General features: G+C 36.2%; 452 protein-coding genes, 1 tRNA gene, 1 other RNA gene, 5 pseudogenes, 5 riboswitches and 3 other annotated features (1 of these 467 only partly in view). Of the genes and pseudogenes, 326 read left to right on the top strand and 133 right to left on the bottom strand.

Annotation, left to right across the window (positions count from 1 at the left end):
* Window positions 1-260: 260 nt before the first annotated feature.
* Complete coding sequence (locus ACW0JX_RS26535) at window positions 261-1676, bottom strand: oligosaccharide flippase family protein (protein ID WP_459245241.1); 1416 nt, start codon at window positions 1674-1676, stop codon at window positions 261-263.
* A 97-nt stretch (window positions 1677-1773) separates the two neighbouring features.
* Complete coding sequence (locus ACW0JX_RS26530) at window positions 1774-2754, bottom strand: glycosyltransferase family 2 protein (protein WP_459245240.1); 981 nt, start codon at window positions 2752-2754, stop codon at window positions 1774-1776.
* 225 nt (window positions 2755-2979) lie between these two features.
* On the opposite strand from ACW0JX_RS26530, the gene ACW0JX_RS26525 reads away from it, so the two are divergent.
* The gene (locus ACW0JX_RS26525; RefSeq protein ID WP_016079576.1) at window positions 2980-4257 is read left to right on the top strand and encodes a glycosyltransferase family 39 protein; all 1278 of its coding nucleotides are present in this window, start codon (window positions 2980-2982) and stop codon (window positions 4255-4257) included.
* A gap of 77 nt (window positions 4258-4334) precedes the next feature.
* Here ACW0JX_RS26525 and ACW0JX_RS26520 read toward each other — a convergent pair whose 3' ends face one another.
* From ACW0JX_RS26520 to ACW0JX_RS26510, 3 genes are all read right to left on the bottom strand, one after another.
* The gene (locus tag ACW0JX_RS26520; RefSeq protein ID WP_016079577.1) at window positions 4335-4697 is read right to left on the bottom strand and encodes a DUF2304 domain-containing protein; all 363 of its coding nucleotides are present in this window, start codon (window positions 4695-4697) and stop codon (window positions 4335-4337) included.
* A gap of 6 nt (window positions 4698-4703) precedes the next feature.
* A complete protein-coding gene (locus tag ACW0JX_RS26515; protein ID WP_000021473.1) occupies window positions 4704-5432 on the bottom strand; it encodes a glycosyltransferase family 2 protein in 729 nt (242 codons plus the stop codon).
* 209 nt (window positions 5433-5641) lie between these two features.
* Complete coding sequence (locus ACW0JX_RS26510) at window positions 5642-6154, bottom strand: acyl-CoA thioesterase (protein ID WP_000412126.1); 513 nt, start codon at window positions 6152-6154, stop codon at window positions 5642-5644.
* Window positions 6155-6452: 298 nt separating this feature from the next.
* On the opposite strand from ACW0JX_RS26510, the gene ACW0JX_RS26505 reads away from it, so the two are divergent.
* On the top strand, window positions 6453-7766 hold the full coding sequence (locus ACW0JX_RS26505; protein ID WP_459245239.1) for an ArnT family glycosyltransferase: 1314 nt from the start codon (window positions 6453-6455) through the stop codon (window positions 7764-7766).
* 208 nt (window positions 7767-7974) lie between these two features.
* On the opposite strand, the gene ACW0JX_RS26500 is transcribed toward ACW0JX_RS26505, so the two are convergent.
* From ACW0JX_RS26500 to ACW0JX_RS26490, 3 genes and pseudogenes are all read right to left on the bottom strand, one after another.
* Entirely contained in the window at window positions 7975-8676 is a 702-nt protein-coding gene (locus ACW0JX_RS26500; RefSeq protein WP_370541919.1) for a methyl-accepting chemotaxis protein, read from the bottom strand.
* Between the two features lie 54 nt (window positions 8677-8730).
* Window positions 8731-9276 (bottom strand): annotated as a pseudogene (locus ACW0JX_RS26495) (protoglobin family protein); the annotation flags it as partial.
* A gap of 134 nt (window positions 9277-9410) precedes the next feature.
* Window positions 9411-10043 carry a trimeric intracellular cation channel family protein gene (locus ACW0JX_RS26490; RefSeq protein ID WP_075718645.1) on the bottom strand — a complete coding sequence of 211 codons (633 nt, stop codon included), beginning with the start codon at window positions 10041-10043 and terminating at the stop codon, window positions 9411-9413.
* A 462-nt stretch (window positions 10044-10505) separates the two neighbouring features.
* On the opposite strand from ACW0JX_RS26490, the gene ACW0JX_RS26485 reads away from it, so the two are divergent.
* From ACW0JX_RS26485 to ACW0JX_RS26450, 8 genes are all read left to right on the top strand, one after another.
* On the top strand, window positions 10506-11978 hold the full coding sequence (locus tag ACW0JX_RS26485) for an O-antigen ligase family protein (protein WP_459245238.1): 1473 nt from the start codon (window positions 10506-10508) through the stop codon (window positions 11976-11978).
* A 95-nt stretch (window positions 11979-12073) separates the two neighbouring features.
* On the top strand, window positions 12074-13183 hold the full coding sequence (locus ACW0JX_RS26480) for a glycosyltransferase family 4 protein (RefSeq protein ID WP_053563282.1): 1110 nt from the start codon (window positions 12074-12076) through the stop codon (window positions 13181-13183).
* 21 nt (window positions 13184-13204) lie between these two features.
* Window positions 13205-13945: a WecB/TagA/CpsF family glycosyltransferase gene (locus tag ACW0JX_RS26475; RefSeq protein ID WP_000290751.1), complete on the top strand. Its 741-nt coding sequence runs from the start codon at window positions 13205-13207 to the stop codon at window positions 13943-13945.
* A gap of 215 nt (window positions 13946-14160) precedes the next feature.
* The gene (locus ACW0JX_RS26470) at window positions 14161-15360 is read left to right on the top strand and encodes an MFS transporter (RefSeq protein WP_459245237.1); all 1200 of its coding nucleotides are present in this window, start codon (window positions 14161-14163) and stop codon (window positions 15358-15360) included.
* Window positions 15361-15578: 218 nt separating this feature from the next.
* Complete coding sequence (locus tag ACW0JX_RS26465; RefSeq protein ID WP_000698259.1) at window positions 15579-16295, top strand: LytR/AlgR family response regulator transcription factor; 717 nt, start codon at window positions 15579-15581, stop codon at window positions 16293-16295.
* A gap of 122 nt (window positions 16296-16417) precedes the next feature.
* The gene (gene cstA, locus ACW0JX_RS26460; protein WP_023523603.1) at window positions 16418-18493 is read left to right on the top strand and encodes a carbon starvation protein CstA; all 2076 of its coding nucleotides are present in this window, start codon (window positions 16418-16420) and stop codon (window positions 18491-18493) included.
* Window positions 18486-18689: a YbdD/YjiX family protein gene (locus ACW0JX_RS26455; RefSeq protein WP_459245236.1), complete on the top strand. Its 204-nt coding sequence runs from the start codon at window positions 18486-18488 to the stop codon at window positions 18687-18689. Before cstA ends, ACW0JX_RS26455 begins: the two co-directional genes overlap by 8 nt.
* Before the next feature lie 149 nt (window positions 18690-18838).
* Entirely contained in the window at window positions 18839-19894 is a 1056-nt protein-coding gene (locus ACW0JX_RS26450; RefSeq protein ID WP_459245235.1) for a GGDEF domain-containing protein, read from the top strand.
* 85 nt (window positions 19895-19979) lie between these two features.
* Here the strand turns inward: ACW0JX_RS26450 and pdxK are convergent, their stop codons facing one another.
* On the bottom strand, window positions 19980-20804 hold the full coding sequence (pdxK, locus tag ACW0JX_RS26445; RefSeq protein WP_459245234.1) for a pyridoxine/pyridoxal/pyridoxamine kinase: 825 nt from the start codon (window positions 20802-20804) through the stop codon (window positions 19980-19982).
* A gap of 134 nt (window positions 20805-20938) precedes the next feature.
* On the opposite strand from pdxK, the gene ACW0JX_RS26440 reads away from it, so the two are divergent.
* From ACW0JX_RS26440 to ACW0JX_RS26430, 3 genes are all read left to right on the top strand, one after another.
* Window positions 20939-22510 (top strand): GAF domain-containing sensor histidine kinase, encoded by a 1572-nt coding sequence (locus tag ACW0JX_RS26440; protein WP_000488131.1) that lies wholly within the window; start codon window positions 20939-20941, stop codon window positions 22508-22510.
* Window positions 22511-22530: 20 nt separating this feature from the next.
* A complete protein-coding gene (locus ACW0JX_RS26435; protein ID WP_063549203.1) occupies window positions 22531-23178 on the top strand; it encodes a response regulator in 648 nt (215 codons plus the stop codon).
* A 191-nt stretch (window positions 23179-23369) separates the two neighbouring features.
* The gene (locus ACW0JX_RS26430; RefSeq protein ID WP_459245233.1) at window positions 23370-23996 is read left to right on the top strand and encodes an FMN-dependent NADH-azoreductase; all 627 of its coding nucleotides are present in this window, start codon (window positions 23370-23372) and stop codon (window positions 23994-23996) included.
* Between the two features lie 62 nt (window positions 23997-24058).
* Here ACW0JX_RS26430 and ACW0JX_RS26425 read toward each other — a convergent pair whose 3' ends face one another.
* Entirely contained in the window at window positions 24059-24730 is a 672-nt protein-coding gene (locus ACW0JX_RS26425) for a transcriptional regulator YeiL (protein WP_197242334.1), read from the bottom strand.
* A gap of 107 nt (window positions 24731-24837) precedes the next feature.
* Between ACW0JX_RS26425 and ACW0JX_RS26420 the strand changes: the two genes are divergently transcribed.
* Window positions 24838-25533: a YjjG family noncanonical pyrimidine nucleotidase gene (locus ACW0JX_RS26420; protein ID WP_459245232.1), complete on the top strand. Its 696-nt coding sequence runs from the start codon at window positions 24838-24840 to the stop codon at window positions 25531-25533.
* A 45-nt stretch (window positions 25534-25578) separates the two neighbouring features.
* Here ACW0JX_RS26420 and ACW0JX_RS26415 read toward each other — a convergent pair whose 3' ends face one another.
* Window positions 25579-26808, bottom strand: a complete 1230-nt coding sequence (locus ACW0JX_RS26415) for a chloride channel protein (protein WP_428880605.1) — start codon at window positions 26806-26808, stop codon at window positions 25579-25581.
* Window positions 26809-27128: 320 nt separating this feature from the next.
* Window positions 27129-27241, top strand: a riboswitch (SAM riboswitch).
* A gap of 92 nt (window positions 27242-27333) precedes the next feature.
* On the opposite strand from ACW0JX_RS26415, the gene ACW0JX_RS26410 reads away from it, so the two are divergent.
* From ACW0JX_RS26410 to ACW0JX_RS26400, 3 genes are all read left to right on the top strand, one after another.
* Entirely contained in the window at window positions 27334-28632 is a 1299-nt protein-coding gene (locus ACW0JX_RS26410) for a bifunctional O-acetylhomoserine aminocarboxypropyltransferase/cysteine synthase (protein ID WP_459245231.1), read from the top strand.
* Entirely contained in the window at window positions 28616-29521 is a 906-nt protein-coding gene (metA, locus tag ACW0JX_RS26405; protein ID WP_001121531.1) for a homoserine O-acetyltransferase MetA, read from the top strand. The genes ACW0JX_RS26410 and metA overlap by 17 nt, the downstream gene beginning before the upstream one ends.
* Window positions 29522-29662: 141 nt before the next feature.
* Complete coding sequence (locus ACW0JX_RS26400; protein ID WP_000659109.1) at window positions 29663-30958, top strand: homoserine dehydrogenase; 1296 nt, start codon at window positions 29663-29665, stop codon at window positions 30956-30958.
* Between the two features lie 30 nt (window positions 30959-30988).
* Here the strand turns inward: ACW0JX_RS26400 and ACW0JX_RS26395 are convergent, their stop codons facing one another.
* Window positions 30989-31615, bottom strand: a complete 627-nt coding sequence (locus ACW0JX_RS26395; RefSeq protein ID WP_000943411.1) for a YczE/YyaS/YitT family protein — start codon at window positions 31613-31615, stop codon at window positions 30989-30991.
* Window positions 31616-31712: 97 nt separating this feature from the next.
* Here ACW0JX_RS26395 and ACW0JX_RS26390 point away from each other — a divergent pair, with 97 nt between their 5' ends.
* Genes ACW0JX_RS26390 through ACW0JX_RS26370 form a run of 5 tightly spaced genes read left to right on the top strand, consistent with a single transcriptional unit; the run spans window position 31713 to window position 36178 of the window.
* Window positions 31713-32690, top strand: a complete 978-nt coding sequence (locus ACW0JX_RS26390; protein ID WP_000181998.1) for a LacI family DNA-binding transcriptional regulator — start codon at window positions 31713-31715, stop codon at window positions 32688-32690.
* A 10-nt stretch (window positions 32691-32700) separates the two neighbouring features.
* On the top strand, window positions 32701-33582 hold the full coding sequence (locus tag ACW0JX_RS26385; RefSeq protein ID WP_015055217.1) for an SGNH/GDSL hydrolase family protein: 882 nt from the start codon (window positions 32701-32703) through the stop codon (window positions 33580-33582).
* Window positions 33579-34496 (top strand): ABC transporter ATP-binding protein, encoded by a 918-nt coding sequence (locus tag ACW0JX_RS26380; protein ID WP_000207730.1) that lies wholly within the window; start codon window positions 33579-33581, stop codon window positions 34494-34496. Before ACW0JX_RS26385 ends, ACW0JX_RS26380 begins: the two co-directional genes overlap by 4 nt.
* The gene (locus ACW0JX_RS26375) at window positions 34489-35481 is read left to right on the top strand and encodes an ABC transporter permease subunit (RefSeq protein WP_001206475.1); all 993 of its coding nucleotides are present in this window, start codon (window positions 34489-34491) and stop codon (window positions 35479-35481) included. The genes ACW0JX_RS26380 and ACW0JX_RS26375 overlap by 8 nt, the downstream gene beginning before the upstream one ends.
* Window positions 35482-35500: 19 nt before the next feature.
* On the top strand, window positions 35501-36178 hold the full coding sequence (locus ACW0JX_RS26370; protein WP_000432541.1) for a uracil-DNA glycosylase: 678 nt from the start codon (window positions 35501-35503) through the stop codon (window positions 36176-36178).
* Between the two features lie 38 nt (window positions 36179-36216).
* Here the strand turns inward: ACW0JX_RS26370 and ACW0JX_RS26365 are convergent, their stop codons facing one another.
* The 3 genes from ACW0JX_RS26365 to ACW0JX_RS26355 all read right to left on the bottom strand — a co-directional run bounded on the left by ACW0JX_RS26365 (window position 36217) and on the right by ACW0JX_RS26355 (window position 39053).
* On the bottom strand, window positions 36217-36510 hold the full coding sequence (locus tag ACW0JX_RS26365; protein WP_000953396.1) for a DUF3817 domain-containing protein: 294 nt from the start codon (window positions 36508-36510) through the stop codon (window positions 36217-36219).
* 209 nt (window positions 36511-36719) lie between these two features.
* Window positions 36720-37541 carry a Cof-type HAD-IIB family hydrolase gene (locus tag ACW0JX_RS26360; protein WP_459245230.1) on the bottom strand — a complete coding sequence of 274 codons (822 nt, stop codon included), beginning with the start codon at window positions 37539-37541 and terminating at the stop codon, window positions 36720-36722.
* A gap of 228 nt (window positions 37542-37769) precedes the next feature.
* Window positions 37770-39053 (bottom strand): purine/pyrimidine permease, encoded by a 1284-nt coding sequence (locus tag ACW0JX_RS26355; protein WP_157676175.1) that lies wholly within the window; start codon window positions 39051-39053, stop codon window positions 37770-37772.
* Between the two features lie 95 nt (window positions 39054-39148).
* Here ACW0JX_RS26355 and ACW0JX_RS26350 point away from each other — a divergent pair, with 95 nt between their 5' ends.
* The 3 genes from ACW0JX_RS26350 (at window position 39149) to ACW0JX_RS26340 (ending at window position 40868) form a co-directional block, all read left to right on the top strand.
* Window positions 39149-40141 (top strand): potassium channel family protein, encoded by a 993-nt coding sequence (locus ACW0JX_RS26350; protein ID WP_000993985.1) that lies wholly within the window; start codon window positions 39149-39151, stop codon window positions 40139-40141.
* A gap of 6 nt (window positions 40142-40147) precedes the next feature.
* Entirely contained in the window at window positions 40148-40435 is a 288-nt protein-coding gene (locus ACW0JX_RS26345; RefSeq protein ID WP_459245229.1) for a YwdI family protein, read from the top strand.
* 64 nt (window positions 40436-40499) lie between these two features.
* Window positions 40500-40868 carry a DUF423 domain-containing protein gene (locus ACW0JX_RS26340; RefSeq protein WP_000688315.1) on the top strand — a complete coding sequence of 123 codons (369 nt, stop codon included), beginning with the start codon at window positions 40500-40502 and terminating at the stop codon, window positions 40866-40868.
* 30 nt (window positions 40869-40898) lie between these two features.
* Here the strand turns inward: ACW0JX_RS26340 and gerQ are convergent, their stop codons facing one another.
* The 4 genes from gerQ to hemQ form a co-directional block, all read right to left on the bottom strand.
* A complete protein-coding gene (gerQ, locus tag ACW0JX_RS26335) occupies window positions 40899-41327 on the bottom strand; it encodes a spore coat protein GerQ (protein ID WP_000068652.1) in 429 nt (142 codons plus the stop codon).
* Between the two features lie 27 nt (window positions 41328-41354).
* A complete protein-coding gene (cwlJ, locus tag ACW0JX_RS26330) occupies window positions 41355-41777 on the bottom strand; it encodes a cell wall hydrolase CwlJ (protein ID WP_000538168.1) in 423 nt (140 codons plus the stop codon).
* 173 nt (window positions 41778-41950) lie between these two features.
* Window positions 41951-43222, bottom strand: coding sequence for a serine hydrolase (locus tag ACW0JX_RS26325; RefSeq protein ID WP_459245228.1), 1272 nt, complete (start codon window positions 43220-43222; stop codon window positions 41951-41953).
* Window positions 43223-43421: 199 nt separating this feature from the next.
* Window positions 43422-44165, bottom strand: a complete 744-nt coding sequence (gene hemQ, locus ACW0JX_RS26320; protein ID WP_001287595.1) for a hydrogen peroxide-dependent heme synthase — start codon at window positions 44163-44165, stop codon at window positions 43422-43424.
* Between the two features lie 255 nt (window positions 44166-44420).
* On the opposite strand from hemQ, the gene pta reads away from it, so the two are divergent.
* Window positions 44421-45392 carry a phosphate acetyltransferase gene (pta, locus tag ACW0JX_RS26315; RefSeq protein WP_000067215.1) on the top strand — a complete coding sequence of 324 codons (972 nt, stop codon included), beginning with the start codon at window positions 44421-44423 and terminating at the stop codon, window positions 45390-45392.
* A 48-nt stretch (window positions 45393-45440) separates the two neighbouring features.
* Here the strand turns inward: pta and ACW0JX_RS26310 are convergent, their stop codons facing one another.
* Window positions 45441-46286 (bottom strand): lipoate--protein ligase family protein, encoded by an 846-nt coding sequence (locus ACW0JX_RS26310; RefSeq protein ID WP_459245227.1) that lies wholly within the window; start codon window positions 46284-46286, stop codon window positions 45441-45443.
* 128 nt (window positions 46287-46414) lie between these two features.
* The gene (locus ACW0JX_RS26305; protein ID WP_000868358.1) at window positions 46415-47107 is read right to left on the bottom strand and encodes an RsfA family transcriptional regulator; all 693 of its coding nucleotides are present in this window, start codon (window positions 47105-47107) and stop codon (window positions 46415-46417) included.
* A gap of 284 nt (window positions 47108-47391) precedes the next feature.
* Here ACW0JX_RS26305 and ACW0JX_RS26300 point away from each other — a divergent pair, with 284 nt between their 5' ends.
* The 6 genes from ACW0JX_RS26300 (at window position 47392) to ACW0JX_RS26275 (ending at window position 53403) form a co-directional block, all read left to right on the top strand.
* The gene (locus ACW0JX_RS26300) at window positions 47392-47616 is read left to right on the top strand and encodes a YuzB family protein (RefSeq protein ID WP_000526071.1); all 225 of its coding nucleotides are present in this window, start codon (window positions 47392-47394) and stop codon (window positions 47614-47616) included.
* Window positions 47617-47928: 312 nt separating this feature from the next.
* Window positions 47929-48984, top strand: a complete 1056-nt coding sequence (locus tag ACW0JX_RS26295) for a FecCD family ABC transporter permease (RefSeq protein WP_000388293.1) — start codon at window positions 47929-47931, stop codon at window positions 48982-48984.
* A complete protein-coding gene (locus ACW0JX_RS26290) occupies window positions 48981-49997 on the top strand; it encodes a FecCD family ABC transporter permease (protein ID WP_001260757.1) in 1017 nt (338 codons plus the stop codon). Before ACW0JX_RS26295 ends, ACW0JX_RS26290 begins: the two co-directional genes overlap by 4 nt.
* A gap of 15 nt (window positions 49998-50012) precedes the next feature.
* Entirely contained in the window at window positions 50013-50825 is an 813-nt protein-coding gene (locus ACW0JX_RS26285) for an ABC transporter ATP-binding protein (protein ID WP_000212068.1), read from the top strand.
* A gap of 189 nt (window positions 50826-51014) precedes the next feature.
* Window positions 51015-51953 (top strand): ABC transporter substrate-binding protein, encoded by a 939-nt coding sequence (locus ACW0JX_RS26280; RefSeq protein WP_086404462.1) that lies wholly within the window; start codon window positions 51015-51017, stop codon window positions 51951-51953.
* Window positions 51954-52098: 145 nt separating this feature from the next.
* Window positions 52099-53403: an HD domain-containing protein gene (locus tag ACW0JX_RS26275; protein ID WP_322375673.1), complete on the top strand. Its 1305-nt coding sequence runs from the start codon at window positions 52099-52101 to the stop codon at window positions 53401-53403.
* 39 nt (window positions 53404-53442) lie between these two features.
* Here the strand turns inward: ACW0JX_RS26275 and ACW0JX_RS26270 are convergent, their stop codons facing one another.
* Entirely contained in the window at window positions 53443-53628 is a 186-nt protein-coding gene (locus ACW0JX_RS26270) for a 2-hydroxymuconate tautomerase (RefSeq protein ID WP_001147171.1), read from the bottom strand.
* 112 nt (window positions 53629-53740) lie between these two features.
* On the opposite strand from ACW0JX_RS26270, the gene ACW0JX_RS26265 reads away from it, so the two are divergent.
* On the top strand, window positions 53741-54415 hold the full coding sequence (locus ACW0JX_RS26265) for a site-2 protease family protein (RefSeq protein WP_000372445.1): 675 nt from the start codon (window positions 53741-53743) through the stop codon (window positions 54413-54415).
* A gap of 25 nt (window positions 54416-54440) precedes the next feature.
* Window positions 54441-54950 carry a YwhD family protein gene (locus ACW0JX_RS26260; RefSeq protein WP_000136683.1) on the top strand — a complete coding sequence of 170 codons (510 nt, stop codon included), beginning with the start codon at window positions 54441-54443 and terminating at the stop codon, window positions 54948-54950.
* A gap of 34 nt (window positions 54951-54984) precedes the next feature.
* Here ACW0JX_RS26260 and ACW0JX_RS26255 read toward each other — a convergent pair whose 3' ends face one another.
* The gene (locus ACW0JX_RS26255) at window positions 54985-57036 is read right to left on the bottom strand and encodes a transglycosylase domain-containing protein (protein ID WP_000372960.1); all 2052 of its coding nucleotides are present in this window, start codon (window positions 57034-57036) and stop codon (window positions 54985-54987) included.
* Window positions 57037-57136: 100 nt separating this feature from the next.
* Entirely contained in the window at window positions 57137-57862 is a 726-nt protein-coding gene (locus ACW0JX_RS26250; RefSeq protein WP_048656344.1) for a glycerophosphodiester phosphodiesterase, read from the bottom strand.
* 152 nt (window positions 57863-58014) lie between these two features.
* On the opposite strand from ACW0JX_RS26250, the gene ACW0JX_RS26245 reads away from it, so the two are divergent.
* The 4 genes from ACW0JX_RS26245 (at window position 58015) to speB (ending at window position 61674) form a co-directional block, all read left to right on the top strand.
* Window positions 58015-58422 (top strand): MerR family transcriptional regulator, encoded by a 408-nt coding sequence (locus tag ACW0JX_RS26245; RefSeq protein WP_000276560.1) that lies wholly within the window; start codon window positions 58015-58017, stop codon window positions 58420-58422.
* A 5-nt stretch (window positions 58423-58427) separates the two neighbouring features.
* Window positions 58428-59591 (top strand): MFS transporter, encoded by a 1164-nt coding sequence (locus tag ACW0JX_RS26240; protein ID WP_459245226.1) that lies wholly within the window; start codon window positions 58428-58430, stop codon window positions 59589-59591.
* A 164-nt stretch (window positions 59592-59755) separates the two neighbouring features.
* A complete protein-coding gene (speE, locus tag ACW0JX_RS26235; RefSeq protein ID WP_000424696.1) occupies window positions 59756-60583 on the top strand; it encodes a polyamine aminopropyltransferase in 828 nt (275 codons plus the stop codon).
* A gap of 218 nt (window positions 60584-60801) precedes the next feature.
* Complete coding sequence (speB, locus tag ACW0JX_RS26230; protein WP_001209831.1) at window positions 60802-61674, top strand: agmatinase; 873 nt, start codon at window positions 60802-60804, stop codon at window positions 61672-61674.
* A gap of 385 nt (window positions 61675-62059) precedes the next feature.
* Here speB and ACW0JX_RS26225 read toward each other — a convergent pair whose 3' ends face one another.
* Window positions 62060-63097, bottom strand: coding sequence for a PTS sugar transporter subunit IIC (locus ACW0JX_RS26225; protein ID WP_000996313.1), 1038 nt, complete (start codon window positions 63095-63097; stop codon window positions 62060-62062).
* 233 nt (window positions 63098-63330) lie between these two features.
* On the opposite strand from ACW0JX_RS26225, the gene ACW0JX_RS26220 reads away from it, so the two are divergent.
* Window positions 63331-63693 carry a YxeA family protein gene (locus tag ACW0JX_RS26220; RefSeq protein WP_000779932.1) on the top strand — a complete coding sequence of 121 codons (363 nt, stop codon included), beginning with the start codon at window positions 63331-63333 and terminating at the stop codon, window positions 63691-63693.
* 25 nt (window positions 63694-63718) lie between these two features.
* On the opposite strand, the gene ACW0JX_RS26215 is transcribed toward ACW0JX_RS26220, so the two are convergent.
* On the bottom strand, window positions 63719-64705 hold the full coding sequence (locus tag ACW0JX_RS26215; RefSeq protein ID WP_459245225.1) for a S66 family peptidase: 987 nt from the start codon (window positions 64703-64705) through the stop codon (window positions 63719-63721).
* Window positions 64706-64907: 202 nt separating this feature from the next.
* On the opposite strand from ACW0JX_RS26215, the gene ACW0JX_RS26210 reads away from it, so the two are divergent.
* The 5 genes and pseudogenes from ACW0JX_RS26210 to ACW0JX_RS26190 all read left to right on the top strand — a co-directional run bounded on the left by ACW0JX_RS26210 (window position 64908) and on the right by ACW0JX_RS26190 (window position 68718).
* Entirely contained in the window at window positions 64908-65345 is a 438-nt protein-coding gene (locus ACW0JX_RS26210) for a YwiB family protein (protein WP_000744343.1), read from the top strand.
* Window positions 65345-67015, top strand: a complete 1671-nt coding sequence (argS, locus tag ACW0JX_RS26205; protein WP_459245224.1) for an arginine--tRNA ligase — start codon at window positions 65345-65347, stop codon at window positions 67013-67015. The genes ACW0JX_RS26210 and argS overlap by 1 nt, the downstream gene beginning before the upstream one ends.
* 220 nt (window positions 67016-67235) lie before the next feature.
* Window positions 67236-67762 (top strand): annotated as a pseudogene (locus tag ACW0JX_RS26200) (RNA polymerase sigma factor).
* Window positions 67749-68063 (top strand): hypothetical protein, encoded by a 315-nt coding sequence (locus ACW0JX_RS26195; RefSeq protein ID WP_016079618.1) that lies wholly within the window; start codon window positions 67749-67751, stop codon window positions 68061-68063. The pseudogene ACW0JX_RS26200 and the gene ACW0JX_RS26195 overlap by 14 nt, the downstream one beginning before the upstream one ends.
* Window positions 68047-68718 (top strand): ABA4-like family protein, encoded by a 672-nt coding sequence (locus tag ACW0JX_RS26190; protein WP_016079619.1) that lies wholly within the window; start codon window positions 68047-68049, stop codon window positions 68716-68718. The genes ACW0JX_RS26195 and ACW0JX_RS26190 overlap by 17 nt, the downstream gene beginning before the upstream one ends.
* Before the next feature lie 26 nt (window positions 68719-68744).
* On the opposite strand, the gene ACW0JX_RS26185 is transcribed toward ACW0JX_RS26190, so the two are convergent.
* The 4 genes from ACW0JX_RS26185 to map all read right to left on the bottom strand — a co-directional run bounded on the left by ACW0JX_RS26185 (window position 68745) and on the right by map (window position 82399).
* The gene (locus tag ACW0JX_RS26185) at window positions 68745-69119 is read right to left on the bottom strand and encodes a hypothetical protein (protein ID WP_016079620.1); all 375 of its coding nucleotides are present in this window, start codon (window positions 69117-69119) and stop codon (window positions 68745-68747) included.
* Window positions 69120-69265: 146 nt separating this feature from the next.
* The gene (locus ACW0JX_RS26180) at window positions 69266-70666 is read right to left on the bottom strand and encodes a M28 family metallopeptidase (RefSeq protein WP_459245223.1); all 1401 of its coding nucleotides are present in this window, start codon (window positions 70664-70666) and stop codon (window positions 69266-69268) included.
* A gap of 489 nt (window positions 70667-71155) precedes the next feature.
* A complete protein-coding gene (locus tag ACW0JX_RS26175) occupies window positions 71156-80827 on the bottom strand; it encodes a SpaA isopeptide-forming pilin-related protein (protein WP_459245222.1) in 9672 nt (3223 codons plus the stop codon).
* 777 nt (window positions 80828-81604) lie between these two features.
* Window positions 81605-82399, bottom strand: coding sequence for a type I methionyl aminopeptidase (gene map / locus ACW0JX_RS26170; RefSeq protein WP_141240960.1), 795 nt, complete (start codon window positions 82397-82399; stop codon window positions 81605-81607).
* 157 nt (window positions 82400-82556) lie between these two features.
* Here map and ACW0JX_RS26165 point away from each other — a divergent pair, with 157 nt between their 5' ends.
* Genes ACW0JX_RS26165 through ACW0JX_RS26150 form a run of 4 tightly spaced genes read left to right on the top strand, consistent with a single transcriptional unit; the run spans window position 82557 to window position 85920 of the window.
* Window positions 82557-83459 carry an ABC transporter ATP-binding protein gene (locus tag ACW0JX_RS26165; protein ID WP_459245221.1) on the top strand — a complete coding sequence of 301 codons (903 nt, stop codon included), beginning with the start codon at window positions 82557-82559 and terminating at the stop codon, window positions 83457-83459.
* Complete coding sequence (locus ACW0JX_RS26160) at window positions 83456-84190, top strand: ABC transporter permease (RefSeq protein ID WP_459245220.1); 735 nt, start codon at window positions 83456-83458, stop codon at window positions 84188-84190. Before ACW0JX_RS26165 ends, ACW0JX_RS26160 begins: the two co-directional genes overlap by 4 nt.
* Window positions 84191-85321, top strand: coding sequence for a sensor histidine kinase (locus tag ACW0JX_RS26155; protein ID WP_053563300.1), 1131 nt, complete (start codon window positions 84191-84193; stop codon window positions 85319-85321).
* Window positions 85318-85920, top strand: a complete 603-nt coding sequence (locus tag ACW0JX_RS26150; protein WP_053563301.1) for a response regulator transcription factor — start codon at window positions 85318-85320, stop codon at window positions 85918-85920. The genes ACW0JX_RS26155 and ACW0JX_RS26150 overlap by 4 nt, the downstream gene beginning before the upstream one ends.
* A 39-nt stretch (window positions 85921-85959) precedes the next feature.
* On the opposite strand, the gene ACW0JX_RS26145 is transcribed toward ACW0JX_RS26150, so the two are convergent.
* The gene (locus ACW0JX_RS26145) at window positions 85960-87711 is read right to left on the bottom strand and encodes a M4 family metallopeptidase (RefSeq protein WP_089172035.1); all 1752 of its coding nucleotides are present in this window, start codon (window positions 87709-87711) and stop codon (window positions 85960-85962) included.
* Between the two features lie 168 nt (window positions 87712-87879).
* On the opposite strand from ACW0JX_RS26145, the gene ACW0JX_RS26140 reads away from it, so the two are divergent.
* Entirely contained in the window at window positions 87880-88737 is an 858-nt protein-coding gene (locus ACW0JX_RS26140) for a helix-turn-helix domain-containing protein (protein WP_053563303.1), read from the top strand.
* An 88-nt stretch (window positions 88738-88825) separates the two neighbouring features.
* On the top strand, window positions 88826-88972 hold the full coding sequence (locus ACW0JX_RS26135) for a quorum-sensing peptide PapR (RefSeq protein ID WP_000734719.1): 147 nt from the start codon (window positions 88826-88828) through the stop codon (window positions 88970-88972).
* Window positions 88973-88988: 16 nt separating this feature from the next.
* Here ACW0JX_RS26135 and ACW0JX_RS26130 read toward each other — a convergent pair whose 3' ends face one another.
* From ACW0JX_RS26130 to cls, 3 genes are all read right to left on the bottom strand, one after another.
* Window positions 88989-91667, bottom strand: a complete 2679-nt coding sequence (locus ACW0JX_RS26130) for a DUF4084 domain-containing protein (RefSeq protein WP_459245219.1) — start codon at window positions 91665-91667, stop codon at window positions 88989-88991.
* A gap of 123 nt (window positions 91668-91790) precedes the next feature.
* Entirely contained in the window at window positions 91791-92744 is a 954-nt protein-coding gene (gene uvsE / locus ACW0JX_RS26125; protein WP_141241128.1) for a UV DNA damage repair endonuclease UvsE, read from the bottom strand.
* A 32-nt stretch (window positions 92745-92776) separates the two neighbouring features.
* Entirely contained in the window at window positions 92777-93970 is a 1194-nt protein-coding gene (gene cls, locus ACW0JX_RS26120; RefSeq protein ID WP_075717884.1) for a cardiolipin synthase, read from the bottom strand.
* Window positions 93971-94417: 447 nt separating this feature from the next.
* On the opposite strand from cls, the gene ACW0JX_RS26115 reads away from it, so the two are divergent.
* The 8 genes from ACW0JX_RS26115 (at window position 94418) to pyrG (ending at window position 104344) form a co-directional block, all read left to right on the top strand.
* Window positions 94418-96529, top strand: a complete 2112-nt coding sequence (locus ACW0JX_RS26115; RefSeq protein WP_001086772.1) for a (Fe-S)-binding protein — start codon at window positions 94418-94420, stop codon at window positions 96527-96529.
* A 9-nt stretch (window positions 96530-96538) separates the two neighbouring features.
* Window positions 96539-97822, top strand: a complete 1284-nt coding sequence (locus tag ACW0JX_RS26110; RefSeq protein ID WP_120459809.1) for an acetyl-CoA C-acetyltransferase — start codon at window positions 96539-96541, stop codon at window positions 97820-97822.
* A 49-nt stretch (window positions 97823-97871) separates the two neighbouring features.
* Window positions 97872-98723 carry a 3-hydroxybutyryl-CoA dehydrogenase gene (locus ACW0JX_RS26105; protein ID WP_459245218.1) on the top strand — a complete coding sequence of 284 codons (852 nt, stop codon included), beginning with the start codon at window positions 97872-97874 and terminating at the stop codon, window positions 98721-98723.
* A 73-nt stretch (window positions 98724-98796) separates the two neighbouring features.
* Window positions 98797-99927, top strand: a complete 1131-nt coding sequence (locus ACW0JX_RS26100; protein WP_001011166.1) for an acyl-CoA dehydrogenase — start codon at window positions 98797-98799, stop codon at window positions 99925-99927.
* Between the two features lie 21 nt (window positions 99928-99948).
* Complete coding sequence (gene acdA / locus ACW0JX_RS26095) at window positions 99949-101088, top strand: acyl-CoA dehydrogenase AcdA (protein WP_000545543.1); 1140 nt, start codon at window positions 99949-99951, stop codon at window positions 101086-101088.
* A gap of 66 nt (window positions 101089-101154) precedes the next feature.
* Window positions 101155-101784, top strand: coding sequence for a TetR/AcrR family transcriptional regulator (locus ACW0JX_RS26090; protein ID WP_000238599.1), 630 nt, complete (start codon window positions 101155-101157; stop codon window positions 101782-101784).
* A 155-nt stretch (window positions 101785-101939) separates the two neighbouring features.
* Window positions 101940-102479, top strand: coding sequence for a DNA-directed RNA polymerase subunit delta (gene rpoE, locus ACW0JX_RS26085; protein WP_053563307.1), 540 nt, complete (start codon window positions 101940-101942; stop codon window positions 102477-102479).
* Window positions 102480-102736: 257 nt separating this feature from the next.
* Window positions 102737-104344, top strand: a complete 1608-nt coding sequence (gene pyrG / locus ACW0JX_RS26080) for a CTP synthase (RefSeq protein ID WP_000170461.1) — start codon at window positions 102737-102739, stop codon at window positions 104342-104344.
* Window positions 104345-104375: 31 nt separating this feature from the next.
* Here the strand turns inward: pyrG and ACW0JX_RS26075 are convergent, their stop codons facing one another.
* Complete coding sequence (locus ACW0JX_RS26075) at window positions 104376-104900, bottom strand: DUF2529 domain-containing protein (RefSeq protein WP_097920061.1); 525 nt, start codon at window positions 104898-104900, stop codon at window positions 104376-104378.
* A gap of 201 nt (window positions 104901-105101) precedes the next feature.
* On the opposite strand from ACW0JX_RS26075, the gene spo0F reads away from it, so the two are divergent.
* The 14 genes from spo0F (at window position 105102) to ACW0JX_RS26005 (ending at window position 118082) form a co-directional block, all read left to right on the top strand.
* Window positions 105102-105470: a sporulation initiation phosphotransferase Spo0F gene (gene spo0F / locus ACW0JX_RS26070; protein ID WP_000398594.1), complete on the top strand. Its 369-nt coding sequence runs from the start codon at window positions 105102-105104 to the stop codon at window positions 105468-105470.
* Window positions 105471-105680: 210 nt separating this feature from the next.
* Window positions 105681-106538, top strand: coding sequence for a class II fructose-bisphosphate aldolase (locus ACW0JX_RS26065; RefSeq protein WP_001131856.1), 858 nt, complete (start codon window positions 105681-105683; stop codon window positions 106536-106538).
* 332 nt (window positions 106539-106870) lie between these two features.
* Window positions 106871-108160: a UDP-N-acetylglucosamine 1-carboxyvinyltransferase gene (gene murA / locus ACW0JX_RS26060; protein WP_000413248.1), complete on the top strand. Its 1290-nt coding sequence runs from the start codon at window positions 106871-106873 to the stop codon at window positions 108158-108160.
* A 116-nt stretch (window positions 108161-108276) separates the two neighbouring features.
* Complete coding sequence (glpX, locus tag ACW0JX_RS26055; RefSeq protein ID WP_000442340.1) at window positions 108277-109242, top strand: class II fructose-bisphosphatase; 966 nt, start codon at window positions 108277-108279, stop codon at window positions 109240-109242.
* A gap of 272 nt (window positions 109243-109514) precedes the next feature.
* Window positions 109515-110786, top strand: a complete 1272-nt coding sequence (gene rho / locus ACW0JX_RS26050; protein ID WP_001053903.1) for a transcription termination factor Rho — start codon at window positions 109515-109517, stop codon at window positions 110784-110786.
* Window positions 110787-111310: 524 nt separating this feature from the next.
* Entirely contained in the window at window positions 111311-111556 is a 246-nt protein-coding gene (locus ACW0JX_RS26045) for a type B 50S ribosomal protein L31 (protein ID WP_000643435.1), read from the top strand.
* 108 nt (window positions 111557-111664) lie between these two features.
* Complete coding sequence (locus ACW0JX_RS26040; RefSeq protein WP_000280851.1) at window positions 111665-112252, top strand: thymidine kinase; 588 nt, start codon at window positions 111665-111667, stop codon at window positions 112250-112252.
* A 143-nt stretch (window positions 112253-112395) separates the two neighbouring features.
* Window positions 112396-113463 (top strand): peptide chain release factor 1, encoded by a 1068-nt coding sequence (prfA, locus tag ACW0JX_RS26035; protein ID WP_000887066.1) that lies wholly within the window; start codon window positions 112396-112398, stop codon window positions 113461-113463.
* On the top strand, window positions 113463-114314 hold the full coding sequence (gene prmC / locus ACW0JX_RS26030; RefSeq protein ID WP_459245217.1) for a peptide chain release factor N(5)-glutamine methyltransferase: 852 nt from the start codon (window positions 113463-113465) through the stop codon (window positions 114312-114314). The genes prfA and prmC overlap by 1 nt, the downstream gene beginning before the upstream one ends.
* Before the next feature lie 112 nt (window positions 114315-114426).
* On the top strand, window positions 114427-115290 hold the full coding sequence (gene spoIIR / locus ACW0JX_RS26025; RefSeq protein WP_098678825.1) for a stage II sporulation protein R: 864 nt from the start codon (window positions 114427-114429) through the stop codon (window positions 115288-115290).
* A gap of 49 nt (window positions 115291-115339) precedes the next feature.
* Entirely contained in the window at window positions 115340-115798 is a 459-nt protein-coding gene (locus ACW0JX_RS26020; protein ID WP_000758437.1) for a GNAT family N-acetyltransferase, read from the top strand.
* Between the two features lie 108 nt (window positions 115799-115906).
* The gene (locus tag ACW0JX_RS26015; RefSeq protein ID WP_000557352.1) at window positions 115907-116947 is read left to right on the top strand and encodes an L-threonylcarbamoyladenylate synthase; all 1041 of its coding nucleotides are present in this window, start codon (window positions 115907-115909) and stop codon (window positions 116945-116947) included.
* A gap of 77 nt (window positions 116948-117024) precedes the next feature.
* Entirely contained in the window at window positions 117025-117573 is a 549-nt protein-coding gene (locus ACW0JX_RS26010) for a manganese efflux pump MntP (protein WP_000142475.1), read from the top strand.
* Between the two features lie 230 nt (window positions 117574-117803).
* The gene (locus tag ACW0JX_RS26005) at window positions 117804-118082 is read left to right on the top strand and encodes a DUF3935 domain-containing protein (RefSeq protein ID WP_023523563.1); all 279 of its coding nucleotides are present in this window, start codon (window positions 117804-117806) and stop codon (window positions 118080-118082) included.
* An 81-nt stretch (window positions 118083-118163) separates the two neighbouring features.
* Here the strand turns inward: ACW0JX_RS26005 and ACW0JX_RS26000 are convergent, their stop codons facing one another.
* Both ACW0JX_RS26000 and ACW0JX_RS25995 read right to left on the bottom strand, forming a co-directional pair.
* Window positions 118164-118775: a flavin reductase family protein gene (locus tag ACW0JX_RS26000; RefSeq protein ID WP_000949045.1), complete on the bottom strand. Its 612-nt coding sequence runs from the start codon at window positions 118773-118775 to the stop codon at window positions 118164-118166.
* A 158-nt stretch (window positions 118776-118933) separates the two neighbouring features.
* On the bottom strand, window positions 118934-119320 hold the full coding sequence (locus ACW0JX_RS25995; protein ID WP_000968616.1) for a DoxX family protein: 387 nt from the start codon (window positions 119318-119320) through the stop codon (window positions 118934-118936).
* A gap of 387 nt (window positions 119321-119707) precedes the next feature.
* On the opposite strand from ACW0JX_RS25995, the gene ACW0JX_RS25990 reads away from it, so the two are divergent.
* From ACW0JX_RS25990 to ACW0JX_RS25900, 19 genes are all read left to right on the top strand, one after another.
* Window positions 119708-120205 (top strand): PTS sugar transporter subunit IIA, encoded by a 498-nt coding sequence (locus ACW0JX_RS25990; protein ID WP_000473666.1) that lies wholly within the window; start codon window positions 119708-119710, stop codon window positions 120203-120205.
* Between the two features lie 242 nt (window positions 120206-120447).
* Window positions 120448-120888 carry a low molecular weight protein arginine phosphatase gene (locus ACW0JX_RS25985; protein ID WP_000832375.1) on the top strand — a complete coding sequence of 147 codons (441 nt, stop codon included), beginning with the start codon at window positions 120448-120450 and terminating at the stop codon, window positions 120886-120888.
* 96 nt (window positions 120889-120984) lie between these two features.
* A complete protein-coding gene (gene rpiB / locus ACW0JX_RS25980; RefSeq protein ID WP_000869539.1) occupies window positions 120985-121428 on the top strand; it encodes a ribose 5-phosphate isomerase B in 444 nt (147 codons plus the stop codon).
* Window positions 121429-121494: 66 nt separating this feature from the next.
* Window positions 121495-122067 (top strand): TIGR01440 family protein, encoded by a 573-nt coding sequence (locus ACW0JX_RS25975; protein WP_459245216.1) that lies wholly within the window; start codon window positions 121495-121497, stop codon window positions 122065-122067.
* A 253-nt stretch (window positions 122068-122320) separates the two neighbouring features.
* Window positions 122321-123562, top strand: a complete 1242-nt coding sequence (gene glyA, locus ACW0JX_RS25970) for a serine hydroxymethyltransferase (protein WP_459245215.1) — start codon at window positions 122321-122323, stop codon at window positions 123560-123562.
* A gap of 272 nt (window positions 123563-123834) precedes the next feature.
* Entirely contained in the window at window positions 123835-124464 is a 630-nt protein-coding gene (gene upp, locus ACW0JX_RS25965; protein ID WP_000517539.1) for a uracil phosphoribosyltransferase, read from the top strand.
* A gap of 378 nt (window positions 124465-124842) precedes the next feature.
* Window positions 124843-124956 (top strand): DUF4024 domain-containing protein, encoded by a 114-nt coding sequence (locus ACW0JX_RS25960; protein WP_000232962.1) that lies wholly within the window; start codon window positions 124843-124845, stop codon window positions 124954-124956.
* A 26-nt stretch (window positions 124957-124982) separates the two neighbouring features.
* Window positions 124983-125207: an AtpZ/AtpI family protein gene (locus ACW0JX_RS25955; RefSeq protein ID WP_001171223.1), complete on the top strand. Its 225-nt coding sequence runs from the start codon at window positions 124983-124985 to the stop codon at window positions 125205-125207.
* A complete protein-coding gene (locus ACW0JX_RS25950; protein WP_000567600.1) occupies window positions 125207-125599 on the top strand; it encodes an ATP synthase subunit I in 393 nt (130 codons plus the stop codon). The genes ACW0JX_RS25955 and ACW0JX_RS25950 overlap by 1 nt, the downstream gene beginning before the upstream one ends.
* A gap of 7 nt (window positions 125600-125606) precedes the next feature.
* Entirely contained in the window at window positions 125607-126326 is a 720-nt protein-coding gene (gene atpB, locus ACW0JX_RS25945) for a F0F1 ATP synthase subunit A (RefSeq protein ID WP_000399870.1), read from the top strand.
* Between the two features lie 56 nt (window positions 126327-126382).
* Window positions 126383-126601: a F0F1 ATP synthase subunit C gene (gene atpE, locus ACW0JX_RS25940; RefSeq protein WP_000052064.1), complete on the top strand. Its 219-nt coding sequence runs from the start codon at window positions 126383-126385 to the stop codon at window positions 126599-126601.
* Window positions 126602-126730: 129 nt separating this feature from the next.
* Window positions 126731-127237, top strand: a complete 507-nt coding sequence (atpF, locus tag ACW0JX_RS25935) for a F0F1 ATP synthase subunit B (protein WP_001142615.1) — start codon at window positions 126731-126733, stop codon at window positions 127235-127237.
* Window positions 127234-127776 carry a F0F1 ATP synthase subunit delta gene (gene atpH / locus ACW0JX_RS25930; protein WP_000064682.1) on the top strand — a complete coding sequence of 181 codons (543 nt, stop codon included), beginning with the start codon at window positions 127234-127236 and terminating at the stop codon, window positions 127774-127776. The genes atpF and atpH overlap by 4 nt, the downstream gene beginning before the upstream one ends.
* 11 nt (window positions 127777-127787) lie before the next feature.
* Window positions 127788-129296 carry a F0F1 ATP synthase subunit alpha gene (gene atpA, locus ACW0JX_RS25925; protein WP_000027521.1) on the top strand — a complete coding sequence of 503 codons (1509 nt, stop codon included), beginning with the start codon at window positions 127788-127790 and terminating at the stop codon, window positions 129294-129296.
* Between the two features lie 266 nt (window positions 129297-129562).
* Window positions 129563-130423, top strand: a complete 861-nt coding sequence (gene atpG / locus ACW0JX_RS25920; RefSeq protein WP_000157703.1) for a F0F1 ATP synthase subunit gamma — start codon at window positions 129563-129565, stop codon at window positions 130421-130423.
* A 239-nt stretch (window positions 130424-130662) separates the two neighbouring features.
* A complete protein-coding gene (gene atpD / locus ACW0JX_RS25915; RefSeq protein WP_001032596.1) occupies window positions 130663-132069 on the top strand; it encodes a F0F1 ATP synthase subunit beta in 1407 nt (468 codons plus the stop codon).
* A 20-nt stretch (window positions 132070-132089) separates the two neighbouring features.
* Window positions 132090-132491, top strand: a complete 402-nt coding sequence (gene atpC, locus ACW0JX_RS25910) for a F0F1 ATP synthase subunit epsilon (RefSeq protein ID WP_000847215.1) — start codon at window positions 132090-132092, stop codon at window positions 132489-132491.
* Window positions 132492-132628: 137 nt separating this feature from the next.
* Complete coding sequence (locus tag ACW0JX_RS25905; protein WP_327904814.1) at window positions 132629-133414, top strand: DUF975 family protein; 786 nt, start codon at window positions 132629-132631, stop codon at window positions 133412-133414.
* A 49-nt stretch (window positions 133415-133463) separates the two neighbouring features.
* Window positions 133464-134108, top strand: coding sequence for a DUF975 family protein (locus tag ACW0JX_RS25900; RefSeq protein WP_023523558.1), 645 nt, complete (start codon window positions 133464-133466; stop codon window positions 134106-134108).
* Between the two features lie 23 nt (window positions 134109-134131).
* Here the strand turns inward: ACW0JX_RS25900 and ACW0JX_RS25895 are convergent, their stop codons facing one another.
* A complete protein-coding gene (locus ACW0JX_RS25895) occupies window positions 134132-136861 on the bottom strand; it encodes a putative bifunctional diguanylate cyclase/phosphodiesterase (protein WP_242806181.1) in 2730 nt (909 codons plus the stop codon).
* Between the two features lie 254 nt (window positions 136862-137115).
* On the opposite strand from ACW0JX_RS25895, the gene nuoA reads away from it, so the two are divergent.
* From nuoA to pgtP, 45 genes are all read left to right on the top strand, one after another.
* On the top strand, window positions 137116-137484 hold the full coding sequence (nuoA, locus tag ACW0JX_RS25890) for an NADH-quinone oxidoreductase subunit NuoA (protein WP_000179273.1): 369 nt from the start codon (window positions 137116-137118) through the stop codon (window positions 137482-137484).
* Window positions 137475-137993, top strand: a complete 519-nt coding sequence (gene nuoB, locus ACW0JX_RS25885) for an NADH-quinone oxidoreductase subunit NuoB (protein ID WP_000236331.1) — start codon at window positions 137475-137477, stop codon at window positions 137991-137993. The genes nuoA and nuoB overlap by 10 nt, the downstream gene beginning before the upstream one ends.
* On the top strand, window positions 137990-139327 hold the full coding sequence (locus ACW0JX_RS25880; RefSeq protein ID WP_459245214.1) for an NADH-quinone oxidoreductase subunit C: 1338 nt from the start codon (window positions 137990-137992) through the stop codon (window positions 139325-139327). The genes nuoB and ACW0JX_RS25880 overlap by 4 nt, the downstream gene beginning before the upstream one ends.
* Window positions 139328-139329: 2 nt before the next feature.
* The gene (nuoD, locus tag ACW0JX_RS25875) at window positions 139330-140430 is read left to right on the top strand and encodes an NADH-quinone oxidoreductase subunit NuoD (protein WP_000621434.1); all 1101 of its coding nucleotides are present in this window, start codon (window positions 139330-139332) and stop codon (window positions 140428-140430) included.
* Window positions 140430-141431 carry an NADH-quinone oxidoreductase subunit NuoH gene (gene nuoH / locus ACW0JX_RS25870; RefSeq protein WP_000573426.1) on the top strand — a complete coding sequence of 334 codons (1002 nt, stop codon included), beginning with the start codon at window positions 140430-140432 and terminating at the stop codon, window positions 141429-141431. Before nuoD ends, nuoH begins: the two co-directional genes overlap by 1 nt.
* A gap of 25 nt (window positions 141432-141456) precedes the next feature.
* On the top strand, window positions 141457-141876 hold the full coding sequence (gene nuoI, locus ACW0JX_RS25865) for an NADH-quinone oxidoreductase subunit NuoI (protein WP_000677191.1): 420 nt from the start codon (window positions 141457-141459) through the stop codon (window positions 141874-141876).
* Entirely contained in the window at window positions 141873-142397 is a 525-nt protein-coding gene (locus tag ACW0JX_RS25860) for an NADH-quinone oxidoreductase subunit J (RefSeq protein WP_001012812.1), read from the top strand. Before nuoI ends, ACW0JX_RS25860 begins: the two co-directional genes overlap by 4 nt.
* A complete protein-coding gene (nuoK, locus tag ACW0JX_RS25855) occupies window positions 142390-142704 on the top strand; it encodes an NADH-quinone oxidoreductase subunit NuoK (protein ID WP_000100079.1) in 315 nt (104 codons plus the stop codon). The genes ACW0JX_RS25860 and nuoK overlap by 8 nt, the downstream gene beginning before the upstream one ends.
* A gap of 30 nt (window positions 142705-142734) precedes the next feature.
* Window positions 142735-144597 (top strand): NADH-quinone oxidoreductase subunit L, encoded by a 1863-nt coding sequence (gene nuoL, locus ACW0JX_RS25850; RefSeq protein ID WP_000568236.1) that lies wholly within the window; start codon window positions 142735-142737, stop codon window positions 144595-144597.
* The gene (locus ACW0JX_RS25845; protein WP_098126855.1) at window positions 144594-146096 is read left to right on the top strand and encodes an NADH-quinone oxidoreductase subunit M; all 1503 of its coding nucleotides are present in this window, start codon (window positions 144594-144596) and stop codon (window positions 146094-146096) included. Before nuoL ends, ACW0JX_RS25845 begins: the two co-directional genes overlap by 4 nt.
* Before the next feature lie 7 nt (window positions 146097-146103).
* Entirely contained in the window at window positions 146104-147618 is a 1515-nt protein-coding gene (nuoN, locus tag ACW0JX_RS25840; protein ID WP_459245799.1) for an NADH-quinone oxidoreductase subunit NuoN, read from the top strand.
* 202 nt (window positions 147619-147820) lie between these two features.
* Window positions 147821-148057, top strand: a complete 237-nt coding sequence (locus ACW0JX_RS25835) for a DUF1146 family protein (RefSeq protein WP_000057889.1) — start codon at window positions 147821-147823, stop codon at window positions 148055-148057.
* Between the two features lie 51 nt (window positions 148058-148108).
* Window positions 148109-148813: a YwmB family TATA-box binding protein gene (locus ACW0JX_RS25830; protein ID WP_000767913.1), complete on the top strand. Its 705-nt coding sequence runs from the start codon at window positions 148109-148111 to the stop codon at window positions 148811-148813.
* Window positions 148814-148852: 39 nt separating this feature from the next.
* Window positions 148853-150157: a UDP-N-acetylglucosamine 1-carboxyvinyltransferase gene (murA, locus tag ACW0JX_RS25825; protein ID WP_000411275.1), complete on the top strand. Its 1305-nt coding sequence runs from the start codon at window positions 148853-148855 to the stop codon at window positions 150155-150157.
* Window positions 150158-150365: 208 nt separating this feature from the next.
* Window positions 150366-151385: a stage II sporulation protein D gene (gene spoIID, locus ACW0JX_RS25820; RefSeq protein WP_459245213.1), complete on the top strand. Its 1020-nt coding sequence runs from the start codon at window positions 150366-150368 to the stop codon at window positions 151383-151385.
* 99 nt (window positions 151386-151484) lie between these two features.
* The gene (locus ACW0JX_RS25815) at window positions 151485-152492 is read left to right on the top strand and encodes a LytTR family transcriptional regulator DNA-binding domain-containing protein (RefSeq protein ID WP_459245212.1); all 1008 of its coding nucleotides are present in this window, start codon (window positions 151485-151487) and stop codon (window positions 152490-152492) included.
* Window positions 152493-152673: 181 nt separating this feature from the next.
* On the top strand, window positions 152674-153516 hold the full coding sequence (locus ACW0JX_RS25810; RefSeq protein WP_075717912.1) for an ABC transporter ATP-binding protein: 843 nt from the start codon (window positions 152674-152676) through the stop codon (window positions 153514-153516).
* Window positions 153516-154220 (top strand): ABC transporter permease, encoded by a 705-nt coding sequence (locus tag ACW0JX_RS25805; RefSeq protein WP_075717914.1) that lies wholly within the window; start codon window positions 153516-153518, stop codon window positions 154218-154220. Before ACW0JX_RS25810 ends, ACW0JX_RS25805 begins: the two co-directional genes overlap by 1 nt.
* A gap of 161 nt (window positions 154221-154381) precedes the next feature.
* On the top strand, window positions 154382-155287 hold the full coding sequence (locus ACW0JX_RS25800; protein WP_001214922.1) for a M23 family metallopeptidase: 906 nt from the start codon (window positions 154382-154384) through the stop codon (window positions 155285-155287).
* Between the two features lie 141 nt (window positions 155288-155428).
* Window positions 155429-155563, top strand: a complete 135-nt coding sequence (locus tag ACW0JX_RS25795; protein WP_000008903.1) for a hypothetical protein — start codon at window positions 155429-155431, stop codon at window positions 155561-155563.
* A 308-nt stretch (window positions 155564-155871) separates the two neighbouring features.
* Window positions 155872-156144, top strand: coding sequence for a sporulation transcriptional regulator SpoIIID (gene spoIIID, locus ACW0JX_RS25790; RefSeq protein ID WP_000544012.1), 273 nt, complete (start codon window positions 155872-155874; stop codon window positions 156142-156144).
* A gap of 160 nt (window positions 156145-156304) precedes the next feature.
* Window positions 156305-157306, top strand: coding sequence for a rod shape-determining protein (mreB, locus tag ACW0JX_RS25785; RefSeq protein WP_000457978.1), 1002 nt, complete (start codon window positions 156305-156307; stop codon window positions 157304-157306).
* 429 nt (window positions 157307-157735) lie between these two features.
* The gene (gene fabZ / locus ACW0JX_RS25780) at window positions 157736-158170 is read left to right on the top strand and encodes a 3-hydroxyacyl-ACP dehydratase FabZ (protein ID WP_000931959.1); all 435 of its coding nucleotides are present in this window, start codon (window positions 157736-157738) and stop codon (window positions 158168-158170) included.
* A 344-nt stretch (window positions 158171-158514) separates the two neighbouring features.
* Window positions 158515-159192, top strand: a complete 678-nt coding sequence (locus ACW0JX_RS25775) for a CpsD/CapB family tyrosine-protein kinase (RefSeq protein WP_000467945.1) — start codon at window positions 158515-158517, stop codon at window positions 159190-159192.
* A gap of 262 nt (window positions 159193-159454) precedes the next feature.
* Complete coding sequence (locus tag ACW0JX_RS25770; RefSeq protein ID WP_078994073.1) at window positions 159455-160198, top strand: YveK family protein; 744 nt, start codon at window positions 159455-159457, stop codon at window positions 160196-160198.
* Window positions 160188-160889: a CpsD/CapB family tyrosine-protein kinase gene (locus ACW0JX_RS25765; RefSeq protein WP_078994072.1), complete on the top strand. Its 702-nt coding sequence runs from the start codon at window positions 160188-160190 to the stop codon at window positions 160887-160889. Before ACW0JX_RS25770 ends, ACW0JX_RS25765 begins: the two co-directional genes overlap by 11 nt.
* A gap of 107 nt (window positions 160890-160996) precedes the next feature.
* Window positions 160997-161764: a tyrosine-protein phosphatase gene (locus ACW0JX_RS25760; protein WP_459245211.1), complete on the top strand. Its 768-nt coding sequence runs from the start codon at window positions 160997-160999 to the stop codon at window positions 161762-161764.
* A 242-nt stretch (window positions 161765-162006) separates the two neighbouring features.
* Window positions 162007-162888, top strand: coding sequence for a UTP--glucose-1-phosphate uridylyltransferase BpsC (bpsC, locus tag ACW0JX_RS25755; RefSeq protein ID WP_000757786.1), 882 nt, complete (start codon window positions 162007-162009; stop codon window positions 162886-162888).
* A 16-nt stretch (window positions 162889-162904) separates the two neighbouring features.
* The gene (locus ACW0JX_RS25750; RefSeq protein ID WP_459245210.1) at window positions 162905-163585 is read left to right on the top strand and encodes a sugar transferase; all 681 of its coding nucleotides are present in this window, start codon (window positions 162905-162907) and stop codon (window positions 163583-163585) included.
* Between the two features lie 183 nt (window positions 163586-163768).
* Window positions 163769-164749 (top strand): glycosyltransferase family 4 protein, encoded by a 981-nt coding sequence (locus ACW0JX_RS25745; RefSeq protein ID WP_078994070.1) that lies wholly within the window; start codon window positions 163769-163771, stop codon window positions 164747-164749.
* A complete protein-coding gene (locus ACW0JX_RS25740; RefSeq protein ID WP_078994069.1) occupies window positions 164746-166023 on the top strand; it encodes a lipopolysaccharide biosynthesis protein in 1278 nt (425 codons plus the stop codon). The genes ACW0JX_RS25745 and ACW0JX_RS25740 overlap by 4 nt, the downstream gene beginning before the upstream one ends.
* Before the next feature lies 1 nt (window position 166024).
* Window positions 166025-168307, top strand: coding sequence for an alginate lyase family protein (locus ACW0JX_RS25735; RefSeq protein ID WP_198946843.1), 2283 nt, complete (start codon window positions 166025-166027; stop codon window positions 168305-168307).
* 120 nt (window positions 168308-168427) lie between these two features.
* Entirely contained in the window at window positions 168428-169618 is a 1191-nt protein-coding gene (locus tag ACW0JX_RS25730; protein ID WP_459245209.1) for a glycosyltransferase family protein, read from the top strand.
* A 130-nt stretch (window positions 169619-169748) separates the two neighbouring features.
* Window positions 169749-171002: a transcriptional regulator gene (locus ACW0JX_RS25725; RefSeq protein ID WP_098783175.1), complete on the top strand. Its 1254-nt coding sequence runs from the start codon at window positions 169749-169751 to the stop codon at window positions 171000-171002.
* A 107-nt stretch (window positions 171003-171109) separates the two neighbouring features.
* Window positions 171110-171907, top strand: coding sequence for a glycosyltransferase (locus tag ACW0JX_RS25720; RefSeq protein ID WP_098033378.1), 798 nt, complete (start codon window positions 171110-171112; stop codon window positions 171905-171907).
* A 21-nt stretch (window positions 171908-171928) separates the two neighbouring features.
* A complete protein-coding gene (locus tag ACW0JX_RS25715) occupies window positions 171929-173050 on the top strand; it encodes a glycosyltransferase family 4 protein (protein ID WP_353810797.1) in 1122 nt (373 codons plus the stop codon).
* Window positions 173051-173253: 203 nt separating this feature from the next.
* On the top strand, window positions 173254-174537 hold the full coding sequence (locus ACW0JX_RS25710) for a nucleotide sugar dehydrogenase (protein WP_078994065.1): 1284 nt from the start codon (window positions 173254-173256) through the stop codon (window positions 174535-174537).
* Window positions 174538-174746: 209 nt separating this feature from the next.
* On the top strand, window positions 174747-175661 hold the full coding sequence (gene tagU / locus ACW0JX_RS25705; protein ID WP_000727081.1) for a polyisoprenyl-teichoic acid--peptidoglycan teichoic acid transferase TagU: 915 nt from the start codon (window positions 174747-174749) through the stop codon (window positions 175659-175661).
* Between the two features lie 98 nt (window positions 175662-175759).
* Complete coding sequence (locus ACW0JX_RS25700) at window positions 175760-176590, top strand: SGNH/GDSL hydrolase family protein (protein ID WP_078994064.1); 831 nt, start codon at window positions 175760-175762, stop codon at window positions 176588-176590.
* Window positions 176591-176674: 84 nt separating this feature from the next.
* A complete protein-coding gene (gene galE, locus ACW0JX_RS25695; protein ID WP_078994063.1) occupies window positions 176675-177667 on the top strand; it encodes a UDP-glucose 4-epimerase GalE in 993 nt (330 codons plus the stop codon).
* A 120-nt stretch (window positions 177668-177787) separates the two neighbouring features.
* A complete protein-coding gene (locus ACW0JX_RS25690; protein WP_459245208.1) occupies window positions 177788-178459 on the top strand; it encodes a response regulator transcription factor in 672 nt (223 codons plus the stop codon).
* A gap of 11 nt (window positions 178460-178470) precedes the next feature.
* Complete coding sequence (locus tag ACW0JX_RS25685; protein ID WP_459245207.1) at window positions 178471-179901, top strand: HAMP domain-containing sensor histidine kinase; 1431 nt, start codon at window positions 178471-178473, stop codon at window positions 179899-179901.
* A gap of 66 nt (window positions 179902-179967) precedes the next feature.
* A complete protein-coding gene (locus ACW0JX_RS25680; protein ID WP_000826618.1) occupies window positions 179968-180750 on the top strand; it encodes a DUF3919 family protein in 783 nt (260 codons plus the stop codon).
* Window positions 180747-181781: an ABC transporter substrate-binding protein gene (locus tag ACW0JX_RS25675; RefSeq protein WP_001225641.1), complete on the top strand. Its 1035-nt coding sequence runs from the start codon at window positions 180747-180749 to the stop codon at window positions 181779-181781. The genes ACW0JX_RS25680 and ACW0JX_RS25675 overlap by 4 nt, the downstream gene beginning before the upstream one ends.
* A 19-nt stretch (window positions 181782-181800) precedes the next feature.
* Window positions 181801-183135 (top strand): MFS transporter, encoded by a 1335-nt coding sequence (pgtP, locus tag ACW0JX_RS25670; protein ID WP_000477603.1) that lies wholly within the window; start codon window positions 181801-181803, stop codon window positions 183133-183135.
* Window positions 183136-183243: 108 nt separating this feature from the next.
* Here the strand turns inward: pgtP and ACW0JX_RS25665 are convergent, their stop codons facing one another.
* Both ACW0JX_RS25665 and ACW0JX_RS25660 read right to left on the bottom strand, forming a co-directional pair.
* The gene (locus ACW0JX_RS25665) at window positions 183244-183756 is read right to left on the bottom strand and encodes a DUF3278 domain-containing protein (RefSeq protein WP_086389717.1); all 513 of its coding nucleotides are present in this window, start codon (window positions 183754-183756) and stop codon (window positions 183244-183246) included.
* Window positions 183757-183948 (bottom strand): helix-turn-helix transcriptional regulator, encoded by a 192-nt coding sequence (locus ACW0JX_RS25660; protein ID WP_001067016.1) that lies wholly within the window; start codon window positions 183946-183948, stop codon window positions 183757-183759. It lies immediately after the preceding gene.
* A 385-nt stretch (window positions 183949-184333) separates the two neighbouring features.
* Between ACW0JX_RS25660 and ACW0JX_RS25655 the strand changes: the two genes are divergently transcribed.
* The 5 genes from ACW0JX_RS25655 to ACW0JX_RS25635 all read left to right on the top strand — a co-directional run bounded on the left by ACW0JX_RS25655 (window position 184334) and on the right by ACW0JX_RS25635 (window position 188872).
* Window positions 184334-185527, top strand: a complete 1194-nt coding sequence (locus ACW0JX_RS25655; protein ID WP_071731473.1) for an efflux RND transporter periplasmic adaptor subunit — start codon at window positions 184334-184336, stop codon at window positions 185525-185527.
* Entirely contained in the window at window positions 185524-186204 is a 681-nt protein-coding gene (locus ACW0JX_RS25650; protein WP_000631624.1) for an ABC transporter ATP-binding protein, read from the top strand. Before ACW0JX_RS25655 ends, ACW0JX_RS25650 begins: the two co-directional genes overlap by 4 nt.
* On the top strand, window positions 186201-187400 hold the full coding sequence (locus tag ACW0JX_RS25645; protein WP_006922891.1) for an ABC transporter permease: 1200 nt from the start codon (window positions 186201-186203) through the stop codon (window positions 187398-187400). The genes ACW0JX_RS25650 and ACW0JX_RS25645 overlap by 4 nt, the downstream gene beginning before the upstream one ends.
* A gap of 114 nt (window positions 187401-187514) precedes the next feature.
* A complete protein-coding gene (locus ACW0JX_RS25640; protein WP_097961037.1) occupies window positions 187515-188183 on the top strand; it encodes a YknW family membrane protein in 669 nt (222 codons plus the stop codon).
* Window positions 188184-188401: 218 nt separating this feature from the next.
* Window positions 188402-188872: a sigma-70 family RNA polymerase sigma factor gene (locus ACW0JX_RS25635; RefSeq protein ID WP_459245206.1), complete on the top strand. Its 471-nt coding sequence runs from the start codon at window positions 188402-188404 to the stop codon at window positions 188870-188872.
* A gap of 54 nt (window positions 188873-188926) precedes the next feature.
* Here ACW0JX_RS25635 and ACW0JX_RS25630 read toward each other — a convergent pair whose 3' ends face one another.
* Window positions 188927-189403 carry a competence protein ComK gene (locus ACW0JX_RS25630; RefSeq protein WP_000368314.1) on the bottom strand — a complete coding sequence of 159 codons (477 nt, stop codon included), beginning with the start codon at window positions 189401-189403 and terminating at the stop codon, window positions 188927-188929.
* A 190-nt stretch (window positions 189404-189593) separates the two neighbouring features.
* Between ACW0JX_RS25630 and ACW0JX_RS25625 the strand changes: the two genes are divergently transcribed.
* Window positions 189594-189992 carry a DUF4359 domain-containing protein gene (locus ACW0JX_RS25625; protein WP_000731405.1) on the top strand — a complete coding sequence of 133 codons (399 nt, stop codon included), beginning with the start codon at window positions 189594-189596 and terminating at the stop codon, window positions 189990-189992.
* 21 nt (window positions 189993-190013) lie between these two features.
* Here the strand turns inward: ACW0JX_RS25625 and ACW0JX_RS25620 are convergent, their stop codons facing one another.
* Together ACW0JX_RS25620 and ACW0JX_RS25615 are read right to left on the bottom strand one after the other, a co-directional pair.
* Window positions 190014-190229 (bottom strand): DUF2922 domain-containing protein, encoded by a 216-nt coding sequence (locus tag ACW0JX_RS25620; RefSeq protein WP_001197593.1) that lies wholly within the window; start codon window positions 190227-190229, stop codon window positions 190014-190016.
* A gap of 115 nt (window positions 190230-190344) precedes the next feature.
* A complete protein-coding gene (locus tag ACW0JX_RS25615) occupies window positions 190345-190569 on the bottom strand; it encodes a DUF1659 domain-containing protein (protein WP_000963861.1) in 225 nt (74 codons plus the stop codon).
* 111 nt (window positions 190570-190680) lie between these two features.
* Between ACW0JX_RS25615 and ACW0JX_RS25610 the strand changes: the two genes are divergently transcribed.
* The gene (locus tag ACW0JX_RS25610) at window positions 190681-191166 is read left to right on the top strand and encodes a VanZ family protein (RefSeq protein ID WP_023523524.1); all 486 of its coding nucleotides are present in this window, start codon (window positions 190681-190683) and stop codon (window positions 191164-191166) included.
* 222 nt (window positions 191167-191388) lie between these two features.
* Here ACW0JX_RS25610 and ACW0JX_RS25605 read toward each other — a convergent pair whose 3' ends face one another.
* Together ACW0JX_RS25605 and ACW0JX_RS25600 are read right to left on the bottom strand one after the other, a co-directional pair.
* Complete coding sequence (locus ACW0JX_RS25605) at window positions 191389-194145, bottom strand: DEAD/DEAH box helicase (protein WP_459245205.1); 2757 nt, start codon at window positions 194143-194145, stop codon at window positions 191389-191391.
* Window positions 194129-195748, bottom strand: coding sequence for an SWIM zinc finger family protein (locus tag ACW0JX_RS25600; RefSeq protein ID WP_000939149.1), 1620 nt, complete (start codon window positions 195746-195748; stop codon window positions 194129-194131). The genes ACW0JX_RS25605 and ACW0JX_RS25600 overlap by 17 nt, the downstream gene beginning before the upstream one ends.
* Window positions 195749-195906: 158 nt before the next feature.
* Here ACW0JX_RS25600 and ACW0JX_RS25595 point away from each other — a divergent pair, with 158 nt between their 5' ends.
* Genes ACW0JX_RS25595 through ACW0JX_RS25585 form a run of 3 tightly spaced genes read left to right on the top strand, consistent with a single transcriptional unit; the run spans window position 195907 to window position 199346 of the window.
* The gene (locus ACW0JX_RS25595) at window positions 195907-196398 is read left to right on the top strand and encodes a zinc ribbon domain-containing protein (RefSeq protein ID WP_001281749.1); all 492 of its coding nucleotides are present in this window, start codon (window positions 195907-195909) and stop codon (window positions 196396-196398) included.
* A 5-nt stretch (window positions 196399-196403) separates the two neighbouring features.
* Complete coding sequence (locus tag ACW0JX_RS25590; protein ID WP_050844732.1) at window positions 196404-197954, top strand: zinc ribbon domain-containing protein; 1551 nt, start codon at window positions 196404-196406, stop codon at window positions 197952-197954.
* 12 nt (window positions 197955-197966) lie between these two features.
* Entirely contained in the window at window positions 197967-199346 is a 1380-nt protein-coding gene (locus ACW0JX_RS25585) for a zinc ribbon domain-containing protein (RefSeq protein WP_459245204.1), read from the top strand.
* A 169-nt stretch (window positions 199347-199515) separates the two neighbouring features.
* Here the strand turns inward: ACW0JX_RS25585 and ACW0JX_RS25580 are convergent, their stop codons facing one another.
* Both ACW0JX_RS25580 and ACW0JX_RS25575 read right to left on the bottom strand, forming a co-directional pair.
* The gene (locus tag ACW0JX_RS25580; protein WP_459245203.1) at window positions 199516-199818 is read right to left on the bottom strand and encodes a DUF3910 family protein; all 303 of its coding nucleotides are present in this window, start codon (window positions 199816-199818) and stop codon (window positions 199516-199518) included.
* 85 nt (window positions 199819-199903) lie between these two features.
* Window positions 199904-200782, bottom strand: coding sequence for a cell wall-binding protein EntA (locus ACW0JX_RS25575; RefSeq protein ID WP_053563347.1), 879 nt, complete (start codon window positions 200780-200782; stop codon window positions 199904-199906).
* A gap of 664 nt (window positions 200783-201446) precedes the next feature.
* Between ACW0JX_RS25575 and opuD the strand changes: the two genes are divergently transcribed.
* The gene (opuD, locus tag ACW0JX_RS25570; protein WP_001230115.1) at window positions 201447-202961 is read left to right on the top strand and encodes a glycine betaine transporter OpuD; all 1515 of its coding nucleotides are present in this window, start codon (window positions 201447-201449) and stop codon (window positions 202959-202961) included.
* A gap of 677 nt (window positions 202962-203638) precedes the next feature.
* Here opuD and ACW0JX_RS25565 read toward each other — a convergent pair.
* The 6 genes from ACW0JX_RS25565 to ACW0JX_RS25540 form a co-directional block, all read right to left on the bottom strand.
* Window positions 203639-204940, bottom strand: a complete 1302-nt coding sequence (locus tag ACW0JX_RS25565) for a glycosyltransferase family 2 protein (protein WP_000988751.1) — start codon at window positions 204938-204940, stop codon at window positions 203639-203641.
* Window positions 204937-205692: a nucleotidyl cyclase domain-containing protein gene (locus ACW0JX_RS25560; RefSeq protein ID WP_000653228.1), complete on the bottom strand. Its 756-nt coding sequence runs from the start codon at window positions 205690-205692 to the stop codon at window positions 204937-204939. Before ACW0JX_RS25560 ends, ACW0JX_RS25565 begins: the two co-directional genes overlap by 4 nt.
* 261 nt (window positions 205693-205953) lie before the next feature.
* The gene (locus tag ACW0JX_RS25555; protein ID WP_001051020.1) at window positions 205954-207165 is read right to left on the bottom strand and encodes a NupC/NupG family nucleoside CNT transporter; all 1212 of its coding nucleotides are present in this window, start codon (window positions 207163-207165) and stop codon (window positions 205954-205956) included.
* A 365-nt stretch (window positions 207166-207530) separates the two neighbouring features.
* The gene (locus ACW0JX_RS25550) at window positions 207531-209267 is read right to left on the bottom strand and encodes a C40 family peptidase (protein ID WP_459245202.1); all 1737 of its coding nucleotides are present in this window, start codon (window positions 209265-209267) and stop codon (window positions 207531-207533) included.
* Between the two features lie 209 nt (window positions 209268-209476).
* The gene (locus ACW0JX_RS25545) at window positions 209477-210361 is read right to left on the bottom strand and encodes a D-amino-acid transaminase (protein ID WP_075717958.1); all 885 of its coding nucleotides are present in this window, start codon (window positions 210359-210361) and stop codon (window positions 209477-209479) included.
* A gap of 511 nt (window positions 210362-210872) precedes the next feature.
* Window positions 210873-212801 carry an LTA synthase family protein gene (locus ACW0JX_RS25540; RefSeq protein WP_000665343.1) on the bottom strand — a complete coding sequence of 643 codons (1929 nt, stop codon included), beginning with the start codon at window positions 212799-212801 and terminating at the stop codon, window positions 210873-210875.
* A gap of 545 nt (window positions 212802-213346) precedes the next feature.
* On the opposite strand from ACW0JX_RS25540, the gene ACW0JX_RS25535 reads away from it, so the two are divergent.
* Window positions 213347-213712 carry a YkvA family protein gene (locus ACW0JX_RS25535; protein WP_000810378.1) on the top strand — a complete coding sequence of 122 codons (366 nt, stop codon included), beginning with the start codon at window positions 213347-213349 and terminating at the stop codon, window positions 213710-213712.
* A gap of 50 nt (window positions 213713-213762) precedes the next feature.
* Window positions 213763-214254, top strand: a complete 492-nt coding sequence (locus ACW0JX_RS25530; RefSeq protein ID WP_001139059.1) for a metal-binding protein — start codon at window positions 213763-213765, stop codon at window positions 214252-214254.
* 64 nt (window positions 214255-214318) lie between these two features.
* Here the strand turns inward: ACW0JX_RS25530 and ACW0JX_RS25525 are convergent, their stop codons facing one another.
* Window positions 214319-214636 carry a DUF4870 domain-containing protein gene (locus ACW0JX_RS25525; protein ID WP_053563349.1) on the bottom strand — a complete coding sequence of 106 codons (318 nt, stop codon included), beginning with the start codon at window positions 214634-214636 and terminating at the stop codon, window positions 214319-214321.
* Window positions 214637-214932: 296 nt separating this feature from the next.
* Between ACW0JX_RS25525 and lldP the strand changes: the two genes are divergently transcribed.
* Complete coding sequence (gene lldP, locus ACW0JX_RS25520; protein WP_459245201.1) at window positions 214933-216594, top strand: L-lactate permease; 1662 nt, start codon at window positions 214933-214935, stop codon at window positions 216592-216594.
* 71 nt (window positions 216595-216665) lie between these two features.
* Window positions 216666-216785, top strand: a riboswitch (TPP riboswitch).
* A 51-nt stretch (window positions 216786-216836) separates the two neighbouring features.
* Complete coding sequence (locus ACW0JX_RS25515) at window positions 216837-217010, top strand: hypothetical protein (protein ID WP_459245801.1); 174 nt, start codon at window positions 216837-216839, stop codon at window positions 217008-217010.
* Here ACW0JX_RS25515 and ACW0JX_RS25510 read toward each other — a convergent pair.
* Window positions 216937-217197 (bottom strand): annotated as a pseudogene (locus tag ACW0JX_RS25510) (transposase). The gene ACW0JX_RS25515 and the pseudogene ACW0JX_RS25510 overlap by 74 nt on opposite strands.
* A gap of 66 nt (window positions 217198-217263) precedes the next feature.
* Window positions 217264-218085: an IS110 family transposase gene (locus ACW0JX_RS25505; RefSeq protein WP_459245200.1), complete on the bottom strand. Its 822-nt coding sequence runs from the start codon at window positions 218083-218085 to the stop codon at window positions 217264-217266.
* A 413-nt stretch (window positions 218086-218498) separates the two neighbouring features.
* Here ACW0JX_RS25505 and ACW0JX_RS25500 point away from each other — a divergent pair, with 413 nt between their 5' ends.
* Window positions 218499-218801, top strand: a complete 303-nt coding sequence (locus tag ACW0JX_RS25500; RefSeq protein ID WP_089171997.1) for a hypothetical protein — start codon at window positions 218499-218501, stop codon at window positions 218799-218801.
* Between the two features lie 476 nt (window positions 218802-219277).
* Here the strand turns inward: ACW0JX_RS25500 and ACW0JX_RS25495 are convergent, their stop codons facing one another.
* Window positions 219278-219547, bottom strand: a complete 270-nt coding sequence (locus ACW0JX_RS25495; protein ID WP_372587750.1) for a transposase — start codon at window positions 219545-219547, stop codon at window positions 219278-219280.
* Window positions 219548-219592: 45 nt separating this feature from the next.
* On the opposite strand from ACW0JX_RS25495, the pseudogene ACW0JX_RS25490 reads away from it, so the two are divergent.
* Window positions 219593-219664: pseudogene (locus ACW0JX_RS25490) on the top strand (L-lactate permease); the annotation flags it as partial.
* Window positions 219665-219735: 71 nt separating this feature from the next.
* Window positions 219736-219851, top strand: a riboswitch (TPP riboswitch).
* Between the two features lie 114 nt (window positions 219852-219965).
* On the top strand, window positions 219966-221726 hold the full coding sequence (gene thiC, locus ACW0JX_RS25485) for a phosphomethylpyrimidine synthase ThiC (protein ID WP_459245199.1): 1761 nt from the start codon (window positions 219966-219968) through the stop codon (window positions 221724-221726).
* A 255-nt stretch (window positions 221727-221981) separates the two neighbouring features.
* Here the strand turns inward: thiC and ACW0JX_RS25480 are convergent, their stop codons facing one another.
* The 3 genes from ACW0JX_RS25480 to cydA form a co-directional block, all read right to left on the bottom strand.
* Window positions 221982-223340 carry an arsenic transporter gene (locus ACW0JX_RS25480; RefSeq protein WP_089171995.1) on the bottom strand — a complete coding sequence of 453 codons (1359 nt, stop codon included), beginning with the start codon at window positions 223338-223340 and terminating at the stop codon, window positions 221982-221984.
* A gap of 383 nt (window positions 223341-223723) precedes the next feature.
* Window positions 223724-224749, bottom strand: coding sequence for a cytochrome d ubiquinol oxidase subunit II (locus tag ACW0JX_RS25475; protein WP_000544183.1), 1026 nt, complete (start codon window positions 224747-224749; stop codon window positions 223724-223726).
* Entirely contained in the window at window positions 224742-226097 is a 1356-nt protein-coding gene (cydA, locus tag ACW0JX_RS25470; protein WP_144465751.1) for a cytochrome ubiquinol oxidase subunit I, read from the bottom strand. The genes ACW0JX_RS25475 and cydA overlap by 8 nt, the downstream gene beginning before the upstream one ends.
* Before the next feature lie 255 nt (window positions 226098-226352).
* On the opposite strand from cydA, the gene ACW0JX_RS25465 reads away from it, so the two are divergent.
* Window positions 226353-226502, top strand: coding sequence for a hypothetical protein (locus ACW0JX_RS25465; RefSeq protein ID WP_000283179.1), 150 nt, complete (start codon window positions 226353-226355; stop codon window positions 226500-226502).
* Window positions 226503-226593: 91 nt separating this feature from the next.
* Complete coding sequence (locus tag ACW0JX_RS25460) at window positions 226594-227679, top strand: transcriptional regulator (protein ID WP_340782262.1); 1086 nt, start codon at window positions 226594-226596, stop codon at window positions 227677-227679.
* 47 nt (window positions 227680-227726) lie between these two features.
* Here the strand turns inward: ACW0JX_RS25460 and ACW0JX_RS25455 are convergent, their stop codons facing one another.
* Window positions 227727-228611: a LysR family transcriptional regulator gene (locus ACW0JX_RS25455; RefSeq protein ID WP_459245198.1), complete on the bottom strand. Its 885-nt coding sequence runs from the start codon at window positions 228609-228611 to the stop codon at window positions 227727-227729.
* 135 nt (window positions 228612-228746) lie between these two features.
* On the opposite strand from ACW0JX_RS25455, the gene ACW0JX_RS25450 reads away from it, so the two are divergent.
* On the top strand, window positions 228747-230747 hold the full coding sequence (locus ACW0JX_RS25450; RefSeq protein ID WP_459245197.1) for a YhgE/Pip family protein: 2001 nt from the start codon (window positions 228747-228749) through the stop codon (window positions 230745-230747).
* Between the two features lie 40 nt (window positions 230748-230787).
* Here ACW0JX_RS25450 and ACW0JX_RS25445 read toward each other — a convergent pair whose 3' ends face one another.
* From ACW0JX_RS25445 to ACW0JX_RS25435, 3 genes are all read right to left on the bottom strand, one after another.
* Window positions 230788-231168 (bottom strand): VOC family protein, encoded by a 381-nt coding sequence (locus ACW0JX_RS25445; RefSeq protein WP_459245196.1) that lies wholly within the window; start codon window positions 231166-231168, stop codon window positions 230788-230790.
* A gap of 39 nt (window positions 231169-231207) precedes the next feature.
* Window positions 231208-232365 (bottom strand): acyltransferase, encoded by a 1158-nt coding sequence (locus ACW0JX_RS25440; protein WP_095689992.1) that lies wholly within the window; start codon window positions 232363-232365, stop codon window positions 231208-231210.
* Between the two features lie 164 nt (window positions 232366-232529).
* Window positions 232530-233747, bottom strand: coding sequence for a dicarboxylate/amino acid:cation symporter (locus ACW0JX_RS25435; RefSeq protein ID WP_095689993.1), 1218 nt, complete (start codon window positions 233745-233747; stop codon window positions 232530-232532).
* Between the two features lie 223 nt (window positions 233748-233970).
* Between ACW0JX_RS25435 and ACW0JX_RS25430 the strand changes: the two genes are divergently transcribed.
* The 8 genes from ACW0JX_RS25430 to chbG all read left to right on the top strand — a co-directional run bounded on the left by ACW0JX_RS25430 (window position 233971) and on the right by chbG (window position 240477).
* Complete coding sequence (locus ACW0JX_RS25430; protein ID WP_001023543.1) at window positions 233971-234273, top strand: PTS sugar transporter subunit IIB; 303 nt, start codon at window positions 233971-233973, stop codon at window positions 234271-234273.
* 14 nt (window positions 234274-234287) lie between these two features.
* Window positions 234288-235589, top strand: coding sequence for a PTS cellobiose transporter subunit IIC (gene celB / locus ACW0JX_RS25425; RefSeq protein ID WP_095689994.1), 1302 nt, complete (start codon window positions 234288-234290; stop codon window positions 235587-235589).
* Window positions 235590-235598: 9 nt separating this feature from the next.
* Window positions 235599-235916 (top strand): PTS lactose/cellobiose transporter subunit IIA, encoded by a 318-nt coding sequence (locus ACW0JX_RS25420; RefSeq protein WP_000379645.1) that lies wholly within the window; start codon window positions 235599-235601, stop codon window positions 235914-235916.
* 345 nt (window positions 235917-236261) lie between these two features.
* Complete coding sequence (locus tag ACW0JX_RS25415) at window positions 236262-236564, top strand: PTS sugar transporter subunit IIB (RefSeq protein ID WP_001023569.1); 303 nt, start codon at window positions 236262-236264, stop codon at window positions 236562-236564.
* Window positions 236565-236580: 16 nt separating this feature from the next.
* Complete coding sequence (celB, locus tag ACW0JX_RS25410) at window positions 236581-237888, top strand: PTS cellobiose transporter subunit IIC (protein ID WP_065229567.1); 1308 nt, start codon at window positions 236581-236583, stop codon at window positions 237886-237888.
* Window positions 237889-238070: 182 nt separating this feature from the next.
* Window positions 238071-238394 carry a PTS lactose/cellobiose transporter subunit IIA gene (locus ACW0JX_RS25405; protein WP_000989050.1) on the top strand — a complete coding sequence of 108 codons (324 nt, stop codon included), beginning with the start codon at window positions 238071-238073 and terminating at the stop codon, window positions 238392-238394.
* A 3-nt stretch (window positions 238395-238397) separates the two neighbouring features.
* Window positions 238398-239723 carry a 6-phospho-beta-glucosidase gene (gene celF, locus ACW0JX_RS25400; RefSeq protein ID WP_459245195.1) on the top strand — a complete coding sequence of 442 codons (1326 nt, stop codon included), beginning with the start codon at window positions 238398-238400 and terminating at the stop codon, window positions 239721-239723.
* Window positions 239724-239772: 49 nt separating this feature from the next.
* Window positions 239773-240477, top strand: coding sequence for a chitin disaccharide deacetylase (gene chbG, locus ACW0JX_RS25395; RefSeq protein ID WP_459245194.1), 705 nt, complete (start codon window positions 239773-239775; stop codon window positions 240475-240477).
* Between the two features lie 41 nt (window positions 240478-240518).
* On the opposite strand, the gene ACW0JX_RS25390 is transcribed toward chbG, so the two are convergent.
* Complete coding sequence (locus ACW0JX_RS25390; protein WP_089171986.1) at window positions 240519-241700, bottom strand: chromate transporter; 1182 nt, start codon at window positions 241698-241700, stop codon at window positions 240519-240521.
* Window positions 241701-241888: 188 nt separating this feature from the next.
* Between ACW0JX_RS25390 and exsM the strand changes: the two genes are divergently transcribed.
* The gene (gene exsM, locus ACW0JX_RS25385; RefSeq protein ID WP_000207046.1) at window positions 241889-242302 is read left to right on the top strand and encodes an exosporium regulatory protein ExsM; all 414 of its coding nucleotides are present in this window, start codon (window positions 241889-241891) and stop codon (window positions 242300-242302) included.
* 144 nt (window positions 242303-242446) lie between these two features.
* Here the strand turns inward: exsM and ACW0JX_RS25380 are convergent, their stop codons facing one another.
* The 3 genes from ACW0JX_RS25380 to ACW0JX_RS25370 form a co-directional block, all read right to left on the bottom strand.
* Window positions 242447-245122 carry a PRD domain-containing protein gene (locus ACW0JX_RS25380; RefSeq protein WP_000820950.1) on the bottom strand — a complete coding sequence of 892 codons (2676 nt, stop codon included), beginning with the start codon at window positions 245120-245122 and terminating at the stop codon, window positions 242447-242449.
* A gap of 104 nt (window positions 245123-245226) precedes the next feature.
* Window positions 245227-245964, bottom strand: coding sequence for a polysaccharide deacetylase family protein (locus ACW0JX_RS25375; RefSeq protein ID WP_446025890.1), 738 nt, complete (start codon window positions 245962-245964; stop codon window positions 245227-245229).
* 190 nt (window positions 245965-246154) lie between these two features.
* Window positions 246155-247228, bottom strand: coding sequence for a glycosyltransferase family 4 protein (locus tag ACW0JX_RS25370; protein WP_000378320.1), 1074 nt, complete (start codon window positions 247226-247228; stop codon window positions 246155-246157).
* 648 nt (window positions 247229-247876) lie between these two features.
* Between ACW0JX_RS25370 and ACW0JX_RS25365 the strand changes: the two genes are divergently transcribed.
* Window positions 247877-249202, top strand: a complete 1326-nt coding sequence (locus tag ACW0JX_RS25365; RefSeq protein ID WP_095689999.1) for a UDP-glucose dehydrogenase family protein — start codon at window positions 247877-247879, stop codon at window positions 249200-249202.
* A 74-nt stretch (window positions 249203-249276) separates the two neighbouring features.
* Window positions 249277-250392 carry a non-hydrolyzing UDP-N-acetylglucosamine 2-epimerase gene (wecB, locus tag ACW0JX_RS25360; protein ID WP_459245193.1) on the top strand — a complete coding sequence of 372 codons (1116 nt, stop codon included), beginning with the start codon at window positions 249277-249279 and terminating at the stop codon, window positions 250390-250392.
* 37 nt (window positions 250393-250429) lie between these two features.
* On the opposite strand, the gene ACW0JX_RS25355 is transcribed toward wecB, so the two are convergent.
* Window positions 250430-251560, bottom strand: a complete 1131-nt coding sequence (locus ACW0JX_RS25355) for an LCP family protein (protein WP_095690001.1) — start codon at window positions 251558-251560, stop codon at window positions 250430-250432.
* Window positions 251561-251642: 82 nt separating this feature from the next.
* Window positions 251643-252278 carry a YigZ family protein gene (locus ACW0JX_RS25350; RefSeq protein ID WP_000926669.1) on the bottom strand — a complete coding sequence of 212 codons (636 nt, stop codon included), beginning with the start codon at window positions 252276-252278 and terminating at the stop codon, window positions 251643-251645.
* A gap of 236 nt (window positions 252279-252514) precedes the next feature.
* Here ACW0JX_RS25350 and ACW0JX_RS25345 point away from each other — a divergent pair, with 236 nt between their 5' ends.
* The 23 genes from ACW0JX_RS25345 (at window position 252515) to ACW0JX_RS25235 (ending at window position 275867) form a co-directional block, all read left to right on the top strand.
* Entirely contained in the window at window positions 252515-253357 is an 843-nt protein-coding gene (locus ACW0JX_RS25345) for a DegV family protein (protein ID WP_000684727.1), read from the top strand.
* Window positions 253358-253529: 172 nt separating this feature from the next.
* Window positions 253530-253844, top strand: coding sequence for a winged helix-turn-helix transcriptional regulator (locus ACW0JX_RS25340; RefSeq protein ID WP_000400857.1), 315 nt, complete (start codon window positions 253530-253532; stop codon window positions 253842-253844).
* Window positions 253845-253992: 148 nt separating this feature from the next.
* The gene (locus ACW0JX_RS25335; protein WP_459245192.1) at window positions 253993-255405 is read left to right on the top strand and encodes a C40 family peptidase; all 1413 of its coding nucleotides are present in this window, start codon (window positions 253993-253995) and stop codon (window positions 255403-255405) included.
* Between the two features lie 127 nt (window positions 255406-255532).
* Window positions 255533-256882: an ATP-dependent helicase ComFA gene (gene comFA / locus ACW0JX_RS25330; RefSeq protein WP_459245191.1), complete on the top strand. Its 1350-nt coding sequence runs from the start codon at window positions 255533-255535 to the stop codon at window positions 256880-256882.
* Entirely contained in the window at window positions 256882-257586 is a 705-nt protein-coding gene (locus ACW0JX_RS25325; protein ID WP_071713846.1) for a ComF family protein, read from the top strand. Before comFA ends, ACW0JX_RS25325 begins: the two co-directional genes overlap by 1 nt.
* A 126-nt stretch (window positions 257587-257712) precedes the next feature.
* A complete protein-coding gene (cspC, locus tag ACW0JX_RS25320) occupies window positions 257713-257910 on the top strand; it encodes a cold shock protein CspC (protein WP_001990088.1) in 198 nt (65 codons plus the stop codon).
* A gap of 323 nt (window positions 257911-258233) precedes the next feature.
* A complete protein-coding gene (gene hpf / locus ACW0JX_RS25315) occupies window positions 258234-258776 on the top strand; it encodes a ribosome hibernation-promoting factor, HPF/YfiA family (protein WP_000671193.1) in 543 nt (180 codons plus the stop codon).
* Between the two features lie 271 nt (window positions 258777-259047).
* Window positions 259048-259530 (top strand): hypothetical protein, encoded by a 483-nt coding sequence (locus tag ACW0JX_RS25310; protein WP_459245190.1) that lies wholly within the window; start codon window positions 259048-259050, stop codon window positions 259528-259530.
* Window positions 259531-259647: 117 nt separating this feature from the next.
* Window positions 259648-260217 carry a hypothetical protein gene (locus ACW0JX_RS25305; RefSeq protein ID WP_459245189.1) on the top strand — a complete coding sequence of 190 codons (570 nt, stop codon included), beginning with the start codon at window positions 259648-259650 and terminating at the stop codon, window positions 260215-260217.
* Between the two features lie 31 nt (window positions 260218-260248).
* Window positions 260249-261037, top strand: a complete 789-nt coding sequence (locus ACW0JX_RS25300) for a hypothetical protein (protein WP_000120050.1) — start codon at window positions 260249-260251, stop codon at window positions 261035-261037.
* A complete protein-coding gene (locus ACW0JX_RS25295; RefSeq protein ID WP_459245188.1) occupies window positions 261024-261719 on the top strand; it encodes a hypothetical protein in 696 nt (231 codons plus the stop codon). Before ACW0JX_RS25300 ends, ACW0JX_RS25295 begins: the two co-directional genes overlap by 14 nt.
* A gap of 71 nt (window positions 261720-261790) precedes the next feature.
* Entirely contained in the window at window positions 261791-262546 is a 756-nt protein-coding gene (locus ACW0JX_RS25290) for a hypothetical protein (protein ID WP_002094202.1), read from the top strand.
* 3 nt (window positions 262547-262549) lie between these two features.
* Window positions 262550-263188 carry an ATP-binding cassette domain-containing protein gene (locus ACW0JX_RS25285; RefSeq protein WP_459245187.1) on the top strand — a complete coding sequence of 213 codons (639 nt, stop codon included), beginning with the start codon at window positions 262550-262552 and terminating at the stop codon, window positions 263186-263188.
* A gap of 41 nt (window positions 263189-263229) precedes the next feature.
* Window positions 263230-263757, top strand: coding sequence for a hypothetical protein (locus ACW0JX_RS25280; protein ID WP_029948375.1), 528 nt, complete (start codon window positions 263230-263232; stop codon window positions 263755-263757).
* Window positions 263758-264247: 490 nt separating this feature from the next.
* Window positions 264248-266755, top strand: a complete 2508-nt coding sequence (gene secA, locus ACW0JX_RS25275; RefSeq protein ID WP_075717067.1) for a preprotein translocase subunit SecA — start codon at window positions 264248-264250, stop codon at window positions 266753-266755.
* 144 nt (window positions 266756-266899) lie between these two features.
* Window positions 266900-267998, top strand: a protein-coding gene (prfB, locus tag ACW0JX_RS25270) for a peptide chain release factor 2 (RefSeq protein WP_096001455.1) whose coding sequence is annotated in 2 segments (ribosomal slippage) — window positions 266900-266971 and window positions 266973-267998 — 1098 coding nt in all. Because the reading frame shifts where the segments join, the coding sequence is not laid out codon by codon here.
* Window positions 267999-268437: 439 nt separating this feature from the next.
* Window positions 268438-268761, top strand: coding sequence for a cytochrome c551 (gene cccB, locus ACW0JX_RS25265; protein ID WP_000727975.1), 324 nt, complete (start codon window positions 268438-268440; stop codon window positions 268759-268761).
* Between the two features lie 284 nt (window positions 268762-269045).
* Complete coding sequence (gene ftsE, locus ACW0JX_RS25260) at window positions 269046-269732, top strand: cell division ATP-binding protein FtsE (RefSeq protein WP_000594319.1); 687 nt, start codon at window positions 269046-269048, stop codon at window positions 269730-269732.
* Window positions 269722-270615 carry a permease-like cell division protein FtsX gene (gene ftsX / locus ACW0JX_RS25255; protein ID WP_000645028.1) on the top strand — a complete coding sequence of 298 codons (894 nt, stop codon included), beginning with the start codon at window positions 269722-269724 and terminating at the stop codon, window positions 270613-270615. Before ftsE ends, ftsX begins: the two co-directional genes overlap by 11 nt.
* A 118-nt stretch (window positions 270616-270733) precedes the next feature.
* Window positions 270734-272170 carry a S41 family peptidase gene (locus ACW0JX_RS25250; RefSeq protein ID WP_000830318.1) on the top strand — a complete coding sequence of 479 codons (1437 nt, stop codon included), beginning with the start codon at window positions 270734-270736 and terminating at the stop codon, window positions 272168-272170.
* A 91-nt stretch (window positions 272171-272261) separates the two neighbouring features.
* Window positions 272262-273464 (top strand): PDZ domain-containing protein, encoded by a 1203-nt coding sequence (locus tag ACW0JX_RS25245; protein WP_053563366.1) that lies wholly within the window; start codon window positions 272262-272264, stop codon window positions 273462-273464.
* A 310-nt stretch (window positions 273465-273774) separates the two neighbouring features.
* Window positions 273775-275490, top strand: coding sequence for an ABC transporter ATP-binding protein (locus tag ACW0JX_RS25240; protein ID WP_000944629.1), 1716 nt, complete (start codon window positions 273775-273777; stop codon window positions 275488-275490).
* Between the two features lie 65 nt (window positions 275491-275555).
* Window positions 275556-275867: a heavy metal-binding domain-containing protein gene (locus ACW0JX_RS25235; protein WP_000637523.1), complete on the top strand. Its 312-nt coding sequence runs from the start codon at window positions 275556-275558 to the stop codon at window positions 275865-275867.
* Between the two features lie 249 nt (window positions 275868-276116).
* Here ACW0JX_RS25235 and ACW0JX_RS25230 read toward each other — a convergent pair whose 3' ends face one another.
* From ACW0JX_RS25230 to ACW0JX_RS25215, 4 genes are read right to left on the bottom strand one after another with little or no spacing between them, the layout of a single operon-like run.
* Window positions 276117-276476, bottom strand: a complete 360-nt coding sequence (locus ACW0JX_RS25230) for a macrolide transporter (RefSeq protein WP_459245186.1) — start codon at window positions 276474-276476, stop codon at window positions 276117-276119.
* Between the two features lie 8 nt (window positions 276477-276484).
* A complete protein-coding gene (locus ACW0JX_RS25225) occupies window positions 276485-277024 on the bottom strand; it encodes a flavodoxin family protein (RefSeq protein WP_459245185.1) in 540 nt (179 codons plus the stop codon).
* A gap of 4 nt (window positions 277025-277028) precedes the next feature.
* Window positions 277029-277397, bottom strand: coding sequence for a MerR family transcriptional regulator (locus ACW0JX_RS25220; RefSeq protein WP_001219212.1), 369 nt, complete (start codon window positions 277395-277397; stop codon window positions 277029-277031).
* 51 nt (window positions 277398-277448) lie between these two features.
* Window positions 277449-278342, bottom strand: a complete 894-nt coding sequence (locus tag ACW0JX_RS25215) for a LysR family transcriptional regulator (RefSeq protein ID WP_089171978.1) — start codon at window positions 278340-278342, stop codon at window positions 277449-277451.
* A 152-nt stretch (window positions 278343-278494) separates the two neighbouring features.
* Between ACW0JX_RS25215 and ACW0JX_RS25210 the strand changes: the two genes are divergently transcribed.
* The 22 genes from ACW0JX_RS25210 to ACW0JX_RS25105 all read left to right on the top strand — a co-directional run bounded on the left by ACW0JX_RS25210 (window position 278495) and on the right by ACW0JX_RS25105 (window position 299087).
* Entirely contained in the window at window positions 278495-279517 is a 1023-nt protein-coding gene (locus ACW0JX_RS25210; RefSeq protein WP_459245184.1) for a YeiH family protein, read from the top strand.
* Between the two features lie 317 nt (window positions 279518-279834).
* Window positions 279835-280032: a helix-turn-helix transcriptional regulator gene (locus ACW0JX_RS25205; RefSeq protein ID WP_000538364.1), complete on the top strand. Its 198-nt coding sequence runs from the start codon at window positions 279835-279837 to the stop codon at window positions 280030-280032.
* 147 nt (window positions 280033-280179) lie between these two features.
* Complete coding sequence (locus tag ACW0JX_RS25200; RefSeq protein WP_000524131.1) at window positions 280180-280407, top strand: hypothetical protein; 228 nt, start codon at window positions 280180-280182, stop codon at window positions 280405-280407.
* Between the two features lie 100 nt (window positions 280408-280507).
* Window positions 280508-281269 (top strand): MerR family transcriptional regulator, encoded by a 762-nt coding sequence (locus tag ACW0JX_RS25195; RefSeq protein WP_000260342.1) that lies wholly within the window; start codon window positions 280508-280510, stop codon window positions 281267-281269.
* Window positions 281266-281886 carry a hypothetical protein gene (locus ACW0JX_RS25190; protein ID WP_000025200.1) on the top strand — a complete coding sequence of 207 codons (621 nt, stop codon included), beginning with the start codon at window positions 281266-281268 and terminating at the stop codon, window positions 281884-281886. The genes ACW0JX_RS25195 and ACW0JX_RS25190 overlap by 4 nt, the downstream gene beginning before the upstream one ends.
* 44 nt (window positions 281887-281930) lie before the next feature.
* A complete protein-coding gene (locus ACW0JX_RS25185; protein ID WP_459245183.1) occupies window positions 281931-282362 on the top strand; it encodes a DUF4362 domain-containing protein in 432 nt (143 codons plus the stop codon).
* A gap of 151 nt (window positions 282363-282513) precedes the next feature.
* Window positions 282514-284490 (top strand): excinuclease ABC subunit B, encoded by a 1977-nt coding sequence (uvrB, locus tag ACW0JX_RS25180; protein WP_000400989.1) that lies wholly within the window; start codon window positions 282514-282516, stop codon window positions 284488-284490.
* Between the two features lie 5 nt (window positions 284491-284495).
* Entirely contained in the window at window positions 284496-287372 is a 2877-nt protein-coding gene (uvrA, locus tag ACW0JX_RS25175) for an excinuclease ABC subunit UvrA (protein ID WP_000045587.1), read from the top strand.
* Window positions 287373-287431: 59 nt separating this feature from the next.
* The gene (locus ACW0JX_RS25170; protein WP_459245182.1) at window positions 287432-287881 is read left to right on the top strand and encodes a DUF4275 family protein; all 450 of its coding nucleotides are present in this window, start codon (window positions 287432-287434) and stop codon (window positions 287879-287881) included.
* Between the two features lie 115 nt (window positions 287882-287996).
* The gene (locus ACW0JX_RS25165) at window positions 287997-288377 is read left to right on the top strand and encodes a phage holin family protein (RefSeq protein ID WP_001267308.1); all 381 of its coding nucleotides are present in this window, start codon (window positions 287997-287999) and stop codon (window positions 288375-288377) included.
* A 156-nt stretch (window positions 288378-288533) separates the two neighbouring features.
* Window positions 288534-289463, top strand: a complete 930-nt coding sequence (gene hprK, locus ACW0JX_RS25160; protein ID WP_001127251.1) for an HPr(Ser) kinase/phosphatase — start codon at window positions 288534-288536, stop codon at window positions 289461-289463.
* A 24-nt stretch (window positions 289464-289487) separates the two neighbouring features.
* A complete protein-coding gene (gene lgt / locus ACW0JX_RS25155) occupies window positions 289488-290300 on the top strand; it encodes a prolipoprotein diacylglyceryl transferase (RefSeq protein WP_000924240.1) in 813 nt (270 codons plus the stop codon).
* Window positions 290301-290367: 67 nt separating this feature from the next.
* The gene (ppaX, locus tag ACW0JX_RS25150; protein WP_089171975.1) at window positions 290368-291018 is read left to right on the top strand and encodes a pyrophosphatase PpaX; all 651 of its coding nucleotides are present in this window, start codon (window positions 290368-290370) and stop codon (window positions 291016-291018) included.
* A gap of 33 nt (window positions 291019-291051) precedes the next feature.
* Entirely contained in the window at window positions 291052-291564 is a 513-nt protein-coding gene (locus ACW0JX_RS25145; RefSeq protein ID WP_459245181.1) for an acyltransferase, read from the top strand.
* A gap of 139 nt (window positions 291565-291703) precedes the next feature.
* Window positions 291704-293215: a tetratricopeptide repeat protein gene (locus ACW0JX_RS25140; protein WP_459245180.1), complete on the top strand. Its 1512-nt coding sequence runs from the start codon at window positions 291704-291706 to the stop codon at window positions 293213-293215.
* A gap of 85 nt (window positions 293216-293300) precedes the next feature.
* Entirely contained in the window at window positions 293301-294257 is a 957-nt protein-coding gene (gene trxB / locus ACW0JX_RS25135; protein WP_001288078.1) for a thioredoxin-disulfide reductase, read from the top strand.
* 165 nt (window positions 294258-294422) lie between these two features.
* Window positions 294423-295229 carry a DUF368 domain-containing protein gene (locus tag ACW0JX_RS25130; RefSeq protein WP_000455196.1) on the top strand — a complete coding sequence of 269 codons (807 nt, stop codon included), beginning with the start codon at window positions 294423-294425 and terminating at the stop codon, window positions 295227-295229.
* 229 nt (window positions 295230-295458) lie between these two features.
* Window positions 295459-295917, top strand: coding sequence for an NUDIX hydrolase (locus ACW0JX_RS25125; RefSeq protein WP_001190080.1), 459 nt, complete (start codon window positions 295459-295461; stop codon window positions 295915-295917).
* A gap of 20 nt (window positions 295918-295937) precedes the next feature.
* The gene (gene rapZ, locus ACW0JX_RS25120; protein WP_000138459.1) at window positions 295938-296819 is read left to right on the top strand and encodes an RNase adapter RapZ; all 882 of its coding nucleotides are present in this window, start codon (window positions 295938-295940) and stop codon (window positions 296817-296819) included.
* A gap of 3 nt (window positions 296820-296822) precedes the next feature.
* Window positions 296823-297776, top strand: a complete 954-nt coding sequence (locus ACW0JX_RS25115) for a gluconeogenesis factor YvcK family protein (protein WP_000712187.1) — start codon at window positions 296823-296825, stop codon at window positions 297774-297776.
* 88 nt (window positions 297777-297864) lie between these two features.
* On the top strand, window positions 297865-298815 hold the full coding sequence (gene whiA, locus ACW0JX_RS25110; protein ID WP_000006566.1) for a DNA-binding protein WhiA: 951 nt from the start codon (window positions 297865-297867) through the stop codon (window positions 298813-298815).
* Between the two features lie 23 nt (window positions 298816-298838).
* The gene (locus ACW0JX_RS25105; RefSeq protein ID WP_000250307.1) at window positions 298839-299087 is read left to right on the top strand and encodes an HPr family phosphocarrier protein; all 249 of its coding nucleotides are present in this window, start codon (window positions 298839-298841) and stop codon (window positions 299085-299087) included.
* A gap of 401 nt (window positions 299088-299488) precedes the next feature.
* Here ACW0JX_RS25105 and clpP read toward each other — a convergent pair whose 3' ends face one another.
* The 8 genes from clpP to ACW0JX_RS25065 all read right to left on the bottom strand — a co-directional run bounded on the left by clpP (window position 299489) and on the right by ACW0JX_RS25065 (window position 304074).
* Window positions 299489-300070: an ATP-dependent Clp endopeptidase proteolytic subunit ClpP gene (gene clpP / locus ACW0JX_RS25100; RefSeq protein ID WP_001049162.1), complete on the bottom strand. Its 582-nt coding sequence runs from the start codon at window positions 300068-300070 to the stop codon at window positions 299489-299491.
* A 240-nt stretch (window positions 300071-300310) separates the two neighbouring features.
* Complete coding sequence (locus tag ACW0JX_RS25095) at window positions 300311-301180, bottom strand: DUF421 domain-containing protein (RefSeq protein WP_000018924.1); 870 nt, start codon at window positions 301178-301180, stop codon at window positions 300311-300313.
* A 20-nt stretch (window positions 301181-301200) separates the two neighbouring features.
* Window positions 301201-301407, bottom strand: a complete 207-nt coding sequence (locus ACW0JX_RS25090) for a DUF1657 domain-containing protein (RefSeq protein ID WP_000216153.1) — start codon at window positions 301405-301407, stop codon at window positions 301201-301203.
* Between the two features lie 11 nt (window positions 301408-301418).
* A complete protein-coding gene (gene spoVAE, locus ACW0JX_RS25085; protein ID WP_000575919.1) occupies window positions 301419-301769 on the bottom strand; it encodes a stage V sporulation protein AE in 351 nt (116 codons plus the stop codon).
* On the bottom strand, window positions 301766-302782 hold the full coding sequence (spoVAD, locus tag ACW0JX_RS25080) for a stage V sporulation protein AD (RefSeq protein WP_000938970.1): 1017 nt from the start codon (window positions 302780-302782) through the stop codon (window positions 301766-301768). The genes spoVAE and spoVAD overlap by 4 nt, the downstream gene beginning before the upstream one ends.
* Window positions 302783-303259: a stage V sporulation protein AC gene (spoVAC, locus tag ACW0JX_RS25075; RefSeq protein ID WP_000095399.1), complete on the bottom strand. Its 477-nt coding sequence runs from the start codon at window positions 303257-303259 to the stop codon at window positions 302783-302785. It lies immediately after the preceding gene.
* Between the two features lie 29 nt (window positions 303260-303288).
* The gene (locus ACW0JX_RS25070; protein WP_001228545.1) at window positions 303289-303774 is read right to left on the bottom strand and encodes a YhcN/YlaJ family sporulation lipoprotein; all 486 of its coding nucleotides are present in this window, start codon (window positions 303772-303774) and stop codon (window positions 303289-303291) included.
* A gap of 93 nt (window positions 303775-303867) precedes the next feature.
* Window positions 303868-304074, bottom strand: coding sequence for a DUF1657 domain-containing protein (locus ACW0JX_RS25065; RefSeq protein WP_000216166.1), 207 nt, complete (start codon window positions 304072-304074; stop codon window positions 303868-303870).
* A gap of 204 nt (window positions 304075-304278) precedes the next feature.
* On the opposite strand from ACW0JX_RS25065, the gene ACW0JX_RS25060 reads away from it, so the two are divergent.
* Window positions 304279-304354, top strand: a tRNA-Arg gene (locus tag ACW0JX_RS25060).
* Between the two features lie 94 nt (window positions 304355-304448).
* On the opposite strand, the gene ACW0JX_RS25055 is transcribed toward ACW0JX_RS25060, so the two are convergent.
* On the bottom strand, window positions 304449-305090 hold the full coding sequence (locus ACW0JX_RS25055) for a response regulator (protein ID WP_000621765.1): 642 nt from the start codon (window positions 305088-305090) through the stop codon (window positions 304449-304451).
* Between the two features lie 3 nt (window positions 305091-305093).
* A complete protein-coding gene (locus ACW0JX_RS25050) occupies window positions 305094-307445 on the bottom strand; it encodes a sensor histidine kinase (RefSeq protein ID WP_172805523.1) in 2352 nt (783 codons plus the stop codon).
* Window positions 307446-307727: 282 nt separating this feature from the next.
* Here ACW0JX_RS25050 and ACW0JX_RS25045 point away from each other — a divergent pair, with 282 nt between their 5' ends.
* The 10 genes from ACW0JX_RS25045 (at window position 307728) to eno (ending at window position 318807) form a co-directional block, all read left to right on the top strand.
* On the top strand, window positions 307728-308612 hold the full coding sequence (locus ACW0JX_RS25045) for an ABC transporter ATP-binding protein (protein WP_098836022.1): 885 nt from the start codon (window positions 307728-307730) through the stop codon (window positions 308610-308612).
* Window positions 308613-308615: 3 nt separating this feature from the next.
* Window positions 308616-309836 carry an ABC transporter permease gene (locus ACW0JX_RS25040; protein ID WP_053563380.1) on the top strand — a complete coding sequence of 407 codons (1221 nt, stop codon included), beginning with the start codon at window positions 308616-308618 and terminating at the stop codon, window positions 309834-309836.
* A gap of 248 nt (window positions 309837-310084) precedes the next feature.
* Window positions 310085-311392, top strand: a complete 1308-nt coding sequence (gene rpoN, locus ACW0JX_RS25035) for an RNA polymerase factor sigma-54 (RefSeq protein ID WP_000647953.1) — start codon at window positions 310085-310087, stop codon at window positions 311390-311392.
* A 9-nt stretch (window positions 311393-311401) separates the two neighbouring features.
* A complete protein-coding gene (locus ACW0JX_RS25030) occupies window positions 311402-311647 on the top strand; it encodes a glutaredoxin family protein (protein ID WP_000869730.1) in 246 nt (81 codons plus the stop codon).
* Window positions 311648-311783: 136 nt separating this feature from the next.
* The gene (gene cggR / locus ACW0JX_RS25025) at window positions 311784-312812 is read left to right on the top strand and encodes a gapA transcriptional regulator CggR (RefSeq protein WP_001258185.1); all 1029 of its coding nucleotides are present in this window, start codon (window positions 311784-311786) and stop codon (window positions 312810-312812) included.
* Between the two features lie 26 nt (window positions 312813-312838).
* Window positions 312839-313843, top strand: a complete 1005-nt coding sequence (gene gap, locus ACW0JX_RS25020; RefSeq protein WP_000161234.1) for a type I glyceraldehyde-3-phosphate dehydrogenase — start codon at window positions 312839-312841, stop codon at window positions 313841-313843.
* Window positions 313844-313982: 139 nt separating this feature from the next.
* A complete protein-coding gene (locus ACW0JX_RS25015) occupies window positions 313983-315167 on the top strand; it encodes a phosphoglycerate kinase (RefSeq protein WP_001036331.1) in 1185 nt (394 codons plus the stop codon).
* A gap of 32 nt (window positions 315168-315199) precedes the next feature.
* Window positions 315200-315955 carry a triose-phosphate isomerase gene (gene tpiA / locus ACW0JX_RS25010; RefSeq protein ID WP_001231038.1) on the top strand — a complete coding sequence of 252 codons (756 nt, stop codon included), beginning with the start codon at window positions 315200-315202 and terminating at the stop codon, window positions 315953-315955.
* Window positions 315952-317481 (top strand): 2,3-bisphosphoglycerate-independent phosphoglycerate mutase, encoded by a 1530-nt coding sequence (gene gpmI, locus ACW0JX_RS25005; protein ID WP_001231158.1) that lies wholly within the window; start codon window positions 315952-315954, stop codon window positions 317479-317481. Before tpiA ends, gpmI begins: the two co-directional genes overlap by 4 nt.
* Window positions 317482-317511: 30 nt before the next feature.
* Window positions 317512-318807 carry a phosphopyruvate hydratase gene (eno, locus tag ACW0JX_RS25000; RefSeq protein WP_000103951.1) on the top strand — a complete coding sequence of 432 codons (1296 nt, stop codon included), beginning with the start codon at window positions 317512-317514 and terminating at the stop codon, window positions 318805-318807.
* Window positions 318808-318858: 51 nt separating this feature from the next.
* On the opposite strand, the gene ACW0JX_RS24995 is transcribed toward eno, so the two are convergent.
* Window positions 318859-319809 carry a nucleoside hydrolase gene (locus tag ACW0JX_RS24995; RefSeq protein ID WP_089171971.1) on the bottom strand — a complete coding sequence of 317 codons (951 nt, stop codon included), beginning with the start codon at window positions 319807-319809 and terminating at the stop codon, window positions 318859-318861.
* 349 nt (window positions 319810-320158) lie between these two features.
* On the opposite strand from ACW0JX_RS24995, the gene ACW0JX_RS24990 reads away from it, so the two are divergent.
* The 7 genes from ACW0JX_RS24990 to ssrA all read left to right on the top strand — a co-directional run bounded on the left by ACW0JX_RS24990 (window position 320159) and on the right by ssrA (window position 326220).
* Window positions 320159-320527: a CidA/LrgA family holin-like protein gene (locus tag ACW0JX_RS24990; protein ID WP_089171970.1), complete on the top strand. Its 369-nt coding sequence runs from the start codon at window positions 320159-320161 to the stop codon at window positions 320525-320527.
* On the top strand, window positions 320524-321216 hold the full coding sequence (locus tag ACW0JX_RS24985) for an LrgB family protein (protein ID WP_000078304.1): 693 nt from the start codon (window positions 320524-320526) through the stop codon (window positions 321214-321216). Before ACW0JX_RS24990 ends, ACW0JX_RS24985 begins: the two co-directional genes overlap by 4 nt.
* Before the next feature lie 94 nt (window positions 321217-321310).
* Window positions 321311-321544, top strand: a complete 234-nt coding sequence (secG, locus tag ACW0JX_RS24980) for a preprotein translocase subunit SecG (protein ID WP_000557264.1) — start codon at window positions 321311-321313, stop codon at window positions 321542-321544.
* Window positions 321545-321705: 161 nt separating this feature from the next.
* Window positions 321706-322446: a carboxylesterase gene (gene estA / locus ACW0JX_RS24975; protein WP_000761986.1), complete on the top strand. Its 741-nt coding sequence runs from the start codon at window positions 321706-321708 to the stop codon at window positions 322444-322446.
* Window positions 322447-322588: 142 nt separating this feature from the next.
* Window positions 322589-325021 (top strand): ribonuclease R, encoded by a 2433-nt coding sequence (rnr, locus tag ACW0JX_RS24970; RefSeq protein ID WP_089171969.1) that lies wholly within the window; start codon window positions 322589-322591, stop codon window positions 325019-325021.
* A 250-nt stretch (window positions 325022-325271) separates the two neighbouring features.
* A complete protein-coding gene (smpB, locus tag ACW0JX_RS24965; protein ID WP_001123920.1) occupies window positions 325272-325739 on the top strand; it encodes an SsrA-binding protein in 468 nt (155 codons plus the stop codon).
* A 126-nt stretch (window positions 325740-325865) separates the two neighbouring features.
* Window positions 325866-326220, top strand: a transfer-messenger RNA (tmRNA) gene (ssrA, locus tag ACW0JX_RS24960).
* Window positions 326221-326663: 443 nt separating this feature from the next.
* Here the strand turns inward: ssrA and ACW0JX_RS24955 are convergent.
* Window positions 326664-328874, bottom strand: coding sequence for an MMPL family transporter (locus ACW0JX_RS24955; protein ID WP_459245179.1), 2211 nt, complete (start codon window positions 328872-328874; stop codon window positions 326664-326666).
* 379 nt (window positions 328875-329253) lie between these two features.
* Between ACW0JX_RS24955 and ACW0JX_RS24950 the strand changes: the two genes are divergently transcribed.
* The 9 genes from ACW0JX_RS24950 to ACW0JX_RS24910 all read left to right on the top strand — a co-directional run bounded on the left by ACW0JX_RS24950 (window position 329254) and on the right by ACW0JX_RS24910 (window position 338631).
* Window positions 329254-329769 carry a TetR/AcrR family transcriptional regulator gene (locus tag ACW0JX_RS24950; protein ID WP_043935894.1) on the top strand — a complete coding sequence of 172 codons (516 nt, stop codon included), beginning with the start codon at window positions 329254-329256 and terminating at the stop codon, window positions 329767-329769.
* A 715-nt stretch (window positions 329770-330484) separates the two neighbouring features.
* Entirely contained in the window at window positions 330485-331162 is a 678-nt protein-coding gene (locus tag ACW0JX_RS24945) for a response regulator transcription factor (protein WP_089171967.1), read from the top strand.
* Window positions 331163-331548: 386 nt separating this feature from the next.
* Entirely contained in the window at window positions 331549-332565 is a 1017-nt protein-coding gene (locus ACW0JX_RS24940) for a siderophore ABC transporter substrate-binding protein (RefSeq protein WP_000749449.1), read from the top strand.
* Window positions 332566-332584: 19 nt separating this feature from the next.
* Window positions 332585-333601, top strand: a complete 1017-nt coding sequence (locus ACW0JX_RS24935) for an ABC transporter permease (protein WP_459245178.1) — start codon at window positions 332585-332587, stop codon at window positions 333599-333601.
* Entirely contained in the window at window positions 333598-334662 is a 1065-nt protein-coding gene (locus tag ACW0JX_RS24930; protein ID WP_000631245.1) for an iron chelate uptake ABC transporter family permease subunit, read from the top strand. Before ACW0JX_RS24935 ends, ACW0JX_RS24930 begins: the two co-directional genes overlap by 4 nt.
* A complete protein-coding gene (locus ACW0JX_RS24925) occupies window positions 334659-335411 on the top strand; it encodes an iron ABC transporter ATP-binding protein (RefSeq protein WP_000590061.1) in 753 nt (250 codons plus the stop codon). The genes ACW0JX_RS24930 and ACW0JX_RS24925 overlap by 4 nt, the downstream gene beginning before the upstream one ends.
* A gap of 436 nt (window positions 335412-335847) precedes the next feature.
* Complete coding sequence (gene alo, locus ACW0JX_RS24920) at window positions 335848-337386, top strand: anthrolysin O/cereolysin O family cholesterol-dependent cytolysin Alo (protein ID WP_000576745.1); 1539 nt, start codon at window positions 335848-335850, stop codon at window positions 337384-337386.
* 418 nt (window positions 337387-337804) lie between these two features.
* On the top strand, window positions 337805-338170 hold the full coding sequence (locus tag ACW0JX_RS24915) for a YxeA family protein (RefSeq protein WP_002164645.1): 366 nt from the start codon (window positions 337805-337807) through the stop codon (window positions 338168-338170).
* A 272-nt stretch (window positions 338171-338442) separates the two neighbouring features.
* Window positions 338443-338631 (top strand): hypothetical protein, encoded by a 189-nt coding sequence (locus ACW0JX_RS24910; RefSeq protein ID WP_000222858.1) that lies wholly within the window; start codon window positions 338443-338445, stop codon window positions 338629-338631.
* Between the two features lie 107 nt (window positions 338632-338738).
* Here ACW0JX_RS24910 and ACW0JX_RS24905 read toward each other — a convergent pair whose 3' ends face one another.
* A complete protein-coding gene (locus ACW0JX_RS24905; protein WP_001034143.1) occupies window positions 338739-339704 on the bottom strand; it encodes a DUF4822 domain-containing protein in 966 nt (321 codons plus the stop codon).
* 362 nt (window positions 339705-340066) lie between these two features.
* Between ACW0JX_RS24905 and ACW0JX_RS24900 the strand changes: the two genes are divergently transcribed.
* Complete coding sequence (locus ACW0JX_RS24900) at window positions 340067-340495, top strand: Lrp/AsnC family transcriptional regulator (RefSeq protein ID WP_228497287.1); 429 nt, start codon at window positions 340067-340069, stop codon at window positions 340493-340495.
* Between the two features lie 40 nt (window positions 340496-340535).
* On the opposite strand, the gene ACW0JX_RS24895 is transcribed toward ACW0JX_RS24900, so the two are convergent.
* Window positions 340536-341093 carry a cysteine hydrolase family protein gene (locus ACW0JX_RS24895; RefSeq protein WP_459245177.1) on the bottom strand — a complete coding sequence of 186 codons (558 nt, stop codon included), beginning with the start codon at window positions 341091-341093 and terminating at the stop codon, window positions 340536-340538.
* 435 nt (window positions 341094-341528) lie between these two features.
* On the opposite strand from ACW0JX_RS24895, the gene ACW0JX_RS24890 reads away from it, so the two are divergent.
* From ACW0JX_RS24890 to ACW0JX_RS24860, 7 genes are all read left to right on the top strand, one after another.
* Window positions 341529-342485 (top strand): nuclease-related domain-containing protein, encoded by a 957-nt coding sequence (locus ACW0JX_RS24890; protein WP_459245798.1) that lies wholly within the window; start codon window positions 341529-341531, stop codon window positions 342483-342485.
* A gap of 49 nt (window positions 342486-342534) precedes the next feature.
* Window positions 342535-342939 (top strand): phosphate-starvation-inducible protein PsiE, encoded by a 405-nt coding sequence (psiE, locus tag ACW0JX_RS24885; protein ID WP_000834709.1) that lies wholly within the window; start codon window positions 342535-342537, stop codon window positions 342937-342939.
* Window positions 342940-343081: 142 nt separating this feature from the next.
* Window positions 343082-343597: a spermidine N1-acetyltransferase gene (speG, locus tag ACW0JX_RS24880; protein ID WP_090978101.1), complete on the top strand. Its 516-nt coding sequence runs from the start codon at window positions 343082-343084 to the stop codon at window positions 343595-343597.
* Window positions 343598-344034: 437 nt separating this feature from the next.
* Window positions 344035-345582, top strand: coding sequence for an ABC-F family ATP-binding cassette domain-containing protein (locus ACW0JX_RS24875; RefSeq protein ID WP_459245176.1), 1548 nt, complete (start codon window positions 344035-344037; stop codon window positions 345580-345582).
* A gap of 5 nt (window positions 345583-345587) precedes the next feature.
* Entirely contained in the window at window positions 345588-346781 is a 1194-nt protein-coding gene (locus ACW0JX_RS24870; protein ID WP_459245175.1) for an MFS transporter, read from the top strand.
* A gap of 159 nt (window positions 346782-346940) precedes the next feature.
* Window positions 346941-347174, top strand: coding sequence for a DUF3955 domain-containing protein (locus tag ACW0JX_RS24865; protein ID WP_095690016.1), 234 nt, complete (start codon window positions 346941-346943; stop codon window positions 347172-347174).
* Window positions 347175-347252: 78 nt separating this feature from the next.
* Window positions 347253-347492, top strand: a complete 240-nt coding sequence (locus tag ACW0JX_RS24860; RefSeq protein ID WP_029443564.1) for a DUF3947 family protein — start codon at window positions 347253-347255, stop codon at window positions 347490-347492.
* A 29-nt stretch (window positions 347493-347521) separates the two neighbouring features.
* Here the strand turns inward: ACW0JX_RS24860 and crcB (ACW0JX_RS24855) are convergent, their stop codons facing one another.
* On the bottom strand, window positions 347522-347878 hold the full coding sequence (gene crcB / locus ACW0JX_RS24855; protein ID WP_000568579.1) for a fluoride efflux transporter CrcB: 357 nt from the start codon (window positions 347876-347878) through the stop codon (window positions 347522-347524).
* Window positions 347875-348279, bottom strand: a complete 405-nt coding sequence (crcB, locus tag ACW0JX_RS24850; protein ID WP_069356665.1) for a fluoride efflux transporter CrcB — start codon at window positions 348277-348279, stop codon at window positions 347875-347877. The genes crcB (ACW0JX_RS24855) and crcB (ACW0JX_RS24850) overlap by 4 nt, the downstream gene beginning before the upstream one ends.
* A gap of 54 nt (window positions 348280-348333) precedes the next feature.
* Window positions 348334-348393: riboswitch (Fluoride riboswitch) on the bottom strand.
* A 232-nt stretch (window positions 348394-348625) separates the two neighbouring features.
* Here crcB (ACW0JX_RS24850) and ACW0JX_RS24845 point away from each other — a divergent pair.
* From ACW0JX_RS24845 to tyrS, 5 genes are all read left to right on the top strand, one after another.
* Window positions 348626-349684, top strand: coding sequence for an endonuclease/exonuclease/phosphatase family protein (locus ACW0JX_RS24845; protein WP_053563394.1), 1059 nt, complete (start codon window positions 348626-348628; stop codon window positions 349682-349684).
* Window positions 349685-349716: 32 nt separating this feature from the next.
* Window positions 349717-351219, top strand: coding sequence for a DUF4077 domain-containing protein (locus ACW0JX_RS24840; protein WP_095690018.1), 1503 nt, complete (start codon window positions 349717-349719; stop codon window positions 351217-351219).
* A 208-nt stretch (window positions 351220-351427) separates the two neighbouring features.
* Window positions 351428-351823, top strand: coding sequence for an SET domain-containing protein (locus tag ACW0JX_RS24835; protein WP_000573647.1), 396 nt, complete (start codon window positions 351428-351430; stop codon window positions 351821-351823).
* A gap of 383 nt (window positions 351824-352206) precedes the next feature.
* On the top strand, window positions 352207-353124 hold the full coding sequence (gene murB, locus ACW0JX_RS24830) for a UDP-N-acetylmuramate dehydrogenase (RefSeq protein ID WP_001057106.1): 918 nt from the start codon (window positions 352207-352209) through the stop codon (window positions 353122-353124).
* Window positions 353125-353221: 97 nt separating this feature from the next.
* Window positions 353222-353437: a binding site (T-box leader), on the top strand.
* 56 nt (window positions 353438-353493) lie between these two features.
* Window positions 353494-354756, top strand: a complete 1263-nt coding sequence (tyrS, locus tag ACW0JX_RS24825; protein WP_075719252.1) for a tyrosine--tRNA ligase — start codon at window positions 353494-353496, stop codon at window positions 354754-354756.
* Window positions 354757-354946: 190 nt separating this feature from the next.
* On the opposite strand, the gene ACW0JX_RS24820 is transcribed toward tyrS, so the two are convergent.
* The 3 genes from ACW0JX_RS24820 to ACW0JX_RS24810 all read right to left on the bottom strand — a co-directional run bounded on the left by ACW0JX_RS24820 (window position 354947) and on the right by ACW0JX_RS24810 (window position 357390).
* Window positions 354947-356125 carry an NAD(P)/FAD-dependent oxidoreductase gene (locus tag ACW0JX_RS24820; RefSeq protein ID WP_000043199.1) on the bottom strand — a complete coding sequence of 393 codons (1179 nt, stop codon included), beginning with the start codon at window positions 356123-356125 and terminating at the stop codon, window positions 354947-354949.
* A 44-nt stretch (window positions 356126-356169) separates the two neighbouring features.
* Complete coding sequence (locus ACW0JX_RS24815; RefSeq protein WP_001115310.1) at window positions 356170-356610, bottom strand: DUF1641 domain-containing protein; 441 nt, start codon at window positions 356608-356610, stop codon at window positions 356170-356172.
* Window positions 356611-357045: 435 nt separating this feature from the next.
* The gene (locus ACW0JX_RS24810) at window positions 357046-357390 is read right to left on the bottom strand and encodes a winged helix-turn-helix transcriptional regulator (RefSeq protein WP_000760481.1); all 345 of its coding nucleotides are present in this window, start codon (window positions 357388-357390) and stop codon (window positions 357046-357048) included.
* Window positions 357391-357763: 373 nt separating this feature from the next.
* On the opposite strand from ACW0JX_RS24810, the gene ACW0JX_RS24805 reads away from it, so the two are divergent.
* From ACW0JX_RS24805 to ACW0JX_RS24790, 4 genes are all read left to right on the top strand, one after another.
* Window positions 357764-358927, top strand: a complete 1164-nt coding sequence (locus ACW0JX_RS24805) for an MFS transporter (protein WP_459245797.1) — start codon at window positions 357764-357766, stop codon at window positions 358925-358927.
* A 16-nt stretch (window positions 358928-358943) separates the two neighbouring features.
* Window positions 358944-359783 carry an aldo/keto reductase gene (locus tag ACW0JX_RS24800; RefSeq protein WP_072940894.1) on the top strand — a complete coding sequence of 280 codons (840 nt, stop codon included), beginning with the start codon at window positions 358944-358946 and terminating at the stop codon, window positions 359781-359783.
* A 112-nt stretch (window positions 359784-359895) separates the two neighbouring features.
* Window positions 359896-360816, top strand: a complete 921-nt coding sequence (locus ACW0JX_RS24795; RefSeq protein ID WP_459245174.1) for a thioester domain-containing protein — start codon at window positions 359896-359898, stop codon at window positions 360814-360816.
* A gap of 571 nt (window positions 360817-361387) precedes the next feature.
* Window positions 361388-364564 carry a putative mucin/carbohydrate-binding domain-containing protein gene (locus ACW0JX_RS24790; RefSeq protein WP_459245173.1) on the top strand — a complete coding sequence of 1059 codons (3177 nt, stop codon included), beginning with the start codon at window positions 361388-361390 and terminating at the stop codon, window positions 364562-364564.
* Between the two features lie 44 nt (window positions 364565-364608).
* Here ACW0JX_RS24790 and ACW0JX_RS24785 read toward each other — a convergent pair whose 3' ends face one another.
* Window positions 364609-365247: an NAD(P)-dependent oxidoreductase gene (locus tag ACW0JX_RS24785; protein WP_459245172.1), complete on the bottom strand. Its 639-nt coding sequence runs from the start codon at window positions 365245-365247 to the stop codon at window positions 364609-364611.
* A gap of 304 nt (window positions 365248-365551) precedes the next feature.
* On the opposite strand from ACW0JX_RS24785, the gene ACW0JX_RS24780 reads away from it, so the two are divergent.
* From ACW0JX_RS24780 to ACW0JX_RS24765, 4 genes are all read left to right on the top strand, one after another.
* Window positions 365552-366982 carry an alanine/glycine:cation symporter family protein gene (locus ACW0JX_RS24780; RefSeq protein WP_459245171.1) on the top strand — a complete coding sequence of 477 codons (1431 nt, stop codon included), beginning with the start codon at window positions 365552-365554 and terminating at the stop codon, window positions 366980-366982.
* A gap of 332 nt (window positions 366983-367314) precedes the next feature.
* On the top strand, window positions 367315-368757 hold the full coding sequence (locus ACW0JX_RS24775; RefSeq protein WP_075717274.1) for an alanine/glycine:cation symporter family protein: 1443 nt from the start codon (window positions 367315-367317) through the stop codon (window positions 368755-368757).
* A gap of 328 nt (window positions 368758-369085) precedes the next feature.
* Complete coding sequence (locus tag ACW0JX_RS24770; RefSeq protein ID WP_000673841.1) at window positions 369086-370267, top strand: NupC/NupG family nucleoside CNT transporter; 1182 nt, start codon at window positions 369086-369088, stop codon at window positions 370265-370267.
* Window positions 370268-370621: 354 nt separating this feature from the next.
* On the top strand, window positions 370622-371803 hold the full coding sequence (locus ACW0JX_RS24765; protein WP_000706853.1) for a NupC/NupG family nucleoside CNT transporter: 1182 nt from the start codon (window positions 370622-370624) through the stop codon (window positions 371801-371803).
* 44 nt (window positions 371804-371847) lie between these two features.
* On the opposite strand, the gene ACW0JX_RS24760 is transcribed toward ACW0JX_RS24765, so the two are convergent.
* From ACW0JX_RS24760 to ACW0JX_RS24750, 3 genes are all read right to left on the bottom strand, one after another.
* Window positions 371848-372303, bottom strand: a complete 456-nt coding sequence (locus tag ACW0JX_RS24760; RefSeq protein ID WP_459245170.1) for a DUF418 domain-containing protein — start codon at window positions 372301-372303, stop codon at window positions 371848-371850.
* Window positions 372304-372454: 151 nt separating this feature from the next.
* A complete protein-coding gene (locus ACW0JX_RS24755; RefSeq protein ID WP_000949403.1) occupies window positions 372455-372961 on the bottom strand; it encodes a ferritin in 507 nt (168 codons plus the stop codon).
* A 53-nt stretch (window positions 372962-373014) separates the two neighbouring features.
* On the bottom strand, window positions 373015-373338 hold the full coding sequence (locus tag ACW0JX_RS24750; protein ID WP_000355749.1) for a MazG nucleotide pyrophosphohydrolase domain-containing protein: 324 nt from the start codon (window positions 373336-373338) through the stop codon (window positions 373015-373017).
* A 73-nt stretch (window positions 373339-373411) separates the two neighbouring features.
* Between ACW0JX_RS24750 and ACW0JX_RS24745 the strand changes: the two genes are divergently transcribed.
* From ACW0JX_RS24745 to ACW0JX_RS24735, 3 genes are all read left to right on the top strand, one after another.
* Window positions 373412-373990, top strand: coding sequence for an LOG family protein (locus tag ACW0JX_RS24745; RefSeq protein WP_459245169.1), 579 nt, complete (start codon window positions 373412-373414; stop codon window positions 373988-373990).
* Between the two features lie 105 nt (window positions 373991-374095).
* Entirely contained in the window at window positions 374096-374377 is a 282-nt protein-coding gene (locus ACW0JX_RS24740) for a hypothetical protein (RefSeq protein WP_000390916.1), read from the top strand.
* Between the two features lie 414 nt (window positions 374378-374791).
* Window positions 374792-375295 (top strand): DinB family protein, encoded by a 504-nt coding sequence (locus ACW0JX_RS24735; RefSeq protein WP_000533785.1) that lies wholly within the window; start codon window positions 374792-374794, stop codon window positions 375293-375295.
* 107 nt (window positions 375296-375402) lie between these two features.
* On the opposite strand, the gene ACW0JX_RS24730 is transcribed toward ACW0JX_RS24735, so the two are convergent.
* The 3 genes from ACW0JX_RS24730 to ACW0JX_RS24720 all read right to left on the bottom strand — a co-directional run bounded on the left by ACW0JX_RS24730 (window position 375403) and on the right by ACW0JX_RS24720 (window position 378036).
* On the bottom strand, window positions 375403-375600 hold the full coding sequence (locus tag ACW0JX_RS24730; RefSeq protein ID WP_000656311.1) for a hypothetical protein: 198 nt from the start codon (window positions 375598-375600) through the stop codon (window positions 375403-375405).
* 348 nt (window positions 375601-375948) lie between these two features.
* Window positions 375949-376389 carry a Dps family protein gene (locus ACW0JX_RS24725; protein ID WP_001041895.1) on the bottom strand — a complete coding sequence of 147 codons (441 nt, stop codon included), beginning with the start codon at window positions 376387-376389 and terminating at the stop codon, window positions 375949-375951.
* A 213-nt stretch (window positions 376390-376602) separates the two neighbouring features.
* On the bottom strand, window positions 376603-378036 hold the full coding sequence (locus tag ACW0JX_RS24720) for an alanine/glycine:cation symporter family protein (protein WP_000227591.1): 1434 nt from the start codon (window positions 378034-378036) through the stop codon (window positions 376603-376605).
* A 410-nt stretch (window positions 378037-378446) separates the two neighbouring features.
* Here ACW0JX_RS24720 and ACW0JX_RS24715 point away from each other — a divergent pair, with 410 nt between their 5' ends.
* From ACW0JX_RS24715 to nprB, 7 genes are all read left to right on the top strand, one after another.
* Window positions 378447-378941, top strand: coding sequence for a cation:proton antiporter regulatory subunit (locus ACW0JX_RS24715; protein WP_001026075.1), 495 nt, complete (start codon window positions 378447-378449; stop codon window positions 378939-378941).
* Window positions 378942-378945: 4 nt separating this feature from the next.
* Window positions 378946-380145 carry a cation:proton antiporter gene (locus tag ACW0JX_RS24710; protein ID WP_000380223.1) on the top strand — a complete coding sequence of 400 codons (1200 nt, stop codon included), beginning with the start codon at window positions 378946-378948 and terminating at the stop codon, window positions 380143-380145.
* A 79-nt stretch (window positions 380146-380224) separates the two neighbouring features.
* The gene (gene uptA / locus ACW0JX_RS24705; protein WP_459245168.1) at window positions 380225-380818 is read left to right on the top strand and encodes an undecaprenyl phosphate transporter UptA; all 594 of its coding nucleotides are present in this window, start codon (window positions 380225-380227) and stop codon (window positions 380816-380818) included.
* 136 nt (window positions 380819-380954) lie between these two features.
* Window positions 380955-381389 carry a DUF3920 family protein gene (locus ACW0JX_RS24700; RefSeq protein ID WP_053563403.1) on the top strand — a complete coding sequence of 145 codons (435 nt, stop codon included), beginning with the start codon at window positions 380955-380957 and terminating at the stop codon, window positions 381387-381389.
* A 111-nt stretch (window positions 381390-381500) separates the two neighbouring features.
* The gene (locus ACW0JX_RS24695; RefSeq protein WP_000845480.1) at window positions 381501-381911 is read left to right on the top strand and encodes a MarR family winged helix-turn-helix transcriptional regulator; all 411 of its coding nucleotides are present in this window, start codon (window positions 381501-381503) and stop codon (window positions 381909-381911) included.
* Window positions 381912-381962: 51 nt separating this feature from the next.
* Window positions 381963-382661 (top strand): pirin family protein, encoded by a 699-nt coding sequence (locus ACW0JX_RS24690; RefSeq protein WP_063548971.1) that lies wholly within the window; start codon window positions 381963-381965, stop codon window positions 382659-382661.
* A 157-nt stretch (window positions 382662-382818) separates the two neighbouring features.
* Window positions 382819-384468, top strand: coding sequence for a neutral protease NprB (gene nprB, locus ACW0JX_RS24685; RefSeq protein ID WP_000745123.1), 1650 nt, complete (start codon window positions 382819-382821; stop codon window positions 384466-384468).
* Between the two features lie 49 nt (window positions 384469-384517).
* Here the strand turns inward: nprB and ACW0JX_RS24680 are convergent, their stop codons facing one another.
* The 4 genes from ACW0JX_RS24680 to ACW0JX_RS24665 form a co-directional block, all read right to left on the bottom strand.
* Complete coding sequence (locus ACW0JX_RS24680) at window positions 384518-384835, bottom strand: metal-sulfur cluster assembly factor (protein ID WP_000076418.1); 318 nt, start codon at window positions 384833-384835, stop codon at window positions 384518-384520.
* A gap of 120 nt (window positions 384836-384955) precedes the next feature.
* Window positions 384956-386647, bottom strand: coding sequence for a methyl-accepting chemotaxis protein (locus ACW0JX_RS24675; protein ID WP_001012202.1), 1692 nt, complete (start codon window positions 386645-386647; stop codon window positions 384956-384958).
* 213 nt (window positions 386648-386860) lie between these two features.
* Complete coding sequence (locus ACW0JX_RS24670; RefSeq protein WP_459245167.1) at window positions 386861-388555, bottom strand: methyl-accepting chemotaxis protein; 1695 nt, start codon at window positions 388553-388555, stop codon at window positions 386861-386863.
* Window positions 388556-388969: 414 nt separating this feature from the next.
* Window positions 388970-389788 carry a class I SAM-dependent methyltransferase gene (locus tag ACW0JX_RS24665; protein ID WP_459245166.1) on the bottom strand — a complete coding sequence of 273 codons (819 nt, stop codon included), beginning with the start codon at window positions 389786-389788 and terminating at the stop codon, window positions 388970-388972.
* A gap of 114 nt (window positions 389789-389902) precedes the next feature.
* Window positions 389903-390173 (top strand) — a binding site (T-box leader).
* Between the two features lie 50 nt (window positions 390174-390223).
* Between ACW0JX_RS24665 and metG the strand changes: the two genes are divergently transcribed.
* On the top strand, window positions 390224-391858 hold the full coding sequence (gene metG, locus ACW0JX_RS24660) for a methionine--tRNA ligase (protein WP_459245165.1): 1635 nt from the start codon (window positions 390224-390226) through the stop codon (window positions 391856-391858).
* Window positions 391859-391899: 41 nt separating this feature from the next.
* On the opposite strand, the gene ACW0JX_RS24655 is transcribed toward metG, so the two are convergent.
* The 6 genes from ACW0JX_RS24655 to ACW0JX_RS24630 form a co-directional block, all read right to left on the bottom strand.
* Window positions 391900-392154 (bottom strand): hypothetical protein, encoded by a 255-nt coding sequence (locus ACW0JX_RS24655; RefSeq protein WP_459245164.1) that lies wholly within the window; start codon window positions 392152-392154, stop codon window positions 391900-391902.
* A gap of 67 nt (window positions 392155-392221) precedes the next feature.
* On the bottom strand, window positions 392222-393124 hold the full coding sequence (locus ACW0JX_RS24650; RefSeq protein WP_459245163.1) for an EamA family transporter: 903 nt from the start codon (window positions 393122-393124) through the stop codon (window positions 392222-392224).
* Between the two features lie 141 nt (window positions 393125-393265).
* Complete coding sequence (locus ACW0JX_RS24645) at window positions 393266-394708, bottom strand: sensor histidine kinase (protein ID WP_459245162.1); 1443 nt, start codon at window positions 394706-394708, stop codon at window positions 393266-393268.
* Entirely contained in the window at window positions 394686-395351 is a 666-nt protein-coding gene (locus ACW0JX_RS24640; RefSeq protein WP_000148834.1) for a response regulator transcription factor, read from the bottom strand. Before ACW0JX_RS24640 ends, ACW0JX_RS24645 begins: the two co-directional genes overlap by 23 nt.
* 364 nt (window positions 395352-395715) lie before the next feature.
* Complete coding sequence (locus ACW0JX_RS24635) at window positions 395716-396177, bottom strand: L,D-transpeptidase (protein ID WP_000735058.1); 462 nt, start codon at window positions 396175-396177, stop codon at window positions 395716-395718.
* A 30-nt stretch (window positions 396178-396207) separates the two neighbouring features.
* Window positions 396208-396651: a DUF3978 family protein gene (locus ACW0JX_RS24630; RefSeq protein ID WP_000388762.1), complete on the bottom strand. Its 444-nt coding sequence runs from the start codon at window positions 396649-396651 to the stop codon at window positions 396208-396210.
* A gap of 401 nt (window positions 396652-397052) precedes the next feature.
* Here ACW0JX_RS24630 and ACW0JX_RS24625 point away from each other — a divergent pair, with 401 nt between their 5' ends.
* The 5 genes from ACW0JX_RS24625 to ACW0JX_RS24605 all read left to right on the top strand — a co-directional run bounded on the left by ACW0JX_RS24625 (window position 397053) and on the right by ACW0JX_RS24605 (window position 400148).
* Entirely contained in the window at window positions 397053-397667 is a 615-nt protein-coding gene (locus tag ACW0JX_RS24625; protein WP_459245161.1) for a DedA family protein, read from the top strand.
* A gap of 230 nt (window positions 397668-397897) precedes the next feature.
* Window positions 397898-398119, top strand: a complete 222-nt coding sequence (locus ACW0JX_RS24620; RefSeq protein ID WP_459245160.1) for a helix-turn-helix transcriptional regulator — start codon at window positions 397898-397900, stop codon at window positions 398117-398119.
* Window positions 398109-398816 (top strand): DUF3169 family protein, encoded by a 708-nt coding sequence (locus tag ACW0JX_RS24615; protein WP_459245159.1) that lies wholly within the window; start codon window positions 398109-398111, stop codon window positions 398814-398816. The genes ACW0JX_RS24620 and ACW0JX_RS24615 overlap by 11 nt, the downstream gene beginning before the upstream one ends.
* Before the next feature lie 42 nt (window positions 398817-398858).
* Entirely contained in the window at window positions 398859-399911 is a 1053-nt protein-coding gene (locus tag ACW0JX_RS24610) for a zinc metalloprotease (RefSeq protein ID WP_053565466.1), read from the top strand.
* 96 nt (window positions 399912-400007) lie between these two features.
* Complete coding sequence (locus ACW0JX_RS24605) at window positions 400008-400148, top strand: DUF3985 family protein (RefSeq protein ID WP_000404758.1); 141 nt, start codon at window positions 400008-400010, stop codon at window positions 400146-400148.
* Between the two features lie 227 nt (window positions 400149-400375).
* On the opposite strand, the gene ACW0JX_RS24600 is transcribed toward ACW0JX_RS24605, so the two are convergent.
* Window positions 400376-400762 carry a DUF3938 domain-containing protein gene (locus ACW0JX_RS24600; protein WP_001077773.1) on the bottom strand — a complete coding sequence of 129 codons (387 nt, stop codon included), beginning with the start codon at window positions 400760-400762 and terminating at the stop codon, window positions 400376-400378.
* Window positions 400763-401222: 460 nt separating this feature from the next.
* Here ACW0JX_RS24600 and ACW0JX_RS24595 point away from each other — a divergent pair, with 460 nt between their 5' ends.
* Window positions 401223-401744, top strand: coding sequence for a GNAT family N-acetyltransferase (locus ACW0JX_RS24595; RefSeq protein ID WP_459245158.1), 522 nt, complete (start codon window positions 401223-401225; stop codon window positions 401742-401744).
* Window positions 401745-401854: 110 nt separating this feature from the next.
* Here ACW0JX_RS24595 and ACW0JX_RS24590 read toward each other — a convergent pair whose 3' ends face one another.
* Window positions 401855-402748: a YitT family protein gene (locus tag ACW0JX_RS24590; protein WP_000530043.1), complete on the bottom strand. Its 894-nt coding sequence runs from the start codon at window positions 402746-402748 to the stop codon at window positions 401855-401857.
* A gap of 277 nt (window positions 402749-403025) precedes the next feature.
* Here ACW0JX_RS24590 and ACW0JX_RS24585 point away from each other — a divergent pair, with 277 nt between their 5' ends.
* From ACW0JX_RS24585 to ACW0JX_RS24575, 3 genes are all read left to right on the top strand, one after another.
* Window positions 403026-403310 carry a hypothetical protein gene (locus tag ACW0JX_RS24585; protein WP_000394930.1) on the top strand — a complete coding sequence of 95 codons (285 nt, stop codon included), beginning with the start codon at window positions 403026-403028 and terminating at the stop codon, window positions 403308-403310.
* Between the two features lie 28 nt (window positions 403311-403338).
* Window positions 403339-404121 (top strand): membrane protein insertase YidC, encoded by a 783-nt coding sequence (gene yidC / locus ACW0JX_RS24580; protein ID WP_000920524.1) that lies wholly within the window; start codon window positions 403339-403341, stop codon window positions 404119-404121.
* A 129-nt stretch (window positions 404122-404250) separates the two neighbouring features.
* Window positions 404251-405066 carry a hypothetical protein gene (locus ACW0JX_RS24575; protein ID WP_098126727.1) on the top strand — a complete coding sequence of 272 codons (816 nt, stop codon included), beginning with the start codon at window positions 404251-404253 and terminating at the stop codon, window positions 405064-405066.
* 81 nt (window positions 405067-405147) lie between these two features.
* On the opposite strand, the gene ACW0JX_RS24570 is transcribed toward ACW0JX_RS24575, so the two are convergent.
* A complete protein-coding gene (locus tag ACW0JX_RS24570) occupies window positions 405148-405375 on the bottom strand; it encodes a hypothetical protein (protein WP_459245157.1) in 228 nt (75 codons plus the stop codon).
* 166 nt (window positions 405376-405541) lie between these two features.
* Window positions 405542-405778 (top strand) — a binding site (T-box leader).
* 64 nt (window positions 405779-405842) lie between these two features.
* Between ACW0JX_RS24570 and ACW0JX_RS24565 the strand changes: the two genes are divergently transcribed.
* The 3 genes from ACW0JX_RS24565 to ACW0JX_RS24555 all read left to right on the top strand — a co-directional run bounded on the left by ACW0JX_RS24565 (window position 405843) and on the right by ACW0JX_RS24555 (window position 408706).
* On the top strand, window positions 405843-407153 hold the full coding sequence (locus tag ACW0JX_RS24565) for an APC family permease (protein WP_078401293.1): 1311 nt from the start codon (window positions 405843-405845) through the stop codon (window positions 407151-407153).
* 53 nt (window positions 407154-407206) lie between these two features.
* The gene (locus tag ACW0JX_RS24560; protein WP_105559664.1) at window positions 407207-408445 is read left to right on the top strand and encodes an MFS transporter; all 1239 of its coding nucleotides are present in this window, start codon (window positions 407207-407209) and stop codon (window positions 408443-408445) included.
* A gap of 78 nt (window positions 408446-408523) precedes the next feature.
* A complete protein-coding gene (locus tag ACW0JX_RS24555) occupies window positions 408524-408706 on the top strand; it encodes a hypothetical protein (protein WP_089171943.1) in 183 nt (60 codons plus the stop codon).
* A gap of 27 nt (window positions 408707-408733) precedes the next feature.
* On the opposite strand, the gene ACW0JX_RS24550 is transcribed toward ACW0JX_RS24555, so the two are convergent.
* Complete coding sequence (locus ACW0JX_RS24550) at window positions 408734-409492, bottom strand: TrmB family transcriptional regulator (RefSeq protein ID WP_069356426.1); 759 nt, start codon at window positions 409490-409492, stop codon at window positions 408734-408736.
* A gap of 186 nt (window positions 409493-409678) precedes the next feature.
* Between ACW0JX_RS24550 and ACW0JX_RS24545 the strand changes: the two are divergent.
* The 5 genes and pseudogenes from ACW0JX_RS24545 to ACW0JX_RS24525 all read left to right on the top strand — a co-directional run.
* Window positions 409679-410731, top strand: a pseudogene (locus tag ACW0JX_RS24545) (cache domain-containing protein); the annotation flags it as partial.
* The gene (locus tag ACW0JX_RS24540; protein WP_404978305.1) at window positions 410726-411679 is read left to right on the top strand and encodes a methyl-accepting chemotaxis protein; all 954 of its coding nucleotides are present in this window, start codon (window positions 410726-410728) and stop codon (window positions 411677-411679) included. The pseudogene ACW0JX_RS24545 and the gene ACW0JX_RS24540, both read left to right, overlap by 6 nt.
* 77 nt (window positions 411680-411756) lie before the next feature.
* A complete protein-coding gene (locus ACW0JX_RS24535; RefSeq protein ID WP_256426047.1) occupies window positions 411757-412059 on the top strand; it encodes an MTH1187 family thiamine-binding protein in 303 nt (100 codons plus the stop codon).
* Between the two features lie 48 nt (window positions 412060-412107).
* A complete protein-coding gene (locus tag ACW0JX_RS24530; RefSeq protein ID WP_001290600.1) occupies window positions 412108-412353 on the top strand; it encodes a YusU family protein in 246 nt (81 codons plus the stop codon).
* Window positions 412354-412664: 311 nt separating this feature from the next.
* Window positions 412665-413582: a proline dehydrogenase family protein gene (locus tag ACW0JX_RS24525; RefSeq protein ID WP_000436780.1), complete on the top strand. Its 918-nt coding sequence runs from the start codon at window positions 412665-412667 to the stop codon at window positions 413580-413582.
* Between the two features lie 22 nt (window positions 413583-413604).
* Here the strand turns inward: ACW0JX_RS24525 and ACW0JX_RS24520 are convergent, their stop codons facing one another.
* Both ACW0JX_RS24520 and ACW0JX_RS24515 read right to left on the bottom strand, forming a co-directional pair.
* Window positions 413605-414444, bottom strand: a complete 840-nt coding sequence (locus ACW0JX_RS24520; protein ID WP_023523353.1) for a D-alanyl-D-alanine carboxypeptidase family protein — start codon at window positions 414442-414444, stop codon at window positions 413605-413607.
* 97 nt (window positions 414445-414541) lie between these two features.
* Complete coding sequence (locus tag ACW0JX_RS24515; protein WP_001096344.1) at window positions 414542-414688, bottom strand: YuzL family protein; 147 nt, start codon at window positions 414686-414688, stop codon at window positions 414542-414544.
* A 237-nt stretch (window positions 414689-414925) separates the two neighbouring features.
* On the opposite strand from ACW0JX_RS24515, the gene ACW0JX_RS24510 reads away from it, so the two are divergent.
* The 8 genes from ACW0JX_RS24510 (at window position 414926) to ACW0JX_RS24475 (ending at window position 424301) form a co-directional block, all read left to right on the top strand.
* Window positions 414926-417307, top strand: a complete 2382-nt coding sequence (locus ACW0JX_RS24510) for a 3-hydroxyacyl-CoA dehydrogenase/enoyl-CoA hydratase family protein (protein WP_000486359.1) — start codon at window positions 414926-414928, stop codon at window positions 417305-417307.
* Between the two features lie 21 nt (window positions 417308-417328).
* Window positions 417329-418501 (top strand): acetyl-CoA C-acetyltransferase, encoded by a 1173-nt coding sequence (locus tag ACW0JX_RS24505; protein WP_001206331.1) that lies wholly within the window; start codon window positions 417329-417331, stop codon window positions 418499-418501.
* Between the two features lie 386 nt (window positions 418502-418887).
* Complete coding sequence (locus ACW0JX_RS24500; protein WP_000416293.1) at window positions 418888-420672, top strand: acyl-CoA dehydrogenase family protein; 1785 nt, start codon at window positions 418888-418890, stop codon at window positions 420670-420672.
* A gap of 116 nt (window positions 420673-420788) precedes the next feature.
* On the top strand, window positions 420789-421508 hold the full coding sequence (locus tag ACW0JX_RS24495) for an MBL fold metallo-hydrolase (RefSeq protein ID WP_459245156.1): 720 nt from the start codon (window positions 420789-420791) through the stop codon (window positions 421506-421508).
* A gap of 113 nt (window positions 421509-421621) precedes the next feature.
* The gene (locus ACW0JX_RS24490; protein WP_001180555.1) at window positions 421622-421807 is read left to right on the top strand and encodes a hypothetical protein; all 186 of its coding nucleotides are present in this window, start codon (window positions 421622-421624) and stop codon (window positions 421805-421807) included.
* Window positions 421808-421820: 13 nt separating this feature from the next.
* The gene (locus ACW0JX_RS24485; RefSeq protein ID WP_001002982.1) at window positions 421821-422072 is read left to right on the top strand and encodes a spore coat protein; all 252 of its coding nucleotides are present in this window, start codon (window positions 421821-421823) and stop codon (window positions 422070-422072) included.
* 242 nt (window positions 422073-422314) lie between these two features.
* A complete protein-coding gene (locus ACW0JX_RS24480) occupies window positions 422315-423265 on the top strand; it encodes an L-lactate dehydrogenase (RefSeq protein WP_000820649.1) in 951 nt (316 codons plus the stop codon).
* 22 nt (window positions 423266-423287) lie between these two features.
* A complete protein-coding gene (locus ACW0JX_RS24475; protein ID WP_000666168.1) occupies window positions 423288-424301 on the top strand; it encodes a PTS transporter subunit IIC in 1014 nt (337 codons plus the stop codon).
* 65 nt (window positions 424302-424366) lie between these two features.
* Here the strand turns inward: ACW0JX_RS24475 and ACW0JX_RS24470 are convergent, their stop codons facing one another.
* Entirely contained in the window at window positions 424367-425014 is a 648-nt protein-coding gene (locus tag ACW0JX_RS24470) for a phosphatase PAP2 family protein (protein WP_459245155.1), read from the bottom strand.
* Between the two features lie 144 nt (window positions 425015-425158).
* On the opposite strand from ACW0JX_RS24470, the gene ACW0JX_RS24465 reads away from it, so the two are divergent.
* The 18 genes from ACW0JX_RS24465 (at window position 425159) to yunB (ending at window position 440940) form a co-directional block, all read left to right on the top strand.
* Complete coding sequence (locus tag ACW0JX_RS24465; protein WP_000826910.1) at window positions 425159-425686, top strand: hypothetical protein; 528 nt, start codon at window positions 425159-425161, stop codon at window positions 425684-425686.
* A 494-nt stretch (window positions 425687-426180) separates the two neighbouring features.
* Window positions 426181-426546: an arsenate reductase family protein gene (locus tag ACW0JX_RS24460; protein ID WP_000218968.1), complete on the top strand. Its 366-nt coding sequence runs from the start codon at window positions 426181-426183 to the stop codon at window positions 426544-426546.
* A gap of 41 nt (window positions 426547-426587) precedes the next feature.
* Entirely contained in the window at window positions 426588-426971 is a 384-nt protein-coding gene (gene gcvH / locus ACW0JX_RS24455) for a glycine cleavage system protein GcvH (RefSeq protein WP_000026896.1), read from the top strand.
* Between the two features lie 490 nt (window positions 426972-427461).
* The gene (locus tag ACW0JX_RS24450) at window positions 427462-427806 is read left to right on the top strand and encodes a toprim domain-containing protein (protein WP_000640870.1); all 345 of its coding nucleotides are present in this window, start codon (window positions 427462-427464) and stop codon (window positions 427804-427806) included.
* A 3-nt stretch (window positions 427807-427809) separates the two neighbouring features.
* Entirely contained in the window at window positions 427810-428118 is a 309-nt protein-coding gene (locus ACW0JX_RS24445) for a thioredoxin family protein (RefSeq protein WP_002025020.1), read from the top strand.
* 152 nt (window positions 428119-428270) lie between these two features.
* On the top strand, window positions 428271-428615 hold the full coding sequence (locus ACW0JX_RS24440) for a hypothetical protein (RefSeq protein WP_000781229.1): 345 nt from the start codon (window positions 428271-428273) through the stop codon (window positions 428613-428615).
* Between the two features lie 125 nt (window positions 428616-428740).
* Window positions 428741-428848, top strand: a riboswitch (SAM riboswitch).
* A 178-nt stretch (window positions 428849-429026) separates the two neighbouring features.
* Window positions 429027-430052 carry a methionine ABC transporter ATP-binding protein gene (locus tag ACW0JX_RS24435; RefSeq protein ID WP_000601791.1) on the top strand — a complete coding sequence of 342 codons (1026 nt, stop codon included), beginning with the start codon at window positions 429027-429029 and terminating at the stop codon, window positions 430050-430052.
* Window positions 430045-430710 carry a methionine ABC transporter permease gene (locus tag ACW0JX_RS24430; RefSeq protein WP_000359401.1) on the top strand — a complete coding sequence of 222 codons (666 nt, stop codon included), beginning with the start codon at window positions 430045-430047 and terminating at the stop codon, window positions 430708-430710. The genes ACW0JX_RS24435 and ACW0JX_RS24430 overlap by 8 nt, the downstream gene beginning before the upstream one ends.
* A gap of 23 nt (window positions 430711-430733) precedes the next feature.
* Entirely contained in the window at window positions 430734-431546 is an 813-nt protein-coding gene (gene metQ, locus ACW0JX_RS24425; protein ID WP_000735081.1) for a methionine ABC transporter substrate-binding lipoprotein MetQ, read from the top strand.
* A 73-nt stretch (window positions 431547-431619) separates the two neighbouring features.
* Window positions 431620-432426: a methionine ABC transporter substrate-binding lipoprotein MetQ gene (gene metQ / locus ACW0JX_RS24420; protein ID WP_459245154.1), complete on the top strand. Its 807-nt coding sequence runs from the start codon at window positions 431620-431622 to the stop codon at window positions 432424-432426.
* A 238-nt stretch (window positions 432427-432664) separates the two neighbouring features.
* Window positions 432665-433450: a Fe-S cluster assembly ATPase SufC gene (gene sufC / locus ACW0JX_RS24415; RefSeq protein WP_000929163.1), complete on the top strand. Its 786-nt coding sequence runs from the start codon at window positions 432665-432667 to the stop codon at window positions 433448-433450.
* Window positions 433451-433465: 15 nt separating this feature from the next.
* Complete coding sequence (gene sufD, locus ACW0JX_RS24410) at window positions 433466-434758, top strand: Fe-S cluster assembly protein SufD (protein ID WP_000152173.1); 1293 nt, start codon at window positions 433466-433468, stop codon at window positions 434756-434758.
* Window positions 434758-435978, top strand: a complete 1221-nt coding sequence (sufS, locus tag ACW0JX_RS24405) for a cysteine desulfurase SufS (RefSeq protein WP_001020767.1) — start codon at window positions 434758-434760, stop codon at window positions 435976-435978. The genes sufD and sufS overlap by 1 nt, the downstream gene beginning before the upstream one ends.
* Window positions 435968-436399, top strand: a complete 432-nt coding sequence (gene sufU, locus ACW0JX_RS24400; protein WP_000009523.1) for a Fe-S cluster assembly sulfur transfer protein SufU — start codon at window positions 435968-435970, stop codon at window positions 436397-436399. Before sufS ends, sufU begins: the two co-directional genes overlap by 11 nt.
* Before the next feature lie 48 nt (window positions 436400-436447).
* On the top strand, window positions 436448-437845 hold the full coding sequence (gene sufB, locus ACW0JX_RS24395; protein ID WP_001118824.1) for a Fe-S cluster assembly protein SufB: 1398 nt from the start codon (window positions 436448-436450) through the stop codon (window positions 437843-437845).
* A 525-nt stretch (window positions 437846-438370) separates the two neighbouring features.
* Window positions 438371-439786 carry a bifunctional metallophosphatase/5'-nucleotidase gene (locus ACW0JX_RS24390; protein WP_210738624.1) on the top strand — a complete coding sequence of 472 codons (1416 nt, stop codon included), beginning with the start codon at window positions 438371-438373 and terminating at the stop codon, window positions 439784-439786.
* Between the two features lie 65 nt (window positions 439787-439851).
* Window positions 439852-440154, top strand: a complete 303-nt coding sequence (locus ACW0JX_RS24385) for a YunC family protein (RefSeq protein WP_000248467.1) — start codon at window positions 439852-439854, stop codon at window positions 440152-440154.
* Between the two features lie 54 nt (window positions 440155-440208).
* Window positions 440209-440940, top strand: a complete 732-nt coding sequence (gene yunB, locus ACW0JX_RS24380) for a sporulation protein YunB (RefSeq protein ID WP_459245153.1) — start codon at window positions 440209-440211, stop codon at window positions 440938-440940.
* 73 nt (window positions 440941-441013) lie between these two features.
* On the opposite strand, the gene ACW0JX_RS24375 is transcribed toward yunB, so the two are convergent.
* On the bottom strand, window positions 441014-441997 hold the full coding sequence (locus tag ACW0JX_RS24375) for a M23 family metallopeptidase (RefSeq protein WP_459245152.1): 984 nt from the start codon (window positions 441995-441997) through the stop codon (window positions 441014-441016).
* Between the two features lie 189 nt (window positions 441998-442186).
* Here ACW0JX_RS24375 and lipA point away from each other — a divergent pair, with 189 nt between their 5' ends.
* Window positions 442187-443083, top strand: coding sequence for a lipoyl synthase (gene lipA / locus ACW0JX_RS24370; protein WP_000166367.1), 897 nt, complete (start codon window positions 442187-442189; stop codon window positions 443081-443083).
* 20 nt (window positions 443084-443103) lie between these two features.
* Here the strand turns inward: lipA and ACW0JX_RS24365 are convergent, their stop codons facing one another.
* Window positions 443104-443583: a YbaK/EbsC family protein gene (locus tag ACW0JX_RS24365; RefSeq protein WP_000272751.1), complete on the bottom strand. Its 480-nt coding sequence runs from the start codon at window positions 443581-443583 to the stop codon at window positions 443104-443106.
* Between the two features lie 74 nt (window positions 443584-443657).
* Window positions 443658-444212: a histidine phosphatase family protein gene (locus ACW0JX_RS24360; RefSeq protein WP_459245151.1), complete on the bottom strand. Its 555-nt coding sequence runs from the start codon at window positions 444210-444212 to the stop codon at window positions 443658-443660.
* A 133-nt stretch (window positions 444213-444345) separates the two neighbouring features.
* On the opposite strand from ACW0JX_RS24360, the gene ACW0JX_RS24355 reads away from it, so the two are divergent.
* The gene (locus ACW0JX_RS24355; protein ID WP_089171936.1) at window positions 444346-444777 is read left to right on the top strand and encodes a hypothetical protein; all 432 of its coding nucleotides are present in this window, start codon (window positions 444346-444348) and stop codon (window positions 444775-444777) included.
* Between the two features lie 25 nt (window positions 444778-444802).
* On the opposite strand, the gene ACW0JX_RS24350 is transcribed toward ACW0JX_RS24355, so the two are convergent.
* Window positions 444803-445618, bottom strand: a complete 816-nt coding sequence (locus ACW0JX_RS24350; RefSeq protein WP_016079840.1) for a YhfC family intramembrane metalloprotease — start codon at window positions 445616-445618, stop codon at window positions 444803-444805.
* A 100-nt stretch (window positions 445619-445718) separates the two neighbouring features.
* Between ACW0JX_RS24350 and ACW0JX_RS24345 the strand changes: the two genes are divergently transcribed.
* Window positions 445719-446453: a MerR family transcriptional regulator gene (locus tag ACW0JX_RS24345; protein WP_000178775.1), complete on the top strand. Its 735-nt coding sequence runs from the start codon at window positions 445719-445721 to the stop codon at window positions 446451-446453.
* Window positions 446454-446487: 34 nt separating this feature from the next.
* Here ACW0JX_RS24345 and ACW0JX_RS24340 read toward each other — a convergent pair whose 3' ends face one another.
* A complete protein-coding gene (locus ACW0JX_RS24340; RefSeq protein WP_459245150.1) occupies window positions 446488-447066 on the bottom strand; it encodes a YhcN/YlaJ family sporulation lipoprotein in 579 nt (192 codons plus the stop codon).
* 115 nt (window positions 447067-447181) lie between these two features.
* Here ACW0JX_RS24340 and ACW0JX_RS24335 point away from each other — a divergent pair, with 115 nt between their 5' ends.
* The gene (locus ACW0JX_RS24335) at window positions 447182-447493 is read left to right on the top strand and encodes a YutD family protein (RefSeq protein WP_000970508.1); all 312 of its coding nucleotides are present in this window, start codon (window positions 447182-447184) and stop codon (window positions 447491-447493) included.
* A gap of 45 nt (window positions 447494-447538) precedes the next feature.
* On the opposite strand, the gene ACW0JX_RS24330 is transcribed toward ACW0JX_RS24335, so the two are convergent.
* From ACW0JX_RS24330 to glpX (ACW0JX_RS24320), 3 genes are all read right to left on the bottom strand, one after another.
* On the bottom strand, window positions 447539-448036 hold the full coding sequence (locus tag ACW0JX_RS24330) for a cytoplasmic protein (protein ID WP_459245149.1): 498 nt from the start codon (window positions 448034-448036) through the stop codon (window positions 447539-447541).
* A 373-nt stretch (window positions 448037-448409) separates the two neighbouring features.
* Window positions 448410-448676: a DUF3055 domain-containing protein gene (locus tag ACW0JX_RS24325; RefSeq protein ID WP_000392611.1), complete on the bottom strand. Its 267-nt coding sequence runs from the start codon at window positions 448674-448676 to the stop codon at window positions 448410-448412.
* Window positions 448677-448692: 16 nt separating this feature from the next.
* Complete coding sequence (gene glpX, locus ACW0JX_RS24320; RefSeq protein WP_000439090.1) at window positions 448693-449664, bottom strand: class II fructose-bisphosphatase; 972 nt, start codon at window positions 449662-449664, stop codon at window positions 448693-448695.
* Between the two features lie 147 nt (window positions 449665-449811).
* Between glpX (ACW0JX_RS24320) and ACW0JX_RS24315 the strand changes: the two genes are divergently transcribed.
* The 3 genes from ACW0JX_RS24315 (at window position 449812) to ACW0JX_RS24305 (ending at window position 451839) form a co-directional block, all read left to right on the top strand.
* Window positions 449812-450252: a DUF86 domain-containing protein gene (locus ACW0JX_RS24315; RefSeq protein WP_000274010.1), complete on the top strand. Its 441-nt coding sequence runs from the start codon at window positions 449812-449814 to the stop codon at window positions 450250-450252.
* Window positions 450253-450332: 80 nt separating this feature from the next.
* Window positions 450333-450965 (top strand): helix-turn-helix transcriptional regulator, encoded by a 633-nt coding sequence (locus ACW0JX_RS24310; RefSeq protein ID WP_089171931.1) that lies wholly within the window; start codon window positions 450333-450335, stop codon window positions 450963-450965.
* A gap of 109 nt (window positions 450966-451074) precedes the next feature.
* The gene (locus ACW0JX_RS24305) at window positions 451075-451839 is read left to right on the top strand and encodes a TIGR01457 family HAD-type hydrolase (protein ID WP_000276470.1); all 765 of its coding nucleotides are present in this window, start codon (window positions 451075-451077) and stop codon (window positions 451837-451839) included.
* 188 nt (window positions 451840-452027) lie between these two features.
* On the opposite strand, the gene ACW0JX_RS24300 is transcribed toward ACW0JX_RS24305, so the two are convergent.
* The 5 genes from ACW0JX_RS24300 to ACW0JX_RS24280 form a co-directional block, all read right to left on the bottom strand.
* A complete protein-coding gene (locus ACW0JX_RS24300) occupies window positions 452028-452609 on the bottom strand; it encodes an NAD(P)H-dependent oxidoreductase (protein WP_459245148.1) in 582 nt (193 codons plus the stop codon).
* A 555-nt stretch (window positions 452610-453164) separates the two neighbouring features.
* The gene (locus ACW0JX_RS24295; RefSeq protein WP_065229514.1) at window positions 453165-453980 is read right to left on the bottom strand and encodes an HAD family hydrolase; all 816 of its coding nucleotides are present in this window, start codon (window positions 453978-453980) and stop codon (window positions 453165-453167) included.
* Window positions 453977-455089 (bottom strand): cysteine protease StiP family protein, encoded by a 1113-nt coding sequence (locus ACW0JX_RS24290; RefSeq protein ID WP_459245147.1) that lies wholly within the window; start codon window positions 455087-455089, stop codon window positions 453977-453979. The genes ACW0JX_RS24295 and ACW0JX_RS24290 overlap by 4 nt, the downstream gene beginning before the upstream one ends.
* A gap of 5 nt (window positions 455090-455094) precedes the next feature.
* On the bottom strand, window positions 455095-456441 hold the full coding sequence (locus tag ACW0JX_RS24285; protein ID WP_459245146.1) for a phosphoribosyltransferase family protein: 1347 nt from the start codon (window positions 456439-456441) through the stop codon (window positions 455095-455097).
* Window positions 456386-457489, bottom strand: a complete 1104-nt coding sequence (locus tag ACW0JX_RS24280; RefSeq protein WP_459245145.1) for an HpcH/HpaI aldolase/citrate lyase family protein — start codon at window positions 457487-457489, stop codon at window positions 456386-456388. Before ACW0JX_RS24280 ends, ACW0JX_RS24285 begins: the two co-directional genes overlap by 56 nt.
* Before the next feature lie 162 nt (window positions 457490-457651).
* Between ACW0JX_RS24280 and ACW0JX_RS24275 the strand changes: the two genes are divergently transcribed.
* Window positions 457652-458131 (top strand): GNAT family N-acetyltransferase, encoded by a 480-nt coding sequence (locus ACW0JX_RS24275; RefSeq protein ID WP_088025373.1) that lies wholly within the window; start codon window positions 457652-457654, stop codon window positions 458129-458131.
* 23 nt (window positions 458132-458154) lie between these two features.
* Here the strand turns inward: ACW0JX_RS24275 and ACW0JX_RS24270 are convergent, their stop codons facing one another.
* Complete coding sequence (locus ACW0JX_RS24270) at window positions 458155-458646, bottom strand: phosphatidylglycerophosphatase A family protein (RefSeq protein WP_000665102.1); 492 nt, start codon at window positions 458644-458646, stop codon at window positions 458155-458157.
* 120 nt (window positions 458647-458766) lie between these two features.
* On the opposite strand from ACW0JX_RS24270, the gene yutH reads away from it, so the two are divergent.
* Window positions 458767-459768 (top strand): spore coat putative kinase YutH, encoded by a 1002-nt coding sequence (gene yutH / locus ACW0JX_RS24265; protein ID WP_088025375.1) that lies wholly within the window; start codon window positions 458767-458769, stop codon window positions 459766-459768.
* Window positions 459769-459829: 61 nt separating this feature from the next.
* On the opposite strand, the gene ACW0JX_RS24260 is transcribed toward yutH, so the two are convergent.
* A complete protein-coding gene (locus tag ACW0JX_RS24260; RefSeq protein WP_001125507.1) occupies window positions 459830-460045 on the bottom strand; it encodes a hypothetical protein in 216 nt (71 codons plus the stop codon).
* Between the two features lie 319 nt (window positions 460046-460364).
* On the bottom strand, window positions 460365-460601 hold the full coding sequence (locus tag ACW0JX_RS24255; RefSeq protein ID WP_000431159.1) for a NifU family protein: 237 nt from the start codon (window positions 460599-460601) through the stop codon (window positions 460365-460367).
* Window positions 460602-460796: 195 nt separating this feature from the next.
* Between ACW0JX_RS24255 and ACW0JX_RS24250 the strand changes: the two genes are divergently transcribed.
* Together ACW0JX_RS24250 and ACW0JX_RS24245 are read left to right on the top strand one after the other, a co-directional pair.
* Window positions 460797-461105 (top strand): YuzD family protein, encoded by a 309-nt coding sequence (locus ACW0JX_RS24250; RefSeq protein WP_000248588.1) that lies wholly within the window; start codon window positions 460797-460799, stop codon window positions 461103-461105.
* A 52-nt stretch (window positions 461106-461157) separates the two neighbouring features.
* Window positions 461158-461373, top strand: the 5' end (the start) of a protein-coding gene (locus ACW0JX_RS24245; RefSeq protein WP_134207568.1) for a nucleotidyltransferase domain-containing protein. It continues 579 nt past the right edge of the window; only the first 216 of its 795 coding nucleotides appear in the window; its start codon is at window positions 461158-461160; its stop codon lies beyond the right edge, outside the window.

Raw genomic sequence — 461373 nt, 5'->3', positions numbered from 1 at the left:
CGATTTTTAATAGTATTAATAAAGTGTTCATTTGTGCAATTTGTGTTAAATTTAGGGCGTGAATAGTTAATATTTACATGAAGAATTAACTATGAATTACCTTAATAATAGCTGTTGTACATCTAGTGCTGTTCGTTTCCAAGTATAATCATTCCAGAAAGGCAAGTCAATTTAAGATATAGATTGGAAAAGGGCTCATTTTTTAAGTGAAGAAGATAAAAATAAAAACTTCAAATTTGATTTGAAGTTTTTATTTTTATTTATTTTCGAGCCAGTTTTTTATTTATAAATCCTAAAATCAATCCGCGTATTTGTGGATCGATTGCAAGACCGATAATACCGTATAATATACCAGTAATTGTTAAAGCAACTAGTGGCGGTAAGGTAATTAATATTGTACGGTATAGAATATAGCTGATTATAAAGGCTAAGGTATTGAATATAATCCCTTTAAATAGTAAAGAGAAGCCTTTACGAACAAATAGAGTGAATCCGATTAATAACGTAATCTCGGTAAGGATAGCGGCAATAGCGGCTCCCATCATTCCAAACTGACCACCTAAGACGATGTAACTTATAACGGCAACAGCTAGTCCGATTCCCATTGTTGTTGCGCGTTTCCATTGTTGACCAATTGTCGTTAAATTATCAGCAAGTGGATAGTTAATAGATTGTAGAATGACCATAAAGGCTAAAATGGCAAGAGCATCACCAGCTGGAGCATATTCTTCACCTAATAAAGTAACAATCCAAAAGCTTGGATCAGCGATAAATGGAATGGAGATCCCCATTCCTAAGAAAGACATCAGTTTTAATTCAAACTGAGATAGTTTTCTATGTTCATCAATATTCTTTTCATTTCCAAACGCAAATAATTTTGGATAGAAGGCTGCTGCAATTACACCAGGTATTTGATAAAGGACTGCAGGTATTTTCGATGCAGCTCCAAAGAATCCAACTTGCTCATATGTCGAAACTTTTTCTAATATAATAGGACCTAACTGTGGTAAAAGCATAATGATAATGCCATTGATTGTGAAAATCAGCAGTTGATCTAAAATTCCTTTGTCCCAGCCCTTATGAACTGTCGTATGGCGGAGTACCATTATGAAGGCGATGACTCCTGTTACAAGACTAGATATCCCGTACATGGCAGCGACTGTCATAAGTGACCATTTCAACGACATTCCTAGTAGAAGCACAGCTGCGGCTGTTACACCTTGTAGTACAGAAATAATCGCTGTAAATTGCATACGTTCTGTTACCTGGAAATAAGCCATTCCAACGCCTTGTAAAGTTGCTCCAAACATTGTCGGTAGTACAACCCAATATACCATGGCACGTAAGTAGACATCCGTATAGAAGAACTGAGCAAAAATAGCGAAGAGTACAGAAATTACGACAGCTAATACGAAACGAATGCGTAAATAACTACTGATTAGTACGCTAATATTTGCATCCTTTCTTGTTCCTTCACGCATAAACGTATGTGTCAAACCTGCATCTGTGAAATAACAAATAACAGCGGAAACTGCTAATGCAGTTGTAAACATTCCATACTCACCAGGAGAAACGTATCTTGCAAAGAGAATCGTCGCGATAGCAAGTACAAATCGAACAGTAATATTTCCTACAAATAGGTAGGAGGCATTTTTAAGAATCTTATTTGTTTTCATGAGAAAAAACCTTTCTATTCTTTAGGACTTTTTTAGTTTGTCCTATTTGTAAATTTGATTTGTTTAGGGAAAGAGAGGTGAGTACTATATTTTCGGTTTAAGAAAACAGAAATTTAATTCGCACAAACCAAAGCATTGCATATAGTTTTTTACTACGCTTTCCGTTTTTTGAATAGATTTTACGGCAATATTTCTTTATATCTTTTTTGATTAATTGAACTTGAGCATTATCCAATTGAGAGTTTTCTTTAATGTATATACAAGCATTATTGATAACCGTATAAGGGAATAAATAAGTCTCAAGAATCTCGATAAGTGACTGAGGGTCTTTCGTAATGAAGTCTTGAGATTTATTATGTACCCAGTCTTTCATACGATTGAATACTTCCAGTTCTTTAGTGGTTTTTAATTCGTAATCTTTATATTTAGAAGAAAGATTTCCTTCCGATAAGATTCTATAATATGTTAAGTATTCATCGATATAGCATACATTTTTCACACTCATTAGTTTAAATAAAAACTCCAAGTCTTCTCCCCAGCTACATCCTGGTGTAAAACGGATATTATAATTCATTGCGATAGAGCGTTTGAAAATCCAAGTACTTGTTTGAGCAACAACTTGGTGTGTTAAGAATGCTTTTGCCATATCACCTTTAATAAAGTTTGTTGTATGCTCAACCTTTTCACCTGTTTCTTCGTAGAAATTCATATAACCACAATAGCACGCGTCCATGTTGTTTTTATGCATACTCTCGATTTGTTTCTCAATTTTAGTTGGATGCCATAAGTCATCACTATCAAGGAAAGCGACATATTCTCCGCTAGCATTTTCAATCCCTGTATTACGAGCTACTGAAACACCTTGGTTTTTTTGGTGAACGTATTTTACTTGACCCGGATATTTTTCTGCAAGATTTTTTACGATAGAAGGTGATTGATCTTTACTTCCATCATCTACAATTACAATTTCAATGTTTTTATATGTTTGATCCAGTATTGACTGCATTGTTTCTTCAATATATTTTTCTGTGTTATACAGGGGTATGACAACAGAAACAAGTTGTTTTTGTTCCATCATAGAATTTTTATCTCCTCAAATTTTTTATGTCTTGCACCATATATACAAGCCTTTTGAAAGGAAGAAGATTACAAGAACATCTGTATCAGTTTAACGCATATAAACTTTGTAAATCAACTTTCTATTATTGTACTTTGTATAAAAAGTATTTATTATAGAATATATTGTCTTGTAAAAATATAGAAATATAATTTGAAAATTATGTATTTGAAGGGAGAAGATGAGATGTTAAGGCGATTTACTCGCAAATCTAATGTAATCCTTTTAGGGATTATTATGATAGTCGGTTTTGCTCTTCGTTTTGCAACTTTACAAACACATGGTGCAGATTTGACTCTAGCTAGCGATGATCTAGGCTATCAAAAAACGGCAAATATTTTATTGGAAACAGGAATGTTAACATATCATGAGCCGGATAAACCAACTATTCATATTATGCCAGGTTTTCCAGCGTTTTTAGCTACTGTATTTTACTTTTTTGGAAATGGCAATGAAGGCCTTTTTGTAGCTAAATTAATTATTATCCTATTAGGGGTACTTAGTATTTTACTAACTTATAAGATTGGTACTTATTTATTGAATCCCGCTGCAGGATTAATAGGTGCTTTCTTATTAGCTGTGTATCCTCCAGAGATTGTTGTGGAAAATTTAACTTTAACAGAAGGACCGTTTCTATTCTTTTCATTGGGATTATTATATTGGAGCTTAAAATTAGCTGATACTCATAAAACGAAACATTTTCTAATTGTATTAATTTTCTACTTTTTAGCATTGTACTTACGCGTACAAGTTGCTTTATATCCAATACCATTATTTATATATCTCTTAATGAAGCGCTATCCATTCCGCATTATGATGAAGCAAGCGATTATAAGTATAGGAATAGGACTTATCGTACTTGGACCATGGTGGGCCCGCAATTACATTCAATTTGATAAGTTTATTCCATTAACTGCTGGGGCAGGGAATCCGTTATTACTTGGAACGTATCAAGGGAAAGGTTACCCGGAAGGTAAGAATATGGCAGAACTTGAAGTAGAATTACACGCCAAGTACCCTAATCTGGAAGCACATGAATTTATGGAATTAGAAGAAAAAATAGCGAAGGATAAAATGAAAGAATGGTGGAAAACAGATAGGAATTCCATGATAGAGAGTTATTTAATCTTGAAGCCAGAAATTATGTGGAAAAAACCGTATTATTCTATAGAGCATAATATTGAAGTATTTAATGTTTCTGCAAAGGATATGAATGAAATACATAATTTTATTAAGACGATGTTTTTAATATGTACAATACTTTCATTTATCTTCCTTTTAAAAAGGTGGAGAGAGACTACATTTTTATGGTCAATTCTTTTACTGCAAACAGCTTTAACCTGTTTTTATGCCGCATATGAAAGATATGCATTACCATTAATTCCATTTTTATTTATTATAATTGGAGTAGGAACTGTGGCAACGGTTATGAAAATTAGTAAATTATTAATTAGTAAAAAATAGTTTGAAATAAAAAAACATCTTAATTTTTTAAAGAAATTAAGATGTTTTTTTATATATATTCATATTTAAATAGAAAACTATTCGTTATCAGTTTCAGTTTGTGTTTGTGTTACGTTTAATTTTTGCTTTAATAATGCATAATCTTGCGTTAATGTTACAAGTTGATGGTGTAGCTTAGAAATTTTTCTTGTTAGGTCAAAAATTAAGATGAAACAGAATAATAATCCAAATAAGAATAAGATGGATGGTGGATATTCTACTTTTAATAGTTTTCCAATCCAATTTATAATTTTATCAGTAGAACTTAAAATAGCCATTGCAACACAAACGAAAATCCACAAAATAGCATATTTTGTTTCTAAAGCCCCGCGACGAATGGAATTAATAATTAAGAAGAATAATAACAAAATAAAGATGAATGAAAAGGTAATTATATGCATTCACTATCAACCTTTCACGATTTTTTGCATCAATATAGCAAGGCTTACTTTAATCATGTAATATGCAGATTTAAGAGGTGTGATGGAAGATTGTCCACCTTGTCGCTCTTGCATATTTACAGATATCTCATTAATGCGAAGTTTTTTCTTTTTTAAATGAATAAGAACTTCTGGCTCTGGATAATCTTTTGGATAATTGTGTGCAAAAATCGTAATTACTTCTCGATTGATAGCACGATATCCAGAAGTTGGATCCATAAATGTTTGTTTCGTTAAAACTTTCAGTAGGGCAGTAAAATAAAAAATACCGATTCTCCTTGAAATACTACCTTTGTAAGCTGTTTTTTCTGTAAAGCGTGAACCTAGCACCATATCACATTGGCCTTCAGCAATAGGCTGTATAATTTTGTATAAATCATCCGGATTATGTTGTCCATCAGCATCGAACTGAATTGCAATATCATATCCGTTCTCATATGCGTATTTATAGCCAGTTTGTACAGCTGAACCGATGCCCAGATTATATGGTAGATTAATAAGATGAACAGGGAAATTTTTTACGATTTGAGCTGTTTTATCTTGTGAGCCATCATTAATAACGCAAATGCTTAAAGCTGTAAAATGTTGTTTTAGTTCTAGTAATCTTGTTAATGTATCTGCAATTGCTTCTTCCTCATTATAGGCTGGAATAATAATCAAAGTTTTTGGTATTGAAATTGGTACCTCGATAGACATTACCGCACCACCCCTTACATATTTAACTATATTATGGTTATTTATAAACAACTTTACTTAATATACCATTAAAAGTATAAGAAAATAAAGGAAAAACTGATGGGTGATTTTAGGAGGAAGCTACTGATACAAAGGCAAGCGATAGTATTTTTTTATAATAAAAAATACATGCAAGGAAGGACCTGTGCATGTATGATGAGAAGATTATGTTAAATATTCCAAGGCTTACTTAAAGTTAAAACTTCAGCCATCTCTTTACTTTTTAAACGTCCCTTTTTTCGGTTTTCCGCGCGTTCTAAACCGGTTGTGTGTAACCAATGTTCTTCCTGAGTTTCAGGTAGTACTTGTGGTACGGACGAAGGTTTTCCATCTTTTATAGCCACAAATGTAATGAAGCAAGTAGCAGCAATTCTACGCTCGCCTGCTAATAAATTTTCTGCGATTACTTTTACGAAAACTTCCATTGAAGATTTCCCTGTATAACATACAAATGCTTCATAACAAACAGAATCAGCTTGGTGAATTGGAGTTAAAAAATCAACTGAATCAATAGATGCTGTTACGCAATGTTTACGACTATGTCTTGCAGCCGCGATTGAAGCAATACTATCAATTTCTGCTAATAATTTCCCTCCAAAAAGTGTTTGGTGATTATTTAAATCGTTAGGAAAAACACGTGTTGTCTTAATTGCTTTAGATTCTCGCATGAATTTCTTTTCCATATATTCAGCCCCTATAGTCTGTTTTCAATCAGAATAATATGTGTAAACGGAGTACTCATATTAGATATTTAATGAAGTAAAGTGTATTCCAAAAGAGGATTATTTAAACTTCTGTATTTGTATTCATGTAACTGAAAGAAAATTTATTTTATCTAAAATGTAGTGTAAAAGAGGATTCGCTTACATTGCAAGTAAAAAGTAATGACTATGTATTCGTCATAGAAATTCCCTATCAGCCGTGTACCCATTCATGATAGAATCATTTTGTTATGAATGGAAATAGAGGTGCAATGGACATATGAATCATATACAAACAAATTTTTCATCTTTCTTCAATAAAATTACGATCAGTGCGATGCTCGCATTTTTCGTTTATAGTTGCTGGGTAGCATTTGAGACAAGTAAGCAATTCTTTGGAGGAAGTACAACAAGTGTAACAATCATATTGGCAATTTTCGTCATACTTATTTTGTTAGTGGCATCAATTCTACAATATCGTTTTACAGATAAACAATTTCTTATTTTTCTTATAAGTATATCTATAGTTGTGAGGCTTAGTATGCTGTTATTTGTAGATGCTCCAATAATTGGTGATATGAAAGTGATGTATGAGTCTGCAAAGCAGATTGCAATTGGTAATAATATAGGGACTGTAACTCATTTGCCTTTTATTATATATGAGTCAGTAATCATTCGTATATTCGGTGCTACATTATTCGCTTTACAACTATTTAATGTGTTATTTTGCGCAGGAACCGCATTTTTTATTTATCGTATTGCGGCAATGGTTTTTGGAGAAGAATGCGGTCGTATTGCTTCTATATTTTATGCTCTGTATATTCCAAATATATTGCTGAGTTCCGTATTAACTCCTGAGTCACTTGCAATATTTTTATTTTATTTTGCTTGTTACATACTTTTATATAAAGGGTTAGATCATCCTTATATGTGGGTGTTTTCAGCGGTTTTATTTGCATTTAGTAATATGATTTTCCCGATAGGATTATTTCTTCCTATTTTTATCACTGTATATGTATTATTAATTGAAGTGTCTCAATCAGCAACGAAACAAAAAGTGTTACTAAAGATGGTAGGGATACTTATTCTATTTTATAGTACTCATTTTGGTGTGAATTATGGAATTAAGGCAATGGGATTGTCACAATATACGATTTCGAATGAGACGTATGTTCAATCTGTCTTAATTGGAAAAACGAAACATGAGGAAAAAATATCGAAAAATCAAAGTGTAACAGAGCATATTGATCAAAAGTTAAAAGAGATTGAGGGAGAAAGATTTAAACTTTTAGAACCGATGATAAATCAGTTTTCAGATGAGGGGATAAATTCTATTCTTTTCAAATGTGAAAAACTGATATATATAGCCGTAACATTGTTTATGACTATAGCTCTATTGCACTTCCTTATTAAGAAACAACAAAATGAAGGGTATATGTTGTTCTTATTTTTAATTAGTGGCTACGTATTGTTAAGGCTTTTCCAAGTAGATATGGCATATTACAATGTAATTATGCCGGCATTGTTTATTTTGCAGAGCTTTGGTGTTTATATGAGTTATGTGTATTGTCAAAAAATATTTTTCAGAAAATAAAAAGAATCCATTCTGGATTCTTTTTTTGATGGAAGATGAAATTTAGTAGTCAGTGCAAAATGGAAAGTATGCCGGACCTGAATTTTATTCCGCTATTTTCCGGACAGTCAGACCCCACCTCAAAATCAGCGAAAGCAAAGAAGTTAGGTGGGGGCGGACTGCCTGTAAAAGCCCGATTGTTGAGGGCTGATTAAAGTTTCACTTTATCTTATCGATTTAGTTCTAGTTGTAAATTATCGGCTGTTAGAGCCATTTGTGAGGAATCATCTTGAATTCCTTTCATTACTTGTGAAATAGCTTGTAGCTCATGTTCAATTTTCTTATTCTGTTCTTTTGAGTTAGACATATCTTTTACAATTTCTTGGAAGTATCGATCTGTTGCCGACATACTATCCGTTCCTTCTGATACGAGAGAGCTAATTTGTTTCACGGAAGAAGAGACACGAGTAATTTGTTCATTTGTTTTTTCGACGAGCTTTGTAACGTTAAATATAGATTCTTTCGTTTGCTCTGATAATTTTCTGATTTCACCAGCAACAACAGAAAATCCCTTCCCAAATTCTCCAGCACGTGCAGACTCGATAGCAGCATTTAGTGCGAGTAAATTTGTTTGCTCCGCGATTGATTTAACGATATCTATGATTTCGTTAATTTTGTTAGAAATATCGAGAAGTTCATGAGTATCTGTAATAATCGTTTCCATATTCATTTGAATAGATCCCATTCGTTTGTTTTGCTGGTTTAATTGTTCTTTCCCTTTATTCGCTTTTTCTTCAGATGTTGTAGCTAATGATGTACCTGTTTTAGCAATTTCTACAATAGTTTCAGATTTGGCGGTTAGTTTTTGAATAGAAGAGCTTGTTTTTTCAGATACAGCAGCTAATTCTGTTGCGATATGCGTAATTGTCATAGCAGTTAGTTCTTTTTCTTTCTCATGTTCTTTTTGCATTCTTTCATATTCAGATTCATAAGCTGCAAGAACGAGTTCTTGTTCAAGAGTGAATAATTTATTTATAACGTTTATAGAATAAGAAAAATCATCGATTGTTGATATTTTTGTTTGTAAAATCTTCATGATAGAGCGGAATAATTCTTGATAAGCAGCAGTATACCATTTTCGATGTAAACCAATTTGTACATGTCTTTTGGCAATCCTAACACGCTGTTCAATAAAATCTTCATGCATATTGCCGCTGAATAATTCTTTAATATGTGTTTTTAAAGTTTGTTTTAGTTTTGGAATAGAGCTGTAACGTTCAATAATAGTAATTAAATTAGGTTGTTTTGTAATGTTGGCATAAAATTTTTCAGTAATCCAATCAATTTCTGCATAAATAAAAGGCTGTAGTACTTTTACAACTTGTAAATCTTCTTTTGAAATATGTAGCATATCCATTTGAATTTTTAATTCAGAATTAGTAGGTACATTAAAAGTTATTTGTTGGTCCTTACTTAATTCGATTATACTGGCATTTGTTTTATTAATATTTTTTCTGAAAACCCCAAGCATCATTCTTCCCCCTGTATATAAAACGTTTTCAATTTTAAAACTAATATAGAGTAATTATATATGCTTATATATAATTACTCTATATTAGTTCGTTGAATAGTATATAAATTAAGAGAATTCTAGATAGAATTCTCTTAATGGCCTTTATTAATTTTAGCATGTGTTTTAAAGAAAACAGGGAAATGCACATTATATATTACAGTGACGACACGAATAACGAATGTTACTAATAAACAAATATAGAAAGCTAATACGTGCGCCCCCATAGCGTGTGTGATTAGGAAGCTAATTGCTCCTAAGATAGAAGCGATTGCGTAAATCTCTTTTCGGAATACGTAAGGGATATCTTGAGCACAAATGTCACGCAAAATACCGCCTCCAATACCTGTAATGACTCCCATTGAAACAACTAGAAATGAGGCATCAACATGATGTGACATTGCCGCATTTGCACCAATAGCTGTAAAAACGCCTAAGCCAACAGCATCAGAAAGCATAATAACGACTTGAAGTTTATTGATGCGCTCAAAAAACATACAAGTAAATAATGCTGATAATACACTTACGAAAAAGTAAATGGGTTTTACAAATGCGACAGGGGGCAGGTTACCAATCATGATATCACGAATAATACCGCCGCCGAGCGCAGTAGCTACAGCTAAACAAAGGACACCAAATAAATCTAAATCTTTTTTTAAACCAACTAATGTACCAGAAATGGCAGCGGCGATAATGCCAAGAAACGTAAATATATCGATTAATAACATGGCCTTAATCCCTTCCTCTTAAAGATGTTCCAGAGAAAAAATATACACTAAAGTATTGGAAATAACAATTACTTTTCGTTACATGTAGAAAAACGGATAAAATACATAAAGAAAGCGTTTGAAAATGTTTAGGGGAAAACGAAGCAAGGTTAATTTTTCGTTGTAGGGTAGCCGAGTGAATGTCATTTTGTAATTATTTAATTTTATGTATTAATAAATAGATTAACAAATGTTACTATAATACTGATAATAAGTGAAAGAGTGTTAGATAGTTTTTATAGAGATAGGGAAGGATAGCTAAAGGATAATATTTTCTAGTACTACTTAAGGTGGATTGGCTAGTTTCGGTATAAAAATAGTTCTCAATTTAAATATGAGTTATGTTATAATTGCTAGGTGTGTTTTAACGATAATAAATTATGATTAAAAGATAATGTTAAGATTTTGTATGGAGGTCTTGGAATGTTAGCAAATCAAGCTAGGGTTAGATTTGAGCATTTTTTGCTCTTTTTTATTATTTTACAGCCTGTTTTAGATTTATTAACGTCTCTTAGCATCACTTTATTAAAGTCAAATGCTACCGTTGGAATTTTAGTAAGATTCCTTATTATGGCTGTTGGTGGTATTTACATTTTAATTCAGGCAAAAGAGAAGGAAAATAGAAAGTTTTTAATTTATCTTATATTATTAGCCGGAGTTTTAGGGGTAGGATTTATTAATAACAAACTAGTTAAGGATCCTATTGTACTTGGTGAAGAAGTTAAGTTCGTTGCGAAAGCATTATATATATATATTATGCTGGGGTCATACATTTTAGCTTTAAAATCATTGAAAAAGACAGTTAATATTAGCGATAAGGTTCGAAATAGTATTGTATATTCTACATTAATCATTAATGCAATTATGGTTATTTCTATTTCAACATCTACTGACTTTGGTAGTTATGAATGGATGAAGGTTGGTTCTCGAGGTTGGTTCTATGCAGGGAATGAACTAGGTTCAATCTTAGCTATTATTTTCCCTATTGTGGTACTATATTCTATTCAAAAAACAAAGAGCTGGAAACATATTTTATATTGGATTCCATCACTTTTAATGATTTACTCATTAATTCAAGTTGGTACAAAAGTAGGAATGGGCTCAATTGGTGCTACGTTGGCAGCAGCAATCGGGATCATTGTACTACAATTATTATTTAATAGAAAAAATCCGAACAAAAAATCTCTTGCACTTAACGCAGTAATTGCTATTGTCCTATTAGCTGGTGTAGTTGGGACGTTTAAACAAACACCATTAGCACAAAATATGGGCATTCATAATAATTATTTATCAGAGCAAAATGTGGCTCAGCAAGGCCAAAAAGAACAAGAAATTAAAGATAAGTTGAAAAAAGAACAAGAACTTAAAGCAAAAGAAGAAAATCATCATAAAGTTGAAAAGCCAGAAGAAAAGGCGAAGATAGAAGAGGAAGTTAAGAAAGAACTTGAGAAAGAGCAAAAGAAAGAAAATCAAGAAAACCTTATTTTCAGTGGACGTCAAGTATATGAAGAAAGACATAAGCAGTTCTTTAAAGAAGCGCCAATGTCACAAAAGTTATTAGGAATGGGTTATGCAGGTAACTTTAAATACAATGAACAAAAGCAGCCAGATCCAAAACTAATTGAAATGGACTTCCATGATTGGTTTTACGATTTCGGGATTATTGGCTTTGTATTACTAATGATTCCATTTATTTATTACGGGCTAAGAATTCTACTAGCATTTGCTACGAGATTTAAGGACATATTTAATATAAAATATGGAATGATTTCAGCAAGCTTATTGTTAGCGTTAGGTATTGCTTATATTGCAGGACATATTTTAACAGCACCAGGAGTTGGAATTTACTTTGTAGTGGTGTTAGCTTATCTAATAGTAGACCTAGAAATTGAATGATAAAAATAAAAGCTAACTTTTGTTAGCTTTTATTTTTTAGTACAGTAAAATAAAAATAGATGGAAACGTAGCGAGGATTTAAAGGAGGAAAAAATATGAGAATATTGCATATGAATGCAGGAGCAGAAGATGGGGGAGGGAAAACACATATTATTTCACTTCTCGATCAGTTTCCAACTGGTGAAGTAGAATTAGCAGTATTTGAAGATGGAATTGTTGCGAAGGAAGCAAGGGAGTTAGGGATAAAAGTCCATGTGTTTTCACAAAAATCACGCTATGATTTATCCATTTTAAAGAATATAAGTGAATTTATTAATAAAGAAAAATTTGATGTAGTTCATACACATGGTCCTAGGGCTAATTTCTATGTTTCTTTAATGAAAAAGAGAATAAAGGCAAAATGGGTAACGACTATTCATAGTGATCCATTTCAAGACTTTACTAAACAGGGCTTAAAAGGTTGGATTTTTACGAAATTAAATTTGAAAGCCTTAAAAAATATAGACTTATTTTTCGTTGTAACAAATAGATTGAAAAAAAGCTTGGCAGCATTAGGCATTTCAAATGACAAGATGCATGTTATTTATAATGGAATTGAATACGATCAGGAAAAAGCAGAAGGCTATAATAAAAAAGAAATGTTCAATATTGATGAAGATGTATTTACGGCAATCCAAGTAGCACGATTACATCCCGTCAAAGGACATGAAGTTTTATTCGATGCGTTACAACAAACAAAATTAGAGAAAATTAAAGTATTATTAGTTGGCGATGGCCCATTAGAAGAAAATCTAAAGTCATTAGCTACTGAAAAAGGGATTAACGATAAAGTAGAGTTTTTAGGACATCGTCAAGATGTAAAACAATTATTTGCGTCGTCACATGTAAATTTATTAACTTCCCATAGTGAAGGGTTCCCACTAGTTTTATTAGAAGCGGCAAACCAACGTGTACCATCAATTGTGACTAGGGCTGGAGAAATTGAGCCATTAATCGTAGATGAAACTTACGGATGGATTGTGCCAACAGGTGATGGAAAGGCATTAGCATTAGCTTTAGAAGAAGCGTATGATAAGTGGAAAACGGGAGAATTAGCAGCAATGGGTAAACATATTTATGAGCATGCTACTATGAACTTCTCACTTCAAAAACTATATGAAGATACAAAAGAAACATATAAGCAATTAATAGCGAAAAACTTGTAATGATAGAGAGGATAGTTAACTATGGCAGTACAAACAGTTGATATTCTAGGCGTTCCTTTTTCTACAATGACAATGGATGAAACGGTCCAATATTTAAAAGAACAACTAGAAGCGGAACGAACTCATACGTTTCAGGTAGTAACAGCAAATCCTGAAATTGTTATGTGCGCAAAAAAGGATGAAAAGTTCTATCAAACATTATTGAATACAGATTTAATTACACCTGATGGTATTGGGGTTGTAAAGGCAAGTGGTATGCTTGGTACACCTTTAAAAGAGCGTGTAGCAGGTTTTGATTTAATGTGTAATTTACTTGCGAAGTTATCAGAAGATAGTAAACCAGTATCTGTTTTCTTATTAGGTGCAAAGCCGCATGTTGTACAAGCTGCAGCAGATCATTTAACAAAGACATATTCAGCTGTATCCATCGCCGGTACACAAGATGGTTATTTTAAACAAGAAGACGAAGAGAATATTATTTCTCGCATTCAAGAAGCAAAACCAGATTTATTACTTGTTGCACTCGGTTTCCCAAGACAAGAGAACTTTATCCAAAACAATAAGCATCGTTTAGAAACGAAAATGGCTGTTGGAGTAGGCGGAAGTTTAGACGTATGGGCTGGAGAGGTAAAACGTGCACCAAAATGGATTCAAGCGATTCATTTAGAGTGGTTTTATAGATTATGCAGTAATCCAACACGCTGGCGTCGTCAGTTAGTATTAGCGGAATTTTTAAAAGAAGTAATGCGTTCGAAAAAGTAGCGAAATATCGCTGCTTTTTTTATTTGTTCATTTTTAATAAATTGAAACTTTAATCAGTGAGGCATCCCTACTGATTATTAGCCCTCACCAATCGGGATAGACGTTTTACTTTTTGGGAATGATGAAGGAGAAATTTTTTACACAAAAGTATTTTACTTATACAATTCACACATGTAAAATGATGTGTAAAGACACCTGTGTGAGGAGGACTTCTAGTGGGCAAGGTAAAAGAAATTTCGAAGCGCAAACTACTTGGTATAGCTGGGCTTGGATGGCTATTTGATGCAATCGATGTTGGAATGCTTTCATTTGTAATGGTAGCCTTGCAAAAGGATTGGGGATTAACGAGCCAGGAAATGGGCTGGATAGGTAGTATTAACTCAATCGGTATGGCAGTAGGAGCGCTTATTTTTGGGATACTATCAGATAAAATAGGGCGAAAATCAGTCTTTATTATTACATTATTATTATTTTCTATCGGTAGTGGTTTAACTGCGTTAACGACGACACTCGCGATGTTTCTCGTTTTACGCTTTGTAATCGGTATGGGGCTTGGCGGAGAGCTTCCGGTTGCCTCTACACTAGTATCAGAGAGTGTTGAAGCACATGAGCGTGGGAAAATTGTTGTGTTATTAGAAAGTTTTTGGGCAGGTGGGTGGTTAATTGCAGCTCTTATCTCGTATTTTGTTATTCCGAAATATGGTTGGGAAGTTGCGATGGTATTGAGTGCAGTTCCAGCACTATATGCTTTATATTTAAGATGGAATTTACCGGATTCCCCAAGGTTCCAAAAAGTTGAAAAAAGACCATCTGTTATTGAAAATATAAAATCAGTTTGGTCTGGGGAATATCGTAAAGCAACAATTATGCTATGGATTCTATGGTTTTGTGTTGTCTTTTCCTATTATGGAATGTTCCTTTGGTTACCGAGTGTAATGGTGCTAAAAGGGTTTAGTTTAATAAAAAGTTTCCAATACGTACTTATTATGACGTTAGCTCAACTTCCAGGGTATTTCACCGCTGCTTGGTTTATTGAACGTCTCGGTCGTAAATTTGTTTTGGTTACGTATTTAATCGGGACAGCTTGCAGTGCCTATTTGTTTGGGGTTGCGGATTCATTAACAGTATTAATCGTGGCAGGTATGTTACTATCCTTCTTTAACTTAGGTGCTTGGGGAGCATTATACGCCTATACACCTGAGCAGTATCCAACCGTTATTCGTGGTACAGGTGCAGGAATGGCAGCAGCGTTTGGGCGTATTGGTGGTATTCTTGGACCACTATTAGTGGGGTATTTAGTTGCCTCAGAAGCTTCACTATCATTAATATTTACGATTTTCTGCGGATCAATCTTAATTGGTGTATTCGCTGTAGTAATACTTGGACAAGAAACGAAGCAACGAGAATTAGTATAAAGTGAAATTTTAAATGTATGCCTGATCGTTTATTATCCTACACTACTCGGCTCTTTCTAGGCAGTTAATGTAGGATAAAGGGGGAGAGGAAACCGAAGGGGTTTCCTTTTTTCTGTTTTTTTAGATAAATAATGGTATAGTAAGAAAAAGGGATTATTTCTTATAAAAGCGAATGTATACAGCAGGACATATGGACAAAGAATTAGGTGGTTGAAGAAATGAAAATTTTACTAATCATGGAAGAGGCAGAAGAGAGAAGAGAGTTAGCTGAAAATTTCACTGAAAATATGAGAAATGTAGAATGTTTTGAAGCAAAGACAGGAACAGAATCTTTATTTATGATGAAAAAACATATACCAGACTTTGTTTTTTTAAGTTCCAAATTACTAGATGGTACTGGTTTTGAATATGCAAGTTTATTACGAGAAATAAATTGCTATACAAAATTTATTTTTGTAGGTGAAAACATAGAGGAATCTATTACAGCTTTTCGTTTCCAAGCATTTTATTATTTATTACGACCATTTCGTGAAGAAGATTTACAATTTCTTTTATATAAAATAGGTAAAGAACAAGGTGAGAAAGCAAAGAGTTATTTGCGGAAATTACCGATAGAAAGTCAAGAAGGTATACGATATATGCTTCCAGAAGATATCGTATATGTAAGTAAAAATAAAGAAAATAAAACTGTTTCAATTTACACAACGAATAATCAGTATATTTCAACATATACACTTCAGGAATTAGAAAATAAGTTAAATGCATATGATTTTTTACGTGTGCATAAAAGCTATTTAATTAATATGTCATATGTAAAAGAACTGAAACCTTATTATAATGGCACGTATAATTTGTATTTAGATAGGTATGATGAGCAACCGATTCCAGTCAGTCGTAATTATGTAAAACGCCTTCGAAATAACATTGAATTATAGTAGGTAATGAGAGTATTTTAACATGATAAACTGAAAATCCTTCATGATAAGGAGGATTCAAGTTAAATATTCAGAAAATTTAGTACAATCTCCACTAAGAAATAGTATTGGGGGAATTGTATGTGAAGACATTGAAATCGATCTTACTTTGGGGCGTTATTACAGCAGTAGGAGCAGGTGCTTTTGGGGTAATAGCTTTATCACAAGGTGAAACCATTAATGCTGTATGGCTCTTAGTAGCTGCCGTATGTGTGTATGCAGTTGCTTATCGTTTTTATAGTAGATTTATAGCGAGAAAGGTTTTTAATTTAGATGATAATCGGCAAACACCAGCCCATACATTAAACGATGGGAAAGACTATGTTCCGACAAATAAGTGGGTATTATTTGGACATCACTTTGCAGCGATTGCTGGGGCGGGACCTTTAGTAGGACCGATTTTAGCAGCACAAATGGGATATTTACCAGGGACCATTTGGATTATTGTTGGAGTAGTTGTTGCGGGGGCTGTCCAAGATTTTGTCATTTTATTTGCTTCGATGAGACGTAATGGTAAATCGTTAGGAGAAATGATTAAGGATGAGATTGGACCTGTTACAGGACTAATTGCAATGATAGGTATTTTAGGAATTATGATTATTTTATTAGCAGTATTAGCGTTAGTCGTAGTAAAGGCACTGATCGGAAGTCCTTGGGGAATGTTTACGATAGCAGCAACTATTCCTATCGCTATTTTAATGGGAGTTTATATGCGCTATATTAGGCCTGGTCGTGTTGGAGAAGGGTCAGTAATTGGTATTATCCTACTTATTTTATCTCTTGTTGGAGGACAGTATGTAGCAGAAAATCCAACACTTGCAAGTATGTTCACATTTAGTGGTGAAACAATTGCTATTATGCTTATTGTATATGGATTTATTGCATCTGCATTACCAGTTTGGATGCTATTAGCACCACGTGATTATTTAAGTACATTTTTAAAAGTTGGAACAATCGTTGGATTGGCGATTGGTATTTTAATTGTAGCACCCAATTTACAAATGCCAGCAGTTTCGCAATTTATTGATGGAACTGGTCCTGTTTTCTCCGGTAATTTATTCCCGTTCTTATTTATTACGATTGCCTGTGGTGCGGTCTCTGGATTCCATGCTCTCGTTTCATCTGGTACAACTCCAAAAATGATTGAGCAAGAGGGACACGCACAGCCAATCGGTTACGGAGCAATGTTAATGGAGTCGTTTGTAGCGGCGATGGCAATGATTGCAGCTTGTGTATTAACGCCAGGAACTTATTTTGCGATTAATAGTCCGGCGGCACTTATTGGTACGGATGTATCACAGGCAGCTCAAGTTATTTCTTCATGGGGATTTGCTATTACACCAAATGAATTAAAAGAACTTGCTGTAAATGTTGGAGAGCAAACAATTTTATCACGTACAGGTGGAGCACCAACGTTAGCAATAGGTATGGCATATATTTTCTCACAAGTAATAGGTGGAACGGCGATGATGGCATTCTGGTATCATTTTGCCATTCTTTTTGAAGCCCTATTTATTTTAACAACGATTGACGCAGGAACTCGTGTAGGACGATTTATGATTCAAGATATTTTAGGACATGTATATAAGCCTTTTGCGAAAACAGATTCTACATTAGCGAATGTAATAGCTACAACGTTATGTGTATTAGGGTGGGGATATTTCCTATACCAAGGGGTAATAGATCCGCTCGGTGGAATTAATACATTATGGCCACTTTTCGGTATTGCAAATCAAATGTTAGCGGGTATCGCATTATTACTTGGAACGACAATTTTGTTCAAAATGGGGAAAAAGGCGTACGTTTGGGTAACACTTATTCCAACTGTGGGATTGCTTATTGTAACAATGACAGCTGGTTATCAAAAGCTATTTCATGAAAATCCTAAAATCGGATTTCTATCTCACGCGAAGGTGTTTCAGGGAGCGCTAGATGAAGGGAAAGTGTTAGCACCAGCTAAAAATGTTGCTCAAATGAAGCAAATTATTTTTAATGATTATATCGATGCAGCGCTTTGTGGGATTTTTATGATAGTTGTAATCGCTGTGTTAATTTCAGCACTTCGAATTTGGATACAAGTATTAAGAAATAAGCCAATGCCGTTAAAAGAGGCACCATATATTCCTAGAGATGAAAGTGAGTCGAGGAACTATGCTTAAAAAACTGTGGCAAGTATGGGAGAAAAGGAAGCGCTTTATTAGTTTGCTCGTTGGGGTACCAAGTTATGAAGTATACGTAGAGCATATGAAAAAGCATCATCCAGAAGAAGAGATTGTATGTCAAAAGCAGTTTTTTGCTGAGGCACAAGAAGCAAGATTTAACGCAAAGGGTGGAAAAATATTACGCTGTTGTTAATGAAAAAGGGCGAGTTTTCGCCCTTTTTATTTTTTTTGCTGTTTCACGTGGAACAGCAAAAAAATAAACAAAAAACTTTGGGAATTATAGGGATTTCGTATACAATAAAGTGAGGAAGGGGATAGATGGAAAAGTAGGGAGATTATTTTATGTTAAGGGACTTATTTGTAAATACAACAATTATTATTTCCTTTATTTTTGTTGGAGGTCAGCTTTTAAGGGATAAACCGTTAAAAGAAGAATTCTCTTTTTTGCAGAAGTGTGTAATCGGTATTTTTACTGGAATATTAGGTGTACTGTTAATGCATTTTGGTGTACACATTGAAGATATTATGTTGGATTTACGTTATTTAGCCGTTATTTTGGCAATTATAGTTGGAGGTCCGGTAGCTAGTAGTATAACAGTTACTATAATTTTAATTACTCGGCTAATTTTTACTGAGTACTCTTTAGCTTCCGAATTGGCTTGCTATACAATTTTACTAAGTGGAATTGGTGTTATCTTTATTGCAAGAATACCAACTTCGATTACGTTAAAGTTAGTATGGTTACACGTATACTGCCTTTCTATTTTGATAGTACCGATGTATATATTATTTAATGATATATCTGTAGTTGTACTATATTTAATTTCAAGTATTACTACAGGTTACATAACATTCGTAAGTACAAACTATGTTTTACAATCCAATGAATTATTTCAAAAGATGAAACAATACGCAACGATAGATGCATTGACAGGTTTAGGAAACGTAAGACAGTTTGATTTAGAGATGAATCATCATATTAGTAATAAGAACATGAAAAATGATTCGCTTTGTTTACTCCTTATAGATATTGATCACTTTAAGTATGTAAATGATACGTACGGGCATCCTGCAGGGGACGAAGTGTTAAAACAAGTAGGATGTATTTTACGAGAAACTTCACAATTTCCAGATTTGGCTTTTCGAAAGGGTGGAGAGGAGTTTGCGCTTTTGATACCGAATAAGGGATTAGCTTACGGAATTTGTATGGGCGAGCAAATTCGTACAGCTGTTGAAAGTCACCCATTTCAATTGTTAGATGGAACAAAAATAAAAATTACGGTTTCGGTAGGGGTTTCAGAGTATGAAGGGTCATCAGAGCAATTTATTCAAGCGGCGGATGATGCGTTATACTACTCGAAACGAAATGGTAGAAATAAGGTCAGCTCTGCATCTTAAAGATAAGATGACCAGAAGACATAAAGCTTATAAAAAACACTCACAGAGTCAATGTATGAACCTTGTGAGTGTTTTTATTTATATATTAGACAAGTTCTTTTGATACAACGAATTTACGATATGCACCATGGTGAGTTGGACCTACGTATTCGTTAATTTTGAATGAGTAACGAATAGCAGCTGTGATGAATTCTTTAGCAGTTTTTACTGCTTCTTTCACAGGTTTTCCTTTTGCAAGTTCTGCTGTAATTGCAGCAGAATATGTACAACCTGCACCGTGTGTATTGGTTGTATCGATTTTTTCTGATTCTAGAAGTTCGAATGTTTCTCCATCATATAGGACGTCGATTGCAGTTTCCGTACCAAGTTTGCTTCCGCCTTTAATTAGTACGTATTTGGCACCTAAAGCGTGGATTTTCTTCGCTGCTTCTTTCATGTCCTCAAGAGAATTAATTTTCACACCGCTTAATTGGTAAGCTTCAAATAAGTTTGGCGTTACAACTAATGCCTTTGGCACAAGAACATCACGTAAGCAATCGTTCGTTTCAGGATGTAATGCTTCATCTGCACCTTTACATACCATAACAGGGTCAACTACTACATTTTTGAAATTGTGCTTTTCGATTGTTTCTGCAACCATTTCAATAATTTCTACTGATCCAAGCATACCTGTTTTTAAAGCATCTATGCCAACACCTTCAATTGTTGTTTCTAATTGTGGTTTTAATGTAGAAGCTGGGATTGGAAATACGTTATGTGCCCAACCGTTATGTGGATCCATCGTTACGATTGTTGTAAGAGATGTCATTCCGTATACGCCAAGTTCTTGGAATGTTTTTAAATCTGCTTGTATACCAGCACCGCCACTTGTGTCAGAACCAGCGATAGTAAGTGCTTTATTTAATGTCATTATGAAAGCCCCCTCAAGTGATATAATGAAAACTATGTTTTCACCATTATATCAATGTTACGAATAAGTACAAAGTGAAAAGTAGATGATTTATTTTAAGAGCTATTTAAAATCTTGTATGCAGGAGACTGAGTATGTTTCGAGATAATCGTACAAATGAATTAGTTATATTAAAGGAAATTGCAGAAACATTAAATACATCAAATGATACGTATCATGTATTGCAAGCTGTCCTAGAGAAATTACTAAGTGTGACAGGCTTAACGACAGGATGGATTTTTCTTGCAGATGAAAATGGGAAGTATACGAAATTGATTGATTACCAATTACCAGAGGCACTTACATATGAAAATAAACGCCCGATGTGCGAAGGTGAGTGTTGGTGTTTACGAGGTTTTGTAGATGGGAAATTAGAGAGAGCCGTTAATATTATTGAATGTAAAAGAATTAATAATGCAATTGAATATAATTGGGGAGATACGGAGGGCATTCTTCATCATGCTACGGTTCCTTTAAAAGCTGGAGGAGAAAAATTTGGGTTGTTAAATGTTGCAAGTCCGGGTAAAACACATTTTTCGGAAGAAGAATTAGTATTACTCCAATCGGTTGCTTTCCAAATTGGTACGGCTTTAAAGCGAACAAAATTATATGAAAATGAAAAAAGAAGAGCACATTATTATGTGAAATTAGAGCGTTTCATTCAAGATTTAAAAACGATTCATAAGTTTAATGTATTACCTGAAAAGGTGGTAAATCACGTAGGTGAAGTATTTCAATGGAATCAAGTAGCGCTTTTTATTAGGGAGGAAAAAGAATTATCTCTGCGAGCGTCTTACGTTCAGGAAGAGTTACAAGAGGATGTAAAAGAGGCGGCCAACAAGGCGTTAGAGCAAGATGAACCAGTTCTAATAAAACATCAAATAGGGCATAATGTGCATCTAAATCAAACTGTTATTGCTACGCCAATACATATTCAAAACCATATATTTGGTGTTTTATGTGTTAGCTTGAATAATGGAGAGTTTGATGCTAATACAATAGATGTAATTCAAGCGCTATCAAACCATGTTTCGTTAATAATAGAGAATTTGAGGTTAAACGAGCAGCGCCGTGAACTTGTACGAATGGAAGAAAGAAACCGATTAGCAAGAGATTTACATGATTCTGTTTCGCAAAAATTATTTTCATTAACCTTCATGACAAAAGGCGCCGAGGCAGTTTTAAAAGGTAAAAATGAAAAGGTAGATCAATCTTTGCATGAGATGCGTGAACTTGCACAAGGAGCTTTGAAAGAAATGAGGACATTAATTTGGCAGCTTCGTCCGGCAGGATTAGAAAAAGGATTATTGCCAGCTCTAAAGCAGTACGGTGAAAATTTGGGACTGAAAATTAGGGAGCAAGTTACGGGTGTTCGTGATTTACCTCGTGTAGTAGAAGAAGCTTTATGGCGCATTGGCCAAGAAGCACTGAACAATGTAAGTAAGCATGCAGGTGTAAAAGAAGCGACGATTTATTTTACAGTGAATGAGAAAAATGTATCATTAGAAATAGTTGATCAAGGAAAGGGCTTTGTGGAAAAGAATATAAAAGAAAAGAAATCACTAGGTATGACTACGATGCGTGAAAGAGTAGAATTAGTTGGTGGAACAATTAAAATTGTAAGTAGTAATAAACGAACGAGCGTAAAAGTAAATGTACCATTATGATGTGAAAATGAGGGAAGTTTGTGAAAATAAAAGTATTGTTAGTTGATGATCATACAGTTGTTTTAAAAGGATTAGCGTTTTTCTTAAGTACACAGGAAGATTTAGATTTAGTTGGAGAAGCGAATAATGGGAAAGAAGCGTTAGTGAAAGTAGGAGAAACAAATCCTGATGTTATATTAATGGATTTATATATGCCTGAAATGGATGGTGTTGAGGCGACGGCATATATTAAAAAAGAGTATCCAAATGTGAAAGTAATTGTATTAACTAGCTTTTCTGATCAGGCGCATGTGTTACCTGCATTACGGGCTGGAGCAAGTGGGTATATTTTAAAAGATGTAGAACCGGATCAGCTTGTTGAGGCTATTCGAAGTGCATATAAAGGTAATATTCAATTACATCCGGATATAGCAAATGCTCTTCTCTCTCAAACATTACCTGTAGAAGAAAAGGAAGAAGAACATTCTATTCAAGTGGATGTGCTAACAGCGAGAGAAAATGAGGTGTTGCAACTATTAGCAAAAGGGATGAGCAATAAGGAAATTGCATCTGTTTTAGTTATTACAGAAAAGACGGTTAAGGCGCATGTAAGTAGCATTTTGAGTAAATTAAATTTATCCGATCGTACGCAAGCGGCGTTATATGCAGTGAAAAATGGAATTGTATAAGACAAAAGTCGTAAGACCTAGTTCGCCTTTAGAAGGTGGACTTTTTTTATGGAAAAATACGTCTATGTGAGGACGAAATTGTCTTGATATAAAGATAAAATATGTTTGTAAGCAACAAAACAACAATTACAAGGGATACCTTTTTTGAAAGCATATAACAACATAAGAGTGAGTACTAGGAGGAAGAAATAATGGCAACAGTTTTATTCGTTAAAGCAAACAACCGTCCAGCGGAACAAGCAGTTAGTGTAAAATTATATGAGGCATTTTTAGCAAACTATAAAGAAGCACACCCAAATGATACAGTAGTAGAACTGGATTTATATAAAGAAGAATTACCATATGTAGGTGTAGACATGATCAATGGTACATTCAAGGCAGGTAAAGGATTTGATTTAACAGAAGAAGAGGAAAAAGCAGTAGCAGTTGCTGATAAGTATTTAAATCAATTCCTAGAAGCTGATAAAGTTGTTTTCGGCTTCCCATTATGGAACTTAACGATTCCAGCGGTGCTACACACATATATTGATTATTTAAACCGTGCTGGTAAAACGTTCAAATACACGCCAGAGGGTCCAGTTGGCCTAATCGGTGATAAGAAGATTGCATTATTAAATGCACGAGGCGGCGTATATTCAGAAGGTCCAGCAGCTGAGGTAGAAATGGCTGTTAAATATGTAGCAAGTATGATGGGCTTCTTCGGCGCAACAAACATGGAAACAGTAATTATTGAAGGACATAACCAATTCCCAGATAAAGCAGAAGAAATCATTGCTACAGGTCTTGAAGAAGCAGCTAAAGTAGCAAGTAAATTTTAATTAAAATTATAATCGTCACTCGAAAAAGCAGCATTAACATGTAAACGTTAATGCTGCTTTTTTTATATTTTTAGTTCATCAGCAAGTTTTTTTAATTGAATTCGATCTCGTATGTAATAGGTTCTTCCGTCTTTTTTTAAGTAATTTTGTTGGCAAAACTGATTTAATACATATAAAAGATGACGGTAGCTGATATTTAAATATTCCGAGGCCTCAGTATGCTTTTCTATATAACAATTATTTTGTTCTGTTAATAAAATAAAAGCAGCTAATCGATTTTCAAAAGGATAACTATAGTTTTTTGCGTAATTTTCAGTGCGAGTAATTGTCTTTTCTCCAATAAATTTGCATAAGTGCTGTAAAAACGTTGCATCTTGTAATAAAAGTTGCTGACAATCTTTAAGAGGAAGTGCCAAACAAACACAATCTTCTAGTACTTCAACGGACTTAGTAATATTTTCTACTCCTATTAATCCTAATTCCCCGATAAAAGATGGTGCTTGAATAAAATTAATTAATGAAACCTTCCCGTTTTTATGACTCATATATATTTTTGCTTTCCCAGAAATTAAGTAATAGAGATAAGGGAGAGCATTTCCTTCGCTACATATCATCTCTTTCGTTTGAAAAGAATGCAGCTCTACATATGGCAAGACATGAAATGAAAATAGGGTATGGAATTGATGGATTTGCATGTATTGATAAATTTCTTCCTCATTTTTGCTGATTTTCATATTTTCACCCCTATGTATAGTATGAGATATCTCCTATTATCTTTACAAGAAGGAATGATACGATTTATGTAAATTTGTTTTTGTAGAAAAGAGAGTGTGATGAATTTATGAAAAAATATAAAACATTGCTATTTGATGTAGATGATACATTATTAGATTTCCAAAAGGCTGAAAAAATGGCTTTACGGGTGCTTTTTGAAGAGAAGGGAATCCCTTTAACAGACGAGATAGAGGCTCGTTATAAAAAAATAAATAAAGGTCTTTGGGATGCTTTTGAAAAAGGTGAACTATCACGCAAGGAAGTTATAAATACACGATTCTCTCTGTTGTTTCAAGAGTATGGAGAAGAAGTAGACGGAATATTATTCGAAAATAATTACCGTAACTACTTAGAAGAAGGAAATCAACTCATGCAAGGTGCGTTTGAATTTATAAATCAAATTCAAGGGGAGTATGAGTTGTATATAGTGACAAATGGTGTTTCTAAGACGCAAGATAAACGTTTGCGTAATGCAGGGTTACATTTATTGTTTAAAGATGTTTTTGTTTCGGAAGATACAGGTTTTCAAAAGCCGATGAAAGAGTATTTTGATTATGTTTTTGAACGGATTCCTAACTTTGCACCTGAAGAAGGGCTGATTATTGGTGATTCATTAAGCGCTGATATTAAAGGTGGATATGTAGCGGGAATTGATACTTGTTGGTTTAATCCAGAAAGGAAATTAAATGATAGTGGGATTATACCGACATATGAAGTGCATAATTTTGAGGAGTTAGAAGCGTTATTAAAGCAGCATGTGTAATAAAAAAATAGGCAGTGGAGCTTTCGTCCCCACTGCCTATTTTTATTAATTTTTATTTTCGTTATGTTTTGGGAGTGGAAAGGCATTCCCGATAGCAGCTGCACCAAGCATGGGCAATAGTAAATTAAGCGGGAAAAACATAAGTAATAGTAATGTTATAGCTATTGGCTTTCGTAACGCATAGCTTGAAATTGCTGTCGTTACGATAGCAACGGATGCTACTGGATCTATAGGAAGAATAGATGCTACAGCGTATCCGATACTTGACCCAGAAAATATAATTGGGAAGATATGTCCACCCCGCCACCCTGTGTTCAAACAAACGGCAGTAATACACAACTTTAAAATCCCTGAAAGAAGTAGTATCCAAAAAGATAAATGGCTCCATTCAACAACTAACTCTTTTAATTGATGTTCCCCTGAAAATAATGTGTACGGAAGAAAAGTTCCTGCAATTCCTAATAAAATGCCACCGATAATTCCGAGTGTCAGCTTGTATTCCCTAAAAGGGTGAATTAACTTCTCTAATGTGAATTCTAACTTGAAATAAAAGAAACCAACTATAGCACCGATACTAGCAAGTGGAAGAAATGCGATCCATTCATTGAAAGAAAGTGCACCTTCCCCGAAATCAACAATAAAGGATCCACGATTATCGAGTTTACTCAGTAGTAAATAAACAGAAAAACCTGCGAAAGTAGTAGCTAAGTATACAATTGCCTTTTTTCCTTTAGAAAAAGCAGCAATTTGTTCCCCCTCATTTTCATTCGGTGCTAAATAACCGAATAATGGTGCGTTAAAAATGACACTTAAAGTAGCGCCAATTCCAATCTCGGTTAGCTCATTCATACCCTTTAAGGCAAATTTAAAGCGATCCCCTACCCATGTGCACAGTCCGCCTATAATTCCAACTAGTGCGGCTTCTGGACCAAGACTAGCTCCGAAAATTAAAACAATAATCGCTGTTAAAGTAGCCTGATGGACAAAGCGATATTCGATTCGACCAGTTTTTTTATATTCAGTCATCACTTCAGGCATAAGGCGTGGATATATACCGAAATATTTTTGTGATAGACCAACGAGGACCCCGCCAATTATTGTTACGCAAAGGGTGTAATAAGAGGGATAAGAGAGAACTTCAGGCAAGTATCCCCAAATAAAGTGGATTCCAATATTTATTGTGACTAAAAATAACCAGACTGTAGCTCCTACTATAGATCCTAGAAGAATGCCATATAGAGCAAGTATGTACTGCATATCTTTTTTATTTGTCATGTTATACCTCCGTTATGTAAATCTTAGTAGGGAAAAAGTGAAATATACTAGTGGAAAATGGATTGAATATATATAGTATCTTTTTGAGAGGACCGCCTATTCAACATATAGGCTGAATTTTAGAGAATTTGAATTTATAGGTTAAATTACTTATTTAATTTTATAGACTGATTTGAGTTTTTTAAAGGTCTTTTTTGAAATAGACTAGAATATATTTCTTTTGTTGCTTTATATGAAACTGTTAACATTTATTTTAGAACATTCAGAAAAACTGTTTGACATTAGGAAATTATTGCTATAAAATCAACGGTAATTGCATAGTCTTATCAAGAAAAGGTGGAGGGACAGGCCCGATGAAACCTTGGCAACAGCCGTATAGCCGTATAACGGAATTGTGCCAAATCCTGCAGGTAGTAATCCTGAGAGATAAGAAAGAGCCTTTAGAGCGTGTTTTCAAACTGCTCCTTTCTTGTTTTCAGGAAAGGGGCAGTTTTTTATTTTGTATAAAAGAAAGGAGAATGAGAGATGGGAGAATCATGGGGAAAAGGAACGATTTGTGTGCAAGGTGGCTATACGCCAAAGAATGGTGAACCACGTGTTTTACCACTTTATCAAAGCACAACTTATAAATACGATACTTCGGATGATTTAGCAGCTCTATTTAACTTAGAGGCAGAAGGATATATTTATACGCGTATTGGAAACCCTACTCTAGCCGCATTTGAGCAGAAGTTATCAGATTTAGAAGGCGGTGTAGGAGCTGTTGCAACGGCTTCTGGGCAAGCAGCTATTATGCTCGCAGTTTTAAATATTTGTAGTAGTGGGGATCATTTACTTTGCTCTTCAACTGTTTACGGGGGAACGTTTAATTTATTTGGGGTGAGTTTACGTAAGCTTGGCATTGATGTTACGTTCTTTAATCCAAATTTAACGGCAGATGAAATTACGGCACTTGCTAACGATAAGACGAAACTTATCTATGCAGAATCATTAGGAAATCCAGCGATGAATGTTTTAAATTTCAAAGAATTTTCAGCTGCCGCTAAAGAATTAGAGGTACCTTTTATCGTTGATAATACATTAGCAACTCCTTATTTATGCCAAGCGTTTGAATATGGGGCAAATATTATTGTTCATTCTACGACTAAATATATCGATGGGCATGCGAGCTCTTTAGGCGGTATTGTAATTGACGGTGGAAACTTTGATTGGACAAATGGAAAATATCCTGAGCTTGTTGAACCAGATCCAAGTTATCACGGTGTAAGTTACGTTCAAAACTTTGGTGCAGCAGCATATATTGTGAAAGCACGTGTTCAACTATTAAGAGATTATGGAAATTGTATGAGCCCATTCAATGCATATATTAGCAATATTGGCTTAGAGACTTTGCATTTACGAATGGAGCGTCATAGCGAAAATGCTCTGGCAGTTGCTAAGTGGCTTGCTAATCATGAACGTATTGAATGGGTGAATTATCCGGGATTAGATAGTAATGAAAATTACTCGTTAGTACAAAAGTATTTGAAAAAAGGTGCTAGTGGGGTTTTAACATTTGGTATTAAAGGGGGATTAGAAGCAGCAAAAGAATTTATTGCAAATGTAAAACTAGCAACTCTTGTAACACACGTAGCTGATGCACGAACTTGCGTTATACATCCCGCTAGTACGACGCATAGACAATTAAATGCTGAAGATCAGCGGTTAGCTGGTGTTACATCTGATTTAATTCGTTTATCGGTTGGTATAGAAGATGTTTCTGATATTATTGCAGATTTGGAAGCAGCTCTAGTTGGAGGCAAAACACATGCCGATCATAATTGATAAAGATTTACCGGCTCGCAAAGTGTTGCAAAAAGAAAATATTTTTGTAATGACGAAGGAGCGAGCAGAAACACAAGATATACGCGCTTTGAAAATTGCTATATTAAATTTAATGCCAACGAAGCAAGACACAGAGGCACAATTACTTCGCTTAATTGGAAACACACCGTTGCAATTAGATGTTCATTTACTTCATATGGAATCACATCTGTCTCGTAATGTAGCGCAGGACCATTTAACGAGCTTTTATAAAACGTTTCGTGATATTGAAAATGAAAAATTTGATGGGCTCATTATTACAGGAGCACCAGTTGAAACTCTTTCTTTTGAAGAAGTAGATTATTGGGAAGAGCTTAAACGTATTATGGAGTATTCAAAAACGAATGTAACATCTACGCTCCATATTTGCTGGGGGGCACAGGCTGGTTTGTACTATCATTATGGTGTTCCAAAGTATCCCCTTAAGGAAAAAATGTTCGGTGTATTTGAACATGAGGTTTGCGAGCAACATGTGAAATTGTTACAAGGATTTGATGAATTGTTTTTTGCTCCGCATTCTCGTCATACAGAAGTACGAGAGAATGATATTAGAGAAGTGAAAGAATTAACATTGTTAGCAAACTCTGAAGAAGCAGGTGTTCACCTTGTTATTGGGCCAGAAGGAAGGCAAGTTTTTGCCCTTGGACATAGCGAATATAGTTGTGAGACGTTAAAACAAGAATACGAACGAGATCGTGACAAGGGATTAAATATTGATGTGCCAAAAAACTATTTTAAACATAATAATCCAGATGAAAAGCCGCTTGTTAGGTGGAGGAGTCATGGTAATTTATTGTTTTCTAATTGGTTGAATTATTACGTGTATCAAGAAACCCCTTATATATTGTAAAGAAAGATTGTGTAACACGTGGCAACGTTTTCCTTGTAAAGATTAACTTATATTTTTCCGAATGTTCAAAATACATTGTTTTTCAGATTTTTTACTCATATAATTTCATCTAAACACAATTTTTGAGGGGTGGACAGTACTATGAAAGAAATTCAAGTTGGGTTATTAGGTCTTGGGACAGTTGGCAGTGGTGTGGTTCGTATTATTACGGATCATCAAGAACGACTCATACACCAAGTAGGTTGTCCAGTTAAGGTAACGAAAGTATTAGTGCAAAACATTGAGAAAGAGAGAGAGGTAGAGGTACCTTCTACTCTATTAACACAAGATGCAAATGAAATTTTAGATAATCCAAATATTGATGTTGTCATCGAAGTGATGGGTGGCATTGATGATGCAAAATCATATATTTTACAAGCTTTAAAAAGCGGAAAGCATGTTGTAACTGCAAATAAAGACTTAATGGCATTACATGGAGCTGAATTATTAGCGACAGCAAAAGATAATAAGGCTGATTTATTCTATGAGGCGAGTGTGGCAGGAGGAATTCCAATTTTACGCAGTATCGTAGAAGGACTTTCTTCAGATCTTATTACGAAAGTAATGGGAATTGTAAATGGAACGACAAATTTTATTTTGACGAAAATGTCAGACGAAGGGAGAGCATATAACGACGTGTTAAAAGAAGCCCAACAACTTGGATTTGCAGAAGCAGATCCAACATCAGACGTAGAAGGTTTAGATGCAGCAAGAAAAATGACGATTTTAGCTACTCTCGGTTTCTCTACAAATGTAGAGCTTGGAGATGTGAAAGTAAAAGGGATTACCTCTATTACAGAGGAAGATATTGAATACAGTAAGAGCTTAGGTTATACAATTAAATTAATCGGTCTTGCAAAACGAGATGGTGAAAAATTGGAGGTTACAGTTGAACCAACTTTACTTCCAAATACACATCCTCTTGCGGCAGTACAAAATGAATATAACGCTGTGTATGTGTACGGTGAAGCAGTTGGAGAAACGATGTTTTATGGACCAGGCGCAGGAAGTTTACCGACAGCGACAGCTGTTGTTTCGGATTTAGTTGCTGTAATGCAAAATATTAGATTAGGGGTAACAGGAAATAGTGCTGTAGTCCCACAATATCAAAAAGTATTAAAAGAGCCAGACGAAATTGTCGTGAAAAAGTTTTTAAGACTTCATGTAAAAGACGAAATTGGTGTATTTGCAAAAATTACTTCATTGTTCTCTGAGCGTGGCGTTAGCTTTGAAAAGATTATTCAAATGCCGCTTGAAGAGAAAGGAAAGGCTGAAATTGTAATTGTAACGCATCGTGCGTCTCTTGCTGATTATGATTATATTCTACATACGTTGCAAGGGTATGAAGAAATCGATTGTTTGAAAGCGAACTATCGAATTGAAGGGGATGCTAAGTAGTATCTCTTACCATAAAACAGAAAGAGCCTATTAAGCAGCTTGCTTAATAGGCTCTTTTCTATTTAAAATCTGCGTACCAACTTGAATAAATGCTTGGATAATCCAGCCTGTTGTAAAGGATAAGATGATTGTTCCAAAATAGATAGGTCCATCTAATAAAAAGCTTAACGTTAAAAATAAAAAGGCTAATGAAATCTCTGTTCTTCTAAACGTCCATTTTTTCTTTTCAGCAACCGTTAAAACGAAAGCTTCTTGAGGCGCTGCGCAAAGGTTTGTAGAGACGTAAAGACCAATTCCAGCTCCAACGAATAGATTTCCGCAAATAAGTGTTATATATTTTGGAAGAGAGCGGATAGCGTCCATAATAGTTGTAATGGAACCAATCCAATCAACAAAAAGAGAAATAAGAACCATCGTTACAATTGTACCGATTGTAATTTGTTTTTTATTCCAAAAGAGTACGATAAGTGTAAAGGCAAAGTTAATCATGAAAATCCAAAAACCAATGCTTATCCCAAAATTTTGATATAGTGCAATAAAGAAGGAATCATAAGGACTAAGTCCAAAGGAAGTAATTGTTGTCATCATATTAATACCGATGGCAAGAATGAGTAAACCGCCAATGAAAAATATATATTCTAATTTGAATCGAAGCATAGTTGTATATCCTTTCTAAATGTATTTGCTAGGAAAGGATATATTGTGGAAAGCTTACCAGGTCAAGGGAGAATTTTTGTGAGAAGGGGAAAATGAGATGACAAATATAAGAAAGATTGCTGAACTTGCTGGAGTATCTGTTTCAACTGTTTCACGTGTACTAAATAATCATCCGTACGTAAATGAACAGAAACGAAAAGAAATTTTAGCAATTATAGAAAAATTAAATTACACGCAAAACGTGAATGCAATTCATTTAGTGAAAGGAAAAACGAATGTAATTGGCGTTTTATTGCCACACGTAAATGATCAATATTATAGTGCTATTATCGAGGGGATATCAAAAGAAACAGCAAAGAATAATTATAATATGATGCTTTGCCAGACAAATTATAGCGAAGAAAGAGAACTAGAAATTTTAAATATGTTAAAAATGAAAAAGCTTGATGGGGTTATTATTTGTTCTCGGACAAATAGTAAAGAGAAGCTTGAAGAATATACGAAATTCGGCCCGATTGTTATGTGTGAAGAAATAGATTCGAAGTATATTTCAAGTGTCCATATCGATTACTACAAAGTATTTTCACGTGGGATGAAAAGCTTAATAGATGCCGGTCATACACGTATTGGATATTGTATTGGAAGAAGTAATAGCGTTAATAGCCAAAGACGAAAGAAGGCATACGAAGATTCGCTTCAACAGAGTATCGTAACACCGTTAGAGACCTGGAAATTTGAGGGATGTTTTACAGTGGAAGATGGACGCAATGTAATTAGAGAATGGGCTCATATGTCAGTAAAACCGACGGCGTTCCTTGTATCTTGTAACCATATTGCAGCGGGGATGGTTACAGAAGCAAAAAAACAAGGAATTCGTATTCCAGAGGATATTACGATTATCGGGTGTGATGATCAAGAGGTGGCAGATATATTGGGTATAACGACGATTTCGCATTCTAGTAAAAACGTTGGAGTGAAAGCGTTTGAATTATTATATGAAAAGATTAATGAAGAGAAATTAGATGTGAAGCATGTAGAGTTATTACCAGAGTTAGTAGATAGAGAAACGACATAATTGAGAAGGTGTGAAAATCGCTTTTCAAAATTTCGTTTGGTATAATTATGGACAATCTATGAGGGCTAAAAGGGGTTTTGATATGAGATCAAAAGTAGTAAAAGTAATTCTACTCATTACAATTGCATCTTTCTGTTTATTTGCATATGGCTTTGTTTCAGGTGTAAATGATGTATTAAATCCGAAAGCTTCAAATTTAATTAAAAAGACCGATGTAGTGGCAAAAGAGAAAAAGAAAACGGGAACGTTACAAATCGTTAGTTTAGGTGATTCATTAACGCGTGGCGTTGGTGATAAAGAAGGAATTGGCTATGTTGGGCGAATGAAAGAGGATTTACAAAAAGATTATAAGCAAAAAATTGCATTAACAAATTTAGCAGTTAGTGGTGCAAAAATGCCCGATTTATTAAAACAAATTGAGAGTAGTGGCGCTCAATATTCAATTAAGCAAGCAGATGTAATCGTGTTAACGATTGGCGGGAATGATTTGTTCCCAGGCTGGGAATCGCTCGGGAAAATAGATTTAGAGACGTATCGTCCTGATACAGAAACGTTTCAAAATGAAGCAAAGAAAATTATAGAAGAAATTCGTAAATTAAATGCAAATAGTCCGATTTTTTGGCTTGGTTTATACAATCCTTTTGAAGATGTAGAAGATTTAAAAGGGTCTTCAAACATTGTTGTGGACTGGAATGCATCTTTAGAGAAGTTAGCGCTAAACGATAAAAATGTGTATATTACACCGACATTTGATTTATTCCAAAACCGCGGGAAAGATTTATTATACTCTGATCATTTTCATCCGAATGAAGTAGGTTATACGTATATGGCAGAACGTTTAGTTCAAAATGTTGTAAGTAAATTAAAACTAGAACAAGGAGGGGTAAAATGACGACGATACTTTCCGTACGAGACTTGAAGAAGGTAATTGGAAACAAGACTCTTGTAGAGAATATTTCCTTTGATGTAAAGCAAGGAGAAGTGTTCGGGTTCCTAGGACCAAACGGTGCTGGAAAGACGACTACCATTCGAATGTTAGTCGGATTGATTAAGGCGACAGAAGGTAAGATTTCTATCGGTGGTTATTCGATTAAGGAAAATTTCAGAGAAGCGATGCGTCAAATTGGGAGTATCGTTGAAAACCCAGAGTTGTATACATATTTAACAGGATGGGAAAATTTAAAGCAATTTGCTCGTATGTTAGGTGATATATCAGATGAACGTATTATTGAAATTGCTGAAATGGTTCATTTAGATGAAAGAATTCATGACAAGGTAAAAACGTACTCACTTGGTATGAAACAACGCCTTGGAATTGCACAGGCGCTCCTTGGGAATCCTAAATTGCTTATATTAGATGAGCCAACGAATGGTTTAGATCCAGCAGGGATTAGAGAACTTAGGGAATTTATACATAAGCTTGTGAAAGAAGAAAATATGAGCGTGTTTATTTCAAGTCACTTGCTAAGTGAAGTGCAAATGATATGCGATCGCGTTGCTATTATTCATAAAGGAAAGATGATAACAGTTGCCAAGGTTGAAGAATTAATTAAAACAGCAAGTGATCGTGTAGAATGGATTGTTACACCAATTTCTAAGGCGAAAGATATGCTAGAAGCGGCCGAGGAAATAAGAGAAGTGAGTGTAAAAGGCGAGCGATTACTATGCCGCATGGATATTGCATCTATAAGTAGTTGGAATAAAAAATTTGTAGAAAATGAAATAGATGTACATAGCGTTAAGGAGCTTGTATTTACGCTAGAAGATTTATTTATTGAACTCACAAGGGGTGAGCAGCATGCGTGAATTTGCGAATCTAGTTTTAAATGAATCAGAAAAAATTTACCGTAAGAAACGTATTTTTGTTGTCATGCTTATTTTAGCAATCTTGATCCCGCTTTTTGTGTACGCGCAGTATCGTGAAATAGAAACGACACAAAAAAGACTCGGTACAACTGATTGGAAGGTTTCATTGCAACAGCAAATTGTTGATTCTCAGAACCGGTTGAACAATTCTAGGTTGCCAGAAGAATGGCGTGATTGGTTAAAGGTAAGAGTTGAGCAACAACAATATTATTTAGATCATGATATTAACCCGATGGCACCGGGTGCACCGACTTTTGTCAGAGCATTTATTGAACAAGGAATTACATTGTTTATTCCGCTTCTCGTAATGATTGTCGCTATTGATATCGTTTCAGGAGAACGAAGTGATGGGACAATGAAGATGTTACTTACGCGGCCGATTCGGCGCTGGAAAATACTCCTTAGTAAATACGTGACGATGTTATTTTTCATTTCGCTCATACTGTTTCTTGTAGGTTTGTTTGCTTACATATTATCAGGGCTTGTATTTGGATACTCGGGATGGAATTTACCTGTTTTAACAGGATTCGTCATTGATAAAGAAACGTTAAATACGAACTTTGTGCATCTTATTCCGCAGTGGCAATACATCTTAATGGCGTATGGACTAGCCTGGTTTGTTGCTATCGTTGTCGGAACTATATCATTTATGGTCTCTGTTTTAATTCGTAATACACCAGCTGGTATGGGCGTTATGCTAGCTGCATTAATTGCAGGAGGTATCTTAAGCTCATTCGCAACATCTTGGGAAGGTGCGAAATATATTTTTAGCGTGAATTTATCATTAACGGATTATTTATCAGGAAAATTACCTGCATTACAAGGCTTATCAATGGGATTTTCTTTGATGAATTTAACTGTTTGGGCAGTTGTTTCCCTTATTATTTCGTTCTTAGTATTTACAAAACAGGATATGTTGAATTAATTAGACAGGAAGTGACAGTATGGAAAATGTTTTAAAGAATGATTGGGGACCATTATTGGCACCAGAATTTGAGAAAGAGTATTATCGTACTCTATCCAGTTTTTTGACAGAAGAGTACAGCACGCATGTTGTTTATCCGAAGGTAGAAGATATTTTTAACGCTCTTCAGTATACAAGTTATGAAAATACAAAGGTTGTTATTTTAGGACAAGATCCATATCATGGACCGAATCAAGCGCATGGTTTAAGTTTTTCTGTACAACCTGATGTTAAAACACCACCATCATTGTTAAATATGTATAAAGAACTTCGAGATGAATATGGTTATGAAATCCCGAATAACGGTTATTTAGTAAAATGGGCGGAACAAGGAGTATTACTACTAAATACCGTATTAACAGTTCGTCAAGGCGAAGCAAATTCTCATAAGGGAAAAGGATGGGAGCACTTCACAGATCGTGTGATTGAACTGTTGAACGAACGTGCAAAGCCAGTTGTTTTCATATTGTGGGGGCGCCATGCGCAGGCGAAGAAGAAGTTAATTACGAATCCGAATCATCATATTATCGAATCTGTACATCCAAGCCCATTATCGGCAAGACGTGGTTTCTTTGGTAGTAAGCCATACTCTAAAGTAAATACGATTTTAGCTAATATGGGAGAAAGAGAAATTGATTGGGAAATTCCAAATTTATAAATAGAAAAAGTAGTTAACAGTCGTTAACTACCTTTTTATTATTGTTGTTCGTTCTTTAATTTTGCATCTAGTACAAAAGTACCAAATGGGATAACTGATGAAACAAATGCTCCAAGTGCCCATAAAATTGATTTACGGTGTACGATTGTTACTTGAATTACTGCAAAGATGAATAGAATAAACAGAACACCATGAGCCATGCCTGTAATTTTAACAGCTGTTGCAAATCCTGCGAAATATTTCAATGGCATTGCTACAAATAATAGTAATAGGAAAGAAATACCCTCAACTAGTCCAATTGCTCTTAATCGTCCGATTGGTGTAGATAACATAAAGTAGCCTCCTTTAACGTATGCTTGTATATAGTAAATTTGTATTCTTTTTCAAAATAAAATAGTCTATTTTGTTTCATTATATACAAAAAGAAAGTTTACACTACGAGAATAGTGCAAAGTTCAAAATATAGTCACAAAAGCATGAGAATTTAAATAAAAACCTATTTGAAGTATTTGACTTCAAATAGGTTTTGTGAATGAAAATATTAAACAAGTACATCCGTTTTTAAAACGAATTTCTCTACAACTTTTGCAACACCATCATTCATATTTGTATCTGTTACGTAGTTTGCAATTTCTTTAATATCATCAGGTGCATTGCCCATTGCAACACCAAGACCAGCAAATTCAATCATTGCTTGGTCGTTATAGCTATCGCCCATTGCGATAACTTCTTCACGCTTGATGCCAAGCTTTTGAATCAGTTTGTTTAAGCTCGTTCCTTTTGTAACACCGGCTTCAGTAAATTCTAAGAAGAATGGTTTCGAACGCATCACGCTTAATTGGCCTTCTAGTTGTTGTTGAAGTTTCTTTTCAACTTCAACAAGGCGTTCAGCTTCTTTATTCATTAATACTTTTACTACAGGCTCTTTAACTGCGGCTTTAAAGTCATCTACTACAACAATTGGCATACCAGTAATATCGCCCTCAATTTGAGTATAAGGATTATTTTCTTCCGTTACGATATCATCGCCCATATAAGTATGAATCCATACATCTTCAGTTTTACTAATTTCAAATAGGTTGTGAACGATTTCAGGAGATAGTGTACTACTAAAGATTTCTTCGTTTGTTTTACAGTTAATAATTTTTGCGCCATTAAAAGATAGAATGAAACTGCCGTATTCTTCTAAGCGAAGTTCTTTGGCTACATTGCGCATACCAAACGTTGGACGTCCAGAAGCAAGTACAACCTTTACCCCTTGCTCTTGTGCGGTCATTAACGCTTCTTTCGTACGAGGTGAAATAGTATGGTCATCACGTAATAAAGTATCATCTAAATCTAAAACAATCATTTTATAAGTCATATAGAAAATTCCTTTCTTTAATTGAAATCAAAATACATGTTCATGAAGATGTTGAGGAATAATAGTAAGACATCAAACCTCTTTGAAAAGAAGTAGATAAATCATTATGAGTGTGTTGCTCATAATATCGGTTAATAATCATTGGGGATGGATAAAACCCCAATGATTCAAGTTTGATTTTATCGTAACAACTCTAAAGGTAGAGTGCAATAATGGAAGTTTTCCAATTTACGATATTTGTTTTGCTGTGGAACGAGAAAATAGTATTTCTAGCAAAATGGCCATTACAGATCCAAGAACGAGACCGTTACTTAAAAAAGATGCTAGAAATGGTGGAAGTGTGGAATATGCTCCTGCTGGAACAAACATAACTCCGACTCCTGTGAAGATTGAAAGACCGGCTACTTTAAATAATTGTTCTTTATTCTGGACAGTTTCGTATTCTCGAAAGGCGAGGCCAATCATGCTTGCGAATACAGGATAAATAGCGGCATAACCAACTGCAACAGGGATCGCTGCAAAGAATGAAGTAATCTTTGGGAATATACTAACGACAATAATAAAGCTTGACCCTAATATAAAAGGGAGACGTTTATAAATATTAGTCGTTGCAATAAAACCTGCTGATCCAGAAATAGCGACAGGTCCAATAGCTGAAAACAGGCCGCCTAGCAATTGGTTGATTCCTGTTATAATGCCGGCTTGTTTAAAACGATCTGATGCAGCATTTTCTTCATATTTAGAGACAACCTTTTGTACAACGCGAATACTTGCTAACATATTTGTTAGAAGTAAGAGTGTAACAAATATGACCGTAATTACCATGTTCCATTCAACACGAGGCATGCCGAAAACAAATAAGGACGGAAAACGAATTATGTCTGTCACTGGTGTTATTGGATTAGATAATCCGAAGCATGCGAATAATATCCAGCCGCATATGATACTGAAAAGAACGGAATATTGTCCAATAATAGGTAGCTTCATGATGAAAAAGGATAGTAAAATAACAATGAGTGAAAGAATAAATACGTTAGGTTGTACTTCTGTATGTTTTCCATCAAGGCCAAACATTCCCTTTAAGAAGGAGCCACTGAGTTGCGCGACAAGAAGAAATAAATACGTTCCAATGACTGTCGGTGTAAAATAGCGAACGAGTTTATCAATAAGTCCAAAAACGCTAAGAATAATACAAATAATACCGCTTAATAAGAAAGCATATTGAAGAACTTTAAGTGTCTCATTGCTTGATCCAAATAATACGACGCCTAAACTTGCGTAAAGGGAGAAAATTCCCCACCAAAGGCCAGCAGGACCTTCTTGAATAGGAAGTTTATGCCCAAATATAGCTTGCAAGAGACCAGCAAAGCCTAGAACAAATAATGTTCTTTGTACGAATGCAATGGCTTCAGCGCCATCAAGACCATAACTAGTTGCGACACTAATTGGTACAATAAGGCTTCCAGCTAAAATAAATAGTGCCCATTGTAAGGCGGAAAGAAATGTCTTCATTATATCAACCTCTTTCATAGATTCCGTATCTAGTATATACGTATTTTATTTCCACTGGCAAAGATTGTAGATAGAGAAAAGAGTTGAAACACGGTATGAATGCACGTAAGCAATTATGGATAGCAGTTATATGTATGACTTTTGTTGTAATTCTAGGAACGATAGGATTTATGACAATTGAAGAGATTAGTTTGTTTCAAGCATTTTGGATGACGATGATTACTGTATTGACTGTTGGATACGGAGATGCCGTTCCTGTAACGCAAGCAGGGAAAGTATTTGCGCTCCTTATTATTCCTGTTGGTGTAGGTATTGTTACGTATGCAATTGGGGTAGTGGCAGCTATGATTATTGAAGGGAATTTATTTCATGCAGTACGGAGGAAGAAGATGGATAAACAAATAGCGCAGTTGAAAAATCATATTATAGTATGTGGTTGCGGTAGAGTGGGGCTTCAAGTTGTACATGAATTGCAAGAAAAGAACATTCCATTTGTCGTTGTTGATAAAGATGAAAGTATATTGGAGCAGGAAAAGCTTTTATTTGTACATGGAGATGCAACGGAAGATCAAGTATTACATAATGCCGGAATTTTAAAAGCAGCTGGTTTAGTTGCTATTGTTGCAAATGATGCCGAAAATGTATTTATTACATTAACAGCAAGAGGATTAAACGATACGATTAAAATTGTGGCGAGATCTGAAAAGCCAGAAACTGAAGAGAAATTAAGGCGTGCTGGTGCAAATAAGGTTATTAATCCATCTAGTATGGCAGGTATTCATATAGCAAAAGGTATTGCAAATCCATTAACCGTTCATTATATTGATACAGTGTTGTATGGAGTAGAACAGTCATTTGTCATTGAAGAAATTCTAGTTGGCAAAGATTCAATACTAGTCGGTAAATCGTTACTAGAGAGTAATGTAAGGAATCAGTTTGATGTAACGATATTAGCGATTTCAAGAAATGGTAATATTATACATAATCCAACAGGGCAGGAAAAACTACAAGAACATGATATGATAATAGTATTTGGTTCAGTAGAGAAACTGGGACAATTTGAGAAAGAATTACAAAGTACGAGGTGATAAGGAATGCAAATATCTAGTGACAAGATTTTAAATAAAATGGCGAATGAAATTGCGAAGGCAAAAAGTAGCGAAGGACAAAAGTCAAAAGAACATTTATTAGTTGTGCGTGCTTTATGCGATTTACTATTAGATGAACAGGTTGGATCTTCTACGTATAGGGAGCCGCAAATTCAATCGCAAGTAATTGGATCACAGCCTATAACAACAGTTCAACCAGTTATACCAGTTTCTGGAGAACCTGTGTATATAAAAGAAGAAGGTGCAAATGGTAATTCTTTATTTGATTTTTAAGAATTAAATCGTTTGGCTTATATGAAAAAATTGCTTATGATAAAGGTAAAAAAGGGGAATTAAGATGAAAATTTTCTTTTTACTAGGTTGTATTGCAGCGGGGCTATCTGTTGCGTTAGGGGCCTTTGGAGCACACGGTTTAGAAAATAAAATTTCTGCGAAAATGTTAGAAGTTTGGAAAACAGGCGTTACATATCAGATGTTTCATGCAGGTGGATTATTCGTAGTTGCTTTATTGATGGATAAGGTTCAATCATCACTTTTAACTACTGCTGGTTGGCTAATGGTAGCTGGGATTATTATGTTCTCAGGTAGTTTGTATGCATTAAGTACGACAGGCATTAAGTTCTTTGGCCCAATTACACCTCTTGGTGGTGTAGCGTTTATTGTGGCGTGGATTCTAGTAGGGACTGCAGTTGTAAAAGGATTATAAAAAACAAAAGCTGGCATTTGCCAGCTTTTTTTATGGTCTTGGAGTATAAGTTGCTTGTTGACTAGGTAAATACGTAATTTCTTCTGGAAATTCTACGTAATCTAAGTAGATCATTAATAGTAAATAGCGTTTTCCTGATTGCGGTTCACTAATAACGATATGGTCACGGCCAGCTGCTTCAATAATACCTGTATAAGATTGTGTACCAAGGGAACTGCCACGTTCATAAGTCATTACAACTGTAGCTTGCTTACCTTTGTTTAAACGAAGGATATTTTCAATATAGGATTGCTCTAGAGGTAACATGCCTTGAGAAATTGCATATTGAGCTTGCGCAGCTTGAGCTGTTTGTTGTTGCATTGCTTGCTGCTGTTGTTGAGTCATTTGTTGCGGTTGGACATAAGTTCCAGATGGTTGATAAAAACCTGTTCCATAGTACGGATTTTGTTGCTGTGCCATTCAAAAATCCCTCCTCATTTTTATTCCTTAATATACGCTAGGGCAGTCTCCAGCAGATGGCTGGAAGAAGCAGTGCTTTTTAAAGCGACCAGAGTTTTGTTGGTTATACCAAGTTGGTGGACAAGGACCTTCAGGTCTAAAGAACCATAAGGCAAAGTTGGCAGGCCAAAAACGTTGCCCTTGAATGGTCCGTCTCGCTAGGGCAATATCTTGTTCGCGTGCCCGTTGATAAAAATATCCTTTTTGCGTTGCTTCAAAACCGCCGGGGTTTTGATAAACCATTTGACGTAAATTACGAATGCTTTTAAAGTCTAAACAATTTCCGCGGACACGATTTACCCCAACGTTTCCGACCATTAACATTCCTTGTTGCCCTTCTCCTTCGGCTTCAGCACGCATCAGTCTAGCCAACAACTTTACATCTTCTTCGTTATAAGCAATAACGCCCATTATGTGTCACCTCTCTTTTTGGAATACCTTTTGGAAAGAGGTTTATCTCTAGATGAAGTGTGTAACAATTACTAGTTCATACGTATGAGGAAAAGGGCTCAGATATGACAACCAAACGAAGTTTTACATTGAGAGCGGAAAATAAAAAAAGCTAGCGTGAGCCAGCTTTTTTATTAAAAAACTTTAGACCATAAGTTTGAGAAGAAATCACCAATAGAGCGCATTGTTAACACAAACCAATTTGCTTTTTCAACTTCCTCTGTCGTTTTTGCAGTAACTTTCATACTTTTACTACCGTCTAAGAAACCATATTTATCAGTTGATTCTAAAGTAATTGAGCCTACTTTGGTATCTTTCTTAATAGGAGCAACTAAATGTCCATCTTCAGAAAGAGATTTATCTAATTCAGTTCCAATTTTATAAGGCTCTTTGCTACCTTTTTTCGCAATTACTGTTATTTCTTTTTCGGGTGCAACAGTTACTTGGTCTTCTTTCCCTTTTACTACAGAGATTGTATTGTTTTTATTAACTTTTAGTTTTTGTTTTTCAAAGTTATTAAATCCATATTCGATTAATTCACGAGATTCCGTGAAACGTTCATCCATTGATTTTGTTTTAATAATAACCGAGATAAGACGTACATCACCACGTTTAGCAGTAATGGTAAATCCGTATCCAGCTGTATCAGAACTTCCGGTTTTTAAACCATCAGTACCTTCATAAGCGAAAGCAGCTCCTGGTAACATCCAATTCCAGTTTTCCATACGAATTGGTTTTGGGTGATTGTCTGGGAAGTTTCTAAATCTTTGTTTTGTATCCTCTAGCATTTCTGGATACTTTGTAATCATTGCTTTTGAAAGCATACCCATATCACGAGCTGACATAGAGTTTTCTGCATTTGGATCAGTACCCTCAGGATGTTTTCCTTTTAAGTCAGCGTTATTTAAGCCAGTAGCGTTTACAAATTTATATTTCTTTAATCCTAGCTTTTTAGCATGTTCATTTGCAAGATTTAAGAAGTTTTTCTCACTTCCTGCAAGAAGTTCTGCTAAAGCAATACTAGATCCATTTGCAGAGAATATAACAATGGAATGATATAATTCTTTTACAGTATATTGACGTCCTTTTTCGAACGGTACATTAGAGAATTCATTATTACGAGAGACTTCATAAGCGTAATCAGAAATATTTACTTTCGTATCCCATGTGATTTTTCCTTCTTTAATTGCTTCTAAAACAGCGTAAACAACAATTAATTTTGACATACTAGCAATAGCTAGCAATTCATCTGGATTTTGCTCGTGAAGTATTTTTCCTGTATCTGCATCAAATAAAAGTGCAGCAGCCGCCTCAATATGTATTTTTTCTTCCGCATGGGATGTTATTACTCCTAAGGAAGAAATTGACAATACAAGCAATAGTAAAATAGACAAGATTTTTTTCATATAGATTATCACCTTCGCATCGTTATTTAGCATATAGCTCGTATCATTTTAGCATATCTTTACATATAAAAAGGTTACAATTTTACAAGAAATTTGAAAAAATGTTGGTTTTTCTTCAAAAGTACAGAAAAAAGGAGATTTTTGAGGATAAATATAGAGAAGAATAAAAAAAGGAACGAATTTCGTTCCTTTTCACCATTTATATGTGTAAAAATTTCTCTACTTTTTCGTCTGGTAAAATGTTTCCAACGAAGAATGTTCCAAATTCACCATAACGAGCACTTACTTCATCGAAGCGCATTTCGTATATAAGTTTCTTAAATTGAAGAACATCGTCAGCGAATAATGTTACGCCCCATTCGAAATCGTCGAATCCAACAGATCCTGAAATCACTTGGCGTACTTTACCTGCGTATTGACGACCAATTTTACTATGGCTGTACATCATTTTTTTACGTTCTTCCATAGGAAGCATGTACCAGTTGTCATCACCTTGGCGACGCTTATCCATTGGATAGAAGCAAATATGATTTGCTTTCGGTAATTCAGGATATAAACGAGCTAAAATTTGCGGGTTTTGGTATGGATCCTCATCAGCTGGAAGGTAGTTGCTTAATTCAACAACAGATACGTAAGAATATGCAGGAACCATATATTCAGCTAAAGTTGTTTTATTCAATTCTGTCTCAATTTCATTTAACTCTTCCATTGTTGGACGTAAAATCATAAGCATAATATCAGCTTTTTGGCCAACAACTGTATACATTGCGTGACTACCTTTTTTCGCAGTAGCTACTTCGTTCCATTTTTCAACGACATTTAAAAATTCAGACACTGCTTGTCCGCGTTCGTCGCTAGATAATGTTTTCCATGCAGCCCAATCAATAGAACGTAAATCATGTAAACAATACCAGCCATCTAACGTTGTTGTTGCTTCACTCATTCTATTCACCTCAGTTAATGATAGTTTTACACGTTAACTATAGCATATATAGTTTTAAAATCATCTATATAAAACCTTGGCGCATAAAATTGTCACATTTAAGTGTTTAAGCAAGGTGAATTTAACGGCTGAATTTTATGAAAATATAATCATTTTTATTTTATCTATTTTTTGGGAGCTATAAGTTTAAAATATAGAAGAAAAGCAGTATTCTTAAAGATAGAGTTTTTTTAACATATGTAGGAGGGTTTATTCGTGAGCAACTTATTTACAACAGTAAAAGAAAAAGTTCAAGGAAAAGGCATTTCTATCGTACTTCCTGAAGGAACTGATGAAAGAATTTTAGGCGCTGCAGAGCGTTTAGCAAAAGAAGAGTTAGTAAAACCAATCTTAGTTGGTAATAAGGAAGAAATTAGCGCAAAAGCTGCTAGCATGAATTTAACATTAGCAGGCGTTGATATTTACGACCCAGCTACATACGAAGAAATGGATGCAATGGTAGCATCTTTCGTTGAACGCCGTAAAGGTAAAGCAACTGAAGAAGACGCTCGCAAAATCCTTAAAGACGAAAACTACTTCGGTACAATGCTTGTATACATGGGCAAAGCACACGGTTTAGTAAGTGGTGCAGCTCACTCTACAGCTGATACAGTTCGTCCAGCACTTCAAATTATTAAAACAAAACCAGGCGTTACAAAAACTTCTGGCGTATTCATCATGGTACGTGAAGAAGAGAAATATGTATTCGCTGATTGCGCAATTAACATTGCACCAAACAGCCAAGATTTAGCTGAAATCGGTATCGAAAGTGCGAAAACTGCTGAGTTATTCGGCATTGATCCACGCGTTGCTATGTTAAGCTTCTCTACAAAAGGTTCTGCGAAATCTCCAGAAACAGAAAAAGTTGTAGAAGCAACTCGCATTGCAAAAGAAATGGCTCCTGAGTTAACTTTAGATGGAGAATTCCAATTCGATGCTGCATTCGTACCATCTGTAGCTGAGAAAAAAGCTCCAGGTTCTACAATTAAAGGTGATGCTAACGTATTCGTATTCCCAAGCTTAGAAGCTGGTAATATTGGCTACAAAATCGCTCAACGTTTAGGTAACTTCGAAGCAGTAGGACCAATCTTACAAGGCTTAAACATGCCTGTAAATGATCTGTCTCGTGGATGTAACGAAGAAGAAGTGTACAAGTTAGCTTTAATTACAGCAGCTCAAGCACTTTAATTCTATAATGAATTGAAATAAAGACCGTCGCTATTATAGCGACGGTCTTTATTTTTCTAAGCCAAGTGCTTTATTATTACGATCAATAATACGTTGTAAATTCGTCTCATATAAAGGAATCTCATCTATTGTTAATTGAGATGGTGTTAACTTTGGAGCGAATTGCTGCAATGTTTTTAAAAGACGCATCATTAAATCTTGTACTGTAATGGTTTCGCCAAGTAATTCTGAGAGTGAGGCCATCGTACTTGGTACAATTTCAGGGTACGTAAAGCGTGTTTCTTCTCCTTGAATTGCTAGGTTGTAGAAATCACGAACGAGTGCGGCACGCTCAGAGCCACTTCCGGTAGCACAGAGATAAATTTGGACAGCGACACCGCCGCGAATACGACGTTGTGAAATACCAGCGAATTTTTGATCGCGAATACTTAAGTCATAACTACCAGGACAGTAAGAGCCAACAATTTCTTTTGCCTCGATAGTAACGTTGTAATCCTTTAACATCTCCTTAATTAAATGCCACATCGTATCGTATCCAAGATCAATATCGATACCTTTTTCTGTTTCTTGAAATAAAAGTGATACATTTAAAACACCTTCATCAAGCACGACCGCAAGCCCGCCAGAATTACGAACAATAACATTGAAGTTGTTTTGTTTTAAAAAAGAAATACCTTCTTCTAAATGCGGAAGGCGTGAATCTTGAATGCCAAGGACAATTGTATTGTGATGAACCCAAGAACGCATTGTTGCGGCTGACTTGCCATTTCCAATGCTTGTGCATAATGTGTCATCCATTGCGAATGACTGAAGTGCATGGAATGTTGGTCCCAAACTAGACTGATCTACAATGCGCCACTCTGGCTGAGATAAAATGGAACGGGAATTGCTCATATAACTAACCCCTTATCTTTAAAATGACAATCTCTATTATAGCAAAAAATGAAGAATGGAGTTTTCTCACATATAAAGGGGGAGCTTAAAGGTGAAATAATAAAAAGGATGCATTACATGCATCCTTTTTATTCTGCAATTTTTTCTAAATTACCGTTTCGGTCCATTCGGAAAGATGTTTGAGAACGTTCTTCGTCATCCATGACTGCCAATTTACGAGCACGGTTCATAATGTTCATAAGTGTTTCGTAATCTTCTTGTACAGTATGAGATTGCTTTTCTAATTTTTCTAGTTTCTTTTCTAGTTCCTCATTCCGAAGGATTTGTGCTTTAATTTCTTGTTTCAATCTCGTATTCTCGTTTTCAAGAGCTGTCACTTTTATATTTGAAGATCCGACTGTTTGTAAAAAATAAATAACATCTTGCATTGTCATAGAGCTTCTTGCAGCAGGAGCAGTAGATTCTTGATATGGAATAGCTTCTTTATATTGTACGATTGATTCTTCTTGTACTAATTCTTCATAATCAGTTATCGAATCTGAAGCTGGTGGTGTATAAAGTAAACGTTTTTTCGCTTGTTCACCGCTTGCAGCACGCATTTTATCTTTACGATGTTTTTTTGCTAGTTGAAGAGCTTGTTCATAGCTATAGCGAACAACAGCATTCCAGCGGAAACCACAAGCAGCAGATGTACGATTTAACTGATCCCCTACTTCCTCAAATGCATTTAATTGCGTACTTCCTTCTCTAACATGACGAAGTACCGTTTCAGCAAGTAATAAATCATCCTCATCTGTCCAAGCATCTTGTCTTACTTTCATAGATTCAACTCCCTTTCTTTTTATGAACTTCCTATTTTTATAATGGGCAAAAAAATAAACTTTTATACAAAGCTTTTAAAAATATGGTAGATTTCGATGAAAGGTAAAAATTTTCCCATGAATGGTGAGCGCTTCTGTAGGAGAGCATATAAATATGTATCATTATGTAGAGAATAGGCTTTGTAGGGAAACTTGCAACGAGCTTCAAAGAGCGGTAAAATACCATTTAGTGTTTATTTTTAAATGTACTTGAGAAAAGTTTAAAATAGAGGAAGTGTTATGTAATGGGAAACGAGTTTCGCGTGTGCGATGACTGTCAGGCAACGAACATTAAAACGTTAGTTCCGAAGTTAAAAAAAGTAGATTCATGTGCAACGATTGAAGTTGGATGTCAGTCTTACTGTGGTCCTGGTCGTAAAAAATCATTCGCATTTGTAAATAACCGTCCAGTTGCGGCTCCAACAGAAGATGAGTTAATCGTGAAAATTGAAGCAAAGTTAAATAAGTAAGAAAAAGAAGAGTGAAAAGATTACTCTTCTTTTTTTATGCCCATAAGAGGAATGATTTATTCTGCGAAAGTACTCTTGTGTGGACGAACATTTTCTAAAGGATGAACATAACTTTTGTATTAAAATACCAATTTGTATAAATTTATATTTCAAAATAATGGTTGACAGTCTTTTAAAGCGATAGGTAGAATAGAAGTGTCTGATTCTGAGAATCATTATCAGGGAAATAACAATTCACCTAATTTTTTTATTACTATTTGAGAATAAATTTCATTTCAATAAATATATGTTGTTGGTTAGGATGGTTGAGGGATGGAAGCGAGCGCAAGCAGTATAGAACAGCAAGAAGAGAATGTTAAAGAGATTAAGAGCAGACCGCTCATCGCTTCTATTATTTTAGTAGCGGGTACAATTTTGTTAGCTTTAAGCATGGCAGTTTCTATTTCTTTTGGGGCTGCAGATATTAGTTTAAAGACTGTATGGCAAGCTGTATTTCAGTTTGATGGATCTATTACACATCATAACGTAATTCAAGAGCTTCGCATGCCTAGAGCAATAGGGGGCGTAGTTGCAGGTGCCTTTTTAGCGGTATCAGGAGCAATTATGCAAGGTATGACGCGAAATCCACTTGCTTCACCATCGTTAATGGGGATTACAGATGGAGCTGTATTTGGAATTGCAATTATGTATGCATTTTTCCCTAATTCACCTTATTTAATGTTTGTTATCGCATCTTTTATTGGAGCTGCGTTTGGTGCAAGCATTGTATATGGAATTGGATCTTCTTCACCAGGTGGATTAACACCTGTGAAATTAGCTTTAGCAGGTGCAGCTATTAGTGCTTTATTAGGGGCAATTTCATCTGGAATCGCATTGTATTTCAATCTTGCCCAAGAGGTGAGTATGTGGAATGCAGGCGGAGTCGCTGGAGTGAAATGGCAAAGTATTAATATGTTAGTGCCAATTGGCCTTATTTGTCTTTTTATCGCAATTATGATGTCGAGATATATTACAATTTTGAGCTTCGGTGAAGAAATTGCGATTGGACTTGGTCAAAATACGACATTGATTAAATTTATCGGAACAGTACTTGTTCTTGTTTTAACGGGTTCCGCAGTTTCCATGGCAGGATCAGTTGGATTTGTTGGTCTTGTAATTCCGCATATGACTCGTTTCCTCGTAGGCTCGGACTATAGATGGGTTATTCCATGTTCTGCGGTCTTAGGTGGGCTGTTAATTGAATGTGCAGATATGTTATCTCGCGTTATTAACCCGCCATTTGAAACGCCAATTGGAGCAATTACAGCGCTAATTGGGGTTCCATTCTTCCTCTACTTAGCACGTAATGAAGGGAGAGGAAAGATGTGAGGACGAGTGTCTTAACAAAAAAGAACATTTCTATATTAACGATTTTAGTAGGACTAATCGTTTCTATATTTCTTATTAGTTTAAATACAGGAACTTTTAAAATCCCGCCAATGGACGTATTAAAGTCATTGGTTGGACTTGGGGCTGAAGATCAGTCTGTTATTTTATTTGAATTCCGTATGCCGCGTATGGTAATTGCTATACTAGTCGGATCTGCTTTAGCTATGTCAGGCGCGATTTTGCAAGGTTTATCACGAAATCCTCTTGCTGATCCAGGTATTATAGGTATTAATGCTGGAGCGGGATTAACAGTTGTTATATTCGTCTACTTCTTCTTCGGGAAAGTAGGGACTGGTACATTTTTATCTGTATTCATTCTCCCATTCTTCGCACTAGTTGGAGCGATATTAGCAGCGGTAATTATTTATTTACTAGCATGGAAAGACGGCGTTTCATCGACTCGATTAATACTAGTCGGTATTGCCGTTGCAGCTGGATTTGGAGCTGTTAGTTTAATTTTCTCTATGAAGATGACATCTAACGATTTTCGTTTTGCTACGATTTGGCTGGCGGGAAGTCTATGGGGTACAGATTGGAAATTCGTATTAAGTGTACTTCCATGGATGGTTATTTTCTTACCGCTTGCTATAAGTAAAGCACACATATTAAATGTAATGAACCTAGGCGATTCTACAGCAGTTGGCCTTGGTGTAAACGTAGAAAAAGAAAGACGTAAATTATTATTTATTGCAGTTTGTTTAGCAGGGGCATCTGTTGCTGTTGCCGGCGGAATTGGCTTTATCGGTTTAATGGCCCCGCATTTAGCAAGGCGCCTTGTTGGTGGCAAACATCAAATCATGTTGCCCACAGCTGCGCTAATAGGAACGTTTTTACTTTTATTCGCAGACGTAATTTCAAGAAGTGTACTAACAACTTCAGAAATACCAGTCGGTCTTGTTATTTCTGTAATTGGTGCACCGTATTTTATTTATTTACTTATGAGGACAAAATAAAGGGAGGCTTTTCGTATGGCAACTTTAGCGGTGGATGCGGTATCGGTTGGCTATAATGAAGGTTTAATTATTGATGGATTAACAGTTGAAATTCCGGAAGGGAAAATTACAACAATTATTGGACCAAATGGTTGTGGGAAGTCCACATTATTAAAAACGGCGTCTCGTATTTTGAAGGCAAAGCAAGGTACTGTTTATCTTGACGGAAAAGCAATTGAGAAACAGCCAACGAAAGAAATTGCAAAGAAAATGGCGATTTTACCACAAACTGCAGAAGTGCCAACGGGTCTTACTGTATTTGAGCTTGTGTCATATGGAAGATTCCCTCATCAAAAAGGGTTTGGCACGTTGAAAGAAGAGGATTATCGCTACATTAACTGGGCACTTGAAGTGACAGGAATGAAAGAATTTGCGAATCGTCCAGCAGAAGCGCTATCAGGCGGTCAACGTCAACGTGTTTGGATTGCAATGGCTCTTGCACAAGGAACAGAATTACTTGTATTGGATGAACCAACGACGTACTTAGATATGGCTCATCAATTAGAAGTATTAAACTTATTGAAAAAGTTAAATGAAGAAGAAGGTAGAACGATTGTTATGGTTATCCATGACTTAAATCACGCTTCCCGTTTCTCAGATCATATGATTGCATTAAAAGCAGGTAAGTTAATGAAACAAGGAACGCCAGATGAAGTTATGACAAGTGAAACACTTCGTAACGTATTTGAGATTGAAGCTCAAATCGTTCCATGTCCAGTAAACTGTAAGCCAATTTGTTTAACATATGATTTAGCGATGATTAGTAATCAATTGCGTAAAAAAGCATAAGTAGAACCCCCTCGTGAAGAGGGGGACTTCTAATGGACGTTGAGCTTCTTATATAAGAATGGGAAGTTGAACGCCCGTTAGAATGGGTTATTAACAACAATTAATAAATATATATTAATTAATTGTTATCTTTGTTTCTTATAGTTCGTTGTAACTTATAAGATAAATACAGCTAGAAGGAGTGGGAACATGAAGAATTTTAAAATGGCACTATTAGCAATGGTACTAGTTGTGACTTCTGTACTATTTGCAGCTTGTTCTAACAAAGAAGAAGAAAAGAAATCAGATGCAAAGACTGAAGAGCGCACTGTAAAACATGCAAAAGGGGAAATTAAAATTCCTGCAAACCCAAAGAAAATTGCTGACCTTAGTGGTTCAACAGAAGAATTATTAATTTTCGGTATGAAACCGGTTATTACTGCTAATACATCTCAAGAAAAAATTGATGCACATATTGAAAAGAAACTAAAAGACGTTAAACCAGTTGGTTCTGCTTGGGGCGATAAAATTAACATCGAAGCAGTAGCTGCTGCAAAACCAGATTTAATTCTTGTAAATAATCGTCAAGAAAAGATTTATGATCAATTATCTAAAATTGCACCAACAGTTATGTTAAACACTCCATTAGATCAATGGCGTCCAAAATTTGAAGAAGTAGGTCAAATCTTTGGTAAAGAAAAAGAAACAAAAGAATGGTTCAAAAAGTATGATGAAAAAGCAAGCAAATTACATGACAAAATCGTCGCTAAAACTGGTGAAGCAACATTCATGAAAATGGCTGCATATCCAAATGCTTTCCGTGTATACGGTGACTACGGTTACGGTAGCGTAATCTTTAATGATTTAAAACTACCAGCAGTTAAAGGTACACCAACTGATAAACCGTTAGTACAAGTACAAAAAGAAGCTTTAATTGATTACAACCCAGATTACTTATTCGTGTTTACAACTGGTGACGGTTCTCAGCGCTTGAAAGAATTCCAAGAAGAATCAATTTGGAAAAACATGAACGCTGTTAAAAACAACCATGTATTTACAATTAAAAATGAAGACTTAAACAAAGGTTACTTCCCACTTGGGAAAGATATGATCTTAGACGAAGTTGCTGAATTCGTTTTAGGTAAATAATGTATAAAGGAAATCACTTTTACTTCGGTAAAGGTGATTTTTTCTTTTTATAAAGGGAATTAATACAGTCTTTCATTTCTTTCTGTTTCTCATTTCGTTTATAATATAAAGTAAGAATGTAGTAAAGAAAGGGGGATGTCGGAAAGTGGTATATTTAAACGACAAACTCAGCGAAACAAAAGTGTTTAAAGACCCAGTACATAAATATGTGCACGTGCGTGATCGTGTTATTTGGGATTTAATCGGAACGAAAGAATTTCAACGCTTGCGCCGTATTAAGCAGCTTGGAACGACATTTTTTACATTTCACGGTGCAGAGCATAGTCGCTTTACTCATTCGTTAGGTGTATACGAAATTATTCGTCGTATGATTGATGATGTGTTTGATGGCAGACCAAATTGGAATGCTGAAGATAGATTGTTATGTTTATGTGCGGCATTACTTCATGATGTCGGCCACGGCCCATTTTCTCACTCGTTTGAAAAAGTATTTTCATTAGATCATGAGAAATTTACGCAAAAGATTATCGTTGGCGATACGGAGATTAATGATGTATTAAGTCGTGTTGATAAGGAGTTTCCACAAAAGGTAGCAGATGTAATTGCAAAAACGTCTACTAATAAATTAGCGATTAGTATGATTTCGAGTCAAATTGATGCGGATCGTATGGATTATTTATTAAGAGATGCTTATTTTACAGGCGTAAAGTACGGAAACTTCGATATGGAACGTATACTGCGTGTAATGCGTCCGTATGGGAATCAAGTAGTCATTAAAAATAGTGGTATGCATGCTGTTGAGCATTACATTATGAGTCGTTATCAAATGTATTGGCAAGTATATTTCCACCCGGTAACGCGAAGTGCAGAAGTTATTTTAACGAAGATTTTACACCGTGCGAAATCACTGCACGAGAAGTATTATACATTTAAAAATCATCCTGTTCATTTCTATTCTTTATTTGAAGAAGAAGTAACAGTAGAGGATTATTTAAAGTTAGACGAGAACGTTATGTATTACTACTTCCAAGTATGGCAGGAAGAAGAAGATCCAATTTTAAGCGATTTATGCCGCCGTTTTATGAATCGAAATCTATTTAAATATGTAGAGTTTACAAATAAACACGGTTTAGATAATTGGATGGAATTAAGTAGTTTATTTAAAAAGATTGGACTTGATCCGGAGTATTATTTAGTAGTTGATTCAACATCAGACTTACCGTATGACTTTTATCGTGCAGGAGAAGAAGAAGAGCGTCTACCAATCCTACTTCTTATGCCAAACGGAGAGCTTAGAGAGCTTTCACGTGAGTCGGATATTGTTGAGGCGATTACAGGTAAGAAAAGAACGGATCAAAAGCTATTCTATCCACATGATTTAATCTATGAAGATGGAAGAAAAGGAAAATATAAAGAGAGAATTATTGAGTTGTTAGAAGGAAAGAAATAAGAAGCAGCTAATGGCTGCTTCTTATGAAAAAACTTGAAATTATTTGTCGCTTAAGCGTTTTCCGCCAACTGCATAATGGTTTTTAGACATTTCTTCGATGAAAACAACGATGTTTTCTTCAGGAGCACCAGTTGTTTCGCTTACTGCTGCTGTTACTTTCTCAGCAAGAGCTTTCTTTTGTTCTTCTGTGCGTCCTTCTAGCATTTTCACTGTTACGTATGGCATGTACAATCGCTCCTTTTATGTAAGTTACACTCTTATTATAGCGGATTATGGGGAAGAACAATCGAAAAAACAAATAATTTCTTTTTTTGACATATGGAAGAGGAGATGAAGTATGGATCAGTTATTTAGATATCCATTGCACGAAATTCCGTTAGTAGCAATGGCAATTATTATTGCACTATCCGTTCATGAATTTGCACATGCATATGTTGCATATAAATTTGGGGACGATACAGCAAAGAGACAAGGGCGTTTAACGTTATCACCGATGGCCCATTTAGACCCTATCGGTTTGATTGCAGTATTAATTCTTGGATTCGGTTGGGCAAGACCAGTTCCTGTTAATCCATATAACTTTAAAAGACCGCGTCTGGCAGGTATATTAGTGTCAATTGCAGGGCCGATTAGTAACTTAATTTTAAGTGCAATTGGTTTAATTATTTGGTATAGCTTATTAAAATTTGGTGTATTATACTCAATTCCATCTGCAGTGGCAGATACGTTAGCTCAATTTTTCCAGATTTTTATTATGCTGAATATCGTTTTACTTGTATTTAACTTATTACCGATCCCGCCACTTGATGGATATCGAGTTGTGGAAGATTTAGCGCCAGCAAATATTCGCGCAAAAATGACACAGTATGAAAAATACGGGGCAATTGCGTTATTAATTCTCGTTATTACACCGCTTAGTAATTACACAATTCAACCTATTTTCCAGGTAGTTATTCCGCATGTATTTGTATTTTTAGACAGCATCATTGCGCCTATTTTTGGCCTTTTATAATTTTTAAGTGAGGAGGATTTTACATATGACAGAGAAAAAGAAAAAAATCGGTTTTAATATCGTGAAAAATGATTCAACAGATGGACATGGTGGATTTGGTGTTGGGGCATTAAGCCTAGAAAACATTTCACCTGTATTTGTTGATGTACTAGAGAAAACCGCATTCGTTGATATCGGTGCGATGCATGCGCGTAGTACAGTAGAAAAAGGTATTAAGTTTTTAACAAATAAAGATGAAGTTCCAAACGGAAAACCATTTTGGCTTGTTTGGGTAACGATTGAAAGAACTGCAACTGGTGCTTATTACGCAGGTGTAACAGCTTGTGAAATGACAGTAGACCGTGAAATTCGTCGCGGATATAAATCACTTCCAGAACACGTAAACAAAATGGATAAATCAATGAAGCGTCACATTATGGTTGACCATATGGATGAATCATCTAAAAAAGTACTTGGTACGTTCTTGAAAGAACATAATGAAGCGATTTGGAACGAATCTAGTGAAGAATTGCGTCGTGCATTATTAAGTGAATAAAAAATAGCTGACGGATGCCCGTCAGCTATTTTTTTTACCAAGGAAGATATTTTTTCCACCAACTTGTTTTTTTCTTTTCTTCAGTCGTTTTTTCAAATTCTTCTTTATCATCGACGTGATCCATACAATATTCAGTCGGTTCGGTACCTTTAGCGAAATACATTTTCACAGAAATAGGACAATTTTTTGTAGCAATTTTACCGTTCTCTGGGTTGATATTAACCGCTACGACGTCACCTGGTTGTTTAAATTCTTTTTTGGGCTGTCCATCTAAGCCTTTCTCCATCGTATCAGTCCATATTTTCTTCGCATATCCTTGTTCTGCTACGTTTGAAATAGATTTAGGTTGATCATATCCGACCCATACACCTGTTACGATTTGCGGAGTAAATCCGATCATCCAACTATCCGTTTCAGTAGAACCAGATTTTCCGGCATATGTTCTTGATAATTTTGATAACATCGATTGGCCAGTTACAGCAGCATAACTGCTTAGTTTCTTATTAAACATACCGGTCATCATTTCTTCCATTACAAACGCTTTGCTCTTGTCGAGAACTTGTTTACTCTCTAAATGAGCATCGTATAATATATTTCCTTCATGATCCATAATGCGGCGAATGAAAGTAGGTTTTACTTCTTTTCCACCGTTTGCGAACATGCTATAAGCGTTAACCATTTCAATTGGTTTTACGGGTGATGTGCCGAGAGCTAGAGAAGGCACATCTTTTAATGCACTTGTAATTCCAAATTGTTTTGCTGTTTTTGCGAGTGCGTCATCTCCTAAAAATAAATTCGTTTTTACAGCATATATGTTATCAGAGACTGCGAGAGCTTGTGCCATCGTTACAAAATCATCTGCATAATAATCTTTATAGTTTTTTGGTTTATACTTTGAAACGCCGTCACCTAAAGTAAATACAGTATATTCGCTTTTTAAGCGCGTAGCAGGCGTGAATCCTCGTTCTAATGCTGCATAATATAGAAATGGCTTAAATGTAGAACCAGGCTGACGAACGGCTTGTGTAGCCCTGTTAAATTGACTCGTAGTATAATCAGTTCCGCCAACAAGAGCAGCCACTTCACCTGTCGTTGGATTCATAGAGACGAGAGCAGTTTGTATGTTTGTTGTGTCAGGTATATGATCTTTTACAGCTTGCTCTGCTACAGCTTGTAGTTTAGGGTCTAGCGTTGTATAAATTCGCAAGCCACCCCGTTGTAAAGCTTGTTCGTCTAATCCAACATCACGAAGAAGCGAAGCTTGTACAGCATCTTGGAAATATGGTGCGACCTCTGCTACTTTTTTCGTATCTAATGAGGCAAAAGTTAGTGGCTCTTTCTTCGCTAAGGCTGCTTGTTGCTTCGTAATATATCCTTGTTCGACCATTTCATCTAATATGAGAGCTTGTCGTCCTTTAGCACGATCCTCTTTCAAAAAGGGAGAATAGACACTTGGCCCTTTCGGGATACCTGCGAGCATACTAGCTTCTGCTAATGTTAAATCTTTTGCTGTTTTATCGAAATATAGACGGGACGCAGCTTCGATTCCATAAGCGCCATGTCCGTAATAAATTGTATTTAAATATCCTTCTAAAATATGATTTTTATTATAGTTTACTTCAAGGCGGACAGTGTACATTGCCTCTAATAATTTCCGTTTCCACGTTTTATCATGATCTAAATACAGATTACGCGCGTATTGTTGTGTAATTGTACTAGCTCCTTGTACCTTTGCCATCGCTTTTAAATCAGCAACAATTGCACCTGCAATCCGTTTCACATCGAAGCCGTGATGTTTGTAGAATCGTTGGTCTTCGATAGATAGTGTCGCCTCTTTTACATAAGGAGAAATTTCATTGAGAGATACATTGTAACGTTTTTGAATTTCATTACTTTGTCCAATAACAGTATCATCGTTTGCGTAAAAGACGCTTGTTTGTGGGACCGCAACAGGAGGAGGTCCCATAATTTTTGCGACTATAATAATAACAAAAAAAGAAAAAACGAAGAAAAGGACGCAAGAAAACATTGCGGTGAAGAAAAGACGTTTATATTTTTTAAGTTTTGGATTCATAGTCTGATCCATCTTTTTTCAGCCCCTCATTAATACAAGCGTTATTGTATTAGTATTGAGGGTTTTCATTTATTTTAAACAATGAAATTTCGAAAATAAAAAGCTCCTTCCATTAAGAAAGGAGCTCAAAGGCACGTGCTGGCCAATCGGTAATGATGACATCTACACCATAATCAATCATAGTTTGTAAATCTTTGTATTCGTTAATTGTATATGGACGGAAAACATATCCTTGCTCTTGTGCTAATTGCACAAATTCTTTCGTTAATAGCTGGAAGTTTGGATGTAATCCACTTGCTTTTCTCTGTTTTGCTTCGGCAATTGGATCAGCAATCGGTGTATCATATAAAATTGCTCTTGGGATTTCAGGAGCAATTTCTGCTAATAATGAAACAGAGTCATGGTTAAATGATGAAAATACAATTTGATTAGAAAGATGATATTCGCGCACAAGTGCAACAGCTTTTTCCTCAATATTTGGGTAATGAATAACATCTGTCTTTAATTCAATATTTAGTTGTAAGTTCGTTGTGGAAAGCCAAATAAAAACCTCACGCAACGTTGGGATTTTTGCTTCATGGAAAGAAGGGTCTTTATAGCTACCAGCGTCCAATGATTGTAATTCCTCTACCGTTTTTTCCGAAATAAGTCCAACGCCATTTGTTGTACGATCGACGGTTTCATCGTGAATTACGACAAGTTCACCATCTTTTGATAAGTGGACATCGAGTTCAATTCCGTGAGCGCCAATGCGTTCTGCTTCTTGGAAGGCAATCATCGTATTTTCGGGATGTGTACCTTTTACTCCGCGGTGAGCGAAAATAAGTGGTTTACTCATGTGAAATTCTCCTTATTATCTCTTTTCTTTCATTATGAAACTGCTTTAGGGAAAATACAATTGAATATGATAAACATTTACAAAAGTCTAACAGTTGCAGAAAAGTTAACGTTAACGTAAAATGTAATAATCAAGTGAAGGGAGGAATAAACATGTATAAAATTGATGAAGTAACAAAGCAAGTCGGTTTAACAAAACGTACACTTCGTTATTATGAGGAAATTGGTTTAATTCATCCCCCAGAACGTAGTGAGGGGAATATTCGTCTGTATACGGATGAGGATATTGCCAGAATTAAAAGAATTGTAGAAGCGAAAGAAGTGCTAGGAATCACACTTCAAGAAATGCAGCATTTCTTATCACTAAAAGAAAGAATGGAGCAAAGAAGAAATAGCGAGAACCCTCGTGATCGTGAAGTGATTCAAGAAATTAAAGATATGCTTGAAAAACAAGTGCAAACGTTAGACGAAAAAATGGAGCAAATGCAACGTGTAAAGGCAGAACTTGAAGATAGTTTACATCGTGCAGTAACATTTTTAGAGAGCACAAAAGGAGAGTAATCAAAATGGAGAGCAAACAAAAAATAGGGAGATTGATTACAGTGGTGGCTACCTTCCTTGCCTTTTCGGGTATAGGAGTAGTCGACCCAATTTTGCCGATTATTGCAGAGAAAATTGGTGCAACGCATTGGCAAGTTGAAATGTTATTTACTGCTTATATTTTAACGATGGCAATCATGATGTTACCAGCTGGTATATTTGCATCAAGATTTGGTGATAAACGGATGATGACAATCGGTCTTGCGATTGTGACTGTATTTGCGTTTATATGTGGTATATCGCAAACGATTGCTCAATTATCTCTTTTCCGTGCTGGATGGGGATTAGGAAATGCGATGTTTTTTGCTACAGCAATGACGCTGTTAATAGCATTAAGTAAAGAAGTTCATGAAGCAGTAGGATTATACGAAGCAGCGATCGGCTTAGGTATGGCTGGGGGGCCGTTATTGGGTGGAATATTAGGTGGACATTCTTGGCGTTATCCATTTTTCGCGACGAGTATTTTAATTTTCTTAGCATTTATTTTAGTATTCTTTTTTGTAAAAGAACCGGAGCGAAAAGTGAAGCGTAAGGCTGCTGGCGTAGGGGAATTACTTAACTTGGTGAAGTATAAACCGTTTATGCAAGGTGCGATTTCAGGAATGTTATACTACTACGGATTTTTCGTTGTGTTAGCATATTCACCACTTATTATGCATTTATCAGCTATTCAATTAGGCTTTGTATTTTGCGGATGGGGATTAGCGTTAGCTTATGGTTCTGCAATTTTAGCACATAAGCTAGAAGGGAAATATGAACCAAAAACATTATTGAAGGGTAGTTTACTTGTATTTGCGATTTTCTTAATTGCACTATTCTTTGTGAAAATTATGTGGTTACAAATTACTCTTATCGTTTTATCAGGATTAGCATCTGGCTTAAACAATGCATTATATACAAGTTATGTAATGGATATTTCACCTTATGAAAGATCTGTTACGTCAGGTGTTTATAACTTTGTTCGTTGGTTAGGGGGCGCAATTGCTCCGATTTTATCAGGAATTATCGGTCATACTGTTTCACCACAAAGTCCGTTTTTAGTAGGTGGAATTGTGGTGTTAGTTGGTTGTATTATGATCCTAATTCCAATTCGTAAACCAGTAGAAATAGAGACAAAAGCCCTTTCTTAAGAAAGGGTTTTCTTTATACATATATGTTAGAACCCTCTGACTAAAATATATTTTCGGTATTTTTGTACTTTTAACTATACATTTTGGATGTTTTGTTTTATTTTTGTTAGGGGACATTAATGATGTCCCTATTATAAATTTGCATTGAAAGGCGTGATTGTACGATGGAACTATGGTTCACTGAAAAACAAACAAAACATTTTGGGATTACGGCGCGTATTAACCGCACATTACATACGGAGCAAACAGAATTCCAAAAACTTGATATGGTTGAAACGGAAGAGTTCGGAAACATGCTTATTTTAGATGGCATGGTTATGACAACAGAAAAAGATGAGTTCGTTTATCATGAAATGGTAGCGCACGTACCTTTATTTACACATCCAAACCCTGAAAACGTATTAGTTGTTGGTGGCGGTGATGGTGGTGTTATTCGTGAAGTGTTAAAACACCCAAGTGTAAAGAAAGCAACTCTTGTTGAAATCGATGGAAAAGTAATTGAGTACTCTAAACAATACTTACCATCAATTGCAGGCGCATTAGATAATGAGCGTGTAGAAGTAAAAGTAGGAGACGGTTTCCTACATATCGCAGAAAGCGAAAATGAATACGATGTAATTATGGTAGATTCTACTGAGCCAGTAGGACCAGCAGTAAACCTATTTACAAAAGGCTTCTACGCTGGAATTTCAAAAGCGTTAAAAGAAGATGGTATTTTCGTTGCACAAACGGACAACCCTTGGTTCACACCAGAGTTAATTACGACTGTGTTTAAAGATGTAAAAGAAATTTTCCCAATTACTCGTTTATACACAGCTAATATTCCAACATACCCAAGTGGTCTTTGGACGTTCACAATTGGATCTAAAAAACATGATCCATTAGAAGTAAGTGAAGAGCGTTTCCACGAAATCGAAACGAAATACTACACAAAAGAATTACACAACGCAGCATTCGCATTACCGAAATTTGTTGGCGATTTAATTAAGTAAGAAAATCGAGCTTGAACAAATAAAGTGTGAGTAGCTCATTTAAGGTGTTTGTCCAGAAGACTTGAACATGCTAGCTACTTACACTTCTGTAGAGAAAATCGTCTTCTTGTTGTTAAAAAGAAGACCCGGTAAATCGAGAAAGAGGAGCAATTCGCTCCAAATTTGAGAAATAGTGAAAGGTTGGGATACCTTAAGTTCCACATAAGGAGGAAAAGAATATGCGTTTTGATGAAGCTTATTCAGGTAAAGTATTTATTAAAAGTCATCCAAGTTTTGAAGAGTCAAAGGTAGTTATTTATGGGATGCCTATGGATTGGACAGTAAGTTACCGTCCAGGATCTCGTTTTGGCCCTGCACGTATTCGTGAAGTATCAATCGGTCTTGAAGAATATAGTCCGTATTTAGATCGTGAATTAGAAGAGGTAAAATATTTTGATGCGGGTGATATCCCATTACCATTCGGAAACGCACAACGCAGCTTAGACATGATTGAAGAGTATGTATCAAAACTTTTAGATGCCGATAAGTTTCCACTAGGTCTCGGCGGTGAGCACCTAGTGTCTTGGCCAATTTTTAAGGCAATGGCAAAAAAATATCCGGATTTAGCAATCATCCACATGGATGCTCATACTGATTTACGTGAATCGTATGAAGGGGAGCCTTTATCCCACTCTACACCAATTCGTAAAGTGTGTGATTTAATTGGTCCGGAAAACGTATATTCTTTCGGAATTCGTTCTGGAATGAAGGAAGAATTTGAATGGGCGAAAGAAGTAGGTATGAACTTATATAAATTTGACGTATTAGAACCTTTAAAAGAAGTATTACCGAAACTTGCTGGACGCCCAGTCTATGTCACAATCGACATTGATGTATTAGACCCAGCTCACGCTCCAGGAACAGGAACGTTAGAAGCTGGCGGTATCACATCTAAAGAATTATTAGATTCCATCGTAGCAATTGCAAATTCAAATATAAATGTAGTTGGAGCAGACTTAGTAGAAGTAGCCCCAGTCTACGACCATAGTGATCAAACACCAGTCGCAGCAAGCAAATTCGTGCGGGAAATGCTGCTCGGTTGGGTGAAATAAAAGTGAAGCCGACTGTTTAGACCCGGTGATTAAGGTTCTTTCCTGCAAAAGGTGCTTTTTACCTTTTGGCAGGGAAGGTTCTTAGACGCAAGGGTCTAGGAGGCGTAACTGGATAGAAATAAAAGCGGAAGCGGCTCGCTTAGAATGTGAGGGGGATGGAGCTTCAGACGTAGAGGCTCTTTTTGCCTCGAAGGAAGAAGCGAAGCCACCGATCATTAGCCGCTGCAGCTAGATAAAGTAAGAGCCCTCTATATGATTAGAGGGCTCTTATTTTGTCGTTATGTGTCGGTAAGTCGATATATTAAAAAAATCGCCGGTATAATTTCATTTACCGTTACGCAACACAAAAAAAGCTATTCTCAAACGATGGGAATAGCTCTTTTTCTTATGCAACCTTCTCTTCCGAAGTAACTCCACGAATTTCATCAGCAGAGCGGATCGGATATTTACGGAACACAATAGACCCGATGTATCCGACAATAGTGGTAACGATTCCACATAGTACAGCAGCAATCGTTACTTTTATAACGTCATTAAATCCGAATAGGACAAGAAGACCTGGAATTGGTGATGCTGTTCCTGGTGCATTATTAACAAGCTGGAATAGCGATGTAATAATACCAGCAAGTGCACCGCCAACGAAGTTTGTTGCATAAATTGGAATTGGATTTGCTGAAACAACATCTGCTTGTGTTAAAGGCTCGATTGCTACAGCGATTGTGTCTTTCTTTGAGCAAATTTTTAGTCGCTTAAAGAAAATAAAGTTCATCGGGGCTGAGGCTGCTACGGCAAGACTACCAATTGCCATTGGTAAACCTGTTAATCCAAGCATTGCAGTTAGTGCCATAGAACTCAGTGGAGAGGTAGAAATAACTGTTATTAATCCACCAAGCATAATACCCATAATGATAGGACTTTCTGTAGTTGCAACTGATATCATAGAACCGATTTTACCAAGTGTTGCGTTAACGAGCGGATCCATAAGCATTGCCATTCCACGTGAGATTGGTGCAGCGATAAATAGGATTGCTAAAAATTCCACACCAGCCGGTAATTTCTTTTCGAGAAATTTCACGACGAAGGCACAAACGTATCCGGCGAAAAATCCTGGTAAAATACCGAATCCACTAGTAGCGATACCAATTAAAACAGCGTATACGGGGGAAACACCGATTGCTAATGCGACTAAAATCGCTGCTGCGACACCGCTCATACTACCAGAAGCTTCTCCTACTGATTGTAAAAAGTCATTATGAAACATTTCTCCACCTATATAACGGTGAAATGCTTCAATAAGAAAACTTGCGATTGCTGCATTAGCTAAAGCGCCCATCGCCTTCATTCCGTAAGGCGCACGGTAACTGAAAAGTGTAAATAGACAAAGTACAACAAGTAATAGTGCTAAACCTTGCAAGATAGCCATTTGAAAACTGTCTCCTTTGATTTTTGTAATAAAAATTCGTATCATTCAATAATAATATAAAAGTGTATGAAACGGAAAAATTTTTTCTTGGGAACTTGCTTTAAGAAAAAATCCCTTACAATAATGTAAGGAAAGTGTAAGACTTTTAGATAGAGTATAGTATGCTCTTTTCCGTATAATACAAGTATAGATATAATACTAGTGAGAAAGAAGTGCAAACAGGAGGCGCATGTATGAAATTGGTAATTAAAGTTTTAGCTGTATTCGCCATCATTTTAGGGGGAACAGCATATTATTTAAACACAAAAACAGAAGGTGTACATGCTTTTGTAGACAACTTCTTTTCAAATAAAGAAATACAAGATTATTATGCGGTTGTAGATAAAGGTGAGAAAAAAGACGGTGAATATTTGTATACATTTAAAGGGTATACAGAGGACGGAAAGCAACAAATTATTAAAAGAATGGTAAATCGTGAATTGCATGCAGGTGCTTTTATAAAAATTTATGCAAAAGGTATGCAAGGAAAAGGATGGGCTGAAATAACGAAAGAGTCAATCCCGCAAAAAGCGTTGCAAAAAATAGAAAAATCATAAAAGGAGCGAATCGTTCGCTCCTTTTTTAGTGCGTTAAAATAGTGATAGATGTATTTTCTTTGTTAGAAATGATTTTGGCATGTCCACCAATTGGAAAAGTAAAAATTGGAGTTGTATGTCCAAAATTTGCATTTGCAATGATAGGAATATGTGCAAGTTCAGGTTTGGAAGAAATCATTTCTTGAATGTCCGCTATCGTACATTCTGCTTCTTTTTGCATTCTTCCTATTACAATACCTGTTATATGTTCAAAATCAGGTTGCTGCATAAGGGAATGTAGATAGCGATCAAAAGTTTTAATCGTTGATTTTCCTGTTAAACTGTCTTCTTCAAGGAATAAAATTTTGCCCTTTAAGTTTGGCATATATGGTGTGCCTTGTAGTAAATTAAGTGTGCTCATATTGCCACCGATAATTTCTCCTGTCGCTTCCCCCTCTTGAATTGGAACATACCCTTCATTTTTTATAAATTCTCGATTTTCCTGATCCATATACCAAGAATCATCGCTCCACGTTTCCGCCGGAATGATTTCAATAGGCTCATTAGTGGTTAAGCATTGTAAAAAGTAATCGTTTGTATACTCGAGCCCTTTCTCCATTCCAAATGAAGAGAAGTGGGGACCCGAATATGTAACAAGCCCTGTTTTTGTGTAAATTGCATTATTTAAGGCAGTAATATCAGAATAACCACAGAAAAATTTCGGGTTTTTATGAATTAGATCATAATCGAGATGTTTCAATAAACCATTGGAGTTGTATCCGCCAAGTGTCGTCAAAATAGCTTTTACATTAGGGTCTCCAAATGCTTCATGGAGGTCTTGAATGCGGGAAGAAATAGAAGAGGGAGCAAATTGATCTATCTCATCGGCATATTTTGAGAATGTAACTTGAAAGCCCATGTCAGTTAATCTTTTTGTAGCAAGTTTTCTATTTTCATTTGAAACAATACTTAAACTACAGGATGGTGAAATCACGCGTATTTCATCACCCTTTTTTAACTTTGTTGGTATCACTGAATTCACCTCTATAATTAAAAGAATATTTAGATTTAAAAAATATTTTATCACATGAAATAAAGTAGAAGTGAATTATTTTTTGAAATGGAGTTTTCCTGATTTTTCAGCAGACAGACAGCGTCTTTTTTTGATATGATAGGAAAAGTGATTTATTATAAGTAGTATTTAATATCTATAACATTTGAAAGGTGTGCAAGACGTGAAGAAACAACTTGCAGGCTTGCCGGTACACGTTCATTTCGTAACAGAAATCCGTGAAGGGGCGAGGAAGGAAACCGTTGCTTTTGAAGCCAATGGTCAATACTATGTAAAAGGTCAAGGTACATATGTAACATTCCAGGAGCCGAACGAACAAGGCGAAGTGAAAACAATTATTAAAATTCAAGATGAACAAGTTCTCATTATGCGTTCAGGTGCTATTTCTATGCGTCAGACGCATGTGAAAGGTGAATGGACAACGGGTACGTATACGAGTGAACTTGGTACGTTTGCACTGCAAACGAAAACTGATAACGTTCTTTTTAAATGGTCGGATGAAAAGAAAAAAGGACAACTCTTCTTAACGTACGCATTGCTTCTAAGTGAACAAGAAGCTGGCAGATATACAATTACAATTAATTTGAAGGAGGCAAAATAATGAATTCCTTAGAACAGGTAAAAGGATTGATTAAAGAAGAAATTCAAGCTGCTGTATTAAAGGCAGAATTAGCGACAGAGGAACAGATTCCAAACGTTGTATTAGAATCTCCAAAAGATAAAACAAATGGTGACTTCTCTACAAACATGGCAATGCAACTTGCACGCGTTGCGAAAAAAGCGCCTCGTATGATTGCAGAAGAACTAGTTGCAAACTTCGATAAAGCAAAAGCTTCTATTGAAAAAATCGAAATCGCTGGTCCTGGTTTTATTAACTTCTATATGGATAATAGCTACTTAACAGATTTAATTCCAACAATCGTAAACGCTGGTGAAGCTTACGGTGAAACGAACACTGGTAAAGGTGAAAAAGTACAAGTTGAGTTCGTATCTGCGAATCCAACAGGTGACCTTCACTTAGGACATGCACGTGGTGCGGCAGTAGGTGACACTTTATGTAACGTATTAGCAAAAGCAGGATACGATATATCTCGTGAGTACTATATTAATGATGCTGGTAACCAAATTCATAACTTAGCTCTTTCTGTTGAAGCTCGTTACATGCAAGCATTAGGTTTAGAGAAAGAAATGCCAGAAGACGGTTACCATGGTGCGGATATCATTGGAATCGGTAAACGTTTAGCTGAAGAGTTTGGTGATCGTTACGCAAAAGCTGATGAAAAAGAAAGCTATGAATTCTACCGTGAATATGGTTTGAAATATGAGTTAGCAAAACTTCAAAAAGACTTAGAGAGCTTCCGTGTTAAATTTGATGTATGGTTCTCAGAAACATCATTATACAAAAACGGAAAAATCGATGCTGCACTTACTGTATTAAAAGAGCGTGACGAAATCTTTGAAGAAGGCGGAGCAACTTGGTTCCGTTCAATGACTTACGGTGACGACAAAAACCGTGTATTAATTAAAAATGACGGTTCTTACACATACTTAACGCCAGATATCGCTTATCACCGTGATAAATTAGAGCGTGGTTTCGATAAGTTAATCAACATTTGGGGTGCTGACCACCACGGTTACATTCCTCGTATGAAAGCTGCTATTCAAGCGCTAGGTTACGATAAAGAAACACTTGAAGTAGAAATCATCCAAATGGTACAACTGTACCAAAATGGTGAAAAAATGAAAATGAGTAAGCGTACAGGTAAAGCAGTTACACTTCGTGAGCTTATGGAAGAAGTAGGCGTGGACGCAATGAGATACTTCTTCGCGATGCGTAGCGGTGATTCTCATTTAGACTTCGATATGGACTTAGCTGTATCAAAATCTAATGAAAACCCAGTATACTATGCACAATATGCTCATGCTCGTGTATGCAGTATCCTTCGTCAAGGTGAAGAGTTAGGATTAGCTGCAGATGGAGACGTGAATTACAAACTTGTTACTTCTGAGAAAGAAGTAGAGTTACTGAAAAAACTTGGTGAATTCCCAGCTGTAGTTGCGGATGCAGCACAAAAACGTCTGCCACACCGCATTACAAGCTATGCATTTGAATTAGCAGCAGCATTACACAGCTTCTACAATGCAGAAAAAGTATTGAACCAAGATAACTTAGAATTAAGTAAAGCTCGTTACGAGTTAATGAAAGCAGTACGCACTACACTTCAAAATGCATTAGCAATCGTAGGAGTATCTGCACCAGAAAAAATGTAATGAAGAAAAGCGGAGCCGACTGTTTAGTCCCGAAGCCACCGAGTATTCTAGCCACTGGAGCTGGACAATAAAGAAAAACGGAAGCGGACTTTCGTTTTTAAATAAAAGGCAATCACACGATGTTGTGATTGCCTTTTTATATGGAGATAATAAAAAAATAAAATTTTATCAAACAAAAGGATAATTTGCGTCGTCTTATATAAATGACAGGAGGCTTATGATGGAAGAAAAGGTAGAAAAATTAATTGATATATATAAGCAGCAAATATATTCCTTATGCTATAAGTTAGCGAAAACGAAAGAAGATGCGGAAGATATTTTTCAAGATACGTGGATAAAAGTTTTTTCCTCTAGGCACCAACTTTCTTATGTGGATAATTATAAAAAGTGGATTACTACAATTTGTGTTCGTACGTTTTATGATTTTTATCGTAAGAAAAAAGATGGAAAGATCGAATATTGGATTTGTTTCATAAAGAAGATGGTGAAGAAATAGATTTCGCAGATGAAGTGAATATATCAGAAGAATTTATTCAAAAAGTGGAAGCGGAAATGATACGGGAAGTTATACAGTTATTGAATGAAAAGTATAAAACTGTGCTCGTACTCTACTATTATGAACAATATTCTTATAAAGAAATGAGTGAAATATTAAATATACCGATTGGTACAGTGAAATACCGCCTTAATTATGCGAAGAAGCAAATGCGAGAACATTTGGAGGGGTTCGTTTATGAAGGAAGATAAATTTGATCAAAAGATAAAAAGTAGCTTAGCGGGAGAGATGATTCCTAGTGAAGAGCTGATAAATCATACGAAACAGAGCGTGCGAAATGCTCGGAAATTAGAGGGAAAATGGGTTATTTTCATTCATGCTATTTGGATGATTGTATTAACAGTCACCCTAGAGCAGTTTGTTAGTCATTTGGATCATAAAATATCTGTCATTATAACGATAGTTATTATGATGCACCTATACATTCCGATATATGTTGTCATACAGTCATTTTTAAAGAAGGAGTATAAATTACATGATAGAGTTCGCTAATCCATTTGTAGTATTTGAGATAGCTGGGATTACAATGTTTTTGGCTTTTATAGCACTTTTAGTATGTGTAGCATCATGGGTGTATACAGATGCGAAAACGCGTGGAATAAGTAAGTGGTGGAGTGTTATAGCGATTGTATTGCCATTTTTTATTGGAGTTTTGTTATATATGATACGAAGAAGTAACAAGAAAATAGAAGGAGAATATACGATGAAGAGTATGAAAAAGCAGAAGGTAACATTAGTTGTTATATTTGCAAGTGCGATGTTTGTATTACTTAGCGGCTTTGCTTTTGTTCAAACGTTAGATGATATGTGGAGAGCTGGTGATATATATTTAGAAAATGAGAAGCGAGGGGAGACAAGTTATGAGGCAAAATTCTCATCATGGGATATTGCTGGGAAAGATATTGAACTTGAGTATGCAAAAGATACAGAAGTAACATTTTCTTATGAGACGGATGCAAAACGTGGGAATTTATGCTTTAGCTTGTATGAAAGGAAAGGAGAAGGTATAAGAGAGTTAAAAGAAATCTGTGAATCGAAAAAAGGTACTTTTAAAGCTACATTAAAAGCAAATGAAAAGTATGTATTTAGTATAAGTGGTTTAATGGTGAAAGATGGTTTTGTAAAAGTGAATTGGGAAGCAAAATAAAGGGCCCCTGAGAAAGGCCCTTTATTTTATTGGACTGTATAAGTAACAGAAAAACTAACAGGACTATAGTAAACGTAAGGTGCATGAAATTGAACGTACATATTTCCATCTGTTTTTGCAGTGAAAATTCGGCCGTAACCATCAGAATAACGTCCAATAAGGTTATGATTTGAGTCATAAACACTGTAACTAGGAGTTTTGCTGTTAGGTTGAATTGTTAACTCTTGTCCCTTTTGAAGGAAAATAGGTTCTTGTTCAGAACTACCTCCAGTTTGCAAAGAATAAAATTTTGTAAAGCTTTGTTCTTGAGCGGCAGCAGCGACTTTTGTTTCAGGAATAAACGCGGTAGCGCCGGTAATTCCTGCTAAAGTTAACGCACCTACTAAAATCATTTTTTTCATAATAGAAAAAGCCTCCTTATTAGTTGTAATCGGTATTGTTACAGTTAATATTGTATACGATAATGAGTAGGATAAAATATGCTTTTATGCATATATATTTTTTCTCAATAAAAGACCACTGATAAAAATCAGTGGTCTTTTATTGATTAGGCAGCTTTCTGTTCAGTTTGAGTAACAGGTTTTTGAAGCGAGTTATAAACCCCTGTTCCGATAACGTCTAATGCCATTTTCATTCGTTCAGGTGAAATGTTTTCTAATACGTTATCTTGAGGTGTATGGTATACCTTCTCGATATGATAGATTAATGGATTCCAACTATCGACACCCATCCAAATAAATAGAGCAGCAGGAATACCAGCTTCAGTAAATGGAACATGATCACTAGAACCGAATTTACCTTGTAGGACGAGGTCATTATTTAGTTGTTTACCTGCTTGCAAGGCAGCGTCTGTTACAAAGTTTGTAGAGCCATCAGGTGTCATAGCATATAAATTCTTTGCTTTATCATAATTTGTTGCAACCATGTCTGCGTTAAAGACACCTAAAATTTGATTGCGTTCTTTTTGGGATAGACTATTAACGTAATAATCGGAGCCAAGTAAGCCAGTCTCTTCAGAACCAAAGGTAATAAACCGAATTTCCTTATCAGTTTCTACATTTTGAAAAGCACGAGCTAGTTCTAATACTAATCCAGTTCCAGAAGCATTATCATTTGCGCCAGGTGCTCCGACAACACTATCATAGTGCGAACTTACAACGACTGCTTTTTCATTACCGGTACTCTTTTTTGGTTTCTTTGTGGCGATAACATTTAGAGATGTTAATTTAGATTCATGTCTCGCTTTTAGGGAAAGAATTGTTGTCCCTTTTTTAGCGATTTCTTCTTTAAATGCATTTCCTTGCGCATAAGCAAGACCAAAGACAGGGATAGATTGCTTTTTCGTTAGGCGGGGATTGAAGGTTTGTCCATAATTTCCGCGTCCACCAATTAAACTGTATAAAAGAACACCTTTTGCACCTTTGCTAACAGCATTTTCAACTTGTTTATTATAGTCTGTAATTGTCGTTCCTCTTTCAAATAAAACAATTTTACCGTTTACTTCATTTGGAATATCTTCTAATTTTGTCCCACCTTGAACAAAGATAAGGGGAGCTGTAACAGCTTCTGTAGAAATTAGTGAATTAGGAGCAGCACCAGCTTGCCAATTACGTTTTATTGATAGTGGTGATTCAATGAATCCAACGTACTGATCGGGCACCTGAAATGGCTGATATTCTACTTCATAGCCCATCGATTTAAGCTGCATACCAATGTAACGAGAAGCCCATTCTTCGGATTTTGTTCCACCGGGTCGAGGACCAATTGTTTCAGATAAGAAACGAACATGTTCAATTGCGCGGTTTGGATCAATCTGTTTTGTAATAGATGGAGTTTGTGTAACCTCTGACGTGGAATCCGCTTTTGCTTGCCCAATTGGAGCTAAGCTAACAGCGAGTGATACAGCAAGCAAAGAGCTTACTATTTTTTGTTTCAATGATTTTCTCATTTTTTCCTCTCCTATTCTTCTATTCTCTGTGACTGACAAAAGAAGACGGATAATGACTTTATTTTACCTTCGTGTCTTTTGGTTTTCAATATTCTGACATTGAGAAATAAAAACAATATATGCATATTTGCATATTTTTGAGGAAGATATGTATGCTATCATTTTAAACGAAGGTTCGCTTTCTACTCTGAAAGCTCCTACATTGCATGAATCTAGTGTACCCAAACTTTAGATTATGTAGAGAAATGGAACCACTGTAGGGTTTCATTTCTCATGTTTGAATCAGTTGATGGTAATTATGTTTCCGCATTTCATAATTATTATCAGTGATATATGTAAGGCATCCATATGAAAATAAGAGGCTGTTCAAAGGTTTTCCGTACTTTTGGGCAGCCTCACCCCGTTAAAAGGACGATACTTTATGTATCGTCCTTTTTGTATAAAAAAACATCCAATCAATTGAGAGATTGATTGGATGTAAAAACATTATTAATAATGTTTTTTGCGTTTTGTAGCTAAAATACTTAATAATCCAGCTAGTAGAAGGACGATACCTACTGTTTGTGTAGGGTCTTCTTTATGACCTGTATTTGGAAGGTATTTATCCGTATTTCGATCATCTTGCTGTTTGTTATCTGTTTCATTTGATGTTTCTTCGGAAATTCCGTTTTTGTGTTTCTCAGATGTTTCATTGCCTTTGTTTTCTTCTTTATTTGGAGGAGTAACTGGCTTGTCATCTCCACCTGACGAAGATTCAATCTTTTTATTTGAAACTGTAATTTGTAATGGTGTAGCTTGGGCTTTATCAATTGTAAAGTTTATTGGTGATGCATCTAATTGATAGCCTTTAGGAGCCTGTGTTTCTACTAATTGATAATTACCAGGTTTCAAATTATTTACGATTACTTTTCCGTGTTGGTCTGTTTTTAAACCTTCTCGGATGATTTTTCCATCTTGGTCTAAAATATTGAAAATGGCACCTTCAAGTGTTCCATGGTGATCAATATCAACTTTAGTTAACTCAATTGAACCTGTTGTTAAACTATTTAAAGCTGTAACAGAGGTAACCTGAGATTGTCCTTTCGTAATTGTGAAAGGAATTGGTTTAATGTTTAAATCATAGCCAGTTGGAGCTTTCGTTTCAATAAACTGATAATCTCCTGGACGTAAATCAGAAACAGAAATCTTCCCATCTTTATCAGTAGTTAAATCAGAATGAACATCTTTACCGTTCATATCTACAATTTTAAAGATAGCCCCTGCAAGAGTAGTACCATCGATGTCATCGACTTTAGTTAATTCAACTGCGCCTTTAGTTAAGCTGTTAGTAGCAGTAACAGAAGCTTTAGCAGTTTGACTCTTTTCAATAGTAAACTTGATAGGATTTTGATTTAAGTCATAATGCTTAGGAGCTTTCGTTTCAATGAACTGATAATCTCCCGGACGTAAATCAGAAACAGAAATCTTCCCATCTTTATCAGTAGTTAAATCAGAACGAACATCCTTGCCGTCCATATCTACAATTTTAAAGATTGCTCCTTCAAGAGTAGTACCATCGATGTCATCAACTTTAGTTAATTCAACTGCGCCTTTAGTTAAGCTATTCGTAGCAGTAACAGAGGCGATTTTTTCTTGGCCTTTTTTAACTGTGAACTTAATAGGTGTTTTGTTTAAGTCATAGTGTTCAGGAGCTTTTGTTTCGATAAACTCATAGTCTCCTGGCGGTAATTCATCCACAACTAAACGGCCGTTTTTATCAGTAGTTAAATCGGTACGAACATCGTGTCCATCCTTATTAACAATTTTAAATACTGCACCTTCAAGTGTTGTGTTTTGCTTGGCATCATCAACTTTAATTAACTCAACACTACCTTTCGTTAAGCTATTAATAGCTGTAACGAAGACATGCTTTGTTTGACTTCTTTCGATTGTGAACTTAATTGGTTCTTCATTTAAGTCGTAATGTTTAGGAGCTTTTGTTTCAATAAATTGATAGTCTCCTGGTTGTAAGTCTTTAGCGATGATTTTTCCGTCTTTATTGGTAACTAAATTCGTACGAATGTCGTTACCGTTCAGATCAGTAATTTTAAATACCGCACCTTCTAGCATTTCTTTCTTATCTATAGAGTCAACTTTCGTTAATTCCACGCCACCTTTTGTTAGGCCATTCTTAGCAGTAACAGAAGCGTGAGTTAGTTGACTTCTTTCGATAGTGAAGCTAATAGGTGTTTTATTTAAATCGTAATGCTTAGGAGCTTTCGTTTCAATGAATTGATAGTCTCCTGGGCGTAAGTTCGTAGCAGTAATCTTCCCATCTTTATCAGTAGTTAAATCAGTGCGAACAATTTTACCTTTCGCATCGATGATGTTAAACACTGCATCAGAAAGTTTTGTATTTGGATTTATATCATCCACTTTTATTAATTCTACAGCACCCTCAGTTAAGCTATTTGTAGCAGTAACTTGGAGCTTTTCTTTTTGGCTTTTCTTAATTGTAAACTTAATAGGTGTACTATCTAATTTATAGTGTTCAGGAGCTTTCGTTTCAACAAACTGATAGTCCCCAGGACGTAAATCAGAAACAGAAATTTTTCCATGTACATCTGTTGTAAGCTCAGTACGAATGTCGTTACCATTCAGATCAGTAATTTTAAATACCGCATCTTTAAGAGCAGTACCATCTACATCATCCACTTTAGAAAGTTCCACAGCGCCTTTCGTTAAGCTATTTGTAGCTGTAACGGAGATAGGATCAGCTTGGCTCTTTGTAATTGTGAATGGAATCGGCTCTTTGTTTAAATCGTAGTGTTTCGGAGCCGTTGTCTCGATGAATTGATAATCACCAGGACGTAGGTCAGAAACGCTAATTTTACCTTGTTGATTCGTAACAAGATTTTTGCGAATTACAGTACCATTCATATCCACAATTTTAAATACTGCGCCTTCAAGAGTAGTGCCATCGACGTCATCCACTTTAGAAAGTTCCACGCCGCCTTTTGTTAAACTATTTTTCATAGTAACGGTAGCAATATCTTTTTGGCTTTTTTCAATTGTAAATATAATTGGTTTTTTGTCTAAATCATAGTGTTCAGGAGCCGTTATTTCAACGAATTGATACGTACCAGGACGTAAGTTTTCGATAACGATTTTACCTTCACTGTTTGTTTTTAAATCTGTTTTAAGTACTTTGCCATCTTGATCCAGTAAATTAAATACCGCATCAGCAAGTTTTGTTTGAGTGTTTAAATCATCAACTTTAAGTAATTCGATACTACCTTGTTTTAAGCTATTTGTAGCAGTTAAAGAAATAGCTTTCTTCTGTCCTTTTTCAATAGTGAATTTGATTGGTGTTTCATCTAAAACGTAATGCTTAGGAGCTTTCGTTTCGATAAATTGGTAATCACCAGGACGTAGGTCGTTAATTTCGATTATTCCTTGTTCATTTGTAACAAGGTCTTTATGAACTACATCACCGTTCATATTAACAATTTTAAATACTGCCTCTTTAAGAACAGTGCCATCAACATCGTCTACTTTAGAAAGTTTAGCTGCACCCTTTGTTAAAGCATTTGTAGCAGTGATATGAAGAGTTTCAGTTTGGCTCTTTTTAATTGTAAATACGATAGGTTTTTTATCTAAATCGTAATGTTCAGGAGCAATTGTTTCAACGAATTGATACGTACCAGGACGTAGGTTTTCAACAACAATTTTACCTTCATCATTTGTTTTTAAGCCTTCTTTAACTAGCTCTCCGTCTGCATCTAATAAATTAAATACGGCGTTAGCAAGTTTTGTAGTTATATCAATATCGTCAATCTTTGTTAGTTCAACGCTACCGTTTTTCAAAGCATTTTTGCCTGTAACATTGATCTCTTTCGTTTGACTTCTTTCAATTGTAAATGGAATCGTTGTTTCATCTAATACATAGTGCTTAGGAGCTTTTGTTTCAATGAACTGATAGTCTCCAGGGCGTAAATCAGAAACAGAAATTTTACCGTTTTTATCAGTAACAAGATTCGTATGAACTTCCTTACCATTCATATCAACAATCTTAAAGATTGCACCTTCAAGCATCGTACGATCGATGTCGTCAATTTTTGTTAATGTTACTGCACCTTTCTTTAAACTGTTAGTAGCAGTAACAGTAATATTCTCTTTTTGACTTTTTTCGATAGTGAACGGAATAGGGTCTTTGCTTAAGGTATAGTCTTTTGGAGCTTTTACTTCAATAAATTGATAGTCTCCAGGACGTAAATCAGAAGCAGAAATTTTACCGTTTTTATCAGTCGTTAAACCTTTGCGAATTACCTTTTTAGTATCATGAGCGTCAACGATTATAAATTCTGCACCTTCAAGAATAGTGCCATCAACATCATCAACTTTTGTTAAAGTGACGCCACCTGTAAGTAAACTATTTTTTACAGTAACAGGGATAGGAAGATCTTCCTTACTACCTTTTTTAATTGTGAACTTAATAGGTGTTTTGTCTAATTTATAATGTTCAGGGGCTTTTGTTTCGATAAATTGATAATCCCCTGGTGCTAAATCAGGAATAACTAATACTCCGTAATCATCTGTTGTTAAATCTTTCATAATTTCTTTGCCAGTTGCATCTTGCAATGTGAATACAGCGCCGGCAAGAGCTTTACTACTTTCCACATCATCTTCTTTAATAAGTTTAACTTTTCCTTTCGTTAAACTATTTTTAAATGTAAGTGGAAGGAGTTTTTGTTGTCCTTTTTCGATTGTAAATTCAATTGGTTCTACATTTACATCGTAATAAGTTGGAGCCTTTGTTTCGATAAGCTTATAGTTACCAGGACGTAAGTCATCTACAACTAGCATTCCTTTACTATTCGTAACAAGGTCCGTACGAACATCTTCATTAGTATCTCTATTAACGATTTTAAATACAGCACCTTCAAGTGTTTCCTTTTCATCTGCAGCATTCACTTTTGTTAACTCAATACCGCCTTTTGTTAAGCTGTTTTTAGCGGTAACAGAAGCGTGAGTTGTTTGACTTTCTGTAATCGTAAATTTAATTGGTTTTGTATTTTTGTCGTAATACTTCGGTGCTGTTACTTCGATAAATTTATAATCGCCAGGGCGTAAGCCAGTAGCGATAGCTTTACCATCCGCACCAGTTTTTACATTTTCGCGAATAACTTTCTTTTCATCATTTGCATCAACAATTTTAAATACAGCACCTTCAAGAGCTGTACCATCGATATCATCAACTTTTGTTAATTCAACATCTCCTGGTTTTAAAGCATTTTCAGCTTTCACAAGTAGAGTTTCTTTCTGACTTCTATCGATTGTAAATTCAATAGGTTCTGCTCGTAAAACGTAATGTTCAGGAGCAGCTATTTCAATAAATTTATACGTACCAGGACGTAGGTTACTAACTTTAACTTTACCGTGTTTATCAGTAGTTAAGTTAGTGTGAGGGGAAACGTCATTATTATTTGTATCGACAAGTTTGAATACTGCACCTTCTAGTGGTTTTTTCTCACCAAACTCATCAACTTTTAATAATTCAACTTCGCCGGTTTTTAAGCTGTTATTTGCCGTAACAGTAGCAAGAGTTTGTTGGCTTTTATCAATTGTAAACTCGATAGGGTTTGTACTTAACGTATAATCCTTAGGAGCTTCTGTTTCGATAAATTTATAAGCACCAGGCTCTAGATCTTTAACAGTAACTTTTCCATCTGAACCTGTTTTTATATTTTCACGAATTACTTGTTTCTCGTCATTCGCATCGACAATTTTAAATACAGCACCTTCAAGGGCAGTGCCATCGACATCATCGACTTTTGTTAAAGTGACACCACCTTTAATGAGGTGATTCGTCGCAGTAACAGTAACTGCTTTCTTTTGACTTTTTATAATTGTAAACTCAATTGGTTTTTTATCTATGTCGTAATCTTTAGGTGCTTTTTCTTCGACAAATTGATAGTCTCCAGGGCGTAAATCTTTTGCTTCGATTTGTCCTTGATCATTTGTCGTTAATTTTTCATATCCACGAATTACTTTGTTATATCGATCGCGTACACTGAACTCCGCACCTGCTAAAGTTTTTCCATCTTTATCGAATTTTGTTAAAATGGCCGATCCTGGAATCAAACTGTTTGTTGCAGTTCGGTTTATTACTGTTGTTTGATCTTCTTTGATTGTGAATTGAATAGGTGTACTGTCTAATTTATAATGCTCAGGAGCAGTTGTTTCTTGTAAGTAGTAAGTTCCTGGTTTTAAATTATCTACAGTAATTTGTCCTTGATCATTTGTTGTTAATTTTTCGTGTTCTGAAATTATTTTTTTGTCTTTATCAAGTAGTGTGAAAACGGCACCTTGCAGTGTGACGTTTTTATTCAGGTCATCAGACTTTGTTAAAACTACTTTACCGACAAACTTCTTATTTGCAAGTTTATATGTTGTAGTCTCTTGTGTACCAAGTTCAACAATTTTCCCTTGTTTTAAATCCCAGCTAATTACATAGCCTTCAGGAGCCTTTGTTTCTTTTAATAAATATTTATCGCGTTTTAAATTATTAAATTTAGCGATACCGTCTTTGTCTGTTGTAATTTTACGGATAACAGTTTTACCTGTACGATCGTATAAAGTAAATTCTGCCCCAGCTAATAGTGCGTTCTTATTGTCGTTATCTACCTTTATAATTTCAAGGTTTCCACGGCCTTTAGTAGCAGATCCTCCGCCTGAACCAGAAGACATTCTCACTTCAATCGTTTCAGTAGTTTCTGTGTTTTTAACTGTCAACTTATTGCCTGTGATTTTCGCTTTATTACTTACTTTTTCTTTATCGTCTGCATTAATAAGTGAGCGATATTCTAAAATATAAGCTCGATCAATTTTTTTCAAGAAGGCAATTTCGAAATGTTGCTTTCCGGTATTATTGTCTGTTGTTATTTTGAGTTTATAGTCTGTTCCTTCTTTTAATTCGTTTACTGTATCTTTTGTTAAATTTCCATATGGATCAACAGTTGTAGGATATAAGTGGAATGAATCTTCCACAATTACCTGATTTTCGGTTGGGTCATCTGTTACAACGGCATCTGCAATGGTTGATTGGCTTTCGTTAATTGCGATACTCCAATTAATATAGTTGTCGTCTTGCACAGCTTTTTTAGTAACGAAGCTGCCACCTTTATTTACTTGAGTGTCACCTGTAAGGGTGTTTACGATTTTAGAACCATCTTTTAAATCTGCCTCGTTTTTGTAGGTGCCTTGGATAAGTTCACCATCAAGGCTTGTTTTAAAGATAATATAGTAAGGTGAATTAATTGATTGTTTGAAATGAACCTTTAGGGTGTTTTTATTTTTCTCTGTAGGTTCTTCAAGTTCATATTTCTCAGTCGGTACAGCATTACCAGGTTGTGCATTATCAGGATTTCCATTTAGAATCATATCGCGCACTTCAATGGATCCAGGCACTAATTTTTGTTTATCTTGTATTACGTCTATAACATAAGGATCTTTAATCTCAACATTATTATAGTTAAAGCCTATTATCCAAGTAATTTCCTTCGTTTGGGCGTTATAAGAACCGTATTTATAACCATTTGCCTTTGTGAAAGTATCAGGATCGAAATTAGCTTCAACTTTATTTGATTGTGGATTAGAATCCGTATCTATCCAAGAAAGGTTACCTGTATTTTTAAATGAATTTTTACCACTTTCTAGCTTTGTATAATCAAAGTCTGTCGTATATTTTACGACTAATGTCTTTGTCATATTAGACTGATACGTACCTATAAGAGTAATTTTGAAGCCTTTATCTGTTACATCTAAAACATAGTCAGTCCCAGCTTGAAGGGTATAATTTCCGTCTTTAATTTCTAGTTTCTTATCTTTTAATTGTAATCCACCATGATTAAAGGTGTCCGTAATAATCGCGTTGCTTAATGGATAGTTGTTATTATTTACTATAATTGTCCAAGTTGTTGTTTTGTCTTTATAATTTGTTTCAGCTTTATTATTAGATTTAATAATATTTTGCTGCTTGAAGCTAGCTTCATTTTCTTTACTTGAATCATTATCAGCTGTAACTTTATTTTTTACTTTTCCATCTTCTATAACTTTATTAGTTGGCTTGGTTTTATAGGTAATCACATAAGCACTATTAATATCATCATTAAACTGTAAATCGAATCCATTCTTCTTGTTACTTACAGTGTAATTATTAACAGCGTCTCCTGTTACAAGCGTTCCTTTTTCATTATATGAAGCGTTTTTTACAACAATAGAATTTGCATCTAGTTCGTGTGTATCGTCAAAAATATCTTTTAAAATCGCATCTGCTTTTTTGATCTCTCTTTGATCACCATTGTAAGTAATTGTCCACTCAATTGTTTGCGTCTTTGGATCATATTTACTTGTTTTATTTAAGTGTGTACCACGAGAAACCGTTACAGTAGAACTTGCGTTTTGTTGCTTTTGATTATCACTCGTTATCGTAACGTTATTTCGGAAACTTTTAATATTTTCATCAGTAATCTTTGTGGCATATTCGATTTGATATGCTTTATTGATAGAGTCTTTGAAAGCAATCTCCAATTTTGAGCCATCTGATGAAATAATATTGTAATCTGTTGGCTCAGCTTCTGCACCACGCGTTACATTCCCATTAACATCAACTTCTAAATAATAAACTTTAATAGAATCTTTATTTAAGCTTGTACCTTGTGGAATGTTATCTTTAAAAACAGCGTTTTTAAGGGTGTCTTTCGTTTTGTTCATCTCTACTTTCCAATTAATTTCATTTGTATTAATTGGTCTATCAGGTAAACCCTTTTTATTCGTAGCTGTTTGTACATTAGGCTTAAAATCAACTGTAATAGAAACATCCTTATCTTTAATCGGGAAAGGAATTTCTTGTGTTGTTGTACCTTTAATTTCAGCTTTATTAAATTCTGTCTTTAATTGTAGGTTACCAGCAACATCTGGATGCTCTTCAACATAATCGTTGAATGTCATCGTGACTTTTCCATCTTTTGTAACAGTGAAATTACCAATTTGATGGTTTTCACTATCATATAAAGGACTGTTAATTGTATTGTAAATCTTAAAATGTTTAGGAAGATCAAAAATATAGTAATCTCCATTTTTCACATTCATTGATTTTAAAAGTTCCCATGTAAACTCAATATTGGCAGGGGAATCTGTACTTGGACGGTTATCCTCTGTAAATGGTTTTCCGTCTTTATCCGTCAACTTTACACTGGTTAAAATGTTTGTTGTTATTTGCTTTGGACCTGAATTTGTATTCTCAGCAGGGGCGCTTGCTAGCTTTTGTTCTGGATTGTCAGTAGCAATTTTAGCTGCTGGGTTTTGTTCCGGATTATCAGTGGCAGTTTTAGCTGCTGGGTTTTGTTCCGGATTATCAGTGGCAGTTTTAGCTGCTGGGTTTTGTTCCGGATTATCGATAACAGTTTTAGTTGTTGGGTTTTGTTTCGGATTATCAGTAACAGTTTTAGTTGCTGGGTTTTGTTCCGGATTATCAGTAACAGTTTTAGTTGCTGGATCTTGCTCCGGATTGTCAGTAACAGGTTTAGCTACTGGATCTTGCGCTTGTTTATTAGTATCCTGTTTGGTGCCATCTTCTTTAGAGTTTTCTACTTGAACAGGAACTGATATAGGCTGAACCATTGTTCCTAAAGGAAAAGCGATTTGAACTGATTTTTCCCCAGTTTTTAAAGTTGAGTTAAACACGGTATCAACTTTAATTTTTCCTTTAGCGTCTTTCAAATTTTCTACTTGATTATTAAATATTAATTTTAATTTATTATCTTTAGCTGTTATAAAATATTGACCAATATTTTTTTGATCTGTTACTAAATCCCCTTGCAAATCTTTAGATACTTTTAATGCAAGTGGTATTTGAACTACTGCTGTATCATTTGCGTGTGCAGCTTGTTGATCCTTTATTGACCAAGCATATTCTACTTGAATGGTTGATCCTATCTTTATTAAATTGTTAGGATTTTTTGCTTCGTCAATAATATGATTCGTTGCATCTTTCATTTCAACAGTGTCAAATAAGGAATCTCCTGTTAAGGTTTCCGCTTTTACTTGATTGTATGGAAAACTAGCAAGTTGCGAAAATAGTACGAATACAATTAAACATACATTGAAAAGTTTTTTCATTTTTCCTCCTCTGAACATTCATTTGTCCATTGGGGACTTATTCCACATGAACAAATGGAATATTAAAAGTATTTGTTATAAGCTATTTATTTTTGCTATCCCTCCGTTTCTATACGCGTTCTCAGACAAACAGGATTATGTTCAAAGTAAAATTGTTTAACGTAAAACAAAATGTATATTTAAACAGTTCTATGGAAATATACACAATTCGACAAAAAATGTCGAAAAAAATACTGATATAAAGAATGATATCAGACCTTTATATGTGAGATAGTTTTCATGTATATCTAGTAAAAAAGAATGGTTATAAAGGTAAGTTTTACGATACATACTAACCAATGTAGTGTATCCCTTTGTGAAGGCTTATTTTTGCCTTAAAGTTATGTGGAGATAAAAAGCTAGATAGGGTTGGTTTTGGTCAGAATGAAGACAATATGTACTTTGAAAATAGTCATTTATTTTGTCTAAAGAGAGTTGTGCGATTAGTGGACCGAAGTTGAAAGATGATAGTTTCTTACATTGTTAGAGGAATATAAGAATTACAGAATATTCGACTAACACGTTACTACGGTCATTTTTGAGCCTGTTTAAACAATAAGAAAGAAGGTGTTTTACTCCTTAGTTACAATATCTTTTTAGTAAAGATAAGCTTAAGTAACCTCCGCTAAAGATTATATACTTAAATGATAAAGAGTTCAACAGTAGTTCACATATTTTCCCAAAAATAAAAACGGCTGTTTTATGTGGAATAAATCTACAAAACAGCCGTTTTTGGTATTAGATTTCTGTTAAAATTATTGGTTCGCCGCGCGTTACGACAACGGTATGTTCACATTGTGCAACAAGACTTTTATCAGGTGTAACGAATGTCCAGCCGTCGTCACCACGTTCAATAATATGATCAGCTTTCATAGAGATGAACGGTTCTACAGCGATAACAAGACCGTCTTTTAGAAGTGCATTATCCATTGGATCATAGTAGCTTAAAATGTGATTTGGTGCTTCATGTAAGCTAAGACCAATGCCGTGACCAGTTAAGTTTTGAATAACATTGTACCCACTTTTATGTGCGAAGTTTGAAACAGCACGACCAATTTGATTTTGTTTTGAGCCAGCTCTAACCTTTTTCATTGCTGCCCAAAATGCATCAACCGCTGCTTGGCAAAGCTTTTCTTTTGCTTCGTCTTCTCCAAGTACAAATGAAATACCTGTATCTGCATAATAGCCATCAAGTGCAGCAGATACATCGACGTTTACTAAGTCGCCTTCTTTTAATACACGATCTCCTGGAATACCATGAGCAACTTCTTCATTTACGCTAATGCAAGTTACACCTGGAAAATCATATTCTTTTTCAGGTGCAGAAATAGCACCATGCTCATCTAATACTTTTTTACCGATCAAATCAAGCTCTTTCGTTGTCATACCTGGCTTCGCTTGTTTTTTCATTTCTTCACGTGCAAGCGCAACGATGCGGCCGATTTTTCGTAAGCCTTCTAAATCTTGTTCATTACGAATAATCATGAAAACCACTGTCCTTCCTCGAATATATATCTTAACCGATTGTATCATGTTTATTTTCGTCCTGCTACTCGCTTGCGGTATGCAACTTGATTCCTCTCATAAAGAATACATGACAATTGTCATATCGATGTCATGACGCATCATACTGTTTCCTAAGTTTTCCAAGTAATACAATGTAAATATAAGAAACAGCGGGGGTGGAGAGATGGAAAAGATTATTGAAGTAAATGGTGTTTCTAAAACATTTAAACATAAAAACGCAGTAAATAACGTTTCATTTCATGTAAATAAAGGAGAAATCGTAGCATTGCTTGGACCGAATGGTGCGGGTAAAACAACGACGATGTCAATGATGCTTGGATTAAAGGACCCAACGGAAGGTAAGGTCTCTATATTTGGAAAGAGTCCAAAGCATAGAGATGTTCGTAATAGCCTCGGTGCGATGCTACAAGAAGTAAGTGTCATTGATAGTATTACGGTGGAAGAGGCAATCGAGTTATTCCGTAGTTATTATACGAATCCTATAGCGAAAGAAACGTTACTGCAGTTATCAAATTTAGAATCAGAGCGAAAGCAAAGATGTGAGAAATTATCAGGTGGGCAAAAAAGAAGGTTGAATTTTGCGCTTGCACTTGCGGGAAATCCGGATTTGTTATTTTTAGATGAGCCGACAGTAGGAATGGATATTACGTCTCGAAGAACGTTTTGGGAAACGATTCGAAAGTTAGCAAGTGAAGGGAAAACGATTATTTTAACGACGCATTATTTAGAAGAAGCAGATGCTTTAGCAAATCGTATCTTATTATTTGCGAACGGAAAGATTATCGCAGATGGTACACCAGACGAAATGAAAGCAACGATTTCGAGAAAAACAATCACATTTTACTCGAAGGAAAGCATTCCTACAAAATTATTAAAGGAATTACCAAATGTAACAGAAGTAAAGTCAAGCGAAGGACGATTCATTTTAACAACGGAGGATACGGATGCAACTTTAAAAGCCATTTATCAAAGGAATTTACCTGTAATAGATGTTTCAGTTGAACGTGGAAGCCTTGATGAAGCATTTGAACAGTTTGTCGCAAATCAGAAGGAGGAAATCGCATGAGAGCATTATGGATGCAATGCAAAATAGAAATTTTACGTACATTCCGCAATAAATTATTTATCTTTTTCTCATTATTAATGCCTGTTATGTTTTACTACATTTTTACAAATGTTGTTCAAGTACCACAAAACGGAGATGCGTGGAAAGCACACTATTTAATTTCGATGGCAACTTTCAGTATTGTAGGGACTGCACTCTTTAGTTTCGGTGTGAGACTTTCTCAGGAAAGAGGACAAGGATGGACACATCTTTTGAAAATTACACCACTTCCAGAGGGTGCGTATATAACTGCTAAAATTATTGCACAAACAGTAGTAAATGCTTTTTCAATATTAGTTATCTTTATTGCAGGGATACTAATTAATCATGTTGAGTTAACGGTAGGGCAATGGATTGGTGCGGGATTATGGTTATTGTTAGGGGTAACACCATTTTTAGCATTAGGAACAGTAATAGGTTCCATTAAGAAGGCGGACGCAGCTGCTGGCTTAGCAAATATTTTAAATATGAGTTTAGCTATAGTTGGCGGGTTATGGATGCCGATTGAAGTATTCCCAAAAATATTAAGAACGATTGGTGAATGGACACCGACATACCATTTCGGAAGTGGTGCGTGGGATATTGTAGCTGGAAAATCAATTGGATGGGAAAATATCGCGGTATTAGGAAGTTATTTCCTTATATTTGTTGTAGTATCAATATATATAAGAAAAAGACAGGAAGCGGTATAAATGATAGAGAAGAAGAGGATTGAGATTTTTCCGAAACATATGGGATTCTTCCCGTATATGTGGTTTGTTTATCTATTATTTCCAATTTATCACTTAGCGCAGGCATCAGGATGGAAGCTTGTAATAGGAAGCGGTATGTTGATAATTTTTATCGTCACATACCGTCAGCTTTATTTTGTTCAGAGGACGTTTGTTTTTTGGGCGTGTATTCAAATGGTACTCATCTTTTTATTTGCTTTATTTTATAATCCTTTTATGATATTCTTTGGCTTTTTCACAGCAAGTGCGATGGGATTTGCGCCAAATAAGAAAGTATTTCGAGTGCTGTTATGTTCGTTAGTTATCATGCTTGGAGCATTTTTATTTGTAAATATGAATCAACTAACAACTACAAGTTTAGTAAATATTGTTCCGATGTTTATTTTAATGCTTCTTACGCCATTTGGTATGCGTAATTTTAATCAGAAAAAGATGTTGAAGAACCAACTGAATGAAGCAAACGAGCAAATTAAAGACTTAGTAAAACGTGAAGAACGGCAGCGGATTGCAAGAGATCTTCATGACACATTAGGGCATACGTTATCTCTTATTACTTTGAAAAGCCAGCTTGTAGAGAAGTTAATTGTGAAAAATCCAGAGCGTGCAAGTGCGGAAGCGAAGGAAATTACACAAACGTCTCGTACAGCCTTAAAACAGCTGAGAGAATTAATTTCTGATATGCGTATGATTACGGTAGAAGAAGAGCTAGAGCAAATAAAAGCGATCTTACAAGCAGCTAATATTGAATTAGAAGTGAGGCAAGAAGCCAGCTCGAGTTCGTTATCACCAATTGAACAAAATATTGTCGGGATGTGTTTACGTGAGGCTGTTACGAATGTTGTAAAACATAGCAAGGCAACGCGGTGCACAGTTTCTGTATTAGAATCGCAAGGTGAGCTGATTTTGAAAGTAAAAGATAACGGAATCGGTTTAACAGATCAAAATCATGATGGAAATGGTATCCGCGGCATGAAAGAACGAATTGCTCTTATTGATGGATTTGTTGAACTAGGTACAATCAATCCAGGGACGTTGTTAACAGTAAAAGTTCCAGTTGTAATTAGAACAGGAAAAGATGAGGTGAGGGCATGATTCGAATTATTATTGCAGAAGATCAACGGATGCTTCGTGGTGCATTAGGGGCCCTACTTGATCTAGAAGATGATATCGAAGTAATTGGGCAAGCGGCAAACGGGGAAGAGGCGCTAAAATTAATTGAATCGTTAAAACCGGATATAAGTATTATGGATATTGAAATGCCGATTCAAAGTGGATTAGATGTTGCTGAAGCGTTAAAAAAAGAAAAATCATTATGTAAAGTAATGATTTTAACAACATTTGCACGGCCGGGATATTTTGAAAGAGCAATGAAAGCTGGTGTGCACGGCTATTTGTTAAAGGATAGCCCAAGTGAAGATTTAGCAGCAGCAATTCGTAATGTAATGAAGGGGAAACGAGAGGTCTCCCAAGATTTAATGTTCGGCCTATGGCAGGAGCAAAATCCGTTGTCAGATCGCGAAAAGGAAGTATTGTTGCTTGCGAAAGAAGGAAAGACGGCAAACGAAATTGCGAAGGCACTTTATCTTTCACCGGGTACAGTACGTAATTATATTTCTGAAGTATTAACGAAGCTCGATGCGAAAAATAGAATTGAGGCAATTACAATTGCGGAAGAAAAGGGTTGGATATAAAAAGAAGGTTACCTATGAGAGGTGACCTTCTTTTTATACTTATTTTACTTCTATTACTTGATTTACTTTTTGTAATGACTTGTAACCATGTGCTTCAAATGCCTTTGCAAATTCATTTGATACGGCAGTGCCATATAGATCTTTTGCAGCTTGTACGATGTGAGATTGAAGTGATTCAAAGTCTTCAGCGGAAGTTGCGTAATTTTGCAATGCACGCATAACAACTTTACTTACTTTTTCATTACCTTGTTTTTGAACAGCAACACCGTTATATGTTTTACCTTCAGCTAATTGATATAATACGTGACTAATAATACCAGAATTCACGTGTGATTCTTGATTATTACCATCGTTATAGAAATCTTGTAAATTTGTATATAGTTTATGGCCGCCGTCACCAATTTCCCTTGGGATATCACGAATTGTTAGGCCGCCTAATGTATCGCCCATAATCCAGTTTCCCTTATCTTTCTTTACGTAATATTCGATTTGTGTACCCCAGAAATCCGCTAATCCCTCGTTTAGTGCAGATGTTTCAGCGCTTGGATATCTCACGACTTTATTTTTCGTCGTGCCACTGAATACAGCATGTCCAAATTCATGAGCTGTTACATCAAGAGCTGATGTTAGTTTTCCGTCTAAACCATCACCAAATACCATTTGGTTCCAAGCAGGATGCCAAAACGCATTTACATAGTCTTCTTTTACACCATCACTAACTTCAGTAGAATCAAAACCGTGTACACTAGCAACAACTTTTGAATCTTTATTGTCGTAACTTTTTAGATTATGTTCTTTCTTAAAGTAATCATAAATATCACTCATGTTCTTCATGGCGCCCGCGGCTTCTTTATCTGCAAAATTAGGAGTGCTACTTGAAATTAGTGTCCCTGGATAACCAGCTTGACTATATCCCCCGAGGGAATCGGCGTAGTTTGCATTATAAATATAAATACCATTTCCGCGTGATAAATCGGCTAAATAAAATTTTCCATCAGTTCCTTTGGCAATATTGAAAGAGATGTTTTCTTGAAGTGCATTTTTCCCAGTTCCTTGCTCACTTGCAGGGGATAATCTAGGTGATGTTACTTGATTTATAGTCTTATTCTCTTTGTTTTTAATGAATTTTTCTTGGAAAAGTACTTCGCCAGTTTTTAGATCAACGATAGCATTGCCGTTTATAATCTGTTCATTGTTTTCATAAGTAAATGTAATAACAGTTGCGAATGTATAATAGCCATCTTTTTTCTTATAAACAACGGTTTCGCTAGAGAATTCCGTCTCAGCTGCATCACTTGGAATTTGAACTATATCGCGTAATTTAGATTTTACTTCATTTTTCGACAAAAAATTTGTTATAGTAAGATTAGGTTGTTGATTTAAATTTTGAACAACTTTACCACTAACAGTTGTGATCACTCCATTTTTATCTACTTTTACAATGAGATCTTGGCCATATACTTTATAGTTTTTATATGTTTGTGCAAGGCGAACTTCGGTTTGATTTTCTTTGGTTTCTTTATTTGTAGGTTGGAAATCTACATTTTTTTCAGTAGTGACTTGTTCTTGTTGAGCTTTAGCCCCGTTTACCTCACCTTTTAAATACTTTTTAGCAATATTTTCTTTCGTATCATTTTGAGGTTGTGTTAATTTCCCGATTGTTAAACCAGGCTGAGCGATTTCAACTTTGACTGCACTTTTGTCTAATTCTTGAGCATGAATAGCTTCTGTTGATAAAGGGCAAAGAAGACCGAATGCAACGAAAGCACTAGCAAGTTTTCTATAATTCATCTATAACACTCCTAATCTATTATTGTATGTGAGATGAATTGTATGAAAAATTTGCCGAATTATATATATATTATGCATTATTTCATATCAAAAATTGTCGAATTCACATTATTGTAGTGGTATGACAACTCAAAAAATTAGATTGTTATAATGGGATGGTGAGTAAATATGCACGCAGAAAAATTAGGAAATGAAATTAAGAAAATTAGGACGATGAGAGGATTAACACAAAAACAGTTATCCGAGAACATATGTCATCAATCGGAAGTGAGTAGAATTGAATCGGGCGCGGTATACCCAAGTATGGATATATTGCAAGGTATCGCAGCAAAATTACAAGTTCCCATTATTCATTTTTATGAGGTACTCATTTATTCTGATATTGAGAGGAATAAGCAGTTAAAAGATCAAATTATTATGCTTTGTAAGCAAAAGAAATATAAAGAAATTTATAATAGAGTATGGAATGAGTTGAAAAAGGAAGAATATCACCCCGAGCTTCAGCAATTTCTTCAATGGCAATATTATGTAGCTGCTTACATATTGAAAAAAATCGATTACGAATATTGTATTTTAGAATTAAAGAAATTGCTCAATCAACAATTGGCGGGAATAGATGTATATCAGAGTCTTTATATTGAAAACGCAATTGCAAACATTTATGCTGAAAATGGCTATTTGAAGAAGGCTATTGATTTATTTGAAAATATATTAAAACAATTAGAGTCATTGCATGATAATAAAGAATTTGATGTGAAGGTGAGACATAATCATGCAAAAGCATTATTCTCAGATAATCAATACGAAGAAGCGCTTTGTCACGCAAATAAAGCTATTGAACTATCTTGTCAAATTAATAGTATGACATTAATTGGACAGTTATACTTTCGAAAAGGTCAATGCCTAGCAAAGCTAGGGTGTGATAGAGCGGAAATTGAAGATGCTTACGAAAAAGCGTGCTTCTTTTTTGATATATTAGGAAACCATACATTAAAAGAATCACTTATAAAAAAAATTAAGAAATAAAAAGGACCTAAAAAACAAATATGCATAATTGCATAATATATGGATAAATTTTCATGATATATTTAAATAAAAATGCGGGTGATGGAATATGAAGAAACTACTTATTGGTAGTATATTAACGTTAGCAATGGCATGGGGTATTTCATTAGGAGATACAGCATTAGAGAAAAGTCAAATAATTTCTCACAGTGATCAAGAGGTACAATTAGCTGGAGAGATACCTTATGAATATTAAAAAACAACCGTCTTACTTAGACGGTTGTTTTTTTATGGAGTAACATCCAAACGTCTTTACTAGAAACAGGTTTGCTAATAAAGAATCCTTGAATGTGATCACAATTTTGTCTATGTAAAAATTCCCATTCTTCTTCCGTTTCTACACCTTCTGCAATCACTTCTAAATTTAGTTCTTTTGATAGTGTAATAATGGAAGAGACAATTGCTTCTTCTAAAGGGCTAGTTGTAATTCCACAAATAAATTCTCGAGCAATTTTTAATGTGTTAATTGGATATTTTGTTAAATAAGCTAAAGAACTATAACCAGTTCCAAAGTCATCGATTGAAATTTGAATGCCGAGATTTTGAAGCTGTTCTAGTTTTGCAACTACAGATTGATTTTGATTAATTGCGATGCTTTCCGTAATTTCAATATCTAGTGCTTCTGGTTTCAGTTCTGTTTCTTCCAACACCTTTGAAATAGTTGAGATTAAATCTGCATGGTTAAATTGAACAACAGATAAATTCACACCAACTTTTAAGTGAGAAAAACCTTGATTATGCCATCTTTTTGCCTCTAAACAGGCAGTACGTAAAATCCAATTACCAAGTTCAATAATAAAACCAGTTTCCTCTGCTAGAGGGATAAATTGGGCTGGAGATACGATGCCGAGTTTTGGATGCTTCCAACGTATTAATGCTTCAAAACCGATAATTTGTTTTGTTTTTGTGCTTACTTGTGGCTGGTATTCAAGGAAAAATTCATTTTGTTGTAATGCTTTTGAAAGTTCACCTTCTAAGAATTGAATTTCATTTTGAGCGATACTCATTTCTTTTGAGAAGAAAACAAATCTGTTTTTTCCATTTGCCTTCGCACGGTACATAGCCATATCAGCATTTTTCATTAACTCATTTACATCAGTTCCGTAATCAGGATACATCGCAATTCCGATACTTGGTGTAATAGAGAGTTCTTCGCCTTGAATGAAGAATGGTTTGTTTAAAATAGTTAAAATCTGTTCAGCTATAAAAATTGCACTTTTTTCTGAGTACATTTCTGGTAATAGAATGGTAAATTCATCTCCACCTTGGCGAGCGACGACATCTTTTGAACGCAAGCAACCGCGTAATCTTTTTGCTACTTCAATTAATAATAAATCTCCGACGTCATGACCAAGTCTATCGTTAATTTTTTTAAATCGATCTAAATCAAGGAATATGACGGCGACATCATTTGCGTTAGTTTGGGCTGTATTTAAAATGGCTTTTAAATCTTTTTCGAACTTTCGGCGATTTGGTAATCCAGTAAGTGCATCGTGAAAGGCTAAATGTTCTACTTGTTTTTGTTTTTCATATAAAGTGGTAATATCACGCGCTATCCCAAACATTCCGACCACTTCTTTGTTTATAAAAGTAGGGATAAGTGTAATATGGAGATAATAATAATAGCCTTCTTGTTCTTTTGTACGAACTTCTAACGTTTGTGGCCTACCTTCCTTTGTAATTTGTAAAGCCTTCTTTAGTAGTTCGTGGTCTTTTGAATCAATGAAGTGTACCAGAGAATAGCTTGCCACTTCGCAATAATAGGCAGTAAATAAGCTTTCGCATGCCTTATTAGAGTGTTGAAAAATGCCATTCATATTTAAAGAGAAAACGGCATCGGGATGATCTTCGAATAAAGATTTATAACGTTGTTCACTTTTTGATAATGCAAATGCACCTTCTTCAACTTCATCCTCTAGTTGTGTAGTCAACTGTTCATATGTATGGATTAGTGCTTGATTATCTTTCCACATGTAAAGTTGCCGCAAGAATAACAAAATAAGTGATAATACGAGACCGATTAACATGAACTTATCATCCCAAGGTTGAATGATAATAAAAGAAAAAGTAATAATTATACTAAAATAAGGTAGTATAAAACGTACATAATCGAATCGATAATATTTTGTTTTCGTTTCATGCTGCATTGGTTTATCTAAAATATATAGTATGGAAGAAAGTCCAATTAATAAAATAGAAGCAGTGTGTATTAAATAATTAATTTCAGCAGAAGTTTTCATCCCAAAGTTCAATTGAAACAGATGAATATAACCGTATATGAGTATAATAGTGAAGCCGATAATTAATGCGATTCTACTAGAAGAATATTGTTCTCTTCTATATAGGCTAATAACGGCGTAAATTACTATTGATTGTGCAATGAAATACCCAATTAAAATCCAAGTATCCTTTGTTAACATGCGGAAACTTGAAAGATCTAAGATAAAAGTTAAGGTGAAATAAATGTTCATAATAATAATAAAGATGCTATCGAATGAAAATTGCGAAAGCCCCTTAATAGAGTAATTCTTTATAAACTTTATAGCAAATCCAACAAAGAGCAAAATATATTGTATGATAAAAAAAGGCAATGCTTTATATGAAAATATAGATTGATCATGTATGGAAAGTGAACTAAGAAATAGGGTTATCTCCATAATTAATCCACATAGGCAAGTACATAGTAATAAAATCCAAAATAGTTTATCACTGCGTTTCATTTTCTTAATAGCTTTATATAAACAGTGGCAAGAAAAAAGTGCAGCGAAACAGAATAAGAAAAGAATCCCAATTTCCTTTATATGTGACTCATTTGGAATAAAGAGTATCCAAAGAGCGAATATAGATATGTATATTATGACAAATTGTACATACTTTTTTTGACTAATCATATTATGACTCCGTTTCAATAAAGTTGAATCTCGGGGGAATGCTAATTTAAATAATAGCATATAAAATAGGATGTTTTTTACTATAAAAATTACTTTTTTGAAAAAATGGTGCAAAGTTACAATTTACCACTGTAACTTTGCACCACTTATTCTTTTAATTCCTCTTATAGCAGAAAGTTCATTTATTAATTGGAATAGTGCTAAGTCTTTTTGTTTACTTTCAATCATAATATCGAAATTATGATTGTTTTTTTTTGCAACGTGTAAGAAGGGCTTGATAAAATCTAAATCGATATATTCAGCATGAGCCCTAAATTCTTTTTCCGATCTCGGAGAGGAAATGTGAACTTTGGGAGAGATATTTGTATGTGACCAAGTTTCAAAAATTGCAGGAAGCAACTCTTCTAGTGGTTCCTCGCAAAGATTGGCCATATGATGATGATAATCAAATACAAATGGGATATTTTCTTTTTGGCAAATTGATAAAGTTTCAGAAGTTGTATATGTTTTATCATCGTTTTCAAGAGTCATTTGTTTTTTTATATGTGCAGGAAGTTTTTTTATGTTTTCATGGAAGCGCTCAATTGCCTTTTCTTTATTTCCATAGGCTCCACCTACATGAATATTAATGTAAGAGGAATCTGCAATGCCTATAGCATCTAATACTTTATAATGATAAGTCATATCCGTAATAGCGTTAGTAGTAATATGTGGCTTGTCGCTTGTAAATAGCGTAAATTGATTTGGATGAAAACTTATTCGTAAATTGTGTTCTTTAATTAAAGCTCCTATTTTACGCCAAAGTGGTGTGAATACCCCAATATAGTCAAACTCGACTTCGGGATGTGTTGCAAGTGGGACGATTGAAGACGATAGGCGATATAGTGGGATTTCATGCGCTATATTGTAATGTAGGATACGTATTGTGTGCTCTAAATTTTGCTTTATAACATGGTACAGTTTGTCTTCTCGCTCTTGCTTGCTGAGTTTCTTAAAGCTTGTAAACGTCATTGTTTTGGCAGGAGAACAGTCCCAGAGTGCCATTGCATGTGAGACATATCCAAACCGCATAATCATATAAGATACACCTCTTTTATTCATTGTCTTTCCTATAAAAGGAAAGCAAGCATTGTTCCAATCCATTCCTTTCCTCTATCGATAAGAGAAGTTGGGTTTACATCGCTATAGGAAAGTATGGATGCATTCTTTAGGTCTTCATGGAATTTATTTTTTACTGTTTGAACGAAATGTTTACTATATAACAGGCAGTTTATTTCATGGTTAATATATAAACTTCTCATATCAAAATTTGCTGTTCCGATATCACAAATATCATCATCCACTATAATAATTTTGGCGTGAAAAAAACCTTGTTGAAATGCATAAATATTGCAACCAGCCTGTATTAATTTTCGGCAGTACGGGAATTTTGCTTCTCGAACGAGAGGGTGATCAGCTTTTTCTGGAACAAGAATTGTGATTTGAACCCCTCTTTCTCTTGCTTTTAATAAGGCATTCATAATTTTTTTTCCAGGAATGAAATATGGTGTACCGATACAGATTTCTTTTTTTGCTCCGTTAATTAAATGTAAAAAAGTATGCTGTAAATAAGCACCATCAGTCGGAATAAATTGATGCAGTATGGTACCTGGGTTTTGTTTTGGAAAATAAAGAGAAGCATCCAATAAATCCTGTTTCGTATCATCAAACCAGTCATGCAAAAATTGCTTTTGTAAATCTTGAACCCCTTCTCCTGTAAGACGTAAATGATAGTCTCGCCATAATCCTAAATATTCATTATGCCCCAGATACTCTTCGCCGATATTAAATCCCCCGATATAGCCAGTTTTCCCATCAATCACTGTAATTTTTCTATGGTTTCTTTGATTGGCAGAAAAGAAAAGCAGAGGAAATTTTACCTTATGACAAAATGAAAAAGATACACCATGTTTTCGGAGGGAGTGAATAGCTTCGTTTGATAAAGAATGGCTGCCAAATCGATCAAGTAAAAGTCGTACTTCAATTCCTTCCTGAGCCTTATCAATCAGCAACTTTAAAAATTCACGACTGATTTTATCGTTTTTTACAATGAAGAATAAAATATGAATGTGGTGCTGTGCTTGTTTTATATCAGTAAATAAAGCGTCATACAAATCTTTCCCGTATGTATAAAGGTGAAAATCACTTTGACGTAAAGGGAAAGTGCGAGAGCTTACCCGTTTTAAATGAAGAAATCTTCCGTATGAAAGATCAATTGTAATCCAAAGAGCAACGGATATTAACAAAAGAGATAAGTAGAGCATCAGTGAATTCCCTCCTTCGCATTCTTTTCACCTTCAGTGTGTTACAAATGATACGGGTAGCACGGCTGTTATTATAAATTTCATCAGATGATAGTATGTTGCACTGATTAAAGTTTCACTTTACCCCGCTTTAACGGGCAGTAAGCTTCCTACTTCAAAAATTGATGAATAAGCAGAAGTTAGTTTGGAAATCAACTGCCCGTAAAAGCCCGATTGGTTCAACTAATAATCAGTGGGGGATGAACCACCCCTACTGATTAAAGTTTCACTTTATAGTTTCACCGAAATAAACAGCTTTATGAAAAAATGTGTTGTTCTATAACAAAAAACTGTTGACTGAATGCTCACTCATTATATAATGGGGATAGGGGATATAATTCAGAAAATTATATATTTTTGAAGATTCAAAAAAGAAAGAGGGCTTACAAAGAGAGGGGTAGCATAAAAATGAATAGCTTACTGATCATTAATTGGCTGGCTGCCATTGCTGTTATTGCTTATGCAGGATATTTGTTTGTATATCTTATACGGACGAGAATGGCCTACATACAATTAGGAAAAAAAATTGAATTTGACCGTCGTTTTAAAGAGCGTTGGGATCTCCTTAAGGTCAATGTTTTCGGTCAGAAAAAGCTGCTGAAAGATAAGAAAAGCGGCATCATTCACGTTATGTTCTTTTACGGATTTATTCTTGTCCAATTTGGAGCAATTGACTTCGTTTGGAAAGGACTCGCACCAGGATCACATCTTCCACTTGGACCACTATACCCTGCATTTACATTCTTCCAGGAAATTGTCACACTTGTTATTTTAATTGCAGTATTTTGGGCTTTTCATAGACGTTATGTAGAAAAGCTTGTTCGTTTAAAACGTAACTTCAAATCAGGTCTTGTTCTTATCTTTATCGGTGGCTTAATGATTTCTGTGCTACTTGGTAACGGTATGGGACTTATATGGCATGGCGAGGAGCTTTCATGGAGTGAACCAATCGCTTCTGCAATCGCTTACGTTTTTAGCGGGATAAATGAAACCGTAGCCATTTCAGTGTTCTATTTTTCTTGGTGGGTGCATTTACTAATTTTGTTAACGTTTTTAGTCTATGTTCCACAATCAAAACATGCGCATTTAATTGCGGGACCAGCTAATGTATTCTTCGGTCGTCTTTCAAATCCAGGGAAGCTTGAAAAGATTGATTTTGAAGATGAAACGCAAGAAACATTTGGTGTTGGTAAAATTGAAGACTTTAGACAAAATCAACTTATTGACTTATACGCTTGTGTAGAGTGTGGTCGTTGTACAAATATGTGTCCGGCAACAGGAACAGGAAAAATGTTATCGCCGATGGACTTAATTTTAAAACTTCGTGATCATTTAACTGATAAAGGAGCTGCGGTAACATCAAAAGCACCGTGGGTTCCAGTAGTTGCCTTCAATAATACACAAGGAAATCAGTTAGCGATGATGGCGGCTGGAAAAGGACAACAAGAATCAGCGGCTACAACTCTCGCTTACGATCCGAGTTTAATCGGAGATGTTATTACAGAAGAAGAGATTTGGGCATGTACAACGTGTCGTAACTGTGAAGATCAATGTCCAGTTATGAATGAGCATGTTGACAAAATTATTGATTTACGTCGATATCTCGTTTTAACAGAAGGAAAAATGGACGCGGAAGCACAACGCGCGATGACAAATATCGAGCGTCAAGGGAATCCGTGGGGTCTGAACCGTAAAGAGCGTGAAACATGGCGCCAAGGTGATGACGAAGTAACAGTTCCAACTGTAAAAGAAAAATCAAAAGCTGGGGAGGAATTCGAGTATTTATTCTGGGTTGGTTCAATGGGATCATACGACAATCGTAGTCAGAAGATTGCGATATCGTTCGCGAAGTTAATGAACGAAGCAGGCATTTCATTCGCAATTCTCGGTAATAAAGAAAAGAATTCTGGAGATACACCACGCCGCCTTGGAAATGAATTTGTATTCCAAGAGATGGCGACAAAGAATATCGAAGAATTTGAAAAGGCAGGAGTGAAGAAAATCGTTACGATTGATCCTCATGCTTATAACACATTTAAAAATGAGTATCCGGACTTTGGCTTGCAAGCAGAAGTCTATCATCATACAGAATTGTTAGCTCAGTGGGTGAAAGAAGGACGCTTAAAGCCTGTTCACGCTATTGAAGAAACAGTTACGTACCATGATTCCTGTTATTTAGGAAGATACAACGAAGTGTACGAAGCGCCACGTGATATTTTGAAAGCGATTCCTGGAGTGAATCTTGTAGAAATGGCACGTAACCGTGAAACTGGAATGTGCTGTGGCGCAGGTGGTGGCTTAATGTGGATGGAAGAAACAACAGGTTCTCGTATTAACGTTGCTCGTACAGAACAAGCATTAGCTGTACAGCCATCCATTATCGGTACAGGTTGTCCATATTGCTTAACGATGATCAGTGATGGAACGAAAGCGAAAGAGGTAGAAGAGAAAGTTCAAACTCTTGATGTGACAGAGATTTTAGAACGATCTGTTATCGGACAGAAAAAAGAAGCGATGTAGTTTATAAGAATGTATACAACTTTAGAAAGAGGTGCAATGATTGCACCTCTTCTCAACGTAGGGATACCGAGCGAGCGCTCAGTGTTAAAAAAAGAAATGGGGGAAAGAAACATGAGTAAAACAGTTATTTTAAGTGCTGCAAGAACACCAGTTGGAAAATTTGGAGGATCTTTAAAAGATGTAAAAGCGACGGAACTTGGAGGAATTGCAATTAAAGCAGCGCTTGAAAGAGCAAATGTTGCGGCTAGTGATGTTGAAGAAGTTATATTTGGAACGGTTATTCAGGGGGGACAGGGGCAAATTCCATCGCGTCAAGCTGCAAGGGCTGCTGGAATCCCTTGGGAAGTGCAGACGGAAACAGTGAATAAAGTTTGTGCATCAGGACTTCGTGCGGTTACGTTAGCGGATCAAATTATTCGTACTGGCGATCAATCACTGATTGTAGCTGGCGGTATGGAGTCGATGAGTAACAGTCCTTACATTTTACGCGGAGCAAGATGGGGATACAGAATGGGCAACAACGAAGTTATTGATTTAAACGTTGCTGACGGTTTAACATGCGCATTTTCAGGTACACACATGGGTGTTTATGGCGGAGAAGTTGCGAAGGAAGATGGAATTTCTCGCGAAGCACAAGATGAATGGGCATATCGTAGCCATCAGCGTGCGGTTTCAGCGCATAAAGAAGGACGTTTTGAAGAGGAGATCGTGCCAGTAACGATCCCGCAAAGAAAAGGCGATCCTATTGTCGTTGCAAAGGATGAGGCGCCACGTGAAGATACAACGATTGAAAAGTTAGCAAAGTTAAAACCTGTATTTGATAAGGAAGCGGCGGTGACAGCTGGTAATGCGCCAGGACTAAACGATGGTGGTGCCGCACTTGTGTTAATGAGCGAAGACAGAGCGAAGCAAGAAGGAAGAAAGCCATTAGCGACAATTTTGGCGCATACAGCAATTGCAGTGGAATCTAAAGATTTTCCAAGAACACCAGGTTATGCAATTAACGCATTGCTTGAAAAAACAGGCAAGACAATTGAAGACATCGATTTATTCGAGATTAATGAAGCATTTGCAGCGGTAGCAATTGCAAGTACAGAAATCGCAGGAATTGATCCAGAAAAATTGAATGTAAACGGCGGCGCGGTAGCGATGGGCCATCCAATTGGAGCAAGCGGAGCGCGCATTATCGTTACGCTAATCCATGCACTTAAGCAGCGCGGCGGCGGAATTGGAATTGCATCGATTTGTAGCGGTGGCGGTCAAGGGGACGCAGTGATGATTGAAGTTCACTAATTAAAGTTCGAGGGTATAAAATTTATTAACAATTAAGGGGGAAGAAAAAATGGGTGTACAAAACATTGTTGTAATTGGTGCAGGGCAAATGGGATCAGGAATTGCACAAGTATGTGCAATGGCAGGATATGACGTGAAGGTACAAGATTTAAAACAAGAGCAATTAGATAGAGGATTGGCTATCATTACGAAAAACTTAGCGCGCCAAGTAGAAAAAGGACGCATGAAGGAAGAAGAGAAGGAAGCGACATTAAATCGTCTTACAGTAACGCTTGATTTAGATTGTGTGAGAGAAGCGGATCTTATTATTGAAGCAGCTGTTGAGAAAATGGATATTAAAAAGAAAATCTTTGCGAATCTAGATGAAATTGCTCCAGAACACGCAATTTTAGCGACAAATACGTCATCTCTGCCAATTACAGAAATTGCAGCGGTAACGAAGCGTCCGGAAAAAGTAATCGGCATGCACTTTATGAATCCAGTTCCAGTTATGAAGCTTGTTGAGATTATTCGTGGTTTGGCTACAGATGATGCAGTATATGAAGCAATTGAAGATATTACGAAAAAAATTGGGAAAGTACCAGTTGAAGTAAATGATTTCCCAGGTTTTGTATCAAACCGCATTTTGCTACCGATGATTAACGAAGCAATTTATACGTTATATGAAGGTGTAGCGACGAAAGAAGCAATTGATGAGGTCATGAAGCTTGGTATGAACCATCCGATGGGGCCTTTGACACTCGCTGATTTTATCGGTTTAGATACGTGTTTATACATTATGGAAGTGTTGCATGAAGGATTAGGAGATAGTAAATATCGCCCATGTCCGTTATTACGTAAGTATGTGAATGCAGGATGGTTAGGGCGTAAAACAGGTCGTGGATTCTACGTTTACGAATAAATGCCCCTTTTGTTACAAAATAGTGGTCTTACCAAATTATTTAAAGGATATATAGCAAATGGAGGCGGAATATATGAACTTTCGTTTTAATGAAGAGCAGCAAATGATGAGGAAAATGGTTCGGGATTTTGCACAGAAGGAAATAGCTCCCTTTGTTCCTAGTATGGAACAAGGGGTGTTCCCGAAAGAGATTTTGCAAAAGATGGGTGATCTTGGATTAATGGGTATTCCAGCACCTGCAAAATACGGCGGGGCAGAAATGGATTTTATTTCTTATATTCTAGCAATTGAGGAAATCTCAAAGGTAAGTGCAACAGTTGGTGTAATTTTAGCTGTACATACGTCAGTTGGAATGAATCCGATTTTATATTTCGGAACAGAAGAACAGAAGAAAAAATATGTTTCTAAACTTGCAACCGGGGAATATTTAGGCGCATTTGCTTTAACAGAGCCAAATGCAGGATCAGATGCAGGGAGTTTGAAATCAAGAGCTGTCAAAAAAGGTGATCATTATATTATTAATGGATCGAAAGTGTTTATTACAAATGGTGGTGAAGCAAGTACATACATTGTATTCGCTTCTACAAATCCAGAGGCAGGAAAAAGTGGTATTTCTGCATTTATAGTAGAGAAAGATACACCTGGTTTAATCATCGGAAAAGATGAACATAAGATGGGGCTCCTTGGTTCTCGTACAGTACAACTTACTTTTGAAGATATGAAAGTGCCAGCGGAGAATTTACTTGGGGAAGAAGGACAAGGATTCAAGGTGGCGATGGCGAATTTAGATGTTGGGCGAATTGGAATCGGTGCACAGGCGTTAGGAATTGCTGAAGCGGCGCTTGCATGTGCGATTGATTATGCAAAAGAACGAGAACAATTTGGGAAACCAATTGCGGCGCAGCAAGGGATTGGCTTCAAGCTTGCAGATATGGCAACAAGTGTCGAAGCGGCAAGGTTACTCGTATATAGAGCGGCGTCTCTTAGGGCACAAGGATTACCATGCGGTAAAGAAGCATCTATTGCGAAATTATTTGCTTCTAAGACAGCGGTTGAAGTCGCGATTGAGGCGGTGCAAGTATTTGGTGGTTACGGTTATACGAAAGAATATCCAGTAGAACGATTTTTCCGGGATGCGAAAATCACGCAAATATATGAAGGAACAAGTGAAATACAGAAACTTGTTATTAGCCGTGCTTTATAAAAGGGCGAGGGGGAGACGGAGATGCATTTTAAACTATCAGAAGAACATGAAATGATAAGAAAAATGGTTCGAGATTTTGCTAAAAATGAAGTAGCACCAACAGCAGCTGAGCGTGATGAGGAAGAGCGATTTGATCGAGAGTTATTTGATCAAATGGCAGAGCTTGGTTTAACCGGTATTCCATGGCCCGAAGAGTACGGCGGAATTGGAAGCGATTACTTAGCTTACGTAATTGCGATTGAAGAATTATCTCGAGTTTGTGCTTCAACAGGTGTAACACTATCTGCGCATACTTCACTTGCGGGATGGCCAATTTTTAAATTTGGGACAGAAGAACAAAAGCAAAAGTTTTTACGACCGATGGCTGAAGGGAAGAAAATTGGTGCATACGGCTTAACGGAGCCAGGATCTGGATCGGATGCTGGTGGAATGAAGACAATCGCAAAGAGAGATGGCGACCATTATATTTTAAATGGATCAAAAATTTTCATTACAAATGGCGGTATTGCTGATATTTATGTTGTTTTTGCGCTAACTGATCCTGAATCGAAGCAGCGCGGTACGAGTGCATTTATTGTAGAAAGTGATACACCGGGATTTTCAGTTGGGAAGAAGGAGAGCAAGCTAGGGATTCGCTCTTCACCAACGACTGAAATTATGTTTGAAGATTGCCGTATTCCGGTAGAGAATCTACTTGGAGAAGAGGGGCAAGGATTTAAAGTTGCGATGCAAACATTAGATGGAGGTCGTAACGGTATTGCGGCGCAAGCTGTTGGTATTGCACAAGGGGCTTTAGATGCTTCTGTAGAATATGCAAGGGAGCGCCATCAATTTGGAAAACCAATTGCGGCGCAGCAAGGGATTGGCTTTAAACTTGCGGATATGGCAACAGATGTAGAAGCGGCACGCCTTTTAACATATCAAGCGGCTTGGCTTGAATCAGAAGGGCTTCCGTATGGAAAAGAATCAGCGATGTCAAAGGTATTTGCAGGGGATACAGCGATGAAGGTGACGACTGAAGCGGTGCAAGTATTTGGTGGTTACGGTTATACGAAAGATTATCCAGTAGAGCGTTATATGCGAGATGCAAAGATTACACAAATATACGAAGGAACACAAGAGATTCAGAGGCTTGTAATTTCTCGTATGTTAACGAAGTAGGGACGAAAGCGTAGGTATTTTCCTACGCTTTTTCCTTCCAAAAAATAACAGAGAGAGGTGAAGGGAATGGTTAAACATAATGTACATGCATCGGTGAAAGATGAAAAATTAGTTGCGTTAAGACGTGAACAAATGATTAAAGGTGCGGTGCAACTGTTTAAACAAAAAGGATTTCCGCGTACAACAACGAGAGAAATTGCAAAAGCGGCTGGATTTAGTATAGGGACACTTTATGAGTACATTCGTACAAAAGATGATGTGTTGTATTTAGTTTGTGATAGTATATATGAACATGTAAAAGAACGATTAGAGGAAGTAGTGTGTACAGAAAAAGGGAGTATAGAAAGTTTAAAGATAGCAATAACGAATTACTTTAAAGTGATGGACGAATTGCAGGAAGAAGTATTGATAATGTATCAAGAGGTACGCTTTTTACCAAAAGAATCACTTCCGTATGTATTAGAAAAGGAGTTTCAAATGGTAGGAATGTTCGAGAATATTTTAGAACAGTGTACGGAAAATGGAACATTTACATTAAATAAAAAAGAAATACAGCTTCTTGCCCATAATATTTTTATACAAGGACAGATGTGGGGATTTAGACGCTGGGCGCTGCAAAAACTGTATACGCTCGAAGAATATACAGAAATGCAAATTAGGTATGTATTGCAAGGGGCCCATATGCTTCCGAAATAAGGGACAGACAAATTATTAATTTTATTACCATATAAAAGTTTCCCGTTTTTTTTGTAGCATATTTGTGCGACTTTTGTTTATAATGAATAGTATGGATTTTTTTAAGCAGGCCGTTATATATAAGGTTATATTTGATGAAAGGAAGTGCCGCATAAGTGGATTTTAAGCAATATTCACCAGAAGAGCTAAAAGAATGTTCAATGATTGAAGTTGTACATAGCGTTTTAGGGGATAAAAAACAAGCAACGACATTCAACGAGTTGGTTCAAGAAATCGCTCAAGTGCTGGGACTATCTCAAGAGCAAGTTAATGCGAAACTCGCACAATTTTATACAGACTTAAACATCGATGGACGTTTCATTAATTTAGGAGAAAATCGTTGGGGACTACGCAGCTGGTACCCATATGAGCAAATTGATGAAGAAATCTTACCGCAGCCAAAACCGAAGAAGAAACGTAAAGTTGAGGAAGACGGTTTTGACGACTACATTGAAGAAGATGAAGATGACTTTGACGATGCAGACGGAAATGCAGACGACGACGAAGATGATGTAGAAGATTTGGACAAGGTTCTTGAAGATGAAGACGGAGATGACGACGATCTTGATGATTTAGAAGAAGATGAAGACGACGACTTCGCTGAAGAAGAACTTGAGTATGATGAAACTGAAGAAGAAGAAGAGGAAGAACTGTAGTTCTTGACTTTTCATTATCGTCCATGTAGAATCATTTTTGGGCTCTTTAAAAAAGGACGATAATACTTTTAAAGTGTAAATATAAAAGAAAATTGCTCCCTACTTATTACTTTATGTGATGAGGGGAGCAATTTTCTTTTTTGTTTTTTGTTTAGAAAATAAAAAGAGTCTAACAATAAGATGGATACAGTGTTATCTACATACGTTGCGCTTTGCAACGGTGATTATATAACAGCAAAATAGAAGGGAGCTTTTTCATGACTAAGTATATTTTTGTAACAGGCGGTGTAGTATCGTCTTTAGGAAAAGGTATTACAGCAGCATCTCTTGGAAGACTTTTAAAAAATCGTGGTTTAAACGTAACGATTCAAAAGTTTGATCCATACATTAACGTAGACCCAGGGACTATGAGCCCATATCAACACGGTGAGGTATTCGTAACAGATGATGGCGCAGAAACTGACTTAGACCTTGGTCACTATGAGCGTTTCATCGACATTAACTTAAACAAATACAGCAACGTAACAACAGGTAAAATTTACTCTTCAGTTCTTCAAAAAGAGCGTCGCGGTGAATATTTAGGAGGAACGGTTCAAGTTATTCCTCACATTACTAACGAAATTAAAGAACGCGTATATCGTTCTGGTCGTGAAACAAATGCGGATGTTGTTATTACAGAAATCGGTGGAACTGTTGGTGACATCGAGTCTCTACCATTCTTAGAAGCAATCCGTCAAATTAAGAGCGACATCGGTCGTGACAATGTAATGTACATTCACTGTACGTTAATCCCGTACTTAAAAGCAGCGGGTGAAATGAAAACAAAACCAACACAACATAGCGTTAAAGAACTTCGTAGCTTAGGTATTCAACCAAACATCATCGTTGTTCGTACAGAAATGCCTGTTTCTCAAGATATGAAAGACAAGCTTGCATTATTCTGTGACATCGATACAAAAGCAGTTATCGAAGCTCGCGATGCAGATACTTTATATGCGGTTCCATTATCTCTTCAAGAACAAAACATGGACCAAATCGTTTGTGACCACTTAAAATTAGACAATCCAGCTGCAGATATGACAGAGTGGACTGCGCTAGTTAACAAAGTACGTAACCTTTCTAAGAAAACAAAAATCGCTCTTGTTGGTAAATATGTAGAACTTCAAGATGCATATATTTCTGTTGTAGAAGCACTTCGTCATGCTGGTTACTCATTCGACACAGATGTAGAAGTAAAATGGGTAAATGCTGAGCACGTAACAGCAGAAAATGTACAAGAATTAGTAGGAGACACAGATGGTATCCTTGTACCAGGTGGCTTCGGCGATCGTGGTGTAGAAGGTAAAATCGTTGCGATTCAATATGCTCGTGAAAACAAAGTTCCATTCTTAGGAATTTGCTTAGGTATGCAACTTGCATCAATTGAATTCGCACGTAATGTATTAGGTTTAGAAGGTGCTAACTCTTCTGAGATCAATCCTGATACGCCATATGCAATCATTGACTTATTACCAGAACAAAAAGATGTAGAGGACTTAGGTGGTACACTTCGTCTTGGTCTATACCCATGTAAGCTTGCTGAAGAAACAAATGCTTACAATGCTTATAATGAGCCGGTTGTATATGAGCGTCATCGTCATCGTTATGAGTTCAACAATCAGTTCCGTCCGGATATGGAAAAAGAAGGATTTGTATTCTCTGGTACAAGCCCAGACGGCCGTCTAGTTGAAATCATTGAATTAAAAGACCACCCTTGGTTCGTGGCAGCACAGTTCCACCCAGAACTTGTTTCTCGTCCAAACCGTCCACAACCATTGTTCCATGACTTCGTAAGAGCTTCTATTACGAATAAAGAGAGCAAGTAATAAAAAAAGCGCCTGAAATAAGGCGCTTTTTTTAATATTCATTTAACATTTCATCAATTGTAAATTTGATTCCGTGATAAGCAAATAAAGCTACTATTAAGCTTGGGAACCCGTAGCGATTACCTTCATCGTCTGGAATAAGACCTTTTAACAGTTTTGTATCAATATGTACGTCTGTATATTGTTCCAGTGATTCCGTACCTTCTTGAAGAGCAGAAATGCCGACAATAGAGTGTCCCTCTTCTTGTAGTTTTTTTGCAATTTCTACAACCGCTTCATCTGTTGAAAAACGGCTAATAAGAAGTACACGATCCGCAGAGGTTACTTCTGCTTCTTTACCATTTTCAAATAAGCGTTTTGCTTGCTTCATTGGTTCAGCACCGAATAGTGCTTCGGCAACAACGCCCTCCATTTCATTTGTACCATATAAATAAATGAAACCATCGCCAACTAGTGCTTGAGCAAGTAAACGAGCGCTATCTTCTATATTCATTTCTTCTTTTTGAGAAATTTTGGAGAAATAACCACTTAATTGAGTTGAAAAAATTTTTAACATAATATTACTCCCTTCGTGCGTGCTTGCCGGCTTTCATTATAGTTTATTTTTTTAGAAAGGTGAAATCGTAGGGTAGCATAACAAAATAGGAAACGGTAAAATAAGAAAGAATAGGAAGGAATTTGCCAAAGAATAGCGAAAATAAATCGTTAAGATATAAGAAGCTTTAAATCTTGTACTTACACAGAAAGGTTGGGAATTATGGAAGGTAAAATTTTAATTGTTGATGATCAATATGGGATTCGTGTGTTATTACATGAAGTGTTCCAAAAAGAAGGTTATCAGACATTCCAAGCAGCGAATGGATTTCAAGCTTTAGATATCGTGAAAAAAGATAATCCAGATTTAGTAGTGTTAGATATGAAAATTCCAGGCATGGATGGTATAGAGATTTTAAAGCATGTAAAAGAAATTGATGAGAGTATTAAAGTCATTTTAATGACTGCTTATGGAGAGCTTGATATGATCCAAGAAGCAAAAGATTTAGGAGCTTTAATGCATTTTGCTAAACCATTTGATATTGATGAAATTCGTCAAGCTGTGAGAAATGAGCTCGCTGTAGAGGCGTAAAAATGAATTTTTTATAAAAAATATGGAAAAAAGCGTTTACATGGACTATTGTGCAGGTGAATACGGTTGAGTTTTTGAGTACAAGTTGTTATCCTATTGAGTGTAGAAAAAAGTCCGGTATGTAGATATACATATTTTACCTTATTCTGGTCATACTACCAGCGATAAGAACTTATCGGATACAAAAAACGTTTTTTAGGAGGATTCACCATGCCTTTAGTTTCTATGAAAGAAATGCTAAACAAAGCACTAGAAGGAAAATACGCAGTTGGTCAATTCAACATGAACAACTTAGAGTGGACTCAAGCTATCTTAGCTGCTGCGGAAGAAGAAAAATCTCCTGTAATCCTAGGTGTATCTGAGGGTGCAGCTCGTCATATGACTGGTTTCAAAACAGTTGTAGCTATGGTTAAAGCTTTAATCGAAGAAATGAACATCACTGTTCCTGTAGCAATTCACCTTGACCATGGTTCAAGCTTCGAAAAATGTAAAGAAGCAATCGATGCAGGTTTCACATCTGTAATGATCGACGCTTCTCACCACCCATTCGAAGAAAACGTTGAAACTACTAAACAAGTAGTAGAATACGCACACGCTCGTAACGTATCTGTTGAAGCTGAGCTTGGAACAGTTGGCGGACAAGAAGACGACGTAATCGCTGAAGGCGTAATTTACGCTGACCCAGCAGAGTGTAAGCACCTTGTTGAAGCAACAGGTATCGATTGCCTAGCTCCAGCTTTAGGTTCTGTACACGGTCCTTACAAAGGTGAGCCTAACTTAGGATTCGCTGAAATGGAACAAGTTCGTGACTTCACTGGCGTACCTTTAGTATTACACGGTGGTACTGGTATCCCAACTGCTGATATCGTAAAAGCTATCTCTTTAGGTACTTCAAAAATCAACGTAAACACTGAGAACCAAATCGAGTTTACAAAAGCTGTTCGTGAAGTATTAAACAAAGACCAAGAAGTTTACGATCCTCGTAAATTTATTGGACCTGGCCGCGACGCTATTAAAGCAACTGTTGCTGGTAAAATGCGTGAGTTCGGTTCTAACGGTAAAGCGTAAGAATAAAATTCCGTTTTGGAAACCGTCTAGTCTTTTAGACGGTTTCCTTTCGTTGTATAATGAAAGCGTGAACAAGTCGAAAGATTTTATCATTTTTGGTTTTTAAATAGAAAATAATGTGCATAGTCCTATTAATAAATGTGATAACGTATCTAAATTGATAAAGTGAATTCGATGAATAGTTGATCTTTATCTATTCGTGCTACAGGGGAAATAGAGATAATGGTTTCCTATTTATTGAGTTTTGGGATGGAAAGAGTAATTGAGATTCTTAAGGGGAGCTTTCTATAAAAAGATAGAAAGTAAATACATTCACAAGAAGGGAGCTCAATATGGAAAAATTGCTAATTGAAGGCGGAAGAGCTTTAAATGGAACAATTCGAGTAAGCGGTGCAAAGAACAGTGCTGTTGCATTAATTCCAGCGACAATTTTAGCAGATACTCCAGTAACTATTGGTGGTGTCCCTAATATTTCGGACGTGAAAATGTTAGGCGACTTACTAGAGGAAATTGGAGGGAAAGTAACTTATGGACAGGAGGAAGAGATGGTAGTCGATCCTTCTAACATGGTTGCAATGCCTTTGCCAAATGGAAAAGTGAAAAAATTGCGCGCTTCTTATTATTTAATGGGTGCGATGCTTGGCCGTTTTAAAAAAGCTGTTATTGGGCTTCCGGGTGGATGTCACTTAGGACCGAGGCCGATTGATCAGCATATTAAAGGGTTTGAAGCGCTAGGTGCACATGTTACAAATGAACAAGGTGCCATCTATTTAAGAGCAGATGAACTACATGGAGCACGTATTTATTTAGATGTTGTTAGTGTGGGGGCTACGATTAATATTATGCTAGCAGCTGTACGAGCAAAAGGTAGAACTGTTATTGAAAATGCAGCGAAAGAGCCCGAGATTATTGATGTAGCTACATTGTTAACAAGCATGGGAGCACGTATTAAAGGTGCTGGTACAGATGTAATCCGAATAGATGGTGTGGACTCTTTACATGGTTGTCACCATACTATCATCCCAGATCGTATTGAAGCTGGTACGTATATGATTCTAGGAGCTGCATCAGGAGGAGAAGTAACGGTTGATAACGTTATTCCTCAGCATTTAGAATCAGTTACTGCTAAGCTAAGAGAAGCTGGTGTTCAAGTTGAAACGAATGATGATCAAATTACAGTGAACGGTAATAGAAAGTTAAAAGTAGTTGATATCAAAACGCTTGTATATCCAGGTTTTCCAACAGATTTACAACAGCCTTTTACGACGCTTTTAACAAAAGCACACGGGACGGGAGTTGTAACAGATACAATTTACGGTGCCCGTTTCAAACACATTGATGAATTACGTCGTATGAATGCTCAAATTAAAGTAGAAGGTCGTTCGGCAATTGTAACTGGTCCTGTGTTACTACAAGGTGCAAAAGTGAAGGCGAGTGATTTACGAGCGGGAGCGGCACTTGTTATTGCAGGGTTAATGGCAGATGGAATTACAGAAGTAACAGGACTTGAGCATATTGATCGAGGTTATGAGAATATAGTGGACAAGCTTAAAGGGCTTGGAGCAAACATTTGGCGAGAACAAATGACAAAACAAGAAATTGAAGAGATGAAGAACGCATAAGTGATACTTCCGTAAGGGGGAAGCGAAGCATCACTACTTGCGGAAGTACACTTTATAGAAAAACACGGTTCACAAAATACGGCAGAAATATAAAGACTTAAAGGAGAGGGATTATTGTGGAAAGAAGTTTATCTATGGAGTTAGTACGTGTAACAGAGGCTGCAGCATTATCATCAGCGCGTTGGATGGGGCGCGGGAAAAAAGATGAAGCAGACGGTGCAGCAACATCAGCTATGCGTGATGTATTTGATACAATTCCGATGAAAGGTACAGTCGTAATTGGTGAAGGTGAGATGGATGAAGCACCAATGCTATATATCGGAGAGAAATTAGGTACAGGATATGGACCACGTGTAGACGTTGCGGTTGATCCTTTAGAAGGGACAAACATCGTAGCAGCTGGTGGCTGGAATGCTCTTGCTGTTATTGCAATTGCAGACCACGGTAATTTGTTACATGCTCCTGACATGTACATGGATAAAATCGCGGTTGGCCCAGAAGCAGTTGGGGCGGTCGACATAGATGCGCCTATTATTGATAACTTACGTGCAGTTGCGAAAGCGAAAAATAAAGATATTGAAGATGTTGTAGCGACAGTTTTAAATCGCCCACGTCATCAAGAAATTATCGAAGAAATTCGTAAAGCTGGTGCTCGCATTAAATTAATTAATGATGGAGATGTAGCTGGAGCAATTAATACAGCGTTTGATCGTACAGGTGTAGATATTTTATTTGGATCTGGTGGAGCACCTGAAGGTGTATTAGCAGCAGTTGCTTTAAAATGTTTAGGTGGAGAAATTCACGGAAAACTATTGCCACAAAACGAAGCTGAATTAGCACGTTGTAAAAAAATGGGCATAGAAGACATTAATCGTATCCTTCGTATGGAGGACTTAGTAAAAGGTGACGATGCAATCTTTGCAGCAACAGGTGTAACAGATGGTGAACTATTACGTGGTGTTCAATTTAAAGGTAGCGTAGGAACAACACAATCTCTTGTTATGCGTGCAAAATCAGGCACAGTTCGCTTCGTAGATGGTCGTCATAGCTTAAATAAAAAACCGAACTTGGTTATTAAGTAAAAGGTGGAAGCGGCTCGCTCAGAAAGGTTAAAATGGTCGATCTTTTTAACTATCGGAGCCGGAACTAAATTAAATAAGAAGCGAAGACAAATTTTCTTGTCTTCGCTTCTTGTATTTGTGTTCCAACGTATTGATTAAAACTAGATAAAAGGGTTACAATAGTGAATATTACCCTACTTGAACTTATTGCCTTTCATTATTAATTATTTGCCTTCCGTATTTTTTCCCTTTACCCATGAAAAAAGAGAATAACGTTAAAGTGTGGTGTCTGAATGAATTTGTCAATTGCAGCATTAGAAAACATGAAATTAAAAGAGTTATACGAGCTTGCGAAAGAATTTAAGATTTCGTATTATAGCAAGTTAACGAAAAAAGAGTTAATCTTTTCTATTTTGAAAGCTCGAGCAGAAAAAGAAGGTTTCTTTTTCATGGAAGGCGTATTAGAAATTATTCAATCAGAAGGATTTGGATTCCTACGTCCTATCAACTATTCTCCAAGCTCAGAAGATATTTATATCTCAGCTTCGCAAATTCGTCGTTTCGATTTACGTAATGGAGACAAAGTTTCTGGTAAAGTACGACCTCCGAAAGAAAATGAACGCTATTTTGGGTTATTACAAGTTGAAGCTGTAAACGGAGATGATCCAGATTCAGCAAAAGAGCGTGTGCATTTCCCTGCATTAACACCATTATACCCAGATCGCCAAATGAAATTGGAAACGGAACCGAAAAAGTTACCGACACGTATCATGGATTTAATCGCACCAGTTGGATTTGGACAACGTGGTTTAATTGTTGCGCCTCCAAAGGCTGGTAAAACAAGTCTATTAAAAGAAATTGCACACAGTGTTACAACAAATCATCCAGAAGCAGAATTAATTGTGCTTTTAATTGATGAGCGTCCAGAGGAAGTAACAGACATTGAACGTTCTGTTAAGGGCGACGTTGTAAGTTCTACTTTTGATGAAGTACCAGAAAATCATATTAAAGTAGCTGAACTTGTGTTAGAACGTGCAATGCGTCTTGTAGAGCACAAAAAAGATGTTATCATTTTAATGGATAGTATTACCCGTTTAGCGCGAGCTTACAACCTCGTTATTCCGCCAAGTGGTAGAACATTATCGGGTGGTATCGACCCAGCGGCTTTCCATAGACCGAAGCGTTTCTTTGGAGCTGCACGTAATATTGAAGAAGGCGGTAGCTTAACGATTTTAGCAACAGCCCTTGTTGATACAGGATCTCGTATGGACGATGTTATTTACGAGGAATTTAAAGGAACTGGAAATATGGAACTTCACTTAGATCGTTCGTTAGCTGAACGTCGTATCTTCCCAGCGATTGATATTCGTCGTTCTGGTACACGTAAAGAAGATCTATTAATTCCAAAAGAGCATTTAGACAAGTTATGGGGCATTCGTAAAACAATGCGTGATACACCAGACTTTGTTGAAAGTTTCTTACGTAAGCTTCGTCAAACGAAGACAAACGAAGAATTTTTACAAAACATTGTTGCAGACTCGAAAAGATATGTAACAACTAAGTAAAGGGAAAAGATTGGGACTCGCTTATTTTATAGTAAGCGAGTTTTTTATGCCTTTTAGGTGATATTAAAGAGAGAAATAAGTGGGAGAACCTTAGCTGGTCAGAGCTGAGCGAGCCCCCGCCACTTTTAAGGTGATATCCAGCTCCAGCGGCTAGAATGGTCGGTGGCTTCGCGTCTTCCTACGAGGTAAAAAGCACCTCTACGTCAGAAGCTCCATCCCCCTCCCATTCTGAACGAGCCGCTTCTGCTTTTAAATTGTATCTAGTTCCGACGGCTAGCTCTTCGTGTCTAAGAACCTCCCGCACTAAAGTTAAAAAGCACCTTTTGTGCGAGAGAACCTTAGCCAGTCAGAGCTAAACGAGCCGTCTACACTTTTAATTTCAAAAGACAAAAACAGGTAGTTGCAAAATGAAGTTAGCCTTGTTATAATTTCATCATATGTGTTTCATCAATATAGTTGTGTATGCAGCTGAAGATGAAAAACTCTGTTTCGAAAATGATTCAGGGCGGAAGGAGATGAAAAGAATGAAAGCAGGAATTCACCCAGATTACAAGAAAGTTGTATTCATGGACACAAACACAGGCTTCAAATTCTTAAGCGGGTCTACTAAAGGCTCTAGCGAAACTGTTGAGTGGGAAGATGGTAACACTTATCCATTACTAAAAGTTGAGATCAGTTCTGATTCTCACCCATTCTACACTGGACGTCAGAAGTTTGCTACTGCAGACGGACGCGTTGATCGCTTCAATAAGAAATACGGTATCAAGTAATAAAAACATAAAACAGGCAAGTGTATGTATTCGCTTGTCTGTTTTTTTTGTGAAAATATTATACCTTTACCCTACTTTTAACTAAAAAGTAGATGAAAGGAGAGCTTCATGTACTTAATAAATCAAAATGGCTGGATTGAAGTGATTTGCGGTAGTATGTTTTCTGGTAAATCAGAAGAGTTAATCCGCCGTGTGCGCCGTACGCAATTTGCGAAACAACATGCAATTGTATTTAAACCATGTATTGATAATCGCTATAGTGAAGAAGACGTTGTATCACATAACGGATTAAAGGTAAAAGCAGTTCCTGTTTCAGCTTCAAAAGATATATTTGAACATATCACTGAAGATATGGATGTAATTGCAATCGATGAGGTACAATTCTTTGATGGGGACATTGTGGAAGTGGTGCAAGTATTGGCAAATCGTGGCTATCGTGTCATTGTAGCTGGTTTAGACCAAGATTTCCGTGGTCTACCATTTGGACAAGTTCCTCAGCTGATGGCGATTGCTGAACATGTAACAAAGCTACAAGCAGTATGTTCTGCATGTGGATCTCCGGCAAGTCGTACACAACGATTAATTGATGGAGAACCAGCGGCATTTGATGATCCGATTATTTTAGTTGGGGCTTCAGAATCGTATGAGCCACGCTGTCGTCATTGTCATGCAGTTCCTACAAACAAAGATAAGTAAAACTCGCTGCGCAAGGCGGGTTTTTTTCAGAATAGAGAGTGTGGGTGGTGTGAGCCGCTTACGCTTTTAAATATAATTTGCGTTTTTTTGAGTAAGTACCATATACTATTTGTATTAGATACTAGGATGTAGAGGTGAATGATGTGTTAGATCGTTTGCAAGCTGTAGAAAATCGTTATGAGAAGTTAAATGAATTGTTAAGTGACCCAGAGGTTATTAGCGATACAAATAAACTTCGTGAATATTCAAAGGAACAGTCTGATATACAGGAAACGGTAGAGGTGTATCGTGAGTATAAGGATGTTCGTGAGCAATTAAAAGATGCGAAAGCAATGTTAGAAGAGAAGTTAGACGCAGAAATGCGTGACATGGTAAAAGAAGAGGTTTCTGAGTTAGAATCACAAGAAAAAACGTTATCAGAACGTCTGAAAATTTTACTAGTTCCAAAGGACCCTAATGATGATAAGAACGTTATCGTTGAGGTTCGTGGGGCTGCTGGTGGCGACGAGGCCGCTTTATTTGCTGGTGACTTATACCGCATGTATAGCCGTTATGCTGAGGTTCAAGGTTGGAAAACAGAAATTATCGAGGCTAGCTATACAGAGTTAGGTGGATATAAAGAGATTATCTTTATGATTAACGGTAAAGGTGCTTTCGCGAAGCTGAAATTCGAGAATGGTGCTCACCGTGTACAACGTGTTCCTGAAACGGAATCTGGTGGACGTATTCATACATCTACAGCAACTGTAGCTGTATTACCAGAGGCAGAAGAAGTAGAAATCGACATTCACGAGAAAGATGTTCGTGTTGATACATTCGCTTCTAGTGGTCCTGGTGGACAAAGTGTTAATACAACGATGTCAGCGGTACGTTTAACGCATTTACCGACTGGTGTAGTTGTATCTTGTCAGGATGAGAAATCACAAATTAAGAATAAAGAAAAAGCGATGAAAGTATTACGCGCACGTGTTTATGATAAGTTTAGACAAGAAGCACAAGCTGAATATGATCAAAACCGTAAACAAGCTGTTGGTACGGGTGATCGTTCAGAGCGTATTCGTACGTATAACTTCCCGCAAAACCGTGTTACAGACCATCGAATCGGTTTAACGATTCAAAAGCTAGATCAAATCTTACAAGGTAAGTTAGATGATTTCATCAATGCCTTAGTGATGGAAGATCAGGCTCAAAGGATGGAGGCAGCTGAGTAATGCGTGTCTATGAAGCCCTGAAATGGGCTTCTTCTTTTTTACAGGAAAATGGACGAGATGAAAATGCGGGAGAAATTGTCCTTTGTCATGTATTAAAGATGAACAGAACAGGATTACTTATGAATATGCGTGAAGAAATAAATGAGGAACAAGAGGCAAGCTTTACGGAGTTTATCCACAAGCATGTAGAAGGTATTCCTATTCAATATATGATTGGTTATGAAATGTTTTATGGCCGGTCGTTCTTTGTGAATGAAGAAGTATTAATACCAAGACCGGAAACGGAAGAGCTTATAGTAGGAGTATTAGAAAGAATTGAGCGCCATTTTGGCGACAAGGAACTACATGTAGCAGATATAGGCACAGGTAGTGGAGCGATTTCTATTACGCTTGCTTTAGAAAATAAAAATCTCCACGTATATACAGTAGATATTGCACAAAAGTCGATTGAAGTTGCAAAAGAAAATGCAAAAGCTTTAGGTGCAGAAGTAACGTTCTATCACGGTGATTTATTGTCACCATTTCATAAAACGGGTCAAAAGCTAGATGTTGTTGTTTCAAATCCTCCATATATACCGGAAGAGGATTGGCGTGGTCTTTCTCCTGTTGTGAAAGAGCATGAGCCGAAGAGAGCACTTGTTGGTGGAGAAGACGGATTAGATTTTTATCGCCGTTTTATGGAAGAATTGCCGAATGTGTTGCAGGAGAAAGCAATTGTAGCGTTTGAAATTGGAGTAGGACAAGGTGAGGATGTAAAAAGATTGTTACAACAAGCTTTTCCACATGCCCATGTTGAGGTTGTTTTCGATATTAACGGAAAAGATCGTATGGTATTTGCAGAGATGGAGTAAGGTTCACACCTTACTCCATTTTTTTGTGGGAAAATTCATATAGATTTTGAATTTAATAGTTTAGAAATATGAAAGTTTGTCCACACTGTTTGTAGAGGGGACGGTGGAGGAAATGAAAAAACAAGTTATTGCTTATCTTCTTATATTATTAATTGGTGCACAGTTACTTGTGCAGTTTGGATATATGAAAGCTGATGCAAAAGGGCCTTCAGTTATTCCGAAAGAGGCCGTTCGATTACGAATTTTAGCAAATAGTGATTCAGATAAAGACCAGGCATTAAAGCGTAAAGTGCGTGATGAAGTAAAAGCACAAATTGATGGATGGGTAGCGGATTTAACTTCATTTGAAGAGGCGCGTAAAGTAATTCAAAGTCATATTCCAGAAATCGAGAAAACGGTGGAAAATACGTTAAAAAGAGAAGGGAGTAAAGAATCATTTCAAGTGAAATTTAGTAAGAATGTAAAGTTTCCTACAAAGGTATATGGGAATTTTATTTATCCAGCAGGAGAATATGAAGCGGTATTGATTACAATTGGAGAAGGTGAAGGGGCGAACTGGTGGTGTGTATTATTTCCACCAATGTGTTTCTTAGATTTTTCGAGTGGGACAGCTGTAAGAAAAGAAGAGCACGTTGTGAAGGCGGAATCTCCTGAAGAGGAGCAGGTGAAACAACTAGATGAGGAAGTAGTAAATACAGAAGAGAAGAAAGTGGATAAGGTAAAAGAAACGAAAGTTGTAAAACAGGAAGTAGTAAAAAAAGTAACAGCTTCTGAAAAGAAAGTAGTAAAAAATGAAACAAAAGTTGAAGAGCAGCCTGTAAGTAAAGAAGAAACAAAAACTGTGGAAAAAGTGGAGAAACCTGTGGAGAAAAAACAAGAAAAGCAAAATGAGTATGTAAAAGTAGAAGAGGAAGAAGAAAAGCCAGAAGTTAAATTGTTTATTGTAGAAGCTTTTACATCTTTATTCTCTAAATAGTACTATTAATAAATCCCTCCTCATATATAAAAATGAGGAGGGATTTATTATGAAGAAAGTGTATTTTGCTACGAAAGCAGATGTGGAAAGATTACATTCTTTTTTCGGACAAGCTAATAAAAAAGATGATAAAATAAATGAGTTGTACGCACAATTTATGATTTTGGAAGAGGCGGAAGAAATACGAGCTGTAATTGGTTATGAACAAAGTGGGGAAGATGTACTTATTCGTTCTTGTTTATTCACACCTCATGTGGATAAACAGACTTTCTTATATTTTTTTGAAATGTTTTTGCAGTATATGAAAGAAAAAAGTGTTCAACAATTGTACTTACTAACAAACCATCCACAATCTGTACCGATCTTTCAGTTCTTTGACTTTTTTACTATAGAAAAGGATGAGGTTCCAGAGGGAATTCAACAGTTAGAACATTTTTGTAAAAATATAAAAGAGCAGAATGCAATAATACTAAATTGTCAGCTATTCACAAAGTTATCCACGGATTAATTAGGTTTATCCACATTTTGTGGATAAACCTTGTTTGTCTTTTGGATAAATCTCATAGTAAACTAAAAATAGACAAGTATTTAAGGGTAGAAAAGGACGTGGAAAAAAATGCATACAAATATGTGGGTTGTGGATAATGTTGTGGAAAGAAAAAAATATTATCCACAGTTACAAGAAGCAGCAAAATTATTAAGAGAAAATGAGGCGGTTGCTTTCCCTACGGAAACAGTATATGGGTTAGGTGCAAACGCGATGGATGATGAAGCAATCGCGAAAATTTTCGAAGCGAAAGGAAGACCGAGTGATAATCCACTCATTGTCCACATAGGTACAAAATCTCAGTTAGATGGGATTGTGAAAGAAATTCCACCAGTTGCAGAGAAGTTAATGGCGCATTTTTGGCCAGGACCATTAACAATTATTTTGCCGAGAAAAGAAGGGATTTCAGAGAAGGTGACAGCAGGACTTAATACGGTTGGAGTAAGAATGCCTGATCATCCAATTGCACTTGCTCTTATTGAAGAGGCGAATGTACCTGTTGCGGCACCAAGTGCGAATCGTTCAGGGCGTCCAAGTCCAACACTAGCTTCTCACGTATATGAAGATTTGAACGGGAAGATCGCAGGTATTGTTGATGGTGGTGCAACTGGAGTAGGCGTTGAATCAACTGTAATTGATTGTACAAGCACGGTTCCAACAATATTACGTCCAGGTGGGATTACGAAAGAACAATTAGAAGCAGTGATAGGTACCGTTTCTTTAGATCCAGCTTTAAAGGATGAGAAGGAAAAACCGAAATCACCTGGAATGAAATACACACATTATGCGCCGAAAGCACCACTTAGTATTGTTGAGGGCTCACGTGAGTTTATTCAGCATCTTGTAGATGAGAAAAAGGAAGAAGGATTTAAAGTAGGCGTATTAACGACAGAAGAGTATCAGCATGTATATAGCGCAGATGTTATATTATCTTGTGGTGTTCGAAGTGACTTAGCTAGCGTTGCGACTAAATTATATGATGTACTTAGAACATTTGATGCAAGTGAAGTGGATGTTATTTTTAGTGAGTCGTTCCCTAATGAAGGAATAGGAAATGCTATTATGAATCGTTTAACAAAAGCGGCAGGACATCATATTATTATTGAATGATAAGGTACGATTAGCAAACAGAATATTTCTCCTTGGATAAGCATATTGTGAAGTAGCACGTCCAAGGAGGGGCATGAATGACGTTTGAACAGCTAATACCTTTAATAATTATGGCATTCGCCTTAGGGATGGATGCGTTCTCGGTGAGTCTTGGTATGGGGATGATGCCCCTAAAGTTAAGACAAATCCTGTATATTGGTATGACGATAGGGATATTTCATATTATTATGCCGTTTATAGGAATGGTACTAGGTCGTTTTTTATCAGAGAAATATGGAGATATTGCACATTTTGCGGGTGCTATTTTATTAATCGGACTAGGTTTTTATATCGTATATTCGACCATTTTACAAAATGAAGAGACTAGAACTGCCCCTATTGGAATTAGCCTATTCGTATTTGCATTTGGCGTTAGTATAGATAGTTTCTCAGTAGGGCTTAGTCTTGGTATTTATGGGGCACAAACAATCATTACAATATTACTTTTTGGATTTGTTAGCATGTTATTAGCGTGGATTGGTTTATTAATTGGGAGACATGCGAAAGATATGCTCGGTACATATGGTGAGATAGTAGGTGGTATCATTTTGGTTGGATTTGGATTATATATCCTTTTTCCTATATAATTTTATGTAGGAGGGAATTATGAACAAGCTATTGGAATGGTATGTTAAGTTTTTAACCTTCTTTCCTTGATGGCTAAGAATACTTATAATTTGGGGTATTATTTTGCAAATTTCGATGTTAGGTTGGATTAAGTTAATTCGTGAATGGTGAGATGGTTCCTTTCTGTGAATATTTTGTTTGTACTATATTTATTGCACTAAAAATTACAGATATAGAAAGGATGAGATGAATGACGAGATTAAAGCAAGTTTTTGGTGTTATTATAAGTTTTTTTGTTTTTTGGTTTAGTATGCTCGGTGTACAAATGTTTGCTGAGTTTTTAGATATTGAGTCATTGAAATTTGTTGCGGGAAAGACTGAGGCGGCGCGTGCCTTTTACTCTCCGTACCCGTTTTTAATTGTTTTTCTTATTACACTGCTTTCCCTATACTTCTTCGTAATTAAGCTAGGGAAACCGAAAAAAGAAAAACTGCCTACTTTAGAGGAAAAGAAGGAAGAATTACAATGATAAAAATCCCCTGCTAAAAAGCAGGGGATTTTTATGTTTAAGTGATGGCAGGAATCGATTCTGAGCGAGCCGCTTCCACTTTTAGATTGGCCTAACTAATTCAAATTGTTCTCCTAATTTTGCATAGTTGTGTCCTGCTAGGCGGCTTATTGGTTTGAGTCCTTCTGCGTGAATGCGCCCTTTTTCATATAGATGTTCGGCAACGTGGAAACGAACGACGCGTCCAATTAGTAGATCACAAGCTGGTGAGTCTTCTGTTCCACCAAGTGGAATTGCACGTTCTAATACGCATTCCATTCGAATATTTGCTTCTTTTACACCTGGAACGGAGATGACTTCACTTTCAATTGGTGTTAGTTTTGCTAGTTCAATTTCACTTTCATTTGGCGGGAGATTAGCTGCTGTTTCATTAATTGCTGCTACATATGATTCGTCAGAAATATGTACGACAAATTCACCTTTTTCAATTGCGTTTCGGGAAGTGTCCTTTCTTTCTCCGGCTTTTCGTTGTACAGATACTGAGATAAGTGGTGGATTAGCAGCGACAATATTAAAATAACTATATGGTGCGCCGTTTAATACACCGTCTTTTGTTAAAGAAGTAACGAATGCGACAGGGCGAGGGATGATACTTCCAGTAAGTAATTTGTAATTATCTTTTTCAGTTTGTTCATTTGGATTAATGGATAACATGCTTGTAATCCCCTTTCTAAATATGAATACTTATTGTTTGTTTACAAGATAACGATGAGAAAATCCTGCTGGAAATAATATTTTGTTTCATAAAAAGAACTTACTTCAATTGTAATGAAGTAAGTTCTTTTTCAAGAATCTCAAATCTGAGATAAAAATTAAAGTAAAACGTATGCGCCAGGTCCGATTAAAGCTACACCAACAGCAACAGCGATTAACATTAAGTTATATTCATATCCATTTTGTGTTACCCAGTAACCATTTTTTCCGTGAACAGTGAAGATAGCCATTAACATTGTTCCAACGATAAATAATGAACCAACTACAATGAAAATACCTGATGCGAATAAGAAACCACCTAGTAATTCAGTTGCGCCAGCCATAAATGCCATAAATACACCAGGGCGTAAACCGATTGACTCCATCCAGCCACCTGTTCCTTTTAAACCGTAACCGCCGAACCAACCAAATAATTTTTGAGCGCCATGACCCATGAATGTAATTCCTATAATAAGACGAATAATAAGTAGACCGAAATCCATCATTTTTAAAAACCTCCTAAAAGTTATTAACTTACCTTACGTAAGTAATGATAAAATAGTTACTTACTTTAGTCAAGTGGATTTTGAAAAAAGTTTGAATTAAATTTTACAAATTAACAACAAAAAATAAAATGTGGTAAAGACCTCTAGACAAGTTGGGCAAAAAAAGAGAAAATATAAATAGAAGTTAACTTCTTATTGTTATTCAGACAATCAGAATTGACTGGAATTTTGTGAAGCGCTACAATAAGAGTCTATTAGTAATGACGTAATTTATTTCGAAAGCGTTTTTACAGTATAATATTCGAAGTATGAAGTCTTACATGTATCCCGAGCTTTACTAGGGATTGCCCTATAAACTTTTAGGTAAATTATAAGGAGGACTATCCTATGTTTAAAAAATTATTCGGTCTTGGTTCAAAAACAAATGAAGAAACAATCGTAGCTCCATTAACTGGAGCAGTGAAAAATATTGAAGAAGTACCAGATCCAGTATTCGCTGGTCGTATGATGGGTGACGGTGTTGCAATCGATCCTACTGAAGGTGTAGTTGTATCTCCAGTTGATGGTGAAATCGTACAATTATTCCACACAAAACATGCTATCGGAATTAAAGCGAAAAATGGCACAGAAATTTTAATCCACGTTGGATTAGAAACTGTAAAAATGGAAGGCGAAGGTTTCGAGGCTCACGTTTCTGAAGGCCAAGCTGTAAAAGCTGGAGATAAATTAATCTCATTCGACTTAGAATTAATCCGTGAAAAAGCGAAAAGCACAATTACTCCAATCGTTATTACAAACACAGATGCAGCTGAGTCTATTAAGACAACTGTAGGCGTAACAGCTACAAAAGGTTCAACAGAAGTAATGAAAGTTACAATGAAATAATTGCTGTATAAGAGGAATCCGTTTCGTATGAAATGGATTCCTTATTTTTGTTGCATATTCAGTAGGTATGTTAAAATACTCTGGGCACTTGGAAATAGGGTTTCACATATATGTGGATAAGGCGCATTTTTCTTAGAAAAAATATAAGAGAAATGCGCCTTTTGTATATTCACATTTCTTTTGTTCTATTCTAATGTAAGTTATGATGAGTGGTAAGAAATCGAATATAGGGGTGGGTTTGGATGAAACGAGTATTATTTGTTTGTACTGGCAATACATGTCGTAGTCCAATGGCTGAGGCGTTGCTTCGTCATCACGGAGGAGATAGGTTTGAAGTACAATCTGCCGGTGTTTTCGCCTATCCTGGGAGCGATGCATCGGTACATGCGAAGGAAGCTTTAGCTGAAAAAGGGATTTCAATTGACCATACCGCGCAGCAAGTAAACGAAACTTTGCTTGATTGGGCTGATATTGTCGTAACGATGACAGAAAATCATAAACAAATTGTACTTGGGCATTATCCGAGTGTTGAAAAGAAATTGAATACGTTATATGGATTAACTGAAGGTATAGGCAAGGACATTTCAGATCCATTTGGAGGCTCGCTTTCTATTTATAAAGAAACGTTAGATGAGATGGAAAAACTTGTACAAACTTTACTGAAAAAACATTCGGTAGGTTGATGTTTCGTGTATAATACGATATTGGAGATCACTTCGTCCTATTGAGGTAGCGAGTGTGAAATGAAGATAATTGATTGAAACTTTGGAGGGGTAAAAATGAAAGTAGTAATAGCATCTGATCACGGCGGTATGAATATCCGCAAAGAACTTGTAAATTTATTAGAAGAGTTAAATATTGAATATGTTGATTTAGGTTGTGAATGTGAGGCTGGTTCTGTTGATTACCCTGACTTTGCGTTTCCAGCAGCTGAAATGGTAGCGAATGGTGAAGTGGATCGTGGTATTTTAGTTTGTGGGACAGGCATTGGTATGTCAATCGCAGCAAACAAAGTAAATGGTATCCGTTGTGCGTTAGTTCATGATACTTTCAGCGCGAAAGCAACGAGAGAGCATAATGACACTAACATGCTAGCAATGGGCGAGCGTGTAATTGGTGCTGGTCTAGCGCGTGATATCGCGAAAATCTGGTTAACAACTGACTATGAAGGTGGTCGTCACGAAAACCGCGTAGGAAAAATTAAAACATACGAAACAAAGTAATACATTCTAACTATCAGTAGTGTGAAATATAATTTGGTGAACCAACCTGTGAAAGGAAGAGGCGTAATGACAGAAATCGTAAAGGTAAGAGAACAGCTACAAATGTCGCTTTCTGATTTCCAAGAACAAGCTTCATTACAAAGCGGTCAAATTTTTGTAGTGGGTTGTAGCACGAGCGAAGTGCTAGGCGAAAGAATTGGAACATCAGGAACGATGGAAGTAGCAGAGGCGATTTTTTCTGAGTTAAAACAATTTCAAGAGCAAACAGGTATTGAATTAGCGTTTCAATGTTGTGAGCATTTAAACCGTGCTTTAGTGGTTGAGAGAGAAGTAGCGATAAAATATCAATTTGAAATTGTAACAGTTACGCCTGTTAGATCAGCAGGTGGTGCATTGGGGACATATGCGTATCACAATTTGAAAAATCCGGTAGTAGTTGAGTTTATTAAAGCAGATGCAGGAATGGATATTGGTGATACGTTTATTGGTATGCATTTAAAACATGTAGCTGTTCCGGTTCGTACAAGTGTGAAGGCAATTGGAAGTGCACATGTAACGATGGCTAAAACACGTGGAAAACTAATAGGTGGAGCACGTGCTGTTTACGCGGTGGTGGAAGAGACTACCACTTGCAGTTAAATATGAGAAATTAGGAAGTCATATAGTAGCTGTTTATCATAAGATAAAAGGTATGTTGTCTGACTTTATAGTAGAAGAAAGAAAAGACCAATTTTCGGTCTTTTTTTTCTTTTATGATATAGAAAGTCATGTTAGAATGTAGTTGAAAACATGAAGGTTCGAAAGAATTACAACCTGAATTTTCGTTTTTTCTGAATAAATAAGAAAAAACTGTTGGGAATTGATGTAATTCGTTCAGAAAAGGGGGATTTTGGTGGATCATTTAAAACGTCAAGATGAAAAGGTATTTGCTGCAATTGAGGCAGAACTAGGAAGACAGCGTTCGAAGATTGAGTTAATTGCTTCGGAAAACTTCGTAAGTGAAGCAGTAATGGAGGCGCAAGGTTCTGTTTTAACGAATAAGTATGCTGAAGGATATCCTGGAAAACGTTATTATGGTGGCTGTGAACACGTAGACGTAGTAGAAGATATCGCACGTGATCGCGTGAAAGAAATTTTCGGCGCAGAGCACGTAAATGTTCAACCACACTCTGGTGCACAAGCGAACATGGCAGTATACTTCACGATTTTAAAGCAAGGCGATACAGTACTTGGTATGAATTTATCTCATGGTGGTCACTTAACACACGGAAGCCCTGTTAACTTCAGTGGAGTACAATATAATTTCGTAGAATATGGCGTGGATGCTGACTCTCACCGTATTAATTACGATGATGTATTAGCAAAAGCGAAAGAACATAAACCAAAATTAATCGTTGCAGGTGCAAGTGCATACCCTCGTGTTATCGATTTCAAGCGATTCCGTGAGATTGCAGATGAAGTGGGCGCTTATTTAATGGTTGATATGGCACATATCGCTGGTTTAGTAGCTGCTGGTTTACATCCAAATCCAGTACCACATGCACATTTCGTTACAACGACAACACATAAAACGTTACGTGGCCCGCGTGGTGGTATGATTTTATGTGAAGAGCAATTTGCAAAACAAATTGATAAATCAATCTTCCCTGGTATTCAAGGTGGTCCACTTATGCACGTAATCGCTGCAAAAGCTGTTGCGTTTGGTGAAGCACTTCAAGATGATTTCAAAACATATGCACAAAATATCATTAACAATGCGAACCGCTTAGCTGAAGGTCTTCAAAAAGAAGGACTTACACTTGTTTCTGGCGGAACAGACAATCACTTAATCTTGATTGATGTTCGTAACTTAGAAATCACAGGTAAAGTAGCAGAGCACGTATTAGATGAAGTTGGTATTACAGTGAACAAAAATACAATTCCATTTGAAACAGCAAGCCCATTTGTAACAAGTGGTGTACGTATCGGTACAGCAGCTGTAACATCTCGTGGTTTCGGTTTAGAAGAAATGGATGAAATTGCGTCACTTATTGCTTATACATTAAAAAATCATGAAAATGAAGCTGCATTAGAAGAAGTACGTAAGCGTGTAGAAGCGTTAACTAGCAAATTCCCAATGTATCCAAATCTATAATAGATTGAAGAAGACTGCCGAGACTTAATTGTTTTGGCGGTCTTTTTTGTGGACATATATTATTTTTAAAGTATGTATACAAATGATGAATAAATTTTGGCGATATAATGAAGGATACAGCTCCCATAATTGGTAAAGATACTAGATAGATTCATCGTAAAATCATGATTTTGCCAAATTTGCCCTTGAATATTAGTAGCGTTTTCTTTACAATCGTAAATAGTGTAAAAAAGCGTGCAAACGCATGAATATCATCTAAAGGAGAGATTCACATGGGAAAACTGTATGTATTTGATCACCCGTTAATTCAACATAAGATTACATATATTCGCGATAAGAATACAGGTACGAAAGATTTTCGTGAATTAGTGGACGAAGTAGCAAGCTTAATGGCTTTCGAAATTACTCGCGACCTTCCGCTTAAGGACATCGAAATTGAAACGCCTGTAAGCAAAGCGACAACAAAAGTGATCGCTGGTAAAAAACTTGGTTTAATTCCGATTTTACGTGCAGGTTTAGGAATGGTTGATGGAATTCTGAAATTAATTCCAGCAGCAAAAGTAGGACACGTTGGTTTATACCGTGACCCTAAAACATTGCAACCGGTAGAATACTATGTGAAACTTCCAACGGATGTAGAAGAGCGCGACTTTATCGTACTAGATCCGATGCTAGCAACAGGTGGTTCTGCGGCTGAAGCAATTAACTCTCTGAAAAAGCGCGGTGCGAAACAAATTAAATTAATGTGTATCGTTGCAGCTCCAGAAGGGGTAAAAGTAGTACAAGAAGAACATCCTGATGTTGATATTTATGTAGCAGCATTAGATGAGAAATTAAATGACCACGGATATGTAGTACCAGGTCTTGGTGATGCTGGTGACCGTTTATTCGGAACGAAGTAAGACAACTGACGAGCAGGGGAGATTCCCCTGTTCGTTTTTTTTTGCTGCAAGCAAGTAGGGGAGGGGGAGGATAAATATACATCGTATATACAACATAAGTTGCATACACATCACATATAATATAGAAGTCTTACGTCTGAGGAACACTATATTATGGAAGGAAAGCGTTATATCTCGAAAATATAATAGTGACAAACTTGTGAACATTTCCTTCTATTATAAAGAGAAAACTGTTAGAAATTGCATATATGTAACCAGTATTTAGAAGGGGAACGTTTTCATTTTTGGGAGGAAATGCCTAATACTCAAATTTTTAGATTTTTTACGATTTCTCGTTGACACTGTTAATACCCTATTGTATGCTAACAACGGGGATAGATGGTAGGGCTTTCAGTGACAAAATTACATCTATTCCGTGACGAAAATGTAAACTTTTTGTTTTGTATAGGATTTATGCAAAAAAATGAGTTATTATTAACACATCGTGAATGAGGGTTACATATTGGAGGGATGAATCCTTGCAAAAAAACGATCGCAGCCATATAAAAGCATATGCTTTAATGTCAGGAATTCTTGCTCAGTTAGTCGGTTCTATACTTGTTGGAATCTTTGGCGGGCAGTGGATTGATAATAAGGTTGGAACGTTTCCATTGTTTCTTATTATAGGGTTATTACTCGGGTTAGGAACAGGGGTATACGCAATGATTCGACTCATTCGACATTACTATTCGGGAGAGCAATGATGATAGACGTACATGGACTTGTCCAAAGACAAAAGAAATATATGTACTACTTGCTTGCGCTTCTAGTGCTAGGATGGGGATTTACCTCTTACAAGGATGTATTTCTTGGGCTGATTATCGGAACGATTTTCAGTTTTCTTAGTTTGCGCATCATTGCACGTAGAACAGACAAGCTGTTAGATCGCGTAACAAATGGAGAAAACGTGAAGTTTAAGGCGACAGCTGTAAGTACATATTCAAGATTCGCCACGATTGGGTTATTAATTTTATTTGCAGCCAAATATCAAGAGTTAATTGCGATGTGGGGCTTAGGTGTAGGATTGCTGACAGGATACCTTGTCATGATCATAGATTTTCTTTATTTAGAGTATAAGAGCAGGGAAGAGAGGTGAATTACTAGTGGAACACGGTAAATTAGTTGAATTTCTAGGTTTAACGTTCGATTTGTCATCAGTTATGATGGTTACTGTAGCAGCAGTTATTGTTTTCTTAATCGCTGTTATCGGAACTCGCAGCTTAGCCCTTCGCCCAACCGGGATGCAAAACTTCATGGAATGGGTGTTTGACTTCGTGAAAGGGATTATCAATAGTACGATGGACTGGAAAACAGGTGGACGTTTCTTAACGCTTGGCGTTACGCTTATCATGTTTATCATCGTATCGAACTTCCTTGGTTTACCATTCATGTATTCAGCAACTGAAGCTGGCGAACATATTGCATGGTGGAGGTCACCAACGTCTGATCCAGCAGTTACATTAACATTAGCCGTGATGGTAGTTACCCTCACCCATTATTATGGAATTAAGATGAAGGGTACGAAAGAGTATGTTAAAGGTTATTTCCAACCTATGAAATTCTTATTCCCATTAAAGGTTATTGAGGAGTTTGCTAACACATTAACGTTAGGTCTTCGTTTATTCGGTAACATTTATGCAGGTGAGATCTTATTAGGATTACTTGCTAAGTTAGGCGGGGCATCATTCCTTGGAGCATTAGGTGCGCTTGTACCAATGTTAGCATGGATGGGATTCAGTGTATTCGTTGGATCAATCCAAGCATTTATTTTCGTTATGTTAACGATGGTTTATATGGCTCATAAAGTAAGTCATGACCATTAATATAATTTAAGTAAGAAAAAATTTATTTTTTTATAATACAAAGGAGGACAAATTAAATGAGTTTAGGTGTAATCGCAGCTGCAATTGCAATTGGTTTATCAGCATTAGGTGCAGGTATTGGTAACGGTCTTATCGTATCACGTACAATCGAAGGTGTTGCTCGTCAACCAGAATTAAAAGGCGCACTTCAAACAATTATGTTCATCGGGGTTGCTTTAGTTGAGGCACTTCCAATCATCGGTGTAGTTATTGCATTCATCGTAATGAACAAATAAGGGAGACTCCCCTTACATAGATGGCGAAGAGTGTTTTTCCGAACTTTCTTCGCCATTGCTTTATGAACGAAACGTATGTCTTTTTTTTTCATATGATCAATTTAGATATTTTGAAGGGAGTGAATCCTTGTGCCAACTTTATTATTAGGAGCTGCCATTCCATTTGGAACGATTGCTTATACATTGTTCATTTTCTTAATTCTATTAGTAATGCTACGCAAATTTGCGTGGGGTCCTTTAATGGGAATTATGAAAGAACGTGAAGAGCATGTTACTAATGAAATCGACGCTGCAGAAAGAAGTAACGCTGAAGCGAAGAAGTTAGTAGAAGAACAACGTGAAATGTTAAAACAATCACGTGTTGAAGCACAAGAGTTAATTGAAAGAGCGAAAAAACAAGCTGTAGATCAAAAGGATGTTATTGTTGCTGCTGCGAAAGAAGAAGCAGAATCAATTAAAGCATCTGCTGTACAAGAAATTCAACGCGAAAAAGAGCAAGCGATTGCTGCTTTACAAGAACAAGTCGCTTCTTTATCTGTTCAAATTGCTTCTAAAGTAATTGAAAAAGAATTAAAAGAAGAAGATCAAGTTAAGTTAATTCGCGATTATATTAAAGAAGTAGGAGAAGCGCGATGAGCAATGGGATTGTAGCAAAACGTTATGCTGTCGCTCTTTTTAAAATTGCAAAAGAAAAACACGTATTAGAAATGTTTGAAGAAGAATTACGCCTTGTACAAAACGTTTATGTAAAGAACGGAGAACTACATAGCTTTTTAACGCAACCAAACATTTCAAAAGAGCAGAAGAAAACGTTTCTTGCAAACGTATTCGGATCTGTTTCTGAATCAATTTTAAATACGTTATATATTTTAATTGATAACAAGCGTATTGATATCTTACCTGAAATTGCAGATGAATATGTTGTTCTTGCTAATGAAGAACGTAACGTAGCGGATGCAACTGTATATTCTATTCGTCTTCTATCTGAAGAAGAGAAGCTTAACATTGCAGAAGCATTTGCAAAGAGAACGGGAAAAGATGCAATTCGCGTGAAAAATGTTGTAGATGAAGATTTACTAGGCGGAATTAAAGTACGCATTGGAAATCGCATTTATGACGGAAGTTTACAAGGAAAATTAGCACGTATTCAGCGTGAATTAATGAAGAATAGATAGGGGTGAAGCACATGAGCATCAGAGCTGAAGAAATTAGCGCACTGATAAAGCAACAAATCGAGAACTATCAGTCTGAAATCGAAGTTAGTGATGTTGGTACAGTTATCCAAGTTGGTGACGGTATTGCGCGTGCTCATGGTCTTGATAACGTTATGGCTGGTGAGCTTGTAGAGTTCTCTAACGGCGTTATGGGACTAGCACAAAACTTAGAGGAAAACAACGTAGGTATTATCATTTTAGGACCTTACACAGAAATCCGTGAAGGTGACGAAGTTCGTCGTACTGGTCGCATCATGCAAGTACCAGTAGGAAAAGAACTAATTGGTCGTGTTGTAAACCCATTAGGTCAACCAGTTGATGGTTTAGGCCCAATCAATACAACAAACACTCGTCCAATCGAAAGTCCAGCACCAGGTGTAATGGATCGTAAATCTGTTCATGAGCCACTTCAAACAGGTATTAAAGCGATCGACGCTCTTGTACCAATTGGCCGTGGTCAACGTGAGTTAATCATCGGTGACCGTCAAACTGGTAAAACAGCAGTTGCACTTGATACAATCATTAACCAAAAAGATGAAGATATGATTTGTATCTATGTAGCTATCGGACAAAAAGAATCAACTGTACGTAACGTAGTAGAAACACTACGTAAGCACGGTGCATTAGAGTACACAATCGTTGTAACTGCATCTGCTTCTCAACCAGCTCCATTATTATACTTAGCTCCTTATGCTGGTGTAACAATGGGTGAAGAGTTCATGTACAATGGTAAACACGTATTAGTAGTATATGATGACTTATCAAAACAAGCAGCGGCTTACCGTGAGCTGTCATTACTATTACGTCGTCCTCCAGGTCGTGAAGCTTATCCAGGGGATGTATTCTACTTACATTCTCGCTTATTAGAGCGTGCAGCAAAATTAAGTGATGCAAGAGGCGGCGGTTCTTTAACTGCACTACCTTTCATCGAAACACAAGCAGGGGACGTATCAGCATACATCCCAACAAACGTAATTTCTATTACGGATGGACAAATCTTCTTACAATCTGACCTATTCTTCTCTGGCGTACGTCCAGCGATCGATGCGGGTACTTCTGTATCTCGTGTAGGTGGATCTGCTCAGATTAAAGCAATGAGTAAAGTATCAGGTACACTTCGTCTTGACCTTGCATCTTACCGTGAGTTAGAAGCGTTCGCTCAGTTCGGTTCTGACCTTGATAAAGCAACTCAAGCGAAATTAAACCGTGGTGCTCGTACTGTTGAGGTATTAAAACAAGGATTACACAAACCGTTACGTGTAGAGAAACAAGTTATCATTCTTTACGCTTTAACACGTGGATTCCTAGATGATATCCCAGTAGTAGATATCACTCGTTTCGAAGAAGAATTCCATGCTTGGTTAGATTCTAATGCGACTGACTTATTAGAAGAAATCCGCACAACTAAGAAACTTGCGGATGACGACAAATTTGCAGCAGCAATTAACGGATTTAAAAAAGTATTCGTAGCTTCTGAATAATAATAAAAGTGAAGCCGACTGTTCAGCCTCATCGGCTAAGAGGCGGAACTAGATTAATAAAAGCGGAAGCGGCTCGTACAAGCCGCCGACGCTAGATAATATATAAGGCATCTCAGACTCTGAGATTGCTGACGGTTATGTAAAGGAAAAGAGTAGGTGCACCTATTCTTTTCCTTCAATCATGAGCAAGAATATCTTGCAACGTAGATTAGGAAGAGGATTCTTACTAATCGTGCCAACTTCCGGAAAAAAGGTGGTGAAAACCTGTGGCATCTTTACGCGATATAAAAGCGAAGATTACCTCGACAAAGAAAACGAGTCAAATTACGAAGGCGATGGAGATGGTATCTGCATCTAAGTTAAACCGTGCAGAGCAAAATGCTAAATCTTTCGTTCCGTATATGGAAAAGATTCAAGAAGTAGTAGCGAGCATTGCGCAAGGAAGTAAAGGAATTAATCATCCAATGCTAAATGCGCGTCCTGTAAAGCGTACAGGATACATCGTTATTACATCTGATCGCGGACTAGCAGGTGGTTATAACAGTAACGTATTACGTACAGTAAGTAACGTAATTCGTGAACGTCATAATATGGATTCAAATCAATATTCAATTATTGTACTTGGACGACTAGGACGTGATTATTTAAAACGTCGCGGCTTTAACATCATTGATGAAGTAGTTGGATTATCTGACCACCCATCATTTACTGATATTAAAGATCTTGCTTCTCGAGCAATTGCGATGTTCGCAGATGGTGCTTATGATGAGCTGTATATTTACTACAACCATTACGTAAGTAAAATTTCACAAGAAGTAACGGAAAATAAAATTTTACCGCTTACTGATGTGGCGTCTGACAAACCGACGACAGCTTATGAATTTGAACCTTCTGAAGAAGAAATTTTAAAAGTATTATTGCCACAATACGCAGAAAGCTTAGTGTACGGTGCATTACTAGATGGTAAAGCAAGTGAGCACGCAGCGCGTATGACAGCAATGAAGAGTGCTACAGACAACGCAATGGAAGTTATCGATTCACTTACACTTTCATTCAACCGTGCGCGTCAGGCAGCGATTACGCAAGAAATTACGGAAATCGTTGGTGGAGCAGCAGCGTTAGAATAGTAATAAAAAGTGGAAGCGGCTCGTCCAGAACAGGAGGGCATTGGAGCTCCTGACGAAGAGGCGTAGTTTGCCTCACAGGAAGGCGCGAAATGACCGACTGTTCTAGCCGCTGGAACTAGATTCAATAAAAAGTGGAAGCGGCTCTTTCAAAAGAGTCGCGTAAGCTAAACTAATAAAAAATTAAAAGCCGACTTCGCTTAGAGAGCTGGCTAATTAAAAGAAAGCTAGGAGGGAACCCGATGAATAAAGGGCGCGTTACGCAAATCATGGGTCCGGTTGTAGACGTTAAGTTTGATGGCGGAAAGCTACCAGAAATCTACAACGCCCTTACGGTAAAACAAAGCAACGAAAACGGAAGCATGAACTTAACATTTGAAGTTGCACTTCATTTAGGTGATGATACAGTTCGTACAGTTGCGATGTCTTCCACAGATGGACTTGTTCGTGGCACAGAAGTAGAAGATACTGGTAAAGCAATCTCTGTACCAGTTGGTGATGCAACACTTGGTCGTGTATTCAACGTATTAGGTGATGCAATTGACTTAGATGGTGAACTTCCTGCGGATGTACACCGTGATCCAATTCACCGTCAAGCACCTGCATTCGAAGAATTATCTACTAAAGTAGAAATTCTTGAAACTGGTATTAAAGTAGTAGACTTACTTGCTCCTTACATTAAGGGTGGTAAGATCGGCCTATTCGGTGGTGCCGGCGTAGGTAAAACAGTATTAATTCAGGAATTAATTAACAACATCGCACAAGAGCACGGTGGTATCTCTGTATTCGCTGGTGTAGGTGAGCGTACTCGTGAGGGTAATGACTTATACCATGAAATGAGCGATTCTGGCGTAATCAAGAAAACTGCGATGGTATTCGGACAAATGAATGAGCCACCTGGAGCACGTCAACGTGTTGCATTAACAGGTTTAACAATGGCTGAGCATTTCCGTGATGAGCAAGGACAAGACGTACTTCTGTTCATCGATAACATCTTCCGTTTCACGCAAGCTGGTTCTGAAGTATCTGCCCTTCTTGGTCGTATGCCATCTGCGGTAGGTTACCAACCAACACTTGCAACAGAAATGGGTCAATTACAAGAGCGTATTACATCTACAAATAAAGGGTCTATCACGTCTATCCAAGCGGTATATGTACCAGCCGATGACTATACTGACCCAGCACCAGCTACAACATTCGCTCACTTAGATGCAACAACAAACTTAGAGCGTCGTTTAACACAAATGGGTATTTACCCAGCCGTAGATCCATTAGCATCTACATCTCGTGCACTTTCTCCAGAAATCGTAGGAGAAGAGCATTATGAAGTAGCACGTCAAGTGCAGCAAACTTTACAACGTTACAAAGAACTTCAAGATATCATCGCTATCTTAGGTATGGATGAGTTATCTGAAGAAGATAAGTTAGTTGTACATCGTGCTCGTCGTATTCAATTCTTCTTATCTCAAAACTTCCACGTAGCTGAGCAGTTTACAGGTCAAAAAGGTTCTTACGTACCTGTAAAAAATACAGTTAGTGGCTTCAAAGAAATTCTAGAAGGAAAATATGATGACCTTCCAGAAGATGCATTCCGCCTTGTTGGTAGCATTGAAGAAGTTATTGAGAACGCGAAGAAAATGATGGCGTAAGGCCTTAGGAGGGACGAAGTATGAAGACATTTCCAGTCAGTATTGTAACTCCTGATGGACCGGTTTACGAAAAAGAAGTAGAAATGGTAAGTGTAAAAGCAGAGAGTGGGGAAATGGGGATTTTACCAGGTCACATTCCAACTGTTGCACCATTAAAAATTAGTGCAGTTCGTCTGAAAAATGGTGGACACACTGATTATGTAGCAGTAAGTGGTGGCTTTATCGAAGTTCGTCCAGATAAAGTAACTGTATTATCATCATCTGCTGAAGAAGCAAACCATATCGATATCCATCGTGCAAATGAAGCGAAGCGTCGCGCTGAGCAACGTATGCAAGACAAACAAGCACATGTTGACTTTAGACGTGCAGAAATGGCATTACAACGTGCTGTGAACCGTTTAAATGTTTCTGATATGAAGTAAAAAAATCCGTAAGGGCCTTGCCTTTACGGATTTTTTTGTGTATTTTATGGATAATTTTACAAAACTGGTATAATTATATTGATGCTTGTATAAGTAGAAGTGTACAACAATTTATATTTTATGAAGGGGATGAATCAATGATCGGTGAAATGAAACGAGAAGCATTGTACTCTTTAAAGGGGAAATGGGGACTAGGTGTTGGATCAACGATTTTATATTTTATTTTAAGTTATGTCGTTTCGATGGCTGCAATGCTTATACTTTTAATTCCAGGAATTATTATATTTTTCTTAGTTGTTAGCTTAGCTGGGTCAGTTGAGGCGGAAACGATGTCAATTGGAGCAGCTATTACATTTGGGATTTTCTATTGCATAATGATTATTTTGAGTAATGCATCTTATGGTATTACCTCATACGGTTACACGAATGTGTTTCTACAAATTAGTAAACGAGAAGATGCTAAAGTAGATTACTTATTCGAAGGATTTCGTGGCTTTAAAAGAATGATGAAAACAATGTGGGCAATGCTTGCGATTTTGTTATATACGGGTACATGGATTCCGATGCTGTTAATAGGCTTATTTGCATTGTTAGGTGAAGAAGGGAATACGTCATTTGCAATAGCTTTCTTCGTACTATTAGCAATTTCAATTGTTGGTATGATTGTGATGTATTTTTCTTATGCACTGACGTACTATGTGATGATTGAAAATCCAGAATATAGTGTTTCGCAGGCGATGAAGGAAAGTAAGAATCTTATGAGGGGTCATAAGTTAGATTTGTTTCTTTTATGGCTGAGCTTCATAGGCTGGGTTGTTTTAGCGCTTCTTACTTTTGGAATAGGATTTCTTTGGCTTAGTCCGTATATGAGTACAACGACAGCACACTTTTATCGCTACATTTCAAAAGGTGAATTTCAATAGGAACATGCTATACTAATAGAATTATTGTGTATAGGAGGCGAGGCTACGCATGATTAGTGATCTAAAAGGAGAAGCACTAGATTCATTAGAAGGGAAGTGGGGATTAGCTGTTGGAGCTACACTGCTCATTTCAATTCTTATCACGGCTTTTAGTTTTAGTGTTGATTGGGGATTTTCTTTAATTTTCGGTTGGCAAAAAACAAATGGTTCACTTTCAACGAATATTCTTACATTTTTTGTTACTGGGCCGTTAACTTTAGGTGGATATTACCTTGGTTTAAATATCCTTCGTGAAAATCAAGCTAGTATCGGTAATGTATTCATTTGGTTTTCAGAGGGAAAGAGATTTCTAAAATCATTTTTATTATATTTATTAGTAAATCTTTATCTTTTCTTATGGACGTTATTGTTCATTATTCCAGGTATTATTAAATCATTTTCTTATGCGATGACATACTTTATTATAAACGATCATCCTGAATATTCACTGAACCAAGCTATTACAGAAAGTCGTCGTATGATGGATGGACATAAGATGGAGTATTTTATTTTATGTTTAAGTTTTATCGGTTGGTTTATATTAAGTTGTATTACATTAGGGATTGGATTCTTATGGTTAATTCCATATTTCTACACAACATCTGCGGCTTTTTACGAAGAGATCGCAGAAGAATATTATGAGAAAAATATTTAGCACTAAAAAACCCCCAGTATGAATTATTTGTTCATACTGGGGTTTTTTTGTAGAAACTTTATAAATTGATTGCTAGTAAGTGGTTTACTGAAATAGTAACCTTGCATATATTTACATTTATGTTTTTGCAGAAACTTAAGCTGTTTTTCGGTTTCAATTCCTTCGGCAACGACTGAAAGATTTAAAGTATTTGCGAGGGAAAGGATTGTAGAAACGATGGCTCGTTCTTCAGGACGATGATCAGCTAATTGTGTAAATTCTCTCGGTACTTTTAATGTGTCGATTGGAAAAATTGATAAATAAGCAAGAGAAGAATACCCAGTACCGAAGTCATCAATGGAAGTTTGGATACCGTATTCTTTTAATTGCTTCAGTCTTAATAACGTTTCTTTCTCGTCAATCATTGCAATTCTTTCTGTTAACTCAAGGGTTACATATTTTGGATCGACTTGCACGTCGTTTAATATTTGTGAAATGTTTTCGATTAATTGATCTTGCCGGAACTCTTTTGCAGATAAATTAACACTTATTTTTAAATTTTGGTAGCCAAAGGTATGCCATATTTTTAATTGGAGACAAGCTTCTTGTAATACCCAATGTCCAAGTGGGACTACTTGTGGCGTCTCTTCTACAATTGGAATAAACTCACATGGTGAAATGTCACCTAATAGCGGGTGTTTCCACCGTATTAAAGCTTCAGCACCGATAATTTTATTTGTTGTCGTATCAATTTGTGGTTGATAAACGAGATAAAATTCTTTGTTTACTAAAGCGATTGGCAAATCTTTTTCAATTCGAGCTTTTCGCTCCATTTTTTTATATAGTTCTTTCGTGTAAAGAGAGCTACCGTTTTTTCCTTTATTCTTTGCTTCGTACATGGCCATATCAGCATGCTGCAAAATGGATAGTGGATCTTCACCTGCTTCAGGATATATTGCAATTCCGATACTCGGTGAGATTTGTAAATGTTGATTTTCGATTTCAAATGGCTCATTCATGGCCGCTACAATCATATCAGCTATTTTTTGGACATCTGGCTTTTTTTTGTAATTCTCGATAAGGATTGTGAACTCATCTCCAGCTAGCCGCGCGAGTTTCATATTTGATGTTGATATTCTTTCGAGCCTTTTTGCTACTGCGATAAGCAATAGGTCTCCTACTCGATGACCGAGGGTATCATTAATAACTTTAAAACGGTCTAGGTCGAGAAACATAACAGCAAAAGACTTTTTCGATACTTTTGCTCGTGCAATTGCCTGTTCTAAATGTTTATGAAATGCACGACGATTTGCAAGCTCTGTTAAAGTATCATGGTATGCTAGGAAATTAATTTGTTCTTGTTGTTGTTTGCTTTCCGTAATATCTTTAATCATTAAATAAACTCCAGAAATTTTCTCCTTTAAAAAGATCGGTACGGCGGTAACGTGCAAGTAGTAAATATCTCTGTTTTTATGGTACGCCCGTATTTCTAAAGAGATAGAATATCCCTTTTTTACACGATGAAAGGCGTTAATCATTTCTTCTAAATCTTCTTCGTATATGAGTGAGTAGTAAGGCTGGTTTAATAATTCATTCGTTTGATAACCGAGTAAAGTAGTACCAGCGTTATTTACTTTGAGAAAATTACCGTACAAATCTAATGTGAAGATTGGATCTGGATGATGCTCGTATAAAGATTTAAACATTTGTTGATTATGATAGAGTTCATTTTTCTGTTCTACTAAATCTTCTGTACGTAGTTCAATTTGTTTCTCGAGTTCTGAGTTGAATTGCATTTGAGCTAGCAATAATATTTTATTTTGTTTTCGAACTAAACTATGACGTATGAGAACGAAAGAGAAAGTTATTATCAGTCCGATTACTATAATAGGCGCAAAAACGTATTCGACTAATATAAAAACAATAAGCATTACTACCGAAATATACGGTAATGATAATCGGATTGCTTCACCAATTTTAAGTGTTAGTAGTACTTGTTCTTGTTTTTCAGGTTCTTTTGTATGGAGAATACAGGCAATTGCTACTAGTACTAAGGTTACTTGATAGAAAGGAGTAACTGTAAACATAGAATACTCTGGTATGAAGTATTTTATATAAGCATAAATCGCATCGGTAGTAGCATATAAAATTAAAGCACTGCCAAGAAGCGCACCAACCTTTTTAGGTAATAAGGATAGTGGTTTGAATAAAAGATTGATTCCTATTAAGAGAAAGAGTAAATCAGCCATTGGATAGGTAAGTTGAACAAATATGTCGATATAGGATGTTGTAAAGATGTGAATGGTTCGTTCAATAAGTAAGTAGTAACTTAAAGTAAATTGGGCTGTAACGATAATACAAATATCACATAGCATAAAAAGTTTTTCTAATAAATCTCGGTTGTAAATGATTTCGTATAGAAAGGCAAAGGCAAAACTAACTAAAAAAAGTAAGTAAAAAAAATCAGACGGATCAACGAACGTATAGAAGTCCTTTACAATTAAACGCTGATAGGCAACGACTATATCACCGATAAAATAAGAGAGAGCTCCAACAGATAATATGATCCAAAATAAACGAGGTAGCCCTTCTTTCACGTTTGAAAAGTAAAGAATATAACTACAAGCGATAATATCAATTAATAGGGTACTCGTTCCGATTAATAGCTGAAAAGGAAATGAGTATTCATATAGAAAAGGCATCGCTACGTAGTGAAGCGTTATGGACAGCAATACAATGCTTATAAGAATACTTACATGTGTTTGTTTTTTCATTTATATCACCTACGGTTCCTTGAAAAGCATATATAAGTTTTATATTTATTTTGCACAATTATAGCAAGTTGTAAAGATAGATTTTAATAATTCTTGTTTCTGTCTCCCAACATATCGACATAGGAATTTGAAGTTTGCTATAATGATTAGAATAGTTGCATTATTTAGAAAAATTTAAAAATAATAATTACTGCAACTAGGACATATTGTTTACTATGTGAACTTGTTCTTAATTTAGGGGGGAGGGTTTCACAATGGCAAGTGTATATGAAAATAGTTATATGATCGTTTTGATTTTCTTGCTATTAGGTATATTGCTGCCGGTAGTGGCTCTTACATTAGGAAGGATGCTGCGCCCAAATAAACCAAGTGCAGCAAAGGCGACGACGTATGAGAGTGGAATTGAGCCTTTTCACGATGCAAATATTCGGTTTCATGCTCGTTATTATATTTTCGCTTTATTGTTTGTGATCTTTGATGTAGAAACTTTATTTTTATATCCTTGGGCTGTTGCGTATGACAAGCTAGGTTTATTTGCATTAATTGAGATGCTCATCTTTGTTGTAATGTTGCTAGTTGGATTAGCGTATGCTTGGAAAAAGAAGGTGTTACAATGGTTATAAATTTTGAGGAATTACATCCAAATGAGCGAGCAGAATTAGAACGAAATATCTTTTTTTCTACATTGGAACAGTTGAAAGGATGGGCGAGGAGCAATTCTTTATGGCCGATGACATTCGGACTGGCGTGCTGTGCAATTGAAATGATGGGAGTAGGCTCATCACATTATGATTTAGATCGATTTGGGTCATTTTTTCGAACTTCACCAAGGCAATCGGACGTCATGATTGTATCGGGAACAGTAACGAAGAAGATGGCTCCTATTGTTCGGCGTTTATATGATCAAATGCCTGAACCGAAATGGGTTATTGCGATGGGATCTTGTGCGACAGCAGGTGGTCCGTATGTAAATTCATATGCTGTTGTGAAAGGTGTAGACCAAATCGTACCAGTTGATGTGTATATTCCTGGTTGTCCCCCAAATCCGGCTGCTTTAATTTATGGAATTAATAAATTAAAAGAAAAAATTCGTTACGAAGCAAAGACCGGGAAGCAGGTGACGAATAAATGAGTAATCCAAACAAAGATTTAGAGGATCTGAAAAAAGAAGCAGCTAGGCGTGCAAAAGAAGAAGCGAGAAAACGCCTTGTAGCGAAACACGAGGCGGAAATAAGTGAGCTTGAGGAAGAAGATCAAGAAAAAGAGAAAGCGCTACCAAAAAATAACGATATTACTATAGAAGAAGCAAAAAGACGTGCAGCAGCGTTAGCGAAGCAAAAAAGAGAAGGAACAGAAGAAGTAACGGAAGAAGAAAAAGCGAAAGCGAAGGCGAAGGCGGCAGCAGCTGCAAAAGCAAAAGCGGCGGCGTTAGCGAAGCAAAAAAGAGAAGGAACAGAAGAAGTAACGGAAGAAGAAAAAGTGAAAGCGAAGGCGGCAGCAGCTGCAAAAGCAAAAGCGGCAGCGTTAGCGAAGCAGAAAAGAGAAGGAACAGAAGAAGTAACGGAAGAAGAAAAAGCGAAAGTGAAGGCAAAGGCAGCAGCGGCTGCAAAAGCAAAAGCGGCGGCGTTAGCGAAGCAAAAAAGAGAAGGAACAGAAGAAGTAACGGAAGAAGAAAAAGCGAAAGCCAAGGCGAAGGCGGCAGCAGCTGCAAAAGCAAAAGCGGCAGCGTTAGCGAAACAGAAAAGAGAAGGGACAGAAGAAGTAACGGAAGAAGAAAAAGCGAAAGCCAAGGCGAAGGCGGTGGCGGCGGCCAAGGCAAAAGCGGCAGCATTAGCGAAGCAGAAAGCCTCGCAAGGTGATGGGGATTCGGGAGATGAAAAGGCCAAGGCAATTGCAGCTGCAAAAGCGAAAGCAGCAGCGGCTGCAAGAGCGAAGACAAAGGGAGCTGAAGGTAAGAAAGAGGAGGAGCCAAAGCAGGAAGAACCGTCCGTAAATCAACCGCATTTAAATCAGTATGTTGAGGCTATTAGGGAGAAGTTAGGAGAGGGTGCATTAGTAGATTCCTATATTAATAAATTGTCAAAGGATGTGCCAACTCTTGTGGTGGATCCCGCAAAATATTATGAAGTGATGGAGTCACTGCGATTCCATGAGGGACTTGCTTTTGATTATATGTCAGAGCTACATGCGACGGATTTTGTGACACATATGGAAGTGTATGTTCATTTGTTTTCATATGGCAAGAAACAATCGGTAGCGGTGAAGGTAAAACTAGACCGGGAAGCGCCGCAAGTCGAGTCTGTGACAGCGCTTTGGAAAGGGGCTGACTGGCCGGAGAGAGAAGCGTACGATTTGCTAGGCATTGTATTTAAAGGGCATCCGAATTTAACGCGTATTTTAATGCCAGATGATTGGATAGGATATCCGCTTAGAAAAGACTATGAACCGTATGATGTGGAGGTGTAGCTATGATCCGCACGGAAGAGATGCTTTTGAATGTAGGACCTCAGCATCCGAGTACACATGGTGTGTTCAGGCTCGTAATTAAGATTGACGGGGAAATTATTAAAGAAGCTACACCGGTTATTGGGTATTTGCATCGCGGGACGGAAAAGATTGCTGAGAGCTTACAGTATACGCAAATTATTCCTTATACAGATCGAATGGACTATTTATCAGCCATGACGAATAATTACGTCATTTGCCATGCTGTAGAGACGATGATGGGGCTTGAAATTCCAGAGCGTGCCGAATATTTGCGAGTACTTGCGATGGAGCTAGGAAGAATTGCAAGTCATCTCGTTTGGTGGGGGACGAATCTTCTTGATATAGGAGCGGTCAGCCCGTTTCTGTACGCGTTTCGTGAACGAGAGATGATTATAAATTTATTAAATGAATTATGCGGGGCACGGCTTACTTTTAACTATATGAGAGTTGGTGGTGTGAAGTGGGATGCGCCAGATGGTTGGATTGAAAAGGTGGAAGAGTTTGTTCCGTATATGAGAGAGCAATTGGCAGGTTATCATGATCTTGTTAGCGGTAATGAGATTTTCTTAAATCGTGTGAAAGGCGTTGGTATATATAGCGCGGAAGAAGCGATCTCGTATTCTTTAAGCGGAGCAAATTTGCGGTGCACTGGAGTAAACTGGGATCTTCGCAAAGATGAGCCATATTCGATTTATGATCGTTTTGATTTTGATATTCCTGTTGGAAGCGTGGGAGATGCTTGGGATCGCTACGTTTGCCGAATGCAAGAAATCGAGGAGTCTTTAAAGATTGTTGAGCAAGCGGTTCAACAGTTCCCGAAAGATGGAGCTGTGCTGGCAAAAGTACCGAAAATTATTAAGGCACCTAAGGGAGAAGCGTTTGTACGTATTGAATCGCCGCGCGGAGAGATTGGTTGTTATATCGCAAGTGATGGAAAGAAAGAGCCGTACCGTTTGAAGTTTCGCAGGCCATCTTTTTATAACTTGCAAATTTTACCGAAGTTATTAAAAGGTGAAAATATCGCTAATTTAATTACGATTTTAGGTGGAGTTGATATTGTACTTGGGGAGGTTGATGGCTAATGATTGAGACGCTCTTACAATCACCTTCAAGCTGGACGAATTTCTTCATTTTTTTCGGATTAGCGGTGCTTCTACTATTTGCAGTCCTTGGCTTCGTTACATATGGAATTTTGGCAGAACGGAAAGTGATGGGGTTTATGCAAGGGCGGATTGGACCAAACCAGGTTGGAGGCCGATTCGGTTTACTGCAAACGGTAGCTGATGTTTTAAAACTATTATTGAAAGAAGATAGTATTCCGAAAGCAGCAGATAAACCGCTGTTTATATTAGCGCCTGTCATTGCATTTGCACCAGCATTTATGGTGCTTGCAGTTATCCCGTTCACTGATAAATTTCAATTTGCAGATATTGGAGTCGGGCTACTTTATTATATTGCTGTTTCCGGTATTACGACGATAGGTGTTGTAACTGGGGGATGGGCATCGAATAATAAATATTCCCTTTTAGGAGGGATGCGTGCGGCGGCGCAAATGATTTCTTATGAGATTCCGCTCGTAATGAGTGTAATTGGTATCGTTTTGCTAGCTGGTAGCCTGAATTTAAATGAGATTGTAGCGGCGCAGGAGAAGGTTTGGTACATTTTCGTACAGCCAATTGGATTCGTCGTTTTCTTAATCGCAGCAGTTGCAGAGTTAAATAGGACGCCATTCGATTTGCCAGAAGCGGAGTCAGAACTTGTTTCTGGATACCATACGGAATACTCAGGTTTTCGCTGGGCGTTTTTCATGCTTTCAGAGTACGTATATTTCTTCGGGATGGCATCGTTAATTACAGTGCTCTTTTTAGGAGGATGGAATCCAGTCATGTTTCTTGGATTTATCCCAGGTGCCGTATGGTTTGCTTTGAAATTTAGCAGTGTAGTCTTTCTATTAATTTGGTTCCGCGTTACGTTCCCACGTATAAGAGGTGACCAGTTAATGGAGTTTGGGTGGAAAGTATTATTGCCGATTGCACTTGCAAATATTTTCTTAACGGCATTGATTAAGGAGTTATTCTTCTAATCTATGAGGGGGGTGCCAGTAAGAGATGAAAGGACTATTTAAAGGATTAAAATATACATTAAGTAATTTGAGCAAGAAGAAGGTAACGTATGATTATCCAAATCAGCCGTTGCCGTTGCCAGACCGTTTTCGGGGGATTCAAAAATTTTATCCGGAGAAATGTATTGTTTGTAATCAATGCTCTAACATTTGTCCGACAGACTGTATTCAGTTAACAGGAAAGAAACATCCAGATCCTACGAAAAAAGGAAAAATTATCGACACGTATGATATTAATTTTGAAATTTGTATTCTTTGTGATTTATGTACAGAAGTTTGCCCGACAGAGGCAATTGTCATGACAAATAACTTTGAACTCGCGGAATATTCACGTGATGACTTATTTAAAAATTTGCAGTGGCTTGACGAAAACGACGAAAACGTCAGGAAGGAGAATAAGGCATGAATGGCGAGTTTGTAGCATTCTTTATACTATCCTTGTCTGCAATTATCGGCGGTGTTCTTATGTTGAACTTAACGAAAGTTATGCACATGATGCTAGCTCTCGTTCTGACATTTCTCAGCATTGCAGGTTTGTATTTTCTTTTATCAGCTGAATTTATAGGCGTTGCACAAATTTTACTTTACTCTGGTGCAATCACAATTATTATGATTTTCGGCATTATGTTAACGAAACATAACGCGGAAAATGAATCGCGTCTTACTCTTCGAAAATGGATTATCTTCTTTGCAGTTGTAGCATTTGGAGCGGTTATGTATTTCGCTGTTAATAATGTTGATTTTGCAAATGAAAGCACACAAGGAAGTTTACCTCTCCATGAAAACAACACACTTCAAATCGGTACGCTTCTCTATTCAAAATATATTATTCCATTTGAACTAACTTCAGTTATTTTACTTGTAGCACTCGTTGGCGCGATTATACTTGCGAAAAAGGACGAGAAAGAGGAGGATTCCAATGAGTAGCGTTCCAGCTTCTGCATATTTAACGCTTGCGATTATTTTGTTTTGCATCGGTCTATTTGGAGCTTTAACAAAGCGGAATACAGTAATCGTATTAGTTTGTATCGAATTAATGCTGAATGCTGCCAATTTAAACTTAGTGGCGTTTAGTAAATTAGGCCTATTTCCGAATTTAACAGGTCAAATTTTCTCACTGTTCACGATGGCTGTAGCGGCAGCAGAAGCGGCGGTAGGACTCGCTATTTTAATTGCTTTGTATCGTAATCGTACGACAGTTCAGGTGGATGAAATGGATACGCTCAAAGGATAGCATTGTGACCGAAAAAGGGGGAAGGAAACAATGATCGATTATGCATGGCTCATACCGCTTTTCCCACTCGTTTCGTTTTTGTTACTTATTATATTCGGGAAGAAAATTAGAGAAGGAAGCAGCGTACTTAGTATTTTTTTCGTCTTTCTCTCCTTTATACTTGCGGTACTTGTGTTAATAGAAAGGTTTTCAGAAGCAAGCGTGAAGCATAAGTGGGTGTGGCTTAGAGCTGGAGATGTGGATATATCATTCGGCTTTGAGGTGACTGCATTAGGAGCTTTAATGTTATTTATCGTTACGCTTGTGAGTCTGCTTGTACATGTGTATTCGAAAGGTTATATGAAAGGTGATGAACGATTACCAACCTTTTACGCATATTTAGGACTCTTTACATTTGCGATGTTAGGGCTTGTTATATCAACGAATTTATTACAGCTTTATATATTTTGGGAATTAGTTGGCCTTGGCTCATTTTTACTTATCGGTTTTTATTTCTTTAAAGAAGAAGCGAAGGCTGCTGCAAAAAAGGCTTTTATTATGACCCGTATTGGAGATGTTGGTTTATTTATCGGGATGATTTTAATTTTTTGGTACGCAGGTAGTTTTGAATATGACGCAATATTTAGGGCGATTTATACAGGGGATTTACCTCCTTACATGATTACGATAACAGCGATATTAATTTTTATCGGGGCGATGGGGAAATCAGGTCAGTTCCCGCTTCATACGTGGTTGCCAGATGCAATGGAGGGGCCAACGCCTGTTTCGGCACTTATTCACGCCGCGACGATGGTTGCAGCAGGCGTATATTTAGTAGCGACGATGTTCCCTCTATTTTCAGCAAGTACAGTGGCGATGCAGACCGTGGCAATCGTTGGAGCTTTCACTGCAATCTTTGCGGCCTCTATCGGTCTCGTGCAAACAGATATAAAGAGAGTACTTGCTTATTCTACAGTTAGCCAGCTTGGATATATGATGCTTGCGTTAGGTTCTGCAGGTTATGTAGCCGGTGTCTTCCATTTAACGACACATGCTTTTTTTAAAGCACTACTATTTTTGGCAGCAGGAAGTGTAATTCATGCAGTGCATACGCAAAACATTAATAAAATGGGCGGTTTACAGAAGAAGATGAAAGTAACTGGTACGCTATTTCTAATAGGTACCCTTGCCATTAGCGGTGTTCCGCTCCTTTCCGGTTTTTTCAGCAAAGATGAAATTTTAGCGGCGACTTGGATGAATGGCAATTACGTTTTATTTACTTTAGCAGTAATTGCGGCGTTTTTAACAGCGTTTTATATGTTCCGCCTATACTTTCTTGTCTTTACCGGAGAAACGAAGACGAAGGAAGATGTGCATGAGTCGCCCCGCGTTATGACGTATCCAATGATTGTTCTCGGCGTTCTCGCAGTAGTGGCAGGATATATAAATACACCATGGTTCGGTACGTTTCTCGGAGATTGGTTGACGAAAGATGTAGGGTTCAAGGTTGAAGAAGCGCATGGGCCAGTTTGGATTATGATTGTTGCGACGCTCGTTTCATTTGCGGGAATCGCTCTTGCATATTTCATATATGGCAAGAAATCAATTTCTAGAGATTGGGCTGGGGGTACGGAAACCTCGCTTTATAATCTTTTGAAAGAAAAATATTATGTGGATGAACTATACAACATGACGGTGATCCCTATTACAAAAGGAATCGCTCATGTGCTTCGCTTATTTGAAGTGTATGTAGTCGAGGGAATTGCAGTTTTAATTGGAAGCGTAGTTAAAGGTACAAGTAATCTTGGGTCGAAACTTCAAAACGGGAATGTACAAGTGTACGGTACTGTAACGGCGGTTTCGCTCGCTGTACTCGTCATTATTTTGCTCTATACAGGAGGGGATTTACGATGAATGATTTGTTGTTAACGTTCTTCATTTTTTCCCCGCTTTTAGGAACTTTATTGCTTGTATTAACACCGAAAAAGGAATTGCGTACAGTGCGGGCGCTTGGCTTATTTGGGACGGCACTTCCATTTGGAATCGCTATCGTCCTCGCTTGTACATATGCTTCTGGAAAGAGCTTGTCACTATTTGATGAAAAGGTGAAATGGATTAAGTTCGGAGATTTTACAGCGGTGGATAAAAGGTGGTTTTCTATTTATTACGAGCTCGGTATTGATGGTTTGTCGCTTGTTATGATGGTGCTGACGGCTCTTCTAGCGATGCTCGCAGCAATTGCAGCCTTTTCTATTAAAAGAAATTTAAAAGCATTTTATATGCTGTTACTCGTGCTAGAAATAGGGATGCTCGGCGTCTTTGCTGCTCAAAATCTAATGTTGTTTTTTATCTTCTTTGAAATTACGTTGCCACCAATGTTCTTATTGATTGGGAAGTGGGGGAAATTGTCGAGCGAAAAGGCTGCGTATAGTTATTTAATATATAACGGTATTGGCTCAGCTATTTTGCTCATTGTTTTCTCAATTTTGTTCGCGAAAACAGGTACAACAAATATTATGGAGCTGAAAGAGATATTAAGAAGCGTAAGTGCAGAAGGAGAACTCATCATCCCAAGTAGCTTGCAGCTTGGTGTATTTATTGCCATAATGATTGCCTTTGCAATTAAACTACCTGTTTTTCCGTTGCACCGTTGGATGGTCAATGTGCACATAGAAGCGCATCCAGCTGTAGTTATGCTTCATGCTGGTGTTTTGCTAAAGATTGGAGCGTACGGTATTATTCGCTTCGGAAAAGGGCTATTCCCGGAATATTTTCACGATGTTGCAACGCTAATTGCGATATTAGGTGTAATTAATTTATTGTACGGTGCCTTTTTAGCACTCATCCAAACGGACTTTAGGAAAGTACTGGCTTACTCTAGTATTTCGCATATGGGAATTGTGTTAATGGGACTTGCGTCACTTAATGCACCGGGTACACAAGGGGCGTTATTCCAGGTTGTATCGCACGGTTTAATTGCAGCCTTACTGTTTTTCTTACTCGGTGTTATAGAACAACGTTTCGGAACATCAGAAATTACAGCGCTTGGTGGACTCGCAAAAAGTGTCCCAGTACTTAGCGGCTTCTTCTTAGCAGGAGGAATGGCATCGCTTGGATTACCAGGGATGTCTGGGTTTGTTAGTGAATTTCTTGCCTTTCTCGGTTTATTTCAAGGAGAGCCCGTCATTGCTGCAGTCGGTGTGATTGGCATCATTTTAACCGCTGTATATGTATTAAGGGCGACACTTCAAGTGACATTCGGAAAGAAAGAGTGGGAAGCAAAATCTGATATACATGGATGGGAGTATGTCCCTGTTTTACTACTTATCTTTTGTATTATTGCAATTGGAGTTATGCCAGAGATACTAGGGGATCCGCTTCAAAATACATTGAAAACATTGGGGGTGAAGTAGGATGGATATGAATACGTTACTTAGCTTATCGTGGCATCTAATGGTGCCAGAATTTATTATTCTCGGGGCCGCCATCCTTCTTTCCATATGTGTTTTGTTTTTTAAGCTGAACCATAGATATGTAGCTCTTGGTGCGATTGCTGCCATCGTATTAGCAATTGTTTCATTAATTACGCTATATAGCGAACCAGCTGGAGATATTTTAAACGGATCGTTTGTGTTAGATGGATTTTCAAAAGGGTTTAAAACGTTGTTATTAGGCGCCTCAGCTCTCATTTTATGCATCGCAATGAGCGATGATAAGAAGAATCCGATTGAAGATAAGGGCGAATATTATTACTTATTTTTAATGGCACTTCTTGGTGCGATGTTCATGGCTTCTAGTGTTGACTTTATCACCCTTTTCGTTGGTTTAGAGTTACTTTCACTTTCTTCTTATATTTTAGTAGGAATACGAAAAAAGAACCGTGCATCAAATGAAGCGGCAATGAAATATGTCATTAGCGGAGGAATTGGAACGGCGATCACGCTCTTCGGAATGAGTTATTTATACGGTATTACAGGTTCAACTAACATTGTAGATATGCAAAAGGTACTCACTGGGGAGCTCGCTAGTGGTATTCAGTTATTGCTAGCTCTCGCATTTCTTTTATTGCTAGTCGGTCTCTCATTTAAAATTGCCACAGTGCCGTTTCATATGTGGGCACCTGATGTGTATGAAGGAGCGACTACACCTGTTACCGCTTTTCTTGGAACGATTTCTAAAATTGCTGGGTTCCTACTCATTATTCGTTTGTTCCTTATGGTTTTTGCAAGTGTATTAATACAAGGAGATATGCAATCTTTATATGGGCATATGAGTATATATATTGCGGTGCTAGCAAGTATTACGATGATTGTTGGGAATATAGTCGCGTTAAAACAATACAACGTAAAACGTTTATTTGCTTATTCAGGCATTGCGCATGCTGGGTATTTGCTCGTTCCACTTGTGGCATTATCACCATTTACGCTGGATAGCATGTGGTTTTATATGTTGGCATACATGCTTATGAATATAGGCGCGTTTGCCATTATCCACGGTTTAATCTTACAAAACGATAAGGAAAATATAACGATTTTCACCGGATTATATAAGAAATCACCATTTGCAGCGATCATGATGACAATCTTTATTTTATCGCTGGCCGGGATACCAGGGACGGCTGGCTTCATTGGAAAGATTAACATCTTTTTAGGCGCGCTTCATGTAGAGCCAGCACATTACGTACTAGCTTCGATTATGATGGGTACGACAGTTGTTTCATTCGTATATTATTTCCGTATTTTACAACAAATGTTTTTCCGCACCGGAGAGACAGAAGAGAGGATACGGTTACCATTAAATATAAAGGTTGTTATGAGCCTTTGTGCAATTTCGATTGTAATACTAGGGATTATGCCGATGATTGGGTACAATTTCTTTTATGAATATTTTCCATTAATGAAAGATTTCTTCTTCTTAGGGAACGTGGTACAATAGTGAAAATAAAAGGTGTGGAGTCAGTACTCTGCGCTTTTTATTTTGTGTTAACTTGTAATGTAGATATACGTTTTTTGAAAGAAAATCACGATGTAAAATGTAAGATGTCTATGTGCATTTGAAAAAGTGTGGCTCCTACTTATTATGGTATCGTTTTTATATTCTTTCATAAGTAGTAGCTGAGTAAAAAGGGGTCGATTTTTTGGCACAACTTTTAGGGCAACAAGCACTGATTGCCATTGTTTCGCATTTATTGTTTATTACCATTACGTGGTGGGCTTTGCAAGGCATTCACATTGAGCGTTTAATGAAGTCCGGAAAAGTGCTGCAGACGCGAGTATTACTCATCTTAATTACAATTGCAATTGGGACATCTGTAAGTAACTTTTTCCTTGATTATTTAGGCTATTCGAAGAGTTTAACGTATTTAGTAAAGTAAGTGTATAGAACCTCAAATCTCCGTTAACAATGGGGATAGGAGGGGATGAAATTGAAGCTTAAAGCCATTCTTATTGTTGCACTTAGTGTTGTTTTATTTTTGGTTGGATATAGAGAGATGAAACCGATAAGCGATGAACAGAAAATGGAGAGCATGATTAAGGCTTTAGAGAAAAATGATGCTAAAGTAGAAAAATGGTCATGGTTAGCTAGAGAAACAAAAACAATTTCTAATATACATACGTTTCAAAAGTTGTTAAACGATGTGAAGGACAAGGCAAATATTCAAAAGTGGGAAGTAGAGCAATCTCCAGATGGATATAAAGCTACATCCTATAAAAAGTTTGCTTCTCATGAAGAACGAGTAGTAGTAACTTGGAGTAAAGAAAATACTAAAGAAAACACTTTCATTATCTTTGAAGTAAGTGGGGCGAAATGGGACCCGAAGTATGTTCAAAAAGTAAATAAAATTTTTAGTGAAAAACCTATAATTTACACTTGTGTTCAAGGTGTACTGAATGATAAGATTGAAGGTGTTTTGCAAAATAAAACCAATCAGGTTTTGAAAGATCTTTCAGCAAGAGCGATCGAACAAGTAGAAGAAAGAGCATTTGTGTCAGTCTCCGCATACAATAAAAAGTGGGATGACGCTCTTTCAACAAATAGAGAGAAAATAAATGTGCAAATAGCAATACGTTCTACAGACAACAAAGATACAATTGTGGTTGGCACACCGATCATAACTTCTGAGTATTGAGTGAATAGATACTGAAAAAAGGACACGGAGGGGAATAATTTGGAAAAGATCATCGTCCGTGGCGGAAAGCGGTTAAACGGCACAGTGCGTGTTGAGGGCGCAAAAAATGCTGTATTACCTATAATCGCTGCAGCCCTATTAGCGAGTGATGGAAAGAATGTACTATCTGAAGTACCAGTTTTGTCTGATGTATACACAATTAATGAGGTATTACGTCATTTAAATGCTGAAGTCGTATTTGAAAATAATCAAGTAACAATCGATTCTTCTAAAGAACTAAACATTGAAGCACCATTTGAATATGTACGTAAAATGCGTGCATCTGTTCAAGTAATGGGACCATTATTAGCACGTAACGGTCGTGCTCGTATTGCACTTCCTGGTGGATGTGCAATCGGTTCACGTCCAATTGACCAACATTTAAAAGGCTTCGAAGCAATGGGAGCAAAAGTACAGGTTGGTAACGGTTTTGTTGAGGCATATGTTGAGGGAGAACTAAAAGGAGCTAAAATCTACTTAGACTTCCCAAGCGTAGGCGCGACAGAAAACATTATGTCTGCAGCTACATTAGCAAAAGGGACAACAATTCTTGAAAACGCAGCGAAAGAACCAGAAATCGTTGACTTAGCTAACTTCTTAAATGCGATGGGAGCGAAAGTACGCGGAGCTGGAACTGGAACGATTCGTATCGAAGGCGTTGATAAATTATATGGTGCAAACCACTCTATTATTCCTGACCGTATTGAAGCGGGAACATTCATGGTTGCAGCAGCAATTACTGGTGGAGACATCTTAATTGAAAATGCTGTACCTGAACATTTACGCTCAATTACAGCGAAAATGGAAGAAATGGGTGTTAAAATTATTGAGGAAAACGAAGGTGTACGTGTTATCGGCCCAGATAAGTTAAAAGCGGTTGATATTAAAACTATGCCTCACCCAGGTTTCCCAACAGACATGCAATCACAAATGATGGCATTATTACTACAAGCTGATGGAACAAGCATGATTACAGAAACGGTATTCGAAAACCGCTTTATGCACGTTGAAGAATTCCGTCGTATGAATGCTGATATTAAAATTGAAGGTCGTTCTGTTATTATGAACGGTCCAAACAGCTTACAAGGTGCTGAAGTAGGCGCAACTGATTTACGTGCTGCAGCTGCATTAATCTTAGCTGGTTTAGTATCAGAAGGTTATACTCGTGTAACTGAGTTAAAACATCTTGACCGTGGTTATGTAGATTTCCATAAGAAATTAGCTGCATTAGGTGCAACTATTGAACGTGTAAACGAAAAAGTAGAAGAAGTGAAAGAACAAGAAGTTTCTGATCTTCACGCTTAATTGAAATAGTCTCTATGTCTTTTGACATAGGGGCTATTTTTTTTGGGTTATTACTGTTATAGTCAATAAATTCTATACTTATGCACGTACCAGTAAAAATATTTAGAAAATTTCCGTTTTATGCTCTTCCCCTTAAGTGTGTTCTAAAAGAAAGAGTTGTTCCATAAGAATGAATGGAGTAAAGCTTTTATATTGGGGGAAAAATAGGATGAAATTTTCAAAGCCACTTTTTATTACAGTAGCGCTCTTAATAGCGCTCGTTATCATTGTACCTGCAGCCCTTGTTATCCCATTTGCGAAAGCAAAAGTAGGGGAAGAAACGGCCTCTAAAACTCCTCCAGCCATAGAAAGTATACCAGCTCCAGGAAAAGTAGATACAGCGGTTCAAGTTGCTGTATATCGTGAGAAACAAAAGAAGGTAGAATCATTACCTATGGAGGAGTATGTGACCGGTGTAGTAGCTTCTGAGATGAATGCCAGTTTTGAAATAGAGGCACTAAAGGCACAGGCATTAGCAGCAAGAACATTTGTAGTACAACGTATGCTAAGCGGAGGAAAGAAAAATAATGCAGACGTGACAGATACGGTGAAAGATCAAGTGTACAAAAGCAAAGATGAATTGAAGAAGCAATGGGGCAATAACTACGAAAATAATTTGAAGAAAATCGAAGAAGCTGTTTCGAAAACAGCAGGACAAGTTTTAACGTATGATGGAAAACCAATTTCAGCATCCTTCTTTTCAACGAGTAATGGTCGAACAGAAAATGCAGCTGACTATTGGGGAAATGATTATCCGTACTTGAAAAGTGTAGATAGTCCGTGGGATCAAGCCTCTCCAAAGTTTACGAGCGAGCAAACATTTACAGTAGCTGATTTTCAAAAACGTCTCGGTGTGAAAGTGCTAGCAGACGGGAAGGTTGGAAACATTAAAGACCTTACGGAAGGAAAGCGCGTAAAGGATGTAGCTTTTCAAGGAAAAACATTAACGGGAAAAGAAGTTCGTGAAAAGTTAGATTTACGTTCTTCTGATTTCACGTGGAAACAACAAGGGGATAAAATCATCGTTACGACGAAAGGCTTCGGTCACGGCGTTGGTATGAGTCAATACGGGGCGAACGGCATGGCAGCAGAAGGAAAGAAATATACAGATATCGTCGCCCATTACTATAAAGGCGTTGAAATAAGGACGATGAATGATTATGAAGGAAAATTGATGGTGAAGAAATAGGTGTCAGAACTCTGGCACCTATTTTTTTCTGTTTAAAATATCATAATTTTCCATTAACTGTTTGGTATAATAGGATAAAAAGTATTTGGGGGAGACGAAATGGCGCTACTGGAGTTGAAACAGTTAGGGAAAACGAACCAGTTACCGGCAATAGAGCTAAAGGTTGAAAAAGGGCAATGTGTTGTTTTGCAATGCAATAACCATACAGCTAAAGTGTTGCATCGTATCATTATTGGTGAAGAAGAAGCTTCAACTGGCAATGTGCTATTTGAAGGTAAAGCGATTGGAAAGAAAAATTATTCTCGCATCGGCTTTTGTTTTTTGAAAGATGAGGCATATGATCGTTTGAAGGTGAAGGAATACTTTAAGTTTTTACTAGGTCTTTATGAATCGAATATGAGTACGGAAGAAATTGTACAATATGTTGGTCTTTTAGATAAGTTAAACGTTAAGATAGAAAAACTATCATTTTCAGAGAAGCGTCGTCTTCATATTGGACGAATTATGATTCATAATCCGGATCTAGTCATTTTGGAAGAGCCAGAGCAAAATGTAGATATAGAGAGTACGGTTATTATTCGAAAAGCAATCATGAAAATGAAAGAACAAGGAAAGGCAATCTTTATTACGTCATCATTTCTATCGGATGCCCTTTCGTTAACAGAGGATGTATACATATTAAACAACGATGGTGTGAAAAAGATAGAAATTGAGCAAGAGGAAGTGGAAGAAGTCGATGAAGAAAAAGTCATTCAAATGATTCCGCAAATGAAGTTAGAAAGAATACCTGCGAAAGTGAACGATAAAATCATTTTACTTGATCCGATGGAAATCCATTTCATTGAAACGCAAAACGGAGTAACACATATTCACGTTCGTGAAGGGGATTTCGTATGCGCCTTAACATTAAGTGAACTAGAAGCGAGATTAACAGGTTTTGGTTTCTTTAGATGTCATCGCTCGTACCTTGTAAATTTACAAAGAGTACGAGAAGTGATTACTTGGACTCGTAACAGTTTTAGCTTAATTTTAGACGACGAAAGAAAAAGTTCAATTCCACTTTCAAAAGGACGAATGGATGAATTAAAAGGCGTGATTGGGCTATAAAAAGTGCTCCAATAAGCTCAACATGCGATTCATTCACCGGTAAAAATACTCCTTTTACCGGTATTTTACTGCGTAAACCCTTTGTTTTTCATATGATTGAGTCAAGAAAAGCGAAACAAACGAACGAAAAGCGCTAAAGCGACTTTCATCTATAAAGAAGAAAAACAAAGGGGATGAAGAAATGACATTGGCAATTGAAATGAAAGATGTAATGAAAAGTTTCAGTGGAAAAACGGCACTTCGAAATGTAAATATTGAGGTGAAGCAAGGAGAGATATTCGGATTCCTCGGACCGAGTGGATCTGGTAAGACGACAACAGTAAAAATTTTAACTTCTCAATTGCTTCATAGTGTTGGAACGGTAAGAGTATTAGGGAAAGATATTACAGGACCAAGTAGCATCGATTACAAACGAATTGGTATTTTAACAGATAACAGCGGCTTATATGAAAGACTTAGTATTTATGATAACTTACTATTATTTTGTGACTTATACGATTGTAAAAAAGAACGAATCAATGAAGTACTAGCACAAGTAAATTTATTAGATGATAAAAAAACACCAGTAAAGAAACTATCAAAGGGAATGAAGCAACGCGTCACACTAGCAAGAGCAATCCTTCATAAACCAGATATCCTCTTCTTAGACGAACCAACATCTGCACTCGATCCAGTAAACGTACAAAACATTCATAAAATCTTAAAAGACTTAAATGAAGAAGGAACGACGATTTTCTTAACGACTCACAACATGGATGAAGCAGAAACGCTTTGTAACCGTATTGCCTTCCTTTGTGGCGGAGAAATTGTAGCGCTGGATACGCCAGAGAACCTACGCTTACAATACGCTAAGGATCAAATACAGGTCGTATTAAAAGATAAACAAAAAGAAGTAGTGCAAAAAGATGAATTAGGCGCAAAACGTATTTCAGAATGGATGAAAAAGGGCGAACTGTTATCTATTCATTCACACGAACCAACGCTAGGCGATATCTTTATTGAAGTTACTGGGAGGGGATTATAATGACATTTTCAATGAGAAGATTTTCAGCTATTTTTCGGAAAGAAGTCCAAGATTTTAAGACAAATTCACAAGTGTTATTAATGGCATTTTTACCAATTATACTTTCATTTTTGTTTAGCAGATTTGGAGTGGGAAAGGAAATGTTAGGCACTACTACTATAATGGCCTTCCTATTTGTCGCAGGATTTGTTCAATCTATGGTAATTGCAGAAGAAAAAGAAAAACATACACTGCGTGTGTTGATGTTATCCCCAGCATCTTCTGTTGAAGTTCTTCTTGGAAAGAGTTTATTAACATCGGGTCTGACGATGGTCATTTGTATTGCAAATTTATTCATTTTAGATCAGTTAAATATTAATCTTCCATTGGTAGGATTGGTATTCTTATGTGGAACTATTTTGTTTATCGTGCTTGGAACAATGATTGGATTACTTGCATCTTCTGTACCACAAACATCTTTAATTGGTATGCCTATTTTAATGACGATGTATTTAGCTGTACAATTTGAGCCGATGGTTGAAAATAAAGTAATTAAGACACTAATTGAGTATCTTCCAACATCTCATATTGTAAAAGCAATCAAAAGCTTAGTAGATGGAGCTGGGTTTAGTAGTATTAGTGGGCATGTATTAAATGTTGCAGTTTGGCTTATTATTGCGCTTATTGCATGTTTAATCGTATATAAGAAGAAACAAATGGACTAAAAACTGGGCCGAAACGCTCAGTTTTTTCTTTTTTCTATCATTTCCTCGGAAATTTTACAGTTCTTATACATATTTTTACAAATTTTGTCGAAAAGTAATTAGTTATACGTTGTATAGGATACGTGAATATTGTTCAAAATGATTGCTGAGGTGATGATGGAATGCGAGGAAGAAATAATAAAAAGTCGCAAAAGGTAGTACATTTATTTCAAAAAAGATGGGTGTTTCCGGCACTATACATTGCTTGTGCAGCGGTAATCTTAATGGTTGCGCTATGGTTCCAAGGAGCTAATCCGAAGAAGACTCCAAACCACGATCAAGCAACACCGTATACACAATCGGAAGATCCAGCAGTACCAGTAACGAAATCTTCAGAAGTAGTGAAAATGCCAGCTGCCGCGAATGCGGAAGTAGTCGTACAAAAGAAATTCTATGAAGATGCAGCAACTGAGGCGGAACAAGAAAAAGCACTTGTCTTTTATAACAACACATATTCCCCAAACAAAGGAATTGACATTGCTGCGAAGAATGGAAAAGAATTCAATGTTGCCGCTGCTTTAAGTGGTACAGTAACGAAAGCTGAAAAAGATTCACTTCTTGGTTATGTTGTAACAGTTGATAGTGGAAATGGTGTAGCGGTATCTTATCAAAGCTTAGGCAGTGTGAAAGTAGAAAAAGGTGCAAGAGTTGCACAAGGTGAAGTATTAGGAACATCCGGTCTAAGTGCAATGAATAAAGAGGCAGGCTCTCACGTTCACTTTGAAGTACGTAAAGACAATGTGGCTGTGAACCCTGAACGTTACTTAAATAAATCAGTAACAGAAATTAAAGCTGATGCAGGTGCTGCAAAGGCTACGAATGCTTCTGGTAAAAAAGCTGATGACAAATCTCAAAAAGAAGAGAAGTCAACGAGCACGAAACCAGAAAATAAAACAGAAGACAAGTCTCAAAAAGAAGAGAAATCAACAAGCGGTTCAACTAGTGACAAAAAAGAAGAACCGAAGAAAGAAGAAAAATCAACAAACGGTTCTACAGAATCATCTAACGATTCTTCTTCACAAGAATAATAAAGTGAAAAAATCAGTTCTCATCAAGAGAATTGATTTTTTTATTTTTATATAAAAATAATCAATTTCGAGAAAAAAGTTGTAAAAACAAGGAAAAATGACGAGATTCTCGAATATATATTACAAAAGGGAGGGGATACTGTGTCATTTTTGTTTGTTCTGTCGACTGCTATTATTTTATTGTTTGTTTTATTCACTTTATATTATTATATTGCCGGTAAGAAAGAGGTTCCCCACCATCAGTTGTTAGAAGAAGAATTGGAACGAGAAGAATGACTCCTTTTATACAAGGTGTCATTTTTTTTGGCCATAATAGTCAGTTTTAACGTATTTCTCACAAAAAAACGTAATTTTTCTTAACTTAGTCCGCAAAAATAGTGAACATGTAGCATATATCAGTAGTGCGGGCAATACAATGGTATAAACCAAAGCAAAGAGAGTGTTTGAGGTGAGAAATCGTGAATCATTTCATTATAAATCCAAGAATGTTTAACGCTTACAAACAGCACTCACACTTACTTCTTAGTCATATGCAGCGAGGCTCATTTCACCCTTCTCACATCCAAATTAGGGAGGCGAGTGGTGTGCACGATTACATCAAAGAGAGAACTATCAAGATTGGTAAGTATATCGTGGAGACAAGAAAGACAGTGCGTGTCATTGCAAAGGAATTTGGGGTATCAAAGAGTACAGTCCATAAAGATTTAACAGAACGTCTACCAGAGATTAATCCAGAGCTCGCAAATGAGGTAAAAGAAATTCTTGATTATCATAAGTCTATTCGTCATTTAAGAGGTGGAGAAGCAACAAAACAAAAGTATAGAAAAGAAGATGTAGAGAAGCCTGTACGTCAATAATGTTACAGTAGCAAACATTCCGTTCACATTCGGTAATATTTTTCAGAAGAATTCTTTTTGCGAATATTACGTTTCTGTTAAATTTATGATAAAATCAGAAATTAGGTGAAAAGAATTCGGGTGTAACCTGATTTTGAATATCGAGGAGGAAAAAACGGGAATGTTTGCGCGAGATATCGGAATTGACCTAGGTACGGCTAACGTATTAATTCATGTTAAAGGTAAGGGTATTGTATTAAATGAGCCATCTGTTGTGGCAATTGATCGTAATAGTGGTAAAGTATTAGCAGTCGGTGAAGAAGCGAGAAGTATGGTGGGACGTACGCCTGGTAATATTGTAGCAATTCGTCCACTTAAAGATGGTGTAATCGCAGATTTCGAAATTACAGAAGCAATGTTAAAGTATTTCATTAACAAATTGGACGTAAAGAGCTTCTTTTCAAAACCTCGTATTTTAATTTGTTGTCCAACAAATATTACATCAGTAGAACAAAAAGCAATTCGTGAAGCTGCTGAACGTTCAGGTGGTAAAACAGTATTTTTAGAAGAAGAACCAAAAGTAGCCGCAGTTGGTGCTGGTATGGAAATCTTCCAACCAAGCGGTAACATGGTTGTTGATATTGGTGGAGGTACAACAGATATCGCTGTACTATCTATGGGTGATATTGTTACCTCTTCCTCTATCAAAATGGCTGGCGATAAGTTTGATATGGAGATCTTAAACTATATTAAACGTAAGTATAAGCTATTAATCGGAGAACGTACTTCAGAAGATATTAAAATTAAAGTTGGTACAGTATTCCCAGGTGCACGTAGCGAAGAGCTTGAAATTCGCGGACGTGACATGGTAACAGGCTTACCACGTACAATTACAGTATGCTCTGAAGAAATTACAGAAGCATTAAAAGAAAATGCAGCTGTTATTGTACAAGCTGCAAAAGGCGTATTAGAGCGCACACCACCAGAATTATCTGCAGATATCATCGACCGTGGTGTTATTCTAACAGGCGGTGGAGCTTTACTACACGGTATCGACATGCTTCTAGCAGAAGAGCTAAAAGTACCAGTATTAATTGCTGAAAACCCAATGCACTGCGTTGCGGTTGGTACAGGTATTATGTTAGAGAATATCGACAGATTACCAAAGCGTGCTTTGAGATAATTTGAAAGAACTAAGGCTAATGCCTTAGTTCTTTTTTTCGTTTTTATATTTTTTTATTTTGTTTTTTTGCGAAAATGGAAGGAAAATAGAGAAATATGAAGGAAACAGGTAAAATATTCATATATATGGTTAAATTTAATATTTCCTTAATTGAAAACGTTTATAATATAATGAGTCGAATACGACATTAAGGCAAATAATGTTTCAATACATATTGCCTTTCCCTAATTTGGGCATACACTCCTTTCCACCTCCGTGTCAGTTGCAAAAATGTGCAACTATTTTAATGGAATAGAGTGTGTGCATTTTTTTTTAGGAAGTTGTGCTAAATATAAAATGTTACTTTGTAATGACAAACAATAAACAAAATGGGATAATAGCAATATGTCCAAGTGGTAAGACCAATATTACAAAAGGGGCGATTGTTACATGCTAAATATAGAACAAATTAAAGAAATCATTCCTCACCGCTATCCATTTTTACTTGTTGATAAAATATTAGAAGTAGATGAAGGAAAAAGAGCGGTTGGGATTAAAAATGTATCCGCAAATGAAGAATTCTTTAACGGACACTTCCCTGACTATGCAGTTATGCCTGGTGTACTTATTGTAGAAGCATTAGCACAAGTCGGAGCAGTTGCAGTATTAAAGAAAGAAGAAAACCGCGGAAGACTTGCTTTCTTTGCAGGTATCGACAATTGCCGTTTCAAAAAACAAGTACGCCCAGGTGATCAGCTTCGTCTAGAAGTAGAAATGACACGCGTACGCGGCCCGATTGGAAAAGGAAAAGCAATCGCAACAGTAGATGGTGAAGTTGCATGTGAGGCAGAAATTACATTTGCGATTGGTGATAAAAAAGAATAGATAGTACTAAAAAATCTCCTTGTAAAAAGACAAGGGGATTTTTTTAATTTCTGCTATATAACGATGAAACGATAATTTGCAAACTAATCAGAAAATAACTTGTAAATAGATGGTAATTACCATATACTTACTTTATTATTTATCTAGAAAATAGGATAAGTGATAAAGGGAATAAAGAAATAAGGGCATTGTCATATTGTTAAGGTACTTAAATAAGACAAAGTAGAATGTTATTGATTATGATGAAATGTGGGGAATCAGAAAGAATATTAATTAGACGTATGAAATCGAGCATAAGAGAGAGAAAAGGGAAATGTCGCATTTCACAAAAGGAGATTATGAATATGTTCGGGAGAAAGAAAAGAAAACCATTACGACAATTAATTACACATAAAGAGCCTAAATCGCGTATTACAGAACAATACCGTAACATTCGTACAAACATTGAGTTCACATCTGTAGATAATCATGTTCGTTCTATTATTGTTACTTCAGCAGATCCAGGTGATGGGAAAACAACGACAATCGCAAACTTAGCAGTTGTTTTCGGACAACAAGGAAAGAAAGTTTTATTAATTGGAGCTGACTTGCGTAAGCCGACGATACAAAACTTATTTGCCATTCATAGTTCAAATGGGTTAACGAACTTATTATCAGGACAAGCAAAACTTATGCAATGCATTCAAAAAACAGACATAGAGAACGTATACTTAATGGCAGCAGGTCCAATCCCGCCAAACCCAGCAGAATTATTAGGGAGCCGGGCGATGGACGAGGCGTTACTAGAAGCATATAACATGTTTGATATTATATTAATCGACACACCACCTGTCCTTGCGGTTACAGATGCACAAATACTTGCGAATAAATGTGATGGAATCGTACTCGTTGTACGAAGTGAAAAGACGGAAAAAGATAAAATCGTAAAAGCGAAACAAATATTAGATAAAGCATCAGGAAAACTACTAGGTGTTGTTTTGAACGATAAAAGAGAAGAAAAAGAACAGTATGGTTATTACTGAAATAAAAAAAGCCAATAAGAAATACTTGTTGGCTTTTTTTCTCATTTTGAAATTTATTTCTCAAGTTACATAGTATAAAAAACATGATAAAATAAAAAATTTGGAAAATCATTGGAATGTGTTGTCATATTTAAGATTATTTTGTAAGATTAAACTTGTTTCTTGTGAACAAATATAGAACTGAATTATTAAAAATAAAAAATGTAAGATTTATATGTTATAATTTTTCCTATGTGTAAATTTTAGAAAGTTGGAGGAACTTATGGAAGAAACAATTAGTCTAAAAGAGTTATTTCATATCTTAAAAAAACGTTTAGCAATGATCCTCGTAATCGCATTTGGTGCAGCTATAGTAAGTGCTATCATTAGCTTCTTCTTTATGACACCAATCTATCAATCTTCGACGCAAATTCTTGTTAATCAGAAGAAGCAAGAGGGATCGATGTTTCAAGCTGGTGAAGTTCAAACGAATATTCAATTAACGAATACATATAAGGTTATTATTAAAAGCCCAGTAATCTTAGAACAAGTGAATGAAAAATTAAATTTAAATATGACAGCGCAAGAGTTAACGAAAAAAGTTAATGTTGCGAATGAAAAGGATTCACAAGTAATCGCTGTAACAGCTGAGGATAAAGATCCTAAAATAGCTCGTGATATTGCGAATGCAACTGCAGATGTGTTTAAAGGTGAAGTTGCAAAAATTATGAATGTTGATAACGTAACAGTAATATCTAAAGCAGAAGTTGCAGAAAATCAATCTCCGATTAAACCAGCGCCAATGCTTAATGTAGCAATCGCTTTCGTTATTGGTTTAATGGCTTCAATTGGTCTTGCATTCTTACTAGAATACTTAGATAACACAGTGAAAAAGGAAGAAGATGTAGAAAACTTACTTGGCTTACCGGTGTTAGGTATTGTCGCTCGTATGGATGAAGAAACATTGAACGTGAAATCACACGCTCCATCATCAAGAAAAGTGAGGGGACAAACAATTGGCTCTTAATTTATTTAAAAAGAAAAAGAATCATCGTCAACGTCGTCAATTAATTGCGCATCAACAACCGAAATCACCAATTTCAGAGCAATATCGTAATATTCGAACGAATATTGAATTTGCAGCTGTTGATACGAATTTACATTCATTAATGGTAACATCGGCGAACCCAAGTGAAGGGAAAACGACAACGACAGCGAATATGGCAGTTGTGTTTGCTCAACAAGGAAAAAAAGTATTATTAATTGATGCGGATATGCGTAAACCAGCAATGCATCAAATGTTCCAAGTAGATAATATTTTTGGATTAACGAATGTATTAACACATAGTGAACGTTTAGAGAAATGTGTACAAACGACATCTATAGATAATCTAAGCTTTTTAGCATGTGGCCCAATCCCACCAAATCCGGCGGAATTATTAGGTTCAAAATCAATGAAAGAACTTCTTGGACAAGCATACAGCATGTACGATTTAGTTATTTTTGATATGCCTCCAATTTTAGCTGTTACCGACGCACAAATTATGGCAAATGTATGTGATGCTTCTATTCTTGTTGTTCGTAGTGAATCAACAGAGAAAGAAACAGCAGTAAAAGCAAAAGGGTTATTGGAGTCTGCAAAAGGTAAATTGTTAGGTGTTGTTTTAAATGACCGTGAACGTGAAAACGGCTTATATTATTATTATGGCGCAAACTAATTAAAAGGATGAGATATGTTTCAACCATATCTCCTTTTTTCCCTTGAATATGAGATGTCTCATATTCAAGGGAAAAAAGACTGATAGGAGAAAGGAAGGCTGAAAGAATGATTGATTTACATTGTCACATTTTACATAGTATTGATGACGGTGCACAAACCATGACAGATAGTTTAGCAATGGCACAACAAGCCGTATCAGAAGGAATACATACAATTGTCGCAACGCCGCACCATCAAAATGGCAAATATATAAATGAACGTACCTCAATTATTCATCACGTAAAACAACTCAATGATGAACTACAACAACATAATATTCCACTTACCATTTTACCGGGGCAGGAGATTAGGTTATATGGTGATTTATTAGAAGACTATGAAGCTGGTAAAATCGTTACTTTAAACGAAACAAATAAATATATATTCATTGAATTCCCATCTAATCACGTACCGCGTTATGCGGAACACCTATTATATGAATTACGTGTTAAGGGAATGATCCCAATTATTGTTCATCCGGAACGTAATGCCGAGTTAATCGAGCGGCCAGATAAGTTATATAACCTTGTAAATAAAGGTGCACTGACGCAAGTAACGGCAGGTAGTTTATTAGGGAAATTCGGTAAAAAAATCAAAAAGTTTTCACTTCAACTTGTAGAAAATAATTTAACACATATGGTTGCTTCAGATGCACATAACACGACATCAAGAGGATTTCATTTAGCGGAAAGCTATGAACTAATTGAGAAAGAATTCGGAATGAATGTTATGAGTGATTTGAAAGAAAATCCGTACTTATTAATTAGCGGGAAGGCAATTTACAAAGAAGATCCAGAACAAATTCGTCGTAAAAAATTGTTCGGTATTTTTTAAATAAATAATTGGTGATGTCTCCTAACCGTTATCAACGGGGGCACTCGGTCGTGCTGTGGGTAGAAATTTTATTTCATGCCTACCTTAGACGCTTGTCGTCGGGAGTATGGCGTGAGGATGGGTTAGATGCCCATAATTTATTTCTAATAGAAACTCTACCTATGGAGTTATAAAAATGACTCTATAGGTAGGGTTTTTGTTATTGTTACATACAAATAAATAGATTTATAGGGGGAGTATAATTGAAAAAAGTAAGAAAAGCGATTATCCCAGCTGCTGGTCTTGGGACAAGATTTTTACCAGCAACAAAGGCAATGCCGAAAGAAATGTTACCTATCGTCGATAAACCGACAATTCAATACATAATAGAAGAAGCGATTGAATCAGGAATTGAAGACATTATTATTGTTACTGGAAAAGGAAAACGTGCCATTGAAGATCATTTCGATCATTCTTTCGAATTAGAACAAAGCCTTTTAGAAAAAGGGAAGTATGAAATGCTTGAAAAAGTACAAGCTTCCTCAAAAATAAATATTCATTATATAAGACAGAAAGAACCAAAAGGTTTAGGGCATGCAGTATGGTGTGCACGTAAATTTATTGGAAATGAGCCATTTGCGGTATTACTTGGTGATGATATAGTACAAGCTGATACACCATGTTTACGTCAATTAATGGATCAATATGAAGGTACACAATCATCCGTTATTGGTGTACAAACAGTGCCAGAAAATGAAACACATCGTTACGGTATTATCGATCCAGTTGAACAAAATGAACGTCGTTATCAGGTGCGTCAATTTGTAGAAAAGCCAGTTCAAGGAACAGCGCCATCTAATTTGGCAATTATGGGACGTTACATATTAACACCAGAAATCTTTATGTTCCTAGAGAATCAGCAGACAGGTGCAGGTGGCGAAATTCAATTAACAGATGCGATTCAACGTTTAAATGAAATTCAGCGTGTATTTGCTTATGATTTTGAGGGAACTCGCTATGATGTTGGTGAGAAGTTTGGGTTTATTAAAACGACAATTGAGATGGCGTTACAACATAAAGAATTAAAAGATGAATTATTGGAGTATATGACTGAACTTATAAAAATAGAAAATATACATGTGTAAAGGTGAGGTGAAAAGGTTGGAAGAAAGAGGATTAATACATAAATCTGTGGAGAAAGAAATAAGTGTAGTGAAAAAAACATCAATTTTACATGCATTTTTTAAAAGGACACTGGATATTATAGGTGCTATTGTGGGTTTGATAGTATTTTCTCCATTTTTTATTATAATTCCTATCCTTTACATGCGTGGGGATGCAAAAGGACCAGTTTTCTTTAGACAATCCAGAATTGGTAAAAATGGTAAAGTATTTGGTATTTATAAATTCCGTTCTATGGTAGTTAATGCAGAAGAGAAATTAGAAAAAAATGAAGTTCTATATAAGAAATATGTAGATAATAACTATAAGCTTGAGCCAGAGGAAGATCCACGTATTACAAATATAGGGCGCTTTTTACGAAGAACAAGTTTAGATGAACTACCACAGTTTATCAATGTCCTTAAAGGTGATATGAGTTTAGTTGGTCCAAGACCAGTAATTCAGGAGGAATTAAAAGAATACGGCTCTAAAACTTCAGACTTTTTATCTGTGAGTCCTGGTTTAACAGGTTATTGGCAAGTGAGTGGTAGAAGTGATGTAGGATACCCAGAAAGGGTGGATATAGAATTATATTATGTATACAATCAATCTTTAAAATTAGATATTATTATCTTATTTAAAACAGTTTTATTGGTCGTATTACGTAAGGGTGCTTATTAAACATAATAATCACGTTTTTGAGATTATTCATAAATAGATTCCTTGAGAGAGTTATAGCTTGTTCTATCTGAGGGATCTATTTATTTTTTTATGTCAAATTTTTAGAAAGCTGAATAATATTAGATATATCATTATAAATATTAAATCTGATACATTTAATGGAATTAAGAGGTAATGTAAAATATGAGCGGAAAATATTTTCTTATAGGTCCTTATCCTCCTCCATTGGGGGGCGTGAGTATATATATATATAGGTATAGTAAATTTTTAGAAAAACAAGGTGAAGAAGTAGAATTTATCGATTTTGATAAAATGGGGCGTTTAGAAAAGTTTAAATTTTTAATGCGTTATTGTTTAATATCACCACAAAAGCATACTTTCCACCTTAATGAATTTAATACATTAACTATGATCGCTTTATTGTTACGGCCATTTCAATGTAGGATTATTTTACAAAATCATTCTATAAGAATTTTAGATACTTTTCGTAATATGAAAAAAATAATGACTAAATTATTTATAAAAAAAGTAGATTATTGTGTGTTGGTTGGAGAACATTTAAAAGATGGATATAGAAAGAATAACATACAACTACCAAAACGAGTCGTGGTAAAATCACCCTTTATACCACCTCCATTAGAGGATGAAGAACATATTTTATCGACGTATAGTGAAGAGGTTATAAGTTTTTTAAATAACCACGAACAAATATTAATAGGCAATGCCTCAAAGATTACATTTTATAAGAATATAGATTTGTATGGAATTGATATGTGTATAGAAGTAATAAGAATTTTAAAAAACAAGTATCCCAAAATAGGATTGATTTTTGCTTTGGCAGAAATAGGCGATGAAGAGTACTTCAAAAGTATTTTAGAAAAAATTAAAGAATATAAAATAGAGGGAAATATATTATTTCTTACAGGACAAAAAGAATTATGGCCTCTATTTAAAAAATCAGATATAATGATTCGACCAACTTATAGTGATGCTTACGGTATAAGTATTGAAGAAGCAATTTACTTTAATTGTAGAGCTATTGCAAGTAATGTTTGCAATCGACCAGAGGGTACGATATTGTTCGAAAATCGAAGTATAAATGATTTGGTATGTAATATTGAAAAGTGTATTGAAGATATGGATTTTAAGGAGAAATCATTATGATGCAGCCATTAGCAAAGCTGAAAGGGAAAATCCATAATAATATAATTCAACTAAGAAAAAAAGGTTTTTTTAGTTTATTATTAACAAAATTTTTAGTACAGTTTGTTGGGTTTGGAAGTGTTATTTTAGTTGCAAAATTTATTTCTCCTGAAAGTATGGCACAGATAAAAAGTTTGCAGACTTATTTAATACTAGCTGTTCTAATAGGTACTTTTGGACTCGATACGGCAATATTGAAATATTGTTCGGAACCTAGGGAGGACAGCGAAAAAAATTATCTCCTCTCATATGCGATTCGGAAAAGTATAATTTTTTGTGTGATTTCTGTAATATTATTTAACTTGTTTTTAATTTTTTCTCCGAAATACTCTGTATTTCAGTGGGGTGTATATACACTGTGTATTCCAATGCTTACTATGACAAATCTTTTGATGAATTATTTGTTAGCCCTGAAAAGAGTAAAAAGAATGGCTGTTATACAATCAATAATAAAAATTCAAAATGCAATATTTATTATTATAGGTACGTGGTTTTTCGGTATTAAAGGATTTATTATCGCAACAGTTCTAGGTTTAATAGTAGGATTATTTCCGCTGTTTAAAGAAGTAAATTCCATAAAAGTGCCTTATAATATGTCTGAGAAAATACCGTTTACATTTTGGAATGTTGCATTTTTTAGTTTTTTGGCGAATTTTACTAACAGTATAGGGAATTATACAGATATTATTATTATGGATAGTTTTATTACAAATCGAGTTGAGATGGGATACTATGCAATAGCAACTATATTTTTGTTAGGGGCAACGCAAGTTACCGCTACTTTACAGAATATCTATACACCTTATCTGACTGAAAGTAATAAAGATATTAGTAAGTTAAAACAGATGACTTTTAATATACAAAAAAAGACTTTAGTAGTGAGTATTTTTGTAGGGATTACAGTTTATTTAGGGGCAAAAATATTTGTTCCTATTTTTTATGGGAACTCTTATATAAATACTGTTACATATACTGGAATATTAATGGTTAAATACGTAATATATTCATCCTATGCAATTGTAGCAATTATGTTAATTGCCCTAGGAAGAATGAAAGAGAATTTTTTAGTAAACCTTATTTCTGTTCCCATCATTTTGTTAATTAATTATTTTATTGGAAAACATTTTTCTATCATTGGAATAGCATGGGCGCAAGTATTTAATGCTCTATTGGTATTGGTTATACAATATGCTTTTGTTTTTATAGTGATAAAGAAAGAGAGAAGATACGTTTAAGTTGTTTCTAGAAAAAATAGAGAGTTTTTATAGTAAAGAGGCAGGTGATAGCATATTGAACTATTTCAAAAAAATAGAAGGGTTGTCTGTAAAAGAAGTCCTAGAGAAAGCGAAAAGAAAAGTAGTTTATAAATCGTCAAGAAAGGTTGAATGTTGGAAAGATAGTATAGCTTCTAGTTACTCAAAAGAATTTTTTAATTATGAACTAGAGGAGATTTTATCAAAAACCTTGGAGTATGAATTTGACAAAAATGAAGTGTTACAAATTAGGGATTTAACTTCACTGTATATGAACCATTATTTTGATTTATTAGGATCAGGTTGGTTAAATGTTAAATATAACATGAAGTGCCGGGGATTGGAAAAATATCAGTATACTTCAAAGAAAATTGAAGTTGATAAGAATAGTGATTGGATAAAAAACTTAATTAATAAAGGAAATCAAAATTATAGTGAGTATGTTAGGAGTCATATATCTAGTAGTTATGTACCTATAGATTGGCGAATTGATTTTAAATCGGGGTATACGTGGGACTCAAAAAAACATTATTCAGAGTTGGCTCTTAATACAGTACCAGGGATTGATGTGAAAGTTCCTTGGGAACTTTCCAGAATGCAACATTTAATTCAATTTGTTTGGGCCTATATGCTAGCAGGTAAAGGAAACAAAGAATTTGAAAATCCTAAGGTATATGAAAGAGAATTTCAAGATGAAATTCTTGATTTTATATCTGCAAATCCTCCTAAATTTGGAGTGAATTGGACATGTACTATGGATGTTGCAATTCGAGCCGCTAATTGGATTTTAGTTTATGATTTATTTAAAGTACAGGGGGTAGAATTTAATAAGGAATTTAAAAAAATATTTGTACTTTCTATATATGATCATGGGAAATTTATTTTTAACCATCTAGAACGTAATAAAGGTATAAGAAATAATCATTATTTATCTAATATTGTAGGATTATTCTTTATTTCTGCATACCTTCCTGTTACAAAAGAGGTATCGACATGGTTAAACTTTTCATTCCAAGAATTAATTCAAGAGATGAGTTTCCAATTTTATGAAGAAGGTTCAAACTTTGAAAATTCTACTACTTATCATCGCTTATCTGGCGAACTTATGCTTTATGCAACAGCGGTAGCCCTAGCGTTGCCTAAAGAGAAAATAAAGATATTACATAGTTATAAATTGCAAGATCATATTGGGGTTTGTAAAAAACTAGGTTTTGAAATTGATCCGGATAAATTTTGGGATTTTCATAACGGGAAAGTATTTCCTGAATGGTACATGGAGAGATTAGAAAAAATGGCTGAATTTACAGTTGATATTACTAAGCCTAACGGAGAAGTTGCGCAGTTTGGTGATAATGATAGTGGGAGATTCTTTAAGACACAGCCAACGTATAATTTATTAACAGTTGAGGAGGCTAAGCAAAAATATTTAAATTTAAGTACTTATAATGAATTAAGTGATAAAGAAAAGTACTGGGATGAAGACTTTTTAGAACACCGCTCTTTAGTCGCGGGAATTAACGCTTTATTTAAAAAGAAGAAATTTTTTAGCTTTGTAAATAAACCTTCTATAGAACATACATTAATTAAAAATATAGTGAAAAATAACATTAAACGATATGAAGAATCTGTTTCACAGAGTTTAAAATATAATGTGTTAGAAGTTTCCATAAATGAGCACGAGAAAAATGAAATAAATAAATTAGAGCAACAAGAAAAATTTGTTCAATATATTTTTAATTCTAAATCAAATTTAGTTGAAGGTTTAAAAAAGATAGCATATCCTGACTTTGGTATGTATATCTTTAAATCTCAAGATTTTTATTTAGCTATTAGGTGCGGGAAATTAGGTACTAATGGAAAAGGAAGTCATGATCATAATGATCAGCTCAGCATTGAATTAGTAATTGATGGGGAAGATATTATAAAAGATCCTGGAACATACTTATACACCCCAATACCAGAGAAAAGAAATTTATTTAGGTCAACAAAAGCACATTTTACAATTCAATTAGGTGATATAGAACAAAATAACTTTTATGATGGATTGAGTGGCTTATTTAACTTAGAGCATAATACAAATAGTCAGTGCCTGGAATTTAAAAATAATAGTTTTATAGGGTGCCATAGTGGTTATGGTCAGAAAGTGTACAGGAAAATAGTGATATCTGACAAACAGATAGTGATAACTGATTTTGGAACGAGTATTGTTAATCAAGAATTCATTTACTATTCAAACGGCTATGGGCGGATTATGGAAAATAAATAAAGAGCATTTAAAATTAACATTTATAGGGCATAACCCTAGTGGATTAATGGGCTAGGGAGAAAAATATTATGTTATATGATGTATATTAAATGAATTTTAGAAGGGATTTATTACAAGAATATGAAGAGAGTAATGGTAATTAGTTATTGGTATTATCCGGAAAATGTGGCCCGTGCTTTCCATGTGAAGGGTATTGTATCTTCTTTGATACAAGAGGGTTATCATGTTGAGTTAATAATTCCTAGAAATAATATGTATCAAGAAATCGATGCTAGAGAATCAGATAATATAACTGTACATCAAGTGAAACCGGGCATTTTACTTCATAAAGAAAAAAATAGATGGGATGTGAATAAAAATATACTAAATAATTCCCAAAGTAATTTCCTTATTAAAGGTTTGAAAAAACTGTATGATGTACTTGTTTGGCCAGATCGAACAGTTGAGTGGGCAATAAATGCATACCGTTATGTGAAAAAAAATAAACTGCATATTAATAGTGAAGCTATGGTGACTGTTGGATTGCCGGTTTCTACTCATATTACAGGACATCTATTAAAAAAAGATGCTTCACATTTAAAGTGGATAGCTGATTACGGAGATCCATTCTCTTATAATCCAGATCGAGAAATAAGAAAATACGATAAGTTTTTGGAATCAAAGATACTTAAGAATGTCGATTCCATAGTAATCCCAACAGAAAATGCGGTAGATTGCTACACTAATCTTGGTGTAAATAGGTCGGAAATTCATGTTATCCCTCAATTATTTGAAGAACAACAGGGTGAAAGTAACTATAAAATAGATAAGAGTAAATTTAATATAATGTACGCAGGGTCTTTTTATAGAGGGATTAGGAGCCCAGTAGAGTTTATTCATGGTCTAGTATTAGCTAGTAAAAATAATCCAAAATTACATTTTCATTATTTTGGAAATGTAAATGCATTAGAAGAATTTTTAAAAGTTGAGGGATTGGATATAAAAACAATTCCTATTACGGTAAATACATTTAAAAATAGAAGTGAAATTATTAGCATTATGAAAAAAATGGACTTGTTAATTAATCTAAATAACAAGAGTACAAGTCAAATACCTAGTAAAATTATTGATTATTTGTATGCGAATAAACGAATTTTGAATATAGGATCAACTTTAACTGAACTATTTGATAATGTAAATAATCAAAAGGAACAAATTGCAGATAAATTACTTGAAATTAGTTTAGATAGTGTAGACTTTAACTATGCGGATTTAAAGGAATGTTATAGTTATGCCTCTAATGCTAGAAAATATATGGACTTGCTTGATTAAATTTAAATAATAAATATGTTAATAAAGACGGTAGGAAGATAAATTAGTTAACTAAAAATATGGGAAGGGTTCTTGCGACATTAAAAATATATTTAATAGAGTAAGATTAAAGATAGGATGATATAAATAAATGCAAAAAGGTAGAATAGATTCACTTTTTTATAAGATATATATATTTATGGCAGCATTCTTGGGATTTTTATGGTTAAATCCATTTTTCACATGGAACAATAGCATAATACCTCTCTTTGGAATAATTCATATCTCAGTATTTTTATTATGGATTAGTATATCGGATTACAAAATTAATAAATCAAATATATTTAGTGCTTTTTTAGCTTTTATATTAATAGCAATTTTTAGTTTTAAGGACGAGAATATTATTCGTAACCTATGGCTATATTCTGTTTCACTTATCCCATTAGTTTTGATAAGGAATGAGGAACGTTTAAAGATTTATGATAATTTTATTAAAATAGTTGCCATATCTCTTATACCAGCAATAGCGATAGCTATTCTTTTATTTGTAGGAATAGATTTACAATGGTCTCAGTTATCTAGTACATCTTGGACAAAACCTTACTATAGGAATTACTTTAATTTATCTATCTACCACTTTTTTAACGGATCAGATCAAAGGTACTTCCTCCCTTGGGGAGGAAGTATTGATAGAATTTGTGGAATGTTTGATGAACCAGGAGTAGTTGGAACAATTAGTGGTTTAATCTTAGCATCTAAAGGATTTTCTTTGCGTAGAGGTTATGAGAAAATATTATTTGTAGCAGGGATATGCTCTTTCTCATTTGCTTTTTATGTAATTGTATTTTTATATCTTTTGATAAAGAAGTACAAATATGCTTTGCTATCAATAGGTGTGCTACTAATATTAATGAATACTGTACCTAAAGATACTTATGTATATGAAAAGATTCTTTACAGGTTGGAGTTAGGAAATAACGAATTAGAAGGAAATAATAGAGCGAACGCAGCATTCGAACAAATATATAAGGAATTTTTGCAAGATGGTAACTTATTGTTAGGGATGAAAGAAAAAGAGTATTTTTATAAAGCAAATGCTTATGGTTCAGAGGCATTATCTTGGAAAACCTTTGTAGTAGTAAATGGATTTTTATTATTCGTCCTTCATACCATATATTTTATGGGGCATGCTTTTGCTATGAGAAATAGGTATATCTGGATTTTTTGTATAATTTACTTCCTATCTATTTACCAAAGGCCATACGATTTTTCATTAAGCTATTGGCTTATATTTCTAGGGGGACTTGCTGCATTTAATAAGATGTCAATATCTAAATTTAATTCTTCAAAAAAGATTCGAGCGAACACAAATAGTCCTAATGCAGCTATTAATCAACTGGAGTAATTTAAGATATATATATAACAGAATTAGGGATTGGGGAATCCAGATTAATTTAGATTCCTGTAATCCCTTTTTCTCATTTATATTAGAAAAATGATTGGAGCGAGTATATGTCAGAAATAGCTTTATTAATTCCTGTATATAACGATCAAGTTGGTTTAAATCAAACCTTAGAATCTTTATTGAAGGAAACAAAAGAGAAGGTAGATGTAGTAGTTGTTGATGATGGTAGTAAGGAACCAATCCTTGTTCCTAAGACTGTTGGAATTCACCATATTATTTTTATAAAATCTGAAGTTAATAAAGGAATTGAGCATGTCTTAAATTTAGGGTTAAAGTATATTTGTGATAATGGTTATACATTTGTTGCGAGGATAGATGCAGGAGATACTATTGAACCTAATCGATTTTATAAGCAAAAACAATATATGTTAGATAATCCAAATTATATGTTAATAGGGTCCAGCGTAAGACATACGGATATGGATGGTAAAGAAGTGTTTATAGAGCGTGTACCGCTTTCAACAGATGAGATAAAAAAGAAGATGCATATTAATAGCTGTTTCCCGCATCCATCAGTTATGTTTAGAACAGCAATTATTGAAGAGATTGGTGTATATCATACTGATTTTCCAGCGGCAGAAGATTATGAATTCTTCTTTAGAATAATGAATAAATATGAGGTTTCGAATTTAGATGAAGTACTTATTTGTAAAGAAATCAATCCAAATAGTATCTCATTAAGTAGGCGAAAAAGACAGTTGTACAGTAGAATAAAAATTCAAAAAAAATATTTTAATCCTCTAGTTTTAGAAAGCTACGTGGGAATAATAAAGTCTTTTATCTTGCTAGTAGCTCCTAACAAGCTAATTATTGGTATTAAATCTTTACTAAGTAGATCTAACTAATGATAAAAGGAGCAGTGAGGAATGAAAAAGGTTGTTTTTATATGTGAGGCATTAGGTGGGGGAGTTAGAAGACATTTAGTAGATGTACTCTCAAATTTAGACCTAAATAAATATGAAGTACATGTTATACATGGTACTCAGCGGGTAGATGATGTATTTCTATCGGCAAAAAATAATCTTATGAGAAAAGGGCTCTATTTTTACGAAGTCACAGAAATGGTGAGGGAATTATCATTTAAGAATGACATAGGAGCTACAAAATTAATTATAAAAATGCTAAGGGAAATTAAGCCGCAAATTGTTCATTGTCATAGCTCTAAAGCAGGTGCAATAGGCAGGATAGCAGCCAAAATATGTGGAGTGAAACAAGTGTACTATACGCCACATGCATATGTATTTCAAAACCCAAATTTATCAGCAAAGAAAAAGTTCATATATAAGAACGTTGAAAAACTATTAGGTTCTTTAACAACGAAGGTCCTTCATGTTTCCAAAGGTGAAGAAGGATTTGCTTTGGGACATAAAGTCATTTCATTAAATAAATCAATGGTAGTATATAATGGTATTTCTTCACCACCTACAGATAGTAAATTTCCTTTAAAAGATTGTAAAGAGAAATTGGTAGTAGGAACAATTGCGAGAATGGATTATCAAAAAAACCCATGGTTATTTATTCGTATAGCTGAGCAAGTTATTAAGGAAAATCAAAATGTTGAGTTTGTATATATTGGAGATGGAGAGTATTTTAAAGAAGTTTCTGATTATGTTAAAAGGAATAATTTAAGTGAATTCATTAAATTAAAAGGATTTCATTCAAACCCAGATATAGAATTAATTTGTTTTGATATATTCTTATCTACTTCCTTATACGAAGGTATGCCATATTCATTAATAGAGGCATTATCATATAAAAAACCCATTATTGCTACAGATGTTGTAGGTAATAATGAAATAGTGGTTGATGATTATAATGGTTATCTTTTTGATAAAGATAATGCTAGAGAAGGGACACAAAAAATATTAGAAATTATAAAAGATTATAGCCTATATGATAGGCTTTCTAAAAATGGCTTTAGGACATTTGAGGAACATTTTACGATTGAAAAAATGCTATCTTCAATAGAAGAGTTATATTCTAAATAAGAGACTATAGGTAGTAAAGGAATCCAAAATTAAGGCTTCAATAATCATTGATACGTAATAATAGAATTTAATTAACTGCAAGGATAATAAAGTATAGTGTGTCTATATGAAATTATTTGAGTGAGTTTAATTTTTTATGATTCTATATTTAATATAACGTTGATATATGAGTTGAATAATAAAAAAGATAAGGATTGGTGAAGATGAATAAAAAAGTTTGTGTAGTAGGTTTAGGTTACATTGGTTTACCAACTTCAGCTATTTTTGCAAAAGCGGGATATGATGTTATAGGGGTAGATGTAAACCCTGTTGCAATTGAAATGATTAATCAAGGTAAAGTTCATATTGAAGAGGTTGGATTAGGAGAATTAGTTAAAGATGTAGTAGAAAAGGGGAAATTGAGCGCTAGTGTAGAACCAACCAAAGCTGATGTGTTTATTATTGCTGTTCCTACACCACACAATGCTGATCATACTGCAAATTTAGACTATGTTGTAGAAGCTACTAAGTCTATTTTACCATTCTTACAGAAGGAAAGTATTGTAATTGTAGAATCTACGATTCCACCAAGAACTATTGATGATATAGTGGCTCCAATTATTGAGGAACAGGGATGGAAAGTAGGGGAAGAAATTTACCTTGCACATTGTCCGGAACGTGTGTTACCTGGACGTATTTTAATTGAATTAGTAGAGAATACAAGAATAGTTGGTGGGATTAATAAAAAATCTACGCAAAAAGCAGCCGAAGTTTACGGTTGTTTTGTAAAAGGGGAAATCCTTGAAACTACTGCTGTAACAGCAGAAATGTCTAAGCTTATGGAAAACACATTCCGCGATGTAAATATTGCATTAGCAAATGAATTAGCAAAAATCTCTGAAAAACTTGGCGTAAATGCTTTAGAAGTTATTAAATTAGCTAACCATCATCCTCGAGTAAATTTACATCTTCCAGGACCAGGGGTTGGAGGACATTGTTTAGCAGTGGACCCGTATTTTATTATTGAAAAGGCACCCGAAGAGTCTCAATTAATTTCTAATGCGCGCTTTATAAATAATTCTATGCCTGTATTTGTTGTGGAGCAATTAGCAAAAATTATTCCAGATAAAAATGCAAAAGTTGCAGTTTTAGGAATTACATATAAAGGTAATATCGATGATGTCAGAGAAAGTCCAGCTATGACAATTGTAGATTTACTTAAAGAACAGGGTTATGAAGTTGCTGTACATGATCCTCATGTTCATGAAAATCAGGTCCATTTTAATTTATATAGTCTAGAGAATGCTGTAAAAAATGCAGAATGTATTTTAGTACTAACAGACCATAATGAGTTTAAACAAATAGATGAACAAGTCATTATTGATAACGCAAGAAAGGCTATTATATTTGATACACGTAATTGTATGAATATAAGCAGTAAACAAATTTCTTATTACAATTTTAATAATCTATATGAACTAAGAAGTTTATCAAGCATAAGAGTATAATGAACTAATTGCAAATGGTTGGTTAAAAATATGTTTTATTAAATTAGATATTTTATACGAAGTGTATATAAAGATTTGAATTCTTGCAATTGAATGCATAAAGGAATTTGATTATTTATGATGACTATAGATATTTTGAATGTATTTAGGCTATAATTGTAACTATGTTTTTTGAGAAAAGATTTCGATTTTCGAAAGAAGGTTAAAAAATGAAAAAGAAAATTTTATTCTGGGTTCTAGGTATTATTGGAATTCTTATTGTCGGTGGTGGAGTATATGCTTATACTGTTTATTCTAACGTTTCTAATACATTAGATGCTGTTCATAAACCATTAGATCGTGAGAAATCTGAAAAACGAGAAAAGAAGGTAGATATTTCAGATCAAAAACCAATATCTATTTTAATGATGGGGGTAGACCAACGTGGTGAAGACCAAGGAAGGTCGGATTCATTAATGCTATTTACATTAAATCCTACGACGAAATCTATGAAAATTGTTAGTATTCCACGTGATTCTTATACAGAAATCGTTGGAAAAGGTACAAAAGATAAAATTAATCATGCTTATGCTTTTGGCGGAATTGATATGGCTGTAAAAACAGTAGAGAATTTTCTTAATGTACCAGTTGATCATTATATTGAAGTAAATATGGATGGATTTAAAGATATTGTAGATGCTGTTGGTGGTGTAGATGTAAATAATGATTTAGATTTCACATATGAAGGAATTCATTTTGAAAAAGGAAACATTCATTTAGATGGTAGAAAGGCATTACATTATTCTAGGATGAGAAAGCTTGACCCACGTGGTGATTTCGGACGTCAAATGCGCCAACGTCAAGTAATTCAAGGAGTAATTAAACAGGGTGCTACAGTTTCTTCTCTAGCAAGTTACGGTGATGTATTAAAAGCAATTGAGAAAAACGTTAAAACAAGTTTAACGCAAGACCAAATGTTTGATATTCAAAAGAATTATAAAGATTGCATGCAGAATAGTGAAGAAATCCAAATTCCAGGTGATGGCCACAAAGCTGCTGATGGTATTTGGTACTACTATGTTCCAGATGCAGCGAAACAAGATTTAACGAATAAGTTAAGAGCGCATCTTGAATTGACTAAGTAATATGTAATAACCCAACTCCTTTGGAAGGAGTTGGGTTTATTTTTGCATGGATTTATATTAGTATTATATATTGTGAGATTAATAGATGAGGTGAATCGATGAATAAGAAAGCAGTACTTGTCCTTGTTATTTTTGTATTGTTTGTAGCTTCGATTGTGAGCGGTAAATTGTACTGGAATAAGAAGATTGCAAATGCAACAGGACAAACGAGTGAAGTAACGAAAACAAAAGCTGAAGTAAAAGATAGCGGAGCAAAGAAAGAAGAGAAAAAAGAAGAGAAAAAACAAGATGCGAAGTCATCTTTTAATGAGGCATACGCGAAGAACTTGCCAGATGCAGTGAAAGAGAAGTTAAAGAAAGCTGCTGAGGATAAAAAGGCAGTAAATCTTGTTATTGTTGGTGATGAAGCTTCTTCATCTGAAAAAGGTGCTTGGGCAGCTAAGCTAACGGCTAATTTAGAAACTGCTTATGGTAAAGGTTTATGGAATGTGACGGTAAAGGAATATAAGGGTGAAAGTACAGAAGAATTAATTACGAATAAACGTGATAAAGAGATTGCGAAAGAGAAGCCAGATGTGATTTTATATGAACCACCGTTTATTACTGATAATGGTAAAACTGGTAATGGGAATTCTGTCGCGAATACGCAGAAGTTCGTTCAAGCACTTTCTACTAGTGTAAAGGGTGCTACGATTATGATTCAACCATCAAATCCAGTGTATGGTGCGAAGAATTATCCGAAAGCGATTGAAGCATTAAAACAATTTGCTTCGCAAAATAATTATACATATGTTGATCATTGGGGAGCGTGGCCTGATGCAACAACAAAGGCTATCCTACCATATTTAAAAGAAGAATTTGGTTTCCCAAGTGATAAGGGACATGAAGTTTGGGCGCAATACGTAACTGATTATTTTGTAGCTAAGTAATGAAGGAGAGATAAAAGGTGTACGAGTTCCCGTATACCTTTTCCTTTTATAATTAAGAGATCTGAAAATAGTAGGAGGAAAACAATGAACTCAATCTTAATCTGTGGCGGAGCTGGCTACATCGGTTCTCACGCTGTAAAAAAATTAGTAGACGAAGGTTTATCGGTAGTAGTGGTAGATAACTTACAAACTGGTCATGAAGATGCAATTACGGAAGGCGCGAAGTTTTATAATGGCGACCTTCGTGATAAAGCATTTTTAAGAGATGTTTTTACACAAGAAAATATTGAGGCTGTTATGCATTTTGCAGCTGATTCTTTAGTTGGAGTTAGTATGGAAAAGCCTCTTCAATATTATAATAACAATGTGTATGGTGCACTTTGTTTATTAGAGGTAATGGATGAGTTTAAGGTAGATAAGTTCATTTTCTCTTCTACTGCGGCAACGTATGGTGAGGTAGATGTGGATCTTATTACTGAGGAAACGATGACAAATCCTACGAATACGTACGGAGAGACGAAGTTAGCAATCGAGAAGATGCTTCATTGGTATAGCCAAGCTTCTAATTTACGTTATAAAATTTTCAGATACTTTAACGTGGCTGGTGCAACCCCAAATGGTATTATTGGGGAAGATCACCGTCCAGAGACGCATTTAATTCCTCTTGTGTTGCAAGTGGCTTTAGGTCAACGTGAGAAGATTATGATGTTTGGTGATGATTATAATACACCAGACGGTACTTGTATCCGTGATTATATTCATGTTGAAGATTTAGTAGCGGCTCATTTCTTAGGGCTTAAAGACTTGCAGAATGGCGGAGAGAGTGATTTCTATAACTTAGGAAATGGTAATGGTTTCAGTGTAAAAGAAATCGTTGATGCAGTTCGCGAAGTTACAAATCATGAAATTCCTGCTGAGGTAGCACCGCGCCGTGCGGGCGATCCAGCACGTTTAGTTGCTTCTTCTAAGAAAGCGAAAGAGAAGCTAGGATGGGATCCTAAGTATGTAAATGTTAAGACAATTATTGAACATGCTTGGAATTGGCATCAAAAGCAACCGAATGGATATGCTAAATAAATATAATAACTGAAAGAGAGGGTATCGTCGACAAAATATGTTCGACAATACCCTCTCTTTTTTTGTACGATTTTTGCTATACTAAACTGTACTATAATACAAGGTGGAAGGAGGAGAATGATGAAAATACTTGTGGTTGATGATGAATCGAGTATTCGTAATTTGATTCGGATGCAGTTGGAGATGGAAGGTTATGAAGTATTAGCAGCGGCTGATGGGAGAGAAGCTTTAGAGAAATGGAATGAAGAACCGGATGTATTGATTTTGGATGTTATGCTTCCGGATACGGATGGGTATGAGTTGCTTCGTTTGTTCCGTGAGAGGGATAGGGATATTCCGGTGCTGATGTTAACGGCAAAGAGTCAGATGAATGATAAGTTACTTGGCTTGCAGCTTGGTGCTGATGATTATGTGACGAAGCCGTTTAATTATGCGGAGCTTATTCTTCGGGTTAAGAATATGGCGCGGCGTGTAAAGAAGACGGAGGCGGCTGTAAGTCATGAAGTAATTGAGGCTGGAGAGATAGTGATTTGTCCTAAGGAAAGAAAGGTACATGTGAGTGGACAAGAGATTCAGTTAACGTACCGAGAGTTTAATTTATGTCAGTTGTTTGTTTCAAATCCGCAGCGTGTGTTTATGAGGGATGAGTTGCTTGAGAAAGTATGGGGATTTGAGTATATCGGAAATACGAGAGCAGTTGATATTATGGTGCAGAGACTTCGAAAGAAGCTTGGGACGAGCGGAGAATATATTAAGACAATTTATGGCGTTGGCTATAAACTGGATTGTTAAGTGGTGATGGTATGTCTTTAAAGCGAAATATGGTGTTCGGAATAGTTGGGCTGTTAATTCCGATTTTTGTTCTTTTATATGCAGTTGTTTATATTACGTTAGAAAAGAATATGTATCATAACGCAGCAGGTTCTTTAGAAAAGTTAAGTGTAGAAGCACAAATTTATACGATGAATTATTTAGAGAAGGAAGCGGAAGTGGATACGCTTGGTCCTAATTCACTTTTAATTGCGTCGTATTTAGCGAAGCGTATGGATGTCCGTGTGCAGATGATCGGGAAGAATGGCGATGTTGTTGCAGATACACAAAAAGGAGCATTGCTTCACCGTAACATCGACATTGAGAGTTCCTTGAAGGGAAAGAAGTCTTATGTTTTTGAGGAGGCGGATCCCGCTCCCATTCTTTTGTTTTCAAGCCCGGTTTATTATGGAAACGATGTCATTGGAAGTATTCGTTTTATAAATGAGTTAACGGGTGAGAAGGAAGTTTTAACAAATGTGAGCTGGACGTTCTTAATGACGTCTCTTTGCCTAGTAGCTACCGGTATTTTCTTTGCGATTCGTTTGGCGAAGTCTCTTCATAAACCAATTGATCAGTTGAGACAAATGGCACAGCGGCTCGCGAATGGTGATTATAAGAGTAAGATTGAGTTAAATGAGTACGTGGAAATTGCTCAGCTTTCCGCATCTTTTAACGCGATGGCCGATGGAATTGAACTGCATATTAAGCAATTGCAGGAGGAGAAAGAGAAGCAGAAAGATTTCCTAGACCGCATTACGCATGAGCTAAAAACACCGCTAACGGCAATTATCGGTTATGTTGATTTAATTCCGAAGTTACAATCGAAAGAAGATGTACAGGAAAGTCTTCGTTATGTGGCGGTGGAAAGTGAGCGTTTATTATCACTTGTAGAGGAACTGCTTAAGTCTTCGAAATATGGGACGAGTACGTTTGAGGTGTCTCCTACAGTTGTGAACATAAAGGAATTGGCAGAAGAAGCAGTTTCAATTGTGAAACCTCGTCTAAATCAGTTTGAAATTGAAGTGATAAATGAGTTAACGGATGTACATGTTGTTGCAGATTTTGATAAGACGAAGCAAATTTTCTTAAATGTGCTTGATAATGCAATTAAGTATAGTGATGCTTCGCACATTCGTATGAATGTAATTGTAAATGAGCAGGAGGCGAAGGTTTTTGTTCATGATGATGGGATCGGTATAGATGAAGTGGTGCTTGCAGAGTGGAATGAGTCTCCGAAAGGAAAGGCACTTCCTTCTAGTTACGGGAATGGTTATGGTTTGTATATTTGTCAGGAGATTATGAATAAACAGGGCGGAAGCATGCGGATTGAGAGTAGTGAAGAAATAGGTACTACAATATTCATTACATTTTTGCTTCCGAGAAGGATGGAAGACATAAAAAACTTGAAAGCGGTTAAATGATACATTTATGAAACAATTATGCGGTATTTTCGAAACAACGTTTTTTTATCTTGGAGGTAGGCAGAAATGAAAAGGCTATCATTTCAAATTCTTATGTTTGTCATTTGTATGATTGTTTCTCTTGTTTTGTTTTATGTTATGGAGAAGCAAATCTATAATCGAATTAACATTGTAAATGATAAACAAGCCGTTTTACAAAGGGTGAATGAATCTCTTCCAATTGAAGTGAAAGTAAGACATGAAAAGTGGGGAGAAATTGTTGTAACGGATGAAGTTCGTTTGCATACGATTGTTTCATTCTTTGACCGAATTCGAATAGAGCCTGAGGGCGTTAAGAGCCAAGAACAAGTATTTACTGGAGAAGTAACGTACTTGAATGGACATAAGCGTACTTTTGCAGTAGGTGACTTGTTCCAGTATGGGGAAAATGTATACGGAAAGAATGGCATGGATCCGATGATTTCAGCACTTCAAACGTATTTATTAAGCCTGTATTACACGCCAGAGCGTATTAGTGATTTCTTTGCTTCAGCAAAGGACGTCGTAGTACGTCAAGGCGATGTGGTACGTACTATCAATCTTACGCACATACTTGATTCTATTCGATACGCAAAGCAAATTACAGATTACGGAGAAATTCAGAAGTTATTACAATCGCAGAATGAACCGATTGCTTATATTACAGCTTATAAAACAGGTAAGCGTGTAAAGAATGATCGTGAAGATATTCTTACGATTTCTGTGTATCCATCGTACTTTGTTGTGCAATATCTCGGTGATAATAACGGAAATGTCATGTATATGAAAGGCTCTCTAGCAGAGTTATTCGTAAAGGAGAATGCGTCATGAGAAAGATAGCCTTTTTCTTCTTTTTGCTAGTAATTGGAGGAGCGATGTCTAGTTGCTCTCGAGATACAACCTCTATTAAATATAGTAAAAATGGTCTCCCTATTTTGGATGATCGTCATATTGTTGCGTATGTAGCGGCTCGTGAGGAAGTTGGTGAAGCGTTACTTTCATCATTTTGTAAGCCGCGCGGATGTACGTATGAATTTATTCGTCTTTCAACAGAAGAACTTCTTCGTAGAGTGGAAGAAGAAGCTGGAAATCCGAAGGCGGATATTATTATTGGCGGTACAGTAGATGCGCATCAAATGATGAAGCAAAAAAATCTTTCTATTCCTGTGATAAGCCAACATGCAAATCGTATTTCAAAAACTGTTAAAGATAAAGATGGTTATTGGTACGGTTATGAAGTGGAGAAGCTGGCAATTGCGATTAATAAAGAGCGGTGGAACGAGGAAATAGCACCGCTCGGTCTCTCGTATCCGTTAAGATGGAAAGATTTATTGAATCCAGTATATAAGGGAAAGATTGTCATGCCCGATCCAAATGTTTCAGGTACAGCATATACGTTTTTTCAATCACTTATTGATACGTTAGGTGAAGAGGAAGCGAAGGAATATGTGAAGAATCTGGCAGAACAAGTTGGAGAAGTAACAGTGAATGGTTACATCCCAGCAGAACTTGTTGCGAGTGGTGAATATATGATAGGCATCAACTTTATGGGAGATCAGAGAATGCTTCAAAAACAAGGCTTTCCGATTTTAAGTAACGAACCTGAGCAAACAGGGTTATCCGTTAATGCGATTTCTAAACTAAAACGTGCACCGAGTGGTATTATTGCGGATTTATTTATTGATTATTGTTTATCAGAAGAAGCGGGGCATATTTTAGAAAAAGTGTCGTTTGGCGTACCAACGATGTTTGCGAAGAATGAGAAAGAAATAGAAGGACAGCCGGTTAGAAGGACGAACCAAAATATATCAAATAGCGGAATAATCGAGATATGGAATAGACAGCGTCTCTCTCTGAAGTGAGAAAAGGAGACGAAAATATATGTTTAAATGGCTCAAGCCAGCACCTGCAATTGAAAGATTGCCAGCGGATATGATCGACCGTGTATATCGATTACTACGTATTCGTGTGTTAATCGGGATTTCAGTTGGATATGCTGCTTATTATTTAGTTCGTAGTAACTTTACGTTATCAAGTACGTATTTAGTACAAGAATATGGTTTTAGTACAGCTGAAATTGGTCTACTAGGTTCAGTAATGGCAATTGTTTATGGATTTAGTAAGTTCTTTATGGGTAATTTATCAGATAAAGCTTTCGCCCAGCGCTTTATCGCAGTCGGTTTATTCTTATCAGGGCTTGTAAATATTTGTTTCGGCTTTGCATCATCATTTGGGATGATTGTTACATTACTTGTTGTTAACGGTATTGTACAAGGTATGGGAGCACCACCTTGTAGTATTGTTATGACAAAATGGTTCTCGAAGAAAGAACGCGGTACGAAAACAGGTCTTTGGAATATTTCACATAACGTTGGTGGAATGCTTGTGCCACCACTTGTCGGAATTGGTGTAGGTATTTTTGGTGAAAACCATTGGCAAGGCGGCGTGTTTATTTTCCCTGCAATTATCGCAATGGTAATTTCGGTTCTTGTTTGGATTAATGCGAAGGATACACCAGAATCTGAAGGTCTTCCTCCAATTGATGAGTATCGTAATGACTATGAAAATCTTGAAAAAGCAGATAATGCTAACAAGATGTCACCAAAAGAAATTTTAATGAAGTATGTAGTGAAAAATAAATTTGTATGGTTCTTATGTATTGCGAATGCTTTTGTTTATTTAATTCGTTTCGGTGTTATTAACTGGGTTCCACTTTATTTAACGACAGTTAAAGGATTTTCAAAAGCGGAAGCGCATGCGGCATATGCAATCTTTGAAGGTATGGCAATTCCAAGTTCATTAATCGTTGGTTTTTTAAGTGATAAATTGTTTAAAGGAAAACGTATGCCATTATGTATTATTAGTATGGTTGGAGTTGTTATTGGTACGTTTATATATTGGCAAGCAACTAGCGTACTTGTTGTAAGTATTGCAGTTTCTATTATCGGTTGTTTAATTTATGTACCACAGTTCTTAATCGGTTTAAGTGCGATGGAATTAGTACCGAAATTTGCAGTAGGTACGACAGTTGGTATGTGTGGTCTATTCGGTTATGTAGGCGGAAGTCTTGTAGCTAACGCAGCAATTGGTGTTATTGTTGATCGTTCTGGCTGGGATGGTTGTTTCATCTTACTACTAACAGGTGCGGTTTTATCAACAATCTTCTTATTTATTGTTCAACGTGGACATGAGAGAAAAGATCCTAAAGTAGCGTAATATTTTGTTTGAAAAGCTATCCAATTGTGTGTGATTGGATAGCTTTTATATTAGAAAAAACAAACAGTATGTAAAATTGCAGTTTAATATGTAAATGATTTTTGTTAATTAATATAATTTTTTTAGATTCCATAAACCAAATAGATACATGGTTATACCGAAAAATCCGCCAGCGCAACCCCAAAGCACAACATCAAATAAAGAAATAGAGATTTCTTCTGAGCCTACATAGGGAAGGATATAATTCATAAAAACAAACATTTGAAAGCCCCAAAGCACACCTGCTTTTAAGCCAGCTTTTCTTAATTTTTTCTTGTGTTGTAAATATTCTTCTTTTGTTGCACATTCAGTATCACTTAAACCTTTTTTCTTGAATTTAAAGGCTAAGTAATTAGCGTAAATCATATTAGATAGAAAAATGAATATTGTCCCTATAGATATTGTGTGATTCATAGTATCAACAAGTAACATAATAAGCATTACCAACATATTTAACCACCACAAACCAATTCCAGCTACAGATAACTCTTTATTGATTTCTTGTTTTTGGTATTCATCTCTCTCACTTAGTGTTCCAACAAAACTATTATAAACTCTTTCTTTCCATTCAATTTTCATCATTTAATCTCCCTCCCAAAATAGACTATTTAAATCTGTTTTTAGTGCTTTTGCTAATTCGATACATAAGGCTAAAGAGGGGTTATATTTATTGTTTTCAATTAAGTTTATTGTCTGTCTCGCTACGTTAACTTTTTTAGCTAATTCTAGCTGCGATAGACCTTCAGATTTTCGATATTGTTTAACGTTATTCAAATATAACCCTCCCATTGATGGTTGTAGACCTCGTGTGCCAAAATGTCATTTATATGTGACATTTTATAATTGAATAGATGAAATGTCAAATATATATGACAAAATAGCGATGGTGCAATTAAGAAAATGATTTTAATGATTCATTTTGGCAAGAAGTTTGTTAATAAAGAATGGCTTCCATTCAATTAAAATTGCTCTTTTTCCTTTCCTTAAATCTATCTTAAAAGATATAATGTCATATTTCTAATCATTGGAATTTTTGTTACAATATAAATGGATGTGTAAAACTTTGTAAAAAGATTGTAATAATATACAATTTATTTTCAGAAAGTTTTATACAATTATGGTATTTATTAAACTATTAATTTATAAAGGGAGAGAGAATATGTTACCAAATACGGTTCGTACTCCAAACAAGAAGAAGAAATGGATTATTATTGGGGTTATTGCACTAATTGTTATTGTAGCGGCAATTAATATTTTTGTTATGCAAGGTAAGAAGAAGGGTGCATCAACAAATGCTGATGCTGTAAGTTTTGAGAAAGTGACAGAGCGTAAGCTGAATAATACAAAGTTAATTTCTGGTCAGGTGAAGCCTGGTAATATCGAAAGCTTCTATGCAGATCCGGCCAAAGGAAAAGTGAAAGATATTGAGGTGAAAGAAGGGCAAGAGGTAGAAAAAGGTACGAAGTTATTCTCTTATGACAATGAAGAGATTAACCTTCAAATGAAGCAAGCTGAGCTTGATCAGAAGATGGCGGATATGCGTTATGATCAAGGAAAGAAAAAGATTGATTCGCTCAAGAAAGAAATTAAGAAGGCAAAAGATAGCGGAGCTGGGAAAGAAGTAACAGATCCGATGGACGAGCAAGTAAACGAATTAGAGATAGCTCAAAAGACAACTGACCTTGAGAAAGAAAAAGGAAAGTTGCAGAAAGAAGAGTTAAGTAAGAAGCAGAAAGAGCTTACGATCTATAGTAATTTCGCTGGTGTTGTTCAAAAGTTAGATAAAGATGCGGCACAAAGTTCATCTCAAGCGTTAGGTGGTCAAGGAAAAGCGTTTTTACAAGTAGCTTCTAAAGATCCATTCCAAGTTCAAGGTACGTTAACTGAGCTTCAGAAGTCACAAATTCAAAAGGATCAAACATTCACTGTAACAGCGAAAGCAAATAATAAGAAGAAGTGGACTGGTAAGATTACAGAGGTAAGCGAATTCCCAACAAGTGCAGAGATGGCGCAAGCTGGCGGCATGGGTGAAGCAACTCAAAATATGTCCCAATATACATATAAAGCTAGCCTTGATAGTCAAGATGGTTTATCTCCAGGTTATCATGTTTCCCTGCAAGTAAACTTAGAGAATAAGACGATGATTGCTGTTCCAAGTAAAAGCATTGTAGAAAAAGGCGATGATGCATTTGTTTATGTTGAGGATAAAGGGAAGCTTCGTAAACAAAATGTGAAAAAAGGTTCTACTGATGGAGACTGGACAGAGGTTGTAGAAGGCGTAACAGTGGGGCAAAAGGTGGTTAAAAATCCTTCCGACGATGTGTATGACGGAATGGAAGTGAAAGAGAAATGATTACGTTAAATAATATTGCTAAAACGTATTATCAAGGAAAATTGGCGGTGCCGATTTTGCATGGTATTAGTTTAACGATTCAGAGTGGTGAGTTCGTTTCGATTATGGGACCGTCTGGTTCTGGTAAGTCGACGCTTATGAATATTATTGGTTGCCTAGATCGTCCAACAGAAGGCGAATATATGCTGAATGACGTGAATATCTTAACAGCAGACGAGTCAAAGCTTGCTTTAATTCGTAATGAATATATTGGCTTTGTATTCCAGCATTTTAATTTACTGCCTCGTCTTTCCGCAGTGGAAAATGTTGAGCTTCCGCTCGTATACGGTGGCGTGAAGAAAGCGGAGCGTCGCAAGCGTGCTTTGGAGGCGTTAGGTAAAGTTGGATTAGCAGACCGCGTGCATCATTTACCAAATGAGTTATCCGGTGGACAGAAGCAGCGTGTAGCGATTGCAAGAGCGATTGCGAATAACCCAACGTTCATTATGGCCGATGAACCGACTGGTGCACTTGATACGAAGTCTGGTGAGCAAGTTATGGATATTTTCACGAAGCTTAATGCAGAAGGTACAACAATTGTTATGGTTACGCATGAAGAGGAAGTAGCAGCGTATTCTTCCCGCCGCATTGTACTGCGAGACGGGAAAGTTACAGAAGATAGAAGGTGTGCGGTATGAGTTTACTAGATAGTATAAAAATTGCCCTATCTTCTATTTTAGCTCATAAATTACGTTCAGCTCTTACGATGCTCGGTATTATTATCGGGGTAGGTTCGATTATTACGGTCGTTGCAATCGGGCAAGGCGGGGAAGCGGCATTGAAATCGCAGTTTGTTGGGGCAGGTAATCAAACAGTTCCGATTCATTATAGTGCAGATATAAACGATCCTTTCGGTATGGGAATGGTAGAAGCACCGAAGATAACTGAAGAAGACATTTTTGAAATTAAAAAAATTCCAGAAATCGCACATGTGGTAACAACAAATTCAACCATGGAACCACTTGATATTGAAGATAAAAAAGAAATGGTGAGTATTACTGGATTAGATAGTGAGTACTTTGCAGTAAATAAAGTAAAGTTGTTAAAGGGACGTTCTTTACAAGAATCAGATGTGGATCAAGGTAATAACGTTGTTATGATTAGTAAACAAATGGAAGAAAAGGTGTTTAAGGATACCAATCCAGTCGGTAAAATTATTGAAATGAAAGGTCAACCGATGCAAATTATTGGTGTCTACAAATCAGATAATGAGTTTATGGGAATGGGACCATCAGAAGCGCTAGTTCCAATTTCATTATGGCCGACACTGTATGGAAAAGATGAAATTCAAAATATTTCTGTTCAAGCAAAAAATGTAGATAATCTAGAAAAAGCAGGTAAAAAAGCTGCAGATGTTTTAAATAGTCGTAAACCTACTGATGCAACTGGTAAATATGAAGTTATGAATTTAAAAGAAATTCAAGAAGGTATTTCGAAGATGACCGGTATTATGACAATGATCATCGGTGGTATCGCTGGTATTTCATTAGTCGTTGGTGGTATCGGTGTTATGAACATCATGCTTGTATCTGTAACGGAGCGTACGCGTGAAATTGGTGTACGTAAAGCACTTGGAGCAACGCGTAGTAAAATTTTATTACAGTTTTTAATTGAAGCAGTTATGTTAACACTTCTAGGTGGTTTGATCGGAATTGGTCTTGGGTATGGCGGAGCATATATCGTTTCTACATTCGCAAAATGGCCACCACTCGTTTCATGGGAAGTTGTCGTTGGAGGCGTACTGTTCTCGATGACACTTGGTATTATTTTCGGATTAATTCCAGCGAACAAAGCTGCGAAATTAGATCCAATTGAAGCATTGCGTTATGAATAATTAATAGTGTAGTAGAACTACACATTACCGTTCTAGTGGGCGGTTCGTAGCCTCTTGCGTGAGGAAGTGAACCGCCCGTTAGAACGGGTTATATAAATAGAAGGAGGCGTTATAATGGAAGCGAATATTAATACGCAAGATGTAGTTTCAAAAAAGCCATCATTATTTGGAATGATTACTTCTCCAGGTGAGCAGTTTGAGAGAATGAAGACGAGTAATGCAGTTTGGGGTGCATTTTGGCTACTTGTTTTAATAGCTGGGCTTGTTGGGGGATTTGCTGCTTATGTATATTCTCTAACACCTGAGGCAATTAAACTTAATAAGGAATTAGGTGTTACTGTTTCAGCTGCAATGACATACGGTATGGGATTTGGGGTAATTGCTATTAGTATGGCATTTGTCTTTCTACTTAGTGCTGTGGTGTATAAAGTGTTAATGGTGTTTATAAGCAATGATACTTCTTTTAAAAAGTTATTAGCGATTACTGTATATTCAAGTGTTATTTCATTACTAGGTTTATTAATAAATACGATTTTAGCATATATTTTAGGTGGATCAGGTCAAGAAATGTACACTGGCCTAGAGCCAATCTTTGCTTCAAGTAGTGGTGTTGTAAAAGGCATTGTAAGTAAATTTGAAGTGTTTACAATCTGGGGATATGCAGTTACATGGCTAGGTCTTCAAATTACAGCAGGTTTGACTAAAAAGCAGGCAACAATTATTACTATTGTTTTCTTTGTTTTAACTCTTGGAATCGGAGCTTTACAAGGTATGTTCCAATAAGGAAATAAGATAGAAAAGGTGGCTCTTCCAAGAGTCACCTTTTTTATTTTTATCCCTATTTCAAATACCACCAATAAAATTTCAAATTCTACATAGTGTAATTTCAAATTCCGTCGGTAGTATTTGAAATTACTCACAGTGAAATCTTTTCTTTATTTTTATATTGTGAAGGTACCGCGGAATACTAGAAAGGTATACCTTTTAGAAACGGGTACTGTGTGAAGCCAGCGACTTTTACAGAGGCAGTTGTTTTGTATGAAGGGATGATTGTAAATCAAATAAAGAAATTAGGTATTCGCCAAGATTATGAAGAGTATTATCAATGTGGTTTAATTGGTCTTTGGCATGCATATGAAAGATTTGATGCGGAGAAGGGTTGTTTCCCTGCATATGCAGTTGTAACGGTGCGAGGTTATATATTAGAGAGATTGAAGAAAGAGTTCACAGTGCAGGAGAGATGTGTATGTGTAGGTGAGTATGAAGAAATCTTTCATTTTGAAGATGTTGAAATGAGAGTGAAGGATTTTATGAGTGTGTTAGACGAGAAGGAGAAGTATATTATTTTTGAACGTTTTTTTGTAGGGAAGACGATGGGAGAAATCGCTTTAGAGACGGAAATGACATATTATCAAGTAAGATGGATGTATCGGCAAGCACTCGAGAAAATGCGAGATAGTGTAAGAGGATAAAAATAACAAATAGAATGGAAGGTAAGGAAATACTACCTTCCATTCTATTTGTTATTAAGGTGATGAATCTTGCATGTTCATTTGGGATAATACATATCCAGCTTTCCATAATTGCTGACTTAGCTTATGGGAACTAATTTGTATCGTTACGGTAGCTCCGTTTGAAAAATGAATTTTAGCTCGTTTAGCTTTTTGGAAAAACTCTATTGTATGAACATGTTTAAAGAAAAGCCAAATACAATTTGGAGAAGCAGGAGATTCTGTTGGGAAAGCACAAATATATTCTCTATGATTGATCGGAATTGGAACGTTTTGTTTAAATTTAAATTTTGTTTTTACAGCATTACGTCTCCCTTGATAAGTAGAATGAATATTTGTTAGACAAGATTTCTGTATAAGTTGGAGAGCAGTTTGACAAGAGTAAAGATGGTTCCCGCTACTGTCGATAATTTTTGTACGGTAATAAGGGTGTTTACATGGTTCAAGCATCATTGTAGAACTAGAAATAAAAATGTTGTTTTCATTATCCATAATTCTATATCCTCCCTTATAATTTTCATTCTGAATATAATTATATATAAATTAAGTGAATTAATTGTTAATATTCTATTTCATATTGTAAATTTTGGCTATTCGTTTACAATCAATAGGTGATAGTCTTTCTAATTTGCATCGCTTGTACATATATATGAAAATAGAAAAGAGTAGGCGGTGATATAGTATGAAGAAAAAGTATATTATTATGGCTTTAGTTGTCGTTCTCCTAGTATATTTAGCAAACAGCAATCCGAGTAAAGGAGAATATACAGAATGGGCAGCGAAGCAGTTTATGAAGCGTAATGATGTGAGTAAGAAGCTAGATGAAGTTCAAAAAGAGAATGAAGAGGGTCTCCTTGGCGACTTGGCATCGGCCGGTAAAAAGTTAGCGAAAAAGTATGTTGAGCCACAAGTTGGGTTATTAATTGATCATTATACGAAGCGAAATGATTATATATTCTTCTCAACATATACGACTGAGTTTGATATAGGTGAAGAACATTATAAGTACGTATGCGTCGGTTTTTCAAAGATTTTTATTCCGATTGAAATGCCGAAGAAAAAAGACGAATCTGCAAAATGATGCAGATTCGTCTTTTTCATTTTATAGAGTAATTGGAACTTCAGATACATTTTTTTCTACAAGGCGAGCTCCCTTTTTTCTTGTATTTTCATCAATGGATGAAAATACAGATGAGGCAAGGATTGTATCCATTACTTGATTTACGACTTGTGCATCGATTGGTGTGATGGGCGTATCGATAGAAAAAACGACTGTTTTTCCATCTTCTTTCGCGAAAATTAACTCTAGTACTTGCATGTGTTATTCCCTCCTTTGTATTTATCCCGCTATTTACGGGACTCGGGTCTGCTGGTTAAATTGCGGCTAATAATCAGCGGGGATGAATAAAATCCCCACTGATCCGAGTTTTACTTTATAGTTTAGAAAGATCTGATGTGCTAACAAGTTGTACAGCGTGAAGTGGTGATGCTTGTAAGGAAGCGAGAGCATGAGCTACGTTGTGTACTTGATCTAAGCTCGCATTTGTTTTAACACGTTTAAATTGTTTGCTCTTGAAAACTGTTTTGCCGTTCTTATCTAATCCGTTGTTTAAGACAAGACGTAAAGTTAAATCCATTACGATTGTTTCAATTGCCATGTGTATCACCTCCTTTCACTTTATAAATAGGGTACAAATGTCATGTTTTGGCGTGAAATTTTTTCTTTTTTTTGGTACCCTTAAAAGATTAAGAGAGGAGAATTCTGGATAATGAATCGTAAATGGTTATTTTGGATTCCTGTATTACTATGGATGGGGCTGATTTTCTATTCTTCGGCACAACCATATAAAAAGCAGGATATGCGTTCAGATATTGAACAATATGTGAATGTTGAATTTGTGAAAGAGCATTTTTCATGGGTATCTATCGATTATGGTGGAGGAACCCCTGTTAGTATTGCCAATAAAGGTGTAGGCGGATTTATTGAGTTTTTCCTTCGTAAAGGTGCTCATTTTATGGTGTTCTTTATGCTAGGTTCATTGATTTATTACGCTTTTCATCGATCAGGTCATTCGAGGAAAAGATGTTTTATATATGCCCTTCTTTTCGTGGCAGGTTATGCAACATTTGATGAAATCCATCAATGGTATACGGGGGACCGTACACCAATGTGGCAAGATTCATTGCTTGATACGTGCGGCGGATTAACCGGGATTATAATAAGTAATTGGTTTTGGAATAGAAAAAAGAGCTAATCTCATTTCGAGATTAGCTCTTTTTTGCGGGTAGTAAAATTTCCCGTAACTGGCCTGATTAAAGTTTCACTTTATCCCGCATTAACGGGCAGTAAGACCCCCACCTCAAAATTCAGCGAAAGCAAAGAAGTTAGGGAGGTGATCAACTGCCCGTAAAAGCCCGATTGGTTCAACTAATAATCAGTGGGGATGAACAAAACCTCCACTGATTAAAGTTTCACTTTATACACCAAGTAATTCTTTTAGTTCGTCTGTTGATAGTTTAGTCATCCAACTATCGCTTGTGATGACCGCATTGTTTAGAGATTGTTTTCTTTCTAGCATTTCATCAATTTTTTCTTCTAATGTTCCTGTTGTAATGAGTTTGTGAACATGAACAAATCGTTTTTGACCGATACGATATGCGCGGTCTGTTGCTTGATTTTCCACAGCTGGATTCCACCAACGATCGTAGTGAATGACATGGTTGGCAGCGGTTAAGTTTAATCCTGTTCCGCCAGCTTTTAAGGATAAGATAAAAATGTCATACGTTCCATTTTGGAATTCCTCAATCATCTTGTCACGATCTTTTTTCGGTACACTACCGTTTAAGAAGAGGACACGCTGGCCGAATTTTTCTTCTAGCACACGTTTTAGCATGTTCCCCATGCCGATGTATTGAGTGAAGATGAGGCAACTTTCATTTTGATTTTTTATATTTTCGATGAGCTCCATTAATATTTTTGTTTTCATGGAGCGTTCAACGACATTTTGTGGCTCTTCTTCTTTTAAATAAAGAGCAGGATGATTACAAATTTGTTTTAGCTTGTTCAGCATAAGTAATATAAAGCCACGTCTTTCAATTCCGCTTAATCCTTCGACATTTTGCAGTGTATCTTGAACAAGTTGTTCATATAAGGAAGCTTGTTCACCAGTAAGAGGACAGTAAGCTTTTTGTTCTTGTTTATCTGGTAAATTTAATGCGACTGTTTGATCTTTCTTCGTTCGGCGCAGTAAAAATGGTGAGATAAACCGTTGAACTTGTTGAATTTTTCCTTCATCACGATCTTTTTCAATCGGTGTGACGAAGCGGCGCTGGAATTGCCCTAAGCTTCCGAGATATCCATGATTAATAAAGTCGAAAATGGACCAAAGTTCAGCGAGGCGATTTTCCATCGGCGTACCAGTTAAAGCGATTTTGTGATTTGCTTGCAAGTTTCGTACTGCTTTCGACTGTTTCGTATGTGGGTTCTTAATATTTTGTGCTTCATCCAAAATAACAGCATCCCAGCATAATGAAGTCAGTTCTTCCTCATCGAGCTGAGCCAATGCATAAGATGTTAATACAACATCTGCCGATTGAAGGAAATCTTCAAATAAATTGCCCTTATCTCTATTACTTCCGTAATGTAATTGAACACGTAAATTCGGTGCGAAACGCTCAAATTCTTTTTGCCAATTTCCAAGAACAGATGTCGGCGCTACGATTAATGCAGGGCCTGTTTTGAGATTGTTTTCTTTTATATATAGTAAGTAAGAGATTGTTTGAATACTTTTACCGAGTCCCATATCGTCAGCTAGCAATGCTCCAAATCCAAGCTTTCGTAAATATAATAACCATTCAATACCGTGTTGTTGATACGGACGAAGTGTTGCGTTTAGTGAAGTAGGGACATCTACTTTTGGAATATCTCCAATATGAAGCAGCTTCTGGAAGAGTTCTTCATAATATCCATCTAGTTCGATTTCAATATCAGTAAACGGGCTATTATCTTCTACAATTTCCGTTTCAGCCGTATTTGATAAATGTTGCTGCAGGACATCTTTCATCTCTAGTCCGTATTTATCGGCACGGTTCATGAGTTTCCTTACTTCTTCGATAAAGGCTGGATCTAGTCGCATCCATTGACCGTTTATATTAAATAGACGTTTGTTTTGTTCAACGAGTTCGAAAAATTCGCTTTCTGATAAATCAATGCCGTTTGTCGAAATGCGCCAGTCAAAATTAACGAGCGTATTCATACCGAAGAACGATTGTGTTTGTGCTGTATTTTGCTTCAACTGGACACGTAATTTCGGTTTTGTTGCTTTTAAATTTTGCCACCATGATGGTAGTAAAATTGTAATGCCAGCTGCAAGTAATTCATTGCTTGCTTCTGTTAAGAAGTTCCACGCTTCGGTTTCAAAGAGCTCATTTCGGAACGTATCTTCTTCTTTTAACCACGGTATGAGCTTACTAAAACCTTCTTGTGTTTCTGTAATCCGTTCTTCGTAATCGTGCCATCTTTTCGGTAAGGAATCGATGTTTTCATATACATATATGCGATGCGCCCCGCGCTTTGGTGTCACAATTGTTTCAAGCTTCCACATTTCAAATTCTTCTTGTGGTTCTTGCAGTCTTAGTCCGATTGTAAACGGAAGATCATCTTCAATATAACCAATTTTTCGAAGCCAATCTTCTTCATGTAGTGCTGTTTCCAATTGTCTTTTCGTAAAGTCGTAATGTTCATATAGTCTTTTGGCATCTTCCCAGCCGTCATTTGAGCGATTATCTTGTAATATGCTTTCATTAACTGCTGCTGAGAAAAGAGATGCTAATGTGTCATCTTCAATTGGTGTATTTTGAACTTTCCAAGATGGTTGTTTGGACCAATGATTCATATCTGGTACGAAGCTGCCACTCGTAAAGGCATCCCATAATTCATTTGCATCTTTCGTAAGGGCTGTAATAGGTCCGTTTATTTGCATATGTGCAAATGAATTCATCGGTTTGTTTGCAATGTATTCAAATGCTTGTGCGTTTGTTAGCATAACACCTTGTTTTCCTTCGAAGGTTGCTTCTTTTAGAAACGTACCGTAGAAAGAAGTGGAGTGCCATGTGAATGCATTTCGTTTCCAACTTGTTACGGATAATGGAGTACCGCTGTCATCTTCTCCCCAAAGGAACCAACCTTGACTAACATGCTGGAGCCTAATTGTTACTTCAGTTTGATTGATCATCGATTAATTTTCCTTTCCGTAATTCCTCTTGTAGTGCACGCAGACGTGAATGGAGATTGGCGATGTGAATAATGAAAGCATCCCATTCATCGGTGCGTTTTAATCGTTTATATAATGTACGTAATTTCTTTAAGTAACGAACTGCGCGTTTATATGATTTGCGATTTCGTTCTTCAATTGCCTCTACAGCAGCAAGATGGTAAAGAGGAAGTGCCGCTTCTGGCGCTTCTTTTTCAATATCTTTCAGTGGCTCTTTTAACAGTTCAATTGCTTCAAATCCATATAGGAGATGAAGCTCTGCCCATGTGCGATACTGTTTTTTCGCGAGTACGTACTGTTCATAGTTTGTGAAACTATACGGTAATAGTTCTTGTAAGATCATTTCGAAACCAGCTTGTTCATTTGTATGTGTTGCATATGTTTCATACATGATTACAAATAGGCGAACGACATCTTTTATAAAAATCGTATTTTCGTGATCTTGGATTGTTTTCTTTACTTGTTTATACGTAAAGGAAAGCCAATTTTTCGCACGATCCCACTGCATGGCACTTAATAGTTCTTCTAACCAATAGAAGTATAGACTCACAACAGAAGCAGGCTGTTTTTTTAGTAAGTCCATCGCTAGTAGATCTTCGTCATTCAAAAAGAGAAGATGGGAAGACGCTAACGCTTTGGATAGTGGATTGATTTTCGTATCGATTCGTTTTTCTTCTTCTTGTATTTTCTCTTTATTGTTTAAAAGTTCACTCCATATGTGACGATAAATGAAAAATCGCTCTTGCGTATAAGTGTCGGTAGAGAAGAATACTTCATGAACGAGACGAGCTGTTTCTTGTAAAATTATTTCAGACTCTGAAGGAATCGCTTCTGATTGTAAGTCCCGAACGATGGATTCCACTTTGTCTACAAATAGGCGAATGACATTAACAGGTTGGTGATAAGAATACGTTTTGTTTGCGTCGAATGCCTGAATTTCTTCTAATAACTTTTGAAAGCAGTAAAGTGCTGCGTGTAACCTGAATAATTCATGTATCGCAATGACACGCGGAGCTTTCCGCTCAAGTTTCGTATAGAAATCTGTAAAGATACTCATAAGAAAATACATTTGTTTATAAGTAAGCCGAGCTTGTTCTTTTTTAAATGATTCATATTCTTTTTCAAAATACGATTGCCAACTTTTATAATCGGTTTCTTCAAAAGCTGATGATTGCAATACTTGTCTTGCAGTTCGAATAGGAGGAAGGGAAGGTTTCGTATTATTTTTAAATAAAGTTAATACATCTCCTACTTGCCCGAAACTAGACGCTGCAGATAGTAATACAGCAAGCATATGCTCACATTGTGTTGGTGCGAAGCAATCACAATAACTTTCAGCGACGTTACGAATCGGAATATGAACGCTATATACGTTGCCTTCCGCATCTACAGTTCCTGATAGTGTATAACCATCAAAGTCAACATTGTAGACAACACCACTACGATATAGGTGCCGAGCTGTAGCGACATGTTCCTGATCAGCTGTTTGCTGTGGATCTAGTCCTTGAACGAACTCATTCGCAATCATCATAATTTCATCTTTCGTAATTGAGTGTTGCAGCATAATATTCCTCCGTACACATATTTCTTTCCTTTACCATTATAAACAAAAAATGCTCAAAACAGAAAAAATGAAATTTGGATTACATAACTTGAAAATCATGGTAATATATAAAATGTTAATTTCATATATGAATATATACGTATAGGAGGAGAAATGATTTGTCAGATTTACAGACGAAGTTAGGTAGTGGAATGAATAAGTTACAAGAAGGAATAGAACAAGGGAAAATGAAGTTGCAAGTTGCACAAGAAATTGCTCAATTGAAAAAGGGAATGCAAGTGCAAATGCAGAAAAAAGCAGAGGTTCTATTAGAGGTTGGACAGCAAGTGTACGTTCAATTAAGAGGAAATGGAGTAAATGAAGCGAGCTTAAAAGAAATGATTGCTCCAGTTCAAGAATTTGATGTAGCTATTTATCAAGCAAGAAAACGCATTGTTGAATTGCAAAAACAACAAGGTGAAAAAGCTACATGTGAATGTGGTGGACCTTTATCAATAAATGATAAGTTTTGTGGTTCGTGTGGAAAGCCTAACCCAATGTTAGCAGTAGAAAATGAAGGTGAAACGGTAAATTGTATTTCATGTAATGAGCATATCGATAAAAACTCTACTTACTGTCCAGTTTGTGGAATTAAGCAAAGTGGGGAGTGAATTAGATGTATTGTCGCACATGTGGAAAACAACATGGTGAAGAAGTAAATTATTGTCCAAATGAAGGTAGTATGGAGATTGCAGGAGCTATAGATGCAATAACATTAGAAAAAGATACTGCAAAATACTGCAAAGGTTGTGGCAATGAAAATGCTCAAAAAAATTTATATTGTCAAAAGTGTGGGTATTCTTTATTTGTTGCGAAGAAAAAAGAACAATCTGTAAAATTGCCTACAATGGATGGTGCTCCTAAAGTTGAATTTAAAGCAGATAAAGCCGTTTTACAAAAAGGTTTTATTGGTGGGGCTGTTGCAAGTATTCTCATGTTAATTGCTGGTTGGATTGGTAGTTTATTATTTGCTTCTATAATAAGTGAGATGTTTAGCAAATTTGCGAAAGAATTAGATATGTTGCCGAATTTTTATTCGAGTGCAACTTCTACGATGTTAAGTTATCATTTACTTGGTTTTACAGCTAACGACGATAGTGGATTGATATTTTCTTTATCTTGGCATACTCCATTTACATTACTACTAATCATTCCATTTATTATTTTCGTTGGTACAGGAATTTGGTTAGGGAAACAGCATGTTGCGAAAACGATTAAAGATCAAATTTTTATGGCATCAACAGTTGGTATTATTTATGGCGTCTTTTTATTCATTATAAGTTTTATAGCATCACAATCTTTTGCAATTCCATTCTCAGAAGCAGGTAAGATTACGGTTGGCTATTCAGCGATTAAGAGTTTATTGAGTGGTTTTGTATGTGGGACATTATTTACTTTATTAGGATTTATTGCTCATACAAGCAAAAACAATATGGCAGCAGCATTTCAAGAGTTAATGCCATATGGAGCGTCTGTTTATTACGGTGTTTCAGCTATGATAAAAGGACTTTTAGTAACAGCAGTAGCGGTTTGTATTATGGCGTTAGTAAGTAAGGAAGATGGTATTGAACCATTAAAAGAAATAACAACTTTAAAATCTGAAAGTACATTATTAGCATTAGAGTTAACACCTCAATTATGGAGTATGGCTCATTTTGCGCCGTTAGAAGTATCAAGTCCAGCACTTAGTAAAGAATTTACTGGAATTGGTAAGAAATCAAAAGCATATGAGAGCACACTATCATTTTCATTTATATCAGGCGTCTCTGTAAATGGCGTAGAGCTTAGAGAGATATTGATTTCAAAAGGAGCAAATGAGGAAAGCCTTGCAGAATTTGATAAAGTGAATAACGTATTCCATTATGGTTTATTACTGCTTATTATTCCATTGTTCTTTATGTTTAGAGCGGGAAGAAAGTTAGCTAAATTACCGACTGCCAATATATATATTACATTAGCGGTATGTAGTGGTTCTTACACAATTATGATGATTGTAATGAATATGATTTCTAAGTTCCAAATTAATGTTTCAGGAACTGTAACAGGTTTATTTGGAACAAGTGGAACGGTATTATCTATGCAAAATTCATTTATATATTTAACTTTGTTTAGCTTGATTGTGACATATGTAGCAGCATTTGCTGGAATGAAATTAGCTAAAAAATAGGAGGAGAGCACGTTGAAGTTTTGTGGAACATGTAAAAAGAACGTTGCAGACCATTTGAACTTTTGTCCTGAGTGTGGGAGTAAAGTAGAAGTAATCGTTGATAACACTGCTGCTTCATATACAGAATTACAAAGCGAGACAAAACCAGTGAAAAGTAAGAAAAATTTATTTTTAATCATTGGTTTAGCTATTATTGTTATTTTATTATTTGGGGCATATAAATTTGGAGCATATAAGTTTTCAAAAGAAAAGCAAGTAAATGTAATGATTGAAGCATTCCAAAAGAAAGATATTAACGCAATTGATGAGTTTGTGAAAGCAAATGATTCAAGCTTAAAGATTAAGACAGAGGATATTAAAGCGTACATGCATTATTTAAAAGAGAATCCTTCTTACAACAAACAATTGTTGTCTTATTTACAGAAAGAGACAGTAGATCAAAAGTTAACAAAAGATAAAGCTGCATTTAAAGACGGGGAAATAGTAGAAGAGGGAAAAGAGTGGTTCTTATATCCAAAGTATAAGTTCAGCATGAAATCTTATTATATGAATGTAAGTACAACTGCAAAGAATGCAGAAATATATGTGAATGACAAAAAAGAAACAGAGCTTTCTAGTGATAAAAATTCGAAAGAGTTGGGGCCATACTTCCCAGGTACATATGTTGTAAAGGCAACGGCGAAGACAGAACTTACTGAATTAGAAACAGAGAAAGAAGTAGATTTAGTGGATGAGCAGAGCGAGAAAGTGAAAATTGATTTATCGCTTGAAGGCAAGTATGTAAGCATTTCTTCTGATGAAAGTGATGCAACTGTATTTGTGAACGGGAAAAAACGTGGAAAATTAAATTATGGAAGTTATAAGCTTGGCCCTGTATCCACAGATGAAACAGTAGAAGTACATTTAGAGAAAACTACTGATTTTGGTGTGATGAAATCTGAAAGTATTAAAATTGGAGACCAAAGCACGTATTACTTAAAATTCCCGAAAGAAACATCAAATTCAGCAGTGGGCGAATTTGTAAAAAATCATATTTATGATAACGTACGTGCAATTTCATTAAATGATTTTAGTTTAATTGAAAATAATTATGATAAGAGCGGGAAATCGTATAAGGAAGACCGTGATTATATACAGTATTTACACAAAAAAGGAATTACAGAAGACTTATTAACGATGGAAGTTCGTAATGTAGAGCGTCAAAGTGATACGAAATATAAAGTAACGACATATGAAGAGTATCACATTCGTTACGGTGATGGATCTGTGAAGTTCAAAAGTTTTAATAACGAACATATTGTAACTGTGAATGGAAATGGAAAGATGCTGTATCATTCTCTTGGTGCAAATAATACGTTGAAATCAGAAGATGTATCTGGTCCAACTCGTTAATATGAGAGAAGCTGTTCAATATTTGAACAGCTTCTTTTTTGTAGCTAAATCGATATTTCGTGTAACCGTTGATATATCGTAAGTTATGATAGATATAATTGAAAAATCGTTGATATATTGCGATTTATGATAGATATATTCGGAAAATCGTTGATATCTTTTTTTTCAATTATGAGTGCGTTTCCTTTAATATCGCTTGTACATACGGATCATGTAATATTTGCTCTATAATTGGCAACATATTTTGTTCAAATGGAATGTCGATAGGAAATGGTTTTTGAGAGCCTGGTTTTATTCCATATTGCACAATTTTGTAATGTGTATTGTTTTCAGACTTGAGCACAATTAACTTATAGCGATTATCATCGCCAGCGAGTGAGAAATCAATAGAAGTAGCGTTATATGTTATTTCATCTTTATATATGTACGGCTTTGGCGTACCAATCCAGTCTACTTTTGCTTGTACATTCATGGGCATAGCCTCCTTATATGTATTATAAATAAATAAAAGCCAGCTCTCAATAAAGAGAACCGGCTTGTAATTTAGCAGTCATTGGTTATTTTAAAATTTTCACTTTAACAGTTTTGCGTCCCCATTTTTGAGCAGCGCTATCTGATCCAAGTAAGATGTCGATACGGTTACCTTTAATTGCACCACCAGTATCTCCAGCGATAGCTTCTCCGTAACCTTCTACCCATACTTTAGATCCTAATGGGATTACTTTCGGGTCAACAGCGATCATTTTCATGTTTGGATTCGCAGTTAAATCATGACCCATTGCAGTTAATACACGGCCGCCATATGTGCCACCGTTTTCGCTCGGGTGAGCTGTATATGCTGTAGCTACAACTGTTAACTCACGACCACCAGATGGTGTGTTAGTTTCAGCAGCTTTCACAGCAGGCTTAGCAGCTGGTTTTGCTTGTGCTGCAGGTGCTTGAGCCTTAGCTGGTGCTTCAGCTTTAGCAGGAACAGTCGTTTCTTGTTTCTCAATTACAGGTGCTGTACCTGTTAAGAAAGGAACATGAACATAAGCTGTTTTCCCGTTATATTCAAATTGTAACCACTCATTTTGTACTTGGTTCGTTGTTTCGATTACATCGTCTTTCTTCAACTTTCCAAGAATTTCTGAGTTTGTGTTCGCTTCAGCACGTACGTTTAATACGTTAGCTGTTACGTAGTAGATGCTTTTTGTGAACTCTGCACTTACGAATGCGTCTTTACCGTCTAAAGTAACTTTTGACCATCCGTTCTCTGTATTTTGAACATCTATCTTATTACCGTTTAGTAATTTACCGACAACTTTTGATTCCGTAGTAGGGTTTTCGCGTACGTTTAGTACGTCTGTTGTTACAACAGTTTCTGCATTAGCAGATGATGTGAAAATCCCAAGACCAAAAACTGCTGCTGTTGCTATACCAATTAATTTTTTCATGATAGCCTCCATTGCGTTTGTTTTCGTGTCCTCATTATAGCAACAGATTTTTTCGGATTTGGGGAAAACACACAATTACAAACCATTCGTAATAAGTCGTTAACATCCTGTAATATAACAAAAAATATAGGAAAGCGTTTTTCATTCTATATGACTCATAGGTTTCTAGTTATATTCAAAATATTTAATACAACATGTTTTTTTCGACGTAAATAAGAATATTACAGGAATGTTACATGATGTTTACTAAACGATTACATTCCTTGAGTATTTTACCGTTTTATGGGTAATATAGTTATATAAACATAAACATTTTGTTTGTGAAGCTATAAACACGTGCTATATACTAGCAAAAAAACCGCATAATTGTTACAAAACGAAAGGGTTGCAAGGAAGAACTTTGCCCTTTTTTACATATGTAACACATCCTTTTTTAGGAAAATACATTCCTATCCGCGTTTTTCTCACACAATTTGACAGCAGTATTTCTAACTTGTAGCTCTTGCAGAGTGAAAAGGTTATACGAAAGGTAAGGCTGTCCATAAGAATTCGAATTGGTGAAGGTGAAAGTAAGAAAATCACCGCAAAATTATAGTTTTCTATCCGATTTTACATATCGGAATTTATGTTATTTACAAAAACGAAACCTACGAAGGGGGATTTGATGAGGAAACTGACAAAAACATTCATCGTTTCATTAACATTATGTATTGCATTTACAATTTGGGGGATTATTCCCGAATCTATTATTGGAAAAGGTAGCTTAGGAAATGTAACAACCGCAATTCAAACTGCATTAGTTAGTAAGTTTGGATGGTTTTATATTATTTCCGTTTCTATTATTTTAGGTGTATCTATCTTTTTAATTGTTTCGAAATACGGTTCTATTCGTTTAGGTAAAGATGATGACGAACCTGATTATAGTTATATGACATGGTTTGCTATGTTATTTAGTGCTGGTATGGGTATTGGCTTAGTTTTCTGGGGCGTTGCCGAACCATTAAACCATTTATACGCACCTCCATTTGGAGAAGGTGCAACTGAGGAAAGTGCACGCCTTGCACTGCGTTTTTCATTTTTCCATTGGGGATTACATCCTTGGGGACTATATGCGTTTGTAGCGTTATGTATTGCTTATTTTACCTTTAGAAAAGGAAAAGCAAGTACGATTAGTGCGACAGTAGGTCCGTTATTTAAGGGCGGGGAACACGGGCGTATTGCTCATTCATTTGATGTGTTAGCTGTTTTCGCAACTGTGTTTGGTGTTGCAACGTCATTAGGTCTCGGTGCGAAACAAATTGCAGGTGGTGTTAGTTATTTAACATCTATCCCGAACTCATTAACGACTCAGTTAGTTATTATTGCAATCGTAACAGTATTATTTATGTTATCTGCGCAAACAGGTCTTGATAAAGGAATTAAATATTTAAGTAATACGAATATTATTTTTGCGTTTGCACTTATGATTATTGTATTATTTGCGGGTCCAACAAACTTTATTATGAATTACTTCACTTCAACAATCGGTTCTTATATTCAGGAATTACCAAGCATGAGCTTCCGTTTAAGTCCATTAGACGAAGGTGGAAACCAATGGATTCAATCGTGGACAATTTTCTATTGGGCATGGTGGATTGCATGGTCACCGTTCGTAGGTACGTTTATTGCTCGTGTTTCACGAGGTCGTACGATTCGTGAGTTTGTTATCGGTGTGTTACTTGTGCCGACCGTAATTGGTGCACTTTGGTTCTCTGTGTTCGGCGGTACGGGTATTCATATGGAGCTGTTTGGTGATGCACATATCTTCGACAAAGTGAAAGAAATGGGAACAGAAGTAGGATTATTCGCTATGTTCGATCAGATGGGCAGCTTTGGATCAGCTTTATCAGTTTTAGGTATTTTACTTATTGCAACATTCTTTATTACATCTGCAGACTCTGCAACATTCGTTTTAGGGATGTTAACGACACATGGTAGTTTAAACCCACCAAATCGTATTAAAATGATTTGGGGTATCGTTCTAGCCGCGATAGCTTCTACGCTATTATATATTGGCGGATTAGAAGCATTACAAACGGCAGCTATCATTGCAGCATTCCCGTTCGTCTTTGTTATTTTCTTTATGATGGCAGCATTATTTAAAGAGTTACAAAAAGAAGGACGTATGAAGCGTCATTAATAATAGAAGGAAAAGAGCTGATTTCATATCAGCTCTTTTTTTATCCCTCTATTTGCTGAGCAGTAAGAACCCCACCTCAAAATTCAGCAAAAGCAAATAAATCGAGCTGCTTGTAAAAGCCCGATTGGTGATGGCTAATGAAAGTTTCACTTTATATAGAAGGAATTTGAAATGCGGGTAGGGGAAATAAAATACTTTACCATATAAGTAGTATGCCTTTTATACGAAGAAAAAACGATAGGTTTCGACAATATTCGATACCTTACGAATTCTATTCGTATTTTTGTCAAAAATATGTCGGAAATGTGTTGTCACGTTTATATATATGTGCTATATTATTTCCTGTAAGCGATTTCAAATAGTTTTAAAGCGCATTCAAGGGGGACATCTAGAATAATGAAACGTTACGAAAGAAAGTGGAAGCATATTTGTTTGAAACGTGTGGCACATCGTAGTGTCCAAGAAAGCACGGAACCTAAGACTGAAACGCGCAAAGAACAGCAAGAGAAGCAATTGGTTCTACAAAAATAGCAATCACTTTTTCGTATATAAATGAAGGTCGATCGTTCGTTGGGGGATGGACGTGAAATTACTTTCAGCTAAGGGGTATTGTCTGATATATAATTTATACGGCAATAAATAAGCACAGAGCATACGGCGCTCTGTGCTTATTTTTATTATTTATCTTTTTTGAATCGAACTGTCTTATCCCAGCCGATGACTTGTTTCTTACTCTTTGCACGTAAGTATAAGATTAAGCTACGAATAAATAAGTACGTAAAGAGCTGTGCGTACGTAAAGTACATAATAACGCTAATAAAAATATTAGTCGGTGTAAAGGTTCGTTCGACACTCTGGGCACTAAATAATTGAGAAACATATGTAATATATGCGACATACCACATAAATAGTAGCGGAATGCTATATTGAATTTGGAATATCCCGAGTAGCCCAATTACAAACCAAACGTTCGAAATGATTAGGAATAGCCAAAATACAACATACACTAGAACTTGTTGTAAGGAATGAACGAGCAGTTTTCCTTTAAAGAAGCTTAATGACGAGAACATTTTTTCTAAAATGTATAAATTCCCTTGGAGCCAACGTGTACGTTGTTTAATAAGAATTTTTAAATGCTCTGGTTCTTGTTCCCAAGTAACTGATTCTGGGACGATTGGTAAGAGATAACCTTTTTGTGTAATTCGTAATGTTAATTCGGCATCTTCTGCAATTGCATAAGGGTCATAGCCACCAAGCTCTTCTAGTGCAGAGCGACGAAGAAGCATGTTTGTTCCTGTCAGTGAGCCTGTTTGGAATAGTAACCAGCGTCCAGATTGCATAAGGAGCTGGAAGATTTGAAATTCTAGCGAAATCATTCGCGTCAGCCAGTTTCTTTTTTCATTTACTGTACGAACATGTCCAACAGCCCCAACAGCATCTTCAGTTGTTTCAGCGTGCTCTACAAGCATTCGCAGTGCGTGTGGTTCAGGCTGGTTATCTGCATCGTAAACACAGAAGTATTCACCATCTGAAATACTAAGGCCATAGTTTAGTACACGTGATTTACCCTTCGGTTCACCGGGTGGAACACGAATGTGACGAATGTGGGCATAAGCTTTGTCGAAATCATCGCCGATTTCAGGTGTTTCATCTTGAGAGTTATCATTTAATAAATAAATGGTTAGCTTTCCTGGATATTCAATCTTCGCCATTGCCTCTAAAGTATCTTTAATAACGACCCCTTCATTATGAGCAGGGATGAAAATATCGACGCTCGGATAATGTTCTAATGTACGATCTTTTCGTTTACTATTTCGGTGAATTAAGCCCGCAATTGTTAAGAAAGAGTAGTAAACGAGTAAGCCAGAGAATAGAAAGGCCGTAAAAATAAGAACATATTTAATTGAAAATGTGATACTGATCCAAAAAACGAGTACGCAAAACAGAAGAAATAAAAGAAGTATAACGAGAGTCATCATAACAATGTCTGTCCTTTGTTTCCAATTTGCTCACGTGAAATTTTTATATCTCGGATTGCTTCAGCTGCAAGCCATTGCTCCATTTTTGGCTTTAGGCGGTTCATTACAATATCAGCACCAGCTTCATTTGTGTTTTGTAATAAAATAACTAGCGTATTATTATCATATTCAGCAGCAAGGTCAAAATCATTCCTTACGGTTTCAACTAATAAGGAAGCGACACGGTCCATAACACTTTCCTTCGTATATTTACTAAAGGAAGTGAAATCAAAGTAAACAATAAAGCCTGTTTCATTACGACGATTCATTGCAGTCGTTAATAACGCTTGGCGTCTCTCGAATTCTTGTCTTGTTAGTAATTTTGATTCTCCAATATATTGTTCCAACGTTCTCACACGCTCAGTCAAAGTTTTATTTTCATGAATAACTTTTTTCAATAGGTGAGTTGTTATGTATACAATGAAGAAGTTAGCTGCCATCAGGAAGTGGGTAATCATATATTGCCATTGAACTGATGTACTCCATAAATGAAGCCATGCTTCATAAAATAAATAAAATACGGAAATGATGGTTCCTAGTATGAAGAAAATAAATGCTGTTTTGTCAGCTAAAAATAAGAATAGTACATTTACGATTACGTATATTATTGTAAAAATGAGCGCATGCTCATAATTCGTCACATGTACAGTAGTAAAATAAAATACAATTTGTAGAATCCACATAGAGAGGATTTTATAGAACTTATCTTTCACAAAACTTTCCTCCTTAAAGCTATTTCATCCATAGATACTTGTAGTATGCGCAATTATTAAGAAATTGACTATGTCGTTAAATTCTTTTGAAGGGCAACAACAAGTAGTATTTCTATTTTCATCAGAAAAATAAAAAGATCTAAACATTATTGTATCATAATGTTCTTATATTTGGGATAAGGTGGTTGATAGATATATATAATACGTTTGGATTGCATGAAAAAAGTCTTCTCTTGGAGAAAGAGAAGACTCTATATAAGTTTATAGGAACATCATACCTGCAACTGCTGCGTTTAAGAAGTTCGCTAATGTACCAGCGATAACTGCTTTAATCCCTAATTGTGCAATTTGTTTACGGCGAGTAGGAGCTAAAGTTCCTGTTACACCTAACTGAATTGCGATAGAAGAGAAGTTTGCGAATCCACAGATTGCGAATGTTAAAATTAGATTTGTTTTGTCAGAGAACTCTGCCATGTGTGGTCCTAAGTTTGCGTATGCAACGAATTCGTTGATTGCAAGTTTTTGACCGATAAAGCTTGCTGCTTGTACAGCTTCACCTGGAGAAACACCGATTAAGATTGCAAATGGTGATAATAAGTAACCGAAGATTAAATCAAGGCTAAGTTTAATATCGAACCAAGAACCAACCCATCCTAATAATCCATTTAATAAAGCGATTAATGCGATGAAAGCCATTAACATTGCTGCTACGTTAATAACAAGTTGCATACCTTCAGATGCACCGCGTGCAGCTGCATCGATAACGTTTGCATCTTCACGTTCTGTAGAAAGTTCAACGTTATTATCTACTTTTTCTGTCTCTGGCATGATTAGTTTTGCAATTAATAAGCTTGATGGAGCTGCCATAATTGCAGCTGCTAATAAGTGCTCTAACGGAATACCCATTGCTGCATAGCCGACAAGAACGGATCCAGCAACAGCTGTCATACCGCTTACCATAATAGTGAAGAATTCACTATTTGTTAAGCGTGCTAAGTAAGGTTTAATTAAAATTGGAGCTTCAGTTTGTCCTAAAAATACAGTCGTTACTGAGTTTAAGCTTTCTGCTTTAGAAGTGCCAAGAAGTTTACTTAATGCACCACCAACGACACTAACAAATTTCTGCATAATACCGAAATGATATAAGATTGCTACTAATGAACTAATAAATACGATTGGAAGTAGTGCTTGAATAAAGAATACAAATCCCCAAGGTCCTTTTGCGTTGACTAAATCCCCAGCAACGAACTTAATTCCCTCGTAAGAAAAATTAATTAATCCTTGAACACCGTCAGCAGCGTGTTTTAAACCTGCTTTACCAGCATCCCATCGTAATACGATAAATGAAAATGACATTTGTAATGCTAGCGCAATTAAAATTGTGCGCCAATTAATAGCTTTGCGGTTGGAAGATAGTAAGAAAGCAATTGCTAATACTCCAATCACGCCGCCAATTCCCCATAAAAGATTCATGCAGTGTATGCTCCTTCCTCATAGTAAAAAAAGTGTATAAACCAGTTGTCTATACTTTTGCGAATATACATCTTAAGTAACTTATCATAATGGACATCGGAGGTCAAACGTCTAACGAAAAGTTTAAATAAAAAGAAAATTCTTCAAAAAAACACATATGAAATGAATGGACATGAAATAGGTTATGTTTTTTATGAGAATATATACATTATGATAACGTTATGGATTATTTTTGCAGAATAAAGTGTATGAAATGGAAGAATGGATACATTATTTTTATAGAGAGAAGGTAGGAGAAAGGGAGTAATATGTTGAACTCATAGCAAAAAGCCTTCTAGTAAACTAGAAGGCTTGGAAACTATTAATTAAGGTGCTTTCGTGTATCCTAAGAAGTGGCTCTTCCAATAAGAGTTACTTAATGAAGCGATTGCTACACCTTTATCTCCAGCTTGGATAAATGATCCGCCCCCAAGGTAAATACCCATGTGAGAAGGACCTGATTTATAAGTGTTTTGGAAATAAATTAAGTCACCTGGTTGTGGATTTGAAGTTTGTGGTAGGCTACTCCAATATCCCGCAACACTTTGACGGCTAATGTTATGACCAAATTTCTTAAATACGTGGTAGATGTAGCCACTGCAGTCTACGCCGTTAGCAGAAGTTCCGCCCCAAACGTATGGTACACCTTGCATTGATTTTGCATATGCAAGTACGGAAGAACTGTCGCCACTATTATTGCCTGTATTATTATTGTTGTTATTGTTTTGATTGTTATTTTGGTTATTGTTAGGCTTATTATCTACTGCGCCTCCAACTGGTGTTTTAGATAGGTAACGTGTTCCGATATAACCATTTTGACCGTTGTAGTTAATTTTGCTCCATCCAGAGTTTTCAGAGATTACTTGAACCTTCTGACCTTGTGGAAGTGCGCCTATGATTCTATAATTTGTACCTTCGCCGCTACGTACATTTAGTGCAGAAGCATTAATGTAATAGTCGCCAATTGCACCTTGGTTAGGGTTTTCAGGTTGTTTTGGTTGCTCAGGAGTAGTAGTGCCACCTTTAACGAATTTTACAAATTCGCTACTAACAAAGCCTGTTTTTCCTTGGTAATTTACTTTAAACCAACCGTTTTCAGATCCAACTACATTTAATGTTGTACCGTTTAAAACGCCACCAATTACACTATGGTAAGCGGCAGGGCCTGTACGAACACGTAAAGATGTAGCGTTAACTACGTAAGAACCACCAGTCTGAATAGTTCCATTATTATTGTTTTGCTCTTGTTTGTTGCCTTCTGTAACGTTTTCGTTAGAACCGCCTTTTGTTACGTAGTCTTTGCTTATATAAGCAGTTTGTCCTGCGTAATTGATTTTGAACCAATCTTGAACTTCGCCGACAACTTGTACTACTTGTCCTTTTTTGACAGAACCTACAGTTGTGTGAGAAGTGCTAGGACCTGTACGAACGCGAAGGGAAGATACATTTACTGTATAGTTTCCACTTGCTGGTTTTACTTCTTGGTTGTTATTATTCGTATTGTTGTTTGAAGAACCCCCATTAGAAGAAACGCCAGATACGAATTCGCCACTTACATAACCTACTTGTCCATTATGGTTAATTTTCACCCAACCATTTTCTTGTCCAATTACGTTTAATGTTTGTCCTTCATATACACGTCCAGAAACAGAACTAGATGTGTTAGGAGCTGTACGTACACGTAATACATCAGCAGTAACTTTATTGTTTCCACCTGTGCTTACATTGTTATTTGCTGCTCCACTTTTTGATACAAATTCGCCACTAACAAAGCCTGTTTGTCCGTTAATATTAATTTTGAACCAACCATTTTCTTCGCCAATCACGTTTAATGATTGACCGTTATAAACGCGTGAGATGATGTCGTGAGAAGTGCTTGATCCCGCACGAACATGTAAGACGCTCGCGTTTACCGTATAAGATGAGTTGTTTGACGCAGAAGCTTGGACAGTTGTAGCAGCTTTTTGTGTATTTTGTTCAGGTGCAGCTTGAACACTATCAAGTGTAGGTGCTGCTCCTCCTGCTACAGACACTGCCGCAAGACCGGCAAGATACTTTTTCATAATTTGTCGATTCCTTTCTGTCTGTAATGTAGTGAAGAAATATTTACCAACTGTTAAAAATTCTAAAGAGCATGTCGATTACTGTCAAGGCTTATGTGGGAATCTGAATATGACAAAAAGATTACAAGAAAAAATCAAGGCATAAATTTACACCTTGATTTCCATTTAAATGCATATATTGAATATGAAAGGACAGAAATTATTCGTGTTTAAGAAGATGACATATTGGATTGTAACAAGATTTTATTAAAAGATTTTTGCAGTTTTTTGGTGATAGGTCCAACTTGCCCATCTTGAATCGCGGTTCCATCAAGGTGGGTCATTGGTAAAATTTCAATCGTTGTGCCGGTGAAAAAGCATTCATCTGCTTGATAAACGTCACGAACGCTGAAAAGTTCTTCCTGTACAGGTATGTGAAGAGTATTCGCTAAAGAAAGGACATATTGACGAATAATGCCATTTAAAATAAGGTGATTGGCTGGATGTGTGTAAAGGGTTCCGTTTTTAATTAAAAAGAAGTTGGAATGACTTCCTTCCGTTACAATACCATTCCTTACGAGAAGTGCCTCTTTACAGCCTTTCCGTTCAGCTTTCGTAGCAGCTAGTACGTTTGGTAATAAATTTAATGATTTAATGTCACAGCGTAACCATCGAGTATCCGGTTCTGATATAGCGCGTATACCATATTCGATCCATAACGCTGGTCTTTCTTTTTTTGTAATATAGGCATAAATTGTCGGAGGGTTGTCATATGAAAATATATGTGTGCGAGCTTGTACACCGCGAGATACTTGCAAATAAATTGTGCCATCTTCGTGGAAATGGTTTCTTTCAATTAATTTGTAAAGTAAAGTGATGAGTTCAGCTTTTGAGAAAGGGAGCGATAATTCTATTTCTTCCATGGATCGATATAATCTCGTTATGTGCGGATCTAATAAGTGAAAGTTCCCTTTATATAGGCGAATAACCTCGTAGACACCATCTCCGAACTGCAAACCTCTTTCTTCAAGTTCTATGTACGTTTGTTGTTTTGTTGTATCAATAACTTCATCATTCCAAAGTACAAATTTTTCGTATGCCAATTTCCGTCCCATCCTTTCGTAAGTACGTAAGTAACGTGAAACTTTCATTCATGCGAGATAAGAATCACTATAGTAATTTTTATGTAAGTAATTCTCTACATATGCCCGTAAATGCCCGATTGGTGAGGGCTGATTAAAGTTTCACTTTACAGCATTTTGTATATACAAATTCGAAAATAAGAATGAGAATCCTGCTTTTAAATAAAAAAAAGCAACATTCTTATGGAATGCTGCACAAGGAGGGTAGCTATCTTTCATAGGGACATTGTCTCGTTGAATGCTTTGTGTATGGAAACAAAACATGTTGAAAGACAATTATAAGAAAGTAGAAACAAAAGATTTACACATTTCTTTAAGGGATCTTACGAAAGATGAGAGATAAGAAATATGTAGAACCTTGTTTACATATTTTATTATAGAGATTCTTCATTAAAACTATGTGAATATTTGGTAAAGGTTATGTAATTTTAAAGTTAATGAATATAAGTAGTTGTATGGAAGAAAATAAAAAAAGAGGCTGAGATTACTCAGCGCTCTTCTTTTCTTCTTTAATAGCTGTTTTTACTTCACCAGTTTTGATCTTATTACTTTCAGAGAAGCGAAGTAAGTCACCTTCAATGATTTTATCAGACATGTTCAATTCATTTTGGGCACGATCAATTAGTGGTTGAGATTCTTCTTTCGGTAATTGTACAACTTCGCCAGTAGCACGGTCGTAGAATGTACTGTTTGTGTACATGTATTTATCTGTAACGAAGCTACCGTCACGAAGAACAACAAATCCTTTATTATCAGGTGAGAATACATCATGACCGAATCGAACGTCATTTGTAGAATCTACACCAAGTAAGTTTAGAATAGTTGGTTTAATGTCAATTTCACCAGTTGGTTTCGAAATTGTTTTACCTTCTTTTTGACCTGGAACGTGAATAAACATCGGTGTTTTTTGTAAGTTCATATGGTCAAATGCAGTGATTTCTTCTTTTCCTAAGAACTGTGCCATTGCACGGTTATGGTTTTCAGAAATACCGTAGTGGTCACCGTAGAATACGATTACTGAGTTGTCGTAAATACCTTCTGCTTTTAGACGCTCAATAAAGTGTTTCATTGCTTCGTCTAAGTAACGAGCAGTTACCATGTAACGGTCAAATACTCCATCACCAGAATTATATTCGTCGATTAATTTTGTACTGTCATCGTAAGTGAATGGGTAATGATTCGTTAAAGTAAGGAAGCGAGTATAGAATGGTTGCTTCACTTCTTTCAACATATCAATAGATTGATCGAAGTATTCGATATCTTTTAATCCCCAGTTTAATTTTGTTTCCGGCGTAATCTTGTAATCAAGCTCGTTGTAGTAACGATCATAACCAAGTGCTGGATACATAATGTTACGGTTCCAGAATGTTGCGTTGTTTGCGTGGAATACCGACGTGTGATACCCTTGCTGACGTAAAATTTCTGGAGTTGCTGTATATTCATTGTTACCGTGTGTGAAGAATACAGCACCGCGGTCTAGTGGATATAACGAAGTATCTACTAGGAATTCAGCATCAGATGTTTTACCTTGACCAGTTTGATGGAAGAAGTTATCAAAGTAATAACTTTCTTTCGTAAATTGGTTTAAGAATGGTGTAACTTCTTGTCCGTTAACTGTGGCACCAATTAAGAATGTTTGTAATGATTCAAGAGAGACAACAATTACGTTTTTCCCTTTTGCAGTACCGAACATATTTGGATCTGGTTTACTTTGTGTTGTTTTTACGTAGTTTTCTGTTTCTTGTAATTTACTACCGTCAGCGAATGCTTTTTGTGAACTTGATTTTGCTTGTAAGCCAAGATCGTATACTTGGTGTACATATAATCCTAAGTTTTTAACAAGCATAACGCGGTCGAATGAACGTGTTAATAGTTCTGGGCGTTCAGCTTCTGCAAGTCCTAAGTTTGCGAAGAAAATAGCAACTGTTGATACGAAGTATAGAGAACGCATCGGGCGTGCTACACGCTCTGTAGGTGCAAAGTTTTTCATTTTCTTCAACAGAACGAAGAATATGATAATGTCTGCAAATGCAAGAATAATTTTGTAGTTAAATAATTCTTTCACACTAGAACCTAAACTTCCGAAGTTAGATGTTTGTCCGAGTACTGGTAAAGTAACGAAGTCATTGTAGAATCCGTAGAACATTACGTTACCAACAAGAACGATTGTTAAGATAAAATTAATTCCTAGTGCTATATAGTTACGTTTTTTCCCTTTTGCAAATAATGCAAGACCAACAAGCAGTAATGATGCTGCTAATGGGCTAAGGAATAAAATGAATTCTTGCATGAAAGATTCAAGTTTTAAATCAAAGCTTGTGCGTGTAATAATGTAAGTTTTCAGCCATAAGGCTAAAGCTACGAATACAGTGAAACGCACATTTTGAAATTGTGATTTCAAGGTTTCTTTCATTCATTTCCACCCTTTCTCTATCAGGCTTGGTCGATTTTGGAGCGAAAAATGCTAAAATAAAAAATACATAGTTTTCTTGGCCATAATTAAAGGTTCTATATTCACCCATATACGACTATAACTATGCATACCCTTTTGGTTTCTTTTGTTGCTCATAAGCATAACGTCATTTCTGTATTATACAACAAAATTCATTTCTGAGAAACACTATAACATTTTACATTTTTTGTATAAGATTTGTCACTACCAGAGAAAACTTTAACATTCGTTTATATGTCCGTCAACTAGAAAATATAACAAAGATAGAGCAGAATGTTAAGTGGAAGTGAAAATTTTCTTTGTTGAGAAATAAGAAACGAAGATGGGCAAGGGTTATCTAGAAATCTATTATATGAAGGAAATCGTGTAAAAATTAACGAACACTTGTTCTTTTTTAGTTTGTTTGTTACAATGAAAGTTCATTGATAGGTTTTGTGTAATTTCCATGAACTTTTACTGATAACATATTGTAGCTTATTTCTTTTTAAAAATAGGGAGGCTTTTACATGAAACAAAAATTTTCAGTTGAAGCGTTTTGGAAGAAAGTAAAACATGTTGCAAAGCAAGCAGGGCAGTCGGTCATTTATACAAGTTTATTACTGTTTTACGTTTTGCAAAGACCCGATGTTCCAAAGCGAGTGAAAATTATTGTAATTGGAGCACTTGCTTATTTTATTGCACCGATTGATGCGATTCCAGATTTCATTGCTGGAATTGGCTATACGGATGATTTAGGGGCATTAACGGCCGCACTAATACAGGTGTCGTTATACGTCAATGAAGATGTGAAAGATAAGGCACGAGTGAAGTTGGCAGAATGGTTTGGTTCGGATATAGACACAACATTTATCGATCAGAAATTAGGTCAATAGGTGAAACCTGTCATAAGGTGAAAGGACGAACGTAAGCGAGGAAGTGCATTATGCCATCAGGAAGAACGCATACGAAAATAAACTTAATATCCCTTCCGGTTGTTTTGTTTTTGCTTTTTTCGTATGGATTAACAAATTTTGATTTTTTATTAACTTTTGCAATTGGTTTTTTAGTAGGTACTTCATTTTTAACACCGGATTTAGATACGTACAGTAATGCTTATAACAAATGGGGTTTCTTACGTATATTTTGGTATCCTTATAAAAAAGTAATGCCGCATCGATCTTTCTTTACGCATACGATTATACTTGGTGATGTGATTCGTATTGCGTACATGTTAATCGTCTTTTCTCCATTTTTATTTCTATTAAATGTAATCGCACTGGATGGTAATTTAATAGAAATTGCGAAGAAACATGAGGTTGAAATTGTAACGTTCTTAATGGGAATTGTTGTGGCAAGTACGCTTCACATTATAGCGGATAAAGTGAATACGCGCCGAAAGAAAATGATGAGAAAAAAGAAGAAACGCAGAAGATAAAGTGAACGGAAAAGGACCCTTGCAATTTGCAAGGGTCCTTTTTTAAACAAACGTTTGTTTAAAATTAAGCTTTCAGTACTTTAATTCCTTTTACAATGTTCCAGATGAAGTAGTATAAGCTGATGATTCCGCAAATAGCTAAGACAATCATTGATCCAATTCCAAGTGTTATATCTGCTTGTTCAGATCCCATGCCCATAATTCCTAAAATGGCTACGCCGATAAATGTAGCAATACTTGGAATGATGTGTGTCCATAGAGCACGTTTTGCATGTGGCTTTGTTTCAGCGTCCCCCACAATCCAAACGATAATTGGGAATAAGATAGGGGCAAATAGTACACTAAAGTACGATAAAGCAGCTAATATTTTGTTTCCATTCATATATATCACCTCATAAATAATGTCCGTTGTTATACTATTATTATGCAATAAATTTTGCAAGCTTTCTATCGATGAACATTACAGGAACATGACGATTTTGTAAGATTTTTTTGTTAAATGATAAAATTTTCAAAAAAATCTTTTTTAATGGAAATTGTTATGGTACAGTATAAATGGAAGTTGTTGAAAACGTTTTCTTAAACGTTTTTTTATTTTAGACTTAAAGGTATGATGACCTGATAGTATATTGATGAGGTTATTCTATTTAAAAGGGGATTCTTTAGGGGGAGAGAACAATGAACACATGGACACAAGTTTATGATCCATTCGGAAACATTTGGATTTCGGCAGCGGTCGCACTTATTCCGATTATCTTTTTTTTCTTAGCTTTAGCAGTTTTCCGCATGAAAGGGTATGTGGCAGGATTTATTACAGTTGTACTTACAGTTTTAGTAGCGTTATTCGCTTATAAAATGCCGTTCACGATGGCAATGGCAGCGACCGGATATGGTTTCTTATACGGATTATGGCCGATTGCTTGGATTATCATTATGTCGGTATTTTTATATAAAATTTCTGTAAAAACAGGTCAATTCGATGTGATTCGTGCATCGGTATTATCGATTACGAACGATCATCGTCTACTCGTTATTTTAATTGGATTTTCATTTGGAGCATTTTTAGAAGGAGCGGCAGGATTTGGAGCACCAGTAGCGATTACAGCAGCGCTTCTTGCGGGTCTTGGGTTAAATCCTTTATACGCAGCAGGTCTTTGTTTGATTGCAAATACTGCACCAGTGGCGTTCGGAGCGATGGGAATTCCGATTACAGTTGCTGGACAAGTAACAGGTATTGATCCACATAAAATTGGACAAATGGCTGGACATCAATTACCGTTCCTATCATTATTTGTTCCATTCTTTATCGTATTTTTAATGGATGGATTTAAAGGGATAAGACAAACGTGGCCTGCGTTACTTGTAGCGGGTAGTTCATTTGCAATTACGCAATTCATTACAGCGACATTTTTAGGGCCGGAACTTCCGGATATTACATCGGCACTTGTAAGTTTAATTAGTTTAGCGCTGTTCTTAAAAGTTTGGCAGCCGAAAGAAATCTATCAATCCGAGCAAGCAAATAGTGAAGTAGCAGCAACAACGACAGCAGCATCGATGCCGAAATTAACGTTTGGAAAAGTAGTAAAAGCATGGTCTCCATTTATCGTATTAACGGTTATGGTAGTCATTTGGAGCCAAAGTTTCTTTAAGGCATTATTCACTCCAGGAGGGGCTTTAGCAAGTCTTGTATTTAAGTTTGAAATTCCAGGTCTGCATAATCTAGTAATGAAAGCAGAGCCAATTGTAAATAAACCAACGCCTTACGAGGCAATTCTGAAGTTTGATGTATTATCAGCAACCGGAACGGCGATTTTAATTGCTTGTATCATTTCCATGTTTATTTTGAAAATGAATGTAAAAGATGCAGTAGTGACATTTAAAGAAACGTTAAGTGAATTAAAAATGCCAATTCTATCAATCGGATTCGTACTAGGGTTTGCATTTATCGCAAACTATTCTGGTCTATCTTCTACGTTAGCGTTAGCACTAGCAGGAACTGGCGGACTATTCCCGTTCTTCTCGCCTTTCTTAGGCTGGATTGGCGTATTCTTAACAGGGTCTGATACGTCTGCGAATGCACTGTTCTCGAATTTACAAGCCATTACAGCGCAGCAAGTCGGCGTATCTGAAGTGCTTCTTGTTGCAGCAAATACAACAGGCGGTGTAACAGGTAAAATGATTTCTCCGCAGTCGATTGCGATTGCTTGTGCAGCAGTTGGTCTTGCTGGAAAAGAATCGGATTTGTTCCGTTTTACAGTGAAGCATAGTTTGTTCTTCGTAATTATTGTTGGTATTATGACTTATGTTCAGGCTTATTATTTAACGTGGATGATTCCATAAACAACAAAAGAAATAAACTTTGAATTTTCCAAATTATGGTGCATGATGGAAAAGTATTGAAAATTAAATCAGTGATAAACTAGGGGTGCCTAACGTATGCGTAGGCTGAGAGAGAAGCGCGTGAACTTCTTAACCCTTTCTTTGGACCTAATCTGGCTCGTACCAGCGTAGGGAAGTTAACGGCTTTACATAATGATGTCTTTATGAGCCAGGTCCTTATTTTTTTATGGAAGATGCGCAAATTGGGAATACCGACAGTAGTGGATAGGGTTGTTCAACAAGCAATCAGTGAAGTGCTTGGTTCAATATTTGAAAAACAATTTAGCGAATCTAGTTACGGCTTTAGACAAGGGCTCTTTTATGTTTGTATTTCGGAACTTCATCATATTTCTTTAAATAATAAGCACGGTAAGTAGCTTCACGAAGTTGTACAGAGTTGGCAGCTTCAACCATGTAATAACGAAGATACTGGTTTCCCGTTCGTGTCATGGGTGTTCGTTCCGATTCAAAGTTTCCAGATTGCGATTTTTTCTAGTAAAGACCGGTGTATTTGGCCAATTGTGCTTCGTTCTCAAAGCGTTCAATTTGTCCAACTTCCGCAATGATTCCCGCGGCGTATACGACTCCAATGCCTGGAACACTTGTTAAATATCTCGCTTCTGGAATGGCTTAGAATAAAGCAGTAATGCTTTTTTCTATCTCTTTGATTTGTTTTTTCAATGTTTGAATCAATCGTGCATAAGTGGCTAATACAACGTCCACAGAGTCTTGAACGACCTTACCTAGTCGGTAGGAGTCACGTATGGCTTTCTTGATGGTTTTCGCTAAATCTTCCGGGTCGCTAAAGCGTCCTTTCCCCTTTTTCTGAAGAAGAGTAGCGAGTGCTTCTAGATCCATTTCTGCGATTTCATCCAACGAAAGGGAATCTGAGAGTATTTCCATCATCGTCGCACCAAAAACAGGGATATTTAACTCTTTCGATAACGTATTACATTTGTAGTAAAGGTTCTTCAGAAAGTGTTGCTTACATTCTGTTTGCTGGTGAACGAGTTGATATCTAGATCGTGTTAAACGTTGAAGGGCAACGTATTTTTCCTCCTTGATAAGAAACTTATTATACCGTCCGATTCGTAAAAAATCGGCAATACGGAAAGCATCTATTTTATCGGTCTTATCTTCTTCGAAGAGTTTTTTATACCGATGGATGGCTTTTGGATTTTGTACGACCACTTCCACGTCTAAAGCCCTCAAATCCTTATCTTCCGTTAGGAACATGGAAGGATGGAAACTATAGACGGAAGTAGATTCCATGCCAATGACAATTTTTTTATAGTTGTACAACTGGTGAAAATGGAGAACATCCTCCTTAATGGCGTTGGCACCATTCACATCGTTTGAAAGACAAATTTCTTTCAAAACAGTGTCATGACTGTCAAGAAAACATACATCAAGTTTTTCAGAGCTTACATCAATAGCTACGAATAATCTCAAAGAAAGGACCTCCTTTCTTTGAATAGTATTTGGAATGAGCTTGGATACTGTGGAATCTCCCTAGAGTCCAAAACATAGCCACAACCTCGCGTATGAGTATTCAATGATTGCCTTCATCTAAGCTGTCCTCCCACCACTATGAGAGGTAAGTGAAGGAAACCGATACAGCTTGTGCGTATGCAGTGCATTTTGGTCTGGGTCACAGTCTTTTAACGTGGTCGAACTACAGGAGGAGTAAGCATATTCCCGATGGATCCATTTCCACACTTCCATTATCTGGAGAAATCCCCCAGTATCCAAGACTAAATTTTACCCATACATCATTTTTTTGATGTAGCTCTTGAAGATAAAAACTATTTAATTTTCAAGGAACAGTTATTAACTTAAAACTTATTATACGAGGAGGGTGTATCATGAAAAAAATATGCTTTGTATTAATTGTCGACGCTGGTATAAATTATGGTTCAATATTTTCTCTACCATTTTTAAGGAATCAGAATGATTTGAAGGAATATTTTTCTAAGTATTATGATGTTTCAATTAATTATATCAGGGATAAAAACTCAGTTGACTATTTGGTAGTTCCCAAACCGTGTCCAGCTTTTGATAATGAAAATAATCTTCCAATAATTGAAGTACCAGCAATCTTATTTATGGAAAAGAATTTTGAAAAAATAAAGACTTATATAGACAATTATTTTTCTAATAACTCATAAAGAAAATAAAAGTACAGTAAAAAGAAGTCCGATAAAAAACGAGTGGTGTAGAATATTTCTATTAATCATTCGTTTTTTATTATATTTACATATATTTTTTAAAAGAGGATTATAGACGTTCTGAAAAAAATTAATTATAACAAGAACAGTGTTCGTGCTACTATCTACGGTTATTTTTTGTACTAAGTACCCCTTTAACTAACAAGACAACAAAAAATAATTAACGTATTAAGGAAAAATGTTACAATAAATGTAAGATCTTTTTCTTTGAGTTTTAGCACTGAATAATAAAGGTAGTTAAATCACTAAATGGAGGAGCAGGTCAATTTTGTTCCTTGTATAGTAAATTGTTACCTATCTCTATTGCAGGTTGTATGGCAGGTAGCAGTTGTAGCGAAATGCAGCAGAGACAAAGGCTCTTTGTCAAACGGGACTGATGAATGTATTTGGCAAGTAAAAAATGGTTCTTTCCGGAGTTAGTTGAAAAGTCTCATTCTCTCCAAAAGTAGAATCTTTGTCCGCAATGTGGAGAATTTGTATCGACCATACATAATTCTTTTAATAAGCTTTAACTTGTTTATGCTCCCTTCGGCAAGACCATTATTATTCTCATAAGTTACCGCATTTCTGACAGCTTCAATATCCCCGGCTAATCCATTCGTAAAGCTCTTAAACTCTTGTATATTAGTATTCTTCATTTTCTCAATACAATGGTCGAAATTCTCAATACTCTTTGTGGTGAAGATGTTTTTAAACTCCCATGTTAAGTCATAAACTATTTTTACAATAGGGTGTTCTTCGTAATTATTGTTGGTATTATGAGGTATGTTCAAGCATATTATTTAACGTGGATGATTCCATAAAGAGAAAAAGAAATAACCTTTGCATTTTTCAGATTATCGTGTATGATGGGAAAGTATTGAAAATTAAATCAGTGATAAACTAGGGGTGCCTAACGTATGCGTAGGCTGAGAGAGAAGCGCGTGATCTTCTTAACCCTTTGGACCTGATCTGGCTCGTACCAGCGTAGGGAAGTTAACGGCTTTACATAATGATGTCTTTTATGAGCCAGGTCCTTATTTTTTTATGGACCTGGCTCTTTTTATTTTGGCATGCGCTGGCCATATCTCGTCCTTGTCACGAACAGGGGAGGCAACAAAGGTTATGAAACAGTCTGTTTCAGCTGAGCAAATTGAATTGAAATCGAGTTTACCAGGGAGTAAGAAAGTATATGTGGATGGACCACGCGCAGGCATGAAAGTGCCGATGCGTGAGATTGAACAAAGCGAAACGAACGGCATCCCAAATCCTCCAGTCCGTGTGTATGATACGAGCGGTCCTTATACGGATCCGGCGTATAAAGTGGAGCTGGAAAAGGGAATTCCAACGCCGCGTCATTCTTGGATTCTGGGGCGTGGTGATGTAGAAGCATACGAAGGGCGTGAAGTGAAACCAGAGGATGACGGTGTGAAAGTGGCTTCGAAACATACACCTGTTTTCCCGCAGATGGATCGCAAGCCACTTAGAGCAAAGCAAGGTGCAAACGTTACGCAAATGCACTATGCACGTAATGGCATTATTACGTCTGAGATGGAGTATGTTGCGATTCGTGAAGGGGTAGAGCCGGAGTTTGTTCGTAAGGAAATCGCAGAAGGCCGCGCTATTTTACCAGCGAATATTAATCATCCAGAAGCTGAACCGATGATCATCGGGCGTAATTTCCATGTGAAGGTAAACGCGAATATCGGAAACTCAGCTGTATCTTCTTCGATTGCAGAAGAAGTAGAGAAGATGACATGGGCAACGCGCTGGGGTGCAGATACGATTATGGATTTATCTACAGGTAAAAATATTCATACGACGCGTGAGTGGATTATTCGTAACGCGCCTGTACCAGTTGGAACTGTACCGATTTATCAAGCGCTGGAAAAAGTAAACGGAATTGCAGAAGATTTAACGTGGGAAGTATATCGTGATACGTTAATTGAGCAGGCGGAGCAAGGCGTTGATTACTTTACAATTCACGCTGGTGTATTGCTTCGTTACATTCCAATCACGGCAAAGCGTACGACAGGTATCGTTTCGCGCGGTGGTTCGATTATGGCGCAGTGGTGTCTATTCCATCATAAAGAAAACTTCCTATATACTCACTTTGAAGAGATTTGTGAAATTATGAAGCAGTACGATGTTTCGTTCTCTCTTGGAGATGGATTACGTCCAGGGTCTATTGCAGATGCAAATGACGAAGCACAGTTTTCTGAGCTTGAAACACTTGGCGAATTAACCAAAATTGCTTGGAAACATGATGTGCAAGTTATGATTGAAGGACCTGGACACGTACCGATGCACTTAATTAAAGAGAATATGGAGAAAGAGCTTGATATTTGTCAGGGCGCGCCGTTTTACACACTTGGGCCGCTAACGACAGATATTGCACCAGGTTATGACCATATTACATCGGCAATTGGAGCTGCGATGATCGGTTGGTTTGGAACGGCGATGCTTTGTTATGTAACGCCGAAAGAACATTTAGGTTTACCGAATAAAGATGATGTACGCACGGGTGTTATTACGTACAAAATTGCAGCGCATGCGGCTGATCTTGCGAAAGGACATAAAACGGCTCATCAGCGTGATGATGCACTTTCAAAAGCACGCTTCGAATTCCGTTGGCGCGATCAATTTAATTTATCTTTAGATCCTGAACGTGCGATGGAATATCATGATGAAACGTTGCCGGCAGAAGGGGCAAAGACAGCTCACTTCTGTTCAATGTGTGGACCGAAGTTTTGTAGTATGAGAATTTCACATGATATCCGTGAATATGCAAAAGAAAATGATTTAGAAACGACAGAAGCAATTGAAAAAGGAATGAAAGAGAAAGCAGAAGAATTTAAAGAAGCTGGTAGTCATTTATATCAATAACACGTTACACCTCTTTACTTGATTGATCACACTGTAGTACCTAACTTTATTATAGAAGAAGCCCCATTTGCTAAGACGGTAGCAAATGGGGCTTCTGTTGTTTATCCCGCTATTTGTGGGCAGTAAGACCCCCACCTCAAAATTCAGCGGAAGCAAAGAAGTTAGGTCGGGGTCGGGCTGCCCGTAAAAGCCCGATTGGTTAAGGCTAATAATCAGTGGGGGATGAACAAAACCCCCACTGATTAAAGTTTCACTTTATAAGGCGAAGAAGAGATGTACCCAGTAGAATAAGAGGAATAATGTGACGACTGTTGTGAGAGGAATAACGATAAGGGATACACTTAAATAGTCTTTCCATTTTACTTTAATTTTGTTTTGTTTCAGAATATACATCCAAATGAGGGAAGCTAGTGTACCAATTGGTAATAATAGTGAACCGATGTCACTACCAATAATGTTTGCGAGGTAGATAGTTTTTAATGTGACTGGGTCTAGTCCCATTTCGGTTAATGTGATTGTACCAATCATAAGTGCAGGATGGTTATTGAAGACGTTAGAGAGGAGGGAGACGAGTCCACCCATTGCAAAGCTAGCATAGAGTAGATGTTGACTTACAACTGGTTCAAGCCAATTTACGAGCGCCGCTGTTAATCCTGCATTGTGAAGCCCGTAAATAATGACGTACATAGAGAAAGCGAAAATTAAAATGTGCCACGGTGTCTTTTTCAAGATATCGACAGGGTTTGTTCGTAAGTAGTACCATCTCCAAATGAGAAGAACGAGTGAACCAAGTACAGCAACAATTTCGATTGGAATGGATAAGAAGGATGCAACGAATAAAAGGCAGCGCATAAGGAAGACGAAACCTAATACTTTTAACATGAATCTTGTACGCTTTTGTTTCGTATCAACAGAATTATTTCCTTTTAGTGGATGGAAGTTTTTCGTGAAGAAAATTTCTTCAATATCATATGAAGAAACAGGTAATTTTTTCGGAAGTTTTTTCTTCAAAACTGTATACATAAGCCATGACATAAATAATAAGCCTAATGTTGCAGGTACAAACATCATAGCAGTATGCATATAAAGAGTCATATGGACGATGTTTAATGCGATTAAATTTACGATATTACTTACACCAATTGGTGCACTAGATGCCGTAGCGATTAAAGCACCACTTAATAAATAAGGAATTTGCTGATGAGGTTTTAATTGAAGATTTTTTAGAAGAAGAATTAAAATGGGAGTTGTAATTAAAATACTACCGTCGTTATTAAATAAAAGAGTCATAAGAAAACATAATAATTGAATATACCAGTATAAGCGGCGCCCAGAACCCTTTGCTAAATTTGCTAGTTTCGCTGCGGACCAATGGAAGAAGCCGAAGCTTTCTAATATAACTGCCATAACAATAGTTGCTAATATTGTTATGGAGGCACCGCCAATTTTACTTATAATATCCATGATGTCTGGTTTTGATACAAGTCCAGTAATTATGATGATACCAGCTCCGATTGCTGCTGGCCATGCCTCATTTAAACCACGAGGCCGCCAAAAGATAACAATCATCGTTAAGAAGAATACAATAATAGTAATCCATATTTCAATGCTCATATTTTGCCTACCTTTCTATTTTCCCTTGAACAGATGTAGCTTGTCTCAAGTTTATATTGGTAGTATATTCAGCAAAAAATAAGAAGAACTAGACGTATAACGAGATGAAGCGAATATGTGTTTTTCAAGCTAAAGGACAAGTGTCACGAATAGTGAAATAACTATTATGAGAGGAGTCTATAAATTGATTGGGTAGTAAATGAGATTTATATCGGCGATTATTGAAATATATCGGCGTAACTCAAAATATATCAGCGATCATTGAAATATATCGGCGCAACTCAAAATATATCAGCGATTTTTAAAATATATCGACTTATCGACAAAACATGACAAAAGGAGCCCATCCCAAAATACCTTTTGGAACAGACCCCAATGCTATATTATTTTTCCTTCAAAAAAGTACGATCCTTCAAGAATAAATTCCAGAAGAAAATAAATCCTGGTAATAAAATTGCAATCCCAATTGCGTATAGAATGAGCAGTGCATAGAACGTTTCTGTCGTTGTAAAGCTTGTAAATACAGTTACGTCAGGATAAATAATATAAGGTAAATGCGCGACGCCGTAAGCGTAGCTTGCAAATGCATATTGAGCGACGACAGCTAAAACGGCAATGCGAGGATATCCTAGTGTATTGTACTTTTTGTTTGTCCACCAAAGGGACGAGTATCCGATAACGAATAAAACAATAGAAACTGTAAACCACGGGAATTGCTTTATTAATCCTTGCATAAGCCAATGTGTTTCAGGATCCATTACAACGAGGGCGATGATCGCCGTAACGAGCGTTGCAGGACCAAGGATGATGGCATTTCTTCTATAAATTCTATACGTATCTTCTGAACTTTGTTCTCTCGCAAAATCAGCAAGAAAGAGAGAGGAGAGAAATAGTTCAGACGTTATTCCGAAGAGCATATAGCAATAGATAACCGGGCTAGAAAGAAGTTTTCCATACAGGAGTACTTCTTTCCCTTCAGACATTGTAATATAGGCTCCTTCTGTAACGGGTAAAACGGTAATTAATAGTGCTGGAATTAAGAGACCAGTAATACCTGAAATAACCCGAAGAAGGTACTGATATTTCGGCAAGGAGTAAGCAAATACCATAAATGTACTACGTACTGCAACGAGCACTAAAATTAACATAACTGGTACGAACATTACTGTCGCAAGAGTAAAGGCTGCTTTCGGAAAGAAGCCGAGAAATGCGACAACGACGAAGACGAGAAACGTATTTGTTACTTCCCAAGTTGGTGATAAGTACCGATTCGCAAGTTTAGCAGCGAGCGTTGGATGTTTTGCGTATACCATGCCCCAAAAACCAGCGCCAAAATCGATGGACCCTAATATACTGTATACGAAAATAAGGGCCCATAAGATGATGATTGCAATACTTTCCTCATGCATGAGAATCGCCTCCTTGGTGTTGTAAATCATTCTTTAATGGATGTCTTCTAAAGAATGTCCGTAGAACAATGACTGTTAAAATAGCGAGTCCAACATATAAAATGATGAACAAAACAAATAAAGGACCGACGAAATCGGCGCGTGTAGATGCATCGACGGTACGTTGCATACCATAAATTGTCCATGGTTGACGACCGCTACAACTGAAAATCCAGCCGAATTCAATACCGAGCATCATAATTGGTCCGCATGCAGCAGCCCCCCAAAGTAGCCACTTTGGTAGTTCTGTTCCCTTTTTTCGGTAAACGAAGTACCAATATAAGAGCGCAATTGCTGCAACTGCAAAGGTAAACGCAGCAGTGCCGACCATTAAGTTGAATAGTGTATGTGTATAAAATGGTGGCCATGTTTCTTGTGGGAATTCCTTTAAACCTTTTACGACAGTGCTAGGGTCTAGTCCCACTAATAAGCTAAGCATGTTTGGAATTTCAAGTGCGTAGTTTAGTTCAAGTGTATTAGGATCCACAACTCCGCCAATGGATAGCGGTGCGTGTGATGTCGTTTCAAATAAAGCTTCAGCAGATGCAAGTTTTTCAGGTGAGTGTTTATGTAAGGCAATCGCTGATTCATGTCCTGAAAGCCACATCGTAGCGCCTGTAATAAATGTAACGACAAGCCCTAATAGTAGCCCTTTTTTATGATAAGCAATTTCACGTGTACTTAAATTTTTCTTCAATAATTTAAATCCAGCGATAGAAGCAATGACAGCCGCACCAGTTGCATAAGCCGTAATAACAACATGGAATGCACTTGTGCCAAAACTCGGATTAAAGAAAGCTTTCCACGGATCAACGTTAAAAACAGATCCATCTGGATTCATTGAAAAGCCTGCTGGTGTATTCATCCATGTATTTGCTGATGTAATGAGTACGGCGGATGCCGTGGCACCAAGCATGACGAAAAATAGCGAGATTAATCTCATAAATGGAGGAAGTTTATCAGCTGCATATACGTAAATCGACATGAATAAAGCCTCCAAAAAGAAGGCGAAAATCTCAATTTGGAAGGGAACAGAAATAACTTGCCCAACAATTTTGGCGAAACCAGGCCAAAGAAGTGAGATTTGCACACCAACAATTGTTCCAGTTGGAATTGCTACACCGAGAAGAATAGCAAACGCCTTTGTCCATCTTTTCGCCATAATGGCATAGTCGGAGTCTTTCTTCCAGTGATAGAGTATTTCGCTTATAAAAATCATCAATGAAAGTCCGACGCCAAGTGTTGCAAAGATAATGTGGAATGCTAATGAAGAACCAAAAAATGCTCTTGCTAATGTTACCGTATCCATATGTAAACTCCTCTTCTTTTTTGCCATTATTTTCTGATTGAATTGGAAGATTTATTCAAAAAAACTACCAAAAATATATATGTATTTAAAAAGTGAATATGATAATATAATGTTGTAATATTTTGAATAGAAAGAAATAAATGGTTGGTCATGTTTTGTTTGTTTTTTGCTCAGGAATCTTTTATAATCTTTTATGCGAACATAAGTTCTGTTTTTCGGAATCAAGAAGTTTATGTGAAATGGAGAGGGTGTTTTATGTATCCTGAAGTCATTAAAAAGATGGCATTTTCAAAAGAGCATAGAGATTTATTATTGAAGCTATATAATAAAGAAATTACGCGTCGTGAATATGATCGACTTGTACAATCGCTATATAAACCTTCTAAAGAGGTTTGTGAGGGATAGAAATGGGGGAGACAATCTAATAGATTGTCTTTTTTAAATTTATGTATGTTCTGATAAAATTAAGGTTAGCCTTACTAGGGAGGTGAAAAGATTGCGGAAACGTTTATATATAGGGATTGGAGTTATCTTCTTAATCGCTTTAGGTGGAATTGTATTTTGGTCAGCTTTACAAGGAAACCGTACAGAAAATTTTATTTTAAGACATATGGTGAATGACAATGGAACACTTGCCACGTATCGTTTAGTAGATACTAAGGCAGGTACGGGTGAAGCTAAGGGACGTGAAGCATTATCAGAATCGGCGGGATTATGGTTACAGTATACACTTGATAAAGATGATCAGGCGTTATTTGATGAGCAAGTAAAGGTTATTCAAGATAATTTCATATATAAGAATCATATCGTTTTATGGAAACTCTCTGAAAAGGGAGAGAGGCAGTCAGCTACAAATGCACTTATAGATGATCTTCGTATTATAGAACAATTATATCGTGCTTATGAAATGTATAAGGAAGAGCGTTATAAAAACCTTGCCGATCAATTAAGTGATGCTGTACTTCGTTATAATAAAAAAGATAATTATTATGTTGATTATTATGATGCAGATGCAGGGAAACAAAATAATTTTGTAACAACATCATACATAAATCCGCGTGCATTCTCCTATATGAAGAAGTACGGCAAAGTTTCTGCTCAGCAATATCAGGAAGTCGTTCAATTTTTAGCGGATTATCCAAGGCATGGCTGGGCATTCCCAAAAGAGTATAAAGAAGATGGTACATTTACGTACGATAAAGAAGTGAATCTTATTGACCAATCATACGTTGCATATCATCGAAGTTTAGGAGATCTTTCATCAGCTGCTTATTTGGAATTTATAAAGAAGAAGTTCCAAGAGGATGGAAAGCTATACGGTCGTTACAATTTAGAAACGGGAAAACAAACTGTGAATTATGAATCGCCGGCCGCGTACGGATTAACAATTTTGTACGTACTACAAACAGGTGATACAAAGTTTGCGAAGGAATTGTATGATCATATGGCCACATTCCGAAATGACAACGTATTTAGTAGATATTACGGTGGATATGTAACAGGTGAAAATAATAATACGCATATTTTTGATAACGTGCTACCACTTTTAGCTGAAATGGAATTAAAAAAGAGTGAACAATAAAAGGTGCCACCATATGAGGGTGGCACCTTTTATTTGTTCATATAATTTTACGTTCTAATATTAGAGAAGTAGTCAATCACAAATTCACGGAATTGCTGAGCTGTTTTTGCTAAGTAACGTTTTTTTGACCAACTTAATCCGATGGTTCGCTGACAAGTGGGTTCAATAATACGCAACTTGCTTGATGCTAAAGTAGAGTTTTTTAATAAAGTTAAACTTGGAACAAAAGCGATGCCGAGACCTTGCTTAATGAGGTCGCTAATCACGGTCGGTTCATCGACTTCAAAAGCAATATGCGGAGTGAAACCAGCTTCTTTACAAAATTCATCCGTTAAGTGCCGAAATCCGTAGCCAGTGTTCATACTAATAAATGGTTCGTCTTTTACTTCATGCAGGTGGATATTTTCTCGGCCGGATAAACGGTGGCCTGAAGGGACGACTAAGAAAATTTCTTCTGTAATAAGTGGTTCCCAAACAATCTCCTCACCTTCAATTGGCACAGAGGAGATACAAAAGTCAATTTCTATATTATCTAGTTGTCGTTTCATAGAAGGAGTGGATGCAAGAAATTGTTGGAATCGAACGTTAGGATGTTCTAGTAAAAAAGAGCCAAGTAGTTCTGGTAATATTCTCGGAATAGAAACGGCCAGTGTAATAGAGCTTTGTTGTAATTCGGCTAAATCTTTAATTTCTCGTTCCCCTTCACTTAATTCATGAAAAATACGTTCTACTCGTTTTAAAAATACTTTTCCGAAAGAATTTAAAGTAATCTGTCGGCCTTGGCGATCAAATAAAGGGACGCCTAAATCCTTTTCGAGTCTAGCTATTGTTTTGCTGAGTGAAGGTTGCGCGATATGCAATTCTTCAGCTGCCTTTGTCATATGTTCTAGTCGTGCGACTGTCTGAAAGTATTTTAACTGGAGCAGTTCCATTTCGAATCTCCTTTCTATAGACCAAAAGGAATGAATTGATAATTAAAGATGTATTATACAGTATGGAAAGTGACGTGTATAGTAAATCTGTTAAACCATTCGAAGGGTGTTAAATTAGAAAAAGGAGTATGTTTCATGAAGGGAATTCAACTAATATTTAAAGATTGGAAAGCGATGTGGCACCATAAACATGGACGTATCGCTTTAATTTTTTTATTAATCGTTCCGTTAATTTATTCAGGATTCTTTTTAGCTGGGTATTGGGATCCGTACGGAAGATTAGATAAATTACCCGTTGCAGTTGTGAACTTAGATAAGGGTGCTGTGATGGATGAAAAAACAATTCATGCAGGAGACGATTTTGTTAAAAATTTAAAAGAGAATAAGGAACTAGCTTTTCATTTCGTATCAGAAAAAAATGCAGATGAAGGGTTAAAAGAAGATAAATATTATATGGTTGTTACGATTCCAGAGAATTTCTCTAAAAAGGTAAGTACACTTATGGATGAGAAACCAGAGCCGGCAAAGTTGCAGTACAAAGTAAATCCAGGTAAAAACTTTGTAGCGGCTCAAATTGGAACGACAGCTGTTGAAAATATGAAAACAAAAATCTCAAATAGTATTACGAAATCTTATACAGAAGGTGTCTTTTCAAAGTTTCAAGATTTGGCACAAGGATTGAGTGATGCAAGTAATGGTGCTGGGAAGTTACATGAAGGAACGACCGATGCAAGAAATGGAGCGAATCAGCTTGCGGATGGTATTGATCGTTTAAGTGATGGGACATCGAAATTGAAAGAAGGAAGTGACAAGCTTGCATCCAGTCAATCTGCTTTAACCGGGGGAGCAAATGAGCTGAGTCAAGGAGCGACATCACTTCATAGTGGTATGGAATTACTAGTACAAGGTGAAAAAACGTTACAATCAGGAATTAGTGAATTAAGTGCTGCTACAAATGAATGGGTGAATGGAAATGAAAAACTTGCTGAAGGGCAAGCGAAAGCGGACAATGCGGCAAATAGTGTAAAACAACAATTAGAAGAGTACGTGAAAAATCATCCAGAAGTGCAGCAAGATCCCTCTTTTCAAAAAATTGTTGCTACGTCTAATGGACTAGCTAAAGCAACAAGTACGTTAAATAATAGCCAACAACAATTGACACAAGGTGCGAAGAAGCTTACTGACGGTCAACATAAGATTGAAGAAGGCATAAATACATTCGGAGTTAAGTTAAATGAAGCTACTGCTGGAACGCAAAAGATAGCAGATGGTGCATCGAATTTGGCTGATGGATTTACGAAGTGGGGAAATGGATTTACATCATTGCAAGAAGGTGTAAACCAGCTTGCGAGTGGTGGAACGGAGCTGAATAACGGTGCTAGTAAATTAACAAATGGACTTGTTAAACTGGATGATGGTGCGAAAGAACTTTCTGCGAAATTGGGAGAGGGTGCAGAGAAGATAGCGAATGTTCGTAATGATGATGCACGCAATACGATGTTCTCAGAGCCAGTTCAGTTAGTGAAGTCAACAGTTTCTGACGTTCCTAACTACGGTTCAGGCATTGCACCATATTTCTTATCGCTTGCATTTTATGTTGGCGGAATTATGGCATCGAATATTTTACCGCTTGGTCGTAGACAAAATATGAAGGTAAGTGGAACGGTACATTTTATTAATAAACTAGGATTGGTATATTTAATTGGACTTATTCAAGCGCTACTCGTAGATGTAGTTGTGCTAGGTGTTATGAAATTAGAAGTTGCCAGTGTGCCACTTTTTGTTTTATCAAGTATTGTGATTTCCTTTACGTTCATGACATTTATTCTTATGTTAGTAACAGTATTTGGTCTTGTTGGAAAGTTCTTAGCAGTAACGCTTCTTGTCTTGCAATTAGCGACAAGCGGGGGGACTTTCCCAGGAGAATTAAACATAGCTGTTCTTAGCAAAATTGGGCAGTTTCTCCCAATGTCTCATTCTCTTAGAGGATTACAAGATGTTATCTCTTTAGGAGATTGGTCGCAATTAAAAATACAAATTTTAATATTGTTATGTTATCTCGTTGTTGCCGGTGGAATTGCTTGGATCACGAGCCATATACAGCATAGAGAAACGAATGTAGAACAAGTTTCTTAAAATGAAATAAGCTATCCGATTTTTTCGGATAGCTTATTTTTTAATTACGTTCCATTACTGCAAAGTAATTATTTTCATTATCAGCAAAGTTGAATGCTCTACCAGTAGGTAAATCTACAACCTGTCCAACTGTGACATTTTTCTCAGAAAGATCTTTATATAGACGGTCTAAGTCATTTGAGAAGAACATAAGTGAAGGTGTATTAAGGTTTAGTTCAGGTTGCATCTTCGCGATTAACGCTTTATCGTGAAGGACGATGCTTGTTCCTGCTTCTTTCGCCGGTGCAATTTCAATCCAGCGGAATCCGTTTCCGTTATTCTCTTCCGCAATGATTTGGAACCCTACTTTTTCTGTCCAAAATTGTACTGTTTCGTCTTGGTTATTTACATATAGCATAATTTGTCCAACTTGATTAATCATAGGTGTCTCTCGCTTTCTTTTTATATGCGTATCATTATATCAAATATATGGCTTGAATAGTTTTTTATGATTTTTTCGGAATACAACCTTCGTCCATTTCATCTTTGTTGTAGGAGAAGGACCTGTAATCCAAGTATGAAATGGTATTGTGCTACAAATGAACATTGTTGAAATAGAGATAATAGCCGTTAACACAAATAGTAATAGGCTATATAATATAGTATTTTCTTGCAGTGTGAATAAAGAAAGAAACTTTGTGCATAGTTGCAAGAAGAATAAGTGAGCTAAATAAGCACCATACGTGTAATTTCCAATGAAACGTAACGTTTTATATAAGAAACCACGACGCTGTACTATCATAATAGATAACACATACAGTATGATAATTTCGCATACGATATATAAAAACATAGATGGTTTTAAATAGGTAGAAACAGTTAAATGAATAGAGTTTGCTCCGTAAAAACTAAACAACTCATAATTGATGAATAAAAATAAGATGAAAAATAATATTGTTATAAGCGGGATATGTTTCATGACGAATAGACGCCAAGTTTTTAGTGCTACAGCGGCAATGCCACCCATAACGAAATAGAATGAGTAGAATAGAAATGATCGATCTGTATAATGTAAAATTGTTGAACTTGTTAATTTTTCTCCATTAAAAATATAGTGAGAAGAGAACCACATTAATAGAAAATATAGGCAAGCGAAAAAGGTCATATATTTATATATGTCTTTTTTATTTTCTGTTCGTTTTTGAAACCAATAAAAAAGTGTGCATAGTAAAGGGAACAATAAGTGAATTTGGAACATCATAATAACGTACCAAAGATGGGGCGCGGCTGTTCCGAGTAATAAACTTTTTATTCCGCCTTGTAATGTAATAAGATCATTTGTTGTTAATAAGTAAAGAATAGACCAAAAGAAATAAGGAATGAGTAAGTGTGTCGCTTTTTCAGAAATATATTCTTTATATACTAATTGCTTCGTATAGTGACGAATTAAGTGAAATCCAACGATAAATATGAATGCTGGTGCTGAGAATTTTGCAAGATTAAATAGCATGCCCATAATGAGGGATTGCTCAAGTAAGACATTTCCTTGATTCATTGTATATAATAAGGAACTTTGCAAAACGACAGCGAGAAATGCAATGCTTTGCAAAACTTTAAATTCAGGTGCGCTTTGTGTCATTATTTCCATCTCCTTTTCCATACATGATTATAGTACGGAGAATGGATAATGGATGTGGAATATTTGTGAAGATTTTAACAAATTTGTGGCGAGAGGAAATATCAACTTATCAACAAATAACGACAAAAAGAGGATGCTCGTTTAGAGCATCCTCTTTCTAGCTATTAAGCAAATTTGTTTTTGATCCAATTCTTACCTTCTACAAGGCGAGCTGTCATTACCGCACAAGCGTTATCTGCTGTTACGTTTAACATCGTTGCAGGTGGATCAATGATTGTACTAATTGCTGCGATAATTGGCAGTGCTTCTGGCGGGAAACCGTATAGAGATACGATTAACATTTCACCAATCATACCACCGCCTGGAATAGCACCCATTACTGTTCCTACTAATAAAGAAACAACAAGTGCGATTGCTAATGTTTTCGGTCCTTCGAATTCCATGTTGAAAATACCGAATAAGAAAGCAATTTTTAATACGCCACCTAAAACAGAGCCGTCTTTATGAAGTGTAGAACCAAGAAGGACAACTGTTTCACGAACGTCTGAAGAAATACCCATTTTCTTCGTTGCTTCTAAGTTCGCTGGAATACTTGCGGCACTACTACAAGTTGCAAGTGATGTAACTGTAGGAGAGACCATGTTCTTCCAAAATACTTGTACACCTTGCTTGCGACCTGCAAGGTATGCATAGAATGTGAAGAATACAAAGAAATAAATTAGAGAAGCTGGATAGTATACCATTGCCGCTCGGAAGTAAGTTCCAAGAAGTTGTGGTCCGAATTCACCAACTAATGCTGCGAAGTAAGCAGCAAGTCCGATTGGAGCGTAGTACATAATGAAAGATACAACCTTCATTGAAATCTCTGCACCAGCTTGTAGGAATGTAGCGAATGGTTTTCCTTTTTCGCCAACTGCTGAAGTTGCAATCCCCATTAAGATAGAGAAGAAAATAAGAGCTAACATATTTTCACGAGATAGTAACTTCGAGAAGTCAGATACTGTTAAAATACCGACGATTTGATCTGCAACACTAACAGCTTTGCCGGTTTTGTCAGGTTGTGTTAGTTCTAGTACAACACCTTGTGCTGGCGGGAATACTTTCACGACAATAATCATAAAAATAGCAGCTAAAATACTTGTAAATAAGAAAGTCCCAGCCATACTAGACATAATTTTACCGAAACGTTTTAATCCATCCATATTAGCAATAGACGATGCGATGCTAAAGAACACTAGAGGTACAACAATCGTAAACATTAAGTTTAAGAAAATGTCACCAAGCGGCTTTAAAGCAACTGCATCGGCACCCATGAAATAACCAATGAAACCACCAATTAGGATAGAAGATAATAAAATAAGTGGAAAGCGATATGCCTTCATAAATATATCCTCCTATCAATTAAAAAAATCATACTGAATCATTATAGCGAGTTAGAGTCCTCTTTACTAGGAGAATACGGATAAATGGAATAGCGTGAAAACCAAGAAATTTTTGTTTTTAAGCTCGGCATACAGCAGGAAATCTAGACATATATATTTGTAACCTAGTGGTGGCAAGGGATGCACCATAATTTAGGTAGAGAAAAAAGGGGAGGGAAGCGGGATGAATATTTTGCTTTGCTGTGCAGCGGGAATGTCTTCCAGTTTGATTGTTACAAAGATGGAGAAAGCAGCAGAGGCAAGAGGGATAGAAGTGAAAATCTGGGCAGTATCAGGTTCTGAAGTGAATAGTCATATTGATAAAGCTGATGTCCTTTTACTTGGACCGCAAGTACGTTATTTATTACCGAAAATGAAAGAATTATGTAAGGATAAAGGGATACCTGTTGATGTCATTCAATCCGTTCATTACGGACTTTGTAATGGAGAAGCTATCTTGCAAGCAGCTTTGTCAATGAAACCATGAGGAGAGTGGGATAGATGATACGGTTTTTAGAGAAGTACGTGATGCCAGTAGCAGGGAAGGTTGCAGAGCAGAGGCATTTACAAGCAATTCGAGATGGAATTATTTTAACGATGCCTTTCTTAATTATTGGATCGTTTTTCCTCATTATTAGTGCACTGCCGATACCTGGATATAACGATTTTATGGCAGGTTTGTTTGGTGAGAATTGGCAGAGAGCTTTAGGGTATCCAGTTAGTGCAACTTTTAATATAATGGCTTTAATAGCTGTTTTTGGAATCGCTTACAGGCTTGGAGAGTATTATAAAGTGGATGCTTTAGCATCCGGGGCATTGTCGCTTGTGACGTTTTTACTTGCGACTCCATTTCAAGTTGCATATATTATACCAAGTACAAAAGAAAGTGTACTTGTAGAAGGCGCTATCCCAGCTGCATTAATGGGAAGCCAAGGGTTATTTGTAGCAATGATTATTGCACTTATATCTACTGAACTTTATCGATTTATTGTACAAAAAAAGATAATTATAAAGATGCCAGAGACAGTTCCACCAGCTGTCACGCGTTCATTTGCAGCGCTTATTCCAGGATTTATTGTTGTGACAGTTGTTTGGATTATTAGATTAATTTTTGAACACACAACTTTCGGCAGCATTCATAATGTTGTAGGGAAGCTACTGCAAGAGCCGCTTAGTATACTGGGAGCTAGTCTTTGGGGTGCAGTAATTGCAGTTATTATTGTCCATGTTCTTTGGGCGTGCGGAATTCATGGTGCTGCAATTGTTGGTGGTGTAATGAGCCCAATTTGGTTATCGTTAATGGATCAAAACCGAGTTGCTTTTCAAGCGGGTCAAGATGTACCGAATACGATTACCGCACAGTTTTTTGATTTATGGATTTATATGGGCGGTTCAGGTGCAACACTAGCTTTAGTTGTCGGAATGTTATTGTTTGCGCGAAGTCAGCAATTAAAAAGTATAGGTCGATTGTCGATTGCACCTGGTATTTTTAATATTAATGAAATGGTGACTTTCGGGATGCCGATTGTCATGAATCCACTTTTACTTATTCCATTTATAGTAGTTCCGGTTGTATTAACGATTGTTTCTTACTTTGCGATGGAATGGGGGCTAGTTGCCCGTCCGAGCGGAGCTGCTGTACCTTGGACGACACCGATTCTTTTTAGTGGATATTTAGGATCAGGCGGAAAAATTTCAGGTGTTATTTTGCAACTTGTTAACTTTGCGCTAGCATTCTTCATTTATTTACCGTTCTTAAAAATATGGGATAAACAAAAACTGGCGGAAGAAAAGGGGGAGTAAAGAACTAAAATGGATACGATAGAGACGAAAGCTTTTCATTTAATCTTGCATGGGGGAAACGCGAGAAGTTGTTCAATGGAAGCAATTGATTGTGCGAAGCGTGGGGAATTTACAGAAGCTGAAGCTAAATTACAAGAAGCACTAGAGGAATTAAAAGAGGCGCACCGTGTACAAACGGAGCTTATCCAGAAAGAAGCTGGTGGCGAAAAGACCGAAGTTACTCTTTTAATGGTACACGCGCAAGATCATTTAATGAATGCAATTACGGTGAAAGAATTAGCAAGTGAGTTTGTAGAGTTATATAGGAAGATGTCGGTGGATGAATGAACCTTGCTTATGCAAGGTTTTTTTATTTCACTAAATAGTGGGTTAAAATAATGAATTATTTTTCATTGAAAAAGTTTTTTAGTGTTTTTTCATATTAAACATAACTAGACAACTAAACACTAATCTATTTTCATACAGTTATGTGTTAAAAGCGTGTTGTTTTATAACACACTGTGTGTTTTTTGGACGACACACTAATTGAAAGCGTTAACACACAAAGAAAATGCTCGAAAAAGCACTGATTTTAGTGGTTTTAAAAAGTTGGCACGCTAATTGCATTAATAAATAGCGTAAAGAAAAATAAATAAACATAAATTTTTTATACTACACAAGGGGGATTTTCAAATGAATATTTTATTATGTTGCTCAGCAGGGATGTCTACAAGTTTACTAGTTACAAAAATGGAAGCGGCTGCAAAAGCTCGCGGTTTAGAAGGCAAGATTTGGGCTGTATCTGGGGATGCAGTAAAAACGAATATCGATCAAGCAGATGTATTATTACTAGGACCACAAGTTCGTTACATGCTCTCTTCAATGAAAACGCTTGCTGACGAGAGAAACGTTGGAATCGACGTTATCAATCCAATGCACTACGGCATGATGAATGGGGAAGCAGTTTTAGATCACGCATTAACACTTAAAAAATAATTAGGGGGGAAGCGAAATGCAAAAGTTTATTGCATTTATGGAGAAATATATTGTTCCTGTCGCTGGTAAAATCGGATCGCAACGTCACTTAGCTGCAATCCGTGACGGATTTATTGCAGTTATGCCACTTATTTTAGTTGGTGCACTGGCATCACTAATTAATGGTTTTCCGTCTGAAGCTTTCCAAGATTTCATGAAAGGTATGTTTGGTGAAACGTGGAAACAAGTTGGCGGTGGAATGTGGACTGGTTCTTTCGCGATTCTAGCACTAATCATAGCATTTACAACAAGTTATAACTTAGCAAAATCTTACGGCGTTGATGGTTTGTCAGCAGGTATTATTTCATTTGGTGCGTTAATTATTCTTACGCCAACAACACCGAAAGAAGGCGGATTGAACTTAGCTTGGACAGGTGCACAAGGGTTATTCGTAGCAATTATCGTGGCACTCCTTGTTACTGAAGTATTCCGTTTCTTTGTACAAAGAAACATTACTTTTAAAATGCCTGATGGAGTACCACCAGCAGTTTTAAGATCTTTCGCAGCTATAGTTCCAGCATTTGTTATCTTAACAGTAGTTGCAGGTATTCAATTAGCAGTGAAATTAGCTGGTACAAGTGTTCATGAATTTATCTTTAATACGATTCAATCACCACTACAAAGTTTAGCAGGGACATTACCAAGTGCAATTGTCATTGTACTCCTTGTTCATCTTCTTTGGTTCTTCGGCTTACATGGTCCAAATATTGTTGGTGGTATTATTGAGCCATTATACTTACCGGCATTAGAGAAAAACATGAAGTTATTCCAAGGTGGTACATCTGCATTTGATGTTCCAAACATTATTACAAAACCATTCTTTGATACTTTCGTATATCTTGGTGGTTCTGGTGCAACATTAGCATTCTTGGTAGTGGTATTACTTGTAGCAAAAAGTGCACAGTTACGTGGTGTATCTCGCTTATCGATTGGACCAGGTGCATTCAATATTAATGAACCGGTAATATTTGGTACGCCAATTATTTTAAATCCAGTTTTATTCTTACCGTTTATCATAACGCCAATTGTATTAGTAATCACTTCTTATACAGCTATATCTATTGGCTGGGTACCAAAAACAGTTGCGATGATCCCATGGGCAACACCACCAATTATTAGTGGTTATCTTGTAACAGGTGGACATCTTTCAGGTGCAATTCTACAGTTATTCAACTTTGTAATTGCGATGGTAATCTATTATCCATTCGTTGTATTATGTGACCGTTCAGTTGTTCGTACTGAAAAAGAAGCAGCGCAAGGAAACAACAACTCTGTACCTATGTAACATAGAGATTGTTCTCACAGACAACATGATCTGTGAGAACAATCACCTTTATATCATGTTCAAAAAGATGAAACACATCTGCAAGAACACCAAACTATCATTAATAAATTAAAACTTTAATAGAGATGTTCAAACTGAAGGGATATTTAAATCGGTTGAACTTTATAGAGAGGGCGGTAATTATGATGACTACAGCAGAACAAATTCCATTCCAATTGATTTTAAATAGTGGTAACGCACGAAGCTTTGCGATGGAGGCACTTCAATTTGCCAAACAGGGGAAAATGGCAGAAGCAGATGAAGCGATGGTAAAGGCGAAAGAAGCGATTAATGAAGCGCATCATTTCCAAACAGAGCTCATACAATCAGAAGCAAGAGGAGAAAAAACAGAGATTAGTGTTCTTTTAATTCACGCACAAGATCATTTAATGAATGCGATTACAGTGAAAGAATTAGCAGCAGAGTTTATCGATCTTTATAAAAAGCTTGAAGCGAAAGGGGAATAAAGCATGACTGGAATTAAAATTGCTACAATCGGCGGTGGATCTAGTTATACACCAGAGTTAATTGAAGGATTTATTAAGCGTTATGATGAACTGCCTGTTCGTGAAATTTGGTTAGTAGATATCGAGGCAGGAAAAGAAAAGTTAGAAATCGTTGGTAACTTAGCGAAACGTATGGTGAAAAAATCAGGTTTACCAATCGAGGTGCATTTAACACTTGATCGCCGTGAGGCATTAAAAGATGCTGACTTCGTAACAACACAACTTCGCGTTGGTTTATTAGAAGCACGTGCAAAAGATGAAGCAATCCCGTTAAAATATGATGTAATCGGTCAGGAAACGAATGGTCCTGGTGGTCTATTCAAAGCGTTGAGAACGATTCCTGTTATTTTAGATATTTGTAAAGATATGGAGGAGCTCTGTCCGAATGCATGGTTAATTAACTTTGCAAATCCAGCTGGTATGGTAACAGAAGCTGTCCTTCGTTATACAAATATTCAAAGAGTAGTTGGTCTATGTAACGTTCCAATCGGAATTCGTATGGGTCTTGCAAGATTACTTGAAGTAGATGCGAGTCGTGTTCACGTTGATTTCGCAGGTTTAAATCATATGGTATACGGACTAGACGTATATTTAGATGGCGTGAGTGTAATGGACCGCGTGCTAGAGCTTGTAACAGATCCAGAAAAGCAAATTACGATGGAAAATATCGCAGCGCTTAACTGGGAACCAGACTTTATTCGTGGACTTCGTGCAATTCCATGTCCATACCATCGTTACTACTACAAAACACGTGAAATGTTAGAAGAAGAGAAAGAAGCTTCTGTTGAAAAAGGTACACGTGCAGAAGTAGTAAAACAATTAGAAAATGATTTATTTGAGTTATATAAAGACCCGAACTTAGATATTAAACCACCACAATTAGAAAAACGTGGCGGAGCTTATTATAGTGATGCAGCATGTAGCTTAATTACGTCTATTTACAATAATAAAGGTGATATCCAGCCTGTTAATACACGAAACAACGGAACAATTGCAAGCTTACCACATGATTCTGCTGTTGAAGTGAACTGTATTATTACGAAAGAAGGTCCAAAACCAATTGCAGTGGGAGATCTTCCAGTACCAGTTCGCGGTTTAGTACAACAAATTAAATCATTCGAGCGCACAACAATTGAAGCTGCTGTTACAGGGGATTATCATAAGGCGCTGCTTGCTATGACAATCAATCCAATTGTACCATCGGATAAAGTTGCAAAACAAATTTTAGATGAAATGTTGGAAGCACATAAAGAGTATCTTCCACAGTTCTTTAAAAAGGTAGAGAAGTAAAAGCGGCGCTATTTAGCCCGCTTTTTTTATTCTATTAGGAGGTATTATGATGATTAAGTTAATTGTAAATGCAGATGATTTCGGTCTTACAGAGGGTACAAATTACGGCATTATTGATGGGCATATAAATGGACTTGTAAATTCAACGACGATGATGATGAATATGCCAGGAACAGAGCATGCGGTACGCTTAGCGAAAGAGTACAACCTACTCGGAGTAGGCGTACATCTCGTATTAACAGCAGGGGAACCACTTCTTGGAGACGTACCATCACTTGTAGGTAGCGACGGATCGTTTCATAAACAAAGTGTTGTAAGGGAAGGGAATATAAATCCAGAAGAAGTTGAGAGAGAATGGACTGCTCAAATTGAGAAGTTTTTATCTTACGGATTAACACCAACTCATTTAGATAGTCATCATCATGTGCATGGGTTACCGATTTTACATGATGTTCTTGAGAGATTAGCGGTTAAATATAATGTTCCGATTCGTCGTTGTGAGGAAGATAGAGCGGTGCATCCATTTTCTGATGTGTTTTACAGTGACTTTTATGCGGATGGTGTGACGGAAGATTACTTTGTGAAGTTAAAAGAAAGAGTACAAGGTGAACAAACGGTAGAAATTATGGTTCATCCAGCTTATATTGATCCAGAGCTTGTGAAGCGTTCTTCTTACGTAATGGATCGTGTGAAGGAATTGCGTATTTTAACAGAGAGTGAGTTGCCAGAAGGAATAGAGCTTGTGAGGTTCTAATAGAAAAAACGACGGCTACATCATGCCGTCGTTTTTTCTATTTATAAAATGGACAGAATATATCCGCCAAAGGCTCCGAGTATAACGATAACCCAGGGGGGTGTGTTCCAAAAAGCTAGTAAGCAAAAAAGAAGCGAAGCGAAAACGAAATCTGAAGCATTTATAATTGTACTCGTCCAAATGGGATCGTAAAAAGCGGCAATTAAAATACCAACAACTGCGGCGTTAACACCAAGTAGTGCGCCTTGTATGAATGATATTTTTCTCACACTGTTCCAAAATGGTAAAACACCAATAACGAGTAAGAAAGCAGGGAGGAAAATCGCAATTGTTGCGAGTGTTGCCCCAAGCGTCCCATTTAACACTGCTCCTATATAAGAGGCGAATGTAAATAGTGGTCCTGGTACTGCTTGTGTTAATCCGTATCCAGCTAGGAACTGTTCTTTCGTCATCATTCCGTTTTGTACGAACTCACCTTCAAGAAGAGGCAGCACGACGTGTCCTCCTCCAAATACAAGTGCGCCAGAGCGATAGAAACTATCAAATAAAGCGATGTAATAAGAGAACGGTCTTAATATCGGTAGCAGTAGTAATAGTCCAAAGAATAAGACGAGACAAGAAACTGCTATCTTTTTTGAAATAGGTACTTTTATATTTTGAGATTGGCTAATTGGTTGGTTGCGATATAAAAACCAGCCGATAAAGCCACATATTATAATGAGGATGACTTGTGTCCAACTACTTGGCCATAATAAGGCGATTGCGGCAGTTACAATCGCAATCGTCGCACGGTTGCGATCTGGAGTTAACTTTCGCGCCATTCCCCATATGGCATGAGCGACAATAGCGACTGCTACAAGTTTTAGTCCATGAATCCAGCCAGCACTTCCAAGATCGAACTGATTAAGGAATGAGGCGAAGAAAACTAAAACAAGTACAGACGGTAAAGTGAATCCAATCCATGAAATAATAGCTCCTAAAAGCCCGCCCCGTAATAATCCAACCCCCATACCGACTTGACTGCTGGCAGGACCAGGAAGGAATTGACATAGCGCTACTAAATCTCCATAGCTTCGTTCATCCATCCATTTTCTTTTTTGCACGTATTCGTGGTGGAAATAACCAAGATGAGCGACAGGACCGCCGAATGAAGTAAGCCCTAATTTAAATGAGACGAGAAAAATCTCTAATAATGCGTGAAAGGTGTGTTTGTTTTTTTTCAAAATAACCTCCTAGAATGTTTTTGCTATGTGCATTATACAAGAAGTGGTAAAGCAAAAGGAACAAATCTAATGTAAAGATTTTGTGAATCTTTTCTTTGTAATTAAAATTGAAAAAGTCATAAATGATTATGTCTAAACCATAAAGTAGTAGAAGTAGTGCTGGGAAATTTATATAAGGAGAATGCCTTATGACAACACATTTCTTTGCCAGGTTAACAGGTAAGAGGGAAGTGCCTCCTGTAAATACAGAAGCTTTTGGGGTAGCAGAGTTTATTTTTAGTGATGATTTAACGAAATTGCATTACAGAGTAATACTAAAAAATATAGAAAAGGTTACATCGTGTCAAATTCATTTAGGGAAGTCTACTCAAATTGGTCCTGTTGTTTTATATTTGTATGGTCCACTGGAGCAAGGGATTAGCTTGAACGAGGGAAGTATTACTGGTGTAGTGAATGTGGAGGATTTTGAGGGACCTTTACAAGGGAAATCATTTGTACATTTACTTCAAGAAATTATTCAAGCAAATGTATATGTTAATGTTCATACGAAATCACAAAAAAGAGGAGAAATAAGAGGGCGAGTTAGAAAAGTAAAGAAGTAGAGGAAAAGGCTGTCCATATGTTGGAACAGCCTTTTCTCATTATATAAGGTGCTAGTTTTAGCGATTATTGTCGGTAAATCGATATATTTTGAAAATCGCTGATATAACTCGCGTTACGGTCGATATTTTTAAAAACTGCCTCGATTAATTTTTAACAGGTTGATTTTTAATAAAGAAGTCCATAACGTAAAATACTTCGTCATCTGGTATTTGTATTTCAAATGTATTTTCAATTGGTTGCAATGCTTTTTTTACTTTCATATACATCCAGTATTCATCTTGTCTCCTTTTCTCCTTATCAGGATGAGGAAGAAGGCTTTCTCCTTTTTGGAGACGGTCAACCATACAGCTCATATGCAGAATAACACCCATTAAGCTATCAGGAGTTAGCTGTAAGGAAATTAATTCTTGGATTGTATTTAATGCGTAACGAATTGTTTTGATCAGTAATGCCCCATCGTTACGTTGCATTTGTTGTTCAAGAATATCCGCCATTTTTGCATATGTTTCTTCATACGTAATTAATTCTTGAATGGGCTGAATCGCTGTGTAGTTTACGATGTCTTGGAAATGATATGTTAAGCATGGTACTTGCACATCGAAATTCGTAACGATACAAATGATGTTACGCTCTTTTTTTATGTTCTCGATCATTTTCGTTAAGTCTTTTTCATGGACGATACTAATCGGAATAATTTCAATTAAGTCTTTATCAAATCGTAAATAGTTCTCTAACATTTTTTGAATAGCTAAAGCACTTCCTTCACCAGTTAAACAAGCTGTTAAAATAACAGATTTCATTGGAGAGAGAGGTTTTTTCTTTTCTTCTTGTACGTTTAAGTAAAACGGTGTTAAATTTTTTACTGTTTCATATAGCGCATCTAATGAATAACCGAGCTGAGCTTTTCGAGCTGCTTCTAGTGCATGTGGTGTGCTCGTCATCGAGAGAACACGTACAGGGATTTTGAACTCCGTTTCTAATATGTCACCGATATAAGCAAGTGACCCCATATCAACAAGTAAAAGAAGCCCATTTACATTTTGGAGTGTTTTCATATAAACTTTCACACGCTCTAAGAAATCTTTCGGTGATTCGTGTAACGGCATATCAATACCGGTTACTTCCTCAATGCCGAGAAGTTCGTTTGCAACGTTTGCCATTTCAGTTGCGATGCCATTACCGTGTGCTAATATTAATACTTTTACTTCTGTTTGTGAGGCAGGAATTGGATCAACAACGAAGAACATTGTTAAAAAGCCTGCTTCATCAATAGGCATTGTTATTTGTAATTCTTCTTCCAGTAGTTGAATGCATTGCATGGCTACGGAAAAGGCTTCTTTATATTTCGTACGAATTTGATTTAATTGTGGGTGATGTATTTGTTTTCCACTTTGTAAACGTTGTAGAGTTGTCTGTACATGTAAACTTAAAGCGAGAAATACTTTTTCATCAAACGTCTTAGATAAATGCTTTTCAGCAAGTTCCGCTATTTTTTCACATACGGAAACGATATTACGATCCACAATTTTAAAAACATTTTCATGGCTTGTTTTTTTTGATATTTGGTTAAAATATTGTACGAAAAAGCTTTGAACATCATTTTCTATTAGTAATTCTAATTCTTCCTCTTCAATACCACGTGCTTGAAGTTCTTCGTATTTATAGTCAATATAATCGTAAATAGAAGAGCGTTTTTCATCTTCTGTTTTATGATTACTCCAACCTTCCTCACCTGTAAATACAAATGTTTCATTTGGTATTTGGTATAAGTGACGGCTCTTCCTTTCAATGAACAACCCTTCTTTCATATACCAAGGTAAATCTGTACTTGAAACATAGACAGAATCACGTTTCTTTGTGACCAAATCAGAATAGGCTTTCGCACAGGCAATTTGAACATCTGTTTTTAATTGACCAATGTTATTGGGACAATTGTAAAAGACGAAAGCACGCATTGCATTTGGGCTAACGTGAATGTCTTTTCGCAGACGAATTGCTTCATTTGTGAAAAATAGCTGTAGTAAAGCAAAGCGCTCTTTATGTGTACGCTCACGAAGTGGTGGCAGCGTAACAGTCATCGGTATACGTCTTGTAAATGTTTTTAATAAAAAGGAATTTGGTTCTTCTGTTGTTGCAGTAATGATTAATACTTGTGCTTTACGTTCGTTCTCTGTTTCTCCAAGGCGGCGGTACACTCCGCGGTCAATAAAGGTGAAAAGCATTTCTTGTCCCTCTGGAGGTAGGCGATGTACTTCATCTAAGAAAAGAATTCCTTCATGTGCTTTTTCAATTAACCCTTTTTGATCACTTGCTCCTGTGTAAGCTCCTTTTTTAATCCCAAATAACTGTCCAAGTAGTAGTTGTGGATTGTTTGCGTAATCAGCACAGTTAAAGACGATAAATGGTGCATTTTTGGGAAGCTGTTCAACTTCAATTGCATATTCGTGCATTAAAGAAGCAAACATAGACTTTCCGACCCCTGTTTCTCCCAGTAGTAAAGTATGCATACCGTTTGGAGGGTAGAGAATAGAAGCTTTCGCTTTTTCAATTGCGATTTTAAGGCTCGTATTTTCAATTGCAAATGTATCTAATGAAGTTATGTCTTTTGAATGCGTTTCCAACGAAGTGTTCGTTTCTATGTAAAAACGAACAGGTCGCGTATTTGTTTTTAATAACCGTTTATCTTTTACAAGTTTATTTAAGTCGCTACTTACATTGGCGCGATCTAGTTGTAGAAATGTAGCGAGTTCTGATGCGGTTACACCTTCTGTATAATTTCCTTCTTGTATTGCATTAAAAATGAGATCTATTCGTTTCATTTCCATTCACCTCGAAACTTCATCACTATTTAAAAGTTTACACAAAAATGGGAAGGGTGGGAAGAGAAAAATAAAACAGCTTTAGTCTAGAAGTACTAAAGCTGTTACAATCTTGTGTCTTTCCAAAAATTTACCTTGAGATGAGAAGATGGATTATAGGGAAGAAGTTTGTATCCTTGTGACTGTAAATAATCAATTACTTTTGGCAGTATTTGTACGGTCACACTCGAATCATGCATTAAAATAACTTCGACTTGTTCATCACTTTGATTACGCACTCTTTCGAGTATGGCAGAAGGATTATCATAGCTTTTCCAGTCATAAGTATCAATCGTCCAATCCCACATTTTATACTGGGCTGATACAAGTGCGTCACGGTAATTCTTTTTTAAGTAAGGCATACTACCATATGGAACGCGAACGAGATGTGTATTTAATTTCGTAACTTGCTGGACAATACTTTGTGTTTGTTCCATTTCTGCAATTAAAGTGGAAGGGTCACCAGTGTAAAGGCGTTTTACATCATGTGACATGCTATGGAGCCCGATATAATGTCCTTCTTTAATTAATCGTTGCATCGTTGTTCTGTAATGCGGCACTTTTCCGCCAATAACAAAGAAAGTTGCTTTTCCGTTCTTTTCTTTTAAGATGTTTAAAATTTGTGTAGTATATTTGTTTGGCCCGTCATCAAATGTTAAGTACGCAATTTTTTGTGTAGGAGAGTTCGTTTCAGTATTTGGATAATGTTCAGCAGGAATAACAGTTGTTGCTTCAGTATTAGATGATGCGTACATAGTAATTGTTAAGAATAAAATAATACATTGAAATACTCGCTTGATCATAACATTCACCCTCAGTTTGACAATCAAGATGTAAAAAAGAAAACTTGATACGTTTCTTATTATGTATATCTTTCTCCAATAGAGGAACTCTCAAACAATCTATATTTTGGAAATATAAAATAAGGAATAAAAAATAGCATCCTAAAGGATGCTATTTGAATATTTCATAATGGTAAAGGCTATACTACAATTAGTCTTCGCGTTTTTTCACTTTTTTATAAAAGGAAATAAGTGGTTTGTAACGTTCATGTACAAGCCCGATTATTTCAGCAATGATTTCTGTGAAGAAAATCAAAGCGAAAAGAAGAATAATGGATAACCATAACGTTGCACTAGTGAAAATAATGGCATTTACACTAAAGAAAATACCGAATGCGTATATAATTAGTACCGTTTTACGATGAGAGAATCCCATTGCAAGTAAGCGGTGATGTAAATGCGATTTATCTGGTGCTGAAATAGGTTTTTTATTTACGATACGACGGATGATTGCAAATATCGTATCAAATATAGGTACACCTAAAATGATAATTGGAACGATAAAACTGAATAACGTTACACTTTTGTATAATCCAAGTAACGATATAACAGAAATACAGTATCCTAAAAATAGTGCCCCTGTATCTCCCATGAAAATTTTTGCTGGATGGAAGTTGTAGAATAAAAATCCAATTGTACTTGCTAATATAATTAATGCGAGTGGCAAGATAATAGCTGTTCCAGTACCCCATGGGCTAGTGAAGGCCATATATGCTAGCGTTGCAAGTACGATAGATGAAATACCAGCAGATAATCCATCTAAGCCGTCAATTAAGTTGATTGCATTCGTAATACCTACAAGCCAAAATACTGTAATTGGATAAGCAAGCCATCCAAGTTCAGTATCCCCAAGGAATGGGATATATAATACTTGCACTAATAATCCACTTTTTACAATCATAATGGCAACTAACAGTTGTCCACCGAATTTTACTCTTGCAGATAACTCGTACATATCATCTAAAATTCCGATGATTACAATGATAATCGCACCTAGTGTTATCGATAACATTCTTTGCTCATATAAGCCGCCGACAACAAATCCTACAGCTACACCAATAAATATTGCTAACCCGCCAAGACGTGGCATAATCTTTTGGTGCACTTTACGTGCGTTTGGCTTATCTGTCGCTCCTATTTTAAAAGCTAATTTAATAACTAAAGGAGTAACGACGAGTACAGTGATGAAAGATGCCAAAATGGCATAAATCACTTGTGAGTCCATTAATACCCCACCCTTTATATTCTAACGTAATTTTTTTTTTTGAAAATATATTTATCTGAAAATTATGATGTTTATTTACAGGCTCATAACATATGGTATCACAAAAAGATTAGAATTCAATCTTTTTTTCTCTTTACGGTTAATGGAAGCGGATAGAATATATGACAATTGTATATAGAATGTTGCATCATATGAGAAGGTTAATCGTACTGGACTTTGGAATATGACATTTCCTTTTTTTCTTCGATAGTGAATACTTTTAGTTCAGTATTATAAGTGTTACACGTAGAAATGAGTAAGTTTCATGTTAAAATGTGGGAATTTATCTCGCGTCAACTAGTAGCCCCGTTCCTACTAATTAAAGTTTTACTTTATCCCGCATTAACGGGCAGTAAGACCCCCACCTCAAAATTCAGCGAAGCAAAGAAGTTAGGTGGGGATCAACTGCCCGTAAAAGCCCCACTGATTAAAGTTTCACTTTATATTATAGTGCATTTAATTTTACAAAAACTTTAAAAAGAATGAGGGAAGTAATTCATATAATGAAGAAGGAAAAGGGTTTTCTCATTTTTAATGTGAGAGGGGGAAGCACAGGGAGAATTCTGTATTTCATATCTTTTCTATTGTAAATTCCTGTGCGAAAAGGAAATGAAAATTACGATAATAGGTACTGGATATGTTGGATTGATTACAGGAGTTGGATTGGCAAAGTTGGGGCATTCAGTTACATGTTTTGATATAGATGATGAAAAAATTAAACGAATAAAACAAGGGGATTTACCTATTTATGAGGTTAGATTACATGAATTAATAAATCATGCATATAAGAATAATGCTTTAATTTTTACATCAAATAAAGAAGAGGCATTTGATGATGTAGAGTTTATATTTATTGCAGTTGGAACACCATCTTTATTAGATGGGACGGCGGATTTAACGTATATTCAGAGTGCTTGTAAAGATATTGGATTATATGCGAAGAACGATATTATTGTTGTTACGAAAAGTACAGTTCCAGTAGGTACAAATGATGTAATGAAGGAATGGATTGAGGGGAATTTAAAAGGGAGGCATACAGTACATATCGTATCGAATCCAGAGTTTTTGCGTGAAGGTTCAGGTATTTATGATTTCTTTCATGGAGATCGTATTGTAATTGGAGCGGATAGTGAGGAAGTAGCAAGAAGAGTAGAGAGTTTGTATAGCCAATTATGCTTAGAAACGTATGTTACAGATATTAAAAGTGCAGAGATGATTAAATACGCATCGAATGCCTTTTTAGCTACAAAGATTAGTTTCATTAATGAAATTTCAAATATATGTGAGAAGGTAGGCGCAAATGTATTGGATGTTGCCAAAGGGATGGGAATGGATAAGAGAATTGGTGCATCTTTTTTAAATGCGGGCATTGGATACGGGGGATCGTGTTTCCCGAAAGATACGAAAGCATTGGTGCAAATTGCGGGAAATGTTGCTCATGATTTTCGTTTGTTAAAAGCGGTTATTGAAGTAAATAATAAGCAACAGCTGCTATTGATTGAAAAAGCGAAAAAAGTTATGAACATGAATAAAAAGCGGATTGCAGTTCTTGGCGCGTCATTTAAACCGAATACGGATGATATTAGAGAGGCATCATCTCTTATTATAATAGAAGCATTACTTAATATAGGTGCAGAAATTGTTCTGTACGACCCAAAAGCAATTCAATATGTGAAAAATATATTTGGAGATGCTATACAATATAGTAGATGTATAGATGAATCGATTAGAGATGCGAGTGCGGTTTTTATCGTAACAGAATGGGAAGCTATTCGAGTGTACCCATTAGAAAAGTACGTACAACTTATGAGAGAGCCTATTTTATTCGATGGGAGAAATTGTTATACTGATGAAGATGTTAAGAAACAAAAGATAGATTATTACTCGGTGGGCAGAAAAAGTATTTGTAATAGAAAAGTTTCTGTTATGCGTTAAAAAGGGATGTACTCATGCATATTTTTATATGTCATAATAGAAGTTGTAAATAGTGAAAGAAAAGAGGCAATCACATGACTGAACGTTTAAAAGTAATGACAATTTTCGGGACACGTCCAGAAGCAATTAAAATGGCACCTCTTGTATTAGAGTTGCAAAAACACCCAGAAAAAATTGAATCGCTTGTGACTGTAACAGCACAGCATCGCCAAATGTTAGATCAAGTATTAAATATCTTTGGAATTACGCCAGATTTCGATTTAAATATCATGAAAGACCGCCAAACTTTAATTGATGTTACAACACGCGGTTTAGAAGGTTTGGATAAAGTAATGAAAGAAGCGAAGCCGGATATTGTACTTGTACATGGTGATACAACAACAACATTTATTGCAAGCTTAGCTGCTTTTTATAATCAAATTCCAGTAGGTCATGTTGAGGCGGGCCTTCGTACGTGGGATAAGTATTCTCCATACCCAGAAGAGATGAATCGTCAATTAACAGGTGTAATGGCGGATCTTCATTTCTCACCAACAGCAAAATCAGCAACGAACTTACAGAAGGAAAATAAAGATGAGTCACGTATTTTCATCACAGGAAATACAGCGATTGACGCGTTGCAAACGACTGTAAAAGAAACATATAGTCATCCTGTACTAGAGAAACTTGGAAATGATCGTCTTGTACTTATGACAGCTCACCGTCGTGAAAACTTAGGTGAACCTATGCGTAATATGTTCCGTGCAATTAAGCGTCTTGTTGATAAGCATGAAGATGTACAAGTTGTGTACCCTGTTCATATGAACCCTGTTGTTCGTGAAATAGCAAATGAAATTTTAGGTGAACATAATCGTATTCATTTAATTGAGCCGCTAGATGTAATTGATTTCCACAATGTTGCAGCTCGTTCATACTTAATGTTAACGGATTCTGGTGGTGTACAAGAAGAAGCTCCATCACTTGGGGTACCAGTTCTTGTTCTTCGTGATACAACAGAGCGCCCTGAAGGTATTGAAGCAGGTACGCTGAAATTAGCAGGAACAGACGAAGAGACAATCTTTGGTCTTGCAGATGAGTTGTTATCAGATAAAGAAGCTCATGATAAGATGGCGAAAGCATCTAACCCTTACGGTGATGGTCGTGCATCAGAGCGCATTGTAGAAGCGATTTTACAACACTTTAATAAGTAAATAAAAAAGGCCCAATCGGATAGATTGGGCCTTTTTGTTACGGCTGATTGCGCATAATCCACTCTGCATGAGCATTTGTAGAAGGTGGCGGATCAGTTGGTGTTTTATTTTGGTTTGTTTCTTTTTTTGCTTGTTCGTTAGAATTAGAATTAGAACTTGAATTTGAATCAGGGTTTGAGTTGTTTTTTGTAGTTGGATTTTTTGCTTTTTCCCCTAATTCTTTTTCAATTTCGTTACGCACCGTTTCTACACTGATTGGATCTGGAAGGAAGTAATAAATACCGCCTATCTTTTTGTCTTCGCCTTCAAGCTTTAACGTTTGCATTGTAGAAGGATCAAATCCAGAAAGTTTATTGTAAAGAGCAAGTCCGTCTGAAATAGGAATGTCGGTTTTTATATATTTTCCAACGACAGCTGTTAAATCTTTAATTTTAAATACAGTAGAGGTGGAGTTTAACTTTTGGGCAACAGCGGCTAGTAATTGTCTTTGTCTAGCAGCTCGACCATAATCGCCATTTGGATCTTGTTTTCGCATACGGACGTAAGCAAGTGCTTCTTCACCGTTTAAGTTTTGCTGACCTTGCTTAAATTGAATTTTTTTGTAGTAATCCACGTCAGAGCGCTCCCAGAAATCGAAGGGTACGTCAACGGTAACACCGCCAACAGCATCAACGATACCTTTAAAGCCTTGGAAATCAATTTTAATATAATGGTCTACAGGAACTTTTAGAAAACCTTCGACAGTTTTGATTGCCATTTCTTCTCCGCCGTAAGCATGGGCGGCATTAATTTTGTCTTCTTTTCCCTTTCCAACAATCGGAACGCGGCTATCACGAGGAATGCTCATAAGTGAAACCTTTTTAGTTTTCGGATTGATTGTTGCAAACATTAATGAGTCTGTACGACCATTTTGACCATCTGTCGCATAATCTTCTATACCCATAATGAGAATTGTAAAAGGTTCCTTTGTAATTTGTACATCTTCGTTTCTTAAATCCGATTTTTCACGAGTAAAACCACTATACATCCCCATAAGAGAAGAGTAAGAATTTAACACATAAACTCCTATACTGCCAAATAAAAATGCGAAAATAAGGAAGAAGAAAAGTTTCCTTCTTCGCTTCTTTTTTATTCTGCTATTTTGGAGATGATAATAACGTTCTTCCATATATAATCTCCTTAGTTCGTTAGTTCATTTGTAGGGAAGTAATTCACTACATTAATCTTTGAAGGTGATAAAAGAGTTATGCTTAGATAACATCTTGTTCTAAGTACAACATATCTCCTTCTGTAATTGTACATTTCCCGTTTGTTAATTCAATCATCCAATCTGTAAATGCTTGTTTGCCGTCTTCTTCTACATACGTATCAAATGTGACATTTTCTAGATAATGTATATCTTTAATGGCATATTTTGAATTGCGTAATTCATTTTCCACTTTGCCAAGTAATGTGTAATCAATCTCGGTTTGCATCACACGCATTAGTTTTCGCTGGACAACACCGACATGATTAATGCCTTCGCTTGTACACTTTCCATATGCACGAATTAATCCACCTGCGCCAAGTTTAATGCCACCAAAATAGCGTGTTACGACAACGACGGTATCTTTTAGCCCACGTTTTTTTAGTACTTCTAGCATTGGTACGCCAGCTGTACCGCTAGGCTCGCCGTCATCATTTGCTTTTTGAATATGATCTTGTTCGCCAATTAAATAAGCGGAACAATTATGTGTTGCATTCCAATGCTGTTTTTTTATTTTTTGTATAAATTCTTGAGCCTCTTCCTCAGTCGTTGCTCGGCTAATATAACAAATAAATCTTGATTTTTGAATGACGATTTCGTGTTCGCCGTAGTCTTTGATTGTTAAATATTGTAATAGCACTTGTATACGCCCCTATCTATCAAAATGACTAGTACTTTCCATTTTAAAAGCGAGCCTTTTTATATTCAAACATTTTTTCTAAATAGGCTGAAGTTTTTGGTGAGTATTTTATCTTTTTGTTGTAATTTGTCGAGATGGTGAGTATAATTTCAACCGGCATTTCCCTGTATGGATGCACCATTTGTAGTTTTCGTGTAAAATTAGGAAATAAAACTTTTTATAAGGCAGGTACGAAAATGAAAATAGCTATTGTTACTGATAGTACAGCATATATACCGAAGCAAATCCGTGATGAACTCAATATATATATGATTCCATTAAACGTTGTGTTTGGAACAGAATCTTATCAAGAAGAAGCTGAAATTTCAGCAGATGATTTTTATGTGAAAGTACGTGAACAAGAGGAACTTCCAAAAACTTCTCAACCAGCAATCGGAAAGTTTGTTGAGCTATATGAAGAACTAGCTAAAGATTATGATGCAGTTATTAGTATTCACCTATCAAGTGGAATTAGTGGTACATATCAAACATCAACGACAGCTGGACAGATGGTAGAGGGTATTGATGTATACACGTATGACTCTGAAATTAGTTGTGAAGTACAAGGATTTTATGTGCGTGAAGGTGCAAGGTTAGCAAGTGAAGGAAAGAGTCCAAAAGAGATTATTGCTCGTTTTGATGAAATGAAGAAAACGATGGACGCCTATTTTGTAGTTGATGATTTACATCATTTACAACGTGGTGGTCGATTAAATAGCGCGCAAGCTTTCATCGGCAGTCTGTTACAAGTGAAACCAGTTTTATATTTTAGAGATAAAATCATTATTCCGTTTGAAAAGATTCGTACACGTAAAAAAGCATTAAAACGTATCATTGAAATTTTTGATGAGCAAGCAAGTAAAGGTGTACCTATGGAAGCAGTTATCATTCATGCGCAACGTGAAGAGGAAGCGAATGAATGGAAGAAAGAATTAGAAGCAAAATATCCTCACGTCACAATTCGTACAGGTTATTTTGGAGCTGTAATTGGTACGCACTTAGGTGAAGGTGCATTAGGTCTTGGATGGTATACGAAGTAATAAAGATATAAAAAGCTCTCTTTTTAAGAGGGTTTTTTTACGGGTATGTTACGTTTAGTTGACAAGTTAATATTTGGAAATGGTAAAATGTACGTAAAATAAAATAATGAGGAAAGTTTTATAACTTACTTTTTACAAGAAACTATATTATAATGGAAGAGAGGTGAAACATATGGAGCATAATTCTTGTTTATGTCCAAAGTTTGAGTCAGCTTTTACTCTGCTTAGTAAGAAGTGGACTGGCTTAATTATTAAATCTTTGCTTGAAGAGTCGAAACGTTTTAGAGAAATCGCAGATATTATCCCAAATATGAGCGATCGTATGTTGTCAGAGCGTTTGAAGGAATTGGAAAGCGAGGGCATTGTAGTTCGTAATGTCTATCCAGAAGTACCAGTTCGAATCGAGTATGGCTTAACTGACAAGGGAAAAGCGTTAGAAAGTGTTATGGATGAGGTCCAAAATTGGGCTGAGAAATGGATGAAGTAGCATTTCATTTGTATTCGTATATTTAATAAAACGTAAGGGATTCCTTACGTTTTTTCTTTGTTTATAGAAGTAAGAAAAGTATGAAAATTTCTACACACACATACAAAAATATACGAATTTTGCGCTAGAGCTACATATAATATTACATTTGTTTTACAAAAACGTAACATTAGCAAAAAAAATCCCGAATTATGGTATAAATTTTATAGGTTATATACGGAAAAAGAAAAAAGAAAGCGGTGTAAAAAATAAAATGAAAAAGCTAAAAATGGCATCTTGCGCATTAGTTGCAGGGTTAATGTTTTCAGGGCTAACACCAAATGTATTTGCAGAAGATAAAATTTCTGACGTGAAATCACAAATTAATACACAAAATGACACTTTACATAAACAACAACAAGAACGTGATGAATTACAAAAACAAATGAATGACTTAAACAAAACAATTCAAGGTTTAGATAAGTCTGTTCAAGAGAATGCTGCAAAGCTTGATGAAACAACGAAAAAAGTTTCTGATACTGAGCAATTAATTGAAAAGAAAAATAAAGATATTGCAGAATTACAAACGAAGATTGCAAAACGTGAAGAGTTATTAAGAAAGCGTTTAGTTGCACTTCAAGAACAGCCAAATACGAACGTTGTAACAGAAGTTCTTGTAAACTCTAAAAACGTTGCAGATTTAGTTGATCGTTTAACTTCTGTTTCTAAAATTCTTGAGTCTGATGAAGATATCATGAAAACACAACAAGAAGACCAAGCTAGTGTGAAAAAAGATGTTGCAACGGTAAAAGAAAAACAAAAAGAATTAAAAGAAGCACAAGCTCAAATTGAAACTGCTAAGAAAGAACTTGACGCTGAAAAAGAGAAAAAAGCAACAGCGGTAAACGATTTAAGCGGTAAAATGGATACAGTTGTAACTTCAATGACAAGTACGGAAGGTCAATTGAAAGAGCTTGAGAAACAAGCATTACAATTACAACGCATTGCCGAAGAAGAAGCACAAGCAAAAGCTGCACAAGAAGCTGCTGCTCAAAAACAAGCAGAGCAAGCTGCTAAAGCTGCGCAAGCTCAACCAGCACAAGCACCTGCAGAGCAAGCTGCACCAGCAAACAATGGTGGACAAGTTCAAAAAGAAGAACCTAAAAAAGAGGAACCAAAAAAAGAAGAGCCTAAGAAAGAAGCACCTAAACAAGAAGAGAAAAAGCCAGCTCCAAATGTGGGTGGCGTAATTGGTAAAGCGCAAAGCTACTTAGGTTTACCATATGTTTGGGGAAGTGCATCTCCATCAAACGGTGGTTTTGATTGTAGTGGATTCATTTCTTACATTTTTGGTGTAGGTCGTCAAGACGTTGCAGGTTACTGGAACTCAGTTTCTAAAGTAGGTAGCCCACAACCAGGAGACTTAGTATTCTTCCAAGGTACTTATAAAGCAGGTCCATCTCACATCGGTATTTACGTTGGTAATGGTCAAATGATTCATGCTAGTGATAAAGGAATTGCGTACGGTGATATCAACAGCTCATATAACCAAAAACATTTCTTAGGTTACGGTCGATTCTAGGATTTATAAAAGAATAAAAAACGTGTATAAAGTCGATAGCTTACTATTTTATAAGTAGGTTATCGACTTTTTTGAGTTTTTACGGGATTTGAAGAAGGGTTTATAGTAGTGCTGGAGGTGATTGTCGATGCTAGCGGGGAAACAGTTGCTATTAGACGAACTTTCTTCAGATTTACAGAGGGAATTAAATGATTTGAAAAAGAAGGGAGAGGTCGTGTGTGTACAAGGTGTAAAAAAGAAGGCTTCTAAATATGTATGTCAGCGCTGTGGAAATATAGAAAAGCGGCTATTTGCTTCGTTTTTATGTAAAAGATGCAGTAAAGTGTGCACATATTGCCGGAAGTGTATAACGATGGGGAGGGTAAGTGAATGTGCTTTACTTGTTCGCGGGATTGCTGAAAGAAAGAGAGAAAAGAATTTAAACTTGTTACGGTGGAGCGGAACGTTGTCTACTGGTCAGAATTTGGCGGCGCAAGGAGTTATAGAGGCTATTAAGCGAAAAGAATCATTTTTTATTTGGGCTGTATGCGGGGCTGGGAAAACAGAGATGTTGTTTTACGGTATTAACGAAGCGCTTCAAAAAGGAGAAAGAGTTTGTATCGCAACGCCGAGAACGGATGTTGTTCTAGAATTAGCACCGAGATTACAAGAAGTATTTCCATATATAAAGGTAGCGGCTTTATATGGAGGGAGTGTGGATAAAGAAAAAGATGCAGTACTAGTCGTTGCAACCACGCATCAATTATTGCGTTATTATAGGGCGTTTCATGTCATGGTTGTAGATGAGATAGATGCTTTTCCATATTGTGCAGATCAAATGTTACAGTACGCGGTAAAACAAGCGATGAAAGAAAGAGCGGCGCGTATTTATTTAACTGCGACTCCAGATGAAACGTGGAAGCGAAAATTTAGAAAAGGTGAACAAAAAGGTGTTATTGTTTCTGGACGATATCACCGTCATCCTTTGCCAGTTCCTTTATTTTGTTGGTGCGGGAATTGGAAAAAAAGCCTCGTTCATAAAAGAATTCCTCGAGTTTTACTACAGTGGTTACAAACGTACTTAAATAAAAAATATCCTATTTTTTTATTTGTCCCCCATGTGCGATATATAGAAGAGATAAGCCTGTTGTTAAAGTCATTAAACAAGCGAATTGAAGGTGTACATGCAGAAGATCCGGGTAGAAAAGAAAAAGTAGCGGCTTTCAGAAAAGGAGAAATCCCATTATTAGTTACAACGACAATTTTAGAGCGAGGCGTAACAGTAAAAAATTTGCAAGTAGCGGTTTTAGGGGCGGAAGAAGAAATATTCTCAGAAAGTGCACTCGTACAAATTGCGGGCCGAGCAGGGCGGAGCTTTGAAGCACCGTATGGAGAGGTCGTTTATTTTCACTATGGTAAGACAGAGGCGATGGTGCGCGCGAAAAAACATATTCAAGGTATGAATAAAAATGCGAAAGAACAAGGATTGATCGATTAATGCATTGTTTACTTTGTGATGAGTGTTTTGTAGAAACGGTTAGTTGGTACAATTTTTTTGTAAAGTGTCATAGAAAATATATATGTGATAGATGTGAGCAGAAACTTTCCTATATTATAGGAGAAATTTGCATGGAGTGTGGGCGGCCTTTAGAATATGTTCCTGCCTCATTTCAAGAAGACGGTATTTGTATAGATTGTCTAAGGTGGATGAAAGAGGCGAAATATCGTTCTTTTAAAAACCGTTCGTTATATATGTATGATGATGAGATGAAAGAAATAGTAGCGCAGTTTAAGTTTCGGGGGGATGCAGAGTTAGTGCGCATTTTTTATCGTCCTTTTCGAAGTTTATTTCAAAAGTATTTTGCTAATGTTTCAACCGTTATCGCTGTTCCGCTTAGTAAGGAAAGGGAAGTTGAACGTGGTTTTAATCAAGCTGAGTTATTAGCAACTTGTTTACCTGTCAAAATTTCTTATCCATCATTAAGAAGAAGGGAAACAGAAAAGCAAAGTAAGAAGACACGTAAAGAAAGGGTGTCAGGGAGCAATCCTTTTTATTTTCAGGGAGAAGAGATGTTTTCTGGGCAACATATTTTACTCGTTGATGATGTGTATACGACTGGAATTACAGTTAGGCAAATCGGAAGTTTGTTATATGAAAGAGGGGCGAGGGAAGTATCTAGTTTGACACTTTGTAGAAGTTAATATGGCAGTGTCGAAAGGGATAATAAAAAGGCGATAAGTCTTCTTTGACTTCATATGTTGTCATTCGTTATAGTCAAAATATGGGGCGAATGCCCTGATTTTTAGAGTGAAGGGAATGGAATGAACATGCAAGGAAGAGTGAAATGGTTCAATGCGGAAAAGGGATTTGGGTTTATTGAGCGTGAAGATGGTGACGATGTATTTGTCCATTTTTCTGCTATTCAACAAGATGGGTATAAGTCATTAGAAGAAGGACAACAAGTAGAGTTTGACATTGTAGATGGAGCACGTGGACCACAAGCAGCTAATGTTGTGAAACTGTAGGGGATATTGTTTTGGGAAGAGAAAGCTGCGTTTGTGGCAACGTTATATATATGTAGTAGAACCCCTTGTTTTTCGCAAGGGGTTTTTTGTTATAGGGTAAGTTGTCAAAAAGTTGTTTCTTTTCTGTAACGAATTGTCCACAGTTATATTCGTTATTCACGATGTTAATAGGATAAAATAAAGATAGAAACGATGCATCTTTTCATTTCAACAAAAAACGATAAAAAAATCGCAATTCCACTAATTTTTTTAAAAAAGTTAGAAGGAGTTTTTAAGCCAGTGTCGAAATTATAGTACATAGGCTTGAAAGGAGGAATTCATCTATGAAATTCAACATTCGTGGTGAAAATATTGAAGTAACTCCAGCATTAAAGGAATATGTAGAGAAAAAACTAAGTAAGTTAGAGCGTTATTTTGATACATTCCCAGAGATTAAAGTTAATTTAAAAGTATACTCTGACAAGCAACGTGTCGAGGTAACAATACCATTTACTGATTTATTACTTCGTGCAGAAGAAACTAATAGCGATATGTACGCTGCTATCGATTTAGTAGTTGATAAACTTGAGCGACAAATTCGTAAACATAAAACAAAGGTAAATCGTAAGTTACGTGAGAAAGGTTCTGTGAAAACGAACTTTATCCTTCCAGAAGCAGTAGCTGTTCTGGATGCGGTAGAAGAGGATGAATTAGAACTTGTACGTACAAAACGATTCGATTTAAAACCGATGGACGTTGAAGAAGCGATCCTACAAATGGATATGCTAGGACATAATTTCTTCGTCTTCACAAATGCTGATACAAATGAAACTAATGTTGTATATGGCCGTAAAGATGGGAAATACGGTTTAATCGAAACTAAATAATAATTCAAAAGCGCAGCCGAAATGGCTGCGCTTTTTTGTACTGAGATTTTGAATGTGATTATCTCCATAAGTATGTACTTGTTAGGAGTATACTAATTTTGTTTAATTTAACAATATTTTATAATTGTAAATAAAATATTAAGTTTTCTGGAATCAATTGATAGTGTATTTTGCTTTTGTTATCTTTAAATCGCATTATATAGATTTACTTTGTTTCTTTAGTAAAAAAATAAAATCGATATAATGCTACAAATTATCGGAGGTGCTTTTAGTGAGCATTAAGAAAAAAAGTCGTTTTATGTTTGGATCTGTTTTATCGTTAGGTATTTTAGCTAGTACTTTTGCTTTAACCGAACCTGCTAAGGCTGATACAAAGGATGATTATGTAGAATTTACCTTTAGACTTTGGAATGCATATGATTTTACTAATGCACGTCCTAAAGAGACACCTACTTCTATGTATATGCGTGTAAAGAGTAGTGAGAAGGGCGGTGGTTCTTTTAACGTTTGGACAGAAGCTGATAAAAATAAAGGTAAAGGTAATAGAGATTGGGTAAATGTTTCAGGTGAGTCGGGTAAGCATGAAGGAACGGTGAAACCAGGTAAAACGTATCTTTTCCAAAATTACGCATATGAAAACTATGGAAAAAATGTACCTGTGAGATTTGGTGGTTATTCTAGAGAAAATAATGCTTATCCTACTGCTTGGAGTCCTGATAGTGTAAGACCGAGTGGACCTTACACTGAATATTGATTTAGAAATTATAAATTGAAATTATTTATTGTGTAGTACTAGAAAAAGTCGTATAGTTCCGAGTCTTGATTATACGGCTTTTCCTGCTATTTCATTTTTAAAATAGGAGGAGTTGTAATGAGGTTTATCTCAAGATATATTTTAGTTTGTTTTTTTATATTGAGTATTAGTTTCTTAGTTTCTTGTCAAAAGAAAGTAGATGAACCGATTGTAAATATTGAAGATACTTTAACGGAAAAAGATAATTTGAAAAGTATTCAGTTACAAGAAGTTAAGAAAAATACTATTGTTGAACAAGTGTTTTTAAAAAGTGAAAATGGTCATGATTTCTTTCAAGGTCAAATAGAAAGAAATGATAGCTTAATAGAGGATAAGCTTTCAAATAAAAAATTAAAGTCAGGAGTTATACCAGAAAATTATTATGTTTTTTTAACGGGTGTGACGAATAAGAAAAAACCAACGTATCTTTTGGGACGGATTGAACAAATTGATGGAAAAATAATTCAGTGGAAACAAGAAGTTAAGAGTGTAAAAAGAAAAGGTACAAATGATGTTTATCAGTATGAAGTTGAGTTTCCTAAATTTGAAGGAGAGAGAGCAAATGTTTCTTTTCGTTACATTTGGTTAAATAAAGAAAATAAATGTTATGGTGTTGCGGATCAACTGTTCATATTAAAAAAGATTTAAATTTCATTAATGGTTTATGGAGGAGTTGTAGATGAGTTACTTTTTAGGAAGGATTTTAAAAGGTAGGATGTTTTGGTTGTCTGTATTTATTATGTTAGTAATTGTCATTGCTCAATATATTGCTATGTGTGTAACAACGAAAGGATTTAATGATGCTGGGATTATAAAGGTATCTCCATATTTATCTAACATTTTACATTTTAATAGATTACCATTTTATAGTGAATTTTATCTACTTATATTTCCTATGATTTCTGCAATGGCTGTAGCTGGGATTTATAGAATTGATAAAAATTATGGATTTATTTATCCTGTCATTTCTAAGATGGGAACGCGTCATTATTTTAGATTACTTTATTGTATTAATTTTATAGTATCTTTTTTTATTATAAGTGTCCCTTTACTATTTCATTTTTATTTATATGCGATGACTTATCCGACAGTTGCTCCGCATCCGATATTAAATTATATGGCGGCTACTGTTTCACCAACAGCTCAATTTAATACGGTTTATTATGAGTATCCTACTTTATATTTTCTAATGTATGTATTTTTAAATAGTTTATACGGTGCGGTTTTTTCGAGTTTGGCTTTATCAATTTCGTTTTTTATAAAACGAGTTTATTTTATTTATTTAGTTCCATTTGTTTTACATATTTTTTGGCTTGGTATTGGAAAAGGGATTCTCAATCCTAAAGATTATTTAATTAAAGATTTCGGCTTTTTTGAATTGCAAATTTTTCTTAGTGTCCTGTTATGTATTTGGTTTTGTTCTGTAGTTCTTTATTTACGGGGGAGTAGGAAGCATGTTCTTTTATAATGTAATGAAAGAAACTATAAGGATGAAATATGTTGGGTTAAGTATTCTCTTTTTACTTAATGTTAGTATCATTGGTTGCTTGTTCAATTATTTTGAACAGGGCATTGTAAAAGAGAAAATGAACGAATTGGAAACTTTGTATAAGGTTATGTCGTTTTATAATTTGTCGACTATATTTATTCCTTTAACAATTGTTTTTTCTGTATATTCTATGTCGAATTTTTTTAGTATTTATGTTGTTTACAGAGTGAATAATGTATTGAAATTAGTTTCCATATATTATATAAAGTTATTCGTTTTTGTTTCCTTTTTTGCTGGGAGTATGATTTTACAGTTGTTTTTGATGTCAAATAGGATGGCTGTAACTAGTGTTGATGTAAATTATCCATTATTATTTTGCATTCAATTATTTGCGAGTGTTTTTATATGTATGATAAGTGCTTTATTGCAATTATTTTTACCTAGTTTACTTGTAATAATATGTATGATTACTGCTGTTTTATTAGATAGATTTATATTACATGGATCTTTATTTACAAATGCTTTTTATATAAATGTGTTTGAAGATGCTACTGGTTTATTTATACGCTTATTTGGCTGTTTTTTTATCTTTTTTATAAGTGTATGGATTTTATCTAAAAAAAGTTATATTTCTATGAATGATGAGACAGAGGTGATCTAGTTTACATTATGATCTTATATTATTTGTTAAAAAGAGATTTACATGTAAGGTTTCGAGATTCCAGAAAGATAATGGCTTTTTTATTCTTAATTTACGCTATTATTGCAATTGCTTTTTTATACAATCAGCCTCTTAGTAATGGTAAAGAATCTGTATTAGTAGATGTTACCTTTTATCGATTTTTTCATGGAGTAGACTTTGTGGATTTATCTTATTTTTATAAGGAGGGGCGATTTTCTATTCCTTTTTATTGGATATTCTTTCAAATCACTCCTTTGTTGCTTGTAGGGAATTTTGCTTTTTCAGATATTCAACAGAATGGTGTTTATTTATTTCCTCGTGTTAAGAAGAAGCATTTTCTGTGGTTAACGAAAATGCTATCTTTGTTTTTTTACATAGTTTGTATTTGGGTTGTTATGTATTTTATTTGGTTTACGGTGTACTATTTGCTTACTTTTGGCGAGAGTTCTTTATATAGTCAATTTTCTTATAAAATATTAGGTACTATGCTAATTCAAATAATTATAAGCTTTTTATTAGCTTTGATTTTTGAGTTTTTAACGTTTTATATACCAATAACTATTGTTTTTGTACTAATGTTGTTGTACCTGTTTTTGTCTATTTTCTTTCATAGTATTTATTTTTTAGGCTCTTTTGTTATGCCAAATCGTTGGTATTTTGTTGATCACAGTTCAATTCAATTGACTTTAGGTAATAATCAATCTATTCAATGGAATGATTTACTCCTAATAGGGGTAGTAATTGTTGTTGTAATGATTTTATTAGGTAGTTTTTGTTTTAAAAAACTAGATGTGATAGGTGAATAATTTATGGACAATTATATTAAATGTGAATGTATGACGAAAAGATTAAAAGGAAATATTGTGTTAGATAATATTAATTTGTCAGTAAAAAAAGGCGAATTTTTAGTTTTGAAGGGGCATAATGGCTCTGGTAAAACGATGATTTTACGCGCTATATCAGGGTTAATGCGTTTGAATTCTGGAGTTGTTTATGTAGACAACGAAACAATTGGAAAACAAAGGGAATTCCCTGATTCTATGGGGATACTGATTGAATATCCAAGTTTTATTCCAGCGTATACTGGTTTTCAGAACTTGAAATTTTTATCATCGATTAATAATAAAATTTCTGATGAGGAAATTTATAATATTATTCAGAGGGTTGGACTTGATAAAACAGATAAGAGAAAGTATAAAAGATACTCTTTAGGTATGAAACAACGTTTAGGGATAGCGCAAGCTTTAATGGAACAACCAAAATTATTGTTATTAGACGAGCCAACTAATGCTTTAGATAGTGATGGGATAAAAGATGTTTTAGATATTTTGGAAGTAGAAAAATCTAAAGGAACGACTATTATAGTAGCTAGTCATGATGTGCATGTCCTGGATAATGGTATAGTAGATCGCATTGTACATGTTAATAATGGAAAGTTGGTAGATTAAGAGTGACAAGAAATCATGTCTTAATAATCATTGGATTGTGTCTGTTGCTATGTATATTTGCTAGTTTATTTAGATTTAAAACATTAAATCTAAATAATGAATCTTATAAAGTGGTAAAAGATGAATTTTTATCTAATAGAACTTTTGAAGATGGACAAGGAGTTACGTTTCATGCTCTTGATCCTCTTGATCCTACAAAAGTTTATGATCCTTATGAAGACCGTGAAGTAGTGACGTATGTTTTACCTTTAAATATTACAAATACAACAAATCGGGATATTAACTTGCTTAGTAATGAGTCTATTTCCGATACATTGTTTTATTCTAAAATAGGCGAGTTTTATAATGTAATTCCGTATGCAATGGAGTTACCTAAACAATATCAGTTTGATCCTGTAATACCTGCTGGTAAAACAGTACGAGGATATATAGGGACAAATTATTTTATAGGAGATGACCCTTATAAAAATTATAAAAACTTTTCAAATGAATCAACTAAGGTGAAATTTATTTCTTTTATGAAGGATAAGAAAGGGAAATATCATGAATTAGAAATACCAATAAATTAATAAAATTCGTGATTGATCCAGATATATTTTAAGGGTGTTTTTTGCTGTGGTTGAGTAGATCTTGCAACATAACAGTATCGTTTAAAGTCGGAGTTGTTTCGCAGGTGTAAGTATCTATGGATGCTGCACCTGCGGAATTTCCGACTTTTTGTAATTGTTCATTTAAAACTAATAGATTTCCTTCGATTATCCTCTTTTAAAGTGGGATATTTAATACGGAATTTGCAATAGAGGGATAGAGAAAAGACATATTAGTTTGTTGGAACAAATGAAATGAAAACTTTTTTGAATATAAGGCCTGACATTCGGCCGATTGTTGTCATAGTTATAAGACAAGTGTTACAATTATCATTAGGTATATACATTTTAGTTTTTTAATTAGGAGAAAAATTGGCATAACATACATTTGATTTTTACAACGACTGATTGTAATAGAGAAAAAGAAAAACAATCGGAAGTTTTATTTTAATAAAAGAGGAGCGTATTTCCTATGATCGGTATTTTAAAAAAGGTGTTTGATGTAAACCAACGCCAAATTAAACGTATGCAAAAGACAGTTGAGCAAATTGATGCATTAGAGTCATCTATTAAGCCACTAACTGATGAACAATTAAAAGGCAAGACGCTTGAATTTAAAGAACGTCTAACAAAAGGTGAAACAGTAGATGATCTACTACCTGAAGCTTTTGCAGTTGTTCGCGAAGCGGCAACTCGTGTTCTTGGAATGCGTCCATATGGCGTACAGTTAATGGGTGGTATTGCCTTACATGAAGGGAATATTTCTGAGATGAAAACGGGTGAAGGTAAAACGTTAACATCTACATTACCTGTATATTTAAATGCTTTAACAGGAAAAGGTGTTCACGTTGTTACAGTCAATGAATACTTAGCACAACGTGATGCGAACGAAATGGGACAACTTCATGAGTTCCTTGGCTTAACGGTAGGAATTAACTTAAACCATATGTCACGCGAAGAGAAACAAGAGGCTTATGCTGCTGATATTACGTATAGTACAAATAATGAGCTTGGATTCGATTACTTACGTGATAACATGGTTTTATATAAAGAGCAGTGCGTTCAACGTCCACTTCACTTTGCTATTATCGATGAAGTCGATTCTATTTTAGTCGATGAAGCGCGTACGCCGCTTATTATTTCGGGACAAGCTCAAAAATCAACAGAGCTATACATGTTTGCAAATGCATTCGTTCGTACGTTAGAAAATGAAAAAGAGTATTCATTTGATGTGAAAACGAAAAATGTAATGTTAACAGAAGATGGTATTACGAAAGCAGAGAAAGCTTTCCATATTGAAAACTTATTCGATTTAAAACATGTAGCACTTCTTCACCATATTAATCAGGCGCTTCGTGCACACGTTGTTATGCACCGTGATACAGATTATGTTGTACAAGAAGGCGAAATCGTAATTGTAGACCAATTTACTGGTCGTCTTATGAAAGGTCGTCGTTATAGCGAAGGATTACACCAAGCGATTGAAGCAAAAGAAGGTGTAGAAATTCAAAATGAGAGTATGACGCTTGCGACAATTACATTCCAGAACTACTTCCGTATGTATGAAAAGTTATCTGGTATGACTGGTACAGCGAAAACGGAAGAAGAAGAATTCCGTAGTATTTACAATATGAATGTTATCGTAATTCCAACAAACAAACCGATTATTCGTGATGATCGTGCCGATTTAATCTTTAAATCAATGGAAGGTAAGTTCAATGCAGTTGTTGAGGATATTGTAAATCGTCATAAACAAGGGCAACCTATTCTTGTAGGTACAGTTGCAATTGAAACTTCAGAGCTTATTTCAAAAATGTTAACGCGTAAAGGTGTACGTCATAACATCTTAAATGCGAAAAACCATGCGCGTGAAGCAGATATCATTGCAGAAGCTGGTATGAAAGGTGCTGTAACGATTGCAACGAATATGGCTGGTCGTGGTACAGATATTAAGCTTGGAGATGATGTGAAAATCTTCGGTCTAGCAGTTATCGGTACAGAACGTCATGAAAGCCGTCGTATTGATAATCAGTTACGTGGTCGTGCTGGTCGTCAAGGGGACCCTGGTGTGACGCAGTTCTACTTATCAATGGAAGATGAATTAATGCGCCGATTTGGTTCAGATAATATGAAAGCAATGATGGATCGTCTTGGTATGGATGATTCTCAGCCAATTGAAAGTAAAATGGTTTCTCGTGCGGTAGAGTCTGCACAAAAACGTGTTGAAGGAAATAACTATGATGCACGTAAGCAGTTATTACAATACGATGATGTACTTCGTCAGCAACGTGAAGTTATTTATAAGCAACGTCAAGAAGTAATGGAATCGGAAAACTTACGTGGCATTATTGAAGGTATGATGAAATCTACAGTAGAACGTGCTGTTGCGCTTCATACACAAGAGGAAATTGAAGAGGATTGGAACATTAAAGGTCTTGTTGACTACTTAAATACAAACCTTCTTCAAGAAGGAGACATAAAAGAAGAAGAATTACGTCGCCTTGCTCCTGAGGAAATGAGCGAACCGATTATCGCGAAATTAATAGAGCGTTATAATGACAAAGAAAAGCTTATGCCAGAAGAGCAAATGCGTGAGTTTGAGAAGGTTGTTGTATTCCGCGTTGTAGATACGAAATGGACAGAGCATATTGATGCGATGGATCACCTTCGTGAAGGTATTCATTTACGTGCTTACGGTCAAATTGATCCACTTCGTGAGTACCAAATGGAAGGATTCGCGATGTTCGAGTCAATGGTTGCTTCTATTGAAGAGGAAATTTCTCGTTACATTATGAAAGCTGAAATTGAACAAAACTTAGAACGTCAAGAAGTTGTTCAAGGTGAAGCTGTTCATCCATCTAGCGATGGCGAAGAAGCGAAGAAAAAGCCAGTTGTAAAAGGTGACCAAGTGGGCCGCAACGATTTATGTAAATGTGGTAGCGGTAAAAAATATAAAAACTGCTGTGGTATTGTTCAGTAATATAGGGCGGTAGCTTTGGCTGCTTTGCAAACTTTTATATCAAAAATGTATAATTAAGAAGAATTAAACTCTCTCCGTAATAAGTGGAGAGAGTTTCCCTTGTTTTCATACGAAAGTAACAGCAATTACATAGAGGTGAAGGAAATGGAATTAGTAGAAATTAGACAGGAATTAGAGAAAATGGCTAAGCGATTAGCGGCTTTTAGGGGGTCTCTTTGACCTCCCTACTAAGGAGAACCAAATTGCAGAATTAGAAGAAAAAATGATGGGCGCAGGATTTTGGGATGACCAACAAGGCGCACAAGTTGTAATTAATGAAGCGAATGCGTTAAAAGATATGGTTGGAAGTTTCCGTCAGTTAGATGAGACGTTCGAAAATTTAGAAGTAACGCATGAGCTTTTAAAAGAAGAATATGATGAAGATTTACATGAGGAATTAGAATCAGAAGTAAAAGGCTTAATTCAAGAAATGAATGAGTATGAGCTTCAGTTACTATTAAGTGATCCTTATGATAAAAATAATGCGATTTTAGAATTACATCCAGGTGCAGGTGGAACTGAGTCACAAGACTGGGGTTCTATGTTATTACGTATGTATACACGTTGGGCTGAAAAACGTGGATTTAAAGTAGAAACGGTTGACTATTTACCAGGTGATGAAGCTGGTATTAAGAGTGTAACTTTATTAATTAAAGGTCATAACGCTTACGGTTACTTAAAAGCAGAGAAAGGTGTACATCGTCTTGTACGTATTTCACCATTCGATTCTTCAGGTCGTCGTCATACATCGTTTGTATCTTGTGAAGTTGTACCAGAGTTCAATGATGAAGTTGAAATCGAAGTACGTACAGAAGATTTAAAAATTGATACGTACCGCGCAAGTGGAGCGGGTGGGCAGCACGTAAATACGACAGATTCAGCAGTTCGTATTACACATACACCGACAAATACAGTTGTAACGTGTCAGTCAGAGCGTTCACAAATTAAAAACCGTGAGCATGCGATGAAGATGTTAAAAGCGAAATTATATCAAAAGAAACTAGAAGAGCAACAGGCACAATTAGATGAAATCCGTGGGGAACAGAAAGAAATCGGATGGGGTAGCCAAATCCGTTCTTACGTATTCCACCCGTATTCTCTTGTAAAAGACCACCGTACAAATACGGAGGTTGGTAACGTACAAGCAGTTATGGATGGAGAGATTGATCCATTTATTGATGCTTACTTACGTTCTCGCATCTAATAAGCGAAAAAAAGCCAACAAAATTGTTGGCGCATGCTGAGGATATAGAGGATATAAGGCATTTGATTTTATTTTTATAGATGAAGTAAAGAGGAAGAGAAGTTGGAAACGACAACTTCTCTTTTTGATGGGATTATATGTAGATTACAATGCTGTATATTGTTTTGTAAAAAGTAGAGAATAGTAAAATAGAGCGGTAATAGGGTGAAGATTTATATAGAACTTTTCTAATTTTCCTTTTAAAAAGGATTCTTTATAGAAGTTTTTTAAGTTGTTCACAGAATTGAAACAACTTATGAAAGCTTTATTTTATCAAGGTTCTCACTGTATTTTTGAGGAATATGAAATACACCTTAGTTTTTCTATATAAAGATAATGCTTATAATGAAAATGAGTGTGTTAGGAATAAAAAGAATATCAACAATGGGGAGCGATAGAAGTGAAAAAGAAATTGTTGGCTATTGCGCTAGGGACATCGGTTGTTTTTACTTTAGGAGCATGCGGAAATAAAGAAGAGAGTAAGTCTTCGAAACAGTCTGCAAGCACAGACAGCGCAGAACAAATTTTCCAAAGAAGTTGTGCTGGATGTCACGCAACAGATTTATCAGGGGCAACTGGACCTGATTTAAGAAAAGTGGGCGGTAAGTACGACGCCGCAGATATCGAAGAGATTATTAAAAAAGGCCGCGGTTCAATGTCACCAGGACTTATTCAAGGTGAAGATGCGAAAAAAGTATCTGAATGGTTAGCAGAACATAAATAAAAAAGGTGAAATGGACGAGTTGATAATATATTCAACTCGTTTTCCTTTTTCTGGAATGTAACATAACTGTAACAAAAATGTATCCAAATTGGAAACCGTTTGATGTTACAATGGGGTTTGTAGAATTTTGCTGAAATATATTACATAGAGTGGTATTGCTTATGAGAAAGCATAAGTAAACTACCTTCAACAAGGATGAATAAGTGAAAATGAAGGATGTCTTTTATTTTCAGATGTACAGAAAAGTATTTCGAAAAAAATCATTAAGTATTGGGTGATAAATAATGATAAAAATGACGAATGTTTATAAGGAGTACCCGAATGGTATGAAAGCCATTGCTGGTCTTACAGTTAACATTAAACAAGGTGAATTCGTATACGTAGTTGGACCGAGTGGAGCCGGAAAATCTACATTTATTAAAATGATGTATCGTGAAGAGAAACCATCTACAGGATCTATTAATGTAAATGGACTTACTATCGAAACATTGGCAGAAAGAGACGTTCCGTATTTTCGTCGTCAATTAGGCGTAATTTTCCAAGATTTTAAATTGCTACCTAAATTAACGGTATATGAGAATGTTGCGTTTGCTTTAGAAGTAATTGAAGAAGAACCGGATGCAATTCGTGAGCGTGTAACAGAAGTTCTAGGTCTTGTAGGCCTTGAAGATCGTGCAGACGCACTTCCAAGTGAGCTTTCGGGCGGGGAGCAACAACGTGTGGCTATTGCAAGAGCAATTGTAAATAGACCAAAGGTTGTAATTGCCGATGAGCCAACAGGTAACTTAGATATTGAAACAGCTCTTGATATTATGAATATTTTTACTCGCATTAATGAGCGCGGCACAACGATCGTTATGGCGACGCATAATGCAGATATCGTAAATACAATCCGTCATCGTGTAATCGCGATTGAAGGCGGAAAAATTGTTCGAGATGAGATTGAGGGAGGATACGGATATGAAGGCTAAGACCCTTAGTCGACATTTGCGAGAAGGTGTAAAGAATCTATCACGTAACGGATGGATGACATTTGCTTCTGTTAGTGCAGTAACAGTTACATTATTACTTGTAGGTGTCTTTTTAACAGCGATTATGAATATGAACCATTTTGCGACGAAAGTAGAGCAAGATGTAGAGATTCGTGTACACATTGATCCAGCTGCAAAAGAAGCGGATCAAAAGAAATTAGAAGAAGATATGAGTAAGATTGCAAAAGTAGATTCTATTAAATATTCTTCTAAAGAAGAAGAGTTAAAACGTTTAATTAAAAGCTTAGGTGATAGTGGAAAAACGTTTGAGTTATTTGAACAAGATAACCCACTTAAAAACGTATTCGTTGTAAAAGCAAAAGAACCAACAGATACAGCGACAATCGCGAAGAAAGTTGAAAAAATGCAGTTTGTCAGTAATGTTCAGTACGGAAAAGGGCAAGTTGAACGATTATTTGATACTGTAAAAACTGGTCGTAACATTGGGATTGCGTTAATTGCTGGTCTTTTATTCACAGCGATGTTCTTAATCTCTAATACAATTAAAATTACAATTTATGCTCGTAGTACAGAAATTGAAATTATGAAACTTGTTGGTGCAACAAACTGGTTTATTCGTTGGCCATTCTTGCTAGAGGGATTATTCTTAGGAGTATTAGGATCAATTATTCCAATTGGCCTAATTCTAGTTACGTATAATTCGTTGCAAGGTGTGTTTAACGAAAAACTTGGCGGAACAATTTTCGAGCTTCTACCATACAGTCCTTTCGTATTCCAATTAGCTGGTTTACTAGTGTTAATCGGTGCTTTAATCGGTATGTGGGGAAGTGTAATGTCAATTCGTCGCTTCTTAAAAGTATAAAAAGTTGCAAACATAATTCGTACAAGCTTATCATATAGTAGAAATAGGTAAAGGCATCACACACTGTGTGATGCCTTTTGCTACACCACCTGTGTGTTTTGGAAAGGGGAATTCCGCATTGAAACGTAGAGTTGCAATTATTGGAATGGTTGTTGCATTTTTAATTGGTGCTGGCGGAATGTTTGCAGGCATGTCTGTATTTGGGGTTACCCCAGCAGAAGTAACGCAAACAATTTCGAGTGGGAATGCTAGCACTGCGCAAGGGAATTTGGCAAAAATTAATGAGGCGTATGCACTAATTGATTCACGTTATGTGGAAGACGTGAAAGATGAAAAGTTAGTTGAAGGTGCAATACAAGGTATGTTGTCTACGCTGAAGGACCCTTATTCCACGTATATGGATAAAGAAACAGCCAAACAGTTTAGTGAATCGCTTGATCCTGAATTAGAGGGGATTGGGGCTGAGGTGAACAAGACGGACGATAAGCTTATTATCGTATCGCCAATTAAAGGTTCACCAGCAGAAAAGATAGGAATTAAACCGAATGACCAAATTTTATCTGTAGATGGAAACAGTGTGAAAGACTTATCACGTGAAGAAGCGGTATTAAAAATTCGTGGTAAAAAGGGAACGACTGTCGCAATTGAAATTAAACGTGCGGGAGTAACTGATCCGATTGTATTTAAAATTAAGCGTGAAAAGATTCCAATCTTTACAGTGTTTAGTTCTGTGAAGCAAGAGAGTGGAAAAGATATCGGTTATATGCAAATCACTTCTTTTGCTGAAAATACAGCGAAGGAATTTAAGGATCAGTTAAAAGAGTTAGAGAAGAAAAATATAAAAGGCTTAGTTATTGACGTGCGTGGTAATCCTGGTGGCTATTTAAATAGTGTAGAAGATATACTAGGGGAAATTATGACGAATAAAAAGCCAATGCTACAAGTAGAGCAGCGAAATGGTGAGAAGAAGAAATTCTCTACGGAACTGAAAGAGAGGAAACCATATCCAATTTCAGTATTAATTGATAATGGAAGTGCTTCTGCTTCAGAGATTTTAGCGGGTGCGCTGAAAGAAGGAGAAGGATACGATTTAATTGGTGAAAAAACATTTGGTAAAGGTACTGTCCAGCAAGCTGTTCCATTTAAAGACGGCAGCAACATTAAATTAACAATGTTTAAATGGTTAACACCGGATGGGAACTGGATTCATAAAAAAGGAATCGCACCAACAGTAGAAGTGAAGCAACCAAATTATTATCATGCGACACCAATTCAAATTGAAAAAACACTTTCATACAATTCAAATGATGTACAAGTAAAACATGCTCAAGAAATGCTTAAGAGCCTAGGGTATGTACCAGGTCGTGAAGATGGATACTTTAGTAAAGAGACAGAATCGGCGCTGAAAGCATTCCAAAATGCGAATGAGATGGAAGCGACAGGACAGCTTGATAAAAAGACAGCTGAAGCGATTCAAACTAAAATTATCGAAAAAATCCGTTCTGGAGAAAATGATTTACAATTACAGTCAGCATTAAAGTTAATGGCAAAATAAGAAGAAATACAGGCAGTTTGCTGCCTGTATTTTTTTGTGTTAAACAAACGTTTGTTTAGTTGTGATAATATAAAAAGAAAGAATGATATAAATGGTGGTGAATGAGTTCGTGGAGGCGTGGATTTTTGAAATAATGCGGGCAGTTGGACGTTTTTTCTTACACCCTGCTGTCTATATATTTGTAATAAGTAGTATCTTCGTTGGATACTTACGTATGTTAAGAGAACGAAAAGATTTTTCTTTTAAAGTTTATGATATTTGGTTTGAACTGCGAACCTCTCTATTTGCAGGGATTGGATACGGATTAGTAGTATCTATTATTACGATTGGGCTTGGACTTGTTGTTTCTAAAGCAAGCTTATGGGCCATTTTAATTTGGACATTACTATTTGGATTAACGGCTATGTATCGATATTTATCGGCAGCTTATACATTTAGCATTGCGATTGTATGTGTTCTATTATCTTCTAAGCTACCAGTTTCCTTCTTACAGCTTCGAGAAGGTGAAGAGAGTACCATTGTATCCCTTGCTATTTTACTAGGCGTTATGCTTATTGTAGAAGGCTTATTGATTTCTAAAAACGCGGTAGGATACTCTACACCGAAGATTAGGAAGGGGAAGCGTGGATTAAAGATTGGTTTACACGAATCAAAGCGTTTATGGATCGTTCCTATTTTTATTCTTGTGCCGGGTGATGCGGTAACGCAGTTTATTTCATGGTGGCCTGTCGTTTCAATAGGTTCAAATACATATTCTCTATTCCTCGTTCCATTTTTAATTGGGTTTATGAGAAAGATTAAAAGTTATGAGCCGACGGAAGCTTTATTATTTACAGGAAGACGTGTTTATGGATTAGCAGGACTTGTGCTCGTTTTAGGAATCGCAAGTTACTGGTGGCACGTACTTGCAATTATCGCGATGGGAGTCGCGATGCTTGGGCGTTTCACAATTTCGATGCAAGAGAAAATTGCCGATGAAACAAGACCAGCGTATTTTGCTGCACGCAATGATGGGCTCATTGTACTAGATACAATTCCAAATACAATTGGAGCAGAGCTGAAATTACTGCCTGGAGAAATTATTACGAAAGTAAATGGAGTCATTCCAAAAAGCGCCGAGGAATTCTATGATGCGCTTCAAACGAAGACGACAGGAGCATTTTGTAAATTAGAAGTATTAGATACAAATGGTGAGCTTCGTCTTGCACAAACTGCATTATATGCTGGTGGACATCACGAATTAGGTATTGTATTCGTTGAACAGGAGCATGAGTGGGATTCAGAAGCGATGTAATAGAAGGAATGGTATCACCTTGTGGTGGTACCTTTTTTTGTTTTTTGGGGGGAGGGTAGTTAGTAAATGAAATTTATATCGGCGATTTTGCAAATATATCAGCGTAACTTGAAATATATCGGCGATTTTGCAAATATATCAGCGCAACTCGAAATATATCGGCGATTATTCGAATATATCGACTTTCCAGCAAAAAACGACAACTATCGCAAAGCTTATTTTCAGTTTCATAGACGGATAACTTGAATAATTATTTGATAATGGTTATCATTTAGGGAGTCTTTTTAATTTTGGAAAATGGAGGTAAGATATGCTGCGTAAATTTTTCTCGTACTATAAACCGTATAAAGGTTTATTTATACTCGACTTTTCTTGTGCGGTTGTCGCAGGATTATTAGAACTCGGCTTCCCGCTTATCGTAAATCAATTTATTGATAAGTTATTGCCAGGGCAAAACTGGACGCTTATTTTATGGGCTTGTTTCGGTTTACTCGCAGTTTATATGTTAAACGCAGGTCTACAATATGTTGTTACATACTGGGGGCATATGCTCGGTGTTAACATTGAAACAGATATGAGGCAGAAATTATTTGATCATATTCAAAAGCTATCATTTAGATTTTTTGACAATAATAAAACAGGTCATTTAATTTCGCGCCTTACAAACGATTTAATGGAAATTGGGGAAATTGCTCACCATGGACCAGAAGATTTATTTATCGCCGTAATGACTTTAGTTGGGGCATTCTCATTTATGATGATGATCAACTGGAAGTTAGCGCTATTAACGTTCTTCGTCATTCCATTCTTATTATGGTTGGCGCTTTACTTCAATAAAAAAATGACAGGTACGTTCAGACGTTTATTCTCAGATGTTGCTGATTTTAATGCATGCATTGAGAACAATGTAGGGGGCATTCGTGTTGTACAAGCATTCGGAAATGAAAAGTTTGAGAAAGAGCAATTCGCTGTGAACAACGCTCGTTTCCGTACAACGAAATTAATGGCGTATAAAATTATGGCTTTAAATTCATCGATTAGTTATATGCTCATGCGTCTCGTAACGCTCTTCGTATTAATATGCGGTACATGGTTTGTTCTGCAAGGAGAATTAACATACGGTGGATTTATCGGATTCGTTCTATTAACGAATATTTTCTTCCGTCCAATTGAAAAAATTAACGCGGTAATCGAAAGCTATCCGAAAGGAATCGCTGGTTTTAAAAGGTATGTAGAGCTTCTTGAAACAGAGCCTGACATTGTAGACTCTAAAGATGCAATGGAGGTTAAACAGGTACATGGTGATATTCAATATAACAACATTACGTTCGGATATGAAAATAAAGAACCGATTTTAAATGACATTAGTTTGAACATACATGCAGGTGAAACGGTTGCGTTCGTTGGACCATCAGGAGCTGGGAAAACGACGTTATGTAGCCTATTACCACGTTTTTATGAGCAATCATCTGGATCGATTCAAATTGATGGAATTGATACGAAAGATATGACATTATCTTCACTTCGTAAGCAAATTGGAATTGTGCAGCAAGATGTGTTCTTATTCTCAGGAACAATTCGTGAAAATATTGCTTACGGGAACTTAAAGGCGTCAGAAGCTGAAATTTGGCAGGCAGTAAAACGTGCGCAGTTAGAAGACTTAATTTACTCACAACCAGACGGTTTAGATACTGTTATCGGTGAGCGTGGTGTAAAACTTTCTGGTGGACAGAAGCAGCGTCTAGCAATTGCTCGTATGTTCTTGAAAAACCCGCCAATTTTAATACTAGATGAAGCTACTTCCGCACTAGATACTGAGACGGAACTTGCAATTCAAAAATCACTTGCTGAATTAGCAGCTGGTCGTACAACGTTAGTTATCGCTCACAGACTTGCAACGATTAAAAATGCAGATCGAATCGTCGTTGTAAATAAAGACGGTATTGCAGAACAAGGTTCACATGATGAATTAATTGAGCGTGGCGGAGGATATAGTAGGTTATACGAAGCTCAGTTTAGTTCGTAAATATAATTTGTACTGAATTAGTGCACCATAAGTAGGTAAAAATCTCATATGGGAGGCTATAAAGTATGATTGTAACAACAACATCTACAATTCAAGGAAAAGAAATTATTGAGTATATCGATATCGTCAATGGAGAAGCGATTATGGGTGCGAATATCGTTCGTGACCTTTTCGCTTCTGTCCGTGACGTTGTCGGCGGTCGTGCGGGTGCTTATGAAAGTAAATTAAAAGAAGCACGCGACATCGCAATGGAAGAGATGAAAACTTTCGCAAGACAAAAAAATGCAAATGCAATTGTTGGTATCGACGTGGATTACGAAGTAGTTCGCGAAGGGATGCTAATGGTTGCTGTGAGCGGGACTGCTGTTCGTATATAAAGTGAAACTTTAATCAGTGGGGGTGTTTGTTCCCCACTGATTATTAGTTGAACCAATCGGGCATTTACGGGCAGTTGGTCTCCCATCTACCTTCTTTGCCTTAACCGAATTTTGAGGTGGGAGTCTTACTGCCCGTTAATGCGGGATAAAGTAAAAAGCCGTGCTGATGCACGGCTTTTTACTTTATATGTCGAAGTTTCAATATTTCTTGGGAAATGCGGAAGGTCCCGTCGATATATAGGGAAGACATTAGAGCGCTTCTTTACATTTCCGTATTTGAACTAATAATGTTTCGTATGCTTGGTTGAGAGATGTGATGTCATCGTGATGATTGGGTATAGAAATCCGGCTGATGACTTCAGTTAATTTTGTTTGTAACCTTAATAATTCTTGTTCAGTAACGTTTACAGAATTCCCGGTTGTTCTTTTTGTGTATTGCTCGTAATTACCGTGGAATACTCTTGGTTCACTCTCATCTACTTGTAGAATATGGTCTGCAACAGAGCGAATAAAGGCACGGTCATGGCTAATGAAAAGTATTGTGCCAGGATATTCTTGTAACATGGTTTCTAATTCTTCTTGCGTTGCTAAGTCTAAACAGTTTGTCAAACTTATTTCTATTTGCTATTTTTGAATTCGCTATTATAAATTTGTGCTTTTGCCAGCGCCTCAGCATCGTTTTTAATTTCATCCAGTCCATTCGCATCTCCAATAACATAACCTTCAAATGAAGAACCAACAAAATCAAAGATATATTGGAATTGAGCAATAAGCGGTAATGCTTTTAGCTTTGGATTATCCCCGCCAACGATGACAACATACATTTTTTTGCCTTTCATTTTTTCTTTGAAATGAAGAGATGTATCGCGCAAGCTTTGTGACCAGCGATCAACAAAGTTTTTCATATGTCCACTCATTCCGTACCAATATAATGGTGTAGCAAAGATAATCGTGTCGTGCTCTAACATGCGTTTCGTTAACTGCTCGTAGTCATCATTTACAGGTTGGAATCCTTCTGCATCATGACGCTTATCTGTAATAGGATAGACTGTGTGATCACGTAAATAAATTTGTTCTGTTTCAATTCCATCAATCATCATATGTGTTAAAGCTTCCGTATTTCCGTTTTGTCTTGAACTGCCATGTATAACAAACATGTAATCATCCCTTTTCTTTTGCTTGTTTTAGGAGTGAAACGTGTTTTTGCAAATTCGTTTGGATGTTGGAAAGTAATGTGATTTGCTTTGTTACTTCATTGAGTTTATCTTCGTAAAGCGTAAGGATACTGCTGCACGGATTGTCGTACAGATGCGGTTCAATTTCAAGGCAGCGCAGCATCCTTGCTGTCTCTTCTAAATTTAAGCCAATTTGTAAGTACATTTGAATAAGCTCCACTTTTTCGACGGCACTTTCATCAAAATCACGGTAGCCATTTGCGAGGCGCTTAGAAGGGAGTAATCCCTTTTCTTCGTAATGTCTTAGTGATCTTTCACTAACGCCAGTTTCTTTTGATAATTCTCCAATTCGCAATGTGTTTCACTCCTTTTACATGTATTGTAAACCTTCACACTAATGTGAAGGTCAACTCTGTTTTTTCGCAAAAGAATTTACATAATTTAAGAACACTTGAATGGCTTTAGATGGAATGAAATATTTGCCGCGAACGATAGAGAACGGACGGATTAGTTGTTCATTTGGAACTTCGATGTGGAATAGTTCTTTTGCTAGTAGCTCTTTCCGTACAGTCCAATCAGAAAGTATAGCGATGCCAAGACCGGCACTAACAGCTTCCTTTACACTTTGGATACTACTGAATGTAAAGAATCGTTTCATTTTTAAATGGTGTTGATGAATAAATCGGTCACTATAAGCGCGTGTACCAGAACCACTTTCTCTTAGTACCCATACTTGATCTTGGAGTGTGCTTTCATTTATTTCCTTTGTGCGGAGTAGTGGATGATTTGGCGGAACGACGAGCTTCATTTCATCTTGCATAAATGTTTCAACGTTAACATCAGCGTATACGACTTGCCCTTCCACTAAGCCGATATCAATTTGATTAGAGCGAAGACTTTGCAAAACTTCTTCTGTATTTGAGATAAAGGTATGCACTTCGACGCGTGGATTTTCATTCGCATAGTTAGCGAGTATTTTTGGAAGTAAGTATTCGCCAATTGTAAAACTAGCACCGATGCGAAGTGTTCCTGTTACAACGTTATGTAGTTCATTAATTTCTTGCTTAGCATCTTCGTAAAGAGAGAGCATTTGCTTTGCATGAATATATAATATATTTCCAGCTTCCGTGACTTGGACATGTTTCGGAGATCGCTGAATGAGTGTAGTTCCAAATTCGTTTTCTAAGTTGCGTATATGCATACTTACGCCAGGCTGTGAAAGATTTAATAATTCCGCTGCACGAGAGAAGTGTTTCTGTTCAACGACAGTAACAAAAATTTTTAAAATGTCTACGTTCATTTGCAAAGCTCCTTTCGTTTTTCTTTCATCTTATCATAAGTATTTCTGATGATAGAGATTTGGTATTGGTATTAAACTTATTATAGAAACTCTCTTATAATGTAAGTAGAAAGAACATGCATGTTCCAATACGATTATTGGGGTGGTACAAGGTGGAACAAACACTTGTTATACAAAAGAAGAAGGGCTTTGGATTTTCGCAAGGAATTGGGATTACATTATTAATCGCAATTGCCGCGAAATATTTAGCAGAGCTTCCATTTTTAAATATTATGGGACAATTAGTAATTGCTATTCTAATTGGGATGGTTTGGCGCGCTGCAATTGGAGTTCCTCATGATGCGATTGCAGGAACGAACTTTGCGAGTAAGAAGTTACTGCGCTTTGGGATCATCTTACTTGGAATGCGATTAAATCTTGTTGATATTGCAAAGGCGGGGCCGAAAGTATTGGTCATCGCGGCGGTTGTTATTACATTTACTATTTTTGTTGTATACGGACTAACGAAAGTATTTAAAGTAGAAAAGAAACTTGGGATTTTAACAGCATGCGGTACGGCAATTTGCGGCGCGGCCGCGGTCGTGGCAATTGCACCGCAAGTGAAAGCAAAAGATGAAGAAACAGCAGTTGGAGCGGCGATCATTGCAATTTTAGGTACAATATTTACGCTTATTTATACGTTATTATATCCAGTGCTTGGCCTATCTCCATACGGATATGGAGTGTTCTCAGGGGCGACACTGCATGAAATTGCTCACGTAATTGCGGCTGCGGCGCCAGGAGGAAGCACGGCTGTAGATATCGCAGTTATCGTGAAACTAACGCGCGTTGCAATGCTTGTACCAGTAGCGATTTTAATCGGATTATGGTTTGGTAAGAGTGAAGGTAGCGAGGAAAAAAGATCATGGCGCGACCTTCCAATTCCATGGTTCATCTTCGGGTTTTTAGCAATGAGTGCAGTGCATTCGCTTGGGATTATTCCAGAAGTTGTTGCGGGATACATTGTTGTCATTGCTTATATGCTAATCGCAATGGCGATGGCAGGGCTCGGTTTAAATGTAGAGTTTAAAACTTTCCGTAAATTAGGAAGTAAAGCATTCGTGGCAGGGCTGATTGGCTCAGTTTGCTTATCGGTTCTTGGATACGTTCTTGTATGGGGATTAGGATTTATATAAGTAGGACGAAGAAGCTGTTCCAAAAGATATTTTGGGGCAGCTTCTTTCTTATGCTTATGGTGCTACTGATGTCGATATATTTGGGAAATCGCCGATATAAATGGAGTTGCGCTGATATATTTGCAAAATCGCCGATATATTTTAAGTTGCGCTGATATATTTAAAAAATCGCTGATATAAATTGAATTACTCTTGTACTTTGTTAGAGAAGATATGCAGTGAAATGTTTTTCTAAAATTTGTAAAGATATCTTTACTTGTAACTGGAAAATATTTATAATTTAAGTAAAGATATCTTTACTTTTGAAGGTGGATCCTATGGGTGTGAAAAATAAAATAAAAGAGTTAAGAAAGCAAAATCATATAACACAAGTTGAAATGGCAAAGGCGATGCAGGTGACGCGGCAGACGATAGTGGCGATTGAAAATCATCATTACAATCCGAGTCTAGAGTTATCCTTAAAAATCGCCAAGTATTTTGGAGTGAAGGTGGAGGAAATCTTTACGCTGGAGTAAGGGGAGAGAAAAAAAAGGATAAGCTTGAGAGATTTCAATTAGATTAAACGTTTAAATATATAAGGATTGGTTTTGGTTTATTAATTAGTACGGCATCAACGAGCGTGTTAGCAACAAGGAATAATAGATAGAAAAAGGGGAACTGGGATGGGATTACCGGTGTTATGTGTCGCTACAGCTATATTTGCGCTTCTTTGGGGAATGCAAAATTTTTCTCGTAATCCAGTGCCGAGTATTTGTATTATGATTGGTACTGTAGGTTTATCGTATTATTTATTATTATTAGCCCATTATCATAAAACGGCAACGAGTGTTGTTGTTGGAGCACTTATTTTATTTTGTGGGCGCGCCATACAAAAGGGGTTATTTCCATAAAAGCTGTTTATACACTTTGTATAAACAGCTTTTTGTATTTTTTTTACAAAACACTTGAAAGTTACGTAACGTCATCTTCTATAATGAGGGGGAAGAGGTGATGGTAGTGATTTCAATACAAGAACTGACGAGAGAAACAGGGGTTACAGTACGTACACTACGTTATTATGATCAAATAGATTTATTAAAGCCGAGCGGAAAAACAGAGGGTGGGCATCGGTTATATAGTGAAGCTGACGTTATTCGTTTGCAACAAATTTTATTTTTAAAAGAAATGGGATTTTCATTAAAAGAAGTTGCGAATATGTTAGTAAAAGGTGAGCTGGATTTGAAAAAATCACTTGAAAACCAACTTCGATTTGTACAAGAAGAGCAAAAGAAGTTCAATCGAATGGAGCGTGTTTTACAAGCAGTTGTTTATTCGGTAGATGTAGAGGGAGAACTTGATTGGAAAGTTATGTTTGAACTTATTCAGCTTTCAAAACAGTCTCCTCGTATACGTGAAATATTTCAAAATGAAGTATTTTCAAAGGAAGAACAAAAGTTGCTTCATAATTTGCCGAATATGAGTGAGGAAGATCCGAATGTTTTAGAATGGGTAGATTTATTAAAGCAATTACGTATTTTTATGAAAGAGGGTAAAGAAGCCACTAGTGATGAAGTACAAAGGGCAATGAAGAGATTAATGCAGAAGTGTTTAGAAATGGCTAATGGTGACGAAGCGTTTTTAGATAAGTTATGGGAAGTTAGAAAATCAAAGGAAGATTCACAGAAAATGAGCATGTATCCAATTGAAGAAGAGTTTTTATTATATATGGATGAAGCTTTTCGTATTTATGATGAAAGGGAGAAGGATAAATGAGCATACTCGCAGAATATCGTTGGTATTTTTTAATTGGAGCAGAGATTGTATTTTGGTTATCGGCTATCGGTTTCTTTTTACTCCGTTACGGATTCCGTTTGAAGAAGGCGAGCTTTATTATGGGGATTGTACTCCTCGTAAATGAAGTGTTTATTTTAACATTAGGGGCAGTGGACTATTATCAAACAGGAAAGTTCTCTAATTTTCAAATTATTACTGTAATTATTTTACTGTATGCAGTTTTCTACGGGAAAAAGGATTTGAAGAAGCTTGATATATTTGCGCAAAAGCTAGTTGCGAAATGGCGTAATGAACCGGCGCCTATTATTGAAGAACAGGTAGAATTAACAGGTATGGCCTATGCAAAGCAGGAAATAAAAAATTGGGTATTACATCTTGTTTTATTCGTTGGTGTGCACATATTCTTTTTCTTCGCGTATGGATTTATTCCATTTGAACAATGGGGTAATTGGTTAGAATCGGGAATCGTTTTAAATAAAGCTGCAAGTCGCGTGAGCCAAGTGTGGGCAATTATATTTTTAGTTGATACAGCGATTTCATTTTCATATGTGGTTTTTCCGAAGAAGGAGAAAGGAAAAGAAAAGCTACTTTCATAGTTGAAAGTAGCTTTTGGGTATACAAATAATTTTTATAGGAGAGGATGACAATAGAAAAAAGAACCAGCTTTATATGTCTATTTCTCTTTAGTTTAGTAGCATGCTCACCATCTAACACTACAATTGATAAGAAGAACGATGTCATTGTAAAGGGAACCAGGATTTCCAATCTAGATAAATTTGAAAATTTCGTTTTGAAAGTCGAACAAAGGGAAGTTGATAAAATAAGAATTGTACAGTATACCCTTGAAGGGGACCCGATTTTTCAAACGTTAGAGTATAGTGGGAACGATATATTTTATGTGTCAGATAATAGAAAAGACAAATTTGCTGGGAAGGATAAAGGGTTACATAAAGATAGTTGTAAAAGTATTGTTAAAGAGCAGCGCGAATCAGAAAGTAATTATCGGTTAATAGATTGTATGAATGAAGCTGGGCGCAATGGATATGACTTAGTATATGTACCTAAAAAATAGAATTAGTAGAGGAAGGAAGTATTTACTCCTTCCTTTTTCTATGTGTATATTGTCGAAAACTTTACCGAATATCTGTTCGTTTTTTTAGGTTTTTTATAGGCATTCGTGGTAAAATAATAATACAGATTTTTATGAGGAGGTCGGATTTTACTTGGAACATCAATTTGAAATTATATCAGCGTATTCCCCGCAAGGTGATCAGCCGGTAGCTATAGAGAAGCTTGTAGAGGGAATTAATAGTGGAAAGAAAAAGCAAGTGTTGCTTGGAGCGACAGGAACGGGTAAGACATTTACGATTTCAAATGTCATTAAAGAAGTGCAAAAGCCAACACTTGTTATGGCTCACAATAAAACGTTAGCAGGACAGTTATATAGTGAGTTGAAAGACTTTTTCCCGAATAATGCAGTTGAGTATTTTGTTAGTTATTACGATTATTATCAGCCGGAAGCGTATGTACCACAAACAGATACGTTTATTGAAAAGGACGCGCAGATTAATGATGAAATTGATAAATTGCGTCACTCGGCAACGTCTGCATTATTTGAACGGGACGATGTAATTATCGTTGCGAGTGTTTCGTGTATATATGGTTTAGGTTCTCCTGAAGAATACCGCGAGTTAGTTGTATCACTTCGAGTTGGTATGGAGAAGGACCGCAATCAATTGCTTCGTGAACTTGTTGATGTACAGTATGGACGTAATGATATTGATTTCAAGCGTGGTACATTCCGTGTGCGCGGAGATGTAGTTGAAATCTTCCCAGCATCACTTGATGAGCATTGTATTCGAATTGAATTTTTCGGCGATGAAATTGATCGTATTCGTGAAGTAAATGCGTTAACAGGTGAAGTATTAGCAGAACGTGATCATGTAGCAATCTTCCCAGCATCTCACTTCGTTACACGTGAAGAGAAAATGAAGGTCGCTATTGAAAATATCGAAAAAGAATTAGAAGAGCGTTTAAAGGAATTAAATGATAACGGTAAGTTGTTAGAAGCGCAGCGTATAGAGCAACGTACACGTTATGATTTAGAAATGATGCGCGAGATGGGCTTTTGTTCAGGTATTGAAAACTATTCCCGTCATTTAACACTTCGTCCAGCGGGTGCAACACCGTATACGTTATTGGACTATTTCCCGGAAGATTTCTTAATTGTTATGGATGAGTCGCACGTATCAGTGCCACAAGTAAGAGCGATGTATAACGGGGACCAAGCACGTAAGCAAGTGCTTGTGGATCATGGATTCCGTCTGCCATCAGCTTTAGATAATAGACCGCTCATGTTTGATGAGTTTGAGGAGAAAACGAATCAAGTTATTTACGTTTCGGCGACGCCAGGACCGTACGAGTTAGAGCAGTCACCAGAAGTAATAGAACAAATTATTCGTCCAACAGGGCTTTTAGATCCACCAATCGATATACGACCTATTGAAGGGCAAATTGACGATTTATTAGGAGAGATTCAAGATCGTATTGCAAAAAATGAACGTGTATTAATTACGACTTTAACGAAGAAAATGTCAGAGGATTTAACGGACTACTTAAAAGATGTAGGAATTAAAGTGAACTATCTTCATTCTGAAATTAAAACGTTAGAACGTATTGAAATTATCCGCGATCTTCGCCTTGGTAAGTTTGATGTACTGGTCGGTATTAACTTATTACGAGAAGGATTAGATATTCCAGAAGTATCACTTGTAGCGATTTTAGATGCTGATAAGGAAGGGTTCTTACGTTCGGAGCGCTCATTAATTCAAACAATTGGTCGTGCCGCGCGTAATGAAAACGGCCGCGTTATTATGTACGCAGATCGTATAACAAGATCAATGGGAATTGCAATTGAAGAAACGCAGCGTCGTCGTACTATACAAGAAGCCTACAATAAAGAGCATGGTATTACGCCGAAAACGATTCAAAAAGGCGTACGTGATGTAATCCGTGCAACGACAACTGCTGAAGAGACAGAAACATACGAAGCAACTCCTGCTAAGAAAATGACGAAAAAAGAGCGTGAAAAGACAATTGCGAAGATGGAAGCAGAGATGAAAGAAGCAGCAAAAGCGTTAGACTTCGAGCGTGCAGCTGAACTAAGAGATTTACTATTAGAATTAAAAGCGGAAGGGTGAAAAGAGTGAGTAAGAGCAAGGATTTTATCGTTGTAAAAGGTGCTAGAGCACATAACTTAAAAAATATTGATGTAACCATTCCGAGAAATCAGCTTGTCGTTGTAACGGGATTGTCTGGTTCGGGGAAATCATCATTAGCATTTGATACGATTTATGCAGAAGGGCAGCGCAGATACGTAGAATCGTTATCTGCGTATGCGCGCCAGTTTTTAGGACAAATGGATAAGCCGGATGTAGATACGATTGAAGGATTGTCACCAGCGATTTCAATCGATCAAAAAACGACGAGTCGTAATCCACGTTCAACTGTCGGAACGGTAACGGAGATTTATGATTATTTACGTTTATTATTTGCGCGAATTGGTACGCCAATTTGTCCAAATCATGGGATTGAAATTACATCACAAACAGTAGAGCAGATGGTAGACCGTGTTCTTGAATATCCTGAACGTACGAAATTACAAGTGTTAGCTCCTATCGTTTCTGGGCGTAAAGGTGCACATGTGAAAGTACTTGAAGATATTAAGAAGCAAGGATATGTTCGTGTACGTGTTGATGGTGAAATGCTTGATGTGTCTGAAGAGATTACGTTAGATAAAAATAAGAAGCATTCTATTGAAGTTGTAATTGACCGTATTGTTGTAAAAGAAGGAATCGCAAGCCGTCTTGCTGATTCACTTGAAAGTGCATTAAAGCTTGGCGGAGGCCGAGTGTTAATCGATGTAATGGGAGAAGAGGAACTTCTATTTAGTGAACATCATGCTTGTCCACATTGTGGTTTTTCAATCGGAGAATTAGAGCCGCGTATGTTCTCCTTCAACAGTCCGTTTGGAGCGTGTCCTTCTTGTGATGGACTTGGTTCAAAGCTAGAGGTAGATTTAGAGCTTGTTATCCCGAACTGGGATTTATCATTAAATGAACATGCGATTGCACCTTGGGAACCGACAAGTTCACAATACTATCCACAACTTTTACAATCTGTATGTAATCACTACGGCGTTGATATGGATATGCCTGTGAAAGATATACCGAAAGATTTATTTGATAAAGTGTTGTACGGAAGTGGGGAAGAGAAGGTTTATTTCCGCTATGTAAATGAATTCGGTCAAGTAAAGGAAAATGAGATTTTATTTGAAGGTGTTATTCCAAACATTGAACGTCGTTATCGTGAAACGAGTTCTGATTACATTCGTGAGCAAATGGAAAAGTATATGGCAGAACAAGCGTGTCCGAAGTGTAAAGGCGGCCGCTTAAAGCCTGAAAGCTTAGCTGTTTTTGTTGGTGATAAAACGATTGCTGACGTAACGAAGTATTCAGTTCAAGAAGTACAAGAATTTTTCTCGAATGTAGAGCTAACGGAGAAGCAACAAAAAATAGCTCATTTAATTTTAAGAGAAATTCAGGAGCGCGTTGGATTCTTAGTGAACGTTGGTTTAGATTATTTAACGCTAAGTCGTGCGGCTGGTACGTTATCAGGTGGTGAGGCGCAGCGTATTCGCTTAGCGACGCAAATTGGTTCTCGTCTAACTGGCGTACTTTATATTCTTGATGAGCCTTCAATTGGTTTACACCAGCGCGATAACGATCGTCTTATTCGTACATTGCAAGAAATGCGCGATTTAGGTAATACATTAATCGTTGTTGAGCATGATGAAGATACAATGATGGCTGCTGATTATTTACTTGATATCGGACCAGGTGCAGGTATTCACGGTGGGCAAGTTGTATCGGCAGGGACACCAGCTGAAGTGATGCAAGATGATAATTCGTTAACAGGAAAATATTTAAGCGGTAAAGAGTTTATTCCAGTTCCACTTGAAAGACGTAAAGGTGACGGACGTAAAGTGGAGATTGTCGGCGCAAAAGAGAATAACTTAAAGAATGCAAAAATGTCATTCCCACTCGGTACGTTTGTAGCGGTAACAGGTGTATCTGGATCAGGTAAAAGTACGATGATTAATGAAGTACTATATAAATCGTTAGCTCAAAAGTTATATAAAGCGAAAGCGAAGCCAGGTACTCATAAAGAGATTAAAGGTCTTGAACATTTAGATAAAGTAATTGATATTGATCAATCACCAATTGGGCGTACACCACGTTCTAATCCAGCGACGTACACAGGTGTATTCGATGATATTCGTGATGTGTTTGCACAAACGAATGAAGCGAAAGTGCGCGGATATCAAAAAGGACGTTTCAGCTTTAACGTAAAAGGTGGCCGTTGTGAAGCGTGCCGTGGTGATGGAATTATTAAAATTGAAATGCATTTCCTACCAGATGTGTATGTTCCGTGTGAAGTTTGTCACGGTAAACGATATAATCGTGAAACGTTAGAAGTGAAATATAAAGATAAAAATATTTCTGAAGTGTTAGGGATGACAATTGAAGATGGAGTAGAATTCTTCGCCAATATTCCTAAAATTAAGCGTAAACTTCAAACGCTTGTAGATGTTGGGCTTGGTTATATGAAATTAGGTCAACCAGCAACAACATTATCTGGTGGGGAAGCACAGCGTGTGAAATTAGCTTCTGAATTACACCGTCGTTCTACAGGTCGTACGTTATATATTTTAGATGAGCCAACGACTGGGTTGCATGCGCATGATATTGCACGTCTTCTAGAAGTGCTGCAACGTCTTGTTGAGAGTGGTGAGACGGTACTTGTAATTGAACATAATTTAGATGTGATTAAAACAGCTGATTATATTGTTGATCTTGGACCAGAAGGCGGGGACAAAGGTGGACAAATCGTCGCTTCGGGAACGCCAGAGCAAGTAGTAAAAGAAGAGCGCTCGTATACTGGTAAGTATTTAAAAGAGATTTTAAATCGTGATAAAGCAAGAATGAAAGAGAAAATAAAAGAAGTAGAGTTATCGCAATAAGTTTATTGATGAAAACCGAGTGGAAATGACGCTCGGTTTTTATTGTATAGGGGGAGAAGATGGAGTTTTTAGAGGTGTTAAGAAAGAAAAATATGAAGGTAAGAGAATTTCAAAGTTGGGGTGTATATTTTCGAAAGCGCTGGGAGGATCACTTTGCAAATCATTTAAGTGATAAAGAAAAAGAAGATATTTTTCTTCATGGAGATAAGTATGCATGTGGTTATCTATGGCACATATTTAGTTATGAGAAAAAGAAGTGTTTAGAGGGTAAAGAAGCGGAAAACGCGTTTCGTAATGAAGTGAAAAAGGATTGCTACATTTTCTACCAACACTGTGATGAGGTACTGTTAATAAAGGATGCGAGTTTGTTACATATGGATGATATATTGTGTGAGACAGAAGATGCGTATAAAGGTGATATCTATATCGTAGATAAAGATTTCACTTGTGCCTTTGTAAAAACTCATGAACATAGGTGGTGTGGTCCTTATTTTGCGAGGAAGTGTTAGTAGGTATACAAGCATGAAAGATAGAATAAGTTGATATAAGTGTTTGTATCATACTTGCGTTTATTATCTATTAGCGTATGATGAAATATATATGTTTAAAAGGATGTGTAACGAAATGAGATGGATTGTATCACTTCTTGTAAATAGCGTTGTGTTAATCGCTGTATCGGGGCTTTTAAAAGGGATTGCACCAGATGCATTTTACGTAGCAAATATACAAACTGCAATTATTGCGAGTATTATATTGGCGGTTTTAAATGTGTTCGTAAAGCCGTTTTTAATTTTAATTACGCTACCAATTACTGTTGTAACTTTCGGCTTCTTCTTAATTGTTATTAATGCGATTACGTTAAAAATAGCAGATTCATTATTAGGAGATGCTTTTAATATATCAGGATTTGGTGTAGCGATTGTTGCGGCAATTTGTATTTCAATTTTTAATATGATTATTGAGAAGGCAATTGTGGAACCTCTATATGAAAAAAAGAGAAAATGACAAAAAGAAAAACATTTCATTATTCGTATGAAATGTTTTTTTCTATTTATTAGAAACCGTATTTCTTGTTTCCAGAAAAAAATGGTACAATATCCGGTAGAATGGAATTTTACATCAAACGAGACTGAACCCGCAGCGGAGTGGAGGTTTATACATATGCCAAAAGTAAGGACAAAAGATTTAATTGAACAATTTCAATTGGAGTTAATAAGTGGTGAGGAAGGAATTCATCGTCCGATTGATACAAGTGATTTATCACGACCTGGAATTGAAATGGCAGGATTCTTTACATATTATCCAGCTGATCGCGTGCAGCTTCTTGGAAAAACGGAGCTCACGTTCTTTGATACGTTAACAACAGAGCAAAAACAAGAGAGAATGAAAGCGCTTTGTACCGAGGAGACGCCATGTATTATTATAACTCGTAATCAAGATGTACCAGATGAGTTATTACAAGCATCACGTGAATCAGGCATGCCTTTATTACGTTCTTCTCAAACGACAACGAGATTATCAAGTCGTTTAACTAATTATTTAGAAGGTAAGCTAGCACCAACAACTGCTGTTCATGGTGTATTAGTAGATATTTACGGTGTTGGTGTTTTAATTACAGGTCAAAGTGGTGTTGGTAAAAGTGAGACAGCTCTTGAACTTGTGAAGCGTGGTCACCGCCTTGTTGCGGATGATAGTGTAGAAATTCGCCAAGAAGATGAAGACACATTAGTAGGAAGCTCACCAGATTTAATTGAGCATTTATTAGAAATTCGTGGTCTAGGTATCATTAACGTTATGACGTTATTCGGTGCAGGGGCAGTGCGAAATTATAAGCGTATTACACTTGTTATTAATCTTGAAATTTGGGATCAAAAGAAAAACTATGATCGCTTAGGTCTTGATGAAGAGAAGATGAAAATTATTGATACAGAACTTACGAAGATTACACTTCCAGTTCGTCCTGGTCGAAACTTGGCTGTTATTATTGAAGTAGCAGCGATGAACTTCCGTTTAAAGCGTATGGGAGTCAATGCAGCACAGCAGTTCTCAGAACGATTAATGAGTGCGATTGAGTTAGGGAATCAGGAGTAAACATTGGAGAGGGAGGTCATAAATATGCTGTTAGGTTCTGTACCGCAGCTTGACCGCGTAGCTGTCCAACTTGGGCCGTTTCCTGTTTATTGGTACGGGATTATTATCGGTACAGGGGTGCTATTAGGTCTTTGGCTAGCAACTCGCGAGGGAGAAAGGCTAGGTATTCCAAAAGATACATTTGTTGACCTTGTATTAATTGCAGTACCGATCGCTATTCTATTTGCGAGAATGTACTATGTTATTTTTGAATGGGAATATTACGCGCAAAACCCGAGTCAAATTATTAATATTCGTCAAGGTGGCTTGGCGATTCATGGTGGTTTAATCGGAGCGGTTATTACAGGGATTCTTTTTGCAAAGCGACGCGGGGTTTCATTCTGGAAGTTGGCGGATATTGCTGCACCAAGTATTTTATTAGGACAAGCAATTGGCCGATGGGGAAACTTTATGAACCAAGAGGCGCATGGTGATGAAGTAACGAGACAGTTTTTAGAAGGTCTTCATTTACCAGATTTCATTATTAATCAAATGTATATTGAGGGTGTGTACTATCATCCGACGTTTTTATATGAATCATTATGGAATTTTGCAGGTGTAATTTTACTACTTGCATTAAGAAAAGTGAATTTACGCCGCGGGGAATTATTCTTCACATATTTAATTTGGTATTCAGTAGGACGCTTCTTCGTAGAAGGCTTACGTACAGATAGTTTAATGCTAGGACCACTTCGTATTGCACAAGTAATGTCAATTGGACTTGTTGTTATTTCTATTATTTTCATTATTGTGAGACGAAAAATGGGGCAAGCTGATAAAAGATATTCGGAAAATTAGAGAAAAGTAGCATCTTATTATAAGATGCTGCTTCTTTCATATTCAGGAAGGCGAAAGGACTAAGGCAATGAGAATAAATACAGTGTTATTTGATTTAGATGGAACTTTAATTAATACAAACGAACTTATTATTTCTTCTTTTTTACATACTTTAAATACGTATTATCCAAATCAATATAAGCGTGAAGATGTGTTGCCATTTATCGGTCCATCTTTGCATGATACTTTCAGTAAGATTGATGAAAGTAAGGTTGAAGAGATGATTACAAGTTATCGCGAATTTAACCATGATCATCATGATGAATTAGTAGAAGAATATGAAACTGTATATGAAACAGTTCGAGAGTTGAAGAAGCAAGGTTATAAAGTTGGTATTGTTACAACGAAAGCGAGACAAACCGTTGAGATGGGATTACAGTTGTCAAAGCTTGATGAATTTTTTGATGTTGTCGTGACAATTGATGATGTAGAGCATGTGAAACCACATCCAGAGCCACTTGAAAAAGCGCTTGAATTATTAGATGCAAAACCAGAAGAGGCATTGATGGTTGGAGATAATCATCATGATATTGTCGGTGGTCAAAATGCGGGGACGAAAACAGCTGCGGTTTCATGGACGCTGAAAGGTAGAGCGTATTTAGAGGCTTACAAGCCGGACTTTATGCTAGATAAAATGAGCGATTTGCTACCGATTTTGTCTAATATGAACCGTTCATAAAGGTCCAAGTAAGTTAGTAGAGGAGCGAGCTAAGTGCGACGGACAACGCGCTATCCTGTTTCAGGAGAAAATTCATTATGGAATGTGTATAAAACAGTGTCTTTTTGGAAGGTAATGAAAAACTTTATTATTATCCAAATTGCGCGTTACACGCCATTTTTATCTGTGAAGAATTGGTTGTACTGTACTTTTTTACGGATGAAAGTAGGAAAGAAAACATCATTTGCGCTTATGGTAATGCCGGATATTATGTTCCCGGAAAAGATAACTGTGGGAGAGAATTCGATTATTGGCTATAATACAACGCTTTTAGCGCATGAATATTTAATTCGTGAATATCGACTTGGGGAAATCGTCATTGGAAATGAAGTGATGATTGGAGCGAATGTAACAATATTACCAGGTGTGAAAATTGGAGACGGTGCGACTGTCTCAGCTGGCACACTTGTTCATAGAGATGTACCGAGCGGTGCTTTCGTAGGTGGAAATCCAATGCGTATTATTTATACGAAAGAGCAAATGACCGCAAGAGAAGGTTCATGGTGAAAATGTAACATTTCTCCTCTTTTTTTATGAATAAAAAGGAAATAATTGAGTATAATATACTGTTTTGTTTTTTACGGAATCGTTTATACTTATAGATAGAAGAATGTGTGAGCGAAGAAAACAAAAAACTGGAGGATATATGGGGAAAAATCAAAGGATATATAAGGAGAACGGACAAGTTATCTCTTTTAATCAATTAGCGGACTTCTTTTATAAAAAAGGGATGAGAGCTTACAAAGGGCAAAAATTGCAAGATGCAATTAAATATTTTCGAAGAGCGGCACAAAGTGAGAAGGAGCCGTTTATTTTATGTCAATTAGCAACAGTATTATCTGAGGCTGGTGAATATCAAGAGTCGAACCAAATCTTCTTAAAGTTAGTTAGATCTAATCCAGAACTTGAACAGTGCTATTATTTTATTGCAAATAATTATGCATATATGGGGTTATTTCAACAGGCGAAGAAATATGCGGATCGTTATTTAGAAGTTGCAAAAGAGAAGGAATTCGTAGAAGATACATTAGAACTTCTTGAGATTATGGAAGAAGAAGCAATGGGTTCGGAAGAGATTGAAGATGAAGATGATTTAATTGTTATGCAGGAAGAAGCGAATCGTTATATTCGTAATGGACAATTGGAAGAAGCGATTGCTACATTAGAAATTGTTACGAAAGATTATCCGGAATTTTGGTCAGGTTATAATAATTTAGCCATTGCACATTTTCAATCGGGTAATGTAGACAAAGCACTGAAGTTAACAGAAATGATTTTAGAGAAAAATCCTGGTAATATACATGCGCTTTGTAATACGCTTATTTTTCTATATTCAATTGGAGAGCATAAACAAGTAGAAGCGTTAGCGGGACAGCTAGTTTCGGTATATCCGATTTCATTTGAACATCGTTTGAAACTGGGAACTACACTTGCAACAATTGGTTATTTCGAGCATGCATATAAATGGTTCAAACTATTAAAGCGTCAAGGGTACGAAGGAGACGTTAGTTTTTATTATTGGTTTGCATATTCTGCGTATATGGTGAAAGATCAGCAACTAGCTGAAAAAATGTGGCAACATGTCGTGGAATTGCATCCTGATAAAAAGGGAAAAGAACCGTGGAATGCGCTGAATTTAGCAGATGAAGGACAAAACGTGTTATTTGAAGAATTACGAAAATCATTTCAGCAAAGTGCGACGCTAGAAGAACAAATGCTAGCTTTATATTTAATGAATGAATTGTCAACGCCGGAGAAGGTTGGATTCTTCTTTGATATAACGCAAGCGAAGAACGGTGTTCCCATCGTATCGCAACTTGCAAAGTACTTCTTTTTACTTAATAGTCATAAGAGTATTCCAGCTGATTTACAACAATTTGAGCAGTGCGCGAGAATCGCGGATGCCTTATACAATTATACGAAAAAAGATGATGAATTAATTGAAGAGTGTTTACACTTTTGGTTTTGTACGTTCATACGTTTATATACATCTGGAGACATATTTACAAATGTGTACGGCTGGTCAGCTGCGATTGAATACATTGTACGCGGCGAACAAGGAAATAAAATGACACAGTCGGAGCTTGGAGATGTATATAATGTATCTGTAGCGACTGTCCGAAAGTATGTGCAAGCTGTTAAGCGTACGCACACATAAGATAAGCAAATCATTGGGAAAAAAATGATGCTAACAGTATAATGAGGGTAACTTAATTGTGTAGGAATGGATAGGAGTGAATAGTGTGTCAGAAGAAAAAATTTATGATGTCGTTATTATTGGTGCAGGACCAGCTGGTATGACAGCTGCAGTATATACATCTCGTGCAAATTTAAGCACATTAATGCTTGAGCGTGGTATTCCAGGTGGCCAAATGGCAAACACGGAAGATGTAGAAAACTACCCAGGTTATGAGTCTATTTTAGGACCAGACTTATCAAATAAAATGTTCGAGCATGCGAAGAAATTTGGTGCTGAATATGCATACGGTGATGTGAAAGAAGTCATCGATGGTAAAGAATACAAAACAATTATTGCTGGTAAAAAAGAATATAAAGCACGTGCAATTATCGTTGCAAGCGGTGCAGAGTATAAAAAAATTGGTGTACCGGGTGAAACAGAACTTGGCGGCCGTGGTGTATCATATTGTGCAGTATGTGATGGGGCATTCTTTAAAGGAAAAGAACTTATCGTAATTGGCGGTGGAGATTCTGCTGTTGAAGAGGGTGTGTTCTTAACACGCTTCGCATCAAAAGTAACGATCGTTCACCGTCGTGACACGCTTCGTGCACAGAAAATTTTACAAGACCGTGCTTTCCAAAACGAAAAAGTAGATTTCATTTGGAACCACACTATAAAAGAAATTAACGAAGCAAGCGGTAAAGTAGGAAGTGTAACACTTGTAGACGTAAACAGTGGAGAAGAGAAAGAAGTCAAAACTGACGGCGTATTCGTATACATCGGTATGTTACCATTATCAAAACCATTTGTTGAACTAGGTATTACAAATGAAAATGGTTACCTTGAAACGAACGAACGTATGGAAACTAAAATCCCTGGTATTTTCGCAGCTGGTGATGTTCGTGAAAAAATGCTTCGTCAAATTGTAACTGCAACAGGTGACGGTAGTATTGCAGCACAAAGTGCACAACATTACGTAGAAGAATTATTAGAGGAATTAAAAACTGTATCAGAAAAATAAGGGATAATATACCTTGTGAGAAGAAAGCTACCGACAGGAGCTTTCTTCTTTTTTTGTGTGAAAATGTCAAAGTATTGTCAAAAAATATAAGGATTATAAGCTTTCTTATTGATATACTGGACTTTACGGAAAAAATCACTATAAGAAATGAGGAATTTATTCAGTATGGAATGGCGTAATATATATCGTGGATTTTGTATGGGCGTTAGTGATTTAATTCCTGGTGTGAGCGGCGGTACAATCGCTGTTGTGTTAGGGATTTATGAACAATTGCTTGCGGCAATTAGTGGATTCTTTAGTCGTGAATGGAAAAAACATTTAGGGTTTTTAATTCCACTTGCAGCTGGTGTGGCAGCAGCGTTTTTAACGTTAAGTCATGTTATTAAATATTTACTTGCAAATCATTATGAACCGACTCAATTTTTCTTCCTCGGTTTAATTATTAGTATATTACCGATGTTAATGAGAGAAGCTGATGCAAAGTCGTCGTTTAAAGGTAAGCACATTGTTTTATTAATAGTTGCAGCAATTCTTGTTGCGATCACAGCTTTCTTTAAACCAGATAAGGCAGCAGATCCAATTACGACGTTAACAATTTTAAATGCAATTGGTTTATTTTTCGCAGGATGGATGGCTAGTATGGCTATGCTACTTCCTGGGATTAGTGGATCGTTTATTTTATTAATTATTGGTGTGTATCCAACAGCAATTAACGCTTTAACTACACTTAACTTACCTTTAATCGTGGTTATCGGTGCTGGTGTTATGGTTGGATTTGTTGTAAGTAGTAAAGGCATTAGTTTTTTATTAGATCGTTATAAAAGTATGACATTTGCGGCAATTATTGGACTAGTTATCGGTTCGATTGTAATTGTGTTCCCTGGTATTCCAACCGGCGGATTTTCAATTATAAGTTCAATTATTACCTTTATTTTAGGATTTGCGATTGTTACTTATTTCGGTAAGAAATAAGGGCTTTAATCCCCTTGGCGATAAAAATCGTTAAGGGGATTTTTCATGCTATTCATTAAAAGTCTAAGCATTTACATTGCTTGTTATGGAAAGCTTTTTTAAAATTGTTGAGTAGCATATGCTTAGCGAAAGAGGACTGGCTCCTTCGTTGTAGCAAACTGTTTTTGATAGTATAATGAAAGAAGTATGCAGTGAGAAATTTTACTGCAAGTAGCTGAGGTGAAGAAACATGCAAAGAGTGACAAACTGTGTGTTAATTAGAGATAATGAAGTACTCTTACTCCAAAAACCTCGCCGAAATTGGTGGGTTGCACCAGGCGGGAAAATGGAGCGTGGTGAGACTGTAAGAGATTCCGTTGTTCGCGAATATCGCGAAGAAACAGGTATTTATTTGAAAAACCCAGCGTTAAAGGGGGTCTTCACCTTTGTCATCCAAGAAGGTGATAAAGTTGTTTCTGAATGGATGATGTTCTCCTTTTTAGCGACAGATTTTGCAGGAGAAAACAAACTAGAGAGCGAAGAAGGCATCATTGGTTGGCATACATTTGATAAAATTGATGATTTAGCAATGGCGCCAGGAGATTATCACATTATTGATTATTTAATTAAAGGAAATGGCATAATCTACGGTACATTTGTATATACCCCAGATTTTGAGTTGCTTTCATATCGATTAGATCCGAGTTAAACCGTCAAGGAGAGGATACGATGACAGAGAATAATGATATAAAAATGGTAATTATTACAGGGATGTCTGGAGCTGGAAAAACAGTAGCTTTACAAAGTTTTGAAGATTTAGGATATTTTTGTGTAGATAATTTACCACCGATGTTATTGCCAAAGTTTATTGAGCTTATGGCGGATTCAAAAGGGAAAATGAATAAAGTGGCACTTGGTATTGATTTACGTGGCCGCGAGTTTTTCGAGCATTTATGGGGAGCACTTGATGATTTATCAGAACGTACATGGATTATTCCTCATATTTTATTTTTAGATGCGAAAGATAGTACGCTTGTAACTCGTTATAAAGAAACGAGACGTTCGCATCCACTTGCACCAACTGGTTTGCCGTTAAAGGGAATCGAAGCAGAGCGCAATTTATTAACAGATATGAAGGCACGAGCAAATATTGTGCTTGATACGTCGGATTTAAAACCGAAAGAATTACGTGAAAAAATTGTTCACTTGTTCTCAACAGAAACTGAGCAAGCATTTCGTGTAAATGTTATGTCATTTGGATTTAAGTACGGGATTCCAATTGATGCAGATTTAGTATTTGATGTTCGTTTTTTACCAAATCCATATTACATTCCACATATGAAGCCATTAACAGGACTAGATGAAGAAGTTTCTTCGTATGTACTGAAATTTAATGAGACACATAAGTTTTTAGAGAAGTTGACGGATCTGATTACTTTCATGCTGCCTCATTATAAAAGAGAAGGCAAAAGTCAACTTGTAATTGCAATTGGATGTACAGGTGGACAGCATCGTTCTGTTACGCTTACAGAATACCTTGGGAAACATTTGAAACCAGAGTATAGTGTTCATGTATCTCATCGTGATGTGGAGAAGAGAAAGGGCCATTAAGGGATGAAAAAAGAGAGAAAGCCTAAAATTGTCATCATGGGAGGCGGAACTGGACTCTCTGTTTTATTAAGAGGATTAAAGCAATATCCTGTTGATATTACAGCAGTTGTTACAATCGCTGATGATGGTGGCAGTTCGGGTAGATTACGTGATGAGCTAGAAATTCCACCTCCAGGTGACATCCGTAACGTACTGGTTGCGTTATCGGATGTAGAGCCACTGGTGGAAGCTTTATTTCAGCACCGTTTCACAACAGGAGACGGACTGAAAGGTCATGCGTTAGGAAATCTATTGTTGGCAGGTATGACCTCGATTACAGGAGACTTTTTCCATGCAATTACGGAAACAAGTAAAGTATTAAATGTCAGAGGACGTGTATTACCAGCAGCGAATCAAAGTGCGGTACTTCATGCGGAACTTGAAGATGGGGAAATTGTCACAGGTGAATCAAAAATTCCCTATTACGGAAAGAAGATTAATCGTGTCTTTTTAACTCCAGAAGATGTAGAGCCATTGCATGAAACGTTGGCTGAGATTAAACGAGCTGATTTACTTGTTTTCGGGCCAGGAAGTTTGTATACGAGTATATTACCCAACTTAGTTGTTAACAAAATTGGGGACGCTGTTCTTGCTGCAAAGGCGAAGAAGGTATATGTATGTAACGTTATGACACAAGCGGGTGAAACGATGGGATATACTGCTTTTGATCATGTGCAGGCGTTACACGATCATTTAGGGCAACCATTTATTAATACTGCAATTGTAAATAACCGTGAGATTCCTTGTGAATTACGTAAGTTATATGAGGAAGAAATGTCTACACCAGTTGTAGTGGATGAAGAACGTTTTGCTGAAAATAATATTGATGTTATTCAAGAGGGATTAGCGAAGTATGATGATCGTGTTGTAAGGCATGATACGTTAAAGTTAGCTTCGATTTTATATTCATTGTTATAAATGTGCGTTGCCTCGTTTGAGGTGGCGCTCCTCATTCATATAGGACAAGAATTTTGTTCCATAATAATCGTATAAGGAGGTGTTGACTGTGTCATTTGCATCAGAAACAAAGAAAGAGTTGACGAATCTTGAAGTGAAAGAATGCTGTGAGAAAGCAGAATTATCGGCGTTACTTCGAATGAACGGATCGCTTTCTTTTTCAAACCGTCGTCTATCTATCGATATTCAAACAGAAAATGCGGCAATTGCAAGAAGGATTTATACGCTTTTGAAAAAAGGATATGATGTGACGGTAGAATTACTTGTTCGTAAAAAAATGCGATTGAAGAAAAATAATGTATATATCGTAAGGCTTGTTGAAAAGTCTCGCGAAATATTAGCCGATCTTCATATCGTTCGAGATGACTTTTCATTTATTCGAAATATATCACAAGAATTGATTGAGAAGAAGTGTTGTAAACGATCGTATTTACGCGGTGCATTTTTAGCAGGTGGTTCAGTAAATAACCCAGAAACATCATCTTATCATTTAGAGATCTTTTCGTTATATAAGGAACATAATGATGCTATATGTGAACTGATGAACGGATTTGATTTAAATAGTAAGACGTTGGAAAGAAGAAAAGGGTACATTACGTATTTGAAAGAAGCGGAGAAAATTACGGAATTTTTAAATATTATTGGTGCTCATAATGCACTTTTAAGGTTTGAAGATATTCGAATCGTACGTGATATGCGTAATTCCGTAAATCGTTTAGTGAACTGCGAAACAGCTAATTTAAATAAAACAATTGGTGCAGCGCTAAGGCAGATTGAAAATATCCGCTATATTGATGAGACGGTTGGTCTTGATATATTGCCAGATAAACTACAAGAGATTGCGCAACTACGAAGAGATTATCAAGATGTAACATTGAAAGAGTTAGGTGAGATGGTATCCGGGGGGAAAATTAGTAAATCGGGTATTAATCATCGTTTGCGTAAAATCGATGAAATTGCAGAGAAATTACGCGCGGGGGAAACGGTAGCAAAAAAATAAGAGGTTAAAGGGGAAATGGAGCTGTGGTTCAAAAACGAGTTCAGGTTTCATTAAAAAACGGTTTACAAGCACGTCCGGCTGCGTTGTTTGTACAAGAGGCAAATCGCTTTCATGCAGATATCTTTATTGAGAAAGATGGAAAGACAGTAAATGCAAAGAGCATAATGGGGATTATGAGCTTAGCAATTGGAACTGGAAGCATGATAACAATTACAACAGAAGGTTCAGATGCAGAAGAGGCTTTAGAAGCATTAGCTGCATATGTACAATAAAGAGCTATCGCGTATATGCGATAGTTTTTTTGTTTTGTTGTTTGTGCGGATTAGCGGGGAGGGGTATTTAGCTGGTTTGTCCTTGTCGGAGATTGTCGGTAAATCGATATGTTGTGTCGAACCGTTGATATATTAAAAAAATCGTTGATATAATTTGAGTTTTGTTCGATATAATTGAAAAATCGTTGATATATTTAGAGGGATACTGGATGGGGTATGTGAGCGGGGAACAATATATAAAAGAAGCGCCCAATTATAGGGCGCTTCCACTTTTAGTTATATCTAGCTCTAGCGGCTAGAATCTCCGGTTGTTTCGCCCCTTCATTCGAGGCAAAAAGCGCCTCGGAATCAGGGGCTCCATCGCCCTGCGATTCTAAACGAGCCGCTTTCGCTTTTAAGTATTAACGATTTGTAAAGATCTTATCGATTAAACCGTATTCTAAAGCTTTTTCCGCTGTCATGAAGTTGTCGCGGTCTGTGTCGCGTTGTAGTACTTCAAGTGGTTGACCAGTGCGGTCAGCAAGAATTTGGTTTAGTTTTTCACGTAAGAATAGGATACGTTTTGCAGCGATTTCGATTTCAGTCGCTTGACCTTGTGCTCCACCAAGTGGTTGGTGAATCATTACTTCACTGTTTGGAAGTGCGTAACGTTTTCCTTTTTCACCTGCTGCAAGTAAGAATGCACCCATAGATGCAGCCATACCGATACAGATTGTTGATACTTGTGGCTTAATAAACTGCATTGTATCATAGATTGCCATACCCGCTGTGATAGAACCACCAGGGCTGTTGATGTAGATGTGAATATCTTTTTCTGGATCTTGAGATTCCAAGAATAAAAGCTGGGAAACGATTGAGTTAGCTACGTTGTCATCAATTGCACTACCAAGCATAATGATGCGGTCTTTTAATAGTCGAGAGTAAATATCGTAAGCGCGTTCTCCACGATTTGTTTGTTCAATTACTGTAGGAATTAAATTCATCTGTTATTTCCTCCTTATAAAGCTTTCTTAGTCTTATAATACAATTATGGTCAATAAAGGTCAAACGAAACCACTTTAAATCAAAAAAATATGTAGTTGTACCATGAAATATTCGCTATGTTTTCGAAATTCCCTGCTTATGTATCTTCAACATCATAACCGAATTACATAAATTTAAACGTTATGAAAACTGGAGAAAAAAGAAAAGAACGCCTTTTAACTGAAGCGTTCTTTCGATAATTAGTCTTTTAAAAGATAGGTTACTTTATTTAAAATTTTTTCGATTTGTTTGGCGTTTTTACTATACATTTCGCTTGCTGATTTCGACTTTGTTTCTAGGGAAAATAGTTCAAGATCAGCATGACATTTTTTTAAAGATGCTAATAATAAAGGTTTATTTTGAGGAGAAGGCATTTGGAGTTTGTCATTGTAAATGTCGATAGTAAGTTGTCCGTATGAATCCACTTGACCGAGGAAGACATTTTCAATAACAACACCGAGTTTTTCTAATTCTGAATGTAGCCAAGCGCGGTTATGTCCGCTTGCTGAAAGAGGTTCATCTAGTACATTTCCATCCATAATAACAGTTTGTGGTTCTTTCTCGTTTGGTACTTTTAAACCGATGTCTTTTGCTGTAAGTGGCTGAGAATCTTTCTTTAATAATACATTTAATTCTCCGCTCGGTTCTAAGACAGCAAATTCGACTTCAGCTACGCTGAACGCACTTTTTCCACGGAGAAGTTCCAGTAATTCGTCACTCGTATATTTTTCTTTCTTTAAATTATCTTCGAGTATCTTTCCGTCTTTTATTAATACGGTAGATTTTCCTTCAAAGAAGTCCCGAGCTGTTTTGTTCTTTAAAGAGAGGATTCCTGTTAAAAAAGGTACCACAGCGAAAATGAGTATCGCAAAGACGCCGTGAAAAAATTTTGAATCGAGCCCTGTAGATACTTGGGCAGCGATGTCACCAATCGTCATTCCGGCTATGTATTCAAAAAAGGAAAGCTGAGAGATTTGTCTTTTCCCTAACCATTTCGTAATAGCGAATAAAATAATTAATATGAATACAGAGCGAAGAATGACAAGTGTCCATTCCGGCAGGTGAGACATAGTCGTTTCCTCCAGTCTACTTAAAACCCTTTATATTGAGGTTCTTCACGTTCTAATACTGAAATTCTATCCTTTAAATCAGCGATGACGCTGTCCATTTCTAACATACATTCATGAAATACGCGTTTTGATTCTTCGTCTTGTGAATTTAATGAAAGAGAGCTTAAGCTTGCTTGGGCGCCCCTTACACTAGCAAGGCAAGTTTTTACGCTAGAGATAACAGTCATATAAACACCTCTTATCCTTTCGGTTTGAATAATAATGCTCCAATGAAGCCGAAAATAATAGCTGCTGATACACCGGCGCTCGTTACTTTAAACATGCCGGTAATAACGCCAACGATGCCATGTTTTGCAGCTTCTTCCATTGCGCCATGAACTAGGGCATTACCAAAGCTTGTAATAGGTACAGTTGCCCCGGCTCCAGCGAAATCAATTAATGGCTCATACAAATTAAATCCATCTAATATAGCTCCAGCAACAACGAGTGTTGCCATTGTATGAGCGGGTGTTAGTTTGCCGACATCAAACATAAGTTGGCCGATTACACATATGAGTCCACCAATGACGAAAGCCCAGAAAAAAATCATTGCGTTGCACCTCCAAATTCAATCGAAACGGCATGAGCGATACATGGAATCGTTTCTTCTTGTTGGAATGTAAGTGGAGATAGTAAAGCGCCTGTCGCAACGACAAGTATTTTTTTGAACTCTCCTCTTTTCATTCGGTTTAATAAATGACCGTACACGACTGTTGCGGAACATCCAGGCCCACTAGCACCAGCTATGACAGGTTGTCCTTCTCTATAAATGATAATTCCGCAATCTTGAAACTGTTCGCTCGTTACTTTGGTTCCATGCTTATGTAGTAAATCGTAAGCAATTTCGCGACCGACATGGCCAAGATCACCAGTCACGATTAGGTCATAGTAAGAGGCATCGATTTGTCGTTCGCGTAAATGGGCTTCGATTGTATCAACTGCAGCTGGAGCCATCGCGCCCCCCATATTAAAAGGGTCTGTTAATCCCATATCAATAACTCGCCCAATCGTTGCAGAGGTTACTCTTGGACCGTGTCCAGTATCGCTTAAAATAGCGGCTCCTGCTCCGGTTACTGTCCACTGTGCAGTAGGCGGCTTTTGTCCGCCGTATTCGGTAGGATAGCGGAATTGTTTTTCTACAGCTGTATTATGACTGGATGCACCAGTTAATAAATATTTTGCGCCTTTTGCATTTACGATACTTGCCCCAAGTGCTAAACCTTCCATAGAAGTAGAACAAGCCCCGAATAATCCGAGATAAGGAGTGCCAAGTGTCCGGCAAGCAAAGCTTGTTGGAGTAATTTGATTAATTAAATCTCCTGCAAGTACAAATTGAATATCATCTTTACGAAGTTCTGCTTTTTCAGTAGCACGACTACAAGCTTCTTCGAATAAAATTTTATGTGCTTTTTCATAGGAATCTTGTCCGAGCCATAAATCTTCATGAAGGATATCGAAGTCTTCTGGAATGTTTCCCTTTGCTTCAAATGGTCCACCGACAACCCCTGTTGAGATAATGACTGGTTTGTTTTCAAATACCCACGTTCGGTGTCCTTGTAACATTTATAGACCTCCCCATTGAACGAGAATCGTTTTAATAAGTGCGATGACAAAAGCTGAAAATACACCAAATAAAATAACAGAACCCGCTAGTTTAAACATATTGCCGCCAACACCAAGGACGAATCCTTCCGTTCGGTGTTCGATACATGCTGCAATAACAGAGTTACCAAATCCAGTAACAGGTACAGCTGTACCAGCACCAGCAAACTGTCCAAAACGATCGTATATACCAAATCCAGTTAGTAACATAGAAATGAAAATAAGAGTTGCGACTGTTGGATTTCCTGCTGAGCGTTCAGTGAAATCAAAATATGTGATGTAAAAAGTAGAAATGAGTTGTCCGATGAAGCAAATAAAACCACCGACGAAAAAGGCTTTTATACAATTTTTTAAGACAGGTCGTTTCGGTTCGCGTTCTTGTTCGAATTTTTTATACTCCTGTTGTACAGGGGTTAAGTTTTTATCTTTACTAGACATTGCAATCCTTCCTTTTCTTTTAAAAAGCGTTAAGTGTTAGACTCCATTTTTTTACCAATGAATTTTAATTGTTTATTAATTTCATCTTTAGATACTTCTTTTTCCTTAATTTTTCTTTCGAGTTTTTCGAGTAACATAAAGATTTTTTTATCTGTACTGACACGAACATCGAAAGTAGGATGCTCATCACTTAGCTGCTTTTGAAGCTTTTTACGAAGAGGTTTTAATCCAAACCTTTCGTGATGCTCAGGTGTAACTGCTATGTAGAGATCTAAATTTGAATTCACAGCTGTGCTTTTTATAATTTCATCCATAGCGAGAGCTCTTTTCTTCGCTCCTTGTGATATAGATTGATTAAAGGATTCCGTACTCGTCTTTGTTAACTTTGGACCTTTTTCTTTCTCCGTTCGTTTTGCTTCTTCTTTCACTTTTTTATCTAAAGGACTATTATCACATCCGGTAAAAGAGCTAAATAGAAGTGCAAATAATGCGGTTATGAGGCCGAGTTTTCGCATAATTATCATTCCATTTCTATTGCAATATGTAATGTGATAGAAAAAGGATGACTGCATATCATCCTTTTTCTATTTCACAGCAAGACTGATTCGTTATTGCTGTGAGTATTGTGGTTCTTCTTGTTGGACTTCTTCAACGCGTGGGTTTAAAGAATCGATAATCGTTTGTGTTTGCTGCGCAGCTGTTTGGAAAAGTTGCTTAGCTTGTTGGTTATCCGTATCAAGAGCGAATCCTTCTAAGCTAGCTTGTGCACTTTTTAATCCAGAAACAGTTTGCTTTAATTTTGTAATTACAGTCATTGAATGAAGCCCCCTTTGGAATATCAATTCAAAGATTATAATTTGTGAGTTGGGGTGAATTTATGATTGGAAAATTTAGGGGTGGAATAGATTTTATATGCTTTTAGCTAAGATGCATAAGGTATTACGGGGATATTTTTATTGATTTAGATGGATTTTATTGCTATTATTATGAGAAGAAAATGAAGTGTTTTCTATAATCATGCGCCCATAGCTCAGTCGGATAGAGCGGTGGTTTCCGGTACCACGTCTGCCGGGGGTTCGAATCCCTCTGGGCGCGTCAGAAAGTCCTAACTTACGTTTTGTAGGTTAGGACTTTTTTATTTATCTCATTATTTGAGGGTTAAACAAAACAAACTGATGGAAGTCTCATTTTATATGTGTACTTTCAAAATGCCTTGTCTCATTGCTTCTGTTAAAGCTTCGGAGCGTGATCCTACTTTTAATTTTTTGAAGATTTTTGTTAGGTTGTATTCTACAGCTCTTGAACTCATGTACAGTTCATCAGCAATTTGTTTATTGCTACTTCCTTTAGAGACGGATTCTAAGATTTCTAATTCTTTTTGTGTAAGAAGAGCGGTTTTATTTTCAAGTTGTTGAGTCGTTATATCGTCTGTACGTAGTTGACGTAATAACGAAATAGGAAGTAAAGTATATCCGTTTACAGCTGCACGAATTGCCATTAATAGCTCTTGTTGAGAAGCTGATTTACTAATAATGCCGCTGATACCAGAGTTTATTAATAAATTGAATTGGGATACATATTCAAAACCTGTATATAAAATGATTTTTGCATCTGTTTGAATATGTAATATTTTCTGGGCGAGTTCAATACCACTACAATTGGGCATATTCATATCCAAGAGGTATACGTCAAAAGGTGTAGCGTCACTTTTTATGAGTGCTTCCTGTTCATTTAAAATATATTCTGCTTGCATATCTTCTTCTAATTCAATCATGCTCTTTGTTCCTTCGCCTACAATTTGATGATCATCTACAATTAATACTCGAATCATTATTTACCACCTCGGAACTGTAATGTTTATTTGAAGTCCTTTTTTAGCTTCGGATACTATATGTATTTCTCCACCAATTGATTGAAGCCTTCCTTTTATACCGGAAAGCCCCATATGCTGCTTAGGAGAGTAGGGAGTGTCTATATTAAAACCTTTGCCGTTGTCTCGGTAGTCTAGGAAAATACAGTTATTCTCTTCCCATAAAAAAATCGATACGATGGTTGCCTCGGAATGTTTATCTGCGTTTGTTAGTAGTTCTTGAATGATACGATATAAAGATAAAATTTTGTCAAAATCGTAATGATGTTCTTGAATTGATTCATGATCAAATTGAATTTGAAACTGCACACGCAATTGTGTTTGGGCTAGCAATTCTCTTAATGCACCAATTAAACCAGCATCTGATAAAAGTGATGGACGCAATTCATTACATGTGTCGCGAATTTGTTGTATTACATCGTGCATACCGAAATGGATTTTTTTTAGTTCATTTTTTAATTCTAGTGGAACGGATTTGTTTTTTAATAAAGAGTCTAGTTTGCGGTACCATACAATTTGATCTTGTAATGCAGAGTCGTGTAAATCTGAAGCAAGTCGGCGCCTTTCTTGTTCAGAAATTTGAAAGAGTAGGCGTGATAAGCTTGCAGAATTTGTTTTGGATTCTAAACTCTCCTGCTCTAGAGAATGAATAATTTCATTAATGGTATACAAGTTTTCGTAAATAAGACGGACGTATGTCGTGACAGTGATGAACCATGATTTTTCATGCGTATTATATTTAATATTATTCACTTTTGTTCCAATCCAGATGTAGTGTTTTATATGTTTAGTAGAGTATAAGTAAATACCGATGCATCCATCATCCTCTAATAAATCATTAATTAGTAATGCTGCCATACTCCATTTTTTCTTTTTAGAAAGTGTGAAATCTTTCGTTTGTCCATATCCGTTGCATTGTGTATATGTGTTTTCTTTCATATCATATTGAACAAATTGAATAAAAGAAGGTTTCAACATTGAAACGATTTCATTAGTGAATTTTTTCTCTAACTCTTCTGTTTTCATAATAGATGATAGCTGTGCGGTAAACTGTTCAATGTTTACGTATAAGTTTGTTTTAGTCCGAAAGAGGTGATTACGAAATGTAAAATCTAATCTTTCTTTTAATATGAGAAATAGAATATTTAACGGAAAAATAATAATAAAACTTTGCAGTAGTCGAGAGAGAAAATTGTCTTTGTAATAAATGCTCCAGCTCGTAATGATTGCAATTAATAGAGTTGGAATTAGTGACAGAAATGCGTAATACCGTAAACGATCAAATACAAACTCTATATCAAAAATCTGCTTCGTCGCTACTAAATAAAAATAACCGATTGGAAGAGCGATTAGGAACATAGCGCCAATATCTGCTGAGAGAATCGGTGTTCTGAATATTGCATCTGGAAGAGCATAGAGTGTAACGAACGGAAAGAAGGCAATGGAATGAATCGTGAGCATTAATTTTAAAAATGGTTTATGTACTGTACTGTGATATTTGATATAGGCACGGATTAAAAAATATATACAAAAGATAATATTTATTGAAAGGTAAATTAGTTCTAATCCATCGGTATTAACTATTGGAAATGGAATGAACATCGTTAAATTAGAGAGTAATAGTAAAATAATGCCGATTGTAATATCGATTTTTAGAAATCTCATAGAAATAACGTATAGTTGCTTTTTCTTGAATAATTCATTCAACAATAAAATGAGAGACATAGGTGTACCTTGAAATACAATACTTAAAATAATGAGAGCGATAAAATCACCTTTACCAGATTCAACTGCGATTAGAAGACTTGAGGAAGTCATGAATAGAAACGTGATCAAAAAGAATGTTTCCCGGTTCAAAGGCTTCTTTGTATAAAGAAAAATAGATAACCCTAGACAAATAAAAGCGAGTAGGAAGGGAAAGTATACAGAAATAATTTTGTCACGAGAATCAATAAAATGTTGTGTTCCTTTATAAGTTTGGGTGATACCGTCTTTTTTAACTTGTATTTCAGATGCATTTAGTGATTGGTTTTGATATCCAGGAAGTATTCCTAAATGAGGCTTTTCTTTATTTATCGAATAGATTATATCTCCTTCTTTTAAGTCCGTATGAAAAGCCCAACCGGAGGATTTAATTTTTGCTATTGTGTATGTAGTTGAGTCTGTTTTAGAAATAAGAACTCCACTATATGGTTGGTTTATTTTATATAAGATATAGCCTTGTAAACAAAAATACAGGATAGTTACACATAAAATGAAAACGAAGTTACGTTGTATCTGCAACGGTTTGGACACCTCTCTTTGTAGGTATATCATTTAATTTCTGAATATTTTTATAATAACATTTAAGAAGTTTTCATACAATCAACTTCATCTGTTGAAATTACGGTGAACCACATAAGAGTGGTTCGCTTTTTTACGGTAAATACAGTACGGATTGCGGACAATAGCATCAGAAAGAAGTCTATGATAAAGATACAACTTAACAAGTCAATGAAGGAGGAAATAGTTATGAAAAAGTTTTTGTTGATGGTAGGCGGGATTGTATTAGGAATGGCGGTTATTTATTTCGTAAAAAGCTAAAAGGAGCTGTTATGGATGGCATTTGAAATTCAAGGATTAAATAAAACATTTGGTGAATATAAAGCCGTTAATGATTTAAATATACGTGTAGAAGAAGGTGGAATTTTAGGGATGCTGGGCCGAAATGGTGCTGGTAAGACGACAACGATTCGTATGATCTTAGATTTAATCAAACCGGATAGCGGCCAAATTCTATGGAATAATCGCCCTTTTTCAAAGAAAGACCTATCTATTGGCTATTTACCAGAAGAGCGTGGATTATACCCGAAAATGAATGTAGTGGAGCAATTGGTGTATTTCGGCAAGTTAGAAGGAATGCCAGCTAATCTTGCAAAAAGGCATGCGTTACAGTGGCTAGAAAAATTAGAAATGACACCACATTTAAAGAAGAAAACAGAGGAATTGTCAAAGGGAAATCAACAAAAAATTCAATTGATTTCAGCGATATTGCATAATCCGGAATTCATCATACTAGATGAACCATTTAGTGGATTGGATCCTGTAAATGCAGAGATGTTAAAAAATGTTGTGCTCGAGTTAATCGCGCAAAGAAAAACGATTATCTTCTGTAGTCATCAAATGGACAGTGTAGAAACGTTCTGTGAGGAAATTTGTATTATGAAAAATGGTCAACTTGTATTATCGGGTGCCTTGTCAGATATTAAGAAAAGTTATCAATACAAATATATGACGTTGCAAACGGAAGGGGATATTGAACCTATTCTTAAGAAGAAAAATTTCAATTTTGAAAAAGTTAATCGTGCGTTCATGATTAAAGTTAATGATGGAGAGGATGCATTTTCGCTGCTTGAAGACATTAAAACTAAACAATATATCCGAGATGTTTCTATTAAAGAACCTTCTTTACATCAAATCTTTGTTGAAAAGGCGGGTGCATAAGTAATGAGGAATTTCTGGATTGTTTTAGGGCAAACGTATTGGGATCGTGTGAGGACGAAAATATTTATTGGGATGACATTGTTATTAATAGGGGGAGGGATATTCTTATTCTCCTTTCCAACTTTAGTACAAAAGTTTTCTGGAGAGAAAGAAAAAGCAAAAGTTGTATTTATTTCCGAAGCACCTAATGTTACTTTGGATCAATCTAATCTTAGTAAAGCTCTTCCAGAATGGGATTGGTCTTTAGGTGATAAAACAAAATTAAATCAATATAAGCAAGATTTGTTAGATAAGAAAGTCGAAGCGCTCTTTATATTAAAAGAGGGTGCGGGTGCTGAACCAGTATTAGATTACTTTATGAAGGTGGATAATCCTAAGTTGATTCAAAGTGCGCAGGTATTTGTACAAAATCAGTATTTTCAAAGTGCGGTAGTTAAACAACAGTTATCAGAAGAGGCTGTGAAATCACTGACGATGAACGTGCAAGCGAAAAAGCAAAACTTAAATAACGAAGAAACAAGCTCATTCTTACTGGTGTATTTATTAGTAGCGATTATGTACTTAGCAATTACTTCGTATGGAAATGCGATTGCTACAGCGGTAGCGTCAGAGAAGGCGTCGCGTGTTATGGAAGTGATGGTAACGAAGGTGTCGCCTGTTCACATGGTCTTTGGGAAGATATTAGGAGTCGGTCTTGCTAGTTTGACACAGTTATTTATTTTCTTCCTTAGTATGGCGCTATATATTAAATCTGGAATTTTTAAGGTATCGGATTCGTTTTTTGGAGTGAATATTGATGTAAATATGATTACAGGTGAGCATGCTGCATATTTCTTGTTATATTTTGTTCTCGGTTACTTCGTTTATGCGGCACTTTTCGCAGTGTTTGGTTCTATGGTAAGCAGGCCAGAAGAATTATCCGGAACAACGATGCCGATTACTCTTATATTGATGGGAAGCTTAGTGGTGGAGTTATTAGTAGTACTTGATAACCCTGAAGGGCTAGTATCAAGGGTGACATCATATGTTCCGTTTACAGCTCCAATTAGTATGGTAGTTAGGATTATTAATGGGTCTGTGAGTGGTATGGAAATTGCAATGTCTATATTGGTTTTGTTAAGTAGTATTAGCCTGATTTCTTTATTTGCTGCGAAAGTATATCCAAAGGGTATTTTGCGAAGTGGTAAGAGCTTGAAGTTATTTCAGCTTTTGAAAAATAGTTGATTAGTGGAAGAGAAGATGGGATCTTCTCTTTTTTGTTGCTCATTTTAACATCTTGTATTAATATTTACTATTAGTACTTAGTATTAAATTTGAATATTATTATTTTCTTTCAATATTATTCAAATTTAGGTTGTAAGTTGTAAATCTCATTAATACATATAAATTAATAATATTTTGGAATGGGTGTCTGTGATAGCATTCTCCTTTTACCAAACTTATTGTACAATAGAAACAAGGGGGAGATTAGTTTGAAGGCAAGTCTTTTACAAGAACAAAGCTTACGTTTGGCAATGACACAAGAGTTAAGGCAAGCGATTACAATGCTCCAGTATAATGTACAAGAATTATCGGAGTTTTTGTATGAGCAATCGTTAGAGAATCCCCTTATTGAGTTAGGTGGTTTTGAGAGGGAGAAGAAAAAGAGCTCTAACAACAGTAAAAGTACCAGCAAACAAGTCGAGAATCAGATGGAGATCTACAGTGTGGATTCTACAACGATTCAGCAACATTTATTAAATCAAATACAGTATTATAAAATAGATGAAGAAGAGCGAAAAGTAGCTTCTTTCATTATTATGAACATGGATGGAAATGGATATTTACAAGAAACGAATGAAGAGTTAGCAGAGCTCCTTTCTGCGCATATTCATGTAGTCGACCGCTCTGTAGAGCTTGTCCAATCACTGGAACCAGCAGGGGTAGGGGCGCGTAATATTCAGGAATGTTTAACCTTACAATTGAAGCGCTTACAAAGACGGAATGGATTAGCAGAAGAGGTTGTAGAAGATCATTTCGCTTATTTTGTGAAGAAAGATTGGCGAAAGCTCGTTCAAGTGTTGAAATGTAGTAATGAGGAATTACAGAGTGCGGTAAATTGTATAACGTCATTACAACCAAAACCAGGTCTTGCGTTTTCTTCAGATAAACCACTTTATATTGTGCCTGATATGGCGGTGAAAAAAGATGGCGATCGCCTCGTTTTACAAATGAATGAGAGAAATATGCCGAGAATTGAAATTCATTCTGAATATAGTGCGCTTCTTAATAATAGTGAAAGTGAAGTAGCATCTTACGTATCAGAAAAGTATCAGCATGTGCAGTGGATTATGCGCAGTTTGAAGCAGAGAAAACAGACGCTGCTGCAAGTGATGAATATTATTATGGAAAAACAACGTGATTTCTTCTGGAAAGGTCCAGAGTATTTAAGACCTCTCGCTTTAAAAGAGGTAGCGGAAGAGTTAAGTGTGCATGAATCAACAATTAGTCGTGCGACGCGAAATAAATATGTGCAAACACCACACGGTTTATTTGAGATGAAATCGTTCTTTAGCAATGCCGTTTCGACGACTGAAGATGAAGCAGTTTCTACAAAACGTGTAAAACAATTTATTCAAACGCTAATTGGGGCAGAGGATAAGAAAAAGCCACTTTCAGATCAAAAGATTTCAAAATTATTAGAAGAAGAGCATGAAATTGTTATTTCTCGAAGAACAGTGGCGAAGTATAGAGAACAAATGCATATCCCAGCTTCGTCATTACGAAAAACGATCGGATAGGTGAAGAAGATGAAAGTTGTACTGTATACTAAAAAAGATTGTGGCCTTTGCGTGAAGGCGAAACAAGTTTTACAGGAAGTACAATGTGAATATTCTTTTCAAATCGAGGAAATAGATATATATGAAGATAATGACCTTTTAGAAAAATATCACTTAATGATTCCGGTTGTAGAAATGGACGGAAAACAAGTAGAATATGGTAACATTCACAAAGGTGTCATAATAAACTATATAAAGAATGCAGTTAAGAGTTGAATAAGTTTCTATCTCCTGTTACAATAATACACGTAGCAGGGATTATTTTTTTAACCTATGTGGGACACAAAATGTCACTACGGGACGTAAAGTGACCACTAAGGAAAAATGAACCAATGTAGTGAGGAGAAAAGATATGCGCTCATGGATTCAGAACACAAAAAAATTATTACCTGATCTGCTACCTGTTATGCAAACGAGAATGCAAATTCTTCAATACATTAGGCTCATGCAGCCGATTGGAAGAAGAAACTTATCAGCAAGCCTCGGTATGACAGAACGAGTATTGCGAAGTGAAGTTCAAGTTTTGAAAGAACAAAACTTAGTTCACGTCGCTTCTTCTGGAATGACTTTGACAGAAGAAGGAACAGCTTTAGTTCTTGCTTTGGAAGACTTTATGAAAGAAATTTCCGGGTTAAAGGTTTTAGAAAAGCAACTTAAGGAAACATTAGACTTGGATGAAGTTTTCGTTGTCCCTGGTGATAGTGATGAATCACCTTGGGTCAAACTGGAGATGGGCCGTGCTTGTGTGACTTGTATAAAAGACCGTCTGACAGCGAATAATATCGTTGCTGTGGCTGGAGGAACTACGCTAGCTGCTGCTGCGGACATGATGCAACTTGATTGCAAAGATTTACATATGCTATTTGTCCCAGCACGTGGTGGAATTGGAGAAGGTGTTGAATTAGAAGCCAATACCATTTGTGCCAAGATGGCGCAAAATACGATGAGTAATTATCGCTTATTGTATGTTCCAGACCATGTTAGTAGCGAAGCATATGCGTCTATTGTGACAGAGCCTTCCGTGAAAGAAGTTCTTGAGTTGATTCGATCTTCCAATATCGTCATTCATGGAATAGGTGATGCGTTAACAATGGCACGTCGCAGAAGTACTTCAGAAGCAGATTGGTTAAAGATTCAGGCAAGCGAAGCAGTTGGCGAAGCTTTCGGTTACTACTTTAATGAAGAAGGAAATGTTGTTCATAAAGTAAGAACAGTTGGTATGCAACTTGAGGATTTACAAAATGTATCTCACGTTGTTGCAGTCGCTGGAGGTTCTTCAAAGGCAAAAGCAATACAGGCTGTAATAAAGCAAGGGCACACTTCAATTCTAATTACAGATGAAGGTGCAGCAAAACAATTAACAAAGGGTTTTACCCTTTAATATAATCCCCCAAGGAGGAAATTCAAATGACTAAAATTGGTATTAATGGATTTGGACGTATCGGACGTAACGTATTCCGCGCAGCTCTTAACAACTCTGAGGTAGAAGTAGTAGCAATCAACGACTTAACAGATGCTAAAACATTAGCTCACCTTTTAAAATATGACACAGTTCACGGAACTTTAAATGCAGAAGTATCTGCTAACGAAAACAGCATCGTTGTTAACGGTAAAGAAATTAAAGTTATCGCTGAGCGTGACCCAGCTCAATTACCATGGAGCGACTACGGAGTAGAAGTAGTAGTAGAATCTACTGGCCGTTTCACTAAAAAATCAGACGCTGAAAAACACTTAGGTGGATCAGTTAAGAAAGTTATCATCTCAGCTCCAGCTTCTGACGAAGATATCACTGTAGTTATGGGTGTTAACCATGAACAATACGATGCAGCTAACCACAACGTAGTATCTAACGCTTCTTGTACTACAAACTGTCTAGCTCCATTCGCTAAAGTATTAAACGAAAAATTCGGCGTAAAACGCGGAATGATGACAACAATTCACTCTTACACTAACGACCAACAAATCTTAGACTTACCACACAAAGATTTACGTCGTGCTCGTGCAGCAGCTGAAAACATGATCCCAACATCTACTGGTGCAGCTAAAGCTGTAGCATTAGTATTACCAGAACTTAAAGGTAAATTAAACGGTGGCGCTGTACGTGTTCCAACTGCTAACGTTTCTCTTGTTGACTTAGTTGTTGAACTTGACAAAGAAGTAACAGTTGAAGATGTAAACGCAGCATTCAAAGCAGCAGCTGAAGGCGAATTAAAAGGTATCCTTGGATACAGCGAAGAGCCATTAGTATCTATCGACTATAACGGATGTACAGCTTCTTCTACAATCGATGCATTATCTACAATGGTAATGGAAGGTAACATGGTTAAAGTACTTTCTTGGTACGATAACGAAACTGGTTACTCTAACCGCGTAGTAGACTTAGCAGCTTACATGACTTCAAAAGGTCTTTAATTCTTAATTATATAAGTTATCAATGACAAAACGAGGGAGAGGGTTTGTTCCCTCTCTCTCTTCTTTCGTTTTAAAAGCAAATGTGTTAAGCTTTTGAATGGGTTTTGTCAATCCTAACTAGTAGTCGGAGGGAAATCCAATGAACAAAAAATCAATTCGTGACGTAGATTTAAAAGGTAAGCGTGTATTTTGCCGCGTTGATTTCAACGTACCTATGAAAGAAGGCAAAATTACAGATGAAACTCGTATCCGTGCAGCTCTTCCTACAATTCAATATTTAGTAGAGCAAGGTGCGAAAGTTATTTTAGCAAGCCACTTAGGCCGTCCAAAAGGTCAAGCAGTAGAAGAATTACGTCTTACTCCAGTAGCAGCACGTTTAGGCGAGCTTCTTGGTAAAGATGTTAAAAAAGCGGACGAAGCATTCGGACCAGTTGCACAAGAAATGGTTGCAGCAATGAACGAAGGCGACGTATTAGTTCTTGAAAACGTACGTTTCTATGCGGGCGAAGAAAAGAACGATGCAGAACTTGCGAAAGAATTTGCAGCACTTGCTGACATCTTCGTAAACGATGCATTCGGTGCAGCTCACCGTGCTCATGCTTCTACAGCAGGTATCGCAGACTACCTACCAGCAGTATCTGGTCTATTAATGGAAAAAGAGTTAGATGTACTTGGTAAAGCACTTTCTAACCCAGAACGTCCATTTACAGCTATCATCGGTGGTGCGAAAGTAAAAGATAAAATCGGTGTAATTCGTCATCTATTAGACAAAGTAGATAACTTAATCATCGGTGGCGGACTTGCTTACACATTCGTTAAAGCTTTAGGTCATGAAATTGGTCTATCTCTATGTGAAGACGACAAGATTGAACTAGCTAAAGAATTTATGCAACTTGCAAAAGAAAAAGGCGTAAACTTCTATATGCCAGTTGATGTTGTAATCACTGAGGAATTCTCTGAAACTGCAACAACTAAAATTGTTGGTATCGACTCTATCCCTTCTAACTGGGAAGGCGTGGACATCGGTCCTAAAACACGTGAAATTTATGCAGATGTAATTAAAAATTCTAAGCTTGTTGTATGGAATGGACCAATGGGTGTATTCGAAATGACTCCATTCGCAGAAGGTACAAAAGCAGTAGGACAAGCATTAGCAGATGCAGAAGATACATACTCTGTTATCGGCGGTGGTGACTCTGCAGCAGCTGTTGAAAAATTCGGTATGGCTGATAAAATGAGCCACATTTCTACTGGCGGCGGTGCGTCATTAGAATTCATGGAAGGTAAAGAGCTTCCAGGTGTAGTTTGTCTTAACGACAAATAAGTAGCAGCCAAAGAAAAAGGACGGTGCAAAGCATGCGTAAACCAATTATCGCAGGTAACTGGAAAATGAATAAAACTCTATCTGAAGCAGTTAGCTTCGTAGAGGAAGTTAAAGGTCAAATCCCAGCAGCTTCAGCTGTTGATGCAGTAGTTTGCTCTCCAGCTCTATTCTTAGAGCGCCTTGTAGCAGCAACTGAAGGAACTGACTTACAAGTAGGTGCACAAAACATGCACTTCGAAAAAAATGGTGCATTCACTGGCGAAATTAGCCCAGTAGCACTTAGCGACTTAAAAGTTGGCTATGTAGTACTTGGCCACTCTGAGCGTCGTGAAATGTTTGCTGAAACAGACGAATCAGTAAACAAAAAGACTATCGCAGCATTTGAACATGGTTTAACACCAATCGTATGTTGTGGTGAGACTTTAGAAGAGCGCGAAAGCGGAAAAACATTTGATCTAGTAGCAGGTCAAGTGACAAAAGCACTTGCAGGTTTAACAGAAGAGCAAGTTAAAGCAACTGTTATCGCTTATGAGCCAATCTGGGCTATCGGTACAGGTAAATCTTCTTCTTCTGCAGATGCAAACGAAGTATGTGCGCACATCCGTAAAGTTGTTGCAGAAGCTGTTTCTCCAGAAGCTGCAGAAGCTGTTCGTATCCAATACGGCGGTAGCGTAAAACCAGAAAACATTAAAGAGTATATGGCACAATCTGACATCGACGGCGCTTTAGTTGGCGGTGCTAGCTTAGAGCCTGCTTCGTTCTTAGGTCTTCTGGGGGCGGTAAAATGAGAAAGCCAACAGCTTTAATCATTCTTGACGGTTTCGGACTTCGTGAAGAAACTTACGGGAATGCTGTAGCACAAGCTAAGAAACCTAATTTTGATGGTTACTGGAACAAATTCCCTCATACAACGCTTACAGCTTGTGGTGAGGCGGTAGGTCTTCCAGAAGGTCAAATGGGTAACTCTGAGGTTGGTCACTTAAATATCGGTGCTGGCCGCGTAGTATATCAAAGCTTAACACGCGTTAACGTTGCAATTCGTGAAGGTGAGTTCGATAAGAACGAAACTTTCCAAAATGCAATTAAAAGCGTAAAAGAAAAAGGTACTGCACTTCATTTATTCGGTTTACTTTCTGACGGTGGTGTGCACAGTCACATGAACCATATGTTTGCTCTTCTTCGCTTAGCAGCAAAAGAAGGCGTGGAGAAAGTTTATATCCATGCATTCTTAGACGGCCGCGATGTTGGACCACAAACAGCAAAAGGTTATATCGATGCAACGAATGAAGTAATTAAAGAAACAGGAGTAGGACAATTCGCGACTATCTCTGGTCGTTATTACTCTATGGACCGTGACAAGCGTTGGGATCGCGTAGAAAAATGTTACAGTGCTATGGTGAATGGTGAAGGCCCTACTTATAAATCAGCAGAAGAGTGTGTAGAAGACTCTTATGCGAACGGTATCTATGATGAATTCGTATTGCCGTCTGTAATTGTTAACGAAGATAACACGCCAGTTGCAACAATCAATGATGATGATGCAGTTATCTTCTATAACTTCCGTCCAGACCGTGCAATTCAAATTGCTCGTGTATTTACAAACGAAGACTTCCGTGAGTTCGATCGTGGTGAAAAAGTACCTCACATTCCAGAATTCGTATGTATGACACACTTCAGTGAAACTGTAGATGGTTACGTGGCATTCAAGCCAATGAACCTTGATAACACTTTAGGTGAAGTTGTTGCGCAAGCGGGATTAAAGCAACTTCGCATCGCGGAAACTGAAAAGTATCCGCACGTTACATTCTTCTTTAGCGGTGGTCGTGAGGCTGAATTCCCAGGAGAAGAGCGTATCTTAATTAACTCACCAAAGGTTGCAACGTATGACTTGAAACCTGAAATGAGCATTTACGAAGTAACGGACGCTTTAGTAAATGAAATCGAAAATGATAAACATGATGTTATCATTCTTAACTTTGCGAACTGTGATATGGTTGGCCATTCTGGGATGATGGAACCAACAATTAAAGCAGTAGAAGCAACTGACGAATGTTTAGGAAAAGTTGTAGAAGCAATTCTTGCAAAAGATGGTGTAGCACTTATTACTGCTGACCATGGTAATGCTGATCAGGAGTTAACTGCTGATGGCGGTCCTATGACAGCTCATACAACTAACCCGGTTCCTTTCATCGTTACAAAAAATGATGTAGAGCTTCGTGAAGGTGGTATTTTAGGAGATATCGCTCCAACAATGCTTACACTTTTAAATGTGGAACAACCGAAAGAAATGACAGGTAAAACAATTATTAAATAATTTGCTTATATAAAAAGGAGAGAATTTATTATGTCAACAATTATTGATGTTTATGCTCGCGAAGTCCTTGACTCTCGTGGTAACCCAACTGTAGAAGTAGAAGTTTACACAGAAAGCGGCGCTTTCGGACGCGCTATCGTACCAAGTGGTGCATCTACTGGTGAGCACGAAGCAGTAGAATTACGTGACGGTGACAAATCTCGTTACCTTGGTAAAGGTGTTGTTAACGCAGTAAACAACGTTAACGAAATTATCGCTCCAGAAATCGCTGGTTTCGATGTAACTGACCAAGCTGGTATCGACCGTGCTATGATCGAATTAGATGGCACTCCAAACAAAGGTAAACTAGGCGCTAACGCTATCCTTGGTGTATCTATGGCAGTAGCTCACGCAGCAGCTGACTTCGTAGGTCTTCCATTATACCGTTACCTTGGTGGATTCAATGCAAAACAATTACCAACTCCAATGATGAACATCATCAACGGTGGTTCTCACGCTGATAACAACGTTGACTTCCAAGAGTTCATGATCTTACCAGTTGGTGCTCCAACATTCAAAGAATCAATCCGTATGGGTGCTGAAGTATTCCATGCACTTAAAGCTGTATTACATGACAAAGGTCTTAACACTGCAGTAGGTGACGAAGGTGGATTCGCTCCAAACCTTGGTTCTAACCGTGAAGCTCTAGAAGTAATCATCGAAGCTATCGAAAAAGCTGGTTACAAAGCTGGCGAGAACGTATTCTTAGGAATGGACGTTGCTTCTTCTGAGTTCTACAACAAAGAAACTGGTAAATATGACCTTGCAGGCGAAGGCCGTACTGGCTTAACTTCTGCAGAAATGGTTGATTTCTACGAAGAGCTTTGCAAAGACTTCCCAATCATCTCTATCGAAGATGGTTTAGACGAAAACGACTGGGATGGTCACAAATTATTAACTGAGCGTATCGGTGATAAAGTACAATTAGTTGGTGACGATTTATTCGTAACTAACACTCAAAAACTTGCTGAAGGTATCGAAAAAGGTATCTCTAACTCAATCTTAATTAAAGTTAACCAAATCGGTACTTTAACTGAGACTTTCGAAGCTATCGAAATGGCTAAACGTGCTGGTTACACAGCAGTTGTATCTCACCGTTCTGGTGAAACTGAAGATGCTACAATCGCTGACATCGCAGTTGCAACTAACGCTGGCCAAATCAAAACTGGTTCTATGAGCCGTACTGACCGTATTGCTAAGTACAACCAATTATTACGCATCGAAGACGAACTAGGCGAAATCGCTGTTTACGATGGTATCAAATCTTTCTATAACATCAAACGATAATTGTAGAAAATAAACGACAGACCGTGAGAAATCACGGTCTGTTTTTTTATGTTAAAATTGTTCACCTGTCATAAGTGACATGAAATGTTTGAAGAAGCGGTTATAATCAAAATCAATTGCTATTTGATGACTCGGCCAATCAATAAATGGTTTAGGTTCTCCTAAAGAGCGAAATTCTCCAATGCTTGCCCCCTGTGCATAAGATTCTGTCATGACAACGATAGGTGATTTGTGATAGGTAAACATAGAGTTATCAAGTAAAGCGAGTATTGGCATTGTGTCATGGAAGGGGCTGCCCTTTAAATGTGGTAGGGCGTCTTTATAATATCCGTAGTAATAATGATCGAATAACGGTTTGACAAGTGGGGCTTTTCCTTTTGCCTCAATGTATTCGGCCATTTCTGGTGTAATGATGGAATATTGGGTGACGTTTAATGGGTATATGTACATGTTAGCTGCGGATTGAAGGACTATATTAGCTGCAGTAGGGTCGCCATAGAAGTTTGCTTCGGAAATAGGGGTAACATTACCAGGATGTAAAAAGGCACCGCCCATTACGTAGTAGGATTTAACTTGCTCCATTAATTGTTTACATACGATAAATAAAATTGCTAGGGAGGTAAGTCTTCCTAAGCTCACAATAATTAATTCATCTTTATACTGTTCAATAAGAGGAATAACTTCAAAAAAATTCTCCATTTCTTCGTTAGTTACATTCACCTGTGGAATAATTGGCCCGAGCCCTTGTTTCCCGTGTACATCTGTAAAAAAAGCAGGAGGAGCACCAGTAATTGGACGTTCTGATCCACCAAAGATTTTGATATTCCTACCCTTTACTTCGCTTGTAAGAAAATGAGCATTTTCTACGGCCATTTTTTTTGGAACATTGCCGTAATCAGCAACGATACCGACGATTTCTATTTCATTGATAAAGAATGCTAAGAGGAGAGCCATCGTATCATCAATCCCAGGATCACAAAAAATGAGAACTTTTTTGGGCATATGTTCACCACCTATCTTGTTTATCCCGTACAAACCCGCTTGGTGAGGAATGATCAATGGGGATGAGGAAACCCTCAATGATTAAAGTTTCACTTTATATATATGTAAGTTTAAGGATAAAAAGATTATTTTATTGAAATAACAGTCTTATAAATTCAGAAAATAAAAACTTTTTATATTAGGTCAAGGTTTTTGACGTAATTTTCATTTGGAAATGCAGTCATATCAAGGTTGTAAGCGTATAACATCGGCTTTTTTTGCTGTCAAGTTGATAAATTGCAGCTTTTTACAATTTATACTATGATAAAGATATTAACAGAAGATCGTATAAACATGAGGGATGATGAACATGAAATTTACAAAGATTCTTGTCCAAATTGCTGCTCTTTACGTGTTTTATATGGTTGGAACTAGGGTGCAAGAAATGTTAAATATTCCAATTCCAGGAAGTTTGATTGGGATGTTCCTCTTACTTGTTTTACTTAGCCTAAAAGTTCTTCCAGTGAAATGGTTCGATTTAGGAGCAGAAACACTCGTTGCTATTATGCCGTTTTTATTAATTCCGCCAACGCTTGGCCTAATGAATTACGGTGCTTTTTTTATGAGTAAAGGAATTTCTCTTTTCATTACAGTTGTAGCGAGTACATTTTTAATTATTATTGTCGCAGGACATACAGGACAATATCTTGCGAATAGGAAGGAAAGAGAGTCGCGATGAGCCAAATATTAATCGGAATCGGTTGGGTTCTTTTTACGGTGCTATTATATCAATTATCTAAAAAAATCTATAAATTATTTCCAACACCATTCACCATTCCAATGCTTGTAGCAACAGGATTAATGGCTTTCCTATTTATCGTGCTTGATATACCATATCAACATTATATGGAAAGTGGTGGTGGCTGGATTGCAAAGCTACTTGGACCCGGTGTTGTAGCATTTGCAATTCCTCTTTATAAACAACGTCATGTTCTGCAAAAATATGTTGTACCGATTGCTGGTGGGGTATTAGTAGGTACAACAGTTGCAATCGCTAGTGATTTTGCTATTGCTTCACTTATGGGAACAGATAAAAGCTTAATCTTATCGTCTTTACCAAAATCGGTAACAATGCCAGTTGCGATGAGCGTTTCTGAACAAGTCGGTGGTGTACCTTCCTTAACAGCAGCTTTCGTTGTTATCGCAGGTATTACTGGAACGATTACAGGACCCCTTTTATTAAAATGGAGCCGTGTTACAAACTCAGTTGGTAAAGGTATCGGATTTGGATGTGCTTCTCATATTATGGGCGTGATGAGAGCGATGAAAAATAACGAACATGAAGGTGTTATTGGATCGGTAACAATGACATTAACAGCAATTTTGACATGTTTACTTGGACCGTTATTTGCGATGATGTTTATGTAATAGAAGAAAAGCGAGAGCGCCTCTATAGCTCTCGCTTTTCTATAGAATTTATGCTACAGTTACAATAACTGAATCTTTGTAGGAGGTACGCCAAGTGCATACGTTATTATCAGTTTTACTTATTATTGTATCGATTTTAATGATTGTTATGGTACTTATGCAATCTAGTAATAGCTCAGGCCTTTCAGGTGCAATTTCAGGCGGTGCGGAGCAATTATTTGGTAAGCAAAAGGCACGTGGAATTGAAGCGGTATTAAACCGTATTACAATTGTTTTAGCTGTATTGTTCTTTGTATTAACAATTGGTGTTACGTACTTCAATTTATAGAATTGAAAGAAGAAGCGTTAGTGAATGGTACTAATGGTTCTTCTTTTTTTGTTTTGCTATTTGAAAGATGTTTCTAATTAGATTATAGAAATACAAATATGGTACACTAGATATAGAAAGAATACGACTAGATTACAGAAGAGAAAGAGGAGAAATACATGATGAAATTAGCATCTCCGAAACCATTTACATTTGAGGGTGGAGACCGCGCTGTTTTATTACTACATGGATTCACAGGGAACTCAGCTGATGTACGTATGTTAGGGCGTTTCTTAGAAAAGAAGGGCTATACTTGTCATGCGCCAATTTATAAAGGGCACGGTGTACCACCAGAAGAGCTTGTTCATACAGGGCCTACAGATTGGTGGCAAGATGTAACGGAGGCATATCAGCTTTTAAAAGATAAAGGTTTTGAGAAAATTGCTGTTGTTGGATTGTCACTTGGCGGCGTATTTTCTTTAAAATTAGGTTATACAGTACCGGTTTTAGGTGTAGTACCAATGTGTGCACCGATGTATATTAAGAGCGAAGAAACGATGTACCAAGGTATATTGGCATATGCCCGCGAATATAAAAAACGTGAGCAAAAATCACCTGAACAAATTGAACAAGAAATGTTGGAATTCCAAAAGACACCGATGAATACATTAAAAGCATTACAACAATTAATTGCTGACGTACGTAACAATGTGGATATGATTTATGCACCAACATTTGTTGTACAAGCACGTCATGACGAAATGATTAATACAGATAGTGCTAACATTATTTATAACGGTGTAGAATCTACGTTAAAAGACATTAAATGGTATGAAGACTCTACGCATGTCATTACACTTGATAAACAACGTGACGAGCTACATGAGGATGTATATAACTTCTTGGAGCAACTAGATTGGTAAGATCTAGTTGCCTCTTTTTTTCATAAGGAATTTTTTGTGAAAACTGTAAAAATCATAAGGGGAGTATTGAAGTTTCACTTTATACATCCCCTATCTTTCGGATACACTAAATAATATAAGGTTTTAAAGGAGGTATTTTTGCTTGGAAGAAATCATACAAGAACATATTGATAAGTTGTTATTATTTATGAGAGAAGAAGCGTATAAACCGCTAACGATACAAGAGTTAGAAGAGGCATTTGGGATTGAAGGTTCTGAGGGCTTTAAAGATTTCGTAAAGGCACTTGTAACGATGGAAGAAAAGGGACTTGTTATTCGTACTCGTAGCAACCGTTACGGTCTTCCTGAAAAGATGAATTTAATACGCGGTAAGTTAATTGGACATGCACGTGGCTTTGCATTCGTTGTACCAGACGAGAAGAAAACGGGAGACGATGATCTTTTCATCCCTCCTACAGAATTAAACGGTGCACTTCATGGCGATACAGTATTAGCACGACTTAGTTCTCAATCGAGCGGTTCACGTCAAGAAGGTTCAATTGTACGCATTTTAGAGCGTGGAACGAAAGAACTTGTTGGTACATATACAGAATCGAAAAACTTTGGCTTTGTTATACCTGACAATAAGCGCTGGACGAGTGATATCTTTATCTTGAAAAGTGCATCAATGGGTGCTGTAGAAGGTCATAAGGTAGTTGTGAAAATTACGAGCTACCCAGAAAACCGTTTAAGTGCAGAAGGTGAAGTTATTCAAATTCTAGGTCATAAAAATGATCCAGGAGTAGATATTTTATCTGTCATTCATAAACATCATTTACCTTTAGCATTCCCTGAAGAAGTGATGGAGCATGCAAACAGTGTACCAGAAACGATTTCAGAAGAAGATTTAAAAGATCGCCGCGACCTGCGTGATCAAATGATCGTAACGATTGATGGTGCAGACGCAAAAGATTTAGATGATGCTGTTACAGTAACGAAACTTGAGAACGGTAACTACAAGCTAGGCGTTCACATTGCGGATGTAAGTCATTACGTTCAAGAAGGCTCTCCAATTGATGTTGAAGCAGCGGAAAGAGCGACAAGTGTGTATCTTGTTGACCGTGTAATCCCGATGATTCCGCATCGTCTATCTAACGGTATTTGCTCATTAAATCCGAAAGTAGACCGTCTGACATTATCTTGTGAAATGGAAATCAACAACTTAGGTGATGTTGTTAAACACGAGATTTTCCAAAGTGTGATTAAAACGACAGAGCGTATGACGTATGCTGACGTAAGAAGCATTTTAGAAGATGAGGACGAAGAGTTAATTAAGCGTTATGAGCCGCTCGTACCGATGTTTAAAGAGATGGGCCAATTGGCACAAATTTTACGTGAAAAACGTATGCGCCGTGGTGCAATTGACTTTGACTTTAAAGAGGCGAAAGTATTAGTAGATGAAGAAGGAAAACCGACTGATGTTGTTATGCGCGATCGTTCTGTATCAGAGAAGTTAATTGAAGAATTTATGCTTGTTGCGAATGAAACAGTAGCAGAGCACTTCCACTGGATGAACGTACCATTCATGTACCGTGTCCATGAAGATCCGAAAGAAGATAAGTTAGAGCGTTTCTTCGAGTTTGTAACGAACTTCGGATATGCGGTAAAAGGACGTGCGAATGAAGTACATCCTCGTGCGCTGCAACAAATTCTTGAAATGGTTCAAGGGCAGCCAGAAGAAGTAGTTATTTCAACAGTAATGCTTCGTTCTATGAAGCAAGCGCGTTACGATGCGGATAGCTTAGGACATTTCGGTTTATCAACTGAGTTCTACACGCATTTCACATCACCAATTCGTCGTTACCCGGATACAATCGTTCATAGATTAATTCGTGAATACATTATTAACGGTAAAGTCGACAACGAAACGCAAGCAAAATGGCGTGAAAAATTACCTGAGATTGCAGAGCATTCTTCTAATATGGAACGTCGTGCTGTTGAAGCAGAGCGTGAAACAGATGAGATGAAAAAAGCAGAGTATATGGTTGATAAGATCGGTGAAGAGTATGACGGTATGATTAGCTCTGTAACAAACTTTGGTTTATTCGTAGAGCTTCCAAATACAATTGAAGGTCTTGTACACGTTAGTTATTTAACGGATGATTACTACCGTTATGACGAGCAACATTTCGCTATGATCGGAGAGCGTACAGGAAACGTATTCCGCATCGGTGACGAAATTACAATCCGCGTTATTAACGTAAATAAAGACGAGCGTGCAATCGACTTTGAAATCGTTGGTATGAAAGGCACACCTCGCCGTAAGTTCAAAGATCGTCCAGTCGTTATCGAGCAGCCAAGAACAGGCAGAAAGAAACGCGGTGGACGTAGCGAGCGCAGTAATGAGCGCGGCGGTGAACGTGGCACAGGTAGAAAATTTGACCGTGGTGGCAAAGGAAAAGGAAGAGGATCCGCATCTGCATCCACATCCGCATCCGCAAGTCAGCCAGGGAAAAAAGATGGTAACGGCAAGAAGAAAAAAGGATTTTTCGAAAACGTACCAGGATTCAAGAAGAAAAAGAAAAAGCGTAAGTAAGAAAAGAGTGGCTTCGCTTTGATGAAAAGCGGGGCCGTTTTCTTTTTTCTTCGTGGCTTGAGAGCGAGCCACTTTCGCTTTTTATCGGAATCCAGCTACAGTGGCTAGAATCTGTTGGCCATTTCACTCCCTCGGACGAAGCAAAAAGCGCTTCTCTGTCGGGAGTTCCAATGTCCAAAGATTCTGAGCGAGCCACTTTCGCTTTTTATTAACATTTGTTACAATAGTAAAAATAGAGGAGGGACGTTATATGCCAAAAGGTACAGGTAAGGTTATTGCACAGAATAAAAAAGCGTTTCATGATTATTTCATCGAAGAAACATACGAAGCAGGGCTTGTCCTTCAAGGAACGGAAATTAAGTCGATTCGCGCTGGTCGCGTGAACTTGAAAGATGCGTTTGCACGTGTACATAATGGTGAAGTATGGGTTCATAATATGCACATTAATACATACGAACAAGGGAATCGTTTCAACCATGATCCACTTCGTACGAGAAAATTACTTCTTCATAAAAAAGAAATTGATAAGCTAGCGGGCGCTGCAAAAGAAACAGGTTACGCATTAGTTCCACTTAGAATCTATTTGAAAAATGGATTTGCAAAAATGGCACTTGGTTTAGCAAAAGGTAAGAAACAATACGATAAACGTCACGATTTAAAAGAGAAAGAAGCAAAACGTGAAATTGCGCGCGTGTTCCGTGATCGCCAAAAGATGTAATACAGATATTTACATTTGTAAAACGGCGCGCGTATGATATAATAACTTATGTAAGGTTGTTGCACATTGAAAAACAGCTCTTAGTAGCTATCACGATATTTTCTTCGTATGCTCCATTTTTATCATGGGGACGTTACGGATTCGACAGGGATAGTTCGAGCTTAGGTTGCGAGTCGAGGGGATCGGCCTCGTTAAAACGTCAAAGCCTATAATTGGCAAACAAAACAATCTTTCTTTAGCTGCTTAATTGCACTAAAGGTTCCTCCCTCCATCGTCCATGTGGTAGGGTAAGGGACTCAAACTAAGTGGACTACGCCGGAGTTCGCCGTCTGAGGGCGAAGGAAGAGAACAATCAGACTAGCAACTTGGAAGCCTGTCGATAGGCCGAAGAGTTCGCGAAATGCTAATATATCGACTACACTCGTAGAAGCTTAAGTGCCGATATTTTTGGACGTGGGTTCGACTCCCACCGTCTCCACCAATACATATTTGGTGGTTTTTTTATTTTGTATGATATGAACCATAATTTTGCCAGATTGGCGAGGTTATGGTTCTTTTTGTTTGTGGCAAAGTTATGGTTCCAAAAATAAAAGATTTTAAACCGTATCTTTATTATTGTCTACTTGACAGGGAAGTGACCACCTTACGTGTATATGATATTCATTGAATTTCTACAATTTAAAAGGACAATTTGTACCCATTGATAAAATTACTAGATTTATACTAAAAACACGCATTTTGATTAAGTTTTTTCAAAATGCGTGTTTCATTTATTTTTATATTTTACAATGATGCAAACAAACCTTCTTAAATTGTTTTTACCTATATTTGTATAAATAGCAAAGGAAATCTATACTTTCTCTAAAAAACCGCTTCTCTTTTATAAGAAAGCGGTTTTTTTATGAATATAACTATGAATTAACTTTAACTGTTCTGTTTATATATCTTTTCACTTTTGTTTTCCATGTGATGTATAATGCTTTCGCCTTCAACATCAATGTTAGGCAAAATTTTATCCAGCCATTTTGGCAAGTACCAGGCCGACTTACCCATGAGAGCCATGACCGCAGGTACGATTGTCATTCTCACGATGAATGCGTCGAAGAAAACACCGAATGTAAGAGCCATGCCTATGGATTTAATGATGCTATCAGGTGCCAACATGAATCCAATAAATACAGACATCATAATTAATCCTGCTGAGACTACGACTTTACCGCTCTCTCGCATTCCTTCTAAAATAGCTCTCTTCGGGTCGCCTGTATGCGTATATACTTCCCGCATCTTGCTTACTAGGAACACCTCATAGTCCATGGCAAGTCCGAACAGGATGCCAATCAGAATAACAGGCAAGAAAGCTAAGATTGGACTGGCAGCTGGGAAACCAAATAAATTTTGGAAATGCCCATCCTGCACGAAAAATACCACGGCTCCCAACGTAGCACCAAGAGACAGTAGAAACCCTAATACTGCTTTTAATGGAATGAGTAGAGATCTAAACACTAGAACTAAGAGTACATATGCGAGTCCCACAATAAGAGCAGCGAAAACTGGCAAGGCATCACTCAGCTTTTGCACAATATCAATATTCATCGCTGCTGTGCCCGTTACCATTAGTTCAATTCCATTTTTTTTCTCGGTCTGGTTTGATCTGTCCCGAATCGTATTTACCAAATCCTTCGTCTTTGTATCGTCAGGTCCTGTTTTTGGTGTGATGGAAATCATATAAATCTTTCCAGAAGGACCAGGGATAGCTGGTGTCACACTTTTCACGTCAGATAAGTCACCCAATTCTTTTGCAACGGTGTTCATAGTATTTTGCGTTTCAGCTGTTGCTTCCTTAGCTTTTGCCACTACCGCTAAAGAGGCATGAATTCCTTCTCCATATGCTTCCGTCAATAAATCATATGCTCTTCGTTCTGTCGTTTCTGTGGACTTTGATGTTCCATCAGAAAGCAGCCCAAGGTTCATATGGAAAAATGGAATCGTAATCACTACAAGTAGTCCGATTGCGAAAATCGAAACAGCCAGAGGACGTCTTACGACAAATTCCCCCCATTTATTTGAACCAGTGCGTTTCTTACCTGCCCCAGTCATCTTTTCTAAGAATCGATTTTGTTTAGTTGGGGCAATCTTATGGCCGATAATTCCTAATATGGCCGGTAATATGACGACGGAAACCACCACAGCTATGAACACAGTGAAAGCAGCGGATACGCCCATCGCTATTAGGAATGGAATCTTTGTAACAGACAGTCCCAAAAGACCAATAATAACAGTTAATCCTGCAAAGATTACGGCACTTCCCGCTGTTCCAGTTGCAATGGCAATAGATTCTGGAATAGAATCTCCTTGTGCGAGCTGCTGTCTAAAGCGATTGATAATGAAAAGCGCATAGTCAATGCCTACTGCGAGTCCCAGCATGGCAGCTAATGTTAAGGAAACAGATTGGATTTCCACATAATTGGTTCCAATCATGATTCCTAGCATTCCAATCGCTAATCCGATTATCGCAGTGAGAATCGGAAGTCCAGCTGCTAGAAAAGACACAAAAGTAAATGTGAGGACTACGAAGGCAACAAGTACTCCAACAATTTCAGTCATACCTGAAGTCTCTGAGTCGGAAAACTTAATATCGCCTCCTGATAGCTCCGTTTGAATGCCGGCATCCCTTGTTGTTTCAATACTATCTAAAATCTTATCCTTAGAAGCTTCTGTGACCTTTTCCGCTTCCACTTTGTACGTAACAACTGCATATCCGATTTTCTTATTTTCACTAAGGTTCTGCAGTTGCATCGGTGCTGCCACAGAATCAACAGCTGAATCTTTTTTTATCTCACTTAGAACTTCTGCAATTTTCTGTTGTACTTCCGCTGACTCCAAGGTTCCGTTTTTTGGTGCTTGAAATACTACTTTTACTTGTGCACCTGCTGGTTGCATCGCTTTAAACTCTTTTTTAATTACTTTTCCTGCTTTATCTGCCGGTGTATTCGGAATGCTCATTTCATCATTGAAAGAGGAACCCATGTTGACTCCAATAAGTACAAATGCAATAAGAATTGCGAGTGCACTGAATATAACCTTTTTCCTATGATTTACTGCCCAATGTCCTAACTTATAAAGATATTTTGCCAATTAAATCTCACCCTACTCTCGTTGAAAATTTGTCTTGTTCTTACGTTGTAATTTAGAAATGTACAAACACCAAAAACTTATATTATTTATATAAAAGGATTTTAAAATGTATATTATAAATTGTATCAGTATATCTCACCCTATTTATAGCTTGCAAAATGGCGGAAAATTGCCAGTAGGAAACAAAGAAAATGGTACACATTGACAGCAATGATGGCCTTTTATACACTAACAATTGTACTTACATGTGTAAGTATAACAGTGAATTTTCATCTTTCAAGCACTCTGTGAAAATTTGCACTTAAAACGAACAGAATGAAGGGATGTGTTAGTTTTGAGGAAGTCAAGAGAAGACAGTATACACTCTCAGAAATACATTATGGAGGCATTGAGCGCACTGTTGCATGAACATAAACTGCAAGATATAACTGTAACAGCTATTTGCAAAAAGGCTGGAGTTGCCAGAGTCACATTCTACAAATACTACCGCAACGTTTACGACGTCGTACAAGTATCAGTGGATGAAATTGTTCAACAATTTTTGAAAGAGGTTGATAGTTTGGATCCTTATGAAAGTATGCAGCTAATTATTGAATATATTATAGAGGGCTTTGTGTCTGCACAGAAGCCGTCAGGAAAGTTAATTGATGCAAATATATCTAGTATGATGCTTGATTATTTGAATTACACAATGGAAAAGGTCTTTCAAGCGGATATTACGCGCAATCATGACATAAGCAGAATGCAAATCCTGTTTTTAGCAGGCGGTATCTATAATATTGTTAACGATTGGATTAAAAGAGGGGCAAAGGAATCTCCCCAGGCACTTGCTGCAAAAATATACGAGATCCTTCCATATGGGACAACAGACACAAGGAATTTGGCAAATTCATGATGCAACTGTACTACCTTTGATTACATCTAAAAAATGGCATCACATAAATAGCTGTGAGTAGTTCATCTAACCATAAACGACCGTTTTTGGTTAAAAGAACAAAACTTTCTTTCATATAAAATTTTCTTAACGTTGTTGAAAGCGGAGGAATCGTCAGGAAAATGGGCTTAGTGTTGTAAATCCGCATTTTCCTGACGGTACCTCTAAAAGCAAAGGATATCATTACAAACACTTTTATCATTAAGCCAATATACTAAAACTCCGTTGTTAAAGTTATTGAACTTGTTGTATAAAAGCTTTAATGAATAAAATAGTAAGATTAAATGCCACATGCTGATAATAGGTATTTTTATTTGTCTTGTTGTAACATTCACGGCAAGTTTATGCTTCTTTTGTTTGTGGAAAAGTTAGGATTCTAAAAATAGAATGCTTTTAATTCTTCACTTCTTTCAATTTTATCCTTATTGCGTATTCCTTAATGATTACAAGTCTATCCCGTCAAAGCCTGGTTGATAAGACTTAATTAAATTTCAATTTATTCAAATCTTCATATGTTTTGTATTTTTATCTATATCTATTGTAAGATTATATAGAGTTCTCCTAATAAACTGTTTTAATGGATTATTTAGGGGTTTTAAATTTATAAATCTTAAATTGTTTTTTGGGGATAATTTTTTATCTAACTAAGTTATATTGAAGTAGAGGTGAACCATCGGTGAAGCAAGTGTTGGTGATTAAAAATGAACGGTCTTCAGCAAAGAAAATCGTAAGCGGTCTAACGCAAGAAGGCTATTTCATTTTAAAACTTCACAATGAAAACGAAGGTTTAAATATAATATATGAACAAGACTGGGATATTATCATATTAGATTGGGATTCATTAAGTATATCGGGACCAGAAATTTGTAGACAAATACGGCTTGTTAAAAAGACACCGATCATTATTGTGACCGACAATATTTCTAGTAAGGATTGCGTAGCAGGATTACAAGCAGGAGCAGATGATTATATAAGAAAACCATTTGCGAAGGAAGAATTGGTAGCAAGGGTTCAAGCTATTTTAAGGAGAAGTAATTGTAACCAGCAAAATGAGATGAAATTTTTTCAGTTTAAAGATCTCTTTGTTGATGCATCTAGCAATATTGTGAAAAAAGGTGGCGAAAATCTCTCACTTACTAAGCGCGAGTATGATTTACTTGTATTTTTAATCAAAAACAAAAACACAATATTGAGCCGTGAGATGCTTTTGAATCAAGTTTGGGGATATAACGTAGTAGTAAATCCAAATGTAGTAGATTTATATATTGGGTATGTAAGAAAAAAGTTAAAGTGCGAGAAGAAAGACAGATATATTCAAACGATACATGGCAGAGGCTATTCAATGATTGATTGATAAAAATAAGATAATAAAAAAATGAGTAAAACTATTTCATTTGGTTTTACTCATTTTTTTATTAAATATGATAATCAAATAGTTTCTTAGAAGTATTAAAAGACGTAAAAAAATGGATTATGAAAATATTAGCTATTAATGAGCGTGTTTTGTAGAGGAAATCATGGTTAATCAACACGCCCGACTTCATATATTACTTTGTGTGCCTGATTTTATTAATTCACACCATTCACAAGATTTTCACAGAATTAATGACTATACTAATTAACAGGATGTTCAAATGAAAATGATTATCAATAGCGATTCAATTGAATAAAAGTTACTTTCTAATTCAATCTATGGATGTCATCATTTTCGAAATAAATCACACTATAAGGAGTATACATATGAAAAAATCTATGCTTTTAAAATTAGTGAGTATTCTAGCAGTTTTCACTTTAATGTTAGTAGCTTGCTCAGATTCAAGTAAAGAAACTTCGAAGGCTAATAATAAAGATAATGGTAGTGATAAGCCAAAAACGGTTGAAATCACTGATGCTCATGGAACTGTTAAAGTCCCTGTAAACCCAAAGAATGTAGTTGCTTTGGATAACAGAACTTTTGAAACTTTATCTGATTGGGGAATTAAATTAGCGGCTGCTCCAAAGGATATCATGCCTGCTGATTCAGCATATAAAAAGGATGAAAAAGTTCAAAATATTGGGAATCACCGTGAACCAAATCTAGAAATTATTGCAGCGGCAAATCCTGAACTTGTAATTGTTGGTCAAAGATTTGCTGACCATTACGAAGAAATCAAAAAATTAGTACCAAATGCAGCAGTTATTGATCTTAATTTTGATGTTTCTGAGAAAGCTACTAAGCCTGGCGAAAACTTAGTAAAAGGACTTAAAGATTCTACAGTTACTTTAGGAAAAATCTTTAATAAAGATAAAGAAGCTAAACAATTAGTAGCTGATTTTGATAAATCTATTGAAAAAGCAAAATCTGCTTATAACGGAAAAGATAAAGTTATGAGTGTTATCGTTACTGGTGGTAATATTGGTTTTGCTGCGCCACATTCTGGTCGTGTTTGGGGACCGATGTATGAAATTTTCGGTTGGACTCCAGCGTTAGAAGTTTCAAATTCTACTGCAGGTCATAAAGGTGATGACGTTTCTGTTGAAGCTATTGCACAAACAAATCCTGATTGGATTTTCGTATTAGATCGTGATGCTGCAACATCTGATGCAGCTAAGTCAACACCTGCTAAGGATGTTATTTCTAAATCACCTGCTCTTCAAAACACAACTGCTGTTTCTAAAAAACAAGTTATTTATGCACCAGAAGATACTTACACAAATGAATCAATTCAAACTTATATAGAGTTATTTGGAAATATGGCAAAAACTTTAGCTAAGTAGTGTAAAGGAGTACGAAACAGTGTCAAAAAATATAATTTCTAGGGTTGAGAATATTTCTCAACCCCAGTTTTATAATCACAATAAATTATGGACAAAACCTTTTATAATAGCAGTTATAGTTGTTATAATTTTAGGGATTATATCACTGTTTACTGGAGTTTATGATATACGTGGACAAGAGGACGGGACAGAGATGTTTTTCATAACTCGTGTTCCGAGAACAGCTGCATTAATGCTTACTGGAGCTGCGATGGCGATGGCAGGGCTCGTAATGCAACTCATTACACAGAATCGCTTTGTTGAACCTACTACAACGGGGACTATTGAATGGTCAGGCTTAGGCCTGCTTTTTGTGTATTTATTATTTCCTGCCCCGACTTTAGTTCAAAGAATGACTGGTGCAATCATTTTTTCTTTTATAGGAACTATGATTTTCTTTCTATTTTTAAGAAGAGTTAAGCTTCGTTCGTCTTTAATTGTTCCGATTATTGGATTGATGCTTGGAGCAGTAATTTCTGCAGTGTCTACTTTTTTAGGACTCCTTTTTCAAAAGACGCAAAGTATTGAAACTTGGTTTGTAGGTTCATTTGCTAACATTCAGGTGGGAAGATATGAATATTTATGGCTGATTGTTATCATTACTTTTCTTATTTTTATGTATGCTAATAGATTGACTTTAGCTGGACTAGGAGAAGATGTCGCAACAAGTCTTGGAGTTAATTACAATAGAATTGTTCTTTTTGGGACTGCTCTTATCTCTGTTGCAGTTGGAATTGTTGCAGCTGTTATTGGACACTTACCTTTCTTAGGATTAATTGTGCCAAATATCGTTTCAATGTTTAGAGGTGATGATCTTAGGAGTAATTTACCTTGGGTTTGTGTGATCGGAATGGGATCAATAACTGCCTGTGACATCATTTCTCGAAAAATTATACAGCCTTTTGAATTACCTGTTTCTTTAATACTTGCAACAGTGGGAGCAGTCGTGTTTATTACTATTTTATTGAGACAAAGAAAACCAAGGAGGCTACGATGATCACATTAGAATATAGAAAAAAAGAAAATGTCGAAATCGATTCTAGCCTTCATAATGAAAGTAGATCAGCTAGCGCTTTTCGGTCTAAGAAGGAAGCAAGACGTTATTGGATTTTACTGATAACATTGATTGCTTTAGGTCTTCTTTCTTCATATGGACTTTTAGTTTATAACAATCCAGTTCCGATAGATTCACCTTCTTTTATCCCAGTCGTTAAGAGAAGGATAGTAGCTATTGTTGCAATGATTATTGCTGCGGTTTGCCATAGCTTGTCGACAGTTGCTTTCCAATCTATTACGAATAATAAAATTATTACTCCATCGCTTTTAGGTTTCGAATCACTTTATTCAGCAATTCAAACGAGTACAGTATTCTTCTTTGGTGCTAGTGCGTTAATAAATTTTAATGGAATTGGATCATTTTTATTCCAAGTTGTTGTTATGGTCTTCATGAGTTTGATACTTTATGGATGGTTACTTTCCGGTAAATACGGGAATTTACAACTTATGCTTTTAGTTGGAATTATTATTGGTACCGGGCTAAATTCAGTGTCAACTTTCATGAGAAAACTACTTGCGCCTTCAGAATTTGATATTTTACAAGCAAGATTATTTGGTTCTGTTAATCATGCAGATCCTGCATATTTTCCTATTGTAATTCCTATGATCATAATTGTAGCAGTATTAATTTTTGCTCATTCTAAGAATTTGAATGTTTTGTCACTAGGAAAGGATGTTGCTACTTCTTTTGGAGTTAAATATCAACCTAGTGTAATTTATACGCTTGTATTAGTAGCTATTTTAATGTCCATTTCAACAGCTCTAATTGGGCCACTTACTTTCTACGGCTTTTTAGTGGCAACTTTGAGTTATCAGGCAGCGTCAACTTATGATCATAGATATATTTTTCCGATGGCTTTTGCTATAGGATTTTTAATAATGACGAGTGCATACTTTTTAATGTATCATGTATTCCATGCTCAAGGTGTAGTTTCAGTTATTATTGAATTATTCGGTGGAATCATATTCTTAACTATAGTTTTAAGGAAGAGGGCTTTATGATAAAAATTGATAATGTTAAAAAGTTCTATACTGATAAGGTAAAAATAGGACCTTTGGATATTGAAATACCAAAAGCAGGCTTTACTTCTTTAATTGGACCAAATGGCGCTGGAAAGTCAACGACACTTTTGATGATTGGCAGACTTTTAGATATGGATGAAGGTCAAATTCAGGTAGCAAATATGGATGTTTCTGAATCCAAATCAAAAGACTTAGCAAAAGTTTTGACTATATTGCGACAAGAAAATCATTTTGTAACTAGGCTTACTGTGAGACAACTAGTTGGATTTGGGCGCTTTCCTTATTCAAAGGGAAGATTGACTAAAGAAGATGAGGCTATCATCTCTAAATATATCGATTTCTTAGATTTAACTAGTTTAGAGAATAGATATTTAGATGAGCTTTCTGGTGGTCAAAGACAAAGGGCATATGTAGCGATGGTATTGTGCCAAGAGACTGAATATGTACTTTTGGACGAACCTTTGAACAACCTTGATGTTGCTCGTTCTGTTCAAATGATGGAGCATTTAAGACGTGCAGCTAATGAATTTGGACGAACAATTTTGACTGTTATGCATGACATAAATTTTGCAGCTAAATACTCGGATAAAATTTGTGCTATGAAAGATGGACAAATTGCTGCTTTCGGAACAGTAGAAGAGGTTATGGACCCAACACTTTTGACAGATATTTTTGAAACAAAAATAGAGATTATTAATGGTCCTTATGGGCCAATCGCTGTTTATTAGTTATAAAATGTCTTGCGTAGATTATGCAAGACACTCTAGTTGAAGTTGCTGTCTGTATTTTATAGGCAGCAGCTTTTTTTATGTGATTACTCATAAAATGCAAAAGAATGCTTCACCTTTTCAAGTATGTACCAAGTGGAAAAAATATCTCTGTATAATTTTTCAAAAGAATTCAGCTTGTTTTTTGTATATGTAATATTGCATATCAGAGTGTATTGATAAAAGTGTAAGGGGTCACTATAATGAGGGCATAAAGATAAATCACATTTTCGTAGCAATAAAAAGGAGGAAATAATATGGAAATCGCAATGGCAGTTTTAAAATTTGTAGGTGGCGTAATCCCGTTAATTCAAGAACTTTTAAAAGCATTTATGTAAGTTTATTAGTTAGCTATCATTTATCAATCATTATCATATTTTACTAAAAAAAGAACGGGGTGATTTTTCTGAATATTAAGAAAAACACTAAAAGAAGAAAGTTCCTTACATGTTTATTAGTTAGTCTATGCACTATTAATTATTCATCTATTTCCTTCGCAGAAACACAAGCAAGTAATGTAACTGATGTAACCAAAAATGCTAGTGGCATTAATACTGGTATAGCAAATCTTAAATATAATAATCAAGAGGTTTTAGCTGTAAATGGTGATAAAGTAGAAAGTTTTGTTCCGAAAGAAAGTATCAATTCAAATGGTAAATTTGTAGTAGTGGAACGCGAGAAAAAATCACTTACAACGTCACCAGTCGATATTTCAATTATTGATTCTGTAGTGAATCGCACGTATCCAGGAGCTGTACAACTTGCAAATAAAGCTTTTGCAGACAATCAACCAAGTTTATTAGTGGCTAAGAGAAAGCCTTTGAATATTAGTATAGACTTACCGGGCATGAGAAAAGAAAATACAATCACTGTCCAAAATCCGACATATGGTAATGTAGCTGGAGCAGTAGACGATTTAGTATCTACTTGGAATGAAAAGTATTCTACAACACATACGTTACCTGCAAGAATGCAGTATACGGAATCTATGGTTTATAGTAAATCACAAATAGCAAGTGCTCTTAATGTTAACGCTAAATATCTTGATAACAGTCTAAACATTGATTTTAATGCGGTTGCAAATGGAGAGAAAAAAGTGATGGTAGCGGCGTATAAGCAAATATTTTATACGGTAAGTGCTGAACTACCTAACAATCCATCCGACCTTTTTGATAATAGCGTTACTTTTGACGAGTTAACTCGAAAAGGCGTAAGTAATTCGGCTCCACCTGTTATGGTTTCAAATGTAGCTTATGGTAGAACGATTTATGTAAAATTAGAAACAACATCTAAGAGCAAAGATGTACAAGCTGCTTTTAAAGCCTTACTTAAGAATAACAGCGTTGAAACAAGTGGACAGTATAAAGATATTTTTGAAGAAAGTACCTTTACTGCTGTAGTATTAGGCGGAGATGCGAAAGAGCATAACAAGGTTGTTACTAAAGATTTCAATGAAATCCGAAATATTATTAAAGATAATGCTGAATTAAGTCTTAAAAATCCAGCATACCCAATTTCATATACAAGTACTTTCTTAAAAGATAATGCAACTGCTGCTGTTCATAACAATACAGATTATATTGAGACGACAACTACAGAATATTCAAGTGCTAAAATGACACTTGATCATTACGGTGCTTACGTTGCTCAATTTGATGTATCTTGGGATGAATTCACATTTGATCAAAAGGGTAACGAAGTACTAACACATAAAACGTGGGATGGTAGTGGAAAAGACAAAACGGCTCATTACTCTACAGTTATCCCTCTTCCACCGAATTCAAAAAATATAAAAATTGTAGCAAGAGAATGTACAGGTCTTGCATGGGAATGGTGGAGAACAATTATTAATGAACAAAACGTTCCATTAACAAATGAAATAAAAGTTTCAATTGGAGGAACAACATTATACCCAACAGCTAGTATTAGTCATTAAGTATAAAAAAAGCGCCCTATAAGTAGGGCGCTTTTTTACTTAGTCACAAATTTTATTCCTTTATTTGCCGGGCGGCCCGATTGATGAGGGCTGATTAATAATGTAATTCCTAATATAGTTAATCGGCGTTGATTTACTTCTTCACGTAAAATGGATTGAAATGAAATTCCTATTACTTGGACAAGTGTTGCTAAAAGTGTGGCAATTGGAGGAATAAAACTTTAAAAAGTTTATGTTCTTTTGTTTGCGGCCAACTTAAGAAACTTTTGTAAAATGATAGGATTACAAAAATGTAATGTGGGTGTAAGGAAACTGGATTGTACCATCTTTATGGTTAAAGCATACTTAAGGTAAGGAAGATTTATATTTTAACGGGTATAAATCTTACAAGTAGAATAGAAAGGTTAGGTATTATCATATGAAATGGATCATGAGAATTTTTGTGTTATTAGCTATAGTAGGAGGTGCTTTCTACTATATGAAGTCAGGGAATGGATACTATTTGACTAAACAATATTATGTAAAAGTAACGACTGATTCTAAAGTAGAAAACGAAAAATTGAGTAATGGAGAAGTTCTTACGTATCATGTTTACGATGAGAAGGTGTACGATAAAAAAGGGGAAGAAAGAGAACTGAAAATTTCCTTGCAAAATGAATTGGAAAAAAATCAATATTATTTGATTGATTGGGAAGATCGCCGTGGGATTGTTTCTAAAATAGCTAAAGTGAATCAAGCAAAAATAGATAAAGGTATTTTAGATAAGTTGAACGCAAATTCATAATATTTCAGGATAAGTTAATCAAAAGCTGTGTTAGCGTAAGATTTATAAGAAAAAGGTATTGTAGCAAAAATAAAAGAGATTATTATAAAACAAAAAAGACCGAACCGTCTGGTTCTGTCTTTTTTTAGGAGTGAAGAATGAATTTTACAAATGATGTGGCACAAAGCTGGATTGCTACAATTGGGATGACATGTATGAATAGTGGACTGTAACACTTATGTAGATGGTTTGCAGAGATATAAAATCAATATAGAAGAGGAGTATTATTCTAGATGACTTATGTAACTACAATTTTATCAATAGCGGGTATCGTTATCATGTCTTTAGCGAGGATTAATTTTAAAATAAGGGCGTTTGCTAATAAACCAGCTTGGGGTGGCTTCACTCTTCCCTTAATTCTAATTGGATTTATTTTATTTTGTATCGGTATGTTTTTAGGTTTTGTAAATCATCAACTATAAGGTGGGAATATTGTGAAGACGAAAAGCTACATGTTTTTCGTCTTTTCGTTCTCTTGCTTAATAAGAAAGATCCTGCAACTCAGTACAGGATCTTTAATCAAACGTATTTAAAAACTAAATTGTGGTTTCATATCACCTTTATAAGGTTCATGTTCAACGAATATAGTTATATCCTTACCAGCTTGGTCTTTACCAGTTCTTTTATACGTAAATTTATTCTTATTTAGTTCAGTAAGCTCAAGAGCAGCACCGTATTTATTATTTCCAATTGAAACATGGGCTCTTATTTTATTTTCGTGTACAACATCGAAGTAGCCATAATCACCGCGGCTTTGACCTGTTTCGCTATTGAAAAACTCATATTTATTAGATTTGTCATCAAATTTTGCTAAACTTATAAAATTCGAATTAAACTGTGTTACATCGTTACCAGCTTCGTCTAATACCTTTGTTCCGTGCCAAAGGGTACCGCCCAAAATTTTATCTCCATCAACGTTTTTAACAATATCTCCTGTAGTCGTGTTCAGCTGCTTGTCCGGATCAGTGAAAGAAAGTTCTTTTTCTTTATATGGAACATGTTCAACGAAAACTTCTACATCTTTACCGTTAGCGTCTTTCCCCATTCGTTTATAAGTAAATACATTTTTATTTAGTTTTGTCATGTCAACGACAGCTTGATACTTCATTGATTCTGAAATTAATATTCTCTTCTTCCCATCATTTGTGACAAAGAAAGTTCCTTTATCGCCACGACTTGCACCTGTTTTAGCATCAAAAAATTCATATCTGCCTGACTTCGCATCATATTTTGCAAGACCAATGAAGTTTGCATTCTCTTTTGTTAAGTCATTCTTATCTTTGTCATACACTCGTGTACCTTGCCAATTTGTCTCGCTAAGAATATTAGCCATTTTTTGCCCTTTAGTTAATTTATTTTCCTTTTTTGTTTCTTTGGCAACTTGTTCTTGTTTTTGTTTCCCATGATTTTCTTCAGCTTTAGTACCAGCACACCCTGTTAATGCTAATGTGAATCCGAGCAGTACGGATGATAGTGCTTTTGCTTTTTTGTTCATGTTTTATCGTCTCCTTATTTTATGATTTCAAGTAGTACGGTTAGCGATTATAGTAGCAGTGCGTCATAGATGAACTTAGTTGCTACGTTGCCTATGTTAATCCCCGACTATAAACTGCCTCTAAATAAAACATTAAAAAAAGATAAACTAATTCCTAAAAAATGTTCATATTTATAAAAAATCGCTAGATTACTGTAGTGGCTACGAGTAATCCAAAAAATACATTGTAAAGAAGAAGGAAAGCCGCTAATAATAATGTAATTGCTAATAGAGCTAATCGATTGTAGTGCAAAACTTTTGAGAAAAACTGTAGGAGAAATGAAGGTTTTATAGAATTCGTTTCGTATAGGAAGGGGATGTCCATGTTTGATTCAACAGATTTTAAGATTATACAATTACTACAAGAAAACGCTAGAATGAACTGGAAGGAAATTGGGGAGATAGTACATTTGACTGGCCAGGCTGTTGGGAAACGAATTAATAAATTAGAAGAGGCAGGTGTCATTCAAAAATATACGATAAATATTGACAGAGCTAAGCTAGAAGGTTCTATTATGACCTTTGTTACACTATTTTTGCATGCACCGCACTATCATAATCAAATTCAAAACTTTTTTGAAAAAACGGACGTAATTACTGAAATGTATCGTATAAGCGGCGATGGGTGCTATGTCATGACTCTTCACACATCTTCGCATCAGCAATTAGAAGAGACTCTTGCAGATGTTTTACATTATGGTGATTATCGTATAAATACTGTCATTAAGACGATGGAAAAAAAGAAAGAATAAGATACTTATCCTTTCTTTTTTCATATGGAACTGTAATTCTTTATTTGCTTTTGATTATAAAACAGTTTGCTGACATGACTGTTGCATAAATATCACCAAACTCTAATGCATTCATGAACGATTGATGAGCGTGTACTGCGGGGATTAGATTTCCTTGGAATTCTAAATCTTTTGTTGTACAAGCATCTTCAATTACAATACATTGAAATCCGAAGTCACTGGCAGCGCGCACTGTTGCATCAATACATACATGAGTCATCATACCGCAAATGACTAGTCGGTCTATTTTCTCTGTCTGTAATGTTTCTAATAAATTTGTTCTGAAAAAACTGTTAGGGTGATGTTTTTGAATGACTCTTTCGTTAGCAATTGGTTGTACATCATCATAAGTTTGAACACCTATTGTATCGGGTAAGAAGAAAGTAGCCCCTTCATTGTTCGCAATATGTTGTACGTGAATAACTGTTTTATGTTTTTCACGAAATGCTTTCAAAACTTCTTTCGCTTTTTGTGCGGCTTTTTCAGGTTGATGTAATTCCATATTGCCGCCTTCAAAGTAATCATTTTGTATGTCTACTAATAGTAACGCTTCGTTCATCGTTATTCCCCCACACTTAGTGATTCAGCACGTTATTTGTACTGTACCGTTATTATATAAATTGTAGCTATGCGGAAGTAATAACGTTATGAAACGATTTTAACGGATATAGTTTCAGTGTGAAAAAAGTGAAAGTTGCTATAAGTACAAATGGATTTTGTGGAATTCACAGCAAGGTTATAGATAGAGTGGCATCGCAGGGTTAAAAACCATACCTTTGCTGGAGGAGCGGGTTATGTTTTTTTATGAGGAAATGCGATTTTAAGTTTTTGCTGAAGATGTTTTTCTAGGATATGCTGTGAGTGATTGGAGTGAGGTAGTGTCAGATATTGTCGACCAATCGATATATTGGAAAAATCGTTGATATATTGTGAGTTGTGATAGATATATTGAGAAAATCGTTGATATATTTGTAAAGGGGTGTTTGAGGTGATTGTGAAAGAGAGAAAAATGCCGATTTATATAAGACAGTTAGAAGCACTTCTTAGAAGGTTACCTGTACATCATACGAAACGAAATTTAATTGGAGAAAACTTGGCAAAACACATGGCGGGGTATAAAGGAGAGCAAGCGATTGATTATCCGCTTAGTTTTATTTCTGAGAAAGAGTATAGTGTTTTACATGATGTTCGCTTATGTAATTATGATAAATACTTTCAAATTGATACTATTATCCTTTCCACAAAGTTTCTTCTTTTTCTTGAGATAAAAAATATAGCAGGTACATTAATGTTTGATGCAAAGTTTAATCAACTTATCCGAATAACAGAAGGAAATTCAGAGGGATTTCCAGATCCGGTTTTACAAATAAAAAGGCAAGAAATACAACTAAAGAAATGGTTAAACTCACATGGATTTTCCTCTAGTCTTCCAATTGAGTCCCTCGTTGTTATTAGCTCGCCTCGTACCATTATAAAATCTTCAGATGACAATCTTCTTCATACAATTATTCATAGTGCCAATTTACCTCATAAAATAAAGTGGTTTGAAAGTAAATATAAGAGAAAAGTTATAGATAATGTAGATAGGCTCATTCATCAAATAATAGCGGAGCATTCTCCACTTCAACAAAATATACTTGAGCAATATAAAATAGAAAAAGAGGAGTTGCTAAATGGAGTACAATGTGAGAAATGCTTAGTTATTCCAATGGTTAAAGTTAAGAAGGGTTGGCGTTGTACAAGTTGTAAAGATTTTTCAAAAGTGGCACATGTGGATGCTATACGAGATTATGCATTGCTCATTAGTAAGACATGTACGAATGGTAATTTGAAAGAGTTTCTCAATGTTTCGTCGGGTATGGTTGTAAACAGAATTCTCCACACACTAAATCTTCCCTACACTGGCAACAACAAAGGACGAATATATGATTTAACTTCTTTCCAATCGTAATTTTGCTATAATAAATAAGTACTTATACGAAGGGGAGTCTAAAGAGAAAATGAAGTCATTTAATATCGATCATGTTATAGCTAGTGTTTTGCAATGGATATTAAATATAGCTTTAATTATATTATCCATTGTGTTATCAATTTTCTTAGTGAATGAGACGATCACGTTTGTGCAGTATATTTTTTCGTCAAAAGAGTATACGTCTTATAAATTGGTTGAAAGTATCATCGTCTATTTCTTATACTTCGAGTTCATTGCATTAATTATTAAGTATTTTAAATCGAATTATCATTTCCCGTTACGTTATTTTATTTATATCGGAATTACGGCTTTAATTCGATTAATTATTGTGTCTCATGAGGAACCGATGGAGACGTTATTATACGCAGGAGCAATTCTTGTTTTAGTTATTGCTTTATACATATCGAATATGAGAGATTTGAGAAAAGAGTAGTAGTGCAGACGTAAGTTTGCACTACTTTTTTACATCTTGACCTTCAAGTTGCTTGAAAGTTTACAATGAAATTAGGGCGTTTGAAATCGAAAAAAATTGAGAAATTAAGTGAAGAGGTTTCTTTTACTTGGAGGTTATAGGAATGAATCAGGAATTGAAGTTACGTCCATTAGAACGAGAAGATTTAAAGTTCGTACACGAACTGAATAATAATGCGCATATTATGTCGTATTGGTTTGAAGAGCCATATGAGGCATTTGTGGAGCTGCAAGACTTATACGATAAACATATACATGATCAAAGCGAACGCCGATTTATCGTTGAGAAAGACAATGAAATGGTTGGGTTAGTTGAGTTAGTAGAAATCGATTATATTCATCGTAGAACAGAATTCCAAATTATTATTGATCCGAATTATCAAGGATATGGTTATGCAGCGGATGCGACGCGTTTAGCGATGGATTACGCTTTTTCCGTACTAAATATGCATAAGCTTTATTTAGTGGTGGATAAGGAAAATGAAAAGGCAGTACATGTTTATAAAAAAGTTGGATTTATGGTAGAAGGTGAGCTTATCGATGAGTTTTTCGTTGATGGTAACTATCATAATGCGATAAGAATGTGTATGTTCCAGAAGCAATATTTTGAAAACAAGTAGTTGAAAGATTCGGAAGTAATGTTGACGCTTCATAAAACCGTATGCTAAAATCTCTTTTAAGTATTAAGGAAGGTGCAGAATATGCTTTATATAAAATTTGTAAAACTCATTAGAAAACTTTGCTCCGCACAAATGTATACGGTGAAGCGTTGTACGGAGCTTAATCAAGGGGTATAAATCCCCTATATTCATCGGCTGAATAACTTTTCTAAAAAAGTATAGTTTATCTATGCTTATTTCGTTATGGTTTTTCAGCTGGTGTATAAAATAGATTAAGGGGCCATAGACAATGCTTTGTCTATGGCCCTTTGTGTATATTATTCCGATGAGTCTTTACTGTAAATTGGAGTAGTATAGGAAAAACCACGAAGCAGAGGGCTAGTGTCGAATGACGCTATCTCTCTGCTTTTTTTAATTTCAGGAAAAGAGGAATAAAAATGAGTTTACTTAAAGTTGAAAGTTTATCACATAGTTTTATAGATAAAGTATTATACGAGAATGCTTCTTTTGATTTGCATAAAGGGGAGCATATGGGAATTGTTGGGCAGAATGGTGCAGGAAAAAGCACATTAATGAAAATATTGGTGGGGGAAATTATTTCTGATAAGGGAGACATAAAGTGGCAACCTAATATTCAAATTGGGCATCTTGATCAATACGCTGAAATTGATGAGGGTTATACCATTTCACAATATTTAAAGAGAGCTTTTTATGATTTGTATGAAATGGAAAAGAGAATGAACAAGTTATATGAAGAAAGTGCGATGACTGGAGATGAGAATCAACTACTAAAAGCGGCTGAAATGCAAGAGCAGCTTGAGGCTCGTGATTTTTATTCAGTAGACAGTATTACGAATAAGGTGGCAGCCGGTTTAGGTATTGATGCAATTGGGATGGATCGTGTTATTGGTGAATTAAGCGGAGGGCAGCGTGCAAAGGTAATTTTAGCGAAGCTCTTATTAGAAGAGCCTAATATTTTATTACTAGATGAACCGACGAATTTTCTTGATAAGGAGCATGTGGAGTGGCTTGCTAATTATTTAATGAATTTTGAAGGAGCGTTTATTGTAGTGTCACATGATTTTGATTTTCTGGAAAAAGTAACTTCTTGCATATGTGATGTAGAGTTCGGAACAGTTAAGAAGTATTACGGTAAATACTCAGATTTTGTAAGGCAGAAGGAGCATTTGCGAAAAGATTACATTCGTCAATATTATGCACAGCAAAAGAAAATTGAAAAAACGGAAGAGTATATTCGTAGAAATATTGCTGGGGTGAATTCAAAAATAGCGCAAGGTCGTCGAAAACAATTGGAGCGTATGGAAAGAATTGCGCCACCAAGTTTTACTCATAAACCGTCTATTCATTTTCAGGAACTTCCCATTTCAGTTCAGACAGTTCTTGAAGTAAATAACCTTGAAGTTGGTTACGACTTCGCTCTCTTACCAAAGTTGAATTTTTCAGTAATGGGTGGGCAAAAACTTGTTATTAAAGGTTTCAATGGAGTAGGGAAATCTACTTTATTAAAAACAATCGTTGGAAATATTGCTAGTATTTCTGGAGAGTTTCACTTTTCAGAGCAAATAAAGATTGGATATTATGAGCAAGATTTAAATTGGAGCAACGATTCTTTAACGCCGCTTCAAATTATTTCAGAACAGTTTCCTAAACTGAATATGAAGGAAATACGCCATCAGTTAGCTGCGTGTGGAGTGAAGGATACGCACGTTTCGCAAGAAATTCGTATGTTAAGTGGTGGTGAACAATCGAAGGTGAAACTGTGCGGATTATTACTATCACCTTGTAACTTCTTAATTTTAGATGAGCCGACAAATCATTTAGATGCAGAAGCGAAGGAAGCTTTGCAAAAGGCGCTAATTCAGTTTAAGGGCAGCATTATCCTCGTATCTCACGAAGCGAGTTTTTATCTTGAGTGGGCAGATAGCATCTTTCATATAGAGACAGGATTAGTTAAGGGGGTGTGAAACATATGAGTGAAAACAATTGGAAAACGAAAATTATATTATTTTTGACCGCTCAAACTATTTCGTTGTTCGGTTCCTCTCTCGTGCAATACGCGATTATATGGTATATCACCCTTACAACATCATCAGGAGTGATGTTGACCATTTCAACTGTTTGCGGTTTCCTACCACAAATTGCGATATCTTTGTTTGCAGGTGTTTGGATTGATCGTTATGACCGTAAAAAGATGATTATGTTATCGGATGGGATTATAGCGATTGCGACGTTAGTTTTAGCAATTTTATTTTTAACAGGATATAAAAGTATTTGGTTACTTTTTATTGTGTTACTCATTCGTTCAGCTGGAACAGGAGTACAAACGCCAGCTGTAAATGCATTAATTCCGCAAATTGTTCCGAAAGAGTATCTTATGAAAGTAAATGGAATAAATAGCAGTATTACATCTTTAATTATGTTTCTTTCTCCAGCAGCAAGTGCTGCGATTCTTTCTATTGCCAGCATTGAAACAACATTTTTTATTGATGTTATTACGGCTATGATTGGAATTAGTATTATGCTTATCATTCAAGTAGAGGGACATGTGAATGCAGAGAATAAGCAAAAATCTAATCTACAAGGAATTAAAGAAGGATTCTCTTATTTAAAAGAAAATGTATTTATTAAAAGGCTAATCGTTTTATTGATTATCATCATGATTTTAATAAGTCCAGCTGCTTTTTTAACACCTTTAATGGTAACTCGTTCTTTCGGGGGCGAAATGTGGAGACTTACTGCTAGTGAGATGACCTTTAGTGCGGGTGCGGCAGCTGGTGGCGTATTGATTGCGGCGTGGGGTGGCTTTCGTAATCGTATGTATACAACAGCGCTAGCTTGTGCATTATATGGACTGCTTATGATTGGACTCGGAATAGCACCGATATTTATTATGTATTTAGTATTTAATCTTTTAATTGGTATAACAATGCCGTGCTTCAATACACCAGTTACTGTGTTATTGCAGGAGAAAGTAGAACCATCGATGCACGGACGGATGTTCAGCCTTGTACAAATTGCGAATTCATGCGCGCTTCCTTTAGGAATGATAATATTTGGTCCATTGTCGGATATGTTTAGTGTAGAGATTTTGTTAATTTATGCTGGGATATTCGTGCTATTTTGCGCAATGTATATTGTATTAAGCAAGTGGTTTGAAGTGTAAATATTTATAACTTAGAAGGTTTGCGAAGTGATTTAAGATGCTTCGTAAACCTTTTTGTTATTAGTCTAGTCAATAATTATTTATCGTTAAACGATAAATAATTATTGACTGTTAATGTTATTTTAGATAATATGATGTTAACGATTTAAGGAGAATTACATAAGTAGAGGAGAATGTGAAATGAAAAATAAATACGTAGTAGCTATTTCTTTAATGATTTTAGCGATTATTTCTTTAACTATACATGCTTCAAACAGTAAAGTAGGAGCGGATGGATTCCTTGAAGAACCTTTCTTTTTCCTAGTACCGATAAGTTATGTATTGTTCCTTAGTGGCATTGGTGTATTATTATTTGGATTTATTACTTCAAAGCTGAAAAAGGGCAATAGATAGGGGCTACCAATAGGGACAAAACACTCACTATGAAATAGAAACATACCATATGGAAAAAAAGAATAAGTGAGATGAATCATGATGAACCATCATTTTTATAATGGAAGACAAGTAGGATCGGCTATTACTTGGGCAGGGGCACAGGGAACAATTCATGCTGTGTATCAGGCTATTCACATGCAGCAGCAAGCACAAGCAGCACAAATGATGCAAAGTCAGTATATGCCGTATTCACAGCTTCCGATGCAAATTGTACATTACGATGTACATCCAGCTGGTTTATTTTCCATTCCATATGGCGGGACATATTTCTTATGAAAGAAAGCGACTCAATAGAGTCGCTTTTTTTATATTCCACCTAGCTTCATCCCAAGGAATGCGAAGAGGATACCAATTATGTAAGTAGCACTTAAATATAAAAGGAAGATGTACGGTTTTTTAAGATTGAGAAGCTGAACAGATTCTAATTTAAACGTAGAAAATGTAGTGAATGCGCCCATAAATCCAGTACCTAATAATAGTTGCCAGCCTGTAGTAACTCCGTTGCCAATTATATATCCGAGTAAAAATGCTCCTGTTATATTAATAAGGAATGTAGCAATTGGAAATTGTGTTTTATTTCTTTTCTTAAACCAATTGCTAATTGCAAATCGTGTAATCGCACCGAAAAATCCTCCTGTTGCGACTAATAAGGCTTCTATCATGAGTAATCACCTTCCGTAAGAGATTTCTTAATTAAGAAATCTCCAAGTGTATAGCCAAGGCCAGACATAATGAGGCCACCAAGTATGCTACATGATACATATAAGAAGGCTATGCTCCACTCAGAATGATTGATCAATTGCACAGTTTCTACACTAAATGTTGAAAAAGTCGTAAAGGAACCGATGAATCCAGTCCCGATGCCTGTGATAACCTCTGAAGGTAAGATGTTTAGCCGAGCGATATAAGTAGTTAGCCACGCTAAGAAGAAGCAACCGATTAAGTTAATGAGTAATGTTGCTAATGGAAATGAATGATGCCAAAATGTGGAGATATTAAGACCTAAATAATAACGAGAAAGAGCTCCTAATATACCGGCAATGCCGACGATAATATAAATCAATTTTCTCACCTCTTTAAATAGCTTGCTCAAAAAAATAGACTCCTACCAGTATGTATACTGGTAGGAGTCATTAGCTAAGCAGCGTTTATGGCGAACTCCATCGCCTATGATTATTACATATAGTGTACTAAATATACCGTTTAATTTCCAGTGAGGAGGTGGGTGTAACGTTTCTTTTTTTGATGTCTGAAGGCTTTTTAAGTAATTAAAATGGGATCGATTACTTATCAACTAAATATAGTGATATAAGGTTTTAATTATGATAAAATGTTTCTTATGTGTGTCGTTTTATTTTATTTGACTGAAAATAAAGAAAAATAAATTCGCGTGAAAAGGAGTCATTTATTTGAAGAAATTTTTTAAAATCGTATTTATATGTGTTTTAGTAGTAGCGGGCATTGTAGGAGGATTTCTAGCGTATATGACACTTACTAAAGAACAGCCTGCTGATGTTATAAGCTTGAAGGTGGAGAATAATAAGGAGCGCGTATTAGCGACTGGAAATGAATTTAAAGTTACAACATTTAATATTGGATATGCTGGGTTAGATAAGGACCAAGATTTCTTTATGGATGGTGGAAAGGGATCTGGTTCAAGTAGTAAAGAGCAAACGGAAACTAATTTAAAGAATATGCTTTCGTTTTTACAAAATGAGAATAGTGATTTTGCACTATTACAAGAAGTTGATATAAAGTCACTTCGTTCATTTGATGTAAATGAACATGAATTTTTGAAAAAAGGATTACCTGATTATGTTTCATCATTTGGTAAGAACTACGATACGAAATGGGTTCCAGTGCCAATAACAAATCCAATGGGCTATGCGGAGGCTGGATTAAGTACGTTTTCTAAATACACTGTTCAAGAAGCGAAGAGGTTCCAGCTTCCTGGAATGGAGCCTTGGCCAAAGCGTTTGTTTGATTTAGATCGAGCAATTGTGGAATATAAAATTCCTGTTAATAATGGGAAACATGTTAGACTCGTAAATTTACATTTGTCTGCTTATGATGAAGGCGGGAAAATTAGAAAACAGCAAGTAGAGTATTTAAAAGAATATATGAACAAGCATTATGAAAATGGTGATTACGTAATAATGGGCGGAGATTGGAATCAATTAGTTTCAAACGCTCAATTAAGTGATCCGAAGTTCGTGAAAGAGCGTCCTGAGTGGTTAGTAGAGTTACCGAAGGACTTTACGGACGGTGGCTTTAAGTGGGCTGTAGATCCGTCTGTTATGACTGTGAGAGATGATGTAAAGAAATATGTAGAAGGTGAAAATTTCGTCACTATTATTGATGGCTTTATCGTTTCACCGAATGTAGAGATTGTAAATGTACAAGGGAAAGATTTAAAGTTTGAAAATAGCGATCATAACCCAGTAAGTGCGGTATTTAAACTGAAGTAATTGATATGTATAAGTAGAAGGTGGGGCTTCATATGGAGTGGTTAAAGAGGACTTGTTTTTCTAACCTTGAGAAAGAATCACAGAAAAATCATTTATTACTGTTTATAACGATTTGTAGTTTCTTCCTTGGGATAATCGCGATTGGGTATTATGGATATATTTTTACAGAGAGAGCAATAGCGTTTTGGATTTGTGGTATTTCTGTCGTTGTATTTGGAACGCTTTTTACTTTTATAAAAAGTATGGAATCAGCGTATAAATATATCATGACATTTATGTTGCTTACAATGTCTTACATTATGGTACAAGCTTTTAATGAAAGCCCGGCTGTATTTCAAATGGTCTATTTTACATTAGCTGTTTCACTTATTTACTTAAGTGAGCGCCTCATTTTAATTCTTGGCGGGGTAGCTGTTGTGATCACATTTATCCTTTGTAGCTATTGGCCGGAGCAATTTTTTGCTTATACAGCCTCATCTGAAGCTGCTAATTTCGCAAGTTTGTTAGCGATTGTAACAATCGCTATGTGGGGCGTCACGAAAATCGGTTCTAATCTGCTCCTTCGTTTAAGTGATGAGAAGCAAGAAGTAATGAGAAAAGCTCAGGAGTTAGAAGAGACGCAAAGACTTATTGAAGAAACAGTTGTGAAACTAGATAGTAATTTCAATCATTTAAGACAAAATATGAACACGTCGATGGAATCGATGAGTGAAATTAATTTTGCCTTTGAAGAGGTGGCAGTTGGTACGCAATCACAATCAGAGATGATGTATCGTTCGGTAGAAGTATTGAATGATATGGAGGGAAATATTGAACAAATCATCTCTCAAGTAAGAACTGCATCGGCTCGTGTGGATGAAAGCTTAGAAATTTCAAAAGGTAGTGTACATACTCTAAGAAATTTTGAAACTAACATGAGAAGTTTAAATGATGTTGTTTCACAGTCTGGAATTATATTTAGAGATTTAATGATGCAATCGAAACAAATTAATGAAATTGTAGATGTAATAACGAATATTTCAAGTCAGACGAGTTTGCTAGCTTTAAATGCAAATATTGAAGCTGCGAGGGCAGGCGAGCATGGAAAAGGTTTTGCTATTGTAGCGAGTGAAGTGTTAAAGCTTGCTGAAGAATCAAATCGTTCTGCGGGAAGAATTCAAGGGATTTTGAAGGAGTTTAGTAATCAAGCAAGTAAGGTAGAAGTGCAGGTAGAGAAGTCAGAAAGAGTACAAGAAGAGTGTAACGAAATGTTAGCAAGCGTTTTAACAAACGTAACTGATTTAGGGAAGTTTATTGATGCGATTAATGAAGTAATGCGAGAGGTTGTTGTTCATCAAGAAAGTTTCCAAGTTAAAACGACGAATATCGTAAAGGATGTTACGCATGCTTCTAACGTAATTCAGCAAACTTCTACAGCTACAGAAGAAGTGCTAGCGAGTGTGGAAGAAGAAAAACATCGAAATGATACGTCAGTGAAGACGTTACAAACTGTTAGCGAGCAAGTGAAGTTGTTAGAAGATATTTTAGAAAAGTAATATTGCTTGGAAAGAGCACAAATGATGTGCTCTTTTTTCATTGAAATGAATACTTGATAGGAATTTAATTGCTTTTCTGCGCGTTTTCTGCCAAGCTTAAGGAGATAAAGTGAGACTAGTACATACTGATTATTAGCCCTCACCAATCAAGCTATCCGCAAATAGTGGAATAAAATACTTCAAAGAAAGAATTATATAGGTGACGCATATGATCGAAGTTAAGACTTCTGAACTTAGTGATGGAGAATTTAATAGAGGTGTATTTGCAACTCGTGATATTAAAAAGGGTGAGTTGATACACGCAGCACCAGTTATCTCTTATCCGAATGAACAGCATGAACATATTGAGAAAACGTTACTTGCTGACTACGCATTTGAGTATGGGATCAATCATACGGCAATCCTTTTAGGATACGGTATGTTATTTAATCATTCATATAAACCGAATGCAACGTATGATATTGTCTTCGAGAACCATACGTTTAACTTCTTTGCTTATAAGGATATAAAAGCAGGAGAAGAAATTTTAATCAATTATAATGGTGAAGTTGATAACGATGAGCTGTTATGGTTTGATAAAGAAAAAGAAGAGAACGAAAAGTAATATAAAGAGTATAGAAAGAGCACATTCTGTCGGATGTGCTCTTTTTTCGTTGATGTAAATAAAGTAAAAAGTACAAAAAAATACCACTTTCTTTTTGTATGGTATAGTAAGATACTGAGGGATAGTGTTTTGAAAAAGTCACATATTTTACAAATTGTTGTCTTTCTGATGACATGTCAAGTTTAGTAGTCCATTTGGGTTGCTTTATTATGCAATATATATTTTAATATGAGTGGCACCTCTTATAAATTAAGAGGTTTATAGGTGTCTCGAATTGATTTTGGGTACACTGTATCCACCACTTTAGGTTCTTTCATGTACGTGGGGATATTATGGGCCCGTATAACGGGATAAAATGAATATAGAAATAGAGGAATCGTAAAATGAATATGCAAGAGGTTTATAAATATTTAAGTACGGTATTGCCTGAAGGACATGTTAAACAAGATGAAATGTTAAAGAATCATACGCATATTAAAGTTGGCGGAAAAGCAGATGTTTTTGTTGCGCCTACAAATTATGATGAAATTCAAGAAGTTATCAAATATGCGAACGAATATAATATTCCAGTTACGTTTTTAGGAAATGGATCGAATGTCATTATTAAAGATGGTGGAATTCGCGGGATTACAGTAAGTTTAATTCATATTACAGGTGTTACTGTAACAGGAACGACGATTGTAGCACAGTGTGGTGCAGCAATTATTGACGTATCACGTATTGCCTTAGACCATAACTTAACGGGTCTTGAGTTTGCTTGTGGTATTCCAGGTTCAGTTGGTGGAGCGTTATATATGAATGCTGGTGCTTACGGTGGTGAAGTATCGTTTGTGTTAACAGAAGCTGTCGTAATGACAGGTGATGGAGAGCTACGTACTTTGACGAAAGAAGCATTTGAATTTGGATATCGTAAGAGTGTATTTGCTAACAACCATTACATTATTCTTGAAGCGAGATTTGAACTTGAAGAAGGTGTACGTGAAGAAATTAAAGCAAAAATGGATGATTTAACGTTTAAGCGTGAGTCAAAACAGCCTCTAGAATATCCTTCATGTGGTAGCGTATTTAAGCGTCCACCAAATAACTTTGCTGGTAAGTTAATTCAAGACTCAGGACTACAAGGTAAGCGAATTGGTGGAGTGGAAGTTTCTTTAAAACACGCTGGATTTATGGTGAATGTTGATAACGGAACAGCACAAGATTACATCGATTTAATCCACTTCGTACAAAAGACAGTTGAAGAGAAATTTGGCGTGAAGTTGGAGCGAGAAGTAAGGATTATTGGAGAAGATAAAGAATAACGAAATACGTATGAAGATATGAATTATTTTAAAATAATATTTGGGTATTGTTGACAATTTGTTTTCAATTCAATATAATGGCTAATAATTTAACAAATAACATACGTTGAAAGAGCCCAGTAGCAGTTTGTCACTGTTAACGAGAGAGCTAGGGGTTGCTGGAACCTAGCACAAACAAACTTGCGAATTACACTCTGGAGTATCTTAGGTAATGCTAAGCGGACTAGCAATCGATATTATTGCTAAGAGTGGTATGAGTAGCTATGCTATTTATGCAAACTGGGTGGTAACACGGTGAATAATCGTCCCTATGTCTATCGTAGACATAGGGGCTTTTTTGTTTTTAAAAAATAAAGGGGATGACAAAAGATGAATATTATTGATGAATTAGAATGGCGTGGCGCCGTTAATCAGCAGACTGACGAAGAAGGCTTACGTAAGCTAGTAGAAGAGAAAAAGATTTCACTATACTGCGGAGTTGATCCGACTGGTGATAGTATGCATATCGGACATTTGATTCCGTTTATGATGATGAAGAGATTCCAATTAGCTGGCCATCATCCTGTTATTTTAATTGGCGGGGCAACAGGAACAATTGGTGATCCGAGTGGACGACAATCGGAGCGTCAACTTCAAACGTTAGAAGTGGTTCAGCATAATGTAGATGCGTTAACAGCACAAATGAAAAAGCTATTTGATTTTGGCGGAAATAGCGAAGTGAAGATGGTAAATAATTATGATTGGACACATGAAATAAATATTATTGAGTTTTTACGTGATTACGGGAAAAACTTTAGCATCAATAGCATGTTAGCGAAGGATATTGTAGCAAGCCGTTTAGATACAGGTATTTCTTTCACAGAATTCACATACCAAATTTTGCAAGCGCTGGATTTCCATCATTTATACACGAAAGAGGATGTTCAACTTCAAATTGGTGGTAGTGACCAGTGGGGAAATATTACGAGTGGTTTAGATTTAATTCGTAAGTTAGAAGGTCATGAGGCGAAAGTATTCGGATTAACGATTCCGTTATTATTAAAATCGGACGGTACGAAGTTTGGTAAATCAGCAGGTGGTGCGGTTTGGCTTGATCCCGAAAAAACGACACCGTTTGAATTTTACCAGTTCTGGGTAAATACAGATGACCGTGACGTAATTAAATACTTGAAATACTTTACGTTCTTAACGAAAGAGCGTATTGATGAATTAGCAGCGAAGGTAGAAGCGGAACCTCATAAACGTGAAGCGCAAAAAGTGTTAGCGGAAGAAATGACGAAATTCGTTCATGGAGAAGAGGCATTATTACAAGCTGAGAAGATTACAGCAGCGTTATTTAGCGGGGATATTAAATCGTTAACAGCTGATGAAATTGAACAAGGCTTTAAAGAAATGCCTACGTTCCAGTCTTCAAAAGAGACGAAAAACATCGTAGAGTGGCTAGTCGATTTAGGAATTGAACCATCTAGACGACAAGCACGCGAAGACATTAATAATGGTGCGATTTCTATGAATGGTGAAAAAGTAACAGATGTGGGTACGGATGTTACTGTAGAAAATTCATTTGATGGAAGATTTATTATTATTCGTAAAGGGAAGAAGAACTACAGCCTTGTGAAGTTAGGCGAATAGTTTGTGTGAAAGGATGGGAGTAGGAAGAATACTTCCATCTTTTCGTATACACAATTTGGACATAAAATAATCAGTAAATTTAGATAATTAAAAGGGTTATATTATTCTTCTGCCGAATAAATAAGTTAGAGAAAATTACGGATAAAAATAGCCCGAACCATGCTGGGCATGATTCGGGCTTATATTCAGATTAGTAAGCTAAGCTGAATAGACCTTTAATATGTGATAAGTAACGAACGTTACTTGCTTCTTTCATTAATGATGCTGGTAAGCCTTTAAGTGGAGTATTGCTTGCTCCAATTGTAGCAACCGCATCTTTACGTCCTAGACTAGCAAGTGTTCCAGAGTTTACAGGTGCGAACTCTTCGAATGCTTTGCCTTCTAGTGCTGCGTATAAGTTGTATCCAATTAACTCACCCATTTGCCAAGCGATTTGTGCAGTTGGTGGGTATGGACGACCGTCTGGAGAGAAGACAACAGCGCTGTCTCCAGCAACGAATACGTCTTTGTGAGAAGTAGATTGTAGGTATGCATCAACTGTTGCACGTCCACGGTTAACTTCAAGACCTGATTCACCGATTAATGGGTTACCTTGAACGCCACCTGTCCAAACGAATGTGTTAGCAACAAGTTTTTGACCGTCTTTTAAGTCGATTTCATTGCCAGCAACGTTTGTTACAGGAAGACCTGTTAAGAATGTAACACCGCGTGCTTCTAGGCTAGTAGTTGCACGTTCGATTAAGTGGTCTGGTAATACTGGAAGGATTTTTGGACCTGCTTCAACAAGAAGAAGTTTAACTTCTTTTGGATTTACGCCGTGGCTTTTTGCAAGTTTAGGCATAATGTCAGCAAGCTCACCAACTAGCTCAACGCCAGTTAATCCGCCACCACCGATTACGATTGTAGCATCAGCTTCGTTTTTCGTTTTCGCGTATTCACGAATACGGTCTTCAACGTGTTTGTAGATTTTGTTTGCATCAGCAGCAGATTTTAATACCATGCTGTTTTCTTCTAGTCCTGGAATACCGAAGTAAGCAGTTTTACTTCCTAAAGCAACTACAAGTGCATCGTAAGATAAAGTAGTGCCGCCAGCTAGTTTGATTTCTTTGCTATCAACTGAGAATGACTCAACTGTTGCAATTTTAAGATCGATATCTTTACCTTTGAAAAGCTTTGTAAGTGGCATTGCAATTGCTTGCTCAGACACGTTACCAGCTGCAAGGCGGTGTAATTCAGTGATGATTTGGTGTGTTGGGTATTGGTTAATCACTGTAACTTGTGCTTCTGATTTGCTGTAATATTTACGTACGTTTAAAGCGGCAAGAAGACCGCCATAACCAGCGCCTAAGATGACAATTTGTTTTGACATAGTATGATATCCCCCGTCTTTACTAATTGTTGTTATAAGTTAAATTATTTATTGTTACGTTCTGCACTAATTTGAAGATATGCGTTCACAAAGCGGAACATTTTTTGTGCTTGTGGATCTTTTAGTAATTTTAATAGACCGAATAGGCCGATAACTTCAGTACTTTCGTCAGCACGATCTTTCGCTTCGATTGCAGTTGCAGCCATGCTTTTCACTGTATCTTTTACAGGTTCTACAAGCTCTGTAATTGCACCAACAGTGTCGCTTTTTAATACTTCATCAGTAGCAACAGTTTGAGCGAAGTCATAAGACTTAGTTAAAATGTTAACAAGCTCAGTTAATTTTGGAAGCTGTTCTACTAGTGTTGTTAATGATTCTTGTACCTCAGGTTTTAACAACTGATCAAGTACATCAAGTTGTCCTTGGCTAGCAGAAATTTGTACAGTTTCTTGTTCTGGCTTTGTTTGAGTCATAGTTTCTGGCATCTCCAATTCTCCTTTACGATAGCAATACTCTTATTTTTTATAAGTAAGATAGTAAACGTTTACGAAACTTTATGCAAAGTTTCACAAAACACAATAAAATGCCTTTAAATTTATGACAGCAAGTAAGCTGCAAACATAAATCTAAAACCATAACGTCTTACTTATTATTTATGAACTGTCCGATATATGGCTTGTCCGCATAATGGAAAAGCTCCGTTACCGGAAAGTGTATATAATATATATCCTATATTATATACTATATACACCTATGTTAACATAAAAATGATTCCTAATTATTTGATATTGAGTGTATAACGTAGTGCTGACAAGGTATGAAAGCGTATAAAATATTTTGTTTCAGTTAGAAATGTACATATATATATAGAAAAAAAGGAAAAAACGAACAAATTCATGTTCGTTTTTTCCTTTTTCCTATTATTCACCTTCTGCAATTAGCATCGATGTGTTACCTTCTTTTTCAAGATGGCATTCGCCCCAAGAACAAAGAGAGTCAAGAATGGATTCTAAAGACCAACCGTAGTCGGTAAGAGAATATTCTACTTTCGGTGGGACTTGGTTGTATACTTTTCTTTGAATGACCCCGTCGTCTTCTAATTCACGTAATTGCTGCGTTAACATTTTTTGTGTAATACCAGGCATGGAGCGTTTTAATTCACTCGTTCTCTTTGTACCTTTCGTTAAGTGACAAAGAATAACAACTTTCCATTTGCCGCCGATAACTTCTAAAGTCGCCTCTACAGGAATATTGTATTTCTTCATATGAACCCCTCCCTTTTTGAGTAAAGTAAGTTTAATAATACAAATGTTACTTTTTAGTACCTATAGCACTTTAAAGTACGTACTTTTTATTATGTTAAATATGTTTCATAATAGCACATGTAAGAGGCAAATGAGTAGTACGGTACCAAAAAGTGACTATGTTACTTTTTAGTGCCTATCGTACTTTAAAGTGCGTTCTTCAAAAAAGGAATGAAACCATTCATAATAGCATTTGTAAGTATGAAATATATTTTTTAGAAGATAAAAGGGCCTTTTTATCATACTATTATGATTGGATTTCTTGTAATAAGGAGGAATTCAATTGAGTTCATATACAGTACCATCTTCGGAAGCTCAGACGAGCCGAAGAAGTATGTTTGCTTTATTAGCGCTAGCAATTAGTGCGTTTGGGATTGGTACGACCGAGTTTATTAGTGTCGGTTTACTACCATCTATTTCAAAAGATTTAAATGTTTCGGTTACAACAGCCGGTTTAACGGTTTCCTTATATGCGTTAGGAGCAGCGGTAGGAGCTCCTGTTTTAACAGCGTTAACGGCTAGTATGTCGCGGAAGACATTATTAATGTGGATTATGATTATTTTCATTATTGGTAATGGCATTGCGGCGGTAGCAACAAGCTTCACTGTATTAATTATCGCAAGAATTGTATCTGCGTTTGCACATGGTGTGTTTATGTCAATTGGATCTACAATTGCAGCTGCAATCGTACCAGAGAATAAACGTGCTAGCGCAATTGCGATTATGTTTACTGGATTAACAGTTGCGACTATTACTGGTGTGCCAATTGGAACATTTATCGGTCAAGAGTTTGGCTGGAGAGCGTCATTTATGGCGATTGTCGTAATTGGAATTATTGCTTTCATCGCAAACAGTATACTCGTCCCATCTAATTTAAAAAATGGTGTACCTGTATCGTTTCGTGATCAATTTAAATTAATTAAAAATGGAAGACTATTACTTGTTTTCATTATTACTGCACTTGGATACGGTGGTACATTCGTAACATTTACGTATTTATCACCCCTATTACAAGAAGTAACAGGATTTGAAGCAAGTACCGTTACTATCATTTTATTAGTGTACGGAATCGCAATTGCGATAGGGAATATGGTTGGCGGGAAATTATCGAATCATAATCCGATTCGAGCGCTATTTTACATGTTCTTTATTCAAGCGATCATATTATTTGTTTTAACATTTACAGCGCCATTTAAAGTAGCTGGATTAATCACAATTATTTTCATGGGACTATTCGCATTTATGAATGTTCCAGGGCTACAAGTATATGTAGTTATATTGGCAGAGCGCTTTGTTCCAAGTGCGGTTGATGTTGCTTCAGCAATTAATATTGCCGCATTTAACGGAGGAATCGCTTTAGGTTCTTATATAGGTGGCCTTGTAACGAATTCGTTAGGATTAATCCATACTGCTTGGGTAGGCGGTCTTATGGTAGTAGGTGCCGTGATTTTAACAGCATGGAGCATGACATTAGAAAAAAGAGATCAAGTAAAATAAAAGGAGAGAAAATAAAATGAAAAACTTACAAAGTAAAACAGTATTAAATAATGGTGTAGAAATGCCTTGGTTCGGTTTAGGTGTATTTAAAGTAGAAGAAGGACCAGAACTTGTAGAAGCTGTAAAATCAGCGATTAAAGCAGGATACCGTAGCATCGATACAGCTGCAATTTACGGAAATGAAAAAGCTGTAGGTGAAGGAATCCGTGCAGGTATTGAAGCGACTGGTATTTCAAGAGAAGAATTATTTATCACTTCAAAAGTATGGAACGCAGATCAAGGATACGAAGAAACAATTGCTGCATACGAAGAGAGCTTAAAGAAATTAGAACTAGATTATTTAGACCTATATCTTGTTCACTGGCCTGTAGAAGGAAAATATAAAGATACGTGGAGAGCGCTAGAAACACTTTATAAAGAAGAGCGTGTACGTGCAATTGGTGTAAGTAACTTCCAAATTCATCACTTACAAGATGTAATGAAAGATGCAGAAATTAAGCCAATGATTAACCAAGTAGAATATCACCCTCGTTTAACACAAAAAGAATTACAAGCTTTCTGTAAAGAACAAGGTATTCAAATGGAAGCATGGTCACCACTTATGCAAGGTCAATTATTAGATAATGAAACATTACAAGAAATCGCTGAGAAACACGGTAAAACAACAGCACAAGTGATTTTACGTTGGGATCTTCAAAACGGAGTAATTACAATTCCAAAATCAACGAAAGAACACCGCATTATTGCAAATGCTGATGTATTTAACTTTGAATTAACAAAAGAAGACATGGAAAAAATCGATGCGTTAAACCAAAATCACCGCGTTGGTCCAGATCCTGATAACTTCGATTTCTAAGATTAAAGTAAGAAAGAAAAAAGAGTGCTTTTATGCGCTCTTTTTTTTGCATAAAAATATTTTCTAATTAAATACTACTTAGTATTAAGTTTGTTATTAAGGGGCTGTAAACATGAATATAAAGCAATCGTTCAAACTTTTAGCTATGTTTTTAAGTGTCTTATTTGTATTATTCCCACTTCAAAAAGCATTCGCAGAAGTTATGGATCATACAAAGTATGAAATGAATTGGAGTTATAGTAAGTCAAAGAAGAAACCAATTCGAACAGAACTTATTAAAACGGCAGATGGAAAAATTGCATTTTGCTTAAATGTAGATTTAAAATCTCCGAGCGGTCAAGATTTACCGGAAATGGGGAAAGTGGATATTAATGTGTACCGTGTACTGTTGAATGGATATCCACAAAAGAGCCCACAAGAATTAGGAGTATCTGATTGGAGAGAGGCGCATTACGCAACGCAGCTGGCAGTGTGGAATGCGTTAAAACAAATTGATGTTAATGATTTAGATTTCCGCAATAAAAATGTAGAGAAAGTAACGAAAGACATCGTTGCAAAAGCAAACGCTAGTGAAGAGTTACAAGAAATTACGATGGGTGTAACTCCTACAGAAGAACAAGAAGCAGTATTAAAAAATGATTTCTTTGAAACAGGTTTATATACAGTAGAAACAAATGCAAAAAGCGGAACGTATAAAGTGCAAGCAACAGGTGCACCAGCGGGCGTGAAATTTGCAAATGAAAAAGGCGAAACAAAAACAGAATTTAATGTAGGAGAGAAGTTCCGCATTTTAATTCCGAAACAAACACCAGCTGGTGGATTTAGCTTTAAAGTATCAGGAAATTTAACGAAACTACAAGGAATTGCGCATAAAGGTACACCGACTATTCAAAATGCAGTAGTATTACTTGAGCGTAGTGAAGAAAAAACAAGTCCAGAGTTAGCGGTAAGTTGGAAAAAGGCTGAGGCTCCAAATAAACCAAATAAGCCATATACTCCAAATGAACCGCATAAACCGAATCAAAAGAGATAATGAGAAAGCATTGGCGTATGCCAATGCTTTTTCATATGAATTCTTTAAAAATATATCAAGATAATAATTAATCGAGTGAAACACTATTTTAACGTTTGAAAAAGTATTTAAAAATAATAAAATATAACAAAATCTAAACATTACAATCAACGGATGTTATTCACAAAATTGTAACATTATTCTAATTATGAAGTCTATCAAACGAAGTAGAAAGCGTGTAAAATTCAGTTGGAAAAACTACCTATAGATGGTCATATATGAAGAAAATGTAAGATTCTATTGCTATTTTTATTTTTAGATGTATAGATGACAATACTAAATGATATCTTTTACTATTCTCTTTTTATGTACGAAGAGAACTCATCACAAATAGAGAGAAGTGAGGAGGACATATTACATAAAAATTTTACAATATAAGAAAGCGAATACATAAAGAGAAATGCGGTAGTAATAGATACAGGTGCGCGAGGTGTTCGTCTATTCATTAAATGTTTTTATAAAAATAATAGGATTTCTTATTAAATGAATATTTAGGATGGTTTGTCTAAAAAAAGGACAGGGGACACAGATTATGTCAAAGAAGAAAAAGAGTAGGGTATTAGTAGCTGGTGTTTGTTTAGCTACGTTATTAACGCCATATGGACTTGAATTACCTAAGGTGTATGCAGAGATGACGATTGAAGGTAAGGAGAAACAGCAAGAAGAGCGAGTGTATCAATTACTGCCAAAAGGTGATGTAGAAGGGATGCGTGAGTTGCATCAGCGTCGAATGAGTTTTTCTCCTTATGAACCAACGGGCATTTATGTAAAGCCAGGTGAAGAAGTAGTTATTCAAGTAGAAGGGACTCAACAGATTAAAGCTTATATTGGTACATATTCTTATGAAAAAGAAGAACCTAAACAATTCAATTTAAATCCTGGTGAGAATAAAATTTCTTCTTCAAATGGGGGGCTATTATATTTTTATAATTATCACAACACAGGAGAAGTAGTCGCTAAAGTGAAAAAAGGCGGTACACCAAATCCTTTATTTATTTTAGGTAAGCATACGACAAAAGATTGGAAGCGTATGTTGGCAGAGAATCCTGATCCATATGCAATAGAAATGAAGGGGGAAAATAGTTTATTAACTATGCATCCTGAAACTGTGGCGGAACATTTGAAGCAAGAAGATCCAGCTGCGTTATTAAAGAAACACGATGAAATAATTAATATAGAACATAAGATATCAGGTTTATCAAAAGATGGTGCGGGTGTTGCGAATCAAGGTAAACATACCATTCATTTTGTTGAAGACTGGTATACGGATAATTATATGTATGCGACTTATTATCGAACAGCTTATAGTAAAGGGAATTTAGAGTCAGTACTAAATCTAGAAGAGTTAACTAATGATGGATGGGGGCCTTGGCATGAAGTGGGACATCAACATCAACAGGACACTTGGTTATGGGATGGACTTGGAGAAGTAACCGTTAATATTTATTCTTTGGCAGTTCAAACTACATTTGGGTATAAAACAAGGTTAGAGCAAGAGGGGCGCTATGAAGCTGCATTTGCTTATTTAGGTAAACCGGATGCACAAGAGAAGATGGATGTATTTGAGAAATTAGTTATGTTTTGGCAGTTATATTTAGCTTATGGGGATCAATTCTATCCAAATTTACATCAAATGTATCGTTTGTTACATGATACAGAATTGCCTAAATCTGATGAAGAGAAAAAGCAGATGTTTATTTATATGACGTCAAAAGTGGCAGGACAAAATTTAATTCCTTTCTTTGATAAATGGGGATTAATTGCAAATGATGCTACGAGAGAAAAGATTGAAAAATTAAATTTACCAAAATTAGAAAAAGAAATTTGGTTATCTACAGATAGCAATCCAATTCGTGAGAAACAAATTGAGTTATATGAAGTTCCATATGGCGAGCCAAATAATGAAAAAATCCAAAATGTAGTAATAGGTACTACATATAATGAGAAAAAAGCAAAAGAACTTGTACAGAATTTAGGGGAAGGTGTAAAAACAACAGGTGTGATTAAACAAGGCAAGCCTGAAGTTGGAGAAAAAACTGTAAAAGTAGAAATTATAGATGAAAAAGGTAATAAGAATTTAATTCCGGTTGTAGCAAATGTTAGTTATGGTGATAGCTTAGTATTCAAAGGGCTCAATTATGATACTAATATTAAATCAATCGTAACACTGCAACATGATCAGAAAAAGTTTAGTGCGATAGCTGATTCAAATCCAGTGCACTATTATTTTAAAGAAGACACGTATTTTGAATTCTCATTACTAGACCAAAATGGAAATGAGAAAAAGAAAGCAACAGTAAAAGGTGTTGAAAATGCGGAAGAATTCGCGAAATCAATTAATGAGTTAGAGTTCGAGTATGGTGATGTAGTAAAAGTGTATCACGCTGAATCAGATCGCTTTAATTGGTATCAAAATAATGACTTTATCGGACAAGGTAAGGCGAAGGTAGAGAAAGAATTATTATTTAAAGTAACAGAAAAGGGCTTTGAGAGAATGGAAGCTCAACAAGAAGTAACAGCAGTACCACAAAAAGTAGTAATCGGAACGGACGCTGAAAAATTAGAAGCGAAAAACTTTGTTCAGGTGAAAGATGGAGAAGTACTCGGATTTGTAGAAAAACCGGATACAACAAAAATCGGTGAACAAAAAGTGAAAGTAGAAACGAAAGATCGTTTTGGAAATAAGAAAGTGACGGAAGTGCCATTGGAAGTAATCTATGGCGATAGCTTAGTCTTCCAAGGTGATGGTAATAATACGCGTTCTATCGTAACTGCGGATCATAATACGAAAAAGCTACAGGCAACATTTACGGATGCTAAAGTTCATTATCGTTTTGAGAATGAAAAATATATGGGAATCACGCTATACGATCAAAATGGAAATGAAAAGAAAGTTATTTCGGCAGAGGGGCAAGAGAGTTCGAAAAACTTTGCAGAACAGTTAAATGGTGTAGACTTCGCATATGGTGATGTTATTAAGGTATATCATGCAGAATCAGATCGATTGAAGTGGTATCAAAAAAATGAGTTTGTAAGTAACGGTAAAGGGAAACAAGAGTTGTACTTTAAATTAACGGAAAAAGGTTTCGAGAGAATGGAAGCGCAACAAGAAGTAACAGCAGTCCCACAAAAAGTAGTAATCGGAACGGACGCTGAAAAATTAGATGCGAAAGACTTTGTTCAAGTGAAAGATGGAGAAGTACTCGGATTTGTAGAAAAACCGGATACAACAAAAATTGGTGAACAAAAAGCAAAAGTAGAAACGAAAGATCGCTTTGGGAATAAGAAAGTGACAGAAGTATCTGTGGAAGTTACATATGGAGATAGCATAGTATATCAAGGTGTGTCGAATGTAACACGTTCAATTGTTACGTTAAACCACGCTGAAAAGAAATTACATGCAACATTTACAAATGAGGAGATTCATTATCGCTTTGTAAATGAGCAGTATATAGGCCTTACGATTTATGATCAAAATGGAAATGAGAAAAAGCATGTAACGGCAGAAGGACAAGAGACTTCAAAGAATTTTGCTGGGCAAGTAAATGGAACGGCATTTGAGTATGGAGATGTGCTGAAAGTATACCATGCGGAACCGAGTCGTTTGAATTGGTACAAAAAGAATGAGTTAGTTAAAAAAGAGGATGCGATGAAGGGGCAAGAAATATCCTTTAAGATTACTCAAAATGGATTAGAGCAAGTGCAATAATAAGAAAAAGCTCGTAAAACATAATGTTTTACGAGCTTTTTTTATTATTCAGCTTCAGATACTACTGTGAAGCGTTCGTTTACGTGTTTTGGATTTTCGATTTCATCAAGTACTGCAACTGCGAAGTCTTCGTAACTTACGTAGCTATCACCTTTTGAGTTAACAAGAAGATTGTCTTTGCCAGCTTTGTAAGAACCAGTGCGTTTTCCTAATGCGAATAGTGCAGAAGGGCTGATGAATGTCCAAGTGATATCATTTGTTTGTTGCAAGATTTCTAAGTTTTTACCTTGGTTTTGAGCTGTTGCAAGGTATTCGCCCGGGAAACCTGGTGTATCAAATACACGTGTTGTTTTTTCTTCGTCTACAAATAAGCTTCCTGCTCCGCCAACTACAAGTAATTTTGTATTTGGTGCACCTTTCACAGCTTCAATAAGTACGTTTCCTGCATCTACGTGAAGGTGTTCTTGTCCTGCTGGAGCACCGAATGCATTTACAACTACATCGAATGCTTGCAAGTCGTTAGATGTAAGAGAAAATACATCTTTCTCTAAAACTTTTACGTTTTCTTCTGTAATTTTTGCAGCATTTCTTACGATTGCAGTTACTTCATGTCCGCGATCTAATGCTTCTTTTAAAATACGACTTCCAGCTTTACCAGTTGCTCCGATAATTCCGATTTTCATAATAAATCCCTCCAAAGTGTTTTGTTAAAGTGTATATCTGAAAATGAATGAATGTATTGTAATTAGGATTGTTACAACCTGTTGTAATCATTATAGTTACAGGTTGGTATTTTTGTCAATAGGGTTGTTTGTGAATTTATTTTTTGTTTTAGTATGCACAGTTAGAGGGAGGGTAGTCAGTCATAAAGATATTGTTACTGTGAACCTGGCTAATATTTGGAAATTGCAAATTGTCGAAAAATGTTGATTTTTGAATGTTTTTTAAATATAATTCGTTTTATGGAGAAAAGGAGGGGTTAATTGTATGAATATTTTAGAGCAATTTATTTCATCAACAAATACAATTCTTTGGTCATATATTCTTATTGCGATGTTAATTGGTTTAGGTCTTTATTTTTCTATTAAATTGAAATTCGTACAAATTACTCATTTAGGGGAAATGGTTCGACTAATGAGTGATGGATTAACTGGAAAGACGCGTAAAAAAGGTAGTGTATCTTCTTTCCAAGCGTTTTGTATGAGTTCAGCAGCTCGTATTGGTATCGGGAACTTAGCTGGTGTAGCGTTAGCTATTTCTATGGGAGGACCTGGAGCTGTATTTTGGATGTGGGTTATTGCGATTATCGGTGCGTCTTCAAGTTTCGTAGAAAGTACGCTTGCGCAAATTTATAAAATAAAAGATGGCAGTGGCTTCCGCGGTGGTCCTGCTTATTATATGGAAAAAGGTTTAAATAAACGTTGGATGGGGATTTGGTTCTCTATTCTGATTACAATTAGTTACGGTTTAATTTTCAACTCAGTACAAGCAAATACAGTAACATTAGCGTTTGAAAATGCATTTGGCTTAGAGCGTTATATTGTTGGTATTGTATTAGCTGCATTAGTTGGGGTTATTATTTTTGGTGGTGTAAAAAGTATTGCACGTATGTCGGAAATGATTGTTCCGCCAATGGCACTTATTTATATTGCAGTAGCTATTTTTGTTGTCATTAAAAACTTCTATTTAATACCAGATGTGTTTACGGAAATCTTTAAAGGTGCATTCGGTTTAGATTCAGCTGTAGGTGGCGGTATCGGTGCTGCGATGAAATATGGTATTCAGCGCGGATTATTTGCGAACGAAGCAGGTATGGGTAGTGCGCCGAACGCGGCAGCAACAGCTGATGTAACGCATCCAGCGAAACAAGGTTTTATTCAAACAATTGGAGTATTAGTAGATACATTCTTAGTATGTACATCAACAGCGTTTATCGTACTATGTTCTGGTGCATATAAAGCAACGAATTTAGAAGGTATTGAATTAACACAAAATGCATTAAGTTCACAAATTGGCCCATGGGCGAGCAGTTTCTTAGCGATTATTATTTTCTTATTTGCATTTAGTTCACTTCTAGGAAACTACTATTATGGTGAAACAAATATTGAATTCATTAAGCAAAGTAAAACGTGGTTAACAATTTACCGTATTGCGGTAGTTGGAATGGTATTATTCGGTTCTGTTGCGACGCTTCAAGTTGTATGGAATATGGCAGACTTATTTATGGGTCTAATGGTAATCACGAACTTAATTGCAATTACACTTCTTGGCCGATTTGCGTATGCAGCATTAGCAGACTATGTAAGGCAAAAGAAACAAGGAAAAGATCCAGTCTTCAGTGCAGATTCTATTCCTGGTTTAACGAATACAGAGTGTTGGGATAAGTCAGCGGTAACAGATAAAGAAAAAGCAGTGTAATTGAAAAGGTGAGCATCGAGGCAAATTCGATGCTCGCCTTTTTTATTGTAGTAAATGATGAAAAGGGTGAGGGGTAATTATTAATATAACTTTTTTTGTTTGTTTCTCTCGTTATTATGGGGAACGTACGGCTTTAAAAGTATGACTGGTCGAAGAGGATAAGTGATTGAGTATTGGATAAATGTATGTAATAGCTATATTTTTATGAAAAAAAACACGTATGTTAAGATAATTAACATACTCATGTCATAAAACCTTACATAAAGTTCTTGATTACTTAAAGTTTTTAGAATATAATTTTCTTATTGTTAGGAAGAGGGGGCAATACAAATATGGATTTTTTAGCTAGGGTAATTGGGGATGTAAATAATATCCTTTGGTCATATATCATTATTGCGATGTTAATTGGGTTAGGGCTCTATTTTTCATTTCGTGTGAAATTTGTCCAAGTTCGTTACTTCGGTGAAATGATTCGTTTGCTTGGGGATGGAGCAAGCTCGAAAACGAGGAAAGCGCAAAAAGAGAAGAGCGGCGTATCATCATTCCAAGCGTTTTGTATGAGTACAGCTTCTCGTGTAGGTACTGGTAACTTAGCTGGTGTAGCTATTGCGATCTCAGCAGGTGGTCCAGGAGCAGTATTTTGGATGTGGTTAATTGCGGTAATTGGGGGTGCTTCTGCATTTGTAGAGAGCACATTAGCGCAAATTTATAAAGTAAAAGATGGGAATGCATTCCGTGGGGGCCCAGCGTATTATATGGAAAAGGGTTTAAATAAACGCTGGTTAGGTGTTGTGTTCTCTGTTCTAATAACAGTAAGTTTCGGATTGATTTTTAACGCTGTACAGTCTAATACTGTAGCAGCTGCCTTTGATGGTGCATTTAAAACAGATAGCAGATTAGTAGGTCTTGTTATGGCTGGTTTACTTGCAGTTATTATTTTCGGCGGAGTAAAACGAATTGCTCGCGCGGTTGAAATGATAGTTCCAGTAATGGCAATTATTTATGTAGCAGTGGCATTATTCGTTGTTGTAACAAACATTACGGCAATTCCATATGTATTTAAAGAAATTTTCTTACATGCTTTCGGAATTAAAGAAGTAGTAGGCGGAGGATTAGGAGCTGCGATTTTATTAGGGGTAAAACGTGGATTATTCTCAAATGAAGCAGGTATGGGTAGTGCGCCAAACGCAGCAGCGACTGCAAACGTAACGCACCCAGTTAAACAAGGTTTCATTCAAACTTTAGGGGTATTTACAGATACATTATTAATTTGTAGTTGTACAGCATTTATCATTCTTTTATCAGACGTGCATAATGCAGCTGATTTAAATGGAATTCAATTAACGCAGCAGGCGTTAAGTCAACATATCGGTCCATGGGCTTCTATATTTGTAGCAGTTGCGATCTTCTTGTTTGCATTTAGTTCATTAGTAGGTAACTACTACTATGGTGAAACAAATATTGAGTTCTTAAATGGAAGTAAAGTGTTATTAAATGCATACCGCATTGCTGTACTTGGTATGGTTATGCTAGGATCTGTAGCGACAATTCAAATCGTTTGGGATTTAGCAGATTTATTTATGGGAATTATGGCTGTTATTAACTTAGTAGCAATTGTATTCCTTTCTAAGTATGCTTTCGCAGCGTTATCAGATTATATTAAGCAAAAGAAACAAGGGAAAGATCCAGTCTTTTATGCGGAGTCTATTCCAGGTTTGAACAATACAGAGTGTTGGGATGAGCCAGTAGTAGCTGATAAAGAAAAAGCAGTATAATGAGGTGAGCATCAAGTGAAACTTGATGCTCATTTTTATTGGTTCAGCTATTTGTGTGAAGTGAAACTCCTGCTCATTAAAGTTTCGCTTTATAATGAAAAAGACGAACATTCATGAATGTTTCGTAATAAAATGTATTTTTTTAAGAAAAGTGCGGATATGAGTTGTGATTTATGTTAGAATGGAAAATGCCTTTGAAATAAGAGGTTTTATGATCTTTCCTATCCGATTGAAGATTTTGGAGGGGAAATGGAAAGTTCGGATTATTTCTTGTTTTGAATGGTCAGACGTTCAACGTTAATGAAGAGTTAAATGGAGGATTTTATTAATGAAGTTTGTTATGTTCCTTGTAGGATTACTCGTTGTATTTGTACTCGGTTTTCTTATAAGTGCCGATCGAAAGAAGATTAAGTATAAACCAATCGCAATTATGCTTATTATTCAGCTAGCATTATCTTATTTCTTATTAAATACGCAAGTTGGTTATATTTTAGTAAAAGGAATTTCAGATGGATTTGGCGCACTTCTTGGATATGCGGAAGCTGGAATCGTTTTCGTATTTGGTGGTCTTGTTAATAAAGGAGAGGTTTCATTCTTCTTAACAGCGTTATTACCAATCGTATTCTTTGCGGTTTTAATCGGAATTCTGCAACACTTTAAAATTTTACCGATATTTATTCGTGCTATTGGTACGTTGTTAAGTAAAGTAAATGGTCTAGGAAAACTAGAATCATATAACGCAGTAGCAGCTGCCATTGTTGGACAAGCAGAAGTATTTATTACAGTAAAAGATCAATTAAGTAAAATCCCAAAACATCGTTTATATACATTATGTGCATCTTCTATGTCGACAGTGTCGATGTCAATCGTTGGTTCTTATATGAAAATGATCGAACCGAAATATGTAGTAACAGCACTTGTATTAAATTTATTTAGTGGTTTCATTATCATTCATATTATTAACCCGTACGATATTACAGAAGAAGAAGATACACTGAAATTAGAAAATAAGAAAAAACAATCATTCTTTGAAATGCTGAGCGAGTACATTATGCTTGGTTTCACGATTGCGATTACAGTAGCAGCTATGTTACTCGGTTTCGTAGCATTAATTACAGCAATCAATAGCTTGTTTGATACAATGTTCGGTATTACATTCCAAGCTATTTTAGGATATATTTTCTCACCATTAGCATTCGTAATGGGCATCCCGCAAGCAGAAATGGTAACAGCGGGACAAATTATGGCAACAAAATTAGTATCAAACGAGTTTGTTGCGATGCTTGACCTTGGAAAAGTAGCTGGTGATTTATCGGCTCGTACGGTTGGTATTCTTTCTGTATTCCTTGTATCATTTGCGAACTTCTCATCTATCGGAATTATCGCAGGTGCAACGAAAGGTATCGATGAAAATCAATCAAATGTTGTATCATCATTCGGTTTACGCCTTGTGTACGGTGCGACGTTAGTAAGTATTCTATCAGCGATTATCGTTGGTGTTATGTTATAAAAAAAGGATGGCTCTAGCTCATAGCTAGGGCTACTTTTTTTATGGTAAATTTGCATGAAAAAACCAATTAATTAGGAATATATTAACATATAAAAATCTTTTAAAATTTATATTGCATTTCACCTAGATAACGCTTACAATTTGATTTGTAGGTGGTATCAATTTCAGACTTTCAAGTATGGTAGGAGAGAAGAAGCTACCTTTTATAAATTGCAATTTATGTAAACGCTTACTGATTTTAGATGACAGTTGAATAGTTTTAGGGGTTTTAAATTTTTTTAACAACAATGGTCAGACGTCATTCGTTATACGTTATACGACCAATAATTCGTGGGAGAAGTGGGGGATTCACATATGAAAATAGTAATGTTTCTAGTCGGTTTACTTGTAGTGTTTGTACTAGGTTTCCTTATCAGTTCAGATCGTAAGAAGATTAAATATAAACCAATTGCACTTATGCTTGTTATTCAATTGGTACTTGCGTATTTCTTACTAAATACAAAGGTCGGATTTGTATTAGTAAAAGGGATCGCAGATGGATTTGGTTCTATTTTAAAATTTGCGGAAGCTGGGGTTAATTTCGTATTTGGTGGTCTAGCAAACGATGGACAAGCACCATTCTTCTTAACAGTATTATTACCGATTATTTTCTTAGCAGTATTAATCGGGATCCTGCAACATATTAAAGTTTTACCGATTATCATTCGTGCAGTCGGTTTCCTATTAAGTAAAGTTAACGGTTTAGGAAAACTAGAATCATATAATGCGGTAGCAGCTGCAATCGTTGGTCAAGGGGAAGTATTCATTACAGTAAAAGATCAACTAAGCAAATTACCGAAAAATCGTTTATACACACTTTGTGCATCTTCAATGTCTACAGTATCGATGTCAATTGTCGGTTCTTATATGAAAATGATTGATCCAAAATATGTAGTAACAGCACTTGTATTAAACTTATTCAGTGGATTCATTATCGTTCATATCATTAATCCATATGAAGTAAAAGAAGAAGACGATATTTTAGAATTACAAGAAGACAAGAAACAAACATTCTTTGAAATGTTAGGCGAATATATTATGCTTGGTTTCTCAATCGCTGTAACAGTAGCGGCGATGTTAATCGGTTTCGTAGCATTAATTACAGCAATTAACGGTGTATTCGATTCAATTTTCGGAATCACATTCCAAAGCATTTTAGGATACATCTTCTCACCATTAGCATTCGTAATGGGTATTCCAACATCAGAGATGCTACAAGCAGGACAAATTATGGCAACAAAATTAGTAACGAACGAATTCGTTGCAATGCTTGACCTTGGTAAAGTAGCTGGTGATTTATCAGCTCGTACAGTAGGTATTTTATCTATCTTCCTTGTATCATTTGCGAACTTCTCATCTATCGGAATTATCGCAGGTGCAACGAAGAGTATCGATGGCAAACAAGCAAACGTTGTATCATCATTCGGTTTAAAACTTGTATACGGTGCAACGTTAGTAAGTATATTATCAGCGATTATCGTTGGGGTTATGCTTTAATAAATTAAGAAAAGCAATGAGCGTAGGCTCATTGCTTTTTTTGTTTAACTTGCTTTATCCAAGTCTCTTTTAAAACGTGGTTTCTCTAAATAAGTTCCCAGTCTCCAGACATATTCCACTAGCCCCATTCGGTATTTCTGGAGCCAATAGGTGCTAACGAATAATTGAATCGTATAAATTCCGATGGTTAAAAGAATACCGAAGAAATAGCCGATTTTCCCGTATAAGCCAAATCCATATGCGTAAAAAATGGTTGTTGCGATAATACTTTTTTGTAACAAAATAATGCTAAGCCCAAATAGAAAAGAAAATAGGGATATAAAGTTATGTGTGCCGAAAAATTGAATAAACCAATTAGCACCTTTATCAAGATCGCCAAATAGATAAGTTGGTTTTTCACTGGTGAAGAACCCAAATTGAATTAATGTCATATTGACTAGTAAAATGCCAAACAAAGCGAAACCACGAATTGCATCAACAGCTTCTACACGTTGATTCATTTTTCCTCTCCTCGTATATTCGTTTTTTATATTGAAAATAATACCATTTTATATCTGGCACTATGTCAAATATGAGGAAATTTAAGGTGATTTTAAGATAGAGAGCAAACAAAAAAATCACCTTAATACATGTATTAAGGCGATTGAAATATTACTCAGCTGGAGGCGTAAATGTACGTTTCTCTAATTCAGCATCTAGCATAAACAGTGCGTTTGAATCGCTTGTAATACGTTTTAGTTTTTGGATGATGCTATCGAATGAAGCTTCTTCTTCAACTTGTTCGTCAACGAACCATTTTAAGAATGTAATTGTTGCATGTTCACGCTCATCCCAAGCGATATCAGATAAGTTGTAAATACGTTTCGTTACTTCACGCTCGTGCTCAAGTGCGACTTCAAAAGCGTTTAATACAGATTCGTATTCGTTATTCGGATTATCAAATCCAGTAATAATAGCGCGCTCTCCGCGGTCATTAATATAGTTGTAAAGCTTCATTGCGTGGAAACGTTCTTCTTCAGCTTGTACAAGGAAAAAGTTAGCGAATCCATCATAGCTCTCAGCTGTACAGTAAGCAGCCATTGCCATATAAGCATGGGCAGAGTAAAATTCAAAGTTCATTTGTTCATTTAATGCGTCGTGCAATTTTTTTGATAACATAAAATCCCCCTTAGTATTGTGACAAGAATATTATACCATAATTGATAATATTCTCATTTAGATACTTCGAACCTTTTCGAAAGCTTTGTGACGTGTGCGTCCATAATGTCTTGTAAGTCTAAATCATATTTTTGCGAAAGAATAATAAGGTTAGATAGTACATCGCCAAGTTCTTCTTTTAGTTCTTGTTTTAGCTCTTCTTCTGTTTTCGCATCTTCATCAGGGCGATCGCGGCCGATTTCAATAGCACGAACGACTCGTGAAACTTCCCCAACTTCCTCGGTTAAGAAATTTAAGCGAATAAAGGCATTATACTGTGACCAGCTTCGTTTTTCGTAAAATTCCTCAACCCATCTTTGAAATGCAACGATATCCATTTCTTCCTCATCTCCTCAATATGTTGTACAATGTTCATTGTATCATAACAATATATAGTTTCGGGGTGTAGGGATGAGAAAGATTTGTGTGTTTGCAGGTTCTAATTTAGGGGAGAGACCAGAGTTTAAAGAGCAGGCAATTCAGTTAGGTAAAATGTTTGTTGAGAACGAGTATGAGCTCGTATACGGTGGTTCATGCGTTGGATTAATGGGAGAAGTAGCAAACGAAGTTCTTCATTTAGGTGGACGTGTAACAGGTGTTATGCCACGCGGTCTATTCCGAGGAGAAATTGTGCATACAGGATTAACAGAATTAATTGAAGTAGAGACGATGCATGAACGTAAAGCGAAAATGGCAGAACTTGCAGATGCTTTTGTTGCGCTTCCAGGCGGATACGGAACGTTTGAAGAACTATTTGAAGTTGTATGTTGGTCACAAATTGGTATACACAATAAGCCGGTTGGTTTATTAAACATAAAAGGTTTTTACGGACCAATTCTGCAAATGGTTGAACGTGCAGCAGAAGAAGGATTTATGAATCCATCAAATAAAGAATTGATCGTTTCAGCTGAGACGGCAGATAAACTAATTCATGCAATCCAAAATTATGAGCGTCCTGTTTTGGGAACGAAGTGGAAGCAACTATCATAGCAAATACGGAAACACATGTCGTTTTAATTTAAGATGGCATGTGTTTTTAATTTGGTTAAATATGTTAATGTTGAGATATGATGTTTTTTGGAAAAGGAGAAATTGATGGAGGAGTTTGTGTATTTACGTCCTGTTTTTAAAAGTATTTTAGCAGCGTCTATTCTTGTTATGCTAATCGTTTCAACACAGAAGAAAGAGCTAATTAATGAATTTTCGCTTTGGTTTATTTCGATATTGTGTATCGGTGTTTCGGCGATAACACTCTTTATGATTGGCTTTATTGTTGATGAGTATAATTTGGCTGGAGATCCACAATCGTTTTGTATGTTTATTGCGATTGGTTGTATTAGTGGCCTGAATTTCATTATTTATTACAGAAGGCAATAAAAGAGGCATTCCATATTACTTTGGAATGCCCTTATCATTTTGATTGCTTTGTTTTTTATAGATGTCTTTGGAAACACATGAAGGTTTATTTAAAAAAAGCATGTGTTTTTAATTTGGTTCAATATATTGATAGTGAGATGTGGAAGCGTTTGAAGAGGGGAAGTAGATGGAGGGATGTTTTGATGAATTAAAAAAGAACATCTGAATAAAGGGTGAGTAAGGAATTATTGAGTGACATATAATTGTTCCGTTAAAGGGTCAGATTGTGGAAGATACCGAATGTTTTTATGAAGTTAGTAGAGGTTTTTTTAATCGAAATGAGAATAAATTTTATAGATGTAATCCTTTGGAAATTTTTAATCAGCTATGTATCATAATCTAATCATTAAAATGAAAATTGGAGGAGAGATGAGCATGGGGCGTTCTGTATTAAAAATGTATAACTACCACTTATGGGCAAATGAAGTTATTTTAAATCGCTTAAAAGAACTACCGCAAGACATTTTCCATAAGGAAGTTAAGAGTGGTTTTTCTTCGGTTGCAAAAGTAATGTCTCACATATACCTCACAGATTTAGCCTGGTTTGAGATTATTTCTGGTAAAAGCATGAGTGATGCAATGGTACACACAGACCAATTGAAAGAGCAGCTGGAAACAAAAAATATTGAGGAAATGAAAACTAGTTTTTATGAATTATCTAAACGATATAAAGTACTTTTAAGTAGTCAACAAGATTATGAAAAAGTGGTTGAGGTTGATAATCCATATGCTGGGCACCTAGATACGACGGTTTCTGAAACAATACTACACGTCGTCACCCACGGAGCATATCACCGTGGGAATATAGCCACAATGTTGCGGCAAATGGGTTATACCTCTGTTATGCAAGATTTTGGACTGTTTCTATATTCAAAATGAATTCTTTTTATTTACCATAGAATATGGGTTTTTATGATATTTTTTGGGGACTGCTTTTATTATTGGTTTAAGTTTAATTATGTAATATAGAATAAAGGCATTCCATATTATTTCGGAATGCCTTTATTGTTATTTTTATTTTGTTTTTTATACAGGTACCAGCCACCCCATCCGCCACCAATTGCTACGACAACGAGGAAAGCATAGTCTTTAACCTCGACACGTATATTGAAAATATTAGCTATAAGTAAGAGAATCCCAACTGTTATCAACGCAAAAAAAGCTCTAATTAAGTAGTCTTTCAACTGAACCACTCCCGTCATTTAAGTAGTAAATGATGAATTTGGAAAAGCTTTTTGGATCTATGATACTAAAGGGTGTTTCCTATATTTTAACATAGATGAGATTGTAATATATTGATAAAAGTATGGGAGAGGGGCGCTGATATTGTCGTGATTTGTCGGCAAATTGATATCCTTTGTAAAATCGTTGATATATTGCGGGTAATGATCGATATAATGAAAAAATCGTTGATATATTGCGAGTTATGATCGATATATTTGAAAAATCGTTGATATAATTTCGTGTACCGTTAAGTGCGACCATTACATAAAAAAGCGACTCTAAACGAGCCGCTTCCGCTTTAAAGTCTATTATTGATTCAAGAACGCACGTAGCATCCAAGCGTGTTTTTCTAGTTCTGTGTAGATACCTAGTAGTAGGTCAGATGTCATTTCATCGTCAGAATCTTGAGCGATTTCCATGCCTTTTTTCAGTTCGACTAGCATCATTTCGTAGTCTTTCATGATTGCTTCGACCATCCCTTCTGCAGTTTCTCCGTATGCTGCTTCTTGAATAGAAGATAGTTCTAAGTATTCTTTCATTGTTGCTACTGGTTTGCCGCCAATTGCTAAAATACGTTCTGCAATTTCATCGATGTGAGTAGCTGATTCTGTGTAAAGTTCTTCGAATTTCTCGTGTAATGTGAAGAATTGAGGCCCTTTTACATACCAATGGAAGTTGTGAAGTTTTGTGAATAAAACACTCCAGTCTGCTACTTGTTTGTTTAATACTTCGATTACTTGTTTGTTCATTATGATCAATCTCCTTTTGAGTTGTTATGTGATACCAATTACTAATTTATAATTATTATAATCTAGTAATCTCTATAAATCAACCCTTTTGCTGGAATTAATTTGAACAAATTATGAACTGTTGTAAATAAAAGGCCCTATTACGATGAAGTAATAGGGCCTTTGTTTGAGATATGGCTCTTGTTCTAAACGAGCCGCTTCCGCTTTTATTTGTTAAACAGCCTTTTGTTTTTCTTCTACATCCTGTCCATCCCAGCACTCTGTATTCTTTAAGCCAGGGATAGAGTTTGCAACGAAGACAGGATCTTTGCCTTGTTTCTTTTGCTTCAAATAGTCTACTAATGCAGCGTAAGCAAATTTGCTAAGGAATGAGATGGCAATTAAGTTTGTGAATACCATTAGTCCCATGAATAAATCAGCTAAACTCCAAACTGTTTTAAGAGCAGCGATTGATCCGAAGAATACCATTCCGACAACTGCAACACGATAAATCATTAACCATGTTTTGCTTTCTTTAATGAATGCGATATTTGTTTCACCATAATAGTAGTTTCCTAGAAGTGAACTGAAAGCGAATAGGAAAATAATAATCGCTAAGAAAGTGCTTGCCCACGGTCCAATTTGTGAACTTAATGCGTTTTGTGTTAATTCGATGCCTTCTAAATTTGATCCTTTGTAAAGTCCAGAACATAATACGATAAACGCTGTTGATGTACATACTAAGAATGTATCTACGAAAACGCCTAATGCTTGAACAAGCCCTTGTTTTACAGGGTGAGATACATCAGATGTTGCGGCTGCATTAGGAGAACTACCCATTCCTGCTTCTGTAGCGAATAAACCGCGCTGAATACCGAACTTGATTGCTGCTCCAATACCACCAGCGATGGCTTGGTCTAAACCGAATGCACCGTTAAAGATTTCCATGAAAATGCTTGGTAACATACTAAAGTTGTTAATAACGACAAAAATAGCCACGCCGATATAAACGATTGCCATTGGCGGAACAATCATTTCTGTAATACGTGAAATGCTCTTAATACCACCAAAAATAATAACTGCAACTAATAAGGCTAATAGAGCTCCTACGATTGTTCGCTCTAGTCCAAAAGCATTTTCAAACGCTATTGTTACTGTATTCGCTTGCACTGAATTGAAAATTAATCCGTACGCAACTGTAATAAGAAGTGAAAACCAGACGCCCATCCAGCGTTTGTTTAACCCTTTTTCCATGTAATATGCTGGTCCACCACGGAACCTACTTCCATCTTTTACTTTATAAATTTGCGCAAGTGTACATTCTACGAAACTAGTAGCTGCTCCGATAATCGCGATAAACCACATCCAAAATATTGCGCCAGGTCCACCCATTGAAATTGCTAATGCTACGCCAGCTAAGTTTCCGATACCGATACGTGCTGCTGCACTTAAGCAAAATGCTTGGAATGGAGAGATGCTATCTTTCTTTTTTTCTTTTCGATTAAACCCTTTACTAATTAAGCTGACCATCTCACTGAAATGAGTAATTTGGACAAATTTTAATTTAAAAGAGAAGTAAAGACCGAAGCCGATTAGCATTGCAATAAGAATATATGACCATAAAATATTATTCGTTACCTCAAGGAATCTGCTAAAGATATCAACCATATAATACACTTCCTTTTTTTCGTAATAAGAAAATTATATGCAAAAAATATACGAGAATCAATTTTTCTAAAAAATTATGTTACTTAAGTCATTTTCGTGTTATGATTATGTTACATCGTAATATTTTTAGAATTATTTACATTTTAAAAAACTAAATTTAAAGCGAGAAGGTGGGGATAATTTGAAAGAAGATTCTTTATTGAAAGTAAGCCTTGAGAGTTTGAAAATGAGAAGTAATATATTTTTTATCATTACATCTTTAAGTATCTTTTTAGGATCCACTTATTATTACAATAAAAGATTTCCAAATCACAAATATCCTGAGTGGTTAGAATTTCTAAAATTGATTGGATGAATAAAAGACAGAAAAACAGAAAATTAAAATAAAAAAAGTTATGGAGGAGCTAAAAATGAATATTAGAGAAAGTGAACTTCCAGGTATTGGTTATAAGTTTCAAATCGTTACGAAAGGTAACGAAAAGATGGTAATTGTTATTCATGATGATGGACGTAGAGAAATGTATCATTTTGATTCAGACCATGAAGAAAGCATCTCAAGTATTTCACTACGTGACTCAGAGGCAAGACAAATTGCAGCAATATTAGGTGGAATGGTATATAAGCCTAGGGCGTTAGAAAATGTTGAGATGGTTTTTGAAGGTTTAGCAATTGAGTGGTTTAAAGTAGAGAATACAGCTCCAGCAATCGGAAAAACAATTGGCGATCTTGAAATAAGAAAAACATATAGCGTAACGATAATCGCAGTTATGAAGAAGAACATGAAGAAGCTATTTAATCCAGGACCAGAAACAGTAATTGAAGAAGGAGATATGCTTGTAGTTTCAGGTGAGAGAGAAGAAATTAAAAAAATCATTAATGAATTACTTTCAAATAGGGGGGACTGATTAGATGGATACGTTAATTTTTGAAGTTGGTACAGCTTTAGTTTTAGTGGCAATTGCCGCAGTAATTGCTGGAAAATTTAAATTCTCAGTAATTCCTTTTCTAATTGTTCTTGGAATGTTAGTAGGACCGCATGCACCGACGATAGGTGTTATCGATCTCAAATTTATTGAAAGTGCAAGTGTAATTTCCTTCCTTGGACGGATTGGGGTTCTATTCCTTCTATTCTATCTAGGATTAGAATTTTCAATGAAAAAACTAATTAAATCTGGACGCTCTATTGCGATTGGCGGAACGATTTATATTTTAATTAACTTTTCACTTGGTTTGTTATACGGATTTATAATGGGATTCCCATTACTAGAAATCTTAATTATTGCGGGTATTATTACGATTTCTTCTAGCGCTATCGTTGCTAAAGTGTTAGTGGACTTAAGAAGAACTGGTAATAATGAAACCGAATTAATTTTAGGAATTATTATGTTTGAAGATATATTCCTTGCTGTATATTTATCAGTTGTTTCTGGTTTAGTACTTGGAGATCACGCTTCCTTCTTAGGTGCCCTTACTTCAATTGGAATTGCTTTAGGATATATGCTTCTATTCTTTATAGTAGCTAGAAAGGCTACGCCGTTATTAAATAAATTGCTCAACATTAGCTCAGATGAAATCTTTATTATTGTAGTATTTGCTTCTTTATTCTTCATTGCTGGTTTTTCAGAAACAATTCACGTTGCAGAAGCAATTGGAGCACTTCTTCTAGGATTAGTTTTCTCTGAGACGGAGCATAGTGACCGAATTGAACATCTTGTTGTTCCATTTAGAGACTTTTTCGGAGCTATTTTCTTCTTCAGCTTCGGGTTAAGTATTGATCCGTTCTCATTAGGCGGAGCGATATGGTTAACGTTAGGCGCTGTCCTTCTTACGATAATCGGTAACTTTGTAGCAGGAATGATCGCAGGAAGACAAGCTGGATTATCTCATAAAGCATCAACAAATATCGGATTAACAATCGTTTCAAGAGGAGAGTTCTCCATCATTATGGCTAATATCGGTATCGCCGGTGGTTTAATGTCAGTACTGAAACCATTCTCAGCACTATACGTGCTTATACTATCCATTTTAGGCCCACTTTTGACAAAAGAGTCGAAGAATGTATATAAATTCTTAAATAAAATCTTTAAGTGGGATACGAAGACTAACTAAATTAAAAAAAATAAAAGTACAAGATATTTCCTGCTTGTACTTTTATTTTTGTAATGAAAACAGTAAAGAGAGGTAAATGATGTTAGGAGAGTTGATTCATTCGGTTTTAGTTTTTTTAGAAGGACTTGGTTATTGGGGAATTATGCTTGGATTAATGCTAGAGGTTATTCCAAGTGAAATCGTATTGGCTTATGCAGGTTATTTAGTATCAACAGGAAGCATTACATTTTGGGGCACTGTCGCGTTCGGTACAATTGGTGGTGTAATTGCACAACTATTCATTTATTGGATTGGTCGATATGGAGGAAGACCTGTTCTTGAGCGATATGGAAAATATATTTTAATTCAGAAGAAACATATTGATTATGCTGAAGATTGGTTTAATCGTTATGGAACTGGCGTTATCTTTACCGCACGTTTTATTCCGGTTGTGCGTCATGCTATTTCGATACCAGCGGGTATTGCGAAAATGTCACATGCTAAGTTTATTACGCTAACTACATTAGCTGTTATTCCGTGGTCAATTGTGTTTGTATATTTAGGTTTTAAATTAGGAACAGAGTGGGAAAGTATTAATAAAGTTGCGGGGCCATATGTGAAATACTTTGCACTTGCTGCTATTGTTTGTGCAATTGGTTATTTTGTATTAAAAAAAATGATGAAAAAAAAGTGATTACAGAAAAGGAATCTATGTCGACGTAGATTCTTTTTTATTGGCATTTTTTCAAGGATGAAAGAATACGTTTAATATTTACCATATTGTGGCATACATATAGAAAAAGGGTGCTTGGAAAGGGGAATAAAGAGAAATGGAACTCCAGTTTCAAAATGTATATCAACAGGTAGAGAATTGGTATGTGTTGGATTCGGAGCTTCCTTGGGATATCAAAAAGTTGAGAGAGGATTTGTTTTCTCTTATTGAAGTATGTAAAACGCCCGTTATTTTTTGTGATACGTGTGATGCAAACGATGTGCTTCTATCATTAGGAGAAGAGGAAGAAGAGTTCCTATTCCCAGTAGGTGGTTTTTATCATAAAGAAAAGCAATTAATTTTCGTTTGTATATGGGAAGAGTATGAGCAAGTTCTCAAAACGCTACTGCATGAATTCCGCCATGCGATGCAGCATAAGAGAGATATATTGTATGTGGGAAGTGAACGGTACGAAGAGCGGTGGATTGAAAAAGATGCGAGGAAGTTCGCGGAGAGGAAATTGGATGAATATAAGAGTAGAAAGTTAATGTAAAGCATAGTGGAGAAATAGCGCTGTGCTTTCTTTGTACTTATTAAAAATAAGTATTTGACTTTTATAAAGTTTAGCTCTAAACTAATGGTATGAAACGAGCGAGGTGATGAAATGAAAACAGAAGATAGACTAGGGCTACTATTATGGTTTCGTTTATCACGTTTTTATAATAAGAGTATTCGTGAGACGAATCAGCATTTGAAGAAATGGAATGTATCTGCCGCCCAGTTTGATGTGTTAGCTCAAGTTGGAGGACATGATCGTTTAACGCAGCAAGAACTTGGAAATAAGCTATTTGTTACGAAAGGAAATGTAACGCAGCTTTTAAATAAAATGGAGCAGCTTGAGTGGATTTCGCGTGAACAAGAGGGTACTACGAAATATATTTCTTTAACAGAAAAGGGAAGAGCTTTATATGAGGAAATCGTTCCACCTCAAGAAACGTTCCAAGCAGAGAAGTTTCATAATTTAAATATAGAGGAACAAAAGCAATTATTAACACTACTAAAAAAGTTACAGTAAGAAAAAAATTTAAAATAAATCTCGAATTCGAGATAGTATGAGGTGAAGGCTATGTTTAGAAAAGTTGATCATAAAAATATGGGCAGAGCAAATCATGGCTGGTTAAATACACATTTTCATTTTTCTTTTGCTAATTACTATAACCCAAATAACATGAACTTCGGAGCGTTACGTGTTATTAATGATGATCTAGTAGCGGCACAAACTGGTTTTGATATGCATCCGCACCGTGATATGGAGATTATTTCTTACGTTGTAGATGGTGCTTTAACACACGAAGACAGCATGGGAAATCGCGGAACGATTGAGCGTGGACATGTTCAATATATGAGTGCTGGCACGGGTGTATTTCATAGCGAGCATAATTTAGGAAATGAAACGCTGCGTTTATTACAAATTTGGATTTTACCAGACCGTGCGGATCATAAACCAAACTATGGTGAGTTTAAATTTGATTGGAGCAAGCGCGAAAATGAATGGTTCCATATGGTATCTTCAGTAGAAGGAAATGCACCAATTCAAATTCACCAAGATGCGAATTTATACTCCTTATCATTAGAGGCTGGAAAAGAAATTCATTTTCCAGTGAAAGAAGGCCGTCAATTGTACCTTGTACAAATTGAAGGAAGCAGTGTAATCAATGGTGAAAATCTTGTTATGCGTGATGCAGCAGAAGCGGTAGAAGAAGATATTCACATTCAAGCGAAAGAGCAATCACACTATTTAGCAATTGAATTGAAAAAACAATAAAATGCGTAAAAAAAAGAGGACATCCGATAGGATGTCCTTTTTTTTTGATTGGAATTGTCTGAAAAATGTTTCTCAAATTTTGGATAGAGGTATCAGCTGTAAAAATCAGAATTGTATAAAAGTGTCAAAAATCTTTATGGGAATGGGGAATGTTATAGTGAAAAAGCAAGTCATTTCATCAGCATTAGCGTTAACTGTTATCGCCGGGGGATTTGGAGCGTTTGGGGCAACGACAACGAAAGCGGAAGAACAAAAAATTCAATATCATCAAGAATTTAAAACACCTGCATACATAGGTGAAGAATGGAAAGCACCGGAAGGGCTAGATAAAAAAGAGACGGTCTTTCAATACTTAGAGAGTAAGAAAGATATGTTTAAATTAGCAGGAAATATTGAAAAGCATTTTAATATCGTTGGGGAAGAAAAAGACGCTGAATCTGATACGACACATGTAAAGCTAGTTGAGAAACATAATAACATTCCTGTGTACGGTTCTGATCAAACTGTTACACTTGATAAAGAGAATAATGTAAAAGCATTCTTCGGACAAGTTATTCCGAATTTAGATGATAAAAATATTCCTGCAGCTGCAAGCATTACTGCGGAACAAGCAGAAACAATTGCTAAGGCAGATATTGAGAAAGAAATTGGTAAAGTAAAGAGTTATGACGGTGTGAAAAAAGATTTATTTGTATATGAAAAGGACGGTAATTACTACCTTGCATACTTAGTTAAGGCATCGATTTCAAAACCAGCTCCAGGATATTGGCATTATTTTGTTGATGCAACGAATGGAAATGTTATTGAGAAATATAACGCTGTAGATAACATTACTGGATTTGGTTACGGAGTATTAGGTGCTAGACAATCATTTGAAATTGCTCAAGATACGAAAACAGGACAATTCAACTTGTTTGATGGTAAACGAGGACAAGGTGTTCATACATTTGATGCAGAAAATATGGACGAGAACTGGTTTAATTTATTCTCACAATGGCTTGGATATACAGGAGAAGAAGTTGAAAGTAAATCTAAGTTCTTCGAAGATAAAGCTGCAGTTGATGCGCATGTAAATGCAGGAAAAGTATATGATTACTACAAAAAGACATTTAATCGTAACTCTTTCGATGATAAAGGTGCGAAGCTTATTTCTACTGTTCACGTAGGGGAGAGCTGGAATAACGCAGCTTGGAATGGTGTGCAAATGATGTATGGTGATGGCGATGGAAAAACATTCATTCCATTATCTGCTGGACTTGATGTTATCGGTCACGAATTAACGCATGCTGTAACTGAGCATACAGCAAACCTTGTTTACAAAAATGAGTCAGGGGCGTTAAATGAATCGTTATCTGATATTATGGGTGTTATGGTTGAGAAGAAGAGCTGGGATTTAGGTGCTGACATTTATACACCTGATAAACCAGGCGATGCACTTCGTTCACTAAAAGATCCAGCATCTATTCCAAACCCATTAAAACCAAGTGAAGGTTACCCAGATCACTATAGTAAACGTTATACTGGAACAGCTGATAATGGCGGCGTTCATATTAACAGTAGTATTAATAATAAAGCTGCTTATTTAGTATCTGAAGGCGGAGATCACTACGGCGTGAAAGTAACTGGAGTGGGCCGTGAAGCGACAGAAAAAATTTACTACCGTGCGCTTACGAAATATTTAACTGCAAACTCTGACTTCAAAATGATGCGTCAAGCTGCACTTCAGTCAGCTGAAGATTTATATGGTAAAAACTCTAAAGCTGTACAAGCTGTAACGAAAGCTTATGATGCAGTAGGCGTAAAATAATAAGAGAAAAAAACCTGACTAGAGTGTCAGGTTTTTTTTCTTTATCCCGCTAGTCGCGAATGCCTAATGCGATTTTCGCCATACGTGACATACGTTCTTTCGACCACGGTGGATTCCAAACGACATTTACTTCTATTTCATTAACTTCAGGTACGTTCGTTGATAATACTTTTTTAACGTCTGATACGATTTGCCCAGCCATTGGACAACCGATAGAAGTCATAGTCATCGTAATGACAGCATTATTATTTTCATCTGCTGTAACATCATACACTAATCCAAGATTAACGATATCAACACCTAGTTCAGGGTCAATAACAGCTTCTAAATTGGCAAATAATTTATTTTCAAATGCTTCTTGTGACATAAGCAGCCCCTCCTACAATTTAATGATATCGATTCTCATTATAACGGAAATGAGTATAATGTGCAGGAAATGAGCTCAAAAAAATATCCCTCTTTGAAAGGGGGATATTTTTTTGAAAATCTATTCTGTTTTAAAATGAGATACGAGTTGATCTAACTCTTCAACTGTTTGTTTCATTTTTCCAGCAGTTACTGCCATTTCATTCATAACGATAACTTTTTTTTCAGCAGATTGTGCCGTTGCGGCAGTTTCGCTGGATACTTCAGTCGAGATAGAAGCGATGTTATTAAGTGAAGCGTTCATTTCTTCGGCACTTGCAGCCATCTCTTCAGCAGTTGCTGATATATCTTGCATTTGAGTAGATACTTTATTTACTTGTTCTACAATTGTTGAGAAAGAAGTACCAGCTTCACGAATAACATTAATGCCTTCAAATGCTTCAGAACGGCCTTGAGACATCATTGAGCTAGCAGTTTCTGTATCATTTTGAATTTGATGTAGTAATTGATTAATGTCTGTTGCAGCTGTTTTAGATTGTTCAGCAAGTTTTCGAACTTCGTCAGCTACGACAGCAAATCCTTTTCCTTGCTCGCCAGCACGAGCTGCCTCAATAGAAGCATTTAAAGCAAGTAAGTTTGTTTGCTCAGCAATATTAGAAATAGATTGTACAGCAGTATCAATATATTTCGTATGAGTGATTAGACGTTCAACCACTTCTGACGTAGCATTTACAGCTTCGTGTATCGTTGTCATTTGTGAAACAGATTTTTGGATAACGGTACTTCCATCGCTAGCATGTTCAGATGTGGCAACAGCAAGTTCCGCTACAGATGAAGCAGATTCAGCAATGCGCTGAACACTTACTGCCATATCATCCATTGCAGTTGAACTTTCTTCCATACTAGAAGTTTGTGATTGAATACTTGCATTTAAGTTGGACATCGAGCTTTGGACTCTTAATGTCGCCTCACGTGATGTATTCGTTTTTTCTAGCATATTTTCAGAAGCGGTTTGTACTTCCACTGATGTTTTTTGAACACGATTAATAATATGTTGTAGGTTTTCTAACATTTTATTAAATGATGCTGCGATGGCACCGATTTCATCGTTGCTATTTACTTGTAGACGTGCTGTTAAGTCACCTTCTTGAGAGGCTAATTCTTTTAGTTTCGTGTCAATTTGTTGAATTGGTTTCACAAGTTTACCAGAGAACCACCATGCAAGAATAATCGCAACGACAATACAAATAACAAGTGATAGAAATACTGCATATTCAATTCCTAGTGAAGATTGATCAATTTTTTCAATAGATTGTTCACGTAATTTAGCTTGTTCATTACTGTAATTTGTGAAATCACCAATTACTTTATAGACAGTGCCATTTTCTGAAGAAGCTACTTGTAAAGCTTCTTCCCATTTTTGTTCTTTTGCAAGAGTAAATACTTTTTCTTCAACGAACTTTCTCCAAGTAGACCCTAATTCCATTGTGCTTTTCACGGACGAAGAAACATTTGGATTAGAAAGAAGTTTATCTTTTGAATCCTCAAGACGTTTACTCATCTCATTAAACTTGTCTAATTCGACTTGATCATGTTGTAGTAAATAACCTCTTAAAGCAGAGAGCTGTACTTGATAAGCGTCTCCACGCTCTTTCAATTCTGTTGCCAGTGGAGAAATTTCTTTTTGTAATGTTTCAGCTTTACGAGATTGGTCGATAGCAAAAAATAAAATAAATGCTAAGGCGATACCAAATAAAGCGCAAATCGTTCCCATCATGAACATAAGTTTTTTTCTGATACTTACAAAATTCATATGATTAAAAGCCTCCTTTGTGAAATCTTAGTATTAGAATTAATAAATGTAAAAAATTGAAAGAAAGCTTTACTCCAGTTGGAATAAAGCTTTCTTATTTCCTTTAGGAATTATAGCAGACGGAATGAGAGATAGAAAGAGATATTTTAAAGTGAAAAAAGAGAAACTGTAAAACTTGCTTTCCTATACCTTTGAGCTCGTGTCATTTTCACTTTAAGCGTTTGTTTTGAAATGAGAAACGAGAACTTCAAGTTCTTGTACGATTGTTTTCATTTCAGATGATTTGTGAGCCACGATACTCATTTTGTTTACTTGATCACCAGCCGAATGTGCTGTTTGTGAGGTTTCTGCAGCAACTTCGTTTGAAATAGAAGCGATATTATTTAAAGCTGTGTTCATTTCTTCAGAGCTTGCAGCCATCTCTTCAGCAGTTGCAGACATTTCTTGCATTTGCGTAGAGACTTTGTTAATGTGGTTAACAATTTCTGAGAATGAAGATCCGGCGGTACGAATAACAGTAATTCCTTCAGAAGCTTCTGCTTGACCTTGTGTCATCATGTCATTTGCTATTTTTGTATCAGCTTGAATTTGATGAAGTAAATGGTTAATGTCAGTTGCGGCTAGTTGAGATTGTTCAGCAAGTTTTCGAACTTCATCGGCAACAACAGCGAATCCTTTGCCGTGTTCACCAGCACGAGCTGCTTCAATAGAAGCGTTTAAAGCGAGTAAATTTGTTTGGTCGGCGATATTCGAAATAGATTGAAGTGCAGTATCTATATGATTTGTATGTGTAATGAGTCGCTCAACTACTTGTGATGTAGCGTTAACAGCTTCGTTAATTGTATGCATTTGTGTAATAGATTTCTCAATGACTTTATTCCCATCATCTGCTTTTTCTGACGTTGTGACAGCTAAACTAGTAACAGAAGAGGCGGACTCAGCGATACGCTGAACACTCGTTGCCATGTCATCCATTGCGGTTGAACTTTCTTCAATGCTAGAAACTTGTGAACGAATATTGTGTTCAAGAGCATTCATAGTTTCTTGGGTCCTTGCCGTATTTTCCATAGAAGCGGTTGTTTCGATAAATACATTTTCGGAAGCTTCTTTTACACTTGTTGATGTTTGTTGAACTTGTTTTATTATATGCTGTAAGTTAGTGAGCATTTGATTAAAGGAATTTGCAATGTCACCAATTTCATCTTTACTCGTTACGTGTAATCTAGCCGTTAAATCTCCATCTTGAGAAGCTAATTCTTTTAACTTCTCATCAATTTTTCGAATTGGTTTAACGAGTTTACCAGAGAACCACCATGCTAATAAGATAGACGTTAATGTACATGTAATGAGTGAGAAGAAAATAATATATTGAATAAGTGATGAAGAAGACTCGACATCAGCAATTAATGCGTCACGTTTCTCATTTTCTTCATTTGTATATTTATTAAAACGACCTAAAAGATCATTTACATAATCTGTTTGTGATAAAGCAATTTTGGATGCTTCGTCCCATTTTCCTTCACGCGCAAGAGGGAGTACCTCATTATCTATGACGCTACGCCATTTTCCTCCCATTAAAATGGCTTCTTTCATTCCTTCTGGGAGCTTTTTGTCACTTGTTACTTTCTCTCTAGTATCAGCTAATTTTTTCCCTTCTCGGTTGAACTTATCTAATCCTTTTTGATCATGTGATAGCAAATATTCTTGTAAACCAGCAACTTGTGCTTGGAACCAATCGCCACGTTCTTTTAAAATCGTCGCTCTTTTCGATACATCATTTTTTAACGTTTCGATTTCACTTGCTTGATTCATGGCGAATGAAAGAATAACAATAAGAGCAATGCTAAATAAAGAAGAAATGCTTAAGAGTGTGAACAGTAGTTTTTTTCGAATACTAACATATTTCATCGTTACCCCTACCCTCATTTAAACTGTTTATTATGATTTATAGATATTTAAAACAAAATTAATAAAAACATTATTATGAAGTTATTAATCTGTTCAATAAAAATTATAGCAGATAATGGAAGGGGTCAGATTGGTATTAGAAAAAGTTCTTAAAATGTATACATTTGCATATCATAAAATTCATAAATAAATATTAGAAATGCTATTGAAATTTGAAATGACATCATGTATACTTCTAATTAGTTGATAACGATTATCAGTATCAACTAAAAACATTACTCTTCGTTATGTTGGTCATACCCCTTTTTGACGACGTAAGTCAGAGACGAAATGTTGAAATATCTTGTGTCCTATTCTACAGAATTATGGTAATCTCCAACCTCAACTTATATGCGTGAGCATGCAAAAAGGATCCTATCCGTGAAGGGATCCTTTTTTGCATGCTGTCGCAATTATTGTATATAGACCAGGGATACGTTCTTCGATTCCTTCTGGTGCAGTAGAAGGGAAGACCCATCTTTGATGAGATCCATGTTCTTCAACTAGTTTTTCAGTTTTAAAACGTTCTTCCGCAAGTGTTGTAATGATTTCTCCTAGCGTCCAGCGACGGATGGTTGTTTTAGGTAGCGATTCTTTCTGTGCTTCTGTAAGAAGGATGCTATAAGCAACATCATCTTCAATTAATTCTTCATCGAAATAATTTCCACTTGCTCGAAATGATGGATGGTCTACTCCTAATAGCTTTGTGTATATTGGATGGTAATCGCGAAGGATAAGTATCCCACCTGGCTTTAGTAGTTGAGAAATTTTTTTGAAAAGTGGTTTTAAATCTAGAAAGTAATGAAGTAGACCAAGCTCCAGTAATACGATATCAAATGATTTGGAGAGATTTACATCTAGTACATCAGAAACGATGTAATGAATAGAGACGTCTGCGGCGTCCGCAAGTTCATTTGCATATTTTGCATTACTTGCTGAAATATCAACAACTGTTACGTCAGAGCCTAAAAGGGCAAGTGCGACAGCTTTATTTCCTTTTGAGCCGAGTAAGTTAATAATACGTTTTCCTTTTGGAGATTGTATGTAAGGTAAATAATGTGCTACTTCGCGTGTGGGATCTTCCATAATTTTTTTTGCATAATCCTCTGGCGCCCCATGGCGATTCGTCCAAGCTTCATAAGCAGCTGTATTCCAGCTTTTTTCATTTATAGTGCTTAGTTGTTTTTGGTTCAATGTTATCACTCCTTTTGTGAACGTATAGGTATTCGGCGGGAGGATGGGATTTCCTTTTCGTTCTGAATAAAAGTTTGATTTTTCTGTGATTAAGTCGTACAATACTTGTTATACGTAAAAGCGTTGAAAAGGAAAAGTAGGATGAACACATTCTTTCCAGAGAGCTTCGGTAGCTGAGAAGAAGCAAGAATATTCATTTGAACAATGGCCTTTGAGCTTCGTCCTGAACTTATCAAATGATAATAGTAGGCGGCGACGAGAGTTGGTACTCGTTATCAAAACCACAGTATAAGAGCATATAGCTCCGTACTTGTTAAGGCTAATTATGTGAGTAATTGGCGAAATAAGGTGGTACCGCGACTGTTTATACAGCCCCGCCCTTATCTTTTTTAAGATAGGGGCGGGGCTTTTTATATTTTAAAGGAGGGATATAAGATGAGTATTTTTATTGGAGGCGCTTGGCCGTATGCAAATGGTTCGTTACACCTTGGCCATATTGCGAGTTTATTACCTGGAGATATTTTAGCGCGTTATTACAGGGCAAAAGGTGAGAATGTGCTGTATGTTTCAGGGAGTGACTGCAATGGAACACCGATTGCAATTAGAGCAAAACAAGAAGGTGTGACAGCAAAAGAAATTGCTAATAAGTATCATGAAGAATTTCAGCGATGTTTTCGTGATCTCGGTTTTACGTATGATTGCTATACACGTACCGATAGCGAGCATCATCATGAAACTGTTCAAAAAGTTTTTTTACGTTTATTAGAAGAAGGCTATATTTATAAAAAAACAGTGGAACAAGCGTATTGTGAAACGTGTACGCAGTTTTTACCGGATCGTTATGTAGAAGGAATATGTCCATATTGCCATGAAGCAGCAAGAGGAGATCAATGCGATGCTTGTTCTGCTATTTTAGATCCTCTTGATTTGTTAGAAAAGAAATGTAAGTTATGTGGTAGTACGCCATCTGTAGAGGAAACAGAGCATTTCTATTTTGCATTGCATACATTTCAGGAGCAAATTAAAAAAGTTGTAGAAATCGCAAAAGAAAAAGGAACATGGCGTGATAATGCAATTCAATTAACGGAAAGATATGTAAAGGAAGGGTTACAAGATAGGGCTGTATCAAGAGATTTACCAATCGGGGTATCAATTCCAGTGAAAGGGTATGAAGATAAAAAAATTTACGTATGGATTGAAGCAGTGGCAGGATATTATTCAGCGAGTAAACATTGGGCTGAAGAAACAGGAAAAGATGATCAAGAGTTTTGGAATAGCGATGCGCAAACATATTATGTACACGGCAAGGATAATATTCCATTTCACTCCGTCATTTGGCCAGCGGTATTACTTGGAATAGGGGAAGAAGCAATCCCGCGTCATATCGTTTCGAATGAATATTTAACAGTTGAAAAAAGAAAATTATCTACAAGTAAAAACTGGGCAGTATGGGTGCCTGACATATTAGAACGCTATGATCCAGATTCTATCCGTTACTTCTTAACAGTAAATGCACCAGAAAATCGTGACACTGATTTTTCATGGCGTGAATTTATTTACAGTCATAATAGTGAATTGTTAGGAGCATATGGAAACTTCGTGAACCGCACATTAAAGTTTATTGAAAAATATTATGATGGCACTGTACCAAAGGGGACTATTGATATAGAGCTGAAAGATAAAGTAGAAGGATTATATAAAAATGTAGGAGAGGCGATTGAGCAAACTAAATTTAAGGTGGCGTTAGAGACAATATTTGATGCAGTACGTTTTGCAAATAAATATTTTGATGAAAAGCAGCCTTGGAAACAAAGAGAAGATGATCCAGTTTCGTGTGAAGAAACGATTTATAACTGTGTGTATCTTATCGCTAATTTTGCAAATCTCCTTGAACCGTTTTTACCATTTTCAAGTGAAAGAGTTAGATGCACATTGTCGATTATTAAACGAAATTGGGAACCGCAAAATACGTTGCCAAGTAGAATTGATAGCGTGCAGCCACTATTTGAGCGAATCGATGTAAAACAAATTGAGCATGAGGTAGGGAAGCTATATGGAGCGGTAAAGTGAAATATAGAAAAAGACCTTTCAAGTAAATGAAAGGTCTTTTGTTATGCAGTATGATTCTCTTTCTTATCTTTCAAAAAGAAAAGTACGGCAAGGATTACAAGAATAATAGCTGCAATATCATACGTTATTTTAAATGTAGTATTAAAGTTTAAGTACTCTACGAAAGGAGTTTTCACTGCTCCTGCATATATAGAAACGGGAATGAGAAGTAAATCGTAAAATTTCTTTTCTTTCATATATCTTATTAGGAAGAAGATACACATAATAGCAAAAAATATGATGCTTAAAATAGTCATTTATACCTCCAGATAAATTTACTTATTTTAATTGCAGTTATATCTTTTATATAAATTCTGTACTTTTTCAAGCGCTATGCACGCGATTGTGTTTCCTTTCTTTCCTAGCCGTAAGCAGCTGAGGAGTGAAAATTCCAACCAATATAAAAATAATACCAATCCACTGCATGAATGTTACGACTTCATGTACAAGTGTAATAGAAGCGATAATAGCAGTTGGTAATTCAGCTGCACCTAATATTGTACCGAGTCCTGTTCCAACCTTTGGTACACCGATTGAAAAACAAATGACAGGTACAACAACGCCGAATAATCCGAGGAAGAAAGCATATTTCCATAGACCGGCTTGCAGGGCACCATCTGTTAAAAAGGTTGGTGGGAAGAATAGACATACGATAAGAGTCGCACTTGTTGTCATGAGAAAGCTTTTCGTATAAGGCGGAACATCTGTAGCAACGCGTCCGCTTGCAAAAACATAGAATGAAAAAGAGACTGCAGCTAATAGCCCAAAGATAATCCCTTTCGTAGAAAAACTTTGTCCGAGGCCTTCAAATACACCACCTGCAAACAATGTACCAGCAAATAAAATAAGGATAGATATGATCTTATCGCGGCTTGGAAATGTTCGATTTGCAATTGCTTCGATAATGACACCAATCCAAGTGAACTGAAAGAGTAGGACGACAGCGATAGATGCGGGTAGTTCTTCTACAGAAATAGCGTAGAAAATTCCAGTCATACTCATTGTTGTTCCGACGGTTAGTAATGAAAAGAATTGTTTTTTTGTTACTTTATGACGTGAAAAGAAAAGAACGAGTAGAAATAGTCCAATCCATCCGAAGACATATTGTCCCCCTAATAGTTGATGTGCTGAAAATCCATTTATGAATCCGAGTTTGAAAATAGTTGAAAGTATGCCGTAGCCGCAAGCACCGAATAAAACGAGCAATGAATATTTAAACTTATCCATGAAAAATCCTCCTTTTAAGTAATAAAAAACGCCCGCTATCCAAATAAGGATAACGGGCGAACGAAACAGAGTAAGACACTCTACAAAATTCCGCCACTCACACATGAAGTATGAGTTTGGGGTATGTAATTATAGTGAATGTTACATTGCTTTTGGGAATACAATGGAGCATTTTACACCTTGAGCTGTGTTTTGTATCCCGTAAGGAAACTGATGTTTATCTAATATTTGTTTCACGATATATAATCCAAGACCACTACCTTGTACTAAACCGTGTTTATCAGGGTTTGCGCGATAGAAAGGCTCAAATAAATGAGCAAGTTTATCTTCATCAATTTGTGAACCTGTATTCAATACTTCTAATGCGTAACCGTTTGGTTTTTCATAAAGCTTTATATATACGTGCTGATGGTCAATTGTATAATGAATTGCATTTGAAATAATGTTAAAAATAGCAGTTTGAATAAATTTAGGATCAGCTAAAATTTGTACGTCGTGTTTAATATTAGATTGTACATTTAATTGTTTTACAGATACAAAGTAATCTACTTTCTTTATAACATCCTCAATAATATTAGATAAAGAAATGACTTCTAAATTCGGTTTAAATTGAGGGTTTTGTATTTTGGATAATTCCGACATTTTTTCCGTTAATATGTTAATGTCTTGCATCATCTCGTAGGAACGTTTCAAATACTTATCTCTATCTTTATAAGCTCCAATTCCGTGAATCATGCCATCTAGTTGTCCCATAACGGCTGCGATGGGTGTTTTTAATTCATGGGATACCATAGACATAAATTCTTTACGAGATTGTTCTAATTGTTGTTCCTTCTTGAGCTCATTTCTTAAATCTTGATTGCTCTCATGTAAATTCTTCACAATATTTGGTACTTGTGAAGCGGCTACTGACAAATTAAAATCTGTTTGATCTGTATTTTTGTTAAGTAGCTTTTTATCTGAGAAATCAAGATTCATAATATCTTTTAAAGCATCGCTCATATATTGAAAAGGTTTAGCAATTAGTTTTGCGTACATTAAAGATCCGAGTAGAGATAATGCAAGCATTGTCGCGCCAACCTGTGGAGCTAACTGCTGCAACGCATCTGCTAACTTTGGATTATCATTTGTATCATTTGTTTTACTTGCTGCATTTTGTGTATGTAAGGCATCATTATTAGCGGCTTTCTTTTCTGCTTCTGTAAGCTGATTAGAAGTGCCATTTTTCCCCGAAAGGTTTTGTGTATGTTCTTTTGCTTTTGCAGTTTGGCTAGGCTGCAAAAGGTGATTGATAGCTGCAGAAAGAGATTTATAATCTACAATAGAAGATTGGAAATTAGAAATGTTCCCTTCTGACACAGCTTTATTTTGATTCGTTTTACTTTGATCGTTTTGCTTATCTGAATCCGCCTGTTCTGTAGTCGGCGTTCCATTTTCTTTCGCAAAACGTTCTTTATCGTAGTTTGAAGCTAGAAAGTAAATAATTTGATAAAGACAAAGTGATAAAAGAATACAAAATAATAAGGTTTTGATGAAAATATTTTTGGTGATGTTGTCTTTACTACGATTCGATTTTGTAGCCAATACCTTTCACCGTTTTAATATAAGTAATTCCTAATTTTTTTCTTAAGTTTTTAATATGTGTATCTATAACTCTTACATCACCATAATGTTCATAGCCCCATACCTTATTCAACAAATCACTTCTTGATAATACTTTTCCTCGATTTTGCAGTAAAGTATAAATAATTTCAAATTCTTTTGTTGTCAATTCAATTTGATTACCATGAACATAAGCTGCATATGCTGTAGAGTTTAACATCAATTCATGGAATTGTAGTATAGTTGCAGCTTCTGCTTCCTTCGTTGCTGCCCTTCTTAATACAGCCTCTACACGCTTAATAAATACAGTGTAATGGAACGGTTTCGTAATATAGTCATCAATCCCTAACTCAAATCCTTTAATTTCACTTTCTTCATTATGTAAGCCTGTTAACATAATGATTGGTACATCAGATTGTCCTCGCATAATTTTACAAATACTATAGCCATCTATATCTGGTAACATTACATCGAGGAGGACAAGATCATATGAATTTTTTTGGAAAAGAAGAATACCTTCTGTTCCAGCACCAACTACATCAACGGTAAAGTTTTGTGCCATTAGAAATTCACGAATAAGTTCTTGTATATCTGGGTTGTCTTCAATCACCAGTATATGCGTCATAGTAACACCTCCTAAATAACGCTTTTTACTGCAATATTCGAATTCATCATTTTTCGAGTGACTCAGATTGTTTATACATATAATAAGCCCCCGCTATAAAATAATCATGAAGGTAGCAAGGGGAATAGTTTAGTGTTACTGAATAGTTCAGAATTACAGTAGTTCTATTATAGTATGTATTATAAAATTTATAAAACATTATAACTGTATAATTTTAATATCTACGTTTATCAATGTTTAGATATTAGCTAATCAAATCTATTCCTATTATATATGTAAATACAGTTGTTTTGCTACTGTAAATGAATAAATAAAATAAGCCAAGACATAAAATTCTTGGCTACACATAAATCTTGTTTTTAGGCTATTTGACAGTGACAGTAGCTTGCTGCTGAACGCGCTCAAATAACCAGTGTATATCATTATTATACATACGAATACAACCAAGTGTTGTCCATTTGCCGATTGCTTGATTATTGTTAGTTCCGTGAATCGCATAAGTTGTTCCGTAAGTTCCTGCCATATTTAATCCAAGCCAACGGTCACCAAGTGGATTACGTGGATCCCCGCCTTTAATTTTGCCTGTATAATAAGGGCGGTTTTTAATTTTATTTACGATTTGAAAAGTGCCTTTAGGTGTAGGCGTTGCAGCTTTTCCAGTAGCGACAGTAAAACTTTTTATAAATTTTCCATCCTGATAATAATCCATTTTATTTAACTGAGTGTCTACAATTAATTGATCTTTCGTTGTAGCGGCCTCTGCGCTAGCGAATGGAAGAGTTAAAAATCCTAATGATAATAGTGCGCTTAATAATAATTTTTTCATTGTTATTCTCCTTTTACTATCGTAATAGTCTTACATACAATGAAGTTGTAATCCTCGTAATGCTTTATTTACATTTTCATCTAATGTTTCAAAGAATGTAGTGATTTTGCTGTTGTGTTTGTTGTTTTTATCAATAAGTAATCTTTCGTTTAATAAAAGCTCACCACGTAGTCCAAAACTTTGAACTTGAATATTTAGCTCATCTTCATTTTCAGAAATAATTGGTAAGAAATAGTGAAAAGCTTTCGTTGGAATGATGTAGCTTTTGCCAATCATGCTTTCTTGGTTTGAGTTAGTCCATTTTTTCGTGACAATTTTAATATTCTTTTTTGAAACGATAAAAGATAGTGTTGTAGATTTTGTTAAACTTACGTCAAATTCACTTGTTTCACATATGTGTAAATTAAAAACGGTTTCATTTTGATGAGATTCAACATTTGTATTAATAAAATCGTGCATTTTATATGCTTCCATTTCGTATTCACCCTTTTTTCAATTTCGAAAAACGACTTATATTTATTCAAATTAATGCTTAGTCATATATTAGTTAAATTTTTCAACAAATTCCGATATAATCTTACAATACGTATATGAAGCTAATATGAAGTTAGCATGAGTTTGTGGTGGTTTTTTATTGAGAACAAAATAAGAAAGGTTTTCCAGTGTTAAAAAATGGATAAAATTTGCATATTATTAATGCGTCTTTTTGTTATTTCGACTTAAAAAATGCTTTTAGCTACTTAATAAAGAACGGAAATCATTAGTGTGACCCTTACAAAAATGTAATAAAAATGTAAGCTATTGTGATAGTTATTTCGACAATTTTTTTATACAATAATAGTAAGAAGTTGTACGTGATTGAAAGGAGAGATGACATGGAATGGATTCATGAATTATTTCAGCAATACGGGTACTATGTTGTACTTGTAGGTTTGCTGTTAGAATATATTGCACTTCCGTTTCCGGGAGAGCCAACGTTAGCATATGCGGGATTTTTAGCACATAAGGGTGATTTAAGTTTACCGATTTTAATTATTCTATCCTTTATTGGGACAAGTGTAGGAATGACGATTCAATACTTTTTAGGAAATAAATTAGGTATGCCTTTCATTCAAAAGTATGGGAAATACGTATTTTTAACACAAAGAAAAATTGACTTAACGAGAATGTGGTTTGATAAGTATGGGTACTTCTTAATTTTTATTGGTTTCTTTATTCCTGGTGTACGTCATTTCACAGGATACTTTGCAGGAATTATTAATTTACCATTCCGTCGTTTTGCCATTACAATTTATTCAGGCGCTCTATTTTGGGTATCATTTTTCTTAATCGGTGGTTACTGGTTAGGTGGAAACTTACATGATATCTTTGGAGTGCTAGAAGGTCATATCGGTAAAATCATTTTTGGAGTTATTGTGATTGTAGCGGTTACGTTAGGTATTCGTTTCCGTAAGCAGTTAAAACGAGTATTACTACAAAGCGCAAGCTAATATGAAATCCATTCTATGTCAGAATTTAGGAAGGCAGTGCAAAAGCACTGCCTTTTTTATTTTATTGTTAAGACTATGTTTAATGCACATTTTACATTCTTTATAGGAATTTGATACAGGATAAGAAATAAGTATCTTGTCAATTATTATAGTCGTAATGACAATTATAATTGACAAAAATAAGGATGTTATTTACAATTTTAATTAAATAAATGAAAAAGAGGGAAGACATGAAGCTTCAAAATCTAGTGAGGGAATTGCGAGCAAAGCATCGTTTATCACAAGGGGATTTAGGGAAAGCGATTGGATCATCACGGCAAACGATTAGTTTAATTGAGCGTGGGGATTATGCACCATCTATCGTATTGTCGTTAAAAATCGCACAAATTTTCAATGTACCGGTGGAGGAAATATTTACGTTAGTAGAGGGGGAAGAGGACGATGAAGAGTAAGCGAAAAAAACAATTTGATTCTGTGGGGAAAATAGCAGTAAGTATGATGGGTGGCTTTTTAACGTCTTATATAGCTTTAAATTTACTCTCGGATGAACCGAGAAAATTATCATCTAATACATTTATAGGTATATGTGCTGTTTTTGGAATCTTAATGATGTACTATACTTGGAAGAATACGCGTATGTTAGCAGAGGCACGCGATGAAGAAGAGAGCGTACAAGGCAGAAAATTAGGCATTATAAGTATATATTTACGTGTAGGTGATATAGTTACGCAGGCATGGTTTGTATATGCAGTTATTACATGTAGACGTGCACTGTTGCAGGATACAAATGTTTCATTTGCGGTGTGGAATTTAGTAGCTTCTATTGTTTGTTTAACTACTGTAGTAATTATCGGACTCATAACAAAAAATCGTTATAATAAGCTATATCCTGAACAAGGTGTAACGTATATGGAATCTATGAAAATGTGGACGAAAAACGCAGATGAAGGATTAAAGCACATTGTGCATGAGGCTGGATATAAAGCGTATGAATTTACGAATACAATATTGGCATATGTATGGTGGGCTGCCGTTATATATACAGCTGCTAGTGATATCGATTTTGTGTTAATTGGTTTAATCTCATTTATTTGGATATTGCATCTCGGGAAGTTCATGTACGAAATGCAGAGAAAAATGATTTATTAAGGGGAGAAAAAGGTGGATATTTTAAGAAGGCCAGCTGGCTCAATGACAGTGGCGCTAATTCTGTCCATTTTATACGGAGTAATCCGAACTGGGAAATTAGAAGTAATTTTGAACCTATGGGCAATAGTTGGAATTTCATTGTTAGTGTTAGCCATTCATGAGCTAGGACATGTAGTATTTGGTGTAATAGGTGGTTTAACATTTAAATTTATGACAGTAGGACCCATTACTATTCAAAAAGAAAAGGGAAAATTACGCATTCGAGAAAATAAATTATGGGCGTACTTTGGAGGCGTTGCAACACTAGTACCACCTTCTATAGAGACACCGAATCTTTCGAAAAAATGGGCGTGGCTCACTTTAGGTGGACCGATTACGAGTTTACTATTTGGTATTACTTCCGGTTACATATACATGGTGAGTTATTATCAATATCTTTTATATTTTTCCTTTTTCCATTTTGCAATCTTTGTGGTTACAATTGTGCCGATAAAAGGAATGCTTATGAGTGATGGGATGCAATTTCTTATTTTAATTAAAGATGATGAAAGAGCTAGAAATCACTTATATGAGATTCAAATATCGAGTGAGTTATTTAGCTATAAAAGACCGAAAGATTGGGATGAAAGATTAGTAGAATTGAGTGAGGAGAAAATAAAAGAGAATAAAGGGATAAGAGAGATAATGAGTAGACTTATGCTCGTCTTTTTTGCTCGTGCAGATCAAGAGGGAATGGAAAGAGCGATACCGTATATAGAACGAATTGTTCAACTACCTGTAACGAAAGAAAATAAGTTTTTCGTTAGTAGTTTTCATAGTTGGTACCTTTTATATAAAGCCCTTTATCAGATGGATAGTCTTTCTTTGCAAGAAGCAAAGGAACATGCAAAGGCTATTACAAAAATGGACCTAAGTGGATATTACCGTACACAAGGGATTATTAAATATGTAGAGGGCAATATGGAAGCGTCCCGTACTTATATGAAGAAAGCCGATCAAGAATTAAAGAGCGCCGAGAAGAGTGAGATGGGATATTTACAATTAGAAAGAGAATGGTTTAAGCAGCTGAAAGAGAGGGTATCTTACGATGGGTGAGGTATCCTCTTTTTTATATGTCATCTTATGCCGTTCCATAAACAGCCTAGGGCGAGTAAAATGAGATAAGAAGAGCAAAGCTTGGAGGAAGTAAATATGGAAATCTTATCAATTATTTTGATAGTCTTGCTCATTTATGTTGTTTTTAAAGTGGCATATGTAGCATTAAAGATACTCGCGATCCTATTAATTATCTTTTTAATCGTAGAGTTCGGCAGTAAGTTGCTTGGGGGATAGGGTATGTTGTGCGTTTTGAGTGTCGAAGGATGTCGGTAAATCGATATCCTACGTCGAATCGTTGATATAAGTGGAGAAACAATCGATATATTTGAAAAATCGTTGATATATTTTAGTGAATACGAAGTGGGGTATATGGAAAAGAAGTTGCCGTGAGGGTAACTTCTTTTTATCGTGATGCGGGGTATGCAAACCAACATAAAAAAGCTGGAAGAGTATCTTCCAGCTTAAGAGTTACTTTCAATTTGGCGACCGCTATCTTCTTCATTGTCTTGTAATAGGTTGAATACGTCTGCTAAGCAGAATGCAATGAACCAAGTCCATAGACCGTGGAAGAAAGCTGAGCTTAATTGAAGTGGTAATGTATAGTTTGTCATTGAGTAGGAAATACATCCACCAACGATTCCGATCATTGTTAATAACATTGTTTTTTGAGCATTTTCTTCTGGATTGAAGAGGAAGTAAATGTATCCGCCTAAAATTGAAGCGCTTACAAGTGTTTCGATTCCATTAAAAATGATATTCTCTCCAAGCTGTGTGTTTGTCCAGAAGCAGATTGTTCCGCCGATAATAGCAAACAGGACAGCTATTGTATATCGTATATATTGATTCATATGTTCATCTCCTTATGTAATAAGATGATTTGGAAGTCAAAAAGGTAGGTATAGTATATTGAAGTGAGTTTTAATTGTACGTATCTTTTTATAAAAAGATCATTGAAGAGTAACTAAGATGATCGGTTGTTTAAACCGTTACGTGTATGGTGTCTGAAATATACCCGACTGCTCGTTTCTTTTTGCTTGTAAAATAAGAGAAACTTCCAAGTCTATATACTCTTTTTTTGTGAGTCTGCTTTCATTATAACACATTTAGAGACATAATAATAGAATTATCTGATTTTGTAATAAGTGTAAAAAATAAAAAGCGCAAGGAAATACCATTAAAGGTGCAGTTTAGTGGAAGAAGGATTTTAATTTATTATGATGAAATATGTAATCAAGGTGAGATCTAAGAAGGAGGCTTAAATACTATAAAAAATGTTTTATAGTATGAATGTAAGGGAGGAGAGCTAACTTGGAGTTCACAACAGAAAGATTAATAATTAGACCTTTTAAGAGTACTGATTTACAGGATGTATTTGTTATTTATAGTAGTGATGATACATGTAAGTTCCTATTACATAATAAGTGGACTCATGAAGACATGCAGAAAAGATTTAATAAGAAGTTAGCAAATAATGTACTTACTAAAGAATCAATATTAAGTTTGGCAGTTATATACAAAACTAAAGTAGTTGGTGATTTATCCGTATGGTACACAAATATGAAAGACACTGTTGAGATTGGTTATAGTTTTTCAAATGAAGTAGCTGGGAGAGGTTTGGGGACAGAAGCAGTAAGTAGTTTGGTATTGAAATTATTTAATGAATTTAATGTACATCGTATACAGGCTAATCTTGATGCACGTAATACAGCTTCACAAAAATTGTGTGAACGAATAGGCATGAGAAAGGAAGCCCATTTCATACAAGATTTTTGGAATAAAGATGAATGGACAGATAGTATTGTATATGGGATGCTATCCTCCGATTTGTAGTAATAAACTTAGTGATTTTATTATGCTAAAAGGTACGTGAGTTGAATAACAAAGGGCATAACATATTATATATGACTAATATGTTATGCCCTTTAATTTATTAACCTTTTTTATATGCGTTTGAAACGGCCGACAATTTCAACTGTTTCAGTAATGTTCATAAATGCTTTGTTATCCACTTGACGGATAATACGTTTCATTTCGCCTAACTCATAGCGAGTCACGACAGTGTAAATCATTTTTTTCTTATGGTTTGTATAGCCGCCGACAGCGTCTACCATTGTCACCCCGCGTATGCCGTGATGTAGTAGTGCGCTTTTTATTTCCTCACCTTTTTCTGTAACTGTCATTATCGTTAATTTAATATGTTTCGTATGCACAGCATCGATAACTTTGCTGACTACAAACCGGCTAATTAACGTATAAAGTGTAATATCCCATCCGAAAATAAAACCTGCTGCAACAAGTAAGACTAAGTTGAATACAAAGATGATTGCTCCAATTGAAATATCTCGATGTTTCGCTACAATCAATCCAACAACATCAAAGCCACCTGTTGAAGAAGCAAATCGGAATATGATTCCGGAAGCTGCTCCGCAGATTACACCACCGAATACAGAAGATAGTAAAATATCGTCTGAAACCTGGTGTACAGGGATAATGTTCATCGCTAACGATGATACAGCTACAAAGTAAGCTGTTAAAAAGGTTGTCTTCTTGCCTAAGTAAAAGTGACTTAAAATAAGAAGAGGAATGTTTAGTAAAAAGATAAGTGCACCGATATTGTAGTGCATTAAATAACCGATAATCATCCCTACACCAGCGAATCCACCGCTAATCATGTTATGCGGGATAAAAAACATATTCATAGAAATTGCATACAAAATAGAAGCTATAAAAATAACAACCAACTGTATCATAAATTCTAAGTGAAATGTTTTAGCTGCTGGGAAGGATAAAAAGGCGGTGTCGGGAACGTAATCGGCGTCTCCTAGTTGACCCATAGTATGTTTCATCTCCATATTCATTTTTGATTACAAGAAGAGAATAAAGGTTTTTTCAAAAACTGGCAATAGTTTTATTATAATGCAAAAATTTTATAAATTTCTAATAAATCAAGCCTATTCATTGATGTGTGTGAATATACTAAAGAAAGCGAATACAACGTTTCTAAATTATTATTTTCTTGAGAAAATATGCAAAATACTTTTTTTGAAAATAAAAGGAAATAGAGAATGTTTGTTGAATGTGCTAAAATGACCTTATTAAGGATGTGAAGCGATGGAATTTTTATTGCAGGATGCAATTCTATATATATCGTTTGTAACGACGGCACTTTGTTTATTAGAAGTTTTCTTCCTTGCTAATGTTTCTCGCTTTGTGCGTCAACAAGCATCAAGCGGTAGACAAAGAGCTTTTGCGTTAGTTGATACATGTGAAGATAGTGCGGGAAATGTACCGCTATTTTCTATTTTTTATAAATATGGAATGATTCGTTCTGTACGCAGACAAGAATCAAGTGAAGAGAATGACGAGGTTGGTCCGTATACACCAATGTTTCGCTAAATAATTACGAAACATTGGAGGAATGAACATGTTAAAATCATACCGAGCTGTGCTCGTTAGTTTATCATTATTATTTGTTTTTGTTTTATCTGGTTGCAGTAATGCAGCCCCAATTGATGCACATAGTACTGGGATTTGGGATCATTATTTTGTATATCCAATCTCGTTTATGATTCAATTTGTTGCTCATCATATACCTGGAGCTAGCTTTGGGATTGCTATCATTATTATGACGCTCGTTATTCGTTCAGCAATGATTCCATTAGCTGTTTCGCAATATCGCAGCCAAGCGAAAATGAAGAAAATGCAACCTGAATTGCAGAAGCTAAAGAAAAAGTACGGTGATGTAAGCAAAGACCTTGAAAAACAAAAGCAGTATCAAAAAGAAATGTCAGAACTAATGAAATCAGGCGGTTGGAATCCACTTGCTGGTTGCTGGCCATTATTAATACAAATGCCGATTTTCTCTGCTTTGTATTATGCGATTAGCAGAACAGAAGAGATTCGCACATCTTCGTTTTTATGGGTGAACCTAGGACATGCAGATCCATATCATATATTACCAATTATTGCAGCGTTAACGACATTTATTCAGATGAAAGTTTTCCAATCGAATATTACACCTGGAGAACAAGTACAGATGCTAAAGATGCAGCAAATTATGATGCCGGCAATGATTCTATTTATGGGGTTTGCGGCGCCATCAGGACTTGTGTTGTACTGGATAACAGGTAACTTATTTACAATGACACAAACAATTGTATTAAGAAAAATAATGGAACGTGAAGAGTTACAATTACAAAAAGCATAGAGAAACACCGCTCATTACGAGCGGTGTTTTTTTGTTAAGTCGTTAAGGAAATGTTAAGAAATCGACATTACTATAGGCATTGTATACGAAAGTGTACATGCATTAGAAATATGAAGGAGGAAATTTCCTATGAAGAAGAAAACAGTTGGGTATTTAGCGATTGCAGGTGCTTTATCATTCGGAATCATTGGAGGAGTCGGTATTCCGGCATTCGCGGCAACGAATACTCCAGCAGTGGATCAGCCTGCAAAAACGGCGAAAAAGGATTTGGATGACGCTACAAAACAAAAAGTAAAAACAATTATGGACGATACAAAGAAACAGTTAGAGGAACTAGGTGTAAAGGTTCCGGAGAAAGAGAAGCGTAAAGACATGTTTGCAGGATTAGATGATCAGGCGAAAGCAAAAGCGAAGTCAATTTTAGAACAAGAGAAATCCGGAAAACTAACACGTGAACAAGCAAAAGAGGAATTAACAAAGCTAGGCGTGAAAATGCCGGAGAAAGGTAAGCATGGAGACATGTTTGCTAACTTAGATGAACAGGCGAAAGAAAAAGCGAAGTCCATTTTAGAGCAAGAGAAATCTGGAAAATTAACGCATGAGCAAGCAAAAGAGGAATTAACAAAGCTAGGTGTGAAAATGCCGGAGAAAGATAAACATGGAGACATGTTTGCTAACTTAGATGAACAGGCAAAAGAGAAAGCAAAGTCAATTTTAGAGCAAAAGAAATCCGGAAAATTAACGCATGAGCAAGCAAAAGAAGAATTAACGAAGTTAGGCGTGAAACTTCCAGAGAAAGAGAAGCGTGAAGACATCTTTGCGGGATTAGATGAAGCAACAAAAACAAAAGCAAAAGCGATTTTAGACAATGAAAAGAAACAATTAGAGGCATTGAATGTTGATTTACCGCACCATAAGTTTTTTATGAAAAAAGAAGATAAATAATTGAATGAAGTCGTATCTTTCGTGTGGGCAACAGGAAGGTACGTGCAAGGGCCGATTTCTATAAGTAGAAATCGGTCCCTTTTAATGAGGCATTGAAATTCTTTTTATTGTTAGTATGTATCCGAAGACGCAGTAGAAGATTGCAAAACCGATAAACACTTCCATATATTGATATTTACCCAATAAGTAGAAGGAAACAGCTGGTATAATAGCTACAGCTAAAATGCTATAACCAGGATACTTGTTTCGATACATGATAGCGAATAGAACAGAGAGAAATGTAGCGATGATACAAAAGACAGCAATCATTATTAGTACACCTCCTAAAAGAATTATACCATTTTTAGGGAATTAGAGAAGTTTTGTATGTTCTGTTATAATATAAGAAGAGAAATATTTCCTATGTTATATAAAAAAATATATTGATTTTTTCTAACAATTCAATATAATGAACAATAACTACAAAATTCGACATCAAGAAGTGATGATGAGGACATGATCAATTTTTTACGATTCTCAGAGAGGGAAGCCTTTGGCTGTGAGCTTCCTAATACGGAAAAATGGATTACCACCTCTGAACTGCAGCAGTGAACGAGCATCTAGTAATTGCTTGCCGGCAAAAACCGTTATTTAGACTTGAGAAATTGGTGAAGTGTGTTACTTTGCGAATTGAAACAAGGGTGGAACCACGAATACAACACTCGTCCCTTTTTTAGGGAGGAGTGTTTTTTATTTCATTTTTGCATCACACTAGGATTGGAAGGAGGATACGCAGCATGCATCATGATGAGAAGAACAAAATTGGTTTAACAGTAGCACTTTCTATCGTAGTAGGAACGATTATTGGATCTGGTGTGTTTATGAAACCAGGGAGCGTATTAGATTACTCGGGGAGTTCTAATATGGCCATTCTTGCTTGGGTAATTGGTGGTCTGTTGACGTTAGCGAGTGGTTTAACAGTAGCTGAAATTGGAGCGCAAATCCCGAAAAATGGTGGGTTGTATACGTATTTAGAGGAGATTTACGGAAGTTTTTGGGGATATTTATCAGGTTGGATGCAAACAATTGTTTATGGACCTGCTATTATCGGAACATTAGGTTTATACTTTAGTTCTTTAATGATTAATTTTTTCTATTTAGATAAAGTATGGAATTTACCAATTGCAATTGGAACAGTTGTGTTCCTTGGCGTTGTAAATAGTATGGGAACAAAATACGGAGGTATCGTCCAAACAATCACGACAATCGGGAAGATGATTCCGATCATATTAATTGTCGTGCTAGGTTTTTGGAAAGGGAATAGCGATATCTTTAACGTAGTTGTGCCGATATCGGAAAATCAAAGTATCGGTATGGCAATTTTAGCAACGTTATTTGCTTATGACGGCTGGATTTTACTTGCTTCGATTGGCGGAGAAATGAAGAATCCAACAAAGTTATTACCGAAAGCAATGACAGTGGGGATTTTAATCGTAACTGCTGCTTACGTATTAATTAACTTGGCGTTATTAAATGTATTACCAGCAGCGAAAATTGTAGACCTTGGAGAAAATGCGACAGCGACAGCTGCGGGTATGTTACTTGGAGAATATGGCGGGAAAATTATTAGTATCGGTATTATCGTTTCTATTTTCGGCTGTTTAAATGGAAAGATTTTAACATTCCCACGTATTCCAATGTCTATGGCGGAACGTGGACAACTTCCATTTTCTAAGTTTATTGCAAAGGAAAGTCCAAGATTTAAAACACCAGCAAATGCGATTACTGTTGAAATCATTTTAGGAATTATTTTAATGATTATTAGTGATCCAAATAAGCTATCTGAGATTTCCGTATTCATTATTTATATTTTCTATGTAATGACGTTTATTGGTGTCTTCATTTTAAGAAAACGTAATAAGAATAAAGAGCGTGCATATAGTGTACCGTTATTCCCAATCGTACCAATCGTAGCGATTTTAGGTTCGTTCTTTGTAATCGGTAGTGCGATTATTAACGATCCGGTAAGTTGTTTCTTATCAATTGGAATTGTCTTTACTGGACTGCCGGTGTATTGGTACTTAAATAAGAAGAAAGAAACAGAATGATGGAAGGGTAGGCGTATAATACGCCTACCTTTTTTACTGTAAAAAAATTATACTTGCGTCCACTTTCTATTTTGGTTACTATAGTCGTAGTAACCAAAATAGAAAGCGTGGGGAAAGACTTGAATTTTCGTGTTTATATTTTAGCTATCGCGGCTTTCGTAGTCGGAACGGTTGAGTTAATTATAGGAGGAACGCTCGATTTAGTTGCCAATGATTTAGGAGTATCTATTAGCGCAGCTGGTCAGCTTATCACAATATTTTCGGTAGTATTTGCTTTGTCAGGTCCAGTTTTATTAGCTGTGACAGGGAAGTTTGAAAGAAAAACATTGTATGTTGGAGCATTATCGATTTTCTTAATCGGAAATATTATTTCCGCATTTAGTGTGAATTACGGAATGCTAATGTTCTCAAGGGTTATTTGTGCGGCAAGTGGTTCATTAATTATTGCACTATCTGTAACACTTGCGTCTAGTGTAGTAGAACCGCATTTTCGTGCGCGTGCAATTGGAATCATTTTTATGGGAATTAGTGGATCACTTGTACTTGGAGTACCGCTTGGTCTTGTACTCGGAAATGCATACGGATGGCGTGCACCATTTGTATTAATTTCTGTATTAACAGTTATGGCAATTGCTTGTATTTCATTGTTCTTAACGAAAGTACCACCGACATCGGTATTATCAATAAAAGAACAACTTGCTACTTTAAAGGATAAAAAAATTGTAAGTGCACAGTTAACATCATTTTTGTTTTTAACGGGTCATTTAACATTGTATGCATATTTAACACCGTTTTTAAAAGATGTTATGCATGTTGAAGCAAACTGGATTAGTGTGTTTTACTTTATTTTCGGAATCGCAGCAGTAATTGGCGGCGGGTTCGGTGGATGGCTTGCTGATAAATGGGGATCGAAGAAAAGTATTATCTCGATTATTATCGTATTTGCATGTGCAATCTTCATGTTGCCATTAATGACATTCTCATTCCCGCTCTTCATCATTATGATGGGACTTTGGAGTATGCTGAGCTGGGCGATTTCACCAGCACAGCAAAATTATTTAATTGAAATTGCACCGGAATCAGCTGGTATTCAGCAAGGTTTAAATAACTCTGCGCTTCATTTAGGAATTGCACTTGGTTCAACAGTAGGTGGAGTTGTTATTGAAAAATCATCTGTTATATATAATGCTTGGGTAGGCGGTGGCTTTATTATATTAGCACTGCTTTGCGCGATTTTCTCGATTACGAGAGGACGCTCTACTCAGTTCGTGAAAGAAGAATCTATCGTTTGATAGGTTCTTTTTTATTTGTAAAAAATTGCAGGTTTTAGTAGGTAAATGGAGAAAAGGCTATATAGCGAGGTGAGGTATATGTATTCGAATTTTTCAATTATTGGTCTTCTAATTTCAATGCTCCCTTTGTTTCTTATTATTCTTGCACTTAGATGGGTTCGTTTCATCTATAAAAATTCTGAGAAACAGGTAGAGCAAAATGAGAAAATCATTGAGCTGTTGATGGAGATAAAGGAACAAAATAAAAAGGAGTCTAAGTGAAAAACTAGACTCCTTTTTATTATTTAATTAGTATCTTAATTTCATTAACAAACTCTTAATTTCCTCATCTTTCATAAAGAGATCGTGGTGCTTCTGGGTAATCTTTGCAAGTGCAACGTCGTGATAGAAAAATTCTGTAAAGAACTTTACGAAAGGTTGTGACATTGTTTTCATCGCTTGCCATGACTCTTGTTCTACGCCAGCAAATAAAATTTCACGATCGTCAACGATGAGTAGTAAGTAGCGCTCTAATGCATTAGGCTCTTCAGCTGGGATTAGAAAATGCATGTTTTCTAAGTCTGTTTCTACTTCTCCAACAATAAGAGATTCAATTTGAACACCTTGTTTTGCTTTTTGTTCTAGTAAAGGGAGATATTCTAAAAGAGTATCATTCCAAGCTGAAATACGGATTGATTCTTTTGCACTTTCAATGAGTTCTTTACTTTGAACTCGAATAGAAGATTGCATTTTTAAGCTCCACACACGGTCATCTGTAAATGATTTTTTTGATATGTTTGTTTCCAGCTCTTTAATATTTGATTGGAATTCTGTCGTTAATTTTTCAATTGCTAGTTTTAGTGGTAATGCTGTATACAATTTTTTCTTTTCTGAAACAGAATCCATTACCATTCCTTTATCGATTAGGCGTGCTAGTACTTCATATATTTTTGCTTTTGGAACACCTGAATGCTTCACAATTGTTGTAGCATCTAATGGTTCATTGCTTGATACGACAACTTCATAAGCTTGGCTTTCATATTGTGAGAAACCGAATTTTTGTAACATAGTTCCCTCCGAACGAATGAGATTATATTTTAAGGATAATGAACTATTTGTTTTTGCACAAGTGGTAGTAAGTTTTCTAATTGTATTAAGGTGAGAATTAATTTCAATTTTTTAATTTTATCTATTATACTTAATATAATGATTAATAAGATTTTAATTTAATGCGAAGGGGATGCTGGGGGAAAGATGTTAAGAAGTTTACGTTTAAAAATTGCGGTAGTGTTTTCAGTTCTTATTTCTATGATGTTCGTAATATTGGGTACAGCTGTGTATCAATTACAGAAAGAAAAGGAAGTGCGTTCCTTAGACGAGTATTCTCAAAATGCGATGGATCTTGTGACAGAGCAACTTACGACATTTGTTCAAAGAACGGATGAAGATATGGGGTATTACGCGAACAGTGAGATGATTCGTAATATGCTTCAAGGTGGGGTTACTCCGGAAGAGGAAGCGTTTTTAACGAAAGAGTTTGCGGAGTATAAAAAGAATCATCCTGGTATTTTAGATTTATATATTGGTACGAAAGATAAAAAAACATTAAGTGCCAATCTTGCTGAAGGTGGGCAAGTGCCAGAAGGATACGATCCAACGACAAGACCATGGTATAAAGATTCAGAGGCTGATGTAAAAAAGGTCCATTGGGGACAACCTTCTTATGAAATTGCAACAGGCAAGTTAAGTGTAGGTGTTTCTAAAGCAATTACAGCTCAAGATGGGTCTGTATTAGGCGTTGTTGCGATGGATGTATCGCTTGGGACGATTCAGAAGTTGCTTCACAATATTCAATACAATAATGACGGAGAAATGTTTATTATAAATGATAAAAATATGGCTCTTGTTTATCCAGAAAAGATAGGGAAAGATGTTTCTAAAGAGCCACTTATAAAGAGTTTAAATAAAGAGGTAACCAAATATGCGGTCACTACAATAAAAGGTGAAGATGTAGTTGTTTATAGTCAATCATTTGATACGATGAAATGGACGATAGGAATCTTTTATCCGAAAGAAACGATCGATGGGCTATTAAATAGTACGAGAAATACAGTTATTATAATGGCATGTATTAGTTTATTAGTTGGAATCGTAGCTTCCTACTTGTTCTCAAGAAGATTAGCAAGACCACTGCAACTATTAAAGAATCACGTGCAAAAAGTAGCAGAAGGCGATTTAACGCTGCGAATGAAAGTGACAAGTAAAGATGAAGTTGGAGAGTTGACGAAGCACTTTAATGATATGGTTGAACAAATGAATGAAATGGTAAGTAAAATTAAAAACAGCGTATCAACGGTGCAACAATCAACGAATAGTTTACATTATTTAACGAACGAAACAGTAGCGGCTAGTAGAGAAGTTTCAGGAGCGATGGATGATGTGAGCGGAGGAGCTTCTACTCTTGCGAATAGTGTGGATGAAGTTTCAGCTCAGCTCGAGAATATGGCGGAGTCAGTGGAACAAATGAATAGCTCCGTTGGTGAAATAAAAGGAGTGGCTGGCAAAGCGGAAGAGGCATCTAAGCAAGGATTAAATACAATGAGGAATTTAATCCGTACGAGGGGACAATCATCTTCGATTGTTGTTCATACAGAAGAAGCATCGGATAAGTTAGAACAAAGAGTTGGATCGATTCAAAATGTTGTTGAGCTTATAAAAGGCATTTCGGATCAAACAAATTTACTTGCTTTAAATGCTTCGATTGAAGCTGCCCGTGCAGGTGAGCAAGGTAAGGGATTTGCGGTTGTTGCTGAAGAGGTTCGGAAATTAGCGGAACAATCAAAAGAGGCTACCGGAGAAATCACAACGATGATTGGTGATGTGCAAGTAGAAGTAAAAAGAGTTGTAGAAGTTGTAAGTAAATTGAAAGACATTGCAGATGTGCAAAATAAAGTGACGACAGAGGCAGAAATGGAGTTCCGCACAATTATGTCAGTTGTAAATACGATTAGTACTTCAGTTGAAAAAATTGTAGAAGAGGTACATAACATAGGTTACGAGCAAGGAGAAATTACAGCGGTAATGCACACAATTGCTGGTACGAGCCAAGAAAGTGCAGCTGTTTCCGAAGAGGTACATGCTGCAACGGAATCACAGGTGAATCATTTAGAAAAGGTAGCTCACACGATGGAAAGTTTGACAGAACATATGAGAGATTTAGAAAGATTAGTCGAGCAGTTTAAAGTGGAAGAGTAACATATTAGTAAAATGATGAGGATTTCGGTAAAATAGACAATGGATATATAAGAAACGATTATAGGAGGAAGACTACTATGGCAATTGTTGATGTATCGATTATTCCAGTAGGAACAGGTAATCCAAGTGTTAGTGAATATGTAGCAGAAGTACAAAAGGTGCTAGAGAAAAATGCGGATCGCGTGAAGTATCAATTAACACCGATGAATACAATTATTGAAGGAGATTTTCCTGTCATTCTAGAAGTAATTCAACAAATGCATGAAGTGCCTTATACGAAAGGTGCACAGCGTGTTGCAACAACAATTCGTATTGATGATCGTCGTGATAAAGTAAGCACAATGGAGAAGAAATTAAACTCTGTTCGATCAAAATTATAAGAAAAAGCAGCGATTTTCGCTGCTTTTTTCATATAGGAGGTAAATGAAATGAGTGAAAAGTTTAACGAGCAGTTTGACGGGTTACTAGAGAAATACACTGAGCTGTTACTTGGAGAGAGTAGTGAAGAGCGAAAAGAACAGGTGCAGAAGTGGGCACTTTATTCTTACATAGCGAAGACGATGCCAGCTTTAGTGAAGCATTGGAATGAGACATATCCAGATGCGAAAGAAGAGATGGTGCAGTTAATTACGGATATTAAAAGGCTGAATGAAGAGAAGCGAAATGAGCAGTGAGAAAACTTGAGGTGAATGTTACCTCAAGTTTTCTTTATTAATATCCTTATATAATTTACATGGAATATTAAGGGTTTTATAGGCATGTCGAATATTTTCGGTATGCCTATTTTTGCCCTAGTAAACCCGTTTTTTCTAAATGTCGAAAAATATTCCCTTCATATTTACATGCGAGAATATAGGTTTTTAAATGTTTTTATAGTATTTTATAAATTATCTAAATAATTATTTGTATCCAATAATTTTAAACAATGATATAATTTTGAAGAGGGGTAAAAAACAGATAAATTACAGTCATAGGGGTGAATTACATGGAACAATTAATGCGAAATTCGTTTCTTTTCTTATCTAAAAATAAAGCGCTAACAAAACTGGCTAAAAAGTACGGTTTACGCTTTGGTGCAGGTCGCTTCGTCGCAGGGGAGACGATTGAATTAGCGACAGCTGCCATTCAGGCATTAAATAAGCAAGGACTTTGTGTAACAATCGATTATTTAGGTGAATTCGTTGATAATGAAGCGGAAGCAAATGAAATGGCTAACCAATCGATTGAAGCGATCCGTGCAATTGGAAGAGAAGGTCTTGATTCGCAGCTTTCTTTAAAGATGACTTCTATGGGATTAGATATCTCTGATGAAATCGTAATGAACAATATGCGCCGTATTTTAGAAGCGGCAAAAGAAAATGGTGTGTTCGTTACCATTGATATGGAAGACTATACACGCTGCGGGAAAACAATTGATATCTTTAAACAATTAAAATCTGAATACGATAATATTGGTACTGTTATTCAAGCTTACCTATATCGTACAGAAAAAGATATTGAAGACTTAAACGCTTATAATCCTAATTTACGTCTTGTAAAAGGGGCTTATAAAGAACCTGAAGAAGTGGCGTTCCCGGACAAGAAAGATGTAGATGACAATTATAAAAAAATTATTAAAATGCACTTATTAAATGGGAATTATACTGCAATTGCTTCACATGACGAAGCGATTATTGAATATACAAAAAAACTTGCCGAAGAACACAACATTCCAAGGGATCAATTTGAATTCCAAATGTTATATGGTATTCGTAATGAGCGTCAACTTGAGCTAGTAAAAGAAGGTTACAAAATGCGTGTTTACGTACCTTATGGAAACGACTGGTATGGCTACTTCATGCGTCGTCTAGCAGAGCGTCCAGCAAACGTTGCGTTCGTATTAAAAGGTATGGTTAAAAAATAACCAAGGAGAAAATACTCCTTGGTTATTTTAATTGCTGAAATGCGTAATGCGCCATTTTTTTCGTATCAGGATATAGTTGCGCGCGAGTAGAAGATAATACGACGTTAATGACGCGTTTACCGTCTTTTTCATCCACTGTTACGACTGTATATTTGCCGAGTGCTGATAGACCGCTTTTACTTCCAATCGCATATGGATCGTCATATAGTTCTTCTCGTCCATAGTTTGCGATGTTTGGAGAGCGTTCTGAAGTATGTAGAGTTGTACGTGTTGAATTCATATATTCTAAAACAACTGGATACTTTAATGCTTCTTTCGTAATAATAGCAATGTCATATGGTGATACTTTATTCCCAATTGCATCAGCACCACTTGCGTTCTTGAAAGTTGCATGCTTTGTACCAAGTTCCTTTGCTCTAGCATTCATCATTTTCACAAATTCATTTTTTGATCCTGCGATATGTTCTGCAATTGATTCAGCTATTGGATCTGCACTAATGATAAGCATAAGTTTTAATGCCTCATCACGCTTTAATTTTTCTCCAGCACGAAGTTTAATTTTCTTGCTTTGACTTTCTGTTTTAATTGCATTTTCTGTAACTGTAATTTCTTCATCTTCTTTTACATTCTCTAGTAAAAGAAGGGTTGTCATCATTTTGGCTATACTAGCCGGATAAGAACGTTCGTCTTCGCGTTTCCCATATAAAATTTCACCTGTGTTTGCATCGATTGTAACCCCATATTGCCCAGTAATGTTAGGTTGATCAGCTCTTACAGCTTGTTGCCTTTGTGCATAAGAGAAGAAAATCATCCCTGTAAATAGTGTAGCAATCATTACAATCATAACTATTGTTCGTTTCATCATCGTTCCCTCTTTTGTTTTCCATATGTACAAATAAATTGGGCAGAAAAAGCAGCCATTAATCATTATGCCACGTTCTCTGCCCAAAAATATAGCGTTATTTTTCGCCCATATTATGCTTCTTATATTGTTGGTTATTACCTTGGCGTCCTTTTTCAACACCGTGATTATGTGGACCTGCGTTTCCAGTTACACTAGCTGCACTAATTCCAGCCTTTGAAGGGTTCTTCTTAAGTTTTGCCATATATATTCCTCCAGTTTCGTCAGATTATAAAAAGGAAAAGTGCATTTAAACAAAGAAAATACACATGTATAGCATAGCCAAATGAAAGAAAAATATTTATTTCAGAAAATTTTATCAATAAATATATTGCGAAAATTTAAACAGTATCATATATTTATTAGTAGAGGCTCACTCATTGATTGCGACTTATGTCGAAAAATTGAATGAGCATTCATTCAAGAATAGGGGGAGAATTGGATGTTCCAAATTAAAAAGGCTGCTGTTCTAGGTTCAGGCGTAATGGGTTCGGGAATTGCGGCACACTTAGCTAATATTGGTATTCCGACATTATTGCTTGATATTGTACCACCTGCGCTTACGAAAGAAGAGGAAGCGAAGGGACTTACATTAGAACATAAAAGTGTGAGAAATCGTTTTAGTAATACGGCTGTACAGAAACTATTGAAGCAAAAACCAGCTCCTCTGACAGTGAAAGGAAATCTAGCACTGATTGAAGCAGGTAACTTAGAAGATGATCTTGAGCTTCTTGCTGATGTAGATTGGATTATTGAAGTAGTAGTTGAAAACTTAGATATTAAAAAGAAATTATTTGAAAAAGTAGACGCTGTTCGTAAACCAGGTTCTATTGTAAGCTCGAATACGTCAGGTATTTCAGTTGAAAAAATGGCAGAAGGTCGTTCAGACGACTTCCAGAAACACTTCTTAGGCACACACTTTTTTAACCCACCACGATATTTAAAACTTCTAGAGGTAATACCGACGAAAGAAACAGATCCACAAGTATTAAGCTTCATGAAACTATTTGGCGAAGACGTTCTTGGAAAAGGCGTTGTTATCGCAAAAGACACACCAAACTTTATTGGAAACCGCATCGGTACGTACGGTTTATTAGTAACTCTTCAAGAGATGATAAAACGCGGCTACAGCATTGGGGAAGTTGATTCTGTAACAGGTCCATTAATTGGTCGTCCGAAGAGTGCAACGTTCCGTACATTAGATGTTGTCGGTTTAGATACATTCGTACACGTTGCAAATAACGTATATGAAAACGTACAAGAAGAAGAGCGTGATGTATTTAAAGTACCAGCTTTCATGCATGACATGCTTGATAAAAAATGGCTTGGAAGCAAAACAGGTCAAGGCTTCTTCTTAAAACAAGGAAAAGAAATTTTAGAACTAAATCCTGAAACGATGGAATATGAAGCGCGTAAAAAATTAAAAGCTGCATCCGTAGAGTTAAGTAAACAAGAAAAAGGATTAGCGAATAAATTGAAAGCGCTTGTATACGCAAAAGACCGCGCAGGAGAGTTATTATGGAACATCATTACACCAACTCTTTTATACTCTGCAAAACTTCATAAAGAAATTGCTGACGATATCGTTGCAATTGACCAAGCGATGAAGTGGGGCTTCGGCTGGGAGCAAGGACCGTTTGAAGTTTGGGATGCAATCGGCGTTGAAAAATCTGTTCAAAAGATGGAAGAAAACGGCGTAGTCGTTCCTACTTGGGTGAAAGAAATGTTAGAGAAAGGTTTCACTACTTTCTATAAACATGATAACGGCGATAGCTACTATTACGATAATGGCGAATATAAGCTAATCGAGCGTAATAAAAAAGCAATTTCTCTTAAGCAATTAAAAGCGAAAAATGGTGTATTAAAGAAAAATAGCGGAGCGAGCTTAATTGATTTAGGCGACGGCATCCTTTGCTTAGAGTTCCATTCGAAGAGCAATGCAATCGGTATGGATATTACGCAAATGATTAACTACGCTGTTGATGAAGTAGAAAAGAATTATAAAGGTCTTGTTATCGGTAATCAATCGAAGAACTTCTGTGTTGGTGCGAACCTAGCAATGATCTTAATGGAAGCACAAGATGACAACTACTTTGAAATTGAGTTGGTTGTGAAAAACTTCCAAGATGCAATGACGAAAATTAAGTACTCTTCTAAGCCAGTTGTAGCAGCACCATACGGTATGACGCTTGGCGGAGGTACAGAAGTTTGCTTACCAGCAGCTAGCATTCAAGCTTCTAGTGAAACGTATATGGGCTTAGTAGAAGTTGGTGTTGGCTTAATCCCTGGCGGAGGCGGTAATAAAGAGTTATACATTAAACACTTAAATAAAATGCCAAACGGTGTAGAGTTTGATCTGCAAAAAGTTGCGAATAAAGTGTTCGAATCTGTAGCGATGGCGAAAGTTTCTACATCAGCACAAGAAGCTGTATCGAACAACTTCTTAGGCGATAAAGACGGTATTAGTGTGAATGGTGATCACTTACTATATGATGCAAAACAGAAAGCACTTGCTTTATATGAAGCTGGTTATAAAGCACCGATTCGTAAAAAGATACCAGTTGTTGGTGAAACAGGATATGCAACTCTTGTACTTGGTGCAGAAGCAATGCATTTATCAGGTTACATTTCTGAACATGATCTTCACATTGCGAAGAAACTTGCATATGTCATTGCGGGCGGAAAAGTGCCGTACGGAACAGAAGTTGATGAGCAGTATTTATTAGATGTAGAACGTGAAGCATTTATTAGCTTAGTAAGTGAGATGAAATCACAAGCAAGAATGCAGCACATGCTTGTAAAAGGAAAGCCATTACGTAACTAATAACGAGGGGAGATATCGTTCATGAGAGAAGCTGTCATTGTTGCGGGAGCAAGAACACCAATTGGAAAAGCAAAGAGGGGTTCATTAAAAACAGTTCGTCCTGACGATCTAGGGGCGTTAGTAGTAAAGGAAACGTTAAAGCGTGCAAATTATGAAGGACCAATCGATGATTTAATTTTCGGTTGTGCGATGCCAGAAGCAGAACAAGGTTTAAATATGGCTCGTAATATCGGCGGACTAGCAGGACTTTCTTACGATGTTCCAGCTATTACAATTAACCGTTACTGTTCTTCTGGTTTACAAAGTATCGCTTACGGAGCAGAGCGCATTATGCTTGGTCACTCTGAAGCTGTATTATCAGGCGGAGCGGAATCAATGAGTTTAGTTCCAATGATGGGACACGTTGTTCGTCCGAATAGTCGCCTTGTAGAAGCGGCTCCGGAATATTATATGGGTATGGGACATACAGCAGAGCAAGTTGCTGTGAAATATGGAATTTCTCGTGAAGAGCAAGATGCATTTGCAGTAAGAAGTCATCAACGTGCTGCCAAAGCATTAGCGGCAGGAAACTTTGCTGATGAAACAGTATCTGTAGATGTGACGTTACGCTCGGTTGGCTCAAACAATAAACTGCAAGAAGAAACAATCATTTTCGCACAAGATGAAGGGGTAAGAGCAGAGACGACGCTAGACATTTTAGGGAAATTACGTCCAGCATTTAACGTTCGCGGTTCTGTAACAGCTGGTAACTCTTCACAAATGAGTGACGGTGCAGCATCTGTACTATTAATGGATCGTGAAAAAGCAGTGAGCGATGGCATGAAGCCACTTGCGAAATTCCGTTCATTTGCAGTAGCTGGCGTACCACCAGAAGTAATGGGAATCGGCCCAATCGCTGCAATTCCAAAAGCGTTAAAACTAGCTGGCTTAGAGCTATCTGATATTGGCTTATTCGAACTAAACGAAGCATTTGCTTCTCAATCGATCCAAGTTATTCGTGAACTTGGTTTAGATGAAGAAAAAGTAAACGTAAACGGTGGTGCAATCGCACTTGGACATCCACTTGGCTGTACAGGAGCAAAACTAACACTATCTCTTATTCACGAAATGAAACGCCGCAACGAACAATTCGGTATCGTAACAATGTGTATTGGCGGCGGAATGGGAGCAGCGGGAGTATTTGAATTACTATAAAAAGTGGAAGCGGCTTGTTCAGAATGTGAGGGGGATGGAGCTTCAGACGTAGAGGCGCTCTTTGCCTCGTAGGAAGAAGCGAAGCCACCGAACATTCTAGCCGCTGGAACTGGATTAGATAAAAAGTGCAGGTGGCTCGCTCAGAACAGGAGGGCGTTGGAAGCCCTGACGAAGAGGCGGTTTTTGCCTCACAGGAAGGGGTGAAACGACCGACTGTTCTAGCCACTGGAACTGGATTATAAAAAAAGTGCAAGCAGTTCGCTCAGAACGAGACGACGCTAAAGCAAAGAATGGAAGCAACAAAGGTTTATAAAAAATAAACGGGAGAGCCAGCTTCTTTCAAAAAGAGAGAAGCTGCTCATGAAAATATGAAGGAGGAAATTTTCATGGAAAAAACAGTAGGAAATGCGGTTAAAGGCGGTAGCTTTTTAGTTGATGAGATTACGATTGATCAAGTGTTTACGCCAGAAGATTTTTCATCTGAGCATAAAATGATTGCAAAAACGACAGAGGACTTTATCGTAAATGAAGTTCTTCCAGAGCTTGAATATTTAGAGCAACATGAATTTGATCGTTCAGTTCGTCTTTTAAAAGAAGCTGGGGAGCTTGGTTTATTAGGCGCTGACGTACCAGAAGAGTACGGTGGGATTGGTCTTGATAAAGTAAGCTCAGCGTTAATCGCAGAGAAATTCTCTCGCGCTGGCGGCTTTGCAATCACTCACGGTGCTCACGTAGGTATCGGATCTTTACCAATCGTATTATTCGGTAACGAAGAGCAAAAGAAAAAGTATTTACCATTACTTGCAACTGGTGAAAAATTAGCTGCATACGCATTAACTGAGCCAGGTTCAGGATCTGACGCATTAGGCGCAAAAACAACTGCACGTTTAAATGCAGAAGGTACACATTATGTATTAAACGGTGAAAAACAGTGGATTACAAACTCTGCATTCGCTGACGTATTTGTTGTATATGCAAAAATTGATGGAGAGCATTTCTCAGCATTTATCGTAGAGAAAGAATACGCTGGTGTATCTACAAGCCCTGAAGAGAAGAAAATGGGTATTAAATGTTCTTCAACTCGTACGTTAATTTTAGAAGATGCGTTAGTACCGAAAGAAAACCTACTTGGTGAAATCGGTAAAGGTCATATTATCGCATTCAACATTTTAAATATCGGTCGTTATAAATTAGGTGTTGGTACAGTTGGATCTGCAAAACGTGCAGTAGAAATTTCAGCACAATATGCAAACCAACGTCAACAGTTCAAGCAACCAATCGCTCGCTTCCCATTAATTCAAGAGAAACTTGCGAATATGGCAGCAAAAACATATGCAGCTGAAAGTTCTGTATATCGTACAGTAGGTTTATTCGAAAGCCGCATGAGCACATTATCTGAAGAAGAAGTAAAAGACGGTAAAGCAGTAGCAGCTTCTATCGCTGAATATGCAATCGAGTGCTCTTTAAACAAAGTATTCGGTTCTGAAGTATTAGACTATACAGTAGATGAAGGTGTTCAAATTCACGGTGGTTACGGATTTATGGCAGAATACGAGATTGAAAGAATGTACCGCGATTCTCGTATTAACCGTATTTTCGAAGGAACGAACGAAATTAACCGCCTAATCGTACCAGGTACGTTCTTACGTAAAGCGATGAAAGGTGAATTACCACTTCTTCAAAAAGCACAAAAATTACAAGAAGAGTTAATGATGATGATGCCAGAAGAAGTAGGCGATGAGCCATTAGCACTTCAAAAGTATTTAGTAACTAATGCGAAGAAAATAGGCTTAATGGTAGCTGGATTAGCTGCTCAAAAATACGGTAAAGCATTAGATAAAGAGCAAGAAATTCTTGTGAATATCGCTGACATCGTAAGCAACCTATACGCAATGGAATCAGCTGTTCTTCGTACAGAAAAAGCAATCAAAACAACTGGTCTTGAAAAGAATAAACAAAAAGTGTTATACACTGAAGTATTCTGCCAAGAAGCATTTAACGAAATCGAAGCAGACGCGAAAGAAACACTTATCGCAGTTGAAAACGGCGACATGCTGCGCATGATGTTATCATCATTACGTAAATTAACTCGCCACACACCACTTAACGTAATTCCGAAGAAACGTGAAATCGCTGCGAAAATTTTAGAAGATGAGCGTTACACAGTTTAATAGATAAAAGAGAACCAGTAGCCGATTGGCTACTGGTTTTTTTATTGCTGAATTCTTGAATAAAGCTGTATTACATATGTATGTGTAAACAGCTCTTTTTTATGGAGGTAAAGAAGATGAAGGTAATAAGCGGAGAAACAGTTCATCAAATCGCATTTTTACCGCGTCTATTTCCAATTAACTGTTACTTCGTTGAAGAAGAAACAGGATTAACTTTAATTGATGCGGCCTTACCGTTTTGTGCAAAGAAGATTTTACAATCAGCTCGGAAAATAGGAAAACCGATTACGAATATCGTTATTACACATGCGCATGATGACCATATAGGAGCGCTCGATGCTATAAAACAAGTGCTGCCGGATGTTCCGGTCTATATTTCAAAAAGAGATGCATGTTTACTTGAAGGAGATAAGGCACTGCAAGAGGGCGAACGAAATATACCAATAAAAGTGGGAGTGTCAAAAAAGATAAATACGATTCCAGATATTCTTCTTCAAGAGGGAGATAAAGTTGGTTCTCTTGTAGCGATTGGAGCTCCAGGTCATACACCAGGATCAATGGCATTTTTAGACACGAGAAATGATGCACTCATTGTTGGAGATGCATTTCAAACGAGAGGAGGAGTAGCGGTAGCAGGACAGTTGAAGTGGCTGTTTCCGTTTTCTATGTTTGGGACTTGGGATGCAGAAGTTTCATTAACGAGTGCTCAGAAATTGCTGGAGTATAAGCCGTCTTTATTGGCGACAGGACATGGGAAAATGATTGAAAATCCGTTAATGCAAATGCAACGGGCGATTGAAGAAGCGGAAAGGAATTTAAGTAGAAAGAGCCTCTAATCGTTTAGAGGTTCTTTTTACTTAAATGATTATTTAGAAAGCTTTTTCATGAATACGATTTAAAAAGAACAGAATACTAAAGGAGAATGAAAGAAGAAAGGTAGGAGTATTCCATGCAAAATTTAACAGAGCTTGAAGTAGAAAACTTACGTCATTTAATTGGTGGACACGCAACAATTATTAACAAGTTGGAGCAGTATGCACAGACGTGTACAGATCCACAACTGAAACAAATGCTACAAAAAGATGCGCAAGATGCACGAAATACGAAACAGCAATTAATGACTTTCCTAGGATAGGAGGAAGAGAAAGATGAATGAAAAAGATATGGTAAATGATTATTTAGCAGGATTAAATGCAAGTTTAACAAGCTATGCAAATTATATTGCTCAGTCTGATAATGAACAGTTACATCAAACGTTAATTCAAATTCGTAATCAAGACGAGGCGCGCCAACGTAATATGTATGAGTACGCAAAGCAAAAGAGTTATTACAAACCGGCAGCACCTGCTAATCCAATGATTGTACAGCAATTAAAAAGTCAATTAAGTGCGGAACAATAGGGAAAAGAAAACGAGCGAATCTATTCGTTCGTTTTCTTTTTGTATATGTCAATAAATACATAATAAATATTTTTCCAGTTGTAACAAATATGACGAAAATGGAATATAACAATTCACAAAAAGGACAAAAACTTTGATCAACATTTCACAAAGTATCCATGGTTTCTATCGTGAGAACCTCTATAATTAGGAGTGTAAAGAACAAAAGAAATAGATTATATGATCACTTAGGAGAGATTGCTATGAAAAGACATACAAGAAAAATTGCAATTATCGGTACTGGATTAGTTGGATCAAGTTGTGCGTATTCCATTGTGAATCAAGGAATTTGCGAAGAGCTATTATTAATTGATATAAATCATGAACGTGCAGTTGGGGAAGCAATGGATTTATCACATTGCATTAACTTTACAAATACAAGAACAAAAGTATATGCAGGAAGCTATGAAGACTGCAAAGATATGGACATTGTCATTATTACAGCAGGACCAGCACCAAAACCAGGGCAAAGTCGCTTAGATACTTTAGGAGCGAGTGCGAAGATTATGGAAAGTGTTGTTGGTGGTGTAATGGCAAGTGGATTTGATGGTATTTTCTTACTTGCATCGAACCCAGTTGATATTATTACATATCAAGTGTGGAAATTATCTGGATTACCTAGAAATCGCGTAATCGGTACTGGTACATCACTAGATTCTTCTCGCTTAAGAACAATTTTATCTGAAATGCTACATGTAGATCCTCGTAGTATTCATGGGTATTCATTAGGAGAACATGGTGATTCTCAAATGGTTGCTTGGTCTCATGTAACTGTTGGTGGAAAGCCAATTCTGCAAATTTTAGAAGAACAAAAAGAACGATTTGGTGAAATAGATTTAGATGAAATTGTTGAGAAGACTGCAAAAGCTGGCTGGGAAATTTATAAACGTAAAGGAACTACTTATTACGGGATTGGAAATTCTCTAGCATATATTGCGAGTTCAATCTTTAATGATGATCACCGTGTCATTGCTGTATCAGCCATTTTAGATGGTGAGTACGGTGAATATGATATTTGTACAGGAGTACCAGCTATTATTACTAGAGACGGTATAAGAGAAGTTGTAGAACTCAATTTAACAGAGGATGAAGAATCTCGATTCGCAAAATCAAACGATATTTTACGTGATTATATGAAAACAATTGGTTACTAACTTATAGGAGAAGGTGAAACAAATGAAGGAATATATAATGTCTCGTGTATTTAAAGCATCTGCTGGAATCGCACAAGGTATTTTCGTATCCCTCGGAATTGGTTTACTGATCGAAAATATAGGAAGAATTGTTGATATACCATTACTTATTACAATCGGAGTTGTTGCAAAATCACTAATGGCACCGGCAATTGGTGCCGGCATTGCTTTTATGCTCGGTGCAAACGGTCTTGTAATCTTCTCGGCGATGGTAGCCGGAGCGATTGGTGCCGGATCCATTTCAATTACTGAAGCTGGTCTAATTATTAAAACAGGTGAGCCAATCGGTGCATTATTAACAGCAACTTTAGCTGTATATATTGGTAAACGTTTAAGCGGAAAAACTGCTTTAGATATGATGCTCGTTCCATTTGCGGCCATATTAGGTTCTGGTTTAGTTGGTATTTGGTTATCTCATAATATTACTCCTGTTTTAAATGCAGTTGGAGCGTTCATTAAAGATAGCTCAGCTGGTAGCCCGTTTATCGCTTCTATCGTCATTGCAGTAGTTTGGGGACTATTACTTATCTCTCCAGCTTCATCAGCTGCGTTAGCGATCGCACTTAGCTTAGACGGTGTTGCAGGTGGTGCAGCTCTTGCCGGATGCGTTGCTCAGTTTATCGGATTCTCTGTCATCTCAGCAAAAGAAAACAATTTAGGTGGCATATTAGCTCAAGCTCTTTGTACTCCGAAAGTACAGTTGCCAAATATCACTAAAAATCCAATGATTCTCGTCCCAACTGTCGTCGCCAGTGCTATAGTCGGTCCGGTATCCGCATTAATTTTCCAACTGGAAGCAGGAAAAGAAATTGCAGGTCTTGGATTAAGTTCTCTTATCGCACCAATTAATTTAATTTCCAGCGAAGGATGGGAAGTTCTCCCGGCGATGGTAATTACTTATATCGTCATTCCAGTAGCTGTTTCTTATATACTTTACATTGCTCTTAAAAAAGCAGGTCGTATTCATTCTGGTGATATGACTGTACCGCAATCTTAAATTGAAAATCTCCTTAATAATAGATAAAAGCAGACTGAGAAGCCACAGTCTGCTTTTTTGTCATGTTACATTCTATGATTTTGTTTTACTGGAACTCTTATTGATTCTTTGGCCAATAAGAGTTGAACGCCGAAGTAAAGTATGCTTGCAAGTGTCATTCCAGAAATGGCGTCTACAAATGCATGTTGCTTCGTAAATAGCGTTGATAAAATAATAAGTGTACCGAAGAAGGTAAGAATGTAATATTCAAAAGCATGTTGTTCTCTACGTCTAAAGGCAGCTAACATAATAACAAATGTAGTAAGAACGTGAATGCTAGGGAAACAGTTTACCGGTTGATCGATACTATAAATATAGCGAACTAGTTCAGAAAATACATCTGTTCCAACGACAGTCGGACGCGGTACAGTTGTTTGCCAAAAATAATAAATAGAAAAACAAGCAAGCTTTCCAAAAATAACACTACTTAAAGTGACATAATATTGCTTTCGGTCAGCAAAGCAGTAATAAATAAGTGCGCCGTATAAGTATGGAAACCAAAGTAAATAAGGAATAATAAATGCTTTTACAAATGGAATCCAATCATCTACTACAGTTGTAACGTCTACTGCGTGAACAGTCGATTTATTTAATACGTCGTAAAGGGGACTTACGAGTACGAGTAGAAGTATATAACTTAACGGAAGAAAAGATGAAAGTTTAAATTTCTTCATGTTGATCTCCTATGTTTAGTAATGTAAGTAAATTCAATTGATTATAATATAGAAACGTGAATTGGGCTATCGATTTTACTTACATTTTCTTGAATTAACCTTACGTTTTTGTCACTTGACTAAAAAGAAGGGTGAGGGTGCTAAATGAAGCGTTTATCATATTTTTTAGTTTTTATATTGTTATGCCTAGTAGGTGCTGGGTGTGCAAAGAATAACGAAGGAGAAAAATTAGAATATAACGGAAGAGCACTCGTAATTGGAGTTGTTGGAGAAAAGCCGAAAGATACGTTTAGGAATGTAAAGTTTGAAAGTATAAAGTTAGAAGAAATGCAGGAGAAATCAGCAAAAGTTGATGGTTTTTTCGTTATGAAAGAATACTTTAAAGAGGCATCAAAGGAGCAGTATACGGACTTATTTTTATCGTTAAAGAAGCCGGTATTTTTTATTGGTTTGCAAGATAGACCGTATTTAATTTTTACTAACAAGGATTTAGATTATGATAATACCCCAAAGGATAAAACGATGACGTATACGCAAGGGTTTGTAAATATGGGGAACCCTGAAGGTCAATATTGGGGTATGGGATTATATAATGATACTGTTTCCGATCGAAATATTCATAATATGTATATAGTAGTATTTCAAACCATTTCGGATTACTTAAGTCGATGATGAAGGAGCCTGTAAAAAAGGCTTCTTATTTTTTAAAAATAAACGTTTGTTTAAGCTGTATGTTCGGTAGAAAGAAACTTATGTAGTTCAAAGGTTAAGAAAGAAAAATAAGAAATTAATCAAACGTTTGTTTAAGCTGTATGTTCGGTAGGAAGAAACCGATGCAGCTCAAAGGTTAAGAAAGAAAAATGGAGAATTAATCAAACGTTTGTTTAAGCTGTATGTTCGGTAGAAAGAAACTCATGTAGTTCAAAGGCTAACAAAGAAAAATAAGAAATTAATCAAACGCTTGTTTAAGATATATGTTTGGTGCAGAATCTAAAAAAATTTATATATTTATTTTTTTCTTAACAAATGGCGGAAAAATAAGAAAAATTCGCAGGATTATTAAAAATTATCACGAAATAAGTAAAAGTTTAGCGAATAATGGTTTGAAATAATAAAACGTTTTCTATATGATAAAGGTAAAGGTTAGTAAAAAAGTAGGTGAATTTATGACAGTAACATTTTATTCATATCCAAAGTGTGGCACATGTCAAAAGGCAAAGAAATGGTTTGAGGCAAACGATGTAGCATATGAGATGATTCATATTGTTGAAAATCCACCATCAAAAGAAGATTTACGTAATTTACATGAAAAAAGTGAATTACCATTAAAAAAATTCTTTAATACAAGTGGAATGCGTTACCGTGAACTTGGTCTGAAAGATAAGTTGAAAGATGCAAGCGAAGACGAAATGTATGAGCTTTTAGCATCTGATGGCATGTTGATCAAACGTCCAATTGTAACAGATGGAACGAATGTAACACTTGGTTTTAACGAAGAGCAGTTTGAAAGTGTGTGGAAAAAGTACCAATAAGGTATTTTTACATAATTAATACATTCACTGGAGGTACAGTCATGAGCATTCCAAATAATTTACGTTACTCTGAAGAACACGAATGGGTAAAAACTGAAGGTAATGAAGTTGTTATCGGTATCACTCACTTTGCACAAGGTGAGCTAGGTGATATCGTATTCGTTGAACTTCCTGAAGTAGGTGCAACAATCGAAGCTGACGAGCCATTCGGAAGCGTAGAATCTGTTAAAACAGTTTCTGAGTTATACGCACCTGTAAGCGGTAAAGTTGTAGCAGTAAACGAAGAATTAAGTGACCAACCAGAACTTGTTAACGAATCTCCATACGAGGGTGCATGGATGGTTAAAGTTGAACTTTCTGATGCAAGCCAAGTTGAGAAGTTATTAACTGCAGAAAAATATGCAGAAATGACAAACCAAGACTAATTATAGTCGACTAAAGGACAGCCTTTGTGCTGTCCTTTTTTATTTTGTGTAAAATAATGAATGTAGAATCATATACTAATTATCGTGTAGGAGAACGTTTTTTGAAAAAACTTTTTCGTTTAATCTTTATGCAGGTCTAGCCGCTTTTGTTTTTCGTTGTCTAGCTCCAGCGACTAGATTGTTCGGTGGCTTCGCTTCTTCCTACAAGGCAAAAAGCGCCTCTACGTCAGAAGCTCCATCCCCCTCACAATCTAAATGAGCCGCTTGCGCTTTTCATTGTCTAGCTCCAACTCCTAGCCCTTCATGTCTAAGAACCTTCCGCACGAGAAGATAAAAAGCGTCTTCTGTACGGAAGAACCTTAGCCAACAGGGCTAAACAGTCGGTTTCGCTTTTCTTTTGCAAAAATAAACAGGAAACAACATGAAAATAACGAATATACTATATACTAAGTTCAAGGTTGTATAGTATATGGTGATCGGGTGATGACATATGATTTATGTGGAAAAAGTCATTATTGTAGAAGGTACATCAGATAGAAGAAAGATTGAATCTATTATTCGTGAACCAGTGGAAATTGTTTGTACAAATGGTACAATTGGTTTGTCGAAAATGGATGAGCTCGTTGATCAGTTTTTTGATAAGGAAGTGTATGTGCTAGTGGATGCTGATGATGCTGGAGAAAAGTTAAGGAAACAATTTCGAAAAGAATTTCCGCAAGCCGAGCATATCTATATTGATCGCTCGTACCGAGAAGTGGCAACTGCGCCATCTACACACTTAGCAAATGTATTATGGGGAGCCGACATTGACGTTTATACAGAATATTTACGGTAAGGAATGATAGAAGTGATCGATTGGACAGGAGCCGAAGCTACAGCCCTAATAGAGAATGAAGAAAAAACAGTGTTATATGTATATACTCCAATGTGTGGAACATGCCAATTAGCAAAAAAGATGTTAACAGTCGTTGAGATGACAATTGAAGGCCTCAAAATTGGGATGTTAGATTTAAATTATGCTCCGCATTTAGCGAAAGAGTATGGGATTGAAAGTGTACCTTGTTTACTTGTTTTTGAAAATGGGACACTGATGAAGAAGATATATGCATTTCATTCGGTTGAATATTTATATACGGAATTAAAGTAGGCGGCAAAATTTTTGCCGCCTCGACATATTTCTTGGGAAATATGTCGAGATGCAGGATGGATACAGTATTTGTCGAGCGAAAATAACAGGATTGCTCTTTATTGAGAGGGAATGGTATGTAATAGAAAGTGATATGAAGGATGTGATTTAGGGTGAAATTATATTCTTTGCTTCAATCATTTGTAAATTACGCTAATGGTCAATATCATTTAGAGCCGCTTTTAAGACGAGAGGAGAAAACTGTTAATTTCCGCTTTAGAGATGAAAGTTGTTCGTTACAAATTTCAAGAGATTATATAGAGCTGCTACAAGAGGAAAGAGGAACGGAACAAATCATTTGCTTAGACGAAAAGGATATAGAGCAATTGGTGAATGGAAATGTACGATTGCAAATGTTAATGAACGATGGGCGTGTACAATATTCGGGAACGTACCAAACGATGTTATTAGTGGAATCGATGTTTCATATATGTAAACCGATGTCAGTAGGTGCTTAAAATTCTGAAGTTTCATTTTTTACGAAAATTTCTGTTGACATGGTAAGTGTATATTGATACAATTCAAGTCATAAAATATAGACAATTTCATAAATTTCAAATCAGACGAAAATTGAATCTGATTTCTCTTATCAAGAGAGGTGGAGGGACTGTGCCCTGTGAAGCCCGGCAACCGTCAACTTATGTTGAAATGGTGCCAATTCCTGCAAAGCGAATGCTTTGAGAGATGAGAGAGAGGGATAATGTTGTTATATACGCATATAAACCTTTCTGCTTCTCTAAAGCAGAAAGGTTTTTTTATTGTTTGAATGTGGAGGACATTCAAATAATAAAAGTAATGATAACAGTGGACTACACGCATTAAAAATAAAAAATTGCGGAGTCGACCTAAACAAAAAAGGGGTGAACATCATGATTCTATTAGAGAATGTAAGGAAAATATATAAGGCGAAAAGCGGTGATGTCACTGCTGTAGATAACGCCAATTTAAAAATAGAAAAAGGCGAAATATTTGGTGTTATCGGATATAGCGGCGCTGGAAAAAGTTCTTTAATCAGATTGTTTAATCAGTTAGAGAAACCGACTTCTGGCCAAATTACAATTGCGAATCGTGTTATATCAGCAATTACAGGAAGTGAACTTCGTAAGGCAAGGCAAGAAATCGGAATGATTTTTCAGCATTTTAACTTACTTTGGTCACGAACTGTACGTGAAAATATAGAGTTTCCACTTGAAATTGCAGGTGTTGATAAAACGAAGAGAAGAAAACGTGTTGATGAATTAATTCATCTTGTTGGATTAGAAGGAAGAGGAGACGCGTACCCATCTCAGCTGAGCGGGGGACAAAAACAACGCGTTGGGATTGCAAGAGCATTAGCTAACAACCCACAAGTACTTTTATGTGATGAAGCAACGTCAGCTCTTGATCCAGAAACGACAGATCAAATTTTGGATTTACTATTAGACATTAATAAGCGCCTTGGTTTAACAATTGTACTCATTACACATGAGATGCACGTAATTCGAAAGATTTGTAATCGAGTGGCGGTAATGGAGAGAGGAAAGATTGTAGAAACGGGTCCAGTACTTGATGTATTCCGTAATCCGAAGCAAGATATTACGAAACGATTTGTACAGCAGTTAACAGATTCTGAAGATACAAATGAAACGATTGAAAGTTTAATTGAAAAATATCCAGATGGAAAAGTGATTCGTTTGCAGTTTATCGGTGAGGCTGTAGAAAGACCAGTGCTTCAACGATTGATGCAACGCAGTGATATAGAAGTTAGCATTTTGCAAGGAAATATCGCACAAACGAATAACGGTTCTTACGGTAGTTTAGTTGTTCATTTAAATGGTGAGGAAACAGCGATCCAGCAAGCAATAGAAGGAATTCATCAAGATCAAGTAGAGCTGGAGGTGATTGCACATGGATAAGTTACTCGCAAATGTTGATTGGAATCAAATGTTAGAAGCAACTGGTGAAACGTTATATATGACGGCAATCGCAGCTCTTGCGACATTTGTTTTAGGACTAATTTTAGGATTGTTACTTTTCATGACAGCGAAAGATAATTTATGGGAAAACAAATCAATTAATACGGTGATTGGAGCATTCGTAAATATATTCCGTTCTATACCGTTCATCATTTTAATTATTTTATTAATCCCATTCACAAAGATTCTTCTTGGAACAATTCTTGGAGCAAGTGCAGCGCTGCCAGCTTTAATTATTGGGGCGGCACCATTCTACGCGAGAATGGTTGAAATCGCACTTCGCGAAATTGATAAAGGTGTAATTGAAGCTTCAAAAGCAATGGGAGCAAAAACAAGCACAATTATTTTAAAAGTATTGATTCCAGAATCGTTACCAGCATTAGTATCTGGTATTACAGTTACGACAATTGCTTTAGTAGGCTATACAGCAATGGCGGGAGTTGTTGGTGCTGGTGGTCTTGGAACACTTGCTTACTTAGAAGGATTCCAGAGAGGGAATAACGATGTAACAATCGTTGCGACAATTTGTGTATTACTAGTTGTATTTTTAATTCAGTGGATTGGTGATAGTTTAACGACTCGAATAGATAAACGATAATAAAAAACGGGAGGATGTTTCAAATGAAAAAATTATTACTTACGGCACTTATTTCAACTTCAATTTTTGGTTTAGCTGCTTGTGGCGGGAAAGATAAAGATGAAAAGAAACTTGTTGTTGGTGCTTCTAACGTACCGCACGCTGAAATTTTAGAAAAGGCAAAACCGTTACTTGAGAAAAAAGGAATTGAGTTAGAAATTAAAAAATTCCAAGACTACGTATTACCAAATAAATCGTTAGCGGATAAGGATTTAGATGCAAACTACTTCCAGCACATTCCGTATTTAGAAAAAGAAATTAAAGATAAAAAGTATGACTTTGAAGTAGCAGGAAAAATTCATTTAGAGCCAATTGGTGTATATTCTCAAAAATATAAGAGCTTAAAAGAACTTCCGGACGGAGCAACAATCATTATGAGTAATTCTGTTGCTGACCATGGACGTGGTTTAGCAATTTTACAAAAAGAAGGCATTTTAAAAATTAAAGATGGGGTAGATCCAGTTAAAGCAACTCCAAAAGATATTGCAGATAATCCGAAAAATCTAAAATTCAAAACGGATATCGAGCCTGGTTTATTGCCACAAGTGTATAACAATAAAGAAGGCGATGCTGTTTTAATTAACTCTAACTATGCAATTGATGCAAAGTTAAATCCGGAAAAAGATGCCATTGCAATTGAAGGAAATGATTCACCGTACGCAAACATAGTAGCTGTTCGTAAAGGCGATAAAGATAAGAAAGAGATTAAAGCTCTTGTAGAAGTATTACATTCTAAAGAAATTGAAGACTTCATTAATAAAGAATATAAAGGGGCAGTTGTTCCTGTAAAAGAATAATTGCTGAAAAGGGCTGGTCTGATGCCAGCTCTTTTTCATAACTACATAACTATTGGGGAGAAGGGGATATCATATGAAAAAGATTCTATTGTCAGTTGTTACAGCACTATCTGTATTTACATTAGCTGCTTGCGGAGGGAAAGATGAGAATAAGCTTGTTGTTGGAGCTTCTAACGTGCCACACGCTGTTATTTTAGAAAAGGCACAGCCGATATTAGAGAAAAAGGGTATTAAATTAGAAATTAAAAAATTCCAAGATTATGTGTTGCCGAATAAAGCGTTAGCGGATAAGGAAATTGATGCGAACTACTTCCAACACATTCCTTACTTAGATAAAGAAATCCAAGAAAAAGGATATAAAATTGTAAACGCAGGAAAAATCCATTTAGAGCCAATGGGCATTTATTCTAAGAAATATAAAAGCTTAAAAGACTTACCAGATGGCGGGACAGTGATTATGAGTAATAACGTAGCGGAGCGTGGCCGTATGTTAGCATTGTTACAAAAAGGCGGCGTGATTAAGCTTAAAGATGGTGTAGATGTGGTTAAGGCGACAGTAAAAGATGTAGTCGAAAATCCGAAAAACTTAAAATTTAAAACAGATGTTGAACCTGGACTTTCACCGAAGTTGTATGAAAATAATGAGGGAGATGCTTTATTCATTAATTCGAACTATGCAATTGATGCAAAATTAAATCCAATGAAGGATGCAATTGCGATTGAAGGAGCAGACTCTCCGTATGCAAACATCATTGCAGTTCGTAAAGGTGATGAGAAGAAAAAAGAAATTAAAGAGCTAGTAGAAGTGTTACATTCAAAAGAAATTCAAGATTTTATTAATAAAGAATATAAAGGTGCTGTACTTCCGGTAAGTGAATAAATATAAGGAAAGGACTGGGAAATTACCAGTCCTTTTTTCTTTATATAAATAAGAAGAAAGGTGTATCATAGAAAGATGTAAAGGAAATACTTATATACATTTGTGAAAAAACGGTTACTTTTTTTCGTCGTTTGCGATATCATTTTATTTGATATAAAATTAGAATGAGAATAAAATGAGAATATGAACGTTTTAGGAATTTTTAAAATGTATATATAGGATTAATGGAGGTATTGAGATGGCTGGTTCTACATTAACGGTTAAAGACTTACACGTATCAATTGACGGCAAAGAAATTTTAAAGGGTGTAAACCTTGAAGTAAAAGGTGGAGAAATCCACGCAATTATGGGACCTAACGGAACAGGTAAATCAACTTTATCTTCTGCAATTATGGGTCACCCAAAGTATGAAGTAACAGAAGGTAGCATCATCATTGACGGTGAAGATGTATTAGAAATGGAAGTAGACGAGCGCGCACAAGCGGGTCTATTCCTAGCAATGCAATATCCAAGTGAAATTAGCGGAGTAACAAACGCTGACTTCTTACGTTCTGCAATTAACGCACGTCGTGAAGAAGGCGATGAAATTTCTCTTATGAAATTTATCCGTACATTAGATAAAAACATGGAATTCCTAGAAATGGATCCAGAAATGGCACAACGTTACTTAAACGAAGGTTTCTCTGGTGGAGAGAAAAAGCGTAACGAAATTCTTCAATTAATGATGATTGAGCCAAAAATCGCAATCTTAGATGAAATCGACTCAGGTCTTGATATCGATGCATTAAAAGTTGTATCTAAAGGTATTAACCAAATGCGCGGCGAAGAGTTCGGTTGCCTAATGATTACGCATTACCAACGCTTATTAAACTACATCACTCCAGACTTCGTTCACGTTATGATGAACGGTCGTATCGTTAAATCTGGTGGCCCTGAGCTTGCACAACGTCTAGAAGCTGAAGGTTACGACTGGATTAAAAAAGAATTAGGTATTGAAGACGAAACAACAGAGCAAGAAGCGTAAGAGAGGAGCATAAACATGACAATCGGTACATTACCTTTCGATCAAGAAACAATCCGTCAACGCGCAAGCGAAGTAAACGAAGCTGCTTGGTTGACTGAGTTCCGCTTACAAGCTCTTGCACAAGCAACAGAACTTCCAATGCCAACGCCTGATAAAACGAAAATTGAAAAATGGGACTTTATCGGAAAAGGCGACGCTGCTAAGCAAGAGCCTGTAAGTTCTTTAACAGAGCTTCCAGAAGCAGTGAAAAACTTAATCGATGAAAATAACAGCGTATTAGTGCAACGTACTGGTACAACTGCGTTCGTTTCTTTAGCAGACGAAGCAAAAGACAAAGGTGTTATTTTCACAGATATCGTAACAGCTGCAACAGAGCATGCTGAACTACTACAAAAGTATTTAATGAAAGACGGCGTGAAAGTAGACGAGCATCGTCTAACTGCACTTCATGCTGCATTAATCAACGGCGGTGCATTCGTATATGTTCCGAAAAACGTTGTTCTTGAAACTCCACTTCAAGCTGTATTCTTAGTAGACGGCGAAGAAGCTAACGTATATAACCACGTATTATTCGTAGCTGATGCGAACAGTACTGCAACTTATGTAGAAAACTATGTTGCAAATGAAAATGCTAAAGGTATTGCAAATATCGTAGCAGAAGTAATCGTGGAACAAGGCGCACAAGTGAAATTCGGTGCGGTTGATCTATTAGCAAAAGACGTAACAACTTACGTTAACCGCCGCGGTGTTGTTGGACGCGACGGCCGCATTGATTGGGCTCTAGGCCTTATGAATGACGGAAACACAATTTCAGAGAACGTTACGAACTTAATGGGCGACGGTTCATATGCTGATACGAAAACAGTAACAATTGGCCGTGGTAACCAAACACAAAACTTTACAACTAAAGTTGTTCACTTCGGTAAACACTCTGAAGGTTGGATTTTAAAACACGGTGTACAAAAAGATAGTGCAACATCTATCTTTAATGGAATTGGTAAGATTGAACACGGTGCATCTAAATCAAATGCACAACAATCTTCTCGCGTTCTTATGTTAGACGAGAAAGCTCGCGGTGATGCGAACCCAATTCTTTTAATTGATGAAGATGATGTTATGGCAGGTCACGCAGCTTCAGTAGGCCGCGTAGATCCGTACCAATTATACTACTTGATGAGCCGTGGTATTCCAAAACGCGAAGCAGAACGTTTAGTCATCCATGGATTCTTAGCACCTGTAGTAAATGAGCTTCCAATTGAAGGAGTAAAAGCACAGCTTGTTGAGGTAATTGAAAGGAAAGTTCGCTAATGAATATTCATGAAATACGCAAACAGTTTCCAATTCTTGATCAAAAAGTGAACGGCAAACAACTTGTTTATTTCGATAGTGCAGCAACTTCTCAAAAACCAATTCAAGTCATTGAAACGTTAGAACGTTACTATAAAGAATATAATTCTAACGTGCATCGCGGTGTTCATACGCTCGGTACGAAAGCTACCGACGCGTATGAAGGTGCACGTGAGAAAGTTCGCAAGTTTATTAACGCGAAATCAATGGAAGAGATTATTTTCACGCGCGGAACGACAACTGCATTAAATACAGTAGCGGCTAGCTATGGCCTTGAAAATGTAAAAGAAGGCGATGAAATCGTTATTTCTTACATGGAACACCATAGTAACATCATTCCGTGGCAACAAGTTGCGAAGAAAACTGGCGCAACTTTGAAATACCTTCCGCTTCAACCAGACGGTACAATTTCTTTAGAAGATGTTCGTCAAACTGTTACACCGAATACAAAAATCGTTTCTATTATGCAAGTATCAAATGTACTTGGAACGATTAACCCTGTAAAAGAAATCGGAGCAATCGCACACGAAAACGGAGCAATTATGGTCGTTGATGGTGCACAAAGTACACCTCACATGAAAGTGGATGTACAAGATTTAAACTGTGATTTCTACGCATTATCTGCTCATAAGATGTGCGGACCTACAGGTATCGGCGTATTATATGGTAAGAAAGAATTGCTAAACAATATGGAGCCAATTGAATTTGGTGGTGAAATGATTGATTTCGTAGATTTACAAGAATCTACTTGGAAAGAGCTTCCGTGGAAGTTTGAAGCGGGTACACCGATTATCGGTAATGCAATCGGACTTGGTGCGGCAATTGATTTCCTAGAAGAAATCGGTCTTGATAATATTGAAAAGCATGAGCATGAATTAGCGCAATACGCTTTAGAAAGACTATCAGAAGTAGATGGCGTTACAATTTATGGTCCAAAGCATCGCGCTGGTCTTGTTACATTTAATATTGAAGACGTACATCCTCATGATGTAGCGACTGTATTAGATGTAGAAGGCATTGCAGTTCGCGCAGGACATCACTGTGCACAACCGCTTATGAAGTGGCTAAAAGCTTCTTCAACAGCACGTGCGAGCTTCTATTTATATAATACAAAAGAAGAAATTGATACATTTGTTGAATCGCTAATCAAGACAAAGGAGTATTTCACAAATGTCATTTAATAATTTAGATACGTTATATCGTCAAGTTATTATGGATCATTACAAAAATCCTCGTAACCATGGCGTGTTAGAAGATAGTGTTACCGTTAACTTGAACAATCCAACTTGCGGCGATCGTATTCAACTTACGATGAAAGTAGAAGAAGGTATTGTGCAAGAGGCGAAGTTTGAAGGTGAAGGATGTTCAATCTCAATGTCTTCAGCTTCAATGATGACACAAGCAGTAAAAGGTAAGAAAATTGAAGAAGCACTTCAGCTTTCGAAAATTTTCTCTGACATGATGCTAGGAAAAGAGTACGATGACAGCATCGATTTAGGAGATATTGAAGCATTACAAGGCGTATGCAAGTTCCCTGCACGTATTAAATGTGCAACATTAGCGTGGAAAGCGTTAGAAAAGGGCTTAAACGAAGATAAGTAATGTTAAAGGTTCCTAAAAATGAGGTTATCTAAGGAGGGACACACCAACATGGCGAAGCAACTGCCAGATATCGGCGATTACAAATATGGTTTCAAAGACAAAGACGTTTCGATTTTCCGTGCTGGACGCGGTTTAACAAAAGAGATCGTTGAAGAGATTTCACGTATGAAAGAAGAACCACAGTGGATGTTAGACTTCCGTTTAAAATCACTGGATAAGTTCTATGAAATGCCAATGCCACAATGGGGCGGCGACTTAAACGACTTAGATTTCGATGAAATTACGTACTACGTAAAACCATCTGAGAAATCTGAGAAGTCTTGGGATGAAGTACCTGATGAAATTAAAGCAACATTTGATAAATTAGGTATTCCAGAAGCTGAGCAAAAATATTTAGCTGGTGTATCTGCACAGTACGAATCTGAAGTTGTATACCACAACATGAAAGAAGACCTAGAAGCTCTAGGAATCGTCTTCAAAGATACAGATAGCGCATTAAAAGAGAACGAAGATATTTTCCGTGAGCATTTCGGAAAAGTAATCCCACCAACAGACAACAAATTCTCTGCATTAAACTCTGCAGTTTGGTCTGGTGGATCATTCATCTACGTTCCAAAAGGTATTAAAGTTGATACACCACTTCAAGCGTATTTCCGTATTAACTCTGAAAATATGGGACAATTCGAGCGTACGCTTATCATCGTAGACGAAGGCGCACACGTACACTACGTAGAAGGTTGTACAGCACCTGTTTACACTACTAACTCACTTCACAGTGCGGTAGTAGAAATCATCATTAAAAAAGATGCGTATTGCCGTTATACAACAATCCAAAACTGGGCGAACAACGTATACAACCTAGTTACAAAACGTGCGGTTTGTGAAGAAAACGCAACGATGGAATGGATTGACGGTAACATCGGTTCTAAATTAACAATGAAATACCCAGCAGTTATCTTAAAAGGCGAAGGCGCTCGTGGTTTAACATTATCAATCGCGATTGCTGGTAAAGGCCAACACCAAGATGCTGGTGCGAAAATGATTCACTTAGCACCAAACACGTCTTCAACAATCGTTTCTAAATCGATTGCGAAGCATGGTGGTAAAGTAACTTACCGTGGTATCGTACACTTCGGACCAAAAGCGAAAAACTCTCGCTCTAACATCGAGTGTGACACGTTAATCATGGATAACCAATCTACATCTGATACAATTCCTTACAACGAAATCAAAAACGATTACGTTTCACTTGAGCACGAAGCGAAAGTATCGAAAGTATCAGAAGAACAATTATTCTACCTAATGAGCCGCGGTATTTCTGAGCAAGAAGCTACAGAAATGATCGTAATGGGCTTCATCGAGCCATTCACTCGCGAACTTCCAATGGAATACGCAGTTGAAATGAACCGCCTAATCAAGTTTGAGATGGAAGGTTCTATTGGTTAATAGATAAAGTAGAAGCGCCCTGCTGTGCAGGGCGCTTTTTTGTTTTGCGGATTTGTCTTGGCTTGGGAGAGGATACCCGGGTGGGTGTTCAGCTAAATATATCAACGATTTTTCAAATATATCAATCATAAACGGGAATATATCAACGATTATTTCAATATATCAACGTTTCGACAAGGAATATCGATTTGTCGACAAGATAAGACAAAAGAAAATCCTCACATACCCCAAACATTTTATAAGAACAGAGAACGACTAGGTTTAAGACAAAGATACTGACAAATCCACTTGAACAACCACCCACTGAATTCTCTATTAAACTTTTTGACAAATCCACCCCTCCCTCCACTATCTGGAATTCTTTCCTGCATTAGCAAAAGTTTCTCATATGAAAAGGACAATCTTTTGCTTTTTCTCACAATGCGAGTACAATGTAAAATAGCAAGAAAAGACGAAAAGTATTTACAGGATTATTGTGTGCGCATAGCGTAAATGGCAGTAAGGAACTGAGAGGAGGTTTTTTCTCTGAATACAAATAAAGAAACAATCATCCACCTTTATCATACAAACGATATACATAGTCATTTTGAAAATTGGCCGCAAATTTCTCGGTTTGTTCTAGGGGAGAAAAAGCGAAGACAGGAAGCGGGAGAGACTGTTTTGACGGTTGATATCGGTGATCATGTGGATCGTTTTCATAGTATTTCGGAAGCGACAAATGGCCTTGGGAATACGAAGCTTTTAAATGAGGCGTTATATGATTATGTAACGATCGGAAATAATGAAGGCATTACGTTAGCGAAGGAGCATTTGAATCGTCTATATGATGATGCTGGATTTGAGGTGCTCGTTGCGAATTTATTTGAAAAAGAAGGGGTACGTCCAGCGTGGGCGAAGCCTTATAAATTACATACGACGACAGATGGGATTATCATTGCTTTTATCGGATTAACGGTAGCTTATCCAGAGTTTTATCATATGCTCGATTGGCATATTGAAGATCCGCTTATCCATTTAGAGTCTATTTTAGAAGAAGTGAAAGATGAGGCGCATATTACCGTTGTCCTATCTCACCTTGGAAAAAGTATGGATGAGTATATGGCAGAGCATTATGATATAGATGTTATTTTAGGTGCACATACGCATCATTTATTTGAGCGTGGTGTTCTACTGAACAATACTTTACTTTGCTGTTGTGAAAAGTGGGGACGTTACGTTGGCCACGTTCAGCTTACTGTGGATAAAGAGACGAAGAAGCTGTTGAAAAAAGACGGTAGAGCGATTAAGACGGAACGGTTAGGTGCTTATAGCGAGCCGTTATCCACAATTGAAATACTGCAGGAAGAAAGTAATCATATAATGGCAGAGCCTGTCGTTCATTTAAAAGAGTCATTACTGGTTGATTGGTTTCAGGAGACGCCGTTTTCTCATATGTTAGCAAGTGCGCTGAAAACATGGTGCGATGCAGAGATTGGCATGGTGAACGCCGGTGTACTTCTTGAAGGGCTAGAAGAGGGTGTTGTAACGCGCGGAGATATTCACAGAATTTGTCCACATCCAATTAATCCGTGTGCTTTGAAAGTTCCAGGAAAGATATTAAGAGAAGTTATTTTGAAAGCACGTAAACCGAACATGGAGAATCTTGAGGTGAAAGGATTCGGATTTCGGGGGAAAGTGATGGGGAAAATGATTTATGCTGGTGTAGAAGTCATTCCAGATACGATTCCTGGCAATAAAATTTTATTAGAAGATGTATTGATTAACGGCGAATCGCTGGAGTTAGACCGTATATATACGGTAGGAACAATCGATATGTTTACGTTTGGATACTTATACCCAGAGCTATCCACACTTTCTGGCAAACAATATTATATGCCAGAACTACTTAGAGATGTGTTAACGGATATGTTAATAACTCATACAACTTCCGTTAAACTATAGGCTAGTTAACTTGTAACACTCATTTTTCTCTTGTCATACAGATAAGAAAGAGAGGAGTGTGAACTATGGTTAATGTGGAGCCAATTATAATTGATAATTATACGTTTATTGCGGTTAGCGTGAAACTTCCAAAGACGAATTTGCTAGCTGTAATGAGCGATAAAGGATATATTATGTGTGGTGCATTAGATGTAGGTCTTTTAAATGAGAAATTAGGTGATCGAGGAATTATTGCTGGCCGTGCGGTTGGTGTAAGAACGATTGAACAACTTCTTGAAGCGCCACTAGAATCGGTAACGACTGGAGCTGAAGCGTTAGGCATTCCAGTAGGAACGATTGGAAAAGAAGCATTATTAAAAATGAGATAAGCATATATCGTCCCTCCTTCTTGCATAGAAATGATATAAGAAGGAGGTTTTTTTATGAGTATATTTCGCTCGAAAAACTCGCGGTTTCGAAGGGGACCTATTGCCTTTCGGTATATACTGCTTATGTCGTTTATTCTTTTTGTTATATTACTTACGCAAGGGTTGTGGATTGTGAATAATAGTATTCAGCCGACCTTAATTAAATATGGGGAAGTAGAGACACATAAAATGGCGACAGCAATTATGACGAAGGCGGTAAAGGATAGAATTAATGAAGGATTCGATGTCGATTCATTAATGAAAGTACAGAATGATAAAAACGGAAAAGTATCCACAATTAATTTAAATACGAAGCAAGTAAATGAAATCGTAACGTCAACGACCACGTACATAGAAAAATATTTGCAACAAGTAGAACAAGGGAAGTTGAAGGAGCTAGGTATTTCTGAAAAAAACGGGGCGACTATGGCAGTTCCTTTTGGACGTGTAACTGATAATGCACTTCTTGGTAATATAGGACCAGATATTCCGATTCATTTCACGCCAATTGGGCATGTGAATACAGATATTAAACAAAAAATTGAGCCGCATGGAATTAATACTACAGCGATTCAAATTGTTATGGAAATGGAAGTAACATTGCAAGTAATTATTCCATTTCATATGAAAGAGATAACTGTGAAACAAAATGTTCCGATTGCGACGCGTATCGTTCAAGGGGAAGTGCCTACGTATTATGGAAGCGGAAGTGTTGCTGTACCTGATAAAAAGAAAACAGATAGTTAGTTGCATATAAAGTGAAACTCGGCTGAGCCGGGCTTTTACTGGATAAAAAATAACCGTAGCAATGCAGCTACGGTTATCTTTTAGTATTTGCTCGTTCTTTGCGTTCCCAAAGGCTTAAATGCATGTATGGATCGAAGGCCCATTCTGTATAGCCATTGTCTTTATATATGCCAAAATGTAAGTGGGGTGGGAATTTTCCGGCTGTACCAGGAGGTCCATAACCAGTGCTACCAACAAATCCAATTACTTTTCCTGGCTCAACAATTTGTCCAAGCTGTATTTCTTTTGAGAACCCGCCTAAATGAGCGTAATAATGGTAATTGTTATGAAGGTCACGAATACCAATGCGCCATCCACCAAGGCGGTTCCAGCCTTTTGTTTCAATAATGCCATAGCAAGTCGATCTTACTGGCACGCCATATCTGGCGAAAATATCGGTTCCTTCATGAATTCGTCTTCCGCCAAAACTTCTTCCAGCGCCGAAAGTACTACGGTAGCTATGGTCACTACGAATCGGAAGAGGAAAAGCATTTCCTTCTAAATTAATACGTCCATAATGTTTATAAATTTGGGCGTACTCGCTAATTAAATCAACTGTTTTTGCACGTCTATAATATTCCCAAAGCATAATTTTAATACGGTCTTCTGACGTTCCTTGTTTCCTTAAAATAGTCGCTGCGGTATGCAGAAGATCACGGTCGCTATTTGCATTTGCAAATCCATCTTTGTCACCATCTAAACCTATTCCGCCAAATAGAGAAATTGTATGGGGGAGAGTATCGTTACTATTAACAGGTCCAGCCCATATTTCTGGTTTGAAATAAAGGGAAATGATGGCATCTGGTTTTTTTGGAATATCTTTTCTTACGCTCCGTATATTTCTTTCATATTGATCCATTGCAGCTAAGTAATACCATGGAATGCCTGAAGACTGCTCGGTTTCTTTATATAGTGCCATGCGCTTTTCGTATATGCTTTGCTGATTATCTTCACCGTAAGCGATGTTTTGGTGGAGAAGAAAACAAATAGAAAGCAAAAGAGAAATTTTTCGAAGCATGAAATAGACTCCTTTCACAACATCACTCTTTTTAGTGTGGGATATACGGAGTATTTCATTATAGGGAACGATTGGAAAAAATCTTAGAATCTTCATTTGAGCAAATCGCTTTCATACGTTAGAATAGATATGTTACATTGAAAGAAGCGAACACGGTAAACTATTTCATATTGTGCGGAGTTGATAACCATGACAAAACAAACAGAATATAAGCGCAAGCCCGAATGGTTGAAAATTAAGTTAAACACGAATGAAAACTATACAGGCTTAAAGAAAATGATGCGTTCTAAGAATCTTCATACCGTTTGTGAAGAGGCAAAATGTCCGAATATTCATGAATGCTGGGCTGTAAGAAAAACAGCAACATTTATGATTTTAGGTGCGGTTTGTACACGTGCTTGTCGTTTTTGTGCGGTTAAAACAGGCTTACCAACTGAGCTTGATTTACAAGAACCAGAACGCGTAGCAGATTCAGTAGTACAAATGGGCTTAAAGCACGTTGTTATAACAGCGGTTGCACGTGATGATTTAAAGGACGGCGGAGCAGCTGTTTTTGCTGAAACAGTACGAGCAGTACGTCGCAAAAACCCATTCACGTCTATCGAAGTATTACCATCTGATATGGCTGGGGTAGAAGAAAACTTAAAAATGTTAATGGATGCAAAACCAGATATTTTAAACCATAACATTGAAACAGTACGTCGATTATCTAACCGAGTTCGCGCTAGAGCAAAGTATGACCGTTCATTAGAGTTTTTACGTCGAGCAAAAGAAATGCAGCCTGATATTCCAACTAAATCGAGCATTATGGTCGGCTTAGGTGAAACAAGAGAAGATTTAATTGAAGCAATGGATGACTTACGTGCAAACAATGTGGATATTTTAACTCTTGGACAATATCTACAACCATCTAAGAAGCATTTACCAGTTATTAAATATTATCCACCAGCAGAATTTGCAGAGCTTAAAGAAATTGCACTTAGCAAAGGATTTAGCCACTGTGAAGCTGGCCCGCTTGTGCGTTCTTCTTACCATGCGGACGAGCAAGTACGTTCTGCAAAAGAAAAAACAGCAGAAGCTAAATAATGAAAAAAGAGAGCTAACGATCAGCTCTCTTTTTGTTTGTACTCTAAAACGGTATTTGTACATGTTAATAAAATCTTTTTTAATTCTTCTGTGGATAATTCAATTGTAAATTCAGGTACACCAGGTGTAATTAAAATTTTATCGTACGTATAAACGGAACTGTCCACAATAATTGTTACTTCTTGTGAATAACCAAAAGGAGCTACACATCCTGGAGTACAGCCAGTTTCCATTCTTAGTTCATCAGGAGAACAGAGCGATAAGCGTTCTCCCGTTATTTCTTTCATCTCTCCGCGATTAAGCCGATTTCCTTCTAACGTAAAAAACACATAAAAATTTCCAGATGTTGATTTTAAAAATAAGCTTTTACTTGGAGTACCTTGTAAGCCAAGTCTTTCACGTACAATCCGATCTGTCTCATAATCGAGTACCGGTTCGTGTTCGAACTTTTCATAAGAAACATTTGTTTTATGTAGTAAAGCAAGTACGTCTTCGTACATATGAAATGATACCCCTTTCTATTGTTAGAACAGTCTCTTCTCGTGGCGTCAACTGAATGTTTTGGAAAGGGATATTACTTGGACGATGCTTCCCATAAGCGTGTTATGATACATTGTTCGTCGATTGTAATTTCGTAAATATCAGGATTCGTTAAATTTCTCCATTCATTAAAACCAATCGTATGATCAAAATGCTTTAAAATGAGCGTAAGTAAATTGCCATGTATAACAAGTAGTGTTGTCGTATGGTTTAATTGTAAAACGTCTTGAATAAGCGATATGGCACGGTCTGTTGCTTGTTTTGTTGACTCTCCGCCTAAGAAGGCAATATCTATGTTTGTAAAAGTGGATTCTAGTTTTTGCATCCAATCATCCATTGGAACGTTGCTCAATATGCGTTCAGTTAATCGTTCATCTTCTTGGATAGATAAGTTAGCTTGGAGCGCATAGGGCCGAATGGAATCGATAGCTCGGACAAATGGGCTTGAAATAATATGATCGATTTGTAGAGTATTTTCTAAGAGGAATGTAGCAAGGGTATTTGCTTGGTCTTTTCCATCGGTCGTTAATTCAGCATCACATTCTTGCCCAGTTGCTGAACAATGTCGTATTAAAATAATTTTCTTCATAATTCATCCCCATCTTTCAAGTTGACGCTATATACTTCGACAAATGTGGAAATAATTCCTTTTTATTGGAAACAGCATATGGATTTAAATATGTGGAAAAGTAATGTGGATAATAAAAAATTGAGGTGCAATGATGAAAAAAATGATATGTATCGTATTTATTATTTGTTTTCTTGCGCAATTGTCCACAACATATGCAGAATCCAACCGAAAACTAAATTATCCAAGCAATCAAAATAAGTCATTTGTGAGTGAGGATGTTTTTTATAAACAGTTAGATAAGAAGATCTATAAAGAATACAAAAATGCAGCATATAGTGTTCGGAAAAAAATCTTATTTAAAGAAGTGCCTGATGAAGAATTTTCTTTCCTACAAAAAACAGCTGTCGGTTGTCGAAGTAGAGTGGTACTTCAAGATTTTTTTGTTCACTCTGATCGCCAAGTATACTTTTTCGCTTCTTTTATTCAAAATGAAGTAGGAGAGTTTCATAAATATATCGTTATAGATGCAGAAACAAAGAGGGAGCTGCAAGAGGGCAAAAGTTATCATCCATATAAAAAATAAACCACCAATTTTGGTGGTTTATTTTTTACTCCGGTACACTCATTAATTTCTCTTTCATTTTGCGAATAAGAACGACAGCGCCAATTGTACACAGAAGTGTAATTCCTTCGGCAACGAAGATGTTGATTGTTTTTGTTTGGTAAAGTGCCGCGAAAAAGTCTACAAATGCGTGGAATAGTATAGCGTATACTAGGAAGATGTATTTCTTCTGTTTTACTGCGTATAAAACAAGCATTGTAAAGGCGATTTGAAGCACGAGTGCCATAATTCTTTCTAAGCTACCAAGGAAGTATAAGTAGGCAGGTTGCTGAATTAGCATGTCCTGTAAAATGCTGAGCTCGGGTTTTTGTTCAATCAGTCGAGCGAAGCTACCATCGTTAATAGAATTAGCAAAAATTAATGCTTGTAATGCAGAAAAACCGCCAATTAAAATAGATTCAATTCCGCCGTGACCAATTCCATAAGCGAAGCCATCTTTATATTCTAGATATTTTTTTAGTAAGAAGAAGAAGGCAACGAAGCGTCCTAATTCTTCAAAAATACCAGCAGTCAATCCGCCATAAATTGCGAAGACAAACGGATTTTCTAAAAATGGAGCGATTGTTGGATTACCGCGCATAAATAGGTGGAATGGTGTTTCAAGAATTTGGGTGAATCCGATAAAGATAAGAACACCAACGCCGACCACTTTCCAATTAATATTATATTTTTTACGGAAATAAACGAGTACGATAATTGGGACCAGAATCGAGACAATGAGTTGAAAAATGATGCTGGCAATTACAGTATTTGAAACCATACTTTCACCGCTTTCTAATATATGTACATATCTATTATGCATGAAATAGGGGAGAGATGAAACTTTTAGAAAGAAAATGAATTTACTTATTGACTCTAACGTTGCGTCATACTTTATCGTATGTACTAAGGGGGAGATACAAATGACAATGAGAGTAAAAGAAGTAGCTGATTTAGTTGGAATTAGTGTGCGCACACTGCATCATTACGATGAAATTGGGTTGTTAACCCCAGATGAGACGACAGAGTCTGGATATCGTCTGTATTCCAATGAAAATTTAGAGACATTGCAGCAAATTTTGTTTTTTAAAGAGCTTGGCTTCCCTTTGAAGAAAATTAAAGAGATTATCATGAGTCCATCATTTGATCGCGAAGAGGCACTACAGCTTCATAAGAAGATGCTTCTTGAAAAGCGTGCCAGATTAGATAAGGTGATTGCGACGATTGATAAAACAATTCAGCATACAAAAGGAGAGATTGAAATGACGAATAAAGAGAAATTTGAAGGATTCGATTTCAGCCATAACCCATATGAAGAAGAAGCACGTGAAAAATGGGGAGATGCAGCTGTAGATAAAGCGAACGAATATGCAAAAGGTATGTCAAAAGAGAACCAAGAGGAGTTTAATGCTATTTATAGAAATTTAGCAACGCTTAGACACGATGCACCAGATTCTAAAGAGGCGCAGGCAGCTATTAAAGTATGGTACGATTACTTGCAAAACTTCGGTGAATATTCGTTAGATGCTTTTAAAGGACTCGGTCAAATGTACGTCGCTGATGAGCGCTTCACGAAAAATATCGATAAGTTTGGTGAGGGGTTAGCGCAGTTTATGTGTGATGCGATGGAGGTTTATGCGGATCGTAATAAAAAATAAAAAGTAAAACAGGTGGAGATTTTCTCCACCTGTTTTACTTTTTAATCATATCATTCAAAGTCTGATCTCCCGTATTGTTCAAATGAGAATTTTTACTCATTTCTCGTTTTAACATATCGAGGCTTTGTGTATATTCTGTATCATTTAATGCGCCAGATTGAAGCCCTTGAATTTGAGAAATCAACTTTTGGTCTGTTGATACATATGCTTTATAATAGCGAGGGACGATGGACAAAGCAGTTTTATATACTTGATCTGCTACAAGTTTCGGATCCGTTGTGTTTGCACGGTATACAACGAACACTTCATCATCAGTAACGAGTGTAGCAGCGTTTGTAACGTCAGGAAGTTTGACTGTCATGCTTGTAATCATTTCAGCGACCTTCTCGCGATTAATGGCCCCTACTTGTTTGTTAGATACTTCATGTTTTTGTTTAGATGAATAACCGACTCTCGTGAGCCTTGTATTTGTATTTTCTGTATGATACATGTCGTTTTTATTGGAAACAAGAACACGGCTTCCTTCTTCGCGCTCCATTTCGGCTTTATTATTTGTTTGGCAGCCTGCAAATAAGGAAAGAGTGAGAAGGGAAAGTAAAATTTGTTTTTTCACGATGTATCACCTCCTTCTCCATAGCATGTACTAATTTGCAATTTTTTGTATTTGAAATTGTTGGTTGTTATGCTTTGTGATACGATAAAAAGAAGAATGCTTAGAGAGGAAGTTAATGATGGAGCAAAAGCAAGAGCAAGAGATTCATGCTACGGTGAGCATTAATAATGTTCAGTACGAAGTAATTAAAAACTTTCGTGACGGTTTTAGTGAAGAAGCATTTAAAGAGCGCTATGCAGAAATTTTAAATAAATATGATTATATCGTTGGAGACTGGGGATATGAGCAACTTAGACTGCGAGGATTCTTTGATGATAGTAACCAACGTGCGACATATGATACGAAAATTAGTACGTTAACGGAGTATTTATACGAGTACTGTAACTTCGGTTGTGCACACTTCGTATTACGAAAAGTGAAGAAATAAAAAAATCCTCTTACAATTGTAAGAGGATTTTTTACATATTCTCGCTTATAAACAAATCGAGATATGATCGCCTTCAGAAAGTATTGCATTTGGTTTCATTTGTTGTCCATTTAATTGAATATCCCCATTTTTAATTTTATCCACAATGCGTGTACGGCTCCAGTCGGAAATATATGTGGATAAGGCTTTATCAATGCGGTGGGAACCGAAAACGATATCTAATACGATCGTGATTTCAGCTACGCCACTTTCTTTATGTTGCGTAATAGAAATAGTAGTACTTGTTTCCGTTTGATCTTGCTGCGTCATATCGATTGTTTCAACGTGATCAGTAAATGATTTATAAATACGCAGTTTTTGATTCCACGTATGATCTTTCGAACATTTATAAATAGCAAAGCGGTATATGTTTTTTCCATTGGCGTTATGCCTACGAATATTCGTATCAGTAAATAGGGTAGTACGTCCGCAATTTTTACAATATTTTTCGATTGTGTGTTGCTGATTTTCATATAAACTCCAAGAAAGTTCTACTTTCTGCATTTTCCTTCACCTCTTATAGTAGTGGCAAAGAAACGTAATACAGCTATTTGGATGTCTTGTAGTATGAAGACATGAGAAAAAGACAAAAATAAAAGGAGGTTCCCCAAAGAGGAACCTCCGTAAACATCATACTACAGATGCAATACGTTCCTTTGTAATGGGAATGGGCAGACTACTCCCTTGAAAAAGCACGGTGCTTTTTTGAGAGTAATGCTATCCAATTGCTGGTCCATTACAAAGTAAATGTTGGCATACGTAGATAACGTCCTTTCTATCCAAATAGATTTATTCTTAATTATAACATGTAATACTGAAAATTCAAAATAATTAAGACAAAAAAACACCAGCTAAAATAGCTGGTGCATACGATAAATTATATAAGTTCAAATAAAAATGAGCGTAATTCTTCTGCAATTTCTTCAGTCATAGAAAATGCGTGCTCTAAGTAGCCTGGTTCGTTTAAATCGTCAGCACCGATAATTGCAAATTTATTACTTTGCATATCAAGTACAATTGTTTTACCGTAATGACGATCGGAGTATAAAAGCGCTAAATCGTGACGCTCATTTTCTCCCATAAAGCTAACGAAACGAGTTTTTGTAGCGACAGTGTCGTCGTACAGAAAGAAACGTTCTTCCATACACATGGCTCCTTTATTAAATATCTAAGTTTAAGTGTGGTTTATGATCTAAATGGTGATGCGTTTTAATGAATCGTACTGTTCTTGTTTTGTAACGCATTACGATAGAGTATGTTTCAGCTAAATCTCCGCCAAGGAATTTAACACCGTCTAATAACTCACCAGCAGATACACCAGTTGCTGAGAAGATTGCATCATCCCCAGATACTAAGTCATCTAACATAAGAAGTTGACGAGGGTCTTCTAATCCCATTTCACGACAACGAGCTTCTTCTTCTTCGTTCATTGGAACTAAGCGAGCTTGCATTTCACCTTCAAGGCACTTTAATGCTGCTGCAGAAATAACACCTTCTGGAGCTCCGCCAATACCTACGAATAAGTCGATACCCGTTCCAGGTAGTGCTGTTGCGATTGACGCACCAACATCACCGTCACCAAATAATTTTACGCGTGCACCTTTTGCACGAACACGGTCAATAATATCTTGATGACGTTCACGTTCTTGAACGATAACCGTTAGGTCACGAATCTTTTTATTGTTAGCTTCTGCTACAATTTCAATTGTTTTTTCAATTGGATCATCTAAGCTAATTTTACCAGCTGCTTTTGGACCAACCGCGATTTTTTCCATGTACATATCAGGAGCATGAAGAAGGTTCCCTTTGTCTGCGATTGCAATAACTGCCATTGCATTTGCAAGACCTTTTGCAACGATGTTTGTACCTTCTAATGGATCAACGGCGATGTCTACTTCCGGACCGTTACCTGTTCCTAGTTCTTCACCAATATACAACATCGGTGCTTCATCAAGTTCTCCTTCACCAATTACAACTGTACCTGCCATGTTTACTGAATCGAACATATCACGCATTGCTGTAGTTGCTGCATCATCTGCTTCATTTTTCTTTCCGCGGCCCATCCACTGTGCGGATGCTAAGGCTGCTGCTTCTGTTACACGGACAATTTCTAGTGCGAGTTCACGTTCCAAGATTCCATTCCTCCAATTTCAAAAATCATACAAATATAACTATAACAAATAACGGAGAAAAGGTGAATTCGAAAAATTGTCGATTTTTTCAGAAGAAAGCGTTACAATTAAAATGTAAATGCTTTAATTTCCAGGTAGGTGACATTCATGTATTTTGTAGACAGAAAGAAAATAGAACAAATGCTAGTATGTTTAGAACGAGCAACAAGTACATTTCAAGAGAAAAAGATATATGAAACCGAGTTTGAATTTTACGCATTAGAGCGCATAGCCCATCTTATTATTGATACTGTATTAGATGTAGGAAATGCGATGATTGATGGATTTATTATGCGCGATCCAGGAAGCTATGAAGATATTATTGATATTTTAATGGACGAGCGAGTGATAAGTGAAGAAGATGGCCAAGGGATGAAAGAAATTATCCTTCTTCGAAAAATGCTTACGCAAGATTATATTCAAATGAATCATGATGAATTATATAAGACGATTCAAAAACATATTGCAGTGGTGGAAAAGTACCCAGCAAATATTCGCAGTTATTTAGAAAAGGAATTAGGACCTGTATCTGCATTTGTACCAGAATAATTATGCTTATAAGATCCCCAGAGAATACCTTTTGGGGATCTTATATTGTATGTGAGAAAGAAAAGGGAGAAGGGTGAAGTATGGGGGAAGCACGTACTACGAAAGACGAGATTGTGCAATTGTTGAAAGTAAAGGGAGAGCACACAGTAGCGGAACTAGCTGACGTTTTAGAGATTACAGAAATGGCAATCAGAAGACATTTAAGTAATCTTGAGAAAGACGGACTCATTTATTCTAAGATGGTAAGGCAACATGTCGGAAGACCAACTTATTTGTATGGATTAAGTGAAAAGGGAGAAGATACATTCCCGAAAGAGTATAAGCAATTTGCGATTGATATGTTAGAAGATTTAGCTCGAATGGGCGATGAAAAAATACTTCGTTACGTTTTAAAAGAGAGAACGAAGCGAATGGAAGAACAGTTGCAAAAGAGAGTAAGTAATCAAAAGAATTTAGCATATAAAGTGCAAGAGATAGCAGCTATGCAAGAGAGAAACGGTTATATGGTTCAAATAAAGAGAGACGGAGAGAATTCTTTCGTAATTGAAAAACAAAACTGTCCGTTAAAAGAAATTGCAGAGAGATTCCCGCAAGTATGTGAAGATGAAAAAGAGATGTATAAGCGTTTATTTACGAACGCAGATGTGAAAACGCTAGCAAACATGTGCGAGGGCGATTGTAGTTGTTCTTACCAAATAAAAGAGAAAAAATGAACGTTATGGGGCGCTTTAAGGTAAAGCGTTTTTTTCTTTTGGAAAAGCGGGTAATATAAAAGTGGTATGATAAGGTGAGAACGTTAGCATAGAAGGAGAGACATAATCGATGTATAAAGGTTACTTAATTGACTTAGACGGTACGATGTATCGCGGAGAAGAACAAATTGAAGAAGCAAGCGACTTCGTCAAAGCATTAGGAGAGCGCGGCATTCCATATTTATTCGTTACGAATAACTCAACGCGTAAACCAGAACAAGTGGCAGAAAAGCTTGTTCGTTTCGATATTCCAGCGAAAGCAGAGCAAGTATTCACAACGAGTATGGCGACTGCGAACTTCATTTATGAACGTAAACAAGACGCAACTGTATATATGATTGGTGAAGAAGGGTTACACGATGCACTTGTGGAAAAAGGATTTGAACTTGTGGATGAAAATCCTGATTTCGTTGTTGTGGGTTTAGATCGTGACATCACATATGAAAAATTAGCAAAAGCGTGTCTTGCTGTGCGTAACGGCGCGACGTTTATTTCTACAAATGGGGATATTGCCATCCCAACTGAGCGCGGGTTATTACCAGGTAACGGTTCATTAACATCGGTTGTAGCAGTATCGACAGGTGTGGATCCAATCTTTATCGGAAAACCAGAATCAATCATTATGGAACAAGCTTTAAAAGTTCTTGGTATAGGAAAAGATGAAGCATTAATGGTTGGGGATAACTATGATACAGACATTTTAGCAGGAGTAAATGCTGGTATGCATACGCTTCTTGTCCACACTGGAGTCACAACTGTGGAGAAGTTAACAGAATACGAAGTTCAACCGACGCAAGTTGTGCATAACTTGACGGAGTGGATTGAGAAGATGTAATGAAAAAAGCTGTTCCAAACTTTGGAACAGCTTTTTTTATTTCGTTGTGACTAGTGTCGATTTTTGTCGGTAAGTCGATATATTTGAAAAATCGCCGATATAATCTGAGTTACGCCGATATATTTAGAAAATCGCTGATATAATCTGAGTTGCGCTGATATATTAAAAAAATCGCTGATATAATTTTATTAGAATGCACGATTCACAACGTCTTTCACTTCTTCAAGATATTGCTTACGCACACTATCATCCACAGAAGGGACACTTGTATAGAATGTATGCTCAAGTGTTTCAATACCTGTGAATTCAAAAATACCAACATCCGCTGTTTTCTTCATTGCGTCAAACATGCCGCCTGCTGTGTATGCTTCTTTCGTATTGCCCATTGTAGATAATAATAATCCTTTTTTACCGCGTAATAACTTTTCAATACCGTTTTCACCGTAAGCATAAGCGAATCCGTGGCTAAATACACGGTCAACGTATCCTTTTAAAATAGCAGGAAGTCCCGCCCACCAAACTGGATAAATAAATGTAATGCTATCCGCCCAAGAGATATGCTCTTGCTCTTCTTTAATATCTTCTGGTGTATTTCCTTGAGAAAATGAGATGAAATCGGAAGCGCCTAATACTGGATTGAAGTTTAATTCGTATAGATCGCGAACGCGTAATTCATGACCTTTTTCTTCTAATTCACGTTTTACCGTTTCTAAAATCGCATGGTTGAAGCTTTCTGTATTTGGGTGTGCATAAACGATTACATGTTTCATTGTTCTTCCTCCTATTTGTGGATATGTGAATAGCTATTTATATATCTGTAACTATTATGGTTACTACTTTTATAGAAGTCAAGTAATACATATGTATGTATAAAAAGACGCTCGAAAATCGCCTTTTTATACCCCGCTCATACAAAGTACAAAGAAGACGAATAAAATGATAACAATACCAATGCCAAAGTTAAATACGAGAGTACTATCCATATATGTAGCCTCCTTGTTTGAAAGTAAAAAGCACTCTAGTTAAGAGTGCTTTTTTATTTTGAATCTACTTTATAACTTTTAGAAAGTGATTCATGCGTGTAATGATTTACATTATTTTATGTATTTATACTTTGAAATGAGTAAGTCCTTGTTGGATATAGAAAAAAAGACACTCGTTCGAGTGTCTTTTAAGATGACAAAATGTGCCAATTGCTTGAGGTTGATAAGACGCTAATTTCCGTGTTAACGCCTTTTCTTTAATCAAGAAGTGTAGCAACAGCGATTCAAATAAATTGTACCATCTGTTTAATCGCGGTGCGTATGCAATTGTGCATATTATGATCATGAGGTAGGTAATGAACTGTGAATAATTTGAAGTGACTTATTTACGATTTCTTCTGCGGCATATATGCCGATTGCGTCTGTTTTTAAAATATGGGGTTGTAAGTTATCATGCATTGCCCCTAACTCACCATGAAGTGGTGCGAAGGCATGGTTCGCCTTTTCAAGCATGCATAAATCAAGTAAAGAATCCCCAGCTGTAATAATCGTATCTATTTGCAAAATTTCTTTTATATATTGCACGGCGTCCCATTTATTAATTGGTTTTGGTACAAAGTATAGCTTTCTACCTTGAAGTGAATGATTCCAGCCTTGTTTGTCTAACCAGGAAGTGAAAGATGATAATTCATCATAAGGAATGTTCTCCCGTTTAATAATGCAATAATGGAATAGATCATCGGCTGTTTTTTGTGATATAACCCAATCTTTATGAGCTATTTGTCCAAATTCCTTTAGTATGTCGTTTCTCTCTATACATTCAACCGATAGTCTTTCTTTTACTGTCCTGTTCCAAGTACCATCTTGTTTCCCGTTATGAAGGATATTACCGCCATTACTTGTAATGACGTATTCGGGAATGATTTCGTCTTGGAATAAAGCAATCCGCTGAAACTGCTCAATAGTTCTTGTTGTAACTGGGATGAAATGTGAGTGCAGTTGTAATTTTTTTAGTAGTGAAATGGTTTTATGTGATATAAAAGAAATTTCTTTTCCATCTAAAGTTTCAATGAGTTGAATTGATTCATCTTCTATAGGTGCACGAAACGATTTCCGGGAATAAATAAGCGTTTGATCAAGATCACTGGCGAAAATCATATTGTTTCCTTCCTAAGAGGCTTAATGAGCCCGCAACATGAATAAGCCATATTCTCATAGAGTTCAATAGGGATATTCTTTTCTTTAGCGAGAAGTAAAATATGCTTTAAATCGGGATTGCTTTGCTTCCGTATTAAAATTTTCCACGGTATTCTCCGGAGTAATACACGAGTTGTTTCACCGACTCCTGGTTTAATTAAGTTAATATCGTCAATTTCAAAGTGATTTTGGATAGACTGTATATCTTTTAATCCTTGCCAAGAGGGATCAGTGTAAGTTGAAGTAATATAACGTAATTGATTATCTATATGAGAATGAACAGAAGGGAATAAATCTGTTACCTCATCAACGAAGAAATTTGATAAATCTTCTTGCTCTAGCTCTTTATAATATTTAACACCATGAAAATCTTTTGGACCGATATAGGTGTCATTTAGTACAGTGCGGCTAATTAGTCCAGAGACTGTTGCATTTAAGCAAGCGCTAGGAATAAGAAAATCTTCACGTGTACCGTAAATTGAAGTACAGTAACCGGGATCAGCAAGCACAGCCATACAATGAGAAATGTGTGTATTATTTCGTTCGTTAAATGTGTGTACTGCATATTCTAATTCTTTTTTTATTGCACCTTTTCCAGTCCACCCATCAATGAATTGAATTGTTTCTTTAGGGTGATGTTCCAAAATATAATGGAGTGCATTTTCATCAATACCGCGTCCGCGAACAATAGAAATACAATAGTGAGGTACATCAAGATTGTATTGATAGCGTATGTAGCGTTTGATAAGAATGCCAATAGGTGTACCAGCACGAGCTAATGAAATGAGGACAAGGTTAGTTCCTTTAGTTTGTATAATCTGTTCGGCTACAACTCCAACAGCGATGGCTAGTTTGTGTTTGTATTGTTGCAGGGAAGAAAAGAATAAATCCATATACGCTTTAGATGGTTTATATTCCATTGGTAACATTTCGGAATAATGTGTGCCAGCTTGAATTGCTTGTTCTCTAGTTTCCGTGGAACTTTCTTTCATTAAATCACTAATATCTTTTAATAGAAAAATAGCATCATTTGGATTGTAACTACTAATATGAGAATTTACTTTTACCATAATTATCAACCTTCCTTTTCTATGCTATTTGAAAATGAGACGATATGAATAAAGGGAATAACTGTTTGTAACTGCTGTAGAAGAGGAAACAGGGCTTCTTCTCCTAAATCACGCTCAATAAAAACAAATACTTCATCGTAATCATGAGGTGAAATATTATAAAAGTAATTTGTAATAGTAGAATCTTCAGGACTTGGATATGAGAAATGATTATGAATGGCATAGTTCACATCATTTGAAACAGGATGGATAGGGCTTCTTGTTGTAGATTGATATAAAATATTTTCACCCATTTCAGCAGCAATTTTCATTGGGATATACATAAATTCACCCGTTCCGAGACAGAGTGTTCGTTTTCCAATTCTTTCTCTTTTTAAAGTTTTTCCCGCTTCTTTAGCGAAAGAATGAATGGGCTTTTGTTCATATGCTGAAATGCCAAATCGCCCAGTATATTTTATATAATTTGATGTATAGGGTGATTTTGGGCAGGTAAGGGTATGCTTTTTGAAATCAGGTTTTGTTTCTTTAATTTGAATATCTGTTTTTGCAATATTTAATGGTTGGCCAGTTGTATGAATACTGCCTTCTAATAAAGAAATAATATGAATCTTAATTTGAAGTTCTTCTTCTAATTGTTTAAATTGTTTTCTATTAGTATGAGAACGCCAGTCTAATAAAGAAGCAATTATATATTCTTCTCTTGGGAATTTATTTTGAATAGATCTAATAATATTTAATGCTGTTTTTCCTGTTGTCATCTCATCATCTACGAGAACAATTGGATTGTTGTTTTGAAAAAAACTTTCATCTACATAACAACGGTGCGATGTTGCATGAGAATGTTCTTCCTCAAATGTAATGACAGATTCTAGGTGGGGTATCGATTCCCTAGTTGTATGCACATACTTTGCATTTTGAAAGCATTGAAACATAGAATGACCAAGTGCTGTCGCTGTTTCAGCGAATCCGATGAACAAAACTTCTTCTTGCAGAGGATATTGATAACGAAATACTTCCTCTGGGATTTCATGAATTTCTAATGAAATGAGATTTAAAATTTCTTTTTGAAATGGATGAGAAGTATTATGTAGCATTTCCATATATCTTGCAGCGAGAGCAAATCCACTTGATAGAGAGACTGCAGGTTTAATAGGAAGATGCTTTCCAAGGATTGTACTCACAAATAAAAAACTACGTTTCTTATTTATTCTCGCAGCCATTTGAAACAGATTGTCTAGCGCTAAATTATATGGATTATCACGTACTTCTACATGAACTTGTATATTATTTAAAACGTTATACGTGTTGCTTTGCGTTTGTAATAAGGAGATCGGTGAATTGTTTGTTTTCATGTAGCACCCCGTAAATATTAGATTTTAAAATGGTTTTGCGAGCCCAGCCATAATGAGGTTTTACTTCATTCATTTTGTTAGAAAAGCTGCTTTTTAGCACTCCATTATACGTATCTGCATTTTGTAAAATGGATCTCGCATCTAAATAATCTTCCATTGTGACAATATGCATTGCCTGTACAACTTTAATATGAGATGGGTGAATAACTGTCTTACCGATTAATCCATTTGCATGGTCGAGTGATACCTCTTGGATGAGCCCTTCTTCATAATCATTAGAAAAATATTCCCATACACATCCTGAAATAATATATTCATTTGTTGCCCTTGAGAAAACGTTAATAATGTCCGAAATACAATCACGAACAACAGTAATATGATAGATAGGTGTGTATTTATTACGCCGAATACTAAATATACTTGAAAAGTCAGTAGCACCAATACGTATATTTAAGATGTGATCGCGATAGGAGTCTAGTAAATCCTTTATTTGTAATAATGATTCTATCCGTGTTTCTTTATACATAATTTCTGGTGATTCTAAAATCGGCATTCCATAAAGTGATAATGAGTATAACTCGTTTATATATGCAAGCTGATTGATATAAGCCTTTCCATTAATCGGTGTGAATTTTGGAAAGACAAAACCACATAAACAATGAACAGCACTACCTAATTCAGTAACAATTGTCTTCATTTGACTTGGCTGTCGAACTCTAATAAAAAGAAGTGGGATGTCTGCTTGATTTAGTATGTTGGCACTGACTAAGTTGGCGATTTGCTGTATTTGAACGACGATGTTTTGCACTGCAAGTTTTACTTCTTCATCGCTGATAGCGTCCTCTAGACAAAGAATAATTGAGGTAGCATCCACATGTTTCTTTCTAATTATATCTTCCGCAATCGTTTCTTTCGTGCCAGGAGTATATAGTGTGGCGCCTAGTGCGTAAGCTAGTTGTTCTTTCCCTATATTTTTTGAAAAACTAAGAGGTTCTTTATAGAAAAAATTTTGCCGTTCTTCTAAGGAGAGGTAAGAAAAGTAATTCAAATTGTCACCACCTTATTTGTAATGATTCTGTTTAATCGTAACATAATAAGAAAAATCTTCCATAAAAATGAAGCGAGAAATTAAAAAAATATATTGAGAAAGATGAATTATAAGATGAATATCGAATATTGTTAATAGAAATATAATAGGGGGAAAGAGAAAGTGGATATACATAAGTTAACAGAGGAAGAAGCAAATGAGATAAATACGTGGACGTACGAGGAACCATATAGTTTATATAGTTTTTCAGGCGAGAAAGAAGTAATAGAAGAGCTATTAGATGGAACGTATTATGGCTGTTGTGTCGATCAAGGAGAGTTCATCGGCTATTTTTGTTTTGGAGAAAATGCACAAGTACCAGGTGGAAGAGATGCTAATTTATATGGTGGAGAAGATGTGATTGATATCGGACTTGGTATGAAGCCGGCGTTAACTGGGAAAGGAATGGGGAAAGAATTTTTCCAAGCTGGAATAGCGTTTGCCACGAAAGAGTTTAACGCAAAAATGTTTCGATTAAGCGTAGCAACATTTAATACAAGAGCGATTACGCTATATAAAAATATCGGATTTAAGCAAGGGCCTATTTTTTTGAGTCGCGGAAGAGAATTTATGCTTATGGAATACGAAAGACCGTCAGCATGAAACTGACGGTCTAGAAAACATTATTATTCCGAGTGATCAGCTCGGTGCGCTAAACGGCTTGAGGCAGCGGCAGCAATTCCGCCAACGATATCGTCAAGGAACGTGTGCACTTTTCCAGTTGATTTATCATTTAAGTATTCTAAAATACCAGGTTTTAATTTATCGATATATCCAAAGTTCGTGAAACCGATAGATCCGTATACATTCACGATAGAAAGTGCGATAACTTCATCAATTCCGTATAAGCCTTCATCACGTTTTACAATATCTTGTAACGGCTCACTTAGCATTCCCTTTTCAGCAAGGACATCAAGCTCGATACCAGTAATCAGTGCGTTTTGTACTTCACGTTTTGATAGTACACGTTCTACATTGTAACGGCATTCTGACATCTCTAAATTTGGATGATATTTTTTTTGAAGAAAATGAACAAGTTCAGCAATATCGTCAATTGTTACACCGCGTTCTTGTAATAGTTGTAATGCTCTTTCTTGTAGTTGATTTGATTCTTTCATGTTTATCACCTTTTTTTCTTTTTAGTATTTGTATACGTTTCGTTGCTTTATCATGTGCATAGGAATGAAAGGCGAGCACAAGCTCATATATATAAAGAAAAACCATAGGTGGCGACTGCGATGATTCAGCATATTTATGAGCATTATCACATGCATGTTAAAGAATTAATCCCCCTTGGCCCCTATAAAAGCTTTTGGATTCGCAACAAAATTTATGTACTTGTTCCAATTGGAGAAATGGAGGAAGAAGTACTTGTAGAGATGAAAAAGCTCAGTGATTATATGAACCAGCAAGGGGATATAACTGTAGCGACTTTCGTTCCGACTATACACGGCTACTATGTAAGTGAGATAGAAGAACAAAATTACTGCTTATTAAAAGGTATGCGCACGTTAGAACGACATGCTATGTCATTAGGAAGTGAGCTTTCTATATTCCATAAACGAGGTGCATTCTTTCCAGAAGAAATTGAGCAATTAAGCCGTATTGGTGAATGGAAAGCGTTATGGGAAAAGAGACTCGATCAGTTAGAAAAGTTTTGGCAATCACAAGTGATGAACCACCCTACAGACGTATTCGATCAATTGTTTATTGAATCCTTCCCGTATTACTTAGGAGTTGCAGAAAATGCCATTCAATATGTTGTTGATACAGAAATGGATGATACGCCGCAACTAACGGATGCAGCGACAATTTGCCAAGAACGATTCACACCTTTATTATGGCATCAAACGAAGCGTCTCAAACTCCCTTTTGATTGGGTGTATGATCACCCAACTCGAGATATAGCAGAATGGATTCGCTATATGATGATTGAAAAAAAGAAAGACTGGGATCAAACAATCGTTCAATTTGTTACAGATTATGAACGAAATTACTCGCTGTCCTCATTTGGTTGGCGCTTATTATTTGCAAGGCTCCTGTTCCCGCTTCACTATTTTGAAACGGTCGAACGATATTACCAAACTGGAAACGAAGAACAAAAAAGCATATATAGAGATCGCTTAGAAGCCATTTTACACGATGTGAACCGCTCAGAGCAATTTATGAAGCATTTTTATGGCTCACTTCGTTTACCAGTAGATAAGCTCGGGATTAGAAAATTAGATTGGCTATCTTAAAAATATAAAAAAGAGACCGAGTGAGGTCTCTTTTTTATATACCACAATTTTATGTAATACATTATGCCCCTACCTGCTGATCTGTACATATATTTAAAACGAATTGATGCCTTTCGAGCTTTTCATTTACTTTACCTAATAATTCTTGCTGGATTTCTTTAAATAAAAATTGATAGCTTGTATTCCATGTTGGTATAACGGATGAAAGGCCTAATAAATACTCTTTTTTCTTTTCTAGTTCTTGAATTGTTACAAAAGTGTTCCCCATTTTTGGCATTTGTCGTCCCCCTATGTTTTTTTACTGTATATGTGTGAACGATTCACTATATAGTATTAATTATCGCATTTTTTGAGAGGGATTTCCAATTTTGTTTTATGATGTTAACGGATAAATGTGATTTGAATAAAAAAAGGAGACCAAATTTGGTCTCCTTTTAGAAGGCGATTCTGAGCGAGCCGCTTCCGCTTTTAGATTAATATCTAGCTCCAGCGGCTAGAACAGTCGGCCATTTCGCGCCTTCCTGTGAGGCAAAAAGCGCCTCTTCGTCAGGAGCTCCAATGACCTCCTGTTCTGAACGAGCCGCTTCCGCTTTTAATTAAAATACTTGTTCTACTTCGATAACGCCTGGTACTTCTTCAAGTAACGCGCGCTCGATACCAGCTTTTAGTGTGATTGTAGAACTTGGGCAGCTTCCGCAAGCACCCATAAGGCGTAGTTTTACGATACCTTCTTCAATGTCTACTAATTCAACGTCTCCGCCATCGCGAAGTAAGAATGGACGTAATTTATCTAATACTTCTAATACTTGTTCTTGCATATGTGGGTTTTCCATTTTTATCGACTCCTTTCATCAGTTTTATTATAATCAAGATAGAGGGGAAAATCTATTTTTTCTCTTCTTGTTTTATTGTCGAAATATTGTATCGTGTTTTTTCAGTATAGGGGTATGGAATAAGTTTGTAAAATGATGTGCTTATGTAATAAGACATCTGAATATACTGTTGGGACAAGAAGTGGGGGAGAAGAAATGGTTAATGTTCAAGTGTATGGGACGAAAGTAATTTGTGCGAGCTGCGTCGGAATGCCATCTTCAACAGAAACGTTTGAATGGTTACAAGCGGCAATTGGTCGTAAATATGAAGGACAAGAAAATAAATTTAATTTCGAGTATATTGATTTCCAAGAAGAACAAGAAGATGCAGATAAAAAAGCATTCGCAGAGCGCGTAGTGGAAGAAGATTTATTTTATCCGGTCGTTCTTGTAAATGGAGAAATTGTTGGAGAAGGAAATCCTCGTTTGAAGGATGTTTATGAAGAAATCGAGAAATATTTATAAAACAAGAAGTCTTTGCGAATTTGCAAAGGCTTTTTTTATTGGAGGGATAGATATGAAAAATGGAGTGAAGCATGCGTTACCAACGGAAGTACAACAGTTAATGGAGCGGTACACAGTAGAATTAAAAGAAATTTTTTTAGATGAAAAAATAGTAGGGGTATATATTTACGGCTCCATCGCACTTGGTGCATTTTATGCAGAAACGAGCGATGTTGATTTTGTTACAGTGATAAGTGATTTCGTGAATGAAGCTGAAAAACAGCAGCTT

Source organism: Bacillus sp. C-3-6 (assembly GCF_054509685.1).
Note: the sequence above shows the minus strand (reverse complement) of the source record. Positions and strands in the feature narration are given on the sequence as shown.

Coding starts and splice junctions, on each gene's coding strand:
- comFA (WP_459245191.1), top strand. CDS start 255,533: ATGCTAGCGGGGAAACAGTTGCTATTAGACGAACTTTCTTCAGATTTA.
- ACW0JX_RS25015 (WP_001036331.1), top strand. CDS start 313,983: ATGAACAAAAAATCAATTCGTGACGTAGATTTAAAAGGTAAGCGTGTA.
- ACW0JX_RS26465 (WP_000698259.1), top strand. CDS start 15,579: ATGAAAATTTTACTAATCATGGAAGAGGCAGAAGAGAGAAGAGAGTTA.
- tagU (WP_000727081.1), top strand. CDS start 174,747: ATGAAAAAGAAAATTTTATTCTGGGTTCTAGGTATTATTGGAATTCTT.
- ACW0JX_RS26350 (WP_000993985.1), top strand. CDS start 39,149: ATGAATGCACGTAAGCAATTATGGATAGCAGTTATATGTATGACTTTT.
- murB (WP_001057106.1), top strand. CDS start 352,207: ATGAATATGCAAGAGGTTTATAAATATTTAAGTACGGTATTGCCTGAA.
- ACW0JX_RS24260 (WP_001125507.1), bottom strand. CDS start 460,045: ATGCCAAAAATGGGGAACACTTTTGTAACAATTCAAGAACTAGAAAAG.
- ACW0JX_RS24760 (WP_459245170.1), bottom strand. CDS start 372,303: ATGAATCAACGTGTAGAAGCTGTTGATGCAATTCGTGGTTTCGCTTTG.
- eno (WP_000103951.1), top strand. CDS start 317,512: ATGTCAACAATTATTGATGTTTATGCTCGCGAAGTCCTTGACTCTCGT.
- ACW0JX_RS26500 (WP_370541919.1), bottom strand. CDS start 8,676: ATGACAATTACGCATATCGCAACAGAATTAGCTGCTGTATCTGAAAAA.
- ACW0JX_RS25430 (WP_001023543.1), top strand. CDS start 233,971: ATGAATATTTTGCTTTGCTGTGCAGCGGGAATGTCTTCCAGTTTGATT.
- ACW0JX_RS24305 (WP_000276470.1), top strand. CDS start 451,075: ATGTATAAAGGTTACTTAATTGACTTAGACGGTACGATGTATCGCGGA.
- rapZ (WP_000138459.1), top strand. CDS start 295,938: ATGACAGAGAATAATGATATAAAAATGGTAATTATTACAGGGATGTCT.
- tpiA (WP_001231038.1), top strand. CDS start 315,200: ATGCGTAAACCAATTATCGCAGGTAACTGGAAAATGAATAAAACTCTA.
- ACW0JX_RS24750 (WP_000355749.1), bottom strand. CDS start 373,338: ATGGATATCGTTGCATTTCAAAGATGGGTTGAGGAATTTTACGAAAAA.
- ACW0JX_RS24690 (WP_063548971.1), top strand. CDS start 381,963: ATGTTTAGAAAAGTTGATCATAAAAATATGGGCAGAGCAAATCATGGC.
- ACW0JX_RS24315 (WP_000274010.1), top strand. CDS start 449,812: ATGTATTTTGTAGACAGAAAGAAAATAGAACAAATGCTAGTATGTTTA.
- ACW0JX_RS26105 (WP_459245218.1), top strand. CDS start 97,872: ATGGGTGTACAAAACATTGTTGTAATTGGTGCAGGGCAAATGGGATCA.
- ACW0JX_RS26310 (WP_459245227.1), bottom strand. CDS start 46,286: ATGAGCAATTCCCGTTCCATTTTATCTCAGCCAGAGTGGCGCATTGTA.
- ACW0JX_RS26195 (WP_016079618.1), top strand. CDS start 67,749: ATGAAGGAAGATAAATTTGATCAAAAGATAAAAAGTAGCTTAGCGGGA.
- ACW0JX_RS24700 (WP_053563403.1), top strand. CDS start 380,955: ATGGAACTCCAGTTTCAAAATGTATATCAACAGGTAGAGAATTGGTAT.
- ACW0JX_RS24625 (WP_459245161.1), top strand. CDS start 397,053: ATGGAATGGATTCATGAATTATTTCAGCAATACGGGTACTATGTTGTA.
- atpC (WP_000847215.1), top strand. CDS start 132,090: ATGAAGACATTTCCAGTCAGTATTGTAACTCCTGATGGACCGGTTTAC.
- estA (WP_000761986.1), top strand. CDS start 321,706: ATGAAATTAGCATCTCCGAAACCATTTACATTTGAGGGTGGAGACCGC.
- ACW0JX_RS25575 (WP_053563347.1), bottom strand. CDS start 200,782: ATGAAAAAATTAATTGGTATAGCAACAGCAGCAGTTTTTGGTCTTGGG.
- ACW0JX_RS25730 (WP_459245209.1), top strand. CDS start 168,428: ATGAAGAGAGTAATGGTAATTAGTTATTGGTATTATCCGGAAAATGTG.
- atpD (WP_001032596.1), top strand. CDS start 130,663: ATGAATAAAGGGCGCGTTACGCAAATCATGGGTCCGGTTGTAGACGTT.
- ACW0JX_RS24770 (WP_000673841.1), top strand. CDS start 369,086: ATGAAGTTTGTTATGTTCCTTGTAGGATTACTCGTTGTATTTGTACTC.
- ACW0JX_RS25500 (WP_089171997.1), top strand. CDS start 218,499: ATGAAAAAAATATGCTTTGTATTAATTGTCGACGCTGGTATAAATTAT.
- ACW0JX_RS24250 (WP_000248588.1), top strand. CDS start 460,797: ATGGTTAATGTTCAAGTGTATGGGACGAAAGTAATTTGTGCGAGCTGC.
- ACW0JX_RS26135 (WP_000734719.1), top strand. CDS start 88,826: ATGAAGAAACTACTTATTGGTAGTATATTAACGTTAGCAATGGCATGG.
- pyrG (WP_000170461.1), top strand. CDS start 102,737: ATGACTAAGTATATTTTTGTAACAGGCGGTGTAGTATCGTCTTTAGGA.
- ACW0JX_RS25995 (WP_000968616.1), bottom strand. CDS start 119,320: ATGATGGATTTCGGTCTACTTATTATTCGTCTTATTATAGGAATTACA.
- ACW0JX_RS25340 (WP_000400857.1), top strand. CDS start 253,530: ATGGAGCATAATTCTTGTTTATGTCCAAAGTTTGAGTCAGCTTTTACT.
- ACW0JX_RS25300 (WP_000120050.1), top strand. CDS start 260,249: ATGAGTTACTTTTTAGGAAGGATTTTAAAAGGTAGGATGTTTTGGTTG.
- ACW0JX_RS25455 (WP_459245198.1), bottom strand. CDS start 228,611: ATGGAACTGCTCCAGTTAAAATACTTTCAGACAGTCGCACGACTAGAA.
- ACW0JX_RS25975 (WP_459245216.1), top strand. CDS start 121,495: ATGACAGAAATCGTAAAGGTAAGAGAACAGCTACAAATGTCGCTTTCT.
- nuoB (WP_000236331.1), top strand. CDS start 137,475: ATGGTTATAAATTTTGAGGAATTACATCCAAATGAGCGAGCAGAATTA.
- ACW0JX_RS26535 (WP_459245241.1), bottom strand. CDS start 1,676: ATGAAAACAAATAAGATTCTTAAAAATGCCTCCTACCTATTTGTAGGA.
- nuoH (WP_000573426.1), top strand. CDS start 140,430: ATGATTGAGACGCTCTTACAATCACCTTCAAGCTGGACGAATTTCTTC.
- ACW0JX_RS25405 (WP_000989050.1), top strand. CDS start 238,071: ATGATGACTACAGCAGAACAAATTCCATTCCAATTGATTTTAAATAGT.
- ACW0JX_RS24900 (WP_228497287.1), top strand. CDS start 340,067: ATGTTTGATTCAACAGATTTTAAGATTATACAATTACTACAAGAAAAC.
- ACW0JX_RS24790 (WP_459245173.1), top strand. CDS start 361,388: ATGTCAAAGAAGAAAAAGAGTAGGGTATTAGTAGCTGGTGTTTGTTTA.
- ACW0JX_RS25630 (WP_000368314.1), bottom strand. CDS start 189,403: ATGGATAATGAAAACAACATTTTTATTTCTAGTTCTACAATGATGCTT.
- ACW0JX_RS25620 (WP_001197593.1), bottom strand. CDS start 190,229: ATGCAAGTACTAGAGTTAATTTTCGCGAAAGAAGATGGAAAAACAGTC.
- ACW0JX_RS25245 (WP_053563366.1), top strand. CDS start 272,262: ATGGTGGTGAATGAGTTCGTGGAGGCGTGGATTTTTGAAATAATGCGG.
- ACW0JX_RS25240 (WP_000944629.1), top strand. CDS start 273,775: ATGCTGCGTAAATTTTTCTCGTACTATAAACCGTATAAAGGTTTATTT.
- ACW0JX_RS25305 (WP_459245189.1), top strand. CDS start 259,648: ATGAGGTTTATCTCAAGATATATTTTAGTTTGTTTTTTTATATTGAGT.
- ACW0JX_RS24950 (WP_043935894.1), top strand. CDS start 329,254: ATGGAGGCATTGAGCGCACTGTTGCATGAACATAAACTGCAAGATATA.
- ACW0JX_RS25905 (WP_327904814.1), top strand. CDS start 132,629: ATGATCGGTGAAATGAAACGAGAAGCATTGTACTCTTTAAAGGGGAAA.
- ACW0JX_RS24680 (WP_000076418.1), bottom strand. CDS start 384,835: ATGTCACAAGAAGCATTTGAAAATAAATTATTTGCCAATTTAGAAGCT.
- ACW0JX_RS25645 (WP_006922891.1), top strand. CDS start 186,201: ATGAGTTTACTAGATAGTATAAAAATTGCCCTATCTTCTATTTTAGCT.
- ACW0JX_RS25380 (WP_000820950.1), bottom strand. CDS start 245,122: ATGAAACGAATAGATCTCATTTTTAATGCAATACAAGAAGGAAATTAT.
- ACW0JX_RS25055 (WP_000621765.1), bottom strand. CDS start 305,090: ATGATTCGAGTATTAATTGTAGATGATCATCAAATTGTAGGCGAAGGA.
- upp (WP_000517539.1), top strand. CDS start 123,835: ATGGGAAAACTGTATGTATTTGATCACCCGTTAATTCAACATAAGATT.
- ACW0JX_RS24345 (WP_000178775.1), top strand. CDS start 445,719: ATGACAATGAGAGTAAAAGAAGTAGCTGATTTAGTTGGAATTAGTGTG.
- ACW0JX_RS24510 (WP_000486359.1), top strand. CDS start 414,926: ATGTTCCAAATTAAAAAGGCTGCTGTTCTAGGTTCAGGCGTAATGGGT.
- ACW0JX_RS24895 (WP_459245177.1), bottom strand. CDS start 341,093: ATGAACGAAGCGTTACTATTAGTAGACATACAAAATGATTACTTTGAA.
- ACW0JX_RS24255 (WP_000431159.1), bottom strand. CDS start 460,601: ATGGAAAACCCACATATGCAAGAACAAGTATTAGAAGTATTAGATAAA.
- ACW0JX_RS24465 (WP_000826910.1), top strand. CDS start 425,159: ATGAAGCGTTTATCATATTTTTTAGTTTTTATATTGTTATGCCTAGTA.
- metQ (WP_000735081.1), top strand. CDS start 430,734: ATGAAAAAATTATTACTTACGGCACTTATTTCAACTTCAATTTTTGGT.
- hpf (WP_000671193.1), top strand. CDS start 258,234: ATGAAATTCAACATTCGTGGTGAAAATATTGAAGTAACTCCAGCATTA.
- ACW0JX_RS26010 (WP_000142475.1), top strand. CDS start 117,025: ATGACGTTTGAACAGCTAATACCTTTAATAATTATGGCATTCGCCTTA.
- ACW0JX_RS24655 (WP_459245164.1), bottom strand. CDS start 392,154: ATGACTATTTTAAGCATCATATTTTTTGCTATTATGTGTATCTTCTTC.
- celF (WP_459245195.1), top strand. CDS start 238,398: ATGACTGGAATTAAAATTGCTACAATCGGCGGTGGATCTAGTTATACA.
- ACW0JX_RS25590 (WP_050844732.1), top strand. CDS start 196,404: ATGTATTGTCGCACATGTGGAAAACAACATGGTGAAGAAGTAAATTAT.
- ACW0JX_RS26305 (WP_000868358.1), bottom strand. CDS start 47,107: ATGAAAGTAAGACAAGATGCTTGGACAGATGAGGATGATTTATTACTT.
- ACW0JX_RS24740 (WP_000390916.1), top strand. CDS start 374,096: ATGGAGGAGTTTGTGTATTTACGTCCTGTTTTTAAAAGTATTTTAGCA.
- ACW0JX_RS24840 (WP_095690018.1), top strand. CDS start 349,717: ATGGAGTGGTTAAAGAGGACTTGTTTTTCTAACCTTGAGAAAGAATCA.
- ACW0JX_RS24815 (WP_001115310.1), bottom strand. CDS start 356,610: ATGCCAGAAACTATGACTCAAACAAAGCCAGAACAAGAAACTGTACAA.
- ACW0JX_RS25345 (WP_000684727.1), top strand. CDS start 252,515: ATGAAAATAGCTATTGTTACTGATAGTACAGCATATATACCGAAGCAA.
- wecB (WP_459245193.1), top strand. CDS start 249,277: ATGACTGAACGTTTAAAAGTAATGACAATTTTCGGGACACGTCCAGAA.
- ftsX (WP_000645028.1), top strand. CDS start 269,722: ATGAAGGCTAAGACCCTTAGTCGACATTTGCGAGAAGGTGTAAAGAAT.
- ACW0JX_RS25365 (WP_095689999.1), top strand. CDS start 247,877: ATGAAAATTACGATAATAGGTACTGGATATGTTGGATTGATTACAGGA.
- ACW0JX_RS25140 (WP_459245180.1), top strand. CDS start 291,704: ATGGGGAAAAATCAAAGGATATATAAGGAGAACGGACAAGTTATCTCT.
- ACW0JX_RS24670 (WP_459245167.1), bottom strand. CDS start 388,555: ATGAAATATGTTAGTATTCGAAAAAAACTACTGTTCACACTCTTAAGC.
- ACW0JX_RS25440 (WP_095689992.1), bottom strand. CDS start 232,365: ATGACACAAAGCGCACCTGAATTTAAAGTTTTGCAAAGCATTGCATTT.
- ACW0JX_RS25475 (WP_000544183.1), bottom strand. CDS start 224,749: ATGCATGAGGAAAGTATTGCAATCATCATCTTATGGGCCCTTATTTTC.
- ACW0JX_RS26100 (WP_001011166.1), top strand. CDS start 98,797: ATGAACTTTCGTTTTAATGAAGAGCAGCAAATGATGAGGAAAATGGTT.
- ACW0JX_RS24295 (WP_065229514.1), bottom strand. CDS start 453,980: ATGATTTTCGCCAGTGATCTTGATCAAACGCTTATTTATTCCCGGAAA.
- ACW0JX_RS26065 (WP_001131856.1), top strand. CDS start 105,681: ATGCCTTTAGTTTCTATGAAAGAAATGCTAAACAAAGCACTAGAAGGA.
- ACW0JX_RS26485 (WP_459245238.1), top strand. CDS start 10,506: ATGTTAGCAAATCAAGCTAGGGTTAGATTTGAGCATTTTTTGCTCTTT.
- uvsE (WP_141241128.1), bottom strand. CDS start 92,744: ATGATTATGCGGTTTGGATATGTCTCACATGCAATGGCACTCTGGGAC.
- ACW0JX_RS25720 (WP_098033378.1), top strand. CDS start 171,110: ATGTCAGAAATAGCTTTATTAATTCCTGTATATAACGATCAAGTTGGT.
- ACW0JX_RS24640 (WP_000148834.1), bottom strand. CDS start 395,351: ATGACGCATATACTGGTGATTGAAGACAACCCAGATATACAAGAACTT.
- ACW0JX_RS25900 (WP_023523558.1), top strand. CDS start 133,464: ATGATTAGTGATCTAAAAGGAGAAGCACTAGATTCATTAGAAGGGAAG.
- ACW0JX_RS25810 (WP_075717912.1), top strand. CDS start 152,674: ATGACATTGGCAATTGAAATGAAAGATGTAATGAAAAGTTTCAGTGGA.
- ACW0JX_RS24535 (WP_256426047.1), top strand. CDS start 411,757: ATGGCAATTGTTGATGTATCGATTATTCCAGTAGGAACAGGTAATCCA.
- galE (WP_078994063.1), top strand. CDS start 176,675: ATGAACTCAATCTTAATCTGTGGCGGAGCTGGCTACATCGGTTCTCAC.
- ACW0JX_RS25655 (WP_071731473.1), top strand. CDS start 184,334: ATGTTACCAAATACGGTTCGTACTCCAAACAAGAAGAAGAAATGGATT.
- ACW0JX_RS24495 (WP_459245156.1), top strand. CDS start 420,789: ATGAAGGTAATAAGCGGAGAAACAGTTCATCAAATCGCATTTTTACCG.
- ACW0JX_RS25960 (WP_000232962.1), top strand. CDS start 124,843: ATGGTAGGGCTTTCAGTGACAAAATTACATCTATTCCGTGACGAAAAT.
- ACW0JX_RS24745 (WP_459245169.1), top strand. CDS start 373,412: ATGAGAAAGATTTGTGTGTTTGCAGGTTCTAATTTAGGGGAGAGACCA.
- ACW0JX_RS26005 (WP_023523563.1), top strand. CDS start 117,804: ATGACGAGATTAAAGCAAGTTTTTGGTGTTATTATAAGTTTTTTTGTT.
- ACW0JX_RS25710 (WP_078994065.1), top strand. CDS start 173,254: ATGAATAAAAAAGTTTGTGTAGTAGGTTTAGGTTACATTGGTTTACCA.
- hemQ (WP_001287595.1), bottom strand. CDS start 44,165: ATGAGTGAAGCAACAACAACGTTAGATGGCTGGTATTGTTTACATGAT.
- spo0F (WP_000398594.1), top strand. CDS start 105,102: ATGGAAGGTAAAATTTTAATTGTTGATGATCAATATGGGATTCGTGTG.
- ACW0JX_RS24605 (WP_000404758.1), top strand. CDS start 400,008: ATGGAAATCTTATCAATTATTTTGATAGTCTTGCTCATTTATGTTGTT.
- ACW0JX_RS26380 (WP_000207730.1), top strand. CDS start 33,579: ATGACGACGATACTTTCCGTACGAGACTTGAAGAAGGTAATTGGAAAC.
- ACW0JX_RS24530 (WP_001290600.1), top strand. CDS start 412,108: ATGAGTGAAAAGTTTAACGAGCAGTTTGACGGGTTACTAGAGAAATAC.
- ACW0JX_RS26155 (WP_053563300.1), top strand. CDS start 84,191: ATGATAGAGAAGAAGAGGATTGAGATTTTTCCGAAACATATGGGATTC.
- ACW0JX_RS24985 (WP_000078304.1), top strand. CDS start 320,524: ATGAGCCAAATATTAATCGGAATCGGTTGGGTTCTTTTTACGGTGCTA.
- ACW0JX_RS26365 (WP_000953396.1), bottom strand. CDS start 36,510: ATGTTATCTACACCAATCGGACGATTAAGAGCAATTGGACTAGTTGAG.
- ACW0JX_RS24995 (WP_089171971.1), bottom strand. CDS start 319,809: ATGCCCAAAAAAGTTCTCATTTTTTGTGATCCTGGGATTGATGATACG.
- ACW0JX_RS25845 (WP_098126855.1), top strand. CDS start 144,594: ATGAATGATTTGTTGTTAACGTTCTTCATTTTTTCCCCGCTTTTAGGA.
- ACW0JX_RS26510 (WP_000412126.1), bottom strand. CDS start 6,154: ATGGAAAAGAAATTCATGCGAGAATCTAAAGCAATTAAGACAACACGT.
- ACW0JX_RS24310 (WP_089171931.1), top strand. CDS start 450,333: ATGGGGGAAGCACGTACTACGAAAGACGAGATTGTGCAATTGTTGAAA.
- ACW0JX_RS25195 (WP_000260342.1), top strand. CDS start 280,508: ATGGTAGTGATTTCAATACAAGAACTGACGAGAGAAACAGGGGTTACA.
- metA (WP_001121531.1), top strand. CDS start 28,616: ATGCCGATCATAATTGATAAAGATTTACCGGCTCGCAAAGTGTTGCAA.
- ACW0JX_RS25095 (WP_000018924.1), bottom strand. CDS start 301,180: ATGTCTCACCTGCCGGAATGGACACTTGTCATTCTTCGCTCTGTATTC.
- ftsE (WP_000594319.1), top strand. CDS start 269,046: ATGATAAAAATGACGAATGTTTATAAGGAGTACCCGAATGGTATGAAA.
- speB (WP_001209831.1), top strand. CDS start 60,802: ATGCGTTTTGATGAAGCTTATTCAGGTAAAGTATTTATTAAAAGTCAT.
- ACW0JX_RS24490 (WP_001180555.1), top strand. CDS start 421,622: ATGCAAAATTTAACAGAGCTTGAAGTAGAAAACTTACGTCATTTAATT.
- ACW0JX_RS26180 (WP_459245223.1), bottom strand. CDS start 70,666: ATGAGAAAATCATTGAAACAAAAAATAGTAAGCTCTTTGCTTGCTGTA.
- ACW0JX_RS26520 (WP_016079577.1), bottom strand. CDS start 4,697: ATGCATATAATTACCTTTTCATTCATCTTTATTTTGTTATTATTCTTC.
- ACW0JX_RS25700 (WP_078994064.1), top strand. CDS start 175,760: ATGAATAAGAAAGCAGTACTTGTCCTTGTTATTTTTGTATTGTTTGTA.
- ACW0JX_RS26410 (WP_459245231.1), top strand. CDS start 27,334: ATGGGAGAATCATGGGGAAAAGGAACGATTTGTGTGCAAGGTGGCTAT.
- ACW0JX_RS26045 (WP_000643435.1), top strand. CDS start 111,311: ATGAAAGCAGGAATTCACCCAGATTACAAGAAAGTTGTATTCATGGAC.
- ACW0JX_RS25740 (WP_078994069.1), top strand. CDS start 164,746: ATGATGCAGCCATTAGCAAAGCTGAAAGGGAAAATCCATAATAATATA.
- ACW0JX_RS26165 (WP_459245221.1), top strand. CDS start 82,557: ATGGAAAAGATTATTGAAGTAAATGGTGTTTCTAAAACATTTAAACAT.
- lldP (WP_459245201.1), top strand. CDS start 214,933: ATGAACACATGGACACAAGTTTATGATCCATTCGGAAACATTTGGATT.
- gpmI (WP_001231158.1), top strand. CDS start 315,952: ATGAGAAAGCCAACAGCTTTAATCATTCTTGACGGTTTCGGACTTCGT.
- nuoI (WP_000677191.1), top strand. CDS start 141,457: ATGAAAGGACTATTTAAAGGATTAAAATATACATTAAGTAATTTGAGC.
- ACW0JX_RS25650 (WP_000631624.1), top strand. CDS start 185,524: ATGATTACGTTAAATAATATTGCTAAAACGTATTATCAAGGAAAATTG.
- ACW0JX_RS26090 (WP_000238599.1), top strand. CDS start 101,155: ATGGTTAAACATAATGTACATGCATCGGTGAAAGATGAAAAATTAGTT.
- thiC (WP_459245199.1), top strand. CDS start 219,966: ATGAAACAGTCTGTTTCAGCTGAGCAAATTGAATTGAAATCGAGTTTA.
- nuoD (WP_000621434.1), top strand. CDS start 139,330: ATGATCCGCACGGAAGAGATGCTTTTGAATGTAGGACCTCAGCATCCG.
- ACW0JX_RS25205 (WP_000538364.1), top strand. CDS start 279,835: ATGGGTGTGAAAAATAAAATAAAAGAGTTAAGAAAGCAAAATCATATA.
- ACW0JX_RS25985 (WP_000832375.1), top strand. CDS start 120,448: ATGAAACGAGTATTATTTGTTTGTACTGGCAATACATGTCGTAGTCCA.
- ACW0JX_RS26300 (WP_000526071.1), top strand. CDS start 47,392: ATGGGAAACGAGTTTCGCGTGTGCGATGACTGTCAGGCAACGAACATT.
- ACW0JX_RS24620 (WP_459245160.1), top strand. CDS start 397,898: ATGAAGCTTCAAAATCTAGTGAGGGAATTGCGAGCAAAGCATCGTTTA.
- ACW0JX_RS24475 (WP_000666168.1), top strand. CDS start 423,288: ATGAAGGAATATATAATGTCTCGTGTATTTAAAGCATCTGCTGGAATC.
- exsM (WP_000207046.1), top strand. CDS start 241,889: ATGACAACACATTTCTTTGCCAGGTTAACAGGTAAGAGGGAAGTGCCT.
- ACW0JX_RS26430 (WP_459245233.1), top strand. CDS start 23,370: ATGGCAACAGTTTTATTCGTTAAAGCAAACAACCGTCCAGCGGAACAA.
- ACW0JX_RS24520 (WP_023523353.1), bottom strand. CDS start 414,444: ATGAAACGAACAATAGTTATGATTGTAATGATTGCTACACTATTTACA.
- spoVAD (WP_000938970.1), bottom strand. CDS start 302,782: ATGTTACAAGGACACCGAACGTGGGTATTTGAAAACAAACCAGTCATT.
- yidC (WP_000920524.1), top strand. CDS start 403,339: ATGTTAAAATCATACCGAGCTGTGCTCGTTAGTTTATCATTATTATTT.
- ACW0JX_RS24585 (WP_000394930.1), top strand. CDS start 403,026: ATGGAATTTTTATTGCAGGATGCAATTCTATATATATCGTTTGTAACG.
- ACW0JX_RS26225 (WP_000996313.1), bottom strand. CDS start 63,097: ATGGCTATCTTGCAAGGTTTAGCACTATTACTTGTTGTACTTTGTCTA.
- sufD (WP_000152173.1), top strand. CDS start 433,466: ATGACAATCGGTACATTACCTTTCGATCAAGAAACAATCCGTCAACGC.
- ACW0JX_RS26420 (WP_459245232.1), top strand. CDS start 24,838: ATGAAAAAATATAAAACATTGCTATTTGATGTAGATGATACATTATTA.
- ACW0JX_RS24710 (WP_000380223.1), top strand. CDS start 378,946: ATGGATACGTTAATTTTTGAAGTTGGTACAGCTTTAGTTTTAGTGGCA.
- ACW0JX_RS24550 (WP_069356426.1), bottom strand. CDS start 409,492: ATGTTACAAAAATTCGGTTTCTCACAATATGAAAGCCAAGCTTATGAA.
- ACW0JX_RS24385 (WP_000248467.1), top strand. CDS start 439,852: ATGGTTAATGTGGAGCCAATTATAATTGATAATTATACGTTTATTGCG.
- ACW0JX_RS25800 (WP_001214922.1), top strand. CDS start 154,382: ATGCGAGGAAGAAATAATAAAAAGTCGCAAAAGGTAGTACATTTATTT.
- ACW0JX_RS24555 (WP_089171943.1), top strand. CDS start 408,524: ATGTATTCGAATTTTTCAATTATTGGTCTTCTAATTTCAATGCTCCCT.
- nuoN (WP_459245799.1), top strand. CDS start 146,104: ATGAATACGTTACTTAGCTTATCGTGGCATCTAATGGTGCCAGAATTT.
- ACW0JX_RS26190 (WP_016079619.1), top strand. CDS start 68,047: ATGATAGAGTTCGCTAATCCATTTGTAGTATTTGAGATAGCTGGGATT.
- nuoL (WP_000568236.1), top strand. CDS start 142,735: ATGATCGATTATGCATGGCTCATACCGCTTTTCCCACTCGTTTCGTTT.
- ACW0JX_RS26505 (WP_459245239.1), top strand. CDS start 6,453: ATGAATCATATACAAACAAATTTTTCATCTTTCTTCAATAAAATTACG.
- ACW0JX_RS24910 (WP_000222858.1), top strand. CDS start 338,443: ATGACTTATGTAACTACAATTTTATCAATAGCGGGTATCGTTATCATG.
- atpE (WP_000052064.1), top strand. CDS start 126,383: ATGAGTTTAGGTGTAATCGCAGCTGCAATTGCAATTGGTTTATCAGCA.
- ACW0JX_RS24765 (WP_000706853.1), top strand. CDS start 370,622: ATGAAAATAGTAATGTTTCTAGTCGGTTTACTTGTAGTGTTTGTACTA.
- argS (WP_459245224.1), top strand. CDS start 65,345: ATGAATTCCTTAGAACAGGTAAAAGGATTGATTAAAGAAGAAATTCAA.
- ACW0JX_RS26515 (WP_000021473.1), bottom strand. CDS start 5,432: ATGTCTATCGAGGTACCAATTTCAATACCAAAAACTTTGATTATTATT.
- ACW0JX_RS24335 (WP_000970508.1), top strand. CDS start 447,182: ATGATGGAGCAAAAGCAAGAGCAAGAGATTCATGCTACGGTGAGCATT.
- spoVAE (WP_000575919.1), bottom strand. CDS start 301,769: ATGATTTTTTTCTGGGCTTTCGTCATTGGTGGACTCATATGTGTAATC.
- ACW0JX_RS24805 (WP_459245797.1), top strand. CDS start 357,764: ATGTTTGCTTTATTAGCGCTAGCAATTAGTGCGTTTGGGATTGGTACG.
- sufS (WP_001020767.1), top strand. CDS start 434,758: ATGAATATTCATGAAATACGCAAACAGTTTCCAATTCTTGATCAAAAA.
- ACW0JX_RS25355 (WP_095690001.1), bottom strand. CDS start 251,560: ATGGAAGAACGTTATTATCATCTCCAAAATAGCAGAATAAAAAAGAAG.
- ACW0JX_RS25030 (WP_000869730.1), top strand. CDS start 311,402: ATGAAAGTTGTACTGTATACTAAAAAAGATTGTGGCCTTTGCGTGAAG.
- ACW0JX_RS26395 (WP_000943411.1), bottom strand. CDS start 31,615: ATGCTTCGATTCAAATTAGAATATATATTTTTCATTGGCGGTTTACTC.
- ACW0JX_RS26240 (WP_459245226.1), top strand. CDS start 58,428: ATGGAGAGCAAACAAAAAATAGGGAGATTGATTACAGTGGTGGCTACC.
- ACW0JX_RS26260 (WP_000136683.1), top strand. CDS start 54,441: ATGACAGAGAAAAAGAAAAAAATCGGTTTTAATATCGTGAAAAATGAT.
- ACW0JX_RS25370 (WP_000378320.1), bottom strand. CDS start 247,228: ATGGACTCACAAGTGATTTATGCCATTTTGGCATCTTTCATCACTGTA.
- ACW0JX_RS24355 (WP_089171936.1), top strand. CDS start 444,346: ATGAAAAAAATGATATGTATCGTATTTATTATTTGTTTTCTTGCGCAA.
- ACW0JX_RS26455 (WP_459245236.1), top strand. CDS start 18,486: ATGCTTAAAAAACTGTGGCAAGTATGGGAGAAAAGGAAGCGCTTTATT.
- ACW0JX_RS26140 (WP_053563303.1), top strand. CDS start 87,880: ATGCACGCAGAAAAATTAGGAAATGAAATTAAGAAAATTAGGACGATG.
- ACW0JX_RS25580 (WP_459245203.1), bottom strand. CDS start 199,818: ATGAATGTACAAGCAAAAGTAGACTGGATTGGTACGCCAAAGCCGTAC.
- ACW0JX_RS24780 (WP_459245171.1), top strand. CDS start 365,552: ATGAATATTTTAGAGCAATTTATTTCATCAACAAATACAATTCTTTGG.
- ACW0JX_RS26160 (WP_459245220.1), top strand. CDS start 83,456: ATGAGAGCATTATGGATGCAATGCAAAATAGAAATTTTACGTACATTC.
- ACW0JX_RS25375 (WP_446025890.1), bottom strand. CDS start 245,964: ATGATCAAGCGAGTATTTCAATGTATTATTTTATTCTTAACAATTACT.
- ACW0JX_RS25435 (WP_095689993.1), bottom strand. CDS start 233,747: ATGAAGGCATATCGCTTTCCACTTATTTTATTATCTTCTATCCTAATT.
- uptA (WP_459245168.1), top strand. CDS start 380,225: ATGTTAGGAGAGTTGATTCATTCGGTTTTAGTTTTTTTAGAAGGACTT.
- smpB (WP_001123920.1), top strand. CDS start 325,272: ATGCCAAAAGGTACAGGTAAGGTTATTGCACAGAATAAAAAAGCGTTT.
- ACW0JX_RS26245 (WP_000276560.1), top strand. CDS start 58,015: ATGTATAAAATTGATGAAGTAACAAAGCAAGTCGGTTTAACAAAACGT.
- ACW0JX_RS26110 (WP_120459809.1), top strand. CDS start 96,539: ATGTATACAACTTTAGAAAGAGGTGCAATGATTGCACCTCTTCTCAAC.
- ACW0JX_RS25170 (WP_459245182.1), top strand. CDS start 287,432: ATGGAGTTTTTAGAGGTGTTAAGAAAGAAAAATATGAAGGTAAGAGAA.
- celB (WP_095689994.1), top strand. CDS start 234,288: ATGATACGGTTTTTAGAGAAGTACGTGATGCCAGTAGCAGGGAAGGTT.
- gerQ (WP_000068652.1), bottom strand. CDS start 41,327: ATGGCACAGCAACAAAATCCGTACTATGGAACAGGTTTTTATCAACCA.
- gcvH (WP_000026896.1), top strand. CDS start 426,588: ATGAGCATTCCAAATAATTTACGTTACTCTGAAGAACACGAATGGGTA.
- ACW0JX_RS24990 (WP_089171970.1), top strand. CDS start 320,159: ATGAAATTTACAAAGATTCTTGTCCAAATTGCTGCTCTTTACGTGTTT.
- map (WP_141240960.1), bottom strand. CDS start 82,399: ATGATACAATCGGTTAAGATATATATTCGAGGAAGGACAGTGGTTTTC.
- ACW0JX_RS25415 (WP_001023569.1), top strand. CDS start 236,262: ATGAATATTTTATTATGTTGCTCAGCAGGGATGTCTACAAGTTTACTA.
- cspC (WP_001990088.1), top strand. CDS start 257,713: ATGCAAGGAAGAGTGAAATGGTTCAATGCGGAAAAGGGATTTGGGTTT.
- ACW0JX_RS25450 (WP_459245197.1), top strand. CDS start 228,747: ATGAAGGGAATTCAACTAATATTTAAAGATTGGAAAGCGATGTGGCAC.
- ACW0JX_RS24500 (WP_000416293.1), top strand. CDS start 418,888: ATGGAAAAAACAGTAGGAAATGCGGTTAAAGGCGGTAGCTTTTTAGTT.
- ACW0JX_RS24435 (WP_000601791.1), top strand. CDS start 429,027: ATGATTCTATTAGAGAATGTAAGGAAAATATATAAGGCGAAAAGCGGT.
- psiE (WP_000834709.1), top strand. CDS start 342,535: ATGAAGTCATTTAATATCGATCATGTTATAGCTAGTGTTTTGCAATGG.
- cwlJ (WP_000538168.1), bottom strand. CDS start 41,777: ATGGGCGTTATTGCTTATAACGAAGAAGATGTAAAGTTGTTGGCTAGA.
- ACW0JX_RS25625 (WP_000731405.1), top strand. CDS start 189,594: ATGAAGAAAAAGTATATTATTATGGCTTTAGTTGTCGTTCTCCTAGTA.
- ACW0JX_RS24450 (WP_000640870.1), top strand. CDS start 427,462: ATGATTTATGTGGAAAAAGTCATTATTGTAGAAGGTACATCAGATAGA.
- ACW0JX_RS25200 (WP_000524131.1), top strand. CDS start 280,180: ATGGGATTACCGGTGTTATGTGTCGCTACAGCTATATTTGCGCTTCTT.
- ACW0JX_RS24715 (WP_001026075.1), top strand. CDS start 378,447: ATGAATATTAGAGAAAGTGAACTTCCAGGTATTGGTTATAAGTTTCAA.
- ACW0JX_RS25325 (WP_071713846.1), top strand. CDS start 256,882: ATGCATTGTTTACTTTGTGATGAGTGTTTTGTAGAAACGGTTAGTTGG.
- yutH (WP_088025375.1), top strand. CDS start 458,767: ATGATTCAGCATATTTATGAGCATTATCACATGCATGTTAAAGAATTA.
- ACW0JX_RS24480 (WP_000820649.1), top strand. CDS start 422,315: ATGAAAAGACATACAAGAAAAATTGCAATTATCGGTACTGGATTAGTT.
- ACW0JX_RS24695 (WP_000845480.1), top strand. CDS start 381,501: ATGAAAACAGAAGATAGACTAGGGCTACTATTATGGTTTCGTTTATCA.
- ACW0JX_RS25045 (WP_098836022.1), top strand. CDS start 307,728: ATGGCATTTGAAATTCAAGGATTAAATAAAACATTTGGTGAATATAAA.
- cggR (WP_001258185.1), top strand. CDS start 311,784: ATGCGCTCATGGATTCAGAACACAAAAAAATTATTACCTGATCTGCTA.
- ACW0JX_RS24835 (WP_000573647.1), top strand. CDS start 351,428: ATGATCGAAGTTAAGACTTCTGAACTTAGTGATGGAGAATTTAATAGA.
- ACW0JX_RS24515 (WP_001096344.1), bottom strand. CDS start 414,688: ATGGCAAAACTTAAGAAGAACCCTTCAAAGGCTGGAATTAGTGCAGCT.
- ACW0JX_RS26250 (WP_048656344.1), bottom strand. CDS start 57,862: ATGAGTAAACCACTTATTTTCGCTCACCGCGGAGTAAAAGGTACACAT.
- ACW0JX_RS25215 (WP_089171978.1), bottom strand. CDS start 278,342: ATGAACGTAGACATTTTAAAAATTTTTGTTACTGTCGTTGAACAGAAA.
- ACW0JX_RS25555 (WP_001051020.1), bottom strand. CDS start 207,165: ATGAATCTTTTATGGGGAATTGGCGGCGTGATTGGAGTATTAGCAATT.
- ACW0JX_RS26285 (WP_000212068.1), top strand. CDS start 50,013: ATGGCAACTTTAGCGGTGGATGCGGTATCGGTTGGCTATAATGAAGGT.
- ACW0JX_RS24940 (WP_000749449.1), top strand. CDS start 331,549: ATGAAAAAATCTATGCTTTTAAAATTAGTGAGTATTCTAGCAGTTTTC.
- ACW0JX_RS24270 (WP_000665102.1), bottom strand. CDS start 458,646: ATGAAAGAATCAAATCAACTACAAGAAAGAGCATTACAACTATTACAA.
- cls (WP_075717884.1), bottom strand. CDS start 93,970: ATGCTCTACTTATCTCTTTTGTTAATATCCGTTGCTCTTTGGATTACA.
- ACW0JX_RS25610 (WP_023523524.1), top strand. CDS start 190,681: ATGAATCGTAAATGGTTATTTTGGATTCCTGTATTACTATGGATGGGG.
- ACW0JX_RS26375 (WP_001206475.1), top strand. CDS start 34,489: ATGCGTGAATTTGCGAATCTAGTTTTAAATGAATCAGAAAAAATTTAC.
- ACW0JX_RS25715 (WP_353810797.1), top strand. CDS start 171,929: ATGAAAAAGGTTGTTTTTATATGTGAGGCATTAGGTGGGGGAGTTAGA.
- fabZ (WP_000931959.1), top strand. CDS start 157,736: ATGCTAAATATAGAACAAATTAAAGAAATCATTCCTCACCGCTATCCA.
- rho (WP_001053903.1), top strand. CDS start 109,515: ATGAATTTGTCAATTGCAGCATTAGAAAACATGAAATTAAAAGAGTTA.
- ACW0JX_RS25770 (WP_078994073.1), top strand. CDS start 159,455: ATGGAAGAAACAATTAGTCTAAAAGAGTTATTTCATATCTTAAAAAAA.
- opuD (WP_001230115.1), top strand. CDS start 201,447: ATGAGGAAACTGACAAAAACATTCATCGTTTCATTAACATTATGTATT.
- ACW0JX_RS24630 (WP_000388762.1), bottom strand. CDS start 396,651: ATGGAAGCATATAAAATGCACGATTTTATTAATACAAATGTTGAATCT.
- ACW0JX_RS25295 (WP_459245188.1), top strand. CDS start 261,024: ATGTTCTTTTATAATGTAATGAAAGAAACTATAAGGATGAAATATGTT.
- ACW0JX_RS26020 (WP_000758437.1), top strand. CDS start 115,340: ATGAAGAAAGTGTATTTTGCTACGAAAGCAGATGTGGAAAGATTACAT.
- ACW0JX_RS25880 (WP_459245214.1), top strand. CDS start 137,990: ATGAGTAATCCAAACAAAGATTTAGAGGATCTGAAAAAAGAAGCAGCT.
- ACW0JX_RS25290 (WP_002094202.1), top strand. CDS start 261,791: ATGGCTTTTTTATTCTTAATTTACGCTATTATTGCAATTGCTTTTTTA.
- mreB (WP_000457978.1), top strand. CDS start 156,305: ATGTTTGCGCGAGATATCGGAATTGACCTAGGTACGGCTAACGTATTA.
- pdxK (WP_459245234.1), bottom strand. CDS start 20,804: ATGACATTAAATAAAGCACTTACTATCGCTGGTTCTGACACAAGTGGC.
- ACW0JX_RS25545 (WP_075717958.1), bottom strand. CDS start 210,361: ATGGGACGGAAATTGGCATACGAAAAATTTGTACTTTGGAATGATGAA.
- spoIIR (WP_098678825.1), top strand. CDS start 114,427: ATGAAAAAACAAGTTATTGCTTATCTTCTTATATTATTAATTGGTGCA.
- sufC (WP_000929163.1), top strand. CDS start 432,665: ATGGCTGGTTCTACATTAACGGTTAAAGACTTACACGTATCAATTGAC.
- ACW0JX_RS25950 (WP_000567600.1), top strand. CDS start 125,207: ATGATAGACGTACATGGACTTGTCCAAAGACAAAAGAAATATATGTAC.
- ACW0JX_RS24870 (WP_459245175.1), top strand. CDS start 345,588: ATGAGTGAAAACAATTGGAAAACGAAAATTATATTATTTTTGACCGCT.
- ACW0JX_RS25525 (WP_053563349.1), bottom strand. CDS start 214,636: ATGAATGGAAACAAAATATTAGCTGCTTTATCGTACTTTAGTGTACTA.
- ACW0JX_RS26340 (WP_000688315.1), top strand. CDS start 40,500: ATGAAAATTTTCTTTTTACTAGGTTGTATTGCAGCGGGGCTATCTGTT.
- ACW0JX_RS25775 (WP_000467945.1), top strand. CDS start 158,515: ATGTTCGGGAGAAAGAAAAGAAAACCATTACGACAATTAATTACACAT.
- ACW0JX_RS26255 (WP_000372960.1), bottom strand. CDS start 57,036: ATGGATCAGACTATGAATCCAAAACTTAAAAAATATAAACGTCTTTTC.
- ACW0JX_RS26440 (WP_000488131.1), top strand. CDS start 20,939: ATGTTTCGAGATAATCGTACAAATGAATTAGTTATATTAAAGGAAATT.
- ACW0JX_RS24925 (WP_000590061.1), top strand. CDS start 334,659: ATGATAAAAATTGATAATGTTAAAAAGTTCTATACTGATAAGGTAAAA.
- ACW0JX_RS25445 (WP_459245196.1), bottom strand. CDS start 231,168: ATGATTAATCAAGTTGGACAAATTATGCTATATGTAAATAACCAAGAC.
- ACW0JX_RS24860 (WP_029443564.1), top strand. CDS start 347,253: ATGATGAACCATCATTTTTATAATGGAAGACAAGTAGGATCGGCTATT.
- ACW0JX_RS26490 (WP_075718645.1), bottom strand. CDS start 10,043: ATGTTATTAATCGATATATTTACGTTTCTTGGCATTATCGCCGCTGCC.
- ACW0JX_RS25550 (WP_459245202.1), bottom strand. CDS start 209,267: ATGAAAAAGTATCTTGCCGGTCTTGCGGCAGTGTCTGTAGCAGGAGGA.
- ACW0JX_RS25235 (WP_000637523.1), top strand. CDS start 275,556: ATGATTGTAACAACAACATCTACAATTCAAGGAAAAGAAATTATTGAG.
- ACW0JX_RS25685 (WP_459245207.1), top strand. CDS start 178,471: ATGTCTTTAAAGCGAAATATGGTGTTCGGAATAGTTGGGCTGTTAATT.
- tyrS (WP_075719252.1), top strand. CDS start 353,494: ATGAATATTATTGATGAATTAGAATGGCGTGGCGCCGTTAATCAGCAG.
- ACW0JX_RS26295 (WP_000388293.1), top strand. CDS start 47,929: ATGGAAGCGAGCGCAAGCAGTATAGAACAGCAAGAAGAGAATGTTAAA.
- ACW0JX_RS24375 (WP_459245152.1), bottom strand. CDS start 441,997: ATGCTTCGAAAAATTTCTCTTTTGCTTTCTATTTGTTTTCTTCTCCAC.
- ACW0JX_RS25090 (WP_000216153.1), bottom strand. CDS start 301,407: ATGACTGTTATCTCTAGCGTAAAAACTTGCCTTGCTAGTGTAAGGGGC.
- sufB (WP_001118824.1), top strand. CDS start 436,448: ATGGCGAAGCAACTGCCAGATATCGGCGATTACAAATATGGTTTCAAA.
- ACW0JX_RS24735 (WP_000533785.1), top strand. CDS start 374,792: ATGGGGCGTTCTGTATTAAAAATGTATAACTACCACTTATGGGCAAAT.
- clpP (WP_001049162.1), bottom strand. CDS start 300,070: ATGAATTTAATTCCTACAGTAATTGAACAAACAAATCGTGGAGAACGC.
- ACW0JX_RS25540 (WP_000665343.1), bottom strand. CDS start 212,801: ATGAAAGAAACCTTGAAATCACAATTTCAAAATGTGCGTTTCACTGTA.
- ACW0JX_RS24875 (WP_459245176.1), top strand. CDS start 344,035: ATGAGTTTACTTAAAGTTGAAAGTTTATCACATAGTTTTATAGATAAA.
- ACW0JX_RS24635 (WP_000735058.1), bottom strand. CDS start 396,177: ATGAAAAAATTATTATTAAGCGCACTATTATCATTAGGATTTTTAACT.
- nuoA (WP_000179273.1), top strand. CDS start 137,116: ATGGCAAGTGTATATGAAAATAGTTATATGATCGTTTTGATTTTCTTG.
- ACW0JX_RS25535 (WP_000810378.1), top strand. CDS start 213,347: ATGAAACAAAAATTTTCAGTTGAAGCGTTTTGGAAGAAAGTAAAACAT.
- ACW0JX_RS24485 (WP_001002982.1), top strand. CDS start 421,821: ATGAATGAAAAAGATATGGTAAATGATTATTTAGCAGGATTAAATGCA.
- ACW0JX_RS25480 (WP_089171995.1), bottom strand. CDS start 223,340: ATGAGCATTGAAATATGGATTACTATTATTGTATTCTTCTTAACGATG.
- ACW0JX_RS24565 (WP_078401293.1), top strand. CDS start 405,843: ATGCATCATGATGAGAAGAACAAAATTGGTTTAACAGTAGCACTTTCT.
- ACW0JX_RS26130 (WP_459245219.1), bottom strand. CDS start 91,667: ATGATTAGTCAAAAAAAGTATGTACAATTTGTCATAATATACATATCT.
- ACW0JX_RS25530 (WP_001139059.1), top strand. CDS start 213,763: ATGCCATCAGGAAGAACGCATACGAAAATAAACTTAATATCCCTTCCG.
- ACW0JX_RS25420 (WP_000379645.1), top strand. CDS start 235,599: ATGGATACGATAGAGACGAAAGCTTTTCATTTAATCTTGCATGGGGGA.
- ACW0JX_RS24915 (WP_002164645.1), top strand. CDS start 337,805: ATGAAATGGATCATGAGAATTTTTGTGTTATTAGCTATAGTAGGAGGT.
- ACW0JX_RS24795 (WP_459245174.1), top strand. CDS start 359,896: ATGAATATAAAGCAATCGTTCAAACTTTTAGCTATGTTTTTAAGTGTC.
- ACW0JX_RS24505 (WP_001206331.1), top strand. CDS start 417,329: ATGAGAGAAGCTGTCATTGTTGCGGGAGCAAGAACACCAATTGGAAAA.
- ACW0JX_RS25760 (WP_459245211.1), top strand. CDS start 160,997: ATGATTGATTTACATTGTCACATTTTACATAGTATTGATGACGGTGCA.
- ACW0JX_RS25615 (WP_000963861.1), bottom strand. CDS start 190,569: ATGGCAATTGAAACAATCGTAATGGATTTAACTTTACGTCTTGTCTTA.
- hprK (WP_001127251.1), top strand. CDS start 288,534: ATGCCAAAAGTAAGGACAAAAGATTTAATTGAACAATTTCAATTGGAG.
- rpiB (WP_000869539.1), top strand. CDS start 120,985: ATGAAAGTAGTAATAGCATCTGATCACGGCGGTATGAATATCCGCAAA.
- ACW0JX_RS24650 (WP_459245163.1), bottom strand. CDS start 393,124: ATGGATAAGTTTAAATATTCATTGCTCGTTTTATTCGGTGCTTGCGGC.
- ACW0JX_RS25675 (WP_001225641.1), top strand. CDS start 180,747: ATGAGAAAGATAGCCTTTTTCTTCTTTTTGCTAGTAATTGGAGGAGCG.
- ACW0JX_RS25050 (WP_172805523.1), bottom strand. CDS start 307,445: ATGATATACCTACAAAGAGAGGTGTCCAAACCGTTGCAGATACAACGT.
- ACW0JX_RS24285 (WP_459245146.1), bottom strand. CDS start 456,441: ATGAAAACAAACAATTCACCGATCTCCTTATTACAAACGCAAAGCAAC.
- ACW0JX_RS26425 (WP_197242334.1), bottom strand. CDS start 24,730: ATGAAAATCAGCAAAAATGAGGAAGAAATTTATCAATACATGCAAATC.
- ACW0JX_RS26150 (WP_053563301.1), top strand. CDS start 85,318: ATGATTCGAATTATTATTGCAGAAGATCAACGGATGCTTCGTGGTGCA.
- ACW0JX_RS25115 (WP_000712187.1), top strand. CDS start 296,823: ATGAAAAAAGAGAGAAAGCCTAAAATTGTCATCATGGGAGGCGGAACT.
- murA (WP_000413248.1), top strand. CDS start 106,871: ATGGAAAAATTGCTAATTGAAGGCGGAAGAGCTTTAAATGGAACAATT.
- ACW0JX_RS24775 (WP_075717274.1), top strand. CDS start 367,315: ATGGATTTTTTAGCTAGGGTAATTGGGGATGTAAATAATATCCTTTGG.
- speE (WP_000424696.1), top strand. CDS start 59,756: ATGGAACTATGGTTCACTGAAAAACAAACAAAACATTTTGGGATTACG.
- metG (WP_459245165.1), top strand. CDS start 390,224: ATGAGTATTTTTATTGGAGGCGCTTGGCCGTATGCAAATGGTTCGTTA.
- speG (WP_090978101.1), top strand. CDS start 343,082: ATGAATCAGGAATTGAAGTTACGTCCATTAGAACGAGAAGATTTAAAG.
- ACW0JX_RS25725 (WP_098783175.1), top strand. CDS start 169,749: ATGCAAAAAGGTAGAATAGATTCACTTTTTTATAAGATATATATATTT.
- ACW0JX_RS26270 (WP_001147171.1), bottom strand. CDS start 53,628: ATGCCATACGTAACAGTGAAAATGCTAGAAGGACGCACAGAAGAACAA.
- ACW0JX_RS24675 (WP_001012202.1), bottom strand. CDS start 386,647: ATGAATTTTGTAAGTATCAGAAAAAAACTTATGTTCATGATGGGAACG.
- ACW0JX_RS24575 (WP_098126727.1), top strand. CDS start 404,251: ATGAAGAAGAAAACAGTTGGGTATTTAGCGATTGCAGGTGCTTTATCA.
- ACW0JX_RS24445 (WP_002025020.1), top strand. CDS start 427,810: ATGATAGAAGTGATCGATTGGACAGGAGCCGAAGCTACAGCCCTAATA.
- nuoK (WP_000100079.1), top strand. CDS start 142,390: ATGAGTAGCGTTCCAGCTTCTGCATATTTAACGCTTGCGATTATTTTG.
- ACW0JX_RS24610 (WP_053565466.1), top strand. CDS start 398,859: ATGACAGTGGCGCTAATTCTGTCCATTTTATACGGAGTAATCCGAACT.
- ACW0JX_RS26115 (WP_001086772.1), top strand. CDS start 94,418: ATGAATAGCTTACTGATCATTAATTGGCTGGCTGCCATTGCTGTTATT.
- acdA (WP_000545543.1), top strand. CDS start 99,949: ATGCATTTTAAACTATCAGAAGAACATGAAATGATAAGAAAAATGGTT.
- ACW0JX_RS25065 (WP_000216166.1), bottom strand. CDS start 304,074: ATGACTGTAATTACAAAATTAAAGCAAACTGTTTCTGGATTAAAAAGT.
- prmC (WP_459245217.1), top strand. CDS start 113,463: ATGCGTGTCTATGAAGCCCTGAAATGGGCTTCTTCTTTTTTACAGGAA.
- ACW0JX_RS26185 (WP_016079620.1), bottom strand. CDS start 69,119: ATGAAAAAAATGATTTTAGTAGGTGCGTTAACTTTAGCAGGAATTACC.
- ACW0JX_RS26415 (WP_428880605.1), bottom strand. CDS start 26,808: ATGACAAATAAAAAAGATATGCAGTACATACTTGCTCTATATGGCATT.
- ACW0JX_RS24930 (WP_000631245.1), top strand. CDS start 333,598: ATGATCACATTAGAATATAGAAAAAAAGAAAATGTCGAAATCGATTCT.
- chbG (WP_459245194.1), top strand. CDS start 239,773: ATGATTAAGTTAATTGTAAATGCAGATGATTTCGGTCTTACAGAGGGT.
- ACW0JX_RS26220 (WP_000779932.1), top strand. CDS start 63,331: ATGAAATTGGTAATTAAAGTTTTAGCTGTATTCGCCATCATTTTAGGG.
- ACW0JX_RS25600 (WP_000939149.1), bottom strand. CDS start 195,748: ATGCTGCAACACTCAATTACGAAAGATGAAATTATGATGATTGCGAAT.
- ACW0JX_RS24525 (WP_000436780.1), top strand. CDS start 412,665: ATGGAACAATTAATGCGAAATTCGTTTCTTTTCTTATCTAAAAATAAA.
- ACW0JX_RS24725 (WP_001041895.1), bottom strand. CDS start 376,389: ATGAACAAACAAGTAATCGAAGTATTAAACAAACAAGTAGCAGACTGG.
- ACW0JX_RS26355 (WP_157676175.1), bottom strand. CDS start 39,053: ATGAAGACATTTCTTTCCGCCTTACAATGGGCACTATTTATTTTAGCT.
- ACW0JX_RS24430 (WP_000359401.1), top strand. CDS start 430,045: ATGGATAAGTTACTCGCAAATGTTGATTGGAATCAAATGTTAGAAGCA.
- ACW0JX_RS26075 (WP_097920061.1), bottom strand. CDS start 104,900: ATGTTAAAAATTTTTTCAACTCAATTAAGTGGTTATTTCTCCAAAATT.
- yunB (WP_459245153.1), top strand. CDS start 440,209: ATGAGTATATTTCGCTCGAAAAACTCGCGGTTTCGAAGGGGACCTATT.
- ACW0JX_RS24470 (WP_459245155.1), bottom strand. CDS start 425,014: ATGAAGAAATTTAAACTTTCATCTTTTCTTCCGTTAAGTTATATACTT.
- ACW0JX_RS26530 (WP_459245240.1), bottom strand. CDS start 2,754: ATGATGGAACAAAAACAACTTGTTTCTGTTGTCATACCCCTGTATAAC.
- ACW0JX_RS26450 (WP_459245235.1), top strand. CDS start 18,839: ATGTTAAGGGACTTATTTGTAAATACAACAATTATTATTTCCTTTATT.
- atpA (WP_000027521.1), top strand. CDS start 127,788: ATGAGCATCAGAGCTGAAGAAATTAGCGCACTGATAAAGCAACAAATC.
- ACW0JX_RS25190 (WP_000025200.1), top strand. CDS start 281,266: ATGAGCATACTCGCAGAATATCGTTGGTATTTTTTAATTGGAGCAGAG.
- ACW0JX_RS24360 (WP_459245151.1), bottom strand. CDS start 444,212: ATGAAGAAAATTATTTTAATACGACATTGTTCAGCAACTGGGCAAGAA.
- ACW0JX_RS24590 (WP_000530043.1), bottom strand. CDS start 402,748: ATGGGTCAACTAGGAGACGCCGATTACGTTCCCGACACCGCCTTTTTA.
- ACW0JX_RS25185 (WP_459245183.1), top strand. CDS start 281,931: ATGACAATAGAAAAAAGAACCAGCTTTATATGTCTATTTCTCTTTAGT.
- ACW0JX_RS26280 (WP_086404462.1), top strand. CDS start 51,015: ATGAAGAATTTTAAAATGGCACTATTAGCAATGGTACTAGTTGTGACT.
- ACW0JX_RS26325 (WP_459245228.1), bottom strand. CDS start 43,222: ATGAAAAAAATCTTGTCTATTTTACTATTGCTTGTATTGTCAATTTCT.
- ACW0JX_RS25895 (WP_242806181.1), bottom strand. CDS start 136,861: ATGAAAAAACAAACACATGTAAGTATTCTTATAAGCATTGTATTGCTG.
- ACW0JX_RS25690 (WP_459245208.1), top strand. CDS start 177,788: ATGAAAATACTTGTGGTTGATGATGAATCGAGTATTCGTAATTTGATT.
- ACW0JX_RS24785 (WP_459245172.1), bottom strand. CDS start 365,247: ATGAAAATCGGAATTATCGGAGCAACTGGTAAAGCTGGAAGTCGTATT.
- ACW0JX_RS26400 (WP_000659109.1), top strand. CDS start 29,663: ATGAAAGAAATTCAAGTTGGGTTATTAGGTCTTGGGACAGTTGGCAGT.
- ACW0JX_RS24330 (WP_459245149.1), bottom strand. CDS start 448,036: ATGCAGAAAGTAGAACTTTCTTGGAGTTTATATGAAAATCAGCAACAC.
- ACW0JX_RS24905 (WP_001034143.1), bottom strand. CDS start 339,704: ATGAACAAAAAAGCAAAAGCACTATCATCCGTACTGCTCGGATTCACA.
- ACW0JX_RS24800 (WP_072940894.1), top strand. CDS start 358,944: ATGAAAAACTTACAAAGTAAAACAGTATTAAATAATGGTGTAGAAATG.
- lipA (WP_000166367.1), top strand. CDS start 442,187: ATGACAAAACAAACAGAATATAAGCGCAAGCCCGAATGGTTGAAAATT.
- ACW0JX_RS26175 (WP_459245222.1), bottom strand. CDS start 80,827: ATGAAAAAACTTTTCAATGTATGTTTAATTGTATTCGTACTATTTTCG.
- ACW0JX_RS26390 (WP_000181998.1), top strand. CDS start 31,713: ATGACAAATATAAGAAAGATTGCTGAACTTGCTGGAGTATCTGTTTCA.
- ACW0JX_RS24720 (WP_000227591.1), bottom strand. CDS start 378,036: ATGGTTGATATCTTTAGCAGATTCCTTGAGGTAACGAATAATATTTTA.
- ACW0JX_RS25805 (WP_075717914.1), top strand. CDS start 153,516: ATGACATTTTCAATGAGAAGATTTTCAGCTATTTTTCGGAAAGAAGTC.
- crcB (WP_000568579.1), bottom strand. CDS start 347,878: ATGATAGAAGCCTTATTAGTCGCAACAGGAGGATTTTTCGGTGCGATT.
- ACW0JX_RS25605 (WP_459245205.1), bottom strand. CDS start 194,145: ATGATCAATCAAACTGAAGTAACAATTAGGCTCCAGCATGTTAGTCAA.
- ACW0JX_RS25465 (WP_000283179.1), top strand. CDS start 226,353: ATGTATCCTGAAGTCATTAAAAAGATGGCATTTTCAAAAGAGCATAGA.
- gap (WP_000161234.1), top strand. CDS start 312,839: ATGACTAAAATTGGTATTAATGGATTTGGACGTATCGGACGTAACGTA.
- ACW0JX_RS26000 (WP_000949045.1), bottom strand. CDS start 118,775: ATGTTATCCATTAATCCAAATGAACAAACTGAAAAAGATAATTACAAA.
- ACW0JX_RS26360 (WP_459245230.1), bottom strand. CDS start 37,541: ATGACTTATAAAATGATTGTTTTAGATTTAGATGATACTTTATTACGT.
- ACW0JX_RS25125 (WP_001190080.1), top strand. CDS start 295,459: ATGCAAAGAGTGACAAACTGTGTGTTAATTAGAGATAATGAAGTACTC.
- ACW0JX_RS24820 (WP_000043199.1), bottom strand. CDS start 356,125: ATGTCAAAACAAATTGTCATCTTAGGCGCTGGTTATGGCGGTCTTCTT.
- ACW0JX_RS25990 (WP_000473666.1), top strand. CDS start 119,708: ATGTTTAAAAAATTATTCGGTCTTGGTTCAAAAACAAATGAAGAAACA.
- ACW0JX_RS25640 (WP_097961037.1), top strand. CDS start 187,515: ATGGAAGCGAATATTAATACGCAAGATGTAGTTTCAAAAAAGCCATCA.
- ACW0JX_RS25665 (WP_086389717.1), bottom strand. CDS start 183,756: ATGATGAAAATTGAATGGAAAGAAAGAGTTTATAATAGTTTTGTTGGA.
- ACW0JX_RS25225 (WP_459245185.1), bottom strand. CDS start 277,024: ATGTTTGTTATACATGGCAGTTCAAGACAAAACGGAAATACGGAAGCT.
- ACW0JX_RS26015 (WP_000557352.1), top strand. CDS start 115,907: ATGCATACAAATATGTGGGTTGTGGATAATGTTGTGGAAAGAAAAAAA.
- ACW0JX_RS24540 (WP_404978305.1), top strand. CDS start 410,726: ATGGTTGAACAAATGAATGAAATGGTAAGTAAAATTAAAAACAGCGTA.
- ACW0JX_RS25165 (WP_001267308.1), top strand. CDS start 287,997: ATGAGATGGATTGTATCACTTCTTGTAAATAGCGTTGTGTTAATCGCT.
- spoIID (WP_459245213.1), top strand. CDS start 150,366: ATGAAATTTTCAAAGCCACTTTTTATTACAGTAGCGCTCTTAATAGCG.
- ACW0JX_RS26345 (WP_459245229.1), top strand. CDS start 40,148: ATGCAAATATCTAGTGACAAGATTTTAAATAAAATGGCGAATGAAATT.
- ACW0JX_RS26040 (WP_000280851.1), top strand. CDS start 111,665: ATGTACTTAATAAATCAAAATGGCTGGATTGAAGTGATTTGCGGTAGT.
- ACW0JX_RS26145 (WP_089172035.1), bottom strand. CDS start 87,711: ATGAATTATAGAAAACTTGCTAGTGCTTTCGTTGCATTCGGTCTTCTT.
- ACW0JX_RS26370 (WP_000432541.1), top strand. CDS start 35,501: ATGGAAAATGTTTTAAAGAATGATTGGGGACCATTATTGGCACCAGAA.
- ACW0JX_RS24300 (WP_459245148.1), bottom strand. CDS start 452,609: ATGAAACATGTAATCGTTTATGCACACCCAAATACAGAAAGCTTCAAC.
- secA (WP_075717067.1), top strand. CDS start 264,248: ATGATCGGTATTTTAAAAAAGGTGTTTGATGTAAACCAACGCCAAATT.
- ACW0JX_RS24325 (WP_000392611.1), bottom strand. CDS start 448,676: ATGGAAGAACGTTTCTTTCTGTACGACGACACTGTCGCTACAAAAACT.
- ACW0JX_RS26265 (WP_000372445.1), top strand. CDS start 53,741: ATGGATCAGTTATTTAGATATCCATTGCACGAAATTCCGTTAGTAGCA.
- ACW0JX_RS24755 (WP_000949403.1), bottom strand. CDS start 372,961: ATGTTATCAAAAAAATTGCACGACGCATTAAATGAACAAATGAACTTT.
- ACW0JX_RS25040 (WP_053563380.1), top strand. CDS start 308,616: ATGAGGAATTTCTGGATTGTTTTAGGGCAAACGTATTGGGATCGTGTG.
- ACW0JX_RS25815 (WP_459245212.1), top strand. CDS start 151,485: ATGGCGCTACTGGAGTTGAAACAGTTAGGGAAAACGAACCAGTTACCG.
- ppaX (WP_089171975.1), top strand. CDS start 290,368: ATGAGAATAAATACAGTGTTATTTGATTTAGATGGAACTTTAATTAAT.
- spoVAC (WP_000095399.1), bottom strand. CDS start 303,259: ATGTCTAGTAAAGATAAAAACTTAACCCCTGTACAACAGGAGTATAAA.
- ACW0JX_RS25860 (WP_001012812.1), top strand. CDS start 141,873: ATGAATGGCGAGTTTGTAGCATTCTTTATACTATCCTTGTCTGCAATT.
- ACW0JX_RS25565 (WP_000988751.1), bottom strand. CDS start 204,940: ATGATGACTCTCGTTATACTTCTTTTATTTCTTCTGTTTTGCGTACTC.
- cydA (WP_144465751.1), bottom strand. CDS start 226,097: ATGGATACGGTAACATTAGCAAGAGCATTTTTTGGTTCTTCATTAGCA.
- sufU (WP_000009523.1), top strand. CDS start 435,968: ATGTCATTTAATAATTTAGATACGTTATATCGTCAAGTTATTATGGAT.
- atpH (WP_000064682.1), top strand. CDS start 127,234: ATGAGCAATGGGATTGTAGCAAAACGTTATGCTGTCGCTCTTTTTAAA.
- ACW0JX_RS26480 (WP_053563282.1), top strand. CDS start 12,074: ATGAGAATATTGCATATGAATGCAGGAGCAGAAGATGGGGGAGGGAAA.
- ACW0JX_RS25130 (WP_000455196.1), top strand. CDS start 294,423: ATGGAATGGCGTAATATATATCGTGGATTTTGTATGGGCGTTAGTGAT.
- ACW0JX_RS24460 (WP_000218968.1), top strand. CDS start 426,181: ATGACAGTAACATTTTATTCATATCCAAAGTGTGGCACATGTCAAAAG.
- lgt (WP_000924240.1), top strand. CDS start 289,488: ATGCTGTTAGGTTCTGTACCGCAGCTTGACCGCGTAGCTGTCCAACTT.
- ACW0JX_RS24290 (WP_459245147.1), bottom strand. CDS start 455,089: ATGGTAAAAGTAAATTCTCATATTAGTAGTTACAATCCAAATGATGCT.
- celB (WP_065229567.1), top strand. CDS start 236,581: ATGCAAAAGTTTATTGCATTTATGGAGAAATATATTGTTCCTGTCGCT.
- ACW0JX_RS24615 (WP_459245159.1), top strand. CDS start 398,109: ATGAAGAGTAAGCGAAAAAAACAATTTGATTCTGTGGGGAAAATAGCA.
- ACW0JX_RS26475 (WP_000290751.1), top strand. CDS start 13,205: ATGGCAGTACAAACAGTTGATATTCTAGGCGTTCCTTTTTCTACAATG.
- ACW0JX_RS25745 (WP_078994070.1), top strand. CDS start 163,769: ATGAGCGGAAAATATTTTCTTATAGGTCCTTATCCTCCTCCATTGGGG.
- ACW0JX_RS24600 (WP_001077773.1), bottom strand. CDS start 400,762: ATGAATCAATATATACGATATACAATAGCTGTCCTGTTTGCTATTATC.
- ACW0JX_RS24350 (WP_016079840.1), bottom strand. CDS start 445,618: ATGCATAATAGATATGTACATATATTAGAAAGCGGTGAAAGTATGGTT.
- ACW0JX_RS26525 (WP_016079576.1), top strand. CDS start 2,980: ATGTTAAGGCGATTTACTCGCAAATCTAATGTAATCCTTTTAGGGATT.
- pgtP (WP_000477603.1), top strand. CDS start 181,801: ATGTTTAAATGGCTCAAGCCAGCACCTGCAATTGAAAGATTGCCAGCG.
- ACW0JX_RS25680 (WP_000826618.1), top strand. CDS start 179,968: ATGAAAAGGCTATCATTTCAAATTCTTATGTTTGTCATTTGTATGATT.
- ACW0JX_RS25070 (WP_001228545.1), bottom strand. CDS start 303,774: ATGCGAAAACTCGGCCTCATAACCGCATTATTTGCACTTCTATTTAGC.
- ACW0JX_RS24365 (WP_000272751.1), bottom strand. CDS start 443,583: ATGTACGAAGACGTACTTGCTTTACTACATAAAACAAATGTTTCTTAT.
- ACW0JX_RS25285 (WP_459245187.1), top strand. CDS start 262,550: ATGGACAATTATATTAAATGTGAATGTATGACGAAAAGATTAAAAGGA.
- ACW0JX_RS24570 (WP_459245157.1), bottom strand. CDS start 405,375: ATGATTGCTGTCTTTTGTATCATCGCTACATTTCTCTCTGTTCTATTC.
- metQ (WP_459245154.1), top strand. CDS start 431,620: ATGAAAAAGATTCTATTGTCAGTTGTTACAGCACTATCTGTATTTACA.
- ACW0JX_RS24810 (WP_000760481.1), bottom strand. CDS start 357,390: ATGAAGAAATACAATATTCCTGTAGAGGCGACTTTAGAAGTTATCGGC.